This window comes from Nostoc sp. DSM 114167, assembly GCF_052692655.1.
This window is the reverse complement of record NZ_CP195116.1, coordinates 3,610,727-4,072,099: the sequence shown is the minus strand read 5'-3', so window position 1 is coordinate 4,072,099 and position 461,373 is coordinate 3,610,727. Positions and strand designations below refer to the sequence as shown.

At 41.1% G+C, this 461,373-nt stretch carries 392 protein-coding genes, 2 tRNA genes and 12 pseudogenes (1 of these 406 running past the window's edge); 201 read left to right on the top strand and 205 right to left on the bottom strand.

The annotated features are described in order from the left end of the window. On the top strand, positions 1 to 339 hold the 3' portion of the coding sequence (locus NSTC731_RS17445) for a histidine phosphatase family protein (RefSeq protein WP_445631894.1). Its footprint begins 300 nt before the window's first position; the window shows 339 of its 639 coding nt (coding positions 301–639); the start codon falls outside the window, past its left edge; it ends in the stop codon at positions 337 to 339. 56 nt (positions 340 to 395) lie between these two features. Here the strand turns inward: NSTC731_RS17445 and NSTC731_RS17440 are convergent, their stop codons facing one another. Further along, entirely contained in the window at positions 396 to 824 is a 429-nt protein-coding gene (locus tag NSTC731_RS17440) for a hypothetical protein (protein WP_445631893.1), read from the bottom strand. Between the two features lies 1 nt (position 825). Then, positions 826 to 1,935 (bottom strand): CHAT domain-containing protein, encoded by a 1,110-nt coding sequence (locus NSTC731_RS17435; RefSeq protein WP_445631892.1) that lies wholly within the window; start codon positions 1,933 to 1,935, stop codon positions 826 to 828. 137 nt (positions 1,936 to 2,072) lie between these two features. Between NSTC731_RS17435 and NSTC731_RS17430 the strand changes: the two genes are divergently transcribed. After that, the gene (locus tag NSTC731_RS17430; protein WP_445631891.1) at positions 2,073 to 3,200 is read left to right on the top strand and encodes a succinylglutamate desuccinylase; all 1,128 of its coding nucleotides are present in this window, start codon (positions 2,073 to 2,075) and stop codon (positions 3,198 to 3,200) included. 136 nt (positions 3,201 to 3,336) lie between these two features. Here NSTC731_RS17430 and NSTC731_RS17425 read toward each other — a convergent pair whose 3' ends face one another. Further along, a complete protein-coding gene (locus tag NSTC731_RS17425) occupies positions 3,337 to 4,419 on the bottom strand; it encodes an ATP-dependent 6-phosphofructokinase (RefSeq protein WP_445632113.1) in 1,083 nt (360 codons plus the stop codon). 456 nt (positions 4,420 to 4,875) lie between these two features. Here NSTC731_RS17425 and era point away from each other — a divergent pair, with 456 nt between their 5' ends. From era to NSTC731_RS17410, 3 genes are all read left to right on the top strand, one after another. After that, entirely contained in the window at positions 4,876 to 5,850 is a 975-nt protein-coding gene (gene era / locus NSTC731_RS17420; protein WP_445631890.1) for a GTPase Era, read from the top strand. Between the two features lie 142 nt (positions 5,851 to 5,992). Beyond that, positions 5,993 to 6,670 carry a response regulator gene (locus NSTC731_RS17415; RefSeq protein WP_445631889.1) on the top strand — a complete coding sequence of 226 codons (678 nt, stop codon included), beginning with the start codon at positions 5,993 to 5,995 and terminating at the stop codon, positions 6,668 to 6,670. Between the two features lie 163 nt (positions 6,671 to 6,833). Next, the gene (locus NSTC731_RS17410; protein WP_445631888.1) at positions 6,834 to 7,124 is read left to right on the top strand and encodes a hypothetical protein; all 291 of its coding nucleotides are present in this window, start codon (positions 6,834 to 6,836) and stop codon (positions 7,122 to 7,124) included. A 777-nt stretch (positions 7,125 to 7,901) separates the two neighbouring features. On the opposite strand, the gene NSTC731_RS17405 is transcribed toward NSTC731_RS17410, so the two are convergent. The 7 genes from NSTC731_RS17405 to NSTC731_RS17375 form a co-directional block, all read right to left on the bottom strand. Next, entirely contained in the window at positions 7,902 to 8,126 is a 225-nt protein-coding gene (locus NSTC731_RS17405; RefSeq protein ID WP_445631887.1) for a hypothetical protein, read from the bottom strand. Next, entirely contained in the window at positions 8,127 to 8,867 is a 741-nt protein-coding gene (locus NSTC731_RS17400) for a DUF3891 family protein (protein ID WP_445631886.1), read from the bottom strand. It lies immediately after the preceding gene. A 310-nt stretch (positions 8,868 to 9,177) separates the two neighbouring features. Beyond that, the gene (locus tag NSTC731_RS17395; RefSeq protein ID WP_012410902.1) at positions 9,178 to 9,870 is read right to left on the bottom strand and encodes a manganese catalase family protein; all 693 of its coding nucleotides are present in this window, start codon (positions 9,868 to 9,870) and stop codon (positions 9,178 to 9,180) included. Positions 9,871 to 10,036: 166 nt separating this feature from the next. Then, positions 10,037 to 10,315, bottom strand: coding sequence for a GlsB/YeaQ/YmgE family stress response membrane protein (locus NSTC731_RS17390; RefSeq protein WP_445631885.1), 279 nt, complete (start codon positions 10,313 to 10,315; stop codon positions 10,037 to 10,039). 605 nt (positions 10,316 to 10,920) lie between these two features. Then, positions 10,921 to 12,303, bottom strand: a complete 1,383-nt coding sequence (gene hemN / locus NSTC731_RS17385) for an oxygen-independent coproporphyrinogen III oxidase (protein WP_445631884.1) — start codon at positions 12,301 to 12,303, stop codon at positions 10,921 to 10,923. Positions 12,304 to 12,480: 177 nt separating this feature from the next. After that, a complete protein-coding gene (locus tag NSTC731_RS17380; RefSeq protein ID WP_445631883.1) occupies positions 12,481 to 13,197 on the bottom strand; it encodes a biliverdin-producing heme oxygenase in 717 nt (238 codons plus the stop codon). 399 nt (positions 13,198 to 13,596) lie between these two features. Further along, complete coding sequence (locus tag NSTC731_RS17375; RefSeq protein WP_445631882.1) at positions 13,597 to 15,852, bottom strand: FdhF/YdeP family oxidoreductase; 2,256 nt, start codon at positions 15,850 to 15,852, stop codon at positions 13,597 to 13,599. A 420-nt stretch (positions 15,853 to 16,272) separates the two neighbouring features. Here NSTC731_RS17375 and NSTC731_RS17370 point away from each other — a divergent pair, with 420 nt between their 5' ends. Beyond that, positions 16,273 to 18,540 (top strand): DUF1796 family putative cysteine peptidase, encoded by a 2,268-nt coding sequence (locus NSTC731_RS17370; protein WP_445631881.1) that lies wholly within the window; start codon positions 16,273 to 16,275, stop codon positions 18,538 to 18,540. Positions 18,541 to 18,639: 99 nt separating this feature from the next. Beyond that, the gene (locus NSTC731_RS17365; RefSeq protein ID WP_445631880.1) at positions 18,640 to 18,930 is read left to right on the top strand and encodes a hypothetical protein; all 291 of its coding nucleotides are present in this window, start codon (positions 18,640 to 18,642) and stop codon (positions 18,928 to 18,930) included. 377 nt (positions 18,931 to 19,307) lie between these two features. Here the strand turns inward: NSTC731_RS17365 and NSTC731_RS17360 are convergent, their stop codons facing one another. The 6 genes from NSTC731_RS17360 to NSTC731_RS17335 all read right to left on the bottom strand — a co-directional run bounded on the left by NSTC731_RS17360 (position 19,308) and on the right by NSTC731_RS17335 (position 28,823). Next, positions 19,308 to 20,786 carry an amidase gene (locus tag NSTC731_RS17360; RefSeq protein ID WP_445631879.1) on the bottom strand — a complete coding sequence of 493 codons (1,479 nt, stop codon included), beginning with the start codon at positions 20,784 to 20,786 and terminating at the stop codon, positions 19,308 to 19,310. Between the two features lie 75 nt (positions 20,787 to 20,861). Further along, a complete protein-coding gene (locus NSTC731_RS17355) occupies positions 20,862 to 22,346 on the bottom strand; it encodes an acyl-CoA synthetase (protein WP_445631878.1) in 1,485 nt (494 codons plus the stop codon). Positions 22,347 to 22,488: 142 nt separating this feature from the next. Further along, complete coding sequence (locus NSTC731_RS17350; RefSeq protein WP_445631877.1) at positions 22,489 to 23,469, bottom strand: magnesium transporter CorA family protein; 981 nt, start codon at positions 23,467 to 23,469, stop codon at positions 22,489 to 22,491. 220 nt (positions 23,470 to 23,689) lie between these two features. Beyond that, the gene (locus NSTC731_RS17345) at positions 23,690 to 25,750 is read right to left on the bottom strand and encodes a tetratricopeptide repeat protein (protein ID WP_445631876.1); all 2,061 of its coding nucleotides are present in this window, start codon (positions 25,748 to 25,750) and stop codon (positions 23,690 to 23,692) included. A gap of 474 nt (positions 25,751 to 26,224) precedes the next feature. Then, the gene (locus tag NSTC731_RS17340) at positions 26,225 to 28,132 is read right to left on the bottom strand and encodes an aspartate kinase (RefSeq protein ID WP_445631875.1); all 1,908 of its coding nucleotides are present in this window, start codon (positions 28,130 to 28,132) and stop codon (positions 26,225 to 26,227) included. Between the two features lie 121 nt (positions 28,133 to 28,253). Further along, positions 28,254 to 28,823 (bottom strand): Uma2 family endonuclease, encoded by a 570-nt coding sequence (locus NSTC731_RS17335; protein WP_445631874.1) that lies wholly within the window; start codon positions 28,821 to 28,823, stop codon positions 28,254 to 28,256. Between the two features lie 97 nt (positions 28,824 to 28,920). On the opposite strand from NSTC731_RS17335, the gene NSTC731_RS17330 reads away from it, so the two are divergent. Together NSTC731_RS17330 and NSTC731_RS17325 are read left to right on the top strand one after the other, a co-directional pair. Further along, on the top strand, positions 28,921 to 29,166 hold the full coding sequence (locus NSTC731_RS17330; protein WP_445631873.1) for an AbrB/MazE/SpoVT family DNA-binding domain-containing protein: 246 nt from the start codon (positions 28,921 to 28,923) through the stop codon (positions 29,164 to 29,166). Further along, a complete protein-coding gene (locus NSTC731_RS17325) occupies positions 29,153 to 29,542 on the top strand; it encodes a PIN domain-containing protein (RefSeq protein WP_445631872.1) in 390 nt (129 codons plus the stop codon). The genes NSTC731_RS17330 and NSTC731_RS17325 overlap by 14 nt, the downstream gene beginning before the upstream one ends. Before the next feature lie 266 nt (positions 29,543 to 29,808). On the opposite strand, the gene NSTC731_RS17320 is transcribed toward NSTC731_RS17325, so the two are convergent. The 5 genes from NSTC731_RS17320 to NSTC731_RS17300 all read right to left on the bottom strand — a co-directional run bounded on the left by NSTC731_RS17320 (position 29,809) and on the right by NSTC731_RS17300 (position 35,256). After that, on the bottom strand, positions 29,809 to 30,027 hold the full coding sequence (locus NSTC731_RS17320) for a type II toxin-antitoxin system HicB family antitoxin (protein WP_445631871.1): 219 nt from the start codon (positions 30,025 to 30,027) through the stop codon (positions 29,809 to 29,811). Positions 30,028 to 30,579: 552 nt separating this feature from the next. Then, positions 30,580 to 33,015 (bottom strand): tetratricopeptide repeat protein, encoded by a 2,436-nt coding sequence (locus tag NSTC731_RS17315; protein WP_445631870.1) that lies wholly within the window; start codon positions 33,013 to 33,015, stop codon positions 30,580 to 30,582. Positions 33,016 to 33,075: 60 nt separating this feature from the next. Next, entirely contained in the window at positions 33,076 to 33,468 is a 393-nt protein-coding gene (locus tag NSTC731_RS17310) for a hypothetical protein (protein ID WP_445631869.1), read from the bottom strand. 163 nt (positions 33,469 to 33,631) lie between these two features. Further along, positions 33,632 to 34,021, bottom strand: a complete 390-nt coding sequence (locus NSTC731_RS17305; RefSeq protein ID WP_445631868.1) for an agenet domain-containing protein — start codon at positions 34,019 to 34,021, stop codon at positions 33,632 to 33,634. Positions 34,022 to 34,323: 302 nt separating this feature from the next. Then, complete coding sequence (locus NSTC731_RS17300; protein ID WP_445631867.1) at positions 34,324 to 35,256, bottom strand: lysylphosphatidylglycerol synthase domain-containing protein; 933 nt, start codon at positions 35,254 to 35,256, stop codon at positions 34,324 to 34,326. 142 nt (positions 35,257 to 35,398) lie between these two features. Between NSTC731_RS17300 and NSTC731_RS17295 the strand changes: the two genes are divergently transcribed. The 4 genes from NSTC731_RS17295 to NSTC731_RS17280 all read left to right on the top strand — a co-directional run bounded on the left by NSTC731_RS17295 (position 35,399) and on the right by NSTC731_RS17280 (position 41,271). Next, positions 35,399 to 36,388, top strand: coding sequence for an alpha/beta hydrolase (locus NSTC731_RS17295; RefSeq protein WP_445631866.1), 990 nt, complete (start codon positions 35,399 to 35,401; stop codon positions 36,386 to 36,388). 427 nt (positions 36,389 to 36,815) lie between these two features. After that, positions 36,816 to 37,715, top strand: a complete 900-nt coding sequence (locus tag NSTC731_RS17290; protein WP_445631865.1) for an alpha/beta hydrolase — start codon at positions 36,816 to 36,818, stop codon at positions 37,713 to 37,715. Between the two features lie 178 nt (positions 37,716 to 37,893). Next, on the top strand, positions 37,894 to 39,564 hold the full coding sequence (locus tag NSTC731_RS17285) for a phosphatidylglycerol lysyltransferase domain-containing protein (RefSeq protein ID WP_445631864.1): 1,671 nt from the start codon (positions 37,894 to 37,896) through the stop codon (positions 39,562 to 39,564). A gap of 315 nt (positions 39,565 to 39,879) precedes the next feature. Beyond that, positions 39,880 to 41,271 (top strand): hypothetical protein, encoded by a 1,392-nt coding sequence (locus NSTC731_RS17280; protein WP_445631863.1) that lies wholly within the window; start codon positions 39,880 to 39,882, stop codon positions 41,269 to 41,271. Between the two features lie 135 nt (positions 41,272 to 41,406). Here the strand turns inward: NSTC731_RS17280 and NSTC731_RS17275 are convergent, their stop codons facing one another. From NSTC731_RS17275 to NSTC731_RS17265, 3 genes are all read right to left on the bottom strand, one after another. After that, the gene (locus tag NSTC731_RS17275) at positions 41,407 to 43,032 is read right to left on the bottom strand and encodes a PAS domain-containing sensor histidine kinase (RefSeq protein ID WP_445631862.1); all 1,626 of its coding nucleotides are present in this window, start codon (positions 43,030 to 43,032) and stop codon (positions 41,407 to 41,409) included. 136 nt (positions 43,033 to 43,168) lie between these two features. Further along, complete coding sequence (locus NSTC731_RS17270; RefSeq protein WP_445631861.1) at positions 43,169 to 43,702, bottom strand: hypothetical protein; 534 nt, start codon at positions 43,700 to 43,702, stop codon at positions 43,169 to 43,171. A gap of 36 nt (positions 43,703 to 43,738) precedes the next feature. Further along, positions 43,739 to 44,347, bottom strand: a complete 609-nt coding sequence (locus tag NSTC731_RS17265; RefSeq protein WP_445631860.1) for a site-2 protease family protein — start codon at positions 44,345 to 44,347, stop codon at positions 43,739 to 43,741. A gap of 524 nt (positions 44,348 to 44,871) precedes the next feature. On the opposite strand from NSTC731_RS17265, the gene NSTC731_RS17260 reads away from it, so the two are divergent. Both NSTC731_RS17260 and NSTC731_RS17255 read left to right on the top strand, forming a co-directional pair. Continuing rightward, positions 44,872 to 45,147 (top strand): DUF485 domain-containing protein, encoded by a 276-nt coding sequence (locus NSTC731_RS17260; protein WP_096536625.1) that lies wholly within the window; start codon positions 44,872 to 44,874, stop codon positions 45,145 to 45,147. A gap of 177 nt (positions 45,148 to 45,324) precedes the next feature. Then, positions 45,325 to 46,893 carry a sodium:solute symporter family transporter gene (locus NSTC731_RS17255; protein ID WP_445631859.1) on the top strand — a complete coding sequence of 523 codons (1,569 nt, stop codon included), beginning with the start codon at positions 45,325 to 45,327 and terminating at the stop codon, positions 46,891 to 46,893. A 405-nt stretch (positions 46,894 to 47,298) separates the two neighbouring features. On the opposite strand, the gene NSTC731_RS17250 is transcribed toward NSTC731_RS17255, so the two are convergent. Next, positions 47,299 to 48,141, bottom strand: a complete 843-nt coding sequence (locus tag NSTC731_RS17250) for a tetratricopeptide repeat protein (protein ID WP_445631858.1) — start codon at positions 48,139 to 48,141, stop codon at positions 47,299 to 47,301. A gap of 233 nt (positions 48,142 to 48,374) precedes the next feature. Next, positions 48,375 to 49,295: a ribonuclease D gene (locus tag NSTC731_RS17245; RefSeq protein WP_445631857.1), complete on the bottom strand. Its 921-nt coding sequence runs from the start codon at positions 49,293 to 49,295 to the stop codon at positions 48,375 to 48,377. A 609-nt stretch (positions 49,296 to 49,904) separates the two neighbouring features. Here NSTC731_RS17245 and NSTC731_RS17240 point away from each other — a divergent pair. Then, positions 49,905 to 50,363 (top strand): BON domain-containing protein, encoded by a 459-nt coding sequence (locus NSTC731_RS17240; protein WP_445631856.1) that lies wholly within the window; start codon positions 49,905 to 49,907, stop codon positions 50,361 to 50,363. A gap of 375 nt (positions 50,364 to 50,738) precedes the next feature. Here the strand turns inward: NSTC731_RS17240 and NSTC731_RS17235 are convergent, their stop codons facing one another. Continuing rightward, positions 50,739 to 51,560, bottom strand: a complete 822-nt coding sequence (locus NSTC731_RS17235) for a carbonic anhydrase (protein ID WP_322698582.1) — start codon at positions 51,558 to 51,560, stop codon at positions 50,739 to 50,741. A gap of 498 nt (positions 51,561 to 52,058) precedes the next feature. Here NSTC731_RS17235 and smc point away from each other — a divergent pair, with 498 nt between their 5' ends. The 3 genes from smc (at position 52,059) to NSTC731_RS17220 (ending at position 57,193) form a co-directional block, all read left to right on the top strand. Further along, positions 52,059 to 55,709, top strand: coding sequence for a chromosome segregation protein SMC (smc, locus tag NSTC731_RS17230; protein ID WP_445631855.1), 3,651 nt, complete (start codon positions 52,059 to 52,061; stop codon positions 55,707 to 55,709). 63 nt (positions 55,710 to 55,772) lie between these two features. Beyond that, positions 55,773 to 56,765, top strand: coding sequence for a PRC-barrel domain-containing protein (locus NSTC731_RS17225; RefSeq protein ID WP_445631854.1), 993 nt, complete (start codon positions 55,773 to 55,775; stop codon positions 56,763 to 56,765). A gap of 260 nt (positions 56,766 to 57,025) precedes the next feature. Then, the gene (locus NSTC731_RS17220) at positions 57,026 to 57,193 is read left to right on the top strand and encodes a hypothetical protein (protein WP_445631853.1); all 168 of its coding nucleotides are present in this window, start codon (positions 57,026 to 57,028) and stop codon (positions 57,191 to 57,193) included. Between the two features lie 46 nt (positions 57,194 to 57,239). On the opposite strand, the gene NSTC731_RS17215 is transcribed toward NSTC731_RS17220, so the two are convergent. Both NSTC731_RS17215 and NSTC731_RS17210 read right to left on the bottom strand, forming a co-directional pair. Then, entirely contained in the window at positions 57,240 to 57,605 is a 366-nt protein-coding gene (locus NSTC731_RS17215) for a DUF5615 family PIN-like protein (RefSeq protein WP_445631852.1), read from the bottom strand. Beyond that, the gene (locus tag NSTC731_RS17210) at positions 57,605 to 57,940 is read right to left on the bottom strand and encodes a DUF433 domain-containing protein (RefSeq protein WP_445631851.1); all 336 of its coding nucleotides are present in this window, start codon (positions 57,938 to 57,940) and stop codon (positions 57,605 to 57,607) included. Before NSTC731_RS17210 ends, NSTC731_RS17215 begins: the two co-directional genes overlap by 1 nt. A gap of 146 nt (positions 57,941 to 58,086) precedes the next feature. Here NSTC731_RS17210 and NSTC731_RS17205 point away from each other — a divergent pair, with 146 nt between their 5' ends. The 3 genes from NSTC731_RS17205 (at position 58,087) to NSTC731_RS17195 (ending at position 61,081) form a co-directional block, all read left to right on the top strand. Further along, a complete protein-coding gene (locus tag NSTC731_RS17205) occupies positions 58,087 to 59,811 on the top strand; it encodes an ABC transporter ATP-binding protein (protein ID WP_445631850.1) in 1,725 nt (574 codons plus the stop codon). 397 nt (positions 59,812 to 60,208) lie between these two features. Beyond that, entirely contained in the window at positions 60,209 to 60,778 is a 570-nt protein-coding gene (locus NSTC731_RS17200) for a Uma2 family endonuclease (RefSeq protein WP_445631849.1), read from the top strand. 6 nt (positions 60,779 to 60,784) lie between these two features. Continuing rightward, the gene (locus NSTC731_RS17195) at positions 60,785 to 61,081 is read left to right on the top strand and encodes a nucleotidyltransferase family protein (RefSeq protein ID WP_445631848.1); all 297 of its coding nucleotides are present in this window, start codon (positions 60,785 to 60,787) and stop codon (positions 61,079 to 61,081) included. 48 nt (positions 61,082 to 61,129) lie between these two features. Here NSTC731_RS17195 and NSTC731_RS17190 read toward each other — a convergent pair whose 3' ends face one another. Next, positions 61,130 to 61,660: a pentapeptide repeat-containing protein gene (locus tag NSTC731_RS17190; RefSeq protein WP_445631847.1), complete on the bottom strand. Its 531-nt coding sequence runs from the start codon at positions 61,658 to 61,660 to the stop codon at positions 61,130 to 61,132. Positions 61,661 to 61,951: 291 nt separating this feature from the next. Further along, positions 61,952 to 63,409, bottom strand: coding sequence for a protein adenylyltransferase SelO (locus NSTC731_RS17185; RefSeq protein WP_445631846.1), 1,458 nt, complete (start codon positions 63,407 to 63,409; stop codon positions 61,952 to 61,954). A gap of 343 nt (positions 63,410 to 63,752) precedes the next feature. Between NSTC731_RS17185 and NSTC731_RS17180 the strand changes: the two genes are divergently transcribed. Next, positions 63,753 to 63,965, top strand: coding sequence for a hypothetical protein (locus tag NSTC731_RS17180; protein ID WP_445631845.1), 213 nt, complete (start codon positions 63,753 to 63,755; stop codon positions 63,963 to 63,965). 334 nt (positions 63,966 to 64,299) lie between these two features. On the opposite strand, the gene NSTC731_RS17175 is transcribed toward NSTC731_RS17180, so the two are convergent. After that, positions 64,300 to 64,755: a hypothetical protein gene (locus NSTC731_RS17175; RefSeq protein ID WP_445631844.1), complete on the bottom strand. Its 456-nt coding sequence runs from the start codon at positions 64,753 to 64,755 to the stop codon at positions 64,300 to 64,302. Positions 64,756 to 65,138: 383 nt separating this feature from the next. Beyond that, a complete protein-coding gene (locus tag NSTC731_RS17170; RefSeq protein ID WP_445631843.1) occupies positions 65,139 to 65,714 on the bottom strand; it encodes a GNAT family N-acetyltransferase in 576 nt (191 codons plus the stop codon). A 456-nt stretch (positions 65,715 to 66,170) separates the two neighbouring features. Between NSTC731_RS17170 and bioB the strand changes: the two genes are divergently transcribed. Beyond that, entirely contained in the window at positions 66,171 to 67,178 is a 1,008-nt protein-coding gene (gene bioB, locus NSTC731_RS17165) for a biotin synthase BioB (RefSeq protein ID WP_445631842.1), read from the top strand. A gap of 205 nt (positions 67,179 to 67,383) precedes the next feature. On the opposite strand, the gene NSTC731_RS17160 is transcribed toward bioB, so the two are convergent. From NSTC731_RS17160 to NSTC731_RS17150, 3 genes are all read right to left on the bottom strand, one after another. Next, positions 67,384 to 68,565: a class I SAM-dependent methyltransferase gene (locus NSTC731_RS17160; RefSeq protein ID WP_445631841.1), complete on the bottom strand. Its 1,182-nt coding sequence runs from the start codon at positions 68,563 to 68,565 to the stop codon at positions 67,384 to 67,386. Positions 68,566 to 68,647: 82 nt separating this feature from the next. Continuing rightward, entirely contained in the window at positions 68,648 to 68,977 is a 330-nt protein-coding gene (locus tag NSTC731_RS17155) for a XisI protein (protein ID WP_445631840.1), read from the bottom strand. Continuing rightward, complete coding sequence (locus tag NSTC731_RS17150; protein ID WP_445631839.1) at positions 68,965 to 69,141, bottom strand: element excision factor XisH family protein; 177 nt, start codon at positions 69,139 to 69,141, stop codon at positions 68,965 to 68,967. The genes NSTC731_RS17155 and NSTC731_RS17150 overlap by 13 nt, the downstream gene beginning before the upstream one ends. 149 nt (positions 69,142 to 69,290) lie before the next feature. Between NSTC731_RS17150 and NSTC731_RS17145 the strand changes: the two genes are divergently transcribed. Both NSTC731_RS17145 and NSTC731_RS17140 read left to right on the top strand, forming a co-directional pair. After that, the gene (locus NSTC731_RS17145; protein WP_445631838.1) at positions 69,291 to 69,572 is read left to right on the top strand and encodes a hypothetical protein; all 282 of its coding nucleotides are present in this window, start codon (positions 69,291 to 69,293) and stop codon (positions 69,570 to 69,572) included. A 5-nt stretch (positions 69,573 to 69,577) separates the two neighbouring features. Next, a complete protein-coding gene (locus NSTC731_RS17140) occupies positions 69,578 to 70,021 on the top strand; it encodes an Imm30 family immunity protein (RefSeq protein WP_445631837.1) in 444 nt (147 codons plus the stop codon). Between the two features lie 79 nt (positions 70,022 to 70,100). Here NSTC731_RS17140 and NSTC731_RS17135 read toward each other — a convergent pair whose 3' ends face one another. Further along, complete coding sequence (locus tag NSTC731_RS17135; RefSeq protein ID WP_445631836.1) at positions 70,101 to 70,529, bottom strand: type II toxin-antitoxin system VapC family toxin; 429 nt, start codon at positions 70,527 to 70,529, stop codon at positions 70,101 to 70,103. 5 nt (positions 70,530 to 70,534) lie between these two features. After that, the gene (locus tag NSTC731_RS17130; RefSeq protein WP_445631835.1) at positions 70,535 to 70,876 is read right to left on the bottom strand and encodes a hypothetical protein; all 342 of its coding nucleotides are present in this window, start codon (positions 70,874 to 70,876) and stop codon (positions 70,535 to 70,537) included. A 148-nt stretch (positions 70,877 to 71,024) separates the two neighbouring features. On the opposite strand from NSTC731_RS17130, the gene NSTC731_RS17125 reads away from it, so the two are divergent. Then, entirely contained in the window at positions 71,025 to 71,801 is a 777-nt protein-coding gene (locus NSTC731_RS17125) for a 2-phosphosulfolactate phosphatase (protein ID WP_445631834.1), read from the top strand. Positions 71,802 to 71,966: 165 nt separating this feature from the next. Here NSTC731_RS17125 and galE read toward each other — a convergent pair whose 3' ends face one another. Together galE and NSTC731_RS17115 are read right to left on the bottom strand one after the other, a co-directional pair. Next, positions 71,967 to 72,983, bottom strand: a complete 1,017-nt coding sequence (gene galE, locus NSTC731_RS17120; RefSeq protein ID WP_445631833.1) for a UDP-glucose 4-epimerase GalE — start codon at positions 72,981 to 72,983, stop codon at positions 71,967 to 71,969. 10 nt (positions 72,984 to 72,993) lie between these two features. Beyond that, positions 72,994 to 74,406: a sugar transferase gene (locus NSTC731_RS17115; protein WP_445631832.1), complete on the bottom strand. Its 1,413-nt coding sequence runs from the start codon at positions 74,404 to 74,406 to the stop codon at positions 72,994 to 72,996. An 827-nt stretch (positions 74,407 to 75,233) separates the two neighbouring features. Here NSTC731_RS17115 and NSTC731_RS17110 point away from each other — a divergent pair. From NSTC731_RS17110 to NSTC731_RS17040, 15 genes are all read left to right on the top strand, one after another. Then, positions 75,234 to 77,435, top strand: coding sequence for a GumC family protein (locus tag NSTC731_RS17110; protein WP_445631831.1), 2,202 nt, complete (start codon positions 75,234 to 75,236; stop codon positions 77,433 to 77,435). A gap of 37 nt (positions 77,436 to 77,472) precedes the next feature. Then, positions 77,473 to 78,318 carry an ABC transporter permease gene (locus NSTC731_RS17105; RefSeq protein WP_445631830.1) on the top strand — a complete coding sequence of 282 codons (846 nt, stop codon included), beginning with the start codon at positions 77,473 to 77,475 and terminating at the stop codon, positions 78,316 to 78,318. 41 nt (positions 78,319 to 78,359) lie between these two features. Further along, positions 78,360 to 79,685, top strand: coding sequence for an ABC transporter ATP-binding protein (locus NSTC731_RS17100; RefSeq protein ID WP_445631829.1), 1,326 nt, complete (start codon positions 78,360 to 78,362; stop codon positions 79,683 to 79,685). A gap of 95 nt (positions 79,686 to 79,780) precedes the next feature. Then, complete coding sequence (locus NSTC731_RS17095) at positions 79,781 to 81,016, top strand: glycosyltransferase (protein WP_445631828.1); 1,236 nt, start codon at positions 79,781 to 79,783, stop codon at positions 81,014 to 81,016. Between the two features lie 92 nt (positions 81,017 to 81,108). Next, on the top strand, positions 81,109 to 82,044 hold the full coding sequence (locus NSTC731_RS17090; protein ID WP_445631827.1) for an NAD-dependent epimerase/dehydratase family protein: 936 nt from the start codon (positions 81,109 to 81,111) through the stop codon (positions 82,042 to 82,044). 47 nt (positions 82,045 to 82,091) lie between these two features. Further along, entirely contained in the window at positions 82,092 to 82,820 is a 729-nt protein-coding gene (locus NSTC731_RS17085) for a methyltransferase domain-containing protein (RefSeq protein ID WP_445631826.1), read from the top strand. Between the two features lie 4 nt (positions 82,821 to 82,824). After that, entirely contained in the window at positions 82,825 to 83,859 is a 1,035-nt protein-coding gene (locus NSTC731_RS17080; protein ID WP_445631825.1) for a polysaccharide deacetylase family protein, read from the top strand. Continuing rightward, positions 83,852 to 84,847, top strand: coding sequence for a glycosyltransferase family 2 protein (locus NSTC731_RS17075; RefSeq protein WP_445631824.1), 996 nt, complete (start codon positions 83,852 to 83,854; stop codon positions 84,845 to 84,847). Before NSTC731_RS17080 ends, NSTC731_RS17075 begins: the two co-directional genes overlap by 8 nt. Positions 84,848 to 84,942: 95 nt before the next feature. Further along, positions 84,943 to 85,956 carry a glycosyltransferase family 2 protein gene (locus tag NSTC731_RS17070; protein WP_445631823.1) on the top strand — a complete coding sequence of 338 codons (1,014 nt, stop codon included), beginning with the start codon at positions 84,943 to 84,945 and terminating at the stop codon, positions 85,954 to 85,956. Between the two features lie 159 nt (positions 85,957 to 86,115). Then, positions 86,116 to 87,033, top strand: coding sequence for a glycosyltransferase family 2 protein (locus tag NSTC731_RS17065; RefSeq protein ID WP_445631822.1), 918 nt, complete (start codon positions 86,116 to 86,118; stop codon positions 87,031 to 87,033). 38 nt (positions 87,034 to 87,071) lie between these two features. Then, complete coding sequence (locus NSTC731_RS17060) at positions 87,072 to 88,328, top strand: glycosyltransferase family 4 protein (RefSeq protein WP_445631821.1); 1,257 nt, start codon at positions 87,072 to 87,074, stop codon at positions 88,326 to 88,328. A 181-nt stretch (positions 88,329 to 88,509) separates the two neighbouring features. Further along, entirely contained in the window at positions 88,510 to 89,868 is a 1,359-nt protein-coding gene (locus tag NSTC731_RS17055) for a hypothetical protein (RefSeq protein ID WP_445631820.1), read from the top strand. Between the two features lie 25 nt (positions 89,869 to 89,893). After that, positions 89,894 to 90,634, top strand: a complete 741-nt coding sequence (locus NSTC731_RS17050; protein WP_445631819.1) for a glycosyltransferase family 2 protein — start codon at positions 89,894 to 89,896, stop codon at positions 90,632 to 90,634. Positions 90,635 to 90,860: 226 nt separating this feature from the next. Beyond that, positions 90,861 to 91,745: a glycosyltransferase gene (locus tag NSTC731_RS17045; protein ID WP_445631818.1), complete on the top strand. Its 885-nt coding sequence runs from the start codon at positions 90,861 to 90,863 to the stop codon at positions 91,743 to 91,745. A gap of 38 nt (positions 91,746 to 91,783) precedes the next feature. Further along, positions 91,784 to 92,680, top strand: a complete 897-nt coding sequence (locus NSTC731_RS17040) for a glycosyltransferase (RefSeq protein ID WP_445631817.1) — start codon at positions 91,784 to 91,786, stop codon at positions 92,678 to 92,680. Positions 92,681 to 92,931: 251 nt separating this feature from the next. Here NSTC731_RS17040 and NSTC731_RS17035 read toward each other — a convergent pair whose 3' ends face one another. Then, a complete protein-coding gene (locus NSTC731_RS17035) occupies positions 92,932 to 94,056 on the bottom strand; it encodes a glycoside hydrolase family 2 TIM barrel-domain containing protein (RefSeq protein WP_445631816.1) in 1,125 nt (374 codons plus the stop codon). Positions 94,057 to 95,172: 1,116 nt separating this feature from the next. Here NSTC731_RS17035 and NSTC731_RS17030 point away from each other — a divergent pair. The 6 genes and pseudogenes from NSTC731_RS17030 to NSTC731_RS17005 form a co-directional block, all read left to right on the top strand. Then, positions 95,173 to 98,472, top strand: a pseudogene (locus NSTC731_RS17030) (phycobilisome rod-core linker polypeptide); the annotation flags it as partial. A gap of 397 nt (positions 98,473 to 98,869) precedes the next feature. Next, positions 98,870 to 99,358 (top strand): allophycocyanin subunit alpha, encoded by a 489-nt coding sequence (gene apcA, locus NSTC731_RS17025; RefSeq protein WP_322698411.1) that lies wholly within the window; start codon positions 98,870 to 98,872, stop codon positions 99,356 to 99,358. Positions 99,359 to 99,423: 65 nt separating this feature from the next. After that, the gene (gene apcB / locus NSTC731_RS17020) at positions 99,424 to 99,912 is read left to right on the top strand and encodes an allophycocyanin subunit beta (RefSeq protein WP_104908010.1); all 489 of its coding nucleotides are present in this window, start codon (positions 99,424 to 99,426) and stop codon (positions 99,910 to 99,912) included. A gap of 222 nt (positions 99,913 to 100,134) precedes the next feature. Next, complete coding sequence (locus NSTC731_RS17015; RefSeq protein ID WP_094349821.1) at positions 100,135 to 100,341, top strand: phycobilisome linker polypeptide; 207 nt, start codon at positions 100,135 to 100,137, stop codon at positions 100,339 to 100,341. A 261-nt stretch (positions 100,342 to 100,602) separates the two neighbouring features. Further along, on the top strand, positions 100,603 to 101,502 hold the full coding sequence (locus NSTC731_RS17010; RefSeq protein WP_445628068.1) for an IS982 family transposase: 900 nt from the start codon (positions 100,603 to 100,605) through the stop codon (positions 101,500 to 101,502). A gap of 164 nt (positions 101,503 to 101,666) precedes the next feature. Then, positions 101,667 to 107,042, top strand: coding sequence for a trifunctional serine/threonine-protein kinase/ATP-binding protein/sensor histidine kinase (locus NSTC731_RS17005; RefSeq protein ID WP_445631815.1), 5,376 nt, complete (start codon positions 101,667 to 101,669; stop codon positions 107,040 to 107,042). Positions 107,043 to 107,201: 159 nt separating this feature from the next. Here the strand turns inward: NSTC731_RS17005 and psbA are convergent, their stop codons facing one another. Further along, positions 107,202 to 108,284: a photosystem II q(b) protein gene (gene psbA / locus NSTC731_RS17000; protein WP_445631814.1), complete on the bottom strand. Its 1,083-nt coding sequence runs from the start codon at positions 108,282 to 108,284 to the stop codon at positions 107,202 to 107,204. Between the two features lie 210 nt (positions 108,285 to 108,494). On the opposite strand from psbA, the pseudogene NSTC731_RS16995 reads away from it, so the two are divergent. Further along, positions 108,495 to 108,647, top strand: a pseudogene (locus NSTC731_RS16995) (AIPR family protein); the annotation flags it as partial. 476 nt (positions 108,648 to 109,123) lie between these two features. Further along, complete coding sequence (locus NSTC731_RS16990) at positions 109,124 to 110,143, top strand: isopenicillin N synthase family dioxygenase (protein ID WP_445631813.1); 1,020 nt, start codon at positions 109,124 to 109,126, stop codon at positions 110,141 to 110,143. 127 nt (positions 110,144 to 110,270) lie between these two features. On the opposite strand, the gene NSTC731_RS16985 is transcribed toward NSTC731_RS16990, so the two are convergent. Beyond that, entirely contained in the window at positions 110,271 to 110,936 is a 666-nt protein-coding gene (locus NSTC731_RS16985) for a glutathione S-transferase family protein (protein ID WP_445631812.1), read from the bottom strand. 134 nt (positions 110,937 to 111,070) lie between these two features. On the opposite strand from NSTC731_RS16985, the gene NSTC731_RS16980 reads away from it, so the two are divergent. Next, complete coding sequence (locus tag NSTC731_RS16980; RefSeq protein ID WP_445631811.1) at positions 111,071 to 111,265, top strand: hypothetical protein; 195 nt, start codon at positions 111,071 to 111,073, stop codon at positions 111,263 to 111,265. Positions 111,266 to 111,773: 508 nt separating this feature from the next. Here the strand turns inward: NSTC731_RS16980 and NSTC731_RS16975 are convergent. Then, positions 111,774 to 112,223, bottom strand: coding sequence for a Uma2 family endonuclease (locus tag NSTC731_RS16975; RefSeq protein ID WP_445631810.1), 450 nt, complete (start codon positions 112,221 to 112,223; stop codon positions 111,774 to 111,776). Between the two features lie 49 nt (positions 112,224 to 112,272). Next, positions 112,273 to 112,428 (bottom strand): hypothetical protein, encoded by a 156-nt coding sequence (locus NSTC731_RS16970; RefSeq protein ID WP_445631809.1) that lies wholly within the window; start codon positions 112,426 to 112,428, stop codon positions 112,273 to 112,275. A 286-nt stretch (positions 112,429 to 112,714) separates the two neighbouring features. Here NSTC731_RS16970 and NSTC731_RS16965 point away from each other — a divergent pair, with 286 nt between their 5' ends. The 3 genes from NSTC731_RS16965 (at position 112,715) to NSTC731_RS16955 (ending at position 115,980) form a co-directional block, all read left to right on the top strand. Then, on the top strand, positions 112,715 to 113,245 hold the full coding sequence (locus NSTC731_RS16965; protein ID WP_445631808.1) for a hypothetical protein: 531 nt from the start codon (positions 112,715 to 112,717) through the stop codon (positions 113,243 to 113,245). A 737-nt stretch (positions 113,246 to 113,982) separates the two neighbouring features. After that, on the top strand, positions 113,983 to 115,185 hold the full coding sequence (locus NSTC731_RS16960; RefSeq protein WP_445631807.1) for an FtsW/RodA/SpoVE family cell cycle protein: 1,203 nt from the start codon (positions 113,983 to 113,985) through the stop codon (positions 115,183 to 115,185). Positions 115,186 to 115,299: 114 nt separating this feature from the next. Continuing rightward, on the top strand, positions 115,300 to 115,980 hold the full coding sequence (locus tag NSTC731_RS16955) for a class I SAM-dependent methyltransferase (protein ID WP_445631806.1): 681 nt from the start codon (positions 115,300 to 115,302) through the stop codon (positions 115,978 to 115,980). Between the two features lie 257 nt (positions 115,981 to 116,237). On the opposite strand, the gene NSTC731_RS16950 is transcribed toward NSTC731_RS16955, so the two are convergent. The 3 genes from NSTC731_RS16950 to NSTC731_RS16940 all read right to left on the bottom strand — a co-directional run bounded on the left by NSTC731_RS16950 (position 116,238) and on the right by NSTC731_RS16940 (position 123,374). Next, positions 116,238 to 118,532, bottom strand: coding sequence for a COG1470 family protein (locus tag NSTC731_RS16950; RefSeq protein ID WP_445631805.1), 2,295 nt, complete (start codon positions 118,530 to 118,532; stop codon positions 116,238 to 116,240). Between the two features lie 13 nt (positions 118,533 to 118,545). Beyond that, positions 118,546 to 120,780 carry a hypothetical protein gene (locus tag NSTC731_RS16945; RefSeq protein ID WP_445631804.1) on the bottom strand — a complete coding sequence of 745 codons (2,235 nt, stop codon included), beginning with the start codon at positions 120,778 to 120,780 and terminating at the stop codon, positions 118,546 to 118,548. A gap of 518 nt (positions 120,781 to 121,298) precedes the next feature. Beyond that, positions 121,299 to 123,374 (bottom strand): BamA/TamA family outer membrane protein, encoded by a 2,076-nt coding sequence (locus tag NSTC731_RS16940; protein ID WP_445631803.1) that lies wholly within the window; start codon positions 123,372 to 123,374, stop codon positions 121,299 to 121,301. Positions 123,375 to 123,618: 244 nt separating this feature from the next. Here NSTC731_RS16940 and NSTC731_RS16935 point away from each other — a divergent pair, with 244 nt between their 5' ends. After that, on the top strand, positions 123,619 to 124,983 hold the full coding sequence (locus tag NSTC731_RS16935) for a lipid-A-disaccharide synthase-related protein (protein WP_445631802.1): 1,365 nt from the start codon (positions 123,619 to 123,621) through the stop codon (positions 124,981 to 124,983). 89 nt (positions 124,984 to 125,072) lie between these two features. On the opposite strand, the gene NSTC731_RS16930 is transcribed toward NSTC731_RS16935, so the two are convergent. Then, positions 125,073 to 125,795 (bottom strand): response regulator transcription factor, encoded by a 723-nt coding sequence (locus NSTC731_RS16930; RefSeq protein ID WP_104908003.1) that lies wholly within the window; start codon positions 125,793 to 125,795, stop codon positions 125,073 to 125,075. A gap of 319 nt (positions 125,796 to 126,114) precedes the next feature. Between NSTC731_RS16930 and NSTC731_RS16925 the strand changes: the two genes are divergently transcribed. From NSTC731_RS16925 to NSTC731_RS16915, 3 genes are all read left to right on the top strand, one after another. Then, positions 126,115 to 126,300 carry a hypothetical protein gene (locus tag NSTC731_RS16925; protein WP_445631801.1) on the top strand — a complete coding sequence of 62 codons (186 nt, stop codon included), beginning with the start codon at positions 126,115 to 126,117 and terminating at the stop codon, positions 126,298 to 126,300. Between the two features lie 754 nt (positions 126,301 to 127,054). Then, complete coding sequence (locus NSTC731_RS16920; protein WP_445631800.1) at positions 127,055 to 128,404, top strand: ATP-binding protein; 1,350 nt, start codon at positions 127,055 to 127,057, stop codon at positions 128,402 to 128,404. A gap of 16 nt (positions 128,405 to 128,420) precedes the next feature. Continuing rightward, positions 128,421 to 129,545: a hybrid sensor histidine kinase/response regulator gene (locus NSTC731_RS16915; protein WP_445631799.1), complete on the top strand. Its 1,125-nt coding sequence runs from the start codon at positions 128,421 to 128,423 to the stop codon at positions 129,543 to 129,545. A gap of 435 nt (positions 129,546 to 129,980) precedes the next feature. On the opposite strand, the pseudogene NSTC731_RS16910 reads toward NSTC731_RS16915, so the two are convergent. The 4 genes and pseudogenes from NSTC731_RS16910 to NSTC731_RS16895 all read right to left on the bottom strand — a co-directional run. Then, positions 129,981 to 130,586, bottom strand: a pseudogene (locus NSTC731_RS16910) (ShlB/FhaC/HecB family hemolysin secretion/activation protein); the annotation flags it as partial. Between the two features lie 20 nt (positions 130,587 to 130,606). Further along, positions 130,607 to 131,718 (bottom strand): IS630 family transposase gene (locus NSTC731_RS16905; RefSeq protein WP_445631798.1). Its coding sequence is split into 2 segments (ribosomal slippage): positions 130,607 to 131,298 and positions 131,298 to 131,718, totalling 1,113 coding nucleotides; the frame shifts between segments, so codons are not numbered across the junction. Positions 131,719 to 131,788: 70 nt separating this feature from the next. Next, positions 131,789 to 132,988 (bottom strand): annotated as a pseudogene (locus NSTC731_RS16900) (ShlB/FhaC/HecB family hemolysin secretion/activation protein); the annotation flags it as partial. Positions 132,989 to 133,507: 519 nt separating this feature from the next. Continuing rightward, positions 133,508 to 135,283: an SWIM zinc finger family protein gene (locus NSTC731_RS16895; protein WP_445632112.1), complete on the bottom strand. Its 1,776-nt coding sequence runs from the start codon at positions 135,281 to 135,283 to the stop codon at positions 133,508 to 133,510. A 428-nt stretch (positions 135,284 to 135,711) separates the two neighbouring features. Here NSTC731_RS16895 and lpdA point away from each other — a divergent pair, with 428 nt between their 5' ends. The 4 genes from lpdA to NSTC731_RS16875 all read left to right on the top strand — a co-directional run bounded on the left by lpdA (position 135,712) and on the right by NSTC731_RS16875 (position 139,440). After that, positions 135,712 to 137,136, top strand: coding sequence for a dihydrolipoyl dehydrogenase (gene lpdA, locus NSTC731_RS16890; RefSeq protein WP_445631797.1), 1,425 nt, complete (start codon positions 135,712 to 135,714; stop codon positions 137,134 to 137,136). A gap of 138 nt (positions 137,137 to 137,274) precedes the next feature. Beyond that, positions 137,275 to 138,165 (top strand): indole-3-glycerol phosphate synthase TrpC, encoded by an 891-nt coding sequence (gene trpC, locus NSTC731_RS16885; protein ID WP_445631796.1) that lies wholly within the window; start codon positions 137,275 to 137,277, stop codon positions 138,163 to 138,165. Between the two features lie 243 nt (positions 138,166 to 138,408). Then, positions 138,409 to 138,660 carry a DUF5340 domain-containing protein gene (locus NSTC731_RS16880; protein ID WP_069072137.1) on the top strand — a complete coding sequence of 84 codons (252 nt, stop codon included), beginning with the start codon at positions 138,409 to 138,411 and terminating at the stop codon, positions 138,658 to 138,660. Between the two features lie 117 nt (positions 138,661 to 138,777). After that, a complete protein-coding gene (locus NSTC731_RS16875; protein ID WP_445631795.1) occupies positions 138,778 to 139,440 on the top strand; it encodes a carbonic anhydrase in 663 nt (220 codons plus the stop codon). Between the two features lie 272 nt (positions 139,441 to 139,712). On the opposite strand, the gene NSTC731_RS16870 is transcribed toward NSTC731_RS16875, so the two are convergent. The 7 genes from NSTC731_RS16870 to NSTC731_RS16840 all read right to left on the bottom strand — a co-directional run bounded on the left by NSTC731_RS16870 (position 139,713) and on the right by NSTC731_RS16840 (position 144,509). After that, complete coding sequence (locus NSTC731_RS16870; RefSeq protein WP_179065728.1) at positions 139,713 to 139,871, bottom strand: YqaE/Pmp3 family membrane protein; 159 nt, start codon at positions 139,869 to 139,871, stop codon at positions 139,713 to 139,715. Positions 139,872 to 140,012: 141 nt separating this feature from the next. Beyond that, on the bottom strand, positions 140,013 to 140,360 hold the full coding sequence (locus NSTC731_RS16865; protein ID WP_445631794.1) for a translation initiation factor: 348 nt from the start codon (positions 140,358 to 140,360) through the stop codon (positions 140,013 to 140,015). Positions 140,361 to 140,535: 175 nt separating this feature from the next. Further along, on the bottom strand, positions 140,536 to 141,030 hold the full coding sequence (locus tag NSTC731_RS16860; RefSeq protein WP_445631793.1) for an ureidoglycolate lyase: 495 nt from the start codon (positions 141,028 to 141,030) through the stop codon (positions 140,536 to 140,538). Positions 141,031 to 141,145: 115 nt separating this feature from the next. Then, entirely contained in the window at positions 141,146 to 142,165 is a 1,020-nt protein-coding gene (locus NSTC731_RS16855; RefSeq protein ID WP_445631792.1) for an RpoD/SigA family RNA polymerase sigma factor, read from the bottom strand. Positions 142,166 to 143,137: 972 nt separating this feature from the next. Then, on the bottom strand, positions 143,138 to 143,284 hold the full coding sequence (locus NSTC731_RS16850) for a hypothetical protein (protein WP_445631791.1): 147 nt from the start codon (positions 143,282 to 143,284) through the stop codon (positions 143,138 to 143,140). A 456-nt stretch (positions 143,285 to 143,740) separates the two neighbouring features. Next, entirely contained in the window at positions 143,741 to 144,052 is a 312-nt protein-coding gene (locus tag NSTC731_RS16845; RefSeq protein ID WP_445631790.1) for a hypothetical protein, read from the bottom strand. Positions 144,053 to 144,125: 73 nt separating this feature from the next. Continuing rightward, positions 144,126 to 144,509 carry a hypothetical protein gene (locus tag NSTC731_RS16840; RefSeq protein WP_445631789.1) on the bottom strand — a complete coding sequence of 128 codons (384 nt, stop codon included), beginning with the start codon at positions 144,507 to 144,509 and terminating at the stop codon, positions 144,126 to 144,128. 1,096 nt (positions 144,510 to 145,605) lie between these two features. Between NSTC731_RS16840 and NSTC731_RS16835 the strand changes: the two genes are divergently transcribed. The 10 genes from NSTC731_RS16835 to NSTC731_RS16790 all read left to right on the top strand — a co-directional run bounded on the left by NSTC731_RS16835 (position 145,606) and on the right by NSTC731_RS16790 (position 158,091). After that, a complete protein-coding gene (locus NSTC731_RS16835; RefSeq protein WP_445631788.1) occupies positions 145,606 to 147,813 on the top strand; it encodes a GumC family protein in 2,208 nt (735 codons plus the stop codon). A 70-nt stretch (positions 147,814 to 147,883) separates the two neighbouring features. After that, positions 147,884 to 148,864 (top strand): glycosyltransferase family 2 protein, encoded by a 981-nt coding sequence (locus NSTC731_RS16830; RefSeq protein WP_445631787.1) that lies wholly within the window; start codon positions 147,884 to 147,886, stop codon positions 148,862 to 148,864. A gap of 91 nt (positions 148,865 to 148,955) precedes the next feature. Next, positions 148,956 to 150,278, top strand: a complete 1,323-nt coding sequence (locus NSTC731_RS16825) for a flippase (RefSeq protein WP_445631786.1) — start codon at positions 148,956 to 148,958, stop codon at positions 150,276 to 150,278. A 25-nt stretch (positions 150,279 to 150,303) separates the two neighbouring features. Beyond that, the gene (locus NSTC731_RS16820) at positions 150,304 to 151,251 is read left to right on the top strand and encodes a glycosyltransferase family 2 protein (RefSeq protein ID WP_445631785.1); all 948 of its coding nucleotides are present in this window, start codon (positions 150,304 to 150,306) and stop codon (positions 151,249 to 151,251) included. Further along, positions 151,248 to 152,477 (top strand): O-antigen ligase family protein, encoded by a 1,230-nt coding sequence (locus tag NSTC731_RS16815; protein WP_445631784.1) that lies wholly within the window; start codon positions 151,248 to 151,250, stop codon positions 152,475 to 152,477. The genes NSTC731_RS16820 and NSTC731_RS16815 overlap by 4 nt, the downstream gene beginning before the upstream one ends. Positions 152,478 to 152,525: 48 nt before the next feature. After that, positions 152,526 to 153,797, top strand: coding sequence for a glycosyltransferase family 4 protein (locus NSTC731_RS16810; RefSeq protein ID WP_445631783.1), 1,272 nt, complete (start codon positions 152,526 to 152,528; stop codon positions 153,795 to 153,797). 24 nt (positions 153,798 to 153,821) lie between these two features. Beyond that, positions 153,822 to 154,838 (top strand): hypothetical protein, encoded by a 1,017-nt coding sequence (locus NSTC731_RS16805; protein WP_445631782.1) that lies wholly within the window; start codon positions 153,822 to 153,824, stop codon positions 154,836 to 154,838. Between the two features lie 134 nt (positions 154,839 to 154,972). Continuing rightward, positions 154,973 to 155,866, top strand: coding sequence for a glycosyltransferase family 2 protein (locus tag NSTC731_RS16800; protein ID WP_445631781.1), 894 nt, complete (start codon positions 154,973 to 154,975; stop codon positions 155,864 to 155,866). 104 nt (positions 155,867 to 155,970) lie between these two features. Beyond that, the gene (locus NSTC731_RS16795; protein WP_445631780.1) at positions 155,971 to 157,122 is read left to right on the top strand and encodes a glycosyltransferase family 4 protein; all 1,152 of its coding nucleotides are present in this window, start codon (positions 155,971 to 155,973) and stop codon (positions 157,120 to 157,122) included. 144 nt (positions 157,123 to 157,266) lie between these two features. Further along, entirely contained in the window at positions 157,267 to 158,091 is an 825-nt protein-coding gene (locus NSTC731_RS16790) for a WecB/TagA/CpsF family glycosyltransferase (protein WP_445631779.1), read from the top strand. Between the two features lie 288 nt (positions 158,092 to 158,379). Here the strand turns inward: NSTC731_RS16790 and NSTC731_RS16785 are convergent, their stop codons facing one another. Beyond that, positions 158,380 to 159,537 (bottom strand): endo-1,4-beta-xylanase, encoded by a 1,158-nt coding sequence (locus NSTC731_RS16785; protein WP_445631778.1) that lies wholly within the window; start codon positions 159,535 to 159,537, stop codon positions 158,380 to 158,382. Between the two features lie 185 nt (positions 159,538 to 159,722). On the opposite strand from NSTC731_RS16785, the pseudogene NSTC731_RS16780 reads away from it, so the two are divergent. The 5 genes and pseudogenes from NSTC731_RS16780 to NSTC731_RS16760 form a co-directional block, all read left to right on the top strand. Then, positions 159,723 to 159,848 (top strand): annotated as a pseudogene (locus tag NSTC731_RS16780) (ATP-binding cassette domain-containing protein); the annotation flags it as partial. A 16-nt stretch (positions 159,849 to 159,864) separates the two neighbouring features. Continuing rightward, positions 159,865 to 160,056 carry a hypothetical protein gene (locus NSTC731_RS16775; protein ID WP_445631777.1) on the top strand — a complete coding sequence of 64 codons (192 nt, stop codon included), beginning with the start codon at positions 159,865 to 159,867 and terminating at the stop codon, positions 160,054 to 160,056. Between the two features lie 319 nt (positions 160,057 to 160,375). Then, positions 160,376 to 163,984 carry a pyruvate:ferredoxin (flavodoxin) oxidoreductase gene (gene nifJ, locus NSTC731_RS16770; protein WP_445631776.1) on the top strand — a complete coding sequence of 1,203 codons (3,609 nt, stop codon included), beginning with the start codon at positions 160,376 to 160,378 and terminating at the stop codon, positions 163,982 to 163,984. 569 nt (positions 163,985 to 164,553) lie between these two features. After that, positions 164,554 to 167,076, top strand: coding sequence for a beta strand repeat-containing protein (locus tag NSTC731_RS16765; RefSeq protein ID WP_445631775.1), 2,523 nt, complete (start codon positions 164,554 to 164,556; stop codon positions 167,074 to 167,076). Positions 167,077 to 167,196: 120 nt separating this feature from the next. Then, positions 167,197 to 169,725, top strand: coding sequence for a beta strand repeat-containing protein (locus tag NSTC731_RS16760; protein ID WP_445631774.1), 2,529 nt, complete (start codon positions 167,197 to 167,199; stop codon positions 169,723 to 169,725). Between the two features lie 87 nt (positions 169,726 to 169,812). On the opposite strand, the gene NSTC731_RS16755 is transcribed toward NSTC731_RS16760, so the two are convergent. Further along, positions 169,813 to 170,727, bottom strand: coding sequence for a DUF1338 domain-containing protein (locus NSTC731_RS16755; RefSeq protein ID WP_445631773.1), 915 nt, complete (start codon positions 170,725 to 170,727; stop codon positions 169,813 to 169,815). A 154-nt stretch (positions 170,728 to 170,881) separates the two neighbouring features. After that, positions 170,882 to 172,201, bottom strand: a complete 1,320-nt coding sequence (locus tag NSTC731_RS16750; protein WP_445631772.1) for an acetyl ornithine aminotransferase family protein — start codon at positions 172,199 to 172,201, stop codon at positions 170,882 to 170,884. A gap of 437 nt (positions 172,202 to 172,638) precedes the next feature. On the opposite strand from NSTC731_RS16750, the gene NSTC731_RS16745 reads away from it, so the two are divergent. The 4 genes from NSTC731_RS16745 to NSTC731_RS16730 all read left to right on the top strand — a co-directional run bounded on the left by NSTC731_RS16745 (position 172,639) and on the right by NSTC731_RS16730 (position 176,394). After that, positions 172,639 to 173,688, top strand: a complete 1,050-nt coding sequence (locus NSTC731_RS16745) for a serine/threonine protein kinase (protein WP_445631771.1) — start codon at positions 172,639 to 172,641, stop codon at positions 173,686 to 173,688. 382 nt (positions 173,689 to 174,070) lie between these two features. Beyond that, complete coding sequence (locus NSTC731_RS16740) at positions 174,071 to 175,462, top strand: GUN4 domain-containing protein (RefSeq protein WP_445631770.1); 1,392 nt, start codon at positions 174,071 to 174,073, stop codon at positions 175,460 to 175,462. Between the two features lie 213 nt (positions 175,463 to 175,675). Beyond that, positions 175,676 to 175,948 carry a DUF2281 domain-containing protein gene (locus NSTC731_RS16735; RefSeq protein ID WP_445631769.1) on the top strand — a complete coding sequence of 91 codons (273 nt, stop codon included), beginning with the start codon at positions 175,676 to 175,678 and terminating at the stop codon, positions 175,946 to 175,948. 2 nt (positions 175,949 to 175,950) lie between these two features. Next, on the top strand, positions 175,951 to 176,394 hold the full coding sequence (locus tag NSTC731_RS16730; RefSeq protein WP_445631768.1) for a type II toxin-antitoxin system VapC family toxin: 444 nt from the start codon (positions 175,951 to 175,953) through the stop codon (positions 176,392 to 176,394). Between the two features lie 169 nt (positions 176,395 to 176,563). Here the strand turns inward: NSTC731_RS16730 and NSTC731_RS16725 are convergent, their stop codons facing one another. Next, the gene (locus NSTC731_RS16725; protein ID WP_445631767.1) at positions 176,564 to 177,130 is read right to left on the bottom strand and encodes a DUF2808 domain-containing protein; all 567 of its coding nucleotides are present in this window, start codon (positions 177,128 to 177,130) and stop codon (positions 176,564 to 176,566) included. A gap of 22 nt (positions 177,131 to 177,152) precedes the next feature. Next, the gene (locus NSTC731_RS16720) at positions 177,153 to 177,590 is read right to left on the bottom strand and encodes a DoxX family protein (RefSeq protein WP_445631766.1); all 438 of its coding nucleotides are present in this window, start codon (positions 177,588 to 177,590) and stop codon (positions 177,153 to 177,155) included. A 900-nt stretch (positions 177,591 to 178,490) separates the two neighbouring features. Between NSTC731_RS16720 and NSTC731_RS16715 the strand changes: the two genes are divergently transcribed. Then, positions 178,491 to 179,321, top strand: a complete 831-nt coding sequence (locus NSTC731_RS16715; RefSeq protein WP_445631765.1) for a lectin OAA family protein — start codon at positions 178,491 to 178,493, stop codon at positions 179,319 to 179,321. A gap of 86 nt (positions 179,322 to 179,407) precedes the next feature. Here NSTC731_RS16715 and NSTC731_RS16710 read toward each other — a convergent pair whose 3' ends face one another. Further along, a complete protein-coding gene (locus NSTC731_RS16710) occupies positions 179,408 to 179,773 on the bottom strand; it encodes a Spx/MgsR family RNA polymerase-binding regulatory protein (protein ID WP_445631764.1) in 366 nt (121 codons plus the stop codon). A 208-nt stretch (positions 179,774 to 179,981) separates the two neighbouring features. Here NSTC731_RS16710 and NSTC731_RS16705 point away from each other — a divergent pair, with 208 nt between their 5' ends. Beyond that, positions 179,982 to 182,153 carry a DEAD/DEAH box helicase gene (locus NSTC731_RS16705; RefSeq protein ID WP_445631763.1) on the top strand — a complete coding sequence of 724 codons (2,172 nt, stop codon included), beginning with the start codon at positions 179,982 to 179,984 and terminating at the stop codon, positions 182,151 to 182,153. 99 nt (positions 182,154 to 182,252) lie between these two features. Here NSTC731_RS16705 and NSTC731_RS16700 read toward each other — a convergent pair whose 3' ends face one another. From NSTC731_RS16700 to NSTC731_RS16680, 5 genes are all read right to left on the bottom strand, one after another. Next, positions 182,253 to 184,157 (bottom strand): GAF domain-containing sensor histidine kinase, encoded by a 1,905-nt coding sequence (locus tag NSTC731_RS16700; RefSeq protein WP_445631762.1) that lies wholly within the window; start codon positions 184,155 to 184,157, stop codon positions 182,253 to 182,255. Next, complete coding sequence (locus NSTC731_RS16695; protein ID WP_445631761.1) at positions 184,145 to 184,948, bottom strand: PAS domain-containing protein; 804 nt, start codon at positions 184,946 to 184,948, stop codon at positions 184,145 to 184,147. Before NSTC731_RS16695 ends, NSTC731_RS16700 begins: the two co-directional genes overlap by 13 nt. Positions 184,949 to 185,426: 478 nt before the next feature. Beyond that, the gene (locus tag NSTC731_RS16690; protein ID WP_445631760.1) at positions 185,427 to 186,605 is read right to left on the bottom strand and encodes a DNA double-strand break repair nuclease NurA; all 1,179 of its coding nucleotides are present in this window, start codon (positions 186,603 to 186,605) and stop codon (positions 185,427 to 185,429) included. A 167-nt stretch (positions 186,606 to 186,772) separates the two neighbouring features. After that, a complete protein-coding gene (locus tag NSTC731_RS16685) occupies positions 186,773 to 187,558 on the bottom strand; it encodes an HAD family hydrolase (protein WP_445631759.1) in 786 nt (261 codons plus the stop codon). Positions 187,559 to 187,696: 138 nt separating this feature from the next. Continuing rightward, the gene (locus tag NSTC731_RS16680) at positions 187,697 to 187,843 is read right to left on the bottom strand and encodes a hypothetical protein (RefSeq protein ID WP_445631758.1); all 147 of its coding nucleotides are present in this window, start codon (positions 187,841 to 187,843) and stop codon (positions 187,697 to 187,699) included. A gap of 629 nt (positions 187,844 to 188,472) precedes the next feature. Here NSTC731_RS16680 and NSTC731_RS16675 point away from each other — a divergent pair. Next, positions 188,473 to 188,808 (top strand): hypothetical protein, encoded by a 336-nt coding sequence (locus NSTC731_RS16675; protein ID WP_322693734.1) that lies wholly within the window; start codon positions 188,473 to 188,475, stop codon positions 188,806 to 188,808. A gap of 692 nt (positions 188,809 to 189,500) precedes the next feature. Here NSTC731_RS16675 and NSTC731_RS16670 read toward each other — a convergent pair. The 4 genes from NSTC731_RS16670 to NSTC731_RS16655 all read right to left on the bottom strand — a co-directional run bounded on the left by NSTC731_RS16670 (position 189,501) and on the right by NSTC731_RS16655 (position 194,044). Next, a complete protein-coding gene (locus tag NSTC731_RS16670; protein WP_445631757.1) occupies positions 189,501 to 189,725 on the bottom strand; it encodes a hypothetical protein in 225 nt (74 codons plus the stop codon). A gap of 466 nt (positions 189,726 to 190,191) precedes the next feature. Beyond that, positions 190,192 to 191,082 (bottom strand): hypothetical protein, encoded by an 891-nt coding sequence (locus NSTC731_RS16665; RefSeq protein WP_445631756.1) that lies wholly within the window; start codon positions 191,080 to 191,082, stop codon positions 190,192 to 190,194. 7 nt (positions 191,083 to 191,089) lie between these two features. Next, positions 191,090 to 192,439: an AAA family ATPase gene (locus tag NSTC731_RS16660; protein ID WP_445631755.1), complete on the bottom strand. Its 1,350-nt coding sequence runs from the start codon at positions 192,437 to 192,439 to the stop codon at positions 191,090 to 191,092. 165 nt (positions 192,440 to 192,604) lie between these two features. Next, positions 192,605 to 194,044 (bottom strand): RtcB family protein, encoded by a 1,440-nt coding sequence (locus tag NSTC731_RS16655; RefSeq protein ID WP_445631754.1) that lies wholly within the window; start codon positions 194,042 to 194,044, stop codon positions 192,605 to 192,607. A gap of 419 nt (positions 194,045 to 194,463) precedes the next feature. Between NSTC731_RS16655 and NSTC731_RS16650 the strand changes: the two genes are divergently transcribed. Both NSTC731_RS16650 and NSTC731_RS16645 read left to right on the top strand, forming a co-directional pair. Continuing rightward, positions 194,464 to 194,658, top strand: coding sequence for a heavy-metal-associated domain-containing protein (locus tag NSTC731_RS16650; protein WP_094350009.1), 195 nt, complete (start codon positions 194,464 to 194,466; stop codon positions 194,656 to 194,658). 105 nt (positions 194,659 to 194,763) lie between these two features. Beyond that, the gene (locus tag NSTC731_RS16645; RefSeq protein WP_445631753.1) at positions 194,764 to 197,067 is read left to right on the top strand and encodes a heavy metal translocating P-type ATPase; all 2,304 of its coding nucleotides are present in this window, start codon (positions 194,764 to 194,766) and stop codon (positions 197,065 to 197,067) included. 283 nt (positions 197,068 to 197,350) lie between these two features. Here NSTC731_RS16645 and NSTC731_RS16640 read toward each other — a convergent pair whose 3' ends face one another. Then, complete coding sequence (locus NSTC731_RS16640) at positions 197,351 to 198,025, bottom strand: type 1 glutamine amidotransferase domain-containing protein (RefSeq protein WP_445631752.1); 675 nt, start codon at positions 198,023 to 198,025, stop codon at positions 197,351 to 197,353. 77 nt (positions 198,026 to 198,102) lie between these two features. Here NSTC731_RS16640 and NSTC731_RS16635 point away from each other — a divergent pair, with 77 nt between their 5' ends. Further along, positions 198,103 to 198,231, top strand: a complete 129-nt coding sequence (locus tag NSTC731_RS16635; protein ID WP_445631751.1) for a hypothetical protein — start codon at positions 198,103 to 198,105, stop codon at positions 198,229 to 198,231. A 234-nt stretch (positions 198,232 to 198,465) separates the two neighbouring features. Here the strand turns inward: NSTC731_RS16635 and NSTC731_RS16630 are convergent, their stop codons facing one another. After that, complete coding sequence (locus NSTC731_RS16630; protein WP_445631750.1) at positions 198,466 to 198,891, bottom strand: heavy metal-responsive transcriptional regulator; 426 nt, start codon at positions 198,889 to 198,891, stop codon at positions 198,466 to 198,468. A 346-nt stretch (positions 198,892 to 199,237) separates the two neighbouring features. On the opposite strand from NSTC731_RS16630, the gene NSTC731_RS16625 reads away from it, so the two are divergent. Further along, the gene (locus NSTC731_RS16625; RefSeq protein WP_445631749.1) at positions 199,238 to 200,326 is read left to right on the top strand and encodes an aromatic ring-hydroxylating dioxygenase subunit alpha; all 1,089 of its coding nucleotides are present in this window, start codon (positions 199,238 to 199,240) and stop codon (positions 200,324 to 200,326) included. 408 nt (positions 200,327 to 200,734) lie between these two features. On the opposite strand, the gene NSTC731_RS16620 is transcribed toward NSTC731_RS16625, so the two are convergent. The 7 genes and pseudogenes from NSTC731_RS16620 to NSTC731_RS16590 all read right to left on the bottom strand — a co-directional run bounded on the left by NSTC731_RS16620 (position 200,735) and on the right by NSTC731_RS16590 (position 209,733). Then, positions 200,735 to 201,778, bottom strand: a complete 1,044-nt coding sequence (locus NSTC731_RS16620; RefSeq protein WP_445631748.1) for a caspase family protein — start codon at positions 201,776 to 201,778, stop codon at positions 200,735 to 200,737. 130 nt (positions 201,779 to 201,908) lie between these two features. Beyond that, positions 201,909 to 203,423 (bottom strand): glycoside hydrolase family 25 protein, encoded by a 1,515-nt coding sequence (locus NSTC731_RS16615; protein WP_445631747.1) that lies wholly within the window; start codon positions 203,421 to 203,423, stop codon positions 201,909 to 201,911. Continuing rightward, on the bottom strand, positions 203,420 to 204,847 hold the full coding sequence (locus tag NSTC731_RS16610) for a hypothetical protein (protein WP_445631746.1): 1,428 nt from the start codon (positions 204,845 to 204,847) through the stop codon (positions 203,420 to 203,422). The genes NSTC731_RS16615 and NSTC731_RS16610 overlap by 4 nt, the downstream gene beginning before the upstream one ends. After that, positions 204,834 to 205,769: an AAA family ATPase gene (locus tag NSTC731_RS16605; protein ID WP_445631745.1), complete on the bottom strand. Its 936-nt coding sequence runs from the start codon at positions 205,767 to 205,769 to the stop codon at positions 204,834 to 204,836. Before NSTC731_RS16605 ends, NSTC731_RS16610 begins: the two co-directional genes overlap by 14 nt. After that, the gene (locus NSTC731_RS16600) at positions 205,754 to 206,740 is read right to left on the bottom strand and encodes a hypothetical protein (RefSeq protein WP_445631744.1); all 987 of its coding nucleotides are present in this window, start codon (positions 206,738 to 206,740) and stop codon (positions 205,754 to 205,756) included. The genes NSTC731_RS16605 and NSTC731_RS16600 overlap by 16 nt, the downstream gene beginning before the upstream one ends. A gap of 230 nt (positions 206,741 to 206,970) precedes the next feature. Continuing rightward, positions 206,971 to 207,648, bottom strand: a complete 678-nt coding sequence (locus NSTC731_RS16595; RefSeq protein WP_445631743.1) for a hypothetical protein — start codon at positions 207,646 to 207,648, stop codon at positions 206,971 to 206,973. 94 nt (positions 207,649 to 207,742) lie between these two features. After that, a pseudogene (locus NSTC731_RS16590) lies at positions 207,743 to 209,733 on the bottom strand (heavy metal translocating P-type ATPase). Between the two features lie 719 nt (positions 209,734 to 210,452). Here NSTC731_RS16590 and NSTC731_RS16585 point away from each other — a divergent pair. After that, positions 210,453 to 210,833 (top strand): hypothetical protein, encoded by a 381-nt coding sequence (locus NSTC731_RS16585; RefSeq protein WP_445631742.1) that lies wholly within the window; start codon positions 210,453 to 210,455, stop codon positions 210,831 to 210,833. 221 nt (positions 210,834 to 211,054) lie between these two features. On the opposite strand, the gene NSTC731_RS16580 is transcribed toward NSTC731_RS16585, so the two are convergent. The 9 genes from NSTC731_RS16580 to psaK all read right to left on the bottom strand — a co-directional run bounded on the left by NSTC731_RS16580 (position 211,055) and on the right by psaK (position 222,153). Continuing rightward, a complete protein-coding gene (locus NSTC731_RS16580) occupies positions 211,055 to 213,730 on the bottom strand; it encodes a DEAD/DEAH box helicase (protein ID WP_445631741.1) in 2,676 nt (891 codons plus the stop codon). A 120-nt stretch (positions 213,731 to 213,850) separates the two neighbouring features. After that, positions 213,851 to 214,669 (bottom strand): pyrroline-5-carboxylate reductase, encoded by an 819-nt coding sequence (gene proC, locus NSTC731_RS16575; protein ID WP_445631740.1) that lies wholly within the window; start codon positions 214,667 to 214,669, stop codon positions 213,851 to 213,853. A gap of 106 nt (positions 214,670 to 214,775) precedes the next feature. Beyond that, positions 214,776 to 215,381 carry a cell division protein SepF gene (locus tag NSTC731_RS16570; protein WP_322659462.1) on the bottom strand — a complete coding sequence of 202 codons (606 nt, stop codon included), beginning with the start codon at positions 215,379 to 215,381 and terminating at the stop codon, positions 214,776 to 214,778. Between the two features lie 367 nt (positions 215,382 to 215,748). Further along, positions 215,749 to 216,417: a YggS family pyridoxal phosphate-dependent enzyme gene (locus tag NSTC731_RS16565; protein ID WP_445631739.1), complete on the bottom strand. Its 669-nt coding sequence runs from the start codon at positions 216,415 to 216,417 to the stop codon at positions 215,749 to 215,751. After that, the gene (pipX, locus tag NSTC731_RS16560) at positions 216,414 to 216,692 is read right to left on the bottom strand and encodes a transcriptional coactivator PipX (protein ID WP_069068710.1); all 279 of its coding nucleotides are present in this window, start codon (positions 216,690 to 216,692) and stop codon (positions 216,414 to 216,416) included. Before pipX ends, NSTC731_RS16565 begins: the two co-directional genes overlap by 4 nt. A gap of 837 nt (positions 216,693 to 217,529) precedes the next feature. Then, on the bottom strand, positions 217,530 to 218,447 hold the full coding sequence (locus tag NSTC731_RS16555; protein WP_445631738.1) for an energy-coupling factor transporter transmembrane component T family protein: 918 nt from the start codon (positions 218,445 to 218,447) through the stop codon (positions 217,530 to 217,532). A 147-nt stretch (positions 218,448 to 218,594) separates the two neighbouring features. Further along, positions 218,595 to 219,953, bottom strand: coding sequence for a ribosome biogenesis GTPase Der (gene der / locus NSTC731_RS16550; RefSeq protein ID WP_445631737.1), 1,359 nt, complete (start codon positions 219,951 to 219,953; stop codon positions 218,595 to 218,597). A gap of 393 nt (positions 219,954 to 220,346) precedes the next feature. Then, positions 220,347 to 221,543 (bottom strand): site-2 protease family protein, encoded by a 1,197-nt coding sequence (locus tag NSTC731_RS16545; RefSeq protein WP_445631736.1) that lies wholly within the window; start codon positions 221,541 to 221,543, stop codon positions 220,347 to 220,349. A 355-nt stretch (positions 221,544 to 221,898) separates the two neighbouring features. Further along, positions 221,899 to 222,153 (bottom strand): photosystem I reaction center subunit PsaK, encoded by a 255-nt coding sequence (gene psaK, locus NSTC731_RS16540; RefSeq protein ID WP_322693754.1) that lies wholly within the window; start codon positions 222,151 to 222,153, stop codon positions 221,899 to 221,901. 110 nt (positions 222,154 to 222,263) lie between these two features. Here psaK and NSTC731_RS16535 point away from each other — a divergent pair, with 110 nt between their 5' ends. Continuing rightward, the gene (locus NSTC731_RS16535; protein WP_445631735.1) at positions 222,264 to 222,908 is read left to right on the top strand and encodes a phosphoribosylanthranilate isomerase; all 645 of its coding nucleotides are present in this window, start codon (positions 222,264 to 222,266) and stop codon (positions 222,906 to 222,908) included. A gap of 50 nt (positions 222,909 to 222,958) precedes the next feature. Here NSTC731_RS16535 and folE read toward each other — a convergent pair whose 3' ends face one another. From folE to NSTC731_RS16510, 5 genes are all read right to left on the bottom strand, one after another. Further along, the gene (folE, locus tag NSTC731_RS16530; RefSeq protein ID WP_445631734.1) at positions 222,959 to 223,666 is read right to left on the bottom strand and encodes a GTP cyclohydrolase I FolE; all 708 of its coding nucleotides are present in this window, start codon (positions 223,664 to 223,666) and stop codon (positions 222,959 to 222,961) included. 105 nt (positions 223,667 to 223,771) lie between these two features. After that, on the bottom strand, positions 223,772 to 224,497 hold the full coding sequence (locus NSTC731_RS16525; protein ID WP_445631733.1) for an SDR family oxidoreductase: 726 nt from the start codon (positions 224,495 to 224,497) through the stop codon (positions 223,772 to 223,774). 362 nt (positions 224,498 to 224,859) lie between these two features. Then, a complete protein-coding gene (locus NSTC731_RS16520; protein WP_094349744.1) occupies positions 224,860 to 225,840 on the bottom strand; it encodes an acetyl-CoA carboxylase carboxyltransferase subunit alpha in 981 nt (326 codons plus the stop codon). 129 nt (positions 225,841 to 225,969) lie between these two features. Continuing rightward, positions 225,970 to 226,989: a long-chain acyl-[acyl-carrier-protein] reductase gene (locus NSTC731_RS16515; protein WP_445632111.1), complete on the bottom strand. Its 1,020-nt coding sequence runs from the start codon at positions 226,987 to 226,989 to the stop codon at positions 225,970 to 225,972. 145 nt (positions 226,990 to 227,134) lie between these two features. Continuing rightward, entirely contained in the window at positions 227,135 to 227,833 is a 699-nt protein-coding gene (locus NSTC731_RS16510; protein WP_445631732.1) for an aldehyde oxygenase (deformylating), read from the bottom strand. A gap of 182 nt (positions 227,834 to 228,015) precedes the next feature. On the opposite strand from NSTC731_RS16510, the gene NSTC731_RS16505 reads away from it, so the two are divergent. The 4 genes from NSTC731_RS16505 (at position 228,016) to NSTC731_RS16490 (ending at position 235,492) form a co-directional block, all read left to right on the top strand. Then, the gene (locus NSTC731_RS16505) at positions 228,016 to 228,843 is read left to right on the top strand and encodes a carbohydrate ABC transporter permease (RefSeq protein ID WP_445631731.1); all 828 of its coding nucleotides are present in this window, start codon (positions 228,016 to 228,018) and stop codon (positions 228,841 to 228,843) included. Positions 228,844 to 229,048: 205 nt separating this feature from the next. Then, entirely contained in the window at positions 229,049 to 229,375 is a 327-nt protein-coding gene (locus tag NSTC731_RS16500; protein WP_445631730.1) for a hypothetical protein, read from the top strand. 168 nt (positions 229,376 to 229,543) lie between these two features. Beyond that, positions 229,544 to 232,006, top strand: a complete 2,463-nt coding sequence (locus NSTC731_RS16495; protein WP_445631729.1) for a two-partner secretion domain-containing protein — start codon at positions 229,544 to 229,546, stop codon at positions 232,004 to 232,006. A gap of 1,074 nt (positions 232,007 to 233,080) precedes the next feature. After that, on the top strand, positions 233,081 to 235,492 hold the full coding sequence (locus tag NSTC731_RS16490; protein WP_445631728.1) for a two-partner secretion domain-containing protein: 2,412 nt from the start codon (positions 233,081 to 233,083) through the stop codon (positions 235,490 to 235,492). Between the two features lie 951 nt (positions 235,493 to 236,443). Here the strand turns inward: NSTC731_RS16490 and NSTC731_RS16485 are convergent. Further along, complete coding sequence (locus tag NSTC731_RS16485) at positions 236,444 to 237,475, bottom strand: hypothetical protein (RefSeq protein ID WP_445631727.1); 1,032 nt, start codon at positions 237,473 to 237,475, stop codon at positions 236,444 to 236,446. A 496-nt stretch (positions 237,476 to 237,971) separates the two neighbouring features. Here NSTC731_RS16485 and moaA point away from each other — a divergent pair, with 496 nt between their 5' ends. After that, positions 237,972 to 238,958 carry a GTP 3',8-cyclase MoaA gene (moaA, locus tag NSTC731_RS16480; RefSeq protein ID WP_445631726.1) on the top strand — a complete coding sequence of 329 codons (987 nt, stop codon included), beginning with the start codon at positions 237,972 to 237,974 and terminating at the stop codon, positions 238,956 to 238,958. Positions 238,959 to 239,038: 80 nt separating this feature from the next. On the opposite strand, the gene rpsD is transcribed toward moaA, so the two are convergent. Beyond that, the gene (gene rpsD, locus NSTC731_RS16475; protein WP_445631725.1) at positions 239,039 to 239,647 is read right to left on the bottom strand and encodes a 30S ribosomal protein S4; all 609 of its coding nucleotides are present in this window, start codon (positions 239,645 to 239,647) and stop codon (positions 239,039 to 239,041) included. A gap of 468 nt (positions 239,648 to 240,115) precedes the next feature. On the opposite strand from rpsD, the gene NSTC731_RS16470 reads away from it, so the two are divergent. After that, the gene (locus NSTC731_RS16470) at positions 240,116 to 240,817 is read left to right on the top strand and encodes a hypothetical protein (RefSeq protein ID WP_445631724.1); all 702 of its coding nucleotides are present in this window, start codon (positions 240,116 to 240,118) and stop codon (positions 240,815 to 240,817) included. A 578-nt stretch (positions 240,818 to 241,395) separates the two neighbouring features. Here the strand turns inward: NSTC731_RS16470 and NSTC731_RS16465 are convergent. The 8 genes from NSTC731_RS16465 to NSTC731_RS16430 form a co-directional block, all read right to left on the bottom strand. Next, positions 241,396 to 241,560, bottom strand: a complete 165-nt coding sequence (locus NSTC731_RS16465; RefSeq protein WP_445631723.1) for a hypothetical protein — start codon at positions 241,558 to 241,560, stop codon at positions 241,396 to 241,398. 353 nt (positions 241,561 to 241,913) lie between these two features. Next, on the bottom strand, positions 241,914 to 242,813 hold the full coding sequence (gene hetR / locus NSTC731_RS16460) for a heterocyst differentiation master regulator HetR (RefSeq protein ID WP_445631722.1): 900 nt from the start codon (positions 242,811 to 242,813) through the stop codon (positions 241,914 to 241,916). A 1,933-nt stretch (positions 242,814 to 244,746) separates the two neighbouring features. Continuing rightward, positions 244,747 to 244,983, bottom strand: a complete 237-nt coding sequence (locus NSTC731_RS16455; RefSeq protein WP_445631721.1) for a hypothetical protein — start codon at positions 244,981 to 244,983, stop codon at positions 244,747 to 244,749. Positions 244,984 to 245,498: 515 nt separating this feature from the next. After that, positions 245,499 to 247,901 carry an EamA family transporter gene (locus NSTC731_RS16450; RefSeq protein ID WP_445631720.1) on the bottom strand — a complete coding sequence of 801 codons (2,403 nt, stop codon included), beginning with the start codon at positions 247,899 to 247,901 and terminating at the stop codon, positions 245,499 to 245,501. 824 nt (positions 247,902 to 248,725) lie between these two features. Then, positions 248,726 to 249,985, bottom strand: coding sequence for an inorganic phosphate transporter (locus tag NSTC731_RS16445; protein ID WP_445631719.1), 1,260 nt, complete (start codon positions 249,983 to 249,985; stop codon positions 248,726 to 248,728). Further along, positions 249,952 to 250,383, bottom strand: coding sequence for a hypothetical protein (locus tag NSTC731_RS16440; protein ID WP_445631718.1), 432 nt, complete (start codon positions 250,381 to 250,383; stop codon positions 249,952 to 249,954). Before NSTC731_RS16440 ends, NSTC731_RS16445 begins: the two co-directional genes overlap by 34 nt. A gap of 75 nt (positions 250,384 to 250,458) precedes the next feature. Continuing rightward, complete coding sequence (locus NSTC731_RS16435) at positions 250,459 to 251,517, bottom strand: zinc-dependent dehydrogenase (RefSeq protein ID WP_445632110.1); 1,059 nt, start codon at positions 251,515 to 251,517, stop codon at positions 250,459 to 250,461. Between the two features lie 411 nt (positions 251,518 to 251,928). Then, positions 251,929 to 252,975, bottom strand: coding sequence for a site-2 protease family protein (locus tag NSTC731_RS16430; RefSeq protein WP_445631717.1), 1,047 nt, complete (start codon positions 252,973 to 252,975; stop codon positions 251,929 to 251,931). A gap of 198 nt (positions 252,976 to 253,173) precedes the next feature. Between NSTC731_RS16430 and NSTC731_RS16425 the strand changes: the two genes are divergently transcribed. Then, entirely contained in the window at positions 253,174 to 254,919 is a 1,746-nt protein-coding gene (locus tag NSTC731_RS16425; protein WP_445631716.1) for an FAD-dependent oxidoreductase, read from the top strand. 107 nt (positions 254,920 to 255,026) lie between these two features. Continuing rightward, the gene (gene patX / locus NSTC731_RS16420) at positions 255,027 to 255,254 is read left to right on the top strand and encodes a heterocyst-inhibiting protein PatX (RefSeq protein WP_445631715.1); all 228 of its coding nucleotides are present in this window, start codon (positions 255,027 to 255,029) and stop codon (positions 255,252 to 255,254) included. 984 nt (positions 255,255 to 256,238) lie between these two features. On the opposite strand, the gene NSTC731_RS16415 is transcribed toward patX, so the two are convergent. Next, positions 256,239 to 257,138 (bottom strand): ferritin-like domain-containing protein, encoded by a 900-nt coding sequence (locus tag NSTC731_RS16415; RefSeq protein ID WP_445631714.1) that lies wholly within the window; start codon positions 257,136 to 257,138, stop codon positions 256,239 to 256,241. 423 nt (positions 257,139 to 257,561) lie between these two features. Between NSTC731_RS16415 and NSTC731_RS16410 the strand changes: the two genes are divergently transcribed. Beyond that, entirely contained in the window at positions 257,562 to 257,762 is a 201-nt protein-coding gene (locus NSTC731_RS16410; RefSeq protein ID WP_322677020.1) for a hypothetical protein, read from the top strand. A 114-nt stretch (positions 257,763 to 257,876) separates the two neighbouring features. On the opposite strand, the gene glnA is transcribed toward NSTC731_RS16410, so the two are convergent. Next, positions 257,877 to 259,301 carry a type I glutamate--ammonia ligase gene (gene glnA / locus NSTC731_RS16405; RefSeq protein WP_445631713.1) on the bottom strand — a complete coding sequence of 475 codons (1,425 nt, stop codon included), beginning with the start codon at positions 259,299 to 259,301 and terminating at the stop codon, positions 257,877 to 257,879. A gap of 357 nt (positions 259,302 to 259,658) precedes the next feature. Here glnA and apcB (NSTC731_RS16400) point away from each other — a divergent pair, with 357 nt between their 5' ends. Further along, the gene (apcB, locus tag NSTC731_RS16400; RefSeq protein WP_445631712.1) at positions 259,659 to 260,168 is read left to right on the top strand and encodes an allophycocyanin subunit beta; all 510 of its coding nucleotides are present in this window, start codon (positions 259,659 to 259,661) and stop codon (positions 260,166 to 260,168) included. Positions 260,169 to 260,171: 3 nt separating this feature from the next. Here the strand turns inward: apcB (NSTC731_RS16400) and NSTC731_RS16395 are convergent, their stop codons facing one another. Further along, positions 260,172 to 260,309, bottom strand: coding sequence for a hypothetical protein (locus tag NSTC731_RS16395; RefSeq protein ID WP_445631711.1), 138 nt, complete (start codon positions 260,307 to 260,309; stop codon positions 260,172 to 260,174). Positions 260,310 to 260,532: 223 nt separating this feature from the next. Between NSTC731_RS16395 and NSTC731_RS16390 the strand changes: the two genes are divergently transcribed. The 3 genes from NSTC731_RS16390 to NSTC731_RS16380 all read left to right on the top strand — a co-directional run bounded on the left by NSTC731_RS16390 (position 260,533) and on the right by NSTC731_RS16380 (position 262,116). Then, positions 260,533 to 260,787, top strand: coding sequence for a ribbon-helix-helix domain-containing protein (locus NSTC731_RS16390; protein WP_445631710.1), 255 nt, complete (start codon positions 260,533 to 260,535; stop codon positions 260,785 to 260,787). Between the two features lie 75 nt (positions 260,788 to 260,862). Continuing rightward, positions 260,863 to 261,297 (top strand): DUF29 family protein, encoded by a 435-nt coding sequence (locus NSTC731_RS16385; protein WP_445632109.1) that lies wholly within the window; start codon positions 260,863 to 260,865, stop codon positions 261,295 to 261,297. Further along, a complete protein-coding gene (locus NSTC731_RS16380; protein WP_445631709.1) occupies positions 261,298 to 262,116 on the top strand; it encodes a TlyA family RNA methyltransferase in 819 nt (272 codons plus the stop codon). It abuts the gene before it with no gap. On the opposite strand, the gene NSTC731_RS16375 is transcribed toward NSTC731_RS16380, so the two are convergent. Continuing rightward, positions 262,113 to 262,370 carry a Calvin cycle protein CP12 gene (locus tag NSTC731_RS16375; RefSeq protein ID WP_445631708.1) on the bottom strand — a complete coding sequence of 86 codons (258 nt, stop codon included), beginning with the start codon at positions 262,368 to 262,370 and terminating at the stop codon, positions 262,113 to 262,115. The two genes, NSTC731_RS16380 and NSTC731_RS16375, sit on opposite strands and share 4 nt — an antisense overlap. Positions 262,371 to 262,701: 331 nt before the next feature. Beyond that, positions 262,702 to 264,056: pseudogene (locus NSTC731_RS16370) on the bottom strand (DUF697 domain-containing protein). 775 nt (positions 264,057 to 264,831) lie between these two features. Here NSTC731_RS16370 and NSTC731_RS16365 point away from each other — a divergent pair. From NSTC731_RS16365 to NSTC731_RS16335, 7 genes are all read left to right on the top strand, one after another. After that, positions 264,832 to 267,468, top strand: a complete 2,637-nt coding sequence (locus tag NSTC731_RS16365; protein WP_445631707.1) for an EAL domain-containing protein — start codon at positions 264,832 to 264,834, stop codon at positions 267,466 to 267,468. 72 nt (positions 267,469 to 267,540) lie between these two features. After that, a complete protein-coding gene (locus tag NSTC731_RS16360; protein ID WP_445631706.1) occupies positions 267,541 to 268,461 on the top strand; it encodes a histone deacetylase family protein in 921 nt (306 codons plus the stop codon). 138 nt (positions 268,462 to 268,599) lie between these two features. Continuing rightward, entirely contained in the window at positions 268,600 to 268,836 is a 237-nt protein-coding gene (locus NSTC731_RS16355) for an ATP-binding protein (RefSeq protein WP_445631705.1), read from the top strand. 479 nt (positions 268,837 to 269,315) lie between these two features. Beyond that, entirely contained in the window at positions 269,316 to 269,453 is a 138-nt protein-coding gene (locus tag NSTC731_RS16350; protein WP_190240853.1) for a hypothetical protein, read from the top strand. Positions 269,454 to 269,629: 176 nt separating this feature from the next. After that, on the top strand, positions 269,630 to 270,076 hold the full coding sequence (locus NSTC731_RS16345) for a tellurite resistance TerB family protein (RefSeq protein ID WP_445631704.1): 447 nt from the start codon (positions 269,630 to 269,632) through the stop codon (positions 270,074 to 270,076). A gap of 151 nt (positions 270,077 to 270,227) precedes the next feature. After that, on the top strand, positions 270,228 to 271,583 hold the full coding sequence (locus NSTC731_RS16340) for a UDP-N-acetylmuramoyl-tripeptide--D-alanyl-D-alanine ligase (RefSeq protein ID WP_445631703.1): 1,356 nt from the start codon (positions 270,228 to 270,230) through the stop codon (positions 271,581 to 271,583). Further along, positions 271,580 to 272,140, top strand: a complete 561-nt coding sequence (locus NSTC731_RS16335; protein ID WP_445631702.1) for a GNAT family N-acetyltransferase — start codon at positions 271,580 to 271,582, stop codon at positions 272,138 to 272,140. Before NSTC731_RS16340 ends, NSTC731_RS16335 begins: the two co-directional genes overlap by 4 nt. 94 nt (positions 272,141 to 272,234) lie before the next feature. Here the strand turns inward: NSTC731_RS16335 and NSTC731_RS16330 are convergent, their stop codons facing one another. Then, positions 272,235 to 272,564 (bottom strand): hypothetical protein, encoded by a 330-nt coding sequence (locus NSTC731_RS16330; protein ID WP_445631701.1) that lies wholly within the window; start codon positions 272,562 to 272,564, stop codon positions 272,235 to 272,237. A gap of 201 nt (positions 272,565 to 272,765) precedes the next feature. Then, on the bottom strand, positions 272,766 to 273,167 hold the full coding sequence (locus tag NSTC731_RS16325) for a fasciclin domain-containing protein (protein WP_445631700.1): 402 nt from the start codon (positions 273,165 to 273,167) through the stop codon (positions 272,766 to 272,768). 168 nt (positions 273,168 to 273,335) lie between these two features. Between NSTC731_RS16325 and NSTC731_RS16320 the strand changes: the two genes are divergently transcribed. Continuing rightward, positions 273,336 to 274,271, top strand: a complete 936-nt coding sequence (locus NSTC731_RS16320) for a putative 2-dehydropantoate 2-reductase (RefSeq protein WP_445631699.1) — start codon at positions 273,336 to 273,338, stop codon at positions 274,269 to 274,271. A 288-nt stretch (positions 274,272 to 274,559) separates the two neighbouring features. On the opposite strand, the gene NSTC731_RS16315 is transcribed toward NSTC731_RS16320, so the two are convergent. Further along, a complete protein-coding gene (locus NSTC731_RS16315) occupies positions 274,560 to 274,787 on the bottom strand; it encodes a hypothetical protein (protein WP_445631698.1) in 228 nt (75 codons plus the stop codon). Between the two features lie 232 nt (positions 274,788 to 275,019). Continuing rightward, positions 275,020 to 275,292: a hypothetical protein gene (locus tag NSTC731_RS16310; protein WP_445631697.1), complete on the bottom strand. Its 273-nt coding sequence runs from the start codon at positions 275,290 to 275,292 to the stop codon at positions 275,020 to 275,022. A gap of 369 nt (positions 275,293 to 275,661) precedes the next feature. Between NSTC731_RS16310 and NSTC731_RS16305 the strand changes: the two genes are divergently transcribed. Then, entirely contained in the window at positions 275,662 to 278,040 is a 2,379-nt protein-coding gene (locus NSTC731_RS16305) for a tetratricopeptide repeat protein (RefSeq protein WP_445631696.1), read from the top strand. A 15-nt stretch (positions 278,041 to 278,055) separates the two neighbouring features. On the opposite strand, the gene NSTC731_RS16300 is transcribed toward NSTC731_RS16305, so the two are convergent. Further along, a complete protein-coding gene (locus NSTC731_RS16300; RefSeq protein WP_445631695.1) occupies positions 278,056 to 278,580 on the bottom strand; it encodes a GAF domain-containing protein in 525 nt (174 codons plus the stop codon). Positions 278,581 to 278,707: 127 nt separating this feature from the next. Here NSTC731_RS16300 and NSTC731_RS16295 point away from each other — a divergent pair, with 127 nt between their 5' ends. Genes NSTC731_RS16295 through NSTC731_RS16285 form a run of 3 tightly spaced genes read left to right on the top strand, consistent with a single transcriptional unit; the run spans position 278,708 to position 280,209 of the window. After that, positions 278,708 to 279,250 (top strand): Uma2 family endonuclease, encoded by a 543-nt coding sequence (locus NSTC731_RS16295; protein ID WP_445631694.1) that lies wholly within the window; start codon positions 278,708 to 278,710, stop codon positions 279,248 to 279,250. 36 nt (positions 279,251 to 279,286) lie between these two features. Continuing rightward, positions 279,287 to 279,469 (top strand): hypothetical protein, encoded by a 183-nt coding sequence (locus tag NSTC731_RS16290; protein WP_445631693.1) that lies wholly within the window; start codon positions 279,287 to 279,289, stop codon positions 279,467 to 279,469. Further along, on the top strand, positions 279,466 to 280,209 hold the full coding sequence (locus tag NSTC731_RS16285) for a DUF561 domain-containing protein (RefSeq protein ID WP_445631692.1): 744 nt from the start codon (positions 279,466 to 279,468) through the stop codon (positions 280,207 to 280,209). The genes NSTC731_RS16290 and NSTC731_RS16285 overlap by 4 nt, the downstream gene beginning before the upstream one ends. Positions 280,210 to 280,377: 168 nt before the next feature. Here the strand turns inward: NSTC731_RS16285 and NSTC731_RS16280 are convergent, their stop codons facing one another. Further along, on the bottom strand, positions 280,378 to 281,526 hold the full coding sequence (locus NSTC731_RS16280) for a DegT/DnrJ/EryC1/StrS family aminotransferase (RefSeq protein ID WP_445631691.1): 1,149 nt from the start codon (positions 281,524 to 281,526) through the stop codon (positions 280,378 to 280,380). Positions 281,527 to 281,845: 319 nt separating this feature from the next. On the opposite strand from NSTC731_RS16280, the gene NSTC731_RS16275 reads away from it, so the two are divergent. Beyond that, positions 281,846 to 282,622 carry an ABC transporter permease gene (locus NSTC731_RS16275; protein WP_445631690.1) on the top strand — a complete coding sequence of 259 codons (777 nt, stop codon included), beginning with the start codon at positions 281,846 to 281,848 and terminating at the stop codon, positions 282,620 to 282,622. 469 nt (positions 282,623 to 283,091) lie between these two features. Then, positions 283,092 to 283,310 (top strand): hypothetical protein, encoded by a 219-nt coding sequence (locus tag NSTC731_RS16270; protein WP_094350008.1) that lies wholly within the window; start codon positions 283,092 to 283,094, stop codon positions 283,308 to 283,310. Between the two features lie 484 nt (positions 283,311 to 283,794). Here NSTC731_RS16270 and ftsH3 read toward each other — a convergent pair whose 3' ends face one another. From ftsH3 to NSTC731_RS16250, 4 genes are all read right to left on the bottom strand, one after another. Next, on the bottom strand, positions 283,795 to 285,636 hold the full coding sequence (ftsH3, locus tag NSTC731_RS16265) for an ATP-dependent zinc metalloprotease FtsH3 (protein ID WP_322659564.1): 1,842 nt from the start codon (positions 285,634 to 285,636) through the stop codon (positions 283,795 to 283,797). A 113-nt stretch (positions 285,637 to 285,749) separates the two neighbouring features. Continuing rightward, positions 285,750 to 286,532 (bottom strand): aminotransferase class IV, encoded by a 783-nt coding sequence (locus tag NSTC731_RS16260; RefSeq protein ID WP_445632108.1) that lies wholly within the window; start codon positions 286,530 to 286,532, stop codon positions 285,750 to 285,752. A gap of 29 nt (positions 286,533 to 286,561) precedes the next feature. Beyond that, positions 286,562 to 286,981, bottom strand: a complete 420-nt coding sequence (locus NSTC731_RS16255; RefSeq protein WP_445631689.1) for a GNAT family N-acetyltransferase — start codon at positions 286,979 to 286,981, stop codon at positions 286,562 to 286,564. Between the two features lie 80 nt (positions 286,982 to 287,061). After that, a complete protein-coding gene (locus NSTC731_RS16250; protein ID WP_445631688.1) occupies positions 287,062 to 287,847 on the bottom strand; it encodes a hypothetical protein in 786 nt (261 codons plus the stop codon). 531 nt (positions 287,848 to 288,378) lie between these two features. Here NSTC731_RS16250 and NSTC731_RS16245 point away from each other — a divergent pair. The 5 genes from NSTC731_RS16245 to NSTC731_RS16225 all read left to right on the top strand — a co-directional run bounded on the left by NSTC731_RS16245 (position 288,379) and on the right by NSTC731_RS16225 (position 295,605). Continuing rightward, positions 288,379 to 288,888 carry a hypothetical protein gene (locus NSTC731_RS16245; RefSeq protein ID WP_445631687.1) on the top strand — a complete coding sequence of 170 codons (510 nt, stop codon included), beginning with the start codon at positions 288,379 to 288,381 and terminating at the stop codon, positions 288,886 to 288,888. Positions 288,889 to 288,995: 107 nt separating this feature from the next. Beyond that, a complete protein-coding gene (locus NSTC731_RS16240) occupies positions 288,996 to 289,826 on the top strand; it encodes a hypothetical protein (RefSeq protein ID WP_445631686.1) in 831 nt (276 codons plus the stop codon). Next, positions 289,823 to 290,797, top strand: coding sequence for a hypothetical protein (locus NSTC731_RS16235; protein WP_445631685.1), 975 nt, complete (start codon positions 289,823 to 289,825; stop codon positions 290,795 to 290,797). The genes NSTC731_RS16240 and NSTC731_RS16235 overlap by 4 nt, the downstream gene beginning before the upstream one ends. Positions 290,798 to 291,465: 668 nt before the next feature. Then, complete coding sequence (locus NSTC731_RS16230; protein WP_445631684.1) at positions 291,466 to 293,571, top strand: dynamin family protein; 2,106 nt, start codon at positions 291,466 to 291,468, stop codon at positions 293,569 to 293,571. A 51-nt stretch (positions 293,572 to 293,622) separates the two neighbouring features. Next, a complete protein-coding gene (locus tag NSTC731_RS16225) occupies positions 293,623 to 295,605 on the top strand; it encodes a dynamin family protein (RefSeq protein WP_445631683.1) in 1,983 nt (660 codons plus the stop codon). Between the two features lie 175 nt (positions 295,606 to 295,780). Here NSTC731_RS16225 and NSTC731_RS16220 read toward each other — a convergent pair whose 3' ends face one another. Further along, a complete protein-coding gene (locus NSTC731_RS16220; protein WP_445631682.1) occupies positions 295,781 to 297,016 on the bottom strand; it encodes an acetate kinase in 1,236 nt (411 codons plus the stop codon). A gap of 391 nt (positions 297,017 to 297,407) precedes the next feature. After that, complete coding sequence (locus tag NSTC731_RS16215; RefSeq protein WP_445631681.1) at positions 297,408 to 297,902, bottom strand: hypothetical protein; 495 nt, start codon at positions 297,900 to 297,902, stop codon at positions 297,408 to 297,410. Between the two features lie 235 nt (positions 297,903 to 298,137). On the opposite strand from NSTC731_RS16215, the gene NSTC731_RS16210 reads away from it, so the two are divergent. Then, a complete protein-coding gene (locus NSTC731_RS16210) occupies positions 298,138 to 299,016 on the top strand; it encodes a M48 family metallopeptidase (protein WP_322684322.1) in 879 nt (292 codons plus the stop codon). A gap of 277 nt (positions 299,017 to 299,293) precedes the next feature. Here the strand turns inward: NSTC731_RS16210 and cimA are convergent, their stop codons facing one another. Beyond that, positions 299,294 to 301,033, bottom strand: a complete 1,740-nt coding sequence (gene cimA / locus NSTC731_RS16205) for a citramalate synthase (RefSeq protein ID WP_445631680.1) — start codon at positions 301,031 to 301,033, stop codon at positions 299,294 to 299,296. 75 nt (positions 301,034 to 301,108) lie between these two features. Here cimA and NSTC731_RS16200 point away from each other — a divergent pair, with 75 nt between their 5' ends. From NSTC731_RS16200 to NSTC731_RS16175, 6 genes are all read left to right on the top strand, one after another. After that, the gene (locus tag NSTC731_RS16200) at positions 301,109 to 301,447 is read left to right on the top strand and encodes a 2Fe-2S iron-sulfur cluster-binding protein (protein ID WP_445631679.1); all 339 of its coding nucleotides are present in this window, start codon (positions 301,109 to 301,111) and stop codon (positions 301,445 to 301,447) included. 17 nt (positions 301,448 to 301,464) lie between these two features. Continuing rightward, entirely contained in the window at positions 301,465 to 301,854 is a 390-nt protein-coding gene (locus tag NSTC731_RS16195) for a hypothetical protein (protein ID WP_445631678.1), read from the top strand. 132 nt (positions 301,855 to 301,986) lie between these two features. Next, entirely contained in the window at positions 301,987 to 304,020 is a 2,034-nt protein-coding gene (gene thiO / locus NSTC731_RS16190) for a glycine oxidase ThiO (protein ID WP_445631677.1), read from the top strand. Between the two features lie 189 nt (positions 304,021 to 304,209). Next, a complete protein-coding gene (gene psb34 / locus NSTC731_RS16185; protein WP_322659602.1) occupies positions 304,210 to 304,389 on the top strand; it encodes a photosystem II assembly protein Psb34 in 180 nt (59 codons plus the stop codon). Positions 304,390 to 304,655: 266 nt separating this feature from the next. Further along, positions 304,656 to 306,869, top strand: coding sequence for a tetratricopeptide repeat protein (locus NSTC731_RS16180; RefSeq protein WP_445631676.1), 2,214 nt, complete (start codon positions 304,656 to 304,658; stop codon positions 306,867 to 306,869). A 455-nt stretch (positions 306,870 to 307,324) separates the two neighbouring features. Then, the gene (locus tag NSTC731_RS16175) at positions 307,325 to 308,050 is read left to right on the top strand and encodes a choice-of-anchor K domain-containing protein (protein WP_445631675.1); all 726 of its coding nucleotides are present in this window, start codon (positions 307,325 to 307,327) and stop codon (positions 308,048 to 308,050) included. Positions 308,051 to 308,282: 232 nt separating this feature from the next. Here NSTC731_RS16175 and NSTC731_RS16170 read toward each other — a convergent pair whose 3' ends face one another. From NSTC731_RS16170 to NSTC731_RS16160, 3 genes are all read right to left on the bottom strand, one after another. Continuing rightward, complete coding sequence (locus NSTC731_RS16170) at positions 308,283 to 309,407, bottom strand: site-2 protease family protein (RefSeq protein ID WP_445631674.1); 1,125 nt, start codon at positions 309,405 to 309,407, stop codon at positions 308,283 to 308,285. Positions 309,408 to 309,888: 481 nt separating this feature from the next. Next, positions 309,889 to 310,551: a DJ-1/PfpI family protein gene (locus NSTC731_RS16165; protein WP_445631673.1), complete on the bottom strand. Its 663-nt coding sequence runs from the start codon at positions 310,549 to 310,551 to the stop codon at positions 309,889 to 309,891. Positions 310,552 to 310,620: 69 nt separating this feature from the next. Continuing rightward, complete coding sequence (locus NSTC731_RS16160; protein ID WP_445631672.1) at positions 310,621 to 311,040, bottom strand: DUF6220 domain-containing protein; 420 nt, start codon at positions 311,038 to 311,040, stop codon at positions 310,621 to 310,623. 113 nt (positions 311,041 to 311,153) lie between these two features. Between NSTC731_RS16160 and NSTC731_RS16155 the strand changes: the two genes are divergently transcribed. Beyond that, a complete protein-coding gene (locus tag NSTC731_RS16155) occupies positions 311,154 to 311,816 on the top strand; it encodes a LuxR C-terminal-related transcriptional regulator (protein WP_445631671.1) in 663 nt (220 codons plus the stop codon). 369 nt (positions 311,817 to 312,185) lie between these two features. Here NSTC731_RS16155 and NSTC731_RS16150 read toward each other — a convergent pair whose 3' ends face one another. Further along, the gene (locus NSTC731_RS16150) at positions 312,186 to 313,898 is read right to left on the bottom strand and encodes a putative bifunctional diguanylate cyclase/phosphodiesterase (RefSeq protein WP_445631670.1); all 1,713 of its coding nucleotides are present in this window, start codon (positions 313,896 to 313,898) and stop codon (positions 312,186 to 312,188) included. 1,235 nt (positions 313,899 to 315,133) lie between these two features. Between NSTC731_RS16150 and NSTC731_RS16145 the strand changes: the two genes are divergently transcribed. Beyond that, positions 315,134 to 315,886 (top strand): SDR family oxidoreductase, encoded by a 753-nt coding sequence (locus tag NSTC731_RS16145; protein WP_445631669.1) that lies wholly within the window; start codon positions 315,134 to 315,136, stop codon positions 315,884 to 315,886. 97 nt (positions 315,887 to 315,983) lie between these two features. Here NSTC731_RS16145 and NSTC731_RS16140 read toward each other — a convergent pair whose 3' ends face one another. After that, positions 315,984 to 316,673: a 5'-methylthioadenosine/S-adenosylhomocysteine nucleosidase family protein gene (locus tag NSTC731_RS16140; RefSeq protein ID WP_445631668.1), complete on the bottom strand. Its 690-nt coding sequence runs from the start codon at positions 316,671 to 316,673 to the stop codon at positions 315,984 to 315,986. Between the two features lie 227 nt (positions 316,674 to 316,900). On the opposite strand from NSTC731_RS16140, the gene NSTC731_RS16135 reads away from it, so the two are divergent. The 11 genes from NSTC731_RS16135 (at position 316,901) to NSTC731_RS16085 (ending at position 328,938) form a co-directional block, all read left to right on the top strand. Then, positions 316,901 to 319,669 (top strand): efflux RND transporter permease subunit, encoded by a 2,769-nt coding sequence (locus NSTC731_RS16135; RefSeq protein WP_445631667.1) that lies wholly within the window; start codon positions 316,901 to 316,903, stop codon positions 319,667 to 319,669. After that, positions 319,669 to 320,715 carry a hopanoid-associated sugar epimerase gene (gene hpnA, locus NSTC731_RS16130; protein WP_445631666.1) on the top strand — a complete coding sequence of 349 codons (1,047 nt, stop codon included), beginning with the start codon at positions 319,669 to 319,671 and terminating at the stop codon, positions 320,713 to 320,715. The genes NSTC731_RS16135 and hpnA overlap by 1 nt, the downstream gene beginning before the upstream one ends. A gap of 42 nt (positions 320,716 to 320,757) precedes the next feature. Continuing rightward, complete coding sequence (gene hpnH, locus NSTC731_RS16125) at positions 320,758 to 321,777, top strand: adenosyl-hopene transferase HpnH (protein WP_445631665.1); 1,020 nt, start codon at positions 320,758 to 320,760, stop codon at positions 321,775 to 321,777. A 184-nt stretch (positions 321,778 to 321,961) separates the two neighbouring features. Next, the gene (locus NSTC731_RS16120) at positions 321,962 to 322,777 is read left to right on the top strand and encodes an alpha/beta fold hydrolase (RefSeq protein WP_445631664.1); all 816 of its coding nucleotides are present in this window, start codon (positions 321,962 to 321,964) and stop codon (positions 322,775 to 322,777) included. Between the two features lie 418 nt (positions 322,778 to 323,195). Further along, a complete protein-coding gene (locus NSTC731_RS16115; RefSeq protein ID WP_099099077.1) occupies positions 323,196 to 323,717 on the top strand; it encodes a phycocyanin subunit beta in 522 nt (173 codons plus the stop codon). Between the two features lie 96 nt (positions 323,718 to 323,813). Continuing rightward, positions 323,814 to 324,305 (top strand): phycocyanin subunit alpha, encoded by a 492-nt coding sequence (cpcA, locus tag NSTC731_RS16110; protein WP_445631663.1) that lies wholly within the window; start codon positions 323,814 to 323,816, stop codon positions 324,303 to 324,305. Between the two features lie 701 nt (positions 324,306 to 325,006). Then, positions 325,007 to 325,819, top strand: a complete 813-nt coding sequence (locus NSTC731_RS16105; RefSeq protein ID WP_445631662.1) for a phycobilisome rod-core linker polypeptide — start codon at positions 325,007 to 325,009, stop codon at positions 325,817 to 325,819. A 171-nt stretch (positions 325,820 to 325,990) separates the two neighbouring features. Continuing rightward, the gene (locus NSTC731_RS16100) at positions 325,991 to 326,860 is read left to right on the top strand and encodes a phycobilisome rod-core linker polypeptide (RefSeq protein WP_445631661.1); all 870 of its coding nucleotides are present in this window, start codon (positions 325,991 to 325,993) and stop codon (positions 326,858 to 326,860) included. A gap of 82 nt (positions 326,861 to 326,942) precedes the next feature. Next, positions 326,943 to 327,197, top strand: coding sequence for a phycobilisome linker polypeptide (locus tag NSTC731_RS16095; protein ID WP_322673574.1), 255 nt, complete (start codon positions 326,943 to 326,945; stop codon positions 327,195 to 327,197). Next, positions 327,197 to 328,039, top strand: coding sequence for a HEAT repeat domain-containing protein (locus tag NSTC731_RS16090; RefSeq protein ID WP_445631660.1), 843 nt, complete (start codon positions 327,197 to 327,199; stop codon positions 328,037 to 328,039). Before NSTC731_RS16095 ends, NSTC731_RS16090 begins: the two co-directional genes overlap by 1 nt. 170 nt (positions 328,040 to 328,209) lie before the next feature. Then, positions 328,210 to 328,938: a HEAT repeat domain-containing protein gene (locus NSTC731_RS16085; protein WP_445631659.1), complete on the top strand. Its 729-nt coding sequence runs from the start codon at positions 328,210 to 328,212 to the stop codon at positions 328,936 to 328,938. 146 nt (positions 328,939 to 329,084) lie between these two features. Here NSTC731_RS16085 and NSTC731_RS16080 read toward each other — a convergent pair whose 3' ends face one another. Further along, positions 329,085 to 329,735: an HD domain-containing protein gene (locus NSTC731_RS16080; RefSeq protein WP_445631658.1), complete on the bottom strand. Its 651-nt coding sequence runs from the start codon at positions 329,733 to 329,735 to the stop codon at positions 329,085 to 329,087. A gap of 201 nt (positions 329,736 to 329,936) precedes the next feature. Here NSTC731_RS16080 and NSTC731_RS16075 point away from each other — a divergent pair, with 201 nt between their 5' ends. The 4 genes from NSTC731_RS16075 to NSTC731_RS16060 all read left to right on the top strand — a co-directional run bounded on the left by NSTC731_RS16075 (position 329,937) and on the right by NSTC731_RS16060 (position 335,585). Continuing rightward, positions 329,937 to 330,068, top strand: coding sequence for a hypothetical protein (locus NSTC731_RS16075; protein ID WP_445631657.1), 132 nt, complete (start codon positions 329,937 to 329,939; stop codon positions 330,066 to 330,068). A 215-nt stretch (positions 330,069 to 330,283) separates the two neighbouring features. Continuing rightward, complete coding sequence (locus NSTC731_RS16070) at positions 330,284 to 331,651, top strand: protein kinase domain-containing protein (protein WP_445631656.1); 1,368 nt, start codon at positions 330,284 to 330,286, stop codon at positions 331,649 to 331,651. A 179-nt stretch (positions 331,652 to 331,830) separates the two neighbouring features. Beyond that, on the top strand, positions 331,831 to 334,824 hold the full coding sequence (gene pruA, locus NSTC731_RS16065; protein ID WP_445631655.1) for an L-glutamate gamma-semialdehyde dehydrogenase: 2,994 nt from the start codon (positions 331,831 to 331,833) through the stop codon (positions 334,822 to 334,824). A gap of 587 nt (positions 334,825 to 335,411) precedes the next feature. Next, positions 335,412 to 335,585: a GNAT family N-acetyltransferase gene (locus tag NSTC731_RS16060; protein ID WP_445631654.1), complete on the top strand. Its 174-nt coding sequence runs from the start codon at positions 335,412 to 335,414 to the stop codon at positions 335,583 to 335,585. A gap of 162 nt (positions 335,586 to 335,747) precedes the next feature. Here the strand turns inward: NSTC731_RS16060 and NSTC731_RS16055 are convergent, their stop codons facing one another. Next, positions 335,748 to 337,964: a hybrid sensor histidine kinase/response regulator gene (locus NSTC731_RS16055; RefSeq protein ID WP_445631653.1), complete on the bottom strand. Its 2,217-nt coding sequence runs from the start codon at positions 337,962 to 337,964 to the stop codon at positions 335,748 to 335,750. A gap of 448 nt (positions 337,965 to 338,412) precedes the next feature. On the opposite strand from NSTC731_RS16055, the gene NSTC731_RS16050 reads away from it, so the two are divergent. Then, a complete protein-coding gene (locus NSTC731_RS16050; protein ID WP_445631652.1) occupies positions 338,413 to 339,339 on the top strand; it encodes a cobalamin-binding protein in 927 nt (308 codons plus the stop codon). Between the two features lie 162 nt (positions 339,340 to 339,501). Here NSTC731_RS16050 and NSTC731_RS16045 read toward each other — a convergent pair whose 3' ends face one another. The 3 genes from NSTC731_RS16045 to NSTC731_RS16035 form a co-directional block, all read right to left on the bottom strand. Continuing rightward, entirely contained in the window at positions 339,502 to 339,804 is a 303-nt protein-coding gene (locus NSTC731_RS16045; protein WP_099100177.1) for a TMEM165/GDT1 family protein, read from the bottom strand. Positions 339,805 to 339,915: 111 nt separating this feature from the next. Continuing rightward, positions 339,916 to 340,344, bottom strand: coding sequence for a TMEM165/GDT1 family protein (locus NSTC731_RS16040; RefSeq protein ID WP_445631651.1), 429 nt, complete (start codon positions 340,342 to 340,344; stop codon positions 339,916 to 339,918). 100 nt (positions 340,345 to 340,444) lie between these two features. Next, positions 340,445 to 340,795 (bottom strand): YkgJ family cysteine cluster protein, encoded by a 351-nt coding sequence (locus NSTC731_RS16035; protein ID WP_445631650.1) that lies wholly within the window; start codon positions 340,793 to 340,795, stop codon positions 340,445 to 340,447. Between the two features lie 228 nt (positions 340,796 to 341,023). Between NSTC731_RS16035 and psb30 the strand changes: the two genes are divergently transcribed. Further along, positions 341,024 to 341,167 (top strand): photosystem II reaction center protein Ycf12/Psb30, encoded by a 144-nt coding sequence (gene psb30, locus NSTC731_RS16030; RefSeq protein WP_069068686.1) that lies wholly within the window; start codon positions 341,024 to 341,026, stop codon positions 341,165 to 341,167. Positions 341,168 to 341,245: 78 nt separating this feature from the next. Here psb30 and NSTC731_RS16025 read toward each other — a convergent pair whose 3' ends face one another. The 13 genes from NSTC731_RS16025 to NSTC731_RS15965 form a co-directional block, all read right to left on the bottom strand. Further along, positions 341,246 to 343,396: a single-stranded-DNA-specific exonuclease RecJ gene (locus tag NSTC731_RS16025; RefSeq protein ID WP_445631649.1), complete on the bottom strand. Its 2,151-nt coding sequence runs from the start codon at positions 343,394 to 343,396 to the stop codon at positions 341,246 to 341,248. Positions 343,397 to 343,478: 82 nt separating this feature from the next. Beyond that, the gene (locus tag NSTC731_RS16020) at positions 343,479 to 343,904 is read right to left on the bottom strand and encodes a hypothetical protein (protein WP_445631648.1); all 426 of its coding nucleotides are present in this window, start codon (positions 343,902 to 343,904) and stop codon (positions 343,479 to 343,481) included. A 364-nt stretch (positions 343,905 to 344,268) separates the two neighbouring features. Beyond that, positions 344,269 to 344,493, bottom strand: a complete 225-nt coding sequence (locus tag NSTC731_RS16015) for a hypothetical protein (RefSeq protein ID WP_334817945.1) — start codon at positions 344,491 to 344,493, stop codon at positions 344,269 to 344,271. A gap of 143 nt (positions 344,494 to 344,636) precedes the next feature. Continuing rightward, a complete protein-coding gene (gene pstB, locus NSTC731_RS16010) occupies positions 344,637 to 345,464 on the bottom strand; it encodes a phosphate ABC transporter ATP-binding protein PstB (RefSeq protein WP_445631647.1) in 828 nt (275 codons plus the stop codon). Positions 345,465 to 345,514: 50 nt separating this feature from the next. Further along, positions 345,515 to 346,414 (bottom strand): phosphate ABC transporter permease PstA, encoded by a 900-nt coding sequence (gene pstA, locus NSTC731_RS16005; RefSeq protein WP_445631646.1) that lies wholly within the window; start codon positions 346,412 to 346,414, stop codon positions 345,515 to 345,517. Between the two features lie 6 nt (positions 346,415 to 346,420). Next, the gene (pstC, locus tag NSTC731_RS16000) at positions 346,421 to 347,362 is read right to left on the bottom strand and encodes a phosphate ABC transporter permease subunit PstC (RefSeq protein WP_445631645.1); all 942 of its coding nucleotides are present in this window, start codon (positions 347,360 to 347,362) and stop codon (positions 346,421 to 346,423) included. 49 nt (positions 347,363 to 347,411) lie between these two features. Beyond that, on the bottom strand, positions 347,412 to 348,410 hold the full coding sequence (locus NSTC731_RS15995) for a PstS family phosphate ABC transporter substrate-binding protein (RefSeq protein WP_445631644.1): 999 nt from the start codon (positions 348,408 to 348,410) through the stop codon (positions 347,412 to 347,414). An 85-nt stretch (positions 348,411 to 348,495) separates the two neighbouring features. Then, positions 348,496 to 349,653, bottom strand: a complete 1,158-nt coding sequence (locus tag NSTC731_RS15990) for a sulfate ABC transporter substrate-binding protein (RefSeq protein WP_445631643.1) — start codon at positions 349,651 to 349,653, stop codon at positions 348,496 to 348,498. Positions 349,654 to 350,210: 557 nt separating this feature from the next. Next, on the bottom strand, positions 350,211 to 350,603 hold the full coding sequence (locus NSTC731_RS15985; RefSeq protein ID WP_445631642.1) for a type II toxin-antitoxin system VapC family toxin: 393 nt from the start codon (positions 350,601 to 350,603) through the stop codon (positions 350,211 to 350,213). Between the two features lie 11 nt (positions 350,604 to 350,614). After that, positions 350,615 to 350,890, bottom strand: a complete 276-nt coding sequence (locus tag NSTC731_RS15980; protein ID WP_445631641.1) for a hypothetical protein — start codon at positions 350,888 to 350,890, stop codon at positions 350,615 to 350,617. Positions 350,891 to 350,957: 67 nt separating this feature from the next. After that, positions 350,958 to 352,211 carry an exonuclease subunit SbcD gene (sbcD, locus tag NSTC731_RS15975; protein ID WP_445631640.1) on the bottom strand — a complete coding sequence of 418 codons (1,254 nt, stop codon included), beginning with the start codon at positions 352,209 to 352,211 and terminating at the stop codon, positions 350,958 to 350,960. A gap of 291 nt (positions 352,212 to 352,502) precedes the next feature. After that, a complete protein-coding gene (gene cysH, locus NSTC731_RS15970) occupies positions 352,503 to 353,228 on the bottom strand; it encodes a phosphoadenosine phosphosulfate reductase (protein WP_445631639.1) in 726 nt (241 codons plus the stop codon). 613 nt (positions 353,229 to 353,841) lie between these two features. Next, on the bottom strand, positions 353,842 to 355,431 hold the full coding sequence (locus NSTC731_RS15965) for a DHA2 family efflux MFS transporter permease subunit (protein WP_445631638.1): 1,590 nt from the start codon (positions 355,429 to 355,431) through the stop codon (positions 353,842 to 353,844). A 392-nt stretch (positions 355,432 to 355,823) separates the two neighbouring features. Here NSTC731_RS15965 and NSTC731_RS15960 point away from each other — a divergent pair, with 392 nt between their 5' ends. Then, complete coding sequence (locus NSTC731_RS15960; protein ID WP_445631637.1) at positions 355,824 to 356,420, top strand: TetR/AcrR family transcriptional regulator; 597 nt, start codon at positions 355,824 to 355,826, stop codon at positions 356,418 to 356,420. A 229-nt stretch (positions 356,421 to 356,649) separates the two neighbouring features. On the opposite strand, the gene patD is transcribed toward NSTC731_RS15960, so the two are convergent. Continuing rightward, positions 356,650 to 357,003 (bottom strand): heterocyst frequency control protein PatD, encoded by a 354-nt coding sequence (gene patD / locus NSTC731_RS15955; protein ID WP_445631636.1) that lies wholly within the window; start codon positions 357,001 to 357,003, stop codon positions 356,650 to 356,652. Positions 357,004 to 357,297: 294 nt separating this feature from the next. Between patD and NSTC731_RS15950 the strand changes: the two genes are divergently transcribed. The 3 genes and pseudogenes from NSTC731_RS15950 to NSTC731_RS15940 form a co-directional block, all read left to right on the top strand. Beyond that, positions 357,298 to 359,565: a RelA/SpoT family protein gene (locus NSTC731_RS15950; RefSeq protein WP_445631635.1), complete on the top strand. Its 2,268-nt coding sequence runs from the start codon at positions 357,298 to 357,300 to the stop codon at positions 359,563 to 359,565. Positions 359,566 to 359,811: 246 nt separating this feature from the next. Next, complete coding sequence (locus tag NSTC731_RS15945; RefSeq protein WP_445631634.1) at positions 359,812 to 360,810, top strand: nodulation protein NodZ; 999 nt, start codon at positions 359,812 to 359,814, stop codon at positions 360,808 to 360,810. Positions 360,811 to 361,027: 217 nt separating this feature from the next. After that, a pseudogene (locus NSTC731_RS15940) lies at positions 361,028 to 361,237 on the top strand (class I SAM-dependent methyltransferase); the annotation flags it as partial. 159 nt (positions 361,238 to 361,396) lie between these two features. Here the strand turns inward: NSTC731_RS15940 and NSTC731_RS15935 are convergent. Beyond that, a complete protein-coding gene (locus NSTC731_RS15935; RefSeq protein ID WP_445631633.1) occupies positions 361,397 to 362,593 on the bottom strand; it encodes an ATP-binding protein in 1,197 nt (398 codons plus the stop codon). A 518-nt stretch (positions 362,594 to 363,111) separates the two neighbouring features. Between NSTC731_RS15935 and NSTC731_RS15930 the strand changes: the two genes are divergently transcribed. From NSTC731_RS15930 to NSTC731_RS15910, 5 genes and pseudogenes are all read left to right on the top strand, one after another. After that, positions 363,112 to 364,143 (top strand): phosphotransferase, encoded by a 1,032-nt coding sequence (locus NSTC731_RS15930; protein ID WP_445631632.1) that lies wholly within the window; start codon positions 363,112 to 363,114, stop codon positions 364,141 to 364,143. Between the two features lie 136 nt (positions 364,144 to 364,279). Next, positions 364,280 to 364,472: pseudogene (locus NSTC731_RS15925) on the top strand (IS982 family transposase); the annotation flags it as partial. A gap of 227 nt (positions 364,473 to 364,699) precedes the next feature. After that, positions 364,700 to 365,416: a class I SAM-dependent methyltransferase gene (locus tag NSTC731_RS15920; RefSeq protein WP_445631631.1), complete on the top strand. Its 717-nt coding sequence runs from the start codon at positions 364,700 to 364,702 to the stop codon at positions 365,414 to 365,416. 415 nt (positions 365,417 to 365,831) lie between these two features. Further along, the gene (locus NSTC731_RS15915; protein ID WP_445631630.1) at positions 365,832 to 366,911 is read left to right on the top strand and encodes a M4 family metallopeptidase; all 1,080 of its coding nucleotides are present in this window, start codon (positions 365,832 to 365,834) and stop codon (positions 366,909 to 366,911) included. Positions 366,912 to 367,122: 211 nt separating this feature from the next. Then, positions 367,123 to 367,422, top strand: coding sequence for a protealysin inhibitor emfourin (locus NSTC731_RS15910; protein WP_445631629.1), 300 nt, complete (start codon positions 367,123 to 367,125; stop codon positions 367,420 to 367,422). A 257-nt stretch (positions 367,423 to 367,679) separates the two neighbouring features. Here the strand turns inward: NSTC731_RS15910 and NSTC731_RS15905 are convergent, their stop codons facing one another. From NSTC731_RS15905 to NSTC731_RS15880, 6 genes are all read right to left on the bottom strand, one after another. Next, positions 367,680 to 368,156: a hypothetical protein gene (locus NSTC731_RS15905; RefSeq protein WP_445631628.1), complete on the bottom strand. Its 477-nt coding sequence runs from the start codon at positions 368,154 to 368,156 to the stop codon at positions 367,680 to 367,682. Positions 368,157 to 368,281: 125 nt separating this feature from the next. Beyond that, on the bottom strand, positions 368,282 to 370,678 hold the full coding sequence (locus NSTC731_RS15900) for a hybrid sensor histidine kinase/response regulator (protein WP_445631627.1): 2,397 nt from the start codon (positions 370,676 to 370,678) through the stop codon (positions 368,282 to 368,284). Positions 370,679 to 371,296: 618 nt separating this feature from the next. After that, positions 371,297 to 371,878, bottom strand: a complete 582-nt coding sequence (gene hpsU / locus NSTC731_RS15895) for a hormogonium polysaccharide biosynthesis acetyltransferase HpsU (protein WP_445631626.1) — start codon at positions 371,876 to 371,878, stop codon at positions 371,297 to 371,299. A 2-nt stretch (positions 371,879 to 371,880) separates the two neighbouring features. Next, positions 371,881 to 372,837, bottom strand: a complete 957-nt coding sequence (locus NSTC731_RS15890) for a glycosyltransferase family 2 protein (RefSeq protein ID WP_445631625.1) — start codon at positions 372,835 to 372,837, stop codon at positions 371,881 to 371,883. A 24-nt stretch (positions 372,838 to 372,861) separates the two neighbouring features. Further along, entirely contained in the window at positions 372,862 to 373,794 is a 933-nt protein-coding gene (locus NSTC731_RS15885) for a glycosyltransferase (protein ID WP_445631624.1), read from the bottom strand. A 227-nt stretch (positions 373,795 to 374,021) separates the two neighbouring features. Beyond that, entirely contained in the window at positions 374,022 to 374,849 is an 828-nt protein-coding gene (locus NSTC731_RS15880; RefSeq protein ID WP_445631623.1) for a hypothetical protein, read from the bottom strand. Positions 374,850 to 375,374: 525 nt separating this feature from the next. On the opposite strand from NSTC731_RS15880, the gene cobU reads away from it, so the two are divergent. Both cobU and NSTC731_RS15870 read left to right on the top strand, forming a co-directional pair. Then, positions 375,375 to 375,950, top strand: a complete 576-nt coding sequence (gene cobU / locus NSTC731_RS15875; RefSeq protein WP_445631622.1) for a bifunctional adenosylcobinamide kinase/adenosylcobinamide-phosphate guanylyltransferase — start codon at positions 375,375 to 375,377, stop codon at positions 375,948 to 375,950. 52 nt (positions 375,951 to 376,002) lie between these two features. After that, a complete protein-coding gene (locus NSTC731_RS15870; protein WP_445631621.1) occupies positions 376,003 to 376,422 on the top strand; it encodes a hypothetical protein in 420 nt (139 codons plus the stop codon). 198 nt (positions 376,423 to 376,620) lie between these two features. On the opposite strand, the gene NSTC731_RS15865 is transcribed toward NSTC731_RS15870, so the two are convergent. Both NSTC731_RS15865 and NSTC731_RS15860 read right to left on the bottom strand, forming a co-directional pair. After that, entirely contained in the window at positions 376,621 to 377,148 is a 528-nt protein-coding gene (locus NSTC731_RS15865) for an endonuclease (RefSeq protein ID WP_445632107.1), read from the bottom strand. A 55-nt stretch (positions 377,149 to 377,203) separates the two neighbouring features. After that, on the bottom strand, positions 377,204 to 377,758 hold the full coding sequence (locus NSTC731_RS15860) for an endonuclease/exonuclease/phosphatase family protein (RefSeq protein WP_445631620.1): 555 nt from the start codon (positions 377,756 to 377,758) through the stop codon (positions 377,204 to 377,206). Between the two features lie 495 nt (positions 377,759 to 378,253). Here NSTC731_RS15860 and NSTC731_RS15855 point away from each other — a divergent pair, with 495 nt between their 5' ends. From NSTC731_RS15855 to NSTC731_RS15845, 3 genes are all read left to right on the top strand, one after another. After that, positions 378,254 to 379,213 carry a ribonuclease Z gene (locus NSTC731_RS15855; protein WP_445631619.1) on the top strand — a complete coding sequence of 320 codons (960 nt, stop codon included), beginning with the start codon at positions 378,254 to 378,256 and terminating at the stop codon, positions 379,211 to 379,213. Positions 379,214 to 379,852: 639 nt separating this feature from the next. Then, entirely contained in the window at positions 379,853 to 382,024 is a 2,172-nt protein-coding gene (locus tag NSTC731_RS15850) for a GumC family protein (RefSeq protein WP_445631618.1), read from the top strand. Between the two features lie 350 nt (positions 382,025 to 382,374). After that, positions 382,375 to 383,520 (top strand): SpoIID/LytB domain-containing protein, encoded by a 1,146-nt coding sequence (locus NSTC731_RS15845; RefSeq protein ID WP_445631617.1) that lies wholly within the window; start codon positions 382,375 to 382,377, stop codon positions 383,518 to 383,520. 126 nt (positions 383,521 to 383,646) lie between these two features. Here the strand turns inward: NSTC731_RS15845 and NSTC731_RS15840 are convergent, their stop codons facing one another. Further along, positions 383,647 to 384,945 carry a hypothetical protein gene (locus NSTC731_RS15840; protein WP_445631616.1) on the bottom strand — a complete coding sequence of 433 codons (1,299 nt, stop codon included), beginning with the start codon at positions 384,943 to 384,945 and terminating at the stop codon, positions 383,647 to 383,649. Between the two features lie 216 nt (positions 384,946 to 385,161). On the opposite strand from NSTC731_RS15840, the gene NSTC731_RS15835 reads away from it, so the two are divergent. Beyond that, entirely contained in the window at positions 385,162 to 385,641 is a 480-nt protein-coding gene (locus NSTC731_RS15835; protein ID WP_322711566.1) for a hypothetical protein, read from the top strand. Between the two features lie 89 nt (positions 385,642 to 385,730). On the opposite strand, the gene NSTC731_RS15830 is transcribed toward NSTC731_RS15835, so the two are convergent. From NSTC731_RS15830 to NSTC731_RS15805, 6 genes are all read right to left on the bottom strand, one after another. Continuing rightward, positions 385,731 to 385,802 (bottom strand) — tRNA-Gln (locus NSTC731_RS15830). A gap of 253 nt (positions 385,803 to 386,055) precedes the next feature. Then, the gene (locus NSTC731_RS15825; RefSeq protein WP_445631615.1) at positions 386,056 to 386,853 is read right to left on the bottom strand and encodes a WecB/TagA/CpsF family glycosyltransferase; all 798 of its coding nucleotides are present in this window, start codon (positions 386,851 to 386,853) and stop codon (positions 386,056 to 386,058) included. Between the two features lie 487 nt (positions 386,854 to 387,340). Next, positions 387,341 to 387,592 carry a hypothetical protein gene (locus NSTC731_RS15820; protein WP_445631614.1) on the bottom strand — a complete coding sequence of 84 codons (252 nt, stop codon included), beginning with the start codon at positions 387,590 to 387,592 and terminating at the stop codon, positions 387,341 to 387,343. Positions 387,593 to 387,625: 33 nt separating this feature from the next. Next, positions 387,626 to 387,709, bottom strand: a tRNA-Leu gene (locus NSTC731_RS15815). Between the two features lie 105 nt (positions 387,710 to 387,814). Further along, on the bottom strand, positions 387,815 to 388,939 hold the full coding sequence (locus NSTC731_RS15810; RefSeq protein ID WP_445631613.1) for an alpha-hydroxy acid oxidase: 1,125 nt from the start codon (positions 388,937 to 388,939) through the stop codon (positions 387,815 to 387,817). Positions 388,940 to 389,401: 462 nt separating this feature from the next. Further along, positions 389,402 to 389,635, bottom strand: a complete 234-nt coding sequence (locus tag NSTC731_RS15805; RefSeq protein ID WP_445631612.1) for a hypothetical protein — start codon at positions 389,633 to 389,635, stop codon at positions 389,402 to 389,404. A 160-nt stretch (positions 389,636 to 389,795) separates the two neighbouring features. On the opposite strand from NSTC731_RS15805, the gene NSTC731_RS15800 reads away from it, so the two are divergent. Next, positions 389,796 to 391,940, top strand: coding sequence for an NAD(P)/FAD-dependent oxidoreductase (locus NSTC731_RS15800; protein ID WP_445631611.1), 2,145 nt, complete (start codon positions 389,796 to 389,798; stop codon positions 391,938 to 391,940). Between the two features lie 61 nt (positions 391,941 to 392,001). Here NSTC731_RS15800 and NSTC731_RS15795 read toward each other — a convergent pair whose 3' ends face one another. After that, positions 392,002 to 393,528 carry a hypothetical protein gene (locus NSTC731_RS15795; RefSeq protein ID WP_445631610.1) on the bottom strand — a complete coding sequence of 509 codons (1,527 nt, stop codon included), beginning with the start codon at positions 393,526 to 393,528 and terminating at the stop codon, positions 392,002 to 392,004. A gap of 1,010 nt (positions 393,529 to 394,538) precedes the next feature. Here NSTC731_RS15795 and NSTC731_RS15790 point away from each other — a divergent pair. The 4 genes from NSTC731_RS15790 (at position 394,539) to NSTC731_RS15775 (ending at position 399,667) form a co-directional block, all read left to right on the top strand. Further along, complete coding sequence (locus NSTC731_RS15790) at positions 394,539 to 395,993, top strand: aminotransferase class V-fold PLP-dependent enzyme (protein ID WP_445631609.1); 1,455 nt, start codon at positions 394,539 to 394,541, stop codon at positions 395,991 to 395,993. A gap of 206 nt (positions 395,994 to 396,199) precedes the next feature. Beyond that, a complete protein-coding gene (locus tag NSTC731_RS15785) occupies positions 396,200 to 397,486 on the top strand; it encodes a sulfite oxidase (RefSeq protein ID WP_445631608.1) in 1,287 nt (428 codons plus the stop codon). 103 nt (positions 397,487 to 397,589) lie between these two features. Next, complete coding sequence (locus NSTC731_RS15780; RefSeq protein ID WP_445631607.1) at positions 397,590 to 398,381, top strand: sulfite exporter TauE/SafE family protein; 792 nt, start codon at positions 397,590 to 397,592, stop codon at positions 398,379 to 398,381. A gap of 293 nt (positions 398,382 to 398,674) precedes the next feature. Further along, complete coding sequence (locus NSTC731_RS15775; RefSeq protein WP_445631606.1) at positions 398,675 to 399,667, top strand: RNA ligase (ATP); 993 nt, start codon at positions 398,675 to 398,677, stop codon at positions 399,665 to 399,667. A 66-nt stretch (positions 399,668 to 399,733) separates the two neighbouring features. Here the strand turns inward: NSTC731_RS15775 and NSTC731_RS15770 are convergent, their stop codons facing one another. The 6 genes from NSTC731_RS15770 to NSTC731_RS15745 form a co-directional block, all read right to left on the bottom strand. Beyond that, the gene (locus NSTC731_RS15770; protein WP_445631605.1) at positions 399,734 to 401,233 is read right to left on the bottom strand and encodes a hypothetical protein; all 1,500 of its coding nucleotides are present in this window, start codon (positions 401,231 to 401,233) and stop codon (positions 399,734 to 399,736) included. A gap of 112 nt (positions 401,234 to 401,345) precedes the next feature. Continuing rightward, entirely contained in the window at positions 401,346 to 402,119 is a 774-nt protein-coding gene (locus tag NSTC731_RS15765; RefSeq protein WP_445631604.1) for a TIGR03943 family putative permease subunit, read from the bottom strand. A gap of 109 nt (positions 402,120 to 402,228) precedes the next feature. Beyond that, positions 402,229 to 403,281: a permease gene (locus NSTC731_RS15760; RefSeq protein WP_445631603.1), complete on the bottom strand. Its 1,053-nt coding sequence runs from the start codon at positions 403,279 to 403,281 to the stop codon at positions 402,229 to 402,231. Positions 403,282 to 403,963: 682 nt separating this feature from the next. Further along, complete coding sequence (locus tag NSTC731_RS15755; protein WP_445631602.1) at positions 403,964 to 405,028, bottom strand: WD40 repeat domain-containing protein; 1,065 nt, start codon at positions 405,026 to 405,028, stop codon at positions 403,964 to 403,966. A 237-nt stretch (positions 405,029 to 405,265) separates the two neighbouring features. Further along, positions 405,266 to 405,559, bottom strand: a complete 294-nt coding sequence (locus NSTC731_RS15750; protein WP_292776335.1) for a hypothetical protein — start codon at positions 405,557 to 405,559, stop codon at positions 405,266 to 405,268. Positions 405,560 to 405,925: 366 nt separating this feature from the next. After that, positions 405,926 to 406,096, bottom strand: coding sequence for a hypothetical protein (locus tag NSTC731_RS15745; RefSeq protein ID WP_099099534.1), 171 nt, complete (start codon positions 406,094 to 406,096; stop codon positions 405,926 to 405,928). Between the two features lie 479 nt (positions 406,097 to 406,575). Here NSTC731_RS15745 and ald point away from each other — a divergent pair, with 479 nt between their 5' ends. Together ald and NSTC731_RS15735 are read left to right on the top strand one after the other, a co-directional pair. Beyond that, complete coding sequence (ald, locus tag NSTC731_RS15740) at positions 406,576 to 407,667, top strand: alanine dehydrogenase (RefSeq protein WP_445631601.1); 1,092 nt, start codon at positions 406,576 to 406,578, stop codon at positions 407,665 to 407,667. Positions 407,668 to 407,990: 323 nt separating this feature from the next. Then, a complete protein-coding gene (locus NSTC731_RS15735) occupies positions 407,991 to 408,467 on the top strand; it encodes a surface-adhesin E family protein (protein ID WP_445631600.1) in 477 nt (158 codons plus the stop codon). 37 nt (positions 408,468 to 408,504) lie between these two features. Here the strand turns inward: NSTC731_RS15735 and NSTC731_RS15730 are convergent, their stop codons facing one another. The 4 genes from NSTC731_RS15730 to NSTC731_RS15715 form a co-directional block, all read right to left on the bottom strand. Beyond that, positions 408,505 to 409,077 (bottom strand): Uma2 family endonuclease, encoded by a 573-nt coding sequence (locus NSTC731_RS15730; protein WP_445631599.1) that lies wholly within the window; start codon positions 409,075 to 409,077, stop codon positions 408,505 to 408,507. A 151-nt stretch (positions 409,078 to 409,228) separates the two neighbouring features. Then, positions 409,229 to 410,284, bottom strand: coding sequence for a tRNA dihydrouridine synthase DusB (gene dusB, locus NSTC731_RS15725; RefSeq protein ID WP_445631598.1), 1,056 nt, complete (start codon positions 410,282 to 410,284; stop codon positions 409,229 to 409,231). Between the two features lie 76 nt (positions 410,285 to 410,360). Beyond that, the gene (locus NSTC731_RS15720) at positions 410,361 to 411,170 is read right to left on the bottom strand and encodes an Rpn family recombination-promoting nuclease/putative transposase (protein ID WP_445631597.1); all 810 of its coding nucleotides are present in this window, start codon (positions 411,168 to 411,170) and stop codon (positions 410,361 to 410,363) included. A 121-nt stretch (positions 411,171 to 411,291) separates the two neighbouring features. Next, positions 411,292 to 412,149, bottom strand: coding sequence for an acyl-CoA desaturase (locus tag NSTC731_RS15715; protein ID WP_445631596.1), 858 nt, complete (start codon positions 412,147 to 412,149; stop codon positions 411,292 to 411,294). Positions 412,150 to 412,321: 172 nt separating this feature from the next. Between NSTC731_RS15715 and NSTC731_RS15710 the strand changes: the two genes are divergently transcribed. Then, a complete protein-coding gene (locus NSTC731_RS15710; protein WP_445631595.1) occupies positions 412,322 to 413,551 on the top strand; it encodes a TetR family transcriptional regulator in 1,230 nt (409 codons plus the stop codon). Between the two features lie 293 nt (positions 413,552 to 413,844). Here NSTC731_RS15710 and NSTC731_RS15705 read toward each other — a convergent pair whose 3' ends face one another. Together NSTC731_RS15705 and NSTC731_RS15700 are read right to left on the bottom strand one after the other, a co-directional pair. Then, on the bottom strand, positions 413,845 to 414,075 hold the full coding sequence (locus tag NSTC731_RS15705) for a hypothetical protein (protein ID WP_445631594.1): 231 nt from the start codon (positions 414,073 to 414,075) through the stop codon (positions 413,845 to 413,847). Beyond that, positions 414,047 to 414,256, bottom strand: coding sequence for a hypothetical protein (locus tag NSTC731_RS15700; RefSeq protein WP_445631593.1), 210 nt, complete (start codon positions 414,254 to 414,256; stop codon positions 414,047 to 414,049). Before NSTC731_RS15700 ends, NSTC731_RS15705 begins: the two co-directional genes overlap by 29 nt. Positions 414,257 to 414,407: 151 nt before the next feature. On the opposite strand from NSTC731_RS15700, the gene NSTC731_RS15695 reads away from it, so the two are divergent. Continuing rightward, the gene (locus NSTC731_RS15695; protein ID WP_445631592.1) at positions 414,408 to 414,716 is read left to right on the top strand and encodes a hypothetical protein; all 309 of its coding nucleotides are present in this window, start codon (positions 414,408 to 414,410) and stop codon (positions 414,714 to 414,716) included. 165 nt (positions 414,717 to 414,881) lie between these two features. Then, complete coding sequence (locus NSTC731_RS15690; RefSeq protein WP_445631591.1) at positions 414,882 to 418,352, top strand: hybrid sensor histidine kinase/response regulator; 3,471 nt, start codon at positions 414,882 to 414,884, stop codon at positions 418,350 to 418,352. Between the two features lie 295 nt (positions 418,353 to 418,647). On the opposite strand, the pseudogene NSTC731_RS15685 reads toward NSTC731_RS15690, so the two are convergent. From NSTC731_RS15685 to NSTC731_RS15665, 5 genes and pseudogenes are all read right to left on the bottom strand, one after another. Next, positions 418,648 to 418,800: pseudogene (locus NSTC731_RS15685) on the bottom strand (IS701 family transposase); the annotation flags it as partial. Between the two features lie 78 nt (positions 418,801 to 418,878). After that, on the bottom strand, positions 418,879 to 419,085 hold the full coding sequence (locus NSTC731_RS15680; RefSeq protein WP_445631590.1) for a hypothetical protein: 207 nt from the start codon (positions 419,083 to 419,085) through the stop codon (positions 418,879 to 418,881). 52 nt (positions 419,086 to 419,137) lie between these two features. Next, on the bottom strand, positions 419,138 to 419,317 hold the full coding sequence (locus tag NSTC731_RS15675; RefSeq protein WP_100899738.1) for a DUF6887 family protein: 180 nt from the start codon (positions 419,315 to 419,317) through the stop codon (positions 419,138 to 419,140). Further along, the gene (locus NSTC731_RS15670) at positions 419,314 to 419,490 is read right to left on the bottom strand and encodes a DUF6888 family protein (RefSeq protein WP_229546149.1); all 177 of its coding nucleotides are present in this window, start codon (positions 419,488 to 419,490) and stop codon (positions 419,314 to 419,316) included. The genes NSTC731_RS15675 and NSTC731_RS15670 overlap by 4 nt, the downstream gene beginning before the upstream one ends. A 268-nt stretch (positions 419,491 to 419,758) precedes the next feature. Further along, positions 419,759 to 421,642: a DUF1565 domain-containing protein gene (locus NSTC731_RS15665; protein ID WP_445631589.1), complete on the bottom strand. Its 1,884-nt coding sequence runs from the start codon at positions 421,640 to 421,642 to the stop codon at positions 419,759 to 419,761. A gap of 935 nt (positions 421,643 to 422,577) precedes the next feature. On the opposite strand from NSTC731_RS15665, the gene NSTC731_RS15660 reads away from it, so the two are divergent. Beyond that, the gene (locus NSTC731_RS15660) at positions 422,578 to 423,633 is read left to right on the top strand and encodes a thiamine phosphate synthase (RefSeq protein ID WP_445631588.1); all 1,056 of its coding nucleotides are present in this window, start codon (positions 422,578 to 422,580) and stop codon (positions 423,631 to 423,633) included. A gap of 158 nt (positions 423,634 to 423,791) precedes the next feature. Then, entirely contained in the window at positions 423,792 to 424,004 is a 213-nt protein-coding gene (gene thiS / locus NSTC731_RS15655) for a sulfur carrier protein ThiS (protein ID WP_445631587.1), read from the top strand. Here thiS and blaOXA read toward each other — a convergent pair. Together blaOXA and NSTC731_RS15645 are read right to left on the bottom strand one after the other, a co-directional pair. Further along, on the bottom strand, positions 424,001 to 424,855 hold the full coding sequence (blaOXA, locus tag NSTC731_RS15650) for a class D beta-lactamase (RefSeq protein ID WP_445632106.1): 855 nt from the start codon (positions 424,853 to 424,855) through the stop codon (positions 424,001 to 424,003). The genes thiS and blaOXA overlap by 4 nt on opposite strands. A gap of 242 nt (positions 424,856 to 425,097) precedes the next feature. After that, complete coding sequence (locus tag NSTC731_RS15645; protein WP_445631586.1) at positions 425,098 to 426,306, bottom strand: glycosyltransferase family 4 protein; 1,209 nt, start codon at positions 426,304 to 426,306, stop codon at positions 425,098 to 425,100. Between the two features lie 1,016 nt (positions 426,307 to 427,322). Here NSTC731_RS15645 and NSTC731_RS15640 point away from each other — a divergent pair. Together NSTC731_RS15640 and NSTC731_RS15635 are read left to right on the top strand one after the other, a co-directional pair. Continuing rightward, entirely contained in the window at positions 427,323 to 428,315 is a 993-nt protein-coding gene (locus tag NSTC731_RS15640; RefSeq protein ID WP_445631585.1) for a DUF1517 domain-containing protein, read from the top strand. Positions 428,316 to 428,616: 301 nt separating this feature from the next. Further along, a complete protein-coding gene (locus NSTC731_RS15635) occupies positions 428,617 to 428,997 on the top strand; it encodes a calcium-binding protein (protein ID WP_445631584.1) in 381 nt (126 codons plus the stop codon). Between the two features lie 131 nt (positions 428,998 to 429,128). Here NSTC731_RS15635 and NSTC731_RS15630 read toward each other — a convergent pair whose 3' ends face one another. Both NSTC731_RS15630 and folB read right to left on the bottom strand, forming a co-directional pair. Next, positions 429,129 to 430,412: a diguanylate cyclase domain-containing protein gene (locus NSTC731_RS15630; protein ID WP_445631583.1), complete on the bottom strand. Its 1,284-nt coding sequence runs from the start codon at positions 430,410 to 430,412 to the stop codon at positions 429,129 to 429,131. A 976-nt stretch (positions 430,413 to 431,388) separates the two neighbouring features. After that, positions 431,389 to 431,757, bottom strand: a complete 369-nt coding sequence (folB, locus tag NSTC731_RS15625) for a dihydroneopterin aldolase (RefSeq protein WP_335006609.1) — start codon at positions 431,755 to 431,757, stop codon at positions 431,389 to 431,391. Positions 431,758 to 431,924: 167 nt separating this feature from the next. Here folB and menD point away from each other — a divergent pair, with 167 nt between their 5' ends. Together menD and NSTC731_RS15615 are read left to right on the top strand one after the other, a co-directional pair. Next, positions 431,925 to 433,685 carry a 2-succinyl-5-enolpyruvyl-6-hydroxy-3-cyclohexene-1-carboxylic-acid synthase gene (menD, locus tag NSTC731_RS15620; RefSeq protein WP_445631582.1) on the top strand — a complete coding sequence of 587 codons (1,761 nt, stop codon included), beginning with the start codon at positions 431,925 to 431,927 and terminating at the stop codon, positions 433,683 to 433,685. 55 nt (positions 433,686 to 433,740) lie between these two features. Further along, positions 433,741 to 433,923 carry a hypothetical protein gene (locus NSTC731_RS15615; RefSeq protein WP_445631581.1) on the top strand — a complete coding sequence of 61 codons (183 nt, stop codon included), beginning with the start codon at positions 433,741 to 433,743 and terminating at the stop codon, positions 433,921 to 433,923. A gap of 109 nt (positions 433,924 to 434,032) precedes the next feature. Here NSTC731_RS15615 and NSTC731_RS15610 read toward each other — a convergent pair whose 3' ends face one another. Beyond that, positions 434,033 to 434,701 carry a hypothetical protein gene (locus NSTC731_RS15610; RefSeq protein WP_445631580.1) on the bottom strand — a complete coding sequence of 223 codons (669 nt, stop codon included), beginning with the start codon at positions 434,699 to 434,701 and terminating at the stop codon, positions 434,033 to 434,035. A gap of 100 nt (positions 434,702 to 434,801) precedes the next feature. On the opposite strand from NSTC731_RS15610, the gene NSTC731_RS15605 reads away from it, so the two are divergent. Continuing rightward, the gene (locus tag NSTC731_RS15605) at positions 434,802 to 434,939 is read left to right on the top strand and encodes a hypothetical protein (protein ID WP_445631579.1); all 138 of its coding nucleotides are present in this window, start codon (positions 434,802 to 434,804) and stop codon (positions 434,937 to 434,939) included. A 246-nt stretch (positions 434,940 to 435,185) separates the two neighbouring features. Here the strand turns inward: NSTC731_RS15605 and NSTC731_RS15600 are convergent. Together NSTC731_RS15600 and NSTC731_RS15595 are read right to left on the bottom strand one after the other, a co-directional pair. Continuing rightward, positions 435,186 to 435,893 (bottom strand): annotated as a pseudogene (locus NSTC731_RS15600) (DUF2887 domain-containing protein); the annotation flags it as partial. A 71-nt stretch (positions 435,894 to 435,964) separates the two neighbouring features. After that, on the bottom strand, positions 435,965 to 437,353 hold the full coding sequence (locus tag NSTC731_RS15595) for an IS110 family transposase (RefSeq protein WP_445631578.1): 1,389 nt from the start codon (positions 437,351 to 437,353) through the stop codon (positions 435,965 to 435,967). A 66-nt stretch (positions 437,354 to 437,419) separates the two neighbouring features. On the opposite strand from NSTC731_RS15595, the gene NSTC731_RS15590 reads away from it, so the two are divergent. Continuing rightward, the gene (locus tag NSTC731_RS15590) at positions 437,420 to 437,731 is read left to right on the top strand and encodes a hypothetical protein (RefSeq protein WP_445631577.1); all 312 of its coding nucleotides are present in this window, start codon (positions 437,420 to 437,422) and stop codon (positions 437,729 to 437,731) included. On the opposite strand, the gene NSTC731_RS15585 is transcribed toward NSTC731_RS15590, so the two are convergent. From NSTC731_RS15585 to NSTC731_RS15545, 9 genes are all read right to left on the bottom strand, one after another. Next, on the bottom strand, positions 437,696 to 437,914 hold the full coding sequence (locus NSTC731_RS15585; RefSeq protein ID WP_445631576.1) for a hypothetical protein: 219 nt from the start codon (positions 437,912 to 437,914) through the stop codon (positions 437,696 to 437,698). The two genes, NSTC731_RS15590 and NSTC731_RS15585, sit on opposite strands and share 36 nt — an antisense overlap. A 1-nt stretch (position 437,915) precedes the next feature. Further along, positions 437,916 to 438,218, bottom strand: coding sequence for a hypothetical protein (locus NSTC731_RS15580; RefSeq protein WP_445631575.1), 303 nt, complete (start codon positions 438,216 to 438,218; stop codon positions 437,916 to 437,918). Then, positions 438,218 to 438,502 (bottom strand): hypothetical protein, encoded by a 285-nt coding sequence (locus tag NSTC731_RS15575; protein WP_445631574.1) that lies wholly within the window; start codon positions 438,500 to 438,502, stop codon positions 438,218 to 438,220. The genes NSTC731_RS15580 and NSTC731_RS15575 overlap by 1 nt, the downstream gene beginning before the upstream one ends. Before the next feature lie 89 nt (positions 438,503 to 438,591). Beyond that, a complete protein-coding gene (locus NSTC731_RS15570) occupies positions 438,592 to 439,134 on the bottom strand; it encodes a hypothetical protein (protein ID WP_445631573.1) in 543 nt (180 codons plus the stop codon). Next, entirely contained in the window at positions 439,116 to 439,388 is a 273-nt protein-coding gene (locus NSTC731_RS15565; protein WP_445631572.1) for a hypothetical protein, read from the bottom strand. Before NSTC731_RS15565 ends, NSTC731_RS15570 begins: the two co-directional genes overlap by 19 nt. Next, complete coding sequence (locus tag NSTC731_RS15560; protein ID WP_445631571.1) at positions 439,388 to 439,903, bottom strand: hypothetical protein; 516 nt, start codon at positions 439,901 to 439,903, stop codon at positions 439,388 to 439,390. Before NSTC731_RS15560 ends, NSTC731_RS15565 begins: the two co-directional genes overlap by 1 nt. Before the next feature lie 9 nt (positions 439,904 to 439,912). Then, positions 439,913 to 440,170 (bottom strand): hypothetical protein, encoded by a 258-nt coding sequence (locus tag NSTC731_RS15555; RefSeq protein ID WP_445631570.1) that lies wholly within the window; start codon positions 440,168 to 440,170, stop codon positions 439,913 to 439,915. After that, positions 440,157 to 440,633, bottom strand: a complete 477-nt coding sequence (locus tag NSTC731_RS15550; protein WP_445631569.1) for a hypothetical protein — start codon at positions 440,631 to 440,633, stop codon at positions 440,157 to 440,159. The genes NSTC731_RS15555 and NSTC731_RS15550 overlap by 14 nt, the downstream gene beginning before the upstream one ends. Then, positions 440,608 to 441,003, bottom strand: a complete 396-nt coding sequence (locus tag NSTC731_RS15545) for a hypothetical protein (protein ID WP_445631568.1) — start codon at positions 441,001 to 441,003, stop codon at positions 440,608 to 440,610. Before NSTC731_RS15545 ends, NSTC731_RS15550 begins: the two co-directional genes overlap by 26 nt. Before the next feature lie 204 nt (positions 441,004 to 441,207). On the opposite strand from NSTC731_RS15545, the gene NSTC731_RS15540 reads away from it, so the two are divergent. The 5 genes from NSTC731_RS15540 to NSTC731_RS15520 all read left to right on the top strand — a co-directional run bounded on the left by NSTC731_RS15540 (position 441,208) and on the right by NSTC731_RS15520 (position 443,693). Next, on the top strand, positions 441,208 to 441,597 hold the full coding sequence (locus NSTC731_RS15540; RefSeq protein ID WP_445631567.1) for a hypothetical protein: 390 nt from the start codon (positions 441,208 to 441,210) through the stop codon (positions 441,595 to 441,597). Positions 441,598 to 441,695: 98 nt separating this feature from the next. Continuing rightward, the gene (locus NSTC731_RS15535) at positions 441,696 to 441,875 is read left to right on the top strand and encodes a hypothetical protein (protein WP_445629063.1); all 180 of its coding nucleotides are present in this window, start codon (positions 441,696 to 441,698) and stop codon (positions 441,873 to 441,875) included. A 10-nt stretch (positions 441,876 to 441,885) separates the two neighbouring features. Beyond that, entirely contained in the window at positions 441,886 to 442,125 is a 240-nt protein-coding gene (locus tag NSTC731_RS15530) for a hypothetical protein (RefSeq protein WP_445629062.1), read from the top strand. A gap of 73 nt (positions 442,126 to 442,198) precedes the next feature. Continuing rightward, positions 442,199 to 442,894 carry a hypothetical protein gene (locus NSTC731_RS15525; RefSeq protein ID WP_445631566.1) on the top strand — a complete coding sequence of 232 codons (696 nt, stop codon included), beginning with the start codon at positions 442,199 to 442,201 and terminating at the stop codon, positions 442,892 to 442,894. 61 nt (positions 442,895 to 442,955) lie between these two features. After that, the gene (locus tag NSTC731_RS15520; protein ID WP_445631565.1) at positions 442,956 to 443,693 is read left to right on the top strand and encodes a hypothetical protein; all 738 of its coding nucleotides are present in this window, start codon (positions 442,956 to 442,958) and stop codon (positions 443,691 to 443,693) included. Between the two features lie 71 nt (positions 443,694 to 443,764). Here NSTC731_RS15520 and NSTC731_RS15515 read toward each other — a convergent pair whose 3' ends face one another. The 3 genes from NSTC731_RS15515 to NSTC731_RS15505 are packed head-to-tail and all read right to left on the bottom strand — an operon-like array spanning position 443,765 to position 445,037. Next, entirely contained in the window at positions 443,765 to 444,298 is a 534-nt protein-coding gene (locus NSTC731_RS15515) for a hypothetical protein (protein WP_445631564.1), read from the bottom strand. Next, positions 444,295 to 444,456 (bottom strand): hypothetical protein, encoded by a 162-nt coding sequence (locus NSTC731_RS15510; protein ID WP_445626629.1) that lies wholly within the window; start codon positions 444,454 to 444,456, stop codon positions 444,295 to 444,297. The genes NSTC731_RS15515 and NSTC731_RS15510 overlap by 4 nt, the downstream gene beginning before the upstream one ends. Continuing rightward, positions 444,453 to 445,037 (bottom strand): tyrosine-type recombinase/integrase, encoded by a 585-nt coding sequence (locus NSTC731_RS15505; protein WP_445631563.1) that lies wholly within the window; start codon positions 445,035 to 445,037, stop codon positions 444,453 to 444,455. Before NSTC731_RS15505 ends, NSTC731_RS15510 begins: the two co-directional genes overlap by 4 nt. 228 nt (positions 445,038 to 445,265) lie before the next feature. On the opposite strand from NSTC731_RS15505, the gene NSTC731_RS15500 reads away from it, so the two are divergent. The 9 genes and pseudogenes from NSTC731_RS15500 to NSTC731_RS15460 form a co-directional block, all read left to right on the top strand. After that, positions 445,266 to 445,619 carry a hypothetical protein gene (locus NSTC731_RS15500; RefSeq protein ID WP_445626457.1) on the top strand — a complete coding sequence of 118 codons (354 nt, stop codon included), beginning with the start codon at positions 445,266 to 445,268 and terminating at the stop codon, positions 445,617 to 445,619. Then, a complete protein-coding gene (locus tag NSTC731_RS15495; protein WP_445631562.1) occupies positions 445,619 to 446,107 on the top strand; it encodes a hypothetical protein in 489 nt (162 codons plus the stop codon). Before NSTC731_RS15500 ends, NSTC731_RS15495 begins: the two co-directional genes overlap by 1 nt. 2 nt (positions 446,108 to 446,109) lie before the next feature. After that, a complete protein-coding gene (locus NSTC731_RS15490; RefSeq protein ID WP_445631561.1) occupies positions 446,110 to 448,443 on the top strand; it encodes a hypothetical protein in 2,334 nt (777 codons plus the stop codon). Between the two features lie 2 nt (positions 448,444 to 448,445). After that, positions 448,446 to 449,294 carry a hypothetical protein gene (locus NSTC731_RS15485; protein ID WP_445629054.1) on the top strand — a complete coding sequence of 283 codons (849 nt, stop codon included), beginning with the start codon at positions 448,446 to 448,448 and terminating at the stop codon, positions 449,292 to 449,294. A 130-nt stretch (positions 449,295 to 449,424) separates the two neighbouring features. Continuing rightward, positions 449,425 to 450,006 (top strand): hypothetical protein, encoded by a 582-nt coding sequence (locus NSTC731_RS15480; RefSeq protein WP_445629053.1) that lies wholly within the window; start codon positions 449,425 to 449,427, stop codon positions 450,004 to 450,006. After that, a complete protein-coding gene (locus tag NSTC731_RS15475; protein ID WP_445629052.1) occupies positions 450,006 to 450,269 on the top strand; it encodes a hypothetical protein in 264 nt (87 codons plus the stop codon). The genes NSTC731_RS15480 and NSTC731_RS15475 overlap by 1 nt, the downstream gene beginning before the upstream one ends. Before the next feature lie 3 nt (positions 450,270 to 450,272). Next, positions 450,273 to 450,725 (top strand): hypothetical protein, encoded by a 453-nt coding sequence (locus NSTC731_RS15470; protein WP_445629051.1) that lies wholly within the window; start codon positions 450,273 to 450,275, stop codon positions 450,723 to 450,725. 1 nt (position 450,726) lies between these two features. Next, complete coding sequence (locus NSTC731_RS15465) at positions 450,727 to 451,092, top strand: hypothetical protein (RefSeq protein ID WP_445629050.1); 366 nt, start codon at positions 450,727 to 450,729, stop codon at positions 451,090 to 451,092. A gap of 16 nt (positions 451,093 to 451,108) precedes the next feature. Beyond that, positions 451,109 to 451,651: pseudogene (locus NSTC731_RS15460) on the top strand (enoyl-CoA hydratase-related protein); the annotation flags it as partial. Between the two features lie 127 nt (positions 451,652 to 451,778). Here the strand turns inward: NSTC731_RS15460 and NSTC731_RS15455 are convergent. Both NSTC731_RS15455 and NSTC731_RS15450 read right to left on the bottom strand, forming a co-directional pair. Then, positions 451,779 to 452,090, bottom strand: a complete 312-nt coding sequence (locus tag NSTC731_RS15455) for a hypothetical protein (protein ID WP_335234149.1) — start codon at positions 452,088 to 452,090, stop codon at positions 451,779 to 451,781. Positions 452,091 to 452,517: 427 nt separating this feature from the next. Then, entirely contained in the window at positions 452,518 to 453,072 is a 555-nt protein-coding gene (locus NSTC731_RS15450; RefSeq protein ID WP_445631560.1) for a DUF721 domain-containing protein, read from the bottom strand. 257 nt (positions 453,073 to 453,329) lie between these two features. On the opposite strand from NSTC731_RS15450, the gene NSTC731_RS15445 reads away from it, so the two are divergent. From NSTC731_RS15445 to NSTC731_RS15420, 6 genes are all read left to right on the top strand, one after another. Next, positions 453,330 to 454,691, top strand: a complete 1,362-nt coding sequence (locus tag NSTC731_RS15445) for a hypothetical protein (protein ID WP_445631559.1) — start codon at positions 453,330 to 453,332, stop codon at positions 454,689 to 454,691. 298 nt (positions 454,692 to 454,989) lie between these two features. Next, positions 454,990 to 455,736: a PspA/IM30 family protein gene (locus NSTC731_RS15440; RefSeq protein ID WP_445631558.1), complete on the top strand. Its 747-nt coding sequence runs from the start codon at positions 454,990 to 454,992 to the stop codon at positions 455,734 to 455,736. 161 nt (positions 455,737 to 455,897) lie between these two features. Beyond that, positions 455,898 to 456,674 (top strand): PspA/IM30 family protein, encoded by a 777-nt coding sequence (locus NSTC731_RS15435; protein ID WP_445631557.1) that lies wholly within the window; start codon positions 455,898 to 455,900, stop codon positions 456,672 to 456,674. 174 nt (positions 456,675 to 456,848) lie between these two features. Continuing rightward, positions 456,849 to 457,184, top strand: coding sequence for a thioredoxin family protein (locus NSTC731_RS15430; RefSeq protein ID WP_322696316.1), 336 nt, complete (start codon positions 456,849 to 456,851; stop codon positions 457,182 to 457,184). Positions 457,185 to 457,379: 195 nt separating this feature from the next. Next, positions 457,380 to 458,612 (top strand): LL-diaminopimelate aminotransferase, encoded by a 1,233-nt coding sequence (locus NSTC731_RS15425; protein WP_445631556.1) that lies wholly within the window; start codon positions 457,380 to 457,382, stop codon positions 458,610 to 458,612. Between the two features lie 604 nt (positions 458,613 to 459,216). Further along, a complete protein-coding gene (locus NSTC731_RS15420) occupies positions 459,217 to 460,845 on the top strand; it encodes an NF038130 family PEP-CTERM protein (protein ID WP_445631555.1) in 1,629 nt (542 codons plus the stop codon). Positions 460,846 to 461,373: the final 528 nt, after the last annotated feature.

The window sequence follows — 461,373 nt, the reverse complement described above, 5'->3', positions numbered from 1 at the left end:
TATCACGATGATTATATTCGCTGGTCAGCAGATCCGGCTTGGAATGCTCCAACTGGCGGAGAAATGGCTGTCACAATTGCTTCTCGCGCCTTGCAGGTAATTGAAGAAATTAAACAAAATTACACTAGTGGAAAGGTTTTAGTCGTTTCACACAAGGCAACCATTAGAATTCTTCTGTGTAGTTTACTAGGGGTTGATGTCGGACGCTTCCGTTTTCGTTTGGGATGCCCTGTGGCTTCGGTCAGTATTGTAGAATTTACCTCACATGGGCCGTTATTAAAAGTTTTGGCAGACCATAGTCATTTGGATGAACGGTTACGAAATTTACCAGGAACGTGAGGGAGTTAAAAGTTAGGAGTTAGGAGTTAGGAGTTATTATTTTTGCCTTGCTCTCCCTAGCTATCTGGCTCAGTGTATTTGCAGAGAACGTTGATTCCAATTTTGATAATATATAACACGACAATTGTGGCGATCGCACCATCAATTGGTATTCCATGTACTGCTGCAACAGCTACCAGTGAGCCAATGATACTATTGAGCAAAGAAGCACTACCAGGGTTATTAGTGTATTCTTTGATTTTGCCCCGTAAACCATCATCCCCACAGATTTCCGCGCGGATTTCGTCGAGAGTCAGCTGCAAAAGAGATTTTTTGCCCCTACTATAATCTGTTTTGCCGACTTTCTCTTGCCAGAGTGTATCAAAACTCGCTTCTAGATTACCGTTGTGTTGTTGCAGGGTAGTAAGAGCTTGTTGCGCTGGAGTGTCGTTTGGCAGAAGTTGCTGAAATTCTTGGATTTCGCCAGGGGTTAATTGGAGATTCATGCTATATCCTTAATACGGGATAATTGGGATGCTCAGGATTTGGTATAAGTCGCTGATTTTTACAATCTACTTTAGGACTGGGGCGCATTTTTTCAATAGACATGGACTTCCGTCCAGCTGCGACGGCTGTGGCGATACACTCTCCCCTGACTAATTCCCCATACAATCGCCCAATAAAGTGTTCTGCACCTTTGGCGTAAACTGAATACGCCATCGCTACCACACCCTTTGCCCCCAATTTCACCAACTGTCCCGCCACAGAAGAAAAAGCTTCTTCGCCTACTTGTCCAGACTTGCAAGCATTCAGTACAAAAATCGGTACGCAGCAATCTGTTAAATATTGGGCAATTTCCCTTGCGCTGACAGTTTGCTCGTTTCCCTGCTCATCCTCAAAGACTAAAACGCCCTGTGTCTGGTTGTCAAAATTCCCATGTCCATCAAAATGGACGATATGATAAAAACCTTTATGAGCTTGCAATTCTGCTTCAAACTCTTTCAAGCTAGGGGGACGCAATACCTTGAGATTAACTCGCTGACGTATCGGTTGCAGCGCTGCCAGCAAAGGACGGGCAATGGTTTTAAAACCTACGTCTTGCTCATCGTCAGGACGAGCAATAACTAATAAAATATTCAGTTGGTCATCGGGCATTGGTGGCAATGGTGCTTTTACGCCCTGACTGCTGAGACTGCGATACATTCCCGCCAGTGAAGGTGCAAGAAATTGATAGTCGGGGGAATACAGCAATTCCCAAGGTAAATTCAGCACGTTGGCGTTATCAGAAATGATGCCCAGTTCGCATTTATCAAGTCCATCTCGTGTGGCTTCTTGAAAAAACTCTCTTCCTTTTTCTGTGCTGCGAAATACTAGCTCAAATAATTCTTGTCCCCACTGCTGTAACTTTTGTTCGATTTTTGCGGCGTTATCTAGAAAGATACCGTAGGGAAACTTGAGATAATCTTCTAAGTACCAGCGCAAATCAGTTAGCTTTTCTTCATCGAATGGTTGCTGAAAGGCTACTTCTGGGGCGAGGCGAGGACTTTCATATCCGCGTTGCCAAGAAAGTTGGATTGTTTCGCCTTGATGGGTGATTCGCAACCAATTTGTTGCCATTGCTGCTGTGCTGGTTACTGGGTAAATTGATGCTAGCTTAATTTGAGTAATTCACGCAGAGGCACAGAGAGGAAGATTGAGTTTTAATTCAGTACAGATACAGCGATAATGTACTCAAATTATCAGCGAATTATTTTATGCAGCCAGATATTGAGACTATTGTATTACGTCAAATGGCTTCGGGCGATCGCCTATCATTACAACTATACAAATTCATCGGCGCTCAACCTGGTAAAAAGGTTTACATTCAATCTAATCTGCACGGTGCAGAAATTGCTGGTAATGCCGTTATTCACCAGCTAATTGAGTTTTTATTAACAATAAATGATACAGATTTAACTGGAGAAATTTGGCTAGTTCCCGTTTGTAATCCAATGGGGACGAATGAACGCGCTCATCATTTTTCTCCTGGACGTTACTGCATTTACGAAGCTAAAGACTGGAATCGCATATTTTGGGACTACGAAAAAGAAGCTGATGATTTAGTAGCTTTTACTAAATCTCAACTTCATCTCGATCTAAAGGTCATTCGACAAAATTATCTAACTATAATTAAGCAACAATTCGCGAAAATTTTAGAAAAAATTAATTCTCCTAGTGCAGTGCCATACACTGAGCTTTTTGGCTACAAGCTACAAAATCTGAGTTTAGATGCAGACTACTTAATTGATTTACATAGTTCTACAAATCAAGCTTTAGACTACATTTATTACTTCCGAAATCGAGAAGACAGTGCAAAATACTTTCTACTCGATTTTGGAATCTTGCTTAATAAATACGATGGTGATGCTTTTGATGAAGCTTTTATCAAACCTTGGTTAGCGCTGGAAGCTTGTTTTAAAGAGTTTGGTAGAGAAATCAAGTTTGATGTGGAAGCTTGGACACTAGAATTAGGCTCAGGAATGCAAATGAATCCTGATTCAGTCGCTAAAGGTGTACGGGGTGTAAAAAATTATTTAGCACAAAAAGGTGTCCTACAAATGTCTGATTTATCAGGTGACACAAAAACCCATGAAATGACTTTTGCATCTAGCAACAACCGAAAAAAATATTATGCGATCGCAGGTGGGATGATTCAATGGAGAATAGCTTTAGGTAGTTTTGTAAAAGCTGAGGAAAAATTGTATCAAATTCTCAGTTTTAATAAAGAAGGTCAACTACCTAATGTAATTGATGTTTGCGCTCAAGATGATGGATTAGTTTATGATGTCGCAACAAATCAAGCTGTAAATGAAGGCGAGTTTGTACTAGGAATTGTGAGTTAGAGTATGGGGCATCGGGCATAAATATTCATGTAATTGTCATCACAAAGACGCGATAAATCGCCGTCTCTACAAAAGACTAATTATTGTAGAGACGGCGATTCATCGCGTCTCTTGCCTTAACCGAACAGTATTGAGTTTAATCTCCCAAATAAATACTCATACCACGAGCGGTTTTAACTAAAGTACCATTGGGATCGACAGCGCTATATTGAGCGATCGCTTCTGTAATTGGTACACTTAATACTTGGCGATTTTGCCATGTCACCATGCGATCGTATCGCTCTTCGGCTATTAGATTAACTGCTGCTACGCCAAAGGCTGTTGCAACTAATCTATCCAGTGGTGAAGCAGTTCCACCTCGTTGAATGTGTCCTAAAACTGTGACTCGCGTTTCTACACCAATGTGCTGAATAATTTCATCGGCTAAATATTCACCAATTCCCCCGTATCGAGATTGACCTAAGCGATTGGTAATTGTCACATTTTCGCCGTCTTGGGTACGAACTGCTTCAGAAACAATAATCAAACAATAGTTTTTGCCTTTTTCTTGGCGTTCTTTGATTTTGTGGCAAATGTGTTCAACTGTATAAGGTATTTCGGGAATTAAAATTACATTTGCTCCCCCCGCAATTCCCGCAGCTATGGCTATGTGTCCAGCATCACGACCCATTACTTCCAAAATCATGACTCGGCTATGACTTGCAGCGGTAAAATGTAACCGATCTAGTGCTTCTGTGGCAATATTTACTGCTGTATCAAAACCGATAGCGTGTTCGGTAACGCCAATATCGTTATCAATGGTTTTGGGAATACCTACTAAATTAATACCACCTTGTTGAGCGAGGCGACGCAAAATTGCCAAGCTACCATCACCGCCGATACCAATCAAAGCGTCTAAACCTAGTTGATGATAACCTGCAATAATTTCTTCGGAGCGATCGCATAAACTTCCATCCGCCATTGGAAAAGCAAAAGGGTCGCCTTTATTGGTTGTCCCCAACATTGTGCCACCCGCAGTTAACAACGAGTCAACTTGGTCAACTTCCAACTTGGTGAATTGTGGCGGACGCGCCATTAATCCTAGAGTCGCTTGACGAATTCCCAAAACCTCCCAGTCATAAGTATTTACAGCACAATTGACTACAGCCCTAATCACAGCATTTAAACCAGAGCAATCACCTCCACTCGTCAAAATTCCTATGCGTTTGGGTTTTCCCACATTTTTTGTTGACATTTTGATCCAAATGTATATGTTCAGCAGTCGATGAAAATTAAGCCCAAGTTAGCAGCAGATTAAACTTAAGCAAAATTCCTCCCTGTTAATGCCAAAGTAATTTTATGTTTCTTTTGGATCTAAAAACAAAACAAAGTCTAAAAATTCCGCAACTCTTGAACCAGAAGTCATAATTTATGTGGGTTTGGTATGATTGCCGATGAAATGAGGTAAACTTGGAGTTTAATTTTTTTAATATTCTGACTACTAAATTCTGACCGAAGCTTTCGGAGTATGTGGCTTTGCTCCTGAATACTACAACTAAGGCGATCTCAGCTGTAAAATATAAGTGTAGAGCCAGTAGTAGATTAAACCTCGGCAAAAGCAATCCCTAAAAATGCCAGGGTAATTTTATGCCTATTTTGTGTCTAAAAAAGAACCAAGTTATCCCAGCTATCAAATATGAGGGTGGAGCCAAAGGTGACTAGTATTGAAAATTACAACTTCTCTTATTCAGGAGAAGTAACAATTCCCCAGGCTCCTCCTGAATTTAAATCAGGTTTTATCGGCATTGTTGGTCGTCCAAATGTCGGTAAATCTACTTTGATGAATCAGTTAGTAGGACAAAAAATTGCCATTACATCACCAGTAGCACAAACTACACGTAACCGTTTGCGCGGTGTATTAACTACACCAGAAGCGCAGTTAATATTTGTAGATACGCCAGGAATTCATAAGCCCCATCATCAATTGGGTGAAGTATTGGTGCAAAATGCCAAAATTGCTATTGAATCGGTAGATGTAGTGTTATTTGTGGTAGATGGATCTGTGGCTTGTGGATCGGGCGATCGCTACATTGCTGAATTGCTTAGTCGCAGCAAAACACCAGTAATTCTGGGTATGAACAAAACCGACCAACAACCGGCTGATTCGCAGTTTCTAAATGATAGCTACGCCCAAATGGCCCAATCCCATCAATGGGAAATCGTGAAATTTTCTGCCAAGACTAGTACCGGATTACCGCAACTTCAAGAATTATTAATTAAACATTTAGAAATTGGGCCATTATATTATCCTCCAGACTTGGTAACTGACCAGCCAGAACGCTTTATTATGGGTGAATTGATCCGAGAACAAATTTTATTATTGACTCGTGAAGAAGTACCCCATTCAGTAGCGATCGCCATTGACCTAGTAGAAGAAACTCCCAGCATTACCCGCGTACTTGCTACTATCAACGTCGAGCGTGATTCCCAAAAAGGCATACTCATCGGCAAAGGTGGAGCGATGCTCAAAGCAATTGGTAGTGAAGCCCGCGAACAAATCCAAAAATTAATCGCTGGCAAAGTTTATCTAGAATTATTTGTGAAAGTCCAGCCAAAATGGCGACAGTCGCGGATTAGTTTAGCAGAATTAGGCTATCGCGTAGAAGAATAATAATTGGTCAATTGTCATTAGTCACTTGTACTGAGCGAAGCCGTTGGCGCAGCCTCTCGTAGAGAAGTATTAGTCATTGGCAAGCAAAAGACAAAGGACAAATGACAAGTGACAAATGACAAATGACTCTTAATTAATCAAAATGTCTTTAGAAACTCGCTATCCCTTAAATTTACCCGTCAATGCTCCGCCATTGCGCGTGTTAATTGTCGAAGACGATCCGATGATGCAATTGGGATTAGAGCAATCGTTAATGGCTCATCCTCAGCTGGAGATTGTTGGACAAGCTGAAGATGGTTATTTGGGAGTTCAAGCTGCACTGCAACTGAAGCCTGATTTGGTGGTTATGGATATTGGGTTGCCGCGATTGGATGGCATTGCCGCGACACAGCAAATTAAGGCAGCGCTGCCAGCAACTCATGTAGTGATGCTGACATCTCATCAAACGGAAACAGAAATTATTGCGGCACTATCTAGCGGTGCAGATGCATATTGTATCAAAGGTGCAAGTGTGGAAAGATTGTTAAGTGCGATCGCAGCCGCAGTTGATGGTGCAGCCTATCTCGATCCCCAAATTGCGCGGCGAGTCATTGATAATCTCAAACCGCCTTCACCCACCACCAACACCGCCAACTTATCTGGGCGCGAGTTAGAAGTGTTAAAGCTGATGGTAGACGGGTTGAGTAACCCAGAAATTGCCGAAAAACTCTATCTTAGTCCCAATACCATCAAAACTCACGTCCGAGGGATTATGAATAAATTATCAGTGGACGATCGCGTGCAAGCAGCAGTTGTGGCACTGCGTTCTGGGTTGGTTTAATATCAGAAGTAATCCAAATCTTTACTACTAAATATCTGGATTGGTGTGTATAGCGATTCCTACTCTGTATGTAACTTTCAAAATACTAAATGCCAACCTTTGGGTATATTTCTAACTATTCAAATAGTTGTAAAACTTTTAAAGTTAGCTAATTTTTTGTTCCATGCGCTCATTACTATTTCAAAACTTGAAGCTGACTATTCCGACAGCTTTAGGATTTACGATTCTGGGCTATATTCTCAGTCTACCTCTGAGTTTACTCGTCAACTCAGAAGCAGCAAGATGGCAATTCTATCCGCAATCCAGAGTATATATTGAAACCCAAAAGCTTGATGAGCTTGGAAATTTTCAAGCTAGGGTAGCACTTGGAGGAACAGCGCTCGGAATCTTAGTAGCTCAAACAACTTTTATTGTGTATATATTTGGACTTAGCAATCGTAGCACTAAGCAATAATATCTTTGACGAGATATATGTAAATACAGCCTTTAGACCACCTGATGCAGTTGTATTTTATGGCGATCGCCACACCTTTGGCTTTCAAGTTGGCACGCATTTCTAACTCAATTTACAATTAGAGGCGTACATATATATGTACGCCTTTATAGTTGATTAATTTGTTGCCAAGATGTTGGAAAGATAGTCTACCTCAATGCATTTTAGTTAAAAGAGTTTGAGAATTCATTAGGGTCTACATTAGCAGGAAATAACAAAATTTCCTTACCTTCTAAACTTGCCTTGTGGTGAAGCAAAATTGCCTTTTCCAAAGAACAATATTTAATTGGAACCCATCTGTCGCTATAAAAGTAGACAGTTACTCGGCTCATTGCATACTCTTTCAACAGCAGTGGAAGAGACCAGGACGAGTCCACAGTTTGAACCTTACCTGTTGAGTCCATGCTTTGAACCTCAGTTATTAAGTATATTTACTTTCACTGATTGGAATGATTTAGAGGAACTATCATAAGTAATAAGAATCTGTCTTAAAACTACATCTTTAGATAAAAATTAGAAGAATTAAAACTGACTTCACCCTTAAAGGCTAAATGCGATCGCTAAGTAAAACGATGTGGAAAAACCAAACTATGTTAATAAAAATTAAATAGACTCAAACCCTCTTCCCTCCTGCCAACTGAGCCTCTTGCCGACGCTCGCGGACTCGCTAACGCTGCGCTATCCTGCCTCATCCAAACGATAAATATTTACACCGACCTACTTACTTTTGGTATCTCATCAGCAGTCGTGACTGAGATCGCCATTGTAAGAATAAGTAGGGATTTGATAAAAGAGTGCGACAAATAGATCATTTGTAGAGACGCGATTCATCGCGTCTTCAACCAAGGATGTGTTGCAATTATTAATTGGAGTGGTATAAGTAGGGATTTGATAAAAGAGTGCGATCGCATAACCTAGTTTTTTACAGCTATTTTCAGCAAAATAGCTGTAAGCTTTATGCATCTAATTCTTAACAAATGTCCACTCTAGTACCTCGATCGGCGCTTCTTGTAGTGCTTGAGTTAATTCGGCGCTGCTCTCAAATTTCACTTGGGAGAGGTCGCAAGCTTCGACGTTGACCGTGAATTTATCGTTTTGGAAGGGCCAGGGTTTGACAACAACCAAGTTATCACTGCGCTGCATAATGTCATAGCGCTCACCTTCAGGGCCCTTGCTAATTTCTAAAAACCGCTCATCTTCAGGTAGTTCCTGCTGACAAAGAATAAGCGAAAGGCGATCGCACCATTGCATAAATGCATAGGCTGCATCAACTTCCTCCTTTTTGATGCCCAATTCTTTACGCCAACGTCGCTGATTTTGAAGTTGCTCGTTTAAAAGTTTGTCTAATTTTGAAGACTTACCCCGGCTTGACTCATTTAAACGGCTGATGTGCATAGAAATTAATAGAGCTACCCATCGTCCACGATAAAGGGCATTCTTTGCCAAATTAGCCAATTTATCGACACCTGCATCTAAATCAGCATTTGTGGAAAGCATAAAGTCCTTTGGCGCACCCGCTTCAGTTAGAATATCTTCTTCCCACTCTTTTTCTAGATCGTCGTGATGAGAAATTGCAGCTATTGTTTCATATAACCTTGCAGGAGCATCTTTACGTCGCCATTGTCCAGCCAGTTCAGCTGCTAATAAAGCATGGGCACGATGATAAATTACTTCCCAACCATTTGGCGTAGGGTTGACAATCACAAGTTAATCTCCGGATTTTTAGTTGAATTAATTTCTAAAGTCAGAAATATCGGGGTAGAAATTGAAGCAGGGGCGCAAGGGCTTGCGCCCCGACGACAGGTGCGGTTCAAATACATGAAAATTGCTGAAAATAAAAATCCCGACTTCTTAGAAAAGTCGGGATTTTTTTGCTCGCTAAATGTAGCTAAACAGCCCAACATTTTTTAAACAAGGTAAGCTATTTGCCCACCAGATTATTGGGAGTTGTTCAGAACCAGCCAAAAACCTTTTTGCTCAAAATCAACCTATATTTTGACTGCAATCTATGCAATTAAGAGTGGCTTTCTAGTGGATTAGCAATGTATTTGAATGTTGGCTCAGAATTCCAGGGCCCACGCTCATCTTGACCGTTTCCGTTTGTAGATAGATTGTAGTAGAGAGCAACAGTTTCATCTGGCTTAATATTACCAAAGAAAGGATCTGTCAGCTTACCTAGCGAATCTAGAGCTTTCATAAACATCTGAGTATGAGAAATTTCTCGTGTTAACAGATGGACTAAAGTCTCTTGGGTTCCTTTGTCGGTTGCCAACTTAATCAATTCTTCGTAAGTCTGACGAGCGCCAGCTTCAGCTGCAACGTTAGCTCTTAAATCACGTACTACATCTCCACCCTCATTCAAGTAACTTGCAGTCCAAGCATTACCTTGGCTATCTAGAAAATGAGGCCCAATTCCTCGGACTGCAAAAAGAGTACTCTTGTAAGCCTCTGTTTGATCTACATTTTTAGTATGAGCCTCAATGAGTTTACCAACCATTTCTAAATGACTGAATTCCTCGATCGCAATATCTTGGAGCATATCTTTAATGCCAGCATTTTCGACATGGAATGATTGCACCCAATATTGAAGCGCTGCGCTAAGTTCTCCAGTCGCTCCGCCAAACTGCTCTAGTAGCAACTGAGCAAAACGAGGGTTTGGTTCACTAACGTTAACTGCATGAATAGGCTCTTTTTTGTGGAAAAACATAGATTTACACTTCTCAAAATTTGGTGTTACAGAACGAATCAACTTATCTTTCAGTTTTTTTCCAGATAGAGCTAAATTTGATGTTTTATAGCTTCTTCAACTGGTGAACTAGAAGACTGAGTAAAATACAGTAGTTATCTCAGGGTTGATAACTGCCAATCAGCGGTTATACATTGCTGCTTCTTCTGATTAATCCCCACATATAAATAGCAACAATTGCACCAAGCACAGCCACTAAAATACCGGGAAGAGTTAAACCAGCGCCAGCCGCAGTAATTTGCAGAGTTCCTGTTCTTAACAAGGTAAATAAAGTTCCACCGACGAAAGCACCAATGATACCCAAAATCATTGTGGAGAGAATTCCGCCGCCTTGAGAACCAGGATAAATAGCTTTAGCAATTGCACCTGCCAAAAGTCCTAAAACTATCCAAGCAATAATACTCATAACCGCCTCAACAATCTCACTCACTTAATATCTAAGCTATCAACTCTAATTACGAATTATTTCTACCAGATGGGGTAAATGTTAAATCCAAAAGTTATACACAATACTTTATATTCAGAATTGGATGAGAATTTGCGTTTTTTAAATCTTTTTAAGGTTAAACGAAAATTTTTGCGTATTGTAAGCTAGAAGTTATTAAAAACATCTAATCATAGACATAGTTATTGTCGGCAAAACTAAATGTTAATTAAGTAATCAATATATTCTTTTTTATCTCTCTCTTAAGGTATAAAGTTCGTATCTAACTTATTGGGGATGTATGAAAAATATTTATTGATTCAACTTTTGAGAATTTTCGCGATCGCCGATCGTTAATTACCTCTATAAATAATTAACCAAGATTTTTGTTACAGATTTTTATTTAACAACTTTATTCCAATTACCTTTTGACTGGCTATTCCGCTTGCACTGCGCTTCATGCACCACACACACAAATAAGTTCAAACATAAAATCGGATTACTATAGTCTTAATAATATCCCCTCAAATTTTATTTTTCAGGTAGATTGAGGGGATAATATGTGGTAAAGATTTGCAGAAGCAATATCAAATGGCGCGGGAGAATTTTGTCTCTCGCGTTTTTGTGTGAGTATCAAAGATGACGGCAATATTTCTTACTAGCAATCTACCGATGTCGGTAATCTGAATCTGATTTTTTGATAAACTGACTAGACCATCAGCTTCTAGTGGTTTTAACGCCTCTAGTTCTTCAGAAAAATATTCATCAAAACCGATCTGATATTTGTTTTCAATATCTTGCTTATAAAGCTGAAAATGAGACATAATACTCATAATCACATCCCGTCGAATAATATCATTCTGACTTAGTTTGATACCTTTACTAATAGGTAAACTACCTATTGCCAGTGTTTGATAATAATCCTTTAACTCCTTGTGGTTTTGAGCATAAGCATCTTCTAACATACTGATGGATGTTGCACCAAAACCAAATAATTCTGTCTCGGCGTGGGTAGTATAGCCCTGAAAATTGCGTTTAAGAGTACCATTACGTTGAGCGATCGCTAGTTCATCATTAGTTTTAGCAAAATGATCCATTCCAATAAATAGATATTGGTTTTTCGTTAATTCTTCAATGGTCATTTTCAGAATCTCTAACTTTTCCTCCGCTGGCGGTAGCGCCTCTTGAGGAATATTTTTTTGTGTCGGTTTGAGCCAAGGTACATAAGCAAAGTTAAACACAACAATTCGGTCAGGATCTAACTCAATCGTTTTTTTCAGCGTTTCTTGAAATGTCTCACGTGTTTGATAAGGTAAACCATAAATTAGGTCTACATTCACACTTTCAAACTTAGCTTCTTTGATCCAACTCATGACATCAAAGAGCATTTCTTCAGGTTGGACGCGATTAACAGCTACTTGAACTTGGCGATTAAAATCCTGAATGCCAAAACTAATGCGATTAAATCCAATCTTTCTCAGAAAGAAAATGTAGTTTTTATCGATATAGCGGGGATTAATCTCAATTGAGATTTCTGCTTGGGGATCGATGTTGAAATAGCGATTGATATTTTTCCATAAAAATTCTACTTGGTGACGCTCCAAATAATTAGGAGTACCACCTCCCCAGTGGATTTGCAGCACTTTTCTATCAGAATCGATTAAAGCTGCGGTGTTTTTAATGTCTTCAACCAAAGACTCCACATAAGGTTTAGCAATATTCTTGTTGTTGGAAATTACTGTATTACAGCCGCAGAAGTAGCAAGCACTTTGGCAAAAAGGGATATGGAAATATAAACTCATAGGAGTTTTACGTTGATTTGATGCGGCGATCGCGGTCTTAAAATCAGTTTCAGTGAATGTTTCGCTTAACTCTGTAGCGGGCGGGTAACTAGTATATCTAGGTGCGCGAGTGTCGTACTTTTGAATCAGATCCAGATCGAACTTAACACCAGGTAATAGAAAAACCATTGAGTTGCTTTCCAATAAATGAAGGGAGTAATTAATGGGGAGCAGGGGAGCAGGGGAGCAGGGGGACAAGGGGGACAAGGGGAACAAGGGGGAATTATTGAACAAATCTCTCCCAAGTCTTCCCCCTCTTCCTTGTCTACCTTGTCTCTTTTCCATGCCCAATGCCCAATGCCAAAATTAATTAGCCGCAGCTATTTCAGGGCTACCTGAATTGTGAGAACGAGTGAGGCTATTAAAGAGAACTTGACCGAGTGCTTTAATTAAACTTCCCTCTAACTCTTGAGCCATCTTTAAATTGAACCCAAAGGCATTATTAGCTTCTGCAACAATCCGTTCTGCTGTTATATCATCAACGGGTAATGCATTTAATGCCTGACGATACTTATCCTTAAATGCCTTTTTGTCAGGAATTTGCTCAAAGTTGTAAAAGGATGTGCCTTCATAGCCAGAAAGCTTTAGGGCTGACTGAGCAACTTTTTGTAGCATTTGACCCCCAGAAAGATCGCCCATGTAGCGAGTGTAGGCATGACCTAGCAATAAGGCTGGTTCACTAGCAGAAATTTCCCGAATGCGCTCAATATAGCTCTGGGCAGCAGGTGAGATTGTAACTTGCTCTCTCCAATTATCCCCATAATAGAACACCATGTCTTTTTCAAGTGAGGATTGGCGATTAAGTTCCAGAAAGTAAACCGCACTAATCACAGGATGCTCTCTATGGCTCTCTAATGCCGCTTCTAGTTCGCTGTAGACGTAATACAAGTTGCTTAAGAATTTAGCGAAGCAGTCTCTATCCACAACTCCTTGCAAAAAACATTTCATGAATGCCACATTTTCCGCTGAGGTGTGGGCTTGTTGAGTTCCAGAGCGCAGTTTGACGGCTAGATTGCTACTCATTGTTGCTTCCTTCATGTTCAAACGCAAGGTTTCTCGGCAGTCACCGACTCAGGATGCCTGCCAGTACCAGCTAAAAAATTGTTATTCTAGGTTGAGAAAGGATCTGCATCACTCTATCTGGCAAATACAACTGCCATGCAAATCCCAGGTATTTTATTTCTCCTAAGATTATTTAACTCTTAACTTATATATAACTATTAAGATATTAATATTTATTTATGTTTTTATGATGCTTGTATTCAGGCACATCCCAGTTGAGTAGTAACAAAACTGATTGTGGAATAGCCATTTAAACTTTTCTGAAACAACGGATAATAAGTTTATTTATTACAATTTACTCTCAATAATTTAACTGATGTCTACAAACGACAAAAACTCAAAGCCTGGATTCGCCTGTTTTTAAAGAAGACGAGAACCTATAATACAAACTGGAACTCTTTTATAAGCAGGTGTACCGCTTTGCGGATCGATTTTTGCTTTAAATAAAACATTAGCTTCAGGATAAAACATAAAAGCTACACCTTCAAGAATCGCCCCACAAATAATTTCAATATTGTCTAATTCTTCCCGATCGCCTTTCACTATGACTCGCTGATGCTCTTGGAATCCCGCTTTTTTGACATCTAGAGAATTCATTAAAATACAGTGACGATGAGGCATACCTCGATATTTATCTTCACTGCGATAAACTACAGTATTATGTTGACCGTAGCTGCGTCCTGTTCCTAAAATTACCACAATTCCTGGCTGATTTTCTGCCACACCAAACGCTGCTTTAGTTGGTACTGATAATTGCGGTAACGGTGTGACAAACATCTGTGCTTTACCATCAGGTGTGGGAAATTTCGGTTCATCGAAAATCCGCCCTCCAATGATAAACTCTTGCTTGTTTTGGTCAATTGTGCCAATCTTCTCATAGCCAGGAATAGTTTTAGCAATTAATTCTCTAACATAAGTTGTATCTTGCAGCTTACGCCAATTTATCGGGGTTTCACTATGTAAACGATGAGCAATTTCTGTAATTAATTCTATTTCCGAAATTAGCTCGGCATTAGGCGCTTTTAAATGACTTTTACCTTCATCATTTAATCGCACAAAATTATTACCCGATTCAGTTGTTGTTTTATGAGGATTTTCAAAACGATTGAATACAGGTAATATTAAAGTTTGCTGTTTCGCTAATCCGTGGAAATGTCCTAAGTTTGGTTTGGTGGCTACATAAAATACGGTTTCTATTTGCGAGAATGCCTGTTTTGCTTGCTGTAAGTCTGGGTTAGCTGCATACAAATTTCCTCCTAAACAAAACAGCGTATCTATCTTTCCTAATTCTGCTGCTGTGATTAAGTCACGAGTATGATAGCCAGGAGTTTCATTGAGAGTTTTGCCTAATAATTGAGATAGTGCTTGTTTGATTTCTTCTCGCAAGTTTACAGTAACACCCATTGAACCAAAGCCTTGCACATTGGAATGTCCTCGAATGGGCATTGTCCCAGCACCAATTTTACCAGCGTTACCTGTAATTAAAGCTGTATTAGCAATACTAAAAATATTATCTACGCCGTTAGAGTGTTGAGTTATCCCCATTGCCCAGGCAAAAACTACACGCGTTGATTTACCAATTATATAAGCTGTTGCTGTAATTTCTTCTTGGGATAAGCCACAGGTGCTAGTGATGTTATCCCACGATATATTATTAGCGTAATCTACAATTTTTTGCCAATCTTGTGTATAGGATTTCAGATATTCTATGTTAATTAAATTCTGTTCAATCAGAGATTTTTGTAAACCGACAAATAATGCAGCATCACTTCCAGGAATTGGTTGTAAATATAAAGAAGATATATCTGAACCTCCTGTGAGTAAAGATTTGATCGGAAATGCCGGAGACGCAAATTTAACTAAACCGATTTCAATTTGGGGATTAATAATAATTACTTTCCCGCCTCTTTCCCGCAATTCGATCAATTCGTTCATCAGTCGTGGATGATTTGCAGGGGCGTTAGAACCAATTAAAACTATACAATCACTATGTTTTAGGTTTTCTAAGCTCACCATCGATGTACCTGAGCCGAAAACTTTTTTTAACCCCACTGTTGAGGGTGCGTGACACAAATCTGAACAGTCTGCTAGATTATTACTACCTAGCGATCGCATTAATAATTGTAGTAAATACGCAGCTTCATTAGATGAACGTCCAGAACTATAACTAGCAATTCGTGCTGGTGGGAAATTAAAGGCTTGTGTAGCGATCTGGTAGACTTCTTCCCAGCTTATACGTTGATAATGGGATGAACCCGCTCTGAGAATGACAGGATAACTTAATCTACCCAAGGAATCGCATTCTTGAGAAGTCAGTTTTTGTAATTCACTAATGCTATTTTCTCGGAAAAAATCTCGTTTAATTCCTGGTTGCAATTCCGCAGCGATCGCCTCTACACTTTTAGCACAGCGTTGTAAATATTCTCCCGCTTCATTAACAAACCCTCCTTTTTGTCCACCCGTGCCCCAAGCGCAGGATAAACATGCACTTTTATGATTGAGAGTTTGCCATAATTTTAATCCTTGTGATGAGAGAGTTTTTTCTACCCAATACTGAATCACAGGTAAACCACCCCCAGCAGGGGAGCTAGAATTGTTTTGAGGTAAGTTATCCATACTTAGCTAAATCTCAACTCGCTTAACTTAATTATTGCTAAAAATTATTTGGCAAGTATTAATTTAATTTGAAACTATTTGTAACACTTACGTATAAATGCTTTTCTGGCTCTAACTGTATAAAAGAGAGCGATAGAACCAATTTAACTTAATCTTATCCTTTTTTTGATTTTTTCTTAGTTGTGTTAAGACTTTTAATACAATAGATTCTATTTAATCAGTATAAAATTCTTCTATAAAAATCCGATTTTATTTTTGAAAAGCTTGCCTGCTGTAGCTTTGGGTGATGTAAATCAGAGCTTCAGTATACTTAAAAAAATTAATACCGAATTATTAAGAGTTCTATGTGATATTCTCAAAGCAGGTTTAAGGATTCAACTGACCGTTTGGTATTGTCCTCACTAAATCAGGATAAACTCTATGTATCGATTCCAGATCAGTGCATACACTCAAACGGGCGAATCCATTGGTCTGGTGGGTTCTACTCCAGAGTTGGGATTGTGGGACATCACCAAATGTGTTCATCTGCGTACAAGTGGCGATCGCTATCCTTTATGGGGGACAGATGAAATTGACATTCAAGAGTCAGGCGTTCAACAGAGAGTTGAATACAAGTATGTGCTACTCGATGTCAACGGCAACGCCCAATGGGAAAGCTTACTAGATACAAACCGCTGGATTCCGATTGACTCTAGCGATCGTGCTAGCACAATTATTGTGGATGATGGCGCATTCGGTTATTTACAACCTTATCCGTTCGGATATATTGAGAAGCCTGTTGTTAAAGTCCCCCTGGATCGAGAGCCTGAAGGTTTAAAAATCGTAGTCATTGGTAGTTCCGTCGCATTAGGTCATAAAGCTTGGTTTTTGCAAGGTTGGGTTTGGCTGTTGGCACAAGCTTTACAGCAAAAATATGGGCATAAACTGGTGAATGTGTCGGAGGTGGGAGCGAATGTCAGCAGAACGATCGCTCGATTTCCCTGGTTTGTCACCCCAGAACAACCGGATATCGTCATCATTGCCTTGTCTCTGGGCAACGAAGGGTTAGCCTACTGTCCCCCTCACGAACGGCGGGCAGTACAACGGCAGTTTGAAAGGGGTTTGCAGCAGCTTGTGAAAATGACGCGCGACATCGGAGCTATTCCGATTTTAGGCGGAGTCTATCCCAACGGTGATTATTCTCTGGAACATTACTGGCTACTCCGAGATACACACAAACGGATGCTAAGTTGGGGCGTGACTGTATTGGATTGGTTGGCAGCCGTCGATGATGGACAAGGAAGATGGAAAGCGGGGGCATCCTTCGATCCGGCTCACCCGAATACAGTCGGTCATAGCCTTATGTATCAGCAAATCGACCAGCAACTATTCGATATTGACAAAGACGAATTAGCAAAAGAAAAACAACGCTTCCGGCAACCGAATGAATTTCCTATCTACTTTGATAATGGAGGCTTTCATGTCTTTGTGTGTATGAAAGAAAAGCGTTTACGGATTGTTAATTCATCGCCATACAGCTACACGATCGCTCCCTATTGGCAAGAACTACAAACTGCACTGCAAAGTCAGGCGGGATTGATACCGGGTATTTACATTGCAAAGAATACCCAGGCGGGGACGCTCCCTTTCTTGGCTGTAGAGGATGGCGCGATCGCAACTACAATAAACATCCCCCCAAATACCGATCTAGAATATAGCCCCGCCCTCAATCTCTTTTCGCCGAACAACGTTTTATTCTATGACGGACATCTGGGGATTTTGCAAGCGGATGAACGCCACCTCTGGATAATCAACGAATCAGACAGCGAGTACAACATCCAGCCAATGTGGACGGAAGTTTGCAACGCCCTTAAAGCCATGCCATCGGGTGTTTATGAAGATCCGCTTTATCCCGATGTCCCTTTTCGCACAATGATGATTGGTAAGGATGGGCTAGAAAGCCGAGTAAAAGCACCACCTAAGTCTGCGGTGTTGTTCCAATACAAATGTGAGTTATCGGATATCAGCCGTGTGGCAATTGTTCCCCTTGGCGATCGCTGTGCCGTCCGCATGATGTTATATAAGATGGAGTACGATGGCCCCGCCTTTCCTTTCGATCTAACGCGCACTACTAATATTGCAGATGTTGCAGATGCGATCGAACACGGTTTTGATGATATGTGGAACCCTGCTTTTTTGCATTACAGTCCCGATGCAGGTAGAATTTACCACGGTAAGTGGTCGGGTTTATCCTTTGCCCATGAAGTCGAGGAGACAGACAACGCTGTTCAAGATATGTCTCCCGTCTATGAACGGATGCGGGTTCGTTACACGGCACGCGCTGAAAGGTTTTGGTATACACTGCGGCACTGCGACAAAGTGCTTTTTGTTCGCACAGGAATTAGCGATGCCTACGGCGGCAAGCTACGCGGTGGTGTGTTAGATTTAGTCAACAAGCTGGAAAAACAATGTCAGGGGAAGCCATTTCATCTCTTGCTTCTTTCTCCTCAAAGCGGTGATGAGTTTTTAGACCTTCCCAATGTGCTGCATTACAATGTCGAGTTTAATCCCGATCGCATGTATGACGATTTGGGACATTGGATGTACTGCACAGAGGTGATGCGAGGAATTCTAGAATCCCTTGGTGTGTCTAGTAAAAACCTCTTTTGGTGTCCGCCGAAAATACCGAAGGGGTGGGAAATAGGGTAGAGGCGATCGCAATACTGTTCGGCTAAGGCAAGAGACGCGATGAATCGCCGTCTCTACAATAATTAGTCATTTGCTATTTCGGCGAACGCAATTGCTATTTTGGCGAACGCAATTGCTATTTTGGCGAACGCAATTGCTATTTTGGCGAACGCAATTGCTATTTCGGCGAACGCATTTGTTATTTCGGCGAACGCAATTGCTATTTTGGCGAACGCAATTGCTATTTCGGCGAACGCAATTGCTATTTCGGCGAACGCAATTGCTATTTCGGCGAACTCATTTGTTATTTCGGCGAACGCATTTGTTATTTCGGCGAACGCAATTGCTATTTCGGCGTACTCATTTGCTATTTTGGCGACTGGGTTGTTTGAGTTTTTTAACTTCCCGTGAGTTGGTTATAGCGCAATAGGCTTGGGTTAGCGTCAAAAACCATAAACTGCGTAGGTTGGGTGGAGGAACGTAACCCAACATTTTCGCGGGTTTGTTGGGTTGCACTACATTCCACCCAACCTACAATTATCCTTAATTAAACGTGAGTTCGATGAACCTCTCCCGGACAACCTCCCTCTCCCACGGGGAAAGGGAGGAGCAACGAGAAATTACGGTTTTGGCTCCCCTCTCCGTGTCGGAGAGGGGTTGGGGGAGAGGTCAAAAAAGGTCTTGTCGAACTCACGTTAATTAAAAACCAAAGAGCGCCTTTTGAACTTCCTCTGGTGAAACTTCAACTAAATTAAGTTATAACGGTGAAGTTTAATTGCTGCCATTCCTCAATAGCCTAATGGATGGCGGAAATCACCAACCACTTTATCAAGTTCTTGAGCGATCGCTAACAACTCCATCTCGCGCCATCGTTTGCCAATAATTTGGATTCCAATCGGTAAGCCATTATGAGTTTGCCCAATAGGAATCACCACCGCCGGATGACCGCTGAGATTAAATGGCATAGTGTAAGCTCCGTTTGCCACTGCATGAGGATAGGATTTGCCCTGAATATCAATGGCGCTCCAAGCCGGACAATGGGTAAATGCAGGGGTTGCTGTCACAGGAGTGAGCCATACATCCCATACTTCTAAGGCTTCATCCATTTGGGAAATGAAGCGATCGCGCTCGGTGAGTGTCTCGAAATATCCTTTTAAGCTGGGATTCAAGATTTCTGGCAGAAAGCTGCTGAAATTCCCCAATTTTCGCAATTTTTTGTCGCCTTGAGTTGCCGTGCGAAAAAGTAACTCTAAGCTGCGTAGCACATTATAGCGATCCTTGGGTTGGGCGTAGTTGTTGATATATGCTTCCATCCGTCCGCAGAGGTTCCACACTGTCGATAAATCAAAGTCTTTGGGAAGCCAGCGTTCCACATAACTACCTGCTTGAGCGAGTTTTTGCACGACTGTTTGTATTGCGGCTCGAATTTGGGCAGCAACGGGAACTTCCACCCATTCATCAATCCAAGCAATTTTAAGATCCTGCAAGGACTTGCCTGATGGAGTATCAAGGGGAATCGGTGGCACATCTGGGCGACGCAAATCCGCACCAGCAATCAGCGAGAAACAAAGGCGAATATCTTCAAGCGATCGCCCAAAACAGCCAATAGTCAACATTTGTCGCAAGCATAGCGGCATCCCCGGTACTTCAGGGATACTTCCGGCGGTGGAAATACGGCGATCTGTTGGCTTTAAGCCATACACGCCGCAGAAAGTTGCAGGCTGGCGCACAGAACCCGCTATATCGTTGCCTATATCTAATGCTGAAAGTCCGGCTGCAACAGCAGCAGCACTACCTCCAGAACTGCCACCTGCTGTATAGTCAAGATTCCAGGGATTATTTACCCGTGGAAATAGAGAATTTGTACTTTGAAAATCACCAGCCAGTTCTGCCATGTTGGTTTTTCCCAGGATAACGGCTCCTGCTGCTCGCAACCTGGCAACAACGGTGGCATCCTGTTGAGGAATGTAGTCTTTGAGAGGAATGTAACCTGCTGTGGTACGTAGTCCTACTGTTTCAAAAATGTCTTTGATTGTCACAGGGACACCGTGCAGAGCGCCCCAGTGTTCTCCTTTAGCTAGGGCTTCATCTGCAAGCTTTGCTCTAGTACGAGCATTGTCTTCGTCTAAGGTGCAAATCGCATTCAGTTTTGAGTTGTGTTTAGAAATCTGCGCCAGGTAAGCATCGAACACTTCGACAGCAGAGACTTGGCGATCGCGAATCATCTGAGCAAGTTGATGAGCGGGTAGAAAAACTAAGTCACTCATAAATCGATTTCACTTGATTGCTCTTTTCAATCTAAAATCTAAAATCTAAAATCCAAAATTCTGTGGCGATCGCTATCAGCAAAATAACTCAACCACCGTCGGCTTAGTCACTTTCCCCATCGCGTTGCGCGGTAATTCTTCAACGATCAAAATTTGGGTTGGCACTTTATAAACAGCTAATCGCTCTTTTGCCCAACTCCTGAAAGCTTGTAATGTTAAAGGTTGTGAGCCTTGCAATACTAAGGCGGCACACACCCGTTCGCCCCATTCTAAATCAGCAACCCCAACCACTGCACATTCTTGAATATCTGGATGGGTTCTTAGTACTTCTTCAATTTCTAAAGCCGAAACTTTATACCCTCCGGTTTTGATGATATCCACACTCATCCGTCCCAGAATTCGGTAGTTGTCATTCTCAACTACGGCGGTGTCTCCAGTACGGAACCAGCCATCTTGGAAGGCTTTGGCGGTTGCTTGGGGGTTTTGCCAATATTCGAGAAACACTCCGAGGCCTTTAACTTGGATCTCTCCTGGTGTTCCGGCTGGAACTAAGTCTCCCTTCTCATCTACTAATCTCACTTCAACTTGAGGTAAAGGCTTCCCCACATATCCAGACAACCGTTCACCGTGTAAAGGGTTTGATAGCGCCATACCGATTTCGGTCATGCCATAGCGCTCCAGCAGAAAATGGCCGCTGATGGTTTGCCACTTTTCTAAAACTTGAACTGGTAACGCTGCCGAGCCAGAAACCATCAGGCGCATTTTAGCACAGCCTGCTGACATGATTTTTTGGCGTTCTTTAGAGGCAGTTTCCCAAGCCGCAATTAGCTTTACATAAATTGTTGGTACTGCCATAAATAAGGTCAAGTCACCATCACAAATTCGCCTCCAAACGGTTTCAGCATCAAATTTGCTCAATATATGGCACTCCGCGCCAGCCCATAATGCACAAGTCAGTACGTTAATAATCCCATGAATATGATGTAGTGGCAGGATATGTAAAATGCGATCGCTAGATGTCCATTCCCAAGCGGTGATTAAACTAGTCACTTGCGCTTGAATATTTTGGTGAGTCGTAACTACACCTTTTGGTTTACCTGTTGTACCACTGGTATAGAGAATTAAGGCGCGTCTAGTGATATCTATCTCTGGGAGGCGACTAATGTTATGTGGAAGCGTTTCTGAGGTGAGAATAAATCGTAAATTGTATTTTTCAGCTAGCGAGCGCAGTATATCCTCAAAATTAGGATGAGCAACAATAATCGATGCTCCAGAATTAGTAATTACATACTCCAATTCTGGGCGGGGATGGGAAATACACAGAGGTACAGCTATGCCACCAGCCCGCCAAATTCCCCATTGAGTCGCTACATACTCAAACCCAGGCGGAATGAGAAAGGCAACTCGCTGCTCTTGCAAATCTTCTGTATTTTGAAGAAGACTTGTTGCTATTTGACTGGAAGTGTGTAGCAAATCCCGATAGGTAAATGCTCCGTCTGTTGTCACAATTGCTGTTTTCTGGTTATATTCTTCAGCACGAATAATCAATGGTAAATTCACGTTTCTTTGCCGATTTAGGGTTGATTCAGTTTATTTAAATAATATATATAGTCATCGCATTTTAATTTATTCTGCACCAACAGACTCAAACAAATGGCTTTTTAATGAATCGATAATCTTGTTATTAGTAACTTTATATATTCTACAGCCAACGTTGTTTTTTAGCATAGATAATACTGCCAATCACAATTAGTGCCATCATACAGATTACTACAGGGTAAGCCAGAGGTTGTTCTAATTCCGGCATATTTTTGAAGTTCATACCATAGAAACCAGATATAAAAGTAATTGGTAAAAAGATGGTCGATAAGATAGTCAGGCGATTAATTCGTTCGCCTGTTTTACTAGCAATATTATCGCGTTGAATTTCCATCAATTCTGACATCCAGGCTCTTATAGCTTGATATTCTTGCCAGAGTTTATCAACGTGATGAACTAATTCTTGATTGAATAGTTCTTTTACTGGCTGACCGATCCATTGGAAATCTTCATTATCCATAATAGCCATAAGTAACTTGATGCTTTGAAAATTACGGCGTCCAGAACGAGTAGATTGCCTCATTGTGGCAATTTTTTTGTACGTTAATTCATCACCAGAATTGTCTAAAACTTCATCTTCTAAATCATCCAGTTTTCTCGAAATATAGGTAAATACAGTTTCATAGTTATTTAAAATATCTTTAAATATGAGATAAAAAAGATAGTCAATTCCCAGTTTTTGAATATCTAAAGTTCGCTTTTGGAGATTATTAGTTAAAATAGTTAAAATTTTTAGTTCTGTGATTTCAAAAGTTATGATAAAATTATTTCCAACTACAATGTTGCCACGCACCACCTCAAACTCATTATTTTTTATTTGAGAATTTAGGATTTCATAGCTGTCAAATAAACAATCTTCTACGTCTTCATCAATTCCTACAGGGGAATGGTTGAAAATCATGTTAACACGAGATGGATTTAGTCCAAAGTGCTTGATAATCCTGGCTGTTCCAGTGCGATCGCGGAAGTGAATGCAACGCAACCAAATATTGTGAGAACCATCAATTCTTTTCAATACCGTATCGACATCTCTATGGTTGAATATTTCCAGGTTATCTGGATGAAAAGTCAGGAGAATTAGCATATAACAATCCTAATTGAGTCGTGAAAAAATACTGTGACTCATGGTAATTAATTAGGACTTTAGTCCTTGTTATATAAGCACTAAAGTACTTACTACAAACCATTAAAACTAGTTTGATAAAGTACTAGTCGTAAATTTGTAAAGTAAAATACATTTAAATAGCACAATCACTCTCTAAGAGTTTTGACGGTTGATAGTCAACACTATGTTGAGTAGTAACTCAATTTTTTTCTATTTTCCCAGATTTCGGGCGAGTAGTTGGCGCTGGTGCTGAATTATTTTGTAGAATTGCAATTTCCTGCCGTGCATCTTGATAACTATCTTGTTCCCCTTGCTGTCGGAATAGTTTTGCAGCTTTTTTGAAATCTGCGATCGCACCCGATTTATTTTTCTGCTTAGTGCGAATCACACCCCGGTTATAATAGGCTAAGGCGTTGTTAGGATTAATTGCGATCGCTCGTGAATAATCCTGATTTGCAGCTTTTTTATTTCCCAGTTCGAGATAGGCGTTACCACGATTGTTGTAAGCTGCTATATTATTAGTATCTAGTTTTAGTGCTTCAGTATAATCTTGAATAGCCCCTTTATAATCTCCAAAAGAAAAGCGGTGAATACCTCTGTGAATATAAGCTGCAATAAATTTAGGATCGATCTGTAAAATAGTGTTGTAATCTTCAGTAGCTTCTACTTGATTTCCCAGATCGCTGTAAATATCACCACGATTCAGATAAGCTTCTATGTATTTGGGATTGATGTTGAGTGCATCTGTGTAATCTTTAATTGCTTCATCTTTTTGTTTATTAAGAGATTGAGTTAAAGCCCTTTGATAAAAAGCTTTAGCATCGCTAGGATTAATCTTAATTACTTTATCAAAATCTTGGATTGCTTCAATTCTTTGTTTGAGGCGGCGGTGGAGAATACCTCGTTGCAAGTAGGCTTCGGTATACTGGGGTTTAAGAGCGATCGCTTTACTAAAATCTTCAATTGCATCTTTATTATCCTTCAATTGAGCACGAGCTAATCCTCGTCCATAGTAAGCATAAGCATCTTTAGAATTTAACTTAATGGCTTGAGTATAATCTGCGATCGCTTCTTTGTATTTGCCTAATGCCGAAAAAGCAAATCCTCGATCAAAATAGGCATTAGCATCTTGAGGATTGAGTAAAATAGCTTGGCTAGAATCTGTTTGTGCTTGCTCGTAGTCTCCTAATCGATAATAAGCATCACCCCGCCTATTATAAGCTAAAGCGTTTTGCGGATCTAATTCAATAACCTGATTGAAATCTGCAACTGCTCCTTCATAGTTTCCTGACTCATATTTATTCACTCCCTCTTGGTATAATGTCTGTTGAGCATCACTTACAGGTTTTAGCAACTTAAATTGCCAAGCTGCGATACCAAGTGCAACACAGCCAGCTATCCCCCCTATCACCAGTAATAATTTTTTTTGATGCTGTTTTTGTCGATCGTCATCAACATTTATTAACTTTTTCAGGTCTTCTAAGACTTCCGTTGCATACTGGTAGCGCTTCCGATAGTCAAAACGCACCATTTTATTAATAATTTTTGCTAATTTTCTGTTAACTTTTATATTTTTATCGCGCCAAAGTATTTCACCTGTCAGCTTATTTTTCTGACTTCGCAAATTAGATATTTCCTTTGTAGGTAAACCTTTCAGTGCGGCGATCGCAACAAGACCTAAAGCATATATATCACTGTTGTATTTGAGATTGCCGTTAATTTGTTCTATAGGCATATACTCAGAATTATCAACAGTATTAGCGATCGCTTCATTAAAAGTACCCAAATTAATCAAAACTAATTTTTTATCTGATTCCCGGCGAATAATATTTGCTGGTGTAATATTCCGATGAATTATGCCATAGCTATGTAGAACTACCAAAGTTTCTAATGTTTCTGACAAAAGACTAATTACTTGGTCTTCCTTGAGAAGTTGTCCCTGGATAATTTCCTCAGTTAAAGGATTACCCGGTATGAATTCTTGGACTAGATAAAATTCTTCATTTTCTTCAAAAGAAGCAATGAGCTTTTGAATTTTATCGTCTTCTTGTCCGAGTTTTTCTAAAGTTTCTGCCTTGCTGGCAAACAAGCGGCGTAGGATTGTTAAAGCTTGAGGATTGCTATTAGGAAGAGATAAATGCTTTACTATAAATTCTTGGCCATTAAGATTAACATCTTCAACTAGATAGGTTTTCTCTTTTTCCCCATCATTGAGAACTTTTAGTATTTGATAATGTCCATCTAGTAAATGACTATTCATCAATATAAAATTATAGTCTGATAAATTGTTCGATTATAGCTTACGTGTTATTATTACTGATTTTAAAATATAAATATTTATTTATTAAGCAATTTCCAATGAGAGCGATGCGCAAGCTGCTACCGCGTGTATATTGCAAAGTCCCTCTCTCAAGCTTGCTACGGTGTATACACAAGTCTGAAATAGCTGAAAAACCCAAGGTTTTTTTACCCCACCCTAACCCTCCCCTTATAAAGGGGAGGGAACAAGATTTCTTTCCCCCTAATATATCGGTTACGGTGTATACACAAGTCTGAAATAGCTGAGTAACCAGGGTTTTACCCCACCCTAACCCTCCCCTTTATAAGGGGAGGGAACAAGATTCCTGTTTCCCCCCAATATATTGGGGGGATTAAGGGGGGTAATTTGACTTGTGTGTAAACGTAGCCCAAGCTTAAGAGAGGGATTTAGGGTGAAAGCTCATTGATTCAGATTTTACGCTGGCACGACAAATTTCTCGCTACCAGCCAGTTCAAAGGCTGCATGAATGGCTTGCAAAGCTTTAACACCTTGCTCTTGTGCCACAACACAACTAATTTTGATTTCTGAGGTGGCAATCATTTGAATATTGATTTGTTGTTGAGCTAAAGCTTCAAACATTTTAGCGGCAATACCTGGTTGTCCTACCATCCCTGCACCGACAATACTTACTTTAGCGATCGCACTATCTAAAACAACTTCACCCCATCCTAACTCTGCCGCTACTTGAGTAAGCATTTTTTTGGCATTTTCCCCGTCTATCCGCGAGACTGTAAAAGCAATATCTCTTCTGGGAACACCATCAATCACCCGGCAACGCTGAGATTGGATAATCATATCAACACTAATATTGTGTTGCGCTAATAATCCAAATAATTTCGCCGCCATTCCCGGACGATCTGGCAATTGGCGAATCGCAAGACGCGCTTGATTCAAATCGAGGGCGACACCGCGAACGGGAGGAGAGGGAGGAGATAAGGGAGAAAAGGGAGAGGGGGGAGACAAGGGAGAAATTTGTTCAATGATTCTTCCTTGTCCCCCTTGTCCCCCTTGTCCCCCTTGTCCCCCTTGTCCCCCTTGTCCCCTTGTCCCTCCTTCCCCTGCTTCAATCTCAAAAGCAGTGCGGAGTGCCAAAACGGCGCGATCGCATTCTGCGGCATTGACTACGCAACTTACTTTCACTTCGCTGGTGGAAATCATTTGAATATTCACGCCTGCTTCAGCTAAGGTAGCGAACATCTTTGCAGCCACACCAGGACGCCCAATCATTCCCGCGCCAGCGATGCTGACTTTAGCAATATTATGTTCTAGCATTACCTCGGCTTCGTCAAATTTGGGGTTAGATTGACTTCTCAGTGCTGGGGCGATCGCTGTTGCTACTGCTTCTGCCCGTTTTAATATTGGTGTGGTGACAGTAAAGGCAATGTCATTACTATTACCATCATGAATTGACTGAATAATCAAATCTACATCTACTTTTTGCCGAGAAATTTCGCCAAATAACCTAGCTGCTACACCTGGTTTGTCGGGTACGCGCAACAAAGCAACTTTTGCTTGGTCAGTATCAAATTCTACATGATCTACTGGACGGGCAATTTCTAAATTGATTAGCGATCGCCCTTGGGGTTTGGCTGATGTCACCCAAGTACCTGGTTGATCTGTCCAACTAGACCTAACTACCAGGGGAACACCATAGTTACGGGCAATTTCCACAGCACGAGGATGCAGCACTTTTGCGCCCAAGCTAGCTAATTCCAACATTTCATCGCAGGTGATGGCATCCATCAACTGAGCTTCGGCAACTAAGCGGGGATCTGTAGTGAGAATACCTGGAACGTCTGTATAAATTTCACAAAAATTCGCTTTTAATGCGGCGGCGATCGCCACTGCTGAAGTGTCGGAACCACCACGCCCCAAAGTCGTAATTTCCATCTCTCCGACGCTAGAGATACCTTGGAACCCAGCTACTACAACTACTTTACCTGCATTTATGTGGCGAGTTAGGCGAGTAGTTTCAATATGCAAAATCCGAGCGCGGCTGTGTTCAGCTTCAGTAACAATTCCTACCTGAGCGCCAGTCATAGAAATTGCGGGCTGTCCGAGTTCCTGCAAAGCCATACTGAGTAAGGCGATAGTTACTTGTTCGCCAGTAGAAAGCAGCATATCCATTTCCCGGCGGTTAGGATTTGGAGAAATTTCGTTAGCTAGTTTGACGAGTCCATCGGTGGTTTTGCCCATTGCCGAAACCACTACGACAATAGAGCTTCCAGCTTGAACAGTTTTATAAACGCGCTGTGCAACAGCTTGAATGCGTTCGACTGAACCGACAGATGTACCACCGTATTTCTGAACTATGAGCGCCATAACTTTTTATTTAATCAATTGTGCCTGCTTTCATCAACGCTTCCGCCTGGTAAGGAAGCTTTCAAGGCTTATCAGTTATATAGTTTACTAAATATTGCGTCGAATGCCCTATAATAATTGACTATTCAAAAACCACATCTTCGTAAAGTGCTGCCATTGTTTCCTCAAAATCCACGCTATTGAGTCGAAATGATTGATGTTCTGATGTGTAAGATTGTAAAACCCACAACCCTTGTTCATTGCGTCGAAAACACTCAACTCGCTGACGTTTTGTATTAATTAAAACATACTCTTGCAGACTTTCCAATGTTTGATAATCGGCGAATTTGTCGCCCCGATCAAAGGCTTCGGTAGAATTAGATAGAACTTCCACAATTAAACAGGGAAATCTTTTATAACCTGGCGTTTCTCGATCTCGTTGGTCGCAAGTAACCATCACGTCGGGATAATAAAAGCGATTCAGAGATTCGATTCGAGCTTTCATATCAGCGATGTAAACACGACAACCACAGCCGCGCACATGATTACGGAGGAAGGTAGCAAGGTTTCCAGCTATGGTTACGTGTGGATCGAGCACCTCAGCTATCGCGTAAATATAACCGTCTATATATTCATGCTTAATATCGCTCTGTTCCTCCATTTGGAGGTATTCTTCAACAGTAAGATAGTTTTGTTGGGGCGAGGCTATCATATTTTAAAGGTTTTATTGTGCCGATTTACCTGTGGCGGTGCATTAGGCGCAGTAGACTTTATAATCAGGTAAGGAACTTATGTAAGGAGCCTGGATAATGGCTAGTGCGACCATCACCACTAAAGGGCAAGTAACTATTCCTAAAGAAATTAGGGATTATCTTAACCTTGATACAGGTAGTAAAGTTGATTTTGTCATTGATGAAAATGGAATAGTTAAATTAATTCCCCTGAATATCTCCATCCAAAGTTTATCAGGGATTTTACACCGTCCGGGCATGAAAAGCGCAACTTTAGAAGAAATGGAAGCTGCAATTAAAGAAGGCGCAAGTGATTGGACTTGATACAAATATTTTAGTGCGCTACTTAACAAAAGATGATGAAAAGCAGTGGGAGCAAGCTGCTGAAATTATCGAAGGGGGAGAGCAATGTTTTGTTGCTAATATAGTGATTTGTGAATTGGTATGGGTTTTACGGAGTAATACTTATCAATTTAGTAGGGAAGAAATTAGTAACACTATAGAATTAATGCTGCAATGTTCGGTATTTGAGCTAGAAAATCGCTCTTTAGTTTATCAAGCATTACAAAGATTTAAGCAGGGAAGTGCAGATTTTTCTGATTATTTAATTGGGGCGATTGATCAAGATTCTGGTTGTAGTTCAACAGTGACTTTTGACAGAAAGTTGAGAAGCGAAAAGGGATTTGATTTATTTGAGTAATCCTATATTTTAATTAACATTGCTGTGTTTGATGAGATTTAAAAGAGCAATCGCTTATTGATTTACACTTTGTAGTTAAAAATTAGGTAATAAACCTGCTTGTTTACATATTTCATTAGCAGTAATACGATCAATGGTACGATGCCGTTTTACAGGAAGAGTTTTTATCTCATTAGTATAAATTTAATGATTTCCTCCTTCCCTTAATAAATAAAAGCCATTTTGCTCTAAGTATTTAATTAGCTCTTTTCGCTTGACTAACACACTCAAACCTCTATAGGAATTTGTTCGAGCAAAGAACCACCTGTGGGAATTTCTTTATTTTGTTGGCGATAGGCAAGAATCATTTCTTTGATTGCATCTTGTAACATAGCCCTGCATTCTTCTAAGGTTTCTCCTTCTGTGATGACTTCTTGCCATTCAATAAGTTGTCCCATATATCCGCTATTAGTTTTTGTATATTTTGCAGTGTATGTAATTAACATTGCTATGTTTGTGAAGATAATTATATGATTTATCGTAGCTGATTTTTTGTTGTGGGAGACATTGCTCTTCATCATTCACAACTGCATAATAGCGATCGCCTGTTGATTTAACTTCTTTTCTAAAGCGATATCTCCGACGGGCTACGCCTACGCCAGCTTTTGGCTCAATGATATACCAAAACGAATGCGTGAATTACTTAAATGAGAAAGCAAACTGAGGTTTGAGAAAGTAAAAGCTGCTTTTGCTTGCGGAAAACACCAAAATGAGAAAGTAAAAGCTGCTTTTGAGTAAGTCAAAGCTTATTTTGCTTGCGGAAAACACCAAAATGAGAAAGTAAAAGCTGCTTTTGAGTAAGTCAAAGCTTATTTTGCTTGCAGAAAACACCAAAATGAGAAAGCAAACTGGGGTTTGAGAAAGTAAAAGCTGCTTTTGAGAAAGTAAAAGCTCTTTTTGAGTAAGTTGAATGGCATTTTTACTTAGTTCAATATGAATTTTAGTCTAGGCGATCGCGCTTTTCAGTTTTATTACGGTATGCTTTGCACAAAACTAGCTTATTCTGGATTTGGGGGGAGGCGATCGCGCAAATCTGCTAAATTTTTACGCACAGTAACAGTATTAGGATGATCTGCACCTAACCGTCGCTCAAAAATCTCCAAAGCTTGCAGATAAAATGGTTCAGCTTCGATATAACGTCCTTGTAAGTAGTAAAGTTTTGCCAGGTTGTTGAGACTTTGTGCGACATCTGGATGTTCTTCACCCAGCAGCTTGCGCCTGAGTGCCAAAGCTTGGATGTAAAGGGGTTCGGCTTCGCTGTATCTGCCTTGAGAGTAGTAGAGTCCCGCTAGGTTGTTGAGACTACGTGCGACAGATGGATGTTCTTCACCCAGCAGCTTGCGCCTGAGTGCTAAAGCTTGGATGTGAAGGGGTTCGGCTTCGCTGTATCTGCCTTGGGAACAGTAGAGTGCCGCTAGGTTGTTGAGACTAAGTGCGACATCTGGATGTTCTTCACCCAGCAGTTGACGCGTGAGTGCCAAAGCTTGGATGTGAAGGGGTTCGACTTCGCTGTATCTGCTTTGGGAACGGTAGAGTTCTGCTAGGTTGTTGAGACTAACTGCGACATCTGGATGTTCTTCACCCAGCAGCTTGCGCCTGAGTGCTAAAGCTTGGATGTGAAGGGGTTCGGCTTCGCTGTATCTGCCTTGGAAGTAGTAGAGTAACGCTAGGTTGTTGAGACTTTGTGCGACATCTGGATGTTCTTCACCCAGCAGTTTGCGCCTGAGTGCCAAAGCTTGGATGTAAAGGGGTTCGGCTTCGCTGTATCTGCCTTGGGAGTCGTAGAGTCCCGCTAGGTTGTTGAGACTAACTGCGACATCTGGATGTTCTTCACCCAGCAGCTTGCGCCTGAGTGCTAAAGCTTGGATGTGAAGGGGTTCGGCTTCGCTGTATCTGCCTTGGGAGTCGTAGAGTCCCGCTAGGTTGTTGAGACTTTGTGCGACATCTGGATGTTCTTCACCCAGCAGCTTGCGCCTGAGTGCCAAAGCTTGGATGTAAAGGGGTTCGGCTTCGCTGTATCTGCCTTGGAAGTAGTAGAGTTCTGCTAGGTTGTTGAGACTTTGTGCGACATCTGGATGTTCTTCACCCAAGCGCTTTTTAGTGACTTCTAAACACTGTTCATACCAAGGTAAAGCTTGGTTATATAAACCTTGAGCATTGTAAAATGTAGCGTTGCCGATGAAAGGCTCAACTAAATCATCATCGCTGACGTATTGAATGAGATGATTCGCTACTTCAGCTATATGAGGAATAGCGGGAGAAATGGCGGTGATTTGCTCAAGGGTGGACGATTCAGGAATATCTTGGGCAACTGCTACCATTACCCAACAAAGCGATCGCTTTAATTCCTCTCCCTTATCTAAACCTGTAAGCTTATATTGAAAAAACTCCCGTAACAGTGGATGCAGTTGATAGATTCCCTCACCTTTGCGCTGAAGTAAATGCAGATTCAGCAAGCGATCATCTCTAATTTCCTCTAAATGTTCGGCATCTTCTTCTGTTACACACTGTTCCACCAACTTCCAAGGTATGGGTGCGGCTGCAAATAAACTCAATAAACAACCCAATTGTTTATCGTCGTCTTCTAATTCTTGCCAACTCAACTCAAAGGCTGCTAACACACCTCGTTGTGCTGTCATGTCAACTTCCGACTTAGATTTAGACAGAGAACGCTCATCTAATCGCTTGTTCTGCAACCGCCGCAACATTTCTGCTAAAGATAAATCCTGTTTCCGCGCCAGATAGCGCCCCACTAATTCCACACCCAAAGGTAAATATCCCAGCCACTCACACAGATGCAATGCTACCAGTTCCCCGCGTGACCTCTCCCCTAACCCCTCCCCTAGTAGGGGAGGGGAATCAAACTCCCCCTTCCCTCGCAGGGAAGGGGGCTGGGGGGTTAGGTCATTCTCTTTTTCAATTCGTTCTACGCCAATAATTGACTTTAATAACTCCAGCGCCGCCTCTGGTTGCAGCACATCCAAAGATAACTGTGCAATGCGTCCTAACTTTTGGCGCGTAGTCATCAACACTTTAAACCGAGAAGGTAGCGACTGTAAGTAAGACTTAACTTCCTCGTAATCGCTGACATCATCCAACACTAGCAGCACATCACCTTCACGCCAACGCCGCCAACAATATTGCACTTGGGCGAGTATGTCAAAATCTTCTGGCGGCTTTAAATCAAGCTGCATTCTGGCAAACTGCACAACTTGAATGCCCACATCCCCAGTTTTTGGTAGCAACCAGCAAAGTCCACCGTTATATCTTTCGCGTTGCTGGATGGCATATTGCAGAGCGAGTTCTGTTTTACCAACTCCACCCATCCCAGCGATCGCAGCAATCGCAACTTGTTTATTATCCTGCAAAAGTTGGTGAAGATTTTGCAATTCTTCCTCACGTCCGACAAATTCCACCACCCCACTCAGGGGCAAATTTTGCGGTATTTCAGTAGAGGGATTTGACTTTACCCGTTCCCGTTCGGGCGACTGTAGTCAGAAATTAAAGGTTTGGGTTCGGTTATCATTAGAAACGTTCCCAACATTGCCGCCATAATTTTTATCTACTGTGTTCGTAAAATTCTGGATAATAGAGGGTTGAGATTTAACAGCATCCGCCACTGCCTCTACAGCTTGAGCAATTTCAGGATCTTTCTTCGCCGCTTCCTCTACTTGCTGCCCAATGAGATCAGCTTGACCATAATCTAAAGCTTGTGTTTTAGCCTGTTCGATAACCTTCGCCGTGCTAGGTTCCTTGCGTTTCAGCAAAACTAACAACTTTTCGCCTTCGTTCCAAGCCTTTTCGCTGATGATTTCCCCAGTTTTTTCAAAGGCTTTGGTGATTACCAGAGTGGCGATCGCACCTGCTGTCAGTGATACTGGCTCCATAAGTTTGTAAAAACATACGAGATTTTACTTATGGCTCTTAGTTTAACAGAGTTGTACATAATTTCTGACTTCTGACTCCTGAATTCTGTTTAGATAAAACAAATAAAGGGACGACTCCAACAGTTGAAATCGTCCCTTTAAACTTATAAAAGTGAAATATTCTTTATCTGCTTACCCGTGCAGGTTCAACCCACTCATCCCAAGAGCTATCGTAGCCATCATAAGTAATTTTATAAAGATCGTTACTAACTTCTAAAACCTGCCCTGGATACCATTTTCCCTTCCACAAAATTCTCACTGCATCTCCAGCTTGAAATGATGCCCGAAAGCGTGCAGTGCCAACCCATTCATCCCAGGAACTATCATAACCATCGTAGGTAATATAGCACTTGTCATCATTAACCTTAAGTACCGTTGCCGGATACCATGATTCTTTCCAAAGAACCTCAGCCTTTTGTCCTACAGAACAGGGTGAAGCAGCAAAAGCGCTAGGTATTAATGTTCCTACCCAAGTTGCTATGAATATAGCGCCAAACAATACTTTATTTTTCATGATTTTTTCTATCCTCAAACAGTAAAACCAAATTTTGATGGTGATTTCTGGAAATCTACTTCAAAATTTGCAACTAACTGTTACTATTTTTGTGGTATTTGTTTAGCGATCGCCTCAGCAAAAATTATGAATTTCTGCCGCCGAATGTGAAGATAGCACCGCAGAATTCCGCATTTAAAAATAACGGTAGTTACTGATTTTACGAATTTGACATAAATACCCCTTACCCTAAATCCCTCTCCCAAGCTTGGGAGAAGGGGTTGGGAGATCGGGGCTTTTGATTCATACAAGAGTTCTATTTTTTAATTCCCCTTTCTAAATCTAAGCTCATAAATTCCGAGCAAACCTGCTGCTACTAGCAAAGGTAAGAAATAGTAGACTCCCCGATAAGCTAACATTGAACCCAAAACTGCCGCCGCCGAAACTTTTGAAGATAGAATCAGCAAAATTATAGTTTCAAATACTCCCAAACCACCGGGAACATTACTAACTACACCTGCAAACATCGCTAGTAAATAAATTCCCAAAAAGTCTAAATATGACAAAGATATATTGCTAGGAAGTAAAGCATAAAGAACTGCTGCCGCCAGAATCCAGTCAAAACTAGAAATTGCTATTTGAGCCAGGGATATTTTCAAAGAAGGAAATCGAAATTCATGTCTACGAATGATTAATGGTTGTTTGATAAAAATACTTCCTAGTAAATAAGTTGCAACTAATAGCAGAAAAATTCCGCCGATGGGACGCACAGTAGCAAAAGGTAAATGTAATTGAGTGGGAATCTTCAGGGGGTTGATGATAAATAAGAAACCTGCAACGGCAAACATTCCCAACCAAAAAGTAAAATTGGCGAAAGCAATTACTTGAGCGATCGCCACTGCTGACACTCCCCAACTAGCATAAAATCGATAACGGATAGCACTGCCAGTTAGCAAGGCAAAACCGATGGTATTACTAAATGCAGAGCTAATAAAGTTAGTGAAAGCTATCTTATTCCAACTTAAAGAACGATTAATGTAGTTAAAACCTAAGATATCGTATCCAATCATCACTAGATAGCCCAAAGCTGTCAGCCAAATTGCCCAACTTACGCGACTTTTGGGAATAGCAGCTAAAGAATTGAGGATATCACGATAATTATACTCACGTAATTCGTTAGCGATCGCCAACAGGGAAAGCACCAGCAGCAACAAGCCAAACAAAGAACTGAAATTCAGTTGCAGCTTTTTAAGCATAGTAAAGAAACTTATCCTAACCTTGACTTTTAATTTACAACCAGTCGTAAAGTTTCCATTCTGTTGACACAGCGTTGACATATCATTTGCATAAGATTTTGAAAACAAGCAACGACTACCTCATGCTCAATTCCCTTCAAAGATGAACTACAAACAATCTAAAACTCTCTTGCTATTTTCAGTGTTAACTCTAGTTAGCTGTAATTTTTACCAAAGTGTCGTTGCAAAACCACCGCAACAGCAGGATTTACAAACAACGCCTTCCGTTGTTCCAACTCAGCGCAATACTAGCAACTCAGAAACTCTCCTAACCTACAAAATTGAAACCTACGATAGTCAAGCAATGGGTGCAAGTCGCACTTATGGCGTTTCTTTACCTCCTGGCTATGAGCAAAACCCCAAACAAAGGTATCCTGTAATCTTTCTCCTCCACGGTGGACATGGTAATCCCAGTGATTGGTTTATTCAGAATAAGGGACAAGCTCTCAAGACTGTAGAACAACTTTATACTACAGGTAAGTTGCCACCCAGCATCATCATTACACCAGATGGCAACGACAAACGTGGCTCTAGTCCCTACCGAGATCCAGAATATTTCGATGGCCCTAATGGTAAAGTCTCTACAGCCGTAGGCGATGAGTTAGTAAAAGTTGTGCAAAGCCGTTATCGCACAATAAATAATCCAAATTTTTGGGCGATAGGTGGTTTATCTTCTGGTGGTTGGGGAGCAATGAATGTCGGATTACACAACCTGGATCGTTTCTCGATTTTATTTAGTCATAGTGGTTATTTTAATGATAAAAGTGGCCCAGCAAATAGCCCAATATTTTATATTAAAACCATTCCTATACAAGCTCAAAAAAGGTTAAAAATCTACCTGGATTCGGGTACATCAGATATTGATGAACTCAAGGAAGCAGAACAATTTAGTAAAGTACTAAATCAACTGAAAATTTATAATTCATTTCGTCAGTTTCCTGGTAGTCACACTTGGCAGTACTGGCGGAAGCATTTAGCAGATTCATTAACATTTGTCGGCGAACAATTTCGAGCTTCAGAAACAGCAAATATGGCTGATAAAACTTTAAGTATTAATCATAAAAAAATGCTCAAAATAATTAACAATCCATAGTATAGCCGCAGTTACACAGGTTAGAACCTTTGGAAAGGTGAATGCTAGAGTTAGCAATAGTTTTACCTCCAGCAAGAACTGCTATAAAATGTCTAAGCTAGTAGTCTGCCAACCCAAAAATGCGCTTGTGAGAAGGAAAGAGGGGAAAAGGTTAAAGGTTAAAGGGAAAGGGAAAATTCCATTTCTTTCCCCTTTCCCCCTTCCCCTTTCCCCCTTCCACCCTCCCCTTATCCCCTTCTTGGGACCCCACCTTCCCCTTTACCCCGCTTGCGTTCGCTTGGCGAACTACTAGTAGAAATAATATTATTTTGCCAACCAGTTAATACTTTAAAACCACAGTTAAAAAGTATACTGACATTTGTAAAATATTCATTATAGTAAGTTCTAATGGAGGTAATTTTTTTTAAGTTAAAAGAATATAAAGAATATGAAAATTTCTAAATTTTTAATTGCCTTAGTAGGAGCGATCGCACTCCTGGCTAGCGCTGGTTATTATTATGTATTCATTTTAGGTGCGCCACAACTAGACCCACCCCAAGAAGAGGCAAATACCGGGCTAAAGTTTCAATTAGCAACCTTCAACTCCCAAGCGATGGGTACAGTCCGTAACTACGGCGTGATTTTGCCCCCTAGTTATAGCAAAAATCCCCAAAAGCGCTACCCTGTGATATTCTTACTACACGGGGGTCATGATGATGCTCGTGCTTATGCTGATAAATACGCACTTTTAGATGTATTGCATGAACTTTATCAAAGTAGAAAATTACCGCCATCGATTGTGATTACACCTGATGGTAATGATAATCGCGGTTCTAGTCCTTTATACGACCCCGATTACTTTGATGGGCCGAATGGCAAAATGGGGACTTTGATTGGTTCAGAATTAGTACAAGTTGTCAAGTCGCGCTACCGCACTTTGGAAGAACCCCAATTTTGGGCGCTAGGAGGTCTATCTTCTGGAGGATGGGGTGCATTTAATATTGGATTACGCTATCTCAATAACTTTCAGATTTTGTTTAGCCATAGCGGTTACTTTACTGATGACAGCGGTTCACAAAATAGTCCTCAACAAATTGTGCAACAGCTACCAGTTAAAGATAGGAAGCGATTGCGTGTTTACCTAGATGCGGGTGTGAACGATCCTAATTTGTTAGCCTCTACCAAAGCCTTTAACGAAACCTTAAATAAATTAGGGATTGCTCACGTATTTTATGCATTTCCTGGCGGTCATGGTTTGTCTGGTGCTAATGTAGGCTGGAACTACTTCCACAAACACCTTAAAGATTCACTCTCTTATGTCGGAGAACAGTTTAAAAAGTCAAAGTAGAGACGCGATTAATCGCGTCTGTACAGGAGTTAAGAGTTTTAACGCCAAAACAAATGACAAGTAACAAATACTTCTCTACGAGAGGCTGCGCCAACGGCTTCGCTCAGTACAAGTGACCAATGACAAATGCTTCTCTACGAGAGGCTGCGCCAACGACTACGCTCAGTACAAGTGACAAATGACAAATAATTTAAAAACTCAGATTGGACTTTGGAGTGCAGCTTTTCTAACAGGTTTAGTCGGAGTAGTAAATTTATTATCAGCCGTGACACCTAACCTGTATGGACGGAATCAGTGGTTAAAGGAATTTTTACCATTTGAAATTCGTGCCAGCGGTCATATATTTGCAGCATTGACTGGGTTTGTTTTATTAACACTTGCTACTAATTTATTACGCCGTAAAAAAATAGCCTGGTTACTTACCATTGGTTTACTAATAATTTCCATTTTCAGCCATTTGCTGAAAGGATTGGACTATGAAGAGAGTCTACTCTCTGGAGTTTTGCTGCTGCAATTAATCTTGATGCGGCATTATTTCACGGCGCAATCAGACCGTCCTTCGATTGCACGGGGAGTCAGAGTGCTGATAGGCGCTTTATTATTTACTCTGGCATACGGAACTATTGGATTTTACTTGTTAGACGGGAAATTTTCAGAGAATTTTAATTGGCGGGAAGCGATAGTTCAGACTTTGGCAATGTTCTTCACCGAGGATAATTGGGGACTGCAACCAAAAAGTAGATTTGGGGAATTTTTTGCTAATTCTATCTATATTATTGCCGCAGGTACTTTTACTTATGCAATAGTAATGCTGTTGCAACCTGTGTTTTGGCGCAATCTAGCAACTACAAATGAGCGACGAAGAGTTAAAGAAATTGTCGAGCAATATGGATGTTCTTCTTTAGCAGCGCTCACTCTCTTAAATGATAAAAGTTATTATTTCAGTCCTTCGGGTAATAGTGTAATTGCTTATGTTCCCAAAGGACGGGGCGCGATCGCCTTGGGAGATCCCATCGGCCCCATTGAAGACCGCAAAGAGACAATTATTGCTTTCCAACAGTTTTGTCAGCGTAATGACTGGTATCCTGGTTTTTACCAAACTATGCCCGATGATATTGAGCTTTATAAATCGTTGGGGTTTAAGGTACTCAAGATTGGAGAGGAAGCGATCGTTGACTTAAAAAGTTTTACCTTACAAGGTAAAGCCGGTAAAAACTTTAGACCATCAATCAGTCGGTTAACTAAGCTAGGATACCAAATCGACTTTTACCAACCACCAATCGCTAATGATTTATTGCATCGGCTCAAATCTGTGAGTGATGAATGGCTAAAAATGGTACAAGGTTCAGAAAAACAATTTTCTTTGGGTTGGTTTGACGAAGCTTACCTGCGAGAGTGCGAGATTGCTGTGGTGCATAATCCTGAAGGTGAGATTAGCGCCTTTGCCAACATTATCCGAGAGTATCAACTTAACGAAGCGACTATTGACATGATGCGACATCGCTCATCTCTTGAAAATGGCACAATGGACTTTCTATTTATTTCCCTGCTCCAGCATTTTAAAGAGAATGGGTACGACAGCTTTAATTTCGGTCTTTCTGCACTTGCTGGAGTTGGAGACAACCCGGAATCGCGCCGCTTGGAGAAAGTATTGCACTATCTTTACGAGCATTTGAATCGTTTCTACAACTTCAAAGGACTGCACGCCTACAAAGACAAGTTCCGTCCCCGTTGGGAACCGCGTTACTTGGTTTACCCCAGTTTAGCTGCCTTACCAGATGTAGTTGTAGCATTGATTCGCGCAGATTCAGGCGATCGCCTCTTCGATTATTTCAAACCCGGAGCCTAAATGTAGACTCAAAACAAAGCAATATCTACCAGCGGCTACGCCTACACAGCTTGTTCTTTGTATAATACAATTGTACTATAAACTTAGGCAAGCTGTTCTTCGCTTTACCTAAATTCCTAGCGAATAGACTCAAAACTTACTTTGCGCTCCTCTGCGGTATACTCTGCGCTCCTTTGCGTTTAAACTTAAACCCTCAATTGCCCGCGAACTTACCATTAAATTTTACACGGTTATAACAGCTTATTTGGGAAAATTAATAGGCTTCAATAACTGTCACTATAAAAGATTCTTGACCTTTATATGCAAGGTGGCAATATGACAAAGAATCAGATTTCTTTAGTAGAACTAATCAAAATTTTTGCCGAATATCGCAATAATATTATTATCAACATCAAACACCTACAAGAATATTATCAAAGAACAGGTGTTAAGCGTATTAGAGGCATTAGAAACGAAAATGGAGAACTGTTACAACCTTGGTTTACAACAGAATATATAGATAATGCTGAGTACGTCGATCTGGGCGAGTTTAAGTTTAGCCGCAACACTGCTACTATCAATATGCTTGTCAAACGTAGAGTTAAACTTATAAAATTTGAAGATCAAACTCCTACTATTGAAGTAGCAGGATTGTTAGTAAATGACCTCAACACCTTTAATAATTATACAATTGTAAGTGACGGCAAAATCAATGTAAATTCATTAAAAGTCAAAATTAGCAGTAAAAAAGTCTTTGATTTACTCAAACAAAAAGGCATACTAAACGCAGAAGAATTTGATTTTCGGGCAGAATATACGATTCAGTTAGATAAATTGCCACTTGTAGCTGCTAATAGTCGTTACAGCAATATTGATGGACTATTCAATGAACTCGCAGAAATTAAAATCTTGACTAGTATTATTTCTGCTCACTTAAAAAAGGAATCAGATGTATTTATCGAGGCGCAGTTAGATGAGTTTAAAAAGCACTATCTATCTAAGAATACTTACATCAACTTTCCTACAACCAATGAATACACTGATATCAGCGAAGCTTTAGCTAATGGTACTATTGACTCCAAATTGAGTTATAAAATCGATATCGGCAGTCAAGATATTCTGAATTTGAGTAAATTACCTTCTGCTAACAAGTTTCTCAATAGAATGTATCGCCTTTATGACAAAGAAACCGGAGAAATTATCATGAATCCGAGTTTCGAGATGGCATTTAATCAGAATCTCGCTGTGAGGCACAGATTACTGTCATCCCGTACCAAGATTACAAAAGCTGACGAATTGATGAAACCAATTTTTGATGATTTTCTTGGGCTTGAGCAAAATGGCATTGTTGAAGGTATTCTTCAGAAAGTTGGTGCTGATAGTTTAGCGCAGTTATTGCGGGACAAACAAGCTGGTAAGCAAATCGGCAAAGAGGAAATGGTTTTAGTTTTAACAGTGGCAAATAAAAAGTTAGAAAAATATGCAGAAAATATCTACCAAGATAAAATATCTCCTTTGGTATTTTACATTGGTTGTACTGGACTCTTGCCAGATCAAATGAAAGCCAAAACTATGACTGCTGACGAAGCTGCTGCGAAATACCCAAATTTGCAATTTTCTAAAAATGAGCAAGAAGGCAGTTTTTTTGCAGTTGGTGATAGTATTATCAGTATCTATACCAAAACAGAATATTACAGTAAAGTTCTTTATGCCATTACAGATAATTAGATTATTTAGCAATTATAATTTTTGCTGATTACACAGGAGTGGCACAAATAGTTGTGTCACTACAAATATATATTATGAATTTAATTGATAACTACTGGAAAAACCTCATAGAAAATCCCAAAAGATTAAAGGTTTTTAGCATTTTTGCACTTCTTTATTGTCAAGCAGTAAATGTCGAATAGGAATCTCAATTATAAATGTTGCTCCTTCTCCTAGAGATGAAATACATCGCAGTTGACCCTGATGTTTTTCTGTGACAATTTGATAACTAATTGACATCCCTAAACCAGTTCCCTTACCTACTACTTTAGTTGTAAAGAAGGGATCGAATAGACGTTGTTGAATTTCTTGTGACATTCCCACTCCATTGTCAGCAATCTCAATAGCAACCCAATCTGAGTTGAGTAACTCAGTGCGAATAGTGATTTGTGGATTACAACTTGACTCCTGGTTATTGACATATAACTCTTCCAAAGCATCGATCGCGTTAGTAATAATATTCATAAACACCTGGTTAAGTTGACCAGCGTAACACTCTATTAGAGGAAGTTGAGCATACTCTTTAATAATTTGAATTTGGGAACTGTCAGGTTTGGCTTTGAGGCGGTTTTGCAGAATCATTAGCGTACTATCAATACCGCTATGAACATTCACTGCTTTCATTTCTGCTTCATCCAGTCGTGAGAAGTTCCGCAACGACAGTACAATGTTGCGAATGCGATCGCTTCCCATTTGCATAGAATCTAGCAGTTTTTGTAGGTCTTGAATGACAAAATCTAACTCGATTGCTTCTATTACTTCCTGAATCAATGGTGTTGGATGAGGATATTCTTTTTGGTAAAGTTGCAGTATTTTTAGCAATTGTTGGATGTATTCTTTAGCATGAGTAATATTGCCATTAATAAAGCTAATGGGATTATTAATTTCGTGAGCTACACCCGCAACTAATTGTCCTAAAGAAGACATTTTTTCTGTTTGAATTAGTTGTGCTTGGGTCTTTTGTAATTGTTCAAGGGTTTCTTGAAGTTGTTGATTTTTTTGAGTTAATTCCTGCTCCCTTTGTCGCAAAGCAGCCTCGGCTTTTTTGACAGCAGTGATATCTAAACCCATTTCCACAACCATCGGCTCACCATTTATATCCTTGAATGGATAATCGTAAATCTGATATACCCGGCCTGTTTTACTATCCACCCATTCCCAAAGTTGCGGAGCATTACTATCAAAAACACGAAAGGTAGGACATTCAGGACAAGGTTGTTTTAATCCGGCGATCGCTTCGTAACAACGTTTCCCTGTGGGGTCTCCAAATACCTCGCAAAAGCGTTGGTTATAAAATCCCACCCCATAATCCTTGGGTTGCAGATAGAGAAAAGCTGGTAACTGATTGAGTAGGTTATAAAGGCTTTCCCGTTCAGTTTGTAGCGCTTCTATTCGCCGCAGTTGTTGGCTAATGTCTTTACCTACTGCATAAATGAGTCCTTTTTGAGAAGTTGATAAACTCCAACACAACCACCGATAACTACCATCTTTATGAAGATAACGGCTGTCCCATTGCAACTGTTGCTGTGGTTCCGTTGGCAAGTGACTGATTGTGATATCATCTGGATGCACTAATCCCAGCCACGGATGCCCGATTAAGTTTTCCGCTTTCCATCCCAATACTTGTTCCCATGCTGGATTAACTTGTTGGTAAAAACCATCTTGTCCGATGATACAAAATAGATCAGATGAAAGGTTAAAAAAGTCTTCCAGATCAAACACAGTAATCTTGCCACTCAAGTTGTGTCTTTAAGGTAACTAAGCATATCCACTAACTTCAATGTTAAGATTACTGAAGTAATCACTATCCAATACTTTTCAGTATTCTTTTAAAAGACTGTAAATATAAGCACCATTTTTAGGGATTCCCTAAAATACAGGTAGAGCTTGGACTAATTACAGAAGAAATTGACCTTGTGGGTGAAGACATCAAAACAATAACACTACCTATAATCTGTAAAGACAATAACAAAATAATACTGTAATAAATAATTTTTAAATCTTTATTAATGATTTGAAAATAGCGCTCTACAAAGGAAGAATAACCTGCAATTCCCACAGAGCCAAAACTTCCAATGATTAATAATCTCATCAATAATTCAATGGAAGAGGTAAATGGCGATCGCTCCCGATCCAAACAGGTCATAAAATTACCTTTTTCAATTACAAAATTTCCTAACACGGAGTTAAATAGCTCTGGTTGCACAACCATTAATTGTGGACTTATTTCGTAAGGATATTTAACTAAATGATTATTTATAGAATGCCATTTATTACTATATTGACCTATAGATAATGTACTCGCCATTGATTCTCCAGATGGTAGAAGCATAGCAGTAATACTCAAGGCAATACTAGTAGCAGCAACCACAAATTTTTGCTTGATTTCCATTTAAATTTTCCTTGCTTTTGCCTAAATATTTGCTGTTTAAATCCCCAATCCTGACCGGATAAAAAAATCAGCAATCCTACCAAGTCCGATGCCAAAACCCGGAACTATAAATAGAACCATCATGGCAAAAAGTCCAAATTGAGTATATTTCAATGGTTTTAGCTGAGGAAAAATTTCACTGAAGACATGAAAGCCGTCGAGTGGTGGAATCGGCAAAAGATTAAACAAAAATAAGGTCAAATTTATCCGAGCTGCTAGGTAAAGAAATTCGGCACTGAATAGTCCTGAAAGACTCAAATTAGCGAGAATTTTAAGCATCATAATAAATAAAATACCTAAAGCCAGATTTGATATTGGCCCAGCAGCGGATACCAAAATATTGCCTAGCTTACCTGAGCGAAACTTGGATGGATTGACGGGCATTTGTCCCCAAGCTATACCCATGAGACAGAGAAAGATGAGAGATTCTTGACCCATATGAACTACAGGATTAAGCGTCAGATGACCAGTTTGTTCTGGAGTGTCATCTCCCTGACTCATCGCAGCCCAGCCGTGAGCAAGTTCATGCAAAGTGATGGAGAATATAACAATTACAACGATTCTGAAAAAATGAATCGGGTTTGTGATTAGTGTTTCGATAAACATACGTTACTAAATTTTGGTAATGCCCTATCTACGTAATAACAAAATAATGGTATAAATTTTACTAAGGTTGGTACTTAAATAGCTACTGTAATTTTTGGTATATTTTATAAATTAAAATTTACTACTTATATTAATCTCAGTTGATTTTATAGCTTAAAAAAAAGTAGTTCATAACACTTTAAGGATTTTAAAACCTGGGAATAACTACGTATTTATTTTATTTTTTAGTATCTAAAAACTTAATTGGTTAGCTATAGACTTAATTAAATGTATAAAAAAATACTTGTATGCGCAAAATCACAAATCACAAATAGATGAGCTTTATTTGTGTCTAACTGCATCTATAGTTTTATGTTTCTTGACTCAAAACAGAGTCGCTATTGTCTTGTTATTTGGGTATATCATGCAAAGTTAATTTTATTACCTGATATAGCAATAGATTTACTAATAATCTTTAAGAAAATTACGCAGAAATCAGCTTCAATGAGACAATCTGACCTAATCTTCTCAACCTAAAGGAAGACATGAACGATCGCACAAAGGCTCTCCAGGCTCTCGCCGCTGAACGTTGGCGGGTATCCCTGATTCTCAGTGGAGCCATGATGTTTATTTACTTTGGCTTTATCCTATTAATCGCGTTCAATAAACCTCTGCTGGGGTCATTAGTAGTTCCTGGTCTCAGCTTGGGAATTTTACTAGGGGCGCTGGTAATTGTCTCAGCATGGGTATTAATTTTTATCTATGTGCGTTGGGCAAATAGTAGTTATGACGACCAAATTGCAAGGCTGACACGCAAGTGAAAATGGGCATGGAGCATGGGGATAAGGGAGAAATCAATTCAAAATTCACGCATTCAAAATTCACGCATTCAAAAATTTTAGAACTTCTGCCTCTTGCGTCCTCTTTCCCAATACCCAATGCTCAATAGCTATTAGCAATTTCTAGTCCCAAATTCAAAAATACTAAACCAAAAAAGCATGAATAGTGTGTGGTTCGATCTGCCACTAGCGGCGGATATTACCAGTCTTGGTAAGTTTAACCCATTGGCGATCGCTTTCTTTTTTCTGTTTGTTGTAAGTTCTTTAGGCATTACCTATTGGGCGGCAAAGCTCACCAAAAATACGGCACAGTTCTATACAGCTGGTGGTAAAATCAGCGGTTTCCAAAATGGGCTGGCCTTGGCTGGAGACTTTATGAGTGCAGCTAGCTTTTTAGGTATCGCTGGGCTGGTGGCACTCAATGGCTTTGACGGCTTAATTTATTCTATCGGCTTCCTGGTGGGCTGGCCGATTGTCATGTTCCTAATTGCCGAACCACTGCGTAACTTAGGTAAATACACTTTTGCCGATGTAGTGGCTTTTCGCTTGCAGCAAAAACCTGTACGTATCGCATCTGCAATTGGAACGCTAGTAGTAATTAGCTTTTACTTAATTGCCCAGATGGTAGGTGCTGGGGAATTAATCAAACTATTGTTTGGCTTTGATTATGAATTAGCTGTGGTCATCGTCGGTTGTGTGATGATGGCTTATGTGATTTTTGGCGGGATGATTGCCACCACTTGGGTACAAATTATCAAAGCAGTTTTGTTGCTCGGCGGAACTGTTTTACTAGCTATCTTGGTACTGGCACGATTTGGTTTTAACCCGATCGCTCTTTTCGCTGCTGCATCCCAGAAGTATACAGGTGTATTAGCTCCGGGCAAACTGGTTTCCGATCCCTTTGATGCTATCTCCTTGGGGATGTCGTTGATGTTCGGCACTGCTGGATTACCCCACATTCTCATGCGTTTCTACACAGTACCCGACGCCAAAGCAGCGCGGCTCTCTGTTACTTATGCCACAGCTATTATTGGCCTCTTTTATCTCCTTACCTTCATTCTGGGCTTTGGAGCGATGGTGTTAGTAGGTCAAGATGCCATCAAGCAAATTGGTACTGGTGGTAATATGGCTGCACCAATGTTGGCAGAATTTCTCGGTGGCGATGCTTTCTTAGGTTTTATCGCGGCTGTTTCCTTTGCAACGATTTTGGCAGTTGTCGCTGGGTTGACACTCTCAGGTGCAGCTGCATTGTCTCATGATTTGTGGGTAAATGTGGTGCGCTCTGGCCATGCTGACGAGTCAGAACAACTGAAGGTGGCTCGCGGTGCAACAATGCTTTTGGGGTTAGTGGCGATATTCTTGGGCATCTTGTTTAAAGGACAAAATGTCGCTTATATGGTAGGTTTAGCATTTGCGATCGCTGCGAGTGCAAACTTCCCAGCATTGCTCTTATCCATGCTTTGGCGACGCTTCACTACCAATGGTGCGGTTGCAAGTATGTTAGTAGGAACTGTCTCCTCTTTAGTGCTGATTTATTTATCACCTACTATTCAAGTAACGATTCTCAAGCACGCTTCTGCACCCTTTCCCCTCAAAAATCCTGGATTAATCAGTATCCCACTGGCGTTTATTGTGGCGATTGTCGTTTCACTGTTGAGTACTGAACAGCTGGCACAGGAAAAATTTGCAGAAGTTGAAGATCGCATTCACATTGGTTCTGGGATGTGATTTTGTCATTGGGCATTGGGCATTGGGCATTAGGTTCCCCCTGCCCCCTGCTCCCTGCCTTTCAAGGGCAGGCTTTTAGGCTTTCGATAAATAGTTGAGAATGTTCTCAATTATTGAACGTAGTTTTAAGTTCTCAGACAATGGTTTTGGTTTTAAAATCCCAAAAATTTGTCTAATCAAAAAAACCTGCCCCAGAAAGCTGCTCCCTGCCCCCTGCTCCCTGCCTTTCAAGGGCAGGCTTTTAGGCTTTCGATAAATAGTTGAGAATGTTCTCAATTATTGAACGTAGTTTTAAGTTCTCAGACAATGGTTTTGGTTTTAAAATCCCAAAAATTTGTCTAATCAAAAAAACCTGCCCCAGAAAGCTGCTCCCTGCTCCCTGCCCCCTGCTCCCCTGCCCCCCTGCTACTGTCCAAGTTCTTTGATGTTATCCATCACTTGTTGGTATAAGTCGTTGTTACCTTGACTTTGAAAAATACTTGCTGCTTGTTGTAAGTCCCTGAGTGCCCCCTGTTTGTCTCCATTGGTGGCGCGGGCATTTCCTCGGTTATTGTAGGCAGGGGCAAAGTTACGATTGAGGCTAATGGCTTGATTGTAATCTGCGATCGCACCCTGGAAATCTCCATTGGCAGCACGAGCATTTCCTCGATTATTATAGGCGATCGCATATTTGGGGTTGAGGAGAATCGCTTGGTCGAGATCGTCTATTGCCCCTTTTTTATCTCCATTGGTGGCGCGGGCATTTCCCCGATTATTGTAGGCTTCGGCATAGTTGGGATTTAGGCGAATTGCTTCACTGTAATCTTTAACTGCTTCTCTGTTGTTTCCCAGTGAGGCGCGGGCATTCCCTAAGTTATTGTGGGCTTCGGCATCATTGGGGTTGATGCGGAGTGCTTGATTGTAATCTGCGATCGCTTTTTCCTTGTCTCCCAAATCAAAATAGGCTAATCCCCGCGCGTTGTAAGCAGCGCCATACTGAGAATTTTGACTAATTGCCTTACTATAAGAAGCGATCGCAGCTTGCAAGTCGCCGTTTAAATGCTGATTCTTTCCCTGAAGATAAAATTCCCCACCAATGGAAGTTGTCGCTGAACCACGGCTAGGTTGACTAACTCCTATTTCTGTTACTAATACATTGTCATTCTTACTACAAGAAATACTGCTAGTTGCTGTCAATGTAGTAAAAATAGCTATGGTAAATAAAGTATTTACCCTTGTTCGCTTTCGCCCAAATAAACGCCGTTTCATAAGTTAATATAAACTGCCATAATACCTGAATGGAATTAGTACCAAAATCTAGATTTTAATTCTTTAACTCAATAATTATTCTAACTTTTGATAGTCCTTTCAAGTTAATTGACAAATTTCCCTAATATTTTATATATTTCTCAGATAAGGGAGGAGGAAAGAATTATTAAATTTCAATATTTATTCTTCACAATCACTCTAGAAAATCTGACATTTGTATCAATATGAACAATTTACTCATCCTCTGTTTCACTCTCTGGAGTTTTAGAAGTTAGTCGCCAAGAGGTAGTTTTGTCAATATCTACAGATAGTTGTTCTAGATTTTCCCCTAAATCTTTTTGGAGTTTCTGAGTTAGCGTAATCGGAAAATCTAAATCAATACCTTGAGTTTGTGCTAGCTTTGCCAATTCTGTAAATGCAGCTTTGATTGTAGTTCGTTCATAACTAGTCAGTTTATAATCATAAGTTTCTGATATATTCTGAGCTTGCATAGCTTTTTTTATACGTTCTTGCAAATGCTCAAATTCTGAATTCAACAACTTCCACTGCTGCTCAACTTGCGAGTATCTAGCACTTAGCGAGCTTAAGTCTTCTGTTGCAGGTTCAGGGCTGGCTTGGGCTTGTAAGCCTAACAAATTTAGGTGAATTTGAGCAAGATAAATGCAGTCTAGGTAAGCATACTCTATCTGTTCTTCAGTCAGAGGGCGTTTTGCCCAATCACTTTTTTGTTCTTGTTTATCGATATTATTAAAGCTACAAAGTGCTGTAGCTATTGTTTGGAGTTGGTAGTTGGGTAATGGCAAAAGATAATAGGGGATTTTTTTAGCCATTTCCAAAGTGCAAGTAATATTTTTGGCTTTCTTGCTACCGAGAAATTTTAGATCGTAACTCGCGTTGTGAAAAACTTTTTCAATGGCAGAATTTATCATAATTTTTTCAATAAATTCAGCTATAATATTAGGCTGGTCTAATACATCTAAAAGATAGACGCGATCGCCACTCATATCTTGAGGATTATCTAATACTTGAATCAGCGATAATCGGGGATTACGACTTTTATAGTCAGCGACTTCTGTATCTATCCACAATGTTTTAGCGTTTGTATATTCAGCGACAATGGCACGAATTTCGCTAGCCGAAGTAAGGTAGGGCATTGACTAATATTTCCCGATCAGAAAAATGGGTTTGAAACCCCGTGCTAGAAGCACGGCTTTAAAGTAATGAGTAAGGAGTAAGAAGTGGATGAAAAATGGGTATTTACTCATTACTTATTACTCCAGAATCACCGCCTCTTTAGGTCGGTGAGGATGTCAAATTTTAGGCATTGTAAGTAAGCCATAGTTTTATAAAGTAACATTTTGCTGGTAAGAATGCTTATACAGGATTGCAAAAAGGCTGAAGTTTGAAATTCGTCATAGACATCGCCAAATTAATTCAAATCTGATAACATCGAGTCACTACTGTGGAGTGGCATAGTCTACCATCAAAAGAGCTACTGTGCATCTACATTAAATTCATCGAGAGCCACAGACTGTGTGTAAAGCCATCCTGGTTAGCAGCCGTCAGAAAAATTGAATTGAGATTTCTCAAAACCGGGTGCAAAATCTTAGCTTCAAGAAATTGCCCAAATTTCAATTTTCAGTAACCTGAGCTATTGCTGAAGCACTTTTGCGACTTCACTTTTAATTGTTTTTTTAAATTTGCTCCTCACCATGACACACATCTCAATTAATCGCTTCAAGTACTCAATTCGGAGATAAATAATGAAAAAACTAATTCTATTATTAGTTAGTAGCATTTTGGTAGTTGGTACTTTTGGCTGCCAAGAGGCTCCTAAAACTAGTTCAGAAACTCCTAGCACAACTAATGAAGCCGCTCAAGCACCAGCAAAACCAGCTTCACAGACAAATCAAACTGTCAAAGTTCCAGAAACACAAACTACTCCTTTAGCAGCTAGTACAGATACTAAAGTTAAAACTGATGCTGAAAAAACAGCAGCAACAAAAGCTAAGAGCGATTTAAAAACTGAAGTTAGCGCCCAGTTAAATAAAGGCTTACCAGGCAACAAGTTACAAGTTGAAAACAAACAGGGTGAAATTGTTCTTAAAGGTACAGCCAGTTCTGTTGAAGAACTTAAGAAAGCTGAAACCTTGGCTAAAGAAGTTCAAGGTGTGAAGACGGTGAAGGTAGAAGCAAAAGTTGATGCTGTAAAAAAGCCATAAAAGAATAACTGAAGCTTTCAGTTAGCATCGACATGGAAACCAAATAGAGACTTATACAGACGTAAGTCTCTATTTTTGACTTACTTAAATAAAAGTCAGGAATAGGTAGTTAATACCCATCGATCTCGTTCCCAGTCTCAGACTGGGAATGCCCTTCATTGAGGCTCCACCTCCCAACTCGCGGCACCGCCAAGAGTAACATTTCCAGCCAGAGGCTGAAAACGAGATTTGAAAAGGGTTTTGGCTTAAGTTTACACCACTGAGCATTGCTTGTGCCCCTACCGCGTAGTTTATTTACCTGAAAATAGCTGTAAGGTACAAAAACCTCACCCTCAACCCTCTAATAGAATGTTTGAAATTCTATATTTTTATCTTTCAACTTCCATTATTTGAACCTCGATAAATTCGCTCCATCTGCTCTGGAGAAAGTCGTCTCATTGGAAACCATTCAAATGGAGAAACAGACTGTTTCTCATAAGGTTGAACATCATCCTGCTGGTTTTGAGGGGAACGCACTGCTACATTGGTATTTGGAACCCGATCCCTGAACGACTCATCTATTTCTGATTCTGGAACCAAAGCTTGAGGCAAAACATAAGCGTGCTTTTGGGGATCGTATGCGAAAACTTCTCCTGTTTCAATGTGATAAATCCAAGCATAAATGCTGAGTTCCCCCTGATAAAGCTTAGAGTGAATCACTGGATATGTCCGCAAATTCTCAATTTGAGTAAGAACATTTTCGGCAATCATAATCTCTAGCAGTTCTTCTCCGTCGTAGTGGCTATAGTGGTCTATAACTAGCCTTCGAGTTGCTTCTGCATATTTCAGCCAATCATGTACAAGCGGCATTTCATCGCTGAGATTGTGTAACTTCATTAATCCTTTCATTGCACCGCAATGAGAATGACCACAAATAATAATTTGGCGAACATCTAAAGCTTGAACAGCATATTCAATTGTCGCACCTTCACCGCCATTACTTGCCCCATAGGGTGGAATGATGTTGCCTGCATTGCGAATGACAAATAATTCACCAACTTGAGCTTGTGTAATTAGATTTGGATCGAGACGAGAATCAGAACAGGTAATAAATAATACTCTGGGCTTTTGACCATGCGAAAGTTGTTCAAATAATTTTTGATGTACCGAAAAATAGCTAGATTTAAATTCGCGCAGACCTTTAATTAATTTCTTCATTACTAAGTTCTACAAATATTTGCGGGTTAAGAACTAAATCACAGACAGTAGATTGGGGTAGTAAAGAGGACTTTCTTTCTACGTTTTTCCAATTGTAAAGATTACTATATTATAAATTCATTTGGTGCTTTTAATATCCTCTACCATTTGGTTGAGTTACTTTTTTTTCTGACTCCTTTCTGTTCCTGAGCAGGTCATATTGCGGTGTGAGAATGCCTTGAGCCGATTTCAAACTAGTTATATCTTGAAAGAAATTTTTGAATTACAAGTAATTAGTCAGACATGATATTATCTGCTCTGGGAAAATTTTGATGTTCAGTTTGCGACATCAAAATTTTTGTCGTACACTGAGCGATCGCCTGTGGTAAGCCTTTTGGGTAAAGCTTGCAGGCTCATCGCAGTGCGTCTACAATAATCCCCAATCCTCCCTCCTACCCTCTTGCGAATTCTTAATTAGTTGATACACTTGTTCTTCATTAGCCCAGGGAACCAGCGCCTATGGTGCACATCAAGCGCGTGGAACTTACGAACTTCAAATCCTTCGGTGGCACTACTTCTGTCCCTTTGCTACCGGGGTGTACTGTCATATCTGGGCCAAATGGTTCGGGTAAGTCTAATATCTTAGATGCACTGCTCTTTTGCCTGGGACTCTCTAGTTCTAAGGGAATGCGAGCCGATCGCTTACCGGATTTGGTAAATAACACTCAAACGGCTAAAGGACGTGCTTCGATTGAAGCTAGCGTCACGGTGACATTTGATTTGTCGGATGAAATCTCACACAAAGACGCAAAGGCAGACAGGGAGGAAGCAGAGGAGGCAGGGGGAGCAGAGAGAGCAGAGGAAGCAGAAGAAGAAAATCCAAAATCCAAAATCCAAAATCCAAAATTGGACGAGTGGAGTGTTACTAGAAGGCTACGAGTCACTCACCAAGGGACTTACACATCGAATTATTATATCAATGGTGTACCTTGCACGTTAACAGAGTTGCATGGGGAACTAAGTAATCTACGGGTTTATCCTGAAGGCTACAATGTGGTACTCCAAGGGGATGTCACCAGCATTATCTCGATGAATGGGCGGGAACGACGGGAAATTATTGATGAATTAGCTGGGGTAGCGGCGTTCGATCGCAAAATTGTCCAAGCCAAATCAACTTTAGATGAGGTGAAGGAAAAGGAAGATAGCTGTCGGATTATTGAAACGGAATTAACTGCACAGCGCGATCGCCTTTCCCAAGATCGGGCGAAAGCTGAGAAATATCAAAAACTCCGCACAGAATTTCTAGCGAAGCAATCCTGGGAAGCTGTACTATCATGGCGTTCCTTGCAAACACAACAAGAAAAGTTAGTTCGCGAAATTCAAACAGGCGATCGCAATTTTACCGGACTCACTACCCAACTCACCAGCTTAAATTCTGAAATCGTCCAAAAAACGGCTGAACTCGAACAACTCAATGCCCACGTTAAAGCATTGGGAGAAGAGGAACTTTTGGCAGTACAATCTACCCTCGCCACCCAAGAAGCAGAACGTAAACAACTCCAGCGTCAGCTAACCGAATTACAAACAGCTTCCCAAGAAACTGCCAAACGTCTAGCTCAAACTCAGCAAGAGATTCAAAAACACCGTCATTCCCTACAAGAAATTGCCGAAACCCAGCTTGTAGAGACGCGATTCATCGCGTCTTCCCAACACCAAAGAAATGAAGCCCACCAAGCCTTAGAAACCTCCCGCGAAGCCGCCGCAGAAATCGCCTCGGCTTCAGAAGCCTGGGTGCAGCAACAAACAGCATTCAACCGTCAAATAGAAGCTTTGCTGCACACTTTAGAACCGCAACGCACAGAACAAGCACAACTCAGGGAACGCAATAATCAGTTACAGCAGTTAATCCAAGAGCAAAGCCAGTTAATTGAACGCGACGAACCGCTACTAGCAGAAAAACAAACTGAATGTAATCAAATTGAAACAGAATTTAACACCTCTAGCGAACCCATCCAAAATTTAGCCCAAAATCTCTCAGCCACAGAACAAGAACTGCAAATCCAACAGGAAACCCAAAAACGGTTACTTTCTGAACAACGAGAAAAACAACGTCAGTTGGATAAAATCGAGGCGCAAGCGCAAGCACAGCAAGAAGTCCAAGGAACCCAAGCTAGTAAAGTCATTTTACAATCAGGAATGCCTGGTGTTTGCGGTTTAGTTGTGCAGTTGGGACTGGTGGAACCCCGCCATCAGCTAGCCTTGGAAATGGCTGCTGGTGGACGCTTGGGACATATTGTGGTGGAAGATGACAGCATCGCCGCAGCCGGGATTGAACTGCTCAAACAGAAACGTGCAGGGAGAGCGACTTTTTTACCACTAAATAAAATTCACGTTCCCAAATTTACCCAAGATGCAACGCTGCGTTTTGCTAGCGGTTTTGTTAACTATGCTGTTAACTTAGTTGATTGCGATCGCCGTTACAAAGATGTATTTAGCTATGTTTTCGGTAACACGGTAGTATTTGCCAACCTGGAAGCGGCGCGGAAAAATTTAGGATTGTATCGCATCGTCACCTTAGACGGGGAACTTCTGGAAACTAGTGGCGCAATGACTGGTGGTAGTAATACCCAGCGTTCAGCGTTACGTTTTGGTACGGGTGAAGCGGCGGAATCTGATGAAGCGATCGCTTTAAAAAGTCGCTTGGTGGATATTGAGCGAATTTTAGAGCGTTGTACTGAAGCGATCGCTACTTTGTCAGCTAGAGCCAAAAAACTCACCCAAGAATTAACAGAAGCGCGTCAGACGCGGCGAGAACAGCAGTTGCAATTGGAACAGTTGCAAAAAGATATTAAGAATTTGACAGCGCAATTAGAGGGGACGCGATCGCAACTCGCCCAAAACAGCGAAAAATTAGCCACTGCTCAATCCCGATTAGAAATTTTAGAGCGGGAATTACCTGGGCAAGAAAATGAGTTGCAACAATTGCGACACGCATTAGCAGAGTTAGAAGCATCCCAAACCCCCAGTGAATGGCAACAAATCCAGGCAACCATTAAAATTCAAGAGCAACAATTACAACAACGTGAAACAGCATTACGGGAAGCAGAACAAAGATTAAAAAATTTAGAGAATCAGCAACAACGTTTACAAGAAAAAATCCAAGAAGCAGAAACGCGAATCACCGAATACGAAACCCAACAAACCTCTTGTAAAGACGCAATTCATCGCGTCTTTTCACAAACCACAACGATAGACGAGCAAATCACCCAAACCCGTTTATCGTTGAGTCAAATGGAACAAAATTTAGGCGAAGAGAAACAAAAACGCGACGCTACAGAACAAGAAGTGCGATCGCATCTTTTGCGCCAACAACAATTGGAATGGGAAATCCAAAAACTCCAAGAAACCCAAGAGAAGCGGCGAGAGGAACTAATTGCACTGCAAACTCAATTGCAAGATATGGGAGCAGAATTACCAAATCCCTTGCCAGAAGTGCCAGACAAAGTAGATTTAGAAGAATTGCAGAAAGAATTGCGATCGCTTACCAAACGCTTACAAGCAATGGAACCTGTTAATATGCTGGCGTTGGAAGAATACGAACGCACTCAAAACCGCCTTCAAGAACTCACGCAAAAATTAGAAACACTAGAAGGAGAACGCACCGAACTACTTTTACGAATTGAAAACTTTACCACATTGCGGCAACTTGCCTTTAAAGAAGCTTTCGATGCTGTGAATGAAAACTTTCAATCAATTTTTGCCATTCTTTCAGATGGTGACGGCTTCTTGCAACTCGAAAATCCCGAAGATCCCTTTAATAGTGGATTGAATTTAGTCGCACATCCCAAAGGTAAACCCGTACAGCGCCTAGCTTCCATGTCTGGGGGAGAAAAATCACTCACCGCCTTGAGCTTTATTTTTGCCCTGCAACGCTACCGCCCATCGCCCTTTTACGCCTTTGACGAAGTAGATATGTTCCTAGATGGAGCAAACGTAGAGCGATTAGCTAAAATGATTAAACAACAGTCACAACAAGCGCAATTTATAGTTGTGAGTTTGCGTCGTCCGATGATAGAATCAGCCGAACGCACAATTGGCGTTACTCAAGCACGAGGAGCTTACACTCAAGTTTTGGGGATTAAATTACAATCATCCAATACATCTGCTTGAGTTTTTGTTAATAATAGTGTATAGATAAACCAAACCGGATTCGAGATCAGGACTCGGTATAGAATGACCTCCGAACAGATAATTAGGCGTTCCGACATATTAAATACCCAGGTGATTACCCGCGACAACGGCAAGCGGCTAGGCATCATCAGTCAAGTCTGGGTTGATATCGATCAACGAGAGGTTGTGGCTCTTGGTTTGCGAGACAGCCTGATCTCTATTTCGGGCATACCGCGCTATATGTACCTCAACAACATCAGCCAGATTGGTGATGTCATCCTGGTTGATAACGAAGATGTTATTGAAGATATCGATGTTGAATCTTTCAGTAATTTAATTAACTGGGAAGTAATTACAGAAACAGGTGAAGTCTTAGGCAAAGTTCGCGGCTTCAAGTTCAACGGCGAAAGTGGGAAGCTTGAATCTATAGTCATTGCTTCTTTAGGATTACCCCAAATTCCCGATCAATTTGTGAGTACTTACGAGTTCTCAGTCGATGAAATTGTCAGCACTGGCCCTAATCGGTTGATTGTGTTTGAGGGAGCTGAAGAACGAGTGAATCAATTAACAGTTGGTTTACTAGAGCGTCTGGGTATCGGCAAAGCACCTTGGGAGCGAGATATAGAAGAAGAATACGGCTATACTCCACCTCGGACAATTGCACCACCCAATCAACTGCCTAGTGGAGTGCCATTGCAGCCACCCAGGCAAAAAGTTCGCGCCCCCGAACCCGTAGCGCAAGAAGAATGGAATGAAGACTATGTGGAAGAAGAAAGGCCACAGCGTCAGGTAATGAAGGCGCGGCAGTATGAATCTATTCAATACGAAGAAGACGAGGAAGAAGATAACTGGAGCGAGGCAACGGGCAGCGACAGGTATCAACAACCGCAGCCACTAAAGTATGAAGCCCAGCCCTATAGCAAGCCATACGTTGACGAATACGATGATTATGACGACGTAGACGGCGATGCTTGGGAAGATGCACCGAAGCCTGTGAATATTCCGAAAAAAGTCAAGGAAAGACAGCCAGAATACGAAGAAGAAGGCGGATATTAAGTAGTTCGTAATTCGTAATACTTCGGCTCCCAACTCTTGGAGAGGCTGCGCCCGAAGCGTAGCTATGGCGCAGGCTTTACGGCTTCGCTCAGAGCAAGACGCTCAGTACAAGTTCGTAATTCGTAATTGAACCGGAAAATTACGAAGTATTTTAAGATTAATTCAGCCTTTTCCTTACTTACAAGGAGAGGGCTAATTTTTTAGAACACAGTAGAGAGCGTTAGCAACAGCACAACGCACTGTCTAAACTAGAGGGTAATTTGAGTAAAAGAGTTTCTGAGATCCCTGAAATCAGCTATAGCAAAAAAGATATGCGTAAGGTTGAGCAAGTAATTAAGCAAGCTGATAAAGAGTTATGGATACCCTACATAAAAGAACTTCAAGAAATTAACACACGAATTGTTGAGAAACAGCAAAAATTATCTTAGTAGGCAGGGAAGTGAGGGGTGGAAGGGTGAGGGAGTGGAGAATGGGCTATTGGCTCAGGGGTAGATATTCAATTCGATCCTGGTATTCATCCTCAAACGAAGCTTCCACAATGAGAATTAACTCTTCAACAGTTTGTCCGATGCTTTGGTTTGCATCGATGGTGAATATTCCAGGTATATGGCGACCTGAAGCTAAATGGTCAGCCAAATGTCTAGGCATAGACTTACGGTTGTTTGTCACCAAAATAAATTCATTGGTTTCGCACCAAATCAAAATCTCTGGATCTGGAGTGCCTTTGGATGGCACATCTAAATCGCCAATGATTCGCACGATCAATTCAGGGTTGCGCCGCACAAGTTGGGAGCGATATGTAGGATTCAGATGTTCATCCAACAGATACCGGATTGCCATTAGCTTTCCTGTAAATGCTTTGGAGCGTTTTCTTCCTGCATCCGCCGAAACCTCATCCTGGCAGGAGAAGGATTTCGCTGTTGTTCTTCGCGCATGGTTCGAGAAAATTCTAACCAATCTACCAGATACGCATCAACCTCTGAACGATGATGCAAATAATACAAAATCGTGGCATAAACCTGTTCCAGCGTCACCGTATGAAATTGTCCGGCAATTTCTTCTGGTGTTTTGCAGCGATAGATATACTCGTAAAGAATGCTCTCAATCCCAATGCGGGTTCCTTTGAGTCGAATGTCATCTGGTGCAAGGGTGTTGAAATACTCTTCCAGTTTCATAAAGCAAGACCCCACGAATGAACATTCCACTTCAATCATAAAAGAACGAACGCTCAAACAGTGTGTAACTAATTAGTTAAGTGTTCAGAAACTCCCCAAAACTGCTAGCGTCAAACAAAGTAAAATATCGCTGTGGACTTTCGAGCTTGAAAACGCGTTCTAATTACTGGCAACTACTGCCTTATATCCGGCTCCAGTGGCAAACCATCACCAAGGGACTTATTGGGATCTTGGGATACGTACTAGCGACTTTAGTGTTGATTAATCTTGCCGGGAAATTGGCAACTCCCTTTGCCCAAGGTAATGTAGTAGCGATCGCTCAAATAACTGGCAGTTGTGCTTTAGTATTTCTTGTTAGAGGCTTGTTTCAGTCTATACAAGATATGTACATGGCGAAAGCTGCTTTGCAAGTTGCTTTTCATCTCCGTCAGCAAGTCTACGCCCATCTGCAAAAGCTAAATCTCAGCTATTTTGAAACCGCAAAAGCAGGTGATTTATCTTACCGTCTCACCGAAGATGTTGACCGCGTTGGCGAAGTGGTAAATAAAGTATTTCACGACTTTATCCCCTGTATTTTGCAGTTGCTAGCAATTCCGATTTATATGATTTATCTGAATTGGCAACTGACATTAGCAACAGTGATAGTTGCACCACTCATGGGTATTTTAGTTGGCTGGTTTGGCGAACGGTTACGTAAGTATTCCTTAAAAAGTCAAAATCGCGTATCGGGTTTATCAGCCATCATCGCGGAAGTTTTCAACGGGATTCGTTTGGTACAAGCTTTTGCTGCTGAAAATTACGAAATTGCTCGTTTTGGCCATGAAGCAGAACGCAGTCTCAAAGCCAAATACTCAGCCGAACGCCTGAAAGCGATTCAGATTCCGATCGTTGGATTTTTGGAAGCCTTAAGTGCGTTATCGTTACTGATTGTGGGAGCTTGGCAAATTTCCCAAGGTAACTTGACAGTGGCGAATTTTTTCAGTTACCTGGCGGCGGCGGCGCTGTTAATCGATCCCATTGGTCATACTACTAACAACTACAACGAATTTAAGCAGGGTGAAGCATCTGTTGACCGTGTTTTTGAATTAATGGCAATTCAGCCGACGACGATCGAAAAGATCGATGCGATCGCTCTCCCCCTAGTCAAAGGCAAAGTAGAATATCGTCATATTTCCTTTGCTTATAAACCGGGTGAACCTGTATTAAAAGATATCAGTTTATTGGTATCGCCAGGTGAAGCGATCGCACTTGTGGGTGCTTCTGGTGCTGGTAAAACCACATTTGTAAATCTTTTACCCCGTTTTTACGATCCCGAAGTTGGTCAAATCTTTATTGACGATGTTGATATTCGAGATGTGAAATTGCATAGTTTGCGGCGACAAATTGGGATTGTTCCTCAAGAAACCATCATGTTTTCGGGGACGATTGCTCAAAATATCGCCTTTGGACAATATATTTTTGACATAAAAGCAGTTAAAGAGGCAGCAAAAATTGCTAATGCCCATCAATTTATTAGCCAACTACCAGAAGGTTATAAGACTTGGGTAGGCGAACGTGGGGTAAACTTATCAGGTGGACAAAGACAAAGAATTGCGATCGCTCGTGCTGTTCTCCTCAATCCCCAAATCTTGATTCTCGATGAAGCGACATCAGCATTAGATTCCGAGTCTGAAGCACTGGTACAGGAAGCGCTGGAAAGATTGATGGAAAAACGGACGGTGTTTATTATTGCTCACCGTTTATCGACAGTTAGAAGGTGCGATCGGATTTTAGTTCTCGAACAGGGTCAAATTGTCGAATCGGGAACTCATGAAGAATTGTTAGCTCTAGAGCGTCGCTATGCGCGGTTTTATGCTCAACAGTTTAGTTAGATGCAGGGAAGTTTGAGATTTTGAGACAACCGAATTAGTTTTTGAGTTCACAAATTCGGTTTTTGAGCTAGAAGAATGAGTATCTATACTCGATGAAATTTGGGGTTCCAAAAGAATGAAATTGCTAATTTGGCAAAGTTAGAGGCGGAGATTCAGCAGGGGATGGAGAAATTAGAGGCATTGTTAAAATAATTCGTAATTGATAATTCGTAATTCCTAGTTAAAGACCGTTTGGAACGGGGATTTAGACCTCGATCCAAACAAATTCACGTATAGAAGAAGGAGAATTAAACCCAAAAATTACGAATTACATAGCTTGCTTCTAGCTTTTGGTGAGTATTACGAATTAGTAATTAGTTAAAATAATCAATACAAGCTAACTATGGGAGAAAAAGCAATGACAGTTGCAGCCACTAAAAAGATGACTTTGGAAGAATTTCTTCAGTTTGACGATGGAACGGATAATTTATATGAATTGGAGAATGGAAAATTAATTCAAATGCCATTAGAAAGCGAGCTAAATCGCCGGATAGCTACGTTTTTATTAATCTATTTTTCTAAATTAGGTATTCCTTATTACCGTTTGAGTATGAAAACAGAAGTTTCTGTGAATAGCCGGCAGGTGGGGGTGCGTGTTCCTGATTTGGTGGTGTTTTCTGAGGAGTTGGCGACTGTAATGCAAGGGGCTACACGATCGCTAATTTTGATGGATATGCCACCACCGTTATTGGTGGTTGAAGTGGTGAGTTCAAATCAGGAAAATCGGGATTATCGTTACAAGCGTTCTGAGTATGCAGCGCGGGGAATTGTTGAGTATTGGATTGTTGATCCGATTGCCCAAAAGGTGACGGTTTTGGAGTGGGTGGAGGGTTTTTATGATGAGCAGGTGTATGTGGGAGATAATGCGATCGTTTCCCCTCTATTTGCCGATCTCAAGTTGACTGTTGCTGAAGTTTTGCAAGGATGAAATGTGATGAAAACTATTAATGAAATTCGACAAATTTTATCACTACCAAAGCAATCTCTCTATAAAATTTATCAAATTACAGAAATCGGTATCTTTAGTTCTTATGCTAGAGAGAGCAGACAGAAGCAAGTGATTTATATAGATATTCTGGTTGATTATGAAATAGCATCTACTTTTATTATGTTGGTGGAACTTAGGGATTATTTAAGTCAGCTTTTTGGGTTGAAGGTAGATATTATCACTAAGAGCGGTCTTAAACCTCAAATTCGCGATCGCGTTTTGGCTAAGACAATTTATATATGAAGGTTCCAAAAGAACGAAATATATGCGGACAGCAATATTGTATGGTCTTCAATACCCAATACTGTCGTACCAAATATTTCCATCTTCCATAATGGTATTACTGAAAATAGCCTCACGAATGTTATAGAAGCCCTCAACCGAACGCAAATCGGCATTGGTGAAGTTAGCACCACGAAAACTAGAGTCCTCCAGAATAGCGCCCCTGAGAATAGCATGGCTGAAATTAGCACCATTAAAAATACATTGGTTCATTTCAACCCCGCTCAGGTTAGCCCTGACAAAAGAAGTATCATAGAAACTAGCTTCAGCCCCCTCAGCCCCAGTCAAATCAGCACCATTAAGGATAGCCCCAGTCAAATCAATTTGATGCATGTTGCTTCCCCTGAGATTAGCCCCACTGAGATTGGTATTAGTCAAATCAGCTCCTTCCAAAAAGGCTCCTTTCAAGTTGATCCCACTCAGGTCAGCCCCACTCAGATCGACCGCTATCATGAACAAACCAGTTCTGCTGCAATTAACACTCCAAGCGAAGTTTCTTTCTCCCGCTTCATATCTATCCAACATTTCTTCAATATCCATAAGGGACTTCCAAGAAATAAATTATACATCTTGTGGATTGGGCATCTTGCCTGCCCTAATTATGCAAATTAAAGGTGGAACAGCTAACCACTAACCAAGCACAAAAAGTCATAATATAGCGGTTCTCAATTGCATGGAATACAGACCTAACCCCCAGCCCCTTCCCTACAAGGGAAGGGGAGTAAGTTTCAAAGCCTCTCTCCTAAGAGGAGAGAGGAATGGAAGTGAGGTCAGAGTGTATTGCATACAAACGAGAAGTACTATATTAAAAAGAAAGTAGCTGTAAATTGACTACTTCCTAGACTGAATTGCCTTGATTAAATCATAAAAAGGTTGCCAATTATCTTCCTGAGTAATTGCTTCCCAAACCGACTCAATTACAGGTCTTAATAATGCCGTTTTGGGATTATTAACAGCTAGAGTTTGGGCTATTATATCAAGGCGATCGCTATCAAAATCATTCAAGATTTTGTGGTATGCTATGCACCAATCATCAAAAATTGCTGATGCGCCCGGTACTGGTACAATATCTGAATTATTCATTACAAAACCTGGTTCATCCCGCCATTTAGATGAAAAAGTGCGAGCCATCTCATAGAAGAATTGGTGATACCCAACTTGGCTCGCTTTCAAGAATTCAATCGTGAGATTTAAGAGTTCTTCTGCTTGTGGATTTTGCAACTCCACAAAACCCAACTTTTTCAACATCAAAGAATTGTATTCAGCTTGATAATATTCATCAAACCTAGCTAAACTATTCTCCATATCACCTTTATCAATAATTGCCTTTAAAGGTTCCTGGAGCATTTCTAAATTCAGCTTGCAAATAATTGGTTGATTGCTGTAACAATAGCGTCCATAATAATCAAAATATGCAGCGATAAAGTATGGGTCATAAGTAGGGATAAATGCATAAGGCCCATAATCAAAACTTTCTCCCGTAATCGACATATTGTCAGTATTCAACACTGCATGACAAAAGCCAGCCGCCATCCACTGCGCTACTAGTTGTGCAACCCGTTTAACTAATTCAGCGTAAAACAGGATATATTTATCTTCTTCAGCATTTAAGTGTCGATAATACTGCTCAATTACGTGGTCTAATAACTTCTGAGTTAAATCTGGACGCTGGAAATAGTGCAGTCGCTCAAAAGTGCCAAACCGAATATGAGAACTGCTCATCCTAACCATCACAGATGAACGGGTAGGCGAAGGTTCATCGCCCCGCCAGAGTGGTAAACCTGTTTCAATCATGCTCAGACAGCGCGAAGTACGTACACCCAAGTAGTGCAGCGCTTCCGCAGCTAGAACTTCCCGCACCCCACCTTTGAGCGTGAGCATACCATCACCACCACGGGAGTAGGGCGTTCTCCCAGAACCTTTAGTGCCAAAATCGTATAATTCGCCATCATTGGCGCGGACTTGCCCGTAGAGAAAGCCTCTACCATCACCCAACTGTCCGTTATATTCACCAAATTGATAGCCGTGATAACGCAGTGCCAACAAGGGTTTACGCCCCTGAAATTGGCCAAAGGCTGTGATGAAATCTTCGTCTTTGACTGCTTGGGGGTCTAGACCGAAACGGGGTAATAGTTCATCGTTACGCCAACGCAGGAGGTGTTGAGGAAATTCTGCCGCTGCAACCTCATCGTAGTAGTCGCCTCCTAGAGATTCTAAGGCGGTTTCGTAGTTGAGGGTGAGAAAAGGATTGCTAGAATTCTTGTCGTTTGGAGTTTCAGCCAGAGTCATTACGAGCAAAGCTAATTCATTCTTTCTTTAATACTACCTCTGGCTTCAGCATCATCAGCATAGACGCAAAAAGCGATCCAGATCAAAATGGGGAGCGCTTCAGCAGGCAGAAGTGAGTCACCTTGAAAAACGTGGAATTGAAGCAAGAACGCTGACTAATTTGTAGTTGTATCAAACTGCCTAATAAAATCATCAGCGATAAATTTCAGTTTTGTATATTTTATTACTAGCAAACTTTACATTAAACCATGCTTTATCTACCTGAAATTATTCACTAGATAGAAGAAGAAGTTTAGTTATAAAAAGTATTCTCTTAAAAACAAAACTAAATATTTTTTTCTAAATGCCAAGTAATTTCTTTACACCAGTAGAAGAAAGAGAAAAAATCTTTTGCACAGAACTGGTTCAGTGCGGTGTGTTATATGAAAAAGCGGTTACTGCCGCTAAAATTTTAGCTTCTGGTCAGCCAGATGAGCTTTTGTCGTCTGAAGAGAGAAAAGTGGTCAAAGATGCCTGTGAAAAGTGGTTTGTACAGAATAAGCCCTCTCAATGTTGAAGCTTATACACCTGTATTGGGTTAGGCAACTCAGAATAATTATAACGCTGAAGCTGGCGTAAGTTCGTAGACGCGTGTCAATCGCTCACGAGTAAATTTTTACCTCTGCCATGAGATATGTTGATTCAAAAATTATAGCCTTTTTTTTAACTTAAACTAAATAATGAGCAAAATGAGCAAAAAAAATATTTGATACATCAATCATAAATTTTAAAACATCCTCTAAAATAAATAAAGTTTTGGATATTAAAAAAAATAAGACTGGCTTAATCGAAGTTTGGATAAAATCCGCCAGTCTTGCAAAATTTAAACTTAATGAAATAAAACTGATTTTTTATTTTTTAATTGGTTGTGATGTTGGTGAAGCAATTTCTCCTGGTTTTGATGTTGTTTGTGATACCTGTGAAGCTAGAATTTTTTTCACTTGCAGGTTATAAGCTTGCAAAATTGATTGAACCTGTTTCTGTTGATCTGGATTCAGATCCAAAGATTTTAACACTATTCTGATTCTCTGACGGGATTGCAGTGCTGCTTTAAATTTAGTATCTTGGGACGGGTTTAATAGAGCCTCAATATCCTTGTCTCTTTGCTGGCGAGCCGCTTGGATTTGTAGACGCTGTTGATTTGTGAGTTTGATTGGCTGGTGTGATGCAGCACTAGTCTGAGTTTTTAAGGCTGGTGTAGTGGCGGAATTTGCGCCTGGTGCTGCCAAGACAACTCCGTTTAAGATGGTAGCAAAAGCGAAGATAGTAGAAAAGACAGATAAGCGCTTTATAGAATTAATGAGCATTTTAAAAAACTCCTCAACTGTTTAAGAAAATTGGACACATTGGCTAAAGCTAACTTTAGTAACTAAGCTTGTTAGCGAACAAGTATTACTATTGCATTTGCCTGTGGAGTTGTTGTGTATTTATGATGAATTTACTATGAATTTGTAAATGTTACAACTGATATATTAAACTCATTCTCATATAGATATGATAAGATTGCGAATAGCTGTAAGATAGGGATTACTCAAAAATTACAAATTAGTATTTGAGTGCAATTTAAAAAATACTTACTTCTATAGATTGACTAAACAAGGTTGGTAATTATGAATTATAAATTAACTGATTTAAAAGCAGCTTAAATAGATAATTTAAATAAATAATATTGGCAATAATCCTCAGATTTTTAAATTTTAGGTTCTTTCCAATAAGGATTTGTAAGACTTGTCAAAATATGATCTTCCCATTGCCCATTAATTAACAAATAGTCTCTAGCGTATCCTTCAACGACAAAACCGAGTCTTTTGAGTACATTACCACTGCGCCGATTGTGAGGCATATAGTTAGCCATAACTCGGTGAAAATTTAACTCTTCAAATAGATATTGAGTTGCAGATTTTAAACCTTCTGTCATATATCCTTTTCCTTGTTTATTTTCAGCAAGACTATATCCCACATAGCAAAAATGAGCGGCTCCTCGGACAAAATTGCTAAAGTTGATCGTTCCAATAACTACGGTAGGATTTCTTTTGGTAAAAACAAATAGTTTTAACGATTGCCCATTGATAAATTCTAGAAAACTATTCTCTATCTGATATTGCCAATATTCTTCAGTGAAAAAACCATCAGCCCAAAGAGGGTAAAATGGAGTGAGATAAGTTTTGTTATCAATGAAGTATTTGAGAATTTGGGGTATATCTTCATGGATCGCTGCTCGTAATAATAGGCGATCGCTTGCAATTATTGGCAGTTCTGATATCATAAATTATTTAATCGGCGGGATATCTTCTCAAAATATTCTCTAAATGTTATAAATTCTCTCATAGTCTGCGGTTTAGCAGCAGTTAGATTGGCTGTCTTACGATCGGCACTGACGCAAGTTTTATAATTTTTTCATAAAGTTTGTCAAGAGTCAGGGGTCAATTAACTGATTTTATATAGACTTTGAACTCTTGACCAGCATGACAAAAGATATATGTATGCCCAATGCCCTTTACAAAAGATAGGGTGAGTATTTTTGCTTTTAATCTGCCATTCAACCAAAATCTTGATAAGCTGATGTCTAATATCTAGAGCGGAAGGATTGAGAGCCAATGGGTGATAAAGCACAGTCCAGGGTACAACTTCGATAAAATAGCTTTGCCCAAAGGCTGTACCGCAGCAGATTTAAGCAAAAGACAGCTCAAGATTTAACCCAGTCTACAAGAAGGATAGTGATGTGGTGGGAATACGCTACGATTGGCAGGAATTAGAGATTCGGGCGATATACAACACGCCTTTGCTAGAGCTTATTTATCAAGCTGCTAGCGTGCATCGCCAATATCATGACCCAACAAAAATACAAGTTTGCAAGCTCATATCTATCAAAACGGGAGGTTGTCCAGAAGATTGTAGCTACTGCGCCCAATCTTCTCGCTATAAAACAGAGGTAAAGGCGCAAGCACTTCTAGAAAAGGAAACGGTAATTAACATCGCCCAAAAAGCTAAAGAAACTGGTGTTAGTCGCATTTGTATGGGTGCTGCTTGGCGCGAAGTCCGGGATAACTCACAATTTGAGGAAGTCCTGGAAATGGTCAAGGATGTGACTGCAATGGGTTTAGAAGTGTGCTGCACTCTAGGTATGTTGACGGCAAATCAAGCCAAGAAATTGTCAGAAGCAGGACTTTATGCCTATAACCATAACTTAGATACCTCGCAGGAATATTACAGCACAATTATTACCACAAGGACATATAGCGATCGCTTGAACACAATTGAGAATGTCCGTCAGACAAATGTTACCGTCTGTTCTGGCGGTATCCTGGGCTTGGGCGAAACAGTCGATGACCGGGTTGGGATGTTACAAACTCTGGCAAACTTACATCCTCATCCAGAGTCTGTGCCAATTAATATTCTTTCCCAAGTACCGGGCACACCCTTAGAAAATCAGCCTGATGTTCCCATTTGGGATATTGTGCGGATGATTGCCACAGCCAGAATTTTAATGCCAGCTTCCGATGTGCGTCTTAGTGCTGGTAGGGCGAGACTTTCTCAAGTTGAGCAAGCTTTCTGCTTTATGGCAGGGGCCAATTCTATCTTTTCTAGCGACGACAACAAGATGTTGACGGTGACAACTCCCTGTCCAGATTACGATACTGACCGAGAAATGCTGAATTTACTTGGTTTGGGAATGCGTCCGCCTTCTCAAAGACAGGAGAAAGTAGCAAGTTCGGCTGTTGTAGGGTAAACATCCAATACGGTTCGGTTAAAGGGGAAAGGGTAAAGGAGAAAGGTGAATAAAAAACCTTTAACCCTTAACCTTTTCCCTTTTCCCCAAACCCTATTTTGAGTTCAAAATGCTTATCCGAACCGTATTGGGTAAACATCTAATTGTGGGATAGCCGAAAAGCCCATCCCACAATAAATAATTGGATATTTTTTACTTGAATTCCCTAAGCAGGTGTCAATAAAATCAACTGCTGTTGCAAAAGGCTTCTTACCTTATCCAATCCCAGTTCTACATTTGTCAGTATCTCTGCAACTGTGGCATTAGCATCACATCTTTGCATAAACTCAAATTCTGCTACAGATAAATTCACAATTTGATAATCGTAATTAAAGAAACATTGACTGGGAAATCCCTCAATACAAGGATTCAGTTCGGGAATCGCTGCTAGTAGAGCGTTATCATCTGACCAGTCGGCTTTGATTAAAGGAGGACGACCGAGGAAAAACTCGTAATGAGTTACTTCTGGGTCTAATAATTCTATCAGGCGATAAAGCTGGCGATCGCTCAATTCTTTTGCTCGTTCCACTAACTCTGGTGCTTTGCCTAAAAGTCTGTCTAAATCCCAGAAACTCGGATTCGAGAAACCAATAAATTCCAATCCCGAAGCATCAATTAATTCAAACAGCGTTTCAATGTTGTAGTCAATTTCTTGAGGATGAACGTACATATCGGCAAAGTATTCATCCTTGTTGTTTTCTAGCGACCAACGTTGTTTATCGTATTTGACAATTCGGTTATTTTCTGGTAGAGAAGCAAATATTTGTCGCCCGACTTGGACACCATCGCGGTAGTCGCCTTTTTTATCGCCTTGAAGAAGTGCGATCGCTTTTTGCATGAGTTGGATTTCCCAACGTCCCAACTCCCCGTACACAAAAATGTGCATTAAGCCACCTGGGGCTAACTTCTTCGCCAAAGCTTGAATCCCACGAATGGGATCGGGGGTATGATGCAAAACGCCAACACAGTTAATTAAATCAAACTCACCTGTTAACTGTTCTACATCAAACAAGCTGAGGTGATGAAATTCAACGCGGTTAGCCCCCGAACGCTGACAACGTTCTTTGGCTACAGCTAAAGCACCAGTACTGAGGTCAATTCCCACAACAGAAGCTTGAGGATTGAGGTGAACTAAGTACTCTGTACCCACACCAGTACCGCAACCTGCATCTAAAATCCGAATATCTTGCTTTTGGGGCTTTTGACCGGTGCAGAAGTTATGAGCCGCTAGCCAATTCCAGCGCCAGTTATAGCCTGGAGGTGGTTCATCCAACAGGGCTTCTGGCGGAAAGGGGTAGGTATTGTAGAGTTTGGCAACAGCAGCACTAACAGTTTGGGAATCGGACATGATGAGGAATAACGCAGCATTTCTGAGTTTAACGGATAGTGGCTGATTAAGGCAAAGATTACTATGGCTTATTTCTTACTATTTATCCAACAGCAAAGTCAGTAAATTCGCGTTTATAAGGAGCATGAAATCCTAATACAATATCTTCTTTAGGTACTCCAGCAGCAATTAATTCATTAGCGATACCGATTTCTGTACCATCTCTTTGTATCCAAATTTTTTTGTCTTTTATATCAACATGAATGATAACTCCATAAATTCTCCGTTGTTCTTTCCAGCCAATATTTAAGACTTGATAATGATGTCGTTCTGCGTCAAACAATAATTGAATCTCTGTGCCATTAGCCACATGATTAGCAGAATGATTACTTAAAATATCTTGAATGATTTGAGAGTAATTTATTCCTTCCATAAAACAATGTCCTGACTTAAGGAATTAAATATTAAAAGTTTAATTTGATATTCTTTTAAAGAATCTTGAATGAATTGACGTGAGAAAAAGTCTTGGTATGTATCTTGGCTAATATTTACTATATTGCCAAGCCGATTTACCTTGGTAACTAGAATACTAATCAATAGAAATAGCGAATATGGAGTAAAACATTATTAATAATCAACGTCAACTTCTTCCTAGAGAGGGCAGTATAGGTACTTATGGGGGCTTACTCAAACTAGGACGTAGAGGCGATAACCTTACACCTCATCATATACCTGCGGATGCTTTTATGAAAGCTAAAGTTCTTGGTTATACTACAGATAAAGGAATTGCCATTATGATGGAACATTTATCACCAGGAAAAGGAGGTCGTCATCGGCAAACAATTTCTTACGGTAAATCTCCTAATTTAAGCTTATCAGCAAGAGAAACATTGGCCCAAGAAGTTTGGGATGTGCGTTCTATTTATCTTCGTCAAGGTTTGTACAATAGAGAAATCAGGAAAAGTTTGCAAGGTTTAATTAACCTGAATAGACTAACTTGGCAAGGTATTTTTGATAAAGTAGGTTGAAACCCATGAATCAAAACAATCTGTTGGCTATTTTAAGAGAAAATCGCTTGATGCAAACTCAACAGCAAGTTACCGACTTTGAAAATACTTTGGCTGAAATAGCTAAGAATCCTGATGGGCAAAATTTATCTGCATATCATCTTGTTTTAGACGATCGATGTCAACAGCCAGAAGTGATGTTCAGCTTAATTCATTTTCTCGAATCTTTTGATATAGAAGAACAAATTGCAGCTTTTATTAAAGTTGTACCCCAATTAATGATCGATGCACCTGAATGGACAAGAATTATTCATGACAGGATTTTAAATGATGATTCAGCTTGCCAAGTTTATCACAAACTTTTACACTTAGCTAATTTAAACACACCTCATTTTCTCTATCATCTCTTGGAAGAAAGTATTGTAAATAAACTAAAAATTAAAGAAAGTTTGTCCAGTATAACTCAATAAATATTAAACTACTTTGGCGATCAAACTCAGATTAAATTCTGAAGACTACTAGATAACGCAGTTTTTTAGTCTATCAATTTTAAGATATAGTCCAATCTTCTAAACACAAATTAGGAACTTTCTCAAAATCCTTCCGGTTGCGGGTTACTAAAATCCCATTCACCGACAACGTAATTGCCGCAATGCGTAAATCTTGAGTACCAACGCGAATTTTCTGCTTAACTAACTTAGCATAAACATCATAGGCTTTAGTATCAAATTCAAGTAATTTTATATTTTTGAAATATTCGATTTCATCCCATAATCCCTTGTATCCCCATATTAATTTGTCATACTTAAACGGTTGATTACTATATTTGTTGATAACATTCAGCCATCCTTTAACTTTCTCCTCAAATGTAATCACTGTTATGGCTAAATTTTCAGGATTATGCTGTTTTATGCGTTGCATGATTAGTGGATGACTATTTTGAAATAACGACAGATGATCTGTATCTAATATCCACATAATACTTATTTTGTCTCATTCTCCGAGTCAATTTGACTTCGGTCAGCTTCTATGTATTCCAGAACTTCAGGAAAAAGAGGATTATCTTTGTGCATTCCTGCAAATTTCATCCAAGGATGTTCGGTTTGGGGAGGTTCAATTTCCAAAGTCACTATTTCTGGTTTTCGCTCTTGTAAAATTTGGATTAGTTTCTCTAGCGCTTCTTCTTTAGTCACACCAGAGCCTTTAAAATCTGGTAAGCCTAGCACTGTCGCACTAACTCCGCCATCTTGTTGATTTTCAATCAGCACATCATAATTTAACTTGGGTACAGTATTGTTAGGATAATTTTTTATAGTTAAATTCATAACATTTTTAACCTGGAAGTTTTATATTGATTATAACTGCTGACCTACTTACTGCTAACTTGAAAGTTTGTACGTGTTAGCGTAGCGTTTCGTAGATGACTACTAACCTTTAAGAATTTACACTGCCTTACTTATTTATGGTTTGATTTTGATCGTATTGTCTTTTGCGATCGCACCAATGATTTACAACCAATCAGAGTTCAATTTACGCTGTGAATGGGGGCCGCAAGGAGTTGCTGAACTCGCTCCTATCAGTGATGTAGTTGTGATAGTTGATGTTCTCTCTTTTTCTACTTGTGTAGAAATTGCCACCAATAACGGCGCGATAATTTTTCCTTACGCATATAAAGATGAATCAGCCATAGATTATGCCAAGTCAGTGCAAGCAGAATTAGCAAGTCATAGACAACGTTGGACTACAACTGGATATTCTCTCTCACCAAAATCGGTGGCTCAGATTCCTGCTGGAACTAAACTAGTTTTACCATCACCTAATGGTTCTTTCCTAACCTTACATACAGGAAATACACCAACTTTGGCTGGCTGCTTGCGAAATTGCCAAGCTGTGGCAGAATTTGCTCAAAAGTATGGCGATAAAATCGCTGTGATTCCGGCTGGTGAGAGGTGGAAAGAAGATGGTAGCCTCCGACCTGCATTTGAAGATTTAATTGGTGCTGGGGCAATTTTCAGTTATTTAGATGGCAGTCTATCACCAGAAGCCGAAGTTGCTGTGACAACATTTCAGGCTTTTCAGCAAGATTTATTGGGGTACTTGAAAAAATGCAGTTCTGGTAAAGAGCTGATTGAAAAAGGTTTTGAGTCAGATGTTGAACTGTCCGCCGCCTGCAACGTTAGTGATTGCGTGCCTTTGTTTACTGATAATGCTTATATCAACGTAAGTTCGACGAACCTCTCTCTGCCTTGAACTTTAAGTCAAGTCTGTGCTTCTCCGATTCCAATAGGGACGGTTTTGTGTAGTAAAACCTCTAAGAAGTTTTGTGATTGAGTCAATTATAGGGACACTATATGAGCCGTCGAATTCACGTTATCTAAATTGCAAAAACAAGGTTAATTAGGTGCCAAGTTCTAATTATGCATATGCCATATTGATATGCCTTTGACTTGCCAAGTTACTCTTGTGTTTTTCCCAAGCAATGGTTGTGTTGATAATCTCATCTAAATCATTGTGTTTTGGTTGCCAACCCAAAACCCTATAGATTTTATCAGCACAAGCTGCAACACAGGCAGGATCGCCTGGACGACGTGGTGCGGCAATAACGGGAAAATCTACACCAGAAATAGCCTTGACTCTTTCAATAACTTGTCGCACGCTGTATCCTTGCCCATAACCGCAGTTGAAAATTTGGCTTTCCCCTCCTTTTTCTAAGTAATCCAAAGCATCTAAGTGAGCAGTCGCCAAATCTTCAACATGGATATAGTCTCGAATTGCGGTTCCGTCGGGCGTAGGAAAATCAGTACCAAAAATTCGGACTTCTGGCTTGCGCTTGAGTGCCGCATCACAAGCAGCTCGAATCAAATGAGTGGCATTCGGTGACATTTGCCCCAATAGTCCACTTGGTTCCGAACCTGCTACATTAAAGTAACGTAAAATTACGTAGTTTAGTGAAGATACTGCTGCATAGTCCTGGATCAGCCACTCACTCATCAACTTTGAACGTCCGTAAGGATTAATGGGCTGTGTAGGATTCGACTCAGTAACAGGATTGTCTTTTACTTCTCCATAGACTGCGGCTGTGCTGGAAAAAATGAACTTGTTAACACCCATAACGCTACAGCAGCGCAGCAAATTTAAGGTGTTGCGGGTGTTGTTGGCGTAGTAGTCGAGGGGATGAGCTACTGATTCTGGAACAATCAGACTAGCAGCAAAGTGTAAGACTGCACTGAATTTATGCTGGGCAAAAACTTGATAAAGATGCCCACTGTCTACTAAATCACCAATAATTAGTTTCCCGTGTAGTACCGATGCTGGTGAACTTGTAGAGCAGTTGTCGTAAACCACGACATCATAACCAGCTTCCCCTAGTTGACGAACTACATGGGAGCCAATGTAACCAGCACCGCCAGTTACCAATATTTTATTTTTCATTTCTTTTTCCTTATCTACCTTTACCTAACAAAACAACTCGAATCGTTTTGAAGGCGATCGCTAAATCCAACCAAATGGAATAATTTTTGATGTAGTACAGATCGTATGACAGCTTTTCGTAAGCATCCTCTATAGATGCTCCATAGGGATACATAACCTGTGCCCAGCCTGTAATTCCAGGTTTGACCAAATAGCGAACTTCATAGTAGGGAATCGCTTCTTTGAGTTTGACATCAAATTCTGGTCGTTCTGGACGAGGCCCAATCAGACTCATTTCACCCCGTAGGACGTTCCATATTTGCGGTAATTCATCAATACGCAACAAACGTAGCCAGTATCCGACTCTGGTGATTCGTGGATCGCGTTGACTAGCCCACTGCGCCCCCAACTTTTCTGCATTCTGATACATGGAGCGAAATTTATAAACTCTAAATGGTTTACCGTATAACCCACTTCGCTGCTGACTGTACAATACTGGCCCAGGGCTATCTAGCCTAACTAGTAATGCAACCAATAATAAAAGTGGTGCAACTAATACTAGTAAAAAGAGGATCAAGATGAGATCGATAACTCGCTTCAGTTTCATACTGAAGTAACCAGGCATTAAGTTAAAACCATCACTAAAAGCCAACCATTTGTCTTGTAACAGCGACGAAGGTAGTTTATACCAAAATGTTTCGTAAACATCTGGCAATGTATAAACCGGAATGCCTCGCAACCGCATCTGCATTAATTGTTGTGCTTGTGACTTGGAAAAGTTTATCTGCGCTGTCACTATAACCCCAGACCAGGATTCTTGACTCCATTGCGACAAATCGCTCAGGCTTCCCTGATAACTTAGATTTCTTTTTGGTAAGTCTATGGTTTTTTGGTTTTCCTCTGCTAGAACAGTCAACTTTCCTAAGGGATTAAGTTCTAGCAATTTTTGTGTAAATTTGATGGCATTATCCCCCGATCCTAGTATTAACCAACGGCTTTTTAAAGCGTGCGATCGCACCCATCTCACTGCTACCACGCGCAATATTATTGCCCAGATAGTAAAGATTCCTAAGCTGGGTAAGAAGACACTCCGCCACGATATCGGGTTGTATTTGGCAATATCTGACAAGTAAATTAGTGCAGAAATCAACAAGGCGATCGCAATGCTACAAACAATAATTCGAGCGGGCGCTCTTAAACCTGAAATTTGCCGATCTGGATGGTAAGCATCTGCTAAATAAAATGCTGCAAGTATCATGCAGACAAATGTATAAGGTAACGGATTTAGCCAATGTAAGGGTTGATCTAAACGCAACCATTGTGCGATCGCTAAACAAATTAGCAACCCAAAAATATCCCCTAACAAGAGCAATATCGGTAGGCTGCGGACTATATTTGGCAGCCTAGTATTGATAGGTAAACTGACATAACTTGTGGAAGTCATTGGTTTTTATTATTCTTCAGTATCCTGATATCGATTTCTTCGTTAAAACCAGCAACCGAGTCAAATAAGGGAATATTAAAGACTAGCCGTATTGTGCCAAAGCATACAAAAATAAGAAAGTTTGTATGCTCTGTTTGTCAAAGAAATTGGAGATTATGTATTACAAACTAGGAGGGGAACTATCTGTGCGTCGGTATAGCATATCTGTAGGAGATACATCTTAACTTGCATTGGCTGTACGAACTACACTACGGCTTCAAGGTTGTTCTTTTGACATTTGCATTATGCCATGAGTGTAGTCAATCTGAACTTTATATTTAATTTTTTGATTAGCGTATATTTGCTGTTAAAGTAGCTGTTCACAAAGTAACAAAATAAAGAAAAAGCTTATGCAAGCTGTTGAAATGCTGTTATTAAATTAATACCAAAGAAGTAAGTGGGTGAAAAAAAACATAATCATGTTAACCAAGATAAATGAGGCTAAAAGCTTTTTCCCTCCTATATCTTGCCTTCTACCTCCTGCCTGACCTCAACTATAAATATTTATGCTTTTCTACTTAATGAGTTAAAATAAATGCTTTTTAATTTAATTTAAAATTTTAGAAAAAAAAATTAAAAACACCTTGACATTCAGATAATATTTCTGGGATAAATCTAAGGAAATCTAATAAAAAGCAAACATTTTAAAAAATACGGATACTTATATTATGATTTTTTATACAAATAACTAGTAATTAATCCTAATTATGTCCAAATGGCTATCTTGGACTACCAAAATTGTGAAGCAAAATTAGTAAAAACAATTTCAGGTATTCGTAACATACTCCATGCCCTCTAACCAAGAAGACCAAAACTCCTTAGATTTGCAGCAATACTCGCTACTTCTGAAAAGGCGTTGGCTAATTATAGCTGCGGTGACTGCCTCTATTTTTGGGCTTTCAACTTTAAATGCTATCAAGCAAAAACCAATTTATGAAGCAGAAGGTAAATTGCTTTTCAGTAAAACTGACCGCGTTTCTTCGCTGACAAATCCCTCGGCACAAGTTGGGGAGTTGAGAAGTGTGACTGAAATCAACAGTCCGTTGGATACAGAAGCAGAGGTCATTCGTTCTAATCCAATAGTTGAGAAAACTATTGCTAGTCTCAGGTTGGTAGATAAGCAAGGAACACCCTTGGAAATAAATGAGTTTCTCAAACAAGTCAAAATTAAGAGTGTTCGGGGTACAGATATTTTGGCGATTTCGTACAGCAGCAGCAATCCAAAAGAAGCCGCAGATGTTGTGAATTCGCTGATGAGATATTACCTGGAGAACAATATTCACGTTAACCAAGCCCAAGCGACAGTGGCAAAGAAGTTTTTACGCAAGCAATTGCCTGAAGTTGAAGCAAGGGTAGCTAGATCGGAAGCAGCTTTGCGTCGATTTAAAGAAGGAAATCGGGTAATCGCTTTAGAGCAAGAAGCAGCAAAAGGAGTGGACAAACTCGCAAACTTATCAGACCAGATTACCCAAGCCCAGGCAAATTTAACGGATGCTGAGACTCGCTCAAAACTTCTGCAACGTCAATTGAGATTGAATTCGCAGCAGGCTGTGGATATGGGGAATTTAAGTCAATCAAAAGCTGTGCAGGAAGTATTAACACAATACCAACAGGTGCAAAACCAGTTAGCAGTAGAAAAGACTCGTTATACAGACAAACATCCTACGATCGTTAATTTGTTAGCAAAAGAAGCAGCCCTCAAAAAGCAGTTAGAGACGCGAATTGTTGAGAATGCAGATAGAGAAAAATCTGTACCAGCCCAGAATTTAGGGATGGGAGAACTCAAGCAGACCTTAGTGGCCCAACTGGTACAGTCGGATGTAGAACGTTCAGCATTAGCTAACCGAATTACGGTTTTGCAGAATGCATACACACTTTCTCAAAGACGATTGAGTGTTTTACCGCAACTCCAAGAAAAACAAGAGCAGTTAGAGCGACAGTTGCAAGTTGCTACATCTACTTATGAAGAACTGCTAAAGCGATCGCAAGAAGTCGATGTAGTAGTAAATCAGAATGTCGGTAATGCCAGGGTAATATCTGCGGCTTTACTTCCTCAAAAAGCTATTCCTTCCAAAATTGTCTTTCAGCTAGCACTGGGTGGATTTTTGGGAATTTTGCTGGGTGTAGGCGTAGCTTCGATCTTAGAAGCTATGGATCGATCCCTGAAAACTCTTGAGCAAGCCCAGCAGTTATTAGGTTACTCTTTACTCGGTACGATTCCTCGCTTGGATCGAAAAGCTAAAAACAGTGGGGAAGGTCTAGTCGAACTACCAGTCAAAGATAATCCATGTTCAGGAGCAAGTTCAGCCTTTGAGATGCTTCAGACGAACCTGGATTTTACTATCTCCGATCGACCATTAAAAGTAATTGCCGTAGTTAGTTCGGCTCCAGGTGAAGGCAAATCATTTGTGGCTGCAAATTTGGCAGTAGCTAAAGCACATATGGGGCGCAGAATCCTATTAGTAGATGCGGATATGCGTCACTCCTCTCAACAGGAAATCTGGAAATTATCTAATCCAGTCGGACTAAGTAATGTTTTGGTTGGTCAAGCAGAGTTTCGCAACACCACTCAAGAAGTATTAGTTAACTTAGATTTATTAACGGCTGGGACAATCCCATCTAACCCCGCAGCATTGCTAGATTCGCAGCGTATGGCTTTGTTAATTCAAGAGGCAGTCAAAGACTATGATTGTGTGATTATTGATACTCCTGCCTTGAGTTTGTTTGGTGATGCACTGATGCTGGGCAAGATGGCAGATGGGATATTGCTAGTTGTACATCCAAAAGTGCTTGACCGTGCTGTTGCTAAGAGTACGAAAATGATGCTAGAGCAAGCGCGATCGCATGTTTTAGGAATGGTGGTAAATGGGGTTACTGCTGAAAAGGGATCTGATTACTATCACTCTAGAGGATCTGATGGTGGAAAAAGGTCTACTTTGAGTCAGATAAATTTGCCTGGGATTAAGAGCTTGATGAAGTTTATTTATTGACTTGACTATAAGTTAACTCTGGGATAGGTGTATTTTTATGATCGGAAAACAGACGCTCGAGCCTCGGCAGAAATTAGTGATTAAGGCAGGGCAAACCGAGCAGCAGTACTGGCAGGATATCTGGAAGTATCGGGAGTTGTTTTACTTCTTGGCTTGGCGAGACATCTTGGTGCGCTATAAGCAAACGGCCATCGGGCTGGCTTGGGCGTTGCTGCGACCTTTTTTAACAACAGTTGTGTTTACGGTTGTATTTGGTGTTTTACTCAAGGCTCCGTCGGCGGGTGCGCCTTATCCGATTGTGGTGTTTTCGGCGATGCTACCTTGGCAGTTCTTTTCCAATGCCTTGAGTGAGTGTAGTAATAGCTTAATTAGTAATTCTAATTTAATTTCTAAGGTTTATTTTCCGCGTTTGATTGTGCCAACGAGTGCGGTGATTGTGAGTTTTGTCGATTTTATGATTTCTGCAATCATCCTATTGGGATTTATGGCGTGGTATAACTTTGTGCCGGATTGGCGAATTTTAACGCTGCCGTTGTTTATTGCGATCGCATTTGCAGCAGCAATGGGGTCGGGGTTATGGCTGGCCGCATTAAACGTGGAATATCGGGATTTCCGATATATTGTGCCGTTTATTGTGCAGTTTGGATTATATATTTCGCCGGTGGGTTTTAGTAGTAGTGTGGTGCCGGAACAGTGGCGACTGCTTTACTCATTAAATCCAATGGTGGGTGTAATTGATGGTTTCCGGTGGGCAATTTTAGGTAAAAATTTTGACATTTATTTACCAGGATTTCTCTTGTCGATGGCGTTAGTGATATTAGTGCTGATTACTGGAATTTACTATTTCCGCCGAATGGAGCGCAAGTTTGCGGACATTATTTAGGTACAGGGTTTCAGGAGTTGTTAGCAGAGGTTGGAGAATATATGGCAGATACGGTGGTTAAGGTTGAGAATTTAAGTAAGAGCTATGTGTTGAGCCATCAGCAGCAAGGATATCGCTATAAGGCGTTGCGCGATGTGATGGCGGACGGGGCGAAATCGATCGCGAAGACGTTGAACCCCTTTAATCAAAACGCAAAACGCACAACGCAAAACTCGAATCGTGAGGAATTTTGGGCGGTCAAGGATCTGTCGTTTGAGATTAAGCAGGGCGATCGGGTTGGAATTCTTGGGCGAAATGGAGCGGGAAAATCGACATTACTGAAGCTTTTGAGCCGGATTACGGAACCTACTCATGGCAGTATTGAGATTACGGGGCGAGTGGCGAGTTTGCTAGAGGTGGGGACGGGTTTTCATCCTGAGTTGACAGGGCGGGAAAATATTTACCTCAATGGGGCGATTTTGGGCATGAGTCGGGAACAGATCAAACGCAAGTTTGATGAAATTGTTGATTTTGCAGAGATTGAAAAATTTTTAGATACGCCTGTTAAACGCTACTCCTCTGGGATGTATGTACGCCTTGCATTTTCGGTTGCAGCACATTTAGAGCCAGATGTTTTGATTGTGGATGAAGTTTTAGCAGTTGGAGATGCAAATTTTCAGAAAAAATGTCTTGGCAAAATGCAGGAAGTATCCAACGATCGAGCTCGAACAGTTCTATTTGTAAGTCATAATATTGAAGCAATTCAACGGCTATGTTCTAAATGTTTGTTACTAAATAAGGGGCAGCTAATTAATTACGGGAATACAAACAGCGTGATAACTCAATATTTATCTAGTAACTATTATTCTTATCAAGCTTTCCCCAAAAAGTGGATAAATTTAAGCGATGCACATCGAAATGGCAATGGACAAGCTCGTTTTATCGCTGTTCAATATAGTAGTTCAAAAAAAGATATTTCTTTTAATGCTTATTCAAATGGGGAACTTGAATTTTTACTAAAAATTGAATCAGATTCCTCAAGAAATATAGGAAGTCTTGCAGTTGTTGTCTATAACCAATACGGTATCAAATTAGTAAATGCGGATATTGTATCACTTGGGCAAATAATATCCCTTCAGCAGGGAGAAAATATAGTTAAATTAAACATTGAAAAGCTACATTTAAAATCAGGTACTTATGTCATTGGTCTTTGGCTTTCCGATTCTTCATTCCATACTATCTTTGATTATATTGAGTCGGCATTTGAAATAGAGGTGGTTGAACTTCCATCCGAAGATTTTGGTATAACATGTGACGGTTTAGTAACCTGTAACTTTCAAGTATTCTCAGCGCCAATCGCCGATTCAAATCTAAATTTAAAAACCTAAAAATAATTCAATGAGAGACTTTTAGAGATAGTCTGATGTTTATTTAATCCAAAACCAGACATCCCTTTTGATACAAGATAGATAAGAGAGAAAGCATGGAAAAGCAAAATGTTCTTTATTTCACAAGTTATCCTTTAGACCCTAATAATGGTTGTGGAATGGCACTTTTAAATGATATTTTTCAATTATCTCAGATAGAAGATATCAACCTTTATGTTGCCGTTACTTGTAACGAAAGTAATCAATTGCAAACTAAAATACAATTAGAAAACCTGAAAGTTAATTATTACTTAACTACTCGATTAACTCCTTCTGAAAAAAAAGAAAATTTTTTAAAAGAAGTAGTAAAAGTATATAAAAGATTTGTGTATAAATTACGCTCGACTTTTAGTTTTCAGAATGTAACGTACTACAATTGGGATCGAGCAAAACATGTTTCTGAATATTTAACTGAACTCTGCGAACAACTCTCGATTCAAGTTGTTATTGTTGAACAACTATATAGTATTTTATGGTTTAAAAATTTTCTCAAACTTAAACAAAAAAAGATATACCTTGCAACTGATAAAGAGGCAGAATTTTTTAAGGCTCTTGCTCCCCATAATTGGTTCAATTACAAATCTCAATTGAGCATTTTTATTAGTTATTTAAGACTAAAATTTTTTGAAAGAAAAGTCTGTGAATTGGCTGATAAATGTATATTTATGTCCAAAGCAGATATTCCAAAATATTTACTAGGTAATGAAAAAGCATCGATCAATTCACAAATACTTCCGCCTAAACGCGGCGGCTGGCGATATACAAATTCAAAGACAGTTTTCTTTGCTGGTAATATTAATTTCTATTTCAATTTTTTAGCTGTAAAATGGTTAATTTGTGAATTATCTCCGAGGTTATTAAGACTAAATAATAAAATAAAAATTGTGATTACTGGTACAGATTTTTCTAATATGCCTAAAGATTGGACTATAGAAAGTAACGTTCATATTCCTGGTTTTATTCCTAAAGAAGAGCTTGAGACTTTGTTTCAGACTTCCGATATTTTTATATGTCCTATTGATAATGATTTTTCAGTAAAAATGAAATTAGTTGAATGTGTTTCTTATGGAATTCCTTTCTTTGCAACTGAGCCTTGTCTGAAAGCATTACCATATTTATCTGGCTTGCCAATTTTAGATATTAATAGCCCTGACGAAGCAGCAGCTTATATTTGTGATACTTTATCGAAAAAAGAAGTCTTAGAGCAACTAAGTAACCGCATCTTAGAAGATGCTTTTAATTTTGCTAATACTCGAAAAGATTGGTGGACAAAAACTGTTTTAGATATGTAAAGGTTTAACTTTAAATATTGAGATAATTATCAAAATTCATTTATCTCAATTTATCAAAATTTTCAAACACTAGTTATTACAACATAACCAAAATGACTACTTTCCATCAATCAGTTTTAGTTACTGGGGTAGCGGGATTTATTGGTCGTTACGTTGCTCGGTATTTCTCAGAGCAAGGTTGGTCGGTAATAGGCGTTGATAATTCACCTCCTGAAAATGCTCCCCTTCACAACTTAACAGTTTATCATCGTCTCAAATTACCCGATCCCTCTTTAAATAACTTATTAAAGGAATATTCTCCTAACATTTGCATTCATTGTGCAGGGCGTGCCTCTGTTGGCTTATCGATTATTGAACCAGATATTGACTTTCAATCTAACACAACTTTAACTTTTGAAATTTTAAATGCGTTGCGAATTAATGCTCCTAGATGTCGATTTATTTTTCTTTCTAGTGCAGCTATTTATGGAAATCCAGAGTCATTACCTATTGGAGAAACTCAACGCTGTAACCCCATTTCTCCTTATGGATTTCATAAGTTACAAAGCGAACAACTATGTTTAGAATTTAGCAAAGTTTATGATTTACCAACTGCAAGTGTACGAATTTTTTCTGCTTATGGCCCTGGTTTGCGTCGTCAAGTTCTTTGGGATATTTGCCGACAAGCAATTTATCAACCCATAGTTAAATTACAAGGAACTGGCAAAGAAAGCCGTGATTTTATTCATGTACTCGACATTGCCAAAGCTTTATTAGTAGTAGCAACTTCTGCACCAATGCAAGGAGAAACATATAATTTCGCAAGTGGAAGAGAAGTTACAATTTCAGAATTAGCGGAGATGGTGTTTCAATCTTTAGACTACAAGGGTAGTGTTGAGTTTGATGGAATAGTTCCTGTTGGAACCCCCATTAATTGGCAAGCTGATGTTACAAAATTAGGAAGTTTAGGAATAACCGATTTTTTATCTTTAGAACGGGGTGTCCGTGTTTATGCAAATTGGAGTTATGCAGAACTGTTGGGCATATAGTTCTTCTTTAAAAAAGCCATACTCATTAAAAAAAATAATTTTTTCTGATGAACAAAAAACAGTTAAAACTAATCGTTCAAAAGATATTACCATCTCCTACCCACCACTGGCTAAAGTCTCAATATAATAAGGTACGCCTGGGTACTCTGCAAAGCTTAAAACCTATAAATTCAGGTTGGGGTTTTGAACGAGGAAAACCAATTGACCGCTACTATATTGAGAATTTTTTGGGTCGCCATTCAAATGATATTCATGGGCACGTATTAGAAATTGGAGATAACTATTATACTCAGCAATTTGGAGGCGATCGCGTTACTAAAAGCGATGTATTGCATGTTCAAGATAACTCCAATGCAACAATCATCGCAGACCTAACAGATGCAGAACACATACCATCAAATACATTTGACTGCTTTATACTGGTTCAGACGCTTCAGCTAATTTACGAAGTGCGACTAGCGCTCTTAACAACCTACAGAATTATGAAACCAGGAGGTGTTGTTCTGGCTACGTTTCCGGGAATCACACCACTCAAAGATCGGCAATGGAACCATTGCTGGTGTTGGAATTTTACAGCCGTATCTGCACAGCGACTGTTTGAGGAGGTTTTCCCTAAAGAGAATATTCAAGTCGAAACCCACGGAAATGCTTTGGCAGCCACAGCTTTTCTTCAAGGATTGGTAGTTCAAGATATACCCAAGGGAAAGCTAGATTATCATGACCGTAGCTACGAGGTAACTATCACCGTCAGAGCAGTGAAACCTGATATGAGGTGATGGAATGAAAATACCTGGAAGTGACAAATTGCAGCGAACGATTCAACGGCTCCAGAAAAATTTAGCATCCTCTAAGGGGCTGATTTTGATGTACCATCGCGTCGCTGAGGTAGAATTAGACCCCTGGAGTCTGTGCGTAACTCCCCAAAACTTCGCCGAGCAACTAGAAGTTTTACAAAAATATTACCAACCTCTTAGCCTCAAGCAATTCGCACAAGCACATCGAGATGGCAACATTCCAGATCGAGCAGTGGTTGTCACCTTTGATGACGGTTATGCAGACAATCTCCATTATGCCAAACCAATACTTGAGCGCTATAGTATTCCAGCCACGGTTTTCGTGAGTACTGGCTACATAGGAAAAGAGCGTGAGTTTTGGTGGGATGAATTAGAACGGCTACTTTTGCGACCGGGCAAATTACCGGAGAAACTTTCTCTGAATATTAATGGTAGCCTTTGTCACTGGGAACTGGGTCAAGCCGCCAATTACACTCAACAAGACTATCAAAGCGATCGCATCTGTAAATATTGGGAAGCTAAACCCGGTTCTCGAATGTTTTTCTATTACTCAATTTGGCAAGTATTACTACCTTTACCAGAATGGGAATGTTTAAAAGCTCTAGACGAGTTAGTAATTTGGGCTAATGCCGAATCTACGGTACGCAAGACTCACCGCTCCCTTTTACCCGAAGAGGTGTGTGCTTTGGGACAAGGAGATTTAGTAGAAATTGGCGCTCACACAGTTACCCATCCATTTCTTTCAGCACAATCAACAGAATTACAAAGATATGAAATCCAGCAAAGCAAAGCTACTTTAGAGGAGATGCTCAATCGTCCCATAACAAGTTTTTCCTATCCATTTGGTAATTACACTCAACAAACCCTTGAGTTGGCTCAAACTATTGGATTTGACTGTGCTTGCACTACAACTAAAGACATAGTCTGGCGACACAACAGTTTTCAATTGCCTCGCTTCGGGATTGAAAACTGGAATGGGGAAGAATTTGCCAAGCAATTAGCGAGGTGGTTTTATGGTTGAACAGATAAATAAGAAACCGTTAGTTTCCTGCATCATCATCTTTTTGAACGCTGTTGAAAATTTCTTTATAGAAGCAATAGAAAGCATTTTTGCTCAAACCTATGACAATTGGGAACTTTTACTAGCAGATGATGGTTCAGCCGACGAAAGTACAGCCATTGCGTTGCGATATGCCCAACAATACCCTGACAAAGTGCGTTATTTGGAGCATGAAGGTCATCAAAATCGCGGTATGAGTGCAACGCGCAATCTGGGAATTCGCCATGCAAAAGGTGAATATATTGCTTTACTAGATGCAGATGATATCTGGTTGCCACAAAAACTGGAGAAGCAGGTCGCAATATTAGAAGCTCACCCTGAAGCAGGTATGGTTTATGGCTCCACTTTGACGTGGTTTGGCTGGACGGGTAATCCTGAAGATGCGAAGCACGATCGCCAACGAACTCTGGGTGTAAAACCTGATACCCTGCTAAAACCGCCAACACTGCTCAAGTTGTTTTTGAAAGGCAAAGCCGAAACACCAGGCATCTGCGGCGTTCTCATACATCGCAAACTCGTTGAAGATGTCGGTGGCTTTGAGGAGTCCTTTCGAGGACTGTTTGAAGATAAAGCCTTCTTTGCCAAAGTCTGTGTCAAAGCATCTGTCTTCGTAGAAAGTGGCTGTTGGGATAGGTATCGACAACACCCAAAAAGCTCCTGTTATGTTGCACAAGCTTTAGGAGAATACAATCCACTCAAACCAAATCCTACCCACTTAACTTTCTTGACCTGGTTAGAGAAATATTTGTGCGAACAAGGATACCAGGATACTGAGATTTGGCAAGCTTTAAATAAAGCATTATGGCCTTATCAGCACCCACGAATGTTCTACTTATGGCAATTTTTTCCAGATGTTGCTCAATCTTTTACTAGGAGTATAAAAAAAATCGTGAAATTCATATTAAGGCAGACATGGCCTAAATCTAGTGACCTGTCCAGAACTAATTGACGAATAGTTTTTCACAATGACTTGAAGAAATTATTTAATTACAACAATAAAAAACAAATTAACTGAACACCGGAACTGACGAAAAGCCAATTATTATGAATGAGCTATACCCTTTTCGATCTGTTATTCAACCTGTGCCCGATGGAGAACCACGACCTTTATGGTCAGTGATGATTCCCACTTACAACTGTGCAAATTATCTGCGTGAAACACTGACGAGTGTGTTATCACAAGACCCAGGGCCGGAGATAATGCAAATAGAGGTGGTTGATGACCACTCCACCAAGGACGATCCAGAAGCTATTGTTAGAGAATTAGCAGGCGATCGCGTTAGTTTTTATCGCCAGCCAGAGAATGTTGGACATGTTAAGAACTTTACTACCTGCTTAGAGCGATCGCGTGGCAAACTCATCCATCTTTTGCATGGTGACGATTGCGTTCGGGAAGGCTTTTATCGCAAGATGCAACAAACATTTGATACTCAGCCGGAAATAGGAGCCGCTTTCTGTCGTCACATCTTTATGGATGAAACAGGGCACTGGCGACACTTTTCTGAGATATTACAACCTCAAAGCGGCACAATTGATAATTGGTTGGAAAAAATTATAGTTAAACAATATATTCAAACTCCCTCTATTGTCGTTCGCCGACAAGTATATGAAAAGTTAGGTAGTTTTGACCATCGGTTTTGTTTTTATTATGAAGACTGGGAAATGTGGGTGCGAATTGCCGCACAATACCCTGTATGGTACGAAGTTGAGCCACTAGCTATTTATCGGCTACATTCTGTATCTAATACTGGACAAACTGTGCGTACAGGCAAAAATATGCAAGAGGTACGCCGTGGGTTGGAAATTGTTCAGTCTTATTTACCTGCTTATCTGTCACAATCAACAGTCGATCGCCTGATCGATGCCAATAAAAAACACTCGGCAATCTGTGCTCTTAGAACAGCCCAAAATATGCTGATGATTGGCGATTTATCTGCTGCGATCGCCCAAATTAAAGAGGCATTTAAATGCAGTATTTCACCAAAAGTTATGGCATATTTTATTTACTTTGCTACCCAAGCTGGATTGAAACGTTCCCTGTCATTTTATCGAAGTTAAATAAACTAAATAATACCAATTGTGGCAAGTAATTGAGATAGTCTCTCCAGTCATTAAAATGCTTCCAGGCTTGTTTATTGTTTTACGACTTTAGGACTTACGCACTTTACAAACGCATCATCTCATGTATCAACTTTCAGGAAGAAAGGTATTGTCAAAATGCAAACTCCAGTTGCGTTCATCATTTTCAATCGCCCAGATAGAACCGCAAAAGTGTTTGAGGCAATTCGCCAAGCGCGTCCACCGATGCTTTTAGTTGCGGCGGATGGACCTCGTGTAAATCGAACTGGAGAGTCCGAAAAATGTGCACAAACGCGATCGATAATCGAGCGCGTAGACTGGCCCTGCGAAGTCTTAACCAATTATTCTGACATCAATCTGGGAATGAAGCAGCGAGAAGCTACTGCTTTTTCTTGGGTATTTGACATTGTTGAAGAAGCTATTCTTCTGGAAGACGACTGTTTACCTCATCCGACATTTTTTCCCTATTGCGAAGAATTATTGAGGTATTACCGTCACGATCAGCGGGTTATGACAATTTCTGGAGATAATACCCCCTTGGGCAATCCTAGAAATCGGCAGACTCAGGATAGCTATTACTTTTCAATTTATGCCCGAACATGGGGATGGGCAACCTGGCGTAGGGCATGGCAACATTACGATCTGGAAATGAAAAAATGGTCAACCATTCGCGACGAGGGTTGGCTAGAAGACATTCTTAGAGATTCTAGAGAAGTCCAATTTTGGCAAAACCAATTTCAATCTACCTATGATGGTTTTGATACTTGGGACTATCAATGGATGCTCTGTTCCTGGTTACAAAATGCCTTGAGCATTATCCCCACAGTTAATTTGATTAGCAATCTGGGATTCGATCTGGATGGAACCAATACTACAGATCGAGGCGATCCACGCTCCAATGTTCCGACACAACCTATGGAATTTCCATTACAACATCCGCCCTTCACGATCCCAGATCGCCAAGCCGATCGCTTCACAAGACAAAATGTTTATATGCCAAGTCTCTTGAAACGTGTCCAGAGAAAGCTCAGAAAAACATTCAAAAATTTCAAATAATTTGTCAATCTCTTAATGTTTAATCATTGAATCTATTTATGCAAATTATTCATACTAGTTATTCTGATTTATCTGGAGGTGCTGCTCGTGCAGCTTACCGGATTCATCGTTGTCTGTTACAGGCAGAAATAGACTCTCGGATGCAAGTTTTGTCAAAAATTTCTGACGATCCAACAGTTAGAGGTAATTCATTAAAAATCGGAAGAATAACAACAGAAATTCGCACAGGTATTGGTTTATTAGCCAAAAAAACCATCAAAAGTTCCGATCCAACGCGTTTTTCAGCGGGGATTCTTCCTTCTAATTGGGTAAAATCTTTCCATGCCTCTGATGCAGATGTGATAAATATTCATTGGGTAGGTGCAGAGACTTTATCCATTAGTGAAATTGGTCAGATTCGTAAACCAATAGTGTGGACGTTTCACGATATGTGGGCATTTTGTGGAGCAGAGCACTATACAAACGATGGACTTAATGCTCGCTGGCGTGAGGGTTATCGAGCAAACAATCGTCCCCAAGATGAGTCTGGTTTCGATTTAAATCGTTGGACTTGGGAACGCAAGCAACGTAACTGGAAACATCCTTTCCATATTGTCTGTCCTAGTAATTGGCTAGCAGATTGCGTTCGCAATAGTGCATTGATGGCAGATTGTCCCGTCTCAGTAATACCAAATCCCTTAGATATAGATAGCTTTCGCCCGATTGAAAAAACATTAGCACGACAGCTTTTGAATTTACCTCAACAGCGATCGTTAATTTTATTTGGTGCCTTGGGTGGAACTAACGATCCTCGCAAAGGTATTGATTTATTATTACAAGCCATCAGTTTTCTTGAAACTCAACAGTTAAAAGATATTGAAATAGTAATTTTTGGACAGTCACGTCCGCCACAAGTTCCTAAATTGGGTTTTCCACTTCGATACACAGGACATCTTGCTGATGATATTTCTCTCGCTCTACTGTATTCTGCTGCTGATGTTTTTGTTGCACCTTCTAGACAAGATAACTTACCGAATACAGTTGTTGAGGCAATAGCCTGTGGTACTCCTACTGTTGCCTTCAAAATTGGAGGAATGCCTGATTTAATTCAGCATAGGGTGTCAGGCTATTTGGCACAACCATACGAAGCAGAAGATTTAGCAACAGGAATTCAATGGGTTCTACAGCAACAAAAGGAAAGTAAATCTCTTAGTTTAGCAGCCCGTCGTCATGCAGAATATATGTTTGACCCAGTTCGGATCGCACAGCAGTACGTTGCGGTTTATAAGGAAGCAATGAATATACAAAAAAAGTGAGTGAGTAACTATATAGGGCTTGTTGAAAAAGCCCGCACTGTGGATTTAGAATTCACGCAGCTTGATAAATACTAGTTTCGTAACAGAGTCTCATCAAATTCGTTTAGCAACCTCTCAAAGAAAGTGCAAGGGTTTTGAGTCTATAGAGGTGATAATGTTGCACTTATAATATCTAAAAATTATGCTTCTTAAATTCATCCCAGAAACAAATAAAATCCATTCAATACATAATTTTTTTTCTTTTTTTGGTAATATTAAAAATTTTATTTTGATATTTGGTCTAGCTATTTGGGCTATTATTCCGTTATTAGGTATAGTTTTTATACTTACATATTGCCAAATAAACGTTTCCCAAAATAAAATACTAGGAAACCAAAAACGTGTACATAATATATTTCCAATCTTACTAGTTTTATTTACAATTACTACATATATAGCCAGCTTTGAGCCATTTCAAGATACAATTGTATATCTTGATATTTATTCTTCGCTTCAGAAAGAAACAGGGTTGACTATTCCAGATATCGAACTAGAACCAGTCTCTTTCATTTTGCCTAAATATTTGAGTGTATTAATAGGGCCTAGTCAACTGAGTTTTTTATTCCTTCAATCTTTGAGCATGAATACGGCTTTTACCGTTTTCTCCATGCTATTCATGCCCGATTTTTATCCATTAATCATATTAATTAATGTCACGACTCAAGGATACTATTTTCAACTCTTTTGGATGAGACAAATTTATTCATGGATATTTATAATACCTGCTATTTATGTTGATAATTTTGTCATTGCTTGTCTTTGTATATATGTCGGTTATTGGACACATAAATCTTCTTTAATGTATATTTTTGGCATATTGCCTGGACTATTCAAGTATAAATTTATTAATGCATTAAATCCATTCAAATCATTTTCTAAATATTTGAATAATAGATTGAGTATTATTATTTGTTTTGGCTCGATATTTCTATTCTCATCAGTAATAATGAAATCACTGCTAGATTTGACAAGTTCATTGTCATCTTTTGATGGTTCTGTATCTCAAAGAATCGATATTTATGGGGGTGGTGGTGATAACTACAGTCTTGGAGATAAAATTAAAAATCAAATCCGTCCTATTGTTGATTATATTATTATCTCTATATTTATCTTGAGAACTGATATCAGCAAAATAAATAGAGTATATAGCAAAACCAATAGAAGATATATAAGATGGATTACAACATTTTTTTTGCTTTTCTTGCTTTATTTTGGATCTTTGACATATGGATTTAATTTGAGAATTACCAGTATCTTTTTTTGCATCCCTGGTTTTTTTTATATTATCGCTCTCTCTTCAGACAAACTTGATGGTGTCTATAGCTATGATACTTTTATATTTATATTGGCAATTGTTTTCAGGATGATTTACTTTTTTGTTAGTATCACACTTCCTCAAAGCTACCTAACTTTTTGGAATGGTGAACCGTTAACTACACCAATCAGTGAATATTTTTACCTTTTTTATCAGTTTGTATTAAGCCTAATTAATCATAACTAATATGAATAATTGTCAAGTATCAATAGTGACGATATCCAAAAATAATTACCAAGGATTACAAAAAACCTTACAATCAGTCAAAGAACAAGACTATAAAATAATAGAGCATGTTGTTATTGACGGAGATTCTACTGATGGAAGTAAAGAGTTTTTAGATTCATATACCCATTCTAAAAATTATATTTATTTGTCAGAACTAGATAATGGGATATCTAGCGCATTCAATAAAGGTTTACAAAAAAGTAATGGGGATTTAATTTTCTTCTTAAACGCGGGAGATGTATTCTTTTCCAAAACAGTGATTTCTGAAGTTGTGGAAAGCTATATGCAACATAAATGGAAATGTGCTATTGGTGTCACTGTCACTACAAGTTTTGCTGGAGAAACCATATTTTATCGTCCGCCGCAACTTTCATCGAAATTTCTAAAATATTTTATGTTTTTACCACACCAGGGGTTTTTCTGTGAAACTTCTTTACATAAGAATTACAAATACAATGAATCTCTAAAAATTTCTATGGATTACGAGTTATTTCTGCGAATGCTCAAAAATATAACAATCTTTTATTTACCTACAGTAATATCAATACGCGAACCTGGAGGTATTTCTAGCCAAACTCAAAAGAGAATTAGTGAACATTCACAAATACGTTTGATTTACGCTAATAAAATACATGAAAAATTGATAATTAGCATTTTAAATACATTAATTCTATTTAAAAACTATCTCAAAATTGATTCACCTTTTGCATCAAAAAATGAATAAATCAAATATTATATTAGCGAATATTTACTAAAATTGCGTTTTGATCCATTTGTGAATTATGCATATAATATATCTTTTTAGACCGAAAAATCCCAGAGTACATCATTGCTCAGAATCTTTTTACAAAGCAATAACACTAAATACTGGTTTTGATATAGCTAGTTATTCCGTAAAATACTTGTATTCCGTCACTTTACGAGAAATTTGGCCATTAATCAAACAGTTCGTGAGCCTAAATAAGGAAGAAGAAATCTCAGTATTTTTCTTTTTAATTCAGTTAGATTATTTAGTATTAGCTTTACTTTTAAAAAGTATTACTAAAGTTTTGAATAAGAACTTAAAAATTTTTTATTTAATGCATGAACCTAAATTTGAAAAAAGAAGAATTAACCCTTTAAAAGCATATATTGTATTTTTATATCATTTAATTTTTGGTTATATAGGAGATAAACTATTATTGCCTAGTAATGAGGCATTTTTGAAAGCAAAAGACTTCGTTAATAATGATAAGCTTTACAAGTTAAACTTATCATTTATTTCTCTACCAGAAAATATTTTACAGAACAATTTAACACAACTAAAGTATAGTTGGGATAAAGAAAAAACTTTTTTATTATTAGGTCGAGCAGATAGAGATAAAAACCCTCAAGGATTTTTATCTCTAGCAAGTATAATTAACAAAAATTACCCAAAAAAAGCGAGATTTATTCGGGGTGGAAGTGAGAGGAACATACAAGTAAACTACGACGAAAAATTAATAATTAGATTTCCTGGCTTCATTTCAAATAGTGCTAAAAGTTTCCTACTTGGTTTAAGCCACTTTGTTGTGATTCCCTACTCATTCTCAACTCAAAGTGGTGTGGTGACAGAAGCTTTGAGTTATGGAAAGCTTTTAATTATTAATGATATTCCTACTTTTTCATATTTAAAAGGTCTAAGTTTTGTCTTTTTTACTGATTTTAATGACGAAAGCTCAATGTCAAAATGCATCCATGATGTATTTAGTATGGACATAAATGATTATGAAACCCGCTATTGGGAAGCAATAAGATACTTCCAAGAAAATCATTCAGAAGCTTATCTTTCAAAAACCTTGCAAGAAATTTTATAAACACATTTTTGTTTTTGATACAGAGGTGAAATATATCCATGTCGAATACAGTACCTACAGTTTCTAGCAACATACAGCCAAGCATTACAGTGGGTATTCCTTTTTACCAAGGTAGCAATATTGCACATCTTCGTGCTGCTATTGACTCTATCTTATGGCAAAGTGTACCAGCAAAGGAAATTCATTTAATTCAGGATGGTTTGGTTTCAAAAACTTTGGAGGAAACTATTAATGAATATACTGCAACTTATCCTCATATAAAACACCTCTTAATTTCTCAAAACATGGGTTTAGCTCATGCACTTAATATCTCTATATTAAACTCTTCATCTACATACTACGCAAGAATGGACTCTGATGACATTGCACATCCAGACCGATTAAGTAAACAAATAGATTTTTTAGAAAATCACTTAGATATTGATATCTTAGGTACTTGGGCTTATGTCTTTGAGGATGAATTTCCAAGAGAAAATTGCTCAATTAGGATAATGCCTGTATGTAATCAGGAGATACATGCACTGTTTCATTATCAAAATCCGTTGATACATCCATCTGTGATGTTTAGAAGTAGCGTTTTTGCTAAAACAGGACTTTATAACATGGAATTTCGTTCTGAATGTGATTTAGAATTGTGGGCAAGAGCATTGAAATTGAGAGTTGGTATTTCAAATTTATCTGAACCTTTACTTTATTATAGAAATACAGGCGTTATAAGTAGAAGGTCTGCGGCTTTAGGACAGCAAATTAAAGCACGATATCAATACAATACTCTTTCACTAAAATTAAATATTCTCAAAGTAATGTCTTTACTATTTCGTATTCTTCCTTATAAAATGCAAGTTTGGGGATACAAAAAATTTAAAAAAGAGAGCAATTTTAATCAAAATGCTGGCGAATTTTTAGTTAAATATAAATCGAATATTTCTAATTAATTAGATTTAAGCTATAGGTATTAATTATTATCATAAAAATTGATTTAATATCATATCTATTTAATTTAATCTTCGTAAAAAATATTTATCATACTCTATCTCTCAGTGGAACAACGCAATTAAACATAAAATAGACTTAACTACGCCACATAGCTCAAACTTCTTCATCCCTACTTCTCGGAGTTAATAAATATGGGATAAGAAGTTTGGAGAATTTAGATGTCTTATATTTAATTACTAAGCTTATTAACTTATTTTACTTGATACAACTTTACTTCATAAGGATTTAAACGAGTACTGAAACTTGCATTAGGAAATAGGTTATTAATAGTTTTTTCATTAAAAGTAACTATTTTACCAGCTAAACTCTGAGTCAGTTTTACTACGAAATTTATTTGAGTCGAAGTGTGATTAACAGCTATAATTAAAGATTTTGTAGTATTAGGAATAGGAAATAATTTAACTTCTATATTAGGGTTATTTACTTGTACTGGATTACTTAAATCTTCTCCTCTAACGATTGCAGGAATGTAATCTCGGAATTCTTTAATAGTAGGATACAAAACTGACTCATTCCAGGAAGGTGAAGAGAGATAGTGTATCCAAAATAGCAGCCCATCAGCCCCTGTAAGGACTGATAAATAAAACATATAGCGAAATTCTAACTTTGTTGGTAATCGAAAATCAGTCTGATTTCCTCTATAAGCTTGTATTACGTTCCAAAACTTTTTGTTTTTAATATCAGCAAGGTAAATGACATCGTAGAGTGCTTTTCGGTAAAATGATACCCATTGAAATTCTACAACGCCGTATTTACAAGGGTAACAATCCCACATCAATATATCCATTGCATCGCTGTAAGGTTCAATTTTTTCTATTTTGGTAAAAACTAATGCCACTGGCTTTGATTTATCTTCTTCCTTAATAGCTTTGTATACCTTTTTTAACAAATTTGGAGAAATTGGTCTAGGTTTTTTTATTTCTGGTTCATCATAAAGATACCAAGCATAAACGGAAGGATGATTTTTATAAGTACGAATAAAGTCTTTTACTCCTAAAATATTTTCTGATTCGATTAAAGGACGAGGAATCTCAAGCAAGATTTTTATTGGTGTTTTTTTAGAAGTATCCAAAAATGCCTGGATTTTTGCCTTGCCTTCTTTTTCAACATAGGGCATTAATAAGTCAATTCCTTTAGAAGATGCTTTGAGTGGTACATCTATATTATTGATATTGTCATACCATCCTAAGAAAAAGGGTAAACTTCGTTTTCGATTAGTTAAATATTTTTTGGGATTTAAACTGACAAGTATGCTGCTAGTACTAGCTAATAAAAAACCAGGAATTAAAGCTAGAAATTTACGTCGCGTTATCATTCTCAAATATTAAATTTCAGAACAAGCTTAATTAAACATCACATTGATTGGTTTGGCAATATTTGCTATTATCTATGAACCATTGCAACTTAATTCAAGGACATTTGAGTACCTACCTCATACCTCAGCAGCGATGTAAGCAACTGTTTGTCCGCGATAAAACTGGTCACGTCTAACTTTGGTGATATATGCTGGTTCTATGAAAATCATTCGCAATATTTAGAATTATAAATATCTTGTAACAGTTTCACTGCGTTAGCATTTTTTGTAGTCAATTTAAAGCGATCGCTACCACTAACAGTTATGCTTTCTTTAGTCACTGTCCCTTTTTAAAAAGTGACATAAAATATAAGTATAAATTTATACATTTAATTTGGTATCGTCGTAGTGGTGGACTTCACCGTTGTATACCAAAGTTGGTATTTGAAATCTAGTCTTTGCTCACTTGACAACGGTGCTGATATTTTCTCTGGAAGCGCATTTGCGGAGTGACAGCGAAAATAATTGCGATCGCACATAGGTTAGCATTGAATCAATAGTTAAATTTAAAACTTTTGTTCTTAGCATTTACCCTTAATCTTAATACTGACTATTTCCAGATTAAACTACCACACATTAAAAATTATTTATCCTTTAGTGTCAGTTTTAACATACTTTTACTGATAACAAAAATCACTTCACATTGACGAATAACCACTGGACAGTGACTAAGTGCAACCTTTAATTAATGCATATAGCCAATTCTTTGCTTGCCTCTGCGCTTCCCTCTGTGCCCCTACCCTTCCAGAAGGCGAAGTGCCTATGCCTTTAAATAAAAAAGAAATCGGTAGACAGTTCCTAACCTACGACTAAGTTACAAAACTTAGACTTAATCTCAGATAAACTGGGGTATGCACTTTTAAGACTGGAGATGAAGATACAGGTTCTACATACTTCTTAATAAATCCGCCTTGAGAACGCAAAACGTTCTAATCTAAAAGCTAACTGGGTTAATTTACTGGCAGTTTTGCAGGCAAAACTCTCAAGCTCATAAAGCATAGACACGTCGATGTGTCAAGCCTCAAAACAATCCAGACTTAACATATAAACGCTTATGATGGGAGTTTTACAAATCCGATGAGTGTTAAGGCGAGTGGTGGAAGCTCGGTTGCGCGTCCGCAACTATATCAAACCCTAACTGTATCCACAATTACCCAAGCGGAGCAGCAAGACCGTTTCCTGGGAAGTGGTGAACTAAATGAACTGGCAAGCTATTTTGCATCTGGTGCAAAACGTCTAGAAATTTCTCAGACGTTGACCGACAATGCCGAGATTATTGTGTCTCGAGCTGCTAACCGAATTTTTGTCGGTGGTTCGCCAATGGCTTTTTTAGAAAAGCCCAAAGAAGTAGAAATAGTACCTGTTAGTGCTGTTGCCGGTGCTAATGTTCAGCAAGGGATGCAACTGGGAACTGTAACCTACGTTGAAAGTCGTGGCGGGTTCCTAGAAAATTTACGCTCAATATTTAACTCATCCCCCAGCGGCCCGACACCTCCAGGTTTCAGACCAATTAACATTGCTCGATATGGCCCAAGCAACATGGCCAAGAGCTTGCGGGATTTATCCTGGTTCTTGCGCTACGCTACTTATGCGATCGTTGCTGGCGACCCCAACATCATAGCGGTGAATACAAGGGGTTTGCGGGAAATCATTGAAAATGCCTGCTCTGGAGAAGCCACGCTAGTAGCTTTACAAGAAATCAAAGCTGGGGCACTTTCATTTTTCCGCAACGATGCTGAGGGTACAGAAATTGTGTCTCAGTACATGGATGTTTTGTTAACAGAATTCAAAGCAGCCACACCTTCAAATAAACTGCGCCAACGTCCTTCTAGCGACCAGCAAGGGTTAGAATTGCCGCAAATCTACTTCAATGCCTCAGAACGTCGTCCCAAGTTTGTGATGAAGACTGGGTTATCCAGTAGCGAAAAAAATGAGGTAGTGAAAGCGGCCTATCGACAAATCTTTGAGCGCGACATTAGCCGTGCTTATAGTTTGTCCATATCTGACCTAGAATCCAAGGTGAAGAATGGCGACATCTCGATGAAAGAGTTTGTCCGTCGTTTAGCTAAATCTCCCCTTTACCAAAAACAGTTTTACCAGCCTTTTATTAACAGCCGAGTCATCGAACTAGCTTTCCGTCACATTTTAGGACGGGGCCCAAGTAGCCGAGAAGAAGTACAAAAATACTTCTCGATTATTTCTAATGGTGGTCTACCAGCCTTAGTAGATGCCTTAGTAGATTCTGCTGAATACGGCGACTATTTTGGCGAAGAAACAGTACCCTACCTGCGGGGTCTAGGTCAAGAAGCACAAGAATGTCGCAACTGGGGGCCTCAGCAAGACCTGTTTAACTACAGTGCGCCTTTCCGCAAGATACCTCAGTTCATCACCACATTTGCGGCTTACGAGCAACCGCTACCAGATCAACATCCCTACGGTTCTGGTAACGACCCCTTGGAAATTCAGTTTGGGGCGATTTTCCCGAAAGAAACTCGCAACCCCAGTACCAGTCCGGCTCCTTTTAGCAAGGATACCAAACGCATCCTGATTCACCAAGGAGCAGGGATTAATAACCAAAATAGTAATCCCAAAGCGCGGGGTGAAGCTCCTGGTACCCTTGGTCCCAAGGTGTTCAAATTAGACCAACTGCCTGGTACTAGAGGTAAAAAGGCTCCCAAAAATTCTAGTATCAGATACTCCGAAAGCTCCACGCAAGCAGTAATTAGAGCTGCTTACCTGCAAGTTTTTGGTCGCGATGTCTACGAAGGTCAGCGCCCGAAGGTATTAGAAATCAAGCTGGAAAATGGTGACATCTCAGTACGGGAATTTATCCGTGCTTTGGCTAAGTCGGATGTCTTCCGCAATCTGTACTGGTCATCGCTGTATGTTTGTAAAGCGATCGAGTATATTCACCGCCGCTTGTTGGGTCGTCCGACTTATGGTCGTCAAGAAATCAACAAGTACTTTGATATTGCTTCAAAACAGGGCTTTTACGCGGTGGTTGATGCCATTATTAACAGCGTAGAATACAGCGAAGCCTTTGGTGAAGATACAATTCCTTACGAACGGTATCTGACTCCTGGTGGTGTAGCAGGGCGACAATTACGTGTTGGTAGCATTCGTGATGATATTGCCGCGAAAGTCCAGAAGGAGGTAACACCAAGCTTTGTGACACTGGGTACAGTGACAGAAAAGCGGTCAGAACCAGATATTCAATTCCGCATTAACCAAGGTGTTAGCAAGCAACGGGAACAAACCAAAATCTTCAAATTGGTGGCGAATACTACTGACAAGGTTGCAGTCAAAACTTTGATCAGCGCTGCCTATCGTCAGATATTTGAGCGGGATATTGCACCATACATCGCCAAAAACGAATTTAGCAAATGGGAAAGCAAGCTGGGGAATGGCGAAATTAGCGTGAAGGAATTTATTGAAGGTTTGGGTTACTCTAACCTCTACCTGAAAGAGTTCTACACACCTTACCCCAACACCAAAGTGATTGAGTTAGGAACCAAACACTTCTTGGGACGTGCGCCATTAGACCAAGCAGAAATCCGCAAGTATAACCAAATTTTGGCTACTCAAGGTATTCGTGCCTTTATTGGTGCTTTGGTAGATAGTGTGGAATATAACCAGGTGTTTGGTGAAGATACTGTTCCTTACCGCCGCTTCCCGACCCTGCCAGCGGCAAACTTCCCGAATACAGAGAAGCTTTACAACCAGCTGACCAAGCAAAACGATGACGTGGTTGTACCAAGCTTTAAGCCAGTACAAGCCCGTGTCGGAGTTAGTAACGATACACCGCTTTTGGCACAGGCGATCGCAGATATCGCAGCCCAAACAAATGGTCAGCCATCCTTTGCTGAACTGGGTCGTTCCTACAACGATGCTAGCGGACAAACGGTGGAACAGGGTGTGCGTAAACATGCACGTATTTACCGTTTAACAGAAAACACCAACCAAGACGAAAAACAACAGGCAATCAACGCCATTTATCGTCAAGTCTTGGATATATTTAGCGGTGAAGTGCCTGATAATTTCCGTCGCACTGACCTAGATAGCAAACTCCAAAATGGTGAAATTTCCGTGCGGGAGTTTGTGCGCGAACTAGCTAGTTCCCAAATCTATCGCCAGCGCTTCCTATCACCTTATCCTCATACCAAGGTCATTGAGTTCCTCTTCCGTCATCTGTTGGGGCGTACACCCGCAACTCAGGAAGAAATTGTGCAATACAACAACTTGCTAACCAATAGTGGTTTGTCAGCCGTTGTAGAAGCAATAGTCGAAAGCCCAGAATATAGCCGCTACTTCGGTGAAGATGTTGTACCTTACAACCGCTTCCCATCTGTGCCAGTAGGTAACTACCTTGGCAGTGTAGCGGTTGATTAAGGAGTAGGGAGTCCAAAATAGGGAATAGGGTACAGATTATTTACTGTTCCCTATCCCCTGTAACCTATCCCCTGTCCCCTTCGTAACCTTTCGTAATCCCGCTCTCAGATTGCAGTTAGAACAGCAAATTCTGAAAAGCAATATTACAAAGTATTAAGAGCAGTCATAAATGCTCAACAGAATGCCGGAAAATGTTTTGCGGAAGGTAACTGAGTTTGAAAGCTTGTGTACTTATGTTGACTCAAGCAAACTCGTAATTTATTAGCCGTAGCAGTTGTAAAATTGTTGTGTCTAAAAGGACGAAAAAACAAACTCAGTAAACCAAACTCAAAGTCGCACCAGTTTAATCAAATCCTGGTTTCATTCGTATTGGAGGAATCCATTAATGAGTATCGTCACGAAAGCTATCGTGAATGCTGATGCAGAAGCTCGCTACCTCAGCCCTGGTGAGTTAGATCGGATCAAGTCCTTTGTTACAAGTGGTGAGCGCCGGGTGCGGATTGCTCAAGTTTTGTCAGAAAATCGCGAACGGCTTGTTAAGCAAGCTGGCGATCAACTGTTCCAAAAGCGTCCTGATGTTGTGTCTCCTGGTGGTAACGCTTACGGTCAAGAATTGACTGCTACTTGTCTGCGTGACCTAGATTATTATCTCCGTCTCGTTACCTACGGTATCGTTGCTGGTGATGTCACCCCCATCGAAGAAATTGGTGTTATTGGTGCCCGTGAACTGTACAAGTCCTTGGGAACTCCTATCGATGGTGTTGCTGAAGGTATTCGCGGACTGAAGAATGGCTCTGCATCACTGCTCTCTGGTGATGAAGCTAGTGAAGCTGCTGGCTACTTCGACTACCTAGTTGGTGCCCTTCTAGGATAGGGTAAAGCTGTTTACCTACTTAAACAGAAGTATTGCAATACGGTTGGAAATAAGGAATTAACAACATGGCTCAAGACGCAATTACCGCTGTCATTAACTCCGCAGACGTTCAAGGTAAATATCTAGACTCTTCTGCTTTAGAGAAGCTAAAAGGCTACTTCTCTACTGGCGAACTGCGGGTACGTGCTGCTAGCACCATCAGCGCTAACGCTGCTGCGATCGTCAAAGAAGCTGTAGCAAAATCTTTGCTATACTCTGACATCACCCGTCCCGGCGGCAATATGTACACCACCCGCCGCTATGCTGCTTGCATCCGTGATTTGGATTATTACCTCCGCTATGCCACCTACGCTATGTTGGCTGGCGATCCTTCCATCCTAGACGAGCGTGTGCTCAATGGCTTGAAGGAAACCTACAACTCCTTAGGTGTTCCCGTTGGTGCTACCGTACAAGCTATCCAAGCAATCAAAGAAGTAACCGCCAGTTTGGTAGGTTCTGATGCTGGTAAGGAAATGGGCGTTTACTTAGACTATATCTCCTCTGGCTTAAGCTAAGAACTAGTTTGCGCTTAAGAATTTAGGTGCGGCTTTATTAAGGTCTGGAAATCAGCCGTGAGTGCTAGAACGTTATATTGCTTATCTTGGTAAATTATCAGTGATGAGTGTTGGTGGTCTAGTATTGATGTTTGATTTCCAGCCTTTGAATGATTAAAAGATTTGCACTCAAGATTTTGAGATAAAAAAGTTTTCACAAAGTATACAGGAGATTTTCAAAATATGTCCCGTTTGTTTAAAATTACTGCTCTAGTTCCTAGCCAAACCCGAATTCGGACCCAACGCGAACTGCAAAATACTTACTTCACTAAGCTAGTTCCTTATGAAAACTGGTTTCGCGAACAGCAACGCATTCAAAAAGCAGGCGGCACAATCATCAAAGTGGAACTGGCAACTGGTAAGCAAGGCGCTAATACTGGCTTGTCGTAATTCTGTAAATAGAATATTATTTTAGGGAATTGGTAAGAGGTCGAGAAAGACCTCTTTTTTATGGCTCAGATTTTATGCAAATCAAAAGTTAAACATATTTAAAAGACGATACCCACGAGTATAAAGTGGAACTGGAGCGTCAGCATTCTTTCTATTCTTAGCTTGTTCAACAGTTTCATCAAACACAATTAACCTGAGTTCGGGATAAGGAAAAGGACAGGTAGTAAGCTGAAAATAACAACAAATCCAGCAACCTGTCCTATGTTTAGTTTAGATGCTTTGTTCTGTCATGTAGATGATTTCTGTAAAGCGTTTGAAGCTCAATGGCAGAGAAAACTGTTAAATCATGGAGGAATAAAACGTGTAAGAGCGAAAAGCTTGTGTTTAAGTGAAATAATGACAATTATCATCGCTTTTCATCAAAATCACTACCGGAATTTCAAACATTTTTATTTGAATCAGGTGAAACAGCAGTGGAGTTCTGCGTTTCCAGGTCTTCCTTCTTATCAACGATTTATTGAATGGATACCATCAACTTTAATACCTTTATGCGTCTATCTGAAGCATTGTTTCGGACAATGTACGGGTATCGGCTTTATCGATTCAACCTGCTTGAAGGTATGTCATAATCGTCGGATTTCTCGGCATAAGGTATTTAAAGGTTTAGCCGCTCGTGGCAAGACTTCCGTGGATTGGTTTTTTGGTTTTAAGCTTCATATTGTTGTCAATGAGCTTGGTCAACTCTTAAATGTGACTCTTACTCCTGGTAATATTGATGACCGTAAACCCGTACCAGATTTACTGTGTAAGCTTTTTGGCAAAATATTTGGCGTTAGCGAAGCTTACCGAAGGTATCGCGGCTATGTTTCTGAAAAACTTGCTTCTCAGCTTTTGGAAGAGTTCGGAATCCAATTTTTCGCTAAACCCCGTCGCAATATGAAGAATAGGCTGATGCGTCTTCATGACAAACTTTTGTCCCGTAAACGCTCAATTATTGAAACGATTAATGATCAACTCAAAAACATTTCTCAGATTGAACATTCTCGACACCGAAGCCCCGTTAATTTTTGCGTTAACGTTCTTTGCGGATTAATCGCTTATTGTCATCAACCTAAGAAACCTAGCCTTCAACTGGAGTGGCTTTTACCTCCTTATCTTTAACCCGAACTCAGGTTAATTAATGACATTTTGAGCCAGTAATTTTAGAGCAAAAGATCGCAAATTTGACCATAATTATTAATTTTTGTCTCTAAAAGTTAAAGATAATCTTAAAACGGGAATTCTCTATATAGATAAAAAAAGATTTGTAAATAAAAATAAGATTTATGTTGACGATCGCTGGTTATCGCATAAACGAGTTAATTTATTCGAGTTCCAATACCCTAGTACATCGCGCTCTTAGGGAATTAGATAGAAAACCAGTCATTATTAAACTACTGCGACACGACTATCCCAGCTTTAGCGAATTGGTGCAGTTTCGCAATCAGTATGCGATCGCCAAAAATCTCGACATCCCAGGCATTGTCCAACCGCTGAGTCTAGAACCATACCAAAATGGCTATGCTTTGGTAATGAAAGACATCGGTGGCATCTCCCTACGCGATTACATCCAGGCTGCCCCTTTGAGTGTCGAACAATTCTGGCCCATTGCCCTGCAAATTGTAGATATCCTCCACCAGCTATATCAGCAACGGATTATCCACAAAGATATTAAACCAGCCAACATTCTGATTCAACCAGAAACGGGGGAGATTAAGCTGATTGACTTTAGCATCGCCTCCCTATTACCCCGCGAAACCCAAGAGATTCAAAATCCCAACGTTCTAGAAGGCACACTCGCCTATATCTCACCGGAACAAACCGGGCGGATGAACCGGGGAATTGACTATCGCAGCGATTTCTATTCTTTGGGAGTTACGTTTTTTGAACTGCTCGCGGGACAGTTACCATTTCCAGTAGACGAGCCAATGGAAATGGTTCATGCCCATATAGCGAAACAACCACCCTCTATCTGCGATCGCAATCCCGATTTGCCCATCATGCTCGGTGAAATCATTCGCAAGCTGATGGCCAAGAATGCCGAAGACCGCTATCAAAGCGCCCTCGGTCTGAAGTACGATCTGTTGCGATGCCAGGAAGAATATCATGTTGCGGGCAAACTCGCCTGGTTTGATTTAGGGCAAAGGGATATTAGCGATCGCTTCTTGATTCCCGAAAAACTCTACGGACGAGAACAAGAAGTTCAAACCTTGCTCGATGCTTTTGGCCGAGTTGCTAACGGAGCCTCCGAACTGATGCTGGTGGCAGGTTTTTCCGGTATTGGTAAAACTGCCGTCGTCAATGAAGTGCATAAGCCGATTGTACGTTGGTATGGCTATTTCATCAAAGGTAAATACGACCAATTCAACCGCAATCTGCCGTTTAGTGCCTTTATCCAAGCCTTCCGCGACCTGATGGGTCAACTTCTAAGCAGCGATGACGCACAGTTAGCTGAGTGGAAAGCGAAAATCCTGGCGGCAGTAGGTGACAATGGCCAGGTACTCATCGAGGTGATTCCGGAACTCGAACATGTCATCGGTCAACAACCCCCAGTACCAGAACTCTCCGGTAGTGCTGCTCAGAATCGTTTCAATCTGCTGTTCCAGAAGTTCATCACGGTGTTCACCACGCCAGAGCATCCACTGGTGATTTTCTTAGATGATTTGCAATGGGCTGATTCGGCTTCGCTAAACTTGCTGAAACTACTGCTGACAGAACGCGAGCGCGGTTATTTATTCGTCATCGGAGCTTATCGGGATAACGAAGTGTTCCCGACTCATCCGTTGATGCTGATGCTCGATGAGGTCAAAAAAGCCCAAACCTTTATCCATACCCTCACCCTAGAACCTCTGAGCCAAGCCCATGTGAATCAGTTAACAGCAGATACGCTCAGTTGCTCAACTGAACTGGCTCAACCGCTTTCGGAGTTGGTCTATCAAAAAACCAAGGGGAATCCCTTCTTCCTCACCCAATTTCTCAAAGCACTGCATGAGGACGGCTATATTTGGTTTGACTTCCAGACAGGACATTGGCAATGTGACTTAGCAACGGTGAAGTTACTCGCACTCACGGATGATGTCGTCGAGTTCATGGCACTTCAGTTGCAAAAATTGCCGACTGCCACCCAGACTGCTTTGAAACTGGCAGCTTGCATTGGCGCTCAGTTCGATTTGTCTACCCTGGCGATTGTCAATCAGCGATCGCCCGAAGATACCGCACTCGACCTCTGGAAAGCCTTGCAAGAAGGCATGATTGTGCCTATTAGCGATGTCTATAAGTTCTACCAACCATCAGAACTTCAGGTGGCACAAGTCCAGCAACCATTATCGTTTAACTGTTCCTATCGCTTTCTCCACGATCGCGTCCAGCAAGCTGCCTATTCCCTCATCCCTGACGAGCAAAAACAGACGACTCATTACCAAATCGGACAACTTCTACTGCAACAAGTTTCCCCAGCCGCCAGAGAAGAGCGCATTTTTGAAATCGTCAATCAGTTGAACTATGGAACCACGCTGATTGGAAAACAACACCAACGGGACGAACTCGCTCAACTCAACCTCACGGCTTGCCGCAAAGCCAGAGGCGCAACTGCCTATCAAGCCGCCCGTGAATATGCCACAGTCGGGCTGCAACTGCTGGGAGGGGACGCTTGGCAACGGCAGTATGAAATAACTCTATCCCTGCATGACTTAGCTGCTGAGGTTGCTTTTTTGGCTGGTGCTTTTGAGCAGATGGATGAGTGGATTGAAGCGGTAATCGATCGTGCAAAAACGCCTCTAGAACGAGTGCCAGTCTATCAAGTCAGAATTCAGGCATTAGTCGCCCGCAATCAATTTGTCGAGGCGATTGCGATCGGTCAATCAGTCTTCCGGATGTTGGGCGTAAACTTGCCAGATGAACCAACCCTAGATGATATTCGCCTCCTGAAGCAAGAAATTGATGCTTTAATTGAGGGTCGTTCCATTGAGTCATTCATTCATCTGCCGAAAATGACCGATCCGCAGCAATTAGCAATTATGCAAAATGCGGCGCGGCTGACACCAGTTTGTTATATGTCCGGCACAAAGCTTTATTTCCTAGTTGTGGCACTCCAGGTCAAATTATCGATTCAATTTGGCAACAGTCCGGTTTCGGCGTTTTGCTACGTAGGTTACGCCTTCCAACTGAGGATGCTGTGGAGCGATATGTCAAAAGTGCCTCAGTTTGGGCAATTAGGATACCAACTCGCCTTAGAACCCGATGCCAAAAACATTCGAGCCGCAACCGCCATGTTAATGGGGGCTTATGTGGGTTCTTGGACAATCCATCTGCAAGACACGCTGCCTATTCTACTAGATGGATATCAAGCCGGGTTGGAAACTGGCAATCTAGAATTTATGGGTTACGATGCCCAGTTGTACTGCTTCAATGCGTATTGGTACGGTCAACCGCTGGCTGAACTCGAACCCCAAATTCGTGCCTATTACCAGCAGTTGTCCGACCTCCACCAAGTCACGGCAGCAAACTGTGTATTGGCTTACTGGCAAGCGGCGCAAATTCTCTTAGGTCAGTCAGAACAAGAAATTTCCTTACGCCAGGATGCCTACGAACAGAAAGTTCTGGATGAGGCAAAAGTCGATTTTTACCGACTATCCTTCTTTTACCTTTATCGCTTCACCTTAAATTACTGGCTGCAAGACTTTGCCAAAGCCCAACACGATGCCGCTCAAACGCGACATTATTTAGCCGGCGGGATGGGAAGTATCGTTGAACCAATCTTTTATTTCTATGATTCTCTGACCATGCTGGCTCATCCTGGTGAATCAATTTCCCCGTCAGAACCGCAATGGCAGCGAATGGAAGAAAATCAAGCTAAGTTAAAAGATTGGGCAGATTATGGCCCCATGAATTACTTGCACAAATATCATTTAGTAGAAGCGGAAAAATATCGCGTTCTCGATCGCAAAACCGAAGCTATAGAATTTTACGATCTGGCGATCGCGGGTGCCAAAGCCAATGGCTATTCTCAGGAAGCAGCCCTTGGCAATGAACTGGCGGCAAAATTTTACCTGGATTGGAACAAAGAGCGAATCGCCCAAGCTTACACGATCGAAGCTTACTATGGCTATGCTCGCTGGGGGGCGAAAGCCAAACTCGCTGACTTGGAAACTCGCTATCCCCAACTGCTAACTCCCATCCTCCAAGGGGCGCAGACACCACTCTCTATTGACGAAACCTTATTTTCCACTGCAACTGTCACCTCGACTAGTAGTTCCTCCACGAGTCTTTCTGATTCTCTGGATCTGGTTGCCATCCTCAAAGCGTCGCAAACTCTTTCGGGTGAAATTGAGCTTAATCAATTAATTGCTACTCTCTTGCTGACGGTAATGCAAACCTCTGGTGCGACGCAGTGCGCTTTGATGTTGAGTGAGGGGCAAAATCTCACAGTTCAGGCGAGGGCAGAACTTACGGCATCGCGCCAAATCGAAACGCAAATTCTCCATCCAACCCAGTCGCTTGTCGAGAGTGGTATAGTGCCGATCGCTCTGGTAACAAAAGTCAAACGCAGCTTGCAGCCTGCTGTAATTAGCAACGCTGCACAAGAGCCGCTATTGCTTGGCGATGCGTATATCCAAAACCAACAGCCCAAGAGTCTGCTGTGCAGCCCAATTCTGCAACAGGGCAAGCTGCTGGGCATAGTCTATCTAGAAAATAACCTGACAACAGGAGCCTTTACCCGCGATCGCGTTGAGGTGCTGAATCTGCTGTGCGCCCAAGCTGCGATTTCACTGGAGAATGCTCGTCTCTATCAGCAAGCCCAAGCATATACTCAACAACTGGAAGAATCTCAGCTTCAGATTGTGCAAGGCGAAAAAATGGCGACTTTGGGTAACTTGGTGGCTGGGGTGGCTCACGAAATTAATAACCCAATTGGCTTTCTCAACGGTAGTATTAACAATGCCAAAGATTATGTAAAAGACTTATGTGATTATTTACACATTTATCACCAGCACCAGCCACCTACGGATGCGGTGGCCGAATTAGCCGAAGAACTTGACCTGGAGTTTATGTTGGAGGATTTACCCAAATTAATTGACTCGATGAAAGGTGCAACCGATCGCATCAAAAGCATTAGTACGAGCCTGCGTACCTTCTCTCGTGCCGACACGGAACACAAAGTTAAAGCCAACTTGCACGAAGGGTTAGATAGTACGCTGTTGATTCTCAAGTATCGACTCAAAGCCAATGAAAATCGGCCTGCCATTAAAGTTATCCGCAACTACGGTAATATTCCTGAAATTGATTGCTTCCCCGGTCAACTTAACCAGGTGTTTATGAACATTCTGGCTAATGCGATTGATATGTTCGATGAAATAGCACAGCAAACAAGCTTTGAAGAGTTAGAAAATCATCCCCAACAAATCGCGATTTCCACTGCATTATTATCCGAACAAAATGCGGTTGAAATTCGTATTTCTGACAACGGTAAAGGCATGAATGAATCAGTTAAATCTAAGATTTTCGATCGCTTGTTTACTACTAAAGAGGTTGGCAAGGGAACGGGGTTAGGTTTAGCGATCGCCCGCCAGATTGTCGTCGAAAAACATCATGGTCAACTGGAAGTTCAGTCCCAATTGAGACAAGGCTCTGAGTTTTCCATCTCACTCCCGGTTCGGGGTTAAATCAACCATCGCTGCGGCACAGTACAACAACTGTGTTGCAGCCGAAATTTATACCATTTCACTGATGCTCTGCTATCACGCCACCACCAATCATCGACACTAAAAAGCGCCCCCCTTTCTGGAGAGCGCCTTTGATTTTATTTGACGCGATCGCTGCTATTAACCGTTGATCGCAGGAGCAGTCAGAGCAACAGGAGCGGAATCACCAGCAGCCAAATCCAGAGGGAAGTTGTGAGCGTTACGCTCGTGCATAACTTCCATACCCAGGTTAGCGCGGTTGATCACATCTGCCCAAGTTGAAATCACACGACCTTCAGAGTCAATTACTGATTGGTTGAAGTTGAAACCGTTCAAGTTGAACGCCATTGTGCTTACACCCAAGGCGGTGAACCAGATGCCGATTACAGGCCATGCTGCGAGGAAGAAGTGCAGCGAACGGCTGTTGTTGAAAGAAGCGTATTGGAAGATTAACCGACCGAAGTAGCCGTGAGCCGCAACGATGTTGTAGGTTTCTTCTTCTTGACCGAACTTGTAACCGTAGTTTTGAGATTCGGTTTCGGTTGTTTCACGAACCAAGGAAGAAGTTACAAGAGAACCGTGCATCGCAGAGAACAAGCTGCCGCCGAATACACCTGCTACACCTAACTGGTGGAAGGGGTGCATCAAGATGTTGTGTTCTGCTTGGAAGACGATCATGAAGTTGAAGGTTCCACTTATACCCAAGGGCATACCATCAGAGAAAGAACCTTGTCCGATCGGGTATACCAAGAATACTGCACTTGCTGCTGCAACAGGTGCTGAGTAGGCAATAGCAATCCAAGGACGCATTCCTAAGCGGTAGGATAGTTCCCATTCACGACCCATGTAGCAGAATACGCCAATCAGGAAGTGGAAAATTACCAATTGGTAAGGACCACCGTTGTACAACCACTCATCAAGAGATGCTGCTTCCCAAATTGGGTAGAAGTGCAAGCCGATGGCGTTGGAGGAAGGTACTACTGCACCGGAGATGATGTTGTTTCCGTAGATCAACGAACCTGCTACTGGTTCGCGGATACCATCGATGTCTACTGGTGGTGCGGCGATGAAGGCGATTACGAAGCAAGCGGTGGCGGCTAGCAAGGTAGGGATCATGACTACGCCGAACCAACCGATGTAGATCCGGTTATTGGTGCTGGTGATCCATTCGCAGAATCGATCCCATACATTGGCGCTTGAGCGCTGTTGTAAGGTTGTTGTCATGGTTTTATGATTGCGGTTGTTTATGAATCAGGCGATTTCGTTTTCGCCTGTGAAATTACTTTACACCGCTTTACAAAAATTAATCAAGTGCTAAGAATTTTGTAGAGTCAATAGAAATCATTAGCTTTACTTATTTAAGAGCTAGATGAGTGTCCAGAATCAGAGATGAAAAAAGAGCGATCGCTGCTCTACTCCATGATGCTATAGTGCATTATCGCCACCGCCCATGTAGACTCGTTCTCGACAGACGTACCGCTAGAACCCAACATCAGGGAACCAAACCGTAAAAGCGCCACCTACAGACAAATCTTCTACTCACTGACGACACAATCCGAAAAATTCTTCTCTCGCCACAAAACTATTTAAACCAACACTTGATGCAAATGGTTAACTCTAGTAAGCAAGAAGAATCTCAGGTGACACAAGGTAGATTTGGGCGTTAGTCGTGGCGAAATATCGCATACCAGTTCAATTACATACTGGACTTCTTGGCATTTGTCGGGGTAAAGGGGAGGGTGCTTTCAAGGGCAGGCTTTTAGGCTTTCGATAAATAGTTGAGAATGTTCTCAATTATTGAACGTAGTTTTAAGTTCTCAGACAATGGTTTTGGTTTTAAAATCCCAAAAATTTGTCTAATCAAAAAAACCTGCCCCAGAAAGAGGGGAGGGTGGGGTCCCAAGAAGGGGATAAGGGGCGGGAGAAAAGGGTAAAGAAACTCAAAATTCTTTCCCTTTAACCAAAACCTTTTTCCTAAGAGTGCAAAAATATATTTTTGCAAGAGGTCTACTATTTATTATGTAGTCTAGTTATTAATCTACACACTACTAAAAAAACAGAGTATGACAATCTTACAAGTTGTAGATAAAGAGTTTTCAGAAGTTCCCGTCATTGATATTAGTCCATTGGTTTCTCAAACTAGCAACTCCAGTGATGTAATTGCAGACCAAATTAGACAAGCTCTCCATGATTACGGTTTCTTCTATATCGTCGGACATGGAGTTGATGAGCAATTACAAAAGCAGTTAGAACATCTCAGCCAACAGTTTTTCGCGCAGGATATAGAAACAAAACTGAAGATTCGTATGGCTCTTGGTGGTAAAGCATGGCGAGGATATTTCCCCGTGGGTAATGAGTTGACATCAGGTAGACCGGACTTAAAAGAAGGTATTTACTTCGGTACAGAACTAGAATCAGACCACCCACTTGTGAAAACTGGTGTACCAATGCACGGTCGAAATCTTTTTCCATCGAATATTCCCCAATTTCGGGAAACAGTGCTGAATTATATAGATTCAATGACCAGACTTGGACACACCCTAATGGCTGGTATTGCTCTAAGTTTGGGGTTAGAAAAGTCCTACTTTGCAGACCGTTATACAAAAAACCCATTGATATTATTTCGGATTTTCAATTACCCTCCTAATTCATCATTATCTGAATCTAAATGGGGCGTTGGCGAACATACAGATTATGGAGTATTAACTATACTAAAACAAGATAATGTCGGTGGATTACAAGTCAAATTAAAGTCTGGTTGGATAGATGCACCTCCTATTCCTGGTTCATTCGTATGTAACATTGGGGATATGCTCGATCGGATGACACGAGGACTGTATCGCTCAACACCCCACCGCGTTCAGAACCGATCGACAAGTAGTCGCTTATCATTTCCATTTTTCTTCGATCCCAATTTCAACATTGAAGTCAAACCCATTGAATTGAACGGCATAGTAGTGAATGACGATCGAAGCGATCGTTGGGATAAAGCCAGTGTCCACGAATTTCGCGGGACTTATGGCGATTATCTTCTGAATAAAGTCTCCAAAGTATTTCCAGAATTGCGCCAAACAGTGTTCTAGAGTGCTGTTATACCATTTCACGAAAAATCTAAATTGGTTCAAATGTTGAGCTATTTTTGCTTGCTTTAGTCTAAACTCCAGGATGTAACACTATGGGCAATAGTGTTATATCTATCTTTTGCGCTAGTCAGCCAGTCGGCTGCTGAAGAGTGAAAACCGCTAATTGAGCGGCGAAAGCCCGCTTAAAGGCGGGCCGCGCTTCGCCACGGGCGACATAGGTAGAGAGATTCGGATAGTCGTCGAGCATACCAGAGTCTTTCAACCTGAGCAGCACTTCCACCATCATCAGGTCGCCTGCGCTAAATGCGCCATCAAGCCAGTCGGCATCTCCAAGGTGACTGGAAAGTTCTAAGAGCCGGTCGCGGATGCGACCTTCGACGACACGCAAGCGCTGCTCATACCAAACTTGATCGCGCTCTAAGTACGTGGCGATTTCCCGATCGACGATTGGCGGCTCCATTGTGTTAAGTGCGGCAAACATCCAGGCGATCGCTCGCGCTTGACTATTGGCATCGTCTGGCAACAGCCCTGTATGGCGCTTTGCGATATGGAACACGATCGCCCCCGACTCGAACAGGGCGAGATCGCCTGACTCATAGGTTGGAATTTGCCCGAAAGGATGAAGCGCACGGTGCGCGGGTTGCTTCATCTCACTGAACGAAACAAGACGAACGTTGTAAGGTTGCCCCACTTCTTCGAGCGCCCAGCGAACGCGCATGTCACGCGCCAGTCCCTTGCCGCCATCAGGCGACCGTTCAAAGGCGGTAATAGTGGGTGTCATTGTCAGGGTCATGGTGATTTCTCCTTTGGGTCCAATTTTCTGCTTTGGGTGTGTGTTCTGTCCGGCAAGAACAACGCTACACACGGTTACAGCAGAGGTTACTTCATGTTGGACTGCATTGGTAAGGGGAGCAATCTATCAATCTATTGGTAATATTTTATCTGGTAATTGTCACTGAACACAAAAGTGGGAAAGACATAGCAAGACGATCGCCAGTATATTTAACTGAACCATCAGAGCGATCGCTTGAAGGTTGGTATTTTCTCTTGGGCGAAGGTGGCAAGACCAGCTTCGGGTGCGATCGCTCAACAGCCTGTGGTGCGAACTCCACAATTCCGTAATCTGAACTGATAATGCTGGCGAAGCACTCTTGAACATAACAGGATAAATCGCATTGCTCAAAAGAAATAATTGCTACGCCAAGTACCCGATTGTTAACAATTCAATAACTAATTACAGGTGAATATCCACTTTTCAGATATTCACCTGTTCACTAATTCAAGCATTAAAACTATGTATTCATACCTGGTTTTTGTTGACGCTGTTCGCAACGTTTTTAGTGACATTTGTAAATCAGCTTGGCGTTAAAGTATTGTGAGAAAATTCCCGAATTCAAGAAGGAGGAAAACTATGGGAAAGGTCATTGTTAGCTCTTGGGAGTCGGAGGGGTATGGACACTCTACCCATCTGGAGGAGGAAATAGTTTTCTGGCTTAGTTGATATTTTCGTAAAAGAGTTAGCCACCCTTAAACCAATTCGCAATTCGCAATTACGTTTTGTAACGTGGATTTAACCCCAACACAAAACCTGTTACCCTTCTTAGGCAGGGGAATTAAACCCCAAACTTTGTTAAAAATTAATCCGACGATAGATTTCAGTCAGGGGAATTTCTATGTTTAAACTGTGCAGAACAATCGTCCGCTCGAGGTGAGAGTGAACTTGCCATAGCCAGCGATCGTTACTATTACGATCCAAGTTGTGATACTGCTCAATGTAGGGTTCAGTTTGGCTTACAAGCAGATATTCACAAAAGCTGGCAATCGAGCGATATTTTCTGAACTTTTCGCCGCGATCGTATGCCTCGGTAGAGGGCGATAAAACTTCGACAATAAGCATTGGATTAAGAATTTCATCATTGCGTAGACGCTCTTGCGGCTTGTCGTAGACATTGCCATTGAACTCTGGTTCACCATTAACAACCATCAAATCGGTATAAGTCCCACACTGATATTCAGGAATCCAAACTCGCAAGTCGCTATTATACAAGCGAAAATCGGTGTCTCTTAGTAAAAATCCCAAGTAAATTAAGAAGTTGCTGGCGATGTCTCACGACAAGCCGCAAGAGCGTCTACGCACTGTGAGATTCCGACCCTCCCGACATATTAATAATCTCTCCGTTACGGTATTCACGGCGTTCGGGGTTGGTTTCTTCCATAGCCCGATACTCGTCTAACGTGAGGCGAGTTGTTATTACATCACAGAGACTGGTTTGAGCAAAGACCACAATCAACCTCTTAGATAATTAGCTCTAAAACTATTATCAGCAACAGGAGGAAGAATTGCCAATTTCATGAGAAATTATGATTTAAAGCACATTTACTAACTTAACGAACAAACTTGAGACTTTCGACACTAAAGCTAAACATATCAAAAAAAAGTAGCTTTTTACCGAATTTGAAATGCTACTGTGAAAAATAGTTATATTGCGATCGCCTTCGGTGGGTGGTTACGCCATCGCCAAATTCTTGGCAATTCTTCGTTATGTCTATATTTGAATATGGTATTAATTAATGCTCATCTCTGCTAATAGCCAAATTCCTTTTCCCCGTTCCCTGGTTTATGCTACCTATCGGGACAAACTAGTTGAACTAGTTCCCTATATGCCAAACGTGCGCGACATCGAAGTTAAATCACGTAGTGAAGTAGGCAGTAATATTTATACTGTTAATGAGTGGCATGGTGGTAGCGAAATTCCAGCAGCAGCAAGAGTTATCCTCAGTGAAGAGATGCTCTCGTGGACAGAATATAATACGTGGAATCAGGCTCTGTTTACAGTTGAATGGCGTATTGAAACTCATGCTTTCACAAAAGCAGTCAAGTGTTCTGGCAAAAATCGCTTTCTGTCAGATGGGAATACGACAATAATTGAAAGCCGTGGTGAACTAGCGATCGACCCAAAACAAATCAATGGAGTACCATTCTTTCTCACAAGTACAATTGCTAATGTAGTTGAAGATTTTTTAGGAAAAAATATACAACCTAATCTACTAGCAATGAGTGCGGGAGTGTGCCAGTATCTAAAACAAAATGCCAGAGATTAAAAGTCAGGATATCAATTAGTAGAGTGTTGATCGAGAAGCTAACTACTGTACCTTTGCTGTACTTGCCAATTCTAGCCATCGACTCAATTCTTTTTGGTTGATGATACGTAATTTAGAGAAAGTCATACGGCGTTTAGATGCCCAGCGGTATCTGACTTTTACCGTTAAGTCATGAAACAACGAAGTAGCAAGAGTTTCAGACTAGACTGTATTCTCAATAACTTTATATTAGTGACAATAATTCACGAGAGAATAGGGCTTTGAGCTAGGGGTATAGTAAGCGTTGGCGCAGCCCGCACAACTCTTGGAGACGCTCTTGCTAGCTTGCTTCCACGAAGTGGTACGACAAGGCTACTTCGGCTGCGCTCAGTACAAGTCAGTGACCATCGTAGACATCGCTCAATCAAGGAGATAACGGTAAACGTATTATGTTTACGTCGTCTATAAGACTCGTATTTGATTGCGTGAAAAAACTCAGTACACATTTATTCTTTCTTCCCTGTTAAGAGTTCCCTGTTCCCTCCCTATCGCGCTTGCGCTGCGCTTCTGTGCGAGACGCTTTGCGAACGCGCACCACGCAAATAATTTCTCCGGATCAAAGCGGATTCCTATAGTCGTCTAAAGATTTACTTTATAAATGGTCTTTTATAGTTGTAAAGCCTACTTATGAGTTATAAGTTATGATTTATGAGTTTTATTTCTAACTCCTAATTTCTAACTTTTTACCTGTACCGATCGTGAATCTACGCCGCCTGATTCCAATTTTTGATAGTTCAGTCTCCAACTGGGCATTAGAAGCGCGGTTGTTGCGCTGGTTAACGTTGATTTGGCTGTTCGTCGGCTTGATCATGCTATTTTCAGCATCATATCCTGTTGCTGATGCTCGTCATAATGATGGTTTGTACTACTTTAAACGTCAACTGCTTTGGGTCTTAGTTTCCTTAATCGGATTCAATATTATTGTTAATTCGCCGTTGCAGAAAATTTTGGGACTATCCCATTGGTTTTTGTTGCTGTTTTTGGGGTTAATTTTTGTCACACTGATCCCAGGATTGGGAAGAAAAGCTTTTGATGCAGCGCGTTGGATTGCGATCGGGCCAATTCCGATTCAACCCTCAGAACTAATTAAACCCTTTTTGGTGCTGCAAAGTGCGCGGCTTTTTGGTCAATGGGAACGAATTAGTTGGCGGGTTCGCTTCGCTTGGTTGGGCGTTTTTGGTTTGGTACTTTTAGGAATTCTTGCCCAGCCTAACTTGAGTACAACGGCACTTTGCGGCATGACTATCTGGCTAATTGCTCTTGCAGCTGGCTTACCCTACAAATACTTGGGAGGAACAGCAATTGGTGGAGTGATGTTGGCAATACTCAGTATTAGTATTAAAGAGTATCAGCGTAAGCGGGTGATGTCATTCCTCAATCCTTGGGCAGATGCTACAGGAGATGGCTACCAGTTGGTGCAAAGTCTACTAGCTGTGGGTTCTGGGAAAACTTGGGGAGCTGGATATGGGCTTTCTCAACAAAAGTTGTTTTATTTACCAATTCAAGATACCGATTTTATTTTTGCGGTGTTCGCTGAAGAGTTTGGCTTTGTTGGCAGTATGGTGTTGTTGGTACTTTTAGCTACATTCGCTACTCTCGGATTAGTTGTGGCGCTGAAGGCTAAAAATATAATACATCGATTGGTAGCGATCGGTGTGACGACTTTGATGGTGGGACAATCATTGCTCCACATCGGTGTTGCTACAGGTTCTCTTCCGACTACTGGCTTACCTTTACCGATGTTTAGTTATGGTGGTAATTCTATGATTGCCAGCTTAATAGCTGCTGGGTTGCTAATTCGGGTAGCACGTGAGAGTAGTGAAGCTGAGGTAGTACCGTTGCGAAAACCTCAAGTTGAAAATGGGCGCAGGCGCCGAGCTTTTCAGAAAAATAGGAATTGAGCGAGCAGGAAGCAGGACGGCAACCTTGATGCTTAACTGTGGTAAGATGATGGCTCTCAGTTACTTAAGTCAAAGAATCAGCTGTGAGTAAAATCATTTTTGTGTGAATAAAAAATGACTAAATTAATGCGTAATGTATATGACACTAGTCTTACTGACTCCTGGGCAAGTAGACTTAGAAAGAAACGTTTCTCTTTGTTCACATCTATATTAGACTCACTACCCTCTGATATAAAAATACTCGATGTTGGAGGAACAGTAAGCTTTTGGGAGAATTTAGGTTTTTTGAATGAAGAAAATAAACAGGTAAAAATTACTCTACTAAATATAAAATTTACTGAAACAAGCTCAACACACCCACAGATCAACCAAGTTGTTGGAGATGCTACAAACATGGTAAATTTTCAATCCGATGAGTTTGATATAGTCTTTTCAAATTCAGTGATTGAACATGTAGGAGATTATGATAAACAGTACCAAATGGCCACTGAAGTAATGCGAGTAGGAAAAAGATATTTTGTTCAAACACCTAATCTTTTTTTTCCGATTGAACCCCATTTTGTTTTTCCTTTATTTCAATTTCTTCCTATAAATCTTCAGGTATGGCTACTAACCAATTTTGCTCTTGGATGGTTTGACAAGGTATCTGATAAACAGCTGGCTAGAAGGATAGCTAATTCAATTAAGCTGCTGAGTAAGAGAAGATTCCTGAATCTGTTCCCCAAAGCGCAACTTTATGAAGAAAAGGTTTTCGGTTTAACTAAGTCTTTTATAGTCTATGGAGAATCTCCCTAAGAGGATGTTTTAAAAGTATTTTTGGTAACATCAAAACCCTCGTAACCTAACCCCCCAGATCCTCTTCCCTACAAGGAAATGGGTGTTTTAACGTTTTGAGTATACTTTACTACTTTTAAAACAACCTTTATAAGCCTAACAAAAAATCTTGGACGAAGGGAAAGTGATATAGTGGTTCTTGAGCAGATGGGTGACAAGGTGCAAAATATGAGCTTTCCCTACTTCTTATTTTCAAGACAGCCTTCCTTCGATAAACCTTACCTCAGAGGTAAGGGAGTCTTAAATGGGCTATTATTAGGTGGAATTGGGTTAAAGCTAGGTATAGGAGTAGGCTCTACTTTTTTGAGGACTGTGATTGCAAATCCTCTTTGCTGGGGTTGTTGCTTACCAGATATATCATTGACTAGCAGTCCGATTTGAGCGGGGAAAGCTTGATTTACTAGAAACTTCGTTGAACCAACTGCTGGAACATCATTGCCGTATGGTATAAGTTTAACCTGAATATTTTCTCCCTCTACTTTCCAACTCAGAATAGCAGATGTTCCTTCATTGAGAACTAAATTTGGTTGTTCGCTACCGTTAATTTTGAAATAAACAATCTTAAATGGTTTGGGTAATATTGGAATTTTGGATTCAGCTTTTTTAGAACTAATCTTGTCGCTGCCATTATTAGAAACAGCTTTGATTTCAAATGCAAAACTCCCCACTTGATTTGCTAATAAAGGAATATTTTTACATTGCAGTTGTTGATTTTGTTGTATACATAGTTTGTTAAGTTTAGGGTCTGTAATATTGCCTTGATTAAATTTATAAGTAACTGGTTTACCATAAGATGTACCATCATCTGCATTGCCAACAACCTGTAGTTGTGACAGCAATAATGGACGTGCAATTGTCCAACTAAAAAGAATATTTTCACCTTTTGTGTACTGGGGCTTATCTAGCTGAAAATTAACTACTGATGCAATTGGTTTTTCTGCAATTTCTACTTGGGTAGTTTGCGCTACTACTTGGTTAGTTCGGGAAAATATTTGTATACCATTGCGATAAAAGGCTTGTAATTCAAAAGTGTAATTACCTTTTGTTTTCACTCCAGTTTTTACGTTGCTACAAATTAACTCTTGTTTGTCTTGTACCTGACAAGGAGGGATTTCATTAGCACTTCCTTTACCCAGTGTTTCAGGAATGCCATTGTTAAAGTCATAAGTAATAGGCGCAATAGGTTGGGAACCTTTAGCCGTCAAAACTAACTTTTTTAACTGTTTATATTGATGAATTTCCCAGTTTAAAGCTACCTCATCACCTTCAGTAATTTGAGAGTCATTTGCACTAAAATTTTCTAATCTTAAAGGATCGGGGTTTAAAATTCGCCAAATAATAAATCCTATGCCTCCCAATAACCCCAAAATTGCTAAAATTAATAGAAGAAATTGCCACCAAGGACGGGGTTTCCATACCAAAGTTCCTTGAGGCAGTGTGTTCGGTAGGGGTAAATTTTGTTGGTCTTTGACATCGAGTTGAAAGTTGATCGCTAGCCCTGTACCAAACCACGGTCGTCGCCACCAAGGTTTGGGTTTGACCGTCAAATTAGCCACAGCACTTCTATTAGGTAATAATCTGACTTCCGTAGGATCGAATTTGTAAGTATATAGTTCTTCTTCGTCTCGACTTTTTAAGTTTAATATCAGTTCGCGGACAATATTGCCCTGGTTAGCTAGTGATAATTCGTACTTGCCAAGACTACGGCTAACTTGTCCCAAGATGGTATTAAGTTGTATATCTAAGCGATAATTTGTCGGAATTTGGATATATACCAAATCCAGTAGTACTAAATCTGGAGAGTTTTCTGAATACAAGCGGATTGTCGGAGAATAGCTTCCCGCAAGGGTATCCCCAGGTGGGTGAAATTTCAATAATATTTGACCTTGAGTACCAGGATTGAGTTCTAATGCAGTCACGTCAGACACTAATCCTGGCCCCTCAAATCCAGTTGCAGGATAATTAATTGTGAACCAGTCATCGTCTAAATCTGGACAACTCAAGCGGAATCTATCTACGAGATAAGAGCGATTGTCAACTATTATCTCTACTTGCAGATACTCACTAGAATTGAAAATTAACGGTTTGTTGGGGTTGGTGTTAGGTCTAATGGAAAATGTCGGGTCGTTCACCCGAATTGCGGTCTGTTCTTTTAGCAGAACCTTAATTTGGTTTGGGAAGGTTATGGGAGTATCTTGTGGATAATGTAGAGGAGAATCTACGACTAGTGTATAGTCATAGGTTCCTGGAAGAGCATTTGCGGCAATTTGAAACTCAAATCTTACTTCGTCACTATTTTGCCCTGGAGCTAATGCTAAACTTTCTCTAGGAGAACTAGACCAACCAGTTAAATTTTGAAATACTTCATCAAAAACAAAATATAAGTCAATAACCGCGCTTTGATTTCCCTGATTGATTACAACAATATAAAGTTCAATGGTATCTCCTGGCATCCCAAATTGAATTCCAGGTGGGTTGATAATAACTTGCAGTGGATTGAATTTAGCTTGCATGTCATTGATTCCCTTATTTGATGCGGTGTAATTTGACCTGAAAATCTTCACCACCACTCACAATCATGGTTCCTTGATTGGTTTTCAAGTCGATACTATTGATTTTTTTAGAGCTTTGGTAAATTGTTTTACCTTCTGCTGCTCTTGTTTTGTCAAGCTTATGTTCGGGAGTTAAGTACCACACTACGACTCGTCCATCATCGCCACCACTTACTAAGAGACTACCATCGTCACTAAATGCTAGAGTTCGCACAGATGTTTTTGATGCTGACCAACGGTCTAGTTGTAAACAATTAAGCTCATTTACTTTTTCTAGCGGATTCGGATTTTTGATAGTTTGACACTGATTTAAATCCCAAATGGTAATAAATCCCGCAGAATCAGAAGTTGCGAGGATTTTTCCTGTTGAGTCAGGAACAAAAGCTAATCCCCAAATATAATCTTCAGGACCAACTAATGGGTCTAGTTTTTCTAGATTTTGCACCGATAAACTTGGGAATTGTTTATCAGATTGAGTTTGATTCCACTGCCACAATATAAAACGCTTAAAGTTTCCAGCAATTACTAGAGTTTTTGCATCTGGGCTAAGATTTAATGCCCGGACTTGGAAACCTGAGAGTTTCAATCTACTTTGTACGTCAATAACTTGCGGTTCTGGCAGAAAATCGCTGTTAGGCACTGGTCTTGACCATAGTCTCACTTTACCACTGCCATACCCACTGAATAAGTTAAGTGAGTTTGAGGTGAAAGCTAGGTCAAAAACGCGATCGCCTTTTGCTTTCGGATCTTTAAGGTCTTGAAGTTGGCTAATCTTGGCACCTAAAGGGACATCTCTAAGTTCAATTACACCATTATCTAAACCAACAGCAACACGATTATTTTGTAATGGCATAAAGCGCAAGACTTCTACAGCGTCATCGGTAATGGCCATCAAGCCTTTGGGCTGTTGTGCTTGGTCGCAAGCAAGGGGCTGCCCAGCGTATGTCACCGTATCATCAGGGTTTAAGCTATCAGCACCAATTCTCCAAAGCCTTAAGGTGCAATCATCTGAGCCGCTGACCACAGATAAACCAATGCCACTAAAACGCACTGAGTTGACAGAACGTGTATGCATTACACCTCTTGGTTGCAGGATTAATGCCAGGAGTGCGGCTAATAGTGCGATCGCAGCTAATTGTAGCCATAAAGGTATAATTGGCAGAGCCTCTACTTCTAATGTCTGCGTGGCTGGGTCTGTACTCCCTAAACGTTGGTCGGATAATTCTGATTTAGCCTCCAGCAACAAAGTTTTGCCGATTCCAATCCAAGGACGTTTTGTTTTAACATCGAGGATGACTTTACTTGTCTCTCCTAAATGAAGATTGGCGGTTTCAGGAATTTTTTTAAAAGTGCATTTTCGCCAGTCTCTACCTTGTACCTGCACATTAATTTGCTGATTGAGATTGCTAGCATTTTTAAATAGTAATTCAAAGGAAGCTGTATCAGATTTCCAGTCAGGCAACCAAGCCGATTTATTGGGGATTTTCAGGTGTTTTTCGGTGGTAGTAAAGTCTATAAAACCCACTGGCAAAACTTCAATATTGCCTTCAGCATTAGTTGGATAACCATTATTGCTAACAGCTTCAATAGTAAAAGGATAATTTTGACTGGGCGCTTGCACTACAGAAGGAGGTTGGCATTGGAATGTAGCTTCTGCTAAACCACCTGCATCTAAGGGTAATCGGCGTTCTGCACTGCCAGCCAGCCAAGACGGATCGACGCCTGTAAAACGTAGCATTACCTCAGTTGGTTGTTGCCCCAAGTTCCGCACCCGTACTGGTATATCGACAGAATTGCGGGGATAAACTTGGAACTCTCGTACAGGTAATTCTACACTTAAATGTGTTGGTCTGTTGTCTCGCTCAATTTTCAGGCGCAGCACAAGTCTGGACTGTTGTGCTAATTGCGGTGAAAAAATATTTACCATCAGGTTGACAGTACCAACAAATCCCGGCATGGGTGTATTGAATACGAACACTTGGAAGATGGTACTACTGCCCGGTGGCTTGGCTGCCGCTACCTCTGGTTCGAGTCTATACCAGCGATATCCTGTGTTGCGGATTTCTCCGGCGGCGGTAATTTCTATCTGAAAATTGACGAAGCGATCGCTGTCATTATTGACAGTTACCTCAAATGATACAGGAGTATCACCTGGACGAAAAGTTAGGTTTTGAGTAGAAAGGCTGGCATTAATAACACTTTTTTCCATGTTATTACTTATAATATTTTTTTATATTCTGCATGACTAGCGCTATTAAAAAATTAATGTCTCATAAAAACGTGACAATAGCTTTTTTTCTTTGATTATTGAAATTTATATACTATTAAATATTGTGTAATAAATTGGCCAATTTATAAAAGTCATTTTCAAAGGCGATCGCTAATAGAGATACAGCAGAATTCATAATTCAGAATTCTGAATTCAGAAGTAAAACACGCTTTATACCTGGGTAACAGACTTATTGCTTGTGTACCTCACCAACTTGAAATCTGCTGTATGAGCCAAAAAGAATGTAGAGACGTAGCAGTGCTACGTCTCTACAAGGGTTTTGGATAACGCATATTTAATTTCTAGATATGACTCAATACGGTTCGGATAAGTATTTTGAACTCAGAATAGGCTTTGGGGAAAAGGGGAATGGGTTTGCGGTTAAAGGTTTTTTATTCCCCTTTCCCCTTTTCCCTTTTCCCTTTAACCGAACCGTATTGGCAACGCCTAAACTCAAATTAAAATCGCTGCCCAATTCCCAGATGCACTTTGCTTTCTCCCTGGTCGTTAATGCCATAGTCAGCCCGAATTAAGCCTAGTGGTGAATTTAATCGCACTCCCGCCCCATAACCAAAACCATAACCTGGTTTATCCCGTACACCTGCCGGATTTCCTAATACAGTATCACCAGAGCCTAAATCTGAGGCAAAGTCGGCAAATAATACACCGCCGACGATTGGTAAAACGGGAAAACGGTATTCTGCCGAAGCCAACACATAGCTGCGACCACTGCCAACTTCGCCAGAATCGTAACCGCGCACTGAGTTGGAACCACCCAAGTTAAAACTTTCGTAGGGCGGTAAATTCCCAAGGACGGTACCAGCTTGGACATTCACCGCAAATACTTGTGGCTGTTTGCTGTTAAATAGCTGCACTGGTAAATATTGGCTGTAGTTGGCTTTGAGGCGATTAAGGGAAATATTACCTTCGCCGATAGGTATAGATTGTTCTGTACTCAGACTTAGAACGGAACCTTGAGTTGGATTGAGGGGATTATCTCGTTTATCTTTGGTGGCGGTGAAGGATACAGTAGTTAGGTCGTCAATACCAGTTCCACTCGCAGATAGGGGGTTGCCTTGAGCGTCAGTTGGGGTAATATTACCTTGGCGATCGCGAATACTAGTTCGGGTATAGTTTAATCCTAATGAGGTATTCCAATCGTCGATTGGTCGCTGCAAGCTGACACCACCACCAATTTGCCCTTCTCGCACTTTGTCGCCGTTAGCTAGCTTGATCTTGTCATCAAAGGTTTCCGAAAGTTCCTGACTACGAAAACCATTTACAGTGTAGCCCAAGCGATCGGGGTTAGTTATCCGATAGGGACTGACAAATTTGCTATTAAACTGCAAGTCTCGGCTACTTACCCCAACATTCACACCTAAAGTATCATTAACACCACCGACATTCTGATCTTGATAGCTGATTGTACCTACCAATCCTTGATCGGCATTGTAACTACCACCCAAGTTAACACCACGCGCCCCAGTTTCTTTAAGTTGATAGACTAAATCAAGTTTTGTCGCATCTCCTTCTAAGGCAACATTCACAGTTTCAAATAAACCAGTACGATATAGCTGTTGGATGTCTTGTTTAACGACATTTTCTTGGAAAATTTGACCGGGTTTCAACTTGAGTTGTTGTTGTAAGAAATCTGGTTTGGTGCGTCCTCCAATGGGATTACCCTTGCTATCAACGGTTTTACCCTCATCGTTGACAAAGCGAAATTTGATATCACTTACCAAACCTTCAGCGACATTCACAGTGAGAATGCCTTGAGAACTAGGTTTAATTGATAACACCCGTGCTAAGTTATAACCATTGTCGGCGTACCACTTGTTAATTTGTGCCACTGCTTGTTGCAGTCCACTGGGACTAATGGTGGTTCCAATTTGAGATTGCAAACGTTGTTGAGCAACTTGATAGGTAAGTACTTTAGCACCAGATAATTGCAGCGATCGCACAATCACTGGTTGGACTTGGTATACTACATTCAATCCAGCCTGAGTGCTAAAGCTATTCACACTGACACTACTAAATAAACCTGTATTTAAAATTGCTGTTACATCTTTTTGTAGCTGGCTTTGACTGGTTTCTCCACCCACCTGGGTTTTAATTACCTGGCCAATGATTTGCTGTAATTCTTGATTGGCTCCCACCACCTGTACATCTGTAGCTCTGACTACCAAATCGCTTTCAGTAGCAGGAGTTTTGGGGGATGAAGGCGAAAAAGAGGGAGTGGGAAGAAGCGTTACTGATGAATTTCCCTTGTCTGTTGATTTTAAGACTACTGGGGAATTTTTGTTTGCACCTGTTTGCACGGCGACAGGATTTTGAGAAAATTGTTGTGCAACTATAGTTTCTGGGGAAGCAATTGTCTCTACCCGTGCGGGAGTGTCTTCAATTATCGGTACTACCAAGTTACCAGCTTTTGCAGTTGGAGTAACGGTTTTAGCAGGTGCAGCCGTTACTTGCCCAGTAACATTGCCAGCAGCTAAAGTAGCTAAAGTAAAAATAGCAGTAGTAGAAACTCGCATAAATATTTAACCTAATTAACTGGGAGTTATACTAATTTTGGATTTTAGATTTTAGATTTTTGATTAAAAGTATTGACCAAAAGGCTGTTCTAGAAATTTCAAACAATTACATTCCTATCCAAAATTGGTATTAGTTGTAAGGAAGTAAAGGAATAGGGATAATACTAACTTCCAGCTTCCTTGTCGATTTCCCTATTTATACCTCTTACCCAAACAGACAGTTAATTTTGATATTTTGTTTCTTATGAGTAATTTATCTCGGTCATCTCTAGCTTTAAACTCCCAATCAGCAATTTCTCCTTTGCGGTTACTTGTATTAAGTAATGGTCATGGGGAAGATATGATTGCACTTCGGATTCTGCAAGAACTCCTACGACAACCAAACCCACCAGAGATATTTGCTTTGCCTCTGGTGGGTGAGGGACGTGCTTATGAGCAGTTGGATATCCCCTTTATCGGTTCAGTCCTGAATATGCCTTCTGGCGGCTTTATTTATATGGATGGCCACCAATTAGCGCGGGATGTACGCGGTGGTTTATTGCAACTTACCCTCAGCCAAATTAAAGCTATCCGCCGTTGGGTAAGTTCTCAAAAAAAATTAGGTAATAGGAGAGCGATTTTAGCAGTGGGAGATATTTTGCCACTGTTGTTTGCAACATTCAGTGGCGCTAATTATGCTTTTGTCGGTACGGCAAAATCTGAATATTATGTGCGAGATGAAGCTGGATTATTACCACGAAAATCTAAAGACGCAGGTTGGGAAAACTTTTCTGGTTCAGTTTACCATCCTTGGGAACGTTGGTTAATGAGTCGTCGCCGTTGTAAGGCTGTGTTCCTGAGAGATGCGCTGACAACAGAAACATTAAAACAATGGCCAATTCCAGCTTTCTATTTGGGTAATCCGATGATGGATGGTCTAGAATCGAGGTTTTCACGCCAACAATTTTATAGTCAGAATGTCCAACAGCAAGAGACAGTTCGACCTTTTGTAGTGACTCTTCTTCCTGGTTCTCGTCCCCCAGAAGCATACACCAACTGGGAAACAATTATGATTGCCGTATCTGCATTGATGACAAGTTTTCAACAGCGAGATTCAATCTTTTATAGTTCTAACAAAGTAGTGTTTTTAGGTGCGATCGCTCCTGGTTTAGACTCTAATATTTTATCCCAAAGTGTGCAATCCCAAGGCTGGCGTGCTGAATCAGCATCTCCTATCCAACTTGGCGATCCAAATATATTGACATTTAAACAGAGAAATGCTTATCTACTATTAACACAACGAGCCTATAATGATTGCTTGCATTTGGGAGATTTAGCGATCGCAATGGCAGGTACAGCCACAGAACAGTTTATCGGTTTAGGCAAACCTGCGATCGCAATTCCCGGTAATGGTCCACAATATAACCTTGGCTTTGCTGAATCTCAAAGTCGTCTTCTGGGATCGTCTTTGATTTTAATCGATCGACCAGCAGATGTAGCGAAGGTTGTACAATCCTTGTTTAAAAACCCTGATAATTTGCAAATTATTGCTGAAAATGGTGGGCGACGTATGGGAAAACCGGGAGCAGCACTACGTATTGCTAATTGCTTGCGGGAAAAATTGGGATAATGAGGCAGTGGGCAAAACAGTGCTAAGTTAAGAGTTAGGAGTTAGGAGTTATTCTCCCGATCTCCCCATCTCTTTCTTGTCTCAATTCTTCACGCTACTAATCCAGAACGTAAGGCCCTGACAGCAGCTTGGGTACGGTCATCAGCACATAGTTTATTTAGAATATTACGAACATGGGTTTTTACAGTACCAACTGTAATGTAAAGTTTCTCGGCGATTTGACCATTGCTACACCCAGCTACAATCAACTCTAGGATTTCCAGTTCCCGTTGAGTCAGAGGGTATGTTTCCAAAACTTGCTCGTATTCTGTCGCCAGCGCTTCAATTTTTACAGTCTTCGGCTTGTCAGAACCTTGACTTTCTCCAGGAATACCTTGGCGCATCTTCCGCAATACCACGTTGGCAATTGCCGGATCGATCCAAGAGTTACCGCCATGAGTTGCTTGAATTGCCTCGGTTAATTTACTGATACTGGTTTCTTTCATATAATAAGAATCAGCGCCAGCTGCGAAGGCTGCAAGTACAGCATCCTCTGTATGATCCATTGTCAAAATGAGAATCTTCGTAGTAGATTGCCCATTTTCAGCCTGGGAGCGTTTGAATTTACGAGTGAGTTCGATGCCATCCATGTCAGGCAAGCCGATATCTACTACCGCGACATCTGGCTTTGCCGTTTCTAAAAGTTTTAACCCTTGGGTAGCATTTGCCGCTTCTCCAATTACTTTCAATGCACTATGAGACTGTAATGCTGCTCGTAGCCCCATTCGCGTTAAGTCATGATCTTCAATTAAAATAATACTAATTTCATTCATCGCTACACTCACTCTTGCGCTGTTTGCATCTTTCAAAGTATTGCCTTTTGTAACTATTATCTATTATTTTCCCAAACTCAAGATAGATGATATTTCAACCTGTCTGCATCCACCGATAGAAATAACAAGTAGCCAAAATTTTTATATTTAGATAGACGACAAATCTAGCTGGAGATATATAGATACTTACACAAAAAGTATGAAATATTGAAACGAATGCCAAATTGCTCTTCCTTGCTGATAATTCAGCTTTGAGTTGTCATGTTCCATCCGTTAATTAGTATTATTTGGGAGCAAACTTTAAAAAAAGCTTACGAAAATGAAAAAATTATACTGTGTAAAAGTTGCTTTCCGAGAAAGTAAAAGATGGTTGCGAACGATTTTTAATCAAACCTTTGGATTCATCCGATTGATAGAGCCAATAGAGATCCTCATGGAAGGGAATCAACCAGCGTTAAAACTCACTGAAATCAGAAACAGCAAAGTAATTCGTAGTCCTTTGTAACAAACTTGTCCGTCTGACTCACAGGATATAATACAAGCCGCTCTGTACTAACCTCTCCCCTTTTAGGTTTTGAATTTTGCCTAACTTTTGTCGGGAACTTTTCTTTGGAATTAAGCTTTGGTAACTTTGCGAACATCCATAAGTTCGATATACCTAAATAAATACTAACACAGATGTGGCGATCGCTAAGAAAATTGTTGAAATTTCAGGAGGTAGGATTACTTCAGATTCACAAATAGCTATAGATATTACTTTTTTATTTATCTGGTCTAACTAACCTGATAGGTAAAACAGTTCAAGCTTATGGTACACGATAATGGGATGCAACTCTCACCAATGACTGACGACGGTGGCTTCCTCACTCATCTACAATTGTTTTAAGCTTGGTAAAGTATTTTATTTTACTTTCTATCAACGGTGTCTGCTTGTTAATGACTAATTTTTTGCCAGACATTGGTCATTTGTTAGGAGTTTAGTTACCATCTGGTAAATTAACCAGATTGAAGATACAACAGACTCAATTCAACCCAAGGAAAGACCCGAAAGAGCGAACGACATACTACTAACGGAGGAGAACGAAGTTGTAGAATGTGATGAATGTCAAGCAGGTATTAAAGTGGATCTTTATGCAAAATATCTTAATCAATCAAATTACAGGTTTTAAATGTCCGAAAATCTTATATTCTTTAGTTGGATAATCTAAAAAGATAAATTTTATACATCAACCTATGTTTGGCGGCGAAAATTAAAACCGATGGAAGAGACGCTGAAAATTTTGGTTGTAGACGATGACGAAGTAGACCGGATAGCAATCTGTTCTGCCCTGACTAAAGCAGGTGTTCGGATAGAACTGTCTGAAGTAGGCAATGGTAATGAAGCATTCTCTGTCTTAAGCATTACTACTTACGATTGTGTTTTCCTCGACTATCGTTTACCAGATCGGGACGCACTAACCTTGATTCAACAGCTACGTTCTTCAGAAATTAAAGTTCCTTTAGTAGTTATAACTGGTCAAGGAGATGAAGAAATTACTCTTCAATTATTGAAAGCTGGTGCTACAGACTATCTCTCTAAGTCTAAAATATCCCCAGAAATTTTGTCGCAGGTTTTGCGGAATGCAATTCGGATTTATCGGGCGGAAATACAGGCAGATTTGGCAAATCAGCAGCTTAGAGAAACTCACGAACAACTCATTTTTAAGAATCAAGAATTGGAGAGGCAACAGCAACAGATTCAAATGCAAAACTTCAAGTTATTGGAGGCATCACGTCTAAAATCACTTTTTTTGGCAACTATTTCCCACGAACTTAGAACGCCGATGAATGCGATTATTGGCTTTTCACAAATACTCTTGCGTCCTAAGTTCGGTCAACTAACGCACCAGCAAGCAGATATGGTTGAGCGCATTTTGAATAATGGGAAGCATTTACTGATGCTACTCAATGAAGTTCTCGATTTTTCCAAGCTGGAGGGAGGAGGATTAGATTTCAAGGCAGAAAGATTTGATATATCAAAGGTAATCAATCTCGTTGTCAGTGAAATGCGTTCCCTCGCTGATGCTAAAAATCTTTCATTGTTAGTACAAACTGATTTGCAAAATCCTTTGATATTTAACGATCCAGTTCGTGTCAAACAGATTTTGATTAACTTGCTTTCCAACGCCATTAAATTTACAGAGTCTGGTGAAATCTCGGTTGAGGTTAAGGAATTACCTGGAAATCGAGTAGTAGTTATCGTTAAAGATACAGGTATTGGCATAGCCCCCAAAGATTTTAAACATATTTTTGAAGCATTTCGGCAAGTCGATCAAACTATCACTCGCAAATATCCAGGTACAGGTCTGGGTTTGGCAATTATAGATTCGCTAGTGCGAATGATGGGCGGTAAAATATTTCTTGAGAGTAAATTGGGGGTGGGTTCAATTTTTAAAATTGAATTGCCACGTCAAATTACATTACCGACTGTAGCAGCAAATGCTCCAGCTTCACAGTTAGATCGGGATGATTTTTTTTCTCCTGCACAAAATCCTCATCATTCATCTTCTCAAGCCAGAAAAATACCAATAGAATATCCTAAATTGAAAAATTACTTCCAGAAAAACTGATAAAAATTTATAAATCATGTCTGTAGTTGAAAATAATAAAGTTTATCGGATATTAGCAGTTGACGACACTCAAGATAATCTGATTTTGGTTCAAGCAATTTTAGAAAGTGAGGGGTATGAAATTGATTTGGCTTCAGATGGAATAAAAGCTTTACGGAAAATTGAGCAATCTCCACCCGATCTGATTCTGTTAGATGTAATGATGCCGGGGATAGATGGTTATGAAGTCACACGTCGGATTCGGAATAACCCTGCTATCTCTTATATTCCAATTCTATTAATTACTGCCTTTCATCAATCCAGCGTTGTCGAAGGTTTGGATGCTGGTGCTGACGATTTTATTCGTAAACCATTTGATACTGATGAACTACTGGCAAGGGTGCGATCGCTATTACGTCTCAAGCACAGTCTGGACGAACAACAAAAAATGGCCCGCCAACGGGAAGATTTTGTTTCCCGTCTGACTCATGATTTACGAACTCCTTTAGTAGCCGCCGATCGCATGTTGAATTTGTTTGAAATGGAAACATTCTGCAAAATTTCGCCGGAAATGAAACAAGCGATCGCAGTCATGATTCGCAGTAACCAAAATTTGATGGAAATGGTCAACACCCTATTAGAAGTCTATCGCTTCGAGGCGGGTAAAAAAACGTTGAATTGGGAGGAATGCGATTTATGTGAGATATCTCAAGAAGTAGTCAACGAATTAAGTCCTCTAACTAATGAAAAAGGCTTGACTCTGGAAATTGATACCCGTCAATTAGATCCACTGAGTCCAAATGCTGCTACGATCATGGGCGATCGTTTGGAATTACGGCGAGTGTTAAACAACTTGATTGCAAATGCCATCAAATTTACAGATACAGGAGGCATAACAATCCGCATTTATGAAACATCATCTAATCCAGGAGATCCAGATTCGGTAGTAATTGAGGTAGAAGATACAGGATATGGAATTGCGCCAGAAGATCGGGCAACAATTTTTGAGCGATTTCGCCAAGGCAGAAATAAACGATCGGGTAGTGGCTTAGGACTACATCTATCCCATCGCATTATAGAAGGGCACGCAGGAACTATCAAGGTCGCTTCGGAAGTAGGGAAAGGTAGTTTATTTACTGTGCAACTACCTAAAAATGCTTAAGTTGTTCTCCTTCACTACCGATTATTTTGCGGATATCTCCCAAGAAATTACATTTAATTTTGAATGTATTTTGATGCGCCCAGCAAAAATAAAATTAGCTTAAATTAATATGGATTAATTACAGCAGCATTTGAAGGTTAATCCAATCAGAATATTGCCGGATAACTTGCCTCTTCCAATATTTGTATACTCCCAACGGTAGATGTATCGCTCGATTAAAATAACTAAATCTACTTTTGTATCATTCTATAGATAGTAGAAATAACTATTTTACAAAGTTATTATTCAACCTATTAATGCCTGAAAAACGTGTATGCACCCTGGAATCATAACCCAGGGTCTTTTTTATAAAAACCTAGATAATCATCATTTTTTCATCATTGACTACTGTCCATGTCCACTCTCAACTTTTAATAGGGTGGACATGGACAGCAGTTAAAAAGGATTATAAAGTAAACTAAAATACAGACCGTTTTCTTGTAATGTTCTCTCATTTGAGTTAACAGATACCAAAGGAATACCCCAGTCAAGACGAACGGTGAAGCGATCGCCCTGTGCCCAACGCAACCCCAGACCAACAGCAGCTAAAGTATTACGATCGGGATTCTCTTCACCAGAACTGTTCCAGCCAACACCAAAATCCACAAAGGGAATAACCTGTAAGATGCTATTTATCTGCGGTAGGCGCAGAATCGGTACTTGAACTTCCGCAGAAACAAAAGTGGCATTATCCGTTAGCAGATAATCTTGACGGTAGCCGCGAATGCTATCCTGTCCACCTAAGCCAAATTGCTCTATCGGCAGAAGTGTTGTAGATGCAAGTTGCGTATTTAAACGAAGTAATAGTAAGGTTTCAGGAGCTAAAAGGCGCGCCCACTGCGCTTGCCCTTGCCAAGCAAAAAAACGGCTATCAGGAGCATCTTGATTAACCGTGGCATTCAACACATCTAGACCCAAACTGAATTGAGAGCGTAGGGCGATAACTTCACGACTGTTACGACTCGTCCATTCTTGAAAAAATCGCAACGCAGATACCCTAGTAGTCTGCCAAGGCAATTTTGCTAGGTTAAGCTTGGATATAAACGCTGCATCTTTCGGCGAGCATCTTTGGTTTGAAAAGCCCAATAGACACTGGCTTTTTGCTGATTACGTTGTTTCTCCCAAGCGGCAATCTCAGAAGATAATATTTCTGCATTAGGAATACGCCGTTCTAAACATTGGCGAGATAAAACAGATAATTCAATTTCTACTTGATTCAGCCAAGAGGCATGTTTAGGAGTATAGTGAAACTCTAATTTTTGAACAATTCGTCGCGCTTCTTCTGGTTGAAAAACTTCATATAATGCGCTGGGGGTATGAATATTCAGGTTATCAACTACTAAACGAATCACATCAGCATCTCGGTAGCAAACATCCACTAAATTTTTCATCTGAAGAGCAAAATCGGCTTTAGTTCGACGCTGTGTAACTTCAATATGCCGCCAGCCTGCCAAAGGTTGAAAACACGCAAATAAATTTACTGTCCCGTTCCGTTTATACTCAAAATCATAACGTTCAGGTTGCTCCGGCTCTAGTGGCAGAGGAAGTCTTACTTCTTCTACTAATTGATATGGGCGCTCATCAAAGCAAAGTACGGGGCGTTTAGGATCGTAAGGCTCATTGTATAAATCCAGTACATCTTCCATTCGGAAAACATATTCTGCATTAACTTCAGGAATGCACCACTGTTCTTTTAACCACGGTTTGATTTCATTTTTTTTAAAGTTTGACGTACTGTTTCATCCGAAATTGAATCTACGATCCCAACGTTCACTAAATGATCTGCTAATAATTGCATTGTCCAACGTACTCTTCCAACTGGTGGATTAGAACAAGCAGTTGCAATTAAAAATGCTTCTTGTTTTTCATTTAGTTTTTTAGGTTTTGGTGGATGGACTTCATCCTTTAAAGCAAAATCTAACCCTCCAATGACAAATTTTTCTCGTATTCGCTGTACTGTCGCAACATGCGCTCTAACTGTGCCAGCGATCGCTTGATCAGTTTCTCCTTCAGAAGCCATCAGAAGAATGTTTGCACGGATTATCGTTCTTGCTTTGTGCTTACCTTTTTTAATTATTGCTTGTAGTTGTGAAACTTCATCCTCATTCAAGTCTACAATGTACTTTTTTGCCATGTTATACCCCGTTTTTGGCTAGTTTACCAATTAAAGGTTTTACTTAGCAAAGTTAGCTTGGCAGACTACTAGTGCGTCCCTCATCATCAGCGCCAGGCGAAAGTAGAGAAGGGGGAAACCCTCCTTCGCTCTCTTTTTGTAGTTTCCACGAGATATCACTTTCGCGTCGGGAGGCTGTCAACCCAAGGACAAACTCTTGTGTAGGAGTTTGGACTATGGGCTGACGGAATGTCAGTTCGTAATAGCGAGAAGCCGATTCGATATCTAAAGTGTCGAAAGGAGGCTCAATGACATTACTTGATGTAGTGCCATAGTTAAAGCTAAGAGTTCCGTTGCGGGGATTAAGAGGCAATGTGTAACTAGCGTCAAAGGAGTTGCTACCATCAGTATTGGTGTAGCCTACACTTAGACCATCTCCCAATCCGAGTAAGTTGGCTTCATTCAATCTTAACCCGCGTCGGAAACTGCCAACACTAGGCGATCGCCCATTATCAAGAACTATTTGGCCACTAAAGGTTTTTGCCTCACTGATTTTAACTTCCAAAAGACTCGTACCCGTTTGCGATCCTGCTGAGAGTTCAGCAGTTACGTTTTTAATCAAAGGATTAAGTTGCAAAAGTTGCAAGGCTTCTAATAGACGCTGGCGATTCAAAGGTGGTGATGTCGCAATTGCTAGTCGGCTACGGACATAATTCGGATTCAGCCGCCGAGTCCCAGTTACCTGAATATCTTCTAATTTACCTTCGACCACCTGAATTTTGACAACACCAGATTGGATTGTTTGAGGTGGAATATAGGCACCAGAAGTAATGTAACCATTTTTGACATATAGATCGGTGATTTTAGAACGTGCTTGATACACTTGGGTCAGTGAGATCGGTCGTTTGGTAAATTCAGCAGTGGCGAGGGCTAATTCTTGGGCGCTAAAAACTGTGCTACCAACAACTTCAAAGCGTTCAACAACAATAGTTTGAGGAAAGTTGCCAGGGAGTGGTGCCTCAGGTGTGGGAGTTGGGGTAGAGGGTGGAAGTAGTTCTGCTGGTGGGGGGAGTGGCTGTGGCACTTCCGGTGAGGGAAGTGGTGAAGGTGTGGGTGGTTGGATATCCTGTGGTGGTGGAATTTGTTGTGATAGGATGAAATTACTTGTTGGTAATTGTGTAGTATCAACAGTCTCAGCTTTCAGTGGACTTAAAGATGTACTGCCAAGTAATAGAAGCATACTCAGCGGTAAGCAGGACACTATAAGATTCTGAGGGTATTTATCAATCATCGCGCTGGACTATTTTTGTCAGTAACTATGGGATTATACCGGGACTGCTTCAGATGTGAATCTTACTTCATCTTTTGTCGCTAAAGTTGATATCTTGAGCAAATCTCAATTTAAAAGCTAAATCATCTGGTGATTGCAGACTTAAAAGTATTAATAAGATATCTGGTGAAATTAAATTAATTATGCGTTGCTCGAAATCCTTGGTAGGCAAAATTTATGTAGTCAAAGGCTTCCCGTACCACTACGTGGAAGCAAGCTACGCGTAGTATCTCCGTGCTTTTTTTACAGTTGAAATCTGATACCAAATTTCTGATGAGAGTGTGCTGCAATCAGTAGACATCTTGGCATTTGTAACTTTTGCCTTGACGTTGGAGTGGATGTGAAAGGTTACTGGGTTTGGAAAAATTCCATCCTTTCCCCTTTACCCCATTTCTGCAAAAAGTCTAGTGTAGTTTCCCTTGTGCGTCTCTGAAAGATAAACCTACACCGCTCATTGAAACCTCCTACTTGTTGCCTTCTTCACTCCATACCACTTTCCTTAAACATTCCTATCAATTTACGTTTACGAGCGTGAGTTTGCATCAAGTTTTCCCGATAGCTTAACCAGTCAGCTTTCTTCCCAGATTTCAAATAGGCATTACGCGCCTTTTTCAACCATTCAACCGCGTAATAATAGTATTCGGCTTTACCTGCATCCATAATCTTTTCAGCACGGCGACGAGCATTAGCAATCACCCAACCAGGATTATGAGGGATAGCAGCATCCATGACTCGGTGAATTAACTCTGAACGATCGGAACTTAGTTCGCTAGCGATCGCAATTGCATCATCAATTAGCCCTTCATGCAAAAATATATCTACCTTGGCTGATTCTGTTCCCCAACCATTACAAGTACGAACAATTCTCAGCAGGTCTGTTTTGACACTTCCCCAGTTTTCCCCAGCGAATTCTGCCATTTTTTGGTAGTCCACCAAGGAGGGCTTTATTTCAAAAGCCGCCTTGATTGCTAATAAAGCAACTTCATTATTACCCAACTCAACAGCTAAATCACTTGTCCAAATTCCCAATTCATACTGACAATTACCCGGTAAATTTAATCCACTCTGGGCTATATCTAGTGATTGCTGTAACGCCCCCTGAACGCTGAGTGTTTTCGCTAGGGCAAAGGCTTCTTCCATTGAGTTCATCTGGGTATGAGCAGCATCAATTGCTTCTTCTACCCTGCCTAAACGCCCCAACATTGTCAGATATTGCTGAGTTTGCCCTTCCGCTTCTGCTAAATACAGGTATTCTTGATAACGTTCTTGACGTTCGAGAATTTTCAGGCGAATTAATGCCAAATCATCAGCATAATCTGGTACGTCTTCTTCCCAAGCTCCCCTTTCAGTAATGTTACCTTGGAGAACTTGTACCAGTGGCGGATAATCCCAACCTTGGCGTAAAGCCTCCATAACTAGACCAAAATCAGCATTCCACTCATCTTGCCAAGCTTCTAAATTTATTTGAATATCAACTTTTTCTTCTGGAGTAAGTTCGGTGCTGAGAATTGCTTCACACCAAGCATTATTTAATTCGCCGACAACTTCATCATTTTCAGCGCCGTATTCGGCAACATCATCCCAATTTTCCACACAGGTAGAGGTAATCGCTGACAAAATAGCGATCGCATTTTCACCTTCTCCCCGTTCGCTAAAATCTACCGCAGTTTGCACTACACTCAGCAAATCTTCGCCAATCGGGTCTTCTTCGTATCCCTCCTCAAAGTAGCGCACGGTATCCTTGAGAATTTGCCGTACTTGCCGCCGAAAAGCAGCCGGATCGATAGTACTGCGACGCACGGATTTGATGGTTGTTTGGTTGTCAGCAAGATTTGTCATCCAACTTACATGGCGGTCAATCGCCTCAATTAGAGGGGGGTATTCTGCTACCAACTCTTGCAGCAACCTTTGAGTTTCGATATAATTCAGGCGATTTAGTAGTTCCTCAAGGGTGGGGCGCTGCTCAATATTTTCTGAGTTACGCGCACAAACCAGCATCGTCGCTACTATGTGTTTGCACCACCCTTCATAGTCGTAGGCACAGGTGCATTTTACTGAGGTTAACCCACTGCTATCAAAATTCAGGTTGACATGATAAGGTCTAGCTTCGGTGCCTAGAACATCTGCCTGAAGCCGATGACCACGTTGGATAACGGTATGAACAGCACCAGCGTTATAATATGCCTCGCCCCGCTGGAAAGATTTGGCGTTGGCATGACGGCGGATAGTAAATTCACTAATTTGGGGAATAGACATCGAGCGATCGCCTGCGTAAATCTTCTGGATCAATCCTAAATCCAGCTTAGTGTTACGCTAACGCGCTGTAAAGAAAAAGGTGTGGCGATTCTGAATGAGACTGCAATTTCTATTCATTAACTAGCTCATAACAGGGAATCAGTTTCATTACCCTGCAAATACTCACTTCATTTCTTGTCGCTTTTCTGGGAAAACCAACCCATATAATGAAAATATCCATATTTTCGCCAGAAGTGAGTGAATCATAATTTGAGTTAGCAATACCCAAACCTGAAATCAGTGAACAGTCAACAGTAAACAGTCAGGGTAATGTAAGGTAAGGGATTTAGAGTTCAGCGATAAAACTGATAACTGATAACTGTTAAAAGGGTTGCGCTGATTGTCGGTCAAGTTGAGAATAAATAGGCGAAGCAGACGGGGAAACTAACGTGAGTCAAGGATATGATTACGATTTAGTAATTATCGGCGCTGGTGTAGGCGGACATGGCGCAGCCTTACACGCCGTAAGTTGTGGTTTGAAAACAGCAATTATTGAAGCTGCTGATATGGGAGGAACCTGTGTTAATCGGGGCTGTATTCCTTCTAAAGCGCTGCTGGCAGCATCTGGACGTGTGCGGGAGTTACGCAATGCCCACCACCTCAAGTCACTGGGAATTCAAATTGGTAGCGTAGAATTCGATCGCCAAGCGATCGCTAATCATGCCAACGATCTCGTCTCGAAAATTCAAGGCGACTTAACCAACAGCCTCAAACGTCTAAAAGTCGATATCATCAGAGGCTGGGGAAAAATCGCTGGGGCGCAAAAAGTCTCGATCGTCGGAGACGGTAGTGAAAAAACCATCACAGCCAAAGACATTATCCTTTCTCCTGGTTCAATTCCTTTTGTGCCTCCAGGGATTGAAGTAGACGGCAAAACTGTCTTTACCAGCGACCAAGGTGTGAAGTTGGAATCACTACCAGAGTGGGTAGCAATTATTGGCAGTGGTTATATCGGCTTAGAATTTTCTGATATTTACTCAGCTTTGGGTTGTGAAATCACCTTGATTGAAGCCCTAGATCAGTTAATGCCAGGATTTGACCGCGATATTGCCAAACTTGCCGAACGGGTGCTAATTACTCCCCGCGATATTGAAACGAAAGTCGGTATATACGCCAAAAAAGTTATCCCAGGTTCACCTGTGGTGATTGAGTTAGCGGATTTCAAAACCAAAGAAGATGTAGATGTCATCGAAGTAGATGCTTGCTTGGTGGCTACGGGACGCATCCCGGCGACCAAAAATCTTGGTTTAGAGTCTGTGGGCGTGGAAGTCGATCGGCGGAATTTTATTCCAGTAGACGATCGCATGGCAGTGCTATCAGCAGGTGAAGTAGTGCCGCATTTGTGGGCAATTGGCGACGCTAATGGGAAGATGATGTTAGCCCATGCTGCTTCTGCTCAAGGCATCATCGCGGTAGAAAATATAGTTGGGAGGGAAAGAATAGTAGACTATCGCAGCATCCCCGCAGCGGCATTTACCCACCCAGAAGTCAGCTATGTAGGCTTAACTGAAACAGCAGCTAAGGAGTTGGGACAAGCTGAAGGATTTGAAATCGCCACCAGTAGGAGTTACTTCAAAGGAAATTCCAAAGCGTTGGCAGAAAATGAAGCCGACGGTATTGCCAAGGTGATATATCGCAAAGACACCGGAGAAGTTTTGGGCGTTCACATTTTCGGACTGCACGCCTCAGACTTAATTCATGAAGCCTCAGCTGCGATCGCCAACCGTCAATCTGTCCAAAGTCTCGCACATCTAGTTCACGCCCACCCGACACTTTCGGAAGTCCTGGACGAAGCTTATAAACGAGCCATCTAAAAGTTAGAAGTGAAAAGTTAGGAGTGAAGAATTAATATCCCTAACTCCTGTACAGACGCGATTAATCGCGTCTCTACTCCCAACTCCTAACTCCTAACTCCCAACTCCTAACTCCTAACTCCTAACTCAGCACTAATTATGCAAATCCGTCGCCGTTCACCTAACCCAGCTATTTCCGTGTCCATGTTACGTTATCAGGCTGCCGTACCTGATGCAGCGCCAAACAACATTTTGGAAGAAATTGTCTGGCATAAAGAAGTTGAAGTTGACCAAATGCGTGAAAGGCTGCCTTTACGGGAATTGCAACATCAAGCACTCTCTGCGCCACCAACCCGTGATTTTGTTGCTGCTTTGCGTCAAGGTAAGACAAAGCCAGCATTGATTGCCGAAGTTAAAAAAGCTTCACCGAGTAAAGGCGTTTTACGAGCAGATTTTGACCCAGTAGCGATCGCCCTATCTTATCAGCAAGGAGGTGCTAGTTGTCTTTCTGTACTCACAGATGTCAAGTTCTTTCAAGGTAGTTTTGACAATTTAGCCAAAGTCCGGGCTGCCGTAGATTTGCCCCTACTGTGTAAAGAGTTTGTCATCTATCCTTACCAGATGTACTTAGCACGGGTTCAGGGTGCAGATGCGATTTTGTTGATTGCAGCTATTTTGAGCGATCGAGATTTGCAATACTTCTTGAAAATTGCTAACAACCTGAAAATGGCAGCCTTGATTGAAGTCCATAGTTTGGCAGAACTTGACCGTGTGTTAGCCTTAGATGGAGTCTCCCTGATAGGAATCAATAATCGCAATTTGGAAGATTTCTCTGTCGATCTGCAAACTACTTGCCAACTTTTGGCTGCAAGGGGTAGACAATTGCAAGAGAAAAATATCCTTGTTGTCAGCGAGTCAGGACTACACAACCCAGAAGATTTGAGTTTAGTGCTGACAGCAGGTGCATCTGCTGTACTCATTGGAGAATCTTTGGTAAAACAACCAGATCCCGGCGCTGCGATCGCCCGTATATTACCGAAGAATTTTTGAAATAAACACCCCATCTGCCCTAAAAGGCGCAGGGCAACTGCACATAATAGTTGAGCAATTGGGCATACTATGCGTATACACGCAGCACTTTGCTATCAAATATCATCAATATCTTTGCTAAATCTTCATTGCTAATCAAACCAAAGCCATAAGCAACTAGTTATTTATTATGTAACAATTTATTAACAAGAAATAAACTGTGACTAATACACAATCCCAAATATGAAATCAAAAGTTAACTTCATGGAGCAAATTCCTCTACCTTCGCCTATTCACTACGAACTTATACTTCAACTCTTAGAAAGACAAACTATGTTAGCAGTCAATGATAATCCAGATTTACGGCATCAGGTGAATCAGCTAATTATTACTCTCCGTAAAGCTGCTGTACAGCAAAAGCGACTAGAAGAAATTTGCGAGTTTTCCTCTGTAACTATCGATCACCGTTGGTCAATTAACCATCATAACGATAGCAAAGTTGTTGCCCCCGATTGAAAAAAATTGTCATCTTTATCAGATTTTAGTTTTGAGAAAGTTCATCTTGATTTAGACAAAACTGGAGATCGGTTAAAATAAAATATTGATGAGATTCTCTCTCGAAATTGACGAAAGATGAAATACAACAGCATTGATGAACTCCTCAGAAATAATCAGGCTTGGGTTGCCGAAAAGCTAGCTCTAGATCCAACTTACTTTCAAGAATTATCTAATGGACAAACACCACCTTTTCTATACATTGGCTGTTCTGATAGTCGTCTGGCATTAACAAAATTTACCCGTACAGAACCAGGAGAGTTATTTGTACATCGTAATATTGCCAATCAAGTTTCTCTAACGGATATAAACTTTTTAGCCGTTTTAGAATACGCAATTTTACACCTGAAAGTGGAACACATTATCGTTTGTGGTCACTACGATTGCGGAGGAATTAAGGCAGCTTTAGAAGGGCGAACTATCGGAATTCTTGATAACTGGGTAAATCCGATTCGGGAACTGTATTTAGAGAAACAAGAAGAAATTGATACTTTGCCAACAAGAGAAGAACGTCTGAATCGCTTGGCAGAAATCAATGTTGTGGCGCAAGTGAAAAATCTTTACCAAACTTCCGTCATGCGTCAAGTACTCCATGAGCGAAAAGCACCTATGGTTCACGGCTGGGTATTAGATATAAGCACTGGGTTAATCAAAGATTTAAACGTTTCAACTGTGCAATGGCAATTGCACATCTGCCCCTTGCTTCTAGAATTTAGACTCTATGCCATGTTAAAAAGTTAGAGTTAATTCGGTATTTACCGCCACACATAAGCCGACATTAAAGACTTGATAAATATTGTTTTTACAACTTTTATTTAGATATCGCGTTTTCTTAAGTAGTGTTTATATATATTTCAAAAATAAAATAGTATTTTTAGAGCTTTTTGTTTAATTAAAGTTACGAATACAAAGTAGTTAAGTTCATAAAATTTTTTATAGAGGCAATTTATGAATCGCCTCTATAACAATCACTAACACAGATATTGGTACGCTTAACCTACTTCTACAAAGAATTATTTCTTAGCAATTATCCATACTGCATGAATAATCCCAGGAATGTAACCAAACAGCGTCAAAAGTATATTAATCCAAAAGTCTATACCAAAACCTACTTGTAAAAAAACTCCCAAAGGCGGCAGAAAAATGGCACACAGAATCCGAACTAAATCCATTTAAACCTCCTGTTAATCTCAGAAAAGACAGCTTGTTGGCAAACTAATTTACCACTGTTCAAGCATATTTGTACTTCTCAAAGATAACATTCCCTCTCTTAATCTAGATAGCGCTTAAGATACGGTAAACCGCACTCAAGATTAGCCACCGCTAATTTTGGCTTTGTAACCTAGCTTGGTCAAAATCTCAACAATTTTCTGTTTGTGTTCGCCCTGAATTTCAATTTCGTTGTCTTTAAGTGTCCCACCTGTCCCACACTGGGTTTTCAACTGCTTCACCAAATCTGCTAAGGTTTCCGGTTTGGCTTGAAAACCGCTAATTACTGTGACGGTTTTGCCTTTGCGTCCTTTGCGGGAAGCTTGTACTTTCAAATTTTGTTGTTGTGGGGGTAGTTCTGGAATCGGTCTTTCTGTGGCGGCGGAGTTGTCATTGCCAAATTCGCGGTAGACAAAGCTTTTGTCAGAAGATTGAGACTTGGAAGAAGACATAAAATGAATGTTTAAGAAAAATTTCAAAAGCAGTGGAAACTTCTACGCAACCATTCTGCTGGGATACAATTTCTAGGCTAACATTACACATCCATACATCATAACCAAACTGACGTAATACTTGAACTGATTCAGGAAAATGGCTTGTCTATATCTATAATTAAACTAATTTTACCTAAACCATCTCAAACTCTAATTGATGACTCTTAAGAAAATCATGGGTGAAATGATCCACCATATTGGTATCAGCTAGTTCCAAATTATAAAAATCCACAGCTTCATGGTCAAAATGGGGGCCAGCGTGCCAAGTACCCTCATGTAGCTTGATAAAACAATTTCCCGGAATGCGGAAAGCAGCAATATCTTCTAATGCTGGTTCATTCACATCATTATGAGGAGGACAAACTGCAATTAACCAATCCTTCCCTTCCAAAGAACCCAGACATTGAGTGCATTGCACATGGCGAGTAATTTTGTGAAACTTTCGTCCTATTTTCTCCAATCGCATAAGATAAAATCGTGGAATCCCGTTTTGCAGGTTTAACTGGGCATCTTCCCCATCGTAAGTTTTGCCATCAAGACTTGCAAAAATAACCTGTCCATAAGGCCGAAAGTTTTCAGGAGTCACCCATTGCACTTGCAACTGTTGCACTGTCTTTGATGTGCTCATATCAAATCATTAAAAGTGATTATCTAAGTTTATTTTCGCCCATAATGACTGAATTTTACACAGTTATGATAGTGACTTCCTGAGTTTAAATGCCCTAAATTATGAAAAAATAACCTCAGCTAGCTAGATAACTACGTACTTGTTCTTTTTGGCGCCGGAGGAGACTAAGAGCTTTTTGTTCTATCTGACGCACCCGTTCTCGACTAATACCCATGCGATCGCCAATCTGTGCTAAAGAAAGTTCATACCCATCCGTTAGACCAAAACGTAGGGTTAATATTTCTCGCTGCTGGGGAGACAGCTTTGCCAATAAGTCTTGTAAGTCTTGGTGGAGAGATTCTTCAACGGCATAATCTTCAGGAGAAGGACCATCATCCTCCAGTATGTCTTGCAATTCTGTATCTTGTTGTTCGCCAACTCTCGCCTCTAGAGAGAAGGGCTGACGGGCCAAGTACAAACACTCTCGAACCTGGCTAGCTGTCAAAGATAAGGCAGTGGCAATTTCAGCAGTAGTAGGAACGCGACCCAACTGTTGAGATAATTCTCGCTGCACCCGTTTAATTTTGTTCAGTTTCTCAAAGATGTGGATCGGTAAACGAATTGTACGTCCTTGTTGAGCGATCGCCCGTGTGATTCCTTGACGAATCCACCAGTAAGCGTAGGTAGAAAACTTATAACCAAGGGCGGGATCAAATTTATCCACACCTCGCTCTAAACCTAAAGTACCTTCTTGAATTAAATCCATAAATTCCAGGTTACGGTGCTGGTATTTCTTTGCCACAGCTACCACTAACCGGAGATTAGCCTGAATCATTTTCTGCTTGGCGTGGTGTCCTAAATTTAGCTGTTGCTCTAGCACCTCCACAGTTAACTCCACCCGATCTGCCCATTCTTGTAGCGTGGGTTCGTGGTTTAATTTGACAGCCAATTCATCCTTAGCAGCTAATAAATTCATCATCTGCTGCACTTGTTGGGCAAAAATAACCTCTTGTTCGCGAGTCAACAAATCTACACGTCCGATATCTTGCAGATAACTACGCACAATATCATCTGTAGATCGAGGCTTTTTATCTGCGGTTAAACTTTTTTTCTTCGTTTTTTGAACTTCGGTATGTGGAGATGTTAAGTTGCTCATGGTTATTTGCTCCTCTGTAACCTCATCAATTTATTGGTATCAAGTCTAGATATTCAGACCCACAGCCATTTCACACTGCTAATCATAGATATCTTGCAAAAGTACTTAACACCCCATCCTTTAATTTCCTTCCCGCTTTTGGGGGAGGTAGACAAAGCAACGCTTTGCGAGGTGGGTTTATTAATTTGTAATTTATGCAAAAGGTCTAATCAATTTGCAACACTGATGAATTCTGATCTATGATACATTACAAGTTAATTCTTGGAGATAATAAACCCAAAATCAACCTACTCCTTAATAATAACATCATCATCAGTCACAAATCAATTACCTAAAGTATCATTAGCATATCCTTGGAAGTAATTACATTCCTTTATTATTGATTTTTGCATTTTCTAAAATTCAATTAACAATTAAATTTAGTCTAGTTATCCAATGCGCTTACTGGAAAAGTAAAAAATACTGAGCCACGATTCCATTATCTAAAAGATAAATTATTAATAGCAACTCTGAAAAATCACAAAAAGTTCATTTGTGTAATTGTTCATAGTCTAATTATCAATAAATGTAATTCATGAAATAAAAACTCATTAAATATAAAATATGCATTTTTTACCTCATTTTTTTGTAATACAATCTAAGCATATCAAGCCAAGTACATAGTGGGCGATCGTTAAATATGAAAGAAAGAATTTCTCCTGCTTCCCCTCTTTAATAACCGCTTTCTTTAAGAATCTGGTCAAATACTTTAGTAATGAGGCATCTACTGAAATTAATTATACGATATCCAGAACACCTGCACAGACGTAGCACTGCTACATCTGTACATTCATTCTTACTCATATCTCTTTCCTGAAATTTAGGACGATCCAGAAGACGCAGATATCTGTGACAATTGCACTTGTGTCATAATTTAACGCAGACATCTGTATTGGATGCGGTACAATCAACTCGATTACTACTAGAGAAATTTTATGGACTAAAAGTACTAACAGTGGTAGTATTAACATCAAGGATGATACTTGGCAAGACAGCAACACCCGCGATCGCCCTAACTAATATTCTCTTGAAGCGAAAAGATTTTTGTGTAAAAGTATCTAGTTGATTGCTGTGCAGCATTGCTTAAACAACAACATTCCCACTTTTTGGAGAAGTCGGAAATAGTCTAAAACTCCTAATGAAGGAATATCTCACAGCTTTATCGCTTACTAGTTTTAACTTTTAGTTGCACAAAAGCACAATTATCTATCTACATAAATGATTGGCTTATTGCAAAGATTTTTGGGAAAATGGTACTATATTGAAGTTTTAATCTAACTCTTCAACTATGACTTTAGTAGATATTGGTTAAGAAAAGCATTCACCTCATTGGCGCATAACCCAACATTAACTATTTTTCCTGCAATTCTTGAGAATGTCTAATCCTTTACCATTATTGCAGTGGTCTGGATCGAGTATAGATACATATATTTCATGTATCCGACAATCTTTAGCGATCGCTAAAGCACATACAGGTGTGCGTCCATGAAAAGAACAAGGTTCAAGAGTTATATCATGTCGGCTAATCACTTATGATTAACGTATCTGTGCAAAAATCCCAAAAGTCTCTTTCCCCCAGCTAATAGCCCCCAGCAAGAACTGCCCTCTAAATAATAAGTCTTCAACCTGACATGATATTACATACATTTTCAACAAGTTGAAAGCTTTACCTTGAATCTGTTTAAGTGCGTCAGCTTCAGCATGGTGTTTTCCTGGTGCTTGCGTGTATCCTTGAGCTACTATCTCTTGGCCATATACGATCGCACAGCCTACTGGTGGGTTCGGCAAACATTCCGGCAAAGCTTTTCTGCTTTGAGCTAAAGCAGCCAGCATAAATATTTCATCCATATTTGAGCGTAAATTATCTAGATAAATCACACTACCAAGAATTAGCTATTTTTTGTTAAAAAAGTTCCTAATATCAAAACTTAGTAACTGTCACACTAATACCAGAATCCAGTTTCGGAACTTTGAGATACTCAATTGGTTCAGTACTTTGAGTCTTGATTGGCTCCTGACATTGCTTAAAAAAAGCGCTGGGGTTATTGATGAACTCAAGCGGGTTAATTTTTTGGCATCCTCGCTCCTGCATTAGCGAAATTGATTCAGCAGTTTGTTTGGAATTATTAGTCTGTCCGATCAAATTACTCCATGTAGTATTAATCGTAGCTGGTTCTGTCAATAAAACTCCAGCCCGATCGCGATCGCCTATTTTTATGGGAACATTCTCTTGATTAGCATAGGCACTTTGACTGAGAGTGAATGTGCTAATCACAATGCCTAAGATCATAAAAGAGGATTTCATAATTCAATCTCTCAACATTTAATGTCAGTTTAATAATTACAATTGCCTAAATATAAAAACCAAGAAATAGCAGGCTAGCTTGAGTACCTTAGATTAACACACGTAATAATAAATATAGGGAAACTTCATTAAAAATATGTGAAATCTAGTAGAATCTGACGGGAGTTTGCCTACCTTGAACAAGTTGCTTGAGCTATTTGTCTGCTTAATTGAGATAGTAGCTGGATTTTTGCTATTTTGTACTAGTCTGATATAGACTAATTTCTCGATTTAGTCACGCTGTTATTTGATGCTCGTTTGTTGGACTGCGTTAAATTTAAGCTGGAGCCAATTTACTTAGTAATCGTATATAGTTCATTTGTGTTACAAAAATGAATGTATTTCTACATAAAGGCAAATTAAACTGATTGCGAGTCTTTATAGGTTCAATACCTAAATCATGCAATTTTATGATTGCTAGTACCGTATTATTACCAAACTTGACTATTATTTAGAGCAAAAATAAATTGTTAATTAAAGTTTTGAAGTAGCTTCTGTAAAGATTCATCCAGTCTTTCTAGGTATCTTTTTCACTGTCTAAAGCCTATCTCTGAAGTGCTTCCATTGCTTATATACTGACACAATTCTTCTATTCCTTACCCGGAACGAATTAACTCCTCTTGTCTTTTAAGAATTAGCAGACTGAGAATGAATATATTAGTCTATTGTATAAATTTTTTGTAAAGTTATAAAAATCAATGTTTTTACATAATATGATAGTGATTGTTAGCTTACTAATCAATACTTGCATTAGTAGTAGCATAAAACGAAGTTAACTAAAATTAAGTAAGCCCCAAAAATGGAAAGCGACTAAATCAGGGATAAATTTGTGATTTATCCTGTTTTTGCTCTCATTATAGTATCAGTATAAGTTAAAATTACAGCTTGCAAAACTATTAGTTAACTTCAGATATTGAAGAAACTCAGCAGCAAGTTATTAGCTACGAATTCATGCAAATATTAATATCGCAAAATAGACTTTATTAGGAATGTAGTCACAATTTTGAGAACAATTTGCTGTAAGTAAATAGTCTTTTTATAAAAGTTTACATATATTATGACAATGGAATCTTTACCAAATTTTGAAGAAGTAAATATTCAGAAATACTTAGAAGTTCTTCAACGGCGTTGGCTACCTCTAGTTGGAATTTTCGCCATATCTGTTAGCCTTGGATGCTTGTATGCATTTTCACTAAAACCTTCATACAAGGCAGAAGGAAGTTTAATGATTAAAACAAATCGCTCTTCCTCACTCACAGGCTTACCGGATGACATAGGACGCCTAGAAGCTTTGAATGTGAACGATAATCCCCTGGAAACTCAGGTGAGAGTTATTGGATCGAATCCAGTAATTGAGAAAACGATTAATTCCCTCAACCTTAAAGATAGTCAAGGCAAACTGCTCTCGATTCCCGATTTGGCAAAACAACTGAAAATAGAAGGAATTAAAGGTACTGATGTTGTACAACTTTCTTATAAAGGTGGCGATCCAGAACTAGCTGCCAAAATCGTTAATGAAGTTATTGACAGTTATATCGATCTAAATATCAAGGCTAATCAGAATGAAGCGCGGACAGCCAAACAGGTTCTTGTAACGGAAGTACCTAAAGCTGAGGAAGTTGTCAGAAGAGCCGAATCAAAACTGCGGCTATTTAAAGAAACGAATAAAGTTGTTGTTCTGGAACAAGAAGCAGCCGCAGCAGTCGATACCATTTCTAAGTTAGGAAATCAAATTTCTCAAGCTTTAGCTCAACTAGATGATGTGAAGGGTCGTCTAGAACAGTTAAGCAGTGAAGCTCAGATAGATTCACGGCAAGGTGTAATCGAATCTGAATTGAGTCAAGCACCTGGAGTTCAGAAAGTGCTAGCTCAACTTCAAGAAACAGAAAGCCAACTTGCACTAGAGCGTACCCGTTTTTCACCTGAACACCCTACAATTACTAACTTAGAAGAAAAAGTCTTAGCTCTTAAGAACTTGTTAAAAGAGCGGACAGGACAAGTAGCTGGTGGAGCACAGATAACACAGGGAAGTTTACAGGTTGGACAACTACGGCAAAGCCTAATTGCAGATATTACTCGTGCTCAGGCAGAACGTGTTGGTCTGGAGAGACAAATTGCCACACTCAAACAACAGCAAAATGCCTATATCAAACGAGCAAATAATTTGCCAAGGCTAGAACAAAGCCAACGAGAGCTAGAACGGAAATTGCAAGCAGCTCAAACGACTTACGAAACACTCTTAAAGAAACGCCAAGAGATTGATATTGCACAGAATCAAAAGATTCCTAATGCTCGTGTTATTTCCTATGCTTTAACCCCTGATAAAGCAGAAGGGCCTCGGAAAATGCTGTTTATTATTGGTGGAGCAGGAGTTGGTTTTTTCTTAGGTATCATTGTCGCCTTTACTTTAGACTTGATAGACCGCTCGGTGAAGACCGTCAAAGAAGCCAAAGAAGTCTTAAGATACAGTGTTTTGGGAGTAATTCCTACACAAGGTAGAAATGGTAAAGATCATTCTTCTATACCAGGGCTGGATAGAGCTATTCCCAAAATTATTGGCAGAGATATTCCTTACTTCCCTGTTGGTAATGCATATCAAATACTACAAGTAAACTTGAAGTTCCTCTGTTCTGATAAACCGCTCAAAAGCATTGTAATTACAAGTTCCGTTGCCAAAGAAGGAAAGTCTGACGTATCTGCAAATTTAGCTGTGACTATGGCTCAGGCGGGGCGTAGGGTGTTGTTAGTGGATGCAGATATGCGTCATCCCATACAGCATCATATCTGGGGGCTAACAAATACAATGGGATTAAGTAATGTAATAATTAATCAAGCTTCTTTAGATACAGTTGTTCAGGAAGTCATGCCTAATCTGGAAGTTCTTACTTCTGGAGTTTTGCCTCCCAATCCAGTGGCAATGCTAGATTCTCAACGTATGGCAACATTAATTAGTAACTTTGGGAGAGATTACGACCTTGTAATTTTTGATACTCCTCCATTGTCAGGAATAGCAGATGCTGCTGTTTTAAGCACTTTGACTGACGGTATCTTATTAGTCGTTCGTCCTGGAGTGGTTGACTTGAACAGTGCAAATGCAGCTAAAGAGTTTTTAACTCAGTCAGGTCAGAAGGTATTAGGGATAGTCATCAATGGTGTGAATACTAAAAATGAACCTAATAATTATTTTTATGACACCAAAAAACGACAAATTGAACAAGATTTGGTATCTTCTAGCAGCTTAACTAAATTTCGCAAAGAGCGTTAAGTTTTTTTAGAAATTGTGAAAGCTACCATCACTAAAACTATCTAAACCTAATTTTGTGAGTGTAGGAATAATGGATAAAACTAAAATCAAAACTTCTTGTTTAATTAACAATTACAATTATGCTGAATTTCTATCTGAGGCAATTGATAGCGCTTTAAATCAGACAGTCAAATTTGATGAAATTATTATTGTTGATGATGCATCTACAGATAATTCTGTGAAAATCATCAATAAATTTACTCAACTAGCTAATGTTAAGTCAATTTTTAAAGAACAAAATCAAGGACAACTATCATCTTTTAATGAAGGATTTTTAGCTGCTACTGGTGACATTTTATTTTTTTTAGATGCTGATGATATTTATGAACCTCAGTATTTAGAAAACGCTCTAAATTTTTACAATAGACGCAGTGAATGTGATTTTTTATTTTGTGCGTATAAAAAATTTGGAGCAGTAGAAGGCATATTTCAAGACGATGTAGTTGATTTAGATTTAGGTTATTCAGTAATTAGAACTTTATATAATGGTGAATGGATTGGTTCTATAACTTCAACATTATCAATACGTAGAGAAATAGTCAGAAAATTTTTACCTATTCCAAATTTAGAAGATTGGCGTGTAAGGGCTGATGACTGTTTGGTATGGGGAGCTTCTTTGGTGGGGGCTAAAAAGTTTTATATGTCTAAACCTTTAGTAAGGTATAGAATACACGATCATAATAAATATCATAATAAGAACTTTTTAGATGTAGACAAAAACTATGAATACAAAAGATTCTGGAAACGTAATTCTCTCTTTAATTACATCCTGCAAAAAAACAATTTTAGCTCTCCATTATTTTTAGCTTTTACATCTATCAATGAATTACAAACAATACCATGCCCAAAATCTCAAGATTTTGTTACTTATTTGAAAATAATATTTTTATTTGAGCATAGTTTGTATTGGAAAATTAAGGGCATTATTTTCCTATTTAACTATTTTTTGAAAATTTTGATTATTGGTAAATTCAAAATATCGTCAACGCTCAATAATATAAGTTCTAAGTAAATACACTTTATTTCGTATTTTCAAAAATTGAAAACTTCACTAACAAGATGGATAAGTACAAATAATTTCAGATGATTAGTTCATAAAAATAATGTTAAGTAAATTAAAAATCAAAAACTTATCGCAATTTAAATCTCGTTCTGGTCTGCGTGCAATTATTGCTAATACAGGTTGGTTATTTGCTGACCGCATTCTACGTATGGGTGCAAGCTTAGTTGTAGGAGTATGGGTAGCACGTTATTTAGGAGTACAACAGTATGGTCTATTTAACTATGCTTTAGCTTTTGTTGCCTTATTTAGTCCAATTTTTACTCTCGGACTAGACGACGTAGTAGTTCGCCATCTTGTGCGTCAATTATCAAACAAAGAGGAAATTTTAGGAACTACTTTTTGGCTAAAATTTTTGGGTGGAATTGCTTCTGTTTTATTGGCAGTTAGCACAATGTTTTTCTTAGGTGAGCATGAAACACTAAAGATATGGCTAGTGGTAATTTTAGGAACAGCAGGAGTTTTTAGGGCATCTGATACTATTGAACTGTGGTTTCAATCACAGGTGCAGTCAAAGTATACTGTGATCGCTAAAAACACGGCGTTTCTGCTAAACACTGTCATCAAAATTGCATTAATTTTAACAAAAGCACCATTGCTAGCTTTTGCTTTGGTAACATTAGCAGAATTTGTAATGAGTGCAATTGCCTTACTGATTGTTTACCAAATCAAAGGATCTTCGTTGTGGTTATGGCGTTGGAGCATTGCGGCTGCCAAAACTCTTCTGAAAGAGAGTTTACCTCTCATTTTTTCGGGGTTCGCCATCATGATTTTTATGAGAATAGATCAGGTGATGTTAGGTCAAATGATTGGAGATAGTGAGGTTGGAGTTTATTCTGCTGCTGTGCGTATTTCTGAAATTTGGTATTTTATTCCAGGGGCTATTGTTTCTTCTGTTGCTCCGGCAATTTATGCAGCAAAAGAAAAATCAGAAAGTCTTTACTATCAGCGAATAGGACAATTACTTAGTCTAATGACATGTATATCTTTAGCAATTGCTCTTCCAATGTCCTTTTTATCTGACAACATAATTATGGTGATGTTTGGAAGTGGATATGCAGATGCAGGAGCAATATTAGCAGTTCATATTTGGACTTCTTTCTTTGTATTTATGGGTCTTGCAACATCGCCTTGGTTTATTGCTGAAGGTTTAAACCACGTTTCTTTAGGTAAAACTTTATTTGGGGCAATATTAAACATTATTCTGAATTTATTACTTATTCCTAAATATGCAGGACTTGGAGCTGCGATCGCAACAATAATATCTCAAGCTGCTGCTGCTTTTATATGTAATGCATTTGATTCAAGAACACAAAAACTATTTAAAATTCAAGTGCGATCGCTTATTCATTTTTATAGATACTAATCGTTGTTACTGAAATTTTATTATTATGCAAACACCCGTGACTTTTATTATTTTTAAACGTCCACAAACAACAGAGAAAGTTTTTGAAGCTATTCGCCAAGCCAAGCCAACAAGACTTTTTGTAATTGCAGATGGACCCCGCACTGACCGCGAAGGTGAGGCAGAAAAATGCGAAGCAACTAGGGCAGTTATTGAGAGAGTTGATTGGAATTGTGAAGTAATTAAAAATTATTCTGATATCAACTTAGGTTGCGCAAAACGAGTATCAAGCGGCTTAAGTTGGGTTTTTAATAATGTTGAAGAAACAATTATTTTAGAAGATGATTGTATTCCTCATCCAACTTTTTTCAGGTTTAGTCAAGAACTGCTGGAAAAATATAGAAATGATACCAGAATCGCCACAATCTCTGCTCAAAATCTCCAACTAGAAAAAAAACGTACAAATTACAGTTATTATTTTTCTCGCTACAACCACTGCTGGGGTTGGGCAAGTTGGAGACGTGCTTGGCAACATTATGATTTGACTATTAAACTCTGGAAAGAGGTGCAAGCAGAAAATCTTTTACATGACATTCTTATAGACCAAAAAGCGGTAAATTCTTGGCAACGAATATTTCAATCTGTTTATGACAATCCTACAGGTATAACCTGGGATTATCAATGGACATTTGCTTGTTGGATGCAGGGAAGCTTAAGTATTATTCCCAATGTCAATTTAATCTCTAATGTTGGTGTTGGTGCAGACGCAACTCATTTCACTTCAAATCAAGAATTTTCCTTCATCAATATGCCCATACAGGCAATGGAATTTCCCTTAAAGCATCCACCATTTATTGTCAGGAATGTAGAAGCAGATAATTTTATACAAAAAACAGTTTATAAAGCAACTACATTAGATATTTTTAAAGAAGAAGTGAAGAAAAGATTGAATTACTTAATGATAAAAAATAGGTCACTTAAATCTCAGAAATGAAAATAAAACTAACAGAAAAAATATTAACTATCTTGCTACTACTAATTTCTGTAGGGGCATTAACAATACACCCCGCACAAGAAGTTTCAATGTCTACACTTGGAGGTGATAAGCTAGATACTTTGTTCAATATAGTTTCATATTTAATCCTATTTTATTTTCTAATTTCATACTGGAAAGGTTTTCTTTATGTAATTATTAGAAGTCCGCTACAGTTTTTATTACTAGCAATAGTTATATTTTCTCTTTTATGGTCAGAAGACCTAAGTTCTAGTCTTACTTATTTAAGAGGTCTAATCAGAATATATTTTCTTGCCATCTATTTAGCAATGCGTTATCCCCTTAAGGAACAAATTAAGCTGATAGCTTGGGCACTTGGGGTAGCTGCATCATTATCTATGCTATTTTCTGCATTTGTACCAGGTTATATTCACGAATCACCTGAGTTACTAGGTATGTGGAGTGGAATTTATGGTCATAAAAATGAATTAGGTTACATGATGGCTTGGAGTGCAGGAGTTTTTTTGCACCTGGCTCTTAGTGGTCATCGATATCGTTGGTTGATGTGGGCACTATGTGGGATATCTATATGTCTAATTATCCTTTCACGTTCAACAACATCTTTAACGATTTTATTGACAATGATATTGCTTTTACCTGTCTATAGATCCCTGAAGAAAACTAATTATAAGTTACAAGTTATTACGATAACTTCAACTTTGATGTTGCTGATGATTTCTTCAATATTACTTCTCAATAATGCCGAAACTGTAGTTGGTACTTCTGGTAAAGACCTTACCTTCAATGGACGCTCTGACCTCTGGGAGCTAGTAATTTCTAAGATTTTGGAGAGACCTTGGTTAGGTTATGGATTTTCGGGATTTTGGACTAGTAATGCTGCATCCAAATTAAGAGCTACTTACGATTGGGCAAGTAACGCCCATAATGGTTTTTTAGAATTATTGTTAGAATTGGGATTCTTAGGGTTTTTGACTTTTGCAGTCGGGTTTGTCCGGTTTTTCGTAATGGCATTGACTCGAATTATTTCTGTCGCTAAAAAGCCAGAAGATTATTGGCCAATGCAGATGCTAATTATCATTGTCATAGTGAATTTTTCAGAAGCCAGATTATTAACTCCAAGCTGGAATTGGTTAATGTATATCACCACGTCATTATCTTTAACTGTTGAATCTCAACGAAATTATAAAAAGATTTTATTCAATTAGTTTTTATGGCAGTCAGAAATAGTTTTAGTGAATATTAAGTTAATAAAAATGAAAATTTTACATATTAGTACCCATGATATTAGTGGTGGTGCAGCTAGGGCTGCATATCGTTTACACACAGGTTTACAGAATATAGGACTACAGTCACAAATGTTAGTACAGGAAAAATCTAGTAATGATAAAACAATAATTGCACCTAAAATTAGACTGTTTCAAGGCATCGCTAAAGCAAAGCTGACAGTTGAAAGTTTGCCATTAAAGCTTTATCGTCAAAAGAAAAATACCCCATTTTTTACTCAATGGTTGCCAGATAGAGTTATTCCTAAAGTTGCTCAGATTAATCCAGATATAATCAATCTGCATTGGATTAGCGGAGGTTTTATGCAAATAGAAACCTTTGCTAAACTGAAGCGCCCTTTAGTTTGGACTCTCCATGATATGTGGGGGTTTACTGGAGGATGTCACGTTACTGGAGAATGCGATCGCTACAAAATATCCTGCGGGGCTTGTCCTCAACTTAATAGTGGTAATGAATGGGATTTATCCCGCTGGGTATGGCAGCGCAAAGCAAAAGCTTGGAAAAATTTAAATTTAACTCTAGTTTCACCAAGTTCTTGGCTAGCAGAGTGCGCTCGTTCTAGCTCTTTATTCCAAAATTTGCGAATTGAGATAATTCCCCACGGATTAGATACTCAAAAATATCGACCGATTAATCAACATTTTGCCCGCGAAACACTCAATCTACCTCAAAATAAAAAGCTGATACTATTTGGAGCTATAGAAGCAACAAGCGATAGAAATAAAGGATTTCATTTATTGCAACCAGCTTTACAAGAATTGAGTAAATCTGGCTGGAAAGATGACTTGGAAGTTGTGATTTTTGGAGCATCTCAACCCGAAAATCCACCTAATTTAGGCTTCAAAACCCACTATTTGGGACATTTACATGATGCTATATCTTTAGCAACTGTTTACTCAGCTGCTGATGTAATGCTTGTACCATCTCTTCAAGAATCTTTTGGACAGACAGCTTCAGAATCATTCGCTTGTGGTACTCCAGTTGTGGCGTTTAATTCTACTGGCTTAAAAGATATTGTCGATCATCAGCAGAACGGCTATTTGGCTAAACCTTATGAAGTTGAGGATTTTGCCAAAGGAATTATCTGGGTTCTTGAAAATGAACAGAGATTGCAAAAACTGTCATTTTATGCACGTGAGAAAGCCGAGCAAAAATTTACCCTGGAACTTCAAGCACGTCGTTATTCAGCCTTGTTTCAGGAAATATTGATGATAGCAAAGAAATCTTCATTGAGTAATTAACTTATTAAATCAATACTTCATACTATGTCAATACCTATAGCTTTTATAATTTGTACAGAACCTGGTCGTTTAGAAGGTCAATCTTTGATGCTTGCAGAAAGTATTCGTAAGTTCTGCGGCGAATTGAAAAATACACCTATATATAGTTTCCATCCTAGAGTAGGTGAACCGATTTTAAAGCAAACCCAACAAGCCTTTGAAGCATTGCAGGTGACTCATCAACAAATCCCGATAAATCGAGAATTCCATGAATATTATTTAGCTAATAAGCCCCTAGTTTGTGCCTATGCAGAAGAAAATATCGATGCAGAAATATTGGTTTTTTTAGACAGTGACAAATGCTTTTTTTCTGAACCGAAAGAATTTTTATTGCCCGTAGATTGTAATGTGCGAATGCGTCCTGAGTATGGCCAAGGAATTGGTTCTACAGGTTTGCAAGATCCTCAAGAATGGTATTGGCAAAAACTATATGAAGTACTAGGAGTAAAGCGTGAGGTATTTGTTGACACGCCCATTGGTAATAAAAGAATCAGAGCCTACTGGAATTCTGGTTTGATTGCTGTAAGAAAAAGTGCCGGTATATTTAGAACTTGGAAAGAGAATTTTGAAAAAGTAATGCGCTTGGATATTACTCCTCCCCAGGGTATTTATTTTGTTGAGCAGTCTGTTTTGTCTGTAACTTTATGTGCCTTGGAAGAAAACGTTGAACATCTTCCCCCTAATTATAGTTATCCATTACCTTTACATAACCGTTTATCAAACAAACTACAAATTAAACATTGGGATGATATTGTATCCATTCATTATTTCAACTTATTTTTTTATAACGATTGGCATGGACAAATAAAAAGATTGAAAAAGTTGAATGTCAATTCTAAGAAATATCAATGGTTATCTGAAGAGGTTGTCAGACTTAATATGCCTCGTGTATCAGTTTGGCATAGATATTTGTTGGGAGTCAGAAGAATGGAACAAAAACTAAAAAGCTTTAACTTAGATATTAATTTCAGTGGATGGATAGAAAACAGAGTTAAATTTTAAACTGACATCACTATATATGAATATATGAAAGTTAAAATTTTGATAATTAAGATTGAATAAAATCCATCCAAAACGTCTCTAAATTTATTATTTAGATTGACTGCTTTTGTACATATTATTATGAGGAAAATGAGATGAAGAAAGCGAATATAGCTGTAATTATGACATGTTATAACAGACGGAATACAACTCTTGCCTGTCTAAACGCTTTATATCAGCAAAAAAATTGTTGTGATGTTTATTTAACCGATGATGGAAGTTCTGATGGGACTACAGAGGCTGTTAAAGCAGAATATCCAGAAGTACAAATTCTTCAAGGTAATGGCAATTTATTTTGGGTGGGAGGAATGCGTCTAGCTTTCAGTGAGGCAATAAAATATCAATATGATTATTATCTGTGGTTGAATGATGACACATTTTTGGAAGCCAATGCTGTGAGTAAACTATTACAGGTTCATCAAAATTTGACAGAACTTGGTTATCGAGACTCAATTGTAGTTGGTTCAACTAAAGACTCAATTACAGGAAAAGCAACCTATGGAGGAGCGGTAAAATCTAAAAAGTGGTATTCTAATAAATTTGAATTTTTAGAACCAAGCTCCGTTATCCAACAATGTGATGCTATGTATGGTAACTGCGTGCTAATTCCTAAAAGTGTTGCCGCGAAAGTTGGTAATATTGATACAGCTTTTGTTCATAGTTTAGGAGATTTAGATTATGCCCTGAGAGCGCGTAAATTGGGTTGTAAAATATGGGTAGCTCCTGGGTATATTGGTACTTGCACTAAAAACTCTATCCGCAATAGTTGGGCAGATACCAATTTAAATCTCTTAGAACGCTTGAAAAAAGTACTACAAATCAAAGCCTTTCCATTGAAATCATGGACTATATTTTGTAGCAGACACTCTGGGCCATTCTGGATATTGTACTGGTTCTTACCCTATATTAGAGCAATTATTGGTTACAAAGATTTAGCAACTTCTCCGACATTTTCTGAGGATATTAATCAAAGTAACTCAGAAGTTTAATAGTTGCACGATAGTTATTGATGCATAGTATTTAGATAAATTGTAACTATCTTAATAATTTGACAAATGTAATTTCAAATTATAAAATAATCAACAATTATTTTATGGGTAAACGTTTACTGATTGTCTCAACACTCGATTCTAGTCAGCCATTTGGTGCATTTACTAGACCTTTTTATCTAGGACAATATCTTACTAAACATTTTGATGTTTTTCAACTAGGTTTAGATTGCTCATCTGTTAATTATGCACCTTCTCTTTCTATTGGCTCAAGAAGCTTGAAGTCATATATTCAATCCATAGAAAAGTGCATCGACGAGTTTTGTCCAGACATTGTGTATGCTCAAGAAACACTACCTGGATTGGCTGCTTTAATTTCACTAAAGCTTAGAAAACACAGTAGCTCCTCTCTTGTCTTAGATTTTCATACATTTTCGCCTTATGAATACTGGATGCGCTTGTTTTCAGTTGCCAATCCTTTCAAAGAGTTTGCACAATGTATTAAGACATATATTGCTCAGGGAATTTTAATATTTTCTGGTAGTCCAATTATTGCAGCAGGTGAATCAATTCCTAAACTAATTTCCCAATGGTATGGAAAAACTCCACAACAAATTTATTCTATCGGGAACGGAGTTACTGAAGACTTACTCAATACTGAAGTTTTTCCAGATAAAGACCCCTATCAGGCATTCAGACCAGCTAAAATAGTCGTTATCATTGCTCCCAAGACATTTCAATTTCCAACTAATGATATGTCTGTATCAATGGCTATTGAAGTTGCTAAATCCCTTGAAAATTATCAAGAACAAGTACATTTTGTTGTCATTGGTAGGGATAGTAGTGATATTTCAGAAGCAATACCCTCTAACATTTCTTTTTTAGGGTTTTTACCTAAAAGGGAAGATTTTATCGTCCATCTTAAATATGCAGATATTGCTTTATTGCCATTTTCAAAACAAGCAGTAGCAGGTGGCGCTCGCAATAAAGCACTAGATTATTTCGCTAGTAGAAAATTAGTTGTATCAACGCCAGAAGGTTTGCGAGGTTTAGAAGAATTTCGCCACTTGGAACATCTGTTGGTAACAGGATACTCTAGCGAAGAAGTTGCTAACACAATACTGGATGCTGTTTCCAATATTGATAAATATCAATCACTTGTAGATACAGCATATAGTTTAATTACCGAAAAGTATTCGTGGAATGCAAAAGCACAAAATATCGCAGACATCCTCATAAGAATAAGTGCTTTTTAGTTATATTTAGATAATAATTTTAACTAAAAAACTTAGGTGTTTCAATATTTAAGTACTTTTGTATTGAAATATTGATGATTGATTTTACAATACTCACCTTGACTTTGAGATAACATCTCATATTTATCAAAATAAAAATAAGATATGAAAAAGCGATTTTCTTATAAAATTATTGGTGCTCAAGTAGATGCACTGTCTATCCTTGACTTAAATTCATTGATTGAAGAATCTATTGATCGGGATGAAAAATGGATTATTGCTAATCACAACTTACATAGTCTTTATCTCTTCCATAACGATCTAAAAATGCAAGCTTTTTATTCAAAAGCAGAATATACCCATATTGATAGTATGCCTTTGGTGTTTATTGGAAAGCTGTTGGGTTTTCCAATTAAACGCGAACAAAGAGTAACCTATGCTGACTGGGTATGTCCTCTGATGGCAGAAGCTGCTACTAAAGGCTGGCGTGTATTCTATTTAGGTTCAAAGCCAGGAGTTGCTGAAAAAGCAGCAAATATTTTATGCCAAAAATTTCCTGGTTTACAGATTGCTTGCGCTCATGGCTATATTGATATAAATAAAGATAGTCAAGAAAATCTCGCCACTGTAGCTGCAATTAATGCTTACAAACCTCATATATTAATGGTGGGAATGGGTATGCCACGCCAAGAGTATTGGATTTACGAAAATCTTGAACATCTTCATACCAATACTATTTTGAATAGTGGAGCTTGTATGGACTATATAGCAGGAGCAATACCTACTCCTCCTCGCTGGATGGGAAAGGTGGGATTAGAATGGTTGTATCGCTTGTTGTCTGAACCGAAAAGACTTTGGAGACGTTACTTACTAGAGCCTTGGTTTGTTGGCACATTATTTTTACGAGAAATTTGGAGTATCTCAAGTAAACGAAAAAAAAATAACCTTCTGGTATTGATAAGTACGAAATTTCAAAAGTTTGTAGCTTGATCGAGTTTCTCAGACTCTTACCAGTAGGTCGCTCAATTCGTCACGAATTTATGAAATATTGTACTAAGATTTAATGATTGATTAGTCAGGAAGTCTTATTCAACTTTCATATTCGTGAATAACTAAAAATATTTGCATTTATTTTGCTTAGATTAATACTTAAAAATACAATACTATAGTAGTTCCCGGCATAGTGAGGTACATTTTCAAAGCTACTAAGCTTGGTAAACAAGATTTGGGTGTACCTCAGTTGCTGAGGAAATACTACATTTATGCCTTAGTGGAGTATTAAGTTGATTCCTGAAAAGCCTGGGCTATAGCATTGCGAGCTGGTTTAGATTGCAGGTTCTCATCGAAGGGAAGCGGACGCAGAAATTTCCAGAGACTTGGATTGTTTCTAAAGGTTTTTCTTGGCATCCACTGAGGGTGACGTATCCAGGTATGACGGTCGGTAAGTCCCCATGTAATCACAGTATCGACTTGATTCTCAAAGCATAGGTCAAGATATCGCTTGTAACTATCGGCTACCATTTGGTCTAGGCTTTTGATACTATCGGGTAGCGGGGTATCAATGATAATATCTAATTCTGTAATTATTGGTTTCACTTCAAGATCGTTAAGCCGTTTTAAGACCGAATTAAGTCCTTTCTCGTCAAAAGGATATGCAGTAGAAAACCATAGATGTGATTGGAGACCTGCCCCGTCAATTTTAACGCCACTATTCTTCAGATATTCGACCATTTTCAAGAAACGATCTGATTTCCATGTAGCGCCTTCGATGCCGAAATCGTTTAGGTAAAATTTCTTGCTGTTATCTACTGTTGCGGCAATTAAAAATAAGTCTCGAATTAATTCTGGTTTTACCCCTTTACGCAAACCGATTGTTGCATTATCAGTTTCATTTTCACTATCAGCGATAATTTCATTGGCAATGTCCCAAGACTTTAAAACAGGACTATTGCGATAATGCCCCATGACTCCGTTAACATGGCGTTCGATCATCTTAAGTGTAGGCGGGTATGTTGCCCAGTTTGGTCTTCCCATGTGCCAGAAAAGAGTATGCCCGTGCATATCTATATTATGCTTTTGGCAAAAATCAGCGATCGCATCTGCTGATTCAAAAGTAAATTGTCCTGGCTGTGGTTCAGTAGCGTCCCATTTTAATTCACCATTCGGTGTCACAATGGAACATTCACGAGCTATTAGGTTAGCGTAATCTTTCTCTGTTTGCAAAAATTCATTAGAAATTGCTGCACCATAACGCTTTCCTTTGGCGGCAGCTAATTGCCGAAGGGGAGAATTTAAATTTTTACTTGTATAATCTGCTGCAATAGAATTCGTGTTTTGGTCTTGTTTTTGGTTATCCTTTTGTAAAAACCCCATAGTTAATAAGGCAGAAAGGGTTGTGTATCCTGCTCTCCTTAAAAAATTTCTTCGATAAGTCATAAATTACACTTAATAAAAAATCCATTGATTATTATTTTACCGTATAAAAATACACTGATTCTTATTTGACCATTCTACCTCCAGAATTTACGGAGTTTTTCCAAATCAAATCATAGTTTCATACTTAAGTGGCAAAGATGAAAATTGAGAAATATTACATCTAGGGCAAAACTAGATTAAACTATATCGACGCCAAAGCGATCGCTATTTTGGAAACTGTCGGTTTAGGATATCGTATAAATTATTACCCAAAAAACCTATCTGGAGGGCAAAAACAACAAGTTGCGATCGCTCGTGCTTTAGTTAGCCATCAATGAAGATTACCTGTTGAATGAAAAAGGGGCGAGCGCAATTGCTAATAAGTTTGCTATTTGCCCGCAGAACTATCAACAGCGGGTTGAGCGAGCGTTTGCACTTTTAGCTGCCGATGCAAAATCAATAACTGAGGCGATCGCGATTCTTGAGGCGATTGAAGATGATTTAAGTCAATGGTATGGAAATCGGCGATTAGCAATGTAATATTCCCGTCCCTGTACCCCACAAAAAAGAAGAAATTATCTAAAAGTCTTTTCAAACAAAGACTTTTGTCATTGAGTACATTATTAATACATATTAATAGATGCAGTATTGCAGATGAGATATTAATAGATGCAGTATTGATTGAAAGTTAATTTAAAAGCCTAAAGGTATTAACAAACTATCCTTTAAACACGGAGTAAATCCTACCGTGAAATCTTTAATGCAGATAATACACTTACTTTCTAGTACTGGCTATTTCTGATTCTTATATTCGCGTGTTCTGATAATGCAGCTTAGAGGCGGGGACAAAAATCATATTATGAACAAAACCTTTGCAACCATCGACGGGAATGAGGCTGTTGCCCGTGTTGCTTACAAATTAAATGAAGTGATTGCCATTTATCCCATCACCCCCTCTTCAGCAATGGGTGAATGGGCAGATGCTTGGTCAGCAGAAGGTCGTCCCAACCTCTGGGGTACTATTCCTAGCGTCGTGCAGATGCAGAGCGAAGGGGGAGCGGCTGGTGCTGTACATGGAGCATTGCAAACAGGTTCTCTGAGTACCACTTTCACGGCATCTCAGGGATTATTGTTGATGATACCCAATTTCTACAAAATTGCTGGTGAGTTGACTAGCGCCGTGGTTCACGTTGCTGCCCGTTCCCTGGCTACCCACGCTTTATCAATTTTTGGCGACCATAGCGACGTAATGGCAGCTCGTGCGACTGGCTTTGCTCTGCTGTGTTCGGCTTCGGTGCAGGAAAGTCAAGATTTTGCTCTTATTGCTCATGCTGCTACTTTAGAGACGCGAGTCTCCTTTATGCATTTCTTTGATGGCTTCCGCACATCACATGAAGTGCAGAAAGTCAAACTGCTTTCAGATGATGATTTGCGATCGCTCATCCACGATAACCTCATACTCGCCCACCGCAGCCGCGCTCTCACCCCAGATCGTCCCGTATTGCGCGGGACTGCCCAAAACCCCGATGTCTACTTCCAAGGACGTGAAGGTGCTAACCCTTATTACAACGCCTGTCCAGAAATTGTCCAACGCATCATGGATGAATTTGGAGAACGCACGGGAAGGCATTATAAAATCTATGAATATTACGGTGCTAACGATGCCTCGCGCGTTATCGTTCTTATGGGTTCAGGCTGCGAAACCGTCCATGAAACAGTAGATTACCTTAACGCCCGTGGTGAAAAACTTGGTGTAGTGAAAGTGCGACTTTACCGCCCCTTTGATGTTCAAAGGTTTGTTGCAGTATTACCAACTAGTGTACAAGCGATCGCAGTTCTCGACCGCACCAAAGAAGCAGGTAGCGCTGGCGAACCTTTGTATTTAGATGTAGTGGCTGCTATTCATGAAGCGTGGAAAGAAAAGGCAGGGGGAGAAAATACTTTCTCATACCCTAAAATTATTGGTGGTCGTTATGGTCTTTCATCTAAGGAATTTACTCCGGCGATGGTGAAGGGCATCTTTGATAATCTTGCCCAAGCTAAACCAAAAAATCACTTTACGATTGGGATTAATGACGACGTTAGTCATACTTCTTTGAGCTATGACCCTAATTTCTCTACAGAATCGGATAATGTTGTTCGGGCAATGTTCTATGGGTTAGGTGCTGATGGTACTGTTGGCGCTAACAAAAACTCTATCAAGATTATTGGTGAAGAAACTGACAATTACGCCCAAGGCTACTTTGTCTTTGACTCCAAGAAATCTGGCTCAATGACCGTCTCTCACCTCCGCTTCGGTAAAAAGCCAATTCGCTCTACTTATCTAATTGACCAAGCTAACTTTATTGGTTGTCATCACTGGGGATTCTTAGAACGCATAGATATTTTAAAGTCTGCTATTCCTGGAGCAACTTTGCTGCTTAACAGTCCTCATGATGCAGATACCGTTTGGGAATATCTGCCGTTGAAGGTACAGCAGCAAATTATCGACAAGCATTTGAAGTTATATGTCATTAATGCTAGTCAGGTTGCCCGTGAAAGTGGTATGGGTGGCAGAATTAACACCATTATGCAAGTATGCTTCTTTGCCTTAGCGGGTGTCTTGCCGCAAGAAGAAGCGATCGCTAAAATCAAACAAGCGATTGACAAGACTTACGGTAAAAAAGGCGTAGAAGTTGTCCGTATGAACCTGCAAGCTGTAGATAATACCTTAGACAACTTGCATAAAGTAGACATACCACAGACAATCAATAATCTAAAATCTAAAATCCAAAATCCAAAATTGCTCGATTCTGCTCCCGAATTTGTGCGAGAAGTTCTGGGTAAAATCATGGTGTGGGAAGGTGATGACTTACCTGTTAGCAGACTACCATTTGATGGCATCTTTCCCGTAGGTACTGCCAAGTGGGAAAAACGTAACGTTGCCGAAGAGATACCTGTATGGGAACCGGATGTCTGCGTTCAATGCGGTAAGTGCGTCATGGTTTGTCCCCATAGTGCCATCCGTGCCAAAGCTTATCAAGCGGATGAGTTAATTAAAGCACCAGCAAGCTTCAAGTCAATTAGTGCAAAAGATAAAGACTTTGCCAATCAAAAATTTACCATTCAAGTTGCCCCAGAAGACTGCACGGGATGCACGATTTGTGTGCATATTTGCCCTGCTAAAGATAAATCTGAGCCATCGCTCAAAGCGATTAACATGGCAAAGCAGTTGCCTTTACAAGAGCAAGAGCGGAAAAACTGGGATTTCTTCTTGAGTTTACCTAATCCTGACAGGCGATCGCTAAAATTAAACCAGATTCGCCAACAACAACTGCAAGAACCTTTATTTGAATTCTCTGGTGCTTGTGCAGGTTGTGGTGAAACACCTTACTTAAAATTATTAACACAATTGTTTGGCGATCGCGCCGTCATCGCCAATGCCACAGGTTGTTCCTCAATATATGGTGGGAATCTTCCTACAACTCCTTGGACAACCAACGCCCAAGGACGCGGCCCCGCATGGTCTAATAATTTATTTGAAGATAACGCCGAATTTGGTTTCGGCTTTCGCCTCTCCCTCGACAAACAAGCTGAGTTTGCGGCAGAATTGTTGCAAGAATTGGGGAGTGAAATAGATGAAAACCTTGTCTACTCCATCCTGAAAGCTGAACAAAAATCTGAAGCTGACATTTGGGAACAGCGCGAACGGATAGAACTGTTGCAGCAAAGGTTAGATGAAATTGTAACTCTCGATTCTAATCGTTCGACTGAGCGTAGCCGAAGTCTCAAATCCAAAATCCAAAATCTCAAATCCCTTGCAAATTACTTGGTGAGAAAAAGCGTCTGGATTGTTGGCGGTGACGGTTGGGCTTATGATATCGATTTTGGCGGTATCGATCATGTAATTGCTAGTGGTCGGAATGTCAATATCTTGGTAATGGATACAGAAGTGTATTCTAATACAGGCGGTCAATCTTCTAAAGCGACGCCAAAAGCCGCAGTTGCAAAATATGCCGCCAGTGGTAAGCCAGCACCAAAGAAAGACTTAGGGATGATTGCCATGACCTACGGAAATGTTTACGTAGCGAGTGTAGCCCTTGGTGCTAGAGATGAACATACCCTGAAAGCATTTTTAGAAGCAGAAGCTTATGATGGCCCATCAATAATTATTGCTTACAGCCATTGCATTGCCCACGGCATCAACATGACCACAGGGATGAATCATCAGAAAACTCTGGTAGAATCAGGTCGTTGGTTGCTGTATCGGCATAATCCAGAGTTGCTTAACCAGGGTAAAAATCCATTGCAATTGGATATGCGATCGCCTACGCAATCAGTAGAACATTCGATGTATCAAGAAAATCGTTTCAAAATGCTCACTAAGAGTAAACCTGACGTTGCCAAACATTTGTTAAAACAAGCCCAAGCTGAAGTAGATGCACGTTGGCAGATGTATCAATATTTGGCAAAACGCGAGATTTTCTGAACATTAGCTCTGATTTTAGTTATAAAAATTGCGACTTTACTAACTCAAGTCGCAATTTTCGTTATAAAAACCCATTTTTTTTGTTACAAACATCATTTTCGTTACAAAAAACCATTTTGGTTACTAAATTCATTATTTTTGTTACAAACATTATAATTTTTGTGAGAAAAAAATCATTTTGGTTAGTAAAATTGTTATTTTCGCTACAAACATTAGAATTTTCGTTACAAAATTATCTTTTTGGTTAGTAAAATCGTTATTTTCATTACTAACGCTGTAATTGTAAGTTGTATTAAACCCAAACTTTAGTCAACAAAGGTGCAAATGTTGGGTTCATTTCTGAACACAATCTGTAAAAAGCAGTGCGATATCTACGACGGACTGTGACGCTCGAACGCAAAAGCCTGTTACAGACAAGACTCACTAACGCTTCTCTACAAGACGCAGCGTGTAGCTTGCTTTTCCGTAGAGGTACGCTATCGGTGACGCAAAAACTTTATATAGCACTTCCTAAAATTTACTCTAACTTTATCAGAATGATACCCAGCTTCTTACTAGAGAGAGAAATTATGGCAAATTCAGTTTTCAACTTATCTGACCTCAACGGCACTAACGGCTTTGCCGTCAACGGCATCAATGCAAATGATCGTTCAGGCTATTCTGTCAGTAATGCAGGAGACATCAACGGCGACGGCATCGACGACCTGATTATCGGAGCATTTTATAGCTACCCCAACAGCATCCTAGTAGGGCAGAGCTACGTGGTGTTTGGCAGCAAGAGAGGTTTCGATGCCCAATTAAACCTTTCCACCCTCAACGGCACTAATGGCTTTGTCATCAATGGCATCTATCCAGGTGACAAATTAGGCATTTCTGTCAGCAGTGCGGGAGATATTAACGGCGACGGCATTGACGACCTGATTATTGGGGCATTCTTGGCTACCCCCAACGGTGACGCCTCAGGGCAGAGTTACGTGGTGTTTGGCAACAAGGGAGGTTTTAGTGCCCAATTAAACCTTTCCACTCTCAACGGTGCTAACGGCTTTGCTATCAACGGCATCACTCAAAATGACGGTTCAGGCAAGTCTGTCAGCAGTGCTGGAGACATCAACGGCGACGGCATCGATGACCTGATTATTGGGGCATCTGGTGCCGCCCCCAACGGTGACGCCTCAGGGCAGAGCTACGTGGTGTTTGGCAGCAAGGGAGGTTTTAATGCTCAACTTAACCTCTCTACGCTCAACGGCACTAATGGCTTTATCATCAATGGCATCAATGCAGGTGACTTCTCAGGCAACTCTGTCAGCAGTGCGGGAGATATTAACGGCGACGGTCTTGATGACCTGATTATTGGGGCATTTGGTGGCGACCCCAACGGTGATACCTCAGGGCAGAGCTACGTGGTGTTTGGCAGCAAGGGGGGTTTTAGTGCCCAATTAAACCTTTCCACCCTCAACGGCACTAATGGCTTTGTCATCAATGGCATCAATGCATACGACGAATTAGGTGTCTCTGTCAGCAATGCGGGAGATATTAACGGCGACGGTCTTGTTGACCTGATTATTGGGGCACCTGGTGTTGACCCCAACGGCATTTTTTCAGGGCAGAGCTACGTGGTTTTTGGTAGCAAGGGCAATTTTGGTGCCAGCTTTGACCTTTCTACCCTCAACGGCACTAACGGCTTTGCCATCAATGGCATGAATGCATACGACGAATTAGGTTTCTCTGTCAGTAGTGCAGGAGACATCAACGGGGACGGCATCGACGACCTGATTATCGGGGCACTAAATGCCGACCCCAACGGCAATCAGGACTCAGGGCAGAGCTACGTAGTGTTTGGCAGCAAGGAAGGTTTTAATGCTCAACTTAACCTCTCTACGCTCAACGGCACTAAGGGCTTTACCATCAATGGCATCAATGCGGGTGACACTTCAGGCAGCTCTGTCAGTAATGCAGGAGACATCAACGGCGACGGCATCGACGACTTGATTATTGGGGCATCTGGTGGCGACCCCAACGGGGACAGGGAGAACTCAGGGCAAAGCTACGTGCTATTTGGTAGGAAAAATATCGGTAGCATCATTAACCTCATGGGAACCAAGAGTGCAGATACTTTCAAAGGCACACCCAGCAACGATATCATCGACGGCAAAGCTGGTAACGATACCCTCACTGGTAACGGTGGTCAAGATATATTTGTATTCCATCCTGGTGATGGCAATGACATTATTACAGATTTTGGTGGCGTAGGTAAAGGTTTAAATCCACTTCAGGCTGTGATTAGTAAAGTTGACACGTTGCAATTTACAGGGAGTGGATTGACTGCTCAAAATCTGCAATTAACTCAAAACGGCAACAATCTAGAAGTGACTTTTGAAAATGTGGCTAATACCAAAGTCACTTTGCAAGACTTCAAATTAGAAAACCTGGATAATTTACCTGCATTGGGTTGCAGATTAGCACTTGGTAATATCCTGTTTGATAACCAAACCAGCATTACTGACAGTTTTGATGTCTTGGATGCCAACTCAAATCCTAGCAGCATCTTCAATAAAAATACAGTTACATTCCTCAATGACTTGAATAATAACATCGCTGGTTTTGATAACTCCAATGATGTGATTAATGGTCAGGGGGGTAATGACAAGATTGATGGTAAGAGCGGCAATGACTATCTACGTGGAGGAGCAGGTAATGATACCCTCATTGGTGGTGCGGGTAATGATATTCTCGTTGGCGGTGCGGGTGCTGACAGATTCCTTTACAATACTAGTGCTGCTTTTAACGGCTCTGCCATTGGTGTAGATACCATTAGTGACTTCAAACACTCTCATGGTGACAAGATTGTACTGGATAAGACTACCTTTAGTGCGATCGCTTCTACTCTCGGAACAGGTTTTAGTAACGCCAATGATTTTAAAATTACAACTTCCGCCGGGACTAGCACCGCAAAAATTGTATATGACGCTGTGAGTGGGCAATTGTTCTACAACCAAAATGGCAGCGCAGCAGGTTTTGGCAGTGGTGGTTTATTTGCAACTCTAACTGGTGCGCCAACTCTCACGGCATCTGATTTTGTGTTGCAAGCGTAGTTTACCCAAAATACCGAATTCCAAGTTTGGAACAGCAAACTTCGAGTTCCAATTTGTACTACTGTAACAACCTGTGTTTATTGTTTAAATTTTTACTTGTAGAAACAAAAAGACAAACTCATGGCAAATTCAGTTTTCAACCTCTCTGACATCAACGGTATTAACGGTTTTGCCATCAACGGCATCAATCCAGGTGACAACTCAGGCAAGTCCGTCAGTAATGCGGGAGATATCAACGGCGACGGCATTGACGACCTGATTATTGGCGCACTCAATGCCAACCCCAACGGCATCGGTTCAGGGCAGAGCTACGTAGTGTTTGGCAGCAAGTCCGGTTTTGATGCCCAACTTAACCTCTCCACCCTCAACGGTACTAATGGCTTTGCCATCAACGGCATCAATAAATATGACCGTTCAGGCTTCTCAGTCAGTAATGCGGGAGATATAAACGGCGACGGCATCGACGATCTGATTATCGGCGCACCCTTTGCCAATCCCAACGGTGAAGACTCAGGGCAGAGCTACGTGGTGTTTGGCAGCAAGGGGGGTTTTGATGCCCAACTTAACCTCTCCACCCTCAACGGTACTAATGGCTTTGCGATTAACGGCATCAATGGAATTAACAAATCAGATTTCTTCAGTATAGGTGACTTGTCAGGTTACTCTGTCAGCAGTGCAGGAGACATCAATGGCGACGGCATCGACGATCTGATTATCGGCGCAAGGGCTGCCATAGAGCAGTTAGGGCAGAGCTATGTAGTTTTTGGGAGCAAGGAGAATTTTAATGCCAGTTTTGACCTCTCCACCCTTAACGGCACTAATGGCTTTGTGATTAACAGCTTCAGTTTGGGTGGTAACTTAGGTCGGTCTGTCAGCAGTGCAGGAGACATCAACGGTGACGGCATCGACGACGTGATTATCGGGGCACCCTTTGCCTCCCCTTACTTCGGGGAATCAGGAGAAAGCTATGTGGTCTTTGGCAGCAAGGGGGGTTTTGATGCCCAATTTGACGTATCCACACTCAATGGCACTAATGGCTTTGCCATCAATACCGGCACTGAGGGAGATAACTACTTTGGCTATTCAGTCAGCAGTGCAGGAGACATTAACGGCGATGGTCTTGACGACCTGATTATCGGGACACTTGTTACCACCCATACTTACGTGGTGTTTGGCAGCAAGGGTAGTTTTGATGCCCAACTTAACCTCTCCACCCTCAACGGCACTAACGGCTTTGTAATCAACGGTGTTAATAAAGATGACCGTTCAGGCTTCTCAGTCAGTAGTGCGGGAGATGTCAACGGCGATGGCATTGACGACCTGATTATCGGCGCACCCTTTGCCAACCCCTCAAACAACTACTCTTACCATTCTGGGCAGAGCTACGTAGTGTTTGGCAGCAAGTCCGGTTTTAATGCCCAACTCAACCTCTCTAACCTCAATGGTACTAATGGCTTTGTCATCAACAGCATCAATGCAGATGACTCTTTAGGCTACTCAGTTAGTAGTGCGGGAGATATCAACAGTGACGGTTTTGACGACCTGATTATCGGGGCAATAAGTGCGTCTCCCAACGGTACCAGTTCAGGACAGAGCTACGTGTTATTTGGCGGAAAAAATATTGGCACTAGCAGCACCGCTATCTTAACGGGAACCTCTGGTGCAGATACTCTTTTCGGCTCAATTGGCAACAACACCATCGACGGCAAAGCTGGTAACGATACCCTTACAGGCAACGGTGGTAAAGATACATTTGTATTTACCCCTGGTGATGGCAATGACATCATCACCGATTTTGGTGGCGTAAGTAAAGGCTTAAACCCATCAGCAACAGCGATCGCCAATGTTGATACACTGCAATTTACTGGTTCTGGCTTAACTGCCCGAAATTTACAATTAACTCAAAATTGCAAGAACTTAGAAGTAACTTTTGAAGGTGTCGCTAATACCAAAGTCATCCTCAAAAACTTTCAACTAGAAAACCTGGATAATTTACCCGCATTGGCTAAAAGAGCAGCTATTGGGAATATCTTGTTTGATGGACAGACCAGTATCGCTGACAGTTTCGATGTCTTCGATGCCAAGTCTACTCAAACTCATTTGTTTAACAAAAACACGGTGACATTCCTTAATGACTTAAACAATAAGATCGTGGGTTTTGACGACTCTAACGATGTGATTAATGGTCAGGGAGGTAATGACATTATTAATGGCTTGAGTGGCAATGACATACTCAGAGGCGGTACTGGCAATGATACCCTCATTGGAGGTGCGGGTAATGATATTCTCGTTGGCGGTGCTGGTGCTGACAGATTCCTTTACAATACTAGTGCTGCTTTTAACGGCTCTGCCATTGGTGTAGATACCATTAGTGACTTTAACAGATCCCAAGGTGACAAGATTTTACTGGATAAAACGACCTTTGGCGCGATCGCTTCTACTCCCGGAACAGGTTTTAGTAACAAGAGTGATTTTCAAATAACATCTTCCGCCGGAACTAGCACAGCGAAAATTGTCTATGACGCTGTGAGTGGGCAGTTGTTTTACAACCAAAATGGCAGCGCGGCTGGTTTTGGCAGTGGCGGTTTATTTGCAACTCTAACTGGTGCGCCGACTCTTACAGCATCTGATTTTGTCTTGCAAGCGTAGTTTGCCCAAAACACGGTGTACCTACTTGAAACATGAAACTTCAAGCTTGGAACACCGAACTGAATCCTTTACAGAACAATCTCTAGGCTATTTAGATAGACGAGTCATTTCAAACAATTGCTGGGCATTACTTCCTAGAAAAGCATCAAAAAGCTGCTGCTTTCCAGATTCCACTTCTACTAGATAGCGCTGGGCAATTTCATAATAGGCGTAAGTCCAAGGAATCTGAATTTTTGCACCACTGTTATCATCTAATACCGTCACCATTTCCGTTACTGCTTGAGTTGCAGTTTGCCGCAAACCACAAGCAACATTTCCCTCTATCTCTGCTTTCATTGGTACACCCAAGTTAGCCAAAGCATTAGCAGTAGTATCAATGTCTGGATATTCTGGGGTATTCTGTCCATTAACGTAACCTGTAAAGTGGTTGACAGCATATCCGTGCAGTAAAACCCAAGCTCCATACTGAGTAACCCGATTCACCTCTTCGACAACAGAACGCTGCGGAGGTTGCCAAGGACGGGTAAAAACTTGCTGGAGTTGTTTGGCGCTGGTTTCAAAGTCTGCGTCTTTTTGTAGAAGAGTAAGGGGGGAGATGAGTTTGTTGGGGATTGAAGATACTGTTTTAAAGATGAGTTGGGCAATATTAGCAGGCAATTCATCGACAATCAACTCGCTGATAAACAGCTTGGGTAAATTAAATTCCTCTTGCTGTGGATGACGATAATGACGGGCGTACAAATGAGTTTGAGCAAAGGTATACTCTCCAGCCGCCACATAACCTAAAGCTTCTGCAAGTTGTCCGAGGTAGTCAATTCCTAAGTTAAGTTTACCTTGTGGAGTATCTACTAATAAACGCAAAGACCGAAAGGCGATGTGGTCGTTGGCGACAGTCCCACCCGCAGTAGTAATCATTTGCTGGTAGGTACGAGCATGATTGACCCTGGCGCTATATTCTTGCCAAAGTAATTTCCATAAATCAAGGGCTATTTTATTTGTCATTTGTCACTTGTCATTTGTTATTTGTTACACCAATTCAATTAATGATTGCAACATATCCTTGGGTAAAGACGCGATTCATCGCGTCTCTACAAATAATCTATTTGTCATTTCCCCATTTATCCTGTGTTCTCCTACTCCTCATCTCCCTGATATTTTAAGAACTTAAAATCTCACTGATAATCTGAAGGGCTATCTGAATTTGGTCGCTGTCGATAACTAGAGGGGGACAGAAACGAATTGCTGCTTTACCGCAACCTAGCAATAATAAACCGCGTAAGAAAGATTCTTGGATAATGCGATCGCGCAATTTATGATCGAGATTACCCTGTTCATCCAATAAATCTACCGCTACCATTAAACCTTTACCTCGTGGCGGCGATACTCTGGGAAATCTTTGATGCAACTGGGTAAGACTAGCTTGTAAGAATTCTCCCATCTGGGTAGCGTTGGTCATCAAACCACTTTCTAGCAATCGCAGTGTGGCAATACCAGCAGCACAAGCTACGGGATTACCGCCAAATGTAGTAGCGTGAGAACCAGGAGGCCAAGTCATTAACTCTGGTCTAGCAAGTATCGCTCCTAATGGCAGACCACTGGCGATACCTTTAGCAGTAGTAATGATATCAGGCATTACATTCCAATGCTCGATCGCAAATAAGCGACCAGTCCGCCCCATTCCTGCTTGTACTTCATCCACTACCATCAGAATACCGTGGCGATCGCATATCTCTCGAATCTGCTGTAAGAAACCATCTTCGGGTACGATATATCCACCTTCTCCTTGAATCGGTTCGACGACGATCGCCGCTACTTCTTGCGGTGGTAAAATCGTGGTAAATAGCTGTTGTTCTAAGTAATCTAAGCTAGCGTGAGTGCCATAAGGAATATGAGTTACCCCAGGAACTAAAGGCCCAAAGTTAGCTCGCTGCACTGCTTTGGAACCAGTCAGAGACATCGCTCCATAAGTGCGTCCGTGAAATGCCCCTAAGAAGGCTACGATTAGCGATCGCTTGGTGTAATATCGAGCTAGTTTGATTGCTCCTTCGTTCGATTCTGCCCCGGAATTGGTGAAAAATATCTTTGCAGGAAACCCAGTATCACTCTGTGGGTGGGGAAAGGGAGCGCGAATTGCTAATTGTTCCGCTAGTTCCACCATCGGCTGATAATAGAAATCTGTGCCTGACATATGCAGCAGCTGCGCCGACTGTTCTTGAATTGCCTTGACGACTTCTGGGTGAGCGTGTCCAGTGGCGGTGACAGCAATACCTGCGGTCATATCCAGAAATACATTGCCATCAACATCTTCTACCATACAGCCCTGACCGCGAGATATAACTAACGGATAATCGCGGGTGTAAGAAGGAGAAGTTACGGCGCGATCGCGTTGTACAATTGCTTGAGCGCGAGGCCCAGGTAAGGAAGTTATTAAATGGGGTATACGAGGTAAATTTAAGTTAATAGGTATACTTAACATTATTTTTTCAATTTTTTAAAGATTACTGATGATTAAACGCTAAAGCTCGATTGGTTACAGTAGCATTTGATGCCATTGATGTAGAAATTACGCATTTACCGAAAAAGCTTCCTAGTAGTTCGCCAAGTTCACTTGGCGGGGGAAAGGGGAAAGGGGAAAGGGGAAAGGTTTTAAATCCCTTACCCTTTACCCAGCCCTCACCCAGCATTTTTGGGTTGGTGGACTACTAGTAAAGACTTTCGTATTTGGTAAGACTTTGCCCGTTTTTATAACACAACTTTTGCGATCGCGTCATATTATATTTTTTGAAGCATAACAGCTTCACTATTAGATGTCAGAGTACAAACTACAGAACATTTGTTGAGAGAAGCTGTATTACATCCACAGGAAAATTGCTATATGCAAAAATTAATACAAGTCTCTGAGATAATCAACCAATGACTTGGGCATCTGGACAAAAGTTACACCGCGATCGGTATGAAATTAAGCAACAGTTAGGACAGGGGAACTTCGCTATTACTTATCTTGCTGAGGATCGGGATCGCAAGGAAGTTGTGATTAAAACATTGGATTCCAATTTGCTGAATCAATTAAGTAACGAAGACCGCGATCGCTTAAAATCAGGTTTTGCTGATGAATCCCGCAAACTAGCAATATGCATACATCCGAATATTGTCCAAGTCATTGATACCTTCGAGTCAGGTGATTTAAAATGCATGGTCATGGAGTATATTCAAGGAGATAATTTAGCTAAGATTGTCCAACCGCGAGGATTTCTCCCTGAAAAAGAGGCTTTAGATTACATCCAACAAATTGGAAAAGCACTCATAGTAGTGCATGAACAAGGATTTTTGCATCGAGATGTGAAACCAGAAAATATCATTTTGCGGGCAGGTACGCATCAGGTTGTTTTGATAAACTTCGACTTAGCACGAAGATTCGTTGATAACCCAGTGTCAAGTCGCGGTAACTTGGTTGATAAATTTACACCAATTGAACTGTATTCCAACTCTCTTAGACAACAGGCGCGACGTAAACCTTGGACTGATATTTATTCTCTTGCGGCAACTTTATATTTTTTATTAACAGGAAAACTGCCAGAAAGTGCTATTGAGCGTCAAGATAACAATAAGCGTTTAATTCCACCTAACGAATTGAACGATAAGATTAGCGATCGCGTCAATCAAGCGATTCTCCACGCAATGGAACTACAACCCGACAACCGTCCCGAAACAGTAGAACACTGGTTAAAAGAATTGGGTTGGAGAAGGAGATTTGCTTTTCCTAGTTTGAGAAATAAACGTTTACAGCTACTGCTAGCAGCAATCCTCGCAGCTGGCGCACTTGCAACTAAGATAGAACCTTTGATTTCAGTACTTAATAATGGTGTTCAATTGATTGATAGATTTTTCTCAAGTCCATCAACACCGACCAATCCCTCAACACAACAAACGCCATCATCCCCCACTCAACCACAAAATAGGTAATAACGGCCAGCTACACCTATGCAATAGCTAGATCGGCAGCCGCATTAGTTGCTTTTGCGACTCCAAAAGTTAGTTTTCAAGTCACATTAGTTGCTTTTGCGACTCCAAAAGTTGGTTTTCAAGTCGCATTAGTTGCTTTTGCGACTCCAAAAGTTAGTTTTCAAGTCGCATTAGTTGCTTTTGTGACTCCAAAAGTTAGTTTTCAAGTCACACTAGTAGCTTTTGCGACTCCAAAAGTTAGTTCAGCAGTAGCCAGAAGACCTCAACCTTCCTCTCTGCGCCGGTCACTGAGCGTAGTCGTTGGCGCAGCCTCTCGTAGAGAAGTGCTGCGCCTCTGCGTGAGCTTATTCAGCAACACCAACCACGAGAACTCAGAAAAAGCGTGTCACAATCAACATTAGCCATTAATAAATCTGGGCGTATGTTCTGGCAAGACGGACAGCTAATATACAACGGCAAATACAAAATAGAAAAATACTTGGGTGGTGGTGGTTTTGCACTTACCTACCAAGCAATGCATACCAAGCTAAACCGCCGAGTCGTCATCAAAACCCCCAACATCAACGTTCAACGAGATCCAGACTATCCCAAATATATTGAACGCTTCAAAAAAGAAGCACAGATGCTAGCAATGTGTTGCCCAGACCCACATCCGCATATTGTGCAAGTATTCGACTTTTTTGAAGAAGATGGTCGCTACTGCTTAGAAATGCAATATATAGCAGGTGAGAGTTTATGGGAATACGTGCAACGCCAAGGGAAATTACCCGAAACTGAAGCTGTAAAATACATCCGTCAAATGGGTTTAGCTTTGGTAGAGGTACATAAAAAAGGAGTTTTTCATCTTGATGTCACTCCTCCCAATATTATGCTCAACTTTGATCTAAATGTTCCTAACTCAGGCAAAGCAGTATTAATTGACTTTGGTATTGCCGGCGATATGTCCCCACCGAGTACCCTGTCTAGGTCTTTTGGTAACAAGGTATTTGCACCGTATGAGTTAACACGCAAAGGGATTCGTCATCCAACTGTTGATATCTACTGTTTAGCTGGATCTTTGTACTATGCCATCACTGGAGAACGCCCCACCAATTCATTTGACCGTAAGTATGAACAAGAGGAATTAGTACCACCAAAGCAACTTGTCCCTAGTCTTAGTGATGCTGTAAATGAAGCGATTCTGCAAGGCATGGCATTAGAGGCAAAAGATCGACCCCAGACAATGGAAGAGTGGTTGAATTTACTCTCCTCCTTGCAACAGGGGAAGTATTTTGTAGAAATTAAGAGTATAGAAGTAGAAGTATTGATATTAGCTTCAGATGTGGTGGTAAATTACCAAAACCTAGAGAATTTACTCAAAGCGGGTCAATGGAAAGCAGCAGACGAAGAAACTACCAGAGTCATGCTGAAAGCAGCCAAAAAAGAACAGCAAGGCTGGCTTGATTATGAATCAATTGAAAATTTTCCCTGCACAGACTTACGCACAATTGACCAATTGTGGGTAAAATACAGCAATGGTCATTTTGGCTTTAGCGTACAAAAACGCATTTGGCTAGAATGCGGTGGCAAAGTAGATTATGAAGCGGAGTGTCTTTTGGGCGATCGCTTAGGATGGCGCAATAAAATTCGCTGGCTAGAGATAAACGAATACAACTATTCGCGAGACTCAGCGCAGGGGCATCTCCCCACGCATGGGCGAGATATGAGGATTCGGGAAAAAGGGGGCAATTTTCTTTCCCTTTGGTGCTTTCTTCTCTCGCGTCCAGACTTGTAAATTGTAATCTATAAAGGGTTTCGAGATTTGTAAAACTTTGTGAACAAGATATATTCCACGAAGCCTTGCGGGTTCTAGCTTTTCTTTATCTGGCACTGTTTAAATAGGCAAGGCATTAAGGCGCATACTTCGCAAACACAAAAACCGCAATCTATATTAGATAATATATAAATCAATACCCAGTTTTTCAACCTTGTAAACACAGGGCCAATAATGACTATTAAGGAACAAATTAATCAAGAATTAGAAAAATTACCTGAACCCTTATTGCAGGAAATTTTAGACTTTGTGCAATCTTTGCAAGCCAAACATCAAACAAACAGCATATCTTTAGATAGCCAACCTGCTCAAACACTTACAACAGAGCACACCTTCACAGGTTCTACTGCTGAAGATTTATTAGAATTTGTGGGCAGTTGGGAAGGTTCAGATATTAGAGAATGCCTGCAACTAGTTCATGACAGTCGGATACCTCTAGAATTGTAATTATGTATCTATTGGATACTAATCACTGTTCTTTCTTGATGGAAGGTGTGCCTAGCGTTGTAAATCACTTGCGATCGCTTGGTCAGGTACAATTAGCAACTAGTGTTATTGTTGCTGGTGAGTTGCACTTTATGGCGCAAAATTCACATCAAAAAGCTGCTAATTTAATAAAAATCAATGCATTTATTAAACGAATTAACCTATACGGAATCGACAAAGAAACAACAGAAATATACGGTGATTTTAAATCAAAAATTATCAAACAATTTGGCCCGAAAGAAAAAAATAAACGTAAAACAACTAAATTGAATACCATAGGCATTAGTGAAAATGACCTCTGGATAGCTGCTACAGTTTTACGTCATTCATTGACTCTTGTTTCATCTGATAGCGACTTTGAGCGAATGCGACAAGTCAGAGAAATTTCTTGGGAAAGTTGGGTGTAAATTAACCAAGGTAAAAAAACAGCTAATTTACACCCACTCAATTAAAAACTTTTCCACGCATCTAACAAATATTTCCACACCCATTCCCAACGCCGTACTTGTAGAAAATATTCCCCATACTTCGACTGCGCTCAGTACAAGTTTCCCATTCCCCATTCCCCTATTCCCTCTATGGGAATAACCAACTTCCCCTGTTGCTATAGAACTGAAAGCGTCCAAAGCCAAGAAATTGACCGTGAGATTTTTCACCCACAGGGAATGCTGTAACACCCATTAGGTAGACACCAGAAAAGCTGGGATTACTCACAGGACGGAGGGCGATTGTAATTGTCTGTCCTGGAGTTACAGGTGGATCGAAGATTACAGAAACAGTGCGTATCTTGCTCTCGTTTATGACTGAACCTAGATGCAGTTGCGTTTCTTTGCGATCGCGTGTGCCGACAAATGCATAGGTATCATCAAGATTGTAGCGGATGTTTTCTGAGCCTTCTTTTTGGGCGATCGATACCTTCTGAAGCGATTCTCCAGCATTTTCTGGCAGATTGATAGTGAAATAGTAAGTTGCGCCCCAAACATTCACCTCTTTGTAAGTAGTTGTCGCCTTAACAAGTGTCGGCGGTTGGACAAAATAGACCAAGCCATCTCTAAGCTGCACAGCTTGAGTCACCGGAAGCGTAACTTCTCCAATACCTATTGCTAACGAGAGTGTTATTCCAAATAAAGTTGTGAGGCGCATGATTCAGATATAAAAAACGCACTTATTCTAATTCTAGTTCTTTGGGAATCAGTGACTTAGGAACGATCGAAGCTTGTTTTTCCTCAAACGAAGATTTTGTATACCACCAAGCCCAAGCAATTAAAACAGCTTGCAAGGGAAGCCTAACTACGTGTACCCAAGGTGAGTTTGGTATATGTTCAATCTTAATCAGATTAGCTGCCATATAAATATTCGCTGGGTAAACAGCAATAAAAAGAGCAATAAGTCCCCAAGCAGCAGCTTGACTTACAGGCGGAACTAATAACCCGATGCCACCCAAAATTTCATAAAAGCCACTGAGATAAACTAATCCTAAAGGGTAAGGTAGTTGTGGCGGCACAATTTTGACATATTCTTGTGGAACAAGAAAGTGTGTTATCCCAACCACAATGATGGATATAGCAAGGATGACACGTAATGTTTCTTTATGCTTATTCATGGTTTTTGCCTCTATATATACTTGCCCCTATTACTTCAGTTTGACTGATGGATGTTAATCTGCATTGAGTCAATAGGAGTAAAAATCAACAAAATTTTCCCAAGTATTTACAAGAAAGGCAGAGGGCAGAGGGCAGAAGGCAGAAGTTCAGGAGTATCAATTAAAACTAAAGTTGCAGGGTATAAAGCCCAGTTAAAACTGATAATTATACCGAGACTGCTTGCAGCGAGGTATAAAACGTCCTTGTTTCAATCCCACTCTTTTAAGGGTGGGTTGCCTTCTGCCTTCTGCCTCCTGCCTTCTGCCTTCTGAACAAAACGGCATTGCTGAATAAAAAAGCAATAATTGCACTCAGCACGGGCTAAACCTAGCTATCTGCTCACGGAACTCACAATTGGGCACTCTTGAAAAAAGTGATTGCAACTATAAATAAAACTGATGCACCGGACTGTACTAAAGGATTTATTAACTATGCCACGGCTCGATTAGTAAAGCAAAACAACATTTTTATCAAAAATTTTCTTAACTACGCTTGCAATTTTAACTACTCTTGTACTAGTATAACTACGACAGCGCAAAACAGTAACATTTGCTGCTTAACAATACTTTTGCCAAAATAGCCTAAGACAAGCGCTTGCTTGAATATGAGGCAGAAACTAGAATCTGCACTCATACTTACACGACAGTTAAAACTACTTCTGTAAAACCATACAGAACAGAATTTTCTTGACGTAATTTTTTGTTACATGGTAGAAAGAAGCATTTAAAATCTTAGGTTTGTTCGATGTCAAGCCTCGTAATTTGGCAAAGGTATTGTTAATTGTGCGTAATTTTTTCCGAATCAAATTGGATTGCTACAGATTCACTTTGACTAAACAATCAAAATTTTGGAGGAAAACAATGACAGCTACAACAACTACTAATGCTAATAATCTATACAATGTACAAAATCAGTGGGGTGGTGCCTCTGCTCCGTGGAATCCTGGTGGAGTATGGGTAATTGGAGCTAGAGCAGATCAGCGCATTGTCGAACTCAAAGTTTCATCCAATGACAACGGTAAGACACTTACTGGAACCACAACATATTCTGGTGAAGGCCCGATCGGTTTTAAGGCTAACTTAACTGGGAGCGACACCTACAATGTAGAAAACCAGTGGGGAGGCTCATCTGCTCCGTGGAATCCCGGCGGGACTTGGGTACTCGGCTCGCGGGGAAACCAAAATGTTGTTGCGATTGATATTACATCAAGCGACGGCGGTAAAACCCTGACTGGAACTATCACTTATGCTGGTGAAGGCCCTATCGGTTTTAAGAGTGCTGCTGTTGATGGCCGTGTCTATAATGTGGAAAACCAGTGGGGAGGCTCATCTGCTCCGTGGAATCCTGGCGGGACTTGGGTACTTGGCTCTCGCGCCAATCAAAATGTTGTTGCGATCGATATTACATCGAACGATGGCGGTAAAACCTTAACTGGAACTATCACATATTCTGGTGAAGGCCCCATCGGCTTTAAAGGTAACATTGTTGGCAGCAACAACTACACAGTAGAAAACCAGTGGGGTGGTAATACAGCGCCGTGGAATCCTGGTGGGACTTGGATAATCGGTAGTCGTGTGGAACAGAATGTAGTGGCGCTCAACCTCACATCTAGTGATGGTGGGAAGACCCTAACTGGAACCACGACCTATGCTGGTGAAGGGCCTATCGGCTTCCGATCGCACCAAATCTAAAAAGGCGATCGCCCTATACCCGTTCTCAGTTAAGTAAGTACTGAACCGCACCCCTAACCCCCTGCCGGCTGTTTCGTGGCAGGGGGTTATGATGTTGAAGCTAAATCTAATTTTTCTCGAACTATTCCCTCATCTCTAAAGCCGACCAGCACAGCTGTTCCATCTTTGACGAAAAGTGGACGTTTGAGCAGCATTGCATCGCGAGTGAATGCATCAACCCACTGTTCATCAGCCCAAGTTTTCTTTTCATCTCCTAAAGCGCGGTAGGATTGACCAGAGGTGTTTCGCATGGGAGCAAAACCCAAAGACTTTACCCAGTTTTGAATCATCTCACGAGTCGGCGGAGTATCTTTGGTGTTGATAAATTCATGGTCAATGTTGTTGTGTTGGAGCCACGTCAAAGCTTTTTTGCAAGTGCTGTAATTGGGAATTCCGTAGACTTGAATAGACATAAAATAATTAAAACAATCTTCATATATGACATAGTAGGTGGAATTTCTGCCATCAATGCTCTTGTCGTTGAATCTCTACGGCAGAAATTTAAGAGTAGCGATCGCTTTTAGCAATCGGTAATTCCAAGCATGGAACTCGTCGATCCATGATTCGAGGATTCTGAAATACCAAGGAGTAGTTTTACTAACATTTTTATCCAGAAACAATATGAGCGATGCCTTTCGCCGACTTGCACCCTTCATTCAAGAATATATTTATCATCACCAGTGGACTGAATTACGACCAGTTCAAATTGCCGCTTGTCAAGTTATATTCGACACTGATGCTCACTTGCTAGTTACTGCTGCAACTGCTGCGGGGAAAACAGAAGCAGCTTTTTTACCAGTTTTGACTCTATTACATGAAAACCCTGCTGCCACAATTGGCGCATTATATATTAGTCCAATTAAAGCTTTAATTAACGATCAATTTGAGCGTCTTAATGATTTACTAAAAGAAGCAGATATTCCAGTTTGGCACTGGCATGGCGATGTTTCGCAAACTAGAAAAAACAAGCTTTTAAAGAATCCTCAAGGGATTCTGCAAATTACTCCAGAATCTCTGGAAAGTTTGCTAATTAATAAAAATAACGACTTACTTCGCTTATTTGGTGATTTAAAATTTGTTATCATTGATGAAATTCACGCCTTTATGGGTTCAGAACGCGGTTGTCAAATTATTTGCCAATTACAACGTTTAGCAAAGTTGACGCAAAAACAACCGCGTCGTATTGGTTTATCGGCAACTCTTGGGAATTACTCAATAGCGGAAAATTGGCTGCGATCGGGAACAGATAAACCAGTAATTACACCAAAAATTGATGGTATAAAACGGCAAATAAAACTAGCTGTAGAACATTTTTATATTAATGATGAAGTAGATGAATCAGAGGCGACAGCTGATGAGCAATATATTTTCAACCTCAGCAAGTCTCGCAAATGCTTGATATTTGCTAATAATCGCACGCGAACCGAATCTGTAATTGCATCTTTGCGACAAATTGCCACAAAACAAGGACTACCAGATATATATCATGTGCATCATGGGAGTATATCTGCTAGCTTACGGCAAGCTGCTGAAAATGCGATGCGTGAACCCAACAATCCAGCCGTTACCGCCGCCACTCTGACTCTAGAATTAGGCATAGATATCGGTCATTTAGAGCGAGTGATTCAGTTAGAATCACCCTTGTCTGTAGCTAGCTTTTTACAACGCTTGGGACGAAGTGGTAGAAGAGGAGAAGCTGCTGATATGCGTTTTGTCTGCGCTGAAGATAAGCCATTAGCAGAAGCTTCTCTACCAGAACAAATCCCCTGGCAACTTTTACAGTGTATTGCGATAATTCAACTTTATTTAGAGGAACAATGGATTGAACCAATTAGACCAATTAAATATCCTTTGAGTTTGCTTTATCACCAAACCATGAGTATTTTAACAGCAGCAGGGGAAATTTCAGCTAATGCTCTAGCTAAACAAATTTTTAATCTGTCCCCCTTTACTGCTCTTTTAAAAGAAGATTTTCAACTATTATTACGTTATTTAATTGATATTGGTCATATTCAGCAGACTGAACAAGGTAAATTAATCCTGGGTTTGGCAGGAGAAAAAGTGGTGAGAAAATTTCAGTTTTATGCTGTCTTTGCTGAACAGCAAGAATATATTGTTAAGCAAGGTACAACAGAAATTGGCAGTATTGTCACACCGCTTCCTGTTGGCAATCAATTTGCTTTAGCTGGTAGAAGTTGGGAAGTTGTAGAAGTTGACTTTAAAAAAAAGGCTATTTTTGTTAAACAAGCTGAGGGAAAATCTAGTATTTATTGGCGTGGTGGTGGTGGGACTATTCATACCAAAGTTTTACAACGAATGCAGCAAGTATTATTTGAGAATATCCAGTATAGTTACTTACAAAAAAATGCTTGTAAACGGTTATGTCAAGTTCGCCAAATGGCGCAGCAAGTTGGATTAGATCGGCAGAATATTTTGCAATTAGAAAAAGGTAAATGCTGTATTTTTCCTTGGATGGGTACGGTTGCTTATCGCACCTTAGAAAGATTACTCAACTCATACTGTCGGGAATCGTTGGAAATTACAAGTATTGGCGGAGTAAATCCCTATTATTTGACAATTAAATTAGGCAAGGATAAATTTAAATATCTTTATCGTGAAATTAGTTCATTATGCGAACAAAGAATTATTCCAGAAGATTTAGTCAGTAGCTCAGAAGCACCGGAAATTCAAAAATATGATGCTTTTATTCCTCATTCACTTTTACGAAAAGCTTTTGCTAATGATTATTTGGATATGAATGAACTCAAAAAACAAGTGAAGTTGTGGGGATAAAAAGATAATTCGGAATGATTTCAACAAATTAACTATTTTTTAATTAATTTGTGGAGCGATCGCAAATCATAATTTAAGATTTTCCAGTCTTCAAAAGTTTTAAATTGGAATTTGAATCCAGAATTCTGTGCCTTTTCCTGGTTCTGAGAGACAATTCAAAATTCCACCATGTTTTTCTACTATAATTTGGTAGCTAATTGACAATCCTAAACCTGTTCCCTTACCTACCTGTTTTGTGGTAAAAAATGGATCGAATAACCGCTTTTTAATATCTTCTACCATTCCTAATCCGTTGTCAGCAATTCGGATGACAACAAATTTACTCTCTAAAATTTCAGTACGAATTACAATTTGCGGTTTATAATTTGTTTTTATCTTGACCATTGACTCTTCTAAGGCATCGATCGCATTAGTTAAAATATTCATAAACACTTGATTTAACTGGCCAGCATAACAATCAACTAGAGGCAAATTGCCATATTCTTTAATTATAGATATATCCAAGCCAATTCCATTGTTTTTCCACCGATGATGCAAAATTAATAAGGTATTTTCAATTCCTTCATGAATGTCAACTAATTTTTTATCTGCTTCATCATGGCGAGAAAAATTTCGCAATCCTAAAACAATTTCACGAATACGATTAGTACCCATATTCATCGATGATAGGAGTTGAGAAAGGTCATTCGTAAGAAATTCCAAATCAATTTTTTTAGCGAAATTTTCAATTTCTACTTCCGGTTGGGGATAATGTTGTTGATAAAGGTGCAACAGAGTTAACATCTCTTGAAAGTATTCGTTAGCAAAGGTTAAGTTACCATGAATAAAATTAACTGGATTGTTGATTTCATGAGCAACTCCAGCGACTAATTGTCCTAAGCTAGACATTTTTTCATTTTGGATCAGTTGAGATTGAGTTTGTTGCAATTTATGCAAGGTTTCGGTGAGTTTTTCAGCTTGGGTTTGAGCTTCTAAAGTAGCAGTGCGACTTTGGGTATAAAGTTGTGCATGATCGATGGCGATCGCTAGTTGATCGCAAACAGCTTGTAGTAGGCTAATTTCACTGTTATTCCAAATGCGATCGCCACTGCAATGACTGCACACAATCGCTCCAATCTCTCCAGAATTACTTTTAACTGGTAGCATTAGTTGAGATGTAATCCCAAACTCAGTTAAAAGTTCTTGCATATCATAATCAAGTGGTGATTTACTATTAATATTTTCTATACAAATTAGTTCTTGAGAGAGAAGGGTTTGAGTCAGAAAATTACTTTTTTGCAGTGGAATACTGCCTAACATACTTGTCAAGTTAGGGTTTCGCGCTTCATAGGTAATAGTCAGGCTTGGTTGAGATGGGTGCGGTAAATAAGAAAGAAAGTAGCAACGGTCAATTTGTAATAAGCTGCGAATTTCGTTCACAGCTGTTTCTAAGATCATATCTAGGTTAAGAGAACTGCGGATTTGGCTAGCTAAACGCAGTAATAAGGCTTCCCGACGGCTGAGGAGTTCTTCTCGCGCCCAGATTCGGTCAATAGCTACAGCAATATTATTAGCAATCCAATTTAATAAGTTATGAGTTGGTTCGGTAAATAATTGCTTGCTGAATAAAGCAATGATGCCGATTAATTGCTGCTCTACTATCAGAGGATAAGCGGAAAATCGAGAAATTGAAAATGTAGACTCTATAAGCTTTACTGAATTACTAATTGATAATTCTTGATTAAAAATAGCTTGATGGTTTTGAATCATTAAGCCAATAGTATTATTAACTAAAGCGATATGATCTGGGAAATCTTGAGTATCGCTCAAAGCACTACAAGTAATCTCTGTGCAATGAACGCCAGCTTGCAATTGTAGCTGGTTTGTCTGGCGTTCAAATGTCCAGATACAAACGAAGCCGATATCAAGGTATTGGGAAATAGTATTTGTACAATTTTGCAGAATTTCTGGAAGTGTGCCACTTTGAGATAAGGCTAAACTGACTTCTGCACTCAAAACTGACAAGCGCGATATCGCTCCAATAAAGCTAACTCTGAAAGCTTACGCTGTGTAATATCTGTACGAATTGATACATATTGATAGGGCTTTCCATCTTGTCCCAACATTGGGGCGATCAAAGTATCAACCCAATAAAAAGTTCCATCCTTGGCTTTATTTTGAATTTCTCCCTTCCATATTTTTCCTTGAGCAATAGTTTTCCATAAATTTGCAAAAAATTCTTTTGTGTGGTGTCCAGAATTGATAATCCGATGATCTTGCCCTAGAAGTTCTTCTGAAGAATATTTAGAAACTTCACAAAATAGGTCATTGACATAGGTTATTTTTCCAGATTTATCAGTAATAGCTACCAGGGAATGAGCATTTAAGGCAAATTTAAAAGCTTCTAATTCTTTGATAGATTTTTGTAGCGCTATCTCATTCTCTTTATTAAGAGTTATGTCACGAGCTACTGCATAAATCAACTTTTCTTCACTGAAACTAGTTGCATTCCATGACAGCCATTTGTAAGAACCATCCTGACAAAGATAGCGGTTTTCAAAGCTAACTGCATCTACAGATTGTGCAATTTTTTCAGCTGCAACAATAGTGGATTCACGGTCTTCAGGATGAACAAATTCGATAAAGGGTTGAGCAACAAGTTCCGGAATTGACCAACCTAATATTTTTGTCCATACCGGATTTAAATACTTAAAATAACCATCAAAGTTAGCAATACACAATAAATCTAAAGAAATTGAAAAAAAACGGGAGTATTTTTCTTCAGATTTGTTGAACTCATATTTAACTAGTTTCATCAGCTTTTTAGGTATGAATCTTTTTTGAAAAAGGTTAAATCAGTTAATACGTTTATTTATTGAAGTTTAATTACCATTTTGATGTCATCTATCAACCCAGGAACTCACGTAATGCCAGTTCTAACCAAGACTGTTGAGCTTACCAATAAAAACGTAATTAACTTGATGTAGAGCCAATAAGTATCTAGTAGTTTCTACTGAGGAAACTAGCTAGTTATTGAGTTAATTCTCTACTAAATAAAGGTTTCCCTAAAAAGCTGTAAAGTAAACATTTAGATTTTAAATTTAAAATAAGAAGTGTTACGTAAACTGAATTCATCAGAACTTTTATCTGTAATTGTCCTTAAGTAGCTAAGGTATTAGTACCGCAAAGCGTAATTTGTAGTTAAGAATTCAATTACGAATTATGAATTACGTTAACGCAGCGTTAGCGTTAGCGAGTATTCGAGCGTCCGCAGGAGCGTGATTACAAATTATTTTAAGCAATACTCCCGCGCTTTCTGGCTTCTTTGTAGGAAGTTCCCACGTTTTTCAAACCAGCTTTAATCATTTGTTGTTCAAGTAGAGCAAAGAAACGCGCTTTATCGCCACCTTTTACTACTGCTTGATTATGCGCTTCGGCGATCGCTACAGGATAACCATATCCTTTTTGCACTTGTGCTAACATCAGTCCCAGTGCTTGGTCTAACATGGTTGCATTCTCGGCTACCCATACCGGAACTTCGATGCGGGCGATTTCGGTGCCAACGTGGACGTAGCAAAAGTAAATTGTTTGATCGCCATAAAGTTCCAAAATGGGGGAATTGCTGCGCCACAAGGTACTGCGTTGTCCTGGTTTGAGTCGGTTTGCCCAAACAGAAGTATCTCGCAACTGTTCAAAAATTTTACAAGGTACTTTTTCTAGTTGATTTGGGCAATGACTTTTACAGTCTGGCGCTGGATGGGGACAAGCTAATAACCGTAAAAAGTTCATTGTTTCGATGCTGCGAGAGGCGCTAAGATAACCCATTAAAGGAATTCCAGCATCACGCATCTGCTGCCAAGCTTCTAGGATGGGGGGTAAAATGCGATCGCGTGCATCCATCGGCAATTGTTCTAAAAACCAGTAAATTAGCGAACCATCTACCATCGCTAGCGCTGGCGTTTCCGCTTGTGCTGCATCACACGCAAGTTCTGCTAACACCGTTGTTTCGGAAGCAGTGCGGCGAAAACTCATCCATTCCTCGGTTCTAATTCCCCATTGCCGAGACATATATAAATCTTCTGGGCGATAAAATACTTCTGGCAAACTATCGAGTAATGGATGGCGATTTTGTCCGTAGTGCAAGACGACTCTGCCAATATTTAGCAGATAACAGTAAGCAATTTCATGATGGTTGGGGGCAATTTGGGAACCATCGGTAGCGATGACAGTATGAATTTTTGGGGGAACTGGGATATCGATGCAGGTTTCTAGCGGCTCGATTGGGGTAGCATTAGCAAAGAGAATGCGATCGCGCCATTTTTCCTGGCGATCGATTAAATCTTGTTGACACTCGTAAGCATTTTTTAAATGTTGTTGTGCCAGGTCTAAACGCTGACGACTAGCAGCAGCTTCTAAAGTAAGATGCTGACTTAAACCCTGCATTTGTCGCGCCAGTTTTGTTAGGTCAAGCATAAAAGTAAGTGCGAAGTGAGGAGTGAATACTTGTGAGTTATTATTTCACCTAAATTGACATACATATTTTTTTTATATAAATACGTCAGAAATTAAATATGCATTATTCAAAATCCTTATAGAGACGTAGCAGTGCTACGTCTCTTTTTGACTAGATATTTAATATATTAAAGCCAAGCTGAGAAATCTTTGGCAAACTGAGAAAGTGATAACAACTGAATTCGCGGATCGTTTTGAGCAGTTTCTCTTTCTGCTTGGGTATTATAACCCCAGTCTGCAAGGAAAAGTTTCACATTTTCAAGGTCTGCTTGCTGTTGGACTAATTGTAATGTCTTGAGTCTATCTTCTACAAACCAGAGACTAACAGATTTGTCTTCTGATGACTGAATTAATTCTCGCAAAATTTCATATTTGGGACGCTTAACTTCTTTCCCAAAGATTGATTCTGGTGGGAAATTTACTCCTTCTTGTTGTAACAACTGCTGTACAAAACGACCTTCTTTCGTTGTCACAATGTATAGCTTAACTCCACTGTCAATAGTTAATTTGATTTTTTCTACTACAGCCGGATAAAATTTATGCAGACTCAGCCAACCACTTAAATCCGTGGTAATCCATTCATCTCGTTGGTTATCTAGTTTTGCACCAATTTCTCTTGCTTGGAGTTTATCGTTTAACAAAATTTGTGGAGCAATGCTCACCCATTCATGAAGAATTTTTTCGTCAGAAATTCCATCTATCAAGGCTTTAATTAAAATAGGCATTTCCCAACCTGTTTCAATAACAGGTCTTAATCGATAGAATCTTAAAGCCAAATCATCTGGCGGTGTGTCGTTAGCAGAAGACCAAATTTCACAGTAGGTACGCCATGCTACCTCAAAATATTCAATTAATCCGTCGCAAATCACTCCATCAAAGTCCAGGGCTAAAATTTGGGGACTACTTGTGGTCATTGGTTTGAGAATAAAACTGCTGTTGTCAGCTTACCCGACAAATTTAAATCATGCAGTAATTTTCGTTAGTCTTTTATAATTCATAAATTTGCTGAAAAAGTATGGTGGCATTGTAAAATTTGATTTGTTAATGGTAGGTTAACGAGGATCTACAGCAGGTTTGCCATCGACTAAACGAATTTGATTTTGCTTGACTACTACGGTGATTAGTGGTAAGTAACGTTTAGCTGGGCCACGAACAACTCGGCCCTGAGAATCATATTGTGAGATCCATGACAAGGACACATAAAGTTATTCTTCTCAAGATCCCACTCGACTGTACATCCTAAATGGGTACAGATTGGACTGATAGCGTACTCAGCAATTTGCGGCCCGTTTTGAATAATCAGATAATTTTACCAGAATCGGAATTTCTGACTTTGCGGTTGCTAATAGTGCATTAGCCTGAATTTGTTTGCCGTCTTCAGCCAGTGCAACCGATCCTGGAAGATAATTTTGACAGCGTGAATACTTGCGATCGAGTGAAGCATTGGGTTTCTAGGTCTATCTCACGACTTTGGCTGACTTTAGTAGAATAATCTTCCATGATGATTGGATTTACCCACAAAGGTTTACTAATATACTACGGTGCGATCGCATTAATATTAATATGTACATTTGTGTTTACTGTAGGTTAATTTTAATAAATTTGATTTTTTAAGAGTTGCGCCTGAACTGTAATTTTTATTTATTATTTATTTCTGGAGTAGGAGGTTATTTATAAACCTCAGAGCTAGGCTATAACCTCAGATATGTTCCTCACAAAATCTATTCAAAATATATTCTTAAACTCTCTCCAGAGAAAGAACTCTTTATACCCTTGATTTTTTAAGCTGTTGTTAGTCGAGTTCCATATTTTAATAACTGAAAGCGCCATGAGTGATAAAAATCAAGAAAATCAAATTAATCAACCAGTAAGCGAAGATCGGGATTCTCGTGAAAAGCCAGATGTGAACGAAAGAAACCTAACCGCGAATCCAGGAGATAGAATTTCTGATAAGCCTCAATCAGTTGAAGAGAAGGCTAAACAGGCAGCTATTGATGATGTACCAGATATTACAGGCGACAAAATCACAGTACCTACTTACTTCGTTGTTGATGAACCCGACGGCGAAAAGAAAGCACTCCATCACGTTAAAGATGCTGAAGAAATTTCCGACGTAATTCGGGAAGCACGAGTTGACGAAAATGGAAATCGAGTTTGGTGGTAGTTGTTTATTAAATACGCACAGAGGCGGAGAAGTTATTAATAAATACTCTCTCCGTTTCTTTGCGTTTCCCACCCACTGTATCTTCTTTTTGCTTGCACAAATTCCTCGTCTGGATAAGCTTCGGCAAATGTCCGCACATACTTAAGGTTGCGAACCGGAATCTCTTCATCTCTGGAAAAGCTTTCTGCGAGTCATCTGTGTCCCAACCCGACTACTGTTGCCGATTAGAATATCTCGAAATTATGGTTTCCATGCTCAAAGGCTGCGATGGGAACTCAAATTTACACTTTATCAAAAAGCGATCGCAATAATCCAGATAACTTAAAGTTGTCAGTACTTACACAAAAGCGAGTGCTAAAACTTCAAGATATTTTCATGTAAAATATTTTTTTGCGTCCACAAATTAAAAATTATAAGAAGTCGTCACTTGTACCTTTGACATCAGAGTGTATAGCCTGAATAATATTCTTACGTAAAAATCCATACTTATATAAGACTCATATTTGATTTTTGCTAAATATACTGAGAGCAAAACCCGATCGGGCTTGCTCTCAGTTAGCTTGGCTATTAAAAATCAAATTTGATTGTTATATAAACTGGTATTAATAGGGTTGCATTATGCATTTCTCGAATTCAAAAACCAGCTTAAAAACTCGTCAAAAAAACAAGAAAATAGGTACATTTATTTTGACTCATAGCAACATTGTACTGCTGAGTGCATATTTAATCACTCTACCGATTTGTACATTAATAATTTTATCTTTATTATTACCCTTATTCAGTGCTAGCTTATTCGCTTCCATTGGAAACTCGTACCACTCTACATCGATTCCTTGGATAGATAATGCATCTGAATGCGAACATACTGGCAGAAATTGGAGCGATCGCAAGTGTTGGGATAATGAACACAATCCCATGTTTTGAATGAAAATTGCAAAATAATCATTATTATATGCATTTATTGCATTACTACGGATCTACAATAGCTTCACAGATGCGATTCTAGATGAGGGAATAAAGATGGATACCCCTGGCCAACACCAGGGGCTTTTTATTTAGCTGTAAAGCACTATCGTTTGCATTGTTGAAATAGGAAGCGCTAGATATCCTTCTTCTGTCACTTTCCGGAAGGGCAATCGTTAGAAGCCCTATGAGGCAATCAATACAAGCTATACTATTAGAAAAAATATGAATCTGGCGACAGCCGTTTTGCGTCTATGTATTTATTTTCTAGTCATAGTTAAACAGCGATGTCTACGACCCGCTATGCCTACCCTATTTTTAATTTATATGACATGCTTATGAATACTTATATCTCATTTGCTCTATGGAAAATTGGTCTGGCTGACTTTTATGAAGGATGTAGGTGATTGTTCGCCTAGATTATCTGTCAATACGATCCACTAAGCGCTGAAATAGACCTTCTTGAGCCAATTTTTCAGTATCAATACATGCCAATAAGCTCCTTGCAAGAATCTCTGAATTGTAAGAATTCTTGATTTCTTTCCCAAGATAGGGTCTGATGTACCAACACAAAAGCTCAGTAAAATCATGCCCATGAATTTTATATCGTATTTCTATCAGTTCTTTTGCACGTAATTCTTCGAGTTTAGTTATGAATCTCGATTCTTGTGAGCGATTACTATTGCTATTTAAATATTTAGTAATGAAAGTTTTTAAGTCGAACTGAACCTGATAATTATTTTTATTCAATTTACAACATTCACTAACTTTTTCGAGCCATCTCATATTTAATGAGAGTGCTTCATTAGTAGCCCTAATTAAAAATAAATCCTCCAATACTCTAGATAATTGATTTAGTACTTCCCTAGCCTTGGGCTGAGATAAACGTAGTGCTAAACGCAGGTATTTATCTAAAACAGCCTCATTAAATAGGTACATCTCAAGACACGAATAATCAGTAAATAATAGTAAATCACACTGATACTCTTTGCCAAATAGCCAATCAAAATCCTTATCTGCAACACATGTAATATGTAGAGGAGTTTCTGAAAGTTTATCATTTATATAAAGGGCAAGAGCAATCACACGACTTCGATTATTGTCTTTTAATCCTTGTTCAAATAATAATGGAGTAGGAATTTCAACAGTATCAATTTCATAAACAGCAAAACCTTGATGTTCTTTTTGATCTAAAAACCATTCTATTAATAGCTTATCTGTCTTACCTTCAACATATATATCACACAGTTCAGGCTCAAGTTCATATCTAGTTACAAGTTCGTCAAGCGTGCGTCGTCTTTCATTCTCCATTTTTCAATTATTTCTCCATCTTCACAAGCTTAACGACATTGTTGTTGTACTGAGAAAGTAATTCAATTGAATGAGTAGCTAATATAAATTGAACTTGGCTTCCTTTTGTCAGTTCAAGCAATGCATGAATAAGTTGACGCTGCCATTTTACATTTAGTGATATTTCTGGTTCATCAATAATAAAGATTGTTGCTTTATCTCTCGCTGTCAGAGTATTACAAAAAAGCAGTAAAAGTTGCTTTTCTCCTGAAGAAAGGGTTTCTGGAGACAATTCTTTTCCTTCTTCAGTAAATATTTTTAGTCCGTCTCTGACATGTAACCTTATATATTTATCACGAAAAAATAACTTATTGATTGTCGTTTCAAAAATTGCCAATAAATTTTGTGTATCCTGTAGAGCATCAAAACGTGCCGCTACACTATCTAAGTATGGTTTTAAAACTCTTGATATAATCGAGTAATCAGCTTGAGCGTTAGATTGTAGTATCTGAACAATTTTCTGAGCCTCTAATGGTGGCATTAACCCGAAGCGAGAAAAATCTTTGCTGCGATTCTCATGAGTTTTGAGTTCTTCAATTAGCATTGCAGATGATTGTGGTAGTTCTTCAACTATCTTGCCTGAACTTTGAATAATTGTTAGAATAATTTGCTCATATATACTATGAACATTTTCTGCCCCCTGGTTAGCGCCTCTTAACGCCTGTTCACGAATCCATTCTTCAGTTCTATGAATAGATGTTTTAAGAGCATGTTCTCTATTGATGCTATATTTATCTTCAAGTGTATCGCCAAGATTTGATAATACTATTCGCCTTAATCTTTTTTCATTTTCTACATCTTCGTTTTCAAAAATATCACTATCTAAAACTCTATTATCACCTAACAAAAATACACTTAATTGAAGTTGCAAAATATTCTTATAAAATTCATATATTGGTAGAGAATCTTGTATTGCTTTGACGCTATTATTAGACTCAGCCTGGATATCTTGAGTAAATAGAATGCTATTCCCTTGTGAAAGCTGAAGTCGAAATGAGCCAATTAAAACACCATTTTCTCGACTAGCAATAATACTTGTTTTATCAGCTAGAAAGACTGAAAATTTGGCAAAAGGGGTTTTAGCTAAAAAAGTGCGATGACCGCGATTGTGACTCGTTGAGAGCAGATGAAATAAGAGCTTGAGGATAGTCGTCTTACCAGAACCATTGTCACCATAAAGGATGATTAGTGAAGAATCTATGTAAGGATTATTATTTTTCTTTTCCAAAGTATATGTATACTTACCAAAGAGTCGTTCTACTTCAATACGAACTACAGATAGGGCAAGGCTAGCTGTATTTATATCGAGTATCTGCATAACAATTGCTGTTCCTTATTTCAAGAGATAGGGTTGTAAAAGCTAAAATTTCTTTTACTCCCCTAATTACACTTTATCGTTCAATCGGGTGGCAATAAACTCTTGAGCTACATTTAGAGAAATTTAGCTGGAATAATTCATTTTCTTTGACTAATTCACAATCTCTTACGCCTTAAACGTCAACACCGGACTCAATCGCGCCACAACGTCCACCATTTCTGCCTCAACTTGCACATCAATTACAGACTGAATCGGTTTGTAGGCAGCAGGTGCTTCCTCAATTCGGCGTTCTTCACGCAAGGTGATGCAGTCTACTCCGGTTAATCCCAGTTCTGCCTGACTTTGAGATGCACCTTTGCGACTGAGGTCGAAGCGAGAACGAATTCTTCCCGCCCCATGTGACGCCGAATTACAAAATGCTGGATTCCCTTTACCCACCATCAGATAAGAATAAGCACCCATCGAACCAGGGATAATCACTGGTTGTCCAAGATGGGCAGGACAAGCGCCCTTGCGTGTTACCCATCCCTGACCTTCTGGTAAGGTGATGTTATGGGGTAAGTCATAAACTAAAGGTGCTTCGACATCTTTGTATACTTCTCGCAAACGCAGACGTAGCAATTCTGCTAACAACAGGCGATTGACAAAAGCGTAGTTAGCAGCAGTGGCCTCAGCTTGTAGGTAACTGGCAACTAGTTCAGGATGAGAAGAAGTAGAGAGAGGAAAAATTTGAGAATCAGGGTACTTTAGACCTTTTTGCCAAGTCGCCTTCGCTCGATCTCGCCACATTCCCCCAATATACTTACCCACGTTTCGAGAACCAGAGTGAATCATAAAAGCTAGCTGTCCCTCGCGCACTCCCCAGGCGTGGGCAAGTGGGCGATTTTCAACTTTATCAACCCGTTGCACTTCGACAAAATGATTGCCGCCGCCAATGGTTGCCAGTCCGCCATCGCGTACTAGTCCAGCATCGGGAACCAATTCTTCAGGTGCTAGTTTCCAGTCACCATCCATTGAACCACCTAAGAAGATGCGTTCGCTCTCTTGGGCAAGTTGTTGCAAATCAGATTTGATTACACTCCCTGTAGGCTCGTCTAGCATGGCATCCAGCCAACCGGGAACCCCGTACTGAAATAGCGATCGCATTGCTTGAGCAGTCATTGTCACATCACGCGTACCGAAGAAGTAATCCCCCTTCATCCGTTCTACGAATTGGTCGCGCTTTGCCAGGAATTCCTCAATTGTCAAATCAACAACATGCAGGCGCATCCCACAATTGATGTCAGAACCGACAGCACCAGGAATGACTTGACCCACAGTTTCTACGACTGAACCAATGGCAACACCCGCATCACCTGGGTGAAAGTCAGGCGTAGCACAGGCGCGACAAACGCATCCACCTGACGGGTGACGGACGCTTGCTAAATTTGCTAACTGCTTTAATGCCTTAGCTTCTACGGGGAAGTCTTCTGGCAGCAACACTTCTGCTACAGGGGCATCAGGAGAATTAACTAAACGAACTGAATAAGTGCGATTGTTATAAGTTACATCTAAACCTTGCCGCTCTAAAGCACGCAGGAGACGTTTGAGATTTTTTGGCTGCATGAAAACTCCAAATAAGGTCTTAAAAAAGACCCTTTGTTGTGAAGAGAGGAGGAGACTTGGTTCAGCAGCCGCGTCTCAATTAGTGCAGAAGGTCATTTTTCCAGAACTGTGGGCAAAACAACAAGTTAATTCTGACTAATGTGGTTATATAGCCTTAATAACACACAGTTTCATCAAATGACAAGTGTTTTGTAGTACGTTGTATTTTTGATGGGCAACGGTTACTCAGTCAATCTAAAGCTGTAAAGAAATTTGAAGTTTGGCGAAAAACTTTTAAAAATCTCTAGACTCTCCAGCCGGCTAGAGAGTCTAGGATAAATTTAAGGCGACTCTCTTTCCAGTTATTTCTAATGTGTGAGAGATACGTCTCAATCATCCAGCCCGATCTGGCTAAGTTGTTCATATTATCCCGTAAATCTATGACTCTCCAACTCACAGTTCCCAACATGGCTTGTTCTGCTTGTGCAAGCACCATCACCAAAACACTTCAGGCAGTCGATGCCAATGCTAGCGTTCAAGCCGATCCAACAACCAAGCTTGTCAGTGTTGAAACTCAAGCATCAGAAACAGCAATTAAGGAAGCATTAGCTGCTGCGGGTTATCCAGTTGCTTAATTTTTAGCAAGAAAGGCAGGAGGCAGTGTTTCGACTACGCTCAGTGACCACCTGCCTCCTGCCTTCTTCACGCTCCTCACACCAATCACAGGGGTTCATCTAGTTATGGATACTCTCACACTCAAACTTCGAGGCATGAGTTGTGCCGCTTGCGCCAACAATATCGAAAAGGCAATTCGCTCTGTTTCTGGGGTAATTGACTGTAACGTTAATTTTGGAGCAGAGCAAGCTACGATCGAATACGATCGCTCTCTAGCGAATTTAGAGAAAATCCAAAGTGCGATCGCAGCTGCGGGATACTCTTCTTACTCACTTCAGGAAGAATTGCTCACCGAAGAAGATGATGCAGAGATTGCGAGTAGGCAAGCATTACAACGCCAACTTTCCCTCAAGGTAGCGGTGGGAGGTGTAATCAGCATTTTCCTATTTTTGGGGTCATTGCCCATGATGACTGGGCTAAATTCACCCTTGATTCCAAGTTTCTTGCAAAATCCTTGGATACAGTTAGTGCTGACAACACCTGTCGTATTCTGGTGTGGAGGATCTTTTTACCGCAATGCTTGGAAATCCCTCAAGCGCCATACAGCAACGATGGACACGCTGATTGCTTTGGGCACAAGTGCAGCGTATCTATATTCTTTGTTTGTCACTATTTTCCCCAAATTTTTTATTGCTCAAGGCTTGATACCTCATATCTATTATGAAGTTGCCGCCATTGTGATTACCTTAATTTTGCTGGGGCGGTTGTTAGAAAATCGCGCTAGGGGACAAACTTCTGAAGCTATCCGCAAACTCATCGGACTGCAAGCTAGAGATGCCAGAGTTATCCGTGATGGTAGAGAAATTGATGTTCCCATCGCCGAAGTCAGAATCAACGATGTGATTTTAGTGCGTCCTGGTGAAAAGATTCCAGTGGATGGCGAAGTGATTACAGGCGCTTCAACGGTAAATGAAGCGATGGTGACGGGTGAAAGTTTGCCAGTCAAAAAGCAGCCAGGAGATGAGGTGATTGGGGCGACGATTAACGGTGCGGGTGCATTTCAGTTTCGGGTGACACGAATCGGAAATGATACGTTTTTGGCTCAAATCGTCAAACTAGTGCAACAAGCACAAGGTTCAAAAGCACCCATTCAGCGCTTGGCAGATCGAGTTACAGGATGGTTTGTACCAGCTGTGATTGCGATCGCGATCGCCACTTTCGTCATTTGGTTTAATTTCACTGGCAACCTTACCTTAGCAACAATGACAATGGTGAGTGTACTAATTATCGCTTGTCCTTGTGCTTTGGGTTTAGCTACCCCCACATCTGTAATGGTGGGGACGGGCAAAGGTGCAGAAAATGGCATCTTGATTAAGGGTGCTGACAGCTTAGAACTAGCACACAAAATTCAAACCATCGTTTTAGATAAAACCGGTACTTTGACTCAGGGGAAACCTACAGTTACAGACTTTGTAACAGTCAACGGCACAGCTAATGGTAATGAAATCCAGCTTTTACAGTTAGCAGCAACGGTAGAACGCAATTCTGAGCATCCTTTAGCTGAAGCAGTTGTAAAATACGCCCAGTCTCAAGAGGTGAGTTTAATAGATGCAAAAAACTTCGTAGCTAATGCAGGTAGTGGTGTGCAAGCAGTTGTGGCAAATCAGCTTGTGCAAATTGGTACACAACGTTGGTTAACCGAACTTGGAATTAACACCATCACTCTCCAGCAATATAAAGATGCCTGGGAAGCTGCTGGTAAAACAGTTATTTTGATTGCTGTAGATGGCGAACTACAAGGAATAATGGGTATTGCCGATGCCCTAAAACCTTCATCAACAGCAGTGGTGAAAGCCTTACAGAAGTTAGGTTTAGAAGTAGTAATGCTCACCGGAGATAATCGTAAAACTGCTGATGCGATCGCTAGACAAGTTGGCATAGAGCGAATCTTTGCGGAAGTCCGCCCAGATCAAAAGGCAGCGATTATTCAATCTTTGCAAGGGGAGATAGAGAAATTTCCCAAATCCAAAATCCAAAATCTAAAATCTAAAATTGTCGCAATGGTAGGTGATGGCATAAATGATGCGCCAGCCTTAGCACAGGCTGATGTGGGAATTGCCATTGGTACGGGAACAGATGTAGCGATCGCAGCTAGCGATATCACCTTAATTTCTGGAGATTTGCTCTTAATTGTCACGGCTATTCAACTTAGTCACGCTACCATCAATAATATTAAGCAAAATCTCTTCTTTGCCTTTATTTACAACGTCATTGGTATTCCTATTGCGGCGGGAATTTTGTTCCCTATCTTTGGTTGGTTACTCAATCCAATTATCGCCGGGGCGGCGATGGCACTTTCTTCACTTTCTGTTGTTAGCAATGCCCTGAGATTGCGTAACTTTCAACCAAAAAGAATATTCTCAGCCTAAATAGGCAAAATGGTCAATTATTACCTATTCACGCAACAACGCCCTTTTGGGTGAATTATTAAGTTCGCCAACAGTATCGGTTGCTCATTTCACCCCGGACACCGGACGCACATTCAAACAGAGATAACGACGCCCACCCGATCTGTTGCAGCGTGTGGTTATACCATTTCACAAAAAATATGATACAGATGCAAACGCTCAAACATCTGCTACGTCTCAGTTTCTTAATTTTGAGTTTTGAATTTTGAATTTTGAATTGGTATTATGCCTTCAGGATACTGCTTCACACAGCTTCCAAGAGTTCGATCATTTTTTCGGCAACGCCTTTGGCAGAAGCGGGATTTTGGCCGGTGACGAGATTTCCATCGGCAATACTGTATGGCTGCCAAGGTGCGGTCTTATGGAAGATAGCGCCTTGTTGGGTGAGGGCTGTCTCCAACTCGAAAGGCACATCAGCTTTAGCGTAGTTTTCTTCTTCGTCATTTGTAAATGAGCTGATATTTTTCCCGGCCAGTAAAAAGGTTCCGCTACTCAGCTTGACGTTGAGCAGCGATACCGGGCCATGACAAACAGCCCCAACGACCGCCTTTCGCTCGTACGTCTCTTTGATAACCTTCTTAAGTAGCGGATGTTCAGGCATATCAACCATCGGCGCCAAACCGCCAGGTATGAAGATGGCGTCATACTGACTAACATCTACGTCTGACAGTTTCTTGGCTTTCTGCATTGAGGCCCATCCTTTTCCTACCAAAAAGGCCAGATTATCGGGGTCGTTAGCTAGATTGAGCGCGTCCAGAAATGGAGTATCTCCGGTAAGACTTGCAAAGTCAATTTGGTATTGTGCTCTGTCGAATTCAGCATATGGATGCGCGACTTCCGGCAAAAAATTGCCTGTCCTTCTGTTGTGTGGACCAATGACGTAAGCATTTGAAACGACGATCAATACTTTCTTCGACATAATTGCTCCTTGGCGCGGTCAGTTTCAATATTTGGTTCAAAAAGCAGGCTTAATCCCCAGCCTCCCCAGCTCCCCCTGTGCCATCTCACAAAATCGCATTGCTTTCTCGTAATGCTCGAACGGATAAGCGTGCGATCGCCAATGATATTGAGGCGAGAGCCAAAAAGCCAGAGACATTGTATCATTCGATTGCTGCTGTAAATTAACTGCTTGCGTAATCAGCTGTAATTTTAGTTATGTGGTTAAGAACGAAGAAACTTAATGACTTGCAGTGATAATAGCTGCCATCAACTGCTCAATATTCCGAACAAACCAGTCAATTCCAGAGCAAAGAGCAACCTTTAGGCTTGAAAGTTAATGTTGCGATCGCAGGTTTAGCCTTAACTGGATTAGAGTTGTATTGGTTTCTTCTCTATAAAAGTCGTGATTCCTGATTAGTGTCAGCCCTGAGAGGTGTTTTGAATAATCGGACAAATTGTCTTCTCATGATGGTCGCTGGTATTCTTCCAGCCTGAAAGTAATCCATTAATTTCAGAGCGCAAAGTTAACAGCTGATCGATTTGGCGATCGATCTGCAAAACCTTCTCTTCAAGTTTTTCTTTGATTTCACCACAAGGAGTTTGCCCTCGATCGTAAACCTGAAGAATATTTCCAATCTCCTCTAGGCTAAGACCAAGATTTTGTGCCCTTTTAATGAATGCCAGACGAGTTAGCACATCCAATGAAAACTGGCGAAAGCCTCCGTCTGTTCGTCTGAATGAATTGATTAAGCCTAAACTCTCGTAATAACGAATTGTCCTGATGGGTATTCCAGTTAAATCTGTTACCTGACCAATTAAAAGCAGTTTTTTCTCTTGAGTTAACATGGTAGATTTTCCCAATTCTTGTAATTATTATTACATATTTTCTGAAATATTAAGTAGTTTGCGAGTTGAACCAAATATTGGCATCCGTATTGGCAATTTTTATTTAATTAGAGATTTTACTAAGTTTGAAATTTTCAAATATCTATTCTAAATGGATATTTGGAATTTAGCTAATATTAAATTTGCATAGCTTTAACATTTTTTATAATATTTTTTCCAGATTTTACTTGATGATTTTTATCTATTTATTGGGTAGCTGTTTCTCATGGTACTGAAAGTAACTGTTTTTTTGAAGTTGCCATGTTATTTCTAGATCAACTGCTTCACTTCAAGTGAAACCATAAAAATGAATCTCAACTCGCAGACTTTTAGCTCAATCCGTAAACCTAAAATTTTCAATAATCCAGAGCGTTTTATTGAGGGATGGTATTGGGTAACACCCTCTCAAAATCTGCGGGTGGGTGAAGTAAAACCTGTCACGATTTTGGGTAGAGAATTAGTAATTTACCGTGGGAAAGATAAAAGAGTAGTTACCTTAGATGCTTACTGTCCACACATGGGCGCTCACCTTGCTGAAGGCAAAGTTGAGGGTAATGGACTACGTTGTTTTTTCCACCACTGGAAGTTTGATGCTGAGGGGATGTGTATTGATATCCCGTGTTTAGATATACCACCTTCCCTAAAATTACAAACTTGGCCCACTGCTGAAAAATATGGGATGATTTGGGTTTGGACTGGAGAAATACCACAGCAACCCCTACCTTTTGTTCCAGAGTTAGAGCAAAAAGAGTGTGATGTCGCCATCCATTCCCACTTCTTGCTGAACTGTCATCCCAATGTGGTGATGATTAATGCAATTGATGCTCAACACCTCAATACAGTTCACAAATTGCCACTAGAAATTATTTTTGAAAGACACGAACTAAATGAGAATGCAATTATCTTCAGTAATACTACACCCATCAAAGACAATTTCTTTTTGATTAAGCTCATCCGTCTTTTCTACAAAAATGTCATAACTTACAGTATTTGCTATTGGTACGGTAGCATTGGCATTGTGACACTTGGCCCTGATTTCTTTCATGTCCACATGATGGTTGCAGTTCGCCTCTACGAAGGGGGAAAAACTGAAGGTCAAGTTCTGTTGATGACTAAAAAACGTAAAGGAATTTTTGGTTGGTTATGCAATCGAGTTGTGCTATGGCTGACTAAGATTGCGGCTAAATACTTTCTCATGGGTGACATCAAGATTCTTCAAACAATTCAGTTTGATTTGAAAACTCCCATCAAAGCAGATTACTCAATTATGCAGTTTATTAACCATGTTGAAAAACAGCAATCTCTAATGTGGGGGACTTGGCAAGAAATGCGATCGCGCGATGTGGAGAGCAAGCTTAGGCGTGAGAGATGGGAAGATACAATGAGTAATGACTAACATCATGTTTATATGACCAAAATTCCGTCAAACTGCTTGGCCAATTAAACGCACACGATATCATAACTATTGTCAACAATCTTTGCAAGAAATGAATCGTTTGTAGGGGCGTATAGATGTACGCCTCTACCAATGTATGTCTAGCAAGTATTTTCCGAAATGATATAACAATTAATAAAAATTAAAAGTTTAACAAAGTTACTTTTTTACTGGATTACTAGATAAATAAAAGAAGTGGCAAAGCCACTTCCTAATTCCCAGGTAGAACCTAAGTTATGAGTATAACGACTACAAAAAAATGAAATAGTATAAACAAACACCAATTAACTGAATATCTCTATTTTCCTTGTTTATAAGTGAGTAAATCCTGATTTTTATGTACCAAATAACTGTATATTTACATAAGTCTCATGATTGTAATGCAGACTCAAGTTTATCAAGCTCATCGTTAAGATATGCTAGTTTTGCCTCTTCATCAAGAAGTTGATGTTCTAATTGAAACTTGACTGCCGTACCAGCCTCAATAGCCAAAGCTTTGTTCATCTGCTTAAACTTCTCGCTGCGGATGTCAAATTCTGCCTGAAGTGCGTCTAGTTTTTGTTGCGATCGCCGTCGTTGTCCAGCAGTTATACTAGTAGAAATTGGACTAGTTTCAATAGTTGCTGCTTCACCAGGCAAAAATTTACTTCCACCAGCGTAATAACAAAGGGGAAAATTATCGCCCAAATCCAGAACTTTATTTACAAACGGGTGCTGCGGCCCTGATGCTCTTTTTGGCACTTGGTCAAACAAGTAAACTAAAATATCAAGAATACGTGCATATCCATCCTTATTCACGGCTGCTTTACCTTGCAAGGCTTCCAACAAGCAATCTGTAAAAGCACTGTAGGGTTGACCTGTGTAGGAATATTCGTCTTCTCGTGAAGAAGCAACCACAACTCGACCGCTTCCTGTTCCTAGCACATTTAACAGTTCCGGCGGTAAGGGTGATTTTACAAAGGTTTCTCCTGGTTCCTTCAAAGCTGGAACGCCGCTTGCATGACAGCAATCTAATAAAACTACGAGTTTACGCGCTGTAATTGCTTCAATTTTTTGGGTAAATTCTACACCTGAGATAGCTGTGTCTGCGCGTTGACTGGGGTCATAGCCGAATGGTACAAGGAAGTATTCATTGGTGCGCTGGATGCGTCCACCGTGACCAGAGTAGTAAATGATGACTGTCGCATCAGAATTTTGATTTACCTGGGCGATGATTTGGTCAAAAGCTGCAAGGATGTTTTGCCGAGTTGCAGAGGTTTCGGTTAGCAGTGTGACTTGTTCTGATGGATAGGCGGCGCGATCGCTATCAATCAGTATATCTCGTAAAGCCGTTGCATCTTTGACGGTGACTGGTAAATCAGCACCTACGCCAATGAGTAATGCATAACCGTTGGTAAAAGTTTGGTTTGTCATGCGGTACATGAGGAATGCGATCGCCTAGCCTAACACTAGTTACAATTTGCCGTAGCAATTTTTAATTACACACATTTAGAAAATTTTAAAGCTTTTAATGACCAAAAATATTAATATTGAGTAGTCTTAGCTATTTTACTGATGTGGAAGTTGGGTTCATAGAAGGCTCTGTAGTTTTTGTAGCTTTTTGTCCAAATATAAGATTACGTAATTGGGATATCACTTGGAAGAGGGATGGCGACTTGACAAAACATTTAAGGTCTTGTGTTAAGCCGTTAAATCTATTGCGATCTACATCACCTGAGATACCAGGAAAACCAGTCTGATCTTCCCGGTATTGGTGAAAAGTGTAAAATTGCCAACCGCCTGGAACATTAGGAGTATCTGTATCTAAGTGTGCAATCCACAGAGGATAATCAGCAAAGCGTGAAGTGTTCCCCAACTTATTTTGCCAAAAGGAATTTCCTGTGTATATTATCGGCTTGTAACCTGTAGTAACTTCCACCGCAGTTAATACCTTGGAAACACGGTCTAACCTCTGTGTCAAAGTTAAGTCATCCCAGTGATCTTTCTGTCCTTTATTGTAATAATCTGGCTCAATGTCTACTACTGGGGGGAGATCACCTGGTTCTATCTCTAGGGCTTGAGCAAACATTTTTACCTGCGGGTCAACCTCTTCAGAAGGACGAAAGAAGAAATAAGCCCCACGAATAATACCAGCTTTCTTCATGGCAGACCAGTAAGAAGCAAATCGAGTATCTTTCCTATAGGTTCCGTAGTTCACTTGGGCATAAGCAAAGTAAATACCCTGACTTTTCACTTTTTCCCAATCGATATTCTCGCTGTAATCAGTAACATCAATACCAAGCGCTTTGTCATTGGCCTGTGGCTCAAGGAAAGACTGCATACACATAGGAATTGCTTTTGCTGGCTCGTAAAGATACCAAAAACTGACATTAACCAGTGCTAAAGCCAATCCAGAAAAAATTAAAGACTTGGGAAATTTATTTTTTGCCAATGGAGGCTCTACAGCTTCTTGATTGCTAGAGGCAAAGCTCCTCATTTTACGAGCATCAATCAGTAGTGGCTCAAATTCTGCTAGTGGCTCTGCTAAAGTTTCTACCAATGATGCTAATCGAATTAAATCCGCTCTATCGGTCTGATAGGCTTTTTTGAGAGTAGCTGTTAGTTCATCAGCTGCCTGACTGGGTTTAGTATATGCGATCGCTGTCCAATACTGAGCTTGAGCAAAGTCGCGCAGATCGGGATCATCACTTTGAAGTTGTTGTTGTACATAATCAAGTAAAAACTTCGACAGTTCATTAATCCTCTGTTGACCAAACTTTTCATCTTCCTGTAATCGCTTTAACAGCACATTTCGTATGGACAAATCCATTTCATAGAGTTCATGCCCAACTTCATCACAAAGGCTAGAAAGCAACAGATCCGCTACCCCTATCCAGGGGATATCTAGCACTTCGGCGTGAATATCTCGCTGGAAATTAGCCCATATACGATATAAAAGATTGGGTGTGAGCGCTAAGGGAAAAGCAGCATGATATGCCAAATACAGGTGCGCTTTTCCGAATCGTTTACTAAAAGACTCTATACGTCGGTTAGCAACTTGAGGGCTAATTTTGCTCATTTCCTCTGCTCCTCAAACTTCGTAGTCCGTCCGCGCACCACATTTACAGCATCTTGTAAACCCCGACGATTGACTTCAAACATTGGGACAAGGCGGGCAATTTCTCCAGATGTTGTCCCAAGCCAACGCTTTTTTGGCATCGGATTCAGCCAAGCAATGTAACGCACCTTTTGTTTCAACTGAGCAAGAAATTTTTTGGTTAATTCGTAACGTTCCTCGCTATAACCGCCACGGGCAGCGCCAGCATCACTATAAATTAATACGGCTGTCCGATTAGAACAATTGTGAGTAATGATATCACTGACTAACTCTGCTTCTTGATAATTGCGATCGCGGTAGAGATATTCAATCGGGCAATTGTGAAAATAGTAAATCCCAGATTTACCTAAACGACCCCCGCGCCAGGAAGTTGTTGCCAAACGATATGACATCTCATGAAAAGGCACCATTGAGCCATCTTGGTCAATTAGTAACAATAGTTCTGCTCGGTTCACTCGACGGGGTAGCAAAACAGGTTCGAGTAGTAAACCTTGATGTCCAATCTGTTTGACTGTTCTTTCTACGTCCAACTCTGTGCATTGTCCCTCACGTATCGGGCGGCGCAAGTAGCGCCAAATCTGCTTCATTTGCCGTTCGGTTACAGGAAGATACTCAGTAGTCAAGATGAAACGATTGTAGAAAATTTCCTCACTTCTACTGGTAGCTTGCAGCACAACTTGAGCTACTTGTACCTCATCTTCTATTGTTTGTGTCAATTTTGTAGGAACAGGAGAAGCAACCGAACTGGGAGTTGGTTCGGGAAGGGAGGCATTCTGCTCAATGCGTTGTTCAACCCTCCGCTTAAATATCCACCTGCAAAATATATATCCAGTTCCAGCACTCAAGTTTATAACTGATAGCAAACTCCAAAAAATTAAATCTGGCTGGTTTGTGTCTTTTGGCTGTGGCGTTGGCTGTGGTGTTGGCTGTGGCGTTGGCTGTGCGGTTGGCTGTGCGGTTGGCTGTGCGGTTGGCTGTGCGGTTGGCTGTGCAGTTGGCTGTGCGGTTGGCTGTGGTGTCGGATTTCGCTGTTTTAAAGCTAGTTCAATACCCAAGACAATTACTACTCCAACGAACCCCAGAATCAAGTAGCGAGTAATTAGAGATAATTGATGCTGTCCAGAATGTCTAACAACTTTTTCTGACGTTGGCAAGATACTATTAATACTTATCAATTGCTCAAAGTGATATTCAAATAATCGCAACTCCTCAGCAGATTTGATCCACAAAGTCTGGCACAGACGCTTCAAAGCAGCTTGGTCATTAATCCCAAAGCCAGCTTGTATCGCTTGCAAAACTAACTGATACTCCTCTATACCGAGTGGTAAGCCAGCTTCGCGCAGCTTAGTAAAAAGTTCCAGTAGAGGCAAATCATTCACTTCCACGGCTCTGTCTCAAATAGCGTATATGGTCATCCCAACTTTTTAGCAACACACCAGCATAAGGTATTTTGCCATCCAGCTGTGCCAGAGCTTCATCTTGAGGATACCGACGCAGGACGCGAAACCAGTCAATTAATTCGCTGGTGCTGACTTTTTTGCCACTCTCCCCTTTATCTTTTCGCATTTCTTCCCGCAGTAGTAAGAAGCGAACTATTGCTTTATCTACCAAAGCTTGAGGTGAAGCAGGAAACAAAGCGTTAACAATCTGTATCAACCGCTCACGACTAGGAAATTCCACATAGTGAAACAAGCACCGACGCAAAAAGGCATCCGGCAAATCTTTCTCATCATTACTGGTGATTAAAACAATTGGCGCTGCCTTAGCCTCAATTTCCTGACCTGTTTCCTCGACAATAAACCGCCGCTCATCTAATTCCAGCAGCAGGTCGTTGGGAAAGTCAATATCAGCTTTATCAATTTCGTCAATCAGTACGACAGTGCGATTTTCTTGCTGAAATGACCGTCCTAGAGGCCCCCAGCGTACATAGGTAGTTGGGTCATCAATTCGCTGGATTTGTTCTACTGTAAGGCGATTGGAAGCAGCTAGCTGGGCATCCCGCAACCGTCCAACGGCATCGTAGTTATACAAGCCATCCCTTGCCCGACTAGTGGATTTGACATACCAAGCTTCCAAGTTCAAACCTAGCTCGTAAGCAACTGCACTTGCAAGTTGAGTCTTACCGCATCCCGGTTCACCTTTCAGGAGTAAGGGACGTTCCAAGTAAATCGCTAAGTTGACTGCTTCTACCAGTTCAGGATTAGGTAAATAGGGATATAATAGCTGTCCGTTTGCCCCCCTTTCTCCTAGTTGGGGCTGCACTTTACCTGTATATTCCAAGAGTTTTACGCCTACAGCCTTAACCATTTTTCCTCTTCGTCATACCAATTACAGCCAGACAGGTGACAAATTTCGCCTAATGCGGGTTCGGGAATGCCATTATCACTATTTTTCAGTATTATTTGTACTGTTTCATCTAACTGATCTATAAGTTTAGTAGGCAATTCATCTGCTGCATACTCTAGCCAGTTAGTCAGTTCATCGTCAGAAAACTGGTTAATCTCAGGCAGTTTCACAGGGTTATCTGGCTTCCAAGTAGAGTCGAGTCGTTCTACAAAAGGAATATTCCAACTACCTACGCAGCCGTCATAATCTACCAGGAACATTAATAATTTGAATTGACTCGCTTGCGGGCTAGCCGTCTTAACTTTAGCCGCTAATAGTAACCAGAAATCTCGGATCAGATCGTGCAAAAGACCTTCCGAAAGACAATCGACATCATATAAAATTAGCAAAACATTTTGAGTTAGCCACCATTGATAAACTCGTTCAGCAATTTCAGGAATTGAGCTTTGTCTACCCAGACCAACTCTACCACTAAGTTCCCGCCACAATGCAGCACTGTCACTTCTCCGAGCAATGCGACTGAGTTCAATTCGCACAATCTTTCCCGTCATAATATTGGGAAGATTTTGTCGCATTAACCGATTTAACAACCAGCGTTGACCATAATAAAGTGAACCGTGGATTAGAAAGGCTCCTACTGAATTAGTCTCAATAAATCTCCGAAATGCTCGCGTCTGCTCTCGATAGCCCAATTTCAGCAAAGCACGATACACTTTTTCACTAGATAAAGTTTGTTCGAGATCATCAAGTTGCCGATCCAATTCTTTTAGTTCAGCTTCAGTTTGTTCAATTTGCTTTTCTAATTGGAAGCGAATAAGAGTATCTGCTGCGATCGCATAATCGTGACGCAACCTTTTTAACTTCTCGGCTACTAGATAATCTTGCTCTTGTAATGCATCAATTTCTTGTTGTAGATGCTGCTCGGAAGACATGCAGATACTTTTTGAGTTAACTAATCTTTACTCACTACGACTAGCCAGATTATCGATCTACAAATCTGGTTTAATGTGTTTGATTTCAATAGCTAAAATATTATTGCGACAGGAGATGTCATTTGTATAATTTATTACTTATGTAATTTACCAGTTATAAAACTAGTATAAAAACTTTATCTCCATAGTCTTCCTACATTCTAGCAAGCAAACTGATGTTTAGCATACCACTACTGACTTGAATTCAATACAACGATAATTTCTGCAAGCCTAATTCCCAAAAGTTTCCAGTGGGGATTGCTGGAGGAAAAAGTACTATCTCCAGACACCGCTTGATAGTCATTGGGGAATTTTTCAGAAGCATTGGGAGCAGCGTCTACTCGTAAAATGATTTTGCCTTGATAACGGGATAATTTACTACTATCTAACAAAATCGTGCCGCCGTAATCCCAACCCAATCCATAGAGTTTAAAATTACCTAATTTTTTACGTAACTCGCTCAACGGGGTTCCCACTCCAATACCTTCGCGGGTTTTCCAAGCCCAAGCCAGGTTACGCACATCTAGAGGTTTGGTACGAGTATTATCACTCCAAACTACCAAGAGCGATCGCCCCTGATTTAGATTTACCTGAGTAGCTGCAAAACTACCTATTCCTTCAGCACCAGAAATTGTTTTATCAACGAGATGGGATGCACCAAACAGTTTGACTAAATCCTGCTTGGTGGTTGTGCGTGTTATCGGGCCAACTCTTTCCCCAGGAACAATTAAGGTATCTTTTAAGGGTTGCGATTTAGCAACAGTAATTGGGTGATTGATTTTCTGGGGTAGTGCAAAGGCTGGGTTTGCTGAATAGTTTAGCAGTAAAGCTAAAGTAGCTGTAGCAATGCCTTTGATTGATGAATTCATGGGTTTTATTTCGGTTAGTAGAACATGAGTGAGGAGTACTCATAATTTAACTACTACAAATTACCAATTAAAGATTCCCGATTTCCCAATAACTTTATTTCATGGCTCTAGTTGCGTTTAAAATTGCCAGCATTGCTACTCCGACATCAGCAAATACAGCTTCCCACATTGTCGCTATCCCGAAAATACCCAATCCAATAAATACACCTTTAATTGCTAACGCAAATCCAATATTTTGCCAAACAATTTGCCTTGTTTTTCTGGCGATTTGGATTGCTTCTGCCACTTTCGATGGTGCATCTGTCACGATTACAATATCGGCAGTTTCGATCGCTGCATCTGAGCCTAATCCACCCATTGCCATACCAACATCTGCTCTAGCAATCACTGGGGCATCATTAATTCCATCCCCAATAAAGGCAACTTTACCATGCTTGCCGACGGTGCTGAGTAACTTCTCAATGGCATTAACTTTTTCTTCAGGTAATAACTCTGCTTCGTAGGTATCTATACTAAGCTGTTGGGCAATTCGCGAAGCGATATCGCTTGGTTATCTCCTGTCAACATTACTGTTCTCTCTACACCCATTCGCTTGAGTGCTTGAATAGCTTCTCTCGCATCTTCTTTGAGTTCATCAGCAATCACAATATAGCCAGCGTAAATCTTATCCACTGCTAGGTGAATAACTGTTCCTTCTAACTGGCAATTATCGTGAGAAATCTTCTCTCTATGTAATAGGCGATCGCTTCCCGCTATTACTACCCTATTTTCAATCTTGGCTCGAATTCCATAGCCTGCTATTTCTTCATAATCTCCGATCTCAAATTCATCGATTTTTCCACCATAAGCCTTGCAGATAGATTGAGCGATAGGATGATTTGAGTGCGATTCTACTTTAGCAGCTAATAGCAGCAGTTCTTGTTCATTCCAGCCATTTAATGGTACTATCTCTACTACTTTGAATACACCTTTAGTTAATGTCCCAGTTTTATCAAAAACAACTGTATTAACTGCATTTAAAGTATCTAAAAAAGTAGAGCCTTTAACCAAAATCCCACGTCTAGCTGCACCTCCCACACCTCCAAAGTAACCTAATGGAATACTGATAACGAGTCCACACGGACAGGAGATAACTAGTAAAATCAGGGCCCGATAAACCCATTCGGAAGAAGTTGCACCCGAAATCAATAAAGGAGGCAATATTGCAACTGCTAGCGATGTAAAAACTACGATTGGTGTATAATATTGGGCAAATTTAGTAATAAACTTTTCTGTTGCGGCTTTTTTACTTTTGGCATTTTGCACCAAATCTAAAATCTTGGCAATAGAAGATTCATCAAATAGTTTTGTGACTCTAATGACGAGCGCACCTATTTTGTTAATCGTTCCAGCGAAAACTGTTTCTCCAATTCTTACCGTTCGCGGTACAGATTCTCCAGTTAACGCAGATGTATCAACTTGCGAATTACCATCTATAATTTCGCCATCTAAAGGAATTTTTTCTCCCGGCTTGACAACAATAATATCGCCAATGTTTACTGTTTCTGGCGATACTTTCTTTAGTTCTCCTTCTATTTGGATATTTGCATAGTCTGGGCGGATTTCCAATAATGATTTGATCGAATTACGAGAGCGACTGACGGCAATATCTTGAAACAATTCTCCAATTTTATAAAATAACATAACTCCGACAGCTTCGGGTAATTTGTGAATTGCGATCGCTCCTAATGTTGCTACCGTCATTAAAAAGGTTTCATCAAATACTCTACCTCGGACTATATTGCGTCCAGCAGTTTTTAAAACACTCCATCCACTTAATAAATAAGCAGGAATGAAAAGTAGATATTCTCCTATTGAGTAGAATGTATTGTGTAATTGATTTTCAAAAATCACACCAGGCGCATATAAACTTAAAATTGCTACCAAAGGCAATAGCTCATTTTTCAGATTGAATTCTCCCCCATGTTCATGATTGTGGTCATGGTTATGATTATCATCATGATTATGAACATGGTTATGATTCTCGTGATGGTCATGTTCACAGCTGCAACAATCTGAAGATTCCGAATGTACTTTCTGCTTCATTTTTTATATGTAGGCTAGTAAATTAATTGAGATATGAGCCTTTTTTTAAATGTAATGAAAAAAAGAAGTTTTTACAAGTTCATATTTCAAGAACGATAATCTATCTCAATCCGATTCGGTTAATGTTTTTTGATGAAAATTTGAGATCGCTAAAGATGCCATAAATTGCCATCAACACGAAAGACTGATTATTGTAGAGACGGCGATTCATCGCGTCTCTTGTCTTAACCGAACAGTATTAGAATCTATCTCAAATTTATTGCTAAATACATCAACTACCTTTTGATTAAAATTAAAATTTTTAATTTTGTAAAGATAGCTATAGCGGCTTTCAATTGTATAAAATTTGTAAAATATAACTTTTGTTCGTAGCGAACAATTTATTGCTCTGTATAAGAATTTAAAGGGCTAGAAGGGCTAATTACTAGCTCTAATTTAATTAAGCTTTTATACTTAGAGCAAGCAAATAATAACCGTCTTGGCAATATACAGCGGATTGAAATTTGCTCAATTGTATAAGGTTGCGTCTAAAAGCGATATATCAAGCCTGTTTGATTGCTGAATTATGATGTAGTAAATAATTTCCGGTCGAACTGGTGTAGAGATGGAACTTTTTTGGGTAACAAGTGTCTATCTAGCTATTCTCAGGGAAAATTCACTTGAAGTTTGAAAGTTAATCGAATACCCTAATCTAATAGACAATTTTCTCAAGGAAATCTATGAACAAAAAAATTCTTCTGAATTTGCTTTCCAGTTCCTCAATTTTTGTGTCAATGATGTCTACGCTGGTAACATTTCATCCTGCCCATGCTAGTGGTAGCATTACACAGAGATTACTGCACACACAAGACGGTCGTACCTGTATCACTAACCCACATGGCGGACAAGATTTTGTGTGCATTCGAGATTCGGAGAGAAAACGTCCGTATACCTCTAAAAGTTCCTCAACAATTGTCACATCAGTATCAGATCGGAATGTTGCCATGTTGAACTTTACTGAAGAGGAAAGCGATGCTGCAATTAGGGTATTTGGTTGCGACTGTCCATTATGTATAAATTCTTTGCGTCAGTTGCAGGGTACTGGAAACTTGGTGTACTAAGATTGAATAGCGCTGATAGCGACTATAACTTTTGTTAGATACCACGATTAATCACGCATAAAAAATATACGAAACCAAAAAAGCATTTTTAACTAAGTACCACTACTATTATTTGATAACATGTAAGTTCATTGCTGGGGCAATTTATGAATTGCCCCAACAGCAACTATTTTTGCATAAGTACTGAGAGAAAAAGACGCACAGAAATTGCCACTTCCTATTTATTCAACCACCTCATTCACAGGGAATCTATCAATCAACTGCATCGCCCGATAGGCATTACGCAAGAAAGAGTCTCGCAAATGGGGAATGTGGGGTATCTGCGACAATAAATCCAAAGTCCGGCGTAAAATTCTCACTACATCGCCTTCATCCAAGGTAGTGTTCTCGCAGAGTTCTGTCCACTCCATTCCCAGCGCCCATTGTTCGACTATGGCAATCAACTCAAATTCCAACCATATCGGCAGTGCTACGTTATAGCGTCGTTGTCGTTGGAACATTTGGTGGCGAATTCCCCGCAATTTTTTCAAAGCTTCTGTCACTTCATTACTTAGATCAAAGTTAACCTTGCTATCTGGACGGGGCGTTTCCATCACCAAAGCCGCTGCTGCTGCTGCTAAATGATGCGGGTCTAAATTGTCCAATTCACCACTAGCGAATACTAAACCCAACCACAATTCATTTTCCCCTCGAATGGCGGCAGCGATTTGCCCTAATTGTGTGGGAACTAAGTTATCCAAAGCGTCAAAGTGTTGCAGAATGGCGATTAAATTGAGAAATTCTTCCCAATGACGTTGTGACTGTTGCTCTACATGCCCTTGCAACTGTTCGAGTTCGGCTTCTAGTTCGACATAACGGGCCCGACGTTTGAAAAGCGTTGCCGCATTGCCTGATTGATGTAGGGGATGAGCTTCTAATTGCTCTTGAACAGCAGTAACGTGACTGAGTTGTTCTGCTACTTCTGGTGCTAGATGCAAAGATTCTATCGGATTGGGAATACGCACGGCGATCGCAAAGCTTTCTTCGTTACCACGGCGCGATTGTCCTGGCTTCAAAGGCATCTCTGGCGGTGGTAATACATCAGGCGGCACTTCAATTCGCGGCAGTTCGGCATACAAATCGACTACATCCCCTGTGGTTGCCACATACCAGCGGTTATCGTGCCCCAAGCATACCAAGTAAGGAGCTTGACCAGAACCGGGTGATTTCCCCACTAAAACTGCCGTTACGGGTGAAGACACTGTGATATTTTTGCCTTTGAGACTCAATAGAGTTCCTGACACTGCAAAGCCTAACATCATCACCAATTCCTCTTGGCGGTCTTCCTGTGCTTGCTCTTGCAAAGTTTTCAATATCTGGCGTTCCACCTTCAGGCGTTGCCGCAATTTTTCATAAACAGCCAGTTCATTTTCATTAACTGCGGCGATTTGCTCATGAAGTTGAGCTAATTGGGTTTGCAATTCGGCAATCTCATCGTATTCTGGCCGTAAATGCAAGGTCGCCATGTACTGCCCAAAACTGCGCTCTATCAGTTCCCTGGTTTGTTCTAGGGTATGGGTTTGCAGCAAGTTGAGTACCATGCCATAACTGGGCGTAAACTGGCTTACTAGAGGGTCTGGCTTGGATGTTCCCAAATACGCGGCTTCTTTGGCTCCTTCAAAGGGAGTTTGGACTGTCACCACATGACCTTGTTTGTCCATTCCCCGGCGGCCTGCTCGTCCTGCCATTTGTAGGAATTCGGAAGCGTTCAACAGGCGGTGTCCGGTATCAGTCCGCTTGGAAAGGGTAGAAATTACCGTTGTCCGGGCGGGCATATTAATTCCTGCTGCTAGTGTCTCGGTGGCGAATACTACTTTAATCAGCCCTTGCTGAAATAGTTCTTCTACCAGTGCTTTCCAAGCAGGTAAAATCCCAGCATGGTGGGCAGCAATTCCCCGATACAGAGGCGCAATTTGTCCAGAACGTCCAGCTTCGGGATTGCGAGCTAAAAAGTCATCAATCTGTTGCCGCAAAATTTGGGACTCTTCATTATTTACCAGCCATAAATCACCCACTTCCGCCACCGCTTTATCACATCCCCGGCGGCTGAAGATAAAGTAAATTGCTGGTAGCATATCCCGTTGCTCTAATTGGCTAAGGATAAAAATTATACCTGGAGCTTCAGGTCTACCATTTCTCCCCCTATCTCTTTCTCCCCCTTTCCCTTTTTTCTTCTGAAGGCGGGGGTTAATTTTGGTTTTGCTATCATTCAGCAGGGGAAATAACCCTTTGGGATTGCAAAAGTGAAATTCTAAGGGGACTGGGCGAAAATCGGAGTAAATCAGGTCAGTTGGGCCGTGAACGCGGTTTAGCCAATCGGTGAGTTGATCGCTATTGGCAACCGTTGCTGAGAGGGCTGCTAGTTGCACTTCACGGGGACAATAGATGATTGATTCTTCCCAAACAGTACCGCGCTGGCGATCGTTCATGTAGTGGCACTCATCAAGGATCACCGCTTCAACGTCTACTAATGAGATGCCGATTTGCCCAATGGGTGTGCCATAGAGCATATTTCGGAAAATTTCTGTGGTCATCACCAAAATCGGTGCATCCCTGTTAATGGAAGCATCTCCAGTTAACAGCCCGACTCGATCGAAGCCGAATTTTTCTCGAAAGTCACGTAATTTTTGATTCGACAGCGCCTTCAGGGGAGTAGTATAAAACACGCGTTTTCCTCGCGCTAGGGCGCGATAAATAGCGTATTCCCCGACTAATGTTTTCCCCGAACCTGTGGGGGCACATACAACTACAGAGCGCCCAGCGTTCAGGGACGCGATCGCTTCTTTTTGAAACTGATCCAGTTCAAAGGGAAATATAAACCCTAAGTCAAGTTCTGGAGACGGTGCAGGATAATTCACTCAATCACATTTGCAACCAGATTGTTTACTATACTAACGAGTCTTTTGTCAACTTCGTTAGTGGTCATTTGTCATTTGTCCTTTGTCCTTTGTCTAAAACTAATGACAAATGACTCTTATTTATTTTCCCAGTTCTTGCGATCGCTCTGTGGCAGCTTTGACTGCTTCAATTAAAGCGGAACGAAATCCTGCCTGTTCTAGCTTGGCAATCCCCGCAATGGTTGTACCGCCGGGACTGGTAACGCGATCTTTGAGTTCTGCTGGGTGTATTTTGGTTTCCTGCAACAGTTTTGCTGTTCCCAGTACGGTTTGCAAGGCTAGTTGATTAGCAATTACTCTAGGTAAACCTGCGGCTACTCCGCCATCTGCAAGTGCTTCTACCATGAGCGCCACGTAAGCGGGGCCGCTACCAGATAGCCCTGTAACTGCATCCATCAGCCCTTCTGAAACTTCCACCACTTCACCCACAGCAGAAAAAATTTGCTGTGCTATTTGGTGATGCAAGGCATTAGTATATGCACCTGAACAAATCGCGGTAACTCCTGCTCCCACAGTGGCCGGGGTGTTGGGCATTGCTCTAATCACTGGCAATTGCACAAATGCAGCTTCTAGCTGACTTAAGGGCACACCCGCCAAAATAGAAACGATCAGAGGTGAATGTTCTCTATTAAGAATATCAATATCTGCTAATTCTTGAGCGATCGCGCTAAACACCTGCGGTTTTACTGCCAAAAATAGAACTTCTTTTGCTTCGGTGAAAACCTGGCTATTATCTGTCGTCACAGCAACACCGTATTGCTGCTTTAAAAAATCTAGGCGTGAAGATAATGGTTCGCTAACTATGACTTCTGATGATTGATAAATTCCACGCGCGATAAGGCGGGATAAGAGCGCTTCTCCCATTACCCCACCACCAATTAAGCCAAATTTTATAGTCATTAGTCATTAGTCATTGGTCATTAGTCATTAGTCGTTTGTCATTTGTCACCATGAGCAAAACTCAGGACAAATGACAAAGGACAAAGGACTAAATACTAATTTAACTTTATTGTGCCATCCGGTTAGTTTCGTTGCCCCAGGTTTGATTTGGAGTACCTGTTGTCGGACGAGAGGGACGTACTGGTGGTTGTGGTACTTCATGAAGAACGCCACCTTGGGTGCTAACTTGGACACAACTTGGTGTAAACAAAAAGATGCTCTCACCGATGCGCTCTTGATGTCCATCTAGTGCGTAAGTACCACCTGCAACAAAATCTACTGCTCGTTGAGCTTGATCTGGGTCCATGATTGTCAGATTTAATACCACTGACTTGCGTTCGCGCAACGCTTGAATTGCCTGGGGCATTTCTTCAAAGGTGCGTGGTTCGAGTACTAAAACTTCCGAAATTCCGTTAATTGCTCCTGGCATACCAATCACATTCCCCATTGGCTTTGAACCTGCTGTCATATCATCTCCCATTGTAGGCACTGGTTCCCGCCAGCGTCGATTTTGAGCGGCTGGACTCTCTTGTGGTGCTGGCTGGGGATTTTCTTGCTGATACAGATTTTGGTAATTATTATTATCTGTTTCTGGTTCTTCTTCGTAATACTCGTATTCTACTTGCTCATTTAGACCCACAAAGTCTCTGAGTTTGGAAAAAATGTTGTTCATTGTGTGTGTACTCTCCTGGTGCGAATAGCCTGCATTGCCTTGGCTGAGGATTGATTGAGCTAGGAGCAATCGCTACATCGGTGGATACTTCAGCAACTGTATTCCTAGTTGTAGCCTATACTACGGGTTTTGGCGATGAACTGACACTTATTGGAAAGGTCTGTGCATCGCCTAAACACAATAATGAGTAAAGATTATATCCTAAGGTTTATCCGAAGGAGACTTCTTTATACCCCATTTTCTTTTGGCGATTGCTCTTGTCAATACTATATCCTTTGTTTCCGATTGCACCAGTCTGTTACAAAATTCTTGTCATCAAATCTTTAGCTTCTATTAATACCCAAGAGTAAGACTGATGATTAATCGGCTAATAGCGATCGCCAAACAATATGGTTCCTAATCGTACCATCGTTGCGCCTGCTTGCACCGCCAGTTCGTAGTCGCCTGACATACCCATAGATAGGTGCTGCATTTTAATATGCGACCAGTTTTGCTCCTGGATTTCTTTGGCTAGCTGACGATTGCGATTAAACACACTGAGAATTTCAGAATCATTTAATCCTGAAGGCGGAATTGTCATCAAACCTTGAATTTGTAAATTTTTGTAAGAATTGAGTGTGGGTAAATCAGCCAAAAGTGCTGGCACACTCCAACCAGACTTGTTGGGATCGGGGAGAATTTTCACTTGCAGGCAAACCTGGGGACTCACTCCTAGCTGTTGCGCCAATTGGTCTAAGCGCTGTGCCAGCTTCAAATTATCTACGGAGTGAATCCAAGGAAAATGCTCGATGGCTTTTTTGGCTTTATTGCTTTGCAAATGTCCAATAAAGTGCCAGGTAATATCCGGTAAGTCTTGCAACTCGGCTTGTTTGCTGGCAGCTTCTTGGATACGACTTTCCCCGAAATCACGAATTCCTGCGTTGTATGCAGACCGAATGGCCTGGACAGAAACTTGCTTGCTAACAGCAATCAATTTGACTGAAGTTGGCAGTGAGGAACGAATGGAAAGAATACGTTCGGAAATCGAACTGTTCATTGGAAGGTGCGCTGGAAAACACTCTGAAGCTGATCGTACTCCTGAGAATGCCCACTGCGCCGCAGAGTACGTAAGCGATTTTCCAACATCATCCTCGCCTCAGTACGTCCTAGAGACTGGAATTTAACACCTTTAACGTCATTCGCCACCAAAAAAAATAAGCGCTGGGCATAAAGTGTGGTGAACAAATCCTGGTTCTCATCAACCATACAGATTTTGTAGAGTAAACCCCAAGTTGGATGGTTTATGTAAGTTTCTGCGTTTTCTGGATTCATTTAAGAGTCAAGGTGTAGTCAAGGTGGAAGTATATATATCTTTTCGCAGTGAATTCCAAACATTCAGACGTAATACCAACATTCGTCAGAATATTTGGTTAAAATGCGAAGCTGCGGTTACGAAGACCTCGATCTAGTTCCTAATGGGCAGATGAAGCTAGTGGTAGTGAAGCGCAATGGTACAACAGAAGCCGCGAAGCATAGATTCAAAGAGTAGAGGCTGTTTGACAAATATCACCATCTGCTTTGGTGACTTCAATTTAGCAATCTGTAGGGACAAGGCACAAAATATTGCCGCTCCTCTGGTTGAAAGTTCGACGTGAGAAGGAAAAACACCCTTTGAAGTTCCCAACGGCAACGGCGAATTTTTCAACTTCTTTCCATACTGCCACAACTGTCGCCCAATGGCACAAAATTAGGTACTGGAAAGAAAACTACTATTTATGCAAAAGGTTTATTAACTATCCAGTATTTTCAGTGGGGGAATTTGTGCCTGAACATTGTGCAGAGATTCATAAGGGTACTCGGTCAAAAATCTTCAGATTAGTTTGTAGTGTTCGCGTAACGCTGGTTAATATCAAAAATCTACAGGAAATGCTAGGGGATCAATTTTATGGCTGGGTAGCTATTCAAATTACCCTACCATATTGTTACCCATAGCTCAATACTGTTTGGTTAAAGCAAGGACGCGATGAATCGCTGTCTCTACAATAATTAGTCTTTGGTAGAGAGGGCGATTTAATGTTTTACTTCTGACGCCTTGGCGGAGCGTCTCCGGCTTTGCTCCTAAATTCTGAATTCTGCTGTGTTACCTCTTACCATTTTTTCGGTGCAAAATTACGCTTGAGTTCCTATAGCTAGCCGTATTCCCCAGAATAAGATTAAAGTTGCGATCGCCAGCCAGTCACGCCCTTTTAATCGTAAATCGTGCCACTGGACTCGATGCTCATTGGGACTAGTAAAACCCCGCACCATCATGGCATTTGCCATTTGGTCGGCTCGTAAGAGCAGATTTTCCAAAAGTCTCTCTGCAACTGTCATCCAAACCTTGAATGCTCCTTTTAATCCCAGCTTTTTCCAATTAATTGCCCTTGTCATCACGGAGCGAAATAAATTTTGCACTTCTTCCAAAACCAAGGGAATGAAGCGCAAAGACAAGGTTAAAGTTAAAGCAATTTCTGTGACAGGCAACTTGAAGCGTCGCAAGGGTTGCATTAAGCTTTCTATACCAGATGTGATTTCTTCTGGTGCGGTTGTCAGCAGATAGAGGTTGGTGCTGTAAATAACCGTAAATATAAGTGTACTCAAGCGTACTGCCAAACTCAAGGAGTAGCGAGTTACTTTAACCGGGCCTTTGTGAAATAGCACGTAGCTGTAAGCTTTTTTCTCGGCTGCTGGCTCTTGAATATTATTAGAGTTTGCTTGCTGGGTTAAGATTTGTTCGTTAGCTGGCAAACGTGACTGATAATCTATACCCAGACCATCAGGACTAATGGCTGCGATCGCTAGCACAAAAAACGATAGCATTAATAGCCAACCCATTTGCTGTTGCCATACGCGTCGAGGAATTCTGGCAATCAAGGTGGCAATAATCAAAATTACCACCAGCAGCACCCGCCAATTGTTGTTGGCTAACACATAACTAGTTAAAAAGCTCATCAACCAAGCGAACTTGACTCGCGGATCGATTTTATGCAGCCAAGTTTGGGGTTGTTCTAAATAAAGTCCAAGTGGCAACGATCGCAATAAATCCATGTTTTGTCATTGGTCATTAGTCATTAGTCATTAGTCATTAGGCAAAAAACAAATGACTAATCATAAGTGAAAATTATTATACGTGATTTACTCGATTAACATTAGTCATTATGCAAAGGACAAATGACTAATGACAAGTGACAATCATTACACGCGAGTTGCTCTATTAACACCACTTTCGGCATCACGGACTTTCTTGCTCCGCCACAGTAAAATAATTGGCGTGCCTTTAAATCCTAGCTGTTGACGAAATTGCCGTTCAATGTAGCGGCGATAGTTGTCGTTGAAGCGTTTCGAGTCGTTGACAAATAAAGCGATCGTTGGTGGTTGGCTGCTGACTTGTGTACCATAATAAATCTTCCCTTGACGCCCACCACGGGATGCCGGCGGTGAATGCCAACTCACAGCATCTGTTAAGACTTCGTTAATAACTGATGTGCTGACACGGCGTTTGTGTGATTCAGCTGCCGTTTTCACCAATTCTAAAATCTTTTCTACTCGTTGTCCTGATAAGGCACTCACAAAAATTGTTTCTGCCCATTCGGTAAAATGTAACCGTGATTGCAGAGTTTTTTCGTAGTCGTAGATTGTGTAAGAGTCTTTTTCGACAGCATCCCACTTATTAACGACGATGATGCAAGCTCGACCATCTTCGATAATCCGCCCAGCTAATTTTTGGTCTTGCTCGGTAACTCCATCTACGGCATCGATTACTAATAAAACCACGTCAGCGCGACGAATCGCTTTGAAAGCACGGTTAATACTAAAAAATTCTGTGCCGTATTCGATGTGTTTCTTTTTACGAATGCCGGCGGTATCAATCAAGCGATAGGTTTGTCCGGCTCGTTCAATGACAGTATCAATAGCATCGCGGGTTGTGCCGGAAATGGGGCTGACAATTGCCCTTTGTTCCCCGACAAAAGCATTGAGTAAGCTCGATTTGCCCACATTTGGGCGTCCTACAATTGCTACTTTGATTTCATTCGTTTCTGGAATGTCTTCAATAGCAGGGATGTGATTAACTAACTCGTCGAGTAATTCTCCTGTACCACTGCCATGAATCGCGGAGATGGGGTAAGGCTCGCCCAATCCCAATTCCCAAAATTCGGCAGCTTGCATTAAGCCTTGTTCTGGCGATTCACATTTATTTACAGCTAGTAGTACAGGTACCGGTTGTTGGCGCATCCATTCGGCGATTTCTAAATCTGCCGATGTGGGGCCTGTTTTACCATCGACGACAAAAATAGCGGCACACGCTTCTGTAAGGGCTGTCATTGCCTGTTGGCGAATCAGTGGTAAAAATTCGGTATCATCATTAAAAACTAAACCACCAGTGTCTACCACTAAAAATTCGCGACCATTCCAGAAAGCTGGAAGATAAGTACGATCGCGTGTCACTCCCGGTTCATCATGGACAATCGCCGTTTGTTCCCCGGCGAGTCGATTAACCAGGGTGGATTTGCCCACATTTGGGCGTCCGATAATTGCAACAATTGGCAGTGCCATAAAACCAGGGTAAGTGAGAGACGTAGTATATCACGTACTTACATTTTACTCACTTTAAACTTGAAGTTTTAATAATTTCCCATCATCTGAGGCGATGTCTACGATGCAATAGGGTTCGGGTTTTGGGGTAAAGGGGAAAGGGGAAAGGGGAAATTCAAACCTTTTTCCTTTACACCTTCCCTTTTCCCAAACTACAAGGGAGGTGAAGAATTCTTATCTGAACCGTATTGGTCTACGATGGGCTGTTTGGTAATGCCATACTTTGAAAAATAAAAAAGGTAGGAGGATGTCCTACCTTTTACCCAAAAAAAGCATTTTGTAACCAAATACCAAATTAAATATCACACACGCTTTTGACGTATCTATTGCAAACCTATGACGAGTGTATGACGTTTAATTTGTAGCTGATTTCGCGATTACTCCCAGTTGCAACCCAGGCGGATAGCTACCTTCTTCCTTGATGCGCTTAATTTCAGCATCGGTTATCTGCAAATTTAACTTTTGTACCAGCGATCGTACAATATCTCCCCGATCGATTACACCAGCTACAGCACCAGCCGGAGAAAGGACAGTAATTCTCGGTAACTGCTCATTTTCTAGCTTGTTAATTACCTCAGCGATCGCTGTGGATTCTGTTACGGTAGGTATTTCTGTCAGTGGATGCACTATGCTGTGTAAAGTTTCAGTTTCCCATTCACTCCTTTGGGTTAAACGGAAATCGTCAATGGAAACTAGACCCCGGTAACGTCCATCAGAAGCGGCAAAATAAACTTGTGAGGGATTGGTTTCTAAGAGGTATAAATCGGCAAAGGAACGCAATGTTTGGTCGGCATCAATTACCCGAAAGTCACGAGTCATCGCATCGGCAGCCACCACCTTGAGTAGGCTTTCTTGCAATGTAGTCATGTTGTCATAGGTGTTAGCGTTGCGGACAGCAAACCAACCTAACAGCGCAATCCACAAACCAAGTACTAACTCTTTGGTGACGAAATCTACAACAAATCCGAAAGCGATCGCAGCATAACCCAATATTTGCCCAGCCCTTGCAGCCCAGTGTACGGCTTGAAAACGATTACCTGTAATTTGCCATAGTGCTGCTTTTAACACTTGCCCTCCATCTAGGGGTAAGCCGGGAATCAAGTTAAATAGAGCTACTACTAAGTTAATTCTCGCTAAATCTCCAACCATGACACTGAGGGGATTAGTATCAGGGATCGCAAAAGCTGCCAGACGGAGCAGGACAAATAGGATGATACTCACCAAAGGGCCAGCGATCGCAACTTGAAAGGCTTTAAAAGGAGTTTTAGATTCTTCTTCAATGGCAGCAATTCCGCCAAACATAAATAGGGTAATTGAATTAACTCTAATGCCTTGCGATCGGGCTACCAAGCTATGACCCAACTCATGCAATAGCACCGAAGCAAATAGCAGTAGTGCCATAACTATTCCAGCACTCCAAGCTATAACAGGCCCCCATTCCTGGTAAGCTACCCCAAAATTCAGGGTTGCCAACCCTAAAATCACAAACCATAACGGGTCTAAAAACAGGGGAATTCCAAATAATGACCCAATTCTCCAATTTGTTTGCATTACACTGCCCTAAAACTAGATATCGCCAGTACTTTTTATACCGAAATCCTATGCATATTCGTATACACATTTATATTGAGCATCAATTCGGTAGTAACAAGTGACGAAATGCTCTTATTTCTAGAATAGACAATTAATGCCTGTGAGCAAAACTGTGGAATTGGGAATTGGGCATGAGGCATTAGAGGCAGGTAAGCAGAAGGAGAGGGGCAGAGAGGCAGAAGGGTCACTGTAACTTCTCCTCTGCTCCCCTGCTCCCCTGCTCCCCTGCTCCCCTACTCCCCCTGCCCAAAATCATTTTTAGCAGTTTTGCATTGATAGCGGGGTTACAAGTAACACCTCTGCGATCGCAAAACTATAGACGACCGATGTTAGTCAATCCTAAAACGATGCCAACGCCAATAATATGACCAAAAGCCATCGCTGCAACGAATGTTGGAATACTAACGGGCAGGATGGGGAACTTGGGGCCTACTAAAGGTTTTTCAATCCTCGTACTTAGCAAAAGAACTACTAAGCTACTAATGCTGATGATGATGCCCACTGTAGGATTCCACGCAGGTGTTGCGGGAACAGTTTCAGCTGCTGCTAATAAAATAGATGAAATCAAGCTTTTGTCTCCTAAAATGTAGACCTACAAGATTATAAAATTACCAAGGCACAAAAGTTTTTCAGATAATTTAGAATTTGTTGATATTATTTTAAATTTGTTAAATTTTTATGCGCGTTAAGATTTGCGGCATTACTCAACCACAGCAATCTATAGCGATCGCCTCTCTAGGCGCAACGGCACTAGGATTTATTTGTGTGCCAAACTCACCTCGTTACGTGACTACATCCCAAATTCGGGCAGCAGTGGCAGAACTCCCGGCAAATATTGACACAATTGGGGTTTTTGCCAATCTTAGTATCGCTGAAATCAGTCAGATAGTTGCTGATTCTGGATTGACTGGTGTGCAGTTGCACGGAGATGAATCACCAAATTTTTGCTACCAATTACGTCAAGCTTTACCCAATGTCGAAATTATTAAAGCACTGAGAATTCGCAGTCTTGAGCATCTTGACACAGCGGTTGATTACACCAAATTTGTAGATACTTTGCTACTTGACGCCTACCATCCGCAACAACTAGGTGGTACAGGCAAAACTTTAGATTGGACGATGCTAGAGCAATTTAGCCCTAGTTGTCCTTGGCTTTTAGCAGGAGGATTAACAGCCGATAATATTGTGGAAGCCCTAAATCAGGTTAATCCTAGCGGCGTTGATTTATCTAGTGGTGTGGAACGGACACCAGGAGATAAGGATTTAGACAAAGTAGCACTGCTATTTCACAGTCTAAAGAACATTGAGTTACTTAGAAGTTAGGAGCGATCGGTTGTGAATTAACTCCTAACTCCTAACTCCTAACTCAGTACTTAAAAAAATGCTGGTTGGTGGCGAATTAAGTTAAAAAATTCTTCGCGGGTTTTTTGCTCCTCTTGAAACACACCAATCATTGCGCTAGTAACAGTCCAAGAACCTGGTTTCTGAACGCCCCGCATTACCATGCACATGTGGCTAGCTTCCATAACTACAGCAACGCCTTGAGGTTCAAGAATCGTGTGAATTGCTTCAGCAATTTGGCGGGTTAGTCTCTCTTGTACTTGTAAGCGCCGAGAATACATCTCAACAATCCGGGCTAGCTTACTCAGTCCAACAACTTTTTGGTTGGGGATATAAGCAACGTGTGCTCTACCCATAAATGGCAGCATGTGATGTTCGCACAGACTAAAGAAGTTAATATCTCTAACAAGTACCATCTCGCTATGCCCTTCATCAAAGATGGCATCGTTAACGAGTTCTTCAAGAGATTGGTTGTAGCCACTGGTAAGAAACCGCATTGCTTCGGCTACTCGTTTGGGTGTTTTCAGGAGTCCTTCGCGTTCGGGATCTTCACCAACTCCCAATATTAGTGTCCGCACGGCATCCTTCATTTCCTCCAGATGTTCCTCTTTTGGCGGGGACACATCCGCTTGTCGCCCGTTGTGGGTGTTGCGATCGGGTCTAGGAGTTATGGCTTCTGCCAAATCGGGAATCAGAGGCGATTGAGAGCAATTGGAACCGTTGGAACTAGCAATAGTCATGATTCAGTCTTGGTTATGGTTTAGTCATTAGTCATTAGTCATTAGTCATTAGTCATTGGTCATTTGCAAAAGACAAAGGACAAAGGACAAAGGACGAAGGACTAATTAGAGTGCGCCAGCGCTGGGCATCAGAGTCAATTCATCAATCACTGCCTGTTGTGGTAACAGAACTGTGTTGAGAATTGATTGAGCCACAATTTCCGGGGTTAACATTTTAGAACGGTCTAAGTTGACATGGACTGTTTCTGTATCCCAAAGTTCGGTATTGACTGCGCCAGGACAAATAGCTGTGACACGAATGCCGTGAATGCGTTCTTCTTGTGCCAGGGTTTGAGAGAGGGCTATCAAACCAGCTTTGCTGACGCTGTATGCTCCCCAACCGGGAAAGGGTTGCTTGGCGGCAATTGAGGCGACGTTGATAATTGTGCCTGTGCCCCGATCGCGCATTGAAGGTAAAATCCCCACAATGCACTGAAACACACTGGTGAGATTCAAGTCAATTACCTGCTGCCAGCCCTCTAAAGGTATTTCGCTTAAAGCGCCTGTATAAGCGATGCCAGCATTGTTTACCAGAATGTTTAGATCACCAAAGTCAAGGGCGATCGCTTGGATCTTGTCTTTGACTTCCAAAATCCGCGCTAAATCTACAGCGTAAGCTTTCGCTTCCACCCCAGTATGCTCTACGGCTTCTCTTACCGCCTCCAACTTATCCAAAGAACGGCTGACTAAGGCAACATCTATTCCGGCTTTGGCAAAGGCTAAAGCCGTTGCTTTCCCAATTCCACTACTTGCCCCAGTAATCAGGGCGCGTCGTTTTTGCTCAACACTCATGGTGTCTCCCAATTTTTTGACAGTTCCCAAAACCTATTACCACCCCATTATTCACACTTCTCGGTTTGCATAGATTAAAGGAATCTAAAAATCTGATGATTTTCATTAAGCAGATGTTATGATTCAGCACAATAGTAACCATCTTGTGGTTTTTAACAGTAAATACAACAAATTGTTGCCTGGAAAACCACGCGGTACATCGTACATTCAAATTAGATTATTTACATAATACAAAACCCACTCAATCAAATTGAGTAGATTTGCAAAAAATGCAAATGCCTATGGCTAGATTGTTAAAAATCTTTAAGCACATAGGCAATTATAACATTGCTGTTTTGCTAATCTATCATTATAGAGTTGCTTTAGTGGGCAACTTCTGTAAAAACACCAATTTTGCGGAATTTTTCATAGCGCAGTTGGCGGCGTTCTGGAGCAGTTAAACGATTGAGTTCGTCTAAGTTTTCCATCAGCACTTGCTTAAGAGTAGTAGCGGCTTTTAAGGGGTCGGAATGAGCGCCACCAGTGGGTTCAGGCAGTATTTGGTCGATAATTCCCAACTTTTTCAGGTCATGGGAAATAATTTTTAGCGCCACAGCGGCTTGGGGGGCCTTACCAGCGTCTTTCCACAAAATTGCGGCGCATGCTTCGGGAGTGGCGACGGTATAAACGGAGTGTTCAAACATGAGTAAGCGATCGCCTACACCAATACCGAGTGCGCCACCAGAACCACCTTCACCGATAACTGTGCAGATAATTGGCACATCCAAGCAAAACATTTCCCGTAAGTTGTAAGCGATCGCTTCTCCTTGACCTTGGTGTTCTGCTTCTACCCCAGACCAAGCTCCTGGTGTGTCGATAAAGGTTAGTATCGGCATACTAAACTTGTTGGCGTGTTCCATCAACCGCATAGCTTTGCGATAGCCGCCAGGGTAAGGCATTCCAAAGTTACGGGCAATATTGTCTTTGGTATCGCGGCCTTTTTGATGACCCAACATTACCACAGGTTGTCCACTCAGACGACCAACACCACCAACTAAAGCCGGATCGTCACCACCACAGCGATCGCCATGCAATTCCATCCATTCATCACTAATTGCCTGAATGTAATCGAGAGTACTAGGGCGACGCGGATGACGAGCGACTTGTAATCGCTGGGACGGGGATAGACTAGTGAAAATTTCCTCACGTAGTTGCATGGCGCGTGCTTCTAGTTGACGAATTTGACCAGAAACATCGACGCCATTTTCTTCTGCAAGTTGCCGAATTTGATCGATTCGGGTTGCAAGTTCTGCTAGGGGCTTTTCAAAATCTAACAGTAGCGGTTTACGCTCGGTAGTTGCCATCGTAGGGTTTATAAGTACGAGTTATCTATTTTTTTGTCCTTTGTCATTTGTCCTTTGTCCTTTGTCCTTTGTGCAAATAACAAATGACCAATGACTAATGACCAATGACCAATGACCAATGACCAATGACTAAACCAACAGCGGTCTAAATCCATGTTTCACTGATACCTTACCAATCTGCTCCATTTTGTCTACGGTAATCTGATTCCGTCCCCAGGAAAAGTTCGTGTATAACTTCTCAAATTCCAACAGCATTGATTCGGCAAAACAAGCAAACAACTGGCGGGCTGGCACGTCCATATTGACGATTTTCATAATTTTCCAGTCAATATCCAAGGAATGCTCGACAATCCCACCATTTAACACATATACACCAGGATGCTGAACTTTTGTTGCTAAGTTTTTCGGATAGCCACCATCAATCAATAAACAGGGTTGTTTCAAAGTGGCCGGGTCGATTTCCACGCCTTTGGGCATACTCGCAACCCAAACTACAATATCAGCTTCAGGTAGTGCTTCTGTCAAACCCATGATTTTTCCTCGCCCTAGTTCGCCTTGCAGTTCTTTGAGGCGTTCTTGGTCGCGGGCAATCAACAGAAGTTCTTTGACATCTGTTTTCGCATCTAGCCAGCGGGTAACTGCACTACCAATATCTCCTGTTGCCCCACATATAGCAACAGTCGCTTTTGACAGATCGATTCCCAATTGTTTTGAGGCTTCTTCCACCTGCTTACAAATTATGTATGCAGTATGTGTGTTTCCTGTAGTGAACCGTTCAAACTCTAGTTTAATGTTGCGGACTTGGCTAAATTGGTCTAACTTAAAGTTTTCAAAAATAATCGAGGAAAATCCGCCTAAAGCTGTAATGTTAATGCCATGCTTTTGTGCATGAGCCATCGCGTTGAGGACTTTGCGGGTTGCGGCTTTGATGCGGCGACTAGCCAGCATCTCCGGCAAAAAGCAAGATTCTACATACCGTCCTTCAATTTTTTGCCCAGTTATACTGGTGACAATAATGGTATCGACAATTTGCGGTGGGGCGCTGCACCAAAAGTCTAGCCCTTGATCGGCATATTCTGGGTATCCCAATTCTTGAGCCACCGCTTGAGCGTGTTCTAAACTAGTCAGATGTCCAATTAGACCAAACATGTAGTGATTATTAGGCTTATGCGTCTTGAGGGCGGGGAAATTTTCTAGAGTTAGGAGTTCTGAGTTCTGAGTTCTGAATTTCATCGACTCAGCACTCAGCACTTTTGTACAGACGCGATTAATCGCGTCTCTACTCAGGACTTTTTCAAGCGGCGATGAGTCCGTAGGCTGACAAGCGCATGATGTCGCGAGTCGTGAAGCCTATGTTACTTAATGCTTCACCGTATTGAATCATAAAGTCTTCAACTAAAGCATCTTTTTCCATTGCCATTGTCTGGGCATCACCCTCTACTTGGTTGAGCATTTTCCAGACGATGGGTAGGTTCTGGCGATTTGCTAGTTCAAGTTCAGCTTTGGATTCTGTAAAGTGTTCTTTCAACCAAACTTCTCCAAAGTTGAGGTGGCTATACTCATCTTTTACTACTCCCTCCGTGATTTTGCGGGCAAAAGCGTCGGCAACAGGGATGTAAATGTTATATGCTGCGATCGCAAAACATTCGATAATCAAAGATTGAATCAACAGACAAGTGACGACTTTGCCGGACGCTGCTGCTGTTTGGAAATTTTGGTGTAGTCCAGAGAAAAATTCCTTGGCAAATTGCAAATCTGGGGTAACTTCCAAATTCCGCCCACAAGCTTCAAATCCTTTCTTGTGTCGGCTTTCCATCTTGGAGAGGCGAATCAATTCATCATGAGATTCTGGCAGCAGTTGGGCTAATGTGATGTAATTTTCATGGGCTTCTTGTTCCCCTTCAATCACGATCGCATTAATCCGGCTATAAGCATCTTTGTATCTTTCGCTCTTGAAATCTAATTCTTTAAATTGGTCTGCAAGCTGCTGCATAGTTATCTTTACTCCTGTAAACCTGAGTTATTTGACACCAAGTATTGATTTTCCCTATGAACTAAGAGTAACAATTACTGTGGTTTAATTTAACTTAACAAGTAGACTATGTTTATAGATTAATTGTTGCTGGGGGGCAATGTTCTAGTACTAGCGAAATAAATGCTTTGCAGTTTAAGTTTATGTTCAAATCAAACCCGAATCTGAAATCTAGCGATTTTTTGAGCCTAGTAATCTTACTGCTAGGGGCATTTATCGTTTTACTACCATTGTTTGTGGTCTTTCTCACCTCCTTTGCACCGACATCCGCTAGCCCAGAAAATTTGTTCAAAAATAACTGGTCTTTAGCAAATTACCGCATTGCGTGGCAACAAGGAAAATTTTTGCTCGCGTTTGCTAATTCTACCTTGGTAGCGATCGCTGTGACGGCGTTTCAGATTGTCACTTCTGCTTTGGCTGGTTACGCTCTAGCACGGTTGAAGTTTCGGGGACGCCAAGCACTGCTATTAGTCGTTTTAGCAACTTTAGTGATTCCTTTTCAGTTATTGGTGATTCCCATCTTTTTGGTGTTGAAGTGGGGACACCTGATAAATACATACTGGGCGCTGATTTTACCCACTGCGGTTAGCGGATATGGGATTTTCTTATTACGTCAGTATTTCCAGACAATTCCTGTAGAGTTAGAGGAAGCCGCAGCGATAGATGGGGCGAACCGACTGCAAATTTTGTGGCAGGTGATGTTACCTTTAGCTCGTCCGGCCTTGCTAACGCTGTTTTTGTTCACCTTCATCGGTGAGTGGAATGATTTATTTAAGCCTTTAGTATTTACGACAAGACCAGAATTAAGGACAGTGCAACTAGCGTTGGCTGAGTTTCAGGAGCAATTTACGAATAATTGGCCCTTGATGATGGCAGCAGTGACAATAGCCACAATTCCAGTGATGGTATTATTTCTCATCGGTCAGCGTCAATTTCTTCAAGGTATTGCTGCGACAGGGATTAAGAATTAGTGGGGAAGGCGGTAAGTGGAAGCCCGATTTTAGTTACTAGACGAGATGCCCACTCGACAATAAATAATTTGAATTGGTATTAGTTAAAAATAGCTGTAAATAAAATCCCGTAGGTAAATTATGAACTTTTGTGACACTGACCGTAATCATTGCTAACTAAACTGAAGCAATAATTATCCACCTCCCGTCAGGAACGAAAACACTCATGAGTTCTCAACAAGTTATAGATCCTCAAATATTACAGCAGTTACAAGAAGAGATTCAGCAGAAAATGAATGAAAGCCTAGAAAACGCTGACTTACATTCAGTGCTTGAAAAGTACGGCTTATTAGAATATAGAGTCTTGAGAATTCATTGGCAGTGTAATCTCGATCCCAATCAACTCAAATCCGATGATGCAGTTGATGAACAGCAACCCAATACATTATTGGCAGAAACTTCAAGACCTTCAATACCAGAAATTGTGTTAGTCAAAAAAGCATTGTGTATCCCTTGCCCATCAACTGGTAGCCCTTTAGGCTGTAACTGCTAAATAATTTAATCTTCGGACTGCAAAGAGTTTATTCTAGTGAATGTAAAAATACTAAACTTTGATTTTATGTAGTATTAAAGTTACAGAGATAACATCAACGTACTAACATCACTACTTAGCAAAAAGCAGTATTTTAATAAACTCTGATGTTTTGAGCGCCAGTTTTTCATGTCTCAAAAACGAAGCAGTTGCCACTGGAAGTTAAAAATAGTGAGTACTTTAGTAATTGCTAAAGTGCTCATTTTTGCTGAGAGTTTTGCTCTAGCTCAGATTCAAAAAGATGCCACACTTGGATCTGAAAGTTCAATCATTACACCAAAGCTCATCGATGGTCAGCCTATAGACCAGATTGATGGTGGAGCAGTTCGTGGTACAACCTTGCTCCATAGCTTTGAAAAATTTTCTATCTCTGCGGGAAGGACAGCCCATTTCAACAATGCAATCAATATTCAGAACATCATCAGTCGGGTGACAGGCAATTCTGTTTCTAATATAGATGGCATTCTCAAAGCTAACGGTACAGCCAACGTATTTCTGATTAATCCGAACGGCATTGTTTTTGGGCCCAATGCTTCTTTAAATATTGGCGGTTCATTTGTGGCGAGTACGGCGAGTAGTTTGAACTTTGCTGATGGTACAAAGTTTAGTGCTACATCACCTCAAACTACACCTCTACTCACAGAAAGTGTTCCTGTAGGTTTACAATTTGGAACAAATGCGGCGCCCATCCGCAATCAATCCCAAGCAAGTCCCAATAATGCAATTAATACCTTCGCACAAGGTGTTGGTCTACAGGTGCAGCAAAGCAAAACCTTAGCACTGATCGGTGGTGATATAACCCTAGAGGGCGGAAATTTAACGGCAAGTGGGGGAAGAATTGAGTTAGGAAGCGTTGCTGGCAATAGTTTAGTTGGTCTGAATTCAATGAATCAAGGTTGGGCATTAGGATATGAGGGTGTTCAAAATTTTCAGAACATCAAACTCACCCAGCAAAGTCAGATTCCATCTACTTTAGATACCAGTGGCAAAGGTGGCGGTAATATCCACCTGCAAGGACAGCGCGTACTGGTAACTGACGGTTCACAACTTTTGGCTTTTACTCTGGGAGCGCAACCGGGAGGAAATTTAACAGTGAACGCTTCCGAGTCTGTAGAACTTGGATTAAATGCGTTCTTGTCTACTGGAACTTTCGACGCTGGAAACTCTGGAAATATAAATATCACTACCAAAAAGTTGATTGTCAAAGATGGAGCGCAAGTCTTAATGTTCAATGTTGGTTCGGGATTGGCGGGACAATTGACCATCAACGCCTCAGATTCCGTAGAACTAATTGCAGGCATCCCCATTTCTCCTTTGGCAGATGGTAGTGATTTAATATCCAGTGGATTATTTAGTGCAACTTATGGCGCTCAAAATGCTGGCACCATAATAGTTAATACTGGAAAGTTACGTATCGAGGGAGGAGCAGCAATATCAACAAGTTCTGAGGGTATACTTGGGCGTTTTTCTAACCAATTTATACCAGCTACAGGAAATGGAGGAGATTTGACAGTGAATGCCTCTGAGTCTGTAGAATTAATCGGAACCTCAGCAAATGGTTCTAGGCTCAGTAGCTTGTTTGCTGGTACTCAAGGGCCTGGAAATGGTGGCAACTTGACCCTAACTACAGGGCAATTGACGATCAAAGATGGAGCGGCAATCACTGTCAGCAGTGAAGCTCGAAAAAATGTTAACTATCAAGGGGGTGTACCCAATTTCGGTCTAGCAGGCGAACTCAATATAAACGCTCGTTCCATCCTGCTGGATAAAGGAAAACTCACATCTAATAGTGAGTCAGGTAAGGGCGGTGACATTGGGGTACAGGTGCGGGACTTATTACTGATGCGTCGCAACAGTCAAATCTCTACTAATGCCGGAGGTGATAAAACTGGCGGTAATATCACCATCAATGCACCTAATGGCTTCCTCGTCGCCACTCCTTTCGGAAATAGCGATATTACCGCTAACGCCAACTTTGGCTCTGGTGGTAAAATTGCGATCGCCGCTAAGAATATCTTTGGATTTGTGCCACGTACCCGTGCAGAGGTGGAGAGATTCGATCCAAAAAATATAAACCCGAATAACGTACCAACAAGTGACATCACTGCATTTTCTCAGCAAAATCCTTCATTGAGTGGCACTGTACAAATCAATTCACCGGATGCTGACCCCAGTAAAGGATTAGTGGAACTACCTGTAAATCTGGTTGATGCTTCGCAGCAAATTGCTGCTAGTTGTAGTTCTAGTGGAAGAATAGGAAGAAGTTCGTTTTTTACTACAGGGCGTGGAGGAATACAAGCCGATCCCACAGAACCATTGATAGCTGATGATGCAGTGCTAGCAGATTGGATTGCCCTTCCTCCAGAGAGTCAGAATCGTGCTGGCGGTATTCAGAAAAGAACCGTTGTTCAGGCGCAGGGAAACACAGAAGAAAAATCACAGAAGGTTAATTCTGTCAATGAGCCTACTCAAATTGTAGAAGCCCAAGGCTGGGTAGTGGATGCCAATGGAAACGTGGTTCTGGTTGCTCAAGTACCCACTGCATCGCCTCATAACTCCTCGCTGGTTGCTACATCTTGCGGTGCTAATTAAAGATTGAGATTCTCATAACTTTTCTTGCAGCGTCGGCGTAGACACCGCTTCTTTGCAATCAACTTTATATGAGCGATCGCTTTTTCCATTAAATCAGTGCGTTGGCGTAGCCCATCGTAGACATCGCTGCTTTGTAATAACCTTTATCGCCTTAATAAAGCTTCTAAGCTTATCCAAACTGTAAGCACAGTGTGAGACTTGAGGAGATATCAATTATTCAATTCTCTTGAGCGATCAATAGACCTCTTGCATAAGTCAAATAGACCCCCCTTAATCCCCCCGATATATTGGGGAGAAACTTAAAATCTTGCCCCCTCCCCAACACATACGGGGAGGGTTGGGGAGGGGTGATTCAAAGATTTTTGCAAGAGGTCTAATGGTCAGTAGCTAGATTGATGAATGCTTTAAGGAAATCAAACAAAAATATATGAACTTTTGTTACGCAATACGTAATTATAACTAGCAAAGCTGAATTCATAATTATCGGAGTTCACAAGAGCTTTAGTAACTTAACTCTTTCGTCCTCTTATAGACCCCGTATTCTTAATTCCTTCATTGCCAAACTGTACTAATCAAACTCGCGTTAATTTAGTACATCACAAGATAAGTTTATACAATTTACCAGTCTCCAAGGAAATCGAAAATTATGAATTCTCAAAATACACAGCAGTCAACAAACGATACTCACAACGAATTGAGTGAAGACCTGAAGAACTCTGAGATAGATGTTACGCTCGAAAACCACAATATAGAAGACAATTCGCTAGATTTACAGAACAGTACCGAGCTAAATTTAACTCTATCGAATATAGGCGGTTGCTGTCTAGATAAATTTGGACGTTGTGTTCCGTGCCCCCCGCAGCCCTAATAGTATTATCAATTTAATGGCAGTAATCTCAATTTCTTAAGAATTACAGATTTTTTGTAGGGTACAACCAATCTTGTATCCTGCTGCATTTTATTTATTGGTAAATAGCAAAACGCAGATTAGCAATTTCAATGTACTTTACTTAATACAAGTGCAGCGTCACTATTGTTCAGTAATTGTTAATTCTTTGGAGGATTGTGTTAAGTATGAGTACTCATTCAGTCTGGTTTAAAAGTCTAGGAGTTACCATAGGTAGTGCAATAGCTTTCTTTGCAAACTCTGCTATTGCCCAAATTAGCCCGGATAATACTTTACCTAATAATTCTGAAGTTATACAACAGGGCAATATCACAATTATTAAAGGTGGAACCCGATCTGGAAGCAATCTGTTCCACAGTTTTGACGAGTTTTCAGTAATTAAGAATAGTACGGCTGATTTTCAATATATTGGCGATATTCAAAACATTATTAGCCGAGTAACCGGTAAGTCTATTTCTAATATTGATGGCATCCTTACAACTAATGGACCAGCTAACCTATTTCTGATTAATCCCAACGGGATTATTTTTGGTCCCAATGCTTCTTTACAAGTCGGTGGTTCATTCCTGGCGAGTACAGCAAGTAGTCTGAACTTTGCCGATGGTACTAAGTTTAATGCCACAGATCCTCAAAGCACACCCCTGCTAACATTAAGTGTACCCATTGGTTTGCAATTTGGAGCAACTGCAAATTCTATCCGTAATCAATCTCAAGCAAAGGTTGATGGCGTAAAAAATCTCTTTGAGCAACCTGTTGGTCTACAGGTTCAGCCAGACCACACCTTAGCACTTGTCGGTGGCGATCTTGTGCTTGAGGGCGGAAATTTAACAGCAAAATCGGGACGAATTGAGTTAGGAAGTGTCGCCAGTAATAGCCTTGTTAGTCTGAACTCAATAAACAAAGGCTGGGTTTTGGGATATGAGAATGTCCAAAATTTTCAAAATATTAAATTAATCCAGCGAACTGATGGTTTTGAGATTCCATCTATTGTAGATGCCAGTGGTGAAGGTGGCGGTAATATCCAGGTGCAGGGTAGGCAGGTGCTGCTCACTAGCGGTTCAGGAATATGGGCTATAAGTTTAGGATCGCAACCAGGAGGGAATTTTACAGTGACGGCTTCAGAGTCCATAGAACTGATTGACCAAAATACGGCTTTAAGGACTGGGACTTTTGGAGTTGGAAAGGCTGGAGACTTAACGATCTCCACTGAGAAATTGATTGTCCAGGATGGCGCACAAGTGGGAACTTCTACTATATCTGAGGGTGCGGGAGGAAATTTGAATGTTAATGCCTCCAAATCCCTGGATGTCATTGGTACTTCTACTGATGGTATATCGAGTGCATTGTTTAGTACAACCGGCGCTGCTGGACAAGCTGGTGACATAACAATTACCACAGGGAAGTTAAGTATTAAAGATGGAGCAACAATATCAACACAATCTAGTGGAGTAGTAGAAAACTCACCAGAAAACTCATCATTTACAGTAGCTACAGGCAAAGGAGGGAATTTGACTGTGAATGCTTTAGATTCAGTAGAGATAACTGGAAGCTCAACAACAGGTAATTCCAGTGGCTTATTTGCTTCGACTTCAGGTTCTGGAGATGCTGGAAACGTGACAATTACTACAAAGCAATTGATTGTCCAGGACGGATCTGCAATAACTGTGAGCAGTTTAGGGTCTGCAAGTAATCCAGGGAAAGCAGGCGAACTCAATATAGTTGCTCGCTCCATACTTCTGGAAAACCAAGGAAAACTTACATCTGACAACACTGAATCAGGTCGCGGTGGTAATGTTACGCTACAAGTGCGGGACTTATTACTGATGCGCGGCAACAGTCAAATAACCACTAATGCAGGCGGTGATGGAGATGGCGGTAATATCACCATCAATGCAGCTAATGGCTTCCTTGTAGCTGCTCCCGTTGGAAATTTCGGAAATAGCGATATCACCGCCAACGCCGTTTCTGGCTCAGGTGGTAAAATCACAATCACCACTAAGAACATCTTTGGGTTTGTGCCACGCACCCGTACAGAGGTAGAGAGACTCGATCCAAAGGAAATCGACCCGAATAACTTGCCAACAAGTGACATCACCGCATTTTCTCAGCAAAACCCTTCATTAAATGGCACAGTACAAATCAATTCACCAGATGCTGACCCCAGTAAAGGATTAGTGGAACTGCCCGTAAATCTGGTTGATACTTCGCGGCAAATTGTTGCTAGTTGTAGTTCTGGTGGAAAAATAGCAAGAAATTCATTTATTACCACTGGACGCGGAGGAGTAGTAGCCGATCCCACGGAGCCATTGATAGCTGATGATGCTGTACTAGCAGATTGGATCGCGCTCCCTCCAGAGAGTCAGAATCGTGCTGGCGGTATTCAAAAAAGAGCCGTTGTTCAGGCGCAGCGAAACACAAAAAAATCACAGAAAGTTAATTTTGTCAATGAACCTACTCAAATTGTAGAAGCCCAAGGCTGGGTAATGGATGCCAATGGGAACGTAGTTCTGGTTGCTCAAGTACCCACAGCGACGCCCCATAACTCCTCGCTCACCTCTAAATCTTGCCCTGCTAATTAGGCGTGAGTTCGACAAACCTCTCCCTATTTTGAACTATGGTTCAAGCTTGTCCTTCTTTGATCTAAAGAGGGACAGGTTTTGCGTAGTAATACCAGAGAGAGGTATTTGTTTTTTAAGTTGTTTTAGGATAAACGCAATCAGCAAATACGTAGGTGTAGCCAGCCGTAGGCATCGCCGAAATAACAAATGAGTACGTCGAAATAGCAAATGAGTACGCCAAAATAGCAAATGAGTACGCCAAATTAACAAATGAGTTCGCCAAAATAGCAAATGAGTACGCCAAATTAACAAATGAGTTCGCCAAAATAGCAATTGCGTACGCCAAATTAACAAATGAGTTCGCCAAAATAGCAATTGCGTACGCTAAATTAACAAATGAGTTCGCCAAAATAGCAATTGCGTACGCTAAATTAACAAATGAGTTCGCCGAAATAGCAATTGCGTACGCCGTAGCAAATGAGTTCGTAGCGTCTGGGTAAGGAGAGGGAGGAGTAACGAGTAAGGAAGCTTTTTGCTCCCCTCTCCTGGTAGGCTACCGTGTACACACATCTCTAAAAATCCTACCCACCCAATATGTTCAAGTGAAAGTCCCACACTGAGCAAATATCCCGCCCTGAACTAAAGTTCCGGGCTGATAGTTAAAGTCCTCTAAAAGAGGACTAAACTAAATTTCTTGTTTAGTCCTCTTTTAGAGGACTTGCGTTATGAGACTCGGAATTTATTCCGAGGCGGGATAGATACACTGCACCAACACTTGTGTGTACACCGTAGCCTGGTAGGAGAGGGGCTGGGAGAGAGGTCAAAATAGCACTCGTCGAACTCACGTCATATTAGATGACCCACAAACCCAAACTTATCCCAGTGAAGGGAAAGAGGAAAGCAGGAGGAGAATAACTCCTAACTCCTAACTCTTGTACAGACGCGATTAATCGCGTCTCTACTCCCCACCCCCTAATTTGTCTCCTGAATTTGCAAACGAACAGTGTGTTCAGTCGCACCACTAAGTTGCAATTCCATGATTTCACCACCCAGAGGTTCCAAGCAAGTGAGGAGCGATCGCAAGTTGGGTGTACTTGCACCAGTATCTACATATAATCGATCTGCTAAATTACCGATCCGTTTCCAAGTCATGTACAATTTAGCGATCGTTTGTTCAATCTGCGATGCTTGATTTACCAAATCAGCAGCAATGCTCAAACAGCCGACTCTTTGCGCTTCTTCTAAAGCTGTTTCAATATCAACATTCTCCTGCGTTAGCGCCTGAACTTGAGCCGCCCCTTTAAGATATTTCGCCAAGTTACGCGCTTCGCTAGTTACCTGTTTGAGGGTATCCACATCAGGATTGGCAGCTATTTCCTTCTGGATAAACTTTTGATGCGATTCTGGCAGTTTTTCCATTTCCTTCACCAGTGGGGCAATGTAGCGCGGGGGAAGGGTGTTATCTGCGGCTTTTTCTTTAACGGCTTCGGGTAATAAATCTGAGGACATGGCTGTCCATTCATCATTGAGTTGACGCACTTCTCGCCTAGTGATGCGATCGCCTTTTTGGGCGGCTTCACTCACCATCTGTTGCACTTCTGGGACTGCTTTGGAGGTTTCAACAAATGCCCGTTTACTGAAGTTGTTCACAGATCCGGGGTCAAGTTTACCATCTTCAATCAGAGTATCGGCACTATTGGCCAGTTGAATCCAGGAGTATGCTTGACTTTTACTGATTTCCCGCTCTTTTAACCATCGCAAAAAGCCAGTACCACGTCCGTCACCACCGACTTTTTCTCTGTCGCGGATCGCCCGTAAAATTCGTCCCCGCCAGATTTCAGTTTGCAAATCAAAGCGATCGCATACCTGCCAAGCTATTTCTAGCTGCTGTTGAAAATCTGACTCTAGAATCTGTTCATCTTCTGGATCGGGCAGTTCAAAGCTGATATCGGCTGGCTGTTGTAAAGCAGCAGCAAGGTCGTTGATGGAGTCGGTATCTTGCACGATTGATGACTAACTAGTGGATGCGATCGGCTTATTATGCCACAATCTGTGGACTCTCACTTAAGGGGGAGTACGGTATTTTGAGTTACAACAAAGATAGTAGGAAAGGGGTAAACCCAATACTGCTCGGTTAAAGGGAAAAGGGTAAGGGGAAAAGGAGTAGAAGGCTTGATATATAAGGTTTTTTCCCTTTTAACATGAGTCCCTTTCCCCAAAACCCGATAAGTATTGGGGGTAAACCACCTTTGTAAAGTCAAGAATAAAGGCGTCAGTCGCCAGAATGGGCTAAACCTTAGCTATCCGCTAACAGAATTTAATTCTGTGTGATGGTTACTGAGCTTGTCGTACCACTTCGTGGAAGCAAGCTACGCGCAGCGTCTTGTAGAGAAGTACTGGCGGATAGCGCAGAGTCTTGTAGAGAGTGTCTTGATTCTGAATTCTGAATTCTGAATTGTGCATTCTTCTTTAATTAATCAGAGAGAATAAAAATAAAACGATGAACCAGGTAGACTACCTCCGCATTAGCTTAATCGATCGCTGCAATTTTCGTTGTCAGTACTGTATGCCAGAGGGAGTAGAACTGGACTATATTCTCAAGCAACAGTTATTGACTGATGAAGAACTACTCACCTTAATTCAAGAGGTATTTATTCCAGTAGGCTTTACCCGATTTCGGTTGACTGGGGGGGAACCCTTATTGCGTCCGCGTGTGGTGGATTTGGTCGGTGCGATCGCAACTTTACCCCAAACTCAAGATATCTCAATGACCACTAACGGTTTTTTGCTGGCTCCGATGGCACAAAACCTTTATAATGCTGGTCTGCGACGAATTAATATTAGTCTTGACTCTCTCGATCCCGATATTTTTGACCAAATTATTGGTAATCAGGGGCGTTCTCGTTGGCAACAAGTTTGGCAGGGGATTCAAGCTGCCCATCAAGTCGGATTCGACCCCCTGAAGCTGAATGTGGTCGTAATTCCTGGCGTTAATGACCACGAAGTTCTCGATTTAGCCGCCCTAACAATTGATAAACAGTGGCACGTTCGCTTTATTGAATTTATGCCCATTGGTAATGTACATTTGTTTGGCGATCGCGGTTGGGTATCTTCAGCCGATTTACGAGAACGTATTCGCGATCGCTGGGGCTTGACAGAATCACAAGTTCGTGGTGCTGGCCCTGCTGATGTCTTTCAAATTCCCAATGCGAAGGGGACACTAGGATTTATTAGTCAGATGTCGGAATGTTTTTGCGATCGTTGTAATCGGATGCGCCTGAGTGCTGATGGCTGGCTGCGTCCCTGTCTATTGAATGAAACTGGTCAAATAGATTTAAAAACTGCCCTGCGTTCTGGTGTCAGCACCACTCAATTACAAGAGCAGGTCAGACATTTACTCGGAATCAAGCCAGAAATTAACTTTAAAGGGCGTGATTCTGGCATTTTAGGTGCATATACTCGCACCATGTCGCAAATTGGCGGTTGAAAAAAGTTAGGAGTTAAAAGTGAGGAGTTAGAAATTATCGTCTTGCAACTCCTAACTCATAACTCCTAACTCCTAACTGTTTAAGCTTGTCGTGAGTAGTATTCCACCACAAGTAGTTCATTAATTTGTAATGCCACCCATTCGCGCTCAATAACGCTATTGACTTTACCAACCAATTTATTTTTGTCAAACTCCAAATGACTGGGGAGGTTTGCCAAACCGGGATATTGCAAGTTAGCTTCCACCAATTTCCGTGATTGTGCCCGATCTCTGACGGCAATTGTTTCACCAGGACGGCATTGGTAGCTGGCAATGTTCACCACACGACCGTTAACAGTTACGTGACCGTGATTTACCAATTGACGAGCGGCTGGGATAGTTGGAGCTATACCTAAGCGGAAAACGGTATTATCCAAGCGCATCTCTAGCAATTGCAACAGTACTTGTCCGGTAGAACCAGTAACACGTCTGGCTTTCCGCACATAGCGGAGCAATTGCTTTTCAGTCAAACCGTAGTTGAAGCGGAGCTTTTGCTTTTCCTCTAAACGGATAGCATATTCAGAGCGCTTCTTGCGATTCTGGCCATGCTGCCCAGGTGGGTAAGCGCGTCTGGCACTTTTACGAGTTAATCCTGGTAAGTCGCCCAAGCGGCGGACAATTCTGAGGCGGGGCCCTCTATATCGGGACATGAGTTTCCTTAATCTAATCCTGTTTAAACTTTATCGAAACATTCCATTTTGACACTCCCCTAATTGTTAATCAGGGGATTCTTGGTTTTTTGAAGCTGCTTACCGAGGTAAGACGTATCTCACCAAGGTAGACGCATCGATTTTTGCGCCAGTTGCTTTTAATCGGTAAACCCGACAAACTAGCCTCCAAGCCTGAATTCCGACCTGTCACGCCGTACTTCTGCCCATAAGTTTTTTGTGTTTATTTAGTTTCGTAGGCTACTCAATCATCAGATTGGTTTACGCAGTATTCTTACTCTGAAATACTTTTTACGTTGCCTACTTATCTTTCAAACAGCTATATTAACACAATTTTCGACATAATTAATTATGTCCATACTTTACTACCTCTGAAATTCTTAGATTACAGAGGATTTTTAAGATATTTGAGTTAGCATAACTTTGGGTGTTTGGAGAATGGCAATGTCAATGAGCAAAAAAGTGGTTAGCAGAGTTAAGAACAAACAAGGCAGTTCCACCTCCAGGATTTTAACATTACCAGTTTTGGCTATAGCTGGATGTTTAACAATCTTGCCTAATGTGGCTGTTGCTGCCTCTTACAGGAATGATTATAGTGTCTGTGCGGGTCGCCTACTGAGTGTGGGTGTAAAGGCAGAAGCGGCATCAGCAGGTTGTGCAGCAGCATTGCGTCCAAGAGATTTGGCTGCTTGCGTGGTGAAAATTGATAAGGAAACCCAAATTGCTGCAACGGATGCGCTTTTTTCTTGTGGGAAGGCCCGGCGTCCTGAAGAGTTAGCAACCTGTGTAGTTGGTGTTAGCTTAAGTACTAAGGAAGAAGCTAATCCGACAGTTTTAGATTATTGTGGACGCAGTTTGTTACCCGTGCGCTTTGGTCAGTGTGTGGTTGGCTTGCGTAGCCAAATCAACTTTCCCGCTACTCAAGCGCTAGATACTTGTATCAGTGCTGCTGATAGTGTTATCGGTGCTTCATCTTCGTCTACACAGCCAACGATAATTCCTGAGGGTTCAAGTCCAAATTTAGAAACTACCCCATTTCCAAACCAACCGGTTGTTCCAACTCAACCAGTTATTCCAACTCAACCAGTTATTCCAACTCAACCAGTTATTCCAACCCAACCAGTTGTTCCAACTCAACCGGGCACTAATTAGATTACAGTGCTTTGTGTAATTGATATACAGGTTGAATTTAGAGTGGCTATTTGCCAACCTGATTCAGGCACTACCAAAAAATAAATTATCCGATTTTAATTTGTAGGTTGGGTTGAGCAACAGCGAAACCCAGCCTTATATATTTACAATGCTTCAACCTGACTGGATAATTTACCTTTGCTGACTGTATAGCTTTGGTTAGGCAATGACAGTAATATTTACATTAGTTACTATTGCTTGATTCGAGAACTAGGCGATTTGAACTTGTGCAGCTTTACCAATCCCATCTGCGTCAAAAAAAAGATTACCGATCGATACGCTTGGCTTTGTGAAAAATTGTAGGTTGGGTGAAGCAAAGCGCAACCTAACAAAGCTATGAAAATGTTGGGTTACTCTTCGAGAAGCCCCTTCGGGTCTACGTTTTTCAAACCCCACTTGCTTCTCCCTTAGCGCAACGCCTCTGTCAAAAGGAGAAGGAGAGACGCGCAGCGTGAAGCTTGCTTCCCCAAAGGGGTACAAGTCGGGAAACCGCAAAGGCGCAGTGCCTCGCCAACCTACACAACTTAAGGTTTTTGGTGCTAACCCAAGCGTATTAAATTATCGGTAGTTCGATCGTAGAGAAAGCGATCGCTTTGTCGCACTAGTTCCAAGTCGGAACAAGCTGGAATTAAAGCAATAATAGTTACTATATTTCTTACTTTGGTGTTTATATCATCATCGAAAGGTTGAAGAAGTTTCAGCATCTCGCCCAAAAAAGCCGTCTTTTTGCCCTTCTCAATGATGCCAACACCCGATCTTATCTAGACTACAAAGATATCACGCGAACCTTCAGGCGGATTGTACACTAATGCAACTTTTGTCAAACGTTGTATTAAGTAGGATAAACTTCGGTAGCACTTCTGCCACTTGTGGGCATACGATACCTAGCACTGTTCCCATGTCCACTGACCAGATAAGCATTTCATTCAAATAAATGAAAAACATTATAATTCTCCTCTCCAACGCAAAGAGGAGTTGGAGAGAGGTTAGTTGAACTCACGTCAGTTTTTCAGCTTTGGGAATTTAGGATTTTGCACAGTTTGTACAGTTAGTTGTACTAGTCTTCTCTTTCACCAAAAGCTGTCTGTAAAACCACTGCAATACCACCGTCTTGATGATATTTGTCTGCCCAGGCACGGATAACTTCATCCAATTCTTCCATAGCCCGATCCATTTTTTCTGGGAGGATATCAAGTTCTTCCAGCAAACGCATGGCATTTCGTCGTCGTTCTGCCCAATTTTTCATCATGCGGAAATACCGAGCAGTATCTTCCACGGTGATGTGTGTACGTTCTTCATCGTCTGTTGGGGTATAAGAAAGACGGGTAAGCGCGTAGAAGGGCATTCCCCAAGGAGAATCAATCCGCGTTACTGTTCCTGAGTAAAGCAGACGGCGCTTGATATGCTCGCCCAAAGCTTCACTCAAAGGCATTTGGTGTTCTGCTGGTAAGTCTTCTTGCGATCGCTTGTGTAAAAACTCGATCAAATCCAGAAACTCAAAGGAGCTAACTAACTGAGCATCAGGTAGATTACTTGGTAGTTTCTGCTCAATTTGTCTTTTTTCTTCACTTGTCAGATTAGTACCAGGAACGCGCGATCGCCCCGGTTGCCAAGGATATTTTTCTAGCCAGACATAAGGCAATTGAATTAAATAGCGAGGTTCTTGAGAACCCAGCATTTTTAACAGTTTGCCTTCTGTTAGTGCCTGCCTGACTTCTTCTACAATAATTTTTACTCGTTTTGGCTCCAAGTGGTGCAAATGCCCTGTCATCCGCAGGTTTTGTCCCTGCTCTAGATAGGTCATGTAAATTGCACACTTTGCTGCTGTTGCGGCTGCGTCTAAAAATGCCCCATGCCTGTGCCCACTCGTCCGCATGGCACTAAAAGCCAGATAAAGCATGATCTGATCCATCGCACTGGGGTCAAGACGTTTGATCAGATCTATGTCGTTACTCATATTACAGACAATTGAATAGCACGTTTACACAATTTTAATCGAGTGAAAATAAGTAGTACACACCTGGCTGAAAGCTGTCTTTACTTCAAACTATATTAGTATGCGATAACGATGATATCGGTGGTAGCGCAAACTACCATTTTCGCATCTTTCCTGGTTAAAAAGCAGAGTTGCTAGTTGTGACTATAACTGTCTGAAGCATTTAACCGGGAAATTAGAGACACCACCAAATCTAGTTTAACGGTGGTTTATGTCCCAACAGTCAACTATGCTGCAATTCATCTCCAAAGCCTTTCAGTTTTCTGGTTTTTTTCATCTTTCAAGAGCAACAACGTCAAGCTGCTTACACCTAATGATGGTGCTGTGCCGATTCAGAATAAAAACTAGTTTGCACAGTTAATCTGGGATATTTGTTACTAGAAAAAGATGCTTTTTTGCCACTTTGGCGAATTATTTGTAGTACACAATTGACTAGAAATAATTGGGAATTGTCTCAAAACAAATCGCTTACCAGGTGTAGCCACATTTAGAGGTTGAGCTATACAGCCCGTTGTCAACTATCATTTTGTTCACAACCTCCAGTGATGTCTCGGTAATATGAGCCGTTGGCTTGAGGAAAGATAGTAGACATCAAGTAGAGCAAATAATTCCAATTTCAAAATACCTGTTGTTTTTCAAATATTGTTCTATATCATATCACCATTTTTTCGTTTTGAAATAAAATTGTGCATTTTAAAGTTTATAAATGATGACTATTTAAATATTTTATATTCTGCTTAAATCAAGGTTTGATGATATTTTATATCTATCCTAAATCCCACTTTTATTTATTATTTTATATATGATGAGTGGACACAAAAAGCCGCGATTACTTCCGACTCAATCGCGTAGATATAAGGCTTTGCTGCTCGTGCTAATAACCGAAAGATTAGTTAATAGCTATACATATAATAAGACATCTTGGGTTCCATCCGATGATTGTTTAGAGTTTTTTTTGCCATAAATTTATATTTCTTTCATGAAAGAATTTTAAATTTTGATGATTTAACTAATTTCTTGGCTACTTTCAAGTATGTTTTACCTCGCTATTTTGTATATTTCAGAGACTTAAATTACGTAGATAGTTTGTCGCGAGAAAAGAGTGAGAATCCGTAGTAAGCTACGATAAAAGCTTCTTTTTCTGGGTGTTTTGGCGATCGCAGATTAAGTTGACTTGTATAAAACGATAGAAATAAAGATACCATTTTACAAAACACAATTAGTAAGTGGGTGTGAATAATTAAAGATTTGTAGTGACTTAGTGCAGTCTGGGAGGCTTCCTCATTAAGGACAAATAAAACGGAACAACAAGGACTTTAGCTCTCACTACAAGGCAATTTCATGTAATTTACATTGCTTAACATAAGTTAGTCTATTCTTGCCCACTTACTTTGCCTCCTATACTGAAAAAACAGGTAGGCCGACCGCCTAATATCAACTAAGTACGTTTGGCTTGAAAAAACGAGTTCCTCTAAGCATTTCTGCGACTTCTCCATCTCTTAGTTCCAAAATATGCTGCAATAGTCTTAACTCCTTGCGAATATTCTCTCTGAGCAAGTACTTATGCTCGTACTACTCATGTTGCTTACATATACGTGTTTTCCCTACCTGTATCAGGCTAAATTCCTAAAAATATATTACAAGTCGATTTATTCTGAATACTGCTTGCCGATCTATTAAGTGTTATAGCAAGAGGCAGCTTTGCAGGAGGCAGTGTTTCGACTCCCAACTCTTGGAGAGGCTGCACTTCGACTCATTTCGGCTACGCGGTAGTTGAATCTCGACTTACTTCGACTACGCTCAGTACAAGTCGCTCGATTACCGCGCAGCGATGCACTGAGCGCAGTCGAAGTGTCGAAACTCAATGACCAACGCTCTGTTACCACGCCAACGACTACGCGGTAGTTGAATCTCGACTTACTTCGACTAAGCGGTAGTTGAATCTCGACTTCGCTCGATTACCACGCAGTCGAAACTCAGTACAAGTCGCTCGATTACCGCGCAGCGATGCACTGAGCCTGTCCTGAGCGTAGCCGAAGGGCGCAGTCGAAGTGTCGAAACTCAGGGCAAGTCGCTCAACAACCATGCTGGAGGTAAAAACCTTGCTATTTCTGAGATTTCCGCTTGTCATTATGTCCTAATCTACCTGGCAACTGCTATAGCAGGGGACAGGGAACAGGTGACAGAGGACAGGGTTGAAAGTCTCTTGGTGTCTAGGTTCTATATTCAGTTTATGTCCTAACCTACCTGGCGATCGCTATATATCTGCACCCAATACTGCTTGGGTTTTGGATTTTAAACTGGAATTTGGTTTTGGGAAAAGGTTATACCAATTCAAAATTCAAAATTAGGAAAGCTAGACAGGACAAAGGTATGTCCGTATGTATCTGTCGCATTCTTTTTTAAAATTGGTATCAAAGGTTTTTTCTTTCCCCTTTCCCATTCCCCTTTTCCCGTTAACCGACAAGTATTGTATCTGCACCTATACAGCATTCTGAAATTATTCGTAAAAACTTAAATCCCCAACTTCTTTGAGAAGTCGGGGATCTTGAAGTTACAAGTGAGTGCATTAGCGTCAAGATTGATGCTGAGAGTGATGGGGAGTAAAGTAGCTCCTATCACTCTTAAGCTGATTGAACTCGCCATTTAATTCGTGGGACTAGAGGATTTAACCTGATTTCGCATTGTTTCAAAGCTGAAAGCAGCTGCGCCAAAGGTTACAAATAACACTCCCAGAATTTGCACAATATCCAAATTTTCTTGAATGATTAACCCAGCGAAAATCACGGTTAAAACTGGGATGCTACCACCGATGAGCGCCGATCGCGAGGCACCTAGTTTACTAATACCAACATTATTGAGCAAATAACCTGCAAGGGTCAGCACGCCTAAAATAAACGCGCTTAAAACCAATTCCAGCATTTTCGAGGGGTCAACTACTACCAAGTTCCAACTGCTGGGCAAAGGTAGCATCAAACAGATAAAGCTCAACAACAACATGGTAGTGAAGTTGATTAAAGTAAAAGTCACCGGATGGAGTTTGCTAGCACAGACTCGCGTCAGAATTATGTAGGCACCAAAAGCCACACCCGAAAGAATGGCAGTGCTGCTTCCTATTGAAGTATTACCGATACCGATGCTGGGAGAACCTCCTAAAACCAACAATTCACCGCAGCAAATCGCGGCGATCGCGGCGATGCGGAATAGAGTGGGGCGATCGCGAAACAGAAACCACGAGAATAGACCACTAACCATTGGATAGATAAAGAACAGTGCGATCGCCATTCCCGTTGTGACTTGAGCGATCGCAATATAGATTAATACCTGAGATAAAAACAAAAAGCAGCCACTCACAATTGACAACACCAAAATCTGCTTGGTAGCGGCATTGGCAGGTGTGGAATTTCCTCGGACTGAAGCAGACAAGTTATCCAAATCTTGCCACAGTCTTGGATGCAATATCGGAGACAAAAGTACCATTAGTGGTACGACTACCATAAACCGTAGCGTCAAAATTAACAGAGTATTGCCCAAAGTCGGCGGTAGCAATTGCTCTACCTCTAATACTCCAAAAATCTGGGAACCTTCATGGAAAATCACCTTGATGGCTACGTTGTAAAGTGACGACACCACTGCCGATAAGACGATCAAAAACAAACCGATTCTGAGTGTCGATAACCCAGAAGAATTAGGCGATCGCGATTGTGGGGGTTTTGCTTCCACCTGCGCTTCTGGCGCAGTGGTCGATGAGGATTCAGCTGTACTTTGCGATACGTTCTTACGGCGGACAGAAAGTGGTTCAGCAGGAATCTTGAGAGAAGGTCGGATTATTCTCGGCTGTAGCACAGATGCGAGCTGAGGCTCTGATTTCGTTTCGTCTTCCGGCGATTCCTGATTGAGGACAGAAATTGGCTCGGTGGCATTATCCTTTGGTGGCGGAACTACAGCCGCAGTAGGTTCTGATGGCGTTTCTCTTACCGACAAATCCTTGCTTGGATTCGCGGTATTTTCTTTAATAATCGGCGGCTCTAGTGTTGTTTGTTTTGGCGACAAATCCTTACTGGGAGAAGAAATTGGATTCGCGGTATTTTCTCTAACAATCGACGGCTCTGGTATTGTTTCTTTTGGCGACAAATCCTTGCTGGGAGAAGAAATTGGATTCGCGACGTTTTCTTTAACAATTGGTGGCTCTGATGTTATTTCCCTGACCGATACATCCTTGCTGGGAGAAGAAATTGGATTTGCGGTGTTTTCTCTAACAGTCGGCGGTTCTAATGTTGTTTCCCTTGGTGAAAATTGATTGGAGATCGGGGAAATTGGCTCAAGGGAATTTCTTACTACTTGCTCAAACTCTGGCAAGGATGTTTCAACAGAACTGTTTTTTTGTGGCTCCGTAAACTGCAAAACAGTAGGTATACCTGCTGTTGCTGATTTGCGTGAAGTTTCTTCTATAGTTTTTTCTAGTTCTCCATGCAGGCGGTTAACAAACTCCGCCAAAATCGTTTCCCCTTGCTGCTGCTGGCTATACATCCGTGACAACTGTTGGGAAAGATTACTTTGATAGTTCTTCAGTTCCTGTTGTAAGGAATTAAAGGTAACAGTAACAGTGTCATCGAGACTGTCAAACATGTGTTCGACTTTTTCATTGATTTCACCGACTACATTGCTGCTCACTTCAGCAGACTTCAACGCCGCTTGTTCGTAAGATTTGCCCTCTATGCTTTGATTAGCTAAAGTTGTCAGAGAGGATTGCAGTTGTGAAGATATATGCTTTGCCAGAACTTCTGCCAGTTGCCGAATTAATACTTGCTGCTCGGTGATTTGGCGCACTTGTTGTAAATGCTCTTTTTCCTCTACCAAGCTTTGAATCTCATCAGATAACCGATTTTTTTCTGACTGAAGCCGCTTTACGTCTTCCTGCAAGCCTCTGAGGACATTCTGCTGAAGATTTTCTAAGTCTTCAACTAAAGCCCAAAGAGCATTTTCTGCTGCTCTAGATAGCTCCCCTCTGACTCTTGGGTTTTCTGGTTGCTTCTCGAATCGCCCCATTAGCTTCTAACCTCTAATACTTTGACGATAAAGCTGCTTCCCGTACACTTTATTGGCGGTCATCCTAATTTCCTGTATTTTGTCAGATAAATTAAAAATTTTAACAGCACTTCCGCATTTCAACGTAATTCTGTCATACTAGACACAAGTTAGCAAAGCATCTAAGTTTGCCAACACAGCTGACTACACCGTGTTCTCTTCAGTATTGATAAGTATTTAACCATTAGATTTGGAATTTTAGTGAGGTAGCACCCGTCTCAATACTGCTCGGTTAACCATTTTTAACTGGCCATTGGGTTTGGGGAAAAGGTTAAAGGGTAAAGGTTAAAGGTTAAAGGTTTTTTCTTTCTCCTTTTCCCCAAAACCCGAAAAGTATTAGATCGCCACGCCTGGAAGTGCCTTAAATAGGAACTTTTTTATTTTTGGTCAGTTTAATTTTCATAAATTATTTGCCAATGAAATTTTACTTTTAAAGAAATCTCACTCCAAATAAATATTTATTGTTTTGCTGCCAACAATAATTGTCAAAGATTCACAGATGCGTGTGCGTAGGCGACTTGTCGCTAGATATCCCCACCAAATTGTCTGACTTGCGAAACTAACTGTAAATTTGTGTGGAATGTAACTGGTGTGACAGTTTATATCTCTAAACGGGGATTAAAGTATCCTTCTGTGGAAATTCTAAGTTACGTTATCCCCTGCACAACATTCTAATGAATGAGCAACAATTCTGCAAAAGCACGCTTTTTTTGGCGTTGTTGCAGTCTGGGTTTTGCTTTGAGTAAATTCCAATAGAGGAAAAGTTGGGAAAATATTAATAATTCTTAGAAGAATAAAATTCGGGCGATGCTGAAAATGGCAGCGCTAAGGGCAGCACTCACGGGGATTGTAATTAGCCATGCGGCAGCAATACCTTTTAGTGTTTGAAACTTAATCGACTTGAGATTTTGCACTAGTCCAATACCAACTACACCGCCGACGAGAGCGTGAGAGGTGGAGACTGGTAAACCTAGCCGGGAAGCAATAAGTATGGTGGTAGCAGTTGCCAGTTCGGCACAAAATCCACTACTGGGTTGCAAGGCAATGATGTTTTCGCCAATGGTAGCAATAACTTTTTTTCCCCAGACAGCTAAACCACCAACAATACCAGCACCACCAAGGATTAAAATCCAAAGCGGGATAGTTATACCATCAGTAGGTACGCTACCAGTGCGATTGATGTAAACGATCGCAGCTAAAGGAGCGATCGCATTTCCCACATCATTAGAACCGTGAGCAAAGGCGACAAAGCAAGCACTTAGGAGTTGGAATCGACCGAATAATCTTTCTACGGGATTTGGGAGTATTTCTCCCTTGTCTCCCTTATCTCCCAATTGTCGCCAACTAATGATTGTGAGTCCAACTGCTGCGATTGCACCTGTTAACAGAGGGATGTCGTAAGCAGGGATTGTAAAACCAACTTGCTCAATTACAAAATTGGTTAGCGGTTCTGTGAGCGATGGTAAGACAATTACGCCGAATATACCTAGCAGCGCAGTGCTTAACCAGGGAATCCACTCTTGTAACTGGACTATTTGATTGGGTCGATCCAAAATCCAGTGCTTGATTTGACTGTAAAATAAAGCGGCGATCGCACCACTAATTAATGGCGTTAAAATCCAGCCAATGGTAATTAAGCCAATTGATGACCAATCAATTGCATTTACTCCCAAAGCTACCCAACTAAATCCAGCGATCGCACCAACAACCGCATGAGAAGATGAGACTGGTAAACCGCGTGATGTGGCAATTTGCAACCACACACCACAGGATATTAATACCGTTACCATCCCAGTAACTAATATTTGGGGTGTAGCTGCGAATAAAGCGGGATTAGCAATTTTCGTTGCGAGAGTTTCCGTTACCTCATGTCCAAACAACACAGCACCCGTAAACTCTAATACCCCAGCAATTATTAGTGCTTGTTTGAGAGTGACAGCTTTGGAACCTACAGAGGTTCCCATCGCATTAGCGACATCGTTTGCTCCGAGATTCCAGGCGACGTAGAAAGCTAGTAGAGCGACGAAAAGTAGAGTAATAAGCATTTTGTTGCGGACAAGGGGAAAGTGAGAGAGATAAGGATGAAACGTGAGCTTGTAAGGGTGAACTTTGAACCTTTGAGCTTCATCGTCGAACCTTTGAGCTTCATCGTTGAACCTTTTAGCTTCACCGTTGAACCTTTTAGCTCCGTCGTTGAACCTTTGAGCTTCACCGTTGAACCTTTGAGCTTCACCGTCGAACCTTTGAGCTTCACCGTTGAACCTTTTAGCTTCATCGTCGAACCTTTGAGCTTCATCGTTGAACCTTTTAGCTCCGTCGTTGAACCTTTTAGCTTCACCGTTGAACCTTTTAGCTCCATTGTCGAACCTTTGAGCTTCACCGTCGAACCTTTGAGCTTCACCGTTGAACCTTTTAGCTTCATCGTTGAACCTTTTAGCTCCATCGTCGAACCTTTTAGCTTCGTAGCTGAATCTCAGACAGAACTTTAAACTTCTAGTTTTAACACTCTCCTATCTCCCTAATCTTCCTTTTGCGGATAAATTAAGATTTTATAAGTATCCGGTGTGGGTGCGATCGCAACTTCCACGGCTGCTGATAAATCTTTTAATGGATAGCGATCGCTAATCAACGCTTTTACATCAATTCGCTGATTAAACACAATATCGGCTGATAGATTCTGAAGCCGATAAGATGAGCTATAACTGCCGATCAAGTCAATTTCTCGACGGTAGAGGATATTTGGGTTAATGGGAATTTCCACCTCATCAGGAAATTCGGCGAAAAACAAGATTTTACCGCCTTTGCGGGTACTATCAAGTGCTTGAAAGAAAGCTTTCTCACTCGGAACCGCCAGCAAGGTGACATCAACGCCTAGTCCACCAGTTAAGGCATGAATTTTGGCAGATAAATCGGGATCGCGAGCATCAAAAGCCGCCTCTGCAGCGACACTCAAGGCTTTATCAATTCTAGAGGGTAGTAAATCAGTAGCGATCGCTTTTGCTCCGAAATACTTCACCAACATAATGAACATTAACCCAATTGGCCCAGCACCAGTAACTAATACAGTTTGTCCTGGAGCAATTTGAGCTTTTCTCACTGCCTTCAAACAGCAGTTAGTTGGTTCTACAAAACTGGCTTCTTCAAAACTAATATTATCCGGGATGGAAATTAACCCACCGTTTTCCACAATATGTCCTGGAACTTTGACATAATCAGCAAAACCGCCACCACTGGCGTTAAAGCCTGCGGTAGTGGAGATGTTTTTGTAAACATCGCACATCGAGAAATTATCATTTAGGCAATAGGCGCAACGCATACAAGGGATGTGATGCATCACTGCTACCCGTTGTCCAACTTGCCAACCTTTGACATTATTGCCTACTGCTGCGATCGTGCCGGCGGTTTCATGTCCAAAAATGCGCGGCGGTTCATACAGTGGATAACGAATTTTTTTTATATCTGACTGACACAATCCCACAACCCGCACCTGTACCAGCACTTCATCTGCTTCCAGAGTTGGAACTGGGATATCTTCGTAAGACAGTTGATTAACGCCTCTAAATACCTGTGCTTTCACCTTGGTTTTTCCCCGCTTAACGATACTAGATGTAACATTAGCAGTCAACGTTAGGCTATCACACCTGTGATTTTTGTGTGTTGGCTTGTTTTAAGCGTTGTTCAAATTTTTAAAGTTGGTCAATAGTCAAAATTATAGTTTTTTGAGCCAGTTGGGTGGGCGGGTTTTCCGGCTTGAGCAAACTGGCGTGGACTATGGACTACTGACCCTTGACAAACAAAAATTATGGGAGAGTGGTAAAAAGGCTCAACACTTAGCATCTGTAAGAGTAAGGTTAAAATATAGACATTCTTCATGGTAGGCGATCGCCTTTAAGCCTTGATATTGGGTCAGTCACTAAAGTGAGATTATAAAATCATTCGAGTCTTGGGAACTGGTAGTTTTGGTCAAACCATCAAAAAAAATTTTAATTTATATAAAATAATTAATTTCCTTTTGTATCCTTAGTAAAGTACGAGGAGCAACACCAACTTGTTTAGCTTTTTTTAACCAATCTTTGACCTGATTTTCATTGCCTAAAAAATAATCTGCTTTAGCAATGTAGCAACAACTATATGCGATATCAATGAGATCGTTACCTGATTCCGTTAAAGGTAAAAGCATTTCTTTACCTTCACTATATCTACCTAATTCTATTAAAATAGCTCCTCTAGTTCCTTGAATAGTTTTAATATCACCAGCTAATGCCAGTGCTTGAGCAGACCAAGCATCAGCTTTTTGCAAATATTGAATTTGTTCATGCTCAATAACAATCGAAACTAAAATATCAAGAATATATAGTTTATCTCTTACAATCAGACAATCGTTGATTACAATTGCCTCCAATAATTCAATTGCTCGATCAAAGTTTCTTTTCTCGAATTCTACTTGAGCTTCATATAGTATTTGTAATATTTTCAAATTATTATTAAAAAACTCAATTAAAGAATCATTTTTATTAATTGTGTATCTAGCTAAACCTAACTTTTGTTGAATAAATTCTGCCTGAGTTTTAGTCAAAGCATCGAGTACTTGCTGACCATCGTTGGAATGCTTTTGTCCGTATAAAGTTAATTGTGATGGACAAAGATTTCCAATAATTAATAAAGATTCAAAAACAGCAAAAAATATTATAATATTTAGAAAGCTTGTAAATTTATAATGTAAAATTCTCTGATTGTAAATATTAATAATTAATCCAAATAATAAACAATTAATCATCGGCCCGGCTAAATACACAAATATCAACTTAGGTTTAATGTTATGCAAGCTTAAATTAGACATATAAGTTATACCACCATTTGGGAAAATATTAAGTTCAAATATACAATTAAATAATTTAAACTTTAACATTCTTTTTCCAGTTCCAATTTTTACTGAATATGGATTAAAACCAATCATTTTAGCTACTGTAAAATGTCCCATTTCGTGACAAGAAATTGAAAAATAAGCCCAAGCATAAATCAATAAAACTTCCATTTTAATCACAAGTTCCTCTTTATTTATTAGTATTCCCAAATAATTACTATTTATTTTCAGTAAAAATACGATAAATAGATAATCAATTTGACATTCTAATTATTTAATCATTAGCTAATACAAACATTAGACAATAATAAAAGACTTATGCAAGAGGATAAAATCTCATGTATCTCGTCAACAATACGTAAATTATTTATGGTTAATCAAACATATATAGCTGATGTTTTAGTTGTCGGCGGTGGAACCGGAGGCACTGCGGCTGCTATCCAAGCGGCACGACGGGGAGCCAAAACCATTTTGGTGAGTGAATTTCCTTGGTTGGGAGGAATGCTAACTTCGGCTGGAGTGTCTGTACCCGATGGCAATGAATTAGAATCCTTTCAAACAGGGTTATGGGGTGCGTTTTTGCAGGAATTGCGACAACGACAGCCTGGAGGATTAGATAACAGTTGGGTAAGCTTTTTTAGTTACGATCCCCGAATTGGAGCAGAGATTTTTGCAGATTGGGTGCAGGAATTGCCGAATTTGCACTGGATTTCTGGACAAGTACCTTTAGAGGTATTTCGACAAGGTGATTTGATTACTGGTGTCCGCTTTGCTGATTTTGCTGTCACAGCCAAGATTATTCTCGATGGCACAGAATTAGGAGATTTATTAGCTTTAGCTGACATACCTTACCGTTGGGGCTGGGAATTGCAATCTGAGTGGGGAGAACCCAGCGCCCCAGTGACTTTTAGCTCTTTAACCCACAAATATCCTGTGCAAGCGCCCACTTATGTAGTGATTATGCAGGACTTTGGTGAAGCAATAGCACCAGAGATTCCAACTGCGCCTAACTATAATTCATCGCAGTTTACAGGTGCTTGGGATGCCTATGGAGCAGAGACATTTTTAAATTATGGACGTTTGCCCGGTGGCCTATTTATGATCAACTGGCCAATCTGTGGCAATGACTACGGCGAAGGGGTAGGGCGATTGATAGAGTCAGATGTATCCAGAGGTGAATTCATCCAAGAATCTCGCTGGCACAGCCAAAATTTTGCTCATTTTATCCAAAAACAGCTTGGTCGTCGCTATGGTTTAGCAGAAAAAGTATTTCCTCACACTTCTACAGCTTTTGCACTGCATCCCTATTACCGGGAAAGCCGCCGCTTGGTGGGGCTAACTACTGTCCGAGAACAGGATATTTTGCCGATCGCAAAAGGTAGAGTTGCATCTATATTTAATGATGCAATCGCAGTTGGTAATTACGCCAATGACCATCATTATCCTGGTGTTCAATTCTCACTGCAACCTAAATCGATCCGTTGGGGGGGGCGTTGGACTGGAACTCCTTTTACAATTCCCTACAGTTGTCTAATTCCAGCCGCAACAGATGGTTTCTTGGTGTGTGAAAAGAATATTTCTGTCTCCCACATTGCCAATGGCGCTACCAGATTACAACCTGTGGTGATGGGAATTGGTCAAGCAGCAGGGATGGCGGCGGCGATATGTGTTGAATTAAACTGCCAGCCGAGGGATTTACCTATTATAAAGCTGCAAACGGCTTTATTAGATGATAATCGCTCAAAAGCGCTAATTATTCCTTTGTTTAATCTTCCCCCCAATCGTTCGGATTGGCGGCACTGGCAACTGTATTACTTAGATAACCCACAAGCCTATCCAGTTAGTGGCGATTGCCCTGAATCTGCTTTTGGCAAGCCATTAATTCCGGAAAGTAACTGTTTCAAAGGGATTTTTTACCGCTTGGAACAGCAGGAATACAGATTCACTGTCACAGCACCAGCCACATATCAAGGGCAAAACTGGCAGCTTGTGACTTTGCGATCGCATATCGACGAGCAATTACGCGCTTATCCCCACGAACAATTAGTTACATTGTGGGGTCATTACAATCACTCTGGTAATTGGTTATTAGTCGAACATTTAAACGGAGGATAAGAAGAGTTTATTTTCAGTAAAACAGAATACTTTTTGATGAATTGTCCGGATATTAATCAAAAAGCTAAGTATCAGTGAAGTGGAGAGTTCCCAAATAGACATTTGCTATGCGTGCTGCCATTTCACTTTTAGTCTCGAGTCTGGTGTTCGGCCCCTTAGCTTTTAACTGCCAAGCAATGGTCAATCACTTATCAACAGGGCTGCCTTCCACGCCTACTTCGTCACAGTGGCTCTCGGCGGCATCTGAACAAGCTTCAGATGATGCGCCACGTCATCGTGGTAGTGGGCGCAGAGAAGTGACACAAAAAGTCCGAAATATCTATGCTGTGGTTTAACTACTGTAGGGTAATGCCTCTTTTCCCAAAGGAACAGAATTACCAGGAAACAGGATATTGTGTTAACGTCTTTTACACAGCTTTTCTGGCGGAGATATATACAGTTGACACACGAAAGTCTTCAGCGATCGCTTAGTATTTCAACTGCAAACTTTGTATATATATAGTTGGTCTCAATTCTGCCGATCAAAAAGCAAATCAAATTAAGTGCTTTGATTGATAGCATTACCAACTCCTCAAAAGCTCTACAACTGTTGCTCATTTTCGGTGGAAAGCTTTGCATCTCAATCCTCAACGGCTCTAGAAATAGATGTTATTTAGGCTACGAGTTAATCTAAAGCACATCTAATTCAGACATTTTGCTTGTTGAAGAAACAGCCTTAGGGCAACTTCACTTTATTCCCCAATAAATTTTCTTCTCATACATCGAGTAGCCGATTATCTACAAAAGAAAGTAACCGCTCTTCGCTCTGACATTTGTTTAGCGCCTTTTGCCGAAGCATAAAATCCCTTTCGTTTCATCTCTTGCTTATCTAGGTAGGGATTCGCATAAGTAGTATAGGTTTATTGCACTTGCTAACAAATTTATTATTCTTGACCTACTTTTACCCTTTGGTTCGTTCTCCTCGTAGATGGCTCCCGACGAAATAAGTGTTAAGAAGGATCTGCCAGATCATCTTAGTCTTTTTAATTATTTTACACCCAAGGCCAGATGCAAAAATTTGCATTTGGCCTTTTTATATGAATTTTTTTTAAAGAAACGTGAGTTCGACAAGTCTTATTTGACCTCTCCCCCAACCCCTCTCCGACACGGAGAGGGGAGCAAAAAGCTGAATTTTTCGTTGCTCCTCCCTTTGGGTTTCGGAGAGGGAGGCTGGGAGGGAGAGATTCATCGAACTCACGTTAAAGAAAAAGGAGTGGGAGAGATGAGGGAGAAAAACTATTAATTATTTCAATGCCCCATACCCAATCCCCCATGCCCTTTTACACCGTTGTTTTCTTGCGGCTACTTTCTGTATCCTGAATGCCGTTGAGGAACATTGGCACAAACTTCTCAATAAACATCTGTGGATCTCGCTGCCAAGCCTTTTGTGCAGCTTGAATCCTAGTAAATTGCAACTCCGGCGCTAGCAAAGTCTGGGGTAAGCGTTCCATCAAATATTGAGGACGTTGCCAAAGCGGCATAGTATTTGCCACTTCCACCAGGTTGGCAACTCGCCGTAGTTCTGCACCCAAGGTGATATCCATTCCTGATTCAAATGCGGCTTGTTCAATTACGGTATATTTTCGCTTGGCTTGCTCTACTTTTTGCTGATGTTCTGGACTCTTACGCGCAATTTCTCCTAGCCAACGATTACCCCAACGGACATGTCCTACTTCTTCTGGAAGAATTTTTTCAATCGTTTCCCGAATTTTGATGTTTTCTTCTGTCTGAGGTGCTTGTTTAAGCGCGTGAATGTGGGCAGAGAAATACTCACAACCCCGCTTTTCGGTAATGTTAATTGCGGCCAAGGCAGCAATTATCCCGTCCTCTAGGTTATGTTTTGGATCGTAGGTGTCTTTGTCGAGCAGCCGATCAAATTCATCAATATAGGAAGTTCCGGGGGGAGTTCCTATATCGCTTCCCAAATCAATCAACAAATCAGTTAGCCACATGGCATGACGAGCTTCATCTGAGATGTGATGAGACAAATCCCGTACCAGTTCCCGTGGCTGTCCATTCAGTTGTTCAATTACCTCAGTTAGGTCTTTGCAACTACGTTGTTCGCTGTAACGGTAGCGGTTGAGAGTAATTAGATGGATTTCGCGATCGCATACCACTCGTTTCAATATATCTCTCGCACTCAAAACATTTTGAAATTTGCGTGGGTAGGTAACTGTCATAACTTATGTAAAGTTTTGTAAATCTTTATTTAATGCTAACTTAATTTTTTCAACTGTTGTATTTATGCCGCTTCACCTAAAAAAACAGTAAAAGTTATAAAAATTAGTCACTTTTTAGTCACTTTTGAACTAGTCACTTTTGAACTGAAGTGTCAGACCTTTTAAATGTAAACAAAAGTAACGAATAAGTGTTCTGTCTTGAGAGAGGTGTGTTTTTTCAGGTGAGACAATCTGAAGCCAGATGATTTTAGCCGTCAAAAGTGGCTTAGGGAGATTTTTCCAGCTCTGGGAAAAAATAGCTGATATTGTCAGCAAAAGCAAATATAAATTTTTTAAAACAGTAGCTTATGTTACAGAATTTTTGTTATAGTAGTCTCAGGAAAACAAAAATTATATATTCACAAAATAGAGAGGGCTATGGTTATGTCTATTGCAGATAAATCTCGGGCGTTAATGGCGCGTGAACACCAACAAGTCAAGAATCGCCAACAATCAATGCTGATGCGTGCGGCACAAGAACTTGGTCTTCCTGAAGAAGCATCCCACTACTGGAACCCAATTCAAGGGAAGGTTGATGCTAACACTCGGATGATTTATGGGCCGAGTCATGCTTCCATGAGCTAAGTTTGAAGGTTGATTTTTTGAGTGAATATCTCAACCGGCAGCTCTAAAAAAAGCCACCCTTTATCTAGGGTGGCAAAACTTACTTATGACTTTTTAGTTAGATACGACTCTTAATTAAGCGTCGTAATAGAGGTAAAACTCGTAAGGATGAGGACGCAGCTGCAACTGTTTGACTTCGTTACCTAGTTTGTAGTCAATCCAATTTTCGATAAAGTCTTCCGTGAAGACGCCTGATTCGGTCAAGAAGGCGTGATCTTTTTCCAGTGCTTGCAAAGCCAGTTCTAAAGAACCTGGAGTTGAAGGAACCTTTGCCAGTTCTTCTGGAGAGAGTTCATAGATATTCTTATCTAAGGGTTCACCAGGATGGATTTTGTTCTTGATGCCATCGAGACCAGCACAAAGCATTGCAGCAAATGCCAAATAGGGGTTAGAAGTAGCATCTGGACAACGGAATTCCAAACGTTTGGCTTTGGGGTTAGTACCAGATAGAGGAATACGGATAGAAGCGGAACGGTTCCCTTGGGAGTAAGCCAAGTTAACAGGAGCTTCATAACCAGGTACTAGGCGCTTGTATGAGTTGGTGCTAGGGTTGGTGATTGCCAACAGCGCTGGTGCGTGTTTGAGAAGACCACCAATGTAGTACAAGCCCATTTCGCTCAAACCAGCATACTTATCACCTGCAAACAGAGGTTGGCCATCTTTCCAGATGGATTGGTGACAGTGCATTCCCGAACCGTTATCGCCAAAAATTGGTTTTGGCATGAAGGTAACGGTTTTGCCGTATTTCTTGGCAACGTTCTTGATGACATATTTGTAAATCATCAACCAGTCAGCCGCTTCGATCAACTTACCAAAACGGAAACCTAGTTCGCACTGACCACCAGTAGCAACTTCGTGGTGATGTTTTTCAATGGGCACACCTAATTGTGCCATTGTCAACAGCATCTCTGTACGGATATCTTGAAAAGAATCCGTTGGTGAAACTGGGAAGTAACCTTCTTTGAAGCGTGGTTTGTAACCCAAGTTGGGTTTGTTATCTGTACCAGCTTTACCGGAATTCCAAGCACCTTCTTCGGAGTCTAAGAAGTAGTAGCCTTCGTTGGCGGTTTGGGCAAATCTAGCATTGTCAAAGATAAAGAACTCAGCTTCAGGGCCAAAGAAAGCTGTGTCACCAAGACCAGTGGAAACCAGGTAATCTATTGCTTTTTGGGCAATAACCCGTGGGCAACGGTTGTACCATTCTCCCGTGCGGGGTTCTTTAATACTACAAATTATACTTAGCGTTGGCACTTCCATGAAGGGGTCGATCCAAGCAGTGTTGGGGTCGAGTACCATCGTCATGTCCGATTCGTTGATCGCTTTCCAACCTCGGATGCTGGAACCGTCAAACGGTACGCCATCAGTGAATGCAGTCTCATCGATTTGGTTTTGGTACAGTGTGAGGTGCTGCCAAGTCCCTACTGTATCGATGAATTTGAGATCGATCAGCTGAATTTTTTGGTCTTGGATCAATTTCAAGACTTCTTGTGGTGTTGTCATTGTTACTCCTTCTCTACCAATTTCCTAAAGTAAACCAGAATATTACATTGCATCCTAACCCTGCCGATCTCAATCAGGCCGTGACACACCAGAAATATCTTAAATACTAGACATTAGCTGATTTTGTAGCTTGTACTACAGATATCTGGATTATCAGGTTATATTAACCTTTCGGCGATCATCTGTACAAAACTGGAAAGTTCATCATATAGGGGTCAACTTTGGCATAGAATCCATAGATAGTGGATAGATTGTTTTTGTGCCGAATCTATTTTTAATAGCACAAAACTTTACTGGTGCATAAGTGCAGCCAAATAAATATCAAACCATAAATAGCAATGATTGGGAGAAGAAGGAATGCGCGATGCGGTAACAAGTTTAATTAAGAATTATGACCTAGCTGGTCGATATTTTGACCGGAATGCGATCGATAGCCTGAAGTCTTACTTTGATAGTGGTACAGCAAGAGTACAAGCAGCGGCGGCGATAAATTCTAATGCGGCTGGACTTGTCAAGCAAGCTGGTTTACAGTTATTTGAAGAACTGCCAGAATTGATTCGCCCTGGTGGAAATGCTTATACAACTCGTCGTTATGCAGCTTGTCTGCGCGATATGGACTACTATCTGCGCTACGCCACTTATGCGCTGGTTGCTGGGAACACCAATGTGTTGGATGAACGAGTGCTGCAAGGGCTGCGGGAAACTTACAATTCTTTAGGAGTACCTATTGGGCCTACGGTTCGCGGTATCCAGATTCTCAAGGATCTAATTAAGGAGCAAGTAGCAGCAGCAGGTGTGGTTAACAGTGCTTTTGTAGATGAACCATTCGATCACATTACACGTGAGTTGAGCGAGATAGATATTTAGATTTTAAGTGGGCCAGGTGTCTACCTCGACATAAACATAAATAGCGATCGCACTTTGGTTTAATGGAGCGATCGCTTTTTTGTGAATACCAACTATTGATGGATTCTCTTTCTGGGGATGCTTGATAGTCAGTTTGGACATCTGTTAACTTTTGTAATTGTGTCATCATTGTATTTATCTCCCTATATGGGGGTTTACGAAGCGATCGCTTTTCCGTGCTGGGGGCGATCGCTATTTTTTTGCAGATTCTGTAGTTAAAACCTGCGTCGGTTTTACAGAGATAATATCATTAGTGCTGCACCTGGATGCACTTATTTGGTAAAATTTTGGCAGCACAGTGAGGCACTATATAGGGGGTGTAAGTATGGAAATATTTGAAATGCCGTCGAGATGGAGATTAACAGTAAACCTGACAGAAGAAACACTAAAAGGACTGGAGGAATGGGCAAAAACTCAAAAACGTACTACCAGTAATCTAGCCGCAGCAATACTTACGAGGGCATTGGAGGCTTATGAACAAGGAGTTTACACTGACCCTGCTGCTACTCTTCCTAACTTTCAACAGCAGGATACAAATAGCGACACTTCCTCGTCTAATTCTGAAGATCGGCAGGATTAGTCAGCTAATTCTTAAGAGCATAGGAATAAACGTCATAAGCCACAATAGAAGTTGCCGATGTTTGAGGCGCTGATGATGGAAGAATTATTAACCCTGAAAGATTTACTTGTTAAAGGCGATGTTCAAGGAGCATTGATTATAGTTGAAGAATTAGAGGAAATGAGCCGAAATGACATCATCAAGACGATTCGTAGCGATGCAGTGATTTTATTGTTGCATCTAATTAAACAACAAGCTGAAAATCGCACAACTCGCTCTTGGGAAGTCTCAATTCGGAATTCGGTTCGGGAAATTCAACGAGAAAATAAGCAGCCCAAAGCTGGGGACTATTATCTCACCCCAGAAGAATTGTTAGAAATTTTAGCAGAAGCCTATTTAAATGCCATTGATGAGGCTTCCTTGGAAGTAGAAGAAGGTCGTTATGAAGTCCAAGAATTAGAAAAGCTGGTTAACCAAAAACAAATTATCAATCGTGCTTTGGCTTTAATCTTACCAGGAGAGTCTAATTAATTGGCTAAACAGCGACTCGATACATTATTAGTAGAGTTAAATTTATGTTCTTCTCGCGCCTTAGCACAGAGGTTAATTCAGGCGGGGGAAGTTACTGTTAATCAACAGTTAGTTGATAAACCTGGAACAGAAGTTGATATTTCGGCTCAAATAAATATTAAAGAGCGATCGCCTTTTGTTTCTAGAGGCGGTGAAAAACTCTCCAAAGCTTTGTCAGTATTTGCCATTCCCGTAGCAGAGCGCATTTGTATAGATGGTGGAATTTCTACTGGTGGTTTTACTGATTGTCTCTTGCAAGCTGGAGCAAAACAAGTTTACGGTATTGATGTCGGTTACGGACAAGTTGACTGGCGGTTGCGGAACGATCCGCGAGTGATTTTGCGGGAACGCACCAATTTACGGCAACTACGACCGGATGAGTTATATGGTGAAAATGACCCGATTCCTGATTTGGCGGTGGTTGATGTATCGTTTATTTCTTTAAATAAGATTCTGCCTGCTTTGTGGCAACTAACTCAAGCTAATCGTGAAGCTGTGTTGTTAGTCAAGCCACAGTTTGAAGTCGGCAGATCCCGTGTGGGTAAAAAAGGTGTTGTGCGCGATCCAAACGACCAAGCTGATGCCATTTTCCAGGTTTTGCAAGCTGCTCACGAATTAGGATGGAAATACAAAGGCTTAACTTGGTCGCCGATCGTTGGGCCTGCTGGGAATATCGAATATCTGTTGTGGTTGGCAATGGAAAGTGAAACACCACCACTTGATTTAGAGGCAATTAAGCAAATAACGCAATCAGCAACAACTGATTTACGGAAGAATTAAAGGTCGTAGATTAGACATTCTACGGAATCTGGATGGCGATCGCAGTAATTTTCCAAAGAGGTTTTTTTGGATTTTGCTTGGTGTTGATGAGATTTTTCGGCTTGCAATTCTTCTACAATGTCCCACGCTACAGCACAACCAGCAGAATTGCTGCCATCTAGATCGCAAGTTGTACGGGCTTCAGTAATGGCATTAGTAATGGCTTCTTCTAGAGTTTCTGCCCCAGCAATTTCAATTTTTAGGGTAGTTGTCATGATACTTTCACCTTTAATTTACAGACAGAGTTATTAGCTGCAAGCTTTTAATGACCTCAGTCAGCTCACATTTCTAGTTTAGATACGCTTCCCACAAAAAGTAGTGGTAAACACCGCCATCTTTTTCGCAAAATTGAGTGGGATTACCCTCTTGGCATCTTTAGATTCAAAAAGGTATGGGAATTCTACTAGTTGCGATCGCAAGCAGAGGTGGTCATGTTTTCAATCTTGCATCCCAAATTGAGAATGTCAGTTAATTGTCAGAAGACTTTGATAGAAGTTGATAAACGCTTATAAACGGTAACAAAAAGATAGCAGTTTTTAATTATTCTCAATACTTGATGTTTAACTCTTGTCGCAAACGATACAGAATTGTATTTTGGTCAACTTGAGAGAGAATTTCTTGAATGACGCTGCTAGCGCCCAATTGTCCCCAAGTGCAGCCTTTTTCGAGATAAACTTGGGCAGCTTTGCCAACGGAATATGCGCCATAACCAGCGATACCAGCTTGAGCGATCGCACTGCCAGCAAAAGCAGTAATATTGCTGGGATTGTCACCACTGGCGATTGCAGCCGTAGTTTTACCTAAACCTAAAAGAAAGCTACTACCTAATTCTCCAAGTAGCAAGCCGCCAGAACTAAATAAAATCGTTTTTAAAATTTTCCCGGCTTCATAGCTAGTCATCGGCAAACCATACAATCTAGCGAGAGCGCGAATTAAAGCTAAATCAGCAACAGTTCCGCCAAGGATATCTAAAAAGGCAATGGGATTGAGCATTACTGCCAAAGCTTTGTATTTGGTAAATTGCCAAATAATTTCTTCGGCTTCCTTTTCGCGTAAATCGATGGTTTTTTGAGCGATCGCGGCTTCTGCATCCCGTGCTTGGATGAGTGCATTTAAAGCCAGAAGCGATCGCCCTTCTCGATTCAGAATATTCAGAATTATCTCTTTGAGTTCGTCTACTTGCGGTGGTGGTGTTTCCCATTCATAAGTGACACGCCCATCAGGCCATTCAACCCGGACTTCCATTGCTGCTGGTTCTGCTGCCACCATCACAATTTCATCGGGTAATAGAGGTTTCGCTTCTGGATGCCCTGCACCCAGTTGTTGTAAATTTTGGTAAATTGCCCCTTGGTCTGTATCTGGGTAAAGGTCTATTTTGTTAAACACTAAAATCAGGGGTTTTTGCGATCGCCTTAATTGCAGCAGCGCTTGATACTCAGTGCGCGTGATATCACCAGACACGACAAACAAAATCAAATCCGCCTGATGTACTACTTCTCGTGCCATATCTGCCCGTGACTCCCCCTCAATTTCATCTAATCCAGGGGTATCAATTAACTCTACTAGCACCTTATCACTGGGCTGCCACCGCACGGAACGAGGCCATTGGGTGACACCATTCAGGGGCCCAGTTTGCAAAATCTTGTCTCCCAACAAGGCATTTAAAACTGCTGACTTTCCCCGGCTCACCAAACCAAAGACAGCAATTCTAATGACGTTTGAATCCAGCTTGTTGAGTGTGGCCTCAAAGCTTCCAATTCTGGTTTCATCAAACCTACAAATTCTGGGTTAGATGATAACTGTCCTGACTTGCGAAGATATCCATACCAAGAAAGCGCTTGTCTGAGACTGGCGCGGGCACGATTTAAGTGAGTTTCTTGCAGATTACGATAAACCGACATAATGTCAACACTTCAGCCTTCACTCTCTCTAAAATGCTCATCCAATGCTCAAAACACTTACTTTCAGCATTCGATTGTGAATAATAGGTATGAATTCGTACTCATTAACCATACTTAACTAATGCTCACTTTTTCAACCCAATTATCAAGGGAAGAAAAGTTAAACATACCTCTCTATCTTATATCCCTAAGTTCTTGGACTAATAATCTATATATAGGACATAAAAAGTCTCTAAGTTTATGAGGTCGGAGATTAGGTATTTTATAAAGTCTTAAAAAAGATGTGGCTAATGGATAGCTGCAAAGAGAGACTAAGGCCAAAATCTACACTGAGATCGAAGGCGCATTGGCTCTGACTTTGTTCAGTTTTAGTCGGCTTTGGAATTTTATTATGTAACTCTCTTCTCTACAAGAGGCTGCCGCAACATCACGTTACGCCCAGCTTGCTTCCCTGTAAGGGTACAATTTTAAAATTTTAATTTTGAATTGTTAATCTGGGTATCCTAAGAAAGACAAGGTTAAATGATATAGATGAAGGAACAAAGTTTATAACTTATCTATGAGGAGAAAAAAAACTATAATTTCTACTACAAAAACTGATTGAACAATTAGCCAACTCATTCTATAAAAAGAAGAGTACTGAGTGCGGTCAATCATGAAGGTAAAAGCTCGTTTACACCCTCATACCAATTTTGCGATGCCTGCGGTAAATGCTCGCCTACGCAAATGGTGAGAGACATAAATATTAATTATATAAAAAATTTGAGGAACAGCCATGCAAGGAAATGAGCGGGAAAAAATACGCCATCTGTTGGTCATCCAAGACCTAGAAGGGCGGCGAACTGTCCCCCTGCGAGAGACTACTTATTCTCTGGGGCGGCATCCTGCAAACACTATTGTCTTGGCTTCCCGATCGGTATCAATGCAACATGCAATTTTATTGCGAGTCACTGTTCCAGAAACTGACCAATACGGCTTCCAGATTATTGATGGTAACTATAAGGGGAAAGGAAGTACTAATGGCTTATTTGTAAATGGCACTAAATGCTTTTCTCATAATCTTAGGCATGGAGATGTCATAGCTTTTGGCAGTAATAAAGCTCAGGCTAAATATTATGCTATTTCCAATATTTCCGAACAAGCATTTTCTGAATCTTTTGATGTTGAAGACTTATCTGGTTTTTTATCAGAGCAAGCCAGTCCTGCCAATCCGTTTCAAACCTTAGCCATCGATCCCAGTTTTGAAGCAGCTAGTGAGTCTGCTCTAGCTCGGCTAGCATCCTTTCCTGAACTCATCCCCAATCCAATTATTGAGATGGATTTCGAGGGAAGAATTACGTATGTCAATCCAGCCGCAGCGATCAAGTTTCCCAATCTTAGGGAAGTTGGGACAGAACACCCAATTTTAACGGGACTGTTGGTTGGAGCTAACAATCTAGAAAACAATTCTTTTGTGCGGGAGGTGGAAGTAGGCACAGAAGTTTTTGAACAATCCGTACTCTATCTTCCAGAAAGTGATTTAATTAGAACTTTTATTATTAGAGATATTACAGAGCAAAAACAAGCTACAGCCGAACTACGGCAGCGCGATCGCTTGCTACAAGCAGTTGCAGAAGCTGCCAATTATTTGCTAGGAGAAATGAATTACGAAACTGGTATCGATCTAGCTCTAGCTGTAGTGGGTGAAGCTGCCAAAGCAGATCGTGCCTATCTCTTTCAGAACCATCTCCATCCTATTACAGAGGAAATGGCAGTCAGCCTACGGTTTGAATGGACACAATCTGGGATTAAATCTACCCACCACCATTGGCAGAATCAGCTTTATCAAGCTCCTGAATTAGCCCGTTGGTACACAGTTCTCTCTAGCGGCCAGTCGATTAGCGGCATCACTCAAAAATTTCCTGTCGCCGAACAAGAATTCCTGATTCGAGATGGCATTAAATCCCTTCTCTTGGTACCTCTTCGCTTGGATAATGATTTCTGGGGGTATCTTGGCTTGGCAGACTGCACCTTTGAACGTCATTGGTCAAAGCATGAAGAATCTACTCTTTTGACCATGGCCGCCAGTATCATTGGTGCGCGGCAGCGTCAGCAAGTAGAAGAAAAAATTCGCTATCAAGCCCTTCATGACTTGCTGACAGGGTTGCCGAATCGTCTCCTATTTAACGAGATGCTCAGTAAAACTCTGCCCAACGCCACTCGAAATGGCGAAAGTTTAGCTGTGATTTTCCTCGATTTGGATCGCTTCAAGGTAATTAATGATACTCTGGGTCACACTCTGGGAGACCAATTGTTACAAAGCGTCTCTCAAAGATTAAAAAACTCACTCAGAGATGGAGACACTGTAGCCCGTTGGGGAGGCGATGAATTTACTATTTTACTTCCACGAATCAATGATATTGAAGAAGTAACTTTAGTGGCGCAGAGAATCTTACAAGCCTTAGAGGATGCTTTTCATCTCCAAGAGCATGAACTTTATGTAACTGCTAGCCTGGGTATTGCCTTACTCGATCGCAACAGCCCTGACACCGAAACACTAATCCAGCACGCAGATGCCGCTTTGTACTACGCCAAGGACAAAGGGCGGAATAACTACCAATTTTACAGTGTTTCCCTAAGTGCTAAAAATCCTGAACTTTTAACTTTAGAAAAGAGCTTGCGCTATGCCCTAGAACGCAATGAATTTAAGCTTTACTATCAGCCTCGTGTGAACATTGCCACAGGAGAAATTACTAGTATGGAGGCTCTGTTGCGTTGGCAACACCCAGAGATGGGATTAGTTGCCCCCAGTGTATTCATTCCCTTGGTCGAAGAAAGTGGATTAATTGTCCCCATCGGCGAATGGACTCTACAGACGGCCTGTAGCCAAAATAAAGCATGGCAAGATGCTGGATTACCACCGATTAAGATCGCTGTCAATCTTTCTCTGAAGCAGTTCCGCCAACCCAAATTGGTAGAAACTATAGCTAAGGTTTTAGAACAAACGGGTCTGGAGCCGCGCTTTTTAGAATTAGAAATTATGGAAACCACAGCGATTGAGGACTTGGGTTTTACCAGAAGGGTTTTAGAGGAGCTACAGCAGATGGGTGTTTATATCTCCATCGATGACTTTGGTACAGGTCATTCCTCGCTCTCGCGCCTACAGCTTTTGCCACTCCACAATCTGAAAATAGATAAATCTTTCATTCAATATTTGACGCAGGATGCCAAAGTAGCTCATATTATCCAGGCCATAGTTACCTTGGGACACAGTTTGGGATTAAAGTTAACAGCCGAAGGGGTAGAGAAGGAAGAGGAATTGCAGTTTTTGAAATCTATCAACTGCGAGGAGGTACAGGGCTTTTTATTCTACCGCCCACTTCCTGAACAGAAAGCAACAGAAATCCTTGAAAGTAAACGACCAACAATCTAGTACAAGGGAAACTCTTTGTACCAGTGAGGATACAATAAAATTCATTGTCTTGCTGCCGACCTTTTTCGTCCTATGCTACCAGTCATTTATTCCGACGAATTTTTAGATCACAAGACTGGAAAATACCATCCCGAAAAACCAGAACGTTTAAGTGCGATCGCAAATGCTCTAAAAGCCGCTACATTCGCCGATCGAATTACCTGGCAGTTGCCTACACCAGCATCAGAACAGCCATCGCTGATGTCTTCGTTGGTTAAAGCACATAGCCCAGCCTACATCAAAAAACTGTGGCAGATCGCTTCTAGTGGCGGCGGCCCTTTGGATGGAGATACGCCAGTTTCCCCACGCAGTTATGATGTAGCATTATTGGCAGTCAGTGCATGGTTGGATGGAGTTGAGGTTGTGTTAAGGTCGGCTAATCCAGCTTTTGTACTAGCGCGTCCCCCAGGACACCATGCTGAAAGTGATGCAGGGATGGGCTTTTGCCTATTTTCTAATGCCGCGATCGCCGCTTTATTTGCTCTAGAACAACCTGGAATTAACCGCGTCGCCATCCTTGATTGGGATGTACATCATGGTAATGGTACTCAGGCGATCGTGGAAACTGAAGCACGCATCGCCTATTGTTCTCTACATCAGTACCCATGCTATCCCGGTACGGGAAGATCGACAGAACGAGGTTTTCACAATAACGTATTAAATTTACCAATACGCCCTGGTAGTGATATTGCCATATATCAGCCACTATTTGAAAAACAGGTAGTACCGTTTTTAGCCAACTTCCAGCCAGATTTACTAATTGTCAGTGCTGGTTACGATGCCAATGCGGAAGATCCTTTGGCAAGTATTAATTTACAGCCAGAAGACTACGCTTTATTTACTGATTATTGTCTGGGGATAACTCGTAAAATTCTGTTTGGCTTAGAAGGTGGTTACGACTTCGATACTCTTTCTCAATCAGTTGTAGCGACGATTGAACGCTGTTTACTTTAAGCTTGTCTTGTTTATCCCAATTTCACAAAATACCTGATATATATACCGACGATCGCAGTTACCGAAGATAATAACCTAAATTCTTTGCAAAAATTTGGGAACACTGAATACTGACACGGTTATAGCTGACATACAGTTATGAAAATTTCTCACAAACTGGTTGCAAGCTTTGTTGGTGTTTCCTTGTTAAGGATTGTAGTTGGTGCGATTGCGATCGCCGACAATGGTTGTGCGATACCTGAAACAGTGCAATCGCGCATTTTTGATTTTTTCACCACGACACCCATCGGCAAAGGTACTGGTATGGGCTTATCCATCAGCTACAAAATAGTCATAGAAAAAAATCGTGGCAAGATATGGTGTGATTCCACCTAGTAGTCTGCTAACCCAAAAATGCGCTTGTGAGGACTGGGGAAAGGGGAAAGGGAAAAGGGAATTCATGGTAAGGGATTTAAACCCTTTCCCCCTGCACCTTATCCTCAGAGGAGACCCCACCTTCCCCCTTACCCTTTACCCCGCTTGCGTTTCCTTGGCGTACTACTAGTGCATGTCATTAGTTGAGCCAAATCACAGTGGGAGCAAGGGAAATTTCAGCGAGAAAGTTGTTTTGCCCAATCCCACTTCCCCTGAGCGAACGCAAGTGCGTCTTGTAGAGAAGGAGAAGAGATGCCCCATTCCCCATTCTCTTTTTTATAAACTTCATAGAATCTTCAGAAAGAAAAATTTTCAGCGGGGTTCTGAAAGAGCTAAAGTTTTGTTAAGATGCAATTGCTAGAAGTTTCTCAGCGAAATTCACCTATCCGGGTGTGGAGAAATAAAAAGCACAAGCAGCACAAATTTAAAAAGGTGAAGCAATGACCACCTATATTTTTTTCGACGAAGCCTTACGAATGCTGACCAATGCCTATCTGATCTCAGTAGTACTGTTAATGGCAGCTTCTGGTATAGGTCTGGCGGTAATTGAGACAATAGAAAAGACCGGAGAACGCTAAGTTTAAAGATAGCAATGTAGTTCCTGCCAAAAACCTTTGAATACGAGTGTTCGCCGTGAATCAATCCTGGGAACACTAAAGGATGAAAGTCTCAAGCGTCACAGTCCTACCTGTAAATCTACCAAACATACAGGTAACAGTAACGCTATTGGGACTCTAACCAAGGAGCTACTACAATGGGTCTATTCGACGCTGTGTTGGGTACAGATAGCCAAGCCCAAGCAGCACTCAGTCCAGCGGAAGCTTTTGCTGTCATTATATTGACGGCAACGGCTTCAGACGGTTATCTTTCTGTTGAGCAAGCAAATTCTATCATTTCTGTGCTGTCTCTGATGAAACTTTTTAAAAGTTATTCTAATGAAATGATGAACAGGCTGTTTGAAAAAATTTTGGGCATTCTCCAAGGTGATGACTTTAATGCTTTGTTTAATGCAGCCAAAGATTCTCTATCTCAAGATTTGCGGGAAACAGCCTTTACAGTAGCCACCGATTTTGTCCTAGCTGAAGGTATTATACCTGAAGAAGAAAAAAACTTCTTAATTGATTTATATCAAGCTTTAGGGGTTTCGAGTGAGATAGCAATACAAATTGTGCAAGTAATCTTGATTAAAAATCGTGCATAGGGCGATCGAACATCACTTGTTATGCCCATTGTCCTTACTTGATTAAACTGTATAAGTAGCTTATAAATAAAGCGTGGCACGGAAGTTAAGCTTCTTTGCCACTATTTTTTGCTTTTATGATTTTCAACTTTAAATAAATTATCAATTGCTTATGCGCTGTTCTGCTACCCTAACCCAACTGGTTGAAGTTATTTTGGCCCATTCTGTAAACTTATCTGAAACTGCTTTAACACAAGTAACTAGTGGTATCCAAACAGATAGCCGTACCTTGAAGCCGGGTGAAGTATTTGTCGCTTTCCGAGGCGATAAGTTTGATGGACATGAATTTGTGCCAAATGCGATCGCAAAGGGAGCAATAGCTGCAATCGTAGATTTTGAATACGAAAATCCGGGATTCCCTGTACTACAAGTAAAAGATACTCTCAAGGCATATCAACAAATTGGCAGATGGTGGCGCGATCGCTTTAATATTCCTGTAATTGGTGTCACCGGTTCGGTGGGTAAAACTACAACCAAAGAATTGATCGCCGCGGTTTTAGGAACAAAGGGACGAGTTCACAAAACTTATGGAAATTACAACAACGAAATCGGTGTTCCGAAAACTCTTTTAGAACTTGGCGCAGAACACGACTACGCCGTGATTGAAATGGCGATGCGCGGTAGAGGACAAATTGCCGAACTGACGCAAATAGCGCGGCCAACAATTGGAGTGATTACCAATGTGGGGACGGCGCATATTGAGTTACTCGGTTCCGAAGAGGCGATCGCTGAGGCAAAATGTGAGTTGTTAGCCGAAATGCCTGCTGATAGTGTGGCAATTCTCAACCACGACAATCCTTTATTAATGGCCACAGCAGCGAAATTTTGGCAGGGAGAAGTTTTGACTTACGGCTTTTCTGGTGGAGATATTCAAGGGCAGTTAATTGATAACGACCAGGTGGAAGTTGCAGGAATCGAACTACCTCTACCTTTACCGGGCCGTCATAATGCCACTAATTTCTTGGCAGCTTTAGCGGTGGCAAAGGTTTTAGGGATCGATTGGGCAACCCTCAAATCAGGTGTAATGGTGGATATGCCCACAGGGCGATCGCAGCGATTTACCTTACCCAACGATGTGGTAATCTTAGATGAAACTTATAATGCTGCACCAGAAGCTATGATTGCAGCATTGCAATTATTGGCAGATACACCCGGAAAGCGAAAAATTGCCGTATTGGGTGCAATGAAAGAATTGGGAGAGCGATCGCAGCAGTTGCACCAGCGAGTGGGAGAAACAGTACGAAAGTTGAATTTAGACGGTTTGTTGGTTTTGGTAGATGGACAAGATGCCGAAGCGATCGCTCTTAGTGCTGAGGGTATTGCATCGGAGTGTTTTGCAACTCATGCCGAGTTGGTGGCTAGGTTGAAAACATTTGTGCAAGCAGGCGATCGTTTATTGTTCAAAGCCGCCCATTCTGTGGGACTAGATCGGGTAGTCAATCAGTTACGTGCAGAATTTCCCAAATGATACCACTAGAAACCAAACGTCTTATACTGCGAGACTTTGTAGAATCAGATTGGCAAGAGGTTCATCAATACGCTGCTGATGCTGAAGTTGTGCGTTACTTGACTTTTGGCCCGAATACCGAAGAAGATACCAAAAACTTTTTGCAAAGAGAGATTTCATTGCAAGGGGAAAAACCCCGTCAGCATTTTGCCTTGGCAGTGACTTTGAAACCCCAAAAGCAATTAATTGGTATCTGTCGTATATCCGTTCAGGATACTGACAACCAAATAGGCTCTATTGGATACTCTTTTACTAAGGAATTTTGGGGGCAAGGATATGCAACTGAAGCTGTAAAAGCCGTTGTATCATTTGGTTTTCAGGAGTTAAGTTTGCATCGCATCTTTGCTACTTGTCACCCAGAAAACATTGCCTCAGCAAGAGTGATGCAAAAAATCGGAATGCAGCAGGAAGGATATTTGCGAGAACACCATTGGATTAAGGGAGAATGGCGAGACTCTTGGCTATATGCCATCCTTGAGCATGAATGGAGAGGCGTCAACATAATTCGTAATTCGTAGTTTAACTTCATAATTACGAATTACGAATTAGTAATTATTTGGTCAAATGATGATTGATTTTCTGAAAATATCATCCATAGATGCCCGATAGACTTTAATTGGAAAGACTAGGGCTGTTGCTGTAGCGTCTTTGAAAAAGAATTGCTGCAAAATTAGTCACTAAGCAGGTGATTGCTAGCCACATCAAGATATAAGTAGGAGCCATCACCACACCAATCATGAACCAAGTATATACGTGCAGTATCATTACAGAAGCGAAAAAGCTAGCGATTCCAGCAGATTGCCACACTTGAGGCGATGGACGACGTAAGGCAACTAGGCTCATCGTTAAAATTGTGACAAGTAAGTTCGCTGGTACGAGAAATGCACAAATACTTACGCAATTGCCACGAGAGAACTCAGCCAAGGTGTTAAAATCGAGCATTAATTTCCTGGGATAGATGTTGGCTTTTTAAGAATTTAATTTATTTTAAAACAACGAAATTTACATTAACATAACAGTGAGTACTCACATTGCAAACATAACACAAACTAAACTTTTGAGTTGCGTTTTGATAGTACCAATAGTTAGTTAATTATAAAGATTTTGGATCGGTAGGGTGGAAAATACCCACCCTAGCCAGAATTAACCCGGTAAAATTACCGTATCGATAACGTGTACTACACCATTATCAGCTTCGATATCTGCTGCTAAAACTGTGGCATTTTTAACTTCAAAACCATCAGAAGAATGAATTTTAATGGGTGAACCTTCCACAGAATTAACCGTACCGAGTTGTGCCAAATCAGCCTCTAGCAGCTTTCCAGGAACGACATGATACTTTAAAATCCGTGTTAGCTGGGGAATATTCTGTAACAGAGTTTGGATAGTTCCCGCTGGTAACTTGGCAAAAGCATCGTCATTTGGTGCAAAGACAGTGAACGGGCCAGGACTTTTTAATGTTTCTACTAAACCAGCAGCTTGTACAGCCGCTACCAGTGTTTTAAACGACTCAGACGTAACTGCAATATCAACAATATCAGCCATATATCTTACCTAAATCTCTGCAAAAGATTTTAAAGGATAATAAACCTGTTTTAAGTTTTATTAAACAAAATAAATTTAAAATCAGGCGTTGAATAAACTACACCTAGACGCGTACCCTCGTCAGACATCACCTTATGATGTTTCTAGGAAAATTCCGTTATCAAAGAAATGTCCGATCGCACGTATGCCATTCTGGGAACTGGAGCATTAGGTGGATTCTATGGCGCTAGACTCCAAAAAGCTGGGTTGGATGTCCACTTTTTGCTCAAGAGTGATTACGAACAGGTAAACAAATATGGTTTGGTGGTAGAGTCAAAAGATGGAGACTTTACCCTTCCTGAAGTCCATGCCTACAACGACGTAGAAAAGATGCCACAATGCGACGTGGTGGTGGTGGCACTAAAGACGACGCAAAACCATTTACTACCAAAGATGTTGCCATCTGTAGTTAAAGACAATGGGGTAGTGTTGGTATTACAGAATGGACTTGGTGTAGAAGAGGAAGTCGCTGAAATTGTTGGTAATGTAACGGTTATCGGTGGATTGTGCTTTTTGTGTTCTAACAAAGTAGGGCCAGGGCATATACACCATCTAGACTATGGGCAAATTAACTTCAGTGAATATACCCTTAACTATCAGCCTAGTGGGATAACTCAGAGGATGCAGCAAATTGCTGATGATTTTGAAAGCGCTGGTATCTCAATTGAATTAGCCGAAGATTTACTACTAGCACGTTGGAAAAAGTTGGTGTGGAATATCCCCTACAATGGACTTTCTGTGATTCTCAACGCTAGAACTGATGAATTAATGGCGTATGAGTACACCCGCGAGTTAGTCGAACAGTTGATGTATGAAGTAGCGGCGGGGGCGAAAAGTTATGGGCGGATTATTAGCGATCGCTTCATTCAAACAATGCTCGATTATACTGTCAAAATGACACCTTACCGCCCCAGTATGAAAATTGACTACGACGAACATCGTCCTTTGGAGATAGAAGCAATTTTCGGCAACCCATTACGAAAAGCCCAAGCAGTAGGTGTGGATTTAGTGCAGATTAGCTGTTTATACCACCAGTTGAAGTTTTTAGATGCCAGGGAGAAGTGATGGAGATTAGAGAGATAAGGGAGACAAGAGAAGCAATTCTATTCTTAGAGGTTGTTTGAAAAGTCACAAAGTATACTATAAACCCCACTTCCATTCCTCTCCCCGTTGGCGTCAGCCTGTCGTTAGGCAAGCGCATAGAGGCTTTGAAACCCCCATTCCCTTGTGAGTGTTGGGGGGCTAGGGGGGTTAGGTTTCTGAGACTTAGATGTTACCAAAAATACTTGTTCATTCATCCTCTTAACTCCTAACTCCTAACTCCAAACTCCTAACTTACCACTCCCCCAATTTTTAACGCAGGGATTCAAAAATGACTGCTATTGTCATTAAACACAACAGGATAATTCCCAGTGGAAACAAAAACTGTTGTAAAAGGTACAGCAGTATGGGTATGATTTGTAAGATACCTAAACCACTTGATAAAACGTAAGCGATCGCAATGCCAAATAGTACCAACAAAAAATATTTCAAGGATTTAGAGGCAAAACGAAATAAAAGCGTATCCTGATTTGTGTCCATGTTTTTACTCACGAAATTAGCTAAATTTTTGGCAGTGAATATTTTTTGTGATATCAAGTCCGGCTAATTAGTTATGATTCCCGAATCTATGCAAAAACCCAAAAACCCTTCTCCTCTGCCCGCCTGCCCCCCTGCCCCTCTGCTGCCTTAATGATAAGTCTTTGACCGGACATGATATGATTCCCCTAAACCTCTGAAAAAATGAGGCTATGGAGAATCAACAGTATTAGTTTTATAAGTGGATAATTGCGTTGTCAGGTGAATTATTCAAAGACTGTTGTTGTCTTTGTACATTGTTTTGCTTTTCATAATTAACTAGTAGTTGAAATGCAATAAACAAGCTCAATAACAACAGCAATAACGAGCCAAAACCAGAAGAATCCTGATTTATTTCTCGCTCAATACCACATTTGAGGCAGACATATCTATTGGGATTACGCGTATCTTGGGCAAAAGGGCACTGATTCTGATTGCAATCATGATGACAATCTTTGTCTAACATCATTGAACCTCCTGTAGGGTAAAGACTTACATACTTAGTTGTAAATACGCTCTACAGAATCTAGTTAGTTAATACCCACTGCCTGTTTAGTAGACACCACTTTCATGAGTAATTAATATGGGACAATAACATTTGTGATTTACTAAGCTTGCAGTAGTAGCGCTCTCTAAACCTCTCCTCAACCACCTTGTCTTGGCGCTTAACTTAACTTCGCCTGTATTAATTACAAGAGTAATACAGCCGAAAATGCTTTGCAGTCGGATAAAGTAAGTTTCCTACCGAGTAGGAAAAAGTATTTTGTACTATGGAAGGTAGGAATAAGTAGTAAAAATATAGTTATAATAAACTGCAAATGATACATCAAGTTCGCAAATGGGTGCAGAAGAAGCCTTAGAGTTTGTAGATAACTTGGTTTTTCTCAAGACGGGAGAACACTTAGATAAAACTCAAAGGATTATCTTGCGGCATTTGTGGGAGGATGAAAAGCGGACTTACCAGGATATTGCCAGCAGACGTGGTTATACAGAAGCGCATTTAAAATCAGTTGGTGCAGAACTTTGGCATCTACTGTCAAAAGTGCTAGGAGTGAAAGTCTCTAAATCAACCTTCCAAGGGATAGTTCAGGGATTTAGAACAAGCCAACAGTCGCAAAAAATCCTCCACATTGCCAATTTAGCTACTAATGGCACTAGACCCCAAGATTTAGATTCTAACTTTGTAGGGCGCGATCGCCAAATAGCCGAACTTCACACCCTTGTTAGTCGGGGAGCAAAAGTTATCCTCATCCAGGGTGAAGGTGGTGTTGGCAAAACCAGATTAGCACGCAAATATTTTAAAAGTCAAAAATTTAATTTTGTCCTGGAACTGTGGATGGCTACAGAAATCCAAAACCTCACGCCAGTGGAAAGTGTGGTTGAAGAATGGCTGCGGCGATACTTTAACGAAGAACCAGGAGGTGACTTTGGTATCAGCTTAGAACGACTACGGCGCAAACTCCGAGAGCAAACTTTTAAAATTGGGGTATTTATCGATAATCTAGAAACTGCTCTCGATAAAAATGGTAAGTTCCTAGAAGATCGTCGTCCTTATGTTGAGTTATTGAGAGTATTAGCAGATTCAGATGTGCATTCAGTTACTTTAGTAACAAGTCGTGAGCGTTTGCGAGAGTCTAGCGTAGAAGTTCATCTCTATCCACTCGAAGGTTTAGATGATGAAGCATGGCGACAGTTTTTCAGCCGTCACCATATCAATTGTGATTCTACTATTCTCAGTGAAATGTGTAGAGCTTATGGAGGTAATGCCAAAGCAATGCAAATTCTCCGAGGAGCAATATTGACAGATTTTTCTGGTGATATACACGCCTATTGGCAGGAAAACTGTACATATTTATTAATAGAAAGAGAGTTAAAAGATTTAGTTGCCAGTCAATTTACGCGACTCCAAACGAATGATTTAGAAGCCTATTGCCTCTTGTGTCGCTTAGGATGCTATCGTTATCAAGATATTACTTCAGTGCCTATTGAAGGAGTTTTATCTTTGCTTTGGGATGTACCAGAACAACAACGTAGACGGGTAATTAAAGCTCTGCAAGATTTGTCTTTAATAGAAGCAAAAAAAGGACAATATTGGCTGCATCCGGTAATTCGTGATGAAGCAATTAGCCGATTAAGGTTAGTCAGTGAAGAATGGGAATTAGTCAACCGAAAAGCCGCAGAATTTTGGACGCAAAGAGTTACAGACATCAAAAATATTACAGATGCTTTGACTGCTTTAGAAGCTTATTATCACTATGTAGAAATTAATGATTTTGAGAAAGCTGGTGATGTAATTTTACAAGGACGAGGTAAACAGTGGAGTATAGGTTTGCCTTTGGGTTGCTCATTTTACCAACTGGGACTGCTCCAGAAAAACTTCTCTGTCATTAAACGGATAATAGACGATATAAAATCGCAAGAAAGATTAATTAGACTTTACAATATCCTTGGCTATACATATCGAATTATCGGTTGCATTAGAGAAGCTATAGAATGCTATGAGAAATCAGAAGAAGTATTAGGCAAATTAGATGTCAAGCAAACAAAAATATCTATTTTGTTCAATACAGGGCTTTGTAAACTAGAATTATGGGAAATAAAAGCAGCCGAAGATTGTTTTAATTCTGTTTGTAGCCTTGCTGAAGCAAATAGCAATCTTGATGATTACATGGCTTATGCTCAATGTTGTTTAGCTTTGATCAAATCACGTTTTGGTAGCAGAAAAGATGCCTTTTACCTTGCTGAAGATGCCTTTTATACTATGTCATTGTCAAGTAGAGTGACTTTATGGGGAATGGGGCATAGTTTAGTAACTCTCTGCATAACTTATATAAATTTAGGTAATCTAAAAAAAGCCTTTAAGTTCTGCCAACAAGCTATATTTCATGCTGAAGAAAACAACTTTACCCAGATTAAAGCTAAAGCTATAAGTTGTCTGGCGGAAATTTTTCGAGAACAGAGAGAATTTACTATAGCAATTTTTCATCATTCAAAAGCAATAGAAATTCTTAATAAAATTGGTGCTAAATCAGACTTAGCTGAGGCTTATTATCAGTTGGCATTGACTCATAAAAAAATGGGTGAAATTGAGAAAAATAGGGAAAGTTTTGTCCAAGCGATGTCTGCGACGGGCTACGCCTACGCCCTCTTTAACGAAATGCAAGCACCCAGACAAGTTGAGAAAGTACAAACAGCAATGAAGTATTTTGAAAAATAGTAATAGTATTTGATTTTAACTGACGATTTTCCGGCTAATAGCCTCTCCAATCTCCATCAGTATCTCTTTCTCTTCGTAAGTAAATTCGTAGGTAACTGGCTTGGCGATGCCCAAGATACCATGCAATTGACCATTCAGCATCAGCGGTACTGCCATAGAACCTTCTACCTTCGTTTCTTTTGCTGAGGGTCTAGCCACTCCTGATTCGTCGGTTTGCAGGTTACAAATCTGTACGGGTCGCTTGCGTTCGGCGGCGACACCAGCCATTCCTTTGCCAATGGGAATTATCGTCATTTTAGGCAAAAGCAATTCTGGAATGCCTTGGTAAGCCTTTAGGTGCAATAACTGGCTGTCTTTATTTAGGGTATGGATGCTACCTGTAGAGCAATCGAAAGCGGTCAGGATTTCGGTAAGCAGTTGGTTCCAGTCGATGGCAGACCCTTTATCAGTCAAGATAGCAAAAATGGTTTTGGTATCTAAAGTCATAGTCGCAGGAAATAAAGTTTGATTGTAAACGTGGAAAATAATTAGGAAATTCATTTAGTAAAATCAATGTACCCTTTCTAAATTCCGTAAAAAGTCAAGGTAATTTATGGAGCGATCGCACCTAGAGAGGTCTGTTGTCTCCATAATTAATATAAAAACAAGGCGTGTAATTAGAGGTTTTATGTCCCTAACGCTTGAAGACTTGGAAAAAATGCAGCAACAGCATCCTGACTTTCGTATGGAACTAGTCAAGGGTAATATTATTGTTTCGAGTCCATCAGGATACGAATCAGATGAAGTCGCAGCGGCAATGATTGCCGAGTTACGCAACTGGGTTAAACCGCGCAAACTGGGGCGAACAGCAGCTTCTAGCGCCGGTTTCAGATTGCCCAATTCAGATTTGCGCGTACCAGACGCTTCATTTGTTTTAGCCGAACGCTTGCGTCGTAGTCCCAAGTCTTTTGCTCAATTGGCTCCCGATTTGACTGTAGAGGTGAAGTCCCCTAGCGATAATTTAGAGGATTTGAGAGCCAAAATTCAAGAATTTCTGAGTTTGGGAACTAAGGTAGGAATTTTGCTCAATCCAGATGAGCGGATTGTTGAAGTTTACAACTTTGGACAAGAGGCAATAATACTTCGTGATGGCGATATTTTAACAGTTCCCGAACTGCTCCCAGGATGGGAAGTACCAATCGCAGATTTATGGCCTCCAGAGTTTGACTAGGATAGTGGTAAAAACCTTACAAACGTAGATAAATGGATGGAATTAGAAGTTGATGCGATCGCTCTCAGTACAGATGGCAAAACTTTGATCGGTGGCGCTAAGGATAAAATTATCAAAAAACTATCAATATTTGGCAACTATCATACTGATTTAGTCTCTCATCAACTGAGGGACGGTAGAATATACCTAATTTTCGTAGCTTCAAAAGCCAAACTATGACGATGCATTCCACACTCCAACGTGCATTTACTAACCGCCGCGTTCTCAAAGTGATTAGCGGTTTGAATAACTTCGACGCCGCTAGCGTCGGTGCTACTGTTAAAGCTGCTGAATTAGGCGGTGCAACTTTTGTCGATATTGCCGCCGATCCAGCTTTAGTCCAGCTAGCTAAAAATTTGACAAATTTACCTGTTTGTGTTTCAGCCGTAGAACCAGAGAAATTTGTGCAAGCAGTGGCAGCTGGTGCTGATTTAATTGAAATCGGGAATTTCGATTCCTTTTATGCTCAAGGACGCTGTTTTGAAGCTCCAGAAGTGCTAGCGCTGACTAAGCAAACTCGTGCTCTCCTCCCGGAAATCACCTTATCTGTCACCGTTCCCCACATCCTGGAACTAGATCGACAAGTACAGCTAGCAGAAGAATTGGTGAAAGCTGGAGCAGACATTATCCAAACCGAAGGCGGTACTAGCAGTAACCCAGTTCACTCCGGGACTCTAGGATTAATTGAAAAAGCTGCTCCCACCTTGGCAGCAGCTTTTGAGATTTCCCGTGTGGTGTCAGTACCAGTATTGTGTGCTTCCGGCATTTCTAACGTTACAGCACCATTAGCGATCGCAGCTGGTGCTGCTGGTGTTGGTGTTGGTTCCGCCATCAATCAACTCAATAGCGAAGTCGCAATGATTGCTGCTGTGCGCGGCTTAGTAGAAGCCTTAGCGACTGCAAATGCAGTAATTAAGTGAGTTAAGAGTTAGGAGTTATGAGTTAGGAGTGATGAGTTATGAGTTATGAGTTATGAGTTGAAGAAACTTATTTATTCAAAACTTTTAACTTCTAACTCCTAACTCCTAACTTCAAACTTCTAACTCCTAACTCCTAACTTCTAACTCCTAACTTCTAACTCCTAACTTCTAACTCCTAACTTCTTTCAGCGCATAAATCACCTGGTCTTGCTGTTGTTGTGTCAGTTCTGGGAACATCGGCAAGGATATAACCTCATGACAAGCTTGCTCTGCTATTGGAAAGTCTCCAATTTTATAGCCCAGACTTTGATAAACTGGCTGCAAATGTAAAGGATGGGGGTAGTAAATCATTGAACTTACGCCCTGTTCTTGCAATTGACTACGCACCCAATCTCGGTATTTGGCGCTAGAACCATTTCGCCCTTCGCCTGATATGCGAATAGTGTATTGATTCCATACTCCAATACCCCCAGGTAATTCTTGGGGCGGGACAATCCCCGGAAGTTGACTGAGGAACTGATAGTAATAATTGGCAATATCTCGACGGCGATCGTTCCAAATATCCAAATAACGTAGCTTAATCTGCAAAATGGCTGCTTGGAGAGCATCCAAGCGGCTATTTACACCGATTTCTTCGTGTAAATATCGAACCTTACTACCATGATCTCGTAGGATTCGCAGTTTAGTGGCGATCGCTGGGTCGTTAGTGGTTATTGCTCCACCATCGCCGCAACCACCAAGATTTTTGGTAGGGTAGAAACTAAAGCAACCAATATGTCCAATACTTCCGACTTTTTCACCGGCCCAAATCGCGCCTGTAGACTGAGCACAATCTTCAATTATGGACAAATTGTGAGACTGAGCGATCGCCATTAATGATGTCATATCCACGGGTTGTCCAAAGAGGTGAACCGGGATAATCGCTTTTGTTTGGGGTGTAATCGCCGCTGCGACTTGCTCTACATCTAAATTAAACGTAGTCGCGTCAATATCAACGAAAACAGGCTTTGCGCCAACGGCACTAATCACTTCAGATGTTGCAATAAAGGTAAAAGGCGTTGTAATAACTTCATCGCCTGCACCAATGTCCAAAACTCGTAACGCTAAGTAGAGCGCATCAGTACCAGAATTACAAGCCACACATTCAGTAACAGTATTATAAACGGCAAACTGTTGTTCAAAGCCTTCGACTAAGGGGCCGCCGATATAGCGGCCAGAAGCTAAAACCTCTAAGACGGCTGCACTTATTTCTGCTTCGATGGTGGTATATTGCTGCTTGATATCAAAGACAGGGATGGGATTTACACTTTGGATCATGAGTTCTCATTTTATCGGGAGATACAAAGGATGCACTTCGACAGTCAATTTTCGCTGATTGAATTGTTAATCAAAGAGGAGCTACTAAAAGACTATCGCCCAAGATACGCATCTATTAGGGTTTTTACTTAAATTGTGGTACAGGAAACCACCGCACATTTAATTTACAGATGTAGGCATACTAGGTGTTTGCCATGTTAAGGTCGTACCATTTTGAATTGATGAAAGTGATATATATCAACCAAGATCCAACACATCTGGTCAAAGTTCCTCTTGTGTGGGCTGCTTTGAGCAGAAAATACCAGGAGATAGAGAACCTATGCAGGATCTGATCGAGCTGGATTTCGGGGATTTAGCTATTGGTGTGGGATTGATGGCGATCGCCATTGGTTTATCTGCTTGGGAAAAATTAGGATTAGAGTTGAACCTAGCCCTTGCTACTGGGAGAACCATCTTACAACTTCTTGTATTGGGATACATTTTAGATTTCATCTTGGCTTTAGACAATCCTTGGGCAGTTTTGGCGCTATTAGCAATAATGCTGACAATTACGGCGATTGTCGCACGAAATCGCATTACTCCAAAAATTCCTCATCTGTTGCCTTTGGTGTGGGGTGCAATTTTAATTAGTACCGCCGTGACAGTGTTTTACATCAACTTGTTAATCGTTCAACCAGAGAGATGGTACGAACCACAGTATATAATTCCCCTAGCAGGGATAGTCTTAGGAAATGCTACCAATGCAGCTGCGATCGCAGGCGATCGCCTTGTCAGCACCATTAATTCCAGCCATCTCGAAATAGAAACCCATTTAAGCTTAGGTGCAACTCCAGAGCAAGCTGTTAGCCAGTATCGCAAAGACGCCATCAAAGCCGGATTGATTCCTACTCTTAATCAAATGATACTCATAGGTATGGTCGCAATACCAGGAATTACCACCGGACAGTTATTAGCTGGTGTCAAACCTCTAGATGCTGTCTCCTACGAAATTTTGATTATGTTTATGGTTGCTTTTGCTAACTTGTTGACAACAGTTTTAGTCACGAAGGGGTTGTGTCGTCAATTTTTTAATTCCGCCGCGCAGTTGGTGAGATGAAGAGTGCTGAGTGCTGAGTGCTGAGTCAAGAGTAAGGAATTAATCTACTCCAAAATAAGTATTTCATTTCTTTGTGGGGGCGCATAGCTAGCTGTGCGCCCCTACGAAGTCTCTACACAATTGAAATATAAAGAGATTTTGGAAACGCATCTATCCTATGAGGTATTTTATGCGAAGCATAAATAAATATTTATATGGTTATTTAAAAATCATGTGATTTCAGTATTCAAACCTGACGCTGTAAAGCTGAGAACTCAACGTATTGCCGTCTATCGGAGGTAACAGAACCAAAAGAGGAATGTCATCATTATGAGATGTACCTTTAGGTAGGGATGTCAAGTAGGTGAAATATTTATTAATATTATTAATAGATAGTAAATGTAAATTCAGCGTCAGGAATCGGAAAAAATTCCTAATGGCAGGTATTGAGCATCAATCACTAGATTGTTCACCAACGGAACAGAAGATTATGAAAGATCAAAAACGATCGGACTCTAAAGAATTCGTCGGAAATCTCAAGAATGGGATTTGGTTATTTGGCCTGTCATCCTGGGTATTTGGCATTACCGATCGCAGCATTGCTTCATTTGCAGATGGCTATCTATCTGCTTTGGATTTAACGCAACTATTTACGGCGGCTACATTCTTTGTGGCGTGGCTATTTTTGAAACCGACATCCAGAGTGTAAAACCAACTGATTAGTATCCAGTCACTCGTGATGCTAGTCCGATCGAGATTTAGAAAGTTATCTATTTGATGCCATGAGGGGTGTGCGACAGAATGCATAAATTCTTTTTGCATCGATCGCAATCAAGGTAATTCGTAAAATCTCCGAGTTACCCTGATTTCGAGTGATTACGGGAGAGAATCAGGATCGATACCAAGTTCGCGTAACTTCTGTGCCAACATTTGGACACGTTCTTCCGGCGTTAGTAATTTGATTTTGGTGTATCTAAAAAAAATTTTTCTAATTTTCCGGAACTGATTATGCTCGTGTGGTAGTCTTTATCATCAGATTAGCGATTTATACTGAAACTCTATAACGAACCTTCGGGGAATATAACCCCATTACGGATTAAAAGCCCGGTCTTCATGACCGGGCTTTTGCCATTAACTCCTAACTTTTGTAAAGACGCGATTCATCGCGTCTCTACTCCTAACTACTTATTAAATTAAGCAAACGCAGCCGTCGTCACATCGTTGTTCGACAGAATTTCTTGCAACTCTTCAGCGTCTACTGTTTCTTTATCAACCAACATTTGCGCTAGCTGATCTAGAATGTGACGGTTGCCCACTAACACTTCTTTGGCGCGTGTATAGGCTACATCTACAAGTTTACGAACTTCTTCATCAATAGCAGCAGCCGTTTCTTCAGAAAAATCGCGCTCTGACATGATATCGCGTCCGAGGAACATATTACCTTGTTGACGACCAAGAGCAACAGGGCCTAAGCGATCGCTCATCCCAAATCGAGTAATCATTTGACGCGCAACCCGTGCTACTTGCTGCAAGTCATTAGAAGCACCCGTGGTCACTTCTTCTTCACCAAAGATTAATTCTTCAGCAATCCGACCACCCAAAGCTACAGCCATCTGATTTTCCAAATAAGCGCGGCTGTATAAACCAGTGTCCATCCGGTCTTCACTGGGGGTAAACCAAGTTAAACCACCTGCGCGACCACGAGGGATAATGCTAATTTTTTGTACTGGGTCATAGTCTGGCATCAAAGCACCAACTAAAGCGTGACCAGCTTCGTGATAAGCCACCAAGGTTTTGCGCTTTTCGCTCATTACCCGGTCTTTTTTCTCTGGCCCAGCTAATACGCGGTCGATCGCGTCGTTGATTTCATCCATTGAAATTTCAGTCAAATTCCGGCGTGCTGCCAGAATTGCGGCTTCATTCAACAGGTTGGATAAATCTGCGCCAGTAAATCCAGGGGTACGACGGGCAATTTTATCCAAATCCACATCTTTCGCCAAGGTCTTGCCACGAGCGTGTACCTTGAGGATTTCGCTGCGTCCGGCATAGTCGGGACGGTCAACCACAACTTGACGGTCAAAGCGACCAGGACGCAACAGTGCTGCATCTAGGACATCAGGACGGTTGGTAGCAGCAATAATGATGATGCCAGTGTTGCCTTCAAAACCATCCATTTCTGTGAGCAACTGGTTGAGGGTTTGTTCCCGCTCATCGTTACCACCACCTAAACCTGCACCCCGTTGACGACCTACGGCGTCAATTTCATCAATGAAGACGATACAAGGAGCATTGGTCTTAGCTTGTTCAAATAAATCGCGGACGCGGGATGCACCCACACCGACGAACATTTCCACAAATTCTGAACCGGAGATGGAGAAGAAGGGCACACCTGCTTCACCAGCTACCGCACGAGCTAGGAGGGTTTTACCTGTACCAGGAGGGCCAACTAACAGCACACCTTTAGGAATTTTTGCACCAACGGCGGTAAAGCGATCGGCGTTTTTCAAAAAGTCTACGACTTCGTTTAATTCCAACTTGGCTTGGTCAATACCAGCGACATCGCCAAATGTCACCTGAGTTTGAGGTTCCATTTGCACTCTGGCTTTGGATTTGCCAAAGTTCATCGCTTGGCTACCCGGGCCACTTTGAGCGCGACGTAGTAAGAAGAATAAGCCAACCAAAAGCAATACAGGGAAAAATAAGCTGCTCAGTGCCTTAAACCAAAATCCTTCGTCGGTTTGGGGCAAAACAGAAATATCAACGCCTTTAGAAGTCAGAGTATTAATCAAGTCTGGATCGTTAACTAAGGTAACAATCCGTTTAGCTGGGTCATACTTGGGTGTAACCAGTGCTGTAGAGCGGTCTGCACTCAAACTGACTTTTTCTACTCTGCCTTGCTGAACTTCTTGAATAAAGCGACTGTATCGCCATGTCTCTCTGCTTTGGGGTTGTTTGTCAAAAAATGCTGTTCCCAACGCAATTACGACAATAAACAGCAGCGCGTACAGCCCTGCATTTCTCCATCTTTTATTCACTAAGGTCTATCCTCCGGTATTTTTCGCGCAATCGCCTAGCTTCTCTGCTCAAAAAGGTGATTATTAAGAATTATGTTAACTTATCTTAAGATATAACAAATTTGGCGTGGTTGTCATGCTAAAAAAAGCTCCCTTATTAGCTGAAAACTATCATGGTAGGGATTACATTCTAGCGACCCTGAAGGCAGATGAACTGTATGAATGGGAATAATTTCGACCACACTATTAGTGTAGGCGATCGCTTCAAATTTCTGGACTAACTCGACGCTCCAAGTTTCTTCTCGCACTGGCTGGTGGTGGTTTTGCAACCAGTTTACAAGTTGCGATCGCCCAATTCCCGGTAAAATTCCGGCCTTTATTGGTGGCGTGTACCAAGTGCGATCGCACCATCCCCAAAGGTTGCCTGTACTGGTTTCTAGCCAATTTCCTTGAGCATCGACTAATATTGCTTCTTGAGCATCTGAGCTAGTTTTTGCTAACCAAGCACTCAAATAATTTCCAGTTTTATGAGAAGGGAGAGAGCGAGAAAATTCCGGACTCGCAACTGCACACGAAACACCAGTTTTTTGTTTTTCTGTCAAATTTTGTGGTAAGAATCTACCAATTATCCATTCCCGTCCATCGGGAAAGAGGGTAATTCTGAGAACAGGAAAGTGTGCCAGAAGAATTTGAGCGCCTTGACGCAGACGGTTCCAATTGGGTTGCTGCCAACCAAAAGATTGTATTGAGAAGAGTAAGCGATCGCAATGTGCTTGCCAATTAGTTAAATTACTATCTAGGGAGTTCTCATAAACCCGCAATGTTGTAAAAACAGTTGCCCCATAAAGTAAACCCGGATCGTTAATGTTTAATTCTAGGGTTTGAGAGTGAATTAATTTGCCTTCATACCAAAAAATATTATTTGTCACAACCAAATTGCTTGTTGCTACAACTCCATTGAGAAATGATGACTTGTAATGCTCATACGCTGCATAAGATAAAACCTGTGGGCTGCAAATCGCTGAACGCCAGAATCCAGACTCAGGTGTTTACACTCATGATTTCTGGCATATTCAATTAGCCACTGAAATAACTGTTGACCATAGCGGTGTGACCGTTTCAACTCATCAACAACTAAATCATCAACGTATAAAAACTTTCCCAATGCTAAACAATTAGAAATACGAAATCCAGCCACTGCTACAGCTTGCTTTTCTACTTCCAAGAATGCAAGTTGATATCCTTCTTTCATTTGATATCGAACTTGTTCTACAAAATTATCCTGCTCCAGGTGAGGGCGCAACTGAGAAATAACAGGAAAACACTTTAATATTTGAGAGTTAGATTCTGCCAATTGTATTGACATCAGTATCACCTTACTCAATCATGTATGATAAACTTGAAACTAATTGAGTGAATATAATCTTCCATTACACTTGCAATAATTTAATCTTTAGGGGGAAATATAATTTTATTAGTGCCTTCAGGAGTTGTAACTATTTTTCCTCCCAAAGCTTCGATTTCCCTAATTGCACGTTTCTGAGTTCTTTCATCAGCATGATTATTTAAAACCATTGACCATGTAGAAATTTGAGCATATTTACTGTTAGGATTTCGGCTCAGGAATTCCGCAGTTCTTTGGGAAGTATTAGCTATAAGTTGACTCTCTGGATCTGAAAATTTACTAGCCCAATTTGCCGCCGTTGCAAAAGACTGTTGAGCAGCTTTCGCGTTGCCTAAAAATAATAACTCATCAACTCCTTTATAACGCCATATATAATAAGACTTTTTGGGAACTGAGGGAGATATTGATTTTAAGCCTTTCTCTGATATTGCGATCGCACGTTCTGGCATACCAGCATATAATGAAGTACTGATCGAAAGACTGTGATAGGCTGCTAAAAATCGCGGGTCACGTTCTAAAATAACTTCAAAATATTCTGGACTTAAACTGTAACCTGTTTTATCCCGAATTTCATCATCTCCAAAATATTGGAGAAAATTGAGATACACCAAATCTGCGATGAAGTTATCATAACTAAAACTAGGTGTTTTTTTGAGAAATTTTAGACGAATATTTTCAGATTTTATTTCTTGTTTTAAACTTTCTATAGAGGCAGATTGTTTTCTATTTATTAGTTTTTGCAATTGGGGGAATTGAATCAAGCCAACTCCTAAAATACACATAGAAATTACAAAAGGTGTAGCAAAAGCTTGACGAGATAACAACATATTTTCCTTTGCTTTGCGATCGCAGTCATATCATTGTATACATAGTGCTATAGGAAAAGTCAGGTCTACTTGTGCGTCTAAGCTTTGCTAGGTAAGATAAAAAAGTTGACTCAAATAAATTAATCTTATTACTTTGTGCTTATTAATACCTTAAATTTATCTTTGCCTTGAAAAATACTTAGGCATTCTTTGTATAAAAGCAATATTTAATTTATACTGATTGGAACGAAACGCCCAAAAGCTAATTAATTAAATAATTATTTCAGAATCACGCTACTTAGGATAATAGGGAAATCCTACGGTAGTGCTGGATTCGCTGCAACGCAGTTCTTCCAAAATCTAAAATGGTATTATTCTTTTTTTAAGATAAATTTGGCTTTAAGAAATCATAATTTTTTTAGTAAAAATTTCTTGAATATTAAGTTTTTTTGACTTTAATTACTTTTTTTTAGTAAAAGCCTGAAAACTTTTGACATAACCTATAGTTGTATCTTGTTTATATTAAAATCTATCTGGAACCTCTAAAATATCATGGTGAATAATACTTTTAATGAAAACACAGAAACTAATGGTCAAGCCATAGAAAATTGGGAAAGCAATAGTCAATATAGCAAACCAAGTAGTGAATTTAAAATCAAAGTTAAGAAGCTAAATAGTAAGGGAGAAGGATTCAATATTGATGAAATTATTGATGCTATTCAAACAGCAATAGTTGAAGTTATCGAGCTAGAAATTACCACTTGGGTTCCAGAATCATCTACTCACTTAGAACAACTACAAGGGCAGCAAATTGCTCAACCAGGTAATCGAATGCACACTATAATCAATCTAATTGATGGTGATATAACTAATGAAGTTGGTAGTCAATTTGTTGGAAGCGGTCCATATACAGAACTTCGCGAATTTCATCTAACTCAAATTAAAGAAAGTCGGGAAATTATGCAAAAAAATATAGAAAGTTTGCATAAGTTATATGGATTTTTTATAGAAATTATGAAATCTCGTAAAACTTCACAACAATCGCTATCTCGTCCACAGTAATTATTGATATTAATTAATAGCTTAGTAAGCCTAAAATACCTACAGAATAGGAATTTATCCAAACCTGTAGGTTAATTTGCTTTAAATAAATTAAGGAAATTATGACTATGCCTAACAAAATTCAAGAACAAGCCAAAGATTTGCTAGAGAAAGTAGTCTCATCTGTACATGAATTAGTTGATGATATTACAGCTTTAGAAATAAATACAATGGTTGTGGAGCAAATTACTGGCGCAAAGTTTAATGCTTGGCAAGCGTATGAAGAGATTTATTCAATAAATGACAAAGACTACTTTGATGTCAAAGGCATTCCAAATCCAGACGGTTTACCGGAACCAGAAAAAACTCAAGCTCAAGAATTACGCAAGCGTTATACAAGTCTATTTTCGCAACTTGAAAGAGAATATTTTTACATTCTACTTGAAAAAAGTAATGAAAGTAGTGAGCCAGACTCTAGAATAATTCAATATCAAGAACGTCTTAAATATCAGGTGGAACATAAAGCGAATATTGTTCCAACTGACGAGGTATACATAAAGTTAGCTCGACCAATATTACCTGCTCCCACTCCTATTGCAGATCGAGAAGAAAATAATCTAAAAAGTTTGCAGCAAAGGTGGAAAGAGATTGAAGAACTTTTAAATAATGATAAATTTATTCGTACTTTGCGAAAAATGTCTGAACTAAAAGCGGCACTTAATAGTGGCAACATTACTAGCGTAGATATTGATATTATTTATGCTCAAACTGTTATGCAATTAGATGGAGATATTATTAGTCGTTATCATAAAAAGCTATTTCAATTATCTGAAGGAGATAGAGATTTAATTCTAAAAATCCATAATGAAGGGGTAGTTGCTGGAGAGAAACAGTGGCGTGGAACACTAGATTTTCTGATTGGTATTATACAAAATATCGCAAAATTATCCCGACAATGAACGCCGAACAAACACACACAGATAATCAAGTTGATGTTCAATTCTCTTTCTTTGTACAAATACCTCAAGGCACTCCTATTGAACTTAAAATTAAGGTTGAATCAGGACAGTATACTTTTTATCTAAATAAGACCATTTTAAAACAAATTGAGGAAGCACGAGAAATAGGCTGCTCTTTATACATTCCTCCAAAGTTACTAGCTTATCTTTGGTACTACAATTGTTTTAGCGATAAGATTTGCTTGAATAAGAACGTTACACCATACACTAAATTAGTAGTTACTAAAAATAAATTGAAAATATTTGACAATAGTTTTATCGGAAATTTTATCAAATTATTTTGGAGCAAATCATTACAAAATAAATCGAGATTACAGTATGGACTTACTTTTAATTCTTATTATAGAGAAGATACATCAGCTTTATATTTTTGGAAAGAACAAGATATTATTGTACAAAGCAATATCTTGTTTTATGGCGACATAATTCACAAAATTAGGAGTGATTTTATCCAAAATTCTCAGTGTTTAAATATTGTTTATGTGCATTATTGGCTTATTGAGCAAATACTAAGCTGTCTGCGGAGTAAATTAAATCTGCTAGTTTGGGAGATAGCTTCTCTCTTTCCTGCTGGTTTTCTAGTTTACAATCTCCATCCAGCAAATTGGATGCTAGTAATATTTGCTTGGTTAGGGTTAACTATATTATTTGCTACTACTCGCTATATAGTTGTTAATCAATTTCAAAGTCGTACTTCCATAAATTCTAAATTTATAAATAGGTTGATATGGACGCTGATTTGTTTCATCCCTAGTGTTTTTGTTGCTAGTACTAGCTTTCGTAACTTTACTGCCTTATTCTTACCGCTTTTTTCACTAATCGTCCCAAAACTTGTAGAGTACATTTTAAGCTTTACATGGGGGCGAGTTGTTAAATTGATTATGGGTCCTTTATTAAGAAATTTAAATTAAATAAAATTCTTTTAACTTTCTTTTTTTCACTATCACTAGAGTAAAATCTAAAATCCTTACTCAGAATTGAGCTTTGAATATTCTCTCCCGAAAGTGATTAAAAAATATGAAGCTGAACATTTGGCTTGTAATCTTGCCTTGTCAAAGATGACAATGCTTCCTGTGATTAAATTTAGTATGTCTAATTTATTGATGAAAATATAATTTGTATTCTTGATTACAATCTAGCCCACTTTCATAGTTATCACAGCAAGACCCATATCATGGATTTTACCTAAAGTCAAACTCTTAGACTGCAAACAATCCATTCATAAATCTTTTGAGAAAAGCAAAAAATTAGTCGAAGTTTTTGCGATCGCATCCGAAATTATCTTTCATGCACTTGAATCATTAAGTATTGCTCAATCAGACGCGGCTGTACTGCATATATCCAGTATATCTACAGCTGAGTTAAATTTGCCAGATTAAAAGTTATTACAGTACGATATCTGCGACTTTCTCTCAAACCTAACCCCTACTTACCTTATAGAGAAGGGGAGCAAAAATCAAAGCCTCTCTCTTTTTAGTATAGAGGAATGGAAATGAAGTCAAAATATTAAGTCGCAGATGGCGTTACAGCAAAATCCAATAACTTGAGCAGAAAGTAAATATCTTAAAGGAAAATTTGTATGATTGATAAGTCTTTTTCCAATGCTTTTGATGATTGGTTTCATTTTGAAGCGGAAACTGATATCAAGGATAATTTCCTAGAAGAAAGCAGCGATAATTTAGAACCTGCTTCATATTCAGTTCAGTATTATAATGAAGCATCAGAATGTGAGGAAGATTCAAATTATCTAGGTTCTTCATTGGAAGAAGTTGTTATTGATGGTGTTCCAGAAGCGATAAATACCGCTGTTGTTGAGACAATTCAGATTGTTGTTTCAGGTGTAGTAGAAGCTGTCAACGATCATTTTTTCAAAGCAGAAAATCCAGACGATAGTGTTTCTAAATCTGTAGTAAATGCTAGTACTATCGAAACTCAAATACCATCACCTGCACCTTCAGAAGATTCTCATAACTTGAGTGAATGGATTCGCCTCTGGCTTGATGAGTGTTTGCTATTATCCAATTTATCTGATTGTGAAGATATTACTGCTGAGTTAAAAGTACTAAACTCACGGTGGGAATTGCCAGGTTTCCGTCTAGCGTTTGTGGGTGAGTTCAGTCGTGGCAAAAGTTCTTTAGTCAATCGCTTATTAGATGCAAACATCTTACCTGTTGGCGATCTTCCAACTACAGCGACCTTAACCTCAATTGTCGCAGGGTCAGAAGACCGTATGGAAGTTCAATCTTCCAAAGATGGATGGGAGACTCGTCCAATGGAAGCACTATCTTGGAGAGATTTAACAGCTATCGATCGCAATGGTAGCGAACAAGAGGTGGTTGGCCAAGTCCGTTTAACATTAGCCAATCCCTGGTTACAAGCACTTGATGTTGAATTAATTGACACACCTGGAGTAGGAGACTTAAGTGGTCGTCGTGCGGCTCTTGCACTCGATCTGTTGAGCCAGTGTGATGCATCTGTCTTAGTTGTCAGTGCTACATTACCTTTCAGCATGACAGAAGCAACCTTTTTAGAACAGGAAGTAATGGGTCGCCATATTCCCAGGATTTTGGTTGCTGTTTCCAAGCTTGATACTATTGCTGAAGAGGAAAGGTTAGAGGTATTTAATAGTATTCGTAAGCGAATAGCAAAAATTTCCTCAACAATTCCTGTTTTACCGCTATATCCTGTCAGCGATAGTAATTCAGAAATTGAAGTATTTGCAGCAATAAAAGCTGAGATTGAGTCAATGGTAGCAAAAGGCGATCGCCGGATCTGGCGTAGCCGTAAAATTGCAGGTCAAATAACAGATTATCTTTCACATCTAATCAAAGTTGGAGAATTAGCAATCTCTACTGTTGCAATGGATGCAACAGCGAAAGAGAGCGCCTTAATGAAGGTAAATCAGGAAATCCAAAACGCCCAAACTGACTGGGAAAGAATTCGCCTGAATTTGGATCAAAAACGCTTATACCGTACTAAGGCGTTACACCAAAAAGTTCTCGAAGCTAAAACAGAGTTATTAGAAAATCTTTCATTGGAACTCAAAAGAACCCAAGATCCTAAAACTTGGTGGGAGCAAGATTTACCATTTAGATTAAGACGTGAGCTTTTCAGGTTGAGCCGACAATTAGAAAGCGATATTTTAAAAGCTTTGGCTCTAGATTTTGAGTGGCTACAAAATGAAGTATCGAAACAGTTTTCAACTCGGATAAATACAGAAGATATTGATACTTCAGAGATAGTTAAAATCGATTTAGATTTACAAGCTATTTCCCTGACTGAAATCGAAAAATATCGACTTCTCACCCGCCTTGGAGGTAGTGCTGCTACAATCTGTGGCTGTGTTTTTGGTGGAGCAATTGGAGTAGCTGTAAGTACAACAGTATGGGTTGTTGGTGAGCGAGTTATTAGGGAAAAATTGCAAGAGCAGCGAAAGTTACTTAATCAAGAGCTAGAACATAGCCTTGACCGTTGTATGGATGAGTATTTTAAACGTTTAGCAAATCGTTTTCAACAACTATATAACCAATTGAGTGAAGAAATGGAAGAGGAAAAAATTGCTTGGCAATCTGCCTATAAACTTGCTTTCAATAATAAGCAAGAACAACCGGAAAACCATTGGACAGAAATAATCTCTCAAGCTTCTACTTTGAAAAAAGAAATTTCACGATTGTTATTGCCCTAAATTACATTTCTTTCAAGTACATAAACCCAATAAATCTGCAAGGAAATTTTTATGGTAGTTCAAACTGTTAAATACCAAAACTATGAAGCGTTTCAAGAGAAACAAAATGTGCTAGCGAGTTTAATTCAACGCCACTTGAAGCTAATTAGTTCGCTAAACATGACTGAATCAGAAAAGTCACTTAAACAATTAGAATATCTAGTGCAGTCCAATAGCTTTAAGGTATTAGTTTTAGGTGAATTTAAGCGTGGTAAGAGTACTTTTATCAATGCTTTGCTGGGTGAGAAAGTTTTACCTGCGTATGCTAGACCTTGTACTGCAATCATTAATGAAGTGAAATGGGGAGATAGCCGTCGGGCTTTATTACATCCTGCAAAGTCGGTAGATACTCCTATGTCTTTGCCTCAAGAAGTTCCTATTAATGAAATTGAAGAGTATGTTGTAATTAAAGATGATGTAAGTGAAATTAATAGCAATCCCTACGAAAAAGTTGAATTGTTTTGGCCTCTAGAACTTTGCCGCAATGGAGTAGAAATTATTGACTCTCCTGGACTGAATGAACATGATACTCGCCAGAAAGTAACAATGGACTATTTGTCTAATGTTGATGCAATACTCTTTGTACTTTCCTGCGAAGCACTGGCTTCTAAGTCAGAAATGGATGTGATTGACAATACTTTAATACCTGCTGGACATAAAGATATTTTCTTTATCTGCAATCGCTTCAATATGATTGAAGATGAAGAAAAAGACAGCATTAAGCAACTTGGAATTAACAAACTAGCTCCGAAAACAAAACGTGATAAAAAACGGATATTTTTTATCGATGCTCGTGGTGCTTTAGGAGGAAAACTCAAAGGCGATAAGGGGCAAGTTGAAGCTTCAGGTTTAACTTTGGTTGAAAGAGAACTAGAAAAATTCTTAGCCAACGAAAAAGGTAACATCAAAATTCTCAGAACTGCGGCAGAACTCCAGAGAGCAATTTATGAAGCACGAGGAGTTATTCCTCAGCGGGAAGCGATGCTAAGAACTGATTTAAAAACCTTGGAAGCTCGATATGAAGCTGCTCAGGAGCCACTACGGCGTTTGGAAATGCAGCGAGAACAGATAGTGCGACGTATCTCTAATTTTTTGGAAGATATCAAACAGACTATTAGTGCTGAAGGTTCTAGTTTCTATCGCCGTCTGGCTGACAAAGTTGTGAGCGAATGGGTGAAAACGTTGGAAACCCAAACATCAATGGTGTTAACTAAGTCGCAAATTGAAAAGTTAATTAAGGATGTGACTAACCAACTTTCCAGCAAGATGGAAAATGAATTATTAGTCTGGCAAAATGAAATATTACAACCTTTGGTTAGTAGCCGTCTAGAACGTCTTACCCAAGAGATAGATGAACGTGCCAACGAATTTGTACATCAATTAGATAGCCTGAAGATTCAAGTTGCAGGTGGCATAGTTTCCATAGATGACCTTAACATTAAAAAAGTTAGTGTCATCGAAAGAGTACTGGCTGCGAGTGGAGGCTTTTTGTTAGGAGCAAATATTGGATTAGCCGGGGTTGGTGCTGTTTTTGGCTATCAAGAGATGGCAAAAGCTATTATTCCTCAACTAATAATTAGTGTGGCAGCAATTACTCTAACTGCTGCAAATCCTTTGTTGATATTTGGAGCTATGGCTAGTGGTGGACTCATTCAGGGATTGTTAACTGCAAAATCTACAAATAACAAGATTAAAGAAGACGCTGCTAAACGATTTGCAGTTTCAATTCGTGATTCAGCAGACCAACGAGGCGATAAAATAGCAGATGCGGTAGTAATAAAGCTAATTGAAATTCAAAAATCGATAGATGAGAGTCTTGGTCAAGAGATTCAAAAGTTTCGAGAACAGATTGATTCAATTCTAAAAGAAAAACAACAAGGACAATCTGACGTTGACGCAACAATTAGAGAGTTACAATTACTTAACAGAAAATTAGATGCTATTGACCAAGAATTAGATACTTTTGTAGCGCGGCTTGCGATTACAGATTCTTAAGAGTTTCCTTTCAAAGAAAGTTACAGTAGAATTCAGAATTGGCTACGCCCCGGTGCGCTACAAGAATTAAAATAATCTCTGTGTCTAGCTTTAAGACCTAAATACTCTACTTCACTAACTTGAAATCTGCTGCAATTTAGCCAACTTCTAAAAGGGGTTGGCTTTTTGATGATTTTTACTTTGTCAATATTTGCCAACAATGCCCGGCGATCGCCCAATCTTCTTGAGTATGTATGACTAATATTCTCACTGTTGAGTCAGGTGTGGCAATATCTTCATCCACTGGCTGCTGTTGATTTTTCTCAAGGTCTATTTTCAGTCCGATAAATCCAAAGGCTTCACAGGCGGCTTGGCGAATTTCTGCGGAGTGTTCACCCACACCTGCTGTGAATACTAAAGCATCTAATCCCCCCAAACTAGCAAGCATTGCGCCGATACCAGAACGCAAGCGATGTACGTAGATATCCCATGCCAATTGAGCGCGGGAATTATCTTGAGCGTAGGCGTAGCCCGTCGTAGACATCGCTTCTTTCACTTCGCGCAGATCGCTAGATACACCCGAAATTCCCTTTAACCCAGAAGCTTTATTTAATAACTCATCCAACTTTTCGATAGAGTAATTGCAGTGCCGCAACAAATAAATCAAAATCCCCGGATCGACTGAACCAGAACGGCTACCCATCATTAATCCGTCTAAGGGCGTGAATCCCATAGTAGTATCAATACTGCGACCGTTTTTTATCGCTGCTAAAGAGCAACCATTGCCCAAATGGCAGATAATTAACCGCTCAGATGCAACATCTCGACCGAGAATTTGGACAGCACGTTGAGAACAGTATTGGTGACTGATACCATGAAATCCATAGCGACGAATACCTTGCTCTACCCACTGATACGGGCCGGGATAGATTGCTGCTGCATCGGGTAAGGTGGCATGAAATCCGGTATCAAATACTGCTACTTGAGTGACATCTTTTAGGATGCTTTCAATTGCTTCTATGCCTTGCACAGCCGCGGGATTATGTTCGGGAGCAAGATTAGACAGATGGGCGATCGCCTTTTTGACATCCTCCGTAATTACTACACTATCTCGATAATCCTCTCCACCATGTACTATCCGATGCCCCACCACATCGATTTCTGACAAGCGATCAATTACCTTGGTATCATCACGATCGAGTGTATTCAGCATATAGGTGAGGTGCGCCTGTGGAGAATCACCAGAGATTGATTTTTGCAGCGTTCCACCCGTAACAGTTTTCACCTCAATTTCTGCCACACCCCGATCTTGAGTCCAGTTAATTTTCCCTTCCCAAAGAGGTTGGGGTGGTTGGGTAGGCATTTCATCTGCAATTTCATACAGACAACTCTTTTGGCTACTCGATCCGGCATTTAGCACCAATATTTTCATAGTGACAACAGAAAAAAACGATCTCTTTTGATCGTGTCACTAGTTGTAGCTTCATGCTTAGTACAGTTTTGCGTAAAAGCATAGCGTTTTTAATTCAGGGGAACGTATTAACAATACAAGCTGACGCATTAACAAGGCGGCCATGGCATTAACAATACAAGCTGACGTATTAACAAGGCGGCCATTGCATTAACAATACAAGCCGATGTATTAACAAGGCGGCCATTGCATTAACAATGCAAGCCTACACATTGGCATTGCACGGTATTGCCTTTCATGAATTCGCTATAAATTAATGAAATTCTGTACTTAGTTTTCTCAGGGCACAACAAGACTTTGAAGCTTCTAAATTTCAGAGACTTGGAACTAGGAAGCGAAAAGAAGTGCTTGGTCAATTATCATTTCGTAGTTTGATTGGGCGGATGTCGCGGATCTTGAGGGTTCTTTTGCCTGCGTTATCGTCGTCATCAATTGTTACCAGGTATTTCACGACCGTATGGTTTGCATTTCCACCAGTCACGGTGACAACAAATGCTGAGTAACTGTTAGTGTTTGTGCCACAACCACTTCGGTCATGGAAAGTTTGATTCCATTCACCAATACGGACACCCTCGCCTCGTGGCTCATCACCACTTTGTTTAATTTCATTGAGGAGAGCTACTTTCAGTTGAGATAGCTTTGATTTTTTATCAGCAAGCATAAGTTTAAGAAACTTATCGCGATTAAACTGGTCAAGGTTGCCACCGTTGCTGCATTTATCTTCGTAGTTGGCCTCAGCTGAATTTGGGCTAGTCATCACCAGTGCTGGAATCTTGGCAGACTGAGCGGCGTGTCCAGAAGTTGTCGCTAGTGCGAGAACACATAAAGTCAAAAAACCAAAGCGCATTCAATTCTCCGAGTGTGAATTAGTGTGTCCAATCAAGATTAACTGCAACGGACACTAAAGGAGAGGATTTGCTCGGTAGGCGTATGTAGCAAAGGGGTGAAATGAGCAGTAATACCGAAAGTTACGAGTATGCAAGAAAGGAAACCCCCAACTGAAATCGTTATACTAACTGTGGGAGGCTGTTTATCTATCCAGCCAGATTCCATAGTTGTATTTTTTTATAGCTTGTTGCACTATGTCCTTCTTCAAAACCCCGCTGATTGGTTTAAAAGCTGACTCATTTCGTCATCCATTAGACCTGGAAGCTACCAGAGCGCTCAAGCAGATACCAGGCATAGATATGTTGGTGCGAAATTGGCTTGGGCCAATGGCAGAGCAAGTTTTTTATGTGGAAAATATTGCCTCTAGCATTTTGGTGGGTGAAAAGCAACTACCCGATTTATACAAGCTATTGTTAGATGCCTGTAAAATCCTGGATATAGATCCTCCCCAGTTGTACGTCCGGCAACATCCGGCTCCCAATGCTTATACTTTTGCTGTGCGGGGTAAGCAGCCTTTTGTGGTGGTACACACTTCCCTGATTGATATCCTCACACCAGAGGAAATACAAGCAGTAATCGCCCACGAGTTGGGACATCTCAAGTGTGACCATAGCGTTTACTTGACTCCTGTAAATTTACTAATATTAGCTGCGGCGATTGTGCCCAATGTCGGAACCTTTGTGGCTCAAGCTATACAGGCGCAACTTTTGGAATGGGTACGTTGTGCTGAGTTTACCTGCGATCGCGCCGCATTACTAGCAACCCAAGACCCGAAAGTGGTCATGTCCGTGTTGATGAAGTTGGCTGGTGGTTCTCCCACCTTAGCGCCCCAACTGAATCTCGATGCCTTTGTTGCCCAAGCCCGCGCTTACGATGATATTAGCAAGACAGAACTGGGTGAAATGGTCAAAGCTGCCCGTACAGCCCAATTAACCCATCCAGTGCCAGTACTGCGGGCGCGAGAAATTGACCGTTGGGCAAGCAGCACCGAATATCAAACTCTGTTGCACAGTCACGGACTGAAGTCTACTAATAATGAAGTTGCACCCAAAGGTGGATGGCGCAATTGGTAGAGCTTCTATTTACAACAGCTTTTTTGCTATATTAAGCACAAAATTTTGAATAGATCGTGAGAAGCGATCGCTAAAGTGCGATCGCTTCCCCTTTTATCCAAAAATGCAAACTTTCCCTAGACTACATACAATACAGTTCGGATAAATATTTTGAACTCAGAATTACCTTTAGGGAAAAGGTTTAGTGGGTTTGGGTTAAAGGTTTTTTTCCCCTTTCCCTTTTCCCTTTCCCCTTTCCCCTTTAACCGAACCGTGATTACACTACATATCCCTTTTGTCAACTAGAAGCTTTCACCGCTGCTTCTGCTTGGGAATGTAACAACAAACCGTATTCCAAGCCCTCTACCACCGCTTGATAGGAAGCCGCCAAAATATTGGTAGAAACTCCTACCGTCGTCCAGCGTTGACGACCATTGCCTGATTCTACCAACACACGAGTTTTCGCCGCAGTGCCCGTATGTCCGTTGAGAATTCGCACTTTGTAATCTGTCAAATCAAAGGTTGCAATCTGAGGATAAAAGTTCACCAAAGCCTTGCGTAAAGCTGCATCCAAAGCTGCAACAGGCCCGTTACCTTCCGCCGCCTCCAAAATATTTTTCCCGTCAACAGCGACTTTGACTGTAGCTAGGGCATTGCTAGTTTCTTTCCCCTCAATCAAGTCACAGTGAACTTGAAAACCTTTGACTTCAAAAAACTTCTGGCGGCCTCCCAAAGCTTCGTGCATCAACAGCACAAAACTGGCCTCTGCTGCTTCAAATTGAAATCCTTCACTTTCCAAATCTTTGAGGCGCTGGAGAATTTCCCTAGCCTCTGCTTTTTGTTGATCCAATTCAATCCCAAAACTGCGGGCTTTGGCTAAAACATTGCTCAGTCCAGACTGTTCCGAAATCACAATGCGCCGACGATTCCCGACTTGTTCCGGCTGAATGTGTTCGTAAGTTAGGGGATTACGTTCTACTGCTGATACATGAATACCGCCCTTATGGGCAAAAGCCGAACGTCCCACAAAAGGAGCGTGTTCATCTGGCGCAAGGTTGACGACCTCACTTACAAAACGACTAGCTTCTGTAAGTTGTGTAAGCTGGTCTTCTGTGATACAACTGTAACCCGCCTTCAGTTGTAAATTGGGAATTAACGAACAGAGGTTAGCATTACCGCAACGTTCACCGTAACCATTAATTGTGCCCTGTACCATCTTTGCCCCTGCCATCACGGCGGCTATTGCGTTAGCAACCGCCATTTCCGAATCATTATGAGTATGAATTCCAATTTGGGGCATTGGGCATGGGGCACTTGTACTGAGCGACTTGCCCTGAGCGGAGTCGAAGGGAGCCGAAGTATTGGGGATTGGGGATTGGGAAGAGTCTTTTTTAGTTTCCCATGCCCTATGCCCTATACCCCATTCCCCAGTCACCTTGACTACATCTTGAACAATTTGGCTAATTTCGTGGGGTAAAGTGCCGCCATTGGTATCACAGAGGACTAGCCATTCCGCACCAGAGGCGATCGCAGCCTCTAATGTCTGTAAAGCATAATCTCGATTGTGCTTATAGCCATCAAACCAATGTTCGGCATCGTAGATAATCCGGCGACTCTGAGAACGGAGGTACTCAATGGTGTCGCGAATCATCGCCAAATTTTCTTCTAATGTCGTTTTGAGTCCGGTTGTTACATGTAAATCCCAAGACTTGCCAAAAATCGTTACCCAGCGAGTTCCCGCCGCCAAAATATCTTGTAGCATCGGTTCGGTGGCGGCAGTGGAATTGGGGCGGCGAGTCGAGCAAAAAGCGACAATTTCAGCCTGTTTGAGCGGATCTTCTTGGAGTTGCCAGAAAAATTGTACATCCTTGGGATTGGCACCAGGCCAACCACCTTCAATAAAGGGAATTCCCAGTTGATCGAGTCTACGGGCAATGCGTAACTTATCTTCTATCGATACAGATAGCCCCTCGCGCTGAGTGCCATCCCGTAATGTAGTGTCATAGAGCCAAAGTTGAGGTAAAGAATTTGTGGTCATAAAACTGGGACCGACGAGACAACTTTCGAGGCAATGTGTCAATATACAACAAAAAGCCGATTTGGCAACTTAAAAATGCCTAAAGTAATAGCTGAAGGTAAAACAATTGATTGCGAGCATGGAAGCAATCTCCGCAAGATTTTGCTGCAAAATGGTATTGACCTCTACAATGACGGTGCTAAGGTAATAAACTGTCGGGGCATTGGCAGTTGCGGTACCTGCGCGGTTAAGGTAGAGGGCAAAGTCTCAGCAGCGAATTGGCGCGACCCTGCGCGGCGTTCGCTTCCTCCCCATTCTCCTACAACAGACTTACGTTTAGCCTGTCAAACTCAGGTTTTAGGCGATGTGAAAGTGACAAAGTTTGATGGATTTTGGGGACAAGGTTCTCGAATAGTGTGGACACCAAAAGGTTAAAAAGGAGTTAAGACAAGATGGGTAGATGGACACCCTTAATTTTAATGGCTGGAGGTTTAGCCATTCTGCTTGGTACATTACTAGGCATCAACTTTCCGATGGGCGTACAAACTGCTAACGCTCCTAGTGACAAGAAATCAGAAGTCCTGCCAGCTAATATCAATGTTAATAGCAGTGCTGGCAGCAAGAATGAAGAAACTGCAACAGAAGGAAACGAAACAACTCAAACAAACGAAAATAGGCGCTCTATTGTAGCCCCAAGACCTGACAACAGGAGTAACGTTGCCCAGAATTCTAGCGATGACTCAACTGACAGTACAACAGACGGCAATACAAATTCTTCAGAAACAAGCACACCATCTAGCAATACAAATCAAAACAACGAACCAATTCGCGCCTTGTGGTAACGATCAGATCCGTCTTCAGACCCGTCTTTAGTTACAAGTTATAAGTTATAAGTTATGAGTTATGAGTTATGAGTTATTAGTTATGTACTAATGATAAATGGCTAATGACAGATGACTAATGACTAATGACTAATGATTAGTGAGACTGTGATTATTGGTGGTGGCGTTATTGGTTTAGCGATCGCCATTGAACTAAAATTGCGCGGGACAAATGTCACCGTGCTTTGTCGTGACTTTCAGGCTGCCGCTACCCACGCCGCCGCCGGGATGTTGGCACCAGATGCGGAAAACATTGCTAATGAAGCAATGCGTTCCTTGTGTTGGCGATCGCGTGCTTTATATCCCGACTGGACGCGCAAATTAGAAGAACTGACCGGCTTAAATACTGGCTACCGCGCCTGTGGTATCCTTGCACCTGTTTTTGAAGAAGCAGGGGGGCAGGGGAGCAGGGGAGCAGGGGAGCAGGGAAAACTCCTCTCCTCTGCCCCTCTGCCCCTCTGCCCCTCTGCTAGCGAAGAGTCCCCGGCTTACTGGTTAAACAAAGAGGCAATTCATCAATATCAACCAGGATTGGGAGCCGAGGTAGTTGGTGGCTGGTGGTATCCTGAAGACGCTCAAGTTGATAATAAAGCTCTAGCTCATGTATTGCGGACGGCTGCTGAGTCTGTTGGTGTTGAACTCAAAGATGGCATTACAGTAGAAGCATTTTTACAGCAGCAGGGACAAGTGGTTGGCGTGCAAACCAATGCTGGAATAATTCGCGCCGCGCACTATGTTTTAGCTTCAGGTGCTTGGTCAAATGAATTGTTACCGCTACCCGTACTACCTAGAAAAGGACAAATGCTGAGTGTGCGGATACCAGAAATTTCGCCGGAATTGCCTTTGAAGCGGGTTTTGTTCGGGCAGGATATTTACATCGTACCAAGACGCGATCGCCTGGTTATTGGCGCAACCAGTGAAGATGTTGGCTTTATCCCCAACAACACCCCAGAAGGTATTCAAAAATTACTACAAGCTGCCATTCGCCTGTATCCCCAATTAAAGCATTATCCCATCCAGGAATTTTGGTGGGGATTTCGCCCAACTACCCCTGATGAATTACCCATCCTGGGCACTAGCCACTGTCAAAATTTAACCTTTGCTACGGGTCATTACCGCAACGGAATTCTACTTGCGCCCGTAACTGCCGCTTTGATTGCCGATTTAATCTTAGAACAAAAATCTGACCCCTTACTTGCTGATTTTCACTATTCGCGTTTCCAGTCCAAGTCATCTACCTCCACCGCAATGCTGACTCACTCTGCCAATTTCTCTAACGGACATCACTCTGCTATATCCCCACTCCCCACAGACGCGATTAATCCCGTCTCTACCGATTCCCCACTAATTATCGCTGGCAAAACCTTTCAATCCCGCTTGATGACGGGAACTGGTAAGTATCGCAGCATTGAGGAAATGCAGCAAAGCGTCGCCGCCAGCGATTGCCAAATTGTCACCGTAGCAGTACGACGGGTACAAACCAAGGCTCCGGGGCATGAAGGTTTAGCGGAAGCCTTAGATTGGACGAAAATCTGGATGTTACCCAATACCGCAGGTTGTCAAACTGCTGAAGAGGCAATTCGGGTGGCGCGTTTAGGGCGAGAAATGGCGAAATTATTGGGGCAAGAAGATAATAACTTTATAAAGTTAGAAGTAATACCCGACCTTAAGTATTTACTCCCGGACCCGATTGGGACGCTGCAAGCAGCAGAACAACTAGTTAAAGAAGGCTTTGCAGTATTGCCTTATATCAATGCTGACCCCATGTTAGCCAAGCGTTTAGAAGAAGTAGGTTGTGCTACAGTCATGCCTTTGGCATCACCAATTGGTTCTGGACAAGGACTGAAAACAACTGCCAATATCCAAATAATCATCGAAAATGCAGGTGTGCCAGTGGTGGTAGATGCTGGTATTGGTTCACCCTCAGAAGCCGCCCAGGCAATGGAATTAGGAGCAGATGCCTTGTTAATTAATAGTGCGATCGCTCTTTCTCCAAAACCAGCAGCAATGGCTCATGCGATGAATTTAGCGACAGTCGCCGGTCGTCTAGCATATCTTGCCGGCAGAATGCCTATTAAAGATTACGCCAGTCCTAGTTCACCTCTAACTGGGACGATTACAAGTTAGGGAATGGGGACTGGAGAGGCAGGGGAGCAGGGGAGCAGAGGAGAAGTAGCAGTAAGTCTTTCCCCTCTGCCCCTCTGCTCCTCTGCCTCTTGTCCCCAATCCAAAATGTAACGATTTATCTAGCAGTTTAAGACCAGATTTAGCATTTATGTAACATTAAATTAACGATAAAGATAAAGGAATTCATTCATGCCCTATACCAATGAAGAAGGCGGTCTTCTGAATAATTTTGCCCGGGAACCAAAGGTTTATCAAGCAGAACCTCCCACAGAAGGGCAAAAGCGAACTTATCTCTTACTAGGAATTGCCGCTACAGCTTTGGTTGCCGGCTTGATTCTAGTCGCCTTCTTTGTTTCTAAGAGCAGCTGATCGTAAAACATTTTAAGAAAACTTCATCTTTTGTATAGTTTTTCAGGTTCCGATTTTAAGAGGGGCCTGCTTTTTTATTTTTTGTTAAAATTGAACTAGGAATGAAAGTATATAATTATACTTTATTTTTCCAACTATAATTGAAGGCTCAATATATCCACAGCAGCACAACATCTACTTATTAAAAATCATTTTTATTATGACTTTAGCCCACTTGAATGCACCCAGAAAGGTGATATGTACTATGTTTTGGCTTTTTAGCCGCTATGAGCGTGAATGATACTGCACCCAACAATAATTCTACTTGGAATCGGCAAGTATACCACCGCCTGAAACTTGCCTTAAGTCTTGGCTTACGACGACAAATTCTTTTGGCAGTTTGTGATGATTTATACTTAAGAAATCAGGTAGCAGCCCGTTTGCATTCTACATTGGCTTATCCTGTTGGACAGGTGCTATATCAATCATCAAATGCTCAGGAAAATAGCACTCCAGCTTATCCGCGATTAGTCACGTTGCGTTTGAATTTAAACGATCCCAATCCCATAATCCAGATTAATCAATGGTTGACTAATTACCCACCGCCAATAGTTGGAGCATCAAAAGATACTCCTGGAAGACCTTTTCCAGTACCAGCATTTCAGATTGTTGGCGTGGAGCATCTTACTAAGCAACCAGTTGCAACGCAGCGTTTATTTTTGCACTATCTCCGCTTAAGCGAACAATATTTCTCTACACAAGAATCCAGCCGATTCCTAGAATCTAATTTGCTTTTGTGGATACCACGTCCTTGGTTATCGGCTATTAAGCAATCAGCACCACAGTTTTGGCGTTGTCGTACTGGTGTATTTGTGTTTGCTGGAGAACCCACACCAGCAACTCACAATTTGGCCTATCCAGAACGTTTTTCACGTTCAGGAAGCTTGGATTTAGAAAATATTGAGCGGTCGATTTTAGATGAATCAGCTAACCAAGCAGAACTCAGAACCGCAGCCACTGAGTTCAAGTTTGAGAATAATTCTGATTTTCCAGTAGAGATACAAGGGAATCGCGTACACCAAACTGAGGAAGTTTCACCATCAACAGCAGATTTATTGAAGGCTGCGCCACAACAACAGGAATCTACAAATCGGTCTGGTAGTGGGAGTAATAATCAATCGCTGTCATCTTTATCTCATATTAGCAGTGAGTTAAGAGAACTAGTAACAGCAACAATTAATACAAGTAATACTAAAAATACAGAGGATTCTTTACAACCACAGCAGATTTTATTAGAGATTGAAGAATTACACGAAAATCTTGTTTCAGAGGAGATACTGGCAGAGGCTTATCATCGCTTGGGTACTTTATACCGTCTTCGCATTGAGCAAGGAGAGGCAACTTTAGAAAACCTAATGGTGGCAATTATTGCCTATCAGGAAGCAATTAGCTATGACGAAAGCTCACCGCAACTCCCAGATATCTTGAATGATTTGGGTACACTCTACTGGATGCTATACCGCACACCACCCAATTCTGAAGAGGGACAAACTTATATAGAGCAGGCAATAGAATTTTATCAGTTGGCGTTAAAGATAATTTCGCCTCAGACACATTCGGAAACTTACGCTCGCGTACAAAGTAATTTGGGGACAGCCTATGGTGATTTAGCTCGTTTCTCTCACCCATCGGAAAATTGGCAGCAAGCAATTTTGGCTTACAGTGAAGCACTCAGTTACCGTACAGCTGAAATGGATTCATTAAAGTATGCGGCTTGCCAAAATAATTTGGGTACTGCTTACTGGCATTTAGGGCAATACAACCAACCGATTGTGCATTTAAAGAAAGCGATCGCAGCTTACAATGAAGCACTTGCACACTACAACCCGGAAGCCGAACCGCTCAAGTATGGCATGATTCAAAACAATATCGGTACTGCGTTTTGGAATCTGGCACAATACGAACAACCTGCCCAAAATCTCCAGCTAGCCATAGACGTTTATAGCGAAGCTCTCAAGTATCGCACTCCAGCTAATGTTCCCAGTGCCTGCGCCGCTACACAAAATAATCTGGGTACTGCCTACTGGCATTTAGCAAACCTATCTGAAACTACTAAAGAGGCACGGCAAAAATATCTGCAACTATGTATCAACGCTTACGAGGAAGCTATAGCTTTGGCTCACTCACTTAGCGGTACTTCTTTAAGTTTTGATTTGCTTGCCTCTCACAATAACCTGGGACTAGCACATTATCAGCTAGTAATAGATAAGTCTTTTAATATTGACAAAGCGACACGCTCTCAACACTTAGAAGTAGCATTAGATAACCATTTGCAAGCCTTAAACGGATTAAGTAAACAACCAGAGGCTTATCAAACAACCTTTGCTTATGTGGTGAAAACTATTCGTGCTTTTCATAATGAGTTAGGCATACAGGGACAAAATCTGGCTTTATCTAAAGTTCCTAGCCAGTTGTTACCAGAGATTTTGTCAAAATTATGAATCCCATTCCTCCCCATAGTGCGGAGAATGTCAAAAAACTGTAACTTCATATCAGCTTGACAATTTATTGGTAAGTCAAGTAAGGTAGCGATGTTTACGACGGGCTACGCCTACGTAATTGCCTGCGTAATTACTAGACTTCTTGCATAAATCAAAAAAGAACCCTAATCCGCCTTTGACTTCCCTTAAAGTCTCCACTCTTGCTGAGAGGTAGCGTGTTAGGGAAATTTTACAATCGGTTTACTGTTTTACTAATTACAAACTAGTGAAATATATTTTAACAAGTCATAATTTTAACTTCATAAATATAAATTATTCATTAAATTATTTTGAAATACACATAAATATTTTATAAAAAATACAAGAAGACATTGGCGTATTTTCCGTAAATTTACTAAGGTAGACTGAATACCTACTTGAAAGAAGCTCCAGAATGAACCTTTAAACCTAGAATTATGAAACTAAGCTTTGTTTTTGCTACTGCTATATCTAGTTTTTTTGTGAGTTTGACCACAGGATTTAGTTTCTCTGGTCAAGCACAAGCTCTAACTTTTTCTGGCATCTCTAGTGCGACATGGGGAAATCCTACTCCAGGAATCAGTGATACTAATCCCATATATACAGGTGTGGGAAGTAACACATTTACCTGGGGTAAAGTTAATTCGTCGTCATTGTCAGGACTTCCAAATAAACTAACCTCTAATGGAACTTCATTTGCTGCGGACATTAACTCTGTATTCAAAATAGCTGATTTGACTTACTTTAATGGAACAGTAAACACTGGTTCAAGCGTTGAATTTGTACCTTTAAATCTCAATGTATCTTTCAGCCAACCTGTGGGAACCAGCCAAGTTTTTGACTTCAATTTACGTTTAGTAAATACACTTAACGACCCAAAAGACCCTGAGAAGAGTGCAGACTTGGTATTTTTAGACACAAAGTTGAGTAATCGCAGTTTCACCTTTGGAAGTAATAAATATACCCTTGAGTTAATCGGTTTTAATCTAGACGGTCGCCAGATAAGTATTAAGGCTCTTGAAGAAGCTACAACTACAACAGCTATTTATGCCAAAATCAAAACTATACCCGAACCTGCGTCAGTGTTGGGTCTATCATTGCTAGGGATATACCTGATATCTCGTAAAAATCTTTGGAACAGAAATACAGGAAATAGGGAATAGATATATACTCAGTTTTGTTCAAAAATTAAATAGGAGTGCTACATAACAATCCGATTTGATTTTTGAACTTATTTACAAGGACAGATAAGAGGCAACGGTCAAGAAGGCTCTTTCAATTGTATGGAGTTTTTTCATTCAATCAAAAATTTGGGTGATAAAAAAATATAGAGACGCGATTTGACACGTCTCTACAAGGTTTAGGGTTTTTTGATAGACGCGATGAATTGCGTCTTTATGCAGGGTTAGGTTGGGTTCGGCTTTGAAGTAGCTGTATAATTGCAGCTTTTTCTAAGATTCCAACTAGGACACCATTCTTGCGAATCACGGGAAGCACAGATAGTTTTTGTTGTTCGAGTAACTGTATGACTTCCAGCAGAGGTTGATCTGATTGGACTGTAGTAGATTCAGTAATTGGTCGCATGACTTGTTTAACTTGAGTTTCTGACCACAGTGCTGTGGGGATGGTTCTTAAACTATCAATTGCGATCGCACCTACTAATTGTCCATCATCATCAGTCACTAAGAACCGATGCCAGTTTTGCCCACTGATGACTCGCTCATCGGCAAACTCTCTCAAGGTAAGATTAGCAGATACAATCGGGCTGTCATGAGTTACAGCATCCTCAGCAGTCAAACCTGTGAGTTTTTCTTGCACTCTGGCAAATTGAGCCGAATTACCAGCATTTTGCAACAAGAAGAAGCCAACTAACAAATTCCAGAAGTTACCGGCGCTGCCAAATAATAGTAGGGGAAGTACGCCTGAAAGAATTGCTACCCAACCAAAGATTTGCCCAACTCGACTCGCAAAGGTTACACCTTTATAAGGATTGCCTGTAATTTTCCAAACAATAGCTTTCAGTATATTTCCGCCATCTAATGGCAAACCAGGAATCAGGTTAAATAGGGCTAATGCCAAGTTAACAGAAGCAAGAACACCAAGAATTGCTGCTAACGGCCCTGATGCAGATGTAGTAACACCAATCGCTGTAACGATACCGCATAGTAGTAAACTAACAAAAGGCCCGGCGATCGCAACCCAGAAAGCCTCACCTGGGGTTTTCGACTCTTTTTCTAAGCTAGCCAAACCGCCAAAGATAAACAGAGTGATGGATTTGACATCAATACCCTGACGAATTGCAACGAAACTGTGGCCTAATTCATGGGCGACGACAGAGGCAAATAACATCAGCGCTGTCATCAATCCTAGTAGCAAAGCTAATCCCGCAGACAATTGGGGAAATTGCGCCGCCAGTCCACTGCTATAGCTCCAAGTTACCAAACCTAGAACTAAAAACCATGACGGATGGATATAGAAGGGAATTCCGAAGAGATTACCAACGCGAATTGTGCCATTCATGTCGTTCACCTTTGATTTCAGCTTCGAGAGGTTTGCTTTCGTCCTTCTCGATGTCTCTAGTGTAACGAAAGGTTAAGAGATTTTAATCTCGATCGCGGTAGTGGTGTCCGTCTGTAAAGGTGCGGTTATTGGGATTATTGAGAGCATCCAAATTCAAGAAGCAGGAGAAACGTTGGATCGCGTCGATAGCGCATCTCGATACATTTTTTTATGCTAATGCTGCTCTATACACCACAACTTCTGTCCGAAAATGGGGCGATCAACGACCCTCCCAGCAATAGAAAGGACAGTCCACTGTACCCTCAAACGAGCCAAACATGAATAGTCCACCAAGCAGGATCGTTGAACTAAGCAACCCCAATCGTTAATAACTGAGCAATCAAGCAGAGGTTAAAGACGATTTAAGTCGTATAAAAACGGATTTGTATCCAACGTGTAGAGAACACGTTCAATTTCCGAATTTGTGGTCATGTCAGACTGCCTATTTTACGTTTAAACCCAATGTCCCCGTAGCATATAACATTGCTTTATTGACTAACTCAGCCCCCGCTTTTTCGGGTGAACCGACATCGAATGGAGGGGCTGGATCGTACTCCATTAATAGTTGAGCGATCTTGGCGGCTTCGTCACCACAAAGCACTTCAGCGATCGTTAGACCAAAATCAATGCCTGCCGTAACCCCCCCACCAGTCATACGATTTCGGTCAATCACAACTCGCTCCGTTCCGACCTCAACGCCCAACGTTGCGAGTTGTTCACGCCCCATCCAGTGAGTCGCCGCTCGATAGCCTTGTAGCAGTCCTGCCTTCGCTAAAAACTCAGACCCGCTGCACACAGAGGTGATGAACTTTGCTGTCCTCCCCTGTTTCTGGAAAAACTCAAGTACTTCTGGATCGTTTACTATTGCACTCTGTCCTAAACCGCCGCCGACGCAGATCGCGTCTAAGGGTGGGCAATTTTCAAAGGTGGTATCAGGCAAAATCATCATTCCGTCATCGGTTTTGATCGGGTCTAACGCTTTCCAGATGCGGTGGATCTGGACACCAGGAAGCAAACTAAAAACTGTCTGGGGCCCTACAATATCAAGTGCCGCCATCCCAGGATAAAGTACCAAGCCAATAATATGTTTTTGTGAGTAAGTCATGAATCAATCTCCTGATGACAGTTGCTATGAAATCTATCCTTATACCTAAAAGAATTGAAAGTTAAGGATTTAGTCTTGGTTGTGGTTGGGAAATACAATGCGAGATGTCCGATGAACTAGGGTTGTAGAAATAGAGAATAAGGAAAAGCCGATGAGTGGATGGAAGACTGCTAAAGGAAAAGAAGTCTTCAAGTGAATTGTGAGAAATTGCAGTCCCAACAACACTGGAATACTTGCAGTAAGATTCTGGACTCTTGAAGGAAACGGCATTAGAAACACCCATATCAACAAAATTAGCGAGAGTCCGCTATATCCTCGCACGAGCCAGATATGTAGGTTCCACCAATTAGAGTTGTAAAAGTAAGCCAGTCCAACGCTGAATACTTGGATTGCTAAACAGAGATTGAAAAACACTACTGCGATAAAAAAACTAATTTGAATCCAGCGCCCAGATATCTGTGTATCATCAATGCCAGGATTTAGAGTCATGGTTAAGTAATCCAAAAAAAGCAAACAAAGGAAAAGACTTGGTGTGACTAAAGCTAAGATAGGTCTGGTTGCTATACTGCGCCTAGACCTCGAAAGGGTACAATTTGCCAATCATGATTGCCTTACAAGCTCTATTTCATGCAATTGCTCAAGCTAAAGATGAAGAGACATTGCGATCGCACATATCCACAGAAATGAGTGAATATTTTTCAGCTACACGAGGTGGGCTGTTTTTCTTTGCTCAAATTTCTCTAGCTAACAGCAAGCTTCAAAAAGCAGTGGAAATCGCATTATCACCCCAACACAACCCAGTTGCACGCTATTTGCTAGAACATCATGCCCCTGTTCATGAAGCTTTAGTAGTAGAACCTAAGACGTGGAGGTTGATTTGTCCTCGCGCCGATCACTGGCACGTCATGGCAGGGCCAATTGTCAGTAATGGGCAGTTAGTAGGCGTGGTAGGTTTTACTCGTAAGCAGGGAATGCCTGCATTTGATTCACAAAATCTTACAGATTTGAGTGCGCTTTGTCTGCATATTTCTACTTGGGTGGCAATGACGCGATTGCAACAACCACTATTACAGACAAAGCGTTTAACGGCTCGTGAAATGCAAATTGCTTCCTTGGTGGCTCAAGGACAAACCAATGCAGAAATTAGTGCTGAACTTTGGATTACTGAAAACTCTGTCAAGCAAGCTTTAAAAAGGATGTTCCGCAAGCTTGAGGTTTCATCTCGTGCTCACATGGTTGCAAAGCTTTCTACAGTTTCAAAATAAATAACCTTTTATTGGTCTGATTAATCCTGGATTTCTCTGCTTATGTCACCGGAGAAAAACAGGAGGCAGGAAGCAGGGGGCAGGGGGAAGGAGGTTTTAGAAAAGAATTTTCTCTGGAGGCAAAATGGTCTGAGAGCAACTAAATTTATTTATGAAAAATAAAAAAATATGTATTTTATTAACTGGGCGCAAGAAATACAGCGTCCTTGTTAAATCTCCGTTCGGCTGAGGCTCACAGCGTCAGTGTAAATTTATTTATGGGGATTCCTTCAGCATAGCTGCCTCCTTAATCTGCCCCCTGATAATCATTTCTAGCAAATATTTAAGTGAAACGTTATCAGGGGTGTATTTTCTGGCTTAGGCATCCACTTATGCTGGAATTTTCTCCATCTGCTGAGAAATTTTCTGCAACATCGGGGTAATTAGATCGGCTGGTACAGGGCAACTGAAGTAGTAACCCTGACCTTCATCACATCCCAGCATTTTCAGGTAGTCAAGCTGTTCTTGGGTTTCCACACCCTCTGCCGTGATGTTCAACCGCAGACTTTTTGCCAGGGCAATAATTGCATTCGTGACGGCGGCACTATCAGGATTAGATGTGACATCCTGTACAAATGAGCGATCGATCTTGAGCATATTCACAGGAAAGCGCTTCAAGTAGTTGAGGGAGGAATAACCAGTACCGAAGTCATCTAGAGCCAAGCATATACCCAGTTCTCGTAATTGTTTTAAGGTTTTAACCGATCGCTCCATATCAGCCATCAAGAAGCTTTCTGTCACTTCCAATTCCAGGTAAGATACTTGGAGTCCAGTTTCCTCAAGAATTTGACTGACAACCTCAACCAGATTCGGTAGTTCAAACTGTCGGGCTGACAGATTTACAGACATCCGAATTGGGTTAAATCCAGCAAGCTGCCAAGCACGGTTTTGGGCACAAGCAGTTCGCAAGACCCACTCACCAATTGTTAGGATCAAACCATTGGCTTCAGCAATGGGAATAAATTTTGTTGGCGAAACCAAACCTAATGTAGGATGCTGCCAGCGAACCAACGCTTCCATAGCTGTAATTTGTCCGCTGTGTAAATCAATCAGAGGTTGATAATAAACCAGCATTTCATTGCGCTCAAGCGCTCCACGTAATTCATTTTCTAAAGTTATTCGCTCCTGCAACTGAGCATTAATTTCTGGTGAATAGAATTGGTATTTGCTACGCCCTTGCTGCTTCGCCTGGTACAGTGCGATATGAGCCTGTTGCAAAAGTTGATCTACGCTATTACGCTCATTTATTCCATTAATTGTGATGCCGATGCTGGCGGTAATATGAATCAAGTTACCCTGTATAGAAAAAGGTTTGCTCAGGGTACTTAATACCATCTGAGATAGCTTAATCACACTTTCAAAAGAAATAATGTCTATATGGGCAATGGCAAATTCATCTCCACTCAAATGGGCAAAAATATCTGTTTGTGTCATACAGACTGATAACCTCTGAGCGACTGCTCTTAACAACAAATTTGTTGTTTCATGCTCCAAACCATGACTCATAGCAGTGAAATCATCAATACCCAACAAAAAGACTGCTACAAAGCGCTGATTATTTTCAGGTTGAGATAGAGTCTGATGGAGGCGATCGCGAAATAGATCGCGATTGGGTAATCCAGTTAGATCGTCATAATTACTGATGTAATGAATTAATTCATCTAATTTGTAAAGAGTTTGTGAAGTATCCGCCATCAATGTACCGGCTTCATCAGCAAAATCTGTGGGCAATTTAGGTAAGGTTTTGGTGTTTAGATAATTGTGCAATGCCGCAGATGTCAAAATAACTGGTTTGAGCAGGTGGTGTAGTGCGTAGAGGGTGGCGGCTGTACCCGCTAAGGTAGCCAACAGAGCAATAAGCATAACTCGAATCGCCATCTCCAAGGAATAGGAGTTTGAGATCACGAAACTCAAGAGTAAGCTTAGAAGTGGTATGTGAGTACCCAAAAATGCCACCAACATGATTTTAGCAGTGTAGCTTTTTTTGAGTAATGGAAAACTAGCTAGGAATGAGTATAGATTGAGCTTGTGATTGAGCTTCATAGATTTTGTTTGATAGTTGGTAAATTAGTTCCGAGCTATTCTGAGAAAAAAGTATTTTTAATTCACATTCCAGTAAAATTAGCTCTCATGGAACCCAACCCTGACAAGGTTATATATTATGTTTCCCAATCTAGACTCTTACTTAATATGCATTATGATAAAGTTTCTGTAAAACTTATTTTATAAACTATTTAATAATCACAATTCTATTGAATTTCATACTGTCAGTAGTTATCCAAATTTAATATCAAATTGAAAAAAGCTTGATAATACGATTTTTAAAGCAAAATTTAATTATTATATCAATTAATTTAATCAGCTAATTGTAAATATTTTTCCACAAATTTAGACGTACATAAATAATAAATTCTTAGTTTATTTGGTCTTTTTTATAGATATTGCATTCGATTAATAAAATGTAATTAATATTATAAATAAAGCCAAAAAATGCAAGCCTATAGAGACCCTGAACTAAGGTTTTAGTAAATTAAAGACGCGGAATAAAGTTTTCTTATTAGCAAAGGTAAGCTGTTACGCAAAAAGAAAAGCGCATCAACTGGTGAAGGTTGTCCTAAGTTAATTGTCATTAGTCATTTGTCCTTGGTAAACACAAATGACTAATGACTAATGATGGTCTTAACGGAGTTTGTGCAATATGTAGGCGCATTAGCTTAACATAGAAGCTCAGACAGGAATGGTACTAAGAAAAGATACAGCCCTTGATTTGACTGGTTCCCAGTTTTTAAGCTCTTAACTCATTCTTGGAGGCTCCGCCTCCAGTAGCTTGACAAGAGGCAGAGCTTCTAAATATATTCCCAGCCCGGAGGCTGGGAACAAGACAACACAAACCTTTGGGCTTTACAAGCGTGCTATTCGGCTCAGACGGTTAATGCCGATCGCCTCAGTTAGCTTTATAAGGGATGCTCCCAGATAGTCCTTGCGCCAAAACATATGCAAAGCTTGCTCTCAGGCTTCGTCAATATCGAAAGCGCAAGGATTTCCTTGCGACTTAATTAGATTTTTCCGCTTTCATACCTATAAGTATAAAACTTCCTTGACACCAAGACTTAATCAAGGGATACTTTTTGTATCGATTGGTAAATAAGCATTTAGTTGGTAACTATTATGCCCACCAAAGCTCCTGATGCCAGCCATTTGATCGATGGTGGGTTTACAGCTTGAACGATATGCGATCGGACTCACAATCACTAAACCTTATTCAAAAGAACATCGTTATGTCACAAAAGCTCTCAGAAAAAGTCGCGCTCATTACAGGTGGCACCAGCGGCATCGGTCTTGCGACTGCCAAGCGATTCGTCGCCGAAGGTGCGTATGTTTTCATCACAGGTCGTCGTCAGCATGAACTTGATGCCGCCGTCAAAGAGATCGGTAAAAACGTCACTGGCGTTCAAAGCGATGTCTCTCTTCTTGCAGACCTCGATCGCCTTTACACCACAATTGAGCAAGAGAAAGGTCGCCTTGAGATCATTTTCGCCAATGCTGGAGGTGGGGAACTTGCCCCGCTTGGATCGATAACTGAGGAACACTTTGACAAAACCTTTAACACCAACGTCAAAGGTCTGCTTTTCACTGTGCAGAAGGCATTGCCTTTGTTGTCAGAGGGAGCTTCAATTATTCTCAATGCTTCGATTACTTCTATTAAAGGCAACCCAGCATTCAGCGTTTACAGCGCCACCAAAGCCGCCGTGCGCTCGTTTGCACGCAACTGGACACTCGACCTCAAAGAGCGCAAAATTCGTGTCAATGCTATCAGCCCTGGTGTTGTGCCTACTCCTGGCTACAATCTTCTGGGACTGACCGAGGAGCAAGTGCAGGAATTTGTAGCAAGTCAGGCTGTCAATATCCCCCTTGGGCGGGTGGGTACGCCAGACGAGATTGCCAAAGCTGTTGTCTTCCTTGCATCCGATGACAGCAGCTTTGTCAACGGCATCGAACTCTTCGTCGATGGGGGCATGGCGCAGATTTGAAGTGTTCTCAAAACAGTCAGCAATGTAAAAGATAGGCTGTTTCTAGTTTGCTGAATGCTCAACTCAAATAACTGTGTGCCATTAATTCTGCAACAAATTATTCCAGCTGATTGCCAGAAAAGAGCCGATTTGTAACTTGCTCTAACACCTTTAATGCTGTCAATGAACCTCGAATCAACCGAGTAGCGGCAAAAGGTTGTCGAAGCATGGCGATCGCTAACGAAAAAGGGTTTAGAGAGCCATCAGAGTTAATTGCTGGTGTAAGATCGGGGATATTATGCTGACAATCATCGCTAACTATTCGCAGCATTGCCACAGACACCTCAGCCGCATTGAAAAATTCTAAAGCGGTAAATCCTTCCATATCTACAACATCAGCCGCCAAAGTCTTACCTAAATGACGTTTTTCGGCAGCAGACCAAATCACCCGATCGCTTGTTAGGGACTTGACTAATGAGGCTTTCTCTGATATAAAAGAGTGCAATTGTGCTGTGAAAGTGCGATCGCATTCTTGCTGTTTCTCCTGATAAATACAATTTTGATACAGCACAAGATCGCCAACTGTATAGCGATCGCTCAAGCTGCCACATATACCCATAATTAGGACTCTGGATTTTGGAGTCAGAAATTGTCCTTGTTGCAGGTATTTGAGTAAAGGTTTCATGCCAACAGGTATGGCTAATACTGTTGGCATGAAGGCAGTAACGCCGCTTAATCCGCGACACACAGCTTTATATTCTGCTCCTTGAGGTACCAAAATTGTGTTGATGGGCAAAAAATTAGACACTAGCTCTCTCGATAGTTTCAAGTTTTAAGGGACTTCCAATTAGATCCCCGACTTCTTTGAGAAGTCGGGATCTGAACACCGCCCATTTTCACAAATCAAATAGGATTGCTATCTCTGAGTGATAATAAGTAATATTGCCGTTTAGTAGTAACCAAAAATTAGCAAACCGAAGATGATTGCTGTAGCATGACTAAATAATTGTGTCATCCACACGATAATTTTCCAAGATGGTAAAGCTTCATAACTCCAAATCCGCACGAGAACTCTTCAATATTTCCAAATTGGCGATTCAATTTTCGTGGCTGACGGTGAGTTTTTGGATTGCCGTAACGGTAGCTGGTGTTCTGGCTTTCAGTTCCCTTAAATATGCCTTGTTTCCAGATATTACTTTTCCAGTAGTGGTTGTAAATGCTACAGCTCCCCTGACAACTGCCCTGGATACAGAAGCGAAGCTCACCAAACCCCTAGAAGAACGCCTCCGCTCCCTTGAAGGACTGGAGGTTATCCGCTCATCCACCTATCCTAGTCAAACAGCCGTTAGCCTCTCTTTTGTCGTTGGGACGAATTTAGAAACATCAACCAAAAAGGTTGAAACTGCCCTGAAGCAGTTGGCTCTACCTCAAGGAGCGACTTCTAAAATTATTCCCCTGAATCTAAACGAGTCAGCCGCCATTAGTTATGCCATAGAGAGTCCTACACGGAATCTCAAAGATTTGACGAAGTTAGCGCAAGATGAGATTGTTAGTGCGATCGCTAAATTACCAGGAGTATTAAAAGTCTCACTACTAGGCGCTGCGACTGCAACTCCTTCGATAAATCCAGCGAATGCGAGTGCAACAATCCCCCAAGGTGGGGCGACATTAGTCCGGTTTAACGGTGAAGATGCACTCGCATTTCAGGTAATCAAACGCGGTAATGCTAATACTTTGGAAGTAGTGAGTCGGGTTGAGAAAGAAGTTCAAAGGCTACGCTCAACCCTCAAAGATGTCAAACTTACCTTAGCTGCCACCCAAGCAGAATATATCCGCCAAGCCACCCAGTCAACCATCGATGCTTTACTGGAAGCCGTCTTGTTGTCAATAGTGGTAATTTTTCCTTTTTTATGGAATTGGCGGGCAACTCTCATTTCTGCCTTGGCTATTCCCACGTCTTTGCTGGCGACATTTATCGTCATGGCGATTTTCGGCTTCAACCTAGAAACAATCACCCTGCTGGCTTTAGCTTTGGTGATTGGTAGCATTGTTGATGATGCGATCGTGGATGTGGAAAACATCATGCGACACGTTGAAGATGGAGAAACTCCTCGCCAAGCAGCGCTTTTAGCGACAAATGAGATTGGGTTGACAGTTACCGCCGCCACTTTAACAGCAGTAGCAGTTTTTCTACCCATAGGTTTAATGGGTGGGGTAATTGGTCAGTTCTTCAAGCCTTTTGGCATCACTGTATCTGCGGCGATGCTTGCTTCTATGCTAGTTGCTCGGACTTTATCTCCAGTTCTGGCTATCTACTGGCTCAAACCGAAATCCTCGCTCTCCCCGCGTAGAGAAGCAAAAATCTGGGTGGCGTTTACCCAATCTTACAGAAATTTGCTCAGTTGGTCTTTAAATCATCGCAAGATAGTTATCGGGTTAGCTGCACTCAGTTTCATCGCAGGTATAGCACTGATTCCACTAATTCCCAAAGGATTTATTCCCAAACTCGATCGCGGCGAATTTAATATTGCTTATACGGCTCCTTTGCCGAGTATCCCTGATTTGGGCAGAGGGGGACAAGGGGGACAAGGGGGACAAGGAGGACAAGGAGGACAAGGAGGACAAGGAGGACAAGGGAGTGATATTCCTAGTCCCCAATCTCTAATCCCCAATCCCCAATCCCCAATTCCCAATCCTTTAAATGATTCTCTTGTGGTTGCGAAGAAACTAGAAGAGGTTGTGAGAAAATCACCGGCAGTTGAAACGGTATTTACCACCGTTGGTTCTCGTGAGGGTGAGCCGAATAAAGGGACACTATACGTAAAGTTAAAGGAAAATCGCACGATCGCAACTGCGGAATTACAAGACCAGTTGCGCTCCTCCTTACCTGTTCTTTCTGGGGTAACTACTAGTGTTGAAGATATTCAATTTGTCGATTCTGGCGGTCAAAAACCCCTGCAAATAGCATTACAAGGTGATAATCTCCAAGCTTTGAGCAAAGCAGTCAAAGCCATTAAAGAAAGGATTCAAAGGCTACCGGGATTCGCTGATGTCACAGTTACAGGTGAAACGAATCCACAGGGCACGGTTTTTCAGATCGAGCGTCTGAATAATCAGCGCGTAGCCTACATCAGTGCTAATCTTGGCAAGGATCTGTCTTTGGGTGATGCCACCGACAAAGTGGTAGCTGAAGCAAACGCGGTGTTACCCTCTAATGTTTCTTTAAATTTAGGAGGAGACTCTGCTAACCAAAATAAGGTTTTTAGCAGTTTCGGCAGTACTTTAGCTCTATCTGCCTTGTGCATTGTTGTGGTACTAATTTTACTATTCAAAAGCTGGGTAGACCCTTTAGTTATTGGTGTCTCTTTGCCTTTAGCACTAGTGGGGGCGATGTTGGCGCTACTAATTACCAAGAGCGACTTTGGTATGATCTCATTGATCGGTTTCGTCTTTTTGCTGGGGCTGGCAAATAAAAATGCGATTTTGCTTGTAGATTATATCAACCAGTTACGCAATGCTGGCTTAGACCGTACAGAGGCGATTCTCAACACCGGACTAGTGCGCCTCAGACCAATTATGATGACCACGGCCTCGACTATTTTAGGGATGCTGCCGATCGCTTTGGGTTTGGGTGCTGGTTCGGAATTGCGATCGCCGATGGCTGTAGCGATCGCAGGTGGACTGGTAACTTCAACTATTCTCAGTTTGATTGTTGTGCCGGTAGTCTACACCATTTTGGATGATTGGTTTCCCCGGTTTAAGAAGAGGGGGAGCAGGGAAGCAGGGGAGCAGGGGGAAAGTTGATGCAGGTTTTTGTCACGGGGGGTACGGGTTTTATTGGTGCCCATTTGGTACGGTTGTTGCTGCAACAAGGATATGCCGTCAAAGCACTGGTACGCTCAACCAGCAATTTGGAGAATTTACGCGGTTTAGAGGTGGAAATTGTCAAAGGCGATTTGAACGATCCAAATCTCTGGCAACAGATGGGAGGTTGTCAATATTTATTTCATGTAGCAGCTCATTATTCCCTCTGGCAGACAGACCGAGAATTACTCCACCGTTACAATGTCCTGGGTACGCGCAATGTGTTGGCAGCAGCTCGCAAGGCTAACATTGAACGCACTGTCTACACAAGTTCAGTAGCAGCGATTGGGGTAGGAGCGTCAGGGGAAGTTGTGGATGAAACACATCAGAGTCCTTTAGAAAAGTTGGTGGGTGACTATAAAAAGTCTAAGTTTTTGGCTGAACAAGAAGCTATGCAAGCCGTTGCTACAGGTCAGGAGGTAGTTATTGTCAATCCCAGCAGTCCGATTGGCTCGTTGGATATCAAACCTACCCCGACGGGTGATATAATCTTGCGGTTTTTACGACGGCAAATGCCCTTTTACATGGATACTGGTCTAAATTTTATCGACGTGCGGGATGTGGCATGGGGGCATTTACTGGCTTTGCAACGGGGTAAATCTGGCGATCGCTATATCTTAGGTCATCAAAACCTCAGTCTTAAGCAACTACTCGAACAACTCGCCGATATCACAGGTCTGAGCGCACCTCAACAAACAGTACCCGCTTGGTTGCCCCTGAGTGTTGCCTGGGTTGATGAAAAAATTCTCGCACCATTGGGTAAATCGCCCTCAGTACCATTAGATGGCGTTCGGATGGCGAAACAACCTATGTATTACAATGCTTCAAAGGCTGTACGAGAATTGGATCTACCCCAATCTTCGCTGAACGCCGCACTCAAAGACGCTGTGGATTGGTTTGTTGCTCAGGGATATGTCAACCCCTCTGGGAAATTCAAAATTCACGCATTCAAAATTGAAGACCCCACAGATAAATCTTGGGGTTGAGAAAGTGGTGCATTTATCTTTAAAAGAGGAGCGATCGCAACAATGGCAGTTAATCTACAACAAGCTATGGATATTGGGAAGTATCTTGTTACACAGCGTTTGAAAGGACGCAAACGCTTCCCCTTAGTGTTGATGTTAGAACCTCTTTTTCGGTGTAATCTCGCTTGTACTGGTTGTGGTAAAATCCAACATCCGAAGGAAATATTAAAGCAAAATCTCACCCCAGAACAGTGTTTTGCCGCTGTGGAAGAGTGTGGCGCACCAGTTGTCTCCATTCCTGGTGGAGAACCTCTGCTACATCCCCAAATTGATGAGATTGTCCAGGGATTAATTGAGCGCAAGAAATATATTTACTTGTGTACTAATGGTTTGTTATTAGAAAAGAGCCTGGATAAGTTTCAACCTTCTCCCTATCTCACTTTCAGCGTGCATTTAGATGGAATGCGGGAATTACACGATCGCTGCGTCGATCGTAAAGGTGTTTTTGATATTGCTGTCAAAGCCATTCGTGCCGCTAAAGCTAAAGGCTTTCGTGTTACAACTAACACCACTATCTTTGAAGGTACTGAACCTAAAGATATGCAAGAGTTCTTCAACTTTCTGGAAACACTAAATACTGACGGGATGATGATTTCTCCCGGTTACAGTTATGAGTGGGCACCAGATCAAGATCATTTTCTCCACCGCGAACAAACCCGCGCCCTCTTCCGGCAAATTCTGGCTCCCTACAAAAGTGGTGAAAAAAATTGGAACTTCAATCACAATCCATTGTTCCTAGATTTTCTCACGGGTGATAAGGACTACGAATGCACGCCTTGGGGTAGCCCTAGTTATAGCGTTCTCGGTTGGCAAAAACCTTGCTATCTGCTGAACGAAGGTTATTACTCTACTTTTAAGGAATTACTGGCACAAACTGACTGGAGTCAATACGGCCAGAAGAGTGGTAATCCTAAGTGTGCCGATTGTATGGTTCATTGTGGTTACGAACCCACCGCCGCAATGGATGCAATGCAGCCGCAAAATATGGCGCGTGCCCTTGGCAGTGTGTTTGGTAGAAACTAGTAGTCTGTCCCAAAAGTTTTGAGAGATTAGTGGTGTTCAGATCCCCGACTTCTTAAAGAAGTCGGGGATCTAGCAGCTCTTCAATGCAACAACATCCAGTGAGGATAAAAAGAGGATGCTTATTTAGAGATATTGCGATCGCTTCTTGAGCCAAATTCGCCGAATTTCATCAGAAAAAATACTTATGCCATTTGTATCTGTTCGCGACCTGCAAATGTATTATGAGATTCGTGGCACTGGTCAACGCCTACTCAGTATCAGTGGTACTGGAGGAGATTTGCAGCGATCGCCGACTATTTTTGACTCACCACTAGCCCCACACTTTGAAATCTTAGCCTACGATCAGCGCGGTCTGGGTCAAACTTCAAAACCTGATATTCCTTACACCATAGCAGATTACGCCGCTGATGCAGACTCTTTGTTAAATGCAGTTGGGTGGGAAAGCGCTCATGTCATCGGAATTTCCTTTGGGGGTATGGTAGCCCAAGAGTTGGCACTGCGCTATCCGCACCGCGTTAAACGTCTTGTTTTGGCCTGTACTAGTAGTGGCGGTGCTGGTGGGTCGTCATATCCACTACACGAACTCGCAAACCTTGCTGCTGAAAAACTAGCTCATCGGCAAATCACAATTGCTGATACCCGTTGGCAAGAGGAAGCTTGGCTCTCTAGCCGAACTACACAATTTCAGGAATTAGTAAAGCTGACACTAGCAGTTTTTCAAGCGGGTACAAACGAACCAAGTCGTGAAGTTGGGCGTCGTCGTCAGCTTGAGGCTCGTGCTGCTCACGATACATATAATCGACTTTCTCAACTGCATATTCCTGTCTATATCTGCGGCGGCCATCACGATGGCATATCTCCTCCTGCCAATCTTGAGGCAATGCACAAACAGATACCAGGTTCGTATTTAGAGTTCTTTAAGGGCGGTCATGGTTTTCTTTACCAAGACTCCCAAGCATTCAAGCGCGTTATTGCCTTTCTCCAAAATAAATTTGAGTAATTTTACATAAGACATATAAGAAATCACTACAAAGTGACATTAACTACAATATCTATTGCCCTCCCACAACAGCAGCGATCGGCTCGTAAACTAAACATAGTCCAAAATGTGAAGTTATGTAAATAATTTTCACAAACATAACAATAATTTGTAATAAAATATGATGCAGCAGCATTGTATAAAGAGAACTTGGAAGTAAAAAACAACATCTTAATCAGGTTTTCCAGTCGTTCATAGAAGTTTGAAGTTTTTTAACAAAAGTTTTAATCTGAAAGCCTGGAGATCGTAAACTTATTTCTTGGATGTCTGTTTTAAACCTTTCGTAACTCGTCAGGCAGTGCTGACATCAAAAATCAACTGAACCATTCAGTTTTGAGTCCAATTATTCTTAACCAAGCAAATTAGGAGATTTAACGCAATGGTTTTAGATGCATTTGCAAAAGTAGTTTCCCAAGCTGATACACGCGGCGAATATCTCTCTGATGCACAATTAGATGCATTGAGCGAACTAGTCAAAGATGGTAACAAGCGTGCAGATGCTGTTAACCGTATTACCAGCAATGCGTCAGCTCTTGTTGCTGCTGCGGCTCGTGATTTGTGGGCAGAACAACCCCAATTGATCACTCCCGGTGGTAATGCATACACCAGCCGTCGTGCAGCTGCTTGTATCAGAGACTTGGACATCATTCTTCGCTATATCACCTACGCTATCTTTGCTGGCGATTCTAGCGTACTAGACGATCGTGCCCTCAATGGATTGCGGGAAACCTACTTGGCATTGGGAACTCCAGGAGCTTCAGTTGCTGTTGGTATTCAAAAGCTGAAACAAGCTTCTTTGGCAATTGTCAACGATACAAACAATATCACCAGAGGCGATTGCAGTGCTTTGTCATCTGAAATAGCTAGCTATTTCGATCGTGCTGCTGCTGCTGTAGCTTAAGCAAAGCAAGCATTGCTGATGTTGACTAAATAATTGTCCTGTCTATAGGACAAAACAAAATTTCAACCATAACGTTTGTAAAAGGGAAATACCAAAATGACAAAAACACCTCTAACTGAAGCAATTGCATCGGCTGATTCTCAAGGACGCTACCTCAGCAGCACCGAAATTCAAGTTGCTTTTGGTCGCTTCCGCCAAGCTCCTGCTAGCTTACAAGCAGCAAAAGCTTTGAGCGCCAATGCTCAACGCTTGACCGAAGGTGCTGCTCAAGCAGTGTATAACAAGTACCCTTACACCACTCAACAACAAGGCCCTAACTTCGCGGCTGATGCACGCGGTAAAGGCAAGTGTGTACGTGATATCGGCTACTACTTGCGGATTATCACATACGCTTTAGTTGTTGGTGGCACAGGCCCCTTGGATGATTTCTTAATTTCTGGCTTGGCTGAAATCAACCGGACTTTTGACCTGTCTCCTAGCTGGTACATTGAAGCTCTCAAGTACATCAAAGCTAACCACGGTCTCAGCGGCGATCCAGCTGTTGAAGCAAATTCCTACATCGACTACGTAATCAATACTCTAAGCTAGAGTGTTTCTTTAGCCCGGAGAGGAAATCAGCTCTTATGACAAGTGAGTTCTATGAGTTGTTTACCTCTCCGGGCAGTTTTTTAAGAAAAGCTAGCTGAAAACCTTGGAGAAAGAGGAACGTAGTTCTGTATTTTTTGCTTTAGAACAGGGATGAAAGCTGCCGACGTAGCACGGTATTTGCTACAAATTTGGGAAAGTTCACAACCCAGTGCCTCTTTTAAGCTACTGTCAATTGGCACAATATTTTTGTCAGTACAAGATTTAAACACCTACCCTCGGACTGGGGGAAAGTATACGCCCGAAATAACGTAAGGAGATATCACTACGCCTTTTGGCAAATGTGGTGAGGCAGCGAGCGCAATCTTCTACCTTCTCCCAGGAGACGTTACGTGTTCGCGGAGCGTTCCGTAGGGAAGGAAAGATGCTAGTGCAACGTTAGCGAGTCCGCGCCCTCTATAGGGAAGCAAGCTACGCGCAGTGTCTAGCAGAGAACATCTGAAGGTTTTTCTCTCCCATGAGGGACTGCCAAACCGATAAGGTGAGCCTGGGAACCTGTGGAAACAGGATATTAAGGCAGCTATGTCTTAAAAATCACCTGATTGAAAGTAAGGTGAGTGTCAATTTCAAAAAGACTGTTAAAAAACTAGAAAAAATTTTCTAAAAAGTTTTCAGTTTTGCAGTTAAAACTGAGGAGGTTAAAGATGGCAGCTTTGGGACAAGCAGCAAGATTAGGGATTGCAGCGTTTGAGAATTCAGCACCAGTAGAACTACGCCCTGATAGAACAGAAGCCGATGTAGCAGTGGTTATCCGGACGGCTTACCGTCAGGTTTTGGGTAATGCATATCTACTAGAAGGAGAGCGTCTAGAGAGTGCAGAATCACTATTGCAACAAGGTGAAATCACCGTAAGAGGATTTGTGCTAGCCATTGCTCAATCAGAACTCTATCGGGATAAGTTTTTCTACTCCAACTCCCAAACTCGGTTTATCGAGTTGAATTATAAGCATTTATTGGGGCGTGCCCCAGAAGATGAGTCAGAGATTTCGTACCATGTTGAGCTTTACAACTCACAAGGTTACGAAGCTGAGATTAATTCCTACATTGACTCATTAGAATATCAAGAGAGTTTTGGCGAAAATATTGTGCCCTACTACAGAGGCTTTAAAAGTCAAGTAGGACAGAAAAATGTTGGCTATAGCCGACTGTTCCAACTTTACCGGGGTTATGCCAATAGCGATCGCGCTCAAGGACAAAAACAAGGACGCCTCACTTGGGAAGTAGCTAAGAATCTAGCTTCACCCATTTATCCAGTCTCTGCTGGAGCCTTAGCAGGTCTTTCTAGAGGCGATCGCGGCGAAACATACCGGATCAGAGTACTACAAGCAGCTTCCCCAAACTCAGCTGTAGTACGGCGCGGTACTGCGGAATTGATCGTACCCTACGAACAACTTTCTAGTAAATTACAGCAGTTGAATCGCAAGGGCAGTAAGGTTATTAGCATTACAGCCGTATAAATAGGGAATCGGGAATTAAGTGAGGAGTTAGGAGTGAGGAGTGAGGAGTCAAGAGTGAGGAGTTAGAAGTTATGAGTTTTAAACTCCTAACTATATCTCTACCTTAACTTCTAACTCTTAACTCCTAACTCCTAATTTTTCCAACTATTAATTACAAAAGGAAAATTACCAATGGCCGTTACAACAGCAGCTTCTCGTCTGGGAACAGAACCTTTTAGCGATCAGTCTCCTGTAGAATTGCGTCCGAATGCAACCAAAGAAGACATTGAAAGAGTAATTGCTGCCGTCTATCGTCAAGTTTTGGGCAACAACTACATATTGGCATCTGACCGCCTGACAAGTGCTGAATCTATCCTCCGCGATGGCAAAATTACAGTGCAAGAATTTGTACGTCAACTAGCTAAATCGGAACTGTACAAAACCAAGTTTTTCTACGACAACTTTCAAACTCGCGTCATCGAACTGAACTACAAACATTTGTTGGGTCGTGCCCCTTATGATGAGTCTGATGTCGTCTATCACTTGGACTTGTATCAAACCAAGGGATATGAAGCCGACATCGATTCTTATATCGATTCGCCAGAGTATCAATCTAACTTTGGTGAAAATATAGTGCCTTACTATCGCGGCTTTGAAACCCAAACAGGACAAAAAACTGTCGGATTTACCCGAATATTTCAACTTTATCGCGGCTATGCCAGTAGCGATACCTCCCAACTCAAAGGCAAAGACACCCGCCTTGCTAGCGAATTAGGTCGCAATAGTGCATCCGTCGTTGTTCCTCCCTCTGGTGCTTCCTCAGGCTTTTCATACGTTGCTTCTGAAAAAGGCGTTACCCCCAGCAGCACTTTTGGTGGTGCGGGAACTTTTGGTAAAGAAGGCAGACTTTACCGTATTGAAGTAGCAGGTGTTTTTGGAGCTGGGTATCCCAGCACACGCCGCGTCAATCAAGCGGTGGTTATACCTTATGAAGAACTATCTAGTTACTTCCAGAGAGTGGTAAAACAAGGTGGTAAAATAGCTAGTGTGAAACCCCTTTAGTATCAATAGTCAATAGTCATTAGTCAATAGTCATTATTAAGGACAAAGGACTAATGACGATCTAAAATTGGAAATTAATTTTATGGTTGGAGCAATTAGTAGTACGAGTAGTCGCTACTTTCGGTATGAAGTGGTGGGTTTGCGCCAAAGCGAAGAAACTGAAAAAACCAACTATCCGATTCGTTCTAGTGCTACTGTGTTTTTCACAGTACCAGAGAACCGGATGAATCAAGAAATGCAGCGGATTACTCGCTTGGGTGGCAAAATAGTCAGCATTCAGCCATTGAACGCTGAAGCTAAAACAAATAGCGAACAAAGCGATCCTCCTTCTTCATAATGAATTCTAGTCCGCAAAAATTTGAAGATTTATCACCGACAGGTAACTCTGGCGATGGTGAATCTTTAACAGTAGAGCAAGCGATCGCTAATCTTGAGAGTGCAGATTTAGGTCTGCGCTTTTATGCTGCCTGGTGGTTGGGTAGGTTTCAAATCTGTGAAGCACCTGCGGTTAGAGGATTGATTAAAGCGCTAGAGGATGAAGCCGACAGAACACCAGAAGGCGGATATCCTCTGCGACGTAACGCAGCTAGGGCTTTAGGGAAACTAGGCGATCGCCAGGCAGTCTCGCCTTTAATTGGGTGTTTAAATTGCTCAGATTTTTATGTCAGGGAAGCAGCGGCACAATCCTTAGAAATGCTGGGCGATCCGGTTTGCATCCCCGCTTTGATTGAGTTATTACAAGTAGGTTTGCAGAAAGAGCAACTGAGATCGCAGCCTGATTTATCTCAACCCTACGAAGCCATTTTAGAAGCCTTGGGAACATTGAGGGCGACTGAGTACATCGCCTTGGTAAAACCATTTTTAGAGCATCCAATCGAATTGGTGCAGTATGCTGCCGCACGAGCCATGTATCAATTAACCCAAGAACCAGTTTATGGAGAACGGTTAGTTAAAGCTCTGGCAGGAGATAAATTGCAATTGCGTCGAGCAGTGTTAGCAGATTTGGGAGCGATTGGATATTTACCCGCAGCAGATGCGATCGCCGAAACTCTTGCTGAAAATAGCCTGAAGCTAATTTCTCTTAAAGGATTACTAGAACATCAAGTTAAGCACACAGCAACAAGCACTTTGTCAGATGGTGCGATTAAAGTGATAAATTTGATGGACTCGCTTTTGTAGTTATAATTTCCCAGGCATTAGTTGTTATTAATACGTTTAAATCAAGTGTCGATCGCACGTAAACCCCTAACATAATTGCGAAATAAGGGCTAGGGGGTTTATGTCTGATGTCAACTACGGAGGGCTTAAGCTACAATTGGCAGATCCCTAATGACTGATGGCAAATTATTATGAATAACAGTGACCTTGCCCAAATATTAATTCGTGCTGTGGAAGAAGCAGACTCTTCGGATCGCTTATTAGACGCAGTTCAGGAGTTAGCGGCAGCTGGTATTGAGGAATCTGTTCCCACTCTGATTGCAGCTTTGGGCTACAACAATCCAGGGGCAGCAGTGGCAGCAGTAGATGGACTAATTGCGATCGGCGAAGTCGCAGTACCATCACTATTGGAACTAATTGATGACTACAACTACAGTGCGAGAGCCTGGGCGATTCGTGCCTTAGCGGGAATTGGCGATGTTCGGGCGCTAGATACCTTATTAGAGGCAGCAAAAAACGATTTTTCCTTAAGTGTGCGGCGAGCAGCTGCTAGGGGATTAGGCACTTTACGTTGGCAGCAACTACCTGCTGAGAAAGTGGAATCTGTTCAGACTCAGGTATTAGAGGCACTATTAGTAATTTCTCAAGATCCAGAGTGGATAGTGCGCTATGCAGCAGTGACGAGTTTAGAGGCACTAGCGATTGCCATAGCAGTCACTTTACCAGAGCAAGCATCGCGGATTACAAATCAACTTCAGCAAATACTTGATACTGATGCCGATGTGGGAGTTCGTACCCGCGTAAAATTTGCACAGCAAAAAATTCAACAGCAACAACATCAAGAAATGTTTGCACCAAAAAGAAAGCTAGAAAATACTGAAGTGCCTGAAGTACCTCATCGTGGTGGTGGCAGACGGTAAATTACCAGACACCAACCGCGCTTGCGGTATGGTGTTAGGTCTGCCAATTCATCAGGGATAGCCTTCAGAACTCCTTGTTTTATTGGTCTTACATTCGCTGCTTTGATGGGGAGTCCTGGTTCCCAAGACTTGAAATTTTTATCAAACTAACCAAGCGATAAAGATTGAATTTCTGCCTGGATATTGCCACGAGCAGATGGTTCGGCAAACTCTGACATTAAAGGTGTAAGATAAATACGCGATCGCTGTAAAAATCGTTCTAAAATTTTCTGACGACCTGTGATATAATCTGCCTCTGCTACCCAGCCATATTCCTGACGAATAGCATGGGCGTATTCTTTATAATCAACTGGGTTAGTAGCCAAAATGGCTAAATCTGCATCAACTAGGACTTGGCTATCATAGTCATTTACCGCAGCTTGGTGGTTTTTAGTGTTCAAAATCAGACGGGTGACAGTAATTATGATACTTTCTGGAATACCCAAATTATTCAGCAATTCAAAAGCATAGTCTGCACTTCGTTCTTCGTTATCTTTGGCTTCAGTGTCATACACTACATCGTGAAACCAGGCAGCTAGTTGAACAGCAGCTAAGTTGTTGGCATAGCCTTGCAAAATCTCAATTGTGCTGAGAACGCGATCGATGTGTTTCAGTGTATGGTAATAGCGACCAGGGGTAGAGTAAGCTTCTACCAAGAGATTAAAGGCTTTCTCAGCCGCTACCTGGTCAACGCCAAAGGGTTGGAGTGTGTGTTGCCAGTTATAAAATAAAATATCCATAAAGTTTTCTGTAGGCATAGAGGCAGTATACCCATTCTGAGTATTGGAAAAAATAAGTACATACTGTTAAAACAGCAGTAGAAGACTTCAAGTAGAACCTCATCTTCTAACTCGGCTACGAGAAAGAGGGGAAAAATTTTCTTCCCCTTACTTGTAGTAAAGGGTTAAGAGTGAGTTCACGCGAATATATTTACAAGTTATAAATCTAGTTATAAATCAATGAAACTTTGGACGCCCAATCAACATCTGGACAACGGAAGATTCATTATACAAAAAGTCCTTGGTGGCGGTGGCTTTGGTGTCACCTATAGCGCCATAGAACAGCATACAGGTAAATTTAGTTGTTATTAAAACCCTCAATCATATTCAACAAAGTAAAGAAGACTTCCAGCAGCGACAGGTAAAAGTTTTATGTGGGGTTGTAGGTGTTTTCTTTTTCATCAAGATTTGTAATCAGTATTCAACCGGATTTAATCTCAGATACTTTGCGGGACATCAGTGGTTCACTACTGTGATATCTGATACAGGTAAGTTATGATTGTGGGCATTAATTTTTTATTGTTCAGATGCCAGCTAAAATCATCCTTACCGTTATTCAAGGACAATTATTAGGACAGCAATATATTTTTGATTGCCGCAGTAGCTGCATAATCGGTAGAAGTTCAGATTGCAATCCTCAGTTACCAGATGATCGGAATCATCGGGGCATCTCCCGCTATCACTGTTTACTGGATATTAATCCTCCTGATATTCGGGTGCGGGACTTTGGTAGTAAAAATGGCACTTACATTAACGGTAAAAATATTGGACAACGCCAACGAAATCAAACGGCTGAAGAAGCTGTAAAATGCCACTTTCCAGAGTATGATTTACGAACAGGCGACGAAATTAACTTAGGTCACACTGTCTTTAAAGTTAGTATAGAAATACATCCAGATGAAGTAAATCTACCAACCTTCATCCCTGACGATGTTACTGTCAAAAATAACCCAGTACAACAAGTTTATTGCTTAGACATCATCAGATACTTTCTGAAATTGGCTGAGAGTGGCGATCGCAACCTCAAAGCAATTAGCGGTTATAATATTGTCAAACTTCTCAGCACGAGTGAATTCGGAGAAGTTTATTTAGCAAAGCATAATCAGTCTGGCAAGTTCATAGCCTTAAAGGTCATGTTACCAGCAGTGGCGGCGAATGACTTTGCTGTGCAGATGTTTCTCCGGGAGACTGAAAACACTAAGGCATTACAACATCCTCATGTAGTGCAACTAATGGATTCTGGCTTCTCGGAAATTATCTTCTTTTTGACAATGGAATATTGTGAGGGCGGTACTGTATGGGATTTCATGCAACAACTGGGTGGGCGATTGTCTGTTGATATTGCAGTACCGATTATTCTCCAAATTTTAGACGCTTTAGAATATGCCCACAATGTTGAACTTCCTTATGTCAAACTGGCTGATGGGAAGTTTGGCAAAGGTAAAGGTATAGTTCACCGCGACCTCAAACCGAGTAATATCTTCTTGACTAAGATTGACGGAAAGCTGGTGGCTAAAATCGGTGATTACGGCTTATCTAAGGCCTTTGACTTGGCTGGTTTAAGTGGTCAAACTTTGACTGGAACTCAAGCGGGTACTCCCGTTTTCATGCCGCGACAGCAGGTGCTTAACTTTAAATATGCCCAACCGGAGGTAGATATTTGGGCAGTTGCGGCTTGTCTCTACAATATGCTAACAGGTTGTTTCCCCCGCAACTTCACAGGCGATCCTTTTCTGGCAGTTTTACAGAATAATCCCATACCAATTCGCCAACGAGATGCAACAATTATGCAACCCCTAGCGCAGGTGATTGATTTGGCGTTGGTTGATAAGCCAGAAATTCACTTTAAGAGTGCAGCTGAATTTAAGCGGGCATTGTTAAGTGCGTTGTCATAGTCGAGTTTAATTGCAAGTCCCTAGAACGCACGACATAAGTAAATCATTCAAAATCAATGAAATCCTTACGCTATAGTAATTACCAATTCCGGATAATGGTGACAGCTAGATGAAAGCGTCAAAATAGAGACACAGGCTTTGTACAAAAAGCCTTGCCTTGATTAACGGAGTTATTATCAGTGGTATTACAAGTACAAACAAGCACCTACGAAGCCAAAACTCAAGAAATTGCTAAACAACTTCTAGCCGCAACGCAGGAAAATCGTTCGTTTTTTTCTTCCCTGCGGGATCAAATGCGTTGGGATGATAAATTACTAGCTTGGGCCATGAGTAACCCTGGCTTGCGGGTGCAACTATTTCGCTTTATAGATACGCTACCTGCTTTGCACAGTAAATCAGAAATTGCCTCACATTTACAAGAATATTTAGGCGATGAATCTGTAGAATTGCCGGCAGCTTTGAAGGGAATGCTAAACTTTGCTAACCCCGACTCGATGCCTGGACAAGTTGCTGCTACAACTGTTGGGACAGCAGTTGAGACACTTGCCCATAAATATATTTCTGGGGAAAATATCAAACAAGTCATTAAAACAGTTGAACGACTGCGAAAAGAAAAAATGGCTTTCACCATCGATTTACTTGGTGAAGCTGTAATTACCGAAGCGGAAGCGCAGTCTTATCTAGAACGCTATCTAGAATTAATGCAACAATTGGTGGAAGCATCGAAGAATTGGGCAGTTATTCCGGCGATTGATGAGGCTGATGGCGAACCGATCCCAAAAGTTCAGGTTTCTGTGAAATTAACGGCATTTTATTCCCAATTTGACCCATTAGATGCTAAAGGTAGTGAGGAACGAGTTAGCGATCGCATTCGGATTCTCTTACGTCGTGCTAAAGAATTAGGCGCAGCTGTACATTTTGATATGGAACAGTATGCTTATAAGGACATAACTCTCAGCATTCTGAAAAAACTGTTACTAGAAGAGGAGTTTCGGCAACGCACAGATATTGGCATGACAATTCAAGCATATCTGCGTGATAGCGAACAAGATGCCAAAGACATAATTTCCTGGTTAAAAGAACGCGGTTATCCCCTAACAATCCGCTTGGTGAAAGGCGCATATTGGGATCAAGAAACGATCAAAGCAGCCCAAAAGCATTGGCCACAGCCAGTTTACAACGACAAAGCCGCAACTGATGCTAACTTTGAAACCATCACTCAATTATTGCTAGAAAATCATCAATATGTCTATTCTGCCATTGGTAGCCATAATGTGCGATCGCACTCTCGCGCTATTGCCATCGCTGAAAGTTTAAATGTCCCCCGCCGTCGCTTTGAGTTGCAAGTCCTCTACGGTATGGGTGATAAAGTTGCCAAGGCGTTGGTTGATAAAGGTTATCGAGTCAGAGTTTACTGTCCCTACGGTGAATTATTGCCGGGGATGGCGTATTTAATTCGCCGATTGTTGGAAAATACCGCTAATAGTTCTTTTTTACGGCAAAATCTCGAAAATCGGCCGATTGAAGAGTTATTAGCGCCGCCGATTCTCAAAGAAGAAACCAACTTTTTAACTCCTAACTCCTCACTCCTAACTCCTTACTCTCATTTCTCTGGTGCTGCTGATACCGATTACGCCGAGGAAGAGGTGAGAAAGAAGGCGGCGCAAGCTTTCCAAAGCGTTCGTCAACAGTTGGGTAAAACTTATTTACCACTGATTAATGGCGAATATGTTAATCCGCCGGAATTTGTTGATTCTCTCAATCCTTCTAAGTTCAGTGAGATAATTGGTAAAGTTGGGTTGATTAGCGTTGAACAAGCAGAACAGGCGATGCAAGCTGCGAAAGCGGCGTTTCCTAAATGGAAGAAAACACCAGCTAAACAACGCGCTGATATTTTGCGGAAAGCGGGTGATTTGATGGAACTCCGCCGCACTGAACTTTCAGTTTGGATAGTTTTGGAAGTTGGGAAACCAGTTAAGGAAGCTGATGCAGAGGTTTCGGAAGCGATAGACTTTTGTCGGTACTACGCTGATGAGATTGAACGGTTAGACGAAGGTGTGAATTACGACATAGCTGGCGAAACAAATCGTTATATCTACCAGCCACGAGGAATTGCTGTCGTGATTTCTCCTTGGAATTTCCCGCTAGCGATCGCTTGTGGAATGACTGTTGCAGCTTTAGTTTCGGGCAATTGCACTCTCCTCAAACCTGCGGAAACATCTTCTGTAATTGCAGCGAAACTCACAGAAATCTTGGTAGACGCTGGTTTTCCCAAAGGTGTATTTCAATACGTACCTGGTAAGGGTTCGCAAGTTGGCGCTTATTTGGTAAATCATCCAGATACTCATGTAATTGCTTTTACGGGTTCCCAGGAAGTTGGCTGTCGAATTTACGCAGAAGCCGCAATATTGAAACCCGGACAGAAACACATGAAACGAGTGATTGCGGAAATGGGCGGCAAGAATGCCATTATTGTCGATGAAAGTGCTGATTTAGACCAAGCTGTTGTCGGAGTGGTGCAGTCGGCATTTGGTTACAGCGGCCAAAAATGTTCTGCTGCTTCCAGGGTGATTGTGCTGGAACCGATTTATGATACCTTTGTGCAACGGTTGGTAGAAGCGACAAAATCCTTGAACATTGGGGAAGCAGAGTTACCGAGTACCCAAGTTGGGCCGGTGATTGATGCTAATGCCCGCGATCGCATCCAGAAGTATATTGAAATAGGTCGTCAATCAGCAGAGGTAGCTTTGGAATTACCAGCACCCGAACAAGGATATTTTATCGGCCCAGTCATCTTTAGTGAAGTATCGCCAAATGCGGTAATTTCCCAGGAAGAAATTTTTGGCCCTGTGCTGGCGGTAATTCGGGTGAAAGATTTTCAGGAAGCGTTAGCAGTCGCCAACGGTACAAATTACGCCTTAACTGGCGGACTTTATTCTCGAACACCTTCTCACATTCAGCAGGCGCAGACAGAGTTTGAAGTTGGGAATTTGTACATCAACCGCAATATTACCGGAGCGATCGTTGGACGGCAACCTTTTGGTGGATTTAAACTTTCGGGAGTAGGTTCTAAAGCAGGCGGTCCTGACTACTTACTGCAATTTTTAGAACCACGCGCGGTGACAGAAAATATTCAACGTCAAGGTTTTGCACCAATTGAAGGAGCAGATTAAACTAATGTCAAATCTACGGCTCATATCGTGTCCGTCTAATTAGCACAATCAAAACACCTGTTCCTGATTTGACTACGTAAAACCCTCCTCTCCGACTCCTACGGTGTACACACATCTTGGTAATGAACCCCCAATCCTGGATTTACCAACCTTAATTCCCCCGATGCATTGGGGGAAATATCCGGTTCTCCCCCTTACCAAGCTACGGTGTACACCGTAGCTCCGACGACTACGAGAGGGACAGGCTTGCACTTTCGTTCAAAGCAGGGAGAGGTACATCAAACTCACGTTAAACTACAATAGGTAGTAACATCAAACAGAGTTTAATGAGTAATTTAGTTATAAAAGTTGCTGAATTACTTAAAGATTTTCCGGCAATTTAAGTAATTAGAAAATTATACCAATTTCAAAAAAGAATGCGACAAATAGACCATTTGTAGAGACGCGATGAATCGCGTCTTTACCCAAGGATGTGTTGCAATCATTAATTGAATTGGTATTAGTTTTTCAAAAAGAATAAGGGTAGATCCTGCTTGATAATTTGATGGCAAAGATGAAATATTCGAGCGTCTAATTGCTTCTTTAATGTGGAAGCTGTAGGTACTGCTAGAATCAGATATTTAGATGATAAAACTGCCAAAACAGAAAGATTAGCTGTTTTATCGACAATTAGAGAGCAAAGTATTGGTAAGAAAATTATTGAAAATGTCCTAGTGATAGCTAAACAACATATTCCAGAAGTCGTAATTCATGCTCAATAATATATGAAATATTTATACAAAAAACTGGATTTTCTAGAACGATAAATATTTGAATAAGCTGTATTTGCGATGTGAAAATGAGAAAAGTATTTTCACATTTTAATTACAATTATATAGTGTTTTTTCACTAATTGTTCAAATAAAAATGTATTTTATGAGCAATTAACTAAAATATTTCATTAAAATTGACTCTAGCTGGACTATACGAATTGGCTTGATCAGGTAGTCATCAAAACTACCTGGTAGCATGGCGATTTCCTCCTCTAAAGGTTCGCTAAAGGTCATCATCACAATCGGTAAATGTTCCCGATAAGGCTCTTTTCTAAGGATATTCAGCAAATTCCAGATATGAACATCTTTTACTAACTGCAAATCAAAAAAAACTAAATCTGGTTGGAAGCTTTGTATCTGTTTCAAAAAGTCGTTAGCATTATCTATCCACTTGACTTGGTAGCCAATTGTGTGGAGATAATCTTGCAATACTGTTGCTGTGTTTTCCTCTTCTTCTACAAGCAAAATAGTTTTATTTGTGGAGATGCCTGAAGAAGAGGAGGACGAGGTATTTGCTTCCTCTTCTGTCTCATCGAGATGATTTGTCTCATCTTCCCCATTTTCCGGATGCTCTGGATTTGGTAGAAACAGAGTGAACTGACTGCCCTTTCCTAAAGTTGATGTCACGGTAACATCTCCACCATGTAAACGCGCTAATTTCCGCGTCAAAGCTAAACCTAAACCAGTGCCTTCATACTGACGATTTAACCGACTGTCAAGCTGTTTAAACGGTTCAAATAAAAATTGAAATTGACTTGAGTCTATACCAATGCCAGTATCTGAGACTGTAAACGTTATCCCTTGTGGCACTTTTTTGACTACCAGCGATACTTCGCCTGCTGGGGTAAATTTAATAGCATTAGTGAGCAGGTTGAGTAGCATTTGCTTGATGCGCCGCTCATCAGCAATGCAAATATCAGCTTCTTGGTCAATTTCATGTGTGAGTTGCAATCCCTTTTCTGAGGCGCGATCGCGCACTGTCCAGATGGCATAATTACATATATCTGCCACTGATAAAGATGATAGTAACAGTTCCTCTTTGCCTGCTTCTACCTTTGATAAGTCAAGAATATCGTTAATCACTGCCAGCAGGTGTTCGCCACTACTATATATACAACTTATATATTCGTTTTGCTTTTCATTCAGAGAGCCAACTATTTCTTGTTGCAGTAACTGTGACAAACCCATAATCGCATTGAGAGGTGTCCGCAACTCATGGCTCATGGTTGCTAAAAATTCAGTTTTTGCTCGATTGGCAGCTTCTGCTGCTTCTTGAGAGGCACGTAGTTTCAACTCTGTTTGCTTACGTTCAGTAATATCCTCAATCATCGCTAGAAAAAACTCAGGTTTACTATTGCTGCCTGGTATAACAGAAACAGAGATATGAGTCCAAAGTAAGTTACCATTTTGATGCTGGCAGCATCTTTCTATCTCAATACGATGTCTTTCAACAAGCTGTTTTTGATGTCTGGAGGGTTGTAAACCGTCCCTTGAAGTTCTCTTTAAGTCTGTGCGAATTCCTGACATCAGTTGTTTGTAAAGTTTTAAATCCTCCTTTTCTATGGAAATGTAATCTGTAAAGCATTTGCCGTATAACTCTTCTCGGCTGTATCCTAAAATCTGGCATAATGCCAGATTGGTATCAACTATCTGCCCTTTCATATCTATCAGGCCAATGCCGATAGAGGAACGCTCAAAAATCGCCCGAAATTGTGCCTCACTCTGTCGCAGTGCTTCCTGTACGACGTTTCGCTCGCTCGCTTCTATAGCCAGTGTCACAAAATCTGCAATTGAGCCAGCAAAACTCTCTTCTTCTAAAGTCCATTGGCGACCTTCACCTATGTGTTCGTGACAAACTACGCCTATCAAATGACCCTCTAGCCAAATTGGTGCGTCTAGTATAGATGTGATGCCTAAAACTGAAAGATAAGACTCGGATAATTCTTGGGTTCTGGGATCGTTTCTAGCATCATCTGCGGCAATAGTACGCTCCTCTTCTAAAGCCTGGAAATAAGCAGGAAAATTTGTTTTTAAAAGCGAGTTACCAAAGGTATGCTTCTTAGTCCTGACATCATACAAATCAATGCATTCAATTTTTGAACGTTCTTCATTATATAACCATACCCCAACTCGCTCTACTAACAGCGTCTGAGCAGCAGTTTCTGTAATTTCCCTCAACACCGCATTGAGATTACCTTGCTGAAATGTCTTGCTTCTTGCCAGTTGCACCAGCATCTGGCTTTGTTTTCGCCGACTATTTTCTCTGATTCGTAAAGCCTCTTGGGCCTGGTTGTGCTCTGTTATATTTCTAGCTGACACCACCTGCATTAGTTGCCCTCAAGAAGAAATAATTTGGACTTGCAGTTCTACGGAAAAAGTAGAACTGTCTTTGTATAACTACAATTACTTGCTATGGTTTTTCATAACCGGAAAGTATAATTTTTCTAACTAAATTTTATGATTCTGGCTAATTAGTTATAAGCTAGATTTTGCTGATTACTTCTGTTACTTCATACCAATAATTTTTGCCAGGGGATAATTAGCATTTCTAGTAATTTCATTATTAAGTAATTTTACTATCAAGTAGTATAAGTAGTATAGTATTTTTTATTTAAAACTGGGGAGTGCTAAAGACTTTTCTCAATACCCAATCGCTAGTACAATTTCTTGCTGAGTACTGATTAGCAAAATACCCTTGATTCTCCTAGAGAAAGATACTTAATGGCTCAAATTCTGCCAAACTTAAGGTAACGGCAGCTTTTGCGGAGGTGAAGCGATGACAGATAGTGATGTAAGAATTGTTTCCCTAATTCCCGGTGGAACGGAGATTTTAGCGACACTAGGTTTGGTTAATGCTATTGTGGGGCGATCGCACGAATGCGATTATCCTCCAGAAATCCTCAATCGTCCCATTTGTACCCAAGCACGTTTAAATAGTGATGCCTCCAGCAGCCAAATTCACGACGACGTGAACAATTTATTGCAATCTGCTCTGAGTATTTATGAAATCAAAACAGATGTTTTAGAGCAATTGCAGCCTACCCACATTCTCACTCAAGACCAGTGCGACGTTTGTGCTGTCAGCTTACACGATGTTGAAAAGGCAGTTGCTACACTCATTGACAGTAAACCTCAGATTATTTCTTTACAACCCAATATTCTCCAGGATGTTTGGGCTGACATTGAACGAATCAGTAACACCTTTGGCGTAGACTCGGTAAAAGTCTTAGAAAATTTAGAAGCTCGCGTCAAAATTTGTCAGCAAAAAATCCAAGGACTTTCTTTAGATGAACTGCCTACTGTCGCTTGTATCGAGTGGACCGATCCTTTGATGATCGCTGCTAATTGGATTCCTGAATTAGTTAACTTAGCAGGAGGACAGTCTTTATTTTGCGCTACAGGTCAGCCTTCTCCGATCTTGCCTTGGGAAACACTAGTAACAACTAATCCCGATATAATTATTTTTATGCCTTGTGGCTTTGATTTAAACCGCACTCGCAAAGAAGCCAATTTATTAACTCAACGTCCAGAGTGGGAAAAACTACACGCTACCGAAACTGGTAGAGTCTACATTACCGATGGCAATTCTTATTTCAATCGTCCAGGGCCGCGACTGGTAGATTCGCTAGAAATTTTGGCAGAAATTTTGCATCCAGAAATTTTTCAATACGGCTACAAAGGAACTGCTTGGGAACGTTTGTAAAAAAGAATTCAGAACTCAGGAGCAAAGCCGGAGACGTTTCCGTTAGCTCCGGTCAGAATTCAGTATGAATTCAAGTCTGGTTAAGTGAGATTGGTTTAAAACCTTGGCGCCTTCCAATCGCCCACAAAGACTAATTCTGATTCCTGGATTCTGAATTCTTCTTCAAGGTGTTTGTTCAGAATCTGCCGATGGTTCATTGTTAAATAACAGCAGACGTGCAGCAAGAATGGCAAATCCTACAGCCGCGATCGCTTTTAAAACCCGTGTAGGTAATAATTCGGCTACTGCACCCCCTGCTAACGATCCCAACAAACTTGTCAACAGCAATGCGCCTGCTGCACCAAAAAACACTGCACGTGGAGAATTAGAACGTCCTGAAAGTGCGATCGCCGCTAGCTGACTTTTGTCACCCAATTCTGATAAAAAAACCGTAATAAAGCTAAGTCCTAAAAGATGCCAATCCATATAATTGATGGGGAATGGGGAAGATGAGGGAGAATAACTACTAACTTCTAATTCCTAATTCTTGTACAGACGCGATTAATCGCGTCTCTACTCCTAACTCCTAACTTGTAACTAACCTTGGAATACATCCCAAAACAGCATTAGAGAAATTACCAATAACATCACGCCAGCTGATTTTTCTACAGTTTTTGGGCTGAGTCGGCTGGCTATCCAACTACCTAAAAGTACACCTAATAAGCTGGTAGTTATTAGCGCTGCCGCCGAGCCGATAAATACCGCCCACGGCGAATGAGATTGTGCGCTCATTAACAAAGTGGATAGCTGAGTTTTATCTCCAATTTCTGCTAGAAAAATGGTTACAAAAGTCGTACCAAAAACTACTAGCGTTGATTGCTGCTTTTGAGGACTATCAGCAATTACAGGCCGAACCAAGGGAGCGATCGCAGGAGTTAAGTTAAAATCATTGCTGTCTTCCAGTTCTAGCTCGATCTCAGTGTGAGATATGTCAGAAATCTCCAAAGGTGCAGAATCAAGTTTCACAAGCAGTAGTTTTGGTTGCTAGGGTGTTTTCATATTTCTATCATTTTCTCAGATTTTTGTCATAAATTGCAATCTCACACAAAAAAAGCAGGGTTGGATGTCAAAGGCCAACAGCTTGGTCGAAGCGTATTATTTCTAAACTGCGATCGCCATAAACTCCTTCTATTTGCTGGCGACAGCAGTCAATAGCAAAATCGTTGACTTCTTCTGGTTCAATCCCATACATATCTTGAAACACTTCTGATTCCACACGGCAGAAGCGGGGACGATTGGGGTAAATGCGACATTCTCGCGTGGTATGGTCGAAATTAACGCACCATCCTCCTTCGCCTACCATGCTGAGGTAGAGTTCTAGTTCTGATGGAGAGAGGTACTCTTCCAAGTCTGGACGCTCTGCTGGATCGAGATTACAACAGGCTCCACATTGCTTTACACATTGCCAAGTTGACATTTTTAATTAGGGATTGAAGAAGGGAATAGGGGACAGGGAATAGGGTACAGATTATTTCCTGTCACCTCTCCCTTAATCCCAATCCCCCTATTTTACGTTTTTATATCTTTTCTTATAATTTTGTTAAGTAAATTAAATTTAACAGTCCATAGCCATATATGATCGATTTCGGGTTTTCTAATTTAAGTTATTGAATTTTTTAAGACTATTGGCAGGAGAAAAGGAAAAATGTTTGACGCTGTGTCTGACTTGTTTAACGCTTTTACCAGTATCAATTGGGAAGTTATTTTCCAATTGTTGTCCGTGGCGCTGATCGTGATTGCTGGGCCAGCAGTAATATTTGTGCTGGCATTTCGCAACGGCAACCTATAAGAGTGCTGAGTGCTGACTAAGGAGTTAACAGTTAAGAGTTAGGAGTGAGAAGTTAATTAAGAATTCATAACTCATAACTCATAACTCAGCACTCAGTACTGATAACGCCTGAAGGGCAGCTTGGATAATATTGTCATACTGTGGTTGAGAAATATCAACTTCTTTAGCGTTTTGACGATTAGTGCCCAGCAAACCAATTATATGTCCTGGCTGCATGGCTAAGACTTTGCCTTCAGAATTTCTAATTCTTAATTCTGCTTTAATACCATTTTTATAGAAACCACAAGTATATTGTCGCTGGTTGTACTCAAAGGTGGTGCTTGACTGAATAGGTGGCGAAGCAAAAAATTGTTGAATCTGAATTGGCAGTCTGACTCCTATCAACTCTAGCTCAATGCTAGTGTTACCGTTAAAGTAATTTTCTCGCAGTTTATAAGCGATATCCACTCGCGATGGTAAGCGGAAGTAGTCGCCCCAACGCCAAGCGATCGCTTTGATTTTATACTCCTGATTATCAATAGTTTGGGCAACGGTCAGTTTGATGTGACCTTTACCAACAATTTTTTGCTCAACCACTTGAACATTAGGTGTCCAGAAAACTGGATCGGGGTTGTCCATACCGCAGGGATGTAGAGCATTAAGCTGTTGATAAAGCTGTTGATTGATGTGATTAAGGTTGACTTCGGCATCAATTTTCAGCAGAGGTTTGAGATGCTGGGGTTCAAGACACTGGTTAGCAAACTCAATCAAACGCGATCGCAACACCTGTAAATTTTCTGCTGGTAGAGAGAATCCCCCGGCTGCTTTGTGTCCGCCAAATTTCCCTAGTAAATCGTGACAATATTCCAAAGCTTCAAACACATGAAACTCTGGAATTGAGCGTGCAGAACCGCGTATATGTCCCTCATCTTCATAAGTTCCAATAAATACAGGAACACCGTAGCGTTCCACCAAACGAGAGGCGACAATCCCAATAACGCCATGATGCCAATTGGGTTGAACAACAACTAATACACGGTCTTTTTGTAGAGACGCAACAAATTCTGTCTCTACATAAGCGATCGCTTCTTGTTCAATTTGCTGACACATCTCCTGGCGAGAAGCGTTGATTTGTTCGCACTGCATTGCTTTTTCCAGCGCCACTCCCATATCATCTGTAGTCAGCAATTCAATCACAGTCTGGGGATTACCAATCCGGCCAATAGCATTAATTCGCGGCCCCAGACGAAACCCGATATCTTCAGGCTTGAGCGATTTTGGATTTGAGGAGTTAGGAGTGAGGAGTGAGGAGTTAGGAATATTGAATTTTTTCTCCCCTACTTCCCCTGCTCCCCCTGCTCCCCTGCTCCCCTGCTCCCCGTCTCCCCTCGATTGAACGCCGCCTACCTGAATCAATGCCTGTACACCAGCTAAATTGGATTTGGGTAAATGCTGTAAACCGCGTTTCACCCAACGGCGATTCACGCCAGTTAAGGGGGCTAAATCTGCGATCGTTCCCAGTGTAAACAATGCTAGCATTGGCTGGATCAAGCCTTTAGTCTGCCCTAGCTGTTGTGCTAGAGAAACTGCCAAGATGTAGGCAACACCAACACCAGCAACACCCCGATAAGGTGAGGATTCAGCTATCAATTTAGGGTTGAGGATAGCGTTAGCTGGCGGTAATTTTTGGGGTATATCGTGATGATCGGTGATAATCACCGCAAGACCAAGTTCTCTAGCTCTGGCGACTGGTTCAAACGCAGAGATACCATTATCTACAGTCAGAATTAATCCCACACCTTCGCTGTGAAATTCTTCAACTATGCGTTTATTAATACCATAACCTTCGTGCATTCGGCTGGGAATAGCATAATCTACTTGTGCGCCCAAAGTGCGGAGACTACGCAAAAGTAGAGCAGTGCTGGTCATTCCATCAGCATCGTAGTCACCACAAATAGCAATTTTTGTTTGAGAAGCGATCGCATTTTCCAACAACTCCAAACTAATCGCCAAATCTGGGAAATCTTCTAACGGCGAAGGCAAAACTAAAGACTCTGGATTTAAAAATCTTTGTACCTGTTCTGGTGTTTCCATACCCCGATTAATCAATAACTGGCTGACAATCGGGGAAATATTTGTCAAAACCGCCAGATTTTGGGCAAATTCTGGTTTTTGTGGATAAATTTGCCAACGTTGATCGGGTAAGCGCCTGCGAGGCTTTGATAGTTCAGATACAGCTCGGTCTAGCACAATACAAGTTAGGAGTTTTCAGTTATGAGTGTTGAATTGAAAGTTATTTCTTAACTCATAACTAATAACATTAATTTGCTATCTAAAACACGTTTATCCTACCATCATCCATAATATATAACGAGCGATCGCCCGGAGAGCGCCAAGTCGGACGGAGTTCCAGCCGCAATGTGCCAAAATTAAGTTTCGAGACAATTGCTTGCAGTGACAAACCCTTTTCGCTCCAAAATATCAAAGATGTATTTGGCTCCGTACCCTCTATTTCTTCTAAACTCAATTTCTGCCCTGGACTCAAAGATATTGCATCAGTCCCAGAAGGTTTTTGGATTTTGATCAGGTTAGGTGTGCTATTTATAACTTCAACTCTGATGTGTTGCCCAGGTGTAAATTGAATTTGGTGCGACCCACACTTAGAGGCACAAGTTCGAGCGAAAGTGGCACTGGGATTATTGATTGATGCAACTAGAATGGTAGCTGCAACTAAAGCAAATGACAGAGGCTTAAACATAATACACAGTATAAGTGCTAGACTAAAATGTTACTTCAGTTTAGTACTTTCAAGCCTCAGTATATTTTCCAGAATTACTTTGGTAATTCCCAGTTATTAACTTACTAATTACGAATTATTTTTATAAACATCTCCTCTCGCACCAATAGCGTAAATTTCGATGTCTTTGGAATCAATATCGACTGTAAAAATAATTCTGTTTTTACCTATACGTAGTCTGTAAAATCCCTCCCAATCACCTTTCATCTTTTTGATATCTAGTTCTGTAAACGGGATAATACCTTAGTCTTCGACAGCAATAAAAATTTGCTTTATTTGCTCCCGAATATTTTCGACATCTTCGGGATTTGCTTTTTCTAAAAATTTAATCGCTTTTTTGCGAAATTTTATTGCCATATCTTACCCAATCGGTCATATCAATTACTTCATCCTCAGCATCATCTGAAGGTACACCAAACTCAGCTTCAAGTTCGCGTTGCTCATCATCATTTATGTAAGGAATAAGAATTTGGCAAAGGCGAAGTCTTTCTTCTTGCAGAACTTCACGCATAGTTTCTTTAATCAATGCTTTTAATTCTTGAATTTCCACTGTATGCCTTTAATTCGTAGTTAGATGTATATATATTATCTAGTCTCAGCTTGTACGGGAGGGAAAGGTTAAAGGGCAAAAGAATAATAGTAGTTCACAACTGAACTTGACTCTTACCTTTCCCCTTCTACTGTGATGCCTCTTTAGCCAAACCGTCCACTGATATAATCCTCAGCTTCTTTCGTTTGAGGAGAACTGAACATTTGCGCTGTCGGATTAAACTCAACTAATTTTCCGCGACGTTTGCCATGCTCGTCAATTTCTGTATTGAAGAAAGCCGTGTAATCTGCGACTCTAGAAGCTTGTTGCATGTTGTGAGTCACCATAATGATGGTGTATTGCTCCTTGAGTTCTAAGCAGAGTTCTTCTACTTGGCGGCTAGAAATTGGGTCGAGAGCAGAACAGGGTTCATCCATTAATAATACATCTGGCTTCATGGCGATCGCACGCGCAATGCAAAGTCGTTGCTGTTGTCCGCCAGATAATGCAGTACCTTTCTCTTTAAGTTTGTCCTTGACTTCATCCCAGATAGCAGCGCGTCTGAGAGAATCTTCCACCAATTCATCAATGTTACCTTTATAACCGTTAGCCCGCGGCCCAAAGGAAATATTTTCGTATATTGATTTGGGGAAAGGATTCGGTCTTTGAAAAACCATGCCGACTTGGCGGCGTAATTTTACAGAATTGATCTTAGGATCGTAAATGTTGCGATCGCGATAATTCAGTCTACCCTCAACTTTAGCTCCAGGGATTAAATCATTCATCCGATTGAAGCAACGCAGTAAGGTACTTTTACCACACCCTGAAGGCCCAATAAAAGCAATAATTTGTTTATCAGGAATCTTTAAGTAGACATCTAAAAGTGCTAGAAATCCTCCATAAAAGACCTTTACACCTTCAACATTGAATACACCATTATCTTGGTCGATTGTGGCACTATCTGATTTACTTCTACTATTGCTATAAGTCATTTGTTGAACTCCAATATCTGTGAATCTATCCAAATTAGATATTTAATTACCTAATTTATTGAGAAGCGTTGTCGAATATAAATTGCAACACCATTTAAAGCTAAAATCAAGATTAACAACGCAATAATTGTGGCTGCTGCTGCACTAGCAAAACCCGGTTCGGGACGAGTTATATAACTGTAAATTTGAATGGGTAATGCCATAAACCTCTGAAACAAACCAGGGTTAAAGGTGAGAAAACCCACAGCACCGACAACAATCAGAGAGGCTGCATCACCTATAGCACGGGATACAGAGATAATTACCCCCGTCAGAATACCGGGAACAGCATAAGGTATGACATGATTGCTAATAGTTCGCCATTTTGTGACACCTAATCCGTAAGAAGCATTTCTCAGGGAATCTGGGACAGAGCGAATTGCTTCTCTAGCTGTCACAATAATTACTGGTAAAGACAACAAAGATAAAGTCAATGCACCGGAAATCAAAGCAGGGCCAAACCCAAGCAAATAATTGAAAACCCCTAAACCCAGCAATCCATAGACAATAGAAGGTACACCTGCCAAATTACTGATATTAATCTCAATAATCGCTGTCCACCAAGCTTTAGGTGCATACTCTTCTAGATATAAAGCTGCTCCGACACCAATGGGGACAGTAACTAAAATCACAACCAACCCTAAAAGAATGCTGCTGACAATTGCAGGACGGATACCACCTTGGTCAGGAAAACGAGAAGGAGTTTCCGTGAGAAAGCCGGGTGATAAAAATCTGCCTAATCCGTCTTTCAAAATATCAAAAAGTAGCAACGCTAGGATAAATAAACCAATCAGCAATCCTAACAAAAAAAGTACTTCAAATACTTTACCCAATGTTTCTCTACTTTCAACATTATCGGTAAATTCTGCCGCAGAATCTAGAGAATCATTTTGTTGATAACTTGTAGCCATATTTATTTAGTCGTATTTTTCCTTAAAGCGATTAGCAATCCAGAAACTAACAATATTCAAAGCAAGGGTAAGTAGAAATAAAACAGCACCTACAGCATATAATGTTTTGAAATTCAGGCTACCACGCGGACTATCTCCACCAGAAATTTGTGCCATGTAGGCTGTCATTGTTTCTACTGATTCCGCAAAGTTGATAGTTAGTCTTGGTTGCTGTCCAGCGGCGATGAGAACAGTCATTGTTTCACCCACAGCTCGAGAAATACCCAAAATAATCGAGGCGATGATTCCAGAAAGTGCGGCTGGTAGAACTACTTTAAAAATGGTTTCCAGTTTAGTGATACCTAAAGCATAAGATCCTTCTCGCAAAGAACGCGGAACTGCTCGGATGGCATCTAAGCTGATAGAACCAACAGTAGGAGTAATCATTACCCCCATCATTAATCCCGCACTCAAAGCGTTGAATATTTCCAGAGGGATAACATTCCGCAGCAATGGTGTTAGGAACAACAAGGCAAAGTAACCATATACTACTGTAGGCACTCCCGCCAGAAGTTCTACTGCCGGACGTAAAATAGCTGCTACTTTGGGTTGAGCATACTCACTTAAATAAATCGCAGAAGACAAACCTAGAGGAATAGCAACTGCCATTGCAATAGCTGTAGTCAAGAAAGTGCCATTAATTAAGGGCCAAATGCCAAAATGTTTCTCTGCAAATAGAGGTGTCCATTTAGTATCAAGAAAGAATTTGGCAAAGGAAACTTCTTGGAAAAAACTGAATGTCTCCTGAAAGATAATTACGACAATACCAAAAGTAGTCAAAACCGAAACTAAAGCACAAGCAAATAAAATTACCGCCACAATCTTTTCAGATATATCTTCAGATGGATTTTTATCCAGTGATTCTCTAGATTGTAGATAAAGACCATCTTGAGAATTAGTATTTTGCATAAACAATTAACTTCTCACTAAAATTAAACTACTATGGCTGAGACTTAAATTAAATAAAGTTTGTGATCGGTTCACCTGGTTTTGCTTTTTTAAACTTTGTCCCAGTTTCACCAGTAGCAAATTTTTGTTTGACTTTGAGGTAAGCTTCATCAGGTAATGCTACATAACCTACACTATCTACCCACTTCCAAGAATTTTCTAGATAAAAATCTACAAATTCTTTGACTGCTGGCTTAGTATCTAAAGACTTTTTGCTGACATAGATGAAGAGAGGACGAGACAAAGGTGTATAAATATTTTTAATTACATTATCCACCGGAACTGGTTTTTCACACTTTCCAGTAAGACTTTCTACAGCAACTAGATTCAGTTTTTCTTGATTTTGAATGTAGTAAGATATCCCAACATAACCCAAGGCTGTTACATCACCTGACACTCCTTGTACGAGAAGGTTTTGATTCTGAGTGGCAGTGTAGTCTGTACGGCCATTCTTGGCTTTACCAGTCACAGCTTGAGTCATATAATCGAATGTTCCCGTATCAGAAGATGGAGCATATAGCTTCAGCTTTTCGTTAGGAAATTTAGGATTAACTTGATTCCATGCCAATATTTTGCCGTCTGATTTGCCGCCCCAAATCTTACCCAGTTCCTTAATAGTTAGACATTTGGCAAAGTTATTTTTACGGTTGGCAATCACGGCGATGCCATCTAAAGCTACAGGCAACTCGACAAATTGAATATTCTTACTTTGACATTTTTTGATTTCTTCATCTCTAATGGTGCGAGAAGCACCAGCTATATCAATATCGCCATTACAAAATTTACTGAAACCACCACCAGTGCCACTTGAGGCAACGCTAACTTGAGCCTCAGGCTTAACTTTACCGTATTCTTCTGCAACTGCTAAAGAAATCGGAAAGCCTACAGCAGCACCATCAATACTCACTTGACTTTTCAATTGCCCGCCGTTACAAGCACTGATACTGCTGGCAATAAGCATTAAAGATGTTAGGAAAAAGCTATCCTTAAATCGGCTACGAAAGCTCATAAAATTATTAATTTCAGTAAAATGACTGTGAATTGCTTATATTTGGCTATCTGCAAGTAAAAAATGCTGCATAAAAAAATACATATCATGCTTTGTTTGCAGCTTGCACTTTGTCAAAAATTGCTCCATCTCCAAAAAACTTTTTCTGGATAATATCCCAGCCACCTAAATCTTGAGATGTGAATAAAGTTTTAATTGGCAGATGTTGTGATGCTACTTCTTGGCTAACGGTGGGGTTAACAGGACGATATTGTAATTTTGCAAATTCCCGTTGAGCTTCTGTAGAGTAAAGAAAATCAACAAATGCTTGTGCAACTTCTCTTGTACCGTGTTTCTCGGCGTTTTTATCAACTACCGCTACAGGATTATCAATGGAAATATTGACTTGGGGTACAATATAAGGCAACTTAGTCCCATTTTTACCCGCCAAAATTACCTCATTTTCGTAGTTAATTAAGACATCTCCCTGACCTTTTTGGAAAAATAAATCGCTTGCTTCACGGGCATCTTTTGTTAGAACAGGGGTGTTTTTATAAACTTTAGTGACATAATTTAACGCTGTGGTTTCGTCGCCTCCCGTTAGACTCACCGAACCCCAAAAAGCTAAGAATTCCCAAATAGCAATACCAGAAGTTTTTGGGTTAGCTGCAATCACTTTCACGCCATCTTTTGCCAAGTCTGCCCAAGTATTGATACCTTTAGGATTGCCTTCGCGAGTAACGATCGCAGCAACCGATTTGCTAACAATACCATTTCTGGGAGCTTCGGTTTCCCAACCCGATTTAATCAAACCTGCTTGTTGAATTTTGCTGACATCCAGGGGAAGTGCCAAGTGTACTATATCTGCTTCTTGCGAACCGTTAATGACAGCAGCCGCTTGAGCGCCAGAACCTCCATAACTTTGCTCAAATGTGACGTTTTGGTTATGTTCTTGCTTCCACTTCTGGATAAATTTGGGAATTATCTGGTCATGAGCGGCTTTGGTGACAGAGAAAGATACAAGTTTTAGCTTAACATCATTTTTGCTAGCTGAACTGCTTCCAGAACAGGAGGCAACTGCTATACTCAAAAAAATACTTGTTAAAAATAGACTCACAAAGCTTTGTACACTGCGTCCATTCAACCAATTTTTAATTGCGTGTTGATACCGGAGTTGTATACTCTGCAAAGCTTTCATGACATAAGGCTGTATTCCTTCACTTAGAAATTTACTTAACTGTGTCGGTTGTTGCGACTTGCTCATTAGAATCACCCCTAAATCTACGGTATTTCTACACGCATACCGTGATTAGGAGAATTATAGGGTATATAGAATAATATTTATCATCTGAATTAATTTTTTTTTACTCAATGAGCAATTAACGATCGAAAGTAGCAAATAAATCTGATTTACCAAGGCATTTCAGAAGACAGTTTTTTTGCTGGATAGAAAAACAATCTGATTGCATACATAATATTTGCTAAAAAGATGTGATTTTTAATACAAAACAGTAGTGTAAATTCGACTTTTTTTAGCCAGTAAAGCTGTTTTTAAAATAAAGTAGCCGCACTATAGCATCTTGAGTATCATATTGAGCGATCGCCCTCATTAAGACTATCAATTATCTGAATTTATACTATATTAATTATTCTCTCATTATTGAAAGAGCGATCGCCAATCAACCGACTATTTACGAATCGGTTTAATCGTGTGGACATATTAATTATTCTCTCATTATTGAAAGAGCGATCGCCCCTGTTGTGAGAATATACGAGCGGGCGATCGCTCACTTGTAGAAATACTTATATATAGCTTTTTTGCTATTCTAACCAGTTCTCTAATTGCAAATTAGGTATATTTTCAAAATCTTTAATATTGTTTGTAACCAAAATATCATTACGAGAACGGACAACAGCAGCAATTAGTACATCTACTTCTCCTGTTGGTCTACCAATTTGCCTCAATTCACTTTGGATTTTACCAAATTGTCTGGCAGCATCTATATCAAATGGCTCAATAGGTAATAGTTCAGTTAGTTGTGCTAGTGTTTCTAAATTTTTTTCAACTTGTTTAGAACAGTAAACACCTTTGTAAAGTTCTGAAACTACTATTGTAGATAGATAGCATTGGCTGAAATAGCGATTAAATACAGGTACTACTTTGGAATTACCGTTAAGCAATGCAATACAAATGTTAGTATCTAAGAGATACATTAGTCTTTATTCTATTTATCTATTGAGTTTATTACCCTTCCTTGGTAAGTATGACGCTGCTGGTTAATTTCAGCAAAGACATCTATCAACTCTGTTTGGTCTTGCCAAACTCCAAATAATTGATTCAATTTTGCTAATCTCTCTTCATCTGTTAAGTTTAGTTTTGCTACTACAGATTCAGTATCAGGAAGTTCTAAATTAACGATTATTTCTGCTCCATCGGGAATACTGTGAATTTGCTCTAATAATTCAATAGTTTGACCGCGTTTAATTCCTCTAATCTTCATTGTATGATTACTCCTGTAATCCCTACTACTCAAATCTTAGATATTTTCTCATTGTAGTTATTTTAACCTACTCATTAGTTGCTGCTTCCAGCCAAACTTCCACATCATCTGCTAGCAACTTCTGTGCTGCATCCATCATTGATGTTGCAATATCTTTGAGGTCTTCGCGATTGTTCAAGTAAGTTTTCAACGCTTCCATTGGGTCGATGCTGCTACTTGCACTCAATTCAGGAATGCGGGGCCTGGCTAATTGACTCACTAATTCTGCTTGCATGGTGTAGGTGTGAGCGGGACTTAAAGCAGTATGTAGAGAGGAACTGTCAATTAAATCCATCTGTTCAGAGCGGAGTTTGTAAATTAGCCGCACTACAGCATCTTGAATATCATACTTGGCGATCGCTTTCATTAACACCGCTTGCGGATCGTCTGCTTTTGAGACATCCACTTCAATGGTGCGGAAAGTCCGAACTGTTAAAGGGCAAAATTCCCACTCAGCGCTTCCCCGCTCCAGTTCTATCATCACATAGCCTTTGTCTTCTTTTTCTTCACTAAAATCTACCCGCTCAATACTCCCTGGATAAATCACCGGCGGGTTGTTAGATTTATTCAGATTTTGGTGGCGGTGGACGTGTCCCAACGCTACATAATCAAAACAAGGTCGCGTCAGCAAAGATAAGGGCAGAGTAAAACCTTTACCCACCGCCAAAAATCTTTCTGCGCCCAAGCTAGCATTGTCAGCCATCAAGTGAGCCAAAAGGATAGTAGGTACATCTGGGTCAAGACGGCGAACTTCCCCTTCTAAAACAACTCGCAGACGTTCCGTTAATAGTTGGTTGACTTCCGCCAAAGATAAACCTTCAGTCTCTTGGCGAGTCATCAGGGTGGAACGAGTCAGCCAAGGCAGGGTAATTATCTGCACTTTGCCATTACGGGTTTCGATACAGTGCGTAGTTAATGTATCACCAACAACAAACCCTGGCACTCCCAAAGTGCGGTAAATATTTAAACTTGCCCCTCCCTGTCCTTGGGAATGTTGGTCGTGGTTGCCTACCAATAGCACTGTCGGAATATTGGCATCCATCAGACGGCGAAATTGGCTAGCAAACGCTTGTTGTACATAAGGCGGTGGTGTCGCATCCGGGAAAGCATCGCCACCAAATATCACCATATCAACGGCATCTGTTAGCGCTCGGTCAATACATACAGACAATGTATTGACAAAATCCTCCAACCGTGTATTTAATCCAGTCTCAGGATTAATTCGTCCGTGGGAGAAGCCGCTTCCCATGTGGATATCGGAGAGATGGAGGATTTTTATCATATTTGTCCTTTGTTCTTAGTCATTTGTCCTTTGTCTAATACTAATTACAAATACAACTCTTGGAGAGGCTGCACAACTCTTGGAGACGCTTTGCATAGCTTGCTTCCCCGCAGGGGTACGACTACCCTCTGTTACCACGCCAACGGCTTCTCTACGAGACGCTGTTCGCGTTCGCGGTAGTTGAATCTCGACTTACTTCGACTACGCTCAGTACAAGTCGCTCGATTACCGCGCAGTCGAAACTCAGTACAAGTGACAAATAACAAATGACAAATGACCAATGACCAATGACTAAATATGAATTCCACATTCTGTTTTATCACTTCCCCGCCAACGTCCGGCGCGTTCGTCTTCGCCTTCAGCTACTTTGGTGGTGATGGGTTGGTCGCCGATGCTGGGATAACCTTTATCGTGGAGGGGGTTGTAGATGACTCCATGTTCAGCCACATAAACCCAACTATCTTGACGAGTCCAAGTAGCGATGGGATTTACTTTCAGCCGACCTTTACCGTCTAATTCAAATATGGGCATATTTGCACGGGTTACTGCTTGGTCGCGGCGGCGCCCGGTAATCCAAGCAACGCTGTTGAGTTCGTCTAAACCCCGTAGCAGTGGTTCAATTTTTGTAATCTGGTGGAATTTAGCAATATCCGTATCCCAGAGTTTGTCGCCGTATTTGGCTTCAAAGGCTTCGCGGGTGTCTAGGTCTGGAGTTTTGAAAGTTTGCAAATCCAGGTTGTAGATTTGTTTGGCTTTGGCAACTAATTCTAAGCTTTCAGGGAAATGGTGCAAGGTGTCGAGAAAGATTACAGGAACGGGATGCTTCAGTTCGCTGTAAAGAATATGGGTAATTATCATGTCATCCACGTTAAAGGCACTTGTTTGCACCAGTCCCGTTGGGATATTCTCTATAGACCATGCCAGTATTTCTTTGGGACTGGCAGTTTCAAATTGCTCATTTAATTTTTCTAAGTCAAAAGCGATCGCTTGGTTTCTAGATGCCGTGGAGACTGTCATGATAATCTTCTATTCAAATATTTCTACCTTGATTAATATCGATCTTACTCCATGAAGACGCCTATTCCGCTCGGAGATAAGGTAATTATTTTGGGTGGAAATTACTACATTTTGAAAATGGGGAATGGGAGAAGAAAATAATTACGCTATATACTTGCTATAAATTATACAAAAGTGTTTGTGATAGTTTTTATTAAGAAACTTTACAGTAATTTAAGTTTTACAATAATTTTATAGATATTTATACTGATTTTGATATGGTTAAGGAACTATTAATAAAAGGGATTTTACTTAAATGAACAATGCAAAATTTAGCAACCCATTAGGCCAATCTATAATTATGGGTGCTTTAATGATGTTAACCAGCGTTGGGATCATTACAATAATGAACTTTTTCTAAGATTAAAATTTCTCATTTTAGCAATAAGACTTTACATAGTCCCGCTCAAAACTGAGTGGGACTTTTGCTTTTTTCATCCCGAACAATCCGTGTGTATTAATTTTCTGCTATCACTTTCGGCAGAGAATAATCTAGAAGCCGTGTTATTACGTAGTTTTGCAATCAAAAAATTTAGAATAGGGATGCGATCGCTATTTCCTTATTTTCTTTAGCCTAGTGCCCGACTGGCGCTTTCACTCCTGCACCGCCTTTACCCAAGAATAATAATAAGGGTAATGAGCAAAGAAATCCTATGCCTACGACTCGAAAGCAATCTGCGTAAGACAAAACAGCAGCTTGAATATCTACTGTTTGACTTAATAAAGCTAGTGCTTGTTGTTGCGCTGTTGCCGCATCCATGCCTTGGCTTTGAAGTGCCCCATTAAGCAAGTCGAGACGTTGATTGGTTTCTGGGTCATAAGGGCTAAGTTTTGCTAACAGAATAGCTCGATGAAAAGTCTGTCTTTGGTCAAGCAGAGTAGTAAGTAGGGCAATGCCGATACTACCACCTAGTTGTCGAGTCAGGTTATAGAAACCAGAACCAGCAGAAATATCTTTTTTGGGTAGCGGGCCTAAAACTGCCAAACTCAAAGGGAGAAACATAAATACAGTAAAAGCTCCGCGCCATACCAATGGCCAAAATAAATCGTCTGTGCCGCTTTGTGGGGTAATTGCTGCTAATTGAAACATGACTCCAGATGAGCCGACAGCGCCGATCGCAATTAAAAATCGGGCATCAACTATACTAGTCAGTTTGCCTAATAAAATCATCCCGATCGCAGACGCTAAAGCCCCAGGTGCTAATAATAGTCCTGTTTGTGTTGCCGTAAATTGCAGCACGCTCTGAGCAAATATCGGCACAGCAAACAGTGCGCCATAAAGCCCCATACCCACCACTGCTGAAAGAACGCTTCCCGCAGCTAAAGAACGGTGACGCAAAACTCTCAAATCCACAGCCGGGTGATCTGTTTTCAGTTCTCGCCAAATAAACAACCCCAAGCCGATGATACCGAGGATAGTCAGAGAGACGATGAAACTAGAGGAAAACCAGTCGTCTGTTTCCCCTTCTTCTAATACAGTTTGTATGCTACCCACAGCCACGATTAAAAAGCCAATTCCCCACCAATCAACAGCTTGGTTCTTTGTATCGCTCTTATCCTTATTTTTTGGCAAAAACGCCAAAGACATGGCGACTGCGACGATCCCAAAGGGAATGTTGACAAAGAAAATCCAGCGCCAGCCTAAACCATCTACTAAGAATCCTCCTAATGTTGGGCCAATTGCTGGCCCAGCAATTACACCCACGCCAAAAACTGCTTGAGCCAAACCTTGTTCGGCTGGGGGAAAAGTCTCGAACAAAATCGCTTGGGCTTTTGCTAGCAATCCGCCACCGCATAAACCTTGGAGAATTCGAGCCGCAATCAACATCGGTAGATTGAAGGACAGCCCACATAAAACAGAGGAAATCGTAAAACCAACTAGCGAGAAGATAAAGTAGGTTTTACGCCCAAAGTAATCTCCCAACCATGCAGATAAAGGAATTAAGACGACGTTAGCGATCGCATATCCGCTAACTACCCAACCCACCTCACTGACAGTTGCACCCAAGGTAGCTTGGATATCAGTAAGAGCAACGTTAACAATACTAGTATCAATTACTTCTAATATCGCACCCAGAGAAGCCGTAAATGCGATCGCCCATTTCAAGGGGCCGTGAACATAACCAAATTGGTCAATACTAGAACCTTTAATGTTGGTAGCCATTCTTTAGCACAAATAATATTTGGGAGATGTCAAGCAATGCCTTAGCTAAAATTAAGTATTGTATATATACGCTACGGTAGCGTATCATATAAAAACGGTCAAGAGAGTTTTTTCTGAAAAATGGCAGAAATACTTATGCTAAAGATGGATGGTCATTGCTGCTGTTTTAGTGCATGAGAATTGGGTTATCAGGCAATACAGTTTAGAACGAGCAACAAAAAAAACACTTGTAGAGACGGCGATTTATCGCGTCTTGAAACCCCAAAATTGTTGCCAGTAGCCCTTAAATCAAGGGTATTGGGTATAAAGCTTATTTGTTTCCCAGAGGCTATGTTCTATGCCCAACAGTGGAGTAAACGACCAAAAAGATATTGCTTGGGGATGATATTTTTATGAGTAAGCAAATTAACAGCACCTCTGGACGCCCACGCAGCATCCACGCCGACCAAGCGATTCTGCAAGCAACTTTGGATCTGCTTGCAGAGGTAGGATATGAAAGCATGAGTATAGAAGCGATCGCTTCTCGTGCTGGAGTTGGTAAAACAACCATCTATCGGCGTTATACTTCCAAAGAAGAACTAGTTGCAGACGCGATCGAAAGTCTTAGAGATGATTTAGCGATCCCCGATACCGGTAGCTTTTGGGGAGACATGGATATCCTGATTAAGAATGCCGCCAAAAAAATAGATAGTCCCCTTGGTCGTCAGACACTTGCGCTGATTATTAGTACAGCGTCTAGCAATCCTCAGTTTGCCGAGGTCTATTGGACAAAATATACAAAACTCAGACGTGAAGCCTTTTCTAAAATACTTGAGCGTGCCAAGTCCAGAGGCGAAATTCACAAGGACGCAGACGTAGACTTAATTATCGACCTTGTAAGCGGTTCACTATATTATGCACTGATCTTCAAACCCACAACCGAGCCAGTAGAAGCATACATGCGCCGCACCATGAATCTTCTCCTCAAAGGTATAGGGAATGGGGAATAGAGAGACAAGGGGGACAAGGGGGACAAGGGAGACAAGGGAGACAAGGGGAATAACCAATCCCAAATCCCCAGTCCCTAGTCCCCAGTCCCTAGTCCCCAGTCCCCAGTCCCCAGTCCCCAGTCCCCAGTCCCCAGTCCCCAGTCCCCAATTCAACTTGTTAGCAAAATAACTTTCCATCATAGGTCATAAATGAGATGATGGAGAAATTAGAGAAAAAGGTGAACAATTGTTATTTTTCTCCTTCCGCTTCTGGTTGCAGAATGGCATCACAGTATTGAATGAGGGTTGTCAAGCGATCGCTAATCGTTTGAAGTCTCGTTTGTACAGTAGATGCTTGCCGCGCTCCTTGGAAAAACATCACATCTATTTCCAACAGGCGCAATTGCTTGCTCATCTCCGTTTGATAAGACTGCACTCGCCAGTTTTCATCAGCCAAAGGCACAATCTGTTGCCCAAAAAATTGCTGCAACGTGGCTACACGCTGCCGCAGTTCGGGCGCAGCGATTTGGGTAGTTGTGGCATCGGAGCGTAATTGCTCTAATAAAGTTACGAATGCCAGATATTTCTCAGGGTTTAAAGACATCCAGTGCTAATTAAGATAGTATTAATGTCAAGTAATTTTTCTTCTACAATAAACTTTCTTAAACACTTATCAGTACTAAAAGCCTCAAATCGTGATTTGGGGCTTTATTTGCCATCAATGGATTTTCTTTAACGATCCTTGAAATTCAAACTGGATGACTACCACTGGCAATTGGAGAATCGTCCTTACACTGCTTTTTCCACCCTTCTTTGGGCAACAGCATCTTTATCAGGGCGATGCTGCTAGTTTTATTTATCATTCACTTATCTACCGATCCATTCAAACCCAAATTGTATGAGCAGTATAGCGATAAATTCATCAGTTGACCTTGCCATTCCCGAATGGTTAAAAAAATGTTTGAAGGAGTCATCGACAACTAGCGGCGCAGCAGAAGATGACCGAAAACATAATGATGCCGTCTTAATTGGTCGAGCATTTGAATTTGCTTACCAACTGCATGAAGGTCAATATCGCAAATCGGGAGAACCATACATTGCTCATCCCATCGCTGTGGCTGAATTGTTGCGTGACTTGGGAGGCAGTGCTGCTATGATAGCAGCTGGATTTCTCCATGATGTCGTTGAAGATACAGAAGTTACAAGTCAAGAAATAGAAGAACGCTTTGGCCCAGAAGTGCGACAATTGGTCGAAGGTGTCACCAAGCTTTCTAAAATCAATTTCACCAGCAAAACCGAAAGCCAAGCCGAAAACTTCCGGCGGATGTTTTTGGCAATGGCGCAAGATATTCGGGTAATTGTCGTGAAATTGGCAGATCGTTTGCATAATATGCGAACTTTACAATATATGTCAGAGGCCAGCCGCCGCCGCAGTGCCCAGGAAACGCGAGATATATTCGCACCCTTAGCCAATCGCTTGGGGATTTGGCGAATTAAATGGGAACTGGAAGATTTGGCTTTCAAGTATTTGGAACCGGAAGCTTACCGCCAAATGCAAGAGCATGTTTCTGAAAAACGGACGGCGCGAGAAGAGAAATTGGCCAAAGCTACAGATATTTTGCGAGAACGTTTGCAGCAAGCCGGAATCCACTTTCAGGAGATTAGCGGTCGTCCCAAGCACCTTTACAGCATTTATCAAAAAATGCACCGCCAGCAAAAGGAATTTCATGAAATTTACGATTTGGCAGCGCTGCGAATAATTGTTCAAACCAATGAAGAATGCTATCGGGCGTTGGCAGTGGTTCATGATGCTTTTCGCCCAATTCCTGGGAGATTTAAAGACTACATTGGACTGCCAAAACCTAACCGTTACCAGTCATTGCATACTGGGGTGATTGGATTAACTGGCCGTCCTTTAGAAGTGCAAATTCGCACAATCGAAATGCATCATATCGCCGAGTATGGGATTGCCGCCCACTGGAAGTACAAAGAAACAGGTGGTTCTAGCATTAGCCATTCGACAGCGACAGATGACAAGTTTACATGGCTGCGGCAACTGCTGGAATGGCAAACCGATCTCAAGGATGCCCAAGAATATCTTGATAGCGTCAAAGATAATCTATTTGAAGATGATGTCTATGTCTTCACCCCTAAGGGGGATGTTGTGCCTTTAAGCCCTGGTGCTACCACTGTAGATTTTGCTTATCGCATTCATACAGAAGTCGGAAACCACTGTTCAGGGGCGCGGGTGAATGGGCGAATGGTGCCACTGTCAACGCGGCTTTCCAATGGCGATATTGTAGAAGTTCTCACCCAAAAGAACTGCCATCCGAGTTTAGATTGGTTGAACTTTGTCAGAACTTCGGCAGCGAAATATCGGATAAAACAATGGTACAAGCGATCGCGCCGGGAAGAAAATGTCGCACGTGGACGAGAGTTGTTAGAAAAGGAACTTGGCAAAACTGGTTTTGATAGTCTGCTGAAGTCAGAGGCGATGCAGATTGTCGCGGAAAAGTGTAACTACCATAGCGTGGAAGATTTACTTGCTGGGTTAGGTTACGGAGAAATTACGTTAAACCTAGTGCTAAATCGTTGGCGAGAAGTAGCGAAGGGACAACAACCAGTTGCCACTGTGTCACCATTTATCCCTAAAGAACCAAGTTCAAAAGCTTTGCGAGATGCATCTCCAACTACTTCACGCTCCAGTGATTCGCCAATTATTGGGGTAGAGGGGTTGGTATATTATTTAGCTGGGTGTTGTACCCCGATTCCTGGCGAACCAATTATTGGTGTGGTAACGCGAGGTAGGGGGATTTCAATTCATCGCCAAGGCTGCCATAATCTGGAGACTGTGGAGTATGAACGCTTAGTACCAGTTAGGTGGAATCCAGCCGCCGAAAATAGTGGTCGTCCGCATACTTACCCAGTGGATGTTCAAATTGAAGCTCTTGACCGTGTAGGGGTACTAAAGGATATTTTGTCACGGTTGAGTGACCAAGGAATTAATGTCCGTCATGCTCAGGTGAAAACCTCTGCTGGCCAACCTGCATTGATCGATTTAGGAATAGATATACGCGATCGCTCTCAACTAGAGCAAGTGTTCGTCCAAATTAAGAAAATGAGCGACATTTTGAATATTCGCCGCGTCGGTCAAATTGATGAGTAATCGGGGTATCAATATCCCCATCACAAAAAACCTTCTCTTGCTTACCTAGCAGCCTGTCTGGGAACTCAATATGACGGCTATAAACTGCCTCTAAAGAGATAAAACCTTCCCTGGCAGGTTCGTCAACTATTGATTTGACCTATCATGAGTGATATTATTTTGGCGAGCTAGAAAATATGAATAAAACCTTCCCTGGCAGGTTCGTCAACGATTTTTTGAGTTTAAAATTGTTAGGAGCAATCAAAAATGGTTTCAGAGAAGTTTTTAGTAGTAAAAGGCAAAGCAGGTATGGGAAACCGTTTTCTCGCTCTCTTGGACAGTATTTTATATGCTCAACTTACTAATAGAAAGATAGTTGTTGATTGGAGCGATGAGGTTTACTCAAATAATCGCAACAATGTTTTTCCTGACTTTTTTAATCTTCATAATGTTACTCAAGCTTCAGAAATACCTTCTACTCAATCTGTCTATCCAAGTATCTGGAAGAATAGCTTAGATAAATCTGTGAATGAAGTATTGCTCTCATACGAATCTCCAGATGATTTGCGATATAACAACCCGAAAATCTGGTCAAAATATACTACTAATATGTCCCGCATAGATTATAGTGAAGATATTTTGATTAGATGGTCGTATGTAACAGAGACTTATAAGCTAAGACGACATTTTTTAGGTGATTTCGCTTATCTACAAAGTCTGAGTAATGAAACTATTTTAAAAAAGATAATTAGAGAAAATCTGAGTTTACACCCTAATATTGAAGCAATTGTTAAAAAAACTGTAGATAGTTCTTTTGAAGATATAGTAATCGGCGTTCATGTTAGATATACTGACAGAAAAACTTCCAAAAACCTCTATTTAAAATTTGTTGATAAGATTCTTGAAAAACATCCTAAAAGTTTGATATTTTTAGCTACTGATAATCCAGCAGTAGAAGATTTGTTTAGAGATAAATATACTAATATTTTAGTGACAGATAAGTGGTACCCTGCCTCAGGATCTTCTTTACATCAGAATCCTGAATGTCCAGATAGATTTGAAAATGGTGTTCAAGCTTTAATAGATATCTATTTATTAAGCAAATGTAATTATCTAATATACAATAAAACTTCTACTTTTGGTGTAGTTGCAAAGTTGATTTCTGATATCCTAGAAGCTAATACAATTGATACTTCTCAATATAGCTTAAAAGGAAAAGTTAAAAACTTAATTGCTTGGGTCAGAGAAAAAACAGTTCTTTCGTGACCTTTTTTCAATTAAAAGTTAAAAATTAAGAATAATAATAATTTGTAATTAATTTTGGGTACAATTTCCCAATGATAGAATTTTTAATTAATAATTTTTAATTTTTAATTGGAGCGAAGCGACTTGACTATAGTAGTTTTCAATTGAGATGTAATAGATTCTTAATTTTTGATGATGTCACATCTTTAGAAGGTGTCCCCAAAATTGCTTGGGAATATTGATTAGTGTATATATTAGTTCCAATCCCTATGCAACAATTATTTCCCGGAGAGGTATTCGCCAACTGTTACCGCGATACGATGAGATGTTGGAGGTAATTACCCGTTGTCTACCTTCCACAAGTCGGCGTATTTTAGAATTGGGCTGTGGTACAGGCGAACTTAGTCTCAAGATACTCAACCGTTTTCCAGATGCCCAAGTAATTGCTAGTATTCGTCCAAATTAAGAAAATGAGCGACATTTTGAATATCCGCCGCGTTGGTCAAATTGACGGGTAGATGTGCCAATTTTAGGTGCGTTAACGCAGTGTAATGCACCAGTTTATGCAATTTTAGTCTCAAGTTTTGAATTTTAGGAATAGCAACAGTCATACCTGAACGATTGCTTCTAATGGCAAAATGACAGTAAATGTAGATCCTTTTCCTAGCTGTGAATCTACTTTAATTTCACCATCCATTAACTGAACCAATCGAGAGACTATTGCTAAACCTAATCCTGTACCATCAGAACTTTGCACTTGGGGAGCAGTTACTTCCCGAAAATAAGGATTGAAGATTTGTGCTTGAGCATCCAAAGAAATACCAATACCACTATCAGTAACAGAGATAGCCCAGTGCTGTTGAGATATCGTCCAGCACTCCAAATGAATTGAACCAGATTCTGTGTAGCGAATTGCGTTACTCAGCAGATTTGTCAGAATTTGCTGAAGCCGAAGCGGATCTGTGTTAACTTGACTGGGGGCGCGTTCGCATTCAACAACCAAGGATAATTCTTTCACACGCGCTAATGGCTCAATCATCTCTAAAATAGAGTTGATTAAACTACGGACATCGGTTAAAGTCGGCTGCAATTTCATCTGTCCGGCATCGTAACGCGAAATTTCCAGAGTATCGTTAATTAACCGGACAATAAGTCTACCACTCTTAAGAACTCGCTCGATACTTTCAAGATTTGTATAGGTGTCTTTGAGTTCTGATTGTTGACGCTGCTGGCGCAGAAATAAGTCTGCATAACCGATGATTGAAGTAAGAGGCGTCTTCAGCTCATGAGCCAAATGAGAGAGACTTTCTTTACTAGCACGAACCAAACGAGTTAGCTCTTGGTTAGTCAACCGCAACTGACTTTGGAGTTGTTTAAGCTCTTGTAATCGTCCTTGAGTATAACTATTAAAGCATCGCGCGATCGCTTCATCAATTACTGTATCAATCAAGCGAACAGCCCTTAGCACTTCTTGTGCAGATCCTTGTAATAAATCTTCTTCTAAAAACGAAAAAATTACAAACCGAAGTAAACGATACTCTCGCGCAATTTCCTCTGGTTCAAATCCCTGTTGGGCACGAAGTGTACCGTGTTCCAAACTTGCATCTACTACTGTCTGTAAATCGCTGGTTGCAGATTCAGAAAGTACTGTTGCTAATGCTTTCAAGATGCGGGGTAAGCTATCCCGTACAGCGTTGAAAGTAAGTTCATTAGTAGCTTCAATTTGTTGATCCTGGTAAACTGCTTCTACCCATTGATCGAGAATGGCATCACTTTTTGCAATTAGAGTCTGACTAAAATCCATCTTTTGCTCAACCAAACACAGCGAAGCCTGTTCCACTAGAGGTAGATTAGTACGTTTGATGTCAGTTCGCACCTGACAGAAGATAGAGGTTAGTGAAAAGACAGGTTCTTACTGAACTAATGACTTCAGAGAGATCCATAAAACTAAATCCCCAGCCTTATTAACTTATTAAAACGAATAACCGACTACGCCCACGATCTACCCGCGAAGGCTGGGGATTTATTTCAGGTTTGTGCCTAGCCTCAAGACTCTGTAAAGCAGCGTTTGTAGTACGTTGGTCTTTAGAAGGCGTTGTGGCGATGTGTTTGGTGAGAGCCGCGTAATTCAAGTAGTACAATCAACTGCGATCGCTTGATTGTAGGTTTCGATCTGGCGCAGCAAGTTTAATTTGGGAAGTAGTGGCATTTTTAGTTTACAGTATCCCAATCATCTATGGACAGAAACGGTAAGTGCGATCGCAAAACAAGTAATGAGTGCTAAAACCAAATCTTTTGTATAATCTCTTACGGCGTAGGCTGATGACACAAATTACCTTACAATCACTGATACCAGAAGCAAAGCTAGAAGCTGTCGAAAAAGCACTGCAAACAACCTTCAATACCAAAACTGTTGAAAGCATTGAACTTCTGACGGGCGGACTTAGTTCTGCGCTGGTTTACAAAATTATAGTGAATGGCAAAGCTTATGTATTAAGAATTGTCATTCAAATTGATGAACTTAGTGACCCAGTGCGGCAATATATTTGTATGAATATTGCCGCCGAAGCTGGTATTGCGCCAATTGTCTATTATACTAATGCAGTAGACGCTGTATCGATTACGGATTTTATTAGAACAATATCTTTATCTGAGCATTTTGGTTCACCAGATAATTTTTTACCGAAATTGGCAAATGTGGTAAAGTCGATTCATTCTTTACCAAATTTTCCGAAACTTGTAAATTTTTTGGATGGTATCGATTTATTTATTCAGCAGTTTCAAGCTTTAGAATTTTTGCCAGCCAGTGCAACTGAAGAACATTTCAGATATTACTCAGAAATTCAACAATTTTATCCGCGCTACGATACCGATGTAGTTGCGAGTCATAACGATCTCAATCCGAATAACATTCTTTTTGATGGGAAAAAGATATGGCTTATTGATTGGGGGGTAGCATTTCAAAATGACCGTTATGTTGATTTAGCCAACGTTGCTAATTACTTTATGACCAATGCAGCGCAAGCAGAAATTTACCTGAGGTCATATTTTGGCGACTTTCTTGACAATTATAAACGCGCTCGATTTTTCCTCATGCAGCAGGTTTGTCAGATTTTTTACGCTATAGTATTTCTGAAGTTAGCAGCAGCCTCATGGCCTGAGAATTTACCTATTGAATATAGTATGGTGGTTCCTAGTCTTAAAGAATTTCAGCAGCAATTAAGGACTGACAAAGTGATTCTGACAACCCATGAAGGACAATTACTGTATGGGAAAATTCGTCTGAATCAGGCTTTATATAATATGAAGACAGCAAGATTTGCAGAGTCAATTAAAATAATTCGTAATTTATAATTAATTTATATCGAAACTTACGCAAAAATCAGGTAATTTCGTCATGATGAGCGATCGCATAAACGCGCAGCAGGGGTATTTTATTTATTGGAAGTCCCTCAGCTTATTTCATCATAAATGCAAGAGCGATCGCTAAGAAGACTGTCGCAGAGAAATGAGCGATGCGGAAATTATTACAACGGCAATAATCGCGGCGATGTTTTTTGATGGCAATCATAGTAAGGCTTGTAGCTATATGAAAGACCAAAAATTCATCCTATATGTTAGAAAAATCACGATTTAATCGGCGATTACATAGAATTTCGATGCTAATTAACGATTTGTTTCATCTGGAAACATATCGTTATCTGTTATATCAGGCTACTCAGAATTAACTTTGCTCATTCTCACTCTGAACGACTTTAGCAATCTCTCAGCAAAATTGTACGTTGTTTTTAAAAAAATATATTTTAGTGCATATATTTTAATACTAAAAGTTATTCTTATCGGTGTAGCATATACCCCAGTAATGATGGATGATTAATATTGATTAATTTGTCTATTTTTTCCAAATCCTATGCAACAGGTATTTCCCGGAGAGGTATTCGCCAACACTGCGGATTTTGACACTGGTATTCGCCAACTGTTACCGCGATACGATGAGATGTTGGAGGTAATTACCCGTTGTTTACCTTCCACAAGTCGGCGTATTTTAGAATTAGGTTGTGGTACAGGGGAACTTAGTCTTAATATACTCCACCGCTTTCCAGATTCTCAAGTAATTGCTCTAGATTACTCACCTAGAATGTTGCAATTTGCTCAAGATAAAATCACAGCAGCTGGATATCAACAACGCTGGACTGGTATACAAGCAGATTTTGGCGATTGGGCAGATAATCCAGAGAACTTGGATATTGGTAGCGAATTTGATGCTTGTGTCTCATCTTTGGCAATTCACCATCTCCAAGATGAGATGAAGTTGAAATTATTTGAGCGAATTGCTGCTAGCCTCACTCAAGACGGCTGTTTTTGGAATGCAGATCCTACCTTACCAGAATCACCAGCCTTAGCAGAAGTTTACAAAGCAGCACGAGAGGAATGGGCAGTTGAACAGGGAATCAATTTGACAGAGATTCGCGCTAAACGTGCCACTAGCACTACTCAAGGTTACTCTAGTCAAGACCAGCTAGCTAGCTTAGAGACTCATTTCCAAATGTTGAGCAAAGCTGGATTTAAGACAGTTGCAGTACCTTGGAAATATTATGGTCTAGCGGTATTTGGTGGCTGTTTGTGAAAATTATCGGTTTTGGATGCCTAGATTTGAGATTTCCCTGTCTCCAATAGGCATTTATAAAATTAACAGCTTGATAGTAACAAAACAGCAATAAATAATATTATTTCTGTTGATAAGAACTAATATATAAACTCAATAGGCCTGTAGAGGAAGTCTTGCTAACTCACACAAGGATCTTGACTGAAACTTGCGTTAATTAAGCTGGCTTGGTGTTTTTATACAATATTTCCACATCATAAGTACCAGCAAGCATACTATCAATCCTCTACAGACCTATTCAAAAATACAGAGTAGAAAATTTTCTTCAGAAAAGAAACCAGGAACACGCGATTTGGACTCGTTTTTCTGCTCCTTTCTCCAGTGGAGTTCAAGCCACTGTTTGCCATCACTTAGTTTCAAAAGGAGAATATCTTGGATGGCTCGAAATAAAAAGAAATCAGTCAGTTTCAAGCATGAGCAATCACCATACTCTAGATGCCCTATTTGTTGTATTATCCCACCCCATATACTAAAAAATGTCGTGGTGAATGGCAATCCTCAGCAGCGTACTTGGGCATTTCATACATTAAATATTTCGGCACAATTTTTAGGACGAAGAAATGTTGTAGGTAATATCTCGTTTGCGCCTTCTCCTGGTGAGAAACGCCGCACCATCTACGATGCCAAAAATGGGCAGCAACTTCCTGGTACGCTGGTGCGTGCTGAGGGCGATCCTCCTAGCAGCGATCCAACAGTGAATGAAGCCTATGATGCTGCTGGTGCGACTTATGACTTGTTTCATGAGATGTTCGATCGCAATTCCATTGATGATAAAGGACTACGTTTAGACTCCACCGTGCATTATGGTGTCAAATATGACAATGCCTTTTGGAACGGCGACCAAATGGTTTATGGTGATGGCGACGGAGAACTATTTCAACGCTTTACGAAATCAATTGATGTGATTGGACATGAGTTAACTCACGGTATAACCCAGTACGAAGCAGGTTTACAGTATTATGGCGAACCTGGGGCACTGAATGAGTCATTTTCTGATGTCTTTGGTTCTTTGGTGAAACAAAAGACTAAAAATCAGACTGCACAAGAAGCAGATTGGCTGATTGGTGAAGGTCTTTTAGTACCGACTGTCAAAGGTGTTGCCCTCCGCTCCATGAAAACACCTGGAACAGCATACGATGACTCTGTAATGGGTAAAGATCCGCAACCTGCCCATGTAAAAGATAAATATACTGGTACTGAAGATAATGCTGGAGTACATATCAACTCAGGAATCCCTAACTATGCCTTTTATCTAGCGGCTGTTGAGATTGGTGGCTATGCCTGGGAAAAAGCTGGCAAAATATGGTATATAGCTTTACGCGATCGCCTACGTCCTAATGCAGATTTTAAAAAAGCTGCCAACGTCACCATTCAAGTTGCTGGCGAACTCTACGGTAATGACAGTAATGAGCAAAAAGCTGTGCGAAATGCTTGGCAAAAGGTAGGAGTTATTTAAAGTGAGGAATGAGGAATTAAAAGTTAGGAGTTTTTTCTTAACTTCTAACTCCTAACTCTTAACTCTTGTATAGACGCGATTAATCGCGTCTCTACTCTTAACTCCTAACTTTTAGATGTGTTGTTTGTTGTTGTTAAACTGGGAGTTGAGAACTATCATCTCCCAGTCTTAGTATGTATTTCAACTAAATAACACAACGGAGAGCAAAAAAATGCGGGTATCATTTGAACGCACGGGCGGCTTTGCTGGAATTACCAAGAAGACAACCGTTGATACAGATACTCTGCCACCACATGAAGCTGCCACACTTCGCCAACTAGTGGAAGTTGCTGATTTATTTAGGCTACCGGAACTAATTACTTCGCCAAATCCCCAGAGCGATCGCTTTCAATATAAATTAACAGTAGAAGATAACGGCAAGCAGCATACAGTGACTGTCAGTGAGTCAGCATTGCCAGGAACCTTAAGACCCCTAATTGAATGGCTACAGACGATAGCACAGAAAAGATAAAAAGTAAAAATAATTACTTATGACTCTCTGAAGCTAAGTAAGTCGGTGAGAATAAATCAAACTAGATTAAGTAACGTAAAAAATATTGGGATTATTTCGTAGTGAGGACTAAAGTCCTCTTATGAGGTCTGAATCCTTACCTACAAACCTTGAATTATTTACACCTCTCTAGTTATAGAATATCTTCTGAATAGTCAAAATTGTGGCAAAGTGATAGTAACGTAATTCGTAATTATGAATTAAATAATTCATTTTTTTTAGTTACTCTCAGGGTTGAGTTCGTTGATTTCTTTGCACTTAGCCTCTGCGGCTTGATATGCTGCCAGATAGTCTTGACCACCCAACATTACATCACCGTAATATTCATAAGGTGGATCGCCATAAATTGGTAATGGATCGTCTTCTGGATAATCTTCTTTTGATTCTTCAATGATAGCTTTCAGTTTTTTAACCGTCAGACTATGTGCTGCAAAATACCAGATTTCTTGAGGATTTTTGTTCAGGTGAGGTAACGTGGGATCGATAATCCGAACATCAGAGGTATCGTCTAGCTCAATCCAACTGTGTTCAATCGGTCTATATGGCTTCCCAGCAAAAGCTAGAAATCCCTGAATATACCTTGCTCCCTTTGTAGATAATGCTGCTTTATAAGCATTATCAAACGGAGTGCTAGCTCTGCTGTTTATCTGTTCAGCAATTTTGATTGACAGCGTTTCATCCAATAGTTTGTTCATTAATAGCAAGGATTAGAGCAGTCATAAAAACATATTACCACTGCTACTGACCATTTTGCTTGGGCATTGGAAATTGGTTATTCACTAATGACTAATAACTAATGACTAATGACTAATGACAAACTCTACTTTGTGCTAATCACCATCTGTAAGTTCATTAACAAGTCGCTTGAGGTGTAGGGCTTGGATAAAAGGGTTTTGACACTATTACCAAGGTTTTTAATCATTGTATGATTGGAGGCTAATCCACTAACACCAATAATTTTGATATCTGGATTAATTTTTTTCAATACATTGATAGTTGTTGGTCCATCCATATATGGCATCATCATATCAACCAACACCACACTAATTTCTTGTTGATGTTTTGTATATAGTGCGATCGCATCAATACCATCACCAGCCACTAAAACTTTATAGGCATTTTGTTCTAACCAGGTTTGAGTAACCTCTCGAATTGAATCTTCATCATCAACAATGAGAATTAATTCTCCATGCCCTGCTGGTAATTCCTGATATTTAGCTAATTTACTATCTGCTTCAATTGTCTGCGTTACGGGTAAGCAAACTTGAAACTCTGTACCTTTGCCCACTTCACTAACTACATTCACAAAACCGCTGTGGCTTTTGATAATGCCAAGGACTGTTGAAAGACCAAGCCCTGTGCCTTTACCCACTTCTTTTGTTGTGAAAAATGGCTCAAAAATTCTATCTATTATTTCTTTTTTAATTCCTATACCTGTATCGCGCACGGTAATCATCACATAAGAACCGGCCTTAGCATCAATATTCATCCGGGCATAATGGCTATCAACCCAGAAATTCTTCGCAGAAATCTTTAGGATACCGCCATGAGGCATAGCATCACGAGCATTAATGCAGAGGTTCATCAGTACTTGGTGTATCTGAGTTGCATCACCAAAGACATCCCACAGGTTTTGCCCAGGAACATCAATGTGGATTTCAATAGCTCTGGAAAATGTTTGCTTAACAATATTTTCGATTTCTAAAATTGAATTCCGTATCTGTAAGGTTTTAAAGTTACCTACAGATCCGCGGGAAAACCATAGCACTTGTTTAACTAAATCTGCTGCACGTTTAATATTTGTTTCCATAATTGTCAGCCATTTCTGACTTTTTTCATCCGGCAGCTTTGCCTCTAAAAGTTGTACTGTCATCATCATCGGTGTCAGTGCATTGTTAAGGTCATGGGCGATGCCACTTGCTAGAGTGCCAAGACTCTCCATCCGTTGGGCCCGGAGAAACTGGGCTTCAAGTTGCTTTTTCTCTGTGATGTCGGAGTTGACAATCAGGATGGATTTGGCTTGCCCCCAATCGTCATTTACTAGTGTCCAGCGGCTAGCAACGATGATTTCTTTGCCTTGTTTTGTGACTTGATATAGTTCACCTTGCCACGAACCACTCTCAGCTAAAGTTTCCTGGATGTTTTTCAATTGCCAAAAACTTTGCTTTTGATAAAAAAGCTGATTGACATTCCTGCCCACTACTTCTTCTGCCATCCAACCGTAGAGATGTTCAGCCCCTTGATTCCAAAATTGAATTTGGTTAATCAAATTTTGAACGATAATCGCATCTGTGGTGATGTTAAGCAAAGCAGCTTGCTCGCGGATTTTCTGTTCTGCATCTTTGCGTTCGCGTAGCGCAGCTTGCTGTTCGGTAATATCAATTACAAAGCCTGCCATTCGAGCAACTTTACCTGTAGAATCTAAAAAGATATACCCGTTGTTCTCAACTGTGATATAAGTGCCATCTTTACGACATACACGAAATTCAAGATGGAATCGCTCTTTTGTGGATAAAACGCGGTTAATCTCTTTGTTAAAGAAGCTGCGATCGTCAGGATGAATCAATTCTAACCAGCGGTTCAAACCTCCCAACATCTCAGGCATAGAGTAACCTAATATTCGCTCTACATTGCCATCATATTTAATCTCGTTGGTATGCAAGTGCCAGTCGTAGAGAATCTGACCACTTGCTTGAATTAGTGCTTGATAGCGATTGTTCCACTCATCTAATGCATCTGAATGACATCGTAGTTTTTCCTCTACCCGCTGGCGCTCCAAGATTTCGATCTCTAAACGGTTATTTTGCTCTGTAAGTTTTTTTGTGAGATTCCGTAAACGTAAATGGGTATTTATCCTAGCTAAAACCTCTTGAGATTCTAAAGGTTTGGTAATGTAATCTACAGCCCCAAGATTCAAACCTTTAACTTTATCTACCTTGTCACTCATGGCAGTTATAAATATTACGGGAATATCTTGAGTGGCTGGATTTTTTTTCAAAAGTCTACAAGTCTCAAAACCGTCGATTCCCGGCATTAATACATCCAGTAAAATCAGGTCAGGTGAAGCATATTCTGCTATCTGAACGGCACTTTGACCATCTTCAGATACTAAAACTTGAAAGCTGTAATACTCTAAAAAGTTAAATAATACTTGTAAATTAACAGGAGTATCATCGACTATTAAAATAACAGGTTTTCCATTTGTATTAAAATTCATACTTCCCTCTTATTAAATTTTTTTAAAACTTCTATAATTTGTTTTCCTTGAAAATAAAATTTTTATAAGATTTTCGTAAAATTACAAGTGGTAGGGGCAATTCATAAATTACTCCTATCTAAAAATCAGGGTTTCAGTTATTATTTGCGTAAGTCCTGCTTTAGCAAGTTAATGAAGATGTGTGGCAGATGGCACTCGATCGCCTACTTGTTGGAATGGCAAAAATAATTTTGCTATTTAAAATATCTCTTGGCTGATTTGGGATACCATACTTTCTGCCAATTTTTTTAGATACACACAAATTTTAGACTTAAATTAAAAAGATTTGATTAAATAAAAGTAAACTATTTCCACAAAATAGCGGTTTCCAAGTGATGAAGTATATATAACAATCTTGAAGCATTCGTAAAAAACAAGATCCTCGGTAACTTTTAGGAAGTCGGGGATCTACGGGTTGCAATTCTCACAAATCAAATACTAGTCTTATACCTCATTTTTATTAGAAAAAGCTATATAGCGATCGCACTTTTATTCTCTTTCCAAAAACAAATATATATATGGAAAAGTTAAGGGCGCACAGCTAGCTGCGCGCCCTTACTATATTTATCTATAAAAAATCTATGGAGTTGTGGAGGGATCGAGTTTTAGCCGAGCCGTTTTGGGGTGACAAGGGCTTCCCCAACAAACCTGTCCAGAAGGCATATTAGTAAAAACACTACTCCGAGCGCCAATCACAGCATTAGCCCCGATTTGCACCCCTGGCCCAACAAAACAATCTGCGGCTACCCATACACCATTTTCAATGGTGATACTCGCTGTTTTCAACCCAAAGGCCGGATCTTGGAGATCGTGAGTACCAGTACACAGGTAACTTTTTTGGGAAACTACGCAATGTTCGCCGATATGGATTTGATCGAGGCTATATAAAACTACGTTATCTCCAATCCAACTGTAGTTACCAATGGTAACTTTCCAGGGGTAGGTAAATCGGGCTGTGGGTCGAATTAATACACCTTTGCCGATACGAGCGCCAAATAATCGTAACAAAGCACAACGTAGAATATTTAACGGTTGAGGAGTTAGAGGAAAGGCGATCGCTTGTACAAACCACCATAATAAAACATACCAACTTGGACGCCCCCGGTCAAACCAAGATTGGTCATATTTGCGTAAATCTACGAAAGGTTGGTCATTAGTCATTGTCAGGAATCAATGGTCAATAGCTTTGCTTCTGCTTCTCTGCTCCCCTGCTCCCCTGCTCCCTCCTTCGGCGTAGTTGCAGTATTTAAGTGACCACCACAGTTGCGTAATTCGTAAAGTTTAACGCCAATTTGATATTCATATTGACTCAGTAAACGTGCATAGATATATCCAGCTTTGCCATCTAAAAAACCGCGTTGAATTATATAAAATAAAACAAACCGCAAAATCGGTTTAAATGGTAGGTGTACCCAGACTTTTTTCAAAAATCTTTTGCGTTGTACGGCATCACCAAATAGATTAGCGCCGATAGTACCGCTATCATCTTTACCTGTAAGAATATTAAAATAAACCCTAGCTTCCCAGTTGGAATATCTGTTGTGCCGTTCTAACCAGTGGTAAAGGTCGCGAAAGTCTTCGTGGAGCATATCATTTTTGAGATATCCAACTTTCCCTTGCAAAATCACGTGTTCGTGAACTTCGTTATCACCAGTATTAGGAATATCTTCTGTATTTAGATTTTCGTAGCGACCTTTTTTATGTTGAAATAAACGTAGATTCCAATCAGGATATTTACCGCCATAACGAATCCATTTTCCTAAGAAAAATACGCGGCGGTTGAGATAGTAACCTGTATATTCATCATTTTGAATTGCTTGCTCAATCTCTTCCCAAAGTTCGGGGGTGATGCGCTCATCACAATCTACAATTAGCACCCATTCATTACGAAAAGGCAAATTATCTAAAGACCAATTTTTCTTTTTAGGCCAGCGTCCATTGAAGTTGAATTGTACGACATTTACACCGTAACTTTTAGCAATCTCAATGCTGTTGTCGGTACTTTGAGAATCTACTACAAATATTTCATCTGCTCTGCTGAGGCTAGTAAGGCAAGCAGGCAAGTTAGCTTGTTCGTTTTTTGCCGGAATTAGTACTGAAACTGGTATTTTAGATGACATATTGAGTAAAAATTATGTTACTAGTTATTTCTTATTTGATGTAAATAAAAGACCCTGAATAGCAGCATTTAAGTAACCAATCTGACCGTAAGCATACACCAGTTTGTCAAACCGTTCTGCGGGATCGGAGAAATACTGTAAAGCTTTATATAAGCCTCGCACAAACCGTTCGCTACCTCGCTGTAATTGAGCGATCCCAGCTTTACCAGCGAGTTGTTCTCGATAGCATTCACTGATACCCTGCCACCAACCCCGGTTTAAAAACCAGGAGCGTTGGAGGCGTTCTGGGGCTACATTGTGAGCGGCGAGTGCTTCGGGAAGATAAGCGACTTGCCAACCACGCTGTAGGGCGAATTCGGTCATTTGCAGTTCTTCGTTAGATAATAAATTTTTCCCCACTCGACCGAGATGAGGATCGAAACCGCCAATTTCTTCTAAGAAACTGCGGCGGATAGAGTAATTTAAGCCTCTGGGTGTTAAGCCAGGTTGCTCAATGTAAACGTTACTGTCACCTAAGTCGTATGCACCCAAATTTGCAGCTAGCCCTGGAGATAGCCACCGTGGTTGTTGAATTCCTGGAGGCCACAGGAGAGTGACTTTGCCACCTGCGATCGCTAGCTTAGAATTATTGTAATAGGCAGAATATAAAACTTGTAGCCAGCCCTTACTGGCAACGGCATCGTCATCCAAATAAGCAAGAATATCACCACTGGCTACCTTTGCACCTGTGTTACGGGCGACAGATAAACCAATGGTGGGTTCAAAAACATACTTCAGGCGCGGATCGTAGGTTCTTTCTTCTACAACCTCACGAGTGCGATCGCTAGATCCATTATCAACTACCACAATTTCAAAGTCAGCAGCAAAATCCTGTGCTAAAAGACTATCAATTGCAGCCCCTAAATAGGTATCTCGATTGTGAGTACAGATAATGGCAGAGATTTGGATGTCTGGCATAGATTGAATTTTGGATTTGAGATTTGGGACTTCGGCTTTTTTCGACTTCTCTACGAGACGCTACGCGTTAGCGGAGCTTTCGCTTTAGCGATACGCTCAAGGCAAGTCGGTCAGTCGAACGATTTTAGATTAAAATCTAAATCCAACGCTATAACTGCTGAGAGTTAATCTAAACCAAAAGTTACCGACCTACCAACCGAGTTTATTCGGAAATAATCTTTAAAACTTTACGTTTGTTGAATATGACTGTGTAAAACTACAAGAGTTTGCGCCAGTTGACTAAGGCGAGTTTCCAAAGATTGCTTGCGCCCTAGCAGTTGACGTAACTTTTGGTAACGAGCGATCGCCATACTAACATTGGGAACCTGATCTGGTGGACATGGACGCGACCAAACTTTACCAGTATCGTCTACACCACAGAGGCGATAGCCAGTAATAGATGATTGATAAGATACTTTTCCACCAGTAGCACAAATTTCTTCTACGTAGTTCATCAGGCGATCAACTTCTGCATGGCGCAGTGTCGCAGTTCCTCCTGGTTCTGGTTCGGTGGGATTGGATTCTAACCAGCCATTGACAATTGGCCCTTCTAAGTAAATATCCTGAATTTGTTTTAAAATATTTTGCAATTCTGTTTGCCAACCAGCAACAGTTTCCTGAATTTCTTGCAATAGATTCATCGCCAATGCAGGATTGGCACCGTGACGATGGTTACTAAAGGTCGGAGTTTTCAACTTGGGTAGGCTGGGTGTTTTGTTACCATTCTCTTCTGCTTGAAAGGTCTGCACAGATTCATGGTGAGGAAAGAAATTTTGGTCAGAAGGATAATCAACCTCAGTATTTACATTTAAATCAACTGTTTGTCCTTGTGACTTAACTTCCCCATTCTGAGAGGATGGAACTTGTGTACTTTCTGTAGGTTCGTTAGCGCCGACGCTGATTCTAAAGGAGAAAGGCCGTTTTGTTGTCGAATCAGTTGTTTCGGCAGTAGAGGCAGTGCCGCGATTCCCTAAATCGTGTAGAGTTGCTTCAATGCGTTTTAAGCCTGCGTTCATAAAGACATCCTAAAGTTTGCTGTCCCCAGTAGTATTGAATAATTAAGAATGGGGTAGTTGGGATTTTTGGCTTTTGCCAGTTGTAACATCTAATGATGTTGGTGCTAATTTTATCCCTTAAAAGTTATTTGAAACCAAAAATCTCACCCATTAAGTAAAAAATGTGGCGATCAATTGTAACCGTGGGTATGTAGAGGAGGCAGGAGATGGGAATTTATCTGTTGCTCTCAACCCCATCTAATTCCAATCTACGATTTTGTAGATTTTGGTGGAGGACTTAAACCGCAAGCTCACTTGCAATAATAACTACAGGAGGCTACGGCAATATTCCAACTGAGCCTTCTACCCGGTTGTTGAGCGACTTGCCCTGAGTTTCGACTGCGCGGTAATCGAGCGAAGTCGAGATTCAACTACCGCGTAGTCGTTGGCGTGGTCACTGAGCGTAGTCGAAGTGCAGCCTCTCCAAGAGTTGGGAGTCGAAACACTGCCTCCTGCCTCTCTTGTTAAAATACTCAGTAAAAAACTTTGGGTAAAATCATCTTAGTAACAGGGCCAGCACGATCTGGTAAAAGTGAATGGGCAGAAACTTTAGCTATGCAGTCAGAAAAAGCAGTTATTTATATAGCAACAGCCACCGATAACCCAGATGACCAAGAGTGGCACCAACGCATTTTAGAACACCAAGAACGTCGTCCCCAAGACTGGGTAACTCTATCTGTACCTATAGAACTGTCTGCTACCCTCGCTGATGCCAAACCCTATACTTGTCTCTTAGTTGATTCTTTAGGGACTTGGGTTGCCAATCTCCTAGAACAGGATGAATATAGCTGGGAAAATACCCTTGCAGAGTTTTTAGAGACGGTGGAATTGGTTGCTGCTGATATGCTGTTTGTAGCAGAAGAAGTGGGTTGGGGTGTGATCCCAGCTTATCCCCTTGGAAGGGCGTTCCGCGATCGCCTCGGTTCTTTAGTACGCCAGCTAGCAACACTTAGCGAAACTGTTTATTTAGTGACTGGCGGCCATGTTCTCAATCTCAGCATCCTTGGTTCGCCATTGCCAAATAGAGCTGATGCTGGAACATTCAGGAGTCAAGATTCTTAACTGTTGATTCAAATTAATCCAAAATCTAAAATCTAAAATCTAGAATTGTAATATGGCAACCAAACAAGAAGTTAAAGGATATCTTGCCTACTGGTTTCAGTTGGGTAAGAGGGTGATTACGGGCAACGGTGAGGCAAGCTTTTTGCCCCAATCGGTGCTAAATGGCGATCGCTATAGTCAAGAATTTGAAGAATGCTGGCAAAAAATTATTTCACCGAAATCGGGTGATTGTTACCTTGAGGGTACACATGAAACTATTGCTGAATTGTTGACACCAGCATGGAATATGCTACCTTGCAGCCGATGCAATATGCCAGTAGCCGCGCGAAACGTCGGGATGCCAGCGTTGTTATGTCCCTGCAATGATTTACCTAACTGGCCAAATACTGAATTGCCAGCACCGCGAGAGCCAATTAAAACTCAAGACCAACTCCAAAGAATTTGCAATCGGCTCGTAAAGAATATTACATAAAAAAATTGCTATGGGACTTCCAATTTAAGAAGGCAGGAGGCAGTGTTTCGACTCCCAACTCTTGGAGAGGCTGCACTTCGACTACGCTCAACGACCACGCCAACGACTACGCTCAGAAAAACCCATCTGCTCAATTTCTTAAAAACGGAGGTCTAAAACTCTTCCCACCAGGATAGAGTTAAGACCTATGTATTTTTTTTAGTTGCAGTAGGTTCGTTGTGGCAGGGTAGAATCTAACACAAAGGGATTATCATTACCCTGAGGTGTTTTAGCGATCGCATGACTGCGTGCTACCTCACCAGCATCAATTGAATCGTCTGCTTGCCATTGACAGAGAGTATCCTTTTGTGCATCAAAGAAGCTTGCATTCGCCAGTTCTGGGTAGACTGTGCGGAAATAGAAAATTACCCGAGCAATATCTCCTTTCTTCGCCTCCCGTGGTTCAAAGAATCCCCGTTTGAATTCACTGTATTTGTCAATATCCTGCGGACTTGGTTGGAAACTTAGTTCATCATCATCGAGATACCAAGACGTAGTTTGATTATCAGGAATATCTCCAAATGGAAAATTGGCGCGATCGCTGTTAATTTCTACACGTGAAGCAAAGAGGTTATGCAAATCGCTTTTTGCTGGGCCTTCAGCTCCCACGCTCTGCGGCCAAACGTGTTCAGCATTGATTCTGCGTTGTGCTGCTTCCTCTCTGGGTTTATCTGAATTTGGGTCGATCGGAACACTGTAACCAGCGTAGATGTCTGTTACTATACCGCCTTGGTTATCTATTTTAAGGTTTACGACTTTCTAAAAAAGCTGGATCGTCCGCAAAGCGTTCAAGCTTTTGTAGCTTAACTCGTTGAGGATTGAACAAAAAGCCTACCCGAATATTGCCACCTGGTTGGCCTCCATCAAGTCCGTTCTGAGGAGGAATTTCCCGATATTCATAGGCTGGGCCTCCTACAGATTGGATAGAACTGATTAGAGTGTCAGCAGTTAGAGTAGCATCAACTACAGAACTTAATTCAGCTCCATCATTGTCTTGTACTTCTTGCAAAGCAATAATGTCTGGTGCTTCAAGATTAGTAACAATCTGGTTTGCCAAAGCTGTAAACTTACCGTTTTTCACATCATCATCGACGTTTCTGGGCGACTTATTATCAACCTTAGAGACGTTTTCCTTTTTAGGATCGAGGTTTTCGACATTAAAGGTGCTAATCGTTAATTGCGTAGGGCTTCCTACCAAAGATGTAACTTGTACACCATGAGCGATTCCTGAAGGGAGCGAGAATGCAAGAAAAACGATAAAGCATAGTCCTTGCAAGATTTTTCGGAAAGAACTCATGAACATTCTCCTTAATTGCAAATAGAGACTTAACTCAGTTGGAGCGCCATTCCGAAGATATGAGAAGCAAAGAAATTAAAGTTTTTCTCAAGTCATTTAACTAAGAAAAACAATCTATCTGTTTCAGTCCTAAATCAAGTATTGAGTGCAAGCTTATGTTTGTATTAAGAGATGTACTTCGATTCCCAAGAAGAAGTCATAACACAACCAATAATACAGCAATCATTTGGTATTTATCAACTTATTATCTAGTCACTTGCGGATACTAAATTGCGAGAATAACTAGTAACCAATGACCTATGCTACTCAAGAGTGCTGAGTGGGGAATCTTACTTTTTTACTCAGGACTGAGAACGGGCTAAATGTCCCGCTAACGGAACTTTGAACTGTTTTGGCCTATGCCCAATGCTCAAATTCCTAAATATTTTGCTCAATAACCGTGCCACTATAGAAAATAGAGCTGCAAATTGAGCAATAGGAAGACTAAAGAACACTGTGCAGATAACATTCTTAGGGACGAGTTCCGGTGTACCCACGCGATCGCGCAATGTTTCCAGTGTCGCTCTGAGATTACCTCAAAGAGCAGAACTGTGGTTATTCGACTGTGGCGAAGGTACTCAGCATCAAATTATGCGGAGTGAACTGAAAATCAGTCAACTCTCCCGAATTTTTATCACCCACATGCACGGCGACCACATCTTTGGCTTGATGGGACTTCTTGCTACTTGCGGCTTGGCTGGCAATGTGGAACGAATTGATATTTATGGCCCACCTGGATTAAATGATTACATTCAATCCGCCTCACGTTATTCCTACACGCATTTTTCTTACCCGATCAAAGTTCACGCCATCCGTCCAGGGATAATTTATGAAGACGATGACTTCACCGTTAGCTGCGGTAATTTGCATCATCGGATTACAGCTTTTGGCTACCGCGTAGCCGAAAAAGACCGAGCCGGACGCTTTGATGTGGAAAAAGCCAAGGCGTTGCAAATTCCTCCTGGTCGGGTTTACGGTCAACTCAAGCGGGGTGAAACAGTTACGCTTGTGGACGGACGGGTGATTGATGGCACTCAATTATGCGGCCCTACAGAAATTGGTCGAAAGATTGCCTATTGTACAGACACAATTTATTGTGATGGTGCAGTGGAATTAGCTCATGATGTCGATGTATTAATTCACGAAGCAACCTTTGCCCATCAAGATGCAGATATGGCTTTCCAGCGGTTACATTCGACTACCACAATGGCAGCACAAACAGCTTTAGCTGCTGGGGCGCATCGACTGATTATGAGTCATTTTAGTCCCCGCTATGCTCCGGGAAATACTTTAGAGTTGAAGGATCTCCTCAAAGAAGCTCGTGCTATTTTTCCCCGTACTGATATGGCTTACGATTTTATGATTCATGAAGTACCCAGACGACGGGAAGTAGAGTTAACCAAGGTAGGCGTTTAAATTTTGGACTTTCCTGCAAAACGCTACGCCTAGCTTGCTTCCCCAGAAGGGTACGGCTACGCTCAGTCTAACAATTTTAGATTTTAGATTTTTTATTGAACGCTTCTAATCTAAAATCTAAAATTAACCAGGTTCTATCTTAGATTTTAATAGTCTCAATCATAAAATCAAGCAAATAATCAGTAGCTTCGTTTTGGAAGTAAGTCAATTATTTAACCAACAATTTACTGTTAACTAGATGTATCAAGAATATACAAATAGTATTATTTAAATATTTTTATCAATGTTTTTTTTATTACAAGTTATCAAAATAACTTTAATATATCTAGTATTCTTGTGAGTTGGATAGTTTTATACTCAAATACTTAGGAAAAATCATTAATTTTTCGTCAAGATTTTTATTGATTAAATAAAATATTTATGAAAATTTTATCCTTCTCACACTGATTCAGAATTTATATGCATGAATTGATGAACATGAAAGCGCCAGTTGGCATAATGTTGTGCCAAATTAGCTTGTCATTGTTGGAAGAAGAATTAAGTATGCGATCGCAGCTATTAGGTGTAAAAAAAATCATTTCATATTTCTCATAAATCTTCCAAATAAATATAGTGTTTCGATATTAGAGGAGTTTAATAGTGGCTAAGACTAGTCTGAATCAAGAGCAACAGGTTACTACTTCAACACAAGGCGCAGTTGACATCAGACAACTATCTACTATTTTGCTTCGCCGACGCTTTCCGATCTTTGGGGTTTCCTGTGTAGTTATGTCAGTTGCTAGCCTCTTGGCTATCAATGCCAAACCTACTTACCAGAGCAATATGCAGATATTGGTGAATTCCAATTTATCTGAAGGGTCACAGTCAAATTCTCAACTTGTTGATTCCGCTACTCAGATGAAACTGATGCTGAGTTCTAAGTTGCTTCAGAAAGCTGTAGATTTACTCCATTCTGATTATCCTGAGCTTACTTTACAAGATATCAATGGTCAAAAACAACATAACAAAAAAGCACCTTTAGAAGTAACTCCAGAAGCGGGAGGTATAGGAGCAAATAAAGTTTTTAATCAGTCATTTAAAGTTTCTTTTCAGGATGACGATCCAGTAAAAGCACAAAGAGTACTTCAAGCGCTACAGAAAGTCTATCAAAACTACAATAAACAGCAGCAAAAAGAACGTCTGAATCAGGGATTAGCTTTTGTAAACACTCGCCTACCTGAGGTCAAAAAAGAGGTAAGTAAAGCTGAGAAAAATTTAGAACAGTTTCGCAAAAAACATAAATTACTCGATCCCGAAGTCCAAAGTAAAATTCTGCTAGAATCTCTAGCCGATATTCAACAACAATTACAAACCACTCGTGCCAACCTTCAAGATGTAAACGCTCGCTACGATAATCTAGAGCAATTAATAGCATCTTCATCCCAGCAGAATACACTACTTTCTTCTCGTTTAAATCAGTCAAGCCGCTATCAAGCATTATTAAGTGAAATTCAAAAGACTGAACTAGCGTTGGCTAAGGAGCGGCTCCGGTATACAGATGATTACCCATCGGTACAAAAATTAAAACAGCAACGCCAAAGTCAACTTTACCTTTTACGAGAAGAGGTAAAAAATATTACTAATACTAGTAAAGAAAAACCCTTATTCAAAGGACAAATGTTAGGGGTCGATCCAACACTAGTAGATGAGTTTGTTTTGGTACAGACAAGTGTTTTAGGACTAACTGCCAATGAAAAGAATTTGGTCGAATCAGAACAGCAACTACGCTCTGAGCTAAACCAATATCCAAGCTTAATAGCAGAGTATAATCGTCTACTGGTAAAGGTAGAAACTAGTCGTAAAAACCTTGAACAATTAATCCAAGCGCAACAGTCATTAGGATTGAAAATTGCTCAGGAAGGATATAACTGGCAAGTTTTGGCAGAACCTTCTCCTGGTATTTATATGGGTAACAATAGATTATTCATTTTGGTTGGGGGAGCAATAATTGGGCCGATTTTAGGTATTTTAGCAGCTCTGATTTTGGAAAAGTTTAATGACGCTATTTATTGTGCCGAAGATTTAAAGAAAGTGACAAATCTACGTGTATTAGGATCGGTACCAAAACTACCGTCACGTGGTGTCAAAAAACGGCGGCTTGGCCTGCCTTGGAATTTCCGAGTCAACTCAAATTCTTCTATAATAGAAGCCAGTAATAAATTGCCCGTCCATGAAACTTTGGATATGATCTATCAAAATATTCAAATATTAAAATATCCCTTACCATTCAAGTCGCTGATGTTCACTTCAGCACTACCAAGAGAAGGAAAGACAACCTTAATATTAGGACTTGTAGCTAGCGCTGCCCGGATGCATAGACGGGTATTAGTAATTGATGCTAACCTACATAATCCTAGCCTGCACAAAATCTTGGAACTATCCAATGATTGGGGACTATCTCTATTATTAGTTGATGAGACAACGACTCATTTTCAAGATTACATCCAGCCGATTCACCCCTCTATTGATATTTTGACTGCTGGACCAGAACCAGAAGACACAGTGAAGTTGCTCAGTTGTCAACGGATGAAAGAACTAATAGAGCTATTTGAGCAAAGTTATGACCTAGTACTAATAGATGCCCCATCTATTTTAGGCACGGTTGATGCCAGGATTGTGGCATCTTTTTGCAGTGCTATTGTAATGGTAGAGCGTATGGGGAAAGTGACTCGAACTGAACTGACTCAAGCAACAGAAATTTTGAGTAAGTTAAATTTAATTGGAATTATCGCTAATGAAGCAAGCAATTCTCAAAAGGTATTGACATCGTAAATCGGAGAATAAAAGTTTCTCTTCCACAGCAGTCAGGTTTAGACGATTCACTTTCCCCAATTTCTGATTTCTAGCTAATTAGGACTTACGCAAAAACTCTCTCAAACTCTTATTACTTCTGTGCGAGACGCTGCGCGAACGTGTACTTTGCGTCTTTGCGGCACCATTCGAGAAGCCACTTCGTGTCTACGTTTTTTCATAATTTTGCGTAAATCCTACTTATATTTAAAGCAAAATGCATAATTAGTAGGAGGTGGCAACCTCCTGCGTTGGAGAACTGTCTCATCTTAAAGTAGTAGACGCCATAATCCAGAGCGTCAATTAGATACTAGTGTGATTAGATGATCGGTATGAAATTCCAACTTTACTTAGGCTCTTTATTTTCTCAGATTAAAGTACGTTATTGGTGGGTAAGTATCTTTTTGTGGATAGCTTTGGTTGCCCCAGCCCAAGCGTCTGTAATCCTACGCGTGGCAATCGAGAGAGGCGTTAATCAGGTAAAAGTGGGCAGTTCCACCACTGGGATCGTTAAGGATAGTACTGGCCGGACTCTTGGACAGTTGCCAGCAATGAGCGCATATTATGCCCAAGCCGTTCCTGGCGGAGTTGCTTTAGATAAGTGGCAGTCTGGTTTATTTTGGATTGAACCAACTGGTAAAGGATTTGTTTATATTGGCGATCGCTGGTATCGAGGCAGAACTCTGGTTGTCCCCACAGAAAAAGGCTTAACGGCTGTTAACTGGGTTGACGATCAAGAATATCTCTACAGCGTTCTTGGTGGGGAAATGGATGCTAGCTGGCCCCAAGAAGCACTAAAAGCCCAAGCGATCGCAGCCCGCACTTACGCCCTCTACGAACGAGAAAGACAACGCAATAATCCCGTTTATGATTTAGGCAATACCCCCGATCGCTGGCAAATTTACAAAGGTGTCATCAGTGAATCTCCTGCTACTTACGCCGCAGTGGATTCTACTCTAGGGCAGGTACTAACTTACAAAAACCGGATTATTCTCTCAGTCTTCCACGCTTGTTCTGGGGGACACACTGAAAACGTAGAAGATGTTTGGGGAAGCAGCGAACCTTATCTACGTGCTGTTCAAGACTACGATCAAAATATCCGCGAGTGTAATTGGGTGAAAACCTTCTCGCCCAGTGAAATTAGCGCTAAATTTCCTGATGTGGGCAGTGTGACGGCGATGACTCCAGAGACATACTCACCTTTTGGCAGTGTTAAAGTTTTAAAAATTGTCGGTAACAAGGGCACAAAGGTGCTACAGGGTGAAGAAGTGCGAACAGCCCTCAAGTTAAAAAGTACCAAATTTAGCGTCACCAAGGGGGCAGATGGTAGTTTTGTACTGCAAGGGCTTGGCTATGGTCATGCTTTAGGTATGAGTCAGTGGGGGGCGTACAATCTGGCTCGGCAAGGAGTGAACCATCTGCAAATTTTGGGACATTATTATCAAGGTGTAGCTCTAACACCAATTCAGGCGAAGTAATTAGGGATTGGGCATTGGGCATTGGGCACTTGTACTGAGCGAAGTCGAAGTATTGGGCATTGGGCATTGGGGACTGATTATTAATTCTTCTCCCCCTGCTCCTCTGCCCCCCTGCCCCTCTGCTTCTTATTCCCCACTCCCACGTTCTAAGCGCCGTTGCCACTCAGCGTCAATTTGTGCAGAACGCTCAACTTCTTGGTCGAGTAAGTCGGTTTCGCTAGAATACACTAAATCTTCGTTGCCAATGACTTTTTCTGTTGCAAATTGTTGAGCATAGTTGATTTTTTGTTGCAAAAGTGCATCAGGACTTGCCAATAATCTTGCTCTGGAAAGGCGATCGCGGTTGCGATCGCCTATTTTGCGATTACGCCACCCAATCCAGAAATAACGCAATAACGGTATACCTAAAAAACCTACTCCGTAAGCCAATAGCAGCCAATAAATTCCTTGTACAAAAGCTACCAGTCCACCTAATTGGACGGCAACAGTTCCATCTCTCAATAAACTTCCCAGTACTAAAGCACCAACAAAATTTAGTATCCCTAACCCAGCACTCAGCATAATTTGCCCGGAACTTGCGGCGCTAAAACGCCAAGGAAATTCCTCTAAACGATCTGATATTGCATGACGGCGCTTTTTAACTGCACTCACCTGCAACTCTGGGAAATAATAAACCATTTGCCCTTCTGGGCTTACTCCCGGTTGCCCATTAAACCGCGTTAGAACGGGCAGCATATAATCTTCGTACTCTCTTGTGTATCCTTCGCCAAGGTCATCCAAATATGGGGTAATTTGTTCTGCTACCACTGCACCACGGTTACTCCGAATCACCGTAGCAATCTCTTGCCAGCGACGTTCTTCTAAATTTGCGTTAGGATTACCATCGCCAAATAAAAACGAAAACACAGCTTCAAAGAAATTCAGATTGCTTTCTTCCCGGCTTTCACGTCGTCGTTCTTGGTAGTGGGTGTCATAATTTGGGCTAAGATACCAAAATAAATTTGGAAAATAGAAGAAGCCTCCACCGCCGGAATTACTGCCTCGATTGTCGCCGTCACGGTCTGAATTGATAGAGGTAATGATAATGAAGATGGTAACAGTTATCAGGGCGATGGAAACAGTTAAGAAAATTCCAAAAGAAATGCGAATCAGGTAAAACAGAACACTCCAGACTTTTTTCCACCATTCCTGCAATCGTAGCCGGAAGTATTTATTACGCAAAATTGCTCGAAAATTTTGTGGAAAAAGGAAAACTATATCACCTGAATCCGCTACCTGTAAATGCCCGCCAGCATCAGATGCCAGAGCTAACAAGCTTTGATTAGCTTCAGCGACGTTCAATCCTGCCTGAGTTGCGACATCACCAACGGTGACACGGTAGCCCAGTTGTTCCACAGCCTGCATGATGGTGGGACTGGGAGCCATTGCTCTCCCCTCCTATTGAAAATTATTCCTTTTCTTAAGTATAAAGTTTTATTTTGAGCGACTTAGCTTGGGTAGAGGTAACAATTCAAAATTCAAAGTGTTGACGTTCGGTCTTCAACTCTTTAATTGACTAGACAATCAACAAACGATCGGACACGCAAAATGATATAATTACTTGCCTCAGCTTGGTTAAATCAGCAAATTTTCTGCTCAAATATGGTTCAATACACTCTCGCTCAAAGCCCAGAAATTATCCTTACTGTTTCTGGAAAAGATTCAGCCAAAGCCCGTGATAAAGCAATGGATCAGCTAATGGAACTGATGGATGCAGGTAAGCTACCCACGGAACTGGAAGAAGGATTTGGCCCTCAACAATTAATTGAGGTAAAAGAGTCAACTATTGATACTGCTAATGGTGAGGATACGATTACACAAGCTGTTCAGATTCTGAGTAACCTGGCTACGCTCAAACTGAAAGTTCAGGAGTCACGATCTGAAGCGTTGGAAATTCGTAAAGCTGTTGATATTCTATTTACCGATGACTCGGTGACAGAAGAGGAAATGACTCGACTCAAGGAAGGTTTTAAAGTTCTCAAAAACTTTGCTCAAGCTAATGTGCGTTACCAAGAAGCGCGAGCTAAAGCAGAACTAGCTAGGCAGACCCTAGATCAAGCTCTCAAATCCCCTGATAAGTAACATTTACAGAATTAGATGCATTGAGATACATCTTAAAAATTCAATTAAATACTCTAAAAAACAGGCTATTATGCCTGTCTTTTGGTTAACTGGGGCGCTAGGATTCGAACCCAGGGATGGCGAGACCAAAACCCGCTGCCTTACCACTTGGCGACGCCCCAACAATTTCACTACGGTTAATATAACACTTCGTCCTGGGTTAATGTCAAGTACTTTAATAGTTGATTTCAGATAATGGGTTTTTACAGCAGGATAATGATTGGTGGGAATCCTTGTACTTGAATTCTTTCATCACTTTCAGGTGAACCGTTGAATCTTCGTGCTTCAAGCAGAAGATTTTTTCTTGAGCATCTAAAGTCTGGTTCTTTTGATGATGAGCCGCTTTGAGTCTGGTCTTAACCTATTTCTTTTTCTTTAGTCTCCAGTCTCGTGAAGGAAGACCCCTGCAATCCGACTTGATGACAGTAGTTGCTTAGTAGCCAACCATATAAAGAGTGGAATAGTCTTAGCATAGCGGCCGCAAAGTCGGCGCGGTTCTTGAATCCATCGATATAGCCATTCAAGTCCTAAGTCTCGAACCATGCGGGGTGCGCGCTTATGAATTCCGGCATAAACAGGGAAAACTCCACCCAGTCCAATCATTACAGCTTGTATTTTGCCCTTATGTTGAGCTATCCAATTTTCTTGTTTGGGACATCCCAAAGACACTAAGACAGCGCTAGCACCACTAGAGTTAATCTTTTGAACCAAGGCTTCGTCTTCAATTTCAGTTAGGGGACGAAAGGGTAGAGGTTCCATTGCCGCAATCTTTATCTGTGGAAATTCCTTCTCTAACCTGTTTTGCATCCTAGACAGAATTTCTGTTTGGGAACCTACAAAGAAAATGCTCAGATTGTGTGTTTGAGTTAGCTCGCACAATGCAAGAAAAATATCCATCCCTGCTACACGGTCTTGGTAAAGCGCTCCCATTTTTCGCATCATCCATACCAGAGGCATACCATCAGGAGTAACTATATCTGCATTTCGCAATACGGTGGCAAACTCTGGATTCCAATGGGCTTCAATGAGCATGTGTACATTGGCTACATATACAGTTTTACTCTCACGCCTACTCGCCCACTTCACTACTGTTTGTATCTGCTCGTCAAACCGTAAAGCAGTAATAGGAAAATCAAGCACTTTTTTAGTAGGTAGAAGCACTCTTGCCACCATCAATAACTCCTGTATCCAAGAAAACAATTCATAGATTACCTAGACCAATCCCAACGATTTAATATTTGGATTGGATAACTCCTAACTTTTTGTCGGCTTGTGTGATTGTTGGAAGTTAACACGTGGAGGTGCAATTGCCTTTTTAGTATACTTTTGGCTTAATCGGTAATACTACAATTATTTACTGTTGTGTCCTAGCTTACTGTTTTATGTTAAGGATTTTAGACACTGCTTGACAAAATTCATACTTCCTTCATAATTAATTTTTGGTTAGTTCATCTAAGCATTATAATTGCGATAAATTCCTAAAGAAAAGCTGAGTTTTAAAGTAGTATATACTACTTGACAACTTAAGTATAGATGTAAAATGCTAACCACTTAATCAGCGGGTTTTATACGTCAATATGCGCTTAAGAAGTTGAATTAATTTAGTATATTTTAATGAATATAATTTTTTATTATAATTTCCAAACTGATTACAGATTTTTTAATGTAGTGTCTGTATTGAAAAATCTCTAAATTTTCTTTTTTTCTGAAATAAAAGCCCAAAAAATAAGGGAAAGATAAATTTATCTTTCCCTGGTCTATCGTTTTTGTTAAAGTCTTGCTTGTTACTTTCTTTAAGTCTTTGGCGTAACATTTGCCTTTGTTTTTTTAGTTGACGCTTCCTAGCAGAACCGCCTCTACCTTTATCATTTCTGCCTTCTTTACGGGGAGATTCCCATCTTTTTAGGCGCATAAGTTTTTAACCTCTTTATCACTTGCTTGGTAGTGGGCAGGAGGAGAATCGAACTCCTATGACCGTAAGGCCGCCACATTTTGAGTGTGGTGCGTCTACCAATTCCGCCACCCGCCCTTGTATCTAACCTTAACTAGTATACTCTAATTAAGAGATTTTGTAACAAGTCTGAAAATTATTTCTCAAAGTTTTGCTGGAATCACATTTCTAACAGTTCTCCGACTAAAAACGTGGCAGGGTCAATAAACTAGGGTCAATATCCTGCATTTTGGCGCAGCCGCTAAGTGCCATTGCCACATTTAACTCATCTTGTAGGAGTGAGATGACATGAGAAACGCCGATTTGCCCTGCTATCGCTAGTCCCCACAAAATAGGTCGTCCGATTAGTACTGCTTTTGCTCCTAATGCCAGAGCTTTGAGAATGTCTGTGCCTCTACGAATGCCGCCATCCAACACTACTTCTACCTTACCATCCACTGCGGCTACTATTTCAGCGAGGGCATCTAAAGAAGCGATCGCACCATCGAGTTGTCTACCACCATGATTGGAAACAACAATTGCTTTAGCTCCATATTCTACAGCCCGCACAGCATCATCTGGGCGTAAAACTCCTTTGATAACTAAAGGTAGTCCAGATAAAGACTGCAACCATTCCAAATCGTCCCAAGTGACTGCTGGGTTTAGTTGTTGAGCAAAGTAGGTAAATAATCCAGACTCACCTTTTTCATGGGAAATGTCTAGTCCTGAGATACTAGCAAGATTAGCCAGATGTAAGTCATGAGGTAAGGCAAATTCATTACGTCTATCTCTCTCGCGCTGTCCGAGAACGGGTGCATCCACAGTAAGACAAAGTGCTTTGTAGCCTGCTTTATAGGCTTTTTCTACCAAAGCACGAGTTAATCCCCGGTCTTTATGGATGTAAAGCTGGAACCACCGCAGAGAATCTGGAAACTGATTACATGCAGTCGCCACTTCTTCAATGCTTTTTGTTGCCATTGTACTTAACACCATACCCACACCAGCTGATGCAGCAGCTAGGGCGGTGGCAATTTCTCCATCTGGATGGGCTAGACATTGAAAAGCCATCGGTGCAATTAACAAAGGTAATTGCAGGGGTTGTCCTAAAATGGAGGTACTTAAATTACGATCGCTCACATCGACTAATATCCGAGGTCGCAGCTTGACTCGCTCAAAGGCAGCACGATTATCTCGTAATGTGATTTCGTCCCAGGCACCACTGCTATAGTAATCAAGTGTCGTTTGAGATAGATATTCTTTTGCTAGCTTTTCGTACTCAAAAAGATTGATCGGTTGAAAGCGATCGTCAGTGGATAAGTCGGTAGACATAATTAAATCTAAAATAAAACTTTTGTTCGTAGTGAGCGATTTATCGCTCTGCATAAGATTTTAAATGGCTAGAGCCGCTGACTACGATTATTCTTTGTCAACGCTTGCAAATGTATTTATTTTTACTTAGTTAGCGATCGCTCAACAAAATTATCTGCCGAGGCGTTGTTCAAACAGTATGAAGATCGATCGCAAAAAAAAGACCTCTATTTTGCGCCAAAGGTCTTTCTGTTTCAGAACATTGTAAAATTCATAAGCAACGTAAAACGCTGATATGGTTCATTTAGTAGCTTCTGTGCCATGAACGCAAAAATAGCAACCCAATTGACAATGCCATACTGGTCATTATTATTACTACAATACTGAAAATGCATAGGCGCAGCCCGCCGCAGGCATCGCCAATATTTAGGTGCAGACCCAGAAATCTAATGCTGCGACCAAAACTTCATCTTATCCAAGGTTTTAGGAGAACTTTTCCCAGCATTGGGCAACTAATTGGCTTAACCAGCGACGTTGTTCCCGATCCAGCAGCGGATCGTCTGCTAACAACTGAGCGGTTAATTCTTCCAAAGATTGACCCTGAGCGCGGACAATTTTAATTACTCCAGCGATCGCACTGGCAACTAGTTCTTCGTCAATTGGCTGTTGTCGTAGGTCAATAATTTCTTGGGGACTGTCTGGAATGGGATAATTCATGGCGTGGGTTTACAGAAATACAAAATGAACAATAAATTTGACAAACTCTTAAAATTTCTTCACTGAATCTTTATGAAACTAATAGGGCGGAGTTTACTTTACTTTATGCCTTAAGAAAATCTGTCTAAGTGAGTAGATTGATGGGAGATGTCAGGAAAACATGAAAGAAATCCTTTATTTAGAAGTTCCAACTCCAGAAACAGAAACTGTGCGTAGTTGGTTACAAACAGATTTTGAACCTGGAAATGGAGAAAAAGTGCTTACTTCGGAAGGCTTTCGCCTTAAAATACCCAGTGCTACTGCACCTGCGGGAGTGAGTCTTTCCGAAAACTTGCCTACAGAACTTTCAATATTTGTCTGGTCGGTACAACGAACTACCTATCTGAAAGTGTTTCGCTGGGCAGAACAACCTTTTCCTAGTGAAGGAAAAATTCTGCAACGCTTGACCAAGGAAATCAGAAGCCGTTTTCCGCATCATTACCCAGAACCGCCAGCAATTGATTTATCCCAGCAATCAATATTTGCCGCACTAGGTTCTACTTACCCCCTTACCGTCAAGTATTTTCAGAAAATGCCCAACGGTGAATATGACCTAACTCGTGCCTATTGGTGGGAAAAACGATGGCGCGAAGGGGTGCGAAATCCGCAGCAGCCGCGTCAAGTGGTGTTTTCCAATCAAGGGGACACGGGACAGGGAACAGGGGACAGGGGAAAAGGTAATTCCGATACCCAATCCCTAATTACTAATGCTCAGTACGATATTATTTATATCGGTGGCGCACTCGGTGCAATCCATGCAGCATTGATGGCAAAACTCGGATATAAAGTCTTGCTGGTGGAACGAATGCCCTTTGGGCGGATGAACCGAGAATGGAATATTTCGCGCGACGAGATTCAAAGCTTGGTTAACTTGGGTTTAGTCACCCCCGCTGAGTTAGAAACCATCATTGCCAGGGAGTACAAAGACGGATTCAATAAGTTTTTTGATGCTAATAATCCAGCCAAACTGCGATCGCCTGTCCTCCACACACCCACAGTCCTAAATTTAGGCTTGGATTCCGATAAATGGCTCCAAATGTGTGGGCAAAAACTGCAAGCGGCAGGCGGTGAAATTTGGGATGAAACAGAATTTATCCGTGCAGATATTGATATATCACAGGTAGTTTTGCAAGTCAAGCACTTGCCCAGTCAGATTGAGAAGCAAGTAACTGGACGACTGCTAATAGATGCAATGGGAACTGCGTCCCCCATCGCTTGGCAATTAAACGGTGGTCGTGCCTTTGATAGTGTCTGTCCGACAGTGGGAGCGGCAATTGAGAGCGGATTCGAGCCGGGAGTATGGGATTCCCAATATGGAGACGTTCTTTACAGTCATGGGGATATTTCGCGAGGAAGGCAGTTGATTTGGGAATTGTTTCCCGCAGCAGATGAGGAACTGACGATTTATTTATTTCATTACCACGAAGTCAATGCTGAAAATCCCGGTTCTTTGCTGGACATGTACGAAGACTTTTTCACAATTTTGCCAGAGTATCGCAGGTGCGATATGGACAAATTGGTGTGGAAAAAGCCGACATTTGGATATATACCAGGGCATTTTAGTGTGGGAAGTCGCGATCGCACAGTTGCCTTCGATCGATTGATGGCGATCGGCGATGCTGCATCACTCCAATCTCCCCTTGTTTTCACCGGTTTTGGTTCCCTAGTTCGCAACCTAGAGCGCTTAACAACGCTGTTGGATGCTGCTCTCAAACATGACTTGTTGAGTTTTTGCCACTTGAACCAAATTCGCGCCTACCAAAGCAACGTTTCCGTGACTTGGCTATTTTCCAAAGGGATGATGGTTCCTACAGGGAAATTTTTACCACCCCAGCGGATTAACTCTATGCTCAACACCTTCTTTGGACTGTTAGCAGACGAACCGCCAGAGGTAGCAGATAACTTCATCAAAGATCGCTGTGATTGGTTAACCTTTAACCGTTTAGCACTGAAAGCAGCTAGGAAAAATCCTGCCTTGCTTTTATGGATTTGGGAACTTGCTGGGCCTAGAGATTTAGGGCGATGGCTTGGTAGTTATTTCAACTTCGGTCGTCATGCCCTGGTTAGTGCTTTATTAAGTCCGTGGTTCTCGCACTTCTTAAATCGGGTAGGTTTTTGGCTAGAACCCCGGAATCCAGGCTTGTGGCTGTGGCTGTTGGCAATTAATTATGCGATCGCCACAGGCAAACCGCGATCGCCAAGTCAGGTGGCAAAATCCAACCCAGAGGACATAATTCCCAAGTCAGAAGCAAGGATTCTGAATTAGGAATGGGGCATTGGGCATTGGGCATTAATCACTTGTACAGACGCGATTAATCGCGTCTCTCCTAACTCTTGGGACGAAAATTCGGCAGTTCTACAGATGCCAATGACTTACGCCCCTTGGGTGGACGCTGGGGATAAACTACTGGTGAAGGTGAATTGTCATCATTGGTGTTATCACCTAATGACTCTGAGGACAAATCACTTGCTGACAATTGGGAAACTTCTGACCAGTAGTCTTCAGTTTCTCCAACAGACGTTTCGGTGTGAGATGGATTAGAGGAAAGCAGTAAGTTATTGGCTGGTGAAAGCACAGAATCCGTCGTCCAAGAAGTAGAGGTAGTTGCAGAAGGATTAATTTCTGCCTTCAAATCTTCTTCCTGTGGATTTTCTAGTTCCTCATCGTCTTCTAAGATTGTTGCTAAAGTCTCCCAAATAGGCACATCACTAACATCCGTTTTCGCAGCAGGTGGTGGTGATGTAGATGCAGGCTGGGAGGTGAAAAACATTTGGATTAAACTATCTAATTGCCGATCTAAATTTGATGAACCTGAAGGTGAAACCGCTTCACTTGTATCTGGAGAATCATCAATTTTTGGAGATGGCGCGGATTGTGTTGGTGTTGGCGTGTCTTTCTTAACTGTCCAATTCCAAGGAGATGATGGCGGTGTCGCAGGAGCTTCATTTCTTTGGAATGGGATTGGTGCTGAGGGTTCACCCCAAGAATTATCAAAATCGTTACTTAATGATTCTTCTTCTGCTGACCAAGGTTGAATTGGCTGGGCGTTAGGAAATAAAGACCGAGCTTTTCTAGAAAATCTTCCTTGGCTAGTAGTTATGTCTTTAGGATGTTTTGCAGCATCTTCTAAGGAGTCATAGTTAGGAACGGATGTATCTAGACATTTTTCCAAAGCTGCTTTGAATTGCAGCGTCTGGCGTTGTTGTCGCATCAGTCTAGTACGTAACTCCCGACAAACATTTTCTGATTGCAATAACTGCTGAGATTGTTCGTTGTTATTAGTGTGTAGCAACGTACATTCTCGCTCTAACTGGGCTAGGCGTTGTTGGCTAATTTGTAGCTGTGCTTTATAAGTATCGGTAAAAATTTCCTGACGTTGAACAGTCTGTACAGCAGTTTCTAATTGTTGAAATAAAGATTTTATCTGTTCTTGAGCCGCAGCTAGTTCCTGAGTGTGTTGGTTGAGCATCGACTCACTAACGCTGGAGCGCGTTTTCTGCCACTGCAAAACCTTTTCTGACTCAGCTAGATTGTCTTTTAGCTGCTCCACTTGTTCATACAATTTATTGTTAGCCGTACGTAATTCTTCGTTCAATGCCAGCAATTTCTGAAATTCCGAGTCAATAAGTGCTTGTTTGCCGCTTTCAGGCTCTGCAACCCAGTCCTGCTGGGTGGTATCTTGTAAAAATTGTGTATCTTCAGCTGGCATGAGGAGTGGCAGTTTTTTAACTGTCATATTGTCATTAGGCACAACTGAGTAAAAGGGACAATTCGCCTGCTCTGATTGTGGCGAATTAGCAGAATTTAGGGATTCCATCACAGCCCCCTTGTTTGAGGTGTCAGCTTCATTCATCACTCTTGACTCACCTGCTTAAAAATATTCAGCAGTGCTGGCATTAGCATTGCTTATCAACTGTGTCTAATCAGGGTTTGCTCTAGAAGCTAAGTTTAACTCTCTCCAAGCACCAGCAATTAATCATCAATTGGTGTTCCCCATTTTGTATCTAGACTGATGCCGTTATAACATTATGATGCTCTGCCCCGTCAAGAAGAGGTGGAAGGGGAACTCTGGCCGCCTTTGAAGATAGGCAAAAGAGAGGAGAAACCCGATACATTAAAAATTAAACTGTATTGGCTGGCTGATGAAGTTTTTTACATGAAAAATTGCCTTAAATATACTTTATTTTTTAATATCGCATCTTTCTTAAGATATAAATTATGAGTTTCTCCTGAAATACATTTTGTAATTCCTGATTGAGTACTTAGATGATGTCCGTACAAGTATCTACTCTTCAATGATAATTCTCTCATCCGAAGCGATCGCTATTTAATGTCAGCAAACAACTAAGAGCTTTCGCTATAACTGCAATCTTAAGAGATCCTGTTCAATACGAGTAAATACTTATAAAGTCTTAATAAAGACGTAACAATTCGTTTAAGTAAAATATAAAACTTTTTTAAAGAGTAATCTCAACTTAGTCAGGGCTTTTTTCTGGATAAATACCTTGCCAGTAAGGAATTGCAGGTTTTATTAGTTATAAGCTTTTCGATCGACTTATCTTCAATACGTCAAGTTTGCTTAATGACTGGAATAAAATCGCTTAAAGTATACTTTATTACTTAATAATATTATATACACTGTATATTAATTTACAATAAAAATATTTAATTTGAGCATTAATACGGATACTATTTTTAATTATTTTATTAAAGAATAATTGTAATAACCGCGGTTTCTACTAGAAATCAAGTAATTATAAAGACCATAATTACTGAAAATTAATCTGGTTGTAGCGCGAAATAAAGTGTTGCAGCAGTTAGGCTTTTTCAAAAAAATCAAAATTTAAAATCGGGGTGCTAAAGATGACTGATATACTTGCAATGAGCGCAAATATCAAGCAAGAGACTGCTAAATTACCGCTGTTTGTAGAAAATTGTGACAGCTTTTGGGACAAAGAAATCAGACCGTTATTTACAGATGAGTCTCTATCTTTCAAGGTGAAAACTCTTAACGGAAACTATGTCAAGTACGTGAACTTGGATAATGGAGCTACAACCACACCCTTTGCAACCCTCAAGCAGTATGTGGACGAAATGCTTGACACCTATGGCAGCGTACATCGAGGTTCTGGGCAAAAATCCATCATCACTACACGAGAATATGACGCCAGTCGAAACATCATTCGGGATTTTGTCGGGTCATCTTCAGACAACTATGTAATCTTTGCGAAGAATACAACAGAAGCAATTAATGGAGCCGCCACACTTTGGGCAAAAAAACCTGGCAAAATCTTAGTTTCTGATATTGAGCATTCATCTAACCTACTGCCTTGGATTACTAGAGACGAAGTTGTGCAGTACAGAACGCAACCAGATGGAAGTGTAAGTATTGCAGAAATTGAAGATATTTTCAAGGCACATCAAAATCTCCCCGAAGCCGAGCAAATTAAGTTAGTAACTATTACAGGTGCTTCGACAATTACAGGTTATAGACCACCGATTTACGAAATTGCAGCTTTAGCACATCGGTATGGTGCGAAGATTTTTGCCGACGTGTGTCAGTTAATTCAGCATGAACGAGTCGATATGCGTGCTGATGACGATCCATGTCATTTAGATTTTGTGGCTTTCTCTGGACATAAGATGTATGCCCCTTATGGAACCGGGGTTTTGCTAGGGCCAAAGGAATTTTTTGATAGCTCCTACCCTTATCAAATTGGGGGTGGAAACCTGCCTTATATCACCAGAAACTTAGAGATTAAGCGTTTTTATACAGAACGGGCCCACGATCCTGGAACACCAAACGCAATGGGTGCGATCGCTATTGCCAAAGCGATTGAAATTATCGAAGCAGTAGGACGCTCGCGCATTGCTCAGTATGAACACTCTCTAGTTGAATTTACATATACACGGCTTGGGCTGATTCCTGATGTCAAAATACATATTCCCGGAGATAATTTAGCCCATGTTATTCCCTTTGATATTGATGGATTTGACGGACGCTTAGTAGCAGAAATTCTGGCACAAGAATACGGTATTGGCGTTCGGGCTGGGGCTTTCTGCACTTATGAATACATTCGCAAACTCAAGAATATTTCAGACGAGCAAGACAACGAAATTGCTCAAGAAGTAGATAGAGGAATTACACGGAACATTCCTAGTATTATCCGAGCCAGCTTTGCTGTATATAATACATTAGAAGATTGCGATCGCTTTATAAATGCGATCGCTCAAATAGCTAAAAACGGATTGTCTCACTATTTGCCCAACTACACACAAGATCCGATAACCGGTGTTTGGACAGCGATAAACAGCTAGTTTTTTCAGGACATAGAGGATGGGGCATTGAGCATTGCTTATTTCTCACTGCTCCCCCTGCTTCTTCATCAAGCCTTATTCTGTGTATCTTAAATTACGAATTACGTTAGCGTAGCGGTAGCGAGTCCACGATAGTGAAGCGTTAGCGACGCAGGAGCGTCGCGTCATTACGAATTACGAATTATAAATTACAAGGGGGTAATAGCTTGAGCGATGAAAACCTCTTTGACCAAGAGGACTATTTACAGGCACGGGTTGAACAGTGCATCTGGCAAAAAAGTACAGATGCAGGTATTTCGCGCCAGCGCTTTCTGAAAATACTAGCTACTATGGTTGGCGCCACAGCCATCGGGGGATTAGCTAAACCTGCGCCTGCTCACAGTCAGGCAGCTATTAAAACTAAAGGCAGCAAAATACTTAAGCCATTGCCACCAGGATATATCTCTCATAGCAAAGGCACATTAGAGATGAACTGGGAAGCGATGTATGGGCGTGGTTATTTAGTACCAAATGATTGGTTCTATGTTCACAACCGCAGCGCACCACCGACCTTTGACCCATCTACATGGCGTTTGCAAATTCATGGAACTGGCGTTTCTGCCCCTAGTGAGTTTACTTACGATCAAATCATCGCCATGCCATCCATCTCAGTCACTTGTGCCATTGAGTGTGCTGCTAATGGTCGGCGTTTCTTTGAAGAAGCTTACAATACACCACTCCCTGGAACACGGTGGAGACTTGGGGCTATTGGTGTGGCTGAGTGGACTGGTGTACCACTTGGTATGTTATTAGAACGAGCTGGACTGAAATCCACAGCAAAAGATGTACTCGTTGAGGGTGCAGATGTGGATTCGCTGGATTCAAAGGAAACAAATAAATCCAAGTTCAGTAGTGTAGTTCCAATTAGCAAAGCATTAGCAGATAACTCGCTCGTCGTCTACGCAATGAATGGAGAACCATTACCTCCAGATCATGGTCAACCTTGCCGTGTTTTATTCCCTGGTTGGGGAGGAAACGCCAACGTTAAATGGATTGAGCGGATTGAGGTTTCTGAAACACCGATATATACCCAGTGGGTAACGGAGCAGATGGTGCTAGTTGGTGCAGACTACCCAGCGATCGCACCATATAAAGGTAAGCTGATTACCTATCAAAATGTTAAGAGCGCTTTCGAGTTGGCTTGGCCAGCGACTCTTTCTGCTAAAACCCACTTACTACGCGGACGTTCTTGGTCTGGGAAAGGAAAAATTGTGCGTGTGGAAGTCAGTCTAGATGGTGGCAAAACTTGGCAATTTGCACGACTGAGAGAACCAAATTTTCCATTTGCGTGGGTACGCTGGGATATTGAATGGAACCCACTTCCTGGAGAATATTTTCTCCAGGCTCGTGCTACTGACAATTTAGGTAATACACAACCGAGTACAATTCCGTGGAATGACTCTGGATTGCTCTACGGAGGCGTTGTTAGCCATCCGGTGACAGTACAAGCATGAGAAAAATAAGGGAGATCAGGGGTACAAGAAGAATAATCTATGCCCAATGCCCCATGCCCAATGCCCACTCAGTACAATCAGTTCTCTAGAAAAATAATTATTTATGATTGATTTTAGTTGGTTGATTTTAGTGAGTGGAGGTTTAATATCTGGAGTCATAGCTGGACTTTTAGGAATAGGTGGCGGTATTATCACAATTCCTCTTTTAGTCACATTAGGTTATACTCCCGTTCAAGCGATCGCTACTAGTAGCCTTGCTATTGTAATTACTTCAATTTCTGGAAGTTTGCAAAATTGGTGGATGGGCTACTTTGACTTTAAACGAGTAATTTATTTAGGAATTCCAGCTTTTCTAACAACTGGAATAGGTGTATATTTCGCCAATAAAATTCCATCTTATATAATACTTTTTACATTTGGCATCATACTACTTACTAACATCTATCTGATTGAGCTTCGCAAGCAACTGTCCTTGCAGGAAAAAGAAGATACAGCCCCAGTATTTAATCCCTTAGTTTCTAAAATTGGCACTGGGGGAGCAGCAGGAATTTTAGCAGGTTTATTCGGCTTAGGTGGCGGTACGATTATGGTTCCGCTACAAATGCTGCTACTGGGAGAAGAAATTAAAGTAGCAATTCAAACTAGTTTGGGCGTGATTGTCATCACTGCTTTAGCTGCCTGCACAGGACATACATTAGAAGGCAATATTCTGTTTGCTCAAGGTATAGTTTTGGGATGCGGCGGTCTTTTAGGTGTTCAAATGAGTACTCGCACATTGCCAAAACTACCTGATTATACTGTAAGCTTAGTGCTTCGCATCTTCTTAGGAATACTATCAATTTATATTTTTTGGGAAGCTTGGATAAATTATCAACAAATCATTATTAATTCATAATTTTTAATATCAGGTTTGTTTGATTACTTAATTAACTCAAGACCCAGGTTAATGCACCCTAGTAGCGTGGCAAGACATTAAATTTATGCTTTATTTTTGAAGCTAAAGACGACTATGAACCTTTAGCTTCAAAAACTATTTTAGCCTTGCCACACTACTACAAAAGAGTCCAAGTCTAAGTTTTCAAAGGTTTCAGCTTTAATTTGACAAGTATGCACGGCTAGCTACGCGTACATACTTTGTAATAAATTTAGAGTTTTTCTAAAATAGATTTTTTTGAAAAGAGATAAGCTATGAGTATTTTTAAAGTTGAAGTTGTCAAAATCAATAGTATTAATCCTCATCCCAATGCCGATCGGCTAGATATTGCCTCTATTGAAGATATGGGGTATCAGGTAATTATAGCCAAAGGTAACTTGAACCCTGGAGATTTAGCTTTTTACTTTCCTATTGATAGTGTTATTCCAGAAAACTTTTTAGATGAGTTCGGTATTCGTAACTACTACTCAAAAAAACTGCGTGCTGCAAAACTTCGTGGAATTTTTTCTGAGGGTTTGCTTATTCCCGTTGGTAAAAACTTTACGGGAAATGTCGGAGACGACTACACGGAGTTTTTTGGTGTAACAAAGTACGAATATCCAATTCCTCAAGGAATGAGTGGGGATGTAGAGAGTTTTATTGGACATTACAAATTTCCCAGTCCAGAAAATCTGAAACGTTATAAAAACATCCTAATGGAAGGTGAAGAAGTTGTTGTCACAGAAAAGTTACACGGAACTAACTTCACTGTCTTAGTTGATGCTGATGGCACAACTAAAATTGGCAGCCATAATTACTTCTGGAAAAACAGCGAAGTAAACAAAAAATTAGTTTATATTCGTGCTTACAACGAAAACGAAGCTTTCCAGAAACTTCCACCAGGAACTCAGATTTTTGGTGAAATCTATGGCGTGCAAGATATCAAATATGGCTTGCATAATGGCAATATTGGAATTGCTATATTTGCTGTGCGTCGGGGCAGCTATTTTCTCAATTACAGCGATTTTGTGGCTTTTTGCGAAGAATTTGCTTTGCCGAGAGTACCTGTACTTTATATCGGTGCTTATACTTGGGAAGCAGTGTCTCAGTTCAATAATGCCAATAGTGTAGTCAGTCCCAATTGCATCATGGAAGGCGTTGTTGTGCAACCGATCATTGAGAAAACGCATCCAGAAATAGGTAGAGTAGTCTTGAAGTTGATTAGCGATCGCTATCTGCTCCGTAAAGATGGAACTGAACTCCATTAGATTCAACTTGATTTTTGGTGGCGACACCTTAACTAACCTTCCAAAGTCGAATTAGGAATTATTCTCTCAAGGTAGCCAGCGGGGATGAAATCCTGCTAAGGGGAGTTGTTCTGGTTTAATTTCAACAGTCGTAGTATCAGCGATGGGCAATAGAGGCATTAACCACAGGCTACTGGTAGCAATTGTATCTCCATCATCGGTTTTCAAAGTGTTTGTGGGTAATGATGCTGGGGGATTTGTCTGCGGTACTACTTGGTCAAATAACAAGCCTAAACCGTCAGCAGATAAACTCATTTGCACATTTCGTTGAGCGGGAGGCAGTACTAACAGTGGTTTCTGTTGCCCAGTTTTCAAATCAATTGCCACCACATAGGGCTGTTCTATGTATTGTTCTTTGGATACTAGCTGTGTTAGCAAGCAGTAGAGGGTGGGTGAAGCGATGTCAAATTGGCAACTGAGAATTGAACCTGTTGTTTTTAATAGCTGTTTCTGCACACCTTGGTTTGTCACCAAAAATAAATCCCGCGTGTAATCTGTATTAAACTTTACCATTGCTGCTTGAGAACCATCTTTGGAGAAAGCTTGTACCAAACCAAACTGCGGCAGAAAATCCAAAGGTTTACTTGCATCATCTTGCAGTGGTAAAATTGCTGCTCCTTGCCCTTGAGCAACTGCTACGGCTTTACTATCTGGTGTCACCATAAAGTCACCTCCCGGCTGGCTTTTTAGGCGTTTCGGGGTGGGTTTTTCTGCTGAACCATCACTGGTTGCTGGCATAAACCATAGTCCAAAGTCACCAGGATTAGTTTTATTTCCTCGCTGGATGACAATAGTTTGCCCATCAGGTGATAAGTCAAATTTCAGGTTTTGATAATCTTTACTATCTAAAGTCAGGTCAACTTTGCCTTCTGGTTCTGCTTTTTGTCCAGATTTAGCAGAAACACCTGTTGTCACTGTATAGAGTTGAGCTGAAAGTAAGTCTTGATTGTTTGCGGCGCGAGCAGAAAATAAAATTTTCTCCCCATCAGGAAATGACTCAAAGTCGATTACTATCAGGTCTTTGGGAGTAAGTACCCTTTTTTGCTCTTGGGTTAAGTTGTAAAGAACTAACCGTCCCTGTTCTTCTTTGTCGGTTCCGATGTAAAGGATAACGCGATCGCGTGTCCGAAAGCTACCTGTAAAGGGCTGTATCAGCCGATTTGTACCTTCTTGCTCTGCAAATTTATCTTTGGCTCCTTGTAACTGCACTTTATAGTTTGTGCCATAAGGTGCTGGTGTCACCAGTGTATAAACCATCCGCCGCCCTGCCCAACTGAATTTACCTGCTAGGGGCGGTTCGATTTTCAAGTTATCCTCGACGCTTTTTGTTTCCATTGGGCGGCTGAAGGTGAGGGTGAAGGAATTATCTTCTGCCCCAATTTGTTGATTTTGCCAGGTAAATTCCCGGACACGAGCAGTTACCACATCACCTTGCAAGATGATTAACCCAATCAGCACACTCAACAGTAACATTAGTGCGATCGCTATACGATCCAGGGGTTGGATAAATGCTTTAGATTTAGTCATTTGTCATTTGTCATTTGTCACTTGTACTGAGTTTCGACTGCGCTCAACTACCGCGAAGCCGTTGGCGCAGCCTCTCGTAGAGAAGTATTTGTCATTTGTCATCAACAAATAACTAATAACTATAAGGATTTTGGGGTTGAGGAATCTTTTTGAGAGAGGTAGCGGCAATAGTAAGTTGACGTTTACCTGCCAAATTTTCTGTCACCATTTGTCCTTCTACTTCCAGCCATGTATCAGCAGGATAAAGCTCTTGATTATTTTGTAGTTTGACGGGCAATCCCACAGGGTAAGCATCTGCTGCACAACAACTTAAGACAAATCGTGCTAAAAACAAATATTCTTTTCCGATATCGGGCGGGTGAATCACAAATCCCTGCACCTTGACTTTTTGCCCTGTATATGTATCTGGTTCAGGATAGACATTGACAGTGCGTACCCAGTCTACAAGCGATCGCTCCTCTGGACGAACAGTAACCCGAAAAGCTTGGGGTTTGACACGTGTGCTTCCCAGTAAATCAGCCGTCACGCCCCTTTGGAGTGCTTTGTCACTAGCAAAAACTTGCGGTGTAATCATAAAACCTAGAATCGCTGTAGTCAACAATAAAGCACTGCCCCAACCAGGGGGAAATAAACTAATATGCTGGGTGTTTGGCGTAACATCGCGGCGGCGCCGTTGCCAAAGTTCCTGCATCTTGAACAAACCAATAACGATCAAGCTGATACCAGTTACAACCACAAACCAAATGTAATTTGGATGAATCAACAGGTTCAGCTTATTAGTTAACCAATATCTCAGCATCAAAATACCCCAAGCCGTAATTGCTAGAGCATCCAGCCAAGGAAGTAACAGATTTGGGATTTTAGATTTGGGATTTTTGTTAGTCATTAGTCATTGGTCATTGGTCATTAGTCATTGGTCACTTGTACTGAGCTTTGCCGAAGTATTGGTCATTAAACAAAGGACAAAGGACAGATGACTAATGACAATTATTTTCTTAAAAGACGTGCAAGTTCAGGAAAAGAGTAAAGACAAATGTCAATTGTGCTGCTAAAGCAAATAAGTAAAAAATAGTCTTGGGTTTAAAAATAGATAACATCAAACCAACACTTTTGATGTCAATCATTGGCCCAAACACCAGAAATGCCAATAATGAACCGCTGCTAAAGGTTGAGGCAAAAGATAGGGCGAAGAAAGAATCGACTGTAGAACAAATTGATACTATTACAGCTAATATCAGCATGACCACAATTGAGGTAATGGGTCCAGCACCCAAACTGAGAACTAATTCACGGGGAGCTAGGACTTGAATAGCAGCAGCGATCGCACTTCCTAAAATCATCACTCCGCCCAATTCCCGCAATTCTTGGATGCTATTATCCACAACTAGACGCAGTTTAGCTGCTAGCGGTTTATCAGCAGTAGAGACTGAGGTAGGCAGTACTGAATTAGGATCTATCCGTAGAGGGATACCTGCTTTTCCTCCTAAGATATAAGTCCCAGATTGCAACAGATTCGGTACTGTTTCTTCCTGTTGTCCTTGGTAAGGCTTACCACGGCGTTTGGTTTGGGGCTGCGCGGGTGGATTAAACTTCATATAACGAGCGATCGCAGGTTGGACTATGGGATTTAAGTCCTTTTGAAAACTGAAAACATAGCCGATAATTGTGGCAATTGTTAAGGAAAATACGACTCGTAAGACTACTATTTCTGGCTGATCTCGAAATGCTGTCCAAGTGGCCCAAATTACAACTGGGTTAATTGTTGGTGCTGCTAACAAAAAACCAATTGCGACTGGTGTGGGTACTCCTTGAATCAGGAATCGCCGCGCTACCGGTACATTCCCGCACTCACACACCGGAAACAAAAAGCCGATCGCACTGCCAACTAAAGCACCCAACAGCGGATTTTTGGGCATTTTTTCTACTAGTTTGCGCTCATCAACAAAAAACAGCAGCAAACTGGAGAATAAAACCCCAAGAAGCAAAAAAGGCATCGCCTCGACTAGCAGACTTAAAAATAGCGTAAAACCATTGTTCAGTTGATTCATGAGCGTCGCAGTCAAAAGCGGTTTTTAGTTTTAGGGTTCTGCCTAGTCATTCTATCGAAATGGGGATCAAAAGCAGTTCGGGAAAATTAAACATTATTTAAGTAACAAGTTATCCTATCTTCAAAATAGCGGTTAAGCGCTACAAGCCTTGACTTCACACGAGTTCGTGAATTTTAACTGAGTGCATTTACTGACGACGATTATTTCTAAGATTGTCTAAGTTCAGAAATTGTTCCCATCTAGAGGGCAAGTAACTGCACAGATGATTTGAAATTACCTATGTTTATACTTACAGTAATTTGCTGGATCAGATATTAGTTCGGCTGTATTTTCATCAAGTATTCACAGTTCTTCAAAATTTGGGGTAGGCGTAGCCTGTTGTAGACATCGCTGTTGGTTGCTACCATCATTGATTTTGACTAGTTATAGCAAAATTCGATCTGAGCTTTGGTTGATTTTTTACTACAAAAACTTTAAAAAGGCAAGACCAAAGTTTAGCAGAAACAGGAAATAATTGGGGGAATTTTTCGGCGTTAGCGATATTAAGTTTCTACATGAAGTGAGAATTTGAGCTATGGCAAGTCACAAAGCCTTGAAAGGAGCGTCAAAATGATATCCCCGACTTCTTAAAAGAAATGGGGGATATAGTTTACTCTTTGACGATTATTTTGTCCGATCGCTGTTACTTTCGTTTTGTTGGAATCCCCCAAATCTTGATTTGTCGATCGAATCCACCACTGGCAAGAATTTTACCATTGGGACTAAAAGCGATCGCACTTACCCAGTCTGTATGTCCATTCAGTGTATTTATTAACTCACCTGTAGTTAAATCCCACAATTTAATTCCATCTCTACCGGCACTAGCAAGGGTTTGTCCATCGGGATTAAGAGCAATCGCATTTACCCAGTTATTATGTCCTGTAAGGGTGCGGACTAATTCTCCAGTATTAATATTCCACAGTTTTATAGTGCGATCGTGGCTAGCACTAACTAATGTTTGTCCATCTGGTGTAAAGAGCACAGCGCTAACAGCACTAGAATGAGCTGCCAATTCACTGATTAATTTACCAGTACTCAAATTCCACAGCTTGATTACACCCTTATTATCACCACTAGCCAAGGTCTGTCCATCAGGACTAATAGCGAGAGTATAAATCAAATTATCAAAGCGTACTATAGTCCCTAGAGGACGCTGCTGTAGCAAATCCCACATCCGAATCCCATCTAAAGCTCCACTGACGAGAACTTTACTATCAGGAGACACCGCTAAAGATAAGACGTTACTGGTATGTCCGACAAAAGAGCGGCTAAATTTTAAATTTTTTAGGCTCCAGAGGTTAATCGTGTCGTCATCACTACAGCTAGCGAGGGTTTGTCCATCTGGCGAAATCACTAAAGATTCTACGGCTGCTTTGTGTGCTTTGTTAATAGTCGCCAACTTTTTGCCCTTTGCTAAATTCCACAGGCGAATTACACCCTCGTTTTCTGCACCTCCACTCACCAGAATTCTGCTATCTGGAGTGAAAGCGAGGGATTTAATGGTTCCGTTATGTCCGATGAGTGTGTAAAGTAGTTGAGCATTAGCAAAGCTGCTGGTAGCTGGGAAGTTTGGCGTTACTTCAATGGCAGCATGAGCTTGGTGAATATAAAACCCTTCCCAGGTACTCACTGGAAGGGCAACTGCCATAAATGCCAGGATAATATACGGCCGCAGAAAATTACCGCCACCTCTTCCCTCACTACTCACTCTTTTTCCTCACTTTTATAGATACAGTTAAACCCAATGAATCAATTCAAAATTCACGCATTCAAAATTCAAAATTAAATACAGCTACCCACAAGGGTTGGAGTTTCCACCTACCAAATGAGATAAGGATTTTTTCGCCCACGTTAGCGTAGCAAGACGAAGTCCGGGGCGAGGTTTTAAACCTAACTTTTTTTCATAAATTTTGCAGAGTTATTTTAAGTCATAACTCTGCACATCTTAAAGAGGTGGTTTTTTCTTAGAAACACTTAACATTGGTAAAGGCGCACTAGAAGAACGAGAGGGCAAATAATGTTGCACTACAGGCTCCTCTGGTAAAGAACGACGCTGCTGGAGACGCCACAACTTAAAGCCTAGCGCTATCCCTGCCGTTCCCAAACCAAAAGCAAACAACGACCAGCTATCATTCAATCCGCCAATCAGGGCATCCATAACGCCCATCGTCATCAGTACACTGATTAGTGGCTCTTTTCGGTAGGTTGACTTCAAAAAACGAGGTAATACAGCATTCATCACAGCTTGGTTGGTTCCAGTTCACCTTTTGTGTATATTTACCAAGAATACCTCACCCATAATTTGCCTTTCTCATTCAAGGCAGACACTAAGTTATGATTTTTTTAGTAGGGGGAGGAAATTTACTCATTAATCGCCTTGCACATATTAGTTGCAAGTCTATGATATTTCAATCGCTAATAGGTATTTCGATTCCTCTCTTGCTTACATTCTAGGGCAGTTATTTATAAATTAAGTATAATTAATCTATCTAGGGCGAAGTACTCCGCTATCAATTATAGAAGTCAAAACCAACTGGTTGTTCCAGCTGGTTGAAACTCTTTTAATTACTAGCTTACAACTTTAAGATTGTGCTTGTTGATAGCACTACTTCAGACCCAGCCATGATAGCACCCCTTGATTAGTGACATATTCAATCACCAGCATCAAACCAAAGCCAATCATTGCAGCTCGACCATTCAAGCGTTCGGCATATTCGTTAAAGCCAAACTTAGGCTCTTCTAGTTTAGGTGTAATTGTTGGTTGTGTTTGTGTCATTTTTTAAGAAACCTTTTTTTGGCAAACGGGACTTGATATCAGACTTATGGTAGAAGTCGCAGAAAGTGGGGATAATCGCTACTTACTTTTTATGGTATCTGGAAAACCCCTTTCTAAATTTCTCTTAAAAGAAGAGAGACTTTGAAATTTTCAGATGACGTTGAAAAGTCAAGTTAACTTAAAAGCTGATTGCAGTGCTTGAATGCCAAGATGACTTGAGAAATTCAGCAAAAGCTTCCTAAGTAGGGAGCTATACAATCGCTCTTTTAATAAATTGTTACTATTCTTTATATATTGTATAAATACTGGGGCAATAGTCAAGGGTAAGAGTTTGGGCTACTCAGATTGAATTAAGAAAGTTAGAACAGAAATTAGGTATCTCTAATCCAGCTATCTCTAATACGGAACTAGGAAGACGGAAGTAGCAAGCTTGAGATTGGAAGGCTACAGTTAAACAAAAAAATTATCAGAGGCTATATATGGAAATCGGCGTTCCCAAGGAAAATAAGGATCAAGAATTTCGGGTAGGGTTAAGTCCTTCTAGTGTGAGGGTGCTGCGAGAAAATGGTCATAGCATCTTCGTCGAGACGCAAGCAGGTAATGGTGCTGGATTCTCAGATGACGACTACAAAAATGCTGGAGCCGAAATTGTTCCCACATCAGAAAAAGCTTGGAATCGGGAATTGGTTGTTAAAGTCAAAGAACCGCTGACATCTGAGTATAAATTTTTGCAAAAAGGGCAGGTATTATTTACTTATTTACATTTAGCAGCCGATCGCAAGTTGACAGAGCATTTAATTGATTGTGGCACAACTGCGATCGCCTACGAAACTGTAGAACAACCAGGCGCTAACAGATTACCCTTGCTCACCCCCATGAGCGTAATTGCCGGTCGGCTAGCAGTACAATTTGGGGCCAGATTCCTAGAACGTCAGCAAGGTGGTAGAGGTGTACTTTTGGGCGGAGTCCCTGGAGTCAAACCGGGCAAAGTAGTAATTTTAGGTGGCGGCGTTGTCGGCACAGAAGCAGCTAAAATTGCTGTGGGCATGGGTGCGATCGTGCAGATTTTAGATGTGAGTGTTGAGCGCTTATCTTACTTAGAAACACTGTTTGGCTCTAGAGTCGAATTGCTTTACAGCAACTCTGCTCATATTGAAGCCGCAGTCATTGAAGCCGATTTGCTCATCGGTGCAGTTTTAGTGTTAGGACGTAGAGCGCCAATATTAGTATCCCGCGAATTGGTGAAACAAATGCGTCCTGGTTCGGTGATAGTTGATGTAGCCGTTGACCAAGGCGGTTGTATAGAAACTTTACACCCAACATCCCACACAAATCCGGTATACCTTGAAGAAGGTGTGGTGCATTATGGCGTTCCTAATATGCCAGGAGCAGTACCTTGGACAGCAACTCAGGCACTTAATAATAGTACATTACCTTATGTTGTCCAGTTGGCGAATTTGGGAATTTTGGCACTGGAGGTTAACCCAGCATTAGCTAAGGGTGTGAATGTGCAGAATCATCGCTTAGTGCATCCTGCTGTGCAAGAGGTGTTTCCTGATTTGGTCAATTAAGGTGTGCCAGGATTAGGCGATCGCTTATTTTAATAGAGGTAGCGATCGCCAATCAGACTAATTTTCTTGCCAAATGCGCGGATGGGTAGATGTACAAAATGAGAAGGAGCGAAAAAAGCTCTACGCTCCATCTATACAAGACTTTGAGAGCAATGGTACTTTTAAACCATCCGCGCAACTGAACCTTGAAATTGCAATTCAATAAAATCTTTATTAGGGATTGAAGCAAGTTTTTCAAGTCTTTACAATCAACTGCTAAAGTTACCGATGCTTCAGAGAGCGATCGCCTTTGAGAATGGAGGTATCAAATTTAACTTAGAGCAGTGATTAATAAATTGATTGCTTTGTGTCTTTTGCCTTCTGCTGTTTGCCTTCCTGTTAATGCCCAGATCGCTAGTCAATGGATACCTGTAGCCAAAGGAGTGCAAGGTGAGATTTTTTCCATTGATAAAAATAGTATTCAGCCAAGTGGTTCTGCTTATGGCTTTTGGGTGCATATAGATCACACTCAAGGAAACATATCTGCGACTCGGATGTATATGGCGGCTGATTGTGGTACTGATGCGATTCAGTACGCTTGGATAATCGAAGCCAACCAAAGCGGACAGGTAACAAAAAATGAGCAGTTGAATATGCCAGCAATGCAAGCTCAGTCGGGGACAGTAAATAGCCAGTTAGTAAATGCTGTTTGCACTGGTTTTTCTACAGACCCGCAGTTAGCAGCATTAACAAGAAGGGCGCAAACAAACGCGGAAGCAATTACTAAGGCGATGCAGTCTGCCGCAAATATGTACAAGTGATTATCTATACATTGTTGCAGCAGTATTCATATTCCTATTAGTATAGATCGCTTTTTAAACCCAACAATTCGTCTACAGCTACACTAAAATCCAGTAATACTTTTTGAGTACTAACCACATCACCAGCTTTAAATCCCAAAAGCTGATTATCAGTCATTACAAAAACTAATCGGCTTTCAGGAAATACTAGCCAAATTTCCTCGCAACCAGACTGCAAATACTCCTGCGCTTTGAGAAATAATTCTTCAGCTAAATCGGTGGGGGAAACTATTTCAGCAATCAACGGGAAACTCTGTGGCAAAGTGGGAACATCACCAAACTGAGCTACCAATTCAGGCGTAAGATAAGCTACATCAGGGCGACGACCCTGTTTATATGTACGACAAGGTACTTCAGTATAAACTTTCCCACCTTGTTGATTAGAGTTAATGTAACTTCTCCAGTAAAAACCAATATTAAATTGAATTTCGCTATGTTTTAATGTCATCCCTGTTTTTTCTACTAGTTGCTCATCTACCCACTCCATGCCCTCTGGAGGATTTGCCATGAAGTCTTCTAATGAAAGGATTTCGGGGACGGTTACAACATTGTTGTGTTTGGAAACTAACATTGTGAGCCTCTATTTTGGCTAGTTAAACATTCAAAATTCAAGAGAGTTACATCAGGAGATTTAAACCCTAACTGAAATATTGGTATCCAAGCGATCGCGTCACTTTTAGCAACCAGCAATATCACCCTAAGCTAGTGTTAAAATCAACTTTTTAAAGCATTACCAAACTACCTTCTGCTTCTTCCTCTAGTTCATAACCATTAGCTAATTTTTCAATTGCTTGGTCAATCATTGCCAAACCCTGATCTACTCTTTCAACTAAACTTAACTGTCCTCGGAGTTCGGCAGCACCAACGAAACCTTTAGCATACCAAGTCATGTGCTTACGGGCTTGACGTACACCGCGATCGCCTTTATATTCCCATAAGGCTTGTAAATGATCTCTTGCACATTCCAAGCGCTGAATCGGGGTTGGCGATGGTAATATCTCTCCTGTTTTCAGAAAATGATCGATTTCTCCCACCAAAAACGGATAACCCAAAGTTCCACGCGAACACATCACACCATCAGCGCCAGTTTGTTCTAAACATTTCACTGCCGCTTCAACCGAAAAAATATCTCCATTCCCAATTACTGGGATAGAAAGCACTTCTTTGACACGCGCAATCCATTCCCAACGGGCATTACCATTGTATCCTTGGGCGCGGGTGCGTCCATGTACCGTAATCATTTTTGCCCCGGCATCTTCCATCCGCTTGGCAAAGTCGAGAATCGTAATTTCGTTGTCATTCCAGCCAATACGGGTTTTTACTGTCACAGGTACATCAACAGCTTTTACCACTTCTCGCACAATTGCTTCTGCTACTTCTGGTTGCCGCAACAATGAAGAACCGCCACCATTTTTAGTGATTTTATTAACCGGACAACCCATATTAATATCAACAGTATCAGCACCTTCGGCAACTGCCTTTATTGCTGCTTCTGCTAAAAAATCTGGACGGCAATCAAATAGTTGAATGCTAATTGGGCGTTCGTTGGGATCTACCTCCATGATTTTGGGTAACTGCTTGACATAATGCAATCCCGTAGCATTCACCATTTCGGTATACATCATCGAATCTGGGGCATAGCGACGCACTAGACGGCGAAACACCATATCTGTAACCCCAGATAGAGGCGACTGGAGAACCCGACTTTTTACCTCGAAAGAGCCAATTTTGAGGGGTTGGGAAAGTCTAGCTTGGAGAATGGGGGAGAGCGAAATCATACAAAAAATTAAAAATTAATGGAAATGGAAAATAGTCGGAATGTTAGGGTTATCTGCGAGCAGTGCTAATTGTAAATTACATATCCTGACTTGGAGGCTGTTTTTGCATTTCTTGCTGAATCTCTTCTAGACTCAAACCTAGCTCTTTTGCTGTGTCTTCAAAACTCAATCCCAGCCTCAACAACAAAGGGATCGTTCTAAACTTTTCCTCACGCGCTCCTTCTTGCTTGCCTTCTTGCTTACCTTCTTGATAAACTCGTGTTTGTTTCAAATCACTTAACCCAAACATACCTTCAATCTCCTCTCGACTCATCGTTGGAAACTTATAAACTAATATTGTCTCTATCAATTCTAGTAACTGCCGCCGTTGTGGTTCGATGTTGATTTCTTGCTGGGTTCTTTCTATTAACTGCCTAGCAGCTATAATTGCTGTCTCCTCATCATCGACCACTAATTTCATCGTAGCAATTCCAACTGGCAATGATGCAGTCTCACCTAATTCATTAAGATAAATGCGATTGATGCGCCCACTTGTGAAAAATTCACTGTAATTATTGATATCTGCTGTATCTAAACTGCGATTGGGATAGATAACTACTCCTCGCCAAGAATTTTTCGGTTTATTTTGGCGTAAGTATAAATAAATTTCTGAAAATAAGCGGGAATAAATTTCTGTGTCAGTTTGAAACTGGACTTCAACAAAATAAATCGGATTTTCTTCTCCTTGTGTTGGCAGAAAAACACCATCTATACGGAATGCCGTTTGCTTGATTTCAATTGAAGAGAATTGATAACCCTCTGCCGTTTGCGGTGGATTGCCAATTAATTCAAAAAAGATGCTAGGAAGTTCTTGAAAAAGGCGATAAAAAATGCTGTCAGTTTTCACACTTGATGTACTACGGTGATTTAATCCGTTAGATTTTACCGTGAAATACTACTGATAAAAATTAGTAAGCCGACTGCAAGAAGCAATCGGCATAACAAATTCACGATCGTTTAATTGCAATTTAGCCGTGAGTTGCACCTTGAGGAGGACGCGAGACAACTTTTTTAGCTAAACCCAAAGTCTGCAAAACTAAGATGCTCCACCAAGTAACATCAATTTCCCACCAAGAAAACCCAGATTTTGCCATGTGGGGATAAGTATGATGGTTGTTGTGCCAGCCTTCTCCATAAGTGACGAGGGATACCCACCAAAGATTACGAGCGCCATCATTGGCATCAAAGGTGCGATAACCCCACAGGTGTGATGCTGAGTTCACAAACCAGGTTGAATGCCAAAGCAAGACACATCTGAGAAACACTCCGTAGAATACGAAAGGCCATCCTCCTAGAGCATAAAGCAGCAGCCCGAAGGGTATTTGCAACAGCAAGAAGTAACGATCTAGCCAACAATAAAAGGGTTGTTTGGCTAAATCAGGGGCATATTTTTTATAGGTGTCATAGTCAAAAAATTCTGGACGTGGGTAGAAAATCCACAATATATGGCTCCACCAAAAGCCTCTTTGGGCAGAGTAAGGGTCTAAATTGATATCTTCTGTGTGGGCGTGATGTTGGCGGTGTCCACCTACCCAAAAAATTGGCCCGCCTTGTAAAGCCAACGCTCCAATCAGGGCGATCGCATACTCTAACCACTTAGGAACTTGGAAACTTTTATGGCTCAGTAGTCGGTGATATCCCAAGCAAATACCAATGCTCCCGAATAACCAGTGCAGAAACACTAGCAAACCTAATGCTGACCAGGAGAAAAACCAAGGAGACAGAAGTGCTAAGGCATGAAATGTAGCAAAAAATACTACATTCGTCCAACTGAGTCGAGGTGAATTGCCTCTCTCAGGGGCGATCGCCCCAAAATTTGCGGTCATAAAAATTCCTGTTGATGGATCATGAAGTGATTTACTTTTTCTTGGGCATAATCCGACTAAGGATTTATCCAACCTCTTACTAGTTAGTTACAGTAGAGTAAAGCAAGTATCACTTACATTTGTTATGCTAGCAGAACTCTGATACCCCTGCAAGTGCCACTTGCATTTTTCTATGTCATCTCAACTCATTTCCACTCGTCAACGCCTGATTCAAGCTGCACTTGAGTTGTTTTCTGCTCAGGGAGTAAGCGCTACCACAACCCGCCAAATTGCCGAAAAAGCCGAAGTCAATGAAGTGACACTATTTCGGAATTTTGGCAATAAGCATGGATTACTTTTAGCTGTACTGGAAGAGTCCGCAGCCTTCAAGGATTTAGGTGAATCGCTGGTACGGCGGGCAACACCTCCCGGCAATGTTTACCAAGCTCTGAAAGATTATGCAAGTGATAGCTTACATGCATTAGAACGAGTACCAGAGTTCGTCCGATCTGTGGTAGGTGAAGCCGACCAATTCCCGGCAGAAAATCGCCGCGCACTAGGCAGGGGAGTCACAGAGGCAAACCGTTATGTAGCTCAGTATTTAGCTACTGTAATTCAGCAAGGACACCTAAATACTTATTTACCCGCAGAAAAATTAGCCAGTTTGCTGAATGGGATGATTTTGGGATATGCAGTAATTGAGTTCACCAGCGAATTTCACGAACTTTGGGAGGATCGGGACGATTTTCTGGAAAATTTGGTGGAGTTGTTTTTACATGGAGCCATGTCATCTTCAACAGAATCAGCAATAAACTCCTTACAAGGAGGATTCACTACCACAGAAGTAGCTGATTTACCAGCTAGTTTGGTTCACGAAATTCTGCAACAAGCCAGGAAATTCGGAGTACGAGATTATGCCTTAGCTTACGTATTATTTGGGGCTGGGTTATCCGCTACAGAAATAACTAGCTTGGAGCGATCGCACCAAATCTACGATAGTCAAGGGCACTTCCTGCAAATCACCATCCCCGGATTTGTTCGTCAAGTACCCGTGAATCAGTGGATTTTGGGCAAACGCTACGGTTCCTTTACCAATAATCCCTTACTCAAATGGCTGAAAAGTCGTAAAGATACTCAAACAGCGATGTTTCTGAATGAAACAGGTACACCCATCTCAGAATCAGAACTTGAGACACGTTGGCAAGCATGGAGCGAGGGATTGTTAACTCCCCAAGGACAAACGCCAGCGATCGCTCAGGCACAACAAACTTGGCGCGTAGAAATGTTAATGCGGGGGATTACCTTGGAAAATTTGAGTATTTTCACAGCTTGCGATCGCACCCAATTACAACCTTATGTCCGCCGAGCCAAAGAAAAAGCCGCGCTAGAGCAAGCCACCCGTTTGGATCATAAACCAGGATAGGAAGTGGGGAGATAAGAAGTATCAGGTGGAGTTTTCCGACGCAGAGCCAGCGATCGAATAATTCGTAATTCGTAATGTGCTACGCTAACGTAATTCGTAATTCGTAATGACGCTCCTGCGTCGCTAACGCTGCACTAACGTAATTCGTAATTAAGAATTCATTATACCAATTTGAAAAAAGAATGCGACAAATAGATCATTTGTAGAGACGCGATTTATCGCGTCTTTAGCCAAGGATATGTTGCAATCATTAATTGAATTGGTATTAGCATGATGCAGTTAAATAATTAAAATCAAACAATAGAGGTTCTTTTACCATTGTTTGCACCATTCAAGGTTGTAGCTGTACTCTCAGATGGGGATTGGGTATTGCTCGAACGGCGTGATAATTTCTTGCGTGGCTTGCCTCCCGCCTGGATATATTGCAAACTGTCTTTGCCATAATGGGTTGCCACACTCATTAACATCTTTTCAGAGTAGCCGCGCAATTCTTCTTCAATTAGAGAGACGACCTGCCATTTCATCTAGAGTAGAGAGTAAAGTGTTGTATGTAGATAGCTGGGTTTGCAAGGTTTGGATGCGGCTGTCGTAGTCTGTCAAATTTAATCCGTTGCCAAATTCTAGCGTTGGGCTAATCGATCGCATTCCTGCAATTCGACGGAGAGCGTTTTCGAGAGTGGGTGAACTGCGTTTTAGTCGTGCCATAAAATGCTCTCCTGAAGGAAGTTATAGGATTACTGCATGTACTCTAGCCAATGCAACAATAAACTTCTCTGAGAGATAATTCGGAAAAATTAAAGCAAATTCAAATCAACCTAATTATTTTTAGTTGATTGTACTGAGTTTTTTATTAAACTTGTCAAAAAAAGTAACATTAAATCAGCAACAGATACCTCAAAGTCGTTTTAAGGTACTTCAAAGTCGTTTTGAGGTACTCCAAAGTCGTTTTGAGGTACTCCAAAGTCGTTTTAAGGTACTTCAAAGTCGTTTTAAGGTACTTCAAAGTCGTTTTGAGGTACTCCAAAGTCGTTTTGAGGTACTTCAAAATCGTTTTAAGGTACTTCAAAGTCGTTTTGAGGTACTCCAAAGTCGTTTTGAGGTACTCCAAAGTCGTTTTGAGGTACTTCAAAATCGTGTCGGAGTATTAGATGATGGGTTTCCTTGAAAAATATCATGAACAATGTACAGTTGACCCTGGTAAGCGTAAGGCTGGTATAGTTTTGCAGTCAGCGCATAGGTCTGTGCAGACGAGATACAATGTTTACCTGACTCTACCATTGGTAAACTAAAATAATATTGCAAAAATATTGCGAGTTCAAAAACCGTATTTATGGCGGAAATAGCTTTAGAAAAAGAGATTGAGCAACGCTTTGGTGTCCTGCCAAACTTTTTTCGGCTTGCCAGCGATACCCCAGAGGTAACAGTCAACCTTTGGGGATTTGGCCGATTCGCCTACCTGGATAGTCCGCTACCATCGCTATTTAAAGAGCGGTTATTTGTCTACCTCTCGCGCTTCTGTGAGGTGCGGTATTGCATCGCCCGGCACGTTGGGTTTCTGGTTGGGTTGGGATACCCAGCTGGCGATCGCTATTGCCTGCCCCAAACAATTGAGCAAGTGCTGCCGCTGCTGCAACGTCCGCTCCCACGCGGCCAGGAATTAGAACCTGCGATCGCCCTCTGTGCCGCCAACGATTCATCTGGCTTTGAATTTCCCAGTCCTGACACTGCTGAAGAATTAGCAATCTTTGCCTGCGCCACCCATATGTTTTTGCAGACCCCCGATGCACCTAGAGCGATGGTTGCCCTGCGGCAGATATTGGGCAGCGTGCAGCTAGAATTTCTCAACGTGTTCCTGGCGTTCGTGCGAATGGCTCACTACTGGACGCAAACTCACCCAGAACTACACTTTGAGGATGACATCAATCAACTGCTGGCAACCCATGAAGCGTTTGCCAATTGTCTCCTCAACGACCCGGAGGTAAAGGACAACGCCTTGAACCAACAGGAGTTGTCATTAGCACAAATGCGGCAGTTGAAAGTAGAACGCAAGAGCCTTGTACAGTCCTACGAAGTGGTAAGCCGTGAGTTGGAAGCGCGGTTTAGAAGTGTGTTTTCAAATAATATGGTGGCAATGGGCATCTGGACAGGTGCAGGCAATATTACGGATGCGAACGATGCGCTACTGAACTTAATCGGTTATACCCGCCTAGAACTCGAAGCTGGAAAGATTCATTGGATTGAGCTAACGCCGCCTGAATACCGCGATCGAGACCAACAAGCGATTGCCTCAGTCATGGCAGACGGTGCTTGCACACCGTATGAAAAAGAATTCATCCATAAAGACGGGCATCGAATTCCAATTGCGATTGGCGGTGGGTACTTTGACGAGCAAAACAAAGCAGGTGTTTTCTTCGCCCTTGATTTAACCGCTCGCAAGCGCGTCGAAGAGTCGCACTTACTTGCCGAAGCCGCCCTGCGCGTGTCGGAAGAACAATGTCGCACGTTGTTTGAGTCGATGGATGAAGGCTTTTGTGTGATTGAAATGCTGTTTGATGAAAACAATAAACCGTTTGATTACCGCTTCCTGGAAACCAATCCTGCCTTTGAGAAACAAACGGGACTGAGCAACGTTCAAGGCAAGCGAATGCGCGAACTCGCGCCGAATCATGAGGAGCATTGGTTTGAAATCTATGGGAACGTTGCGTTAACGGGTGAACCTAATCGCTTTGAGAACTATGCCGCAGCTTTACACCGTTGGTACAACGTTTATGCGTTTCGCGTTGGGCACCCAGGCGATAGAAAAGTTGCGGTTGTCTTTAGTGACATTAGCGATCGCAAACGGGTGGAACAAGCTTTGCGGCAGAGTGAAGCCCGCTTTCGCCGCATTTTTGAGTGCAACATGATCCCGATGGGTATCTGGACGATTGCCGGAGAAATCGTGGAAGCCAATGAGACTTTGCTCGAGTTGATTGGCTACACGCGAGCGGAGTTAGAAACGGGGCAAATTAACTGGCAAACGCTGACTTTGCCCCAATACTGGGCACTCGATCGAAATGCCTTGAGCGAAATTGCCGCTCAAGGCTTCAGTTCATCCTATGAGAAAGTCTACGTCCACAAAAACGGTAGACAAATTCCGATTCTGGTCGGGGCTGCATCGTTCCTAGACGATCCGAACAGTGGTATTTTCTTTGTGATTGATTTAACCGATCGCAAACTTGCCGAAGCTCAACTGCGAGAAGTGCATGTGCAATTAGAATCTGCTTTAGCGGCAGGAGCCATTTATACATGGCGGTGGAAGATTCCTGAAAATCTCGTGATTGTAAATGCCTCCTTTGCTCACCTGTTTGGTGTTGACCCAGAGCTGGCTGCGATCGGCTTGCCCATCGAACTGTTTGTGCAGGCAATGCACTCAGACGATCGCCCCCAAGTAATTGCAGCCATCAACCAGGCGATCGAAACTGGCGAAGATTATGCCGCCGAGTACCGCGTTTACATGGCAGACGGCTCGGAGCGATGGCTGGCTGCACGAGGTCGCGTCGAATATGATGCCGATGGCAAACCGCTAGCTTTTCCTGGGGCACTGGCAGATATCACCGATCGCAAAACCGCCGAGCAAGAGCGCGAACAACTCCTTGCCCGCGAACAAGCCGCAAGAGAGGCAGCAGATCGCGCCAACCGCGTCAAAGATGAGTTTTTGGCAGTCCTGTCCCATGAGTTGCGATCGCCCCTCAACCCAATTCTGGGTTGGTCAAAGCTGTTGCAGCAAGGCAAACTGGACACAATCAGGACGAAGACCGCGCTGGCGACAATCGAACGCAACGCTCAACTTCAGGCTCAACTGATTGACGATCTGCTCGACATCTCCCGCATTCTGCGCGGTAAGTTGAGCTTGAATCAGATGCCCGTTGACTTAAGGATGGTTATTTCATCCGCTTTAGAAACCGTTGGTTTAGCCGCCCAAGCCAAGTCACTGCAAATTCAAACCATTTTCCCCCCAGAGATTAACATAGTAATGGGGGATGCAGGACGTTTGCAGCAGGTAGTTTGGAATCTATTATCCAACGCTGTCAAGTTTACGCCTCAAGGTAGGCAAATCACAGTTGCTCTATCTCAAGGAGCAACTCATGCCCAAATCCAAATCAAGGATACTGGAAAAGGAATTAATCCTGAGTTTTTACCCTACGTGTTTGAACATTTTCGCCAAGAAGATGCAGCCACCACTCGCAGATTTGGTGGACTGGGATTAGGATTAGCGATCGCCCGGCAAATTGTCGAACTACATGGTGGAACTGTTGCGGTTGATAGTCCGGGTGAAGGACAGGGCGCCACCTTTACAGTGCAACTCCCGCTTGCGTCTGTATCAAGTCAAACTTTGTCTTCAACAGTTGACTCACTCTCAACGGATGACGATTTAAGTGACATCCACATCCTAGTGGTGGATGATGAACCAGATTCCCGTGAGTTTGTTGCCTTTGTTCTGGAACAAGCAGGCGCGATCGTCACCAACGTTGCATCGGGAATTGAGGCATTGCAAACTATTGATCGGTATGTTTTCGATCTCATCATCAGCGATATTGGAATGCCAAAAATGGACGGCTATATGTTGATGCAACAAATTCGGGCACTCCAGCAAGAGAGGCAAATTCCAGCCATTGCCTTGACTGCTTATGCCGGAGAGCTCGATCGGCAACTTGCGAGGGCATCTGGCTTTCAACGCCATTTAGCAAAACCAGTTGACCCAACCGAAATCATTGCAGTTGTTGCCCATCTCTGTGGGCAAAAAGGGGCAGATATAGCGTAGGTGACATAAGCTTAACCCAACTTAGGGCAAAGGCGATCGCGCTGAAAAGTATCATTACTTACTATTGGTGCGAATGATGCCGGAGAAACCTGCAACCCAAAGTGTAGTGAGTGCCCAGCCTAAAATAATGTGAACGGATAAATAATAACGTAGCAATTCTCCTGATTTGAAACCCAAGAATTCGCGCCCCGCATTTGCATTAGGTAGCTAGTAATTTTTTAGCCACAGATCAATAATTGGCAAAAAAATATCTAGGGAGTAGATAAATGGATTAAATTTTGGATAAGATTGAATATTAAAACAGTAAGTTGTGCTTGATTTTATAAACAGTAAAACAAGTTTGATAAACTAAATTTTTTAATTTAAGCCAAACCAGCATGGCACAAGCAATATGATTTCTATAAAGAGGAGCTTTACGACGTTGCGTAAGTCCTGTTAAATAATCAATTTAAACGCTTGGGCATTTTTACCAACAAATAACCGAATGTTGGTAAAACGATAAAAATCTGACATACTGACGGTAACGCTACCCCTTGTTCCGTCGAGTCTCGTCATTTGTCTGTGCTGGATATCTTAGCCGATCGCCAATCACCGAAAGTTGGTAAAACGGAAAAAACTCAGCCTGCTGTATCCAGACGCAAGTTGCCAAATCAGCGCAGATATAAGGGTGTACGATCGCGAGAATATCGGCGTTGCTCAATAAAGGCAAGTCCCAAAATTCACATTGAGTCAAGCTGCTAAATTGAAAAAACCCCGTTACTAGAATGTCAGTAACGGGTTTTATATTAACTAGCTTGATTAATACGCCGTTTTAACTCAGCCTCTAATTGTTCTGGAGTGCTGACCACTACCCCCGGTTTCGCTCTCATGATGCTGAGGTAATGCTGAAATGCCTCCTCATCTTGGGGGTTTGATATTACATATTGTCTTAATTCTTGCTCATTAAGAGTTAAATAGTCTGTCATCGGATAATGTTCTCCCCGTTACTAAGAATTTCTACTTGGATGGTTTCGCCTATCAAAATCACGATTCGGCTTGTCCTCTCATCAAATCTAACCAATGCTATATCTCTAAACAAATTACTAGCCCGAACGCAAAAGTCAAAAAATGCTTTAAGTTGTTCGATGGTCGGTTCCATACCTTTTACCATTGAATAAAATTAAATCGGTTCATTCGTGACAAGTTAGGATAACATTGCTTTTGTCAATTATAAATTCCGCTGAAAAGTGAAGAGAGAATAAAGTATCAAATTAAGCTAAGTACTAAGCTTAAGCAGAAAAGTGAATGATGATGACTAAAAGAGCGATGCCTCCCCACAGTAGGAAAGCGATCGCTCTTTAAAGTGGATCAATATTCATTTTGAGGTGCTTTTCTCGCTAATTCCATATATTTTGCCCCATACCCAATTAATTCAACGGCTCCATAATGGCTCTTAAACCCTTATTAGAGAGTGTTTTGAGCATTTCTTTAGCGTTATATTCACTGCTAAATACTCCTGCTTGCATAACTCTTTGACCATCCCAAACTGTGAGAAACGCACCAGGAGCAAGCGATCGCACTAAATCTCGATCCCGATCGGTTGCTAGTGGCACTACTACGCGATAACGTATACCAAATTGTCTTGCAGAGTTACCACCATAGGCAATACTTGCAGAACTTGTTTGCAGATTGCGAGTATTAACAATGGGGATATTGGGATTGGGAAGTGGTAAAAGTTCTGAAGCACCAGGAGCAGCAGTTTCTAGTATTGGTAATGGCTGTTGTGTTTGATTCCTCATGCTTGCAACTGGTGGCTCAGGTGCAACTGAATTGGATGGGGACTCAGGGGCAGTAAACTCAATGGTATTAGGATCGATGCGCACGTAATTTAACTGTGGTGTATCAGGTGGCTGTGCGTTAATTGGTATTTGTCTACCTGACAAGCTGCTAGGAGTAGGAAATCCGGCGACGCTAGAAGTCGGTGGTTGTTTGGATATAGGGGGGGGAGGCGGTACATTATTGGCTGGCCTTAATGGCAGCAGTTGACTATTTAATTGCCCAGAAACAGGATTATTTATTGAAATGCTGCTGGTTTGCCCATTAGTAGTTTCAGAGGTTTCGGGAGCCGAGAAGGTGATTTCTCCACTTGGTGGTATTTGTCGTAATACGTTGTTGGGAACTGGTTGAGAATTTTCGGTTGCTAGTGCTGTTGTACCATTAATATCTACCTTACCAGTGATGCGATCGCTCACAAGGTTGTTACCAGCAGCAGAAATCATTTGTTTAGCAGCACTGGCGTTAATGTCGTGGCGGCCGTTATTTTGAAATGTATTACCTCCAGGTTCGGATGCACTACCCAAATCTGGCATTGCTTGAGCGATCGCAACTAAACCATCTTCTTTATTATCTTGAATAGAATTATTCCGCAAAATCGGGCGGGCATTTGCTTGTACGATAATTCCCGATCTATTGTTTTGAATTTGATTACCTATAACTATAGGAGCAGCATTTTGGGCAATATTAATTCCAAAACCTGTTTGGTGAAAGACATTTTCCTTGACTTGGGGACTAGAGTTACCAGCAATTGTGATCCCATTGGCTCCATTGCGATCAAAGTAATTCTTGCTAATGGTAGGTGCAGCATTACCACTAACGGAAATTCCATCTTGAGTATTGCCAGTAAATGTATTTTCTGCGACTACCGGATTGCTAGATTCAATCCATAAACCGTAACCACGAGGATTAGAGTTCGTCACCGTTACCCCAGTGAGCAAGGCTTGGTTTGCTCCAACAATTGTGACGTTTTGACCGCCAAAGCTTCGACTCAGGTAATCACCGCCTCCCTGAATGATAATGTCTTTACCTTGATTGCTGGGGTTGCCTTGAATTGAAATACCCGGTTTCAATATTAAGGGAAATTCCTCTCCTGTCTCGGCGCTATAAGTGCCCGTAGAGAGCATAATTACAACATTGGCGTTAGCTAATCGCAATGCATGGGTAATCGTTTTTACAGGAGCGGATTCGCTGCCATTGCCTGTCTTGTCATCTCCAACACCAGGATTGACAAATAGCACATTAGCCTGAGAAGGTGTTTTCTGATTTAGAGGTGCTGAATTTGGTGTCGATGGAATCTGAGCAATCGCACTATCCAGGCTGATACCCAGAAACGCTATACTTGCCGCCCCCATCCCTACAATAAAAGATAATACTGAAAAACTAAAAAATAAAAGCCTTGCTGATTTCAGAAACTTCAGCTTTGCAAACAGAATATTTACTCTACGGTACTCAGTAAACATACGAGTAAGAATCATATTTAACACCACTCCTTATAAGTAATCATAAATTCTTATACTCCCTAGAGAGTATTATGTCGATAATATTACTCATATATTCACCGATTGGCGATATTTAATACATAGTAATAAATGATATTAGACATCTCCAGAAATTAATTGTGCGTTGCCCAAAATAATTTGTAGGCAAAATTCATGAATTGTGCCTATATCATCTATCTAATAGATAGATATAAAGTGAAATTAAATAAGTGTTATCCAAAACCCTTGTAGAGACGTAACATCATGTTACCCACCCCACAAGAATTAATTGGATATTTTTTTTTGGAAGTCCTTAAGAAGCTACGGTGTACACACATCTCTAAAAATCTTACTCACCCAATATTTCTGTTCAAGTGAAAGTCCTACACTGAGCAAATATCCCGCCCGGAACTAAAGTTCCGGGCTGATAGCTAAGAGGATGTTTGAAAAGTCCCTAATGATGTATCAAATTGTTTTAGATCCCCCTAAATCCCCCTTAAAAAAGGGGACTTTGATTCTAATTCCCCCCTTTTTAAGGGGGGCTAGGGGGGATCGATAAGTGTCTAAAATCACAGCAAACCACTTTTCAAACAACCTCTAAAGGCTTCTTTTAGAGGACTAAACTAAATTTCTTGTTTAGTCCTCTTTTGGAGGACTTTTGTGAATTTTCTGGTGTATTCCCTTTTGCCAGTCTTTTGTAAGCTCGTTGTCTATCGTAAAACACTTGACTAAGCTCAGTGCGAAACTGTAGCCTCAAACTACCCTTATCACTGTCTATAGGAACATGGGATAATTTACCGTAACCCTCACTACTACGTTATTTTGCGTAGATTCCGCAAAAATTAGTAAAAAAAAGCAATCTTATTTAACTTATGGTTACTAGGACTTATGATAATTCACACTTCGATGAAAGCACTAATGGGGTTGTTGTGATGGTCGAGCCATACAGCCAAAAAGAGCAAACACAGCAAGTTGTTTACCGCATTTTAGATGCCAATTTAGACCGCGCTCGTGAGGGCTTGCGAATTATCGAGGAATGGTGCCGATTTGGTTTGAATAATGCCCAGTTGGCTCTTGAATGCAAGCGGCTGCGACAAGAAGTAGCCAAGTGGCATACCCCAGAATTACGGGCGGCGCGAGATACACCAGGCGATCTTGGGACTGAGTTAACCCATCCTCAAGAAGAACAACGAGCTAGTATAAAATCGGTTTTGCAAGCTAACTTTTGCCGGATAGAAGAAGCATTACGGGTGTTGGAAGAATACAGTAAGCTTTTTCAGCCAAGTATGGCTAAAGCTTGTAAACAGATGCGCTATCAGGTTTATACCCTAGAAAGTAGTTTAATGGGTCATCAGCGCCATCAATTGTTGTGGCGATCGCGTTTGTATCTTGTGACTTCCCCTAGTGAAAATTTGTTGAACACTGTCGAAGCTGCACTCAAAGGCGGATTAACGCTTTTACAATACCGCGACAAAACCGCCGATGATTCTTTGCGTCTAGAACAAGCGAGAAAATTACGGCGGTTATGCCACATCTACGGTGCTTTGTTTATTGTTAACGATCGCGTGGATGTAGCTTTAGCGGTCGATGCCGATGGCGTGCATCTGGGACAACAAGATATGCCTATTGCTGTTGCTCGGCAATTACTGGGTTCGCAACGTCTGATCGGTCTATCTACCACAAATAAAGAAGAAATGCAAGCAGCAATTGCTGAAGGTGTAGATTATATTGGCGTAGGGCCAGTTTATGAAACTCCCACGAAAGTAGGTAAGGCAGCAACAGGGCTAGAATATGTCAGCTATGCCGCCAAAAATTGCTCAATTCCCTGGTTTGCGATTGGGGGAATAGATGCCAATAATATCAATGATGCGATCGATGCTGGAGCCGAACGTGTAGCGGTGGTGCGATCGCTCATGCAAGCCGAACAGCCTACCCTAGTAACGCAATATTTGCTCTCTCAACTCAATCGCATTAAACCAGAACTTTAAAAGAGTCATTTGTCATTTGTCATTTGTCACTTGTACTGAGCGAAGTCGTTGGCGCAGCCTCTCGTAGAGAAGTATTTGTCATTTGTCATTTGTCATTTGTCCAAAGTAAGTAACCAATACCAAATACCCCATTCTCTAGCCCCCAGTTCCCACATATTATGTCTAATGAGATTACGATTCAGGTAAATGGGGAAACCCATAACTGTTCGTTTCAAACTTTTTTACCCGATTTGCTTCAAGAGTTGGGTTTTAACCCCCGCTTGGTGGCTGTGGAGTATAACGGCGAAATTTTACACCGACAATTTTGGCCGCAAACAAAAGTGCAACCAGGCGATCGCTTAGAAGTGGTAACTATTGTTGGTGGTGGTTAGTTGATTTGAGCTAGCAAGCCCAAATCCTTAAGGCTACGTCGTGTAATCTCAATGCGGGCGGGTGCATCTTCCGATTTTTGCATATCAAGGGTTGTTGCGAAAAAATAGACGTTTTTGTTTTGCTCTAAATAACCCACAAACCAACCAACATGTGGTTTAGTACTCGTTAACCATCCCGTCTTTCCTCGCAGTGTGTAGTCTGGAGTTTGTTCGCGTACCATAATGTCTTTGACAAGATTCATTGTCCGTTGTGAGAAAGGCAAATCGCCTTGATATAACCGTTGCAAAAACTTAATTTGCTCTTTGGGTGTAATTTGTAATAACTGCGGTTGTAACCAAAAACGATCGATGTCTGCAACAGTGCCAATCTGACGGTTTCCGTAGCCTACTTTATTAATAAATTGCTGCATCCGTTCATATCCAGCCCTACGTGCCAGTACTTGATAGAACCAAACAGTTGAATCTTTAAAGGCTTGACGCAAATTTGTATCATGATTCCAGGCATCAAAATCTCGGTGAATTCCATCCCAAGTGAGAACCGCCACATCATCAGGAACTACACCTGTTTCTAGTGCTACTAGCGCGTTAAAAATTTTGAATGTTGAAGCTGGAGCGATCGCAGTTGCATTACGTTGAGGATTGTGTTCATAGATGCGGTTATTTTTTGAGTCGTAAATCAAGATAGAGCCTTCACGCCCAAATTCTTGAAAGTGTCGCCCGAAATTTGGTGCTTTCACAGCGGGACGTTCAGAGGAAGTTGAAGCAGGTTGAGCTACAACATACATTGCCCCAAAGGTAATCACACTAACTACAGCAAGACATCCAATGACTGTAAACACGAAAGATTGCATTCGGTGCTTTGCGTAACGCCGAAGGAATTGCTCTATGTTAAACCAGATATTTTTCATGGCACATTTAATCGCATCACAAGCGAGATTTTACACTGTAATCTCGCTCTTTTATGAAGCAATTGGTTAAAGGTTATGCAGAAATATGACTTTTAGTAAATTGCCCTTTTTGGTATTTTTTGAATTGGATGATTCAATCCTGTTTATTTAATCAAATCATTTCCCCAAATTGCATTTTTTCCATCTTATTTATAAAGCGATCGATGGAGAGTTCTACGCTTGGCTAATTCTTTACCTTTACGACCGAGTTGCTCGCGTAGTTGTTGGTCTTTGCACAACCGATTGAAAGCTTGAAAAACTTCATAACCAGAATTGGGATTAACCAGTATCCCATTTTCTTCATGCTGAACTGTATCTAGAACACCACCTAAACGAGGGGCAATTATCGGCTTGCCGAAGTAACTTGCTTCTAAATAAGCCATACCAAAACCTTCCATATTATTAGGTTTAGTATCTGATAAAGTCAGCATAGCAAATATGTCGCAAGCTGCATAATAACCTGCTAATTCCCGCTCTGGCACATATCCAGCAAAGTGTACGCGTTTATCTACTCGCAAACGATGCGCCAGAGATTTCAGTTCCGACTCACTTGGCCCTTGCCCGCAGAGTATATAGTGGACATCGACCCCAAAAGTTAGCAATATTGGGATGTTATCAATTACTCGGTCGAAACCTTTATGTTTTACTAACCTGCCGATGGAGAGAATCACTATTGCTGTTTCGGGAATGTTGTACGTCTGACGCACGCGAACCCGTAAATCATCAAGGCTACTGGGACTGGCTACATTATTACCAAATTTTTCTGGTCTGATTACGGGGTTAATGACGTGGGTAGGAGTATCTAATCGGAAAGCAGTTCTTAGGTAATCTCTTGTATAAGAACTGTTACAAACAATGCCTTCAGCTCTATGAAGTGTTAATTTAAATAGCGATCGCAGCACGGGATTGTGTAAAGTGCAAAGAAGATCGTTGCCGTGCAGATAGATAAAAAAGCGAATAGGTAACAAATAGCTCAATAGCAACAGTGAAGGGAAATCATAACCGTGGCCCCACTCTATGTAACGATAGTGATAGCGAAAATAGAGTTTAATTGCTAGGACAAATGAGCAAACGATATTGACCAAAGGTTTTAGGATATTTCCCACATAGCCACTACGCCAATATTTAGGATAATACCAGCGATACACAGGAAACTGTTGACTCTTATCAAATACTCGATCTCCCGAGCAACTAGCTGCCAGTACAATTATTCGTTCTGGATCTTGCAGACAACGATTGTAGATATATTCCCCAATTACAGCTTCTTTCGGTAGAAAGATCCGGGATATGACTAGGATATCTGGGTATGCAGCTTTGTCTCTGATTTCGGCTGTTAGTTGAGAAATATGTTCCATAATCAAGTTGATGACTATATTTCAAATAGTTTTTAATATTTACAATTAGAATTACTTTCAAAGCCATCATTATTATTTTATTTCTTTTAAAACGAATTTGGTAGACAAATTTGAAGCCTATTTCAGAAGATTAGCCAGAAAGATTGTTTTTTATTGTGTTAATTTTATTTTTGTTGCACATTTCTCATTCTTTGAGAGTTTCTGTGCATAATGAACAAAAAATCAAAGCTAATACTTGTAGCGAAAATGCTCAGTAAACATCTGCGGCGAAAATTCCGAAATTTAGCTACGTTTAATAAAATATCCTAAACACTTAAACTCCTGTGCCAAAATGCCAAAATTTTTCTAACTACTTAGTCGCAACATGATGTCTATTGTGAAAAATTATAAGGATTACAGACACTTCCTAGCTTTCTACGCACACGTAAATTAGAAGCCTCCAAATGTATTAATGAGTGCTGTTGGTGCTAGCTAGGCGTTTTGTCCGTGCTAAATATTGAATCATAAAATAAGTTCAGAAGTAGTACTTATTCAGTGAAGGATTAAAAAATTAGTCAAAATAATCACTAAAAATTAAAATCATCTGTATAATTCAAAACTGTAGTCTGAAACTAGTCTGAGGCATAGCAAACCATTGCCCGTAGGCGTAGCCCGCACAACTCTTGGAGACGCTCTTGCTAGCTTGCTTCTTTGTTCGCGTAGCGTTCCGCAGGAAAGGAGTACGACAAGCTACTTCGGCTGCGCTCAGTACAAGTCAGTGACCATCGTAGACATCGCAATTTCTGGGAAAATAAACATGTCTTCAGGTACGGTTCCCCAGTCGAGAAATCCCCCCTGCGATCGCTACTTACCCAAGATAAGACGCGGTAAATTGAATATGTAGCCTCTAAAAGGTAATACTACGTGAATGCTACAAACTTGCTTGTTACGGGCTAGCGTTAGCAAGATCCTGGAACACTGCTCCCACCATCGGGAGAAATCATAAATAATAACTTCGTTTTTCAAGCGATTGTCTTATGCGTAAAAAACTACAACAAACCATCAAACCGCTGTTCAAAACCTTCCTAGCCCTAAGCTTGGTGTTAGCTTTGGCTCTTGGTCACGCTGACGGCGCGTTAGCAGCCCGCAGTGGGGGTCGTATCGGTGGTGGCTCCTTTAGAGCGCCTTCTAGCCGTACCTATACACCGCGCACTTATGCACCTCCTGGCGGAGGCGGATACTATCCCGGTGGTTATGGTGGTGGCTTTGGTGGTGGCTTTGGCTTTCCCTTCCTACTTCCTTTCTGGGGTATTGGCGGAGGATTTGGTGGTCTGTTTAGCATCTTAATTTTCTTTGCGATCGCTAATTTCTTATTGCAAACTTTCCGCCGCGTCTCTAGCGGTGAAACAGCAGAAGCAGATTACAGCAGTAACTCTCCTGTTTCTGTAACTCGTTTGCAAGTAGGTTTGTTAGCTCAAGCCCGTGAATTGCAAAATGAACTCAACCACATTGCTGAAACTGCTGATACTAACACCCCCGAAGGTAGAGCAGAAATTCTCCAAGAAGCCAGTCTAGCTTTACTCCGCCATCCGGAATACTTTGTATATGCAGGCGGTGGCACTCAACAAGCCAGTTTAAATTCAGCTGAAGGTCAGTTTAATCGCCTGTCACTGGCAGAACGCAGCAAGTTTAGCGAAGAAACTCTTTCTAATGTCAACAACCAGCTAAGAGCAGCCCTTGCCAAGGATGCTTTACCTGCGGCTGGCGAACTCGACAACCCCACCCGTCTATTTACCGAAGGCCCTGGTGAATACATTGTTGTCACCTTACTGGCGGCGACACTAGGTAAGTTTGAAATCCCCACAGCTATTAATAGTGCTGATGATTTGCGTCAAGCTTTACGGCAAATTGGTAGTATTCCTAGCGACAAGCTTCTAGCAATTGAAGTTCTTTGGACTCCGCAAGCTGAAAATGATACCCTCACATCTGATGATGTGTTAGCGAATTATCCTGATTTGAGACTTGTTTAATCTCTGAAAAATTTTGCATCTTAGTGCAACGAATAAGTTCCCCTTAAGAACAATAACTAGAAAACCGTTTGTCAATGACAAGCGGTTTTTTGTAGAGTTTAGATCGTTTCCAGATAATTAGTTATGATTCCCACAGCCATTTCACCCCACCCGGCCCTAAGAGTTTGCAAACAGGGGATTAAAGGGTGGGGTTTTGGGAGGTTAATAAGTAATTAAGCGGACATCATAGATATATTTAAGTATGATTTTAGAAACATTTTGGTAGTATTATCAAAATGAATTATACGCAAAGTGTTATCTTATGCCTAGTGTTGAAGCCGACGAAAACCGAGAGCATCGCATTAAAACGGAGATCGTTGTAGATGCCGAAGACAAAGAAGACCGAGCTATGGGTTGGTACTACTACCTCGAAGAGACTCTGAATTTTCCCTTTTTGGCTACATGGACTAAGAAGGGACGCAAATCAGGTGCTGTCGAGGAGAAACAAGTGGAAGTATTGGGAATGGCCCCAGATGACGAGTGCTTAAAAGATATGTTTGTCGAAGTGGCTTATATTAATGGTAAGGATGAAGATGTATATTCTGCAAAATTATCTGAAATAGCAGCCATTGATGTTGACAGTGAAACTCAAGAAGCGATCGCAGACTGGCTCTATTGGATTGCTAGAGGTTATAAGTTTTGAAGAAGAATGCAGAATTCAGAATGGGCTACTGACTCCTGAATTCTGTTTTTCGGTTTTTTCCATGACAGAATTATCGGGCTTCTCGATTCATACCATAACCTTAGTAGCGCCTAGAGTGGCATATTCCATTCTTAACTAAATATGGCATAAGTAGCTTTTCCCTGCCTTTTAGCTTGGTACATCGCAATATCAGCATCCCGCAGTAGAGTTGCAGGCTCCTCATAATTACTAAAATTCCAAGTAATACCAATGCTAGCGGTAGCAGATAATTGATATCCATTCAGGTTAACTGGCAATCTTAAGGAGTCTTGAATACGTTTGGCAACATTGGTAGCATCGGAAATGTCTTTAATATCCTCCAAAAGAATAGTAAACTCATCACCACCAAATCGTGCTACAGTATCGCCACTACGTAAGCATGACTCTAAACGTCTAGCGATCGCTACTAAAAAATCATCCCCTATTCCATGCCCAAAGCGATCGTTAATCTCTTTGAAACCATCTAAATCTAAAAATAAAACTGCAAAATAATAGTCGCTTCTGCGTTTGCTACGTTCAATAGTTTGTTTGAGCCGATCTAAAAATAAAACACGATTCGGTAATTCTGTTAGCCCATCATAAAATGCATTGCGGATCAGTTGCGCCTCTGTCTGCTTACGTTTAGTAATGTCTTGAAAAACTAAAACCGCGCCAGTAATATTGCCATCTCGATCGCGGATAGGTGCAACATTATCCCCAATCGCTACTTCTTTACCATCTTTGGTAATCAATGTACAGTTTTCTGGTAAATTAAAAACTTTACCTGCTTCGATTGCATAAGTGGCCAAATTTTCAATTTTTTCTCCTACATCTTTATTAACTAAGTTAACTACTTCTATTAAATCTTTCCCCAACGCTTCACTTTGCTTCCAACCAGTGATTAGTTCTGCTATGGGATTCATCATTTCAATACAACCATTTGCATAGGTAACAATCACTGCACAACCCATACTATTAATAATTGTCATCAACCTCTGTTTTTCTTCGTCTAATATTTTTTTGGTCTGATGTTTGTACAGTGTCATTTCAATCACAAAATGTAAATCACTTTCAAGAAATGGTTTGGCTATGTAACTAAAAGGCTCACTTAGTTGATTTTTATGTAATGTTTGATATTCCGAACACTCTGTTAGATATATTACAGGCACATGAAAGTGATTCTGGATAATATCCGCTACGTGGAGATTATCTATTTCTCCAGCTAGACAGATATCAATTAATACTAAATGTGGATGAGTTTCTGCTACCTTTTTTATTACTTCTTCACCATATTCAGTTATTTCTGATACTAAATAACCTAATTTTTGTAAACTTTTTCTAATATTTGAGGTTAGGTTTTTTTCATCCTCAACAACTAGGATTTTGCGGGCGAACATGTTACAATAACCTGTTTGCTAAGGTTCAGATTCTTGTTATAAGTGTCAACTCAAGTCAAAAGTGCTTATCTTATCATAAACAATCTCTAACTATCCTGTATTCTTGCTTGATATTAATACTGACTAATGAGTAAATAGCATCATGTTATTAATCTCCGGAAATTTCTATGCTTATCAAAACTAATTTTGATTAATTTATGTAGCTAATATGATGCTACTAACATCAAATTAAAATTAGAATGCAATTATCAAGCACTCAAAAACTGATTTTAAAATGTATACAAGAATTTTTCTTGGGAAAGTATAAATACTAAGTATAATATCTATATACAAATTAATCAAGAAAATTTATCATAAAATCACGGCAGATTACTTTAATATATTTCAAAAAATCTAGAGTGTCTTGGATGTCATATATTAATCTACATTCACTTAATTAGTAATAATTAATCTTCACCTATAATTAAAAAGTTTAATGCTGCTTTACCTGCAAATATATTTTATATCAGATGAGGTCTAGATTGCGGGCGAAAGCTATCTGAAATATTTAATTAACAGTCAACTCGGATTAATTAGAAATGTTAATACAATAATCATAATTAAAAAATATCAAGATTATTGTAATAGCATGGTAAGCCTAAATATGTGCAAGATAAAATTAGTTATGTTTCTCAAATATCAATAGCTGAGATATTTTTAATGCACTATTTTAGCCTTGCCACGCCACTAAGCGTATTTTAAAAATAAAATACTAGCTCTAGAGCTTCTGGTTAATACTTAATCACAATTCCTCTCCTCTGAAAATATGTAAGTTAAATGTTCATCAGCCGCTCGCGGGATTTTTTAGTTTTTTGGTAATCAATAGGTACTGGTGCCAATGGCAGGAAAGATTCTCATTGTGAGACACTTCCAAGCTCCACATAAACCTCCCGTTCTTTGCTATCTGATAGATATTGAAAAAAACACATTTTGTGAATTAAAGGTTGGACTTGATTTTAGTCAGTTCAATGCTAATTTTGCCACCAAAGTCTGGAATAGGTGCGGCAGGTTTGCTGAGAGTGACTTGGACTTTTGTTACACGATCGCACTCTTGGAGGATAGAATCTGCGATCGTTGTTACCAATTTCTCCACCAAAACAAATTTAGACGTTTTGATCAGATGTTGTGTCAAGCTAATGACGCTGCGATAATCTAAAGTGTCCTCGATCGCGTCAGTCTTGGCCGCTGTGGAGATATCCAACCATAACCTCACATCCACCTCAAACCATTGTCCTAGCACCTGTTCTTCTGGTAGATACCCAGTGTAGCCATAGCCGCGAATTCCCGTTAAATGAATGCAGTCCATAAAAGTTTGAGAGCAAATTGTGCATTTTGTAGAAAGTTCAGCAAGTTTGTTTGGAGATTTTCTTTCCCAGAAACTCGCGTGGCGGTGATGGAACTCAACACCGCATTGATGGATTTTAAATTGAATTTCCCTAGACAAAATCTAAAATTTAAGATTGTTTTATAGCTATGTTTGATTTAATGCCGATCGCTTATAGGAATGTTAATCAACTTTGGGCTTATATTTTAACAGAGACTTTAAAGCGGTTGGGATTGACTTGTGCTATTATTTGCCCCGGATCGCGCTCTACACCCTTAGCGATCGCCTTTGCTCAACAAGCACCTGAGATTGAAGCAATTTCCATTCTCGATGAACGTTCCGCCGCCTTTTTCGCCTTGGGACAAGCTAAAGCAACCGGACGCCCTGTAGTACTAGTTTGCACCTCTGGTACAGCAGGAGCAAATTTTTATTCAGCAGTCATTGAAGCCTCGTATAGTCGCGTCCCACTATTGATATTAACTACCGATAGACCGCCAGAATTGCGAGATTGTCACTCTGGGCAAACTGTAGATCAATTGAGATTATATGGAAACTACCCAAATTGGCAAACAGAGTTAGCCTTACCCTGTGCCGATCTGGGAATGCTAGCTTATCTGCGACAAACGGTAATTCATAGCTGGGAAAGGGCGCAAAATCCTACAAAGGGGCCAGTACATTTGAATATTCCCTTTCGCGATCCCTTAGCACCTCTGCCTGATGGAAATGATTTGAGCTATTTGCGATCGCAGTTTCACCCAGAAGAATTTTTCGCAGGAATAACAAGGACTACCCCATTCCCCATTCCCAATTCCCCATTCCCCATTCCCCAAGAATGGAAAGAATGCGATCGCGGTATCATCATCGCAGGTGTTGCCCAACCACAGCAACCAGAGGAATATTGTAGAGCGATCGCGCATCTTTCCCAAACTCTCAAATGGCCCGTGCTAGCTGAGGGACTCTCCCCAGTCAGAAATTATGCCGAACTCAACCCTTATTTGATTTCCACCTACGATCTAATTTTGCGAAATCAGCAACTAGCAAAGCAGTTAGCGCCCGAAATGGTGATTCAGGTGGGAGAAATGCCTACGAGTAAAGAACTACGTAGCTGGATAGATGCAGCCCAACCGCGACGCTGGGTAATCGATCCTAGTGACCAAAACCTTGACCCTTTGCACGGGAGGACGACGCATTTACGGATATCTGTAGAAGAGATAAAGGCAGAGGAGATAAATTTATCTTTCTCCTCAGACTATTTGCAGCAATGGTGCGATGCGGAAGGTAAAGTCAGGTTAGTTGTTGACCAGACGATGGCGGAGATAGATGAAATCATTGAAAGTAAAGCAGCTTGGTTAATTTCTCAGATTTTACCGCCAGAAACGCCTCTGTTTATTGCCAATAGTATGCCTGTGCGAGATGTGGAATATTTCTGGAAACCAAATAATTTAGGAGTGCGATCGTACTTTAACCGGGGTGCAAATGGCATTGATGGCACATTATCCACAGCTTTAGGAATTGCCCATCGCCAGCAAAGTAGTGTGATCTTAACGGGAGATTTAGCTCTGTTGCATGACACTAATGGTTTTTTAATCCGCAATAAGTTTGTCGGACATCTCACGATTGTCTTAATCAATAACAATGGCGGTGGGATTTTTGAAATGTTACCCATCGCAAAATTTGATCCACCATTTGAAGAGTTTTTTGGCACTCCCCAGGATATTGATTTTGCTCAGTTGTGCGCCACTTATAATGTGCAGCATGAATTGATAACTTCTTGGCAGCAATTACAGCAAAGATTAAACCCGCTTCCAGCTAAGGGAATTCGGGTTTTAGAGTTGCAGACAAATCGGAAAAAAGATGCCAAGTGGCGACAGGATAATTTACGGAAGTTTGGCGCAAATATTGCAATTTAACTATATTGTAAGTGAAGATAATAATTCAGCGTTAGAAAATTAAAATCAAAAAGTCATGATAGATGAAAGAATTTTGATTGGAAAAACAGTTGAAGAAGCTACTGAATATGTAAAAGGCAGCGGTTACGAATTGTTTATAGTTCAAGACAAGTGGATGGTACAAAATCTACTTATTAGAGGAATGTATGTAGTTGTAGTGGATAACAAAATAACTAAGGTTAAAGATGTTCGTCATTAAGGTTGAGGCGAAATAGCTATACATTCTGTAGTTAAAGCTTATTTGAAAGATGAACCCCAACTAAAACAATCAGTCTAGACAATCACATATTTTGAAAGTATAGAAAAAATTAAGCAAAACCACCATCCAATCTTGCTCTGAGGGCGCAAATATAAAGAATAGCTGGAATAACTCTCTTATAACTAGGGCCTGCCAACTGCCATACTGTGAATAATCCTGCACCTATCCAACCAACTGGCCCGATAATCACAGCTATTGCACTTGACATTGTTGTATAAGCAACAAAGGGTAAAGTAACCCCTATTACTCCGGTAAGTGTACCCAATGTTGTTGAAGCCAGTAAGTAAATACCAAAACCAGACAATTGAGCGCCTGTCAAAGCAAGAAAAATACTAGTACTTCCTAATAATTCACCTCCTTTATCAAATTTTGATGCTGTTTTTCGTAACTGCTGTTCTATTTCTTGCTTTTGCTCTGGGGTCATTTTCTCCAAAATTGTTTCCATAACTTTCTGTGCAATTTTGATCTCCATTGCACTAGCAGATTCATATTTACTACATTTTATGTTTAACTTTTTAGCAGCACGCCTAACTATTTTTTGATAACTTGGACGATCATCAAATATTTCATTAAATACATAACTGACAGCATCTTGACTCTTTTCACATAGACGATCAACGATAGAATCGGCTGTTGGTTGTTTTGCCTTAAGAATCTCTGCCAATGCTTTCCTCTCCTCAAATGAGGCACGATTTAGTAAAATTTTAAGGTCATCCATATATTTAAATCCTTTTACTAAGAAAATAAATCCTAATAATAGTATTCCCAGTAATATTATTTTTATATCGATGAACTGAAATAAAAAGGATAATGAAATTATGGCAACAAAACTAAGTGATGTAATGGAAAAACTTCCACCAGCACGTCTAGCAAAAATTCAAGCTCGCGCTCAAGAGCTTATTGCTGAGAATATGAGGCTTCAAGATATTAGAAAAGCGAGAAAATTAACTCAGTAATTTACTGATTGATTTTGTAACTACCCTTCCAAGTCAGCGATCGCAATCTCAATTCCAATAATGCCAAAGCTAACGTTTCCACAGTTCCTCAGCAATTTCATCAAATAGTCGTTTTAACAGTTGCAGGAGGAGCGATCGCACTCTTTCTCCCACCGCTTCCTGATATACCCGCGTGTCTTCCAGCCTCAAATTTGTAGCTATGAGATATTTTATCGGGTGCGATCGCCTTTCTCTTGTGCGTGGAATTTACCCTGTAGGTTGACCTTGTAACCACCCTTCCAAATCAGCAAGAGTAGAGAAATCCAACAAAGCATCACCTAAAGCTTCCAACTGTTCGACCGATAACCCTTGAATCTGGGACTGAAGCGCATCAGGAATATTACCTACGCGCCGATTTAATAGTCGTAAAACGATCGCTCTTTCGCCTTCCTCTCGCCCTTCTTCCTTCGCTTCCAGAATAGCCCGTGGTTCTTCCAAATTCAGTCCTAACATCGCTTGAATCTCCTCTCGACTTAAGGTAGAAAACTTGTAGACAATAATCGTCGTTATTAAATCAATTATCGCTTGCTCTGATTGTTGCCGTGCTTGTTCCAGCAAAAACCGCGCCCCTTCCACTGCTTCCGTTTCCGAAGTAACATTTGTCAGCAACATCAAACCCAATCCCAAGGGTTGTTCTCGCAAATCCCCTAACTCATCCAGATAAACCCGCCTGACTTGACCACTTTCCAACAAAGCGCGGTGAATCAAAGAGGAAGAAGGTTCCAGACTGCGAGAAGCAAAAATTATTACCCCAAACCAGTCATCGTAACGAATAGAGTTGCGGTAGAGAAACAAAAACAATTCGCTGAAGAAGCGGTGATATAAGTCTTCGTCCTTCTGAAACTGGACTTCAGCAAAAAAGACGGTTTTGGAAACTGCATCAGCTGGAGGTAAAAATACTCCATCAATCCGAAACGTTCACTCTAAACTATTGAGGGATTTGAACAACCTCTCAATAGTTTAAAGTTTTGACGGGAAAATTTTAATTACTCAGTGGATAACTTAACCGCGATCGCTCTTGTCAACTCCCGAAACAACATATTGGCAACCTTAGAACCTAACTTTGCCTGCAAGTGCTTACCATTAAGCAACTGCTTACCGGAAGCATCAACCTTACTTTTGAGGGTTTCTTTATAAAGTTCAATTTCCTCACCAATGGGATTATTGGGCAATCGACCGTTGATTTCGATTTTGGTAATTACATATTGCCAAAAGTTCATTCGGCAAAGGGCACTACCACTACCTTTCTCAACTAGCTTATCGCCGGACTGCTCTAAGACAGTACCCATGCCCAGCCTCAGTTTGAAACCGTCGCGGCTGCGGTTGCGTTTAACCCGCTTCACGTCACCAGGGAGAAACTTGACTACAGATTTACCATGTTCGCGGCTGACCTCCTTTTTCTTTACTTCCCTGACCTCTCGCTCAATTAACTGTTTGCCGTTGGTCAAAAACGCTTCAAATGGATAAATTCGACTGAGCAGCCGGGCCCGAATTCTCAGGCCAAAATTAAACCCGTCGAAGACCTGGTTGTAGGTTTTGAATTGCTCGTGGTTGATCAAAGGCTTGAGCAAAGCTTCTAAGCGTTGCTCCTCTAAGTCAATATCGCATAACCAATCAGCATGAAGCCTGACAATTGGGTCTATTTCTAGCCCAAGTTGTACCGCGATTGACTGTTGGTATATTTTGGTTATCGATTTGTAGCTGGGTGGATGTACCTCGCTTTGGCGCTGCGCTAGCCAACCCCATAACGGGGGTACGTTTCCCGGCTTGGTGCTTTCAGTTTTACTGTGTGCTTTCTCAGGAAACTGCCAGGCCAGCGCTTGACGGGTGTAGTTGATAATTGGCGACTGAACGCGGTTAAGGTGTTCGAGTTGCTGTACCAGTTCCCGCAATTGGTTAATCGGTTCGGGACGGTGCATTAGAAACTGACGCCCGTTGAGTTCTCCAGTTTCTAAATAATTTTCCTGGTCTACAGCGTAGGCAGCCATAGCCAAAGCATCGGCGGCATCGGATTTATTGGGTAGGTTTTTACCACCGCGATAACGCTTGAGTTCAACGTGTCCAACCCAGAGGATCTTAATTTCTAAGCTTTCTAGAATTCGTGCCCAAAGACGTGAATAATGATTGCCTGTTGGCTCCAAAATGGCGACATCAGGATTATTATTTCTTACATAATCAGCAAAATCAAAAGCTGATTTTTGATTAGTTTTTGGGTTAGGACTAGAGTAGAAACTTGGAAATAATTTATTAGAAGAAGTTCTAGTTTTTTGCCAATAATTCTTCAAACCCCCTGATGGGTATTGTGTTAAAATGTGGCAAGTGACGCTTGATTTACTAACATCAACGCCCAAAGATGTAATTGATTTAATTGTCATGGTTCTGCCGAGAATTGGGGTTTTTAGTATTCGTGGTGGCACACGAATTGATTTGAAAACCCAGTTTTGACGCTTGAATCCCCTAACACCCCACCTTCTAGTTGGGCGCGATTCACTCTTAACGCTGGGTTTAACCCGGTAGTTCTAGGAAGGTTGCGCTTGAAAGAAACAACACCCCACTTTTTGGGTGTGCAATTCACTTCTAACGCCCCACTCCCTAGAAACAGTGGGGCGGATTGCTTTGGACACAACCCGCGACGGTGGAGAAAGCCACCGTTTCGGCTACTGTGTCAGGTAGCCCGCGCCGTAGCGCGATCGCAACAATTGCGATTCATCAGGCGGTTACTCAGTCTCGATTTTTGGCAGTGTCGAGTTTAAGATTTTGAGGATTTTTGATAACTGCTCTTCAAAATATTCATTTTGAGTAACAGTTTCTTCTTCGTATTCAGAAACGTCTTTAATTAATTTATCGAGTTGGGATTTAGCTTTTAATAATTTGTGCCAGGTAACGTAATAGTCCCAACTTGGATCTGGCTCTGGAATATTTGAAGTTTTAGTCATTTTAAAAATGCTCGTTTGAGATTTGTTCAATTTTTAATTTGTCGTTTCGCTCGATTAATTCCAATAGTTTTGAAGCTATAAAAGAGCGATCGTAATGAGGAATGCCGCTTCCAGAAAGCGCTGCAAGCAAAATTTTGAATTCTGCTTCTAACTCTGTATCTATTCTCAGGAATTCAAAAATTGCAAGCATACACCTTGCATAAGCTCTTACTTCTTTGTGGGTTAGTTTTCCTGAATCATCGTTGCTGGCAATTCGTTTGAGAATAGTTTTCAATCCTTTGGTATCACCATCGAATCCAAACATTAAACTCCCGATCCTTCTAAGAACTTTACAGCACCCGCAATAATTTCTAATCTCTTAACTTCATCAAGCTCATAATCGGTCATGCAAATTATCGGGTAATCTTGATTACCGTATCTTAATTTCATGTGCCGGATATACATATCTGGATAGCCAAATGCACCAGGAATAATTTGCTCTTTAAGTATTAAAGTTCGTTCGTTGGCTGGAATATCTTTAGAAGAGAAGCCATGTTTGTTTTCTCTGTCTAAATCGTAAAAAGTAATGAATTCTATGTTTTTAGTCATGATGAATGTGATATGTTTTACAAGTCCTGTTTCAAGTGTTTGGATCGATTAATTGCGATCGCAATCCTCCTGCCGCGATGGCTTTTGAATTAGTCCCACTCCTCCTCCCTGCCTTGCTGCAATATCTGCTGCAATCGCCGCTTTCCCTCCTCCCATCGGCGGCCGCCCATCTTCAAAATTTGCTCAATCACATAAGTCTCCCCTCTAACTTCCAGTAGTGACTTCACAGCTAAATAGAAGGCTTTGTCATCGGAAGTGGAAGCGGAAGTCTCGCCGTTCCGTTCCGCGCTCGGCTCCCTATATAAGTGTTCCAGGCTAGTGGTTAGTTCCTCTTTGACTTCCTTAGGGTAAGACGGTGCATCGCTATAGCTTTCGTAGAGCGCTTGTTCTTGCTGTTGCGTGTGCAGTGCAAATTCTGTTTGTTCTAGTTCTTGGTTCATGGCTGCAAGCGCTGCACGACGGGCATCTTGCACAATCAGTCGGCGTGACTCCTGGACAAGTTGCACCGACGCAACTAGCGCCAAGCTATAGCTAACTCCCTTTGCGATCGCGGGAACTGGAGAAAGTGCAGTCAACCAAAAAGCTATCGTACCAGCCAGCAAGCAGTTGGTTTTTAACCACCTATCAGCCATGTAATAAGCCCTCCCAAGACAATCGAAACTGCGATCGCAATCAGCAAGGCGTAATAATCCGGCTCAGACAGTTTGAGAAAGGGCCTAACAGCATCATCTGTGAGCAAGGCGATAGCCAGCCCAGCGCCGGACATAATATAGACAACCCACATCACACGAAACAAAGCAGGATGCAGCGCCCCTAGCCAAGCCACAAAGCTAGAGGCGATACACCCCAAAAGGAACCAAGCCCCCAGGTGTACCGCCTTTGCCATTAGTATTTTTCCTTGACCTTGGCTTTGAGTTCGTCAATCCGTTGCTGTGCTTTGTTTTCGGCGCGGTCTAGACCAAAACCTAACTTTGCGTATTCTGGTCTGAGTGTATGCAAATGTCTGGCTGTGGCTGCATCGGCGCGTTTCTTAGTCAGTTCATTGTCCGCCACTCCCTTAATGTATTTACGATGGGCAGTGTGTACCTGTGCATCAGATTGTTCAAGGCTTATGAGTGATTTGTAAGCGCGTTTAGCCTGACGGGCTTCCTCTCTCTTTTGAGATGCAACTCGCTTGAGTGCATCAGCCTCAGCTTTGTTGGAATAGCGGGGAGCTTCATTAATTGGTGCGGTTCTCACGGTCTGCCAAGTTCCCGGATTCATCGGGTTGATGACAGTTGGATCTGTGGGGGCTAGCACCTGATTTTTATCAATTCCATGTCCCCCAGTGGAAAGGGATGATTGATTTGTATTCGCGCTAGAAGACTTACCAGTATTGGTAATTCGTGCAAGGATTCCCATTGTTTACTCCTATCTATTACAAACCTGACTCTTAACTTTCTCTAACTGCTGGCTTTGGGCTTTCATCTCGCGCAGTTGCACTTGATCCGCGCTTTGGTAAGTTGACATCGCACCCATGCTTAAACCAGCGACTAGTGCAGCTGCAACGATTACTAAATAAGCTGCAATGTTATTCCCGGCTGCCGTCGGCTCAGGATCGGGAACTGGGTAAAATTCGCCGGTGAATGGTACGACCTTGCTGGTAAGCTGTTTCTTAGTCTGTTTCATCTCCCCCTCCTCCCTCTAGCAACATCGGCTGATATGTGGGTAAGAGTAGATGCTCTGTTCCGGCGTTGAGCGCTGTGCGGAATGACAACTCGACTATTTTGCGTTGTTCAGGTGTGGGATTAAACCGCATCTGTTTTATCCGTTGCAAGGTGCGACCGGGTAGCTGTCGGTAATATTCGTTAGCTAGTCGCTGTGCATCCTCCTCCAGAAGCGATTCAAGTAAATCGGGTGCATCGGATTCTGCATCAAATTCTGCATCGTCGTCAGTTGCAGCTTTAGTTGCACGTCGGCTGTGCAACAGTTCAATTCCCGCTTCAGTCCACAATTTCTGACCGTGGCCATCGATTGCAACGTGAACGTCGATCTGGAATACCCCAGGATATCGGCGTAACCAACTGCGAATGGTACTTTCTGGGATGTTGGTTAACTTGGCTGCTTCAGGAGTGGTGTATAGGTTCTGCATTCTGCCCCCAACGAATTTGAGAGATTATCGCTTCCATGATTCCTGCCTGGTCGGAGAGTGAAAGCTCATCTCTCATCTGTTTTGCAACATCAAAAATTTGCCCCCGAACATCTCCCTCTAGCTGGCAACCAATGTGTGATGCCAAAACGGTGAGAATAACCAGTTTTTCTCGTTTGGTCATTTTTTCAAATGTGCTGCCATACTCCTCTTGCAGTCTTTCTAAAAGTGAATTGTCGCCGGGGGTGTAAGCGGTGTAGTAGCCTAACGGCTTGCTCATTTGGTAAAATCTCCTCATTGATAATTGATAAATTTCCATTTGCATTAAACAAGGCGATCGCTTGCGAGTAGCGGTTGCCTTTTTACTTGGCATCAGATACAGGGTGTTTCCGCGCAAGGTCGAGGCGCGGGTGCTTTCTCCGGTTGCAACGCAAAGGGTTAGGCGTTGGGGAGTAAGTTGTGTTGCAAAGTTTTGTCTTTGCTAAACTAATGTTAGTATAATGCAAATACAAAACCTGTCAACGGTTTTGTCTATACAAAACAAGTTTTGCAAAGATAAAATGAGGCTATCTCTCAAGTGACTCAAAATAATGGCAAGACCAAAAAAATTAGCAGGAGACGAGAAGACCGTCAACGTAAGGATGAGTCCGCAAGACTGGTCGAGCATGGACGCAATAGCTCAGTCAATGGGACTGACAAGATCGGACTTATTGCGACATATAGCCCAGGGAAAAGTTCTGTTGGGGGAAACATCAAGCGAGGAGAATCTACTCCTGGCAAAGTCCTCCAGCGTCTCGAATTTATCGAAGACGCTTATCTTGATTACGTTGACGAACAGCAACAATACTTAGAAATTCGTCTTTTTGAAACAAAGAAGCACAAGGAAGTTTTCAAAAAAGCAGTTCAAGAGCTGAAGCAAGAGATATACGATCTAATCTCTCCTGAAACGTCCGAGCATAAAGAATAAAGCCGTTTGCCTTCTTGGGTAAACGGCTTTATTCGTGGCGTGTCGCTTCACTTCAACTCGGAGTGCGATCGCCACGAAGATGTTACGAGGTGCGAAGCATGAAAGTGATTCTAAAAATCAGTACCGGACAAATAGCTGAAACAAGGGAATTAATCGGCGTTCTTGAATTGCCCCAATTCATTTTCAGCAAAGGACATCTTTACCAGCTAGTAGAGCGAAATCTCTCAGAGGCAACTTACCACTGGGAGGAATGTTTTCTAATGCCAAATGACCAATGACTAATGACCAATGACTAAAGCAAAACTCTTATCAAAGGCAGTTCGGGCTAGAAGCCTCGCCGTCTACGAGCTAGACCAGCTCATCAGCTACATCCGCACCATTGACTCAGACCTGCAACCGCATCAAGCGATCGTGCTGACAGCATTTGTCTTAGCCGATCTGCCAAACCTATTCAAGCAAAATCCTGAGTTAGTGGATCGCATAAAAGAGATAGCAGCGAATATCAAGCAAAAGAATACTCGCAATTGATCAAAAAAAACCAAAAAGCCACCGAAAGATTTAGCGATCGTGGTGGCCTTCTGAAAAACAAACTAATAGTATTATGCCAGAAAATAGAGAAAAAAACTCACTTCCTTGGACGGAAGAACATGAAGCATTCTGCTACAAACATCATATCTGCCCTGCTGCGAAATCACTTTGGCAATGGCTAATGAGGCAGGGTGCAATAGCTGAAGATATAGAACCAGATTTATCAGAATTTAATGCCACAGTAGCCAAAGCAAGAGGTAAAGGATACTCACATAATTATCTCAAAAAGATATTTGACCAACTAGTAGAACACAGAGTTATACAAGTCGTTAAACAGTACAGTTGGAAGATATTTAAGTTACTTGTAAGACCCCTTGAGTGGTTGAAGCCACCGAGAAAGAAGCGAGAAAAAAACTTACAAAACCATAATTTAAGTTACAAAACAGACCCCTCAAACCATAAGTCTCTCGTTCCGGGTTCTATACAGCAGCAGCATTCTAATTCCGATATCAACTTGGAAACTCTAGAAGAAGCGGGTATACATTTTGACTCCACAGAGAAAGAAGTGCTTGAACGTCCAACTAATGAAATAAAGTTGGCACTTTTAATGTTTAATCTCCGTGGTAGTTTAGATAAAATTTTTAATCCAGAAGGATTTATACGGCGATGTTTACGCGAGCGTTGGTGGGAGTTTCCGCGCAATTATAACCGTTTACTTGAGATGTTTGGGAACTCTACAGAGTGGGATGAATTATTCCCATCTGGTTAGTTTCTATGTATAAAAAAACGGCCGTTACAGCGGCCGCGAATTCTATTACTTCAAAAACATTATGAAACATAATTCTGAAGTGCCGGGACAGTTAACACTGTTGACTGTTGCACCAACTGAAAAGAAAATTACCGTTCACGATCCTTACTGGGATGAAATCGAAACTGCTCCCGAACATCAGGAGCCAGAAACCAGATGGAACCCGGCCGACTTTGGGGAAGTACCCCGCAAGTTAAGTGACAACGGACAACTGACAATTTTCTTTGATGACAGTGACGAGCCACCAGACCCAGACGATTTTAAAAATCTGGATGATTACGAGCAAGCTTGGGAGCAGTGGGAGTCAACTGTTCGGGAGCAGGATACACAGGTTTCTGCATTAGTAAGTAAGGACTCGCAAAAAACCACGGGCGATGTCTACGACGGGCTACGCCTACGCCGCTCCTTTGTTCGGGAGCATGATACACAAACATCTGCTCCCGAACAAAGTATCTTAGATGACCCTTGCCCCCCTGCTTCCGAACATACTCATTGGGTTGAGAAGTACTGGGTCAAGCGTGGCAACAGCAAACATAACTATTACCGCTACTGTTGGATGTCGGGCCGGAAAATTCACCACTGTCATATTTCGGGTGGCAGCACTGCATCGCCTTTGGCTACCCAGCGCCGGGAAGTTGTGGAAACTGCGATCGCAGATGGTAAATTACCATTTGAGATAAAGGACTTGATCCGAGGCTGGAAGAATGACCACAAATCGCCCACCATGCCCAATCTGCGATCAGCAAGTACTAATTTTTAAAAACGGTAGCTACGAGCTGGCTGACCACACAGTAATACAAAGGTGGTTTTGTCAAAAATGCCGTAAGAGCTTTAGTCCTGCAACAGTTCGGGAGACTCCCGCAGCAAATTCTGAAGCTTCCGCAACTCATCCCAAGTACGAGCGGTAATGTCTGGCTTTGCAAAAAGCTGTGTGGATCGGTAATTCTTAGTTCTCCAAGCAATGTAGCGGTCAATTATCACGAGGAAATCCCCTATCAGCATGGGGATTTTTGCAGACTCATTAGTTAACAGTTTGGAGTCTACAGCCCTAGCGTAATCCAAAATGTGATGCTCCAGTGCAATCGGCACACGGATAGTTTTGGTCTTGCCATTGTTCCAAGCTGGTTGCCAGCTGGTGTTATTCTTCCCTGGCGGCTGCCCCATATAAGTTTCTTGAAAGGCCTGTGTCAAGGCAGGATACAGCGTTTTTACTTTAATTGCAATTGCTACCCCTGCTCCCTTGTTCCCAATGCCCAATGCCCAATGCCCAATAAAAAGCGATCGCACTTGGTCAGAGGTGAAAGTGTGATCGCTTGCTAGTTGTTTTTGAAATTTAGGATATATAAGCTTATCCGCTCGTTTCATGCTTTGTCCAAATTCGGATAAACCCGATCGACTTCATCCCATGCAAGATTTGTGAGATTCTCCAGTGCCATAGCCAAATACACAGGATGGTCATATTCCCCTTTCTGCAAGCGCTCGAAGAAGATTTCGATTTGGAGGAATAGCAGGTTGGGGTTCATAGAGTTGCGATCGCGCCTCTTCTCTCATCCGTCTCTATCTCAAAGTAAGGGTCAAGCCCTTTATTATCGCGGTGTCCGGTGAAGGTGCGAATAGTTTCCTTTGGAATTCCATTCTTTCTCAATCGGTTAACAAAGCTCCGTCTCATGCTGTGAGTGGATATTCCCTTCGCTTCATACCCTGCTTTCTCCACCGCAGCCATCAAAATGTTGTAGGCATTTTTCCAGACAATCGGCTTAGTTCCGCACCGGGACGGGAATAACCACTCGCTATTTGTGGCTGGTTTGTATCGCTCCAAAGACTCTTTCAAGATTGCATGTACTGGAATCTCTGTGGCATCGGCTGTCCCGTCTGGCCTGTGCTTTCTAATGATTGCAGGAAAAATGATATCGGTTTTAGCAATACCTGGTTCCTGATAAACATCGGCTACTTTCAGTTTCACCAAAGCCCCCCAGCGTTCGCCGGTAAACCATCCAATGTCTAAAAGCAGTTTGTATTTTTCTGTTAAAATTTGTTGCCTGACTTTGGAATATTCAGCGTTTGTAATTACGGCGGCTTTTCCTTTTCTGTTACTCTTTGCCATAGACGTAAAAAATAAACTTCGCGTATTCCGCTTTTACCTGAATCAGAGGTGAAAGTGGAATTACCTAAATATTCACTATTAGTAAATATTCGCTCAATCCTATTCCCAGCAAAGGATACACGGCATCAGTGAATATTCCACTTCTACATAAAAGTGGAACATTTACTTATTTTTGGCTAACGAATACAACGGATTTATTCACAACATCTAAATCCGCTTTTATTTGAAATGGAACCAAATTTAGGTCAAGTTTTTGGAACTGGTACAACACGTTTAGCATCTGGGGCTACCACCACTACATCAGGCTTATTTATTCCTGATAGTGCTTTTGTCGCAGTAGGCTTGGCAACTCCTACCACGGCAACCGCTGAAGGGCATTTAGTAGCAATTGTAAAAAATGCTGAGAGCTATTTGACACAATCAAATTTCGATTCAAATATCGACCAATCATTAATTGTGACGGATGGATTTTCTAGTTTTACAACTAGAGGGACTGACAATACACCTTACAGACAAGATCAGAAAACAATATCACTCGCCAAACCTGATACTGGCTCTACTATCAACCCCGGCGATTACTAATGTCTTGTACTGTAACGGTGTATTATTCGGCAACGGCTATCCCAGGAACTCCCTCTGCGGGACAAACATACCCTACACAGAGTTACTCAATTAATGTTCCAGATGGCAACTGGATTGGTGAGATGGTGAGTGCAGGGAATGGTTTTGGTCCCTGCCCTGGTGTAGCTCAATTCTGGGTTCAAGCACGAGATCCCTCTACTGGTGAAATACTAGGCGCAGCGAATACAAATACTTGCGCTGATGTGGCTTTTCTTTACTACACCAATTCTTGTCCACCATCCCAACCGGATAATTCTCAACTACCTCACGATTGCATTAATGGCGCTTGCATAAAAAAATCTACCTACAACACACCAGGGATATACAAATCATTGAGCGAATGCGAAATCGCTTGCGGCACTGGCTGTAGTGGCAAGTGTATTAGTAATAGCGATTGGGCGGAAATAGAGGGCTTATCCAATCAATTAAAAAATAGAAATTGCGGCTAAATATGAGTACATTAAGCGTAATTGGAGCCATGCAATCAGCGCTTGATTGTGCTGGTAAATGCGATTGTTGCGATAAACTACAAGCACAAATCAATGCTATTAATGCCAGATTATCGGCAATCAAGCCAGTAAACGAAAGCGCACTAAAAAACAGTATTAAAGCCTCATTGCAACCAGACATTACCACTGCTGTAGCTGGTGGTATAGCTGTTATAACCAACAGGTACGGGCCGCAGATTACAGATGCAGTATTAGGAAGCAAGAACGCACAAAATGCGGTAAAACAACTGGAACCCAAAATTACTGATGCTGTACTTGGTGGACAAGCGGGAAGGCAAGCTCGTGCGAGAGTTGAATCACTTGACCAATATGTAAATACAGTAAGCAGAACAGCAACAACTGCATCGACTGAAGCGGCTATTGCTTCAAAGGCTGCAATTAATGCAGCAACAGAGGCAACTGGGCTGAGGCAGTTAGTAAATGGTGTCGGATCAAGGATCGATGGGCTTGGTAAAGCTATTGGGGTATTGGAATCAAAAACTGCAACTGCGGTAGCAAATGCTGCAAAAGCAATTGGTATCAGCAGTGAAGCGTTAGGAGCGACAGCAAGGTTAGCTGGCAGGGTGTTGGAGTTGTTTAACCTGGTTGCGACAATATTCACCTTGATTGAACAGCTCGCAGTACTAAACACCCTTGGTGAGAGAATCGACGCAGTAGAAAACGGGGTGGTAGCACTGGGTAATGATTTGTCCCGCGTTCTTGGTAAGTTGTTGGGACTGCAAAACCGTATCGGCGCTAATGAAACCCTTACAGCACAAGTAAAAAATATCGCCCTTGATGCCAAAAGTATAGGTGAGGCTGCAAATCTAAAAGCAGGGGCAGCGCAGGTGACATCTGCCAGGGCACAAGGTTTGGCAGAAAGTGCATTAGGTAATGCAAGGCAAGCTCAATTGACCGCAGATGGTGCAGTTCGCAATGCGGCGATCGCCAACAGCAACGCGACCACTGCCTACAAGAAAGCGAATGAAGCGCAAGGAATAGGGGAACAAGCCAAGCGCATCGCTGGAGATGCATTCAATAAAGCTGGAATAGCACTTACTACGGCACTCACTGCGATCGCACTTTATCAGGGCGTAAAGTCCCTCCGTGGATTGCAAGGTATACCCGGCATTCCTGGAAGGCAGGGAGAAAGGGGATTGCAAGGTATCCAGGGAATACCAGGCATTCCAGGCAGAGACGGTGTGACAACCGTAGTAACTTTACCCGGCACGCCTGGGCCAAGAGGACAGACAGGAAGGCAAGGTGTACCCGGCATACCGGGAAGGAATGGAAGAGACGTGAGTCCAGCAGAAGCAGCAAGCCTGAGAGCTTTAATTATTCAGCAGCACACACAAACACGAGCCAATAGTACAGCACAGCACACTGGTACTAGGGCACAAATAAGAGCATTTATTACGACTGCATTCGCCCCGGTGCTTGCTATCTTGCAACGAATTTTAGGCTTACTGAATGCTGCTAGCAATGCTGCACAGTTGACATTATTAAATATCATCAATAGCAAGCTTGGCGCACAAGTGACGGGAGGTATTAGCGGGCTAGTAACGAGTATTGCTCAGAATACTTATGTCGAAAAAGCGCTTGCTGTATTAACTTTCGCAACCACATTACATAATGCGCTGATGCTGACCAATAATTTAGGTCAGACGCTTGGAAGTATTATTAATACAATCTTGGGTTTAATATTACCCAAAGGGCTTGATGGAACGCCGCTTGATATTAATTCTGTTCTTGGTAAAACAACAGAATTTCTTATAAAAGAAGCTGTTGGTGAAGCCAACTACACTAAACTTAGCCAAGAATGGGCAATGGCTAACAGAATTTATCAAGCATCAGCAAATGTATTTAACGCACTAACAAACGCAGTAAGTACAACCATAAACGCATTAGAAGTTATCGGTAGTCATACAGCAAAAATAGGTAATGCTCTCAAATACTGGGGCGTATTGGGTCAGAAAGCTTATGAATGGTTTCACCCTAACCCCAATTTTCACAACAAGTATTTTACCTTCCTAAATAATGCTGAGGCTGGGGCTAATACTATCCAGGCTGTAGTCCAAATTCCGGTAAGTATTGTTGATGCTAAAAATCAAATCGATAGTGCCAACTCCGAATTCAAGTCAGCCATCAAAGGTGATAAGAATACCGATGGCACTCCAAAAGAAAGTGGTATTCCAACTGAAGAGAACAAGGATAAGAAAAACGAGGTTGAGCAATCAATTGCTAACTCTCAGCCATTTAGCTTTGACTTCTCCGATTTGTTTGATGGAGAAGATTAATAATGGCAGATATCCCAGATGATTTTAACCCGTTTGAACATCTCCAACAAACCTATAGAACTGAATTCAATCGGCGGGTAGATAGATTTTTTAGGGATGTTGAAGGAAATGGTGATTTATCATCGCCGCGGGCATCGTTAAAATTAGCGTGCAGAATTGCCGATGACGACAACGACGCAATTATGAATATGCGTCATAATTTATTTTTTAATGTAATCGGCTATAGCAGAAAAAATTTAGCTGTAGTTTATGGCAGTAAATTTGATACTGCTCCCCCAGTTGCTGGGCATCCACAATTATTTTTTGTGTTTTCACAAGATGAGTCGGCCTCACCTCCTGAAGAATCACCAATACAGCATGAAAAATCTGTCAGATTGATGAAATTCTCTTGTGCTTCTGGAAACGCTAAACCAGCTATTACCAAAGCAGATATGACAGAAATAGCCAACGAAATTAAAACTACTTTTTTATCAAGTAGTAGAGGAATAACTTATACCACAGGAAATAAATCAGCAAGTTACACCGATCCTGATAATGGATTTCCTAGAGGGAATTACATCTTAGTCAATAGTAAAGTTGACGGAGTAGAAATTTATGAGAAAATTTGCAACGTAATTGATGTACCATTTCACGCAGACAGGGTATTACTGAACGATCCGGATAAACCCAGCACAACAACGGCTACAGCCGGAAAAACTACAATTTTAGGCAAACAGGTACAAAATCGACGGTATAGACCTGTGTCACTCCTGAGATTCAGAGGTGCTTACATCTCTCTAGGTAATCTTGTTCCACCTGTATTTCTAATTGATACAACATTCAGGAATCAGGGATTAGTCCGTTATCCCTGAGATTAGATGAGTACTTTGGGGTAACTGCGGTAGAAAATAAAGGTAAAAACCTATTAGGTTTCCGTACACAATTCTAAGGATTTTAAAGGGCTAGAGTTGGTGAAAACTGTAACTCTCACCAATAAAATTTATGGGGTTTAGAGACCTGAATCGGTATCCTGCACAGAAAGCTCGATATGACCAATACCTAATATGGCTAGAATCCACTCCAGCACAACGGCAAGCAAAGTTTGCTGCTATTACTGACGAAACCAAGCGGGCAAGGGCAGAAAGAGAAGATGGCTATGTTTCTCCATTTGGCACGGCTGGCACTACCAAGATTTATCTTCCCACTCAACTGATCAAGAGTGGACAAACTGGACAGGGTGCTGGTGTGGCTACAGTGCTTTTGGGGCTGCTTGCTAGCCGTACTACTACAGCTACCGAATTTGCCGCATTAACCACGCCAATTAAGATTGACACGAAAAAATTTAAGTTTGCCAAGCTAACACTCACTTCTGTTGTGCCTGGGACTGTCAAGAAAGCTAGTCGAATTACTGGTGCTGAGTATAAAAAGCCCGATGTTGATTCGGTCACTTCGCCTTTTGGTCAAGGGACTGGTGGTGAAGCCTACGACGCAGCTGTTTTGGCCATCGAAGAAACAACAGAGTACGTGACCTTCATTGAAGGAAACGGCGGTAAAAATCGGGCTAGATTCACTCCTGAAGGCTAATGAGCAAGATAGCAGAGAGAACTGGAATTATTTGGACTCCAGACGATCCGTTAGACCTGCTATCTGTTGATGTTGATGGCAACTGTTCCAAATCTGAATTTCAGGGAATGCTTGCCATCAATCAAGCGGGTAGAGATTGGCTGACTGGGAAAATTGACATCGTTGAATATCTCGATAAGTTGGAGCATTACGGTATTCCTAATCCGTTTGAAATTTTAGATGAATTTGCCGAACACGTTGATTTTGTAATCTCCCATGCTTGATGTATGACGCGCAATTTACAGCTAGGGATAGAAAGTAATTGGCATTTGCAATACAGTGATTCTTTCCCGGCTGTAAGTTACTTGAATGATTCAGCAGGGAAACCGATCTATCAAAGAATAACTGAAATAAATATTCCTGTAGTGTTTGATAAACCTATTATTGCCGTGTCTGTTAACACTACTGTTCCTGTCGGAGCAATTTGGAAGTATGCAGGATATTTACGCCGCAGTTTAACAACTGGCTTGGGCGCAACTTTCGTTGGCGGAGCTGAAAGTTTATTTTTAGGTAAGTTTAATTTAATAACTTTTGACGATCTAAATATTAATTATTCTCTATCCCTTCAAGTTCCTAAATGGTTTATTAATGCCAATATTGCCATTTATCAATATGAAGGAAGCGATACGACAAGCCTAGAAGATGATGTTCAGGCGATAAAAACATCGCTTGGTATATAAAATGAAAATTGACATTAACAATGCCTTAACTATTATTCTTGGCTTGCTTACTTTGATAGGAGCTATCTACCGATTAGCACAGGTGGAAGCTAATATCAATGCCAAAATTAACAAAGTTGAAATTACTGTTTTGACAGCCGTCGATCAACTTAAAGATAACTTTGTCGATCGCTTATATACTGTTGAGCGGAAAGTAGACGTGCATCTAACCGAATACAGCGAAAAGAAGCTTTTTGTTGAGTATCGTCTGAACGGTATTGAAAGCATGGTCAAGCACAAGTTTGATCGACTGGCTAACTGGGTCAAGCAAATAGCTGGTTTCCTCAACAAACAGTCTAATTTTCAAATCCGAGATGACAAGTTCTAGTGACTGGGGATTCACTTTGAATGTGCTGGACTTACAACGGCTGATTCGTTCCATGCCGAAAGTGGTGATTGCTTTAGTAGCTGGATATGCGATCGGTGGTGGACACGTCCTACACTTAATTTGCGACCTTACCATCGCTGCCGATAATGCCATTTTCGGACAGACGGGCCCGAAAGTCGGCAGTTTTGACGGTGGTTTTGGAGCCAGCTATCTTGCCCGCATCGTGGGACAAAAAAAAGCTAGAGAAATTTGGTTTCTCTGCCGCCAATATGATGCACAGCAAGCTTTAGAAATGGGCTTAATTAATTGTGTCGTCCCAGTAGAACAACTAGAAGCGGAAGGGATTCAATGGGCGCAAGAGATTTTAGAAAAAAGTCCGATCGCAATTCGATGTCTTAAAGCTGCTTTTAACGCTGATTGTGACGGACAAGCTGGTTTACAAGAACTTGCTGGCAACGCCACCCTACTTTATTACATGACAGAAGAAGGAGCTGAGGGCAAACAAGCTTTTCTTGAAAAGCGTCCACCAGATTTTCGCTCTTTTCCTTGGCTACCTTAGAATTGCAAAAATCGCACCCTATAGTAAGGTGCGATTTTTGTATATATCAACTTTTACAGCACTAAAAATCTTAAAAACAAATCTTATTTTAAGCAGACTACAAACTCAGTCCAGTAATAATGGATGACTAAATAACCACTGCTTTAGTTTTTACCTGTTCAGATATGGAGGCAGCTATTTCCTCTAGAGGAGCAACAGCATTATCGAAATCTGAAGCTAAAGATTGACAAGATGTTAAAACTGGAGCTGCATCTGGTAAACCCCAAGCATCTTCTAAGGTTTCCCAAGAAGGTGCAAAAGGTGGAAGCGCCAAAGAGCAAGCTTTCCAAGTCGCTTGAACTGGTGCGCCCAACTGCTGGCACGTTCCACCACGGCGACCTTCTGGCTGGTAATGACGGCAATATCTACAGGCAGATGCTAAAACTTTAATGGGTTTCATTCGGATTCATCTTTAGTGTTGTTTCTGGCTGAATTTCATCTTTATATTCTGCTTCTATATATAAAGACGGAGAAAAGCCAAAAAGTCATTATTTTCTATAGGTTTCAGCGATCCCAAGTAAAAAATAAACTTCAGGATATTTTTATAATCTTGTTATATATTTAAATAATTCCTAAAGCAGTTATATATAGGTATCGTCTAAAACTTATTAGGGATCAAGACTAAAACTAAAGCTTTTGATTTATTCAGCCTTTTAAATTCCTCCTTAAGGATGGCTTAAGGCATAGAATTTCACATAAATAGTCTGCTTTGCATACCACATTTGGCATATTTCAGCGGCAAATTATACTTTTTCTCAAGAATCATAAAAATTTGATGTAATAGCAGCAAGTTATTTCAGGATAAACTTTGCTCAACAAATAATCGCTCAACTATTTTGCTTTGAAAACTGTTTAGCAGCACAGACAGAACAGACTTCCCAGCGCTGGAGTTCACCGGGAGGGGTGGGAGATTGGCACTGGGGACAAAAGGGTAAGCCATGCGATCGCGATCGCACAATCTTTGTCCAATATCCAAAAGCCGCATTTACATCCTTGGTAGGTATAGGATCGGGGCGGTTAATCTCATCACCAAGGTAACTGGGATGCTCATGAGGCGAAACCGTTTGTTGCTGTTTTCTTTCCACCAACGGATTCTGCCAGCCAGCAGTAGAGAAGCGAATATCAACCAAAGGCGTTGGCAGCTTTTTATTCAACTTTAAAAGTAGAGATGTGCGACCAAAAGTCAGGTTTTGCGCCCAAGCAGCACTAGAAGTTGCTACCGACAAAACATCACGCTGAATTAATAATGGTCGAGTATTTGCGGCAACTACTGGGCCAACAACTTCTGCCCAACACTTGAGCAGGCGTTGAAATGGTTGCTCCTGCCATTTCGATTGCTTTTCCAGAATCCTTAAAACATCATTAATTGATTTCAACGACATCGTTCAAAGTGGGGAGTGTGGGAGTGGAAAGCACGGGAGCAGGGGAGACAAGGGGACAAGGGGACAAGGAGGACAAGGGGAAATTATTGAACAAGTCTCTCCCAAGTCTCCCCCCTCTTTTTTGTCTACCTTGTCTCTTCTCCATGCCCAATGCCCAATGCCCACTCTATCTATTTAAATAATTTCCGCTACTATTATCACAAAATATATCTATCTAAAAGTTGATTCCAGTAATCTACGTTTGAGGCAAAAAGGCAATGACTCAAAACTCCCTGAACGACTCCAGCACTCATCAATCGTCTAAAACACCTGGATTGAAACCAGTACTAGCAGCAGCACTAGCAAGTTTAGAGGTGCCACTAGATCAAGAGTTAGCTCGATACCGACGCACGCGAACTGGTTTGGTGTCATCTAAGCAGTCCCGTGTTGCAAGTTACATCAGCGGACAACCCCAACCGTTAAGTACCATTTCGACAATATTGGGCGCAACTCAGTCATCAGCAACGGAAATTAAAACCAACGTATCGCCTGTATCTGTACCCGTGAATCCTGAGATGAATCCAGCGCCAGCTACGGCAAAAATTGATGTTTCACCCGCATCTGTAGCTGTGAATCCTGAGATGAATCCAGCACCAACTACGGCAATTGAGGAACTGAATAATCTGAATGCGCCCTCTACCTCCAATGCAGCCAAAACACAAACTCAACTTCCACCACCCCCACCCAACTTTAATAGCAGTATCGTGCCAGCAATCGTTAAAAATACTAAAAGCGAAAATCACTTGCAGACAGATGATAGCCCCAAGCACCCAGATGACTATTTAGAGTCTAGTGAAGCACTGCTGCGAAGTCTGACAGAAGAACAACCAGAAACCACCAAGAAACCAAGCAATTCTAACGATAGTCTGCTATCACCTTTGGGTATTGGCTCCATGTTGCTGCTATTGGTAGCTAGTCTGATCTTGGGTTATGCAGTCTTCAATCCCAAAAGCTTGCCACAATGGAATTTAGGCAATTTATTTAACGGCAACTCCTCCCCCACACCAGAAAATACTGAGGAAGTTGGGAGTAATGTCCAACCTCAAATTCAGCCACCAAGCACATCTATACCCAAATATCCCAATCTAGCTACTGAAGAGTTTCCTGAAGTAAGAGATCCCAATGATGTAGTTGGCTTAAAACCCAAAGTCCAACCAACCCCCGCAGTAGTGCCTAATCCAGTTGTTCCCCAAAACCCCGCAAATCCTCAAGGGGCATTGTCTAACCCCAATACAGCCCAACCGACCAACCCGATCGCCTTAGCACCAGTACCGAGAATACAATCCTTGCCTCCTCTTTCTTTACCTTCCACTTCACCGACAAAAACCTCGCCCAAGCCAATCGCAACGTCACCAAAGCCAGATACAGAAATCAAACCAGGAACAGATGGGTTTTATCATGTAGTGATAGATAATAAAGGAGCAGCTTTTGCCTCAGCACGGCAAATAATTCCTGATGCTTATTTATCGCTTAACAAAGAATTGATTTATCTGGGTGCTTTTAAAACTAAAGAGCAAGTAAAACAACAGATGAAACTGTTAGAAGCGAAGGGAATCAAGGCACGAGTTCAGCAGCCATGAATTGCAAAAATCTACGATACCATGAGATAACAGTCCTGAGCCAATAAGTGCTGAGTAGGGAGTGCTGAGTGCTGAGTGGTAGCAGGTTTAGCCCATGCTGAGTGGTAGAGACAAAGAGACAAAATATTGTTTGTTTACGACCTCACAACAAAAAATATTATACTCAAAACTTTAATTAGGCACTCAGTACTCCATAACTCATAACTACCCTGTGACAAAAAAGAATAATTATACTCAGCACTCAGCACTCAGCACTCAGAACTCAGCACTCAGAACTGGATTTCGTTGGAGAGCCGATATGGAATTAATCAAGCGTATTCTGCGGGTGATTCGCGCTAATCTCAATAGTTTGATCGGTGGTGCAGAAGATCCAGAAAAGATTTTGGAGCAAGCTGTCCTGGAAATGCAGGAAAATCTGGTGCAGTTGCGGCAGGGTGTAGCACAAGCGATCGCTACCCAGAAACGCACCGAACGACAAGCAGCGGCCGCTCAGTCGCAAACGGAAGAATGGTATCGCCGCGCCCAATTAGCGCTGCAACAAGGCAATGAACCTCTAGCACGTGAAGCTTTGACTAAGCGCCAAGCCTATAAAGAAACTACTACAGCCCTCTGTTCGCAGATAGAGCAGCAAAACGAGATAGTTGCTAGGCTAAAAAAGGATATGCGATCGCTAGAGTTAAAAATTTCCGAGGCGAAAACTAAAAAAGATATGTATATTGCCCGCGCGCGTTCTGCTGAAGCGTCTTATCGCCTCCAAGAAATGCTCGGCGGAGTTTCTGCTAATAACAGTCTGAGTGCCTTTGAGCGTATGGAAGAAAAAGTTTCACAGATAGAAGCTCAATCAGAAGCCATAGCTCAACTTAGTAGCGACGACTTGGAAACACAATTTACTTCTTTAGAATCTAATGATGTAGATACCGAATTGGCAGCGATGAAGGTGCAGGTTTTCAAGCAGTCAGAAAACACACAGCACAAAATCCTAACTGAGGACCAAAAGACAGAGCAGCCTCCCCAACAGCAGTTACCCAAAACTCAGGATTCTTGAAGTTCGACTAATTACCCCAGTTTGGCATATCTTAACAATTAAGAGTTGTTAGGAGGTACTGATTCAAACTGGAAAGATTACATTGAAATAGGTAGCTATAAAAAAGTAAAAAAGCTAACTGTCCAACAAAGAGCGTAAATCACACAAGGAAAAACAAAGTTATGGGATTATTTGATCGCATTAAGCGAGTAGTTAGTTCTAACCTCAACGACCTGGTTAACAAAGCCGAAGACCCCGAAAAAATGCTAGAGCAAGCCATCCTGGAAATGCAGGAAGACTTGGTACAGCTGCGTCAGGGAGTAGCTCAAGCGATCGCCGCCCAAAAACGCAGTGAGAAACAGTACAATGATGCCCAAAATGAAATCAATAAGTGGCAACGCAATGCCCAACTAGCGCTGCAAAAAGGTGATGAGAATCTTGCACGACAAGCTCTAGAGCGTAAGAAAACTTATACTGACAGCAGCACATCTCTCAAAGCTAGTTTAGATACACAAAGCACTCAAGTTGATACCCTCAAGCGCAACTTAATCCAGCTGGAAAGCAAAATTTCTGAGGCTAAAACCAAGAAAGAAATGCTCAAAGCTAGAATCACCACTGCCAAAGCCCAAGAGCAACTCGAAGGCATGGTGCGTGGGATGAATACTAGTAGTGCAATGTCTGCCTTCGAGCGGATGGAAGAAAAAGTCTTGATGCAAGAAGCCCGGGCCCAGGCAGGGCAAGAGTTAGCAGGTGCCGATTTAGAAAGTCAATTTGCTAGATTGGAAGGTAGTAGCGATGTTGATGATGAATTGGCAGCTTTGAAAGCCCAGATGTTACCACCTGCCGCTCCCCAAAATCAAGCCCAACTGCCACCGCAACAACAAACCACTGCTCCTAAATCTAATGAGGTGGTTGATGCTGAGTTAGATTCCTTACGCAAGCAATTGGATCAACTGTAAAATTGACAGAAAACTTATTTGAGCTAGTCCCACACCTGTTGGCTGTGGGATTTTACGTCATTAGTCAATAGTTAACAATCCTAATAACTATAAATTATTAACTATGGACTATTGACAACTTTGGGATAAAGTATTGTGTGTGCCAACTTCGATCGCCACCTGATGGAGACTACAATGAGTAAGGCTGTAATCACCATAACCGATGCTGAGTTTGAAACCGAAGTGTTAAAAGCCGAGCAGCCTGTATTAGTTTATTTTTGGGCTTCCTGGTGTGGGCCTTGTCAATTGATGTCGCCCCTGATTAACTCAGCTGCTAGCAAATATAGCGATCGCCTCAAAGTCGTTAAAATGGAAATTGACCCCAACCCACTGACTGTTAAGCAGTATCAAGTGGAAGGTGTACCCGCCCTCAGATTATTTCAAGACCAAGAAGTTTTGATATCCACCGAGGGAGTCATCGGCAAAGAGAAATTACTTGCTCTCCTAGATACCCACTTAAATAGTAATTAGTCATTGGTCATTGGTCATTAGTCATTGGTCACTTGTACTGAGCGACTCGTGCCGAGCAAAGCCGAGGTAAGTCGAAGTATTGGTCATGGGTCACTTGTACTGAGCGTTCCCCTTGATGCAGCCTCTGGTAGAGAAGTATTGGTCATTTGACAAATGACAAAGGACAAATGACAAAGAACAAATGACAAAGGACAAATGACTAACATACAGTTTGCAAAACGTTTACAACCCCTAAAATCGAATGTATTTGCTGATATGGACAGAGCCAAGGCTGTCGCTTTGGCCGCTGGCCGAGAGGTAATTGATTTATCCTTGGGGTCTTCCGATTTACCAGCCGAGTCCCACGTTCTTGAGGCGATCGCCCAGTCTCTTGGCGATCGCACTACCCACGGTTATCTGTTGTTTAACGGTACCCTTGGATTTCGCGAAGCCGCGGCTAACTGGTACGAACAAAAATTTGGTATCAAAGTCGATCCTCAAACTGAGGTACTACCTCTAATTGGTTCTCAAGAAGGCACAGCCCATTTACCCCTAGCAATACTTAATCCAGGAGATTTTGCCCTGTTGCTCGATCCAGGTTATCCATCCCATGCAGGGGGAGTCTACCTAGCCAGCGGTCAAATCTACCCGATGCCACTACTGGCAGAAAATGGTTTTTTACCAGTTTTTGCTGATATTCCTGTCCCAGTTTTGGCGCAGTCGCGGATGATGGTATTAAGTTATCCTCATAATCCCACCGCTGCGATCGCACCTTTATCTTTCTTCCAAGAAGCTGTCGCCTTCTGTCAACAACACAATCTCGTGTTGGTTCACGATTTTCCCTACGTAGATTTGGTATTTGGGGAAACTGGGGAGTGGAGCAATTCTTTTCCCAATTCAAAATCCAAAATCCAAAATCCAAAATCCCTAGTCCCTTCAATTCTGCAAGCCGATCCAGAAAAAAGCGTCTCGATTGAATTTTTCACCCTTTCCAAGTCCTACAATATGGGCGGCTTCCGCATTGGCTATGCCATCGGTAATGCTCAGTTAATTAACGCCTTACGCCAGGTAAAAGCCGCCGTTGATTTTAATCAGTATCGGGGAATTTTGAATGGTGCGATCGCTGCCTTAACTGGCCCTCAATCTGGCGTAAAATCTGCTGTTATCACCTTCCAGAGGCGGCGTGATGCTTTCATCAATGCTTTACACCGTATTGGCTGGAATGTTCCTACTCCCGAAGCCACAATGTACATCTGGGCAAAATTGCCCTCACCTTGGAGTGAAAACTCCGTAGAATTTTGTACCCAGCTAGTCAAACAAACTGGTATAGCAGTTTCTCCAGGTGCTGGCTTTGGCAAATCTGGAGAAGGGTATGTCCGTTTTGCTTTGGTGCATGAGCCACCTTTGTTAGAAATTGCTGTAGAAAGAATGGCTGAGTTTCTTCATTAAATTTCTTCTCAAGCTGAACGCCAAGGATTTTTGGCGCCAAAGTCTATCAATGGAACACGCGGTAGGATACACATTTGTGCATTGGTGTCAACTTAAAGTAAAAGTTAGGTTTAGCAAACGTTCTAGAGTTGCCCTTATCCCCTAACTTCTTCTTTCAATTTGCGAGAAGGGGAGCTGGAGAATTTCCTCCCCCGTTCCAAATAAGGAGAATATCTGAGGGTGAGGGCAAAACTCATACAGTCAGGAGATTTCAGCTTTAGTTGGCATTAATGCACATTTGTACATCCGTACTAATCACCGTATTGTACTGATCTGAAAAAGATTGTACGATATTTTTTGTAACTATGTATATTCATAAAAAATACGTAATTAAACGTATAAAACTATCAAAACATTCTTGATCTTTTTATTGATAATCAGCGTTAACTTTACCCAATCAGGTCTCCTCGTTTCTTAAACTGGGTTTGTACGCTTAGATACTAAAGACGGCTAACAATGCAGGTAAGCATCTGTATAGCTAAAAAACCTGTGGTCAAGAAAGCCCAAGCCTAAAAACGACAGTAGTTTAAAACTTAACTTCCAAACTGACAGAGACTTGAAAACAATGAAAACGACTTTTCAGACACTTGTAATTGGTGCCTCAATGGCTATTGGTATGAGCGCTCTTGCTACTGCCCCAGCACACGCTACATCTTTTAGCTTCGATAATAATGGAGAAATTAACACTTACACTGGTGGCTCAAATGGTACCTTCATTAAAGGGAATGCCCAAGGTGGTACTAAAGCTGCGATCAAAGCTTTGACAGATAACGACTCCAGTTCTAACGTTGAGCTTTGGTATAGTAGCGAAACCCCAGGTTCTAATGTTGGCTTCACCGCCACAAAAGGAAACTACAGTGCTACCGTTAGTAGTGTCACTGCTAATGACTGGAATAGTTTTGGTTCGCAATGGCTAGGCGATTTATTGAGTAGCTACACGCCATTTCAATCAGTTTGGAATGGATTTTCAGCCGACAGCAAATCACTAGTAACTAGTTATTTTCCTTCCTTGGGAATGGGAGATCCTAACATTGGTGGTTTCCAATTCGGTCAAAATGGCGGGGTGGAACTGAAGTTAGTTGGTCACTTGGATGTAAAGACTAAACTTGCAACAACTATTTCTACTAAGGTTGATGAAAAGTGGAATGCAATTAAATCACAGTTTCCTCAACAAACGACTTCACCAACCCTTTCACAAGTTGAAAGTTTAATTCCACAGCTACAAACACAACTGAATGCAATTCCCGGACAGATTACTACACTGCAAACAAAACTGGATGCAATTCCCGGACAGATTACTACACTGCAAACACAACTGGACAAAATTCCCGGACAGACTACCACACTGCAAACACAACTAGACAAAATTCCCGGACAGATTGCACCACTACAAACACAACTGGACACAACTGCCGGACAAATTGCACCACTGCAAAAACAACTAGACACAACTGTCGGACAAATTGCATCACTACAAACACAACTGAACACAACTGTTGGACAAATTGCATCACTGCAAACACAGCTGAACGCAATTCCTAACACTCCAGCCAATGCAGGAACAAGGCAAACACTGACGAGTCAAATCACTTCACTAAATACCACCAAAACTCAACTGACGAGTCAAATCACTTCACTAAATACCACCAAAACTCAACTGACGAATCAAATCACTCCACTAAATACCACCAAAACTCAACTGACGAGTCAAATCACTTCACTAAATACCACCAAAACTCAACTGACGAGTCAAATCACTTCACTAAATACTACCAAAACTCAACTGACGGGTCAAATCACTTCACTAAATACCACTAAAACTCAACTGACGGGTCAAATTAGTGACTTAAATACTTTCAAAAATCAGCTACCAGGTCAAATCTCTCAACTCACATCATTTAAAGATGTACTGACTCTGCAAGCTGCATTAAATGCATATCAAGGTGAAATTGCGGCTAGTGAAATTGCTAAGGTCGTTACTGGCGGTCAAACTTACTATGCCTATAGCTTTAACCCCACTGCATCCGGTATTACTGCTTCTGATGATGGTGTATCCTATAGTGCAATTTACACTTGGTCAACACCTAAGTATGTCTCTCCATCTTCAGTACCAGAACCCTCAGTAGTATTTGGTATTTTAGGTGTTGCTGGTATCTTTGTTACACAACGCAAGTTAAAAAAAGTATCTGGTTGAAACTCCGGTTTGCATTCCAAAAAATAAGTAAGGGAGCTGTTAGCTCCCTTTTTTGATGAATAATTCCTTGCAGCTATAATAAATTTAGTCTTCTAGGTTATACTATTTCTAAAAATACTTGCAACAAATGAATCGGTTGCAAAATTCTACATCTGTATACCCCTAGCAAGTTAACTTGTTTATAATATGGATTTTGCACAACAATAGTATTGCTTACCCTCACGGCTTCAAGAAGGGCTATTACCATAATATTAGTACCAGTATTACTTAAGTAGTTTTACTCATAAAATTTAGGCAAGTAAATTTGTAAAAACAGAAGTTAACTTAATACTCTAGATTATAAAAAATTAGTAAAAAAAAGATTAATTTTTGATTTAATTACATTTAATAATACTATCATTTTAGTATTGTATATGACTCGTGTTTGATTTTTGAAAAAAACTCAGTACACTTTTATTCCTTCTTCGCTGTTCCCCGTTCCCTCCCTACGCAAATAATTTCAGGAATCAAAGCGGATTCCTATAGTGC

Coding starts and splice junctions, on each gene's coding strand:
- NSTC731_RS17440 (WP_445631893.1), bottom strand. CDS start 824: ATGAATCTCCAATTAACCCCTGGCGAAATCCAAGAATTTCAGCAACTT.
- NSTC731_RS17435 (WP_445631892.1), bottom strand. CDS start 1,935: ATGGCAACAAATTGGTTGCGAATCACCCATCAAGGCGAAACAATCCAA.
- NSTC731_RS17430 (WP_445631891.1), top strand. CDS start 2,073: ATGCAGCCAGATATTGAGACTATTGTATTACGTCAAATGGCTTCGGGC.
- era (WP_445631890.1), top strand. CDS start 4,876: ATGAGGGTGGAGCCAAAGGTGACTAGTATTGAAAATTACAACTTCTCT.
- NSTC731_RS17415 (WP_445631889.1), top strand. CDS start 5,993: ATGTCTTTAGAAACTCGCTATCCCTTAAATTTACCCGTCAATGCTCCG.
- NSTC731_RS17410 (WP_445631888.1), top strand. CDS start 6,834: ATGCGCTCATTACTATTTCAAAACTTGAAGCTGACTATTCCGACAGCT.
- NSTC731_RS17405 (WP_445631887.1), bottom strand. CDS start 8,126: ATGCATAAAGCTTACAGCTATTTTGCTGAAAATAGCTGTAAAAAACTA.
- NSTC731_RS17395 (WP_012410902.1), bottom strand. CDS start 9,870: ATGTTTTTCCACAAAAAAGAGCCTATTCATGCAGTTAACGTTAGTGAA.
- NSTC731_RS17390 (WP_445631885.1), bottom strand. CDS start 10,315: ATGAGTATTATTGCTTGGATAGTTTTAGGACTTTTGGCAGGTGCAATT.
- hemN (WP_445631884.1), bottom strand. CDS start 12,303: ATGGTTTTTCTATTACCTGGTGTTAAGTTCGATCTGGATCTGATTCAA.
- NSTC731_RS17380 (WP_445631883.1), bottom strand. CDS start 13,197: ATGAGTAGCAATCTAGCCGTCAAACTGCGCTCTGGAACTCAACAAGCC.
- NSTC731_RS17375 (WP_445631882.1), bottom strand. CDS start 15,852: ATGGATAACTTACCTCAAAACAATTCTAGCTCCCCTGCTGGGGGTGGT.
- NSTC731_RS17370 (WP_445631881.1), top strand. CDS start 16,273: ATGTATCGATTCCAGATCAGTGCATACACTCAAACGGGCGAATCCATT.
- NSTC731_RS17360 (WP_445631879.1), bottom strand. CDS start 20,786: ATGAGTGACTTAGTTTTTCTACCCGCTCATCAACTTGCTCAGATGATT.
- NSTC731_RS17350 (WP_445631877.1), bottom strand. CDS start 23,469: ATGCTAATTCTCCTGACTTTTCATCCAGATAACCTGGAAATATTCAAC.
- NSTC731_RS17345 (WP_445631876.1), bottom strand. CDS start 25,750: ATGAATAGTCATTTACTAGATGGACATTATCAAATACTAAAAGTTCTC.
- NSTC731_RS17340 (WP_445631875.1), bottom strand. CDS start 28,132: ATGGCGCTCATAGTTCAGAAATACGGTGGTACATCTGTCGGTTCAGTC.
- NSTC731_RS17335 (WP_445631874.1), bottom strand. CDS start 28,823: ATGATAGCCTCGCCCCAACAAAACTATCTTACTGTTGAAGAATACCTC.
- NSTC731_RS17330 (WP_445631873.1), top strand. CDS start 28,921: ATGGCTAGTGCGACCATCACCACTAAAGGGCAAGTAACTATTCCTAAA.
- NSTC731_RS17320 (WP_445631871.1), bottom strand. CDS start 30,027: ATGTTAATTACATACACTGCAAAATATACAAAAACTAATAGCGGATAT.
- NSTC731_RS17310 (WP_445631869.1), bottom strand. CDS start 33,468: ATGGAGCCAGTATCACTGACAGCAGGTGCGATCGCCACTCTGGTAATC.
- NSTC731_RS17305 (WP_445631868.1), bottom strand. CDS start 34,021: ATGAAAAATAAAGTATTGTTTGGCGCTATATTCATAGCAACTTGGGTA.
- NSTC731_RS17300 (WP_445631867.1), bottom strand. CDS start 35,256: ATGCTTAAAAAGCTGCAACTGAATTTCAGTTCTTTGTTTGGCTTGTTG.
- NSTC731_RS17295 (WP_445631866.1), top strand. CDS start 35,399: ATGAACTACAAACAATCTAAAACTCTCTTGCTATTTTCAGTGTTAACT.
- NSTC731_RS17290 (WP_445631865.1), top strand. CDS start 36,816: ATGAAAATTTCTAAATTTTTAATTGCCTTAGTAGGAGCGATCGCACTC.
- NSTC731_RS17285 (WP_445631864.1), top strand. CDS start 37,894: ATGACAAATAATTTAAAAACTCAGATTGGACTTTGGAGTGCAGCTTTT.
- NSTC731_RS17280 (WP_445631863.1), top strand. CDS start 39,880: ATGACAAAGAATCAGATTTCTTTAGTAGAACTAATCAAAATTTTTGCC.
- NSTC731_RS17270 (WP_445631861.1), bottom strand. CDS start 43,702: ATGGAAATCAAGCAAAAATTTGTGGTTGCTGCTACTAGTATTGCCTTG.
- NSTC731_RS17265 (WP_445631860.1), bottom strand. CDS start 44,347: ATGTTTATCGAAACACTAATCACAAACCCGATTCATTTTTTCAGAATC.
- NSTC731_RS17260 (WP_096536625.1), top strand. CDS start 44,872: ATGAACGATCGCACAAAGGCTCTCCAGGCTCTCGCCGCTGAACGTTGG.
- NSTC731_RS17255 (WP_445631859.1), top strand. CDS start 45,325: ATGAATAGTGTGTGGTTCGATCTGCCACTAGCGGCGGATATTACCAGT.
- NSTC731_RS17250 (WP_445631858.1), bottom strand. CDS start 48,141: ATGAAACGGCGTTTATTTGGGCGAAAGCGAACAAGGGTAAATACTTTA.
- NSTC731_RS17245 (WP_445631857.1), bottom strand. CDS start 49,295: ATGCCCTACCTTACTTCGGCTAGCGAAATTCGTGCCATTGTCGCTGAA.
- NSTC731_RS17240 (WP_445631856.1), top strand. CDS start 49,905: ATGAAAAAACTAATTCTATTATTAGTTAGTAGCATTTTGGTAGTTGGT.
- NSTC731_RS17235 (WP_322698582.1), bottom strand. CDS start 51,560: ATGAAGAAATTAATTAAAGGTCTGCGCGAATTTAAATCTAGCTATTTT.
- smc (WP_445631855.1), top strand. CDS start 52,059: ATGGTGCACATCAAGCGCGTGGAACTTACGAACTTCAAATCCTTCGGT.
- NSTC731_RS17225 (WP_445631854.1), top strand. CDS start 55,773: ATGACCTCCGAACAGATAATTAGGCGTTCCGACATATTAAATACCCAG.
- NSTC731_RS17215 (WP_445631852.1), bottom strand. CDS start 57,605: ATGGCAATCCGGTATCTGTTGGATGAACATCTGAATCCTACATATCGC.
- NSTC731_RS17210 (WP_445631851.1), bottom strand. CDS start 57,940: ATGAAACTGGAAGAGTATTTCAACACCCTTGCACCAGATGACATTCGA.
- NSTC731_RS17200 (WP_445631849.1), top strand. CDS start 60,209: ATGACAGTTGCAGCCACTAAAAAGATGACTTTGGAAGAATTTCTTCAG.
- NSTC731_RS17195 (WP_445631848.1), top strand. CDS start 60,785: ATGAAAACTATTAATGAAATTCGACAAATTTTATCACTACCAAAGCAA.
- NSTC731_RS17190 (WP_445631847.1), bottom strand. CDS start 61,660: ATGGATATTGAAGAAATGTTGGATAGATATGAAGCGGGAGAAAGAAAC.
- NSTC731_RS17185 (WP_445631846.1), bottom strand. CDS start 63,409: ATGACTCTGGCTGAAACTCCAAACGACAAGAATTCTAGCAATCCTTTT.
- NSTC731_RS17180 (WP_445631845.1), top strand. CDS start 63,753: ATGCCAAGTAATTTCTTTACACCAGTAGAAGAAAGAGAAAAAATCTTT.
- NSTC731_RS17175 (WP_445631844.1), bottom strand. CDS start 64,755: ATGCTCATTAATTCTATAAAGCGCTTATCTGTCTTTTCTACTATCTTC.
- NSTC731_RS17170 (WP_445631843.1), bottom strand. CDS start 65,714: ATGATATCAGAACTGCCAATAATTGCAAGCGATCGCCTATTATTACGA.
- NSTC731_RS17160 (WP_445631841.1), bottom strand. CDS start 68,565: ATGTCCGATTCCCAAACTGTTAGTGCTGCTGTTGCCAAACTCTACAAT.
- NSTC731_RS17155 (WP_445631840.1), bottom strand. CDS start 68,977: ATGGAAGGAATAAATTACTCTCAAATCATTCAAGATATTTTAAGTAAT.
- NSTC731_RS17145 (WP_445631838.1), top strand. CDS start 69,291: ATGAAAGCTAAAGTTCTTGGTTATACTACAGATAAAGGAATTGCCATT.
- NSTC731_RS17140 (WP_445631837.1), top strand. CDS start 69,578: ATGAATCAAAACAATCTGTTGGCTATTTTAAGAGAAAATCGCTTGATG.
- NSTC731_RS17135 (WP_445631836.1), bottom strand. CDS start 70,529: ATGTGGATATTAGATACAGATCATCTGTCGTTATTTCAAAATAGTCAT.
- NSTC731_RS17130 (WP_445631835.1), bottom strand. CDS start 70,876: ATGAATTTAACTATAAAAAATTATCCTAACAATACTGTACCCAAGTTA.
- galE (WP_445631833.1), bottom strand. CDS start 72,983: ATGAAAAATAAAATATTGGTAACTGGCGGTGCTGGTTACATTGGCTCC.
- NSTC731_RS17115 (WP_445631832.1), bottom strand. CDS start 74,406: ATGACTTCCACAAGTTATGTCAGTTTACCTATCAATACTAGGCTGCCA.
- NSTC731_RS17110 (WP_445631831.1), top strand. CDS start 75,234: ATGCCCTCTAACCAAGAAGACCAAAACTCCTTAGATTTGCAGCAATAC.
- NSTC731_RS17105 (WP_445631830.1), top strand. CDS start 77,473: ATGATCGGAAAACAGACGCTCGAGCCTCGGCAGAAATTAGTGATTAAG.
- NSTC731_RS17100 (WP_445631829.1), top strand. CDS start 78,360: ATGGCAGATACGGTGGTTAAGGTTGAGAATTTAAGTAAGAGCTATGTG.
- NSTC731_RS17095 (WP_445631828.1), top strand. CDS start 79,781: ATGGAAAAGCAAAATGTTCTTTATTTCACAAGTTATCCTTTAGACCCT.
- NSTC731_RS17090 (WP_445631827.1), top strand. CDS start 81,109: ATGACTACTTTCCATCAATCAGTTTTAGTTACTGGGGTAGCGGGATTT.
- NSTC731_RS17085 (WP_445631826.1), top strand. CDS start 82,092: ATGAACAAAAAACAGTTAAAACTAATCGTTCAAAAGATATTACCATCT.
- NSTC731_RS17080 (WP_445631825.1), top strand. CDS start 82,825: ATGAAAATACCTGGAAGTGACAAATTGCAGCGAACGATTCAACGGCTC.
- NSTC731_RS17075 (WP_445631824.1), top strand. CDS start 83,852: ATGGTTGAACAGATAAATAAGAAACCGTTAGTTTCCTGCATCATCATC.
- NSTC731_RS17070 (WP_445631823.1), top strand. CDS start 84,943: ATGAATGAGCTATACCCTTTTCGATCTGTTATTCAACCTGTGCCCGAT.
- NSTC731_RS17065 (WP_445631822.1), top strand. CDS start 86,116: ATGCAAACTCCAGTTGCGTTCATCATTTTCAATCGCCCAGATAGAACC.
- NSTC731_RS17060 (WP_445631821.1), top strand. CDS start 87,072: ATGCAAATTATTCATACTAGTTATTCTGATTTATCTGGAGGTGCTGCT.
- NSTC731_RS17055 (WP_445631820.1), top strand. CDS start 88,510: ATGCTTCTTAAATTCATCCCAGAAACAAATAAAATCCATTCAATACAT.
- NSTC731_RS17040 (WP_445631817.1), top strand. CDS start 91,784: ATGTCGAATACAGTACCTACAGTTTCTAGCAACATACAGCCAAGCATT.
- NSTC731_RS17035 (WP_445631816.1), bottom strand. CDS start 94,056: ATGATAACGCGACGTAAATTTCTAGCTTTAATTCCTGGTTTTTTATTA.
- apcA (WP_322698411.1), top strand. CDS start 98,870: ATGAGTATCGTCACGAAAGCTATCGTGAATGCTGATGCAGAAGCTCGC.
- apcB (WP_104908010.1), top strand. CDS start 99,424: ATGGCTCAAGACGCAATTACCGCTGTCATTAACTCCGCAGACGTTCAA.
- NSTC731_RS17015 (WP_094349821.1), top strand. CDS start 100,135: ATGTCCCGTTTGTTTAAAATTACTGCTCTAGTTCCTAGCCAAACCCGA.
- NSTC731_RS17010 (WP_445628068.1), top strand. CDS start 100,603: ATGTTTAGTTTAGATGCTTTGTTCTGTCATGTAGATGATTTCTGTAAA.
- NSTC731_RS17005 (WP_445631815.1), top strand. CDS start 101,667: ATGTTGACGATCGCTGGTTATCGCATAAACGAGTTAATTTATTCGAGT.
- psbA (WP_445631814.1), bottom strand. CDS start 108,284: ATGACAACAACCTTACAACAGCGCTCAAGCGCCAATGTATGGGATCGA.
- NSTC731_RS16990 (WP_445631813.1), top strand. CDS start 109,124: ATGACAATCTTACAAGTTGTAGATAAAGAGTTTTCAGAAGTTCCCGTC.
- NSTC731_RS16985 (WP_445631812.1), bottom strand. CDS start 110,936: ATGACCCTGACAATGACACCCACTATTACCGCCTTTGAACGGTCGCCT.
- NSTC731_RS16965 (WP_445631808.1), top strand. CDS start 112,715: ATGCTCATCTCTGCTAATAGCCAAATTCCTTTTCCCCGTTCCCTGGTT.
- NSTC731_RS16955 (WP_445631806.1), top strand. CDS start 115,300: ATGACTAAATTAATGCGTAATGTATATGACACTAGTCTTACTGACTCC.
- NSTC731_RS16950 (WP_445631805.1), bottom strand. CDS start 118,532: ATGCAAGCTAAATTCAATCCACTGCAAGTTATTATCAACCCACCTGGA.
- NSTC731_RS16945 (WP_445631804.1), bottom strand. CDS start 120,780: ATGGAAAAAAGTGTTATTAATGCCAGCCTTTCTACTCAAAACCTAACT.
- NSTC731_RS16940 (WP_445631803.1), bottom strand. CDS start 123,374: ATGCGAGTTTCTACTACTGCTATTTTTACTTTAGCTACTTTAGCTGCT.
- NSTC731_RS16935 (WP_445631802.1), top strand. CDS start 123,619: ATGAGTAATTTATCTCGGTCATCTCTAGCTTTAAACTCCCAATCAGCA.
- NSTC731_RS16930 (WP_104908003.1), bottom strand. CDS start 125,795: ATGAATGAAATTAGTATTATTTTAATTGAAGATCATGACTTAACGCGA.
- NSTC731_RS16925 (WP_445631801.1), top strand. CDS start 126,115: ATGAAAAAATTATACTGTGTAAAAGTTGCTTTCCGAGAAAGTAAAAGA.
- NSTC731_RS16920 (WP_445631800.1), top strand. CDS start 127,055: ATGGAAGAGACGCTGAAAATTTTGGTTGTAGACGATGACGAAGTAGAC.
- NSTC731_RS16915 (WP_445631799.1), top strand. CDS start 128,421: ATGTCTGTAGTTGAAAATAATAAAGTTTATCGGATATTAGCAGTTGAC.
- NSTC731_RS16895 (WP_445632112.1), bottom strand. CDS start 135,283: ATGTCTATTCCCCAAATTAGTGAATTTACTATCCGCCGTCATGCCAAC.
- trpC (WP_445631796.1), top strand. CDS start 137,275: ATGCAAATCCGTCGCCGTTCACCTAACCCAGCTATTTCCGTGTCCATG.
- NSTC731_RS16880 (WP_069072137.1), top strand. CDS start 138,409: ATGGAGCAAATTCCTCTACCTTCGCCTATTCACTACGAACTTATACTT.
- NSTC731_RS16875 (WP_445631795.1), top strand. CDS start 138,778: ATGAAATACAACAGCATTGATGAACTCCTCAGAAATAATCAGGCTTGG.
- NSTC731_RS16870 (WP_179065728.1), bottom strand. CDS start 139,871: ATGGATTTAGTTCGGATTCTGTGTGCCATTTTTCTGCCGCCTTTGGGA.
- NSTC731_RS16865 (WP_445631794.1), bottom strand. CDS start 140,360: ATGTCTTCTTCCAAGTCTCAATCTTCTGACAAAAGCTTTGTCTACCGC.
- NSTC731_RS16860 (WP_445631793.1), bottom strand. CDS start 141,030: ATGAGCACATCAAAGACAGTGCAACAGTTGCAAGTGCAATGGGTGACT.
- NSTC731_RS16855 (WP_445631792.1), bottom strand. CDS start 142,165: ATGAGCAACTTAACATCTCCACATACCGAAGTTCAAAAAACGAAGAAA.
- NSTC731_RS16850 (WP_445631791.1), bottom strand. CDS start 143,284: ATGCTGCACAGCAATCAACTAGATACTTTTACACAAAAATCTTTTCGC.
- NSTC731_RS16845 (WP_445631790.1), bottom strand. CDS start 144,052: ATGGATGAAATATTTATGCTGGCTGCTTTAGCTCAAAGCAGAAAAGCT.
- NSTC731_RS16840 (WP_445631789.1), bottom strand. CDS start 144,509: ATGAAATCCTCTTTTATGATCTTAGGCATTGTGATTAGCACATTCACT.
- NSTC731_RS16835 (WP_445631788.1), top strand. CDS start 145,606: ATGACAATGGAATCTTTACCAAATTTTGAAGAAGTAAATATTCAGAAA.
- NSTC731_RS16830 (WP_445631787.1), top strand. CDS start 147,884: ATGGATAAAACTAAAATCAAAACTTCTTGTTTAATTAACAATTACAAT.
- NSTC731_RS16825 (WP_445631786.1), top strand. CDS start 148,956: ATGTTAAGTAAATTAAAAATCAAAAACTTATCGCAATTTAAATCTCGT.
- NSTC731_RS16820 (WP_445631785.1), top strand. CDS start 150,304: ATGCAAACACCCGTGACTTTTATTATTTTTAAACGTCCACAAACAACA.
- NSTC731_RS16815 (WP_445631784.1), top strand. CDS start 151,248: ATGAAAATAAAACTAACAGAAAAAATATTAACTATCTTGCTACTACTA.
- NSTC731_RS16810 (WP_445631783.1), top strand. CDS start 152,526: ATGAAAATTTTACATATTAGTACCCATGATATTAGTGGTGGTGCAGCT.
- NSTC731_RS16805 (WP_445631782.1), top strand. CDS start 153,822: ATGTCAATACCTATAGCTTTTATAATTTGTACAGAACCTGGTCGTTTA.
- NSTC731_RS16800 (WP_445631781.1), top strand. CDS start 154,973: ATGAAGAAAGCGAATATAGCTGTAATTATGACATGTTATAACAGACGG.
- NSTC731_RS16795 (WP_445631780.1), top strand. CDS start 155,971: ATGGGTAAACGTTTACTGATTGTCTCAACACTCGATTCTAGTCAGCCA.
- NSTC731_RS16790 (WP_445631779.1), top strand. CDS start 157,267: ATGAAAAAGCGATTTTCTTATAAAATTATTGGTGCTCAAGTAGATGCA.
- NSTC731_RS16785 (WP_445631778.1), bottom strand. CDS start 159,537: ATGACTTATCGAAGAAATTTTTTAAGGAGAGCAGGATACACAACCCTT.
- nifJ (WP_445631776.1), top strand. CDS start 160,376: ATGAACAAAACCTTTGCAACCATCGACGGGAATGAGGCTGTTGCCCGT.
- NSTC731_RS16765 (WP_445631775.1), top strand. CDS start 164,554: ATGGCAAATTCAGTTTTCAACTTATCTGACCTCAACGGCACTAACGGC.
- NSTC731_RS16760 (WP_445631774.1), top strand. CDS start 167,197: ATGGCAAATTCAGTTTTCAACCTCTCTGACATCAACGGTATTAACGGT.
- NSTC731_RS16755 (WP_445631773.1), bottom strand. CDS start 170,727: ATGACAAATAAAATAGCCCTTGATTTATGGAAATTACTTTGGCAAGAA.
- NSTC731_RS16750 (WP_445631772.1), bottom strand. CDS start 172,201: ATGTTAAGTATACCTATTAACTTAAATTTACCTCGTATACCCCATTTA.
- NSTC731_RS16745 (WP_445631771.1), top strand. CDS start 172,639: ATGACTTGGGCATCTGGACAAAAGTTACACCGCGATCGGTATGAAATT.
- NSTC731_RS16735 (WP_445631769.1), top strand. CDS start 175,676: ATGACTATTAAGGAACAAATTAATCAAGAATTAGAAAAATTACCTGAA.
- NSTC731_RS16730 (WP_445631768.1), top strand. CDS start 175,951: ATGTATCTATTGGATACTAATCACTGTTCTTTCTTGATGGAAGGTGTG.
- NSTC731_RS16725 (WP_445631767.1), bottom strand. CDS start 177,130: ATGCGCCTCACAACTTTATTTGGAATAACACTCTCGTTAGCAATAGGT.
- NSTC731_RS16720 (WP_445631766.1), bottom strand. CDS start 177,590: ATGAATAAGCATAAAGAAACATTACGTGTCATCCTTGCTATATCCATC.
- NSTC731_RS16715 (WP_445631765.1), top strand. CDS start 178,491: ATGACAGCTACAACAACTACTAATGCTAATAATCTATACAATGTACAA.
- NSTC731_RS16710 (WP_445631764.1), bottom strand. CDS start 179,773: ATGTCTATTCAAGTCTACGGAATTCCCAATTACAGCACTTGCAAAAAA.
- NSTC731_RS16705 (WP_445631763.1), top strand. CDS start 179,982: ATGAGCGATGCCTTTCGCCGACTTGCACCCTTCATTCAAGAATATATT.
- NSTC731_RS16695 (WP_445631761.1), bottom strand. CDS start 184,948: ATGAAACTAGTTAAATATGAGTTCAACAAATCTGAAGAAAAATACTCC.
- NSTC731_RS16690 (WP_445631760.1), bottom strand. CDS start 186,605: ATGCTTGACCTAACAAAACTGGCGCGACAAATGCAGGGTTTAAGTCAG.
- NSTC731_RS16685 (WP_445631759.1), bottom strand. CDS start 187,558: ATGACCACAAGTAGTCCCCAAATTTTAGCCCTGGACTTTGATGGAGTG.
- NSTC731_RS16675 (WP_322693734.1), top strand. CDS start 188,473: ATGAGTGATAAAAATCAAGAAAATCAAATTAATCAACCAGTAAGCGAA.
- NSTC731_RS16670 (WP_445631757.1), bottom strand. CDS start 189,725: ATGGGATTGTGTTCATTATCCCAACACTTGCGATCGCTCCAATTTCTG.
- NSTC731_RS16665 (WP_445631756.1), bottom strand. CDS start 191,082: ATGGAGAATGAAAGACGACGCACGCTTGACGAACTTGTAACTAGATAT.
- NSTC731_RS16660 (WP_445631755.1), bottom strand. CDS start 192,439: ATGCAGATACTCGATATAAATACAGCTAGCCTTGCCCTATCTGTAGTT.
- NSTC731_RS16655 (WP_445631754.1), bottom strand. CDS start 194,044: ATGCAGCCAAAAAATCTCAAACGTCTCCTGCGTGCTTTAGAGCGGCAA.
- NSTC731_RS16650 (WP_094350009.1), top strand. CDS start 194,464: ATGACTCTCCAACTCACAGTTCCCAACATGGCTTGTTCTGCTTGTGCA.
- NSTC731_RS16645 (WP_445631753.1), top strand. CDS start 194,764: ATGGATACTCTCACACTCAAACTTCGAGGCATGAGTTGTGCCGCTTGC.
- NSTC731_RS16640 (WP_445631752.1), bottom strand. CDS start 198,025: ATGTCGAAGAAAGTATTGATCGTCGTTTCAAATGCTTACGTCATTGGT.
- NSTC731_RS16630 (WP_445631750.1), bottom strand. CDS start 198,891: ATGTTAACTCAAGAGAAAAAACTGCTTTTAATTGGTCAGGTAACAGAT.
- NSTC731_RS16625 (WP_445631749.1), top strand. CDS start 199,238: ATGAATCTCAACTCGCAGACTTTTAGCTCAATCCGTAAACCTAAAATT.
- NSTC731_RS16620 (WP_445631748.1), bottom strand. CDS start 201,778: ATGACAAACCAAACTTTTACCAACGGTTATGCATTACTCATTGGCGTA.
- NSTC731_RS16615 (WP_445631747.1), bottom strand. CDS start 203,423: ATGAGCAAAATTAGCCCTCAAGTTGCTAACCGACGTATAGAGTCTTTT.
- NSTC731_RS16605 (WP_445631745.1), bottom strand. CDS start 205,769: ATGGTTAAGGCTGTAGGCGTAAAACTCTTGGAATATACAGGTAAAGTG.
- NSTC731_RS16600 (WP_445631744.1), bottom strand. CDS start 206,740: ATGTCTTCCGAGCAGCATCTACAACAAGAAATTGATGCATTACAAGAG.
- NSTC731_RS16595 (WP_445631743.1), bottom strand. CDS start 207,648: ATGAATTCATCAATCAAAGGCATTGCTACAGCTACTTTAGCTTTACTG.
- NSTC731_RS16585 (WP_445631742.1), top strand. CDS start 210,453: ATGAACAAAAAAATTCTTCTGAATTTGCTTTCCAGTTCCTCAATTTTT.
- proC (WP_445631740.1), bottom strand. CDS start 214,669: ATGACTATAAAATTTGGCTTAATTGGTGGTGGGGTAATGGGAGAAGCG.
- NSTC731_RS16570 (WP_322659462.1), bottom strand. CDS start 215,381: ATGAACAACATTTTTTCCAAACTCAGAGACTTTGTGGGTCTAAATGAG.
- NSTC731_RS16565 (WP_445631739.1), bottom strand. CDS start 216,417: ATGAACAGTTCGATTTCCGAACGTATTCTTTCCATTCGTTCCTCACTG.
- pipX (WP_069068710.1), bottom strand. CDS start 216,692: ATGAATCCAGAAAACGCAGAAACTTACATAAACCATCCAACTTGGGGT.
- NSTC731_RS16555 (WP_445631738.1), bottom strand. CDS start 218,447: ATGGATTTATTGCGATCGTTGCCACTTGGACTTTATTTAGAACAACCC.
- der (WP_445631737.1), bottom strand. CDS start 219,953: ATGGCACTGCCAATTGTTGCAATTATCGGACGCCCAAATGTGGGCAAA.
- NSTC731_RS16545 (WP_445631736.1), bottom strand. CDS start 221,543: ATGCAAACAAATTGGAGAATTGGGTCATTATTTGGAATTCCCCTGTTT.
- NSTC731_RS16535 (WP_445631735.1), top strand. CDS start 222,264: ATGCGCGTTAAGATTTGCGGCATTACTCAACCACAGCAATCTATAGCG.
- folE (WP_445631734.1), bottom strand. CDS start 223,666: ATGACTATTGCTAGTTCCAACGGTTCCAATTGCTCTCAATCGCCTCTG.
- NSTC731_RS16525 (WP_445631733.1), bottom strand. CDS start 224,497: ATGAGTGTTGAGCAAAAACGACGCGCCCTGATTACTGGGGCAAGTAGT.
- NSTC731_RS16520 (WP_094349744.1), bottom strand. CDS start 225,840: ATGGCAACTACCGAGCGTAAACCGCTACTGTTAGATTTTGAAAAGCCC.
- NSTC731_RS16515 (WP_445632111.1), bottom strand. CDS start 226,989: ATGTTTGGTCTAATTGGACATCTGACTAGTTTAGAACACGCTCAAGCG.
- NSTC731_RS16510 (WP_445631732.1), bottom strand. CDS start 227,833: ATGCAGCAGCTTGCAGACCAATTTAAAGAATTAGATTTCAAGAGCGAA.
- NSTC731_RS16505 (WP_445631731.1), top strand. CDS start 228,016: ATGTTCAAATCAAACCCGAATCTGAAATCTAGCGATTTTTTGAGCCTA.
- NSTC731_RS16500 (WP_445631730.1), top strand. CDS start 229,049: ATGAGTTCTCAACAAGTTATAGATCCTCAAATATTACAGCAGTTACAA.
- NSTC731_RS16495 (WP_445631729.1), top strand. CDS start 229,544: ATGTCTCAAAAACGAAGCAGTTGCCACTGGAAGTTAAAAATAGTGAGT.
- NSTC731_RS16490 (WP_445631728.1), top strand. CDS start 233,081: ATGAGTACTCATTCAGTCTGGTTTAAAAGTCTAGGAGTTACCATAGGT.
- moaA (WP_445631726.1), top strand. CDS start 237,972: ATGAACCAGGTAGACTACCTCCGCATTAGCTTAATCGATCGCTGCAAT.
- rpsD (WP_445631725.1), bottom strand. CDS start 239,647: ATGTCCCGATATAGAGGGCCCCGCCTCAGAATTGTCCGCCGCTTGGGC.
- NSTC731_RS16470 (WP_445631724.1), top strand. CDS start 240,116: ATGAGCAAAAAAGTGGTTAGCAGAGTTAAGAACAAACAAGGCAGTTCC.
- NSTC731_RS16465 (WP_445631723.1), bottom strand. CDS start 241,560: ATGCTGAAACTTCTTCAACCTTTCGATGATGATATAAACACCAAAGTA.
- hetR (WP_445631722.1), bottom strand. CDS start 242,813: ATGAGTAACGACATAGATCTGATCAAACGTCTTGACCCCAGTGCGATG.
- NSTC731_RS16455 (WP_445631721.1), bottom strand. CDS start 244,983: ATGACAAGCGGAAATCTCAGAAATAGCAAGGTTTTTACCTCCAGCATG.
- NSTC731_RS16450 (WP_445631720.1), bottom strand. CDS start 247,901: ATGGGGCGATTCGAGAAGCAACCAGAAAACCCAAGAGTCAGAGGGGAG.
- NSTC731_RS16445 (WP_445631719.1), bottom strand. CDS start 249,985: ATGCTTATTACTCTACTTTTCGTCGCTCTACTAGCTTTCTACGTCGCC.
- NSTC731_RS16440 (WP_445631718.1), bottom strand. CDS start 250,383: ATGGAGCTAAAAGGTTCAACGATGAAGCTAAAAGGTTCAACGGTGAAG.
- NSTC731_RS16430 (WP_445631717.1), bottom strand. CDS start 252,975: ATGGAAGTTTTATTGATTTATGCTTGGGCTTATTTTTCAATTTCTTGT.
- NSTC731_RS16425 (WP_445631716.1), top strand. CDS start 253,174: ATGGTTAATCAAACATATATAGCTGATGTTTTAGTTGTCGGCGGTGGA.
- patX (WP_445631715.1), top strand. CDS start 255,027: ATGCGTGCTGCCATTTCACTTTTAGTCTCGAGTCTGGTGTTCGGCCCC.
- NSTC731_RS16415 (WP_445631714.1), bottom strand. CDS start 257,138: ATGACAGTTACCTACCCACGCAAATTTCAAAATGTTTTGAGTGCGAGA.
- NSTC731_RS16410 (WP_322677020.1), top strand. CDS start 257,562: ATGTCTATTGCAGATAAATCTCGGGCGTTAATGGCGCGTGAACACCAA.
- glnA (WP_445631713.1), bottom strand. CDS start 259,301: ATGACAACACCACAAGAAGTCTTGAAATTGATCCAAGACCAAAAAATT.
- apcB (WP_445631712.1), top strand. CDS start 259,659: ATGCGCGATGCGGTAACAAGTTTAATTAAGAATTATGACCTAGCTGGT.
- NSTC731_RS16395 (WP_445631711.1), bottom strand. CDS start 260,309: ATGTCCAAACTGACTATCAAGCATCCCCAGAAAGAGAATCCATCAATA.
- NSTC731_RS16390 (WP_445631710.1), top strand. CDS start 260,533: ATGGAAATATTTGAAATGCCGTCGAGATGGAGATTAACAGTAAACCTG.
- NSTC731_RS16385 (WP_445632109.1), top strand. CDS start 260,863: ATGGAAGAATTATTAACCCTGAAAGATTTACTTGTTAAAGGCGATGTT.
- NSTC731_RS16375 (WP_445631708.1), bottom strand. CDS start 262,370: ATGACAACTACCCTAAAAATTGAAATTGCTGGGGCAGAAACTCTAGAA.
- NSTC731_RS16365 (WP_445631707.1), top strand. CDS start 264,832: ATGCAAGGAAATGAGCGGGAAAAAATACGCCATCTGTTGGTCATCCAA.
- NSTC731_RS16360 (WP_445631706.1), top strand. CDS start 267,541: ATGCTACCAGTCATTTATTCCGACGAATTTTTAGATCACAAGACTGGA.
- NSTC731_RS16355 (WP_445631705.1), top strand. CDS start 268,600: ATGAAAATTTCTCACAAACTGGTTGCAAGCTTTGTTGGTGTTTCCTTG.
- NSTC731_RS16350 (WP_190240853.1), top strand. CDS start 269,316: ATGACCACCTATATTTTTTTCGACGAAGCCTTACGAATGCTGACCAAT.
- NSTC731_RS16345 (WP_445631704.1), top strand. CDS start 269,630: ATGGGTCTATTCGACGCTGTGTTGGGTACAGATAGCCAAGCCCAAGCA.
- NSTC731_RS16340 (WP_445631703.1), top strand. CDS start 270,228: ATGCGCTGTTCTGCTACCCTAACCCAACTGGTTGAAGTTATTTTGGCC.
- NSTC731_RS16335 (WP_445631702.1), top strand. CDS start 271,580: ATGATACCACTAGAAACCAAACGTCTTATACTGCGAGACTTTGTAGAA.
- NSTC731_RS16330 (WP_445631701.1), bottom strand. CDS start 272,564: ATGCTCGATTTTAACACCTTGGCTGAGTTCTCTCGTGGCAATTGCGTA.
- NSTC731_RS16325 (WP_445631700.1), bottom strand. CDS start 273,167: ATGGCTGATATTGTTGATATTGCAGTTACGTCTGAGTCGTTTAAAACA.
- NSTC731_RS16320 (WP_445631699.1), top strand. CDS start 273,336: ATGTCCGATCGCACGTATGCCATTCTGGGAACTGGAGCATTAGGTGGA.
- NSTC731_RS16315 (WP_445631698.1), bottom strand. CDS start 274,787: ATGGACACAAATCAGGATACGCTTTTATTTCGTTTTGCCTCTAAATCC.
- NSTC731_RS16310 (WP_445631697.1), bottom strand. CDS start 275,292: ATGATGTTAGACAAAGATTGTCATCATGATTGCAATCAGAATCAGTGC.
- NSTC731_RS16305 (WP_445631696.1), top strand. CDS start 275,662: ATGGGTGCAGAAGAAGCCTTAGAGTTTGTAGATAACTTGGTTTTTCTC.
- NSTC731_RS16300 (WP_445631695.1), bottom strand. CDS start 278,580: ATGAATTTCCTAATTATTTTCCACGTTTACAATCAAACTTTATTTCCT.
- NSTC731_RS16295 (WP_445631694.1), top strand. CDS start 278,708: ATGTCCCTAACGCTTGAAGACTTGGAAAAAATGCAGCAACAGCATCCT.
- NSTC731_RS16290 (WP_445631693.1), top strand. CDS start 279,287: ATGGAATTAGAAGTTGATGCGATCGCTCTCAGTACAGATGGCAAAACT.
- NSTC731_RS16285 (WP_445631692.1), top strand. CDS start 279,466: ATGACGATGCATTCCACACTCCAACGTGCATTTACTAACCGCCGCGTT.
- NSTC731_RS16280 (WP_445631691.1), bottom strand. CDS start 281,526: ATGATCCAAAGTGTAAATCCCATCCCTGTCTTTGATATCAAGCAGCAA.
- NSTC731_RS16275 (WP_445631690.1), top strand. CDS start 281,846: ATGCAGGATCTGATCGAGCTGGATTTCGGGGATTTAGCTATTGGTGTG.
- NSTC731_RS16270 (WP_094350008.1), top strand. CDS start 283,092: ATGAAAGATCAAAAACGATCGGACTCTAAAGAATTCGTCGGAAATCTC.
- NSTC731_RS16255 (WP_445631689.1), bottom strand. CDS start 286,981: ATGTCAATACAATTGGCAGAATCTAACTCTCAAATATTAAAGTGTTTT.
- NSTC731_RS16250 (WP_445631688.1), bottom strand. CDS start 287,847: ATGTTGTTATCTCGTCAAGCTTTTGCTACACCTTTTGTAATTTCTATG.
- NSTC731_RS16245 (WP_445631687.1), top strand. CDS start 288,379: ATGGTGAATAATACTTTTAATGAAAACACAGAAACTAATGGTCAAGCC.
- NSTC731_RS16240 (WP_445631686.1), top strand. CDS start 288,996: ATGCCTAACAAAATTCAAGAACAAGCCAAAGATTTGCTAGAGAAAGTA.
- NSTC731_RS16235 (WP_445631685.1), top strand. CDS start 289,823: ATGAACGCCGAACAAACACACACAGATAATCAAGTTGATGTTCAATTC.
- NSTC731_RS16230 (WP_445631684.1), top strand. CDS start 291,466: ATGATTGATAAGTCTTTTTCCAATGCTTTTGATGATTGGTTTCATTTT.
- NSTC731_RS16225 (WP_445631683.1), top strand. CDS start 293,623: ATGGTAGTTCAAACTGTTAAATACCAAAACTATGAAGCGTTTCAAGAG.
- NSTC731_RS16220 (WP_445631682.1), bottom strand. CDS start 297,016: ATGAAAATATTGGTGCTAAATGCCGGATCGAGTAGCCAAAAGAGTTGT.
- NSTC731_RS16215 (WP_445631681.1), bottom strand. CDS start 297,902: ATGCGCTTTGGTTTTTTGACTTTATGTGTTCTCGCACTAGCGACAACT.
- NSTC731_RS16210 (WP_322684322.1), top strand. CDS start 298,138: ATGTCCTTCTTCAAAACCCCGCTGATTGGTTTAAAAGCTGACTCATTT.
- cimA (WP_445631680.1), bottom strand. CDS start 301,033: ATGACCACAAATTCTTTACCTCAACTTTGGCTCTATGACACTACATTA.
- NSTC731_RS16200 (WP_445631679.1), top strand. CDS start 301,109: ATGCCTAAAGTAATAGCTGAAGGTAAAACAATTGATTGCGAGCATGGA.
- NSTC731_RS16195 (WP_445631678.1), top strand. CDS start 301,465: ATGGGTAGATGGACACCCTTAATTTTAATGGCTGGAGGTTTAGCCATT.
- thiO (WP_445631677.1), top strand. CDS start 301,987: ATGATTAGTGAGACTGTGATTATTGGTGGTGGCGTTATTGGTTTAGCG.
- psb34 (WP_322659602.1), top strand. CDS start 304,210: ATGCCCTATACCAATGAAGAAGGCGGTCTTCTGAATAATTTTGCCCGG.
- NSTC731_RS16180 (WP_445631676.1), top strand. CDS start 304,656: ATGAGCGTGAATGATACTGCACCCAACAATAATTCTACTTGGAATCGG.
- NSTC731_RS16175 (WP_445631675.1), top strand. CDS start 307,325: ATGAAACTAAGCTTTGTTTTTGCTACTGCTATATCTAGTTTTTTTGTG.
- NSTC731_RS16170 (WP_445631674.1), bottom strand. CDS start 309,407: ATGAATGGCACAATTCGCGTTGGTAATCTCTTCGGAATTCCCTTCTAT.
- NSTC731_RS16165 (WP_445631673.1), bottom strand. CDS start 310,551: ATGACTTACTCACAAAAACATATTATTGGCTTGGTACTTTATCCTGGG.
- NSTC731_RS16160 (WP_445631672.1), bottom strand. CDS start 311,040: ATGACTCTAAATCCTGGCATTGATGATACACAGATATCTGGGCGCTGG.
- NSTC731_RS16155 (WP_445631671.1), top strand. CDS start 311,154: ATGATTGCCTTACAAGCTCTATTTCATGCAATTGCTCAAGCTAAAGAT.
- NSTC731_RS16150 (WP_445631670.1), bottom strand. CDS start 313,898: ATGAAGCTCAATCACAAGCTCAATCTATACTCATTCCTAGCTAGTTTT.
- NSTC731_RS16145 (WP_445631669.1), top strand. CDS start 315,134: ATGTCACAAAAGCTCTCAGAAAAAGTCGCGCTCATTACAGGTGGCACC.
- NSTC731_RS16135 (WP_445631667.1), top strand. CDS start 316,901: ATGGTAAAGCTTCATAACTCCAAATCCGCACGAGAACTCTTCAATATT.
- hpnA (WP_445631666.1), top strand. CDS start 319,669: ATGCAGGTTTTTGTCACGGGGGGTACGGGTTTTATTGGTGCCCATTTG.
- hpnH (WP_445631665.1), top strand. CDS start 320,758: ATGGCAGTTAATCTACAACAAGCTATGGATATTGGGAAGTATCTTGTT.
- NSTC731_RS16120 (WP_445631664.1), top strand. CDS start 321,962: ATGCCATTTGTATCTGTTCGCGACCTGCAAATGTATTATGAGATTCGT.
- NSTC731_RS16115 (WP_099099077.1), top strand. CDS start 323,196: ATGGTTTTAGATGCATTTGCAAAAGTAGTTTCCCAAGCTGATACACGC.
- cpcA (WP_445631663.1), top strand. CDS start 323,814: ATGACAAAAACACCTCTAACTGAAGCAATTGCATCGGCTGATTCTCAA.
- NSTC731_RS16105 (WP_445631662.1), top strand. CDS start 325,007: ATGGCAGCTTTGGGACAAGCAGCAAGATTAGGGATTGCAGCGTTTGAG.
- NSTC731_RS16100 (WP_445631661.1), top strand. CDS start 325,991: ATGGCCGTTACAACAGCAGCTTCTCGTCTGGGAACAGAACCTTTTAGC.
- NSTC731_RS16095 (WP_322673574.1), top strand. CDS start 326,943: ATGGTTGGAGCAATTAGTAGTACGAGTAGTCGCTACTTTCGGTATGAA.
- NSTC731_RS16090 (WP_445631660.1), top strand. CDS start 327,197: ATGAATTCTAGTCCGCAAAAATTTGAAGATTTATCACCGACAGGTAAC.
- NSTC731_RS16085 (WP_445631659.1), top strand. CDS start 328,210: ATGAATAACAGTGACCTTGCCCAAATATTAATTCGTGCTGTGGAAGAA.
- NSTC731_RS16080 (WP_445631658.1), bottom strand. CDS start 329,735: ATGCCTACAGAAAACTTTATGGATATTTTATTTTATAACTGGCAACAC.
- NSTC731_RS16075 (WP_445631657.1), top strand. CDS start 329,937: ATGAAACTTTGGACGCCCAATCAACATCTGGACAACGGAAGATTCATT.
- NSTC731_RS16070 (WP_445631656.1), top strand. CDS start 330,284: ATGCCAGCTAAAATCATCCTTACCGTTATTCAAGGACAATTATTAGGA.
- NSTC731_RS16055 (WP_445631653.1), bottom strand. CDS start 337,964: ATGCAGGTGGTGTCAGCTAGAAATATAACAGAGCACAACCAGGCCCAA.
- NSTC731_RS16050 (WP_445631652.1), top strand. CDS start 338,413: ATGACAGATAGTGATGTAAGAATTGTTTCCCTAATTCCCGGTGGAACG.
- NSTC731_RS16045 (WP_099100177.1), bottom strand. CDS start 339,804: ATGGATTGGCATCTTTTAGGACTTAGCTTTATTACGGTTTTTTTATCA.
- NSTC731_RS16035 (WP_445631650.1), bottom strand. CDS start 340,795: ATGTCAACTTGGCAATGTGTAAAGCAATGTGGAGCCTGTTGTAATCTC.
- psb30 (WP_069068686.1), top strand. CDS start 341,024: ATGTTTGACGCTGTGTCTGACTTGTTTAACGCTTTTACCAGTATCAAT.
- NSTC731_RS16020 (WP_445631648.1), bottom strand. CDS start 343,904: ATGTTTAAGCCTCTGTCATTTGCTTTAGTTGCAGCTACCATTCTAGTT.
- pstB (WP_445631647.1), bottom strand. CDS start 345,464: ATGACTTATAGCAATAGTAGAAGTAAATCAGATAGTGCCACAATCGAC.
- pstA (WP_445631646.1), bottom strand. CDS start 346,414: ATGGCTACAAGTTATCAACAAAATGATTCTCTAGATTCTGCGGCAGAA.
- pstC (WP_445631645.1), bottom strand. CDS start 347,362: ATGCAAAATACTAATTCTCAAGATGGTCTTTATCTACAATCTAGAGAA.
- NSTC731_RS15995 (WP_445631644.1), bottom strand. CDS start 348,410: ATGAGCTTTCGTAGCCGATTTAAGGATAGCTTTTTCCTAACATCTTTA.
- NSTC731_RS15990 (WP_445631643.1), bottom strand. CDS start 349,653: ATGAGCAAGTCGCAACAACCGACACAGTTAAGTAAATTTCTAAGTGAA.
- NSTC731_RS15985 (WP_445631642.1), bottom strand. CDS start 350,603: ATGTATCTCTTAGATACTAACATTTGTATTGCATTGCTTAACGGTAAT.
- NSTC731_RS15980 (WP_445631641.1), bottom strand. CDS start 350,890: ATGAAGATTAGAGGAATTAAACGCGGTCAAACTATTGAATTATTAGAG.
- sbcD (WP_445631640.1), bottom strand. CDS start 352,211: ATGATAAAAATCCTCCATCTCTCCGATATCCACATGGGAAGCGGCTTC.
- cysH (WP_445631639.1), bottom strand. CDS start 353,228: ATGACAGTCTCCACGGCATCTAGAAACCAAGCGATCGCTTTTGACTTA.
- NSTC731_RS15965 (WP_445631638.1), bottom strand. CDS start 355,431: ATGGCTACCAACATTAAAGGTTCTAGTATTGACCAATTTGGTTATGTT.
- NSTC731_RS15960 (WP_445631637.1), top strand. CDS start 355,824: ATGAGTAAGCAAATTAACAGCACCTCTGGACGCCCACGCAGCATCCAC.
- patD (WP_445631636.1), bottom strand. CDS start 357,003: ATGTCTTTAAACCCTGAGAAATATCTGGCATTCGTAACTTTATTAGAG.
- NSTC731_RS15950 (WP_445631635.1), top strand. CDS start 357,298: ATGAGCAGTATAGCGATAAATTCATCAGTTGACCTTGCCATTCCCGAA.
- NSTC731_RS15945 (WP_445631634.1), top strand. CDS start 359,812: ATGGTTTCAGAGAAGTTTTTAGTAGTAAAAGGCAAAGCAGGTATGGGA.
- NSTC731_RS15935 (WP_445631633.1), bottom strand. CDS start 362,593: ATGGATTTTAGTCAGACTCTAATTGCAAAAAGTGATGCCATTCTCGAT.
- NSTC731_RS15930 (WP_445631632.1), top strand. CDS start 363,112: ATGACACAAATTACCTTACAATCACTGATACCAGAAGCAAAGCTAGAA.
- NSTC731_RS15920 (WP_445631631.1), top strand. CDS start 364,700: ATGCAACAGGTATTTCCCGGAGAGGTATTCGCCAACACTGCGGATTTT.
- NSTC731_RS15915 (WP_445631630.1), top strand. CDS start 365,832: ATGGCTCGAAATAAAAAGAAATCAGTCAGTTTCAAGCATGAGCAATCA.
- NSTC731_RS15910 (WP_445631629.1), top strand. CDS start 367,123: ATGCGGGTATCATTTGAACGCACGGGCGGCTTTGCTGGAATTACCAAG.
- NSTC731_RS15905 (WP_445631628.1), bottom strand. CDS start 368,156: ATGAACAAACTATTGGATGAAACGCTGTCAATCAAAATTGCTGAACAG.
- NSTC731_RS15900 (WP_445631627.1), bottom strand. CDS start 370,678: ATGAATTTTAATACAAATGGAAAACCTGTTATTTTAATAGTCGATGAT.
- hpsU (WP_445631626.1), bottom strand. CDS start 371,878: ATGACTAATGACCAACCTTTCGTAGATTTACGCAAATATGACCAATCT.
- NSTC731_RS15890 (WP_445631625.1), bottom strand. CDS start 372,837: ATGTCATCTAAAATACCAGTTTCAGTACTAATTCCGGCAAAAAACGAA.
- NSTC731_RS15885 (WP_445631624.1), bottom strand. CDS start 373,794: ATGCCAGACATCCAAATCTCTGCCATTATCTGTACTCACAATCGAGAT.
- NSTC731_RS15880 (WP_445631623.1), bottom strand. CDS start 374,849: ATGAACGCAGGCTTAAAACGCATTGAAGCAACTCTACACGATTTAGGG.
- NSTC731_RS15870 (WP_445631621.1), top strand. CDS start 376,003: ATGGCAACCAAACAAGAAGTTAAAGGATATCTTGCCTACTGGTTTCAG.
- NSTC731_RS15860 (WP_445631620.1), bottom strand. CDS start 377,758: ATGAGTTCTTTCCGAAAAATCTTGCAAGGACTATGCTTTATCGTTTTT.
- NSTC731_RS15845 (WP_445631617.1), top strand. CDS start 382,375: ATGAAATTCCAACTTTACTTAGGCTCTTTATTTTCTCAGATTAAAGTA.
- NSTC731_RS15840 (WP_445631616.1), bottom strand. CDS start 384,945: ATGGCTCCCAGTCCCACCATCATGCAGGCTGTGGAACAACTGGGCTAC.
- NSTC731_RS15835 (WP_322711566.1), top strand. CDS start 385,162: ATGGTTCAATACACTCTCGCTCAAAGCCCAGAAATTATCCTTACTGTT.
- NSTC731_RS15825 (WP_445631615.1), bottom strand. CDS start 386,853: ATGGTGGCAAGAGTGCTTCTACCTACTAAAAAAGTGCTTGATTTTCCT.
- NSTC731_RS15820 (WP_445631614.1), bottom strand. CDS start 387,592: ATGCGCCTAAAAAGATGGGAATCTCCCCGTAAAGAAGGCAGAAATGAT.
- NSTC731_RS15810 (WP_445631613.1), bottom strand. CDS start 388,939: ATGTCTACCGACTTATCCACTGACGATCGCTTTCAACCGATCAATCTT.
- NSTC731_RS15805 (WP_445631612.1), bottom strand. CDS start 389,635: ATGAATTATCCCATTCCAGACAGTCCCCAAGAAATTATTGACCTACGA.
- NSTC731_RS15800 (WP_445631611.1), top strand. CDS start 389,796: ATGAAAGAAATCCTTTATTTAGAAGTTCCAACTCCAGAAACAGAAACT.
- NSTC731_RS15795 (WP_445631610.1), bottom strand. CDS start 393,528: ATGAATGAAGCTGACACCTCAAACAAGGGGGCTGTGATGGAATCCCTA.
- NSTC731_RS15790 (WP_445631609.1), top strand. CDS start 394,539: ATGACTGATATACTTGCAATGAGCGCAAATATCAAGCAAGAGACTGCT.
- NSTC731_RS15780 (WP_445631607.1), top strand. CDS start 397,590: ATGATTGATTTTAGTTGGTTGATTTTAGTGAGTGGAGGTTTAATATCT.
- NSTC731_RS15775 (WP_445631606.1), top strand. CDS start 398,675: ATGAGTATTTTTAAAGTTGAAGTTGTCAAAATCAATAGTATTAATCCT.
- NSTC731_RS15770 (WP_445631605.1), bottom strand. CDS start 401,233: ATGACTAAATCTAAAGCATTTATCCAACCCCTGGATCGTATAGCGATC.
- NSTC731_RS15765 (WP_445631604.1), bottom strand. CDS start 402,119: ATGACTAACAAAAATCCCAAATCTAAAATCCCAAATCTGTTACTTCCT.
- NSTC731_RS15760 (WP_445631603.1), bottom strand. CDS start 403,281: ATGAATCAACTGAACAATGGTTTTACGCTATTTTTAAGTCTGCTAGTC.
- NSTC731_RS15750 (WP_292776335.1), bottom strand. CDS start 405,559: ATGAATGCTGTATTACCTCGTTTTTTGAAGTCAACCTACCGAAAAGAG.
- NSTC731_RS15745 (WP_099099534.1), bottom strand. CDS start 406,096: ATGACACAAACACAACCAACAATTACACCTAAACTAGAAGAGCCTAAG.
- ald (WP_445631601.1), top strand. CDS start 406,576: ATGGAAATCGGCGTTCCCAAGGAAAATAAGGATCAAGAATTTCGGGTA.
- NSTC731_RS15730 (WP_445631599.1), bottom strand. CDS start 409,077: ATGTTAGTTTCCAAACACAACAATGTTGTAACCGTCCCCGAAATCCTT.
- dusB (WP_445631598.1), bottom strand. CDS start 410,284: ATGATTTCGCTCTCCCCCATTCTCCAAGCTAGACTTTCCCAACCCCTC.
- NSTC731_RS15715 (WP_445631596.1), bottom strand. CDS start 412,149: ATGACCGCAAATTTTGGGGCGATCGCCCCTGAGAGAGGCAATTCACCT.
- NSTC731_RS15710 (WP_445631595.1), top strand. CDS start 412,322: ATGTCATCTCAACTCATTTCCACTCGTCAACGCCTGATTCAAGCTGCA.
- NSTC731_RS15705 (WP_445631594.1), bottom strand. CDS start 414,075: ATGAAATGGCAGGTCGTCTCTCTAATTGAAGAAGAATTGCGCGGCTAC.
- NSTC731_RS15700 (WP_445631593.1), bottom strand. CDS start 414,256: ATGGCACGACTAAAACGCAGTTCACCCACTCTCGAAAACGCTCTCCGT.
- NSTC731_RS15690 (WP_445631591.1), top strand. CDS start 414,882: ATGGCGGAAATAGCTTTAGAAAAAGAGATTGAGCAACGCTTTGGTGTC.
- NSTC731_RS15675 (WP_100899738.1), bottom strand. CDS start 419,317: ATGACAGACTATTTAACTCTTAATGAGCAAGAATTAAGACAATATGTA.
- NSTC731_RS15670 (WP_229546149.1), bottom strand. CDS start 419,490: ATGGAACCGACCATCGAACAACTTAAAGCATTTTTTGACTTTTGCGTT.
- NSTC731_RS15665 (WP_445631589.1), bottom strand. CDS start 421,642: ATGATTCTTACTCGTATGTTTACTGAGTACCGTAGAGTAAATATTCTG.
- NSTC731_RS15660 (WP_445631588.1), top strand. CDS start 422,578: ATGGTCGAGCCATACAGCCAAAAAGAGCAAACACAGCAAGTTGTTTAC.
- thiS (WP_445631587.1), top strand. CDS start 423,792: ATGTCTAATGAGATTACGATTCAGGTAAATGGGGAAACCCATAACTGT.
- blaOXA (WP_445632106.1), bottom strand. CDS start 424,855: ATGCAATCTTTCGTGTTTACAGTCATTGGATGTCTTGCTGTAGTTAGT.
- NSTC731_RS15645 (WP_445631586.1), bottom strand. CDS start 426,306: ATGGAACATATTTCTCAACTAACAGCCGAAATCAGAGACAAAGCTGCA.
- NSTC731_RS15640 (WP_445631585.1), top strand. CDS start 427,323: ATGCGTAAAAAACTACAACAAACCATCAAACCGCTGTTCAAAACCTTC.
- NSTC731_RS15635 (WP_445631584.1), top strand. CDS start 428,617: ATGCCTAGTGTTGAAGCCGACGAAAACCGAGAGCATCGCATTAAAACG.
- NSTC731_RS15630 (WP_445631583.1), bottom strand. CDS start 430,412: ATGTTCGCCCGCAAAATCCTAGTTGTTGAGGATGAAAAAAACCTAACC.
- folB (WP_335006609.1), bottom strand. CDS start 431,757: ATGGACTGCATTCATTTAACGGGAATTCGCGGCTATGGCTACACTGGG.
- menD (WP_445631582.1), top strand. CDS start 431,925: ATGTTTGATTTAATGCCGATCGCTTATAGGAATGTTAATCAACTTTGG.
- NSTC731_RS15615 (WP_445631581.1), top strand. CDS start 433,741: ATGATAGATGAAAGAATTTTGATTGGAAAAACAGTTGAAGAAGCTACT.
- NSTC731_RS15610 (WP_445631580.1), bottom strand. CDS start 434,701: ATGGATGACCTTAAAATTTTACTAAATCGTGCCTCATTTGAGGAGAGG.
- NSTC731_RS15605 (WP_445631579.1), top strand. CDS start 434,802: ATGGCAACAAAACTAAGTGATGTAATGGAAAAACTTCCACCAGCACGT.
- NSTC731_RS15595 (WP_445631578.1), bottom strand. CDS start 437,353: ATGACAATTAAATCAATTACATCTTTGGGCGTTGATGTTAGTAAATCA.
- NSTC731_RS15585 (WP_445631576.1), bottom strand. CDS start 437,914: ATGACTAAAACTTCAAATATTCCAGAGCCAGATCCAAGTTGGGACTAT.
- NSTC731_RS15580 (WP_445631575.1), bottom strand. CDS start 438,218: ATGTTTGGATTCGATGGTGATACCAAAGGATTGAAAACTATTCTCAAA.
- NSTC731_RS15575 (WP_445631574.1), bottom strand. CDS start 438,502: ATGACTAAAAACATAGAATTCATTACTTTTTACGATTTAGACAGAGAA.
- NSTC731_RS15570 (WP_445631573.1), bottom strand. CDS start 439,134: ATGGCTGATAGGTGGTTAAAAACCAACTGCTTGCTGGCTGGTACGATA.
- NSTC731_RS15565 (WP_445631572.1), bottom strand. CDS start 439,388: ATGGCAAAGGCGGTACACCTGGGGGCTTGGTTCCTTTTGGGGTGTATC.
- NSTC731_RS15560 (WP_445631571.1), bottom strand. CDS start 439,903: ATGGGAATCCTTGCACGAATTACCAATACTGGTAAGTCTTCTAGCGCG.
- NSTC731_RS15555 (WP_445631570.1), bottom strand. CDS start 440,170: ATGAAACAGACTAAGAAACAGCTTACCAGCAAGGTCGTACCATTCACC.
- NSTC731_RS15550 (WP_445631569.1), bottom strand. CDS start 440,633: ATGCAGAACCTATACACCACTCCTGAAGCAGCCAAGTTAACCAACATC.
- NSTC731_RS15545 (WP_445631568.1), bottom strand. CDS start 441,003: ATGCCAAGTAAAAAGGCAACCGCTACTCGCAAGCGATCGCCTTGTTTA.
- NSTC731_RS15535 (WP_445629063.1), top strand. CDS start 441,696: ATGAAAGTGATTCTAAAAATCAGTACCGGACAAATAGCTGAAACAAGG.
- NSTC731_RS15530 (WP_445629062.1), top strand. CDS start 441,886: ATGACTAAAGCAAAACTCTTATCAAAGGCAGTTCGGGCTAGAAGCCTC.
- NSTC731_RS15525 (WP_445631566.1), top strand. CDS start 442,199: ATGCCAGAAAATAGAGAAAAAAACTCACTTCCTTGGACGGAAGAACAT.
- NSTC731_RS15520 (WP_445631565.1), top strand. CDS start 442,956: ATGAAACATAATTCTGAAGTGCCGGGACAGTTAACACTGTTGACTGTT.
- NSTC731_RS15515 (WP_445631564.1), bottom strand. CDS start 444,298: ATGAAACGAGCGGATAAGCTTATATATCCTAAATTTCAAAAACAACTA.
- NSTC731_RS15510 (WP_445626629.1), bottom strand. CDS start 444,456: ATGAACCCCAACCTGCTATTCCTCCAAATCGAAATCTTCTTCGAGCGC.
- NSTC731_RS15505 (WP_445631563.1), bottom strand. CDS start 445,037: ATGGCAAAGAGTAACAGAAAAGGAAAAGCCGCCGTAATTACAAACGCT.
- NSTC731_RS15500 (WP_445626457.1), top strand. CDS start 445,266: ATGGAACCAAATTTAGGTCAAGTTTTTGGAACTGGTACAACACGTTTA.
- NSTC731_RS15495 (WP_445631562.1), top strand. CDS start 445,619: ATGTCTTGTACTGTAACGGTGTATTATTCGGCAACGGCTATCCCAGGA.
- NSTC731_RS15490 (WP_445631561.1), top strand. CDS start 446,110: ATGAGTACATTAAGCGTAATTGGAGCCATGCAATCAGCGCTTGATTGT.
- NSTC731_RS15485 (WP_445629054.1), top strand. CDS start 448,446: ATGGCAGATATCCCAGATGATTTTAACCCGTTTGAACATCTCCAACAA.
- NSTC731_RS15480 (WP_445629053.1), top strand. CDS start 449,425: ATGGGGTTTAGAGACCTGAATCGGTATCCTGCACAGAAAGCTCGATAT.
- NSTC731_RS15475 (WP_445629052.1), top strand. CDS start 450,006: ATGAGCAAGATAGCAGAGAGAACTGGAATTATTTGGACTCCAGACGAT.
- NSTC731_RS15470 (WP_445629051.1), top strand. CDS start 450,273: ATGACGCGCAATTTACAGCTAGGGATAGAAAGTAATTGGCATTTGCAA.
- NSTC731_RS15465 (WP_445629050.1), top strand. CDS start 450,727: ATGAAAATTGACATTAACAATGCCTTAACTATTATTCTTGGCTTGCTT.
- NSTC731_RS15455 (WP_335234149.1), bottom strand. CDS start 452,090: ATGAAACCCATTAAAGTTTTAGCATCTGCCTGTAGATATTGCCGTCAT.
- NSTC731_RS15450 (WP_445631560.1), bottom strand. CDS start 453,072: ATGTCGTTGAAATCAATTAATGATGTTTTAAGGATTCTGGAAAAGCAA.
- NSTC731_RS15445 (WP_445631559.1), top strand. CDS start 453,330: ATGACTCAAAACTCCCTGAACGACTCCAGCACTCATCAATCGTCTAAA.
- NSTC731_RS15440 (WP_445631558.1), top strand. CDS start 454,990: ATGGAATTAATCAAGCGTATTCTGCGGGTGATTCGCGCTAATCTCAAT.
- NSTC731_RS15435 (WP_445631557.1), top strand. CDS start 455,898: ATGGGATTATTTGATCGCATTAAGCGAGTAGTTAGTTCTAACCTCAAC.
- NSTC731_RS15430 (WP_322696316.1), top strand. CDS start 456,849: ATGAGTAAGGCTGTAATCACCATAACCGATGCTGAGTTTGAAACCGAA.
- NSTC731_RS15425 (WP_445631556.1), top strand. CDS start 457,380: ATGACTAACATACAGTTTGCAAAACGTTTACAACCCCTAAAATCGAAT.
- NSTC731_RS15420 (WP_445631555.1), top strand. CDS start 459,217: ATGAAAACGACTTTTCAGACACTTGTAATTGGTGCCTCAATGGCTATT.